Source organism: Caballeronia sp. ATUFL_F1_KS4A (assembly GCF_023630905.1).
GTDB classification, from domain to species: domain Bacteria; phylum Pseudomonadota; class Gammaproteobacteria; order Burkholderiales; family Burkholderiaceae; genus Caballeronia; species Caballeronia zhejiangensis.
Map to the genome: position 1 here is coordinate 1 of NZ_JALQEB010000039.1, position 448,665 is coordinate 448,665.

General features: G+C 63.3%; 389 protein-coding genes, 2 pseudogenes and 1 riboswitch. Of the genes and pseudogenes, 186 read left to right on the plus strand and 205 right to left on the minus strand.

Annotated features, from left to right (window positions below; translation table 11 throughout):
- Positions 1-216: 216 nt before the first annotated feature.
- From NCS03_RS25530 to NCS03_RS25550, 5 genes are all read right to left on the minus strand, one after another.
- Complete coding sequence (locus NCS03_RS25530) at positions 217-474, minus strand: hypothetical protein (RefSeq protein ID WP_008346270.1); 258 nt, start codon at positions 472-474, stop codon at positions 217-219.
- 447 nt (positions 475-921) lie between these two features.
- Entirely contained in the window at positions 922-1,179 is a 258-nt protein-coding gene (locus NCS03_RS25535; RefSeq protein WP_008346266.1) for a hypothetical protein, read from the minus strand.
- Between the two features lie 448 nt (positions 1,180-1,627).
- The gene (locus tag NCS03_RS25540) at positions 1,628-1,885 is read right to left on the minus strand and encodes a hypothetical protein (RefSeq protein WP_008346268.1); all 258 of its coding nucleotides are present in this window, start codon (positions 1,883-1,885) and stop codon (positions 1,628-1,630) included.
- A gap of 43 nt (positions 1,886-1,928) precedes the next feature.
- The gene (locus tag NCS03_RS25545) at positions 1,929-2,186 is read right to left on the minus strand and encodes a hypothetical protein (protein ID WP_008346270.1); all 258 of its coding nucleotides are present in this window, start codon (positions 2,184-2,186) and stop codon (positions 1,929-1,931) included.
- A gap of 313 nt (positions 2,187-2,499) precedes the next feature.
- Positions 2,500-4,323, minus strand: a complete 1,824-nt coding sequence (locus NCS03_RS25550) for an alpha/beta fold hydrolase (protein WP_175980262.1) — start codon at positions 4,321-4,323, stop codon at positions 2,500-2,502.
- 469 nt (positions 4,324-4,792) lie between these two features.
- On the opposite strand from NCS03_RS25550, the gene NCS03_RS25555 reads away from it, so the two are divergent.
- The 4 genes from NCS03_RS25555 to NCS03_RS25570 all read left to right on the plus strand — a co-directional run bounded on the left by NCS03_RS25555 (position 4,793) and on the right by NCS03_RS25570 (position 9,027).
- Positions 4,793-5,866: a M4 family metallopeptidase gene (locus NCS03_RS25555; RefSeq protein WP_250522431.1), complete on the plus strand. Its 1,074-nt coding sequence runs from the start codon at positions 4,793-4,795 to the stop codon at positions 5,864-5,866.
- Between the two features lie 109 nt (positions 5,867-5,975).
- Positions 5,976-6,266 carry a protealysin inhibitor emfourin gene (locus tag NCS03_RS25560; RefSeq protein ID WP_250530060.1) on the plus strand — a complete coding sequence of 97 codons (291 nt, stop codon included), beginning with the start codon at positions 5,976-5,978 and terminating at the stop codon, positions 6,264-6,266.
- A 555-nt stretch (positions 6,267-6,821) separates the two neighbouring features.
- The gene (locus tag NCS03_RS25565) at positions 6,822-7,262 is read left to right on the plus strand and encodes a cupin domain-containing protein (protein WP_033536022.1); all 441 of its coding nucleotides are present in this window, start codon (positions 6,822-6,824) and stop codon (positions 7,260-7,262) included.
- Positions 7,263-7,935: 673 nt separating this feature from the next.
- The gene (locus tag NCS03_RS25570) at positions 7,936-9,027 is read left to right on the plus strand and encodes a GlxA family transcriptional regulator (RefSeq protein ID WP_250530061.1); all 1,092 of its coding nucleotides are present in this window, start codon (positions 7,936-7,938) and stop codon (positions 9,025-9,027) included.
- An 11-nt stretch (positions 9,028-9,038) separates the two neighbouring features.
- Here NCS03_RS25570 and NCS03_RS25575 read toward each other — a convergent pair whose 3' ends face one another.
- Genes NCS03_RS25575 through NCS03_RS25585 form a run of 3 tightly spaced genes read right to left on the minus strand, consistent with a single transcriptional unit; the run spans position 9,039 to position 12,456 of the window.
- Entirely contained in the window at positions 9,039-10,394 is a 1,356-nt protein-coding gene (locus NCS03_RS25575) for a glycosyltransferase WbuB (protein WP_250530062.1), read from the minus strand.
- Entirely contained in the window at positions 10,351-10,977 is a 627-nt protein-coding gene (locus NCS03_RS25580) for a DapH/DapD/GlmU-related protein (protein WP_250530063.1), read from the minus strand. Before NCS03_RS25580 ends, NCS03_RS25575 begins: the two co-directional genes overlap by 44 nt.
- Positions 10,978-11,037: 60 nt before the next feature.
- Entirely contained in the window at positions 11,038-12,456 is a 1,419-nt protein-coding gene (locus tag NCS03_RS25585) for a glycosyltransferase family 4 protein (RefSeq protein WP_250530064.1), read from the minus strand.
- Between the two features lie 316 nt (positions 12,457-12,772).
- On the opposite strand from NCS03_RS25585, the gene NCS03_RS25590 reads away from it, so the two are divergent.
- From NCS03_RS25590 to gmd, 3 genes are all read left to right on the plus strand, one after another.
- Positions 12,773-13,930, plus strand: coding sequence for a glycosyltransferase (locus tag NCS03_RS25590; protein ID WP_175980259.1), 1,158 nt, complete (start codon positions 12,773-12,775; stop codon positions 13,928-13,930).
- Positions 13,931-14,133: 203 nt separating this feature from the next.
- Positions 14,134-14,613, plus strand: a complete 480-nt coding sequence (locus NCS03_RS25595; protein WP_175980258.1) for a cupin domain-containing protein — start codon at positions 14,134-14,136, stop codon at positions 14,611-14,613.
- Positions 14,614-14,692: 79 nt separating this feature from the next.
- Complete coding sequence (gene gmd / locus NCS03_RS25600) at positions 14,693-15,811, plus strand: GDP-mannose 4,6-dehydratase (RefSeq protein WP_175980257.1); 1,119 nt, start codon at positions 14,693-14,695, stop codon at positions 15,809-15,811.
- 70 nt (positions 15,812-15,881) lie between these two features.
- Here gmd and NCS03_RS25605 read toward each other — a convergent pair whose 3' ends face one another.
- The gene (locus NCS03_RS25605) at positions 15,882-16,901 is read right to left on the minus strand and encodes a phytanoyl-CoA dioxygenase family protein (protein ID WP_250530065.1); all 1,020 of its coding nucleotides are present in this window, start codon (positions 16,899-16,901) and stop codon (positions 15,882-15,884) included.
- Between the two features lie 379 nt (positions 16,902-17,280).
- Between NCS03_RS25605 and NCS03_RS25610 the strand changes: the two genes are divergently transcribed.
- The 4 genes from NCS03_RS25610 (at position 17,281) to NCS03_RS25625 (ending at position 24,241) form a co-directional block, all read left to right on the plus strand.
- A complete protein-coding gene (locus NCS03_RS25610; protein WP_250530066.1) occupies positions 17,281-18,720 on the plus strand; it encodes a lipopolysaccharide biosynthesis protein in 1,440 nt (479 codons plus the stop codon).
- Between the two features lie 187 nt (positions 18,721-18,907).
- Positions 18,908-21,214, plus strand: a complete 2,307-nt coding sequence (locus NCS03_RS25615; RefSeq protein ID WP_250530067.1) for a GNVR domain-containing protein — start codon at positions 18,908-18,910, stop codon at positions 21,212-21,214.
- Positions 21,211-22,800, plus strand: a complete 1,590-nt coding sequence (locus NCS03_RS25620) for an endo-1,3-alpha-glucanase family glycosylhydrolase (RefSeq protein WP_051996383.1) — start codon at positions 21,211-21,213, stop codon at positions 22,798-22,800. The genes NCS03_RS25615 and NCS03_RS25620 overlap by 4 nt, the downstream gene beginning before the upstream one ends.
- Positions 22,801-22,828: 28 nt before the next feature.
- On the plus strand, positions 22,829-24,241 hold the full coding sequence (locus NCS03_RS25625; RefSeq protein WP_250458740.1) for a hypothetical protein: 1,413 nt from the start codon (positions 22,829-22,831) through the stop codon (positions 24,239-24,241).
- Positions 24,242-24,272: 31 nt separating this feature from the next.
- On the opposite strand, the gene NCS03_RS25630 is transcribed toward NCS03_RS25625, so the two are convergent.
- A complete protein-coding gene (locus NCS03_RS25630) occupies positions 24,273-25,238 on the minus strand; it encodes an O-fucosyltransferase family protein (protein ID WP_250441348.1) in 966 nt (321 codons plus the stop codon).
- A 39-nt stretch (positions 25,239-25,277) separates the two neighbouring features.
- Complete coding sequence (locus tag NCS03_RS25635; protein ID WP_250458847.1) at positions 25,278-26,228, minus strand: GDP-L-fucose synthase family protein; 951 nt, start codon at positions 26,226-26,228, stop codon at positions 25,278-25,280.
- A gap of 362 nt (positions 26,229-26,590) precedes the next feature.
- Here NCS03_RS25635 and NCS03_RS25640 point away from each other — a divergent pair, with 362 nt between their 5' ends.
- From NCS03_RS25640 to NCS03_RS25650, 3 genes are all read left to right on the plus strand, one after another.
- On the plus strand, positions 26,591-27,709 hold the full coding sequence (locus tag NCS03_RS25640) for a DegT/DnrJ/EryC1/StrS family aminotransferase (RefSeq protein ID WP_250530068.1): 1,119 nt from the start codon (positions 26,591-26,593) through the stop codon (positions 27,707-27,709).
- Positions 27,710-27,814: 105 nt separating this feature from the next.
- On the plus strand, positions 27,815-29,317 hold the full coding sequence (locus NCS03_RS25645) for a mannose-1-phosphate guanylyltransferase/mannose-6-phosphate isomerase (protein ID WP_502801545.1): 1,503 nt from the start codon (positions 27,815-27,817) through the stop codon (positions 29,315-29,317).
- Positions 29,318-29,352: 35 nt separating this feature from the next.
- The gene (locus tag NCS03_RS25650) at positions 29,353-30,729 is read left to right on the plus strand and encodes an undecaprenyl-phosphate glucose phosphotransferase (RefSeq protein WP_250441351.1); all 1,377 of its coding nucleotides are present in this window, start codon (positions 29,353-29,355) and stop codon (positions 30,727-30,729) included.
- 37 nt (positions 30,730-30,766) lie between these two features.
- Here NCS03_RS25650 and NCS03_RS25655 read toward each other — a convergent pair whose 3' ends face one another.
- Positions 30,767-31,534 carry a class I SAM-dependent DNA methyltransferase gene (locus NCS03_RS25655; protein WP_175980251.1) on the minus strand — a complete coding sequence of 256 codons (768 nt, stop codon included), beginning with the start codon at positions 31,532-31,534 and terminating at the stop codon, positions 30,767-30,769.
- A gap of 588 nt (positions 31,535-32,122) precedes the next feature.
- Here NCS03_RS25655 and NCS03_RS25660 point away from each other — a divergent pair.
- On the plus strand, positions 32,123-33,112 hold the full coding sequence (locus tag NCS03_RS25660; RefSeq protein ID WP_008346313.1) for a GlxA family transcriptional regulator: 990 nt from the start codon (positions 32,123-32,125) through the stop codon (positions 33,110-33,112).
- Positions 33,113-33,221: 109 nt separating this feature from the next.
- On the opposite strand, the gene NCS03_RS25665 is transcribed toward NCS03_RS25660, so the two are convergent.
- Genes NCS03_RS25665 through NCS03_RS25695 form a run of 7 tightly spaced genes read right to left on the minus strand, consistent with a single transcriptional unit; the run spans position 33,222 to position 40,932 of the window.
- Positions 33,222-34,601: an isoxanthopterin deaminase gene (locus NCS03_RS25665; protein ID WP_502801547.1), complete on the minus strand. Its 1,380-nt coding sequence runs from the start codon at positions 34,599-34,601 to the stop codon at positions 33,222-33,224.
- Between the two features lie 30 nt (positions 34,602-34,631).
- Positions 34,632-35,969: a nucleobase:cation symporter-2 family protein gene (locus tag NCS03_RS25670; protein WP_175980248.1), complete on the minus strand. Its 1,338-nt coding sequence runs from the start codon at positions 35,967-35,969 to the stop codon at positions 34,632-34,634.
- A gap of 40 nt (positions 35,970-36,009) precedes the next feature.
- A complete protein-coding gene (locus NCS03_RS25675) occupies positions 36,010-37,038 on the minus strand; it encodes a CobW family GTP-binding protein (RefSeq protein ID WP_008346316.1) in 1,029 nt (342 codons plus the stop codon).
- 17 nt (positions 37,039-37,055) lie between these two features.
- Positions 37,056-37,631: a UbiX family flavin prenyltransferase gene (locus NCS03_RS25680; RefSeq protein WP_175980246.1), complete on the minus strand. Its 576-nt coding sequence runs from the start codon at positions 37,629-37,631 to the stop codon at positions 37,056-37,058.
- On the minus strand, positions 37,628-39,013 hold the full coding sequence (locus tag NCS03_RS25685; RefSeq protein ID WP_250530070.1) for a UbiD family decarboxylase: 1,386 nt from the start codon (positions 39,011-39,013) through the stop codon (positions 37,628-37,630). Before NCS03_RS25685 ends, NCS03_RS25680 begins: the two co-directional genes overlap by 4 nt.
- Positions 39,014-39,067: 54 nt before the next feature.
- Positions 39,068-40,000 carry an amidohydrolase family protein gene (locus NCS03_RS25690; protein WP_175980244.1) on the minus strand — a complete coding sequence of 311 codons (933 nt, stop codon included), beginning with the start codon at positions 39,998-40,000 and terminating at the stop codon, positions 39,068-39,070.
- On the minus strand, positions 40,000-40,932 hold the full coding sequence (locus NCS03_RS25695) for an amidohydrolase family protein (protein ID WP_250530071.1): 933 nt from the start codon (positions 40,930-40,932) through the stop codon (positions 40,000-40,002). Before NCS03_RS25695 ends, NCS03_RS25690 begins: the two co-directional genes overlap by 1 nt.
- Positions 40,933-41,173: 241 nt before the next feature.
- Between NCS03_RS25695 and NCS03_RS25700 the strand changes: the two genes are divergently transcribed.
- Positions 41,174-42,067, plus strand: a complete 894-nt coding sequence (locus tag NCS03_RS25700; protein ID WP_175980242.1) for a LysR substrate-binding domain-containing protein — start codon at positions 41,174-41,176, stop codon at positions 42,065-42,067.
- On the opposite strand, the gene NCS03_RS25705 is transcribed toward NCS03_RS25700, so the two are convergent.
- Positions 42,045-42,950 (minus strand): LysR substrate-binding domain-containing protein, encoded by a 906-nt coding sequence (locus NCS03_RS25705; RefSeq protein WP_250437585.1) that lies wholly within the window; start codon positions 42,948-42,950, stop codon positions 42,045-42,047. The two genes, NCS03_RS25700 and NCS03_RS25705, sit on opposite strands and share 23 nt — an antisense overlap.
- A 106-nt stretch (positions 42,951-43,056) precedes the next feature.
- On the opposite strand from NCS03_RS25705, the gene NCS03_RS25710 reads away from it, so the two are divergent.
- Both NCS03_RS25710 and NCS03_RS25715 read left to right on the plus strand, forming a co-directional pair.
- Positions 43,057-43,512: a (2Fe-2S)-binding protein gene (locus NCS03_RS25710; RefSeq protein ID WP_250530072.1), complete on the plus strand. Its 456-nt coding sequence runs from the start codon at positions 43,057-43,059 to the stop codon at positions 43,510-43,512.
- On the plus strand, positions 43,513-45,720 hold the full coding sequence (locus tag NCS03_RS25715) for a xanthine dehydrogenase family protein molybdopterin-binding subunit (RefSeq protein WP_250530073.1): 2,208 nt from the start codon (positions 43,513-43,515) through the stop codon (positions 45,718-45,720).
- A 12-nt stretch (positions 45,721-45,732) separates the two neighbouring features.
- Here NCS03_RS25715 and NCS03_RS25720 read toward each other — a convergent pair whose 3' ends face one another.
- Entirely contained in the window at positions 45,733-47,649 is a 1,917-nt protein-coding gene (locus NCS03_RS25720; RefSeq protein ID WP_033536019.1) for an AAA family ATPase, read from the minus strand.
- Positions 47,650-48,163: 514 nt separating this feature from the next.
- Between NCS03_RS25720 and NCS03_RS25725 the strand changes: the two genes are divergently transcribed.
- Positions 48,164-48,325 (plus strand): DUF1328 family protein, encoded by a 162-nt coding sequence (locus NCS03_RS25725; protein WP_008346326.1) that lies wholly within the window; start codon positions 48,164-48,166, stop codon positions 48,323-48,325.
- Between the two features lie 84 nt (positions 48,326-48,409).
- Positions 48,410-48,574, plus strand: a pseudogene (locus tag NCS03_RS25730) (AraC family transcriptional regulator); the annotation flags it as partial.
- A gap of 6 nt (positions 48,575-48,580) precedes the next feature.
- Here NCS03_RS25730 and NCS03_RS25735 read toward each other — a convergent pair.
- The gene (locus NCS03_RS25735) at positions 48,581-49,882 is read right to left on the minus strand and encodes an aspartate aminotransferase family protein (protein WP_008346328.1); all 1,302 of its coding nucleotides are present in this window, start codon (positions 49,880-49,882) and stop codon (positions 48,581-48,583) included.
- Between the two features lie 76 nt (positions 49,883-49,958).
- Here NCS03_RS25735 and NCS03_RS25740 point away from each other — a divergent pair, with 76 nt between their 5' ends.
- The 5 genes from NCS03_RS25740 to NCS03_RS25760 all read left to right on the plus strand — a co-directional run bounded on the left by NCS03_RS25740 (position 49,959) and on the right by NCS03_RS25760 (position 53,630).
- Positions 49,959-50,843: a LysR family transcriptional regulator gene (locus tag NCS03_RS25740; RefSeq protein ID WP_250437588.1), complete on the plus strand. Its 885-nt coding sequence runs from the start codon at positions 49,959-49,961 to the stop codon at positions 50,841-50,843.
- A 211-nt stretch (positions 50,844-51,054) separates the two neighbouring features.
- Positions 51,055-51,564, plus strand: coding sequence for a helix-turn-helix domain-containing protein (locus NCS03_RS25745; protein WP_008346330.1), 510 nt, complete (start codon positions 51,055-51,057; stop codon positions 51,562-51,564).
- Complete coding sequence (locus NCS03_RS25750) at positions 51,561-51,974, plus strand: VOC family protein (protein ID WP_008346331.1); 414 nt, start codon at positions 51,561-51,563, stop codon at positions 51,972-51,974. The genes NCS03_RS25745 and NCS03_RS25750 overlap by 4 nt, the downstream gene beginning before the upstream one ends.
- 50 nt (positions 51,975-52,024) lie before the next feature.
- Positions 52,025-52,483, plus strand: coding sequence for an SLATT domain-containing protein (locus NCS03_RS25755; RefSeq protein WP_033536018.1), 459 nt, complete (start codon positions 52,025-52,027; stop codon positions 52,481-52,483).
- 505 nt (positions 52,484-52,988) lie between these two features.
- The gene (locus tag NCS03_RS25760) at positions 52,989-53,630 is read left to right on the plus strand and encodes a hypothetical protein (RefSeq protein ID WP_208456986.1); all 642 of its coding nucleotides are present in this window, start codon (positions 52,989-52,991) and stop codon (positions 53,628-53,630) included.
- A 65-nt stretch (positions 53,631-53,695) separates the two neighbouring features.
- Here NCS03_RS25760 and NCS03_RS25765 read toward each other — a convergent pair whose 3' ends face one another.
- From NCS03_RS25765 to NCS03_RS25775, 3 genes are all read right to left on the minus strand, one after another.
- Positions 53,696-53,914 carry a hypothetical protein gene (locus NCS03_RS25765; protein WP_008346335.1) on the minus strand — a complete coding sequence of 73 codons (219 nt, stop codon included), beginning with the start codon at positions 53,912-53,914 and terminating at the stop codon, positions 53,696-53,698.
- 260 nt (positions 53,915-54,174) lie between these two features.
- Positions 54,175-56,103 (minus strand): bifunctional diguanylate cyclase/phosphodiesterase, encoded by a 1,929-nt coding sequence (locus NCS03_RS25770; protein WP_250530074.1) that lies wholly within the window; start codon positions 56,101-56,103, stop codon positions 54,175-54,177.
- 147 nt (positions 56,104-56,250) lie between these two features.
- The gene (locus NCS03_RS25775) at positions 56,251-57,093 is read right to left on the minus strand and encodes an EamA family transporter (protein ID WP_250458785.1); all 843 of its coding nucleotides are present in this window, start codon (positions 57,091-57,093) and stop codon (positions 56,251-56,253) included.
- 105 nt (positions 57,094-57,198) lie between these two features.
- Here NCS03_RS25775 and gcvA (NCS03_RS25780) point away from each other — a divergent pair, with 105 nt between their 5' ends.
- The 3 genes from gcvA (NCS03_RS25780) to NCS03_RS25790 all read left to right on the plus strand — a co-directional run bounded on the left by gcvA (NCS03_RS25780) (position 57,199) and on the right by NCS03_RS25790 (position 61,860).
- Positions 57,199-58,107, plus strand: a complete 909-nt coding sequence (gcvA, locus tag NCS03_RS25780) for a transcriptional regulator GcvA (RefSeq protein ID WP_175980234.1) — start codon at positions 57,199-57,201, stop codon at positions 58,105-58,107.
- 274 nt (positions 58,108-58,381) lie between these two features.
- Entirely contained in the window at positions 58,382-60,814 is a 2,433-nt protein-coding gene (locus NCS03_RS25785; RefSeq protein WP_250530075.1) for a glucose/quinate/shikimate family membrane-bound PQQ-dependent dehydrogenase, read from the plus strand.
- Positions 60,815-60,834: 20 nt separating this feature from the next.
- Positions 60,835-61,860 (plus strand): porin, encoded by a 1,026-nt coding sequence (locus NCS03_RS25790; protein ID WP_250530076.1) that lies wholly within the window; start codon positions 60,835-60,837, stop codon positions 61,858-61,860.
- Positions 61,861-61,863: 3 nt separating this feature from the next.
- Here the strand turns inward: NCS03_RS25790 and NCS03_RS25795 are convergent, their stop codons facing one another.
- Complete coding sequence (locus NCS03_RS25795; protein ID WP_033536044.1) at positions 61,864-62,220, minus strand: MarR family transcriptional regulator; 357 nt, start codon at positions 62,218-62,220, stop codon at positions 61,864-61,866.
- A 228-nt stretch (positions 62,221-62,448) separates the two neighbouring features.
- Here NCS03_RS25795 and NCS03_RS25800 point away from each other — a divergent pair, with 228 nt between their 5' ends.
- Both NCS03_RS25800 and NCS03_RS25805 read left to right on the plus strand, forming a co-directional pair.
- Positions 62,449-62,742 carry a hypothetical protein gene (locus tag NCS03_RS25800; RefSeq protein ID WP_250530077.1) on the plus strand — a complete coding sequence of 98 codons (294 nt, stop codon included), beginning with the start codon at positions 62,449-62,451 and terminating at the stop codon, positions 62,740-62,742.
- Between the two features lie 59 nt (positions 62,743-62,801).
- Positions 62,802-63,356, plus strand: a complete 555-nt coding sequence (locus NCS03_RS25805) for a hypothetical protein (RefSeq protein ID WP_175980231.1) — start codon at positions 62,802-62,804, stop codon at positions 63,354-63,356.
- A 27-nt stretch (positions 63,357-63,383) separates the two neighbouring features.
- Here the strand turns inward: NCS03_RS25805 and NCS03_RS25810 are convergent, their stop codons facing one another.
- The 3 genes from NCS03_RS25810 to leuC (NCS03_RS25820) are packed head-to-tail and all read right to left on the minus strand — an operon-like array spanning position 63,384 to position 66,798.
- Positions 63,384-64,706: a 2-hydroxycarboxylate transporter family protein gene (locus NCS03_RS25810; protein WP_250458791.1), complete on the minus strand. Its 1,323-nt coding sequence runs from the start codon at positions 64,704-64,706 to the stop codon at positions 63,384-63,386.
- A gap of 60 nt (positions 64,707-64,766) precedes the next feature.
- Positions 64,767-65,411 carry a 3-isopropylmalate dehydratase small subunit gene (gene leuD / locus NCS03_RS25815; RefSeq protein WP_250530078.1) on the minus strand — a complete coding sequence of 215 codons (645 nt, stop codon included), beginning with the start codon at positions 65,409-65,411 and terminating at the stop codon, positions 64,767-64,769.
- Positions 65,404-66,798 carry a 3-isopropylmalate dehydratase large subunit gene (gene leuC, locus NCS03_RS25820; protein ID WP_250530079.1) on the minus strand — a complete coding sequence of 465 codons (1,395 nt, stop codon included), beginning with the start codon at positions 66,796-66,798 and terminating at the stop codon, positions 65,404-65,406. The genes leuD (NCS03_RS25815) and leuC (NCS03_RS25820) overlap by 8 nt, the downstream gene beginning before the upstream one ends.
- 105 nt (positions 66,799-66,903) lie before the next feature.
- Here leuC (NCS03_RS25820) and NCS03_RS25825 point away from each other — a divergent pair, with 105 nt between their 5' ends.
- From NCS03_RS25825 to NCS03_RS25835, 3 genes are all read left to right on the plus strand, one after another.
- Positions 66,904-67,794, plus strand: a complete 891-nt coding sequence (locus tag NCS03_RS25825; protein ID WP_239295314.1) for a LysR family transcriptional regulator — start codon at positions 66,904-66,906, stop codon at positions 67,792-67,794.
- A gap of 47 nt (positions 67,795-67,841) precedes the next feature.
- Positions 67,842-68,180, plus strand: coding sequence for a DUF3140 domain-containing protein (locus tag NCS03_RS25830; RefSeq protein WP_250530080.1), 339 nt, complete (start codon positions 67,842-67,844; stop codon positions 68,178-68,180).
- 67 nt (positions 68,181-68,247) lie between these two features.
- Complete coding sequence (locus NCS03_RS25835) at positions 68,248-69,411, plus strand: phytanoyl-CoA dioxygenase family protein (protein WP_175980225.1); 1,164 nt, start codon at positions 68,248-68,250, stop codon at positions 69,409-69,411.
- Between the two features lie 4 nt (positions 69,412-69,415).
- Here NCS03_RS25835 and NCS03_RS25840 read toward each other — a convergent pair whose 3' ends face one another.
- The 5 genes from NCS03_RS25840 to NCS03_RS25860 are packed head-to-tail and all read right to left on the minus strand — an operon-like array spanning position 69,416 to position 74,717.
- A complete protein-coding gene (locus tag NCS03_RS25840) occupies positions 69,416-70,138 on the minus strand; it encodes a FadR/GntR family transcriptional regulator (RefSeq protein WP_033536016.1) in 723 nt (240 codons plus the stop codon).
- A 7-nt stretch (positions 70,139-70,145) separates the two neighbouring features.
- Positions 70,146-71,183 carry a galactofuranose ABC transporter, permease protein YjfF gene (gene yjfF / locus NCS03_RS25845; protein ID WP_008346364.1) on the minus strand — a complete coding sequence of 346 codons (1,038 nt, stop codon included), beginning with the start codon at positions 71,181-71,183 and terminating at the stop codon, positions 70,146-70,148.
- Positions 71,180-72,238 (minus strand): ABC transporter permease, encoded by a 1,059-nt coding sequence (locus NCS03_RS25850; RefSeq protein WP_175980224.1) that lies wholly within the window; start codon positions 72,236-72,238, stop codon positions 71,180-71,182. Before NCS03_RS25850 ends, yjfF begins: the two co-directional genes overlap by 4 nt.
- A complete protein-coding gene (locus NCS03_RS25855; protein ID WP_250530081.1) occupies positions 72,231-73,751 on the minus strand; it encodes a sugar ABC transporter ATP-binding protein in 1,521 nt (506 codons plus the stop codon). Before NCS03_RS25855 ends, NCS03_RS25850 begins: the two co-directional genes overlap by 8 nt.
- A gap of 6 nt (positions 73,752-73,757) precedes the next feature.
- Positions 73,758-74,717, minus strand: a complete 960-nt coding sequence (locus NCS03_RS25860; RefSeq protein WP_175980223.1) for an ABC transporter substrate-binding protein — start codon at positions 74,715-74,717, stop codon at positions 73,758-73,760.
- 412 nt (positions 74,718-75,129) lie between these two features.
- Between NCS03_RS25860 and NCS03_RS25865 the strand changes: the two genes are divergently transcribed.
- Genes NCS03_RS25865 through NCS03_RS25880 form a run of 4 tightly spaced genes read left to right on the plus strand, consistent with a single transcriptional unit; the run spans position 75,130 to position 76,794 of the window.
- Positions 75,130-75,297 (plus strand): hypothetical protein, encoded by a 168-nt coding sequence (locus NCS03_RS25865; RefSeq protein ID WP_160172871.1) that lies wholly within the window; start codon positions 75,130-75,132, stop codon positions 75,295-75,297.
- Positions 75,298-75,300: 3 nt separating this feature from the next.
- The gene (locus NCS03_RS25870) at positions 75,301-75,483 is read left to right on the plus strand and encodes a DUF6726 family protein (RefSeq protein ID WP_033536015.1); all 183 of its coding nucleotides are present in this window, start codon (positions 75,301-75,303) and stop codon (positions 75,481-75,483) included.
- Positions 75,484-75,529: 46 nt separating this feature from the next.
- Complete coding sequence (locus NCS03_RS25875) at positions 75,530-76,105, plus strand: hypothetical protein (RefSeq protein ID WP_235366186.1); 576 nt, start codon at positions 75,530-75,532, stop codon at positions 76,103-76,105.
- A gap of 20 nt (positions 76,106-76,125) precedes the next feature.
- Positions 76,126-76,794 carry a flagellar basal body L-ring protein FlgH gene (locus NCS03_RS25880; RefSeq protein WP_008346373.1) on the plus strand — a complete coding sequence of 223 codons (669 nt, stop codon included), beginning with the start codon at positions 76,126-76,128 and terminating at the stop codon, positions 76,792-76,794.
- Between the two features lie 17 nt (positions 76,795-76,811).
- On the opposite strand, the gene NCS03_RS25885 is transcribed toward NCS03_RS25880, so the two are convergent.
- Entirely contained in the window at positions 76,812-77,561 is a 750-nt protein-coding gene (locus NCS03_RS25885) for a response regulator (RefSeq protein ID WP_033536014.1), read from the minus strand.
- Between the two features lie 244 nt (positions 77,562-77,805).
- On the opposite strand from NCS03_RS25885, the gene NCS03_RS25890 reads away from it, so the two are divergent.
- The 4 genes from NCS03_RS25890 (at position 77,806) to NCS03_RS25905 (ending at position 82,404) form a co-directional block, all read left to right on the plus strand.
- Positions 77,806-78,534 carry a response regulator gene (locus tag NCS03_RS25890; protein WP_008346377.1) on the plus strand — a complete coding sequence of 243 codons (729 nt, stop codon included), beginning with the start codon at positions 77,806-77,808 and terminating at the stop codon, positions 78,532-78,534.
- A gap of 5 nt (positions 78,535-78,539) precedes the next feature.
- Entirely contained in the window at positions 78,540-79,847 is a 1,308-nt protein-coding gene (locus NCS03_RS25895) for an ATP-binding protein (RefSeq protein ID WP_175980222.1), read from the plus strand.
- Positions 79,844-80,737, plus strand: a complete 894-nt coding sequence (locus NCS03_RS25900; protein ID WP_250441373.1) for a tyrosine-protein phosphatase — start codon at positions 79,844-79,846, stop codon at positions 80,735-80,737. The genes NCS03_RS25895 and NCS03_RS25900 overlap by 4 nt, the downstream gene beginning before the upstream one ends.
- A gap of 317 nt (positions 80,738-81,054) precedes the next feature.
- Positions 81,055-82,404, plus strand: a complete 1,350-nt coding sequence (locus tag NCS03_RS25905) for an ATP-binding protein (protein ID WP_175980220.1) — start codon at positions 81,055-81,057, stop codon at positions 82,402-82,404.
- A gap of 134 nt (positions 82,405-82,538) precedes the next feature.
- On the opposite strand, the gene NCS03_RS25910 is transcribed toward NCS03_RS25905, so the two are convergent.
- The 7 genes from NCS03_RS25910 to NCS03_RS25940 all read right to left on the minus strand — a co-directional run bounded on the left by NCS03_RS25910 (position 82,539) and on the right by NCS03_RS25940 (position 89,715).
- Positions 82,539-83,096 (minus strand): hypothetical protein, encoded by a 558-nt coding sequence (locus NCS03_RS25910; protein WP_008346383.1) that lies wholly within the window; start codon positions 83,094-83,096, stop codon positions 82,539-82,541.
- A 143-nt stretch (positions 83,097-83,239) separates the two neighbouring features.
- Positions 83,240-83,530 (minus strand): hypothetical protein, encoded by a 291-nt coding sequence (locus tag NCS03_RS25915; protein WP_175980219.1) that lies wholly within the window; start codon positions 83,528-83,530, stop codon positions 83,240-83,242.
- 100 nt (positions 83,531-83,630) lie between these two features.
- Positions 83,631-84,641, minus strand: a complete 1,011-nt coding sequence (locus tag NCS03_RS25920; protein WP_008346388.1) for a hypothetical protein — start codon at positions 84,639-84,641, stop codon at positions 83,631-83,633.
- 134 nt (positions 84,642-84,775) lie between these two features.
- Complete coding sequence (locus NCS03_RS25925) at positions 84,776-85,006, minus strand: hypothetical protein (protein WP_175980218.1); 231 nt, start codon at positions 85,004-85,006, stop codon at positions 84,776-84,778.
- A gap of 404 nt (positions 85,007-85,410) precedes the next feature.
- Positions 85,411-87,156, minus strand: a complete 1,746-nt coding sequence (locus tag NCS03_RS25930; protein ID WP_250530082.1) for a tannase/feruloyl esterase family alpha/beta hydrolase — start codon at positions 87,154-87,156, stop codon at positions 85,411-85,413.
- A gap of 102 nt (positions 87,157-87,258) precedes the next feature.
- On the minus strand, positions 87,259-88,512 hold the full coding sequence (locus NCS03_RS25935; RefSeq protein ID WP_175980217.1) for a porin: 1,254 nt from the start codon (positions 88,510-88,512) through the stop codon (positions 87,259-87,261).
- Between the two features lie 255 nt (positions 88,513-88,767).
- On the minus strand, positions 88,768-89,715 hold the full coding sequence (locus NCS03_RS25940) for a LysR family transcriptional regulator (protein WP_250530083.1): 948 nt from the start codon (positions 89,713-89,715) through the stop codon (positions 88,768-88,770).
- A gap of 100 nt (positions 89,716-89,815) precedes the next feature.
- Here NCS03_RS25940 and NCS03_RS25945 point away from each other — a divergent pair, with 100 nt between their 5' ends.
- On the plus strand, positions 89,816-91,273 hold the full coding sequence (locus NCS03_RS25945) for an aldehyde dehydrogenase family protein (protein ID WP_250530084.1): 1,458 nt from the start codon (positions 89,816-89,818) through the stop codon (positions 91,271-91,273).
- Here NCS03_RS25945 and NCS03_RS25950 read toward each other — a convergent pair.
- Complete coding sequence (locus NCS03_RS25950; RefSeq protein ID WP_250530085.1) at positions 91,234-92,529, minus strand: glycosyltransferase family 87 protein; 1,296 nt, start codon at positions 92,527-92,529, stop codon at positions 91,234-91,236. The two genes, NCS03_RS25945 and NCS03_RS25950, sit on opposite strands and share 40 nt — an antisense overlap.
- 277 nt (positions 92,530-92,806) lie before the next feature.
- Positions 92,807-93,682: a glutathione-dependent disulfide-bond oxidoreductase gene (gene yghU / locus NCS03_RS25955; RefSeq protein ID WP_175980215.1), complete on the minus strand. Its 876-nt coding sequence runs from the start codon at positions 93,680-93,682 to the stop codon at positions 92,807-92,809.
- Positions 93,683-93,789: 107 nt separating this feature from the next.
- Between yghU and NCS03_RS25960 the strand changes: the two genes are divergently transcribed.
- Positions 93,790-94,401 (plus strand): TetR/AcrR family transcriptional regulator, encoded by a 612-nt coding sequence (locus NCS03_RS25960; RefSeq protein ID WP_250458830.1) that lies wholly within the window; start codon positions 93,790-93,792, stop codon positions 94,399-94,401.
- A gap of 141 nt (positions 94,402-94,542) precedes the next feature.
- On the plus strand, positions 94,543-94,929 hold the full coding sequence (locus NCS03_RS25965; protein WP_250530086.1) for a VOC family protein: 387 nt from the start codon (positions 94,543-94,545) through the stop codon (positions 94,927-94,929).
- A gap of 18 nt (positions 94,930-94,947) precedes the next feature.
- Here the strand turns inward: NCS03_RS25965 and NCS03_RS25970 are convergent, their stop codons facing one another.
- Positions 94,948-95,751 (minus strand): family 1 encapsulin nanocompartment shell protein, encoded by an 804-nt coding sequence (locus NCS03_RS25970; RefSeq protein WP_008346410.1) that lies wholly within the window; start codon positions 95,749-95,751, stop codon positions 94,948-94,950.
- On the minus strand, positions 95,744-96,787 hold the full coding sequence (locus NCS03_RS25975) for a Dyp-type peroxidase (RefSeq protein WP_033536009.1): 1,044 nt from the start codon (positions 96,785-96,787) through the stop codon (positions 95,744-95,746). Before NCS03_RS25975 ends, NCS03_RS25970 begins: the two co-directional genes overlap by 8 nt.
- A 169-nt stretch (positions 96,788-96,956) precedes the next feature.
- On the opposite strand from NCS03_RS25975, the gene NCS03_RS25980 reads away from it, so the two are divergent.
- Positions 96,957-97,673 carry a haloacid dehalogenase type II gene (locus tag NCS03_RS25980; protein ID WP_250530087.1) on the plus strand — a complete coding sequence of 239 codons (717 nt, stop codon included), beginning with the start codon at positions 96,957-96,959 and terminating at the stop codon, positions 97,671-97,673.
- On the opposite strand, the gene NCS03_RS25985 is transcribed toward NCS03_RS25980, so the two are convergent.
- Positions 97,670-98,287 (minus strand): NUDIX hydrolase, encoded by a 618-nt coding sequence (locus NCS03_RS25985; protein WP_239295317.1) that lies wholly within the window; start codon positions 98,285-98,287, stop codon positions 97,670-97,672. The genes NCS03_RS25980 and NCS03_RS25985 overlap by 4 nt on opposite strands.
- 372 nt (positions 98,288-98,659) lie before the next feature.
- On the opposite strand from NCS03_RS25985, the gene NCS03_RS25990 reads away from it, so the two are divergent.
- Complete coding sequence (locus tag NCS03_RS25990; RefSeq protein WP_008346417.1) at positions 98,660-99,295, plus strand: TetR/AcrR family transcriptional regulator; 636 nt, start codon at positions 98,660-98,662, stop codon at positions 99,293-99,295.
- 197 nt (positions 99,296-99,492) lie between these two features.
- Entirely contained in the window at positions 99,493-100,911 is a 1,419-nt protein-coding gene (aspA, locus tag NCS03_RS25995) for an aspartate ammonia-lyase (protein WP_250530088.1), read from the plus strand.
- Positions 100,912-101,196: 285 nt separating this feature from the next.
- Here the strand turns inward: aspA and NCS03_RS26000 are convergent, their stop codons facing one another.
- Positions 101,197-102,393: a T6SS phospholipase effector Tle1-like catalytic domain-containing protein gene (locus NCS03_RS26000; protein ID WP_250530089.1), complete on the minus strand. Its 1,197-nt coding sequence runs from the start codon at positions 102,391-102,393 to the stop codon at positions 101,197-101,199.
- A 195-nt stretch (positions 102,394-102,588) separates the two neighbouring features.
- On the opposite strand from NCS03_RS26000, the gene NCS03_RS26005 reads away from it, so the two are divergent.
- Positions 102,589-103,503: a LysR family transcriptional regulator gene (locus NCS03_RS26005; RefSeq protein WP_175980210.1), complete on the plus strand. Its 915-nt coding sequence runs from the start codon at positions 102,589-102,591 to the stop codon at positions 103,501-103,503.
- Positions 103,504-103,506: 3 nt separating this feature from the next.
- Here the strand turns inward: NCS03_RS26005 and NCS03_RS26010 are convergent, their stop codons facing one another.
- The gene (locus NCS03_RS26010) at positions 103,507-104,259 is read right to left on the minus strand and encodes a hypothetical protein (protein WP_008346426.1); all 753 of its coding nucleotides are present in this window, start codon (positions 104,257-104,259) and stop codon (positions 103,507-103,509) included.
- 153 nt (positions 104,260-104,412) lie between these two features.
- Here NCS03_RS26010 and NCS03_RS26015 point away from each other — a divergent pair, with 153 nt between their 5' ends.
- Positions 104,413-106,188: an ATP-binding response regulator gene (locus tag NCS03_RS26015; RefSeq protein ID WP_250530090.1), complete on the plus strand. Its 1,776-nt coding sequence runs from the start codon at positions 104,413-104,415 to the stop codon at positions 106,186-106,188.
- A 14-nt stretch (positions 106,189-106,202) separates the two neighbouring features.
- On the opposite strand, the gene NCS03_RS26020 is transcribed toward NCS03_RS26015, so the two are convergent.
- From NCS03_RS26020 to tssJ, 8 genes are all read right to left on the minus strand, one after another.
- Positions 106,203-106,910: a response regulator transcription factor gene (locus tag NCS03_RS26020; RefSeq protein ID WP_008346429.1), complete on the minus strand. Its 708-nt coding sequence runs from the start codon at positions 106,908-106,910 to the stop codon at positions 106,203-106,205.
- Between the two features lie 21 nt (positions 106,911-106,931).
- Positions 106,932-108,758, minus strand: a complete 1,827-nt coding sequence (locus tag NCS03_RS26025) for an MltA domain-containing protein (protein WP_250530091.1) — start codon at positions 108,756-108,758, stop codon at positions 106,932-106,934.
- 49 nt (positions 108,759-108,807) lie between these two features.
- Entirely contained in the window at positions 108,808-110,631 is a 1,824-nt protein-coding gene (locus NCS03_RS26030; RefSeq protein WP_250530092.1) for a serine/threonine protein kinase, read from the minus strand.
- Positions 110,628-111,380: a type VI secretion system-associated protein TagF gene (gene tagF / locus NCS03_RS26035; RefSeq protein ID WP_250530093.1), complete on the minus strand. Its 753-nt coding sequence runs from the start codon at positions 111,378-111,380 to the stop codon at positions 110,628-110,630. Before tagF ends, NCS03_RS26030 begins: the two co-directional genes overlap by 4 nt.
- Positions 111,377-115,006 carry a type VI secretion system membrane subunit TssM gene (gene tssM, locus NCS03_RS26040; RefSeq protein ID WP_250530094.1) on the minus strand — a complete coding sequence of 1,210 codons (3,630 nt, stop codon included), beginning with the start codon at positions 115,004-115,006 and terminating at the stop codon, positions 111,377-111,379. The genes tagF and tssM overlap by 4 nt, the downstream gene beginning before the upstream one ends.
- Position 115,007: 1 nt before the next feature.
- A complete protein-coding gene (locus tag NCS03_RS26045; RefSeq protein ID WP_250530095.1) occupies positions 115,008-116,324 on the minus strand; it encodes a DotU family type VI secretion system protein in 1,317 nt (438 codons plus the stop codon).
- Positions 116,325-116,342: 18 nt separating this feature from the next.
- Positions 116,343-117,683 (minus strand): type VI secretion system baseplate subunit TssK, encoded by a 1,341-nt coding sequence (gene tssK / locus NCS03_RS26050; protein WP_008346440.1) that lies wholly within the window; start codon positions 117,681-117,683, stop codon positions 116,343-116,345.
- A 75-nt stretch (positions 117,684-117,758) separates the two neighbouring features.
- Positions 117,759-118,259, minus strand: a complete 501-nt coding sequence (gene tssJ, locus NCS03_RS26055; protein ID WP_250522466.1) for a type VI secretion system lipoprotein TssJ — start codon at positions 118,257-118,259, stop codon at positions 117,759-117,761.
- A 162-nt stretch (positions 118,260-118,421) separates the two neighbouring features.
- Here tssJ and NCS03_RS26060 point away from each other — a divergent pair, with 162 nt between their 5' ends.
- The 6 genes from NCS03_RS26060 to tssC all read left to right on the plus strand — a co-directional run bounded on the left by NCS03_RS26060 (position 118,422) and on the right by tssC (position 130,864).
- On the plus strand, positions 118,422-120,554 hold the full coding sequence (locus NCS03_RS26060; RefSeq protein ID WP_250530096.1) for a CHAT domain-containing protein: 2,133 nt from the start codon (positions 118,422-118,424) through the stop codon (positions 120,552-120,554).
- 35 nt (positions 120,555-120,589) lie between these two features.
- The gene (locus tag NCS03_RS26065; protein ID WP_250530097.1) at positions 120,590-122,323 is read left to right on the plus strand and encodes a ShlB/FhaC/HecB family hemolysin secretion/activation protein; all 1,734 of its coding nucleotides are present in this window, start codon (positions 120,590-120,592) and stop codon (positions 122,321-122,323) included.
- A 28-nt stretch (positions 122,324-122,351) separates the two neighbouring features.
- Positions 122,352-127,691, plus strand: coding sequence for a beta strand repeat-containing protein (locus tag NCS03_RS26070; protein ID WP_250530098.1), 5,340 nt, complete (start codon positions 122,352-122,354; stop codon positions 127,689-127,691).
- A gap of 9 nt (positions 127,692-127,700) precedes the next feature.
- Positions 127,701-128,723, plus strand: coding sequence for a type VI secretion system protein TssA (tssA, locus tag NCS03_RS26075; RefSeq protein ID WP_175980200.1), 1,023 nt, complete (start codon positions 127,701-127,703; stop codon positions 128,721-128,723).
- A gap of 85 nt (positions 128,724-128,808) precedes the next feature.
- Positions 128,809-129,318, plus strand: a complete 510-nt coding sequence (tssB, locus tag NCS03_RS26080; protein WP_008346450.1) for a type VI secretion system contractile sheath small subunit — start codon at positions 128,809-128,811, stop codon at positions 129,316-129,318.
- 28 nt (positions 129,319-129,346) lie between these two features.
- Positions 129,347-130,864, plus strand: coding sequence for a type VI secretion system contractile sheath large subunit (gene tssC, locus NCS03_RS26085; RefSeq protein WP_008346451.1), 1,518 nt, complete (start codon positions 129,347-129,349; stop codon positions 130,862-130,864).
- A 32-nt stretch (positions 130,865-130,896) separates the two neighbouring features.
- Here the strand turns inward: tssC and NCS03_RS26090 are convergent, their stop codons facing one another.
- The 7 genes from NCS03_RS26090 to NCS03_RS26120 form a co-directional block, all read right to left on the minus strand.
- The gene (locus NCS03_RS26090) at positions 130,897-131,682 is read right to left on the minus strand and encodes a PP2C family protein-serine/threonine phosphatase (protein WP_008346453.1); all 786 of its coding nucleotides are present in this window, start codon (positions 131,680-131,682) and stop codon (positions 130,897-130,899) included.
- Positions 131,683-131,695: 13 nt separating this feature from the next.
- Complete coding sequence (tagH, locus tag NCS03_RS26095; RefSeq protein ID WP_175980199.1) at positions 131,696-133,030, minus strand: type VI secretion system-associated FHA domain protein TagH; 1,335 nt, start codon at positions 133,028-133,030, stop codon at positions 131,696-131,698.
- A 3-nt stretch (positions 133,031-133,033) separates the two neighbouring features.
- Entirely contained in the window at positions 133,034-135,661 is a 2,628-nt protein-coding gene (tssH, locus tag NCS03_RS26100) for a type VI secretion system ATPase TssH (protein ID WP_250479513.1), read from the minus strand.
- 95 nt (positions 135,662-135,756) lie between these two features.
- Complete coding sequence (tssG, locus tag NCS03_RS26105) at positions 135,757-136,839, minus strand: type VI secretion system baseplate subunit TssG (RefSeq protein ID WP_250530099.1); 1,083 nt, start codon at positions 136,837-136,839, stop codon at positions 135,757-135,759.
- The gene (gene tssF, locus NCS03_RS26110) at positions 136,815-138,701 is read right to left on the minus strand and encodes a type VI secretion system baseplate subunit TssF (protein ID WP_250530100.1); all 1,887 of its coding nucleotides are present in this window, start codon (positions 138,699-138,701) and stop codon (positions 136,815-136,817) included. The genes tssG and tssF overlap by 25 nt, the downstream gene beginning before the upstream one ends.
- A 17-nt stretch (positions 138,702-138,718) precedes the next feature.
- Complete coding sequence (gene tssE, locus NCS03_RS26115; protein ID WP_250437628.1) at positions 138,719-139,225, minus strand: type VI secretion system baseplate subunit TssE; 507 nt, start codon at positions 139,223-139,225, stop codon at positions 138,719-138,721.
- Positions 139,226-139,241: 16 nt separating this feature from the next.
- The gene (locus NCS03_RS26120; protein WP_008346463.1) at positions 139,242-139,832 is read right to left on the minus strand and encodes a type VI secretion system tube protein Hcp; all 591 of its coding nucleotides are present in this window, start codon (positions 139,830-139,832) and stop codon (positions 139,242-139,244) included.
- A 144-nt stretch (positions 139,833-139,976) separates the two neighbouring features.
- On the opposite strand from NCS03_RS26120, the gene NCS03_RS26125 reads away from it, so the two are divergent.
- Entirely contained in the window at positions 139,977-140,459 is a 483-nt protein-coding gene (locus NCS03_RS26125) for an Hcp family type VI secretion system effector (RefSeq protein WP_008346465.1), read from the plus strand.
- Positions 140,460-140,463: 4 nt separating this feature from the next.
- On the opposite strand, the gene NCS03_RS26130 is transcribed toward NCS03_RS26125, so the two are convergent.
- The 11 genes from NCS03_RS26130 to NCS03_RS26180 form a co-directional block, all read right to left on the minus strand.
- Positions 140,464-141,072, minus strand: coding sequence for a chemotaxis protein CheB (locus NCS03_RS26130; RefSeq protein WP_008346467.1), 609 nt, complete (start codon positions 141,070-141,072; stop codon positions 140,464-140,466).
- Between the two features lie 90 nt (positions 141,073-141,162).
- The gene (gcvA, locus tag NCS03_RS26135) at positions 141,163-142,077 is read right to left on the minus strand and encodes a transcriptional regulator GcvA (protein WP_250507946.1); all 915 of its coding nucleotides are present in this window, start codon (positions 142,075-142,077) and stop codon (positions 141,163-141,165) included.
- A gap of 78 nt (positions 142,078-142,155) precedes the next feature.
- On the minus strand, positions 142,156-142,902 hold the full coding sequence (locus NCS03_RS26140) for an SDR family oxidoreductase (RefSeq protein ID WP_250503879.1): 747 nt from the start codon (positions 142,900-142,902) through the stop codon (positions 142,156-142,158).
- 289 nt (positions 142,903-143,191) lie between these two features.
- Entirely contained in the window at positions 143,192-144,361 is a 1,170-nt protein-coding gene (locus NCS03_RS26145; RefSeq protein ID WP_250530101.1) for a dihydrodipicolinate synthase family protein, read from the minus strand.
- A 6-nt stretch (positions 144,362-144,367) separates the two neighbouring features.
- On the minus strand, positions 144,368-145,147 hold the full coding sequence (locus NCS03_RS26150; protein WP_250530102.1) for a 3-ketoacyl-ACP reductase: 780 nt from the start codon (positions 145,145-145,147) through the stop codon (positions 144,368-144,370).
- Positions 145,144-146,289, minus strand: coding sequence for an acyl-CoA dehydrogenase family protein (locus NCS03_RS26155; protein WP_250530103.1), 1,146 nt, complete (start codon positions 146,287-146,289; stop codon positions 145,144-145,146). The genes NCS03_RS26150 and NCS03_RS26155 overlap by 4 nt, the downstream gene beginning before the upstream one ends.
- Positions 146,290-146,700: 411 nt before the next feature.
- On the minus strand, positions 146,701-147,495 hold the full coding sequence (locus NCS03_RS26160) for a TetR/AcrR family transcriptional regulator (protein WP_372492609.1): 795 nt from the start codon (positions 147,493-147,495) through the stop codon (positions 146,701-146,703).
- Between the two features lie 209 nt (positions 147,496-147,704).
- Positions 147,705-149,369 (minus strand): alpha-amylase family protein, encoded by a 1,665-nt coding sequence (locus NCS03_RS26165; RefSeq protein ID WP_250530104.1) that lies wholly within the window; start codon positions 149,367-149,369, stop codon positions 147,705-147,707.
- A 68-nt stretch (positions 149,370-149,437) separates the two neighbouring features.
- Positions 149,438-149,926: a hypothetical protein gene (locus NCS03_RS26170; RefSeq protein WP_250530105.1), complete on the minus strand. Its 489-nt coding sequence runs from the start codon at positions 149,924-149,926 to the stop codon at positions 149,438-149,440.
- An 84-nt stretch (positions 149,927-150,010) separates the two neighbouring features.
- Positions 150,011-150,469 (minus strand): PRC-barrel domain-containing protein, encoded by a 459-nt coding sequence (locus NCS03_RS26175; RefSeq protein WP_008346482.1) that lies wholly within the window; start codon positions 150,467-150,469, stop codon positions 150,011-150,013.
- Positions 150,470-150,630: 161 nt separating this feature from the next.
- Positions 150,631-151,725, minus strand: coding sequence for a transglutaminase-like domain-containing protein (locus tag NCS03_RS26180; protein ID WP_250530106.1), 1,095 nt, complete (start codon positions 151,723-151,725; stop codon positions 150,631-150,633).
- Positions 151,726-152,318: 593 nt separating this feature from the next.
- Between NCS03_RS26180 and oxlT the strand changes: the two genes are divergently transcribed.
- From oxlT to NCS03_RS26215, 7 genes are all read left to right on the plus strand, one after another.
- Positions 152,319-153,671: an oxalate/formate MFS antiporter gene (gene oxlT / locus NCS03_RS26185; protein WP_175980184.1), complete on the plus strand. Its 1,353-nt coding sequence runs from the start codon at positions 152,319-152,321 to the stop codon at positions 153,669-153,671.
- A gap of 285 nt (positions 153,672-153,956) precedes the next feature.
- Positions 153,957-155,699 (plus strand): oxalyl-CoA decarboxylase, encoded by a 1,743-nt coding sequence (oxc, locus tag NCS03_RS26190; RefSeq protein ID WP_175980183.1) that lies wholly within the window; start codon positions 153,957-153,959, stop codon positions 155,697-155,699.
- Between the two features lie 27 nt (positions 155,700-155,726).
- Positions 155,727-156,980 (plus strand): formyl-CoA transferase, encoded by a 1,254-nt coding sequence (gene frc / locus NCS03_RS26195; protein WP_008346490.1) that lies wholly within the window; start codon positions 155,727-155,729, stop codon positions 156,978-156,980.
- 98 nt (positions 156,981-157,078) lie between these two features.
- Positions 157,079-157,510, plus strand: coding sequence for a PAS domain-containing protein (locus tag NCS03_RS26200; protein WP_008346492.1), 432 nt, complete (start codon positions 157,079-157,081; stop codon positions 157,508-157,510).
- A gap of 272 nt (positions 157,511-157,782) precedes the next feature.
- The gene (locus NCS03_RS26205; RefSeq protein WP_033536005.1) at positions 157,783-159,342 is read left to right on the plus strand and encodes a Re/Si-specific NAD(P)(+) transhydrogenase subunit alpha; all 1,560 of its coding nucleotides are present in this window, start codon (positions 157,783-157,785) and stop codon (positions 159,340-159,342) included.
- 10 nt (positions 159,343-159,352) lie between these two features.
- The gene (gene pntB, locus NCS03_RS26210; RefSeq protein WP_008346496.1) at positions 159,353-160,750 is read left to right on the plus strand and encodes a Re/Si-specific NAD(P)(+) transhydrogenase subunit beta; all 1,398 of its coding nucleotides are present in this window, start codon (positions 159,353-159,355) and stop codon (positions 160,748-160,750) included.
- A gap of 17 nt (positions 160,751-160,767) precedes the next feature.
- Positions 160,768-161,817 (plus strand): 2-dehydropantoate 2-reductase, encoded by a 1,050-nt coding sequence (locus tag NCS03_RS26215; protein ID WP_008346498.1) that lies wholly within the window; start codon positions 160,768-160,770, stop codon positions 161,815-161,817.
- Between the two features lie 40 nt (positions 161,818-161,857).
- Here NCS03_RS26215 and NCS03_RS26220 read toward each other — a convergent pair whose 3' ends face one another.
- On the minus strand, positions 161,858-163,234 hold the full coding sequence (locus NCS03_RS26220; RefSeq protein WP_250437638.1) for an aminotransferase-like domain-containing protein: 1,377 nt from the start codon (positions 163,232-163,234) through the stop codon (positions 161,858-161,860).
- 176 nt (positions 163,235-163,410) lie between these two features.
- On the opposite strand from NCS03_RS26220, the gene NCS03_RS26225 reads away from it, so the two are divergent.
- The 4 genes from NCS03_RS26225 to NCS03_RS26240 are packed head-to-tail and all read left to right on the plus strand — an operon-like array spanning position 163,411 to position 167,527.
- Entirely contained in the window at positions 163,411-164,694 is a 1,284-nt protein-coding gene (locus NCS03_RS26225) for a hydroxymethylglutaryl-CoA reductase, degradative (RefSeq protein WP_008346501.1), read from the plus strand.
- Positions 164,687-165,625: a hydroxymethylglutaryl-CoA lyase gene (locus NCS03_RS26230; protein WP_250530107.1), complete on the plus strand. Its 939-nt coding sequence runs from the start codon at positions 164,687-164,689 to the stop codon at positions 165,623-165,625. The genes NCS03_RS26225 and NCS03_RS26230 overlap by 8 nt, the downstream gene beginning before the upstream one ends.
- A 22-nt stretch (positions 165,626-165,647) precedes the next feature.
- Positions 165,648-166,142 (plus strand): hypothetical protein, encoded by a 495-nt coding sequence (locus NCS03_RS26235; RefSeq protein ID WP_250522483.1) that lies wholly within the window; start codon positions 165,648-165,650, stop codon positions 166,140-166,142.
- Positions 166,142-167,527 (plus strand): tripartite tricarboxylate transporter permease, encoded by a 1,386-nt coding sequence (locus tag NCS03_RS26240; protein ID WP_061133369.1) that lies wholly within the window; start codon positions 166,142-166,144, stop codon positions 167,525-167,527. The genes NCS03_RS26235 and NCS03_RS26240 overlap by 1 nt, the downstream gene beginning before the upstream one ends.
- 79 nt (positions 167,528-167,606) lie before the next feature.
- Here the strand turns inward: NCS03_RS26240 and NCS03_RS26245 are convergent, their stop codons facing one another.
- The 3 genes from NCS03_RS26245 to NCS03_RS26255 form a co-directional block, all read right to left on the minus strand.
- Positions 167,607-168,710: an extracellular catalytic domain type 1 short-chain-length polyhydroxyalkanoate depolymerase gene (locus NCS03_RS26245; RefSeq protein ID WP_250530108.1), complete on the minus strand. Its 1,104-nt coding sequence runs from the start codon at positions 168,708-168,710 to the stop codon at positions 167,607-167,609.
- Between the two features lie 33 nt (positions 168,711-168,743).
- Positions 168,744-169,160 (minus strand): ribbon-helix-helix domain-containing protein, encoded by a 417-nt coding sequence (locus NCS03_RS26250; RefSeq protein WP_008346513.1) that lies wholly within the window; start codon positions 169,158-169,160, stop codon positions 168,744-168,746.
- A 103-nt stretch (positions 169,161-169,263) separates the two neighbouring features.
- A complete protein-coding gene (locus NCS03_RS26255) occupies positions 169,264-169,965 on the minus strand; it encodes a hypothetical protein (protein WP_250522485.1) in 702 nt (233 codons plus the stop codon).
- Between the two features lie 8 nt (positions 169,966-169,973).
- On the opposite strand from NCS03_RS26255, the gene NCS03_RS26260 reads away from it, so the two are divergent.
- Positions 169,974-171,260 (plus strand): GAF domain-containing sensor histidine kinase, encoded by a 1,287-nt coding sequence (locus NCS03_RS26260; protein ID WP_350029372.1) that lies wholly within the window; start codon positions 169,974-169,976, stop codon positions 171,258-171,260.
- Positions 171,261-171,300: 40 nt separating this feature from the next.
- Here the strand turns inward: NCS03_RS26260 and NCS03_RS26265 are convergent, their stop codons facing one another.
- From NCS03_RS26265 to NCS03_RS26280, 4 genes are read right to left on the minus strand one after another with little or no spacing between them, the layout of a single operon-like run.
- A complete protein-coding gene (locus NCS03_RS26265) occupies positions 171,301-172,071 on the minus strand; it encodes an ABC transporter substrate-binding protein (protein WP_008346519.1) in 771 nt (256 codons plus the stop codon).
- Between the two features lie 50 nt (positions 172,072-172,121).
- Positions 172,122-172,919, minus strand: coding sequence for an ABC transporter ATP-binding protein (locus NCS03_RS26270; protein ID WP_008346522.1), 798 nt, complete (start codon positions 172,917-172,919; stop codon positions 172,122-172,124).
- Complete coding sequence (locus NCS03_RS26275) at positions 172,916-173,626, minus strand: ABC transporter permease (RefSeq protein WP_008346524.1); 711 nt, start codon at positions 173,624-173,626, stop codon at positions 172,916-172,918. Before NCS03_RS26275 ends, NCS03_RS26270 begins: the two co-directional genes overlap by 4 nt.
- Complete coding sequence (locus tag NCS03_RS26280; RefSeq protein ID WP_008346526.1) at positions 173,623-174,318, minus strand: ABC transporter permease; 696 nt, start codon at positions 174,316-174,318, stop codon at positions 173,623-173,625. The genes NCS03_RS26275 and NCS03_RS26280 overlap by 4 nt, the downstream gene beginning before the upstream one ends.
- A gap of 179 nt (positions 174,319-174,497) precedes the next feature.
- On the opposite strand from NCS03_RS26280, the gene NCS03_RS26285 reads away from it, so the two are divergent.
- Complete coding sequence (locus NCS03_RS26285) at positions 174,498-175,580, plus strand: M14 family metallopeptidase (protein ID WP_250530109.1); 1,083 nt, start codon at positions 174,498-174,500, stop codon at positions 175,578-175,580.
- Here NCS03_RS26285 and NCS03_RS26290 read toward each other — a convergent pair whose 3' ends face one another.
- On the minus strand, positions 175,581-176,435 hold the full coding sequence (locus NCS03_RS26290) for an IclR family transcriptional regulator (RefSeq protein WP_008346531.1): 855 nt from the start codon (positions 176,433-176,435) through the stop codon (positions 175,581-175,583). It lies immediately after the preceding gene.
- Between the two features lie 303 nt (positions 176,436-176,738).
- Here NCS03_RS26290 and NCS03_RS26295 point away from each other — a divergent pair, with 303 nt between their 5' ends.
- Positions 176,739-177,914, plus strand: coding sequence for an aminotransferase class V-fold PLP-dependent enzyme (locus NCS03_RS26295; protein WP_250530110.1), 1,176 nt, complete (start codon positions 176,739-176,741; stop codon positions 177,912-177,914).
- 27 nt (positions 177,915-177,941) lie between these two features.
- Here the strand turns inward: NCS03_RS26295 and NCS03_RS26300 are convergent, their stop codons facing one another.
- Together NCS03_RS26300 and NCS03_RS26305 are read right to left on the minus strand one after the other, a co-directional pair.
- Complete coding sequence (locus NCS03_RS26300; protein ID WP_250530111.1) at positions 177,942-179,495, minus strand: amino acid adenylation domain-containing protein; 1,554 nt, start codon at positions 179,493-179,495, stop codon at positions 177,942-177,944.
- A gap of 243 nt (positions 179,496-179,738) precedes the next feature.
- The gene (locus tag NCS03_RS26305; RefSeq protein WP_175980168.1) at positions 179,739-180,770 is read right to left on the minus strand and encodes an AraC family transcriptional regulator; all 1,032 of its coding nucleotides are present in this window, start codon (positions 180,768-180,770) and stop codon (positions 179,739-179,741) included.
- A gap of 309 nt (positions 180,771-181,079) precedes the next feature.
- On the opposite strand from NCS03_RS26305, the gene kce reads away from it, so the two are divergent.
- The 3 genes from kce to NCS03_RS26320 are packed head-to-tail and all read left to right on the plus strand — an operon-like array spanning position 181,080 to position 184,199.
- Positions 181,080-182,018: a 3,5-dioxohexanoate:acetyl-CoA acetone transferase gene (kce, locus tag NCS03_RS26310; protein ID WP_250530112.1), complete on the plus strand. Its 939-nt coding sequence runs from the start codon at positions 181,080-181,082 to the stop codon at positions 182,016-182,018.
- A 27-nt stretch (positions 182,019-182,045) separates the two neighbouring features.
- Positions 182,046-183,380 (plus strand): MFS transporter, encoded by a 1,335-nt coding sequence (locus NCS03_RS26315; protein WP_033536003.1) that lies wholly within the window; start codon positions 182,046-182,048, stop codon positions 183,378-183,380.
- A 27-nt stretch (positions 183,381-183,407) separates the two neighbouring features.
- The gene (locus NCS03_RS26320) at positions 183,408-184,199 is read left to right on the plus strand and encodes an SDR family oxidoreductase (protein WP_250530113.1); all 792 of its coding nucleotides are present in this window, start codon (positions 183,408-183,410) and stop codon (positions 184,197-184,199) included.
- A gap of 57 nt (positions 184,200-184,256) precedes the next feature.
- On the opposite strand, the gene NCS03_RS26325 is transcribed toward NCS03_RS26320, so the two are convergent.
- A complete protein-coding gene (locus NCS03_RS26325; RefSeq protein ID WP_008346543.1) occupies positions 184,257-185,006 on the minus strand; it encodes an SDR family oxidoreductase in 750 nt (249 codons plus the stop codon).
- Positions 185,007-185,120: 114 nt separating this feature from the next.
- Here NCS03_RS26325 and pdxR point away from each other — a divergent pair, with 114 nt between their 5' ends.
- Positions 185,121-186,599, plus strand: a complete 1,479-nt coding sequence (pdxR, locus tag NCS03_RS26330) for a MocR-like pyridoxine biosynthesis transcription factor PdxR (protein ID WP_250530114.1) — start codon at positions 185,121-185,123, stop codon at positions 186,597-186,599.
- Here the strand turns inward: pdxR and NCS03_RS26335 are convergent.
- The 4 genes from NCS03_RS26335 to NCS03_RS26350 all read right to left on the minus strand — a co-directional run bounded on the left by NCS03_RS26335 (position 186,596) and on the right by NCS03_RS26350 (position 189,878).
- Entirely contained in the window at positions 186,596-187,216 is a 621-nt protein-coding gene (locus tag NCS03_RS26335; protein ID WP_250530115.1) for an FMN-dependent NADH-azoreductase, read from the minus strand. The two genes, pdxR and NCS03_RS26335, sit on opposite strands and share 4 nt — an antisense overlap.
- A complete protein-coding gene (locus NCS03_RS26340; RefSeq protein WP_250530116.1) occupies positions 187,213-187,677 on the minus strand; it encodes a GNAT family N-acetyltransferase in 465 nt (154 codons plus the stop codon). The genes NCS03_RS26335 and NCS03_RS26340 overlap by 4 nt, the downstream gene beginning before the upstream one ends.
- 152 nt (positions 187,678-187,829) lie before the next feature.
- Entirely contained in the window at positions 187,830-189,071 is a 1,242-nt protein-coding gene (locus NCS03_RS26345; RefSeq protein WP_250520295.1) for an NAD(P)/FAD-dependent oxidoreductase, read from the minus strand.
- A 24-nt stretch (positions 189,072-189,095) separates the two neighbouring features.
- Positions 189,096-189,878, minus strand: coding sequence for an ABC transporter substrate-binding protein (locus NCS03_RS26350; protein ID WP_008346553.1), 783 nt, complete (start codon positions 189,876-189,878; stop codon positions 189,096-189,098).
- 184 nt (positions 189,879-190,062) lie between these two features.
- Between NCS03_RS26350 and NCS03_RS26355 the strand changes: the two genes are divergently transcribed.
- The 7 genes from NCS03_RS26355 to NCS03_RS26385 all read left to right on the plus strand — a co-directional run bounded on the left by NCS03_RS26355 (position 190,063) and on the right by NCS03_RS26385 (position 197,675).
- On the plus strand, positions 190,063-191,064 hold the full coding sequence (locus NCS03_RS26355) for an ornithine cyclodeaminase family protein (RefSeq protein ID WP_250530117.1): 1,002 nt from the start codon (positions 190,063-190,065) through the stop codon (positions 191,062-191,064).
- A 43-nt stretch (positions 191,065-191,107) separates the two neighbouring features.
- Positions 191,108-191,761 (plus strand): helix-turn-helix transcriptional regulator, encoded by a 654-nt coding sequence (locus tag NCS03_RS26360; RefSeq protein WP_033536029.1) that lies wholly within the window; start codon positions 191,108-191,110, stop codon positions 191,759-191,761.
- 243 nt (positions 191,762-192,004) lie between these two features.
- Positions 192,005-193,495 (plus strand): sensor histidine kinase, encoded by a 1,491-nt coding sequence (locus tag NCS03_RS26365; protein WP_250530217.1) that lies wholly within the window; start codon positions 192,005-192,007, stop codon positions 193,493-193,495.
- Positions 193,480-194,850, plus strand: a complete 1,371-nt coding sequence (locus NCS03_RS26370; protein WP_250437653.1) for a sigma-54-dependent transcriptional regulator — start codon at positions 193,480-193,482, stop codon at positions 194,848-194,850. The genes NCS03_RS26365 and NCS03_RS26370 overlap by 16 nt, the downstream gene beginning before the upstream one ends.
- 148 nt (positions 194,851-194,998) lie before the next feature.
- Positions 194,999-195,763, plus strand: a complete 765-nt coding sequence (locus tag NCS03_RS26375) for a hypothetical protein (RefSeq protein ID WP_250530118.1) — start codon at positions 194,999-195,001, stop codon at positions 195,761-195,763.
- Positions 195,764-195,811: 48 nt separating this feature from the next.
- Complete coding sequence (locus tag NCS03_RS26380) at positions 195,812-196,363, plus strand: hypothetical protein (RefSeq protein WP_250530119.1); 552 nt, start codon at positions 195,812-195,814, stop codon at positions 196,361-196,363.
- Between the two features lie 79 nt (positions 196,364-196,442).
- Entirely contained in the window at positions 196,443-197,675 is a 1,233-nt protein-coding gene (locus NCS03_RS26385; protein ID WP_250530120.1) for an MFS transporter, read from the plus strand.
- A gap of 63 nt (positions 197,676-197,738) precedes the next feature.
- Here NCS03_RS26385 and atzF (NCS03_RS26390) read toward each other — a convergent pair whose 3' ends face one another.
- The 7 genes from atzF (NCS03_RS26390) to NCS03_RS26420 all read right to left on the minus strand — a co-directional run bounded on the left by atzF (NCS03_RS26390) (position 197,739) and on the right by NCS03_RS26420 (position 207,442).
- The gene (atzF, locus tag NCS03_RS26390) at positions 197,739-199,559 is read right to left on the minus strand and encodes an allophanate hydrolase (protein WP_175980158.1); all 1,821 of its coding nucleotides are present in this window, start codon (positions 199,557-199,559) and stop codon (positions 197,739-197,741) included.
- Positions 199,560-199,578: 19 nt separating this feature from the next.
- The gene (uca, locus tag NCS03_RS26395; protein WP_250530121.1) at positions 199,579-203,178 is read right to left on the minus strand and encodes an urea carboxylase; all 3,600 of its coding nucleotides are present in this window, start codon (positions 203,176-203,178) and stop codon (positions 199,579-199,581) included.
- A gap of 174 nt (positions 203,179-203,352) precedes the next feature.
- The gene (locus NCS03_RS26400; protein WP_008346571.1) at positions 203,353-203,994 is read right to left on the minus strand and encodes an urea amidolyase associated protein UAAP2; all 642 of its coding nucleotides are present in this window, start codon (positions 203,992-203,994) and stop codon (positions 203,353-203,355) included.
- A gap of 22 nt (positions 203,995-204,016) precedes the next feature.
- On the minus strand, positions 204,017-204,721 hold the full coding sequence (locus NCS03_RS26405) for an urea amidolyase associated protein UAAP1 (protein ID WP_250457014.1): 705 nt from the start codon (positions 204,719-204,721) through the stop codon (positions 204,017-204,019).
- Positions 204,722-204,736: 15 nt separating this feature from the next.
- Positions 204,737-205,528 carry an ABC transporter ATP-binding protein gene (locus tag NCS03_RS26410; RefSeq protein WP_008346574.1) on the minus strand — a complete coding sequence of 264 codons (792 nt, stop codon included), beginning with the start codon at positions 205,526-205,528 and terminating at the stop codon, positions 204,737-204,739.
- Positions 205,525-206,340: an ABC transporter permease gene (locus tag NCS03_RS26415; protein ID WP_250530122.1), complete on the minus strand. Its 816-nt coding sequence runs from the start codon at positions 206,338-206,340 to the stop codon at positions 205,525-205,527. The genes NCS03_RS26410 and NCS03_RS26415 overlap by 4 nt, the downstream gene beginning before the upstream one ends.
- Before the next feature lie 31 nt (positions 206,341-206,371).
- Positions 206,372-207,442, minus strand: coding sequence for a putative urea ABC transporter substrate-binding protein (locus tag NCS03_RS26420; protein WP_008346580.1), 1,071 nt, complete (start codon positions 207,440-207,442; stop codon positions 206,372-206,374).
- Between the two features lie 60 nt (positions 207,443-207,502).
- Positions 207,503-207,602, minus strand: a riboswitch (guanidine-I (ykkC/yxkD leader).
- Between the two features lie 409 nt (positions 207,603-208,011).
- Between NCS03_RS26420 and NCS03_RS26425 the strand changes: the two genes are divergently transcribed.
- From NCS03_RS26425 to NCS03_RS26450, 6 genes are all read left to right on the plus strand, one after another.
- Positions 208,012-208,674 carry a CsgE family curli-type amyloid fiber assembly protein gene (locus NCS03_RS26425; RefSeq protein WP_250520302.1) on the plus strand — a complete coding sequence of 221 codons (663 nt, stop codon included), beginning with the start codon at positions 208,012-208,014 and terminating at the stop codon, positions 208,672-208,674.
- A gap of 58 nt (positions 208,675-208,732) precedes the next feature.
- A complete protein-coding gene (locus NCS03_RS26430) occupies positions 208,733-209,173 on the plus strand; it encodes a curli assembly protein CsgF (protein WP_008346584.1) in 441 nt (146 codons plus the stop codon).
- An 18-nt stretch (positions 209,174-209,191) separates the two neighbouring features.
- The gene (locus NCS03_RS26435) at positions 209,192-210,124 is read left to right on the plus strand and encodes a CsgG/HfaB family protein (protein WP_250437661.1); all 933 of its coding nucleotides are present in this window, start codon (positions 209,192-209,194) and stop codon (positions 210,122-210,124) included.
- Positions 210,125-210,148: 24 nt separating this feature from the next.
- Complete coding sequence (locus NCS03_RS26440; RefSeq protein ID WP_008346589.1) at positions 210,149-210,679, plus strand: hypothetical protein; 531 nt, start codon at positions 210,149-210,151, stop codon at positions 210,677-210,679.
- Positions 210,680-210,805: 126 nt separating this feature from the next.
- Positions 210,806-212,083 carry a hypothetical protein gene (locus tag NCS03_RS26445; protein ID WP_250530123.1) on the plus strand — a complete coding sequence of 426 codons (1,278 nt, stop codon included), beginning with the start codon at positions 210,806-210,808 and terminating at the stop codon, positions 212,081-212,083.
- Positions 212,084-212,409: 326 nt separating this feature from the next.
- A complete protein-coding gene (locus tag NCS03_RS26450) occupies positions 212,410-212,640 on the plus strand; it encodes a hypothetical protein (protein ID WP_144403629.1) in 231 nt (76 codons plus the stop codon).
- A gap of 83 nt (positions 212,641-212,723) precedes the next feature.
- On the opposite strand, the gene NCS03_RS26455 is transcribed toward NCS03_RS26450, so the two are convergent.
- Positions 212,724-214,082: an epoxide hydrolase family protein gene (locus NCS03_RS26455; RefSeq protein ID WP_250530124.1), complete on the minus strand. Its 1,359-nt coding sequence runs from the start codon at positions 214,080-214,082 to the stop codon at positions 212,724-212,726.
- A 274-nt stretch (positions 214,083-214,356) separates the two neighbouring features.
- Positions 214,357-214,698, minus strand: a complete 342-nt coding sequence (locus NCS03_RS26460; RefSeq protein WP_250441429.1) for a YciI family protein — start codon at positions 214,696-214,698, stop codon at positions 214,357-214,359.
- A gap of 402 nt (positions 214,699-215,100) precedes the next feature.
- On the opposite strand from NCS03_RS26460, the gene NCS03_RS26465 reads away from it, so the two are divergent.
- The gene (locus NCS03_RS26465; protein WP_250530125.1) at positions 215,101-217,311 is read left to right on the plus strand and encodes a hypothetical protein; all 2,211 of its coding nucleotides are present in this window, start codon (positions 215,101-215,103) and stop codon (positions 217,309-217,311) included.
- A 34-nt stretch (positions 217,312-217,345) separates the two neighbouring features.
- Here NCS03_RS26465 and NCS03_RS26470 read toward each other — a convergent pair whose 3' ends face one another.
- Positions 217,346-217,678 carry a hypothetical protein gene (locus NCS03_RS26470; protein WP_008346602.1) on the minus strand — a complete coding sequence of 111 codons (333 nt, stop codon included), beginning with the start codon at positions 217,676-217,678 and terminating at the stop codon, positions 217,346-217,348.
- Positions 217,679-217,889: 211 nt separating this feature from the next.
- Between NCS03_RS26470 and NCS03_RS26475 the strand changes: the two genes are divergently transcribed.
- From NCS03_RS26475 to NCS03_RS26530, 12 genes are all read left to right on the plus strand, one after another.
- On the plus strand, positions 217,890-218,465 hold the full coding sequence (locus NCS03_RS26475; RefSeq protein WP_250530126.1) for an isochorismatase family protein: 576 nt from the start codon (positions 217,890-217,892) through the stop codon (positions 218,463-218,465).
- On the plus strand, positions 218,462-219,439 hold the full coding sequence (locus NCS03_RS26480) for a GlxA family transcriptional regulator (RefSeq protein ID WP_008346605.1): 978 nt from the start codon (positions 218,462-218,464) through the stop codon (positions 219,437-219,439). Before NCS03_RS26475 ends, NCS03_RS26480 begins: the two co-directional genes overlap by 4 nt.
- A gap of 277 nt (positions 219,440-219,716) precedes the next feature.
- Complete coding sequence (gene leuC / locus NCS03_RS26485) at positions 219,717-221,147, plus strand: 3-isopropylmalate dehydratase large subunit (protein ID WP_250530127.1); 1,431 nt, start codon at positions 219,717-219,719, stop codon at positions 221,145-221,147.
- A gap of 1 nt (position 221,148) precedes the next feature.
- A complete protein-coding gene (leuD, locus tag NCS03_RS26490) occupies positions 221,149-221,742 on the plus strand; it encodes a 3-isopropylmalate dehydratase small subunit (protein ID WP_250530128.1) in 594 nt (197 codons plus the stop codon).
- Positions 221,743-221,781: 39 nt separating this feature from the next.
- Positions 221,782-222,852: a 3-isopropylmalate dehydrogenase gene (leuB, locus tag NCS03_RS26495; RefSeq protein WP_008346610.1), complete on the plus strand. Its 1,071-nt coding sequence runs from the start codon at positions 221,782-221,784 to the stop codon at positions 222,850-222,852.
- Positions 222,853-222,959: 107 nt separating this feature from the next.
- On the plus strand, positions 222,960-223,985 hold the full coding sequence (locus NCS03_RS26500) for an ABC transporter substrate-binding protein (RefSeq protein WP_008346612.1): 1,026 nt from the start codon (positions 222,960-222,962) through the stop codon (positions 223,983-223,985).
- On the plus strand, positions 223,982-224,836 hold the full coding sequence (locus NCS03_RS26505; RefSeq protein WP_175980146.1) for an ABC transporter ATP-binding protein: 855 nt from the start codon (positions 223,982-223,984) through the stop codon (positions 224,834-224,836). The genes NCS03_RS26500 and NCS03_RS26505 overlap by 4 nt, the downstream gene beginning before the upstream one ends.
- Complete coding sequence (locus NCS03_RS26510) at positions 224,817-225,623, plus strand: ABC transporter permease (RefSeq protein WP_008346615.1); 807 nt, start codon at positions 224,817-224,819, stop codon at positions 225,621-225,623. Before NCS03_RS26505 ends, NCS03_RS26510 begins: the two co-directional genes overlap by 20 nt.
- Positions 225,624-225,651: 28 nt before the next feature.
- A complete protein-coding gene (locus tag NCS03_RS26515) occupies positions 225,652-226,407 on the plus strand; it encodes an SDR family NAD(P)-dependent oxidoreductase (protein ID WP_250530129.1) in 756 nt (251 codons plus the stop codon).
- A gap of 13 nt (positions 226,408-226,420) precedes the next feature.
- Positions 226,421-227,263: a fumarylacetoacetate hydrolase family protein gene (locus NCS03_RS26520; RefSeq protein ID WP_175980145.1), complete on the plus strand. Its 843-nt coding sequence runs from the start codon at positions 226,421-226,423 to the stop codon at positions 227,261-227,263.
- 50 nt (positions 227,264-227,313) lie between these two features.
- Positions 227,314-228,339 carry an ABC transporter substrate-binding protein gene (locus NCS03_RS26525; protein WP_502801546.1) on the plus strand — a complete coding sequence of 342 codons (1,026 nt, stop codon included), beginning with the start codon at positions 227,314-227,316 and terminating at the stop codon, positions 228,337-228,339.
- Positions 228,340-228,355: 16 nt separating this feature from the next.
- A complete protein-coding gene (locus tag NCS03_RS26530; RefSeq protein ID WP_250530130.1) occupies positions 228,356-229,279 on the plus strand; it encodes an SMP-30/gluconolactonase/LRE family protein in 924 nt (307 codons plus the stop codon).
- On the opposite strand, the gene NCS03_RS26535 is transcribed toward NCS03_RS26530, so the two are convergent.
- The 5 genes from NCS03_RS26535 to NCS03_RS26555 all read right to left on the minus strand — a co-directional run bounded on the left by NCS03_RS26535 (position 229,270) and on the right by NCS03_RS26555 (position 234,446).
- Positions 229,270-230,181 carry a LysR family transcriptional regulator gene (locus tag NCS03_RS26535; RefSeq protein ID WP_008346626.1) on the minus strand — a complete coding sequence of 304 codons (912 nt, stop codon included), beginning with the start codon at positions 230,179-230,181 and terminating at the stop codon, positions 229,270-229,272. The genes NCS03_RS26530 and NCS03_RS26535 overlap by 10 nt on opposite strands.
- Positions 230,182-230,274: 93 nt before the next feature.
- Positions 230,275-231,522, minus strand: a complete 1,248-nt coding sequence (locus tag NCS03_RS26540) for an enolase C-terminal domain-like protein (protein ID WP_250530131.1) — start codon at positions 231,520-231,522, stop codon at positions 230,275-230,277.
- 3 nt (positions 231,523-231,525) lie between these two features.
- Entirely contained in the window at positions 231,526-232,845 is a 1,320-nt protein-coding gene (locus tag NCS03_RS26545) for an MFS transporter (protein ID WP_008346630.1), read from the minus strand.
- Between the two features lie 13 nt (positions 232,846-232,858).
- The gene (locus tag NCS03_RS26550) at positions 232,859-233,626 is read right to left on the minus strand and encodes an SDR family oxidoreductase (RefSeq protein ID WP_250530132.1); all 768 of its coding nucleotides are present in this window, start codon (positions 233,624-233,626) and stop codon (positions 232,859-232,861) included.
- A 100-nt stretch (positions 233,627-233,726) separates the two neighbouring features.
- Entirely contained in the window at positions 233,727-234,446 is a 720-nt protein-coding gene (locus tag NCS03_RS26555) for a FadR/GntR family transcriptional regulator (RefSeq protein WP_250437669.1), read from the minus strand.
- Between the two features lie 252 nt (positions 234,447-234,698).
- Here NCS03_RS26555 and NCS03_RS26560 point away from each other — a divergent pair, with 252 nt between their 5' ends.
- Positions 234,699-235,640, plus strand: coding sequence for a helix-turn-helix transcriptional regulator (locus NCS03_RS26560; protein WP_250530133.1), 942 nt, complete (start codon positions 234,699-234,701; stop codon positions 235,638-235,640).
- Between the two features lie 79 nt (positions 235,641-235,719).
- On the opposite strand, the gene NCS03_RS26565 is transcribed toward NCS03_RS26560, so the two are convergent.
- The 3 genes from NCS03_RS26565 to NCS03_RS26575 are packed head-to-tail and all read right to left on the minus strand — an operon-like array spanning position 235,720 to position 240,467.
- Entirely contained in the window at positions 235,720-236,709 is a 990-nt protein-coding gene (locus tag NCS03_RS26565; protein ID WP_250530134.1) for a cytochrome d ubiquinol oxidase subunit II, read from the minus strand.
- 16 nt (positions 236,710-236,725) lie between these two features.
- Positions 236,726-238,132 (minus strand): cytochrome ubiquinol oxidase subunit I, encoded by a 1,407-nt coding sequence (locus tag NCS03_RS26570; RefSeq protein WP_250530135.1) that lies wholly within the window; start codon positions 238,130-238,132, stop codon positions 236,726-236,728.
- Positions 238,125-240,467, minus strand: a complete 2,343-nt coding sequence (locus NCS03_RS26575) for an FdhF/YdeP family oxidoreductase (protein WP_250530136.1) — start codon at positions 240,465-240,467, stop codon at positions 238,125-238,127. The genes NCS03_RS26570 and NCS03_RS26575 overlap by 8 nt, the downstream gene beginning before the upstream one ends.
- A 298-nt stretch (positions 240,468-240,765) precedes the next feature.
- Here NCS03_RS26575 and NCS03_RS26580 point away from each other — a divergent pair, with 298 nt between their 5' ends.
- The 7 genes from NCS03_RS26580 to NCS03_RS26610 all read left to right on the plus strand — a co-directional run bounded on the left by NCS03_RS26580 (position 240,766) and on the right by NCS03_RS26610 (position 249,713).
- The gene (locus NCS03_RS26580) at positions 240,766-241,587 is read left to right on the plus strand and encodes an alpha/beta fold hydrolase (RefSeq protein WP_250530137.1); all 822 of its coding nucleotides are present in this window, start codon (positions 240,766-240,768) and stop codon (positions 241,585-241,587) included.
- A gap of 11 nt (positions 241,588-241,598) precedes the next feature.
- On the plus strand, positions 241,599-242,078 hold the full coding sequence (locus tag NCS03_RS26585; RefSeq protein ID WP_175980134.1) for a nuclear transport factor 2 family protein: 480 nt from the start codon (positions 241,599-241,601) through the stop codon (positions 242,076-242,078).
- A gap of 70 nt (positions 242,079-242,148) precedes the next feature.
- Positions 242,149-243,072: an efflux RND transporter periplasmic adaptor subunit gene (locus NCS03_RS26590; protein WP_250530138.1), complete on the plus strand. Its 924-nt coding sequence runs from the start codon at positions 242,149-242,151 to the stop codon at positions 243,070-243,072.
- Positions 243,072-244,880, plus strand: coding sequence for an FUSC family protein (locus NCS03_RS26595; RefSeq protein WP_250530139.1), 1,809 nt, complete (start codon positions 243,072-243,074; stop codon positions 244,878-244,880). The genes NCS03_RS26590 and NCS03_RS26595 overlap by 1 nt, the downstream gene beginning before the upstream one ends.
- A gap of 815 nt (positions 244,881-245,695) precedes the next feature.
- A complete protein-coding gene (locus NCS03_RS26600; RefSeq protein WP_250530140.1) occupies positions 245,696-247,237 on the plus strand; it encodes an arylsulfatase in 1,542 nt (513 codons plus the stop codon).
- A 91-nt stretch (positions 247,238-247,328) separates the two neighbouring features.
- A complete protein-coding gene (locus NCS03_RS26605) occupies positions 247,329-248,393 on the plus strand; it encodes an HAD family hydrolase (protein ID WP_250530141.1) in 1,065 nt (354 codons plus the stop codon).
- A 33-nt stretch (positions 248,394-248,426) separates the two neighbouring features.
- Complete coding sequence (locus NCS03_RS26610) at positions 248,427-249,713, plus strand: anaerobic sulfatase maturase (protein ID WP_250530142.1); 1,287 nt, start codon at positions 248,427-248,429, stop codon at positions 249,711-249,713.
- 327 nt (positions 249,714-250,040) lie between these two features.
- Here NCS03_RS26610 and NCS03_RS26615 read toward each other — a convergent pair whose 3' ends face one another.
- From NCS03_RS26615 to NCS03_RS26650, 8 genes are all read right to left on the minus strand, one after another.
- Positions 250,041-251,150 carry a transporter substrate-binding domain-containing protein gene (locus tag NCS03_RS26615; protein WP_250530143.1) on the minus strand — a complete coding sequence of 370 codons (1,110 nt, stop codon included), beginning with the start codon at positions 251,148-251,150 and terminating at the stop codon, positions 250,041-250,043.
- Positions 251,151-251,179: 29 nt separating this feature from the next.
- Positions 251,180-252,592 carry a DUF2252 domain-containing protein gene (locus NCS03_RS26620; protein WP_250530144.1) on the minus strand — a complete coding sequence of 471 codons (1,413 nt, stop codon included), beginning with the start codon at positions 252,590-252,592 and terminating at the stop codon, positions 251,180-251,182.
- A gap of 468 nt (positions 252,593-253,060) precedes the next feature.
- On the minus strand, positions 253,061-253,183 hold the full coding sequence (locus tag NCS03_RS26625; protein ID WP_350029373.1) for a hypothetical protein: 123 nt from the start codon (positions 253,181-253,183) through the stop codon (positions 253,061-253,063).
- A 153-nt stretch (positions 253,184-253,336) separates the two neighbouring features.
- Positions 253,337-255,430 carry a site-2 protease family protein gene (locus NCS03_RS26630; protein ID WP_250530145.1) on the minus strand — a complete coding sequence of 698 codons (2,094 nt, stop codon included), beginning with the start codon at positions 255,428-255,430 and terminating at the stop codon, positions 253,337-253,339.
- The gene (locus NCS03_RS26635) at positions 255,430-256,779 is read right to left on the minus strand and encodes an efflux RND transporter periplasmic adaptor subunit (RefSeq protein WP_250530146.1); all 1,350 of its coding nucleotides are present in this window, start codon (positions 256,777-256,779) and stop codon (positions 255,430-255,432) included. Before NCS03_RS26635 ends, NCS03_RS26630 begins: the two co-directional genes overlap by 1 nt.
- A 10-nt stretch (positions 256,780-256,789) precedes the next feature.
- Positions 256,790-257,575 carry an efflux RND transporter periplasmic adaptor subunit gene (locus tag NCS03_RS26640; protein ID WP_250530147.1) on the minus strand — a complete coding sequence of 262 codons (786 nt, stop codon included), beginning with the start codon at positions 257,573-257,575 and terminating at the stop codon, positions 256,790-256,792.
- Entirely contained in the window at positions 257,556-259,184 is a 1,629-nt protein-coding gene (locus NCS03_RS26645) for a TolC family protein (RefSeq protein ID WP_250530148.1), read from the minus strand. Before NCS03_RS26645 ends, NCS03_RS26640 begins: the two co-directional genes overlap by 20 nt.
- A 22-nt stretch (positions 259,185-259,206) precedes the next feature.
- The gene (locus NCS03_RS26650) at positions 259,207-269,583 is read right to left on the minus strand and encodes a cadherin-like domain-containing protein (protein ID WP_250530149.1); all 10,377 of its coding nucleotides are present in this window, start codon (positions 269,581-269,583) and stop codon (positions 259,207-259,209) included.
- A 45-nt stretch (positions 269,584-269,628) separates the two neighbouring features.
- Between NCS03_RS26650 and NCS03_RS26655 the strand changes: the two genes are divergently transcribed.
- Both NCS03_RS26655 and NCS03_RS26660 read left to right on the plus strand, forming a co-directional pair.
- Positions 269,629-269,841, plus strand: a complete 213-nt coding sequence (locus NCS03_RS26655; protein ID WP_250530150.1) for a hypothetical protein — start codon at positions 269,629-269,631, stop codon at positions 269,839-269,841.
- 186 nt (positions 269,842-270,027) lie between these two features.
- On the plus strand, positions 270,028-270,708 hold the full coding sequence (locus NCS03_RS26660; RefSeq protein ID WP_250530151.1) for a response regulator transcription factor: 681 nt from the start codon (positions 270,028-270,030) through the stop codon (positions 270,706-270,708).
- Between the two features lie 240 nt (positions 270,709-270,948).
- Here the strand turns inward: NCS03_RS26660 and NCS03_RS26665 are convergent, their stop codons facing one another.
- The 4 genes from NCS03_RS26665 to NCS03_RS26680 all read right to left on the minus strand — a co-directional run bounded on the left by NCS03_RS26665 (position 270,949) and on the right by NCS03_RS26680 (position 273,766).
- A complete protein-coding gene (locus tag NCS03_RS26665) occupies positions 270,949-271,989 on the minus strand; it encodes a hypothetical protein (RefSeq protein ID WP_250530152.1) in 1,041 nt (346 codons plus the stop codon).
- The gene (locus NCS03_RS26670) at positions 271,967-272,473 is read right to left on the minus strand and encodes a hypothetical protein (protein ID WP_250519057.1); all 507 of its coding nucleotides are present in this window, start codon (positions 272,471-272,473) and stop codon (positions 271,967-271,969) included. Before NCS03_RS26670 ends, NCS03_RS26665 begins: the two co-directional genes overlap by 23 nt.
- Positions 272,474-272,578: 105 nt before the next feature.
- A complete protein-coding gene (locus tag NCS03_RS26675; RefSeq protein ID WP_250519056.1) occupies positions 272,579-273,073 on the minus strand; it encodes a hypothetical protein in 495 nt (164 codons plus the stop codon).
- Positions 273,074-273,076: 3 nt separating this feature from the next.
- Positions 273,077-273,766 carry a DUF2092 domain-containing protein gene (locus NCS03_RS26680; protein WP_350029374.1) on the minus strand — a complete coding sequence of 230 codons (690 nt, stop codon included), beginning with the start codon at positions 273,764-273,766 and terminating at the stop codon, positions 273,077-273,079.
- A gap of 313 nt (positions 273,767-274,079) precedes the next feature.
- Between NCS03_RS26680 and NCS03_RS26685 the strand changes: the two genes are divergently transcribed.
- The 7 genes from NCS03_RS26685 to NCS03_RS26715 all read left to right on the plus strand — a co-directional run bounded on the left by NCS03_RS26685 (position 274,080) and on the right by NCS03_RS26715 (position 283,622).
- A complete protein-coding gene (locus NCS03_RS26685) occupies positions 274,080-274,466 on the plus strand; it encodes a response regulator (RefSeq protein WP_250519054.1) in 387 nt (128 codons plus the stop codon).
- Positions 274,467-274,597: 131 nt separating this feature from the next.
- Positions 274,598-276,496 carry an SPFH domain-containing protein gene (locus NCS03_RS26690; RefSeq protein ID WP_250530154.1) on the plus strand — a complete coding sequence of 633 codons (1,899 nt, stop codon included), beginning with the start codon at positions 274,598-274,600 and terminating at the stop codon, positions 276,494-276,496.
- 56 nt (positions 276,497-276,552) lie between these two features.
- Positions 276,553-277,608, plus strand: a complete 1,056-nt coding sequence (gene hflC / locus NCS03_RS26695) for a protease modulator HflC (protein WP_250530155.1) — start codon at positions 276,553-276,555, stop codon at positions 277,606-277,608.
- A complete protein-coding gene (locus tag NCS03_RS26700; protein ID WP_250530156.1) occupies positions 277,605-278,735 on the plus strand; it encodes an SPFH domain-containing protein in 1,131 nt (376 codons plus the stop codon). Before hflC ends, NCS03_RS26700 begins: the two co-directional genes overlap by 4 nt.
- A complete protein-coding gene (locus tag NCS03_RS26705) occupies positions 278,732-280,741 on the plus strand; it encodes a heavy metal translocating P-type ATPase (protein ID WP_250530157.1) in 2,010 nt (669 codons plus the stop codon). Before NCS03_RS26700 ends, NCS03_RS26705 begins: the two co-directional genes overlap by 4 nt.
- Before the next feature lie 76 nt (positions 280,742-280,817).
- Positions 280,818-282,794 (plus strand): alkyl/aryl-sulfatase, encoded by a 1,977-nt coding sequence (locus tag NCS03_RS26710; RefSeq protein WP_250530158.1) that lies wholly within the window; start codon positions 280,818-280,820, stop codon positions 282,792-282,794.
- 63 nt (positions 282,795-282,857) lie between these two features.
- Positions 282,858-283,622 (plus strand): bestrophin-like domain, encoded by a 765-nt coding sequence (locus NCS03_RS26715; protein ID WP_250530219.1) that lies wholly within the window; start codon positions 282,858-282,860, stop codon positions 283,620-283,622.
- Positions 283,623-283,639: 17 nt separating this feature from the next.
- On the opposite strand, the gene NCS03_RS26720 is transcribed toward NCS03_RS26715, so the two are convergent.
- Positions 283,640-285,706 carry a sensor histidine kinase gene (locus tag NCS03_RS26720; RefSeq protein ID WP_250530159.1) on the minus strand — a complete coding sequence of 689 codons (2,067 nt, stop codon included), beginning with the start codon at positions 285,704-285,706 and terminating at the stop codon, positions 283,640-283,642.
- Between the two features lie 213 nt (positions 285,707-285,919).
- Positions 285,920-286,564, minus strand: a complete 645-nt coding sequence (locus NCS03_RS26725) for a hypothetical protein (RefSeq protein ID WP_250530160.1) — start codon at positions 286,562-286,564, stop codon at positions 285,920-285,922.
- A 157-nt stretch (positions 286,565-286,721) separates the two neighbouring features.
- Here NCS03_RS26725 and NCS03_RS26730 point away from each other — a divergent pair, with 157 nt between their 5' ends.
- Both NCS03_RS26730 and NCS03_RS26735 read left to right on the plus strand, forming a co-directional pair.
- Positions 286,722-289,658, plus strand: coding sequence for a Tn3 family transposase (locus NCS03_RS26730; protein WP_250530161.1), 2,937 nt, complete (start codon positions 286,722-286,724; stop codon positions 289,656-289,658).
- Positions 289,659-289,908: 250 nt separating this feature from the next.
- Positions 289,909-290,280 (plus strand): annotated as a pseudogene (locus NCS03_RS26735) (FUSC family protein); the annotation flags it as partial.
- Here the strand turns inward: NCS03_RS26735 and NCS03_RS26740 are convergent.
- The 5 genes from NCS03_RS26740 to NCS03_RS26760 all read right to left on the minus strand — a co-directional run bounded on the left by NCS03_RS26740 (position 290,277) and on the right by NCS03_RS26760 (position 295,690).
- A complete protein-coding gene (locus NCS03_RS26740) occupies positions 290,277-291,233 on the minus strand; it encodes a LysR family transcriptional regulator (protein WP_250530163.1) in 957 nt (318 codons plus the stop codon). The pseudogene NCS03_RS26735 and the gene NCS03_RS26740 overlap by 4 nt on opposite strands.
- A gap of 351 nt (positions 291,234-291,584) precedes the next feature.
- Positions 291,585-292,565 (minus strand): glycosyltransferase family 2 protein, encoded by a 981-nt coding sequence (locus NCS03_RS26745; RefSeq protein WP_250530164.1) that lies wholly within the window; start codon positions 292,563-292,565, stop codon positions 291,585-291,587.
- 221 nt (positions 292,566-292,786) lie between these two features.
- Positions 292,787-294,058 (minus strand): TRAP transporter large permease, encoded by a 1,272-nt coding sequence (locus tag NCS03_RS26750; RefSeq protein ID WP_008346639.1) that lies wholly within the window; start codon positions 294,056-294,058, stop codon positions 292,787-292,789.
- A 10-nt stretch (positions 294,059-294,068) separates the two neighbouring features.
- Positions 294,069-294,602, minus strand: a complete 534-nt coding sequence (locus NCS03_RS26755) for a TRAP transporter small permease (protein ID WP_250530165.1) — start codon at positions 294,600-294,602, stop codon at positions 294,069-294,071.
- Positions 294,603-294,655: 53 nt separating this feature from the next.
- On the minus strand, positions 294,656-295,690 hold the full coding sequence (locus NCS03_RS26760) for a TRAP transporter substrate-binding protein (protein ID WP_008346643.1): 1,035 nt from the start codon (positions 295,688-295,690) through the stop codon (positions 294,656-294,658).
- A gap of 327 nt (positions 295,691-296,017) precedes the next feature.
- Between NCS03_RS26760 and NCS03_RS26765 the strand changes: the two genes are divergently transcribed.
- From NCS03_RS26765 to NCS03_RS26795, 7 genes are all read left to right on the plus strand, one after another.
- Positions 296,018-296,443, plus strand: a complete 426-nt coding sequence (locus NCS03_RS26765; RefSeq protein ID WP_033535795.1) for a MaoC family dehydratase — start codon at positions 296,018-296,020, stop codon at positions 296,441-296,443.
- Between the two features lie 4 nt (positions 296,444-296,447).
- A complete protein-coding gene (locus NCS03_RS26770; protein ID WP_250530166.1) occupies positions 296,448-297,260 on the plus strand; it encodes an enoyl-CoA hydratase/isomerase family protein in 813 nt (270 codons plus the stop codon).
- Positions 297,257-298,420 carry an acyl-CoA dehydrogenase family protein gene (locus tag NCS03_RS26775; protein WP_175981674.1) on the plus strand — a complete coding sequence of 388 codons (1,164 nt, stop codon included), beginning with the start codon at positions 297,257-297,259 and terminating at the stop codon, positions 298,418-298,420. Before NCS03_RS26770 ends, NCS03_RS26775 begins: the two co-directional genes overlap by 4 nt.
- Before the next feature lie 30 nt (positions 298,421-298,450).
- Positions 298,451-299,644 carry a CaiB/BaiF CoA transferase family protein gene (locus NCS03_RS26780; RefSeq protein ID WP_250530167.1) on the plus strand — a complete coding sequence of 398 codons (1,194 nt, stop codon included), beginning with the start codon at positions 298,451-298,453 and terminating at the stop codon, positions 299,642-299,644.
- On the plus strand, positions 299,641-300,114 hold the full coding sequence (locus NCS03_RS26785) for a MaoC family dehydratase (RefSeq protein WP_175981670.1): 474 nt from the start codon (positions 299,641-299,643) through the stop codon (positions 300,112-300,114). Before NCS03_RS26780 ends, NCS03_RS26785 begins: the two co-directional genes overlap by 4 nt.
- 134 nt (positions 300,115-300,248) lie before the next feature.
- On the plus strand, positions 300,249-301,145 hold the full coding sequence (locus NCS03_RS26790; protein WP_175981668.1) for a helix-turn-helix domain-containing protein: 897 nt from the start codon (positions 300,249-300,251) through the stop codon (positions 301,143-301,145).
- Between the two features lie 118 nt (positions 301,146-301,263).
- The gene (locus tag NCS03_RS26795; protein WP_250530168.1) at positions 301,264-302,484 is read left to right on the plus strand and encodes a glycoside hydrolase family 88 protein; all 1,221 of its coding nucleotides are present in this window, start codon (positions 301,264-301,266) and stop codon (positions 302,482-302,484) included.
- 102 nt (positions 302,485-302,586) lie between these two features.
- Here NCS03_RS26795 and NCS03_RS26800 read toward each other — a convergent pair whose 3' ends face one another.
- Genes NCS03_RS26800 through NCS03_RS26815 form a run of 4 tightly spaced genes read right to left on the minus strand, consistent with a single transcriptional unit; the run spans position 302,587 to position 306,562 of the window.
- Positions 302,587-303,657 (minus strand): ABC transporter ATP-binding protein, encoded by a 1,071-nt coding sequence (locus NCS03_RS26800; protein WP_250530169.1) that lies wholly within the window; start codon positions 303,655-303,657, stop codon positions 302,587-302,589.
- Between the two features lie 19 nt (positions 303,658-303,676).
- A complete protein-coding gene (locus tag NCS03_RS26805; protein ID WP_008346658.1) occupies positions 303,677-304,468 on the minus strand; it encodes an ABC transporter permease in 792 nt (263 codons plus the stop codon).
- A 20-nt stretch (positions 304,469-304,488) separates the two neighbouring features.
- Entirely contained in the window at positions 304,489-305,427 is a 939-nt protein-coding gene (locus NCS03_RS26810; RefSeq protein WP_175981666.1) for an ABC transporter permease, read from the minus strand.
- A gap of 16 nt (positions 305,428-305,443) precedes the next feature.
- Positions 305,444-306,562 (minus strand): ABC transporter substrate-binding protein, encoded by a 1,119-nt coding sequence (locus tag NCS03_RS26815; protein WP_175981664.1) that lies wholly within the window; start codon positions 306,560-306,562, stop codon positions 305,444-305,446.
- A gap of 182 nt (positions 306,563-306,744) precedes the next feature.
- On the opposite strand from NCS03_RS26815, the gene NCS03_RS26820 reads away from it, so the two are divergent.
- On the plus strand, positions 306,745-307,524 hold the full coding sequence (locus NCS03_RS26820; protein WP_250530170.1) for a DeoR/GlpR family DNA-binding transcription regulator: 780 nt from the start codon (positions 306,745-306,747) through the stop codon (positions 307,522-307,524).
- A gap of 6 nt (positions 307,525-307,530) precedes the next feature.
- On the opposite strand, the gene NCS03_RS26825 is transcribed toward NCS03_RS26820, so the two are convergent.
- On the minus strand, positions 307,531-309,198 hold the full coding sequence (locus NCS03_RS26825; protein ID WP_008346662.1) for a Na/Pi cotransporter family protein: 1,668 nt from the start codon (positions 309,196-309,198) through the stop codon (positions 307,531-307,533).
- A gap of 221 nt (positions 309,199-309,419) precedes the next feature.
- Between NCS03_RS26825 and NCS03_RS26830 the strand changes: the two genes are divergently transcribed.
- The 4 genes from NCS03_RS26830 (at position 309,420) to NCS03_RS26845 (ending at position 312,582) form a co-directional block, all read left to right on the plus strand.
- Positions 309,420-310,142, plus strand: a complete 723-nt coding sequence (locus tag NCS03_RS26830; RefSeq protein WP_250530171.1) for a sulfite exporter TauE/SafE family protein — start codon at positions 309,420-309,422, stop codon at positions 310,140-310,142.
- Between the two features lie 261 nt (positions 310,143-310,403).
- Entirely contained in the window at positions 310,404-311,132 is a 729-nt protein-coding gene (locus NCS03_RS26835) for a YrzE family protein (RefSeq protein WP_250437261.1), read from the plus strand.
- Positions 311,133-311,176: 44 nt separating this feature from the next.
- The gene (locus NCS03_RS26840) at positions 311,177-311,638 is read left to right on the plus strand and encodes a YsnF/AvaK domain-containing protein (RefSeq protein ID WP_250437262.1); all 462 of its coding nucleotides are present in this window, start codon (positions 311,177-311,179) and stop codon (positions 311,636-311,638) included.
- 89 nt (positions 311,639-311,727) lie between these two features.
- Positions 311,728-312,582: a YsnF/AvaK domain-containing protein gene (locus NCS03_RS26845; RefSeq protein WP_250530172.1), complete on the plus strand. Its 855-nt coding sequence runs from the start codon at positions 311,728-311,730 to the stop codon at positions 312,580-312,582.
- A gap of 73 nt (positions 312,583-312,655) precedes the next feature.
- Here NCS03_RS26845 and NCS03_RS26850 read toward each other — a convergent pair whose 3' ends face one another.
- The 11 genes from NCS03_RS26850 to NCS03_RS26900 all read right to left on the minus strand — a co-directional run bounded on the left by NCS03_RS26850 (position 312,656) and on the right by NCS03_RS26900 (position 323,832).
- Complete coding sequence (locus NCS03_RS26850) at positions 312,656-313,351, minus strand: GntR family transcriptional regulator (protein ID WP_250530173.1); 696 nt, start codon at positions 313,349-313,351, stop codon at positions 312,656-312,658.
- A gap of 57 nt (positions 313,352-313,408) precedes the next feature.
- Positions 313,409-313,807 carry an oxalurate catabolism protein HpxZ gene (gene hpxZ, locus NCS03_RS26855; protein WP_250441454.1) on the minus strand — a complete coding sequence of 133 codons (399 nt, stop codon included), beginning with the start codon at positions 313,805-313,807 and terminating at the stop codon, positions 313,409-313,411.
- Positions 313,807-314,466: a cysteine hydrolase family protein gene (locus NCS03_RS26860; RefSeq protein WP_250530174.1), complete on the minus strand. Its 660-nt coding sequence runs from the start codon at positions 314,464-314,466 to the stop codon at positions 313,807-313,809. The genes hpxZ and NCS03_RS26860 overlap by 1 nt, the downstream gene beginning before the upstream one ends.
- 4 nt (positions 314,467-314,470) lie before the next feature.
- Entirely contained in the window at positions 314,471-315,469 is a 999-nt protein-coding gene (locus tag NCS03_RS26865; RefSeq protein WP_008346670.1) for a formamidase, read from the minus strand.
- Between the two features lie 14 nt (positions 315,470-315,483).
- Positions 315,484-317,079 carry an ABC transporter ATP-binding protein gene (locus NCS03_RS26870; RefSeq protein ID WP_250503964.1) on the minus strand — a complete coding sequence of 532 codons (1,596 nt, stop codon included), beginning with the start codon at positions 317,077-317,079 and terminating at the stop codon, positions 315,484-315,486.
- 2 nt (positions 317,080-317,081) lie between these two features.
- Positions 317,082-317,774 carry a biuret amidohydrolase gene (biuH, locus tag NCS03_RS26875; RefSeq protein WP_250530175.1) on the minus strand — a complete coding sequence of 231 codons (693 nt, stop codon included), beginning with the start codon at positions 317,772-317,774 and terminating at the stop codon, positions 317,082-317,084.
- 25 nt (positions 317,775-317,799) lie between these two features.
- Positions 317,800-318,726: an ABC transporter permease gene (locus NCS03_RS26880; RefSeq protein ID WP_008346674.1), complete on the minus strand. Its 927-nt coding sequence runs from the start codon at positions 318,724-318,726 to the stop codon at positions 317,800-317,802.
- Complete coding sequence (locus NCS03_RS26885) at positions 318,719-319,834, minus strand: ABC transporter permease (protein WP_250530176.1); 1,116 nt, start codon at positions 319,832-319,834, stop codon at positions 318,719-318,721. The genes NCS03_RS26880 and NCS03_RS26885 overlap by 8 nt, the downstream gene beginning before the upstream one ends.
- Positions 319,835-319,856: 22 nt before the next feature.
- Positions 319,857-320,954, minus strand: coding sequence for a BMP family ABC transporter substrate-binding protein (locus NCS03_RS26890; RefSeq protein ID WP_008346678.1), 1,098 nt, complete (start codon positions 320,952-320,954; stop codon positions 319,857-319,859).
- Entirely contained in the window at positions 320,951-322,783 is a 1,833-nt protein-coding gene (atzF, locus tag NCS03_RS26895) for an allophanate hydrolase (protein ID WP_250530177.1), read from the minus strand. The genes NCS03_RS26890 and atzF (NCS03_RS26895) overlap by 4 nt, the downstream gene beginning before the upstream one ends.
- Before the next feature lie 206 nt (positions 322,784-322,989).
- Entirely contained in the window at positions 322,990-323,832 is an 843-nt protein-coding gene (locus NCS03_RS26900; RefSeq protein WP_008346682.1) for a formate/nitrite transporter family protein, read from the minus strand.
- Positions 323,833-323,977: 145 nt separating this feature from the next.
- Between NCS03_RS26900 and NCS03_RS26905 the strand changes: the two genes are divergently transcribed.
- From NCS03_RS26905 to NCS03_RS26920, 4 genes are all read left to right on the plus strand, one after another.
- Positions 323,978-324,265 carry a DUF6566 family protein gene (locus NCS03_RS26905; RefSeq protein ID WP_175981646.1) on the plus strand — a complete coding sequence of 96 codons (288 nt, stop codon included), beginning with the start codon at positions 323,978-323,980 and terminating at the stop codon, positions 324,263-324,265.
- Between the two features lie 138 nt (positions 324,266-324,403).
- Positions 324,404-325,483 (plus strand): glycosyltransferase family 4 protein, encoded by a 1,080-nt coding sequence (locus NCS03_RS26910; protein ID WP_250530178.1) that lies wholly within the window; start codon positions 324,404-324,406, stop codon positions 325,481-325,483.
- A gap of 40 nt (positions 325,484-325,523) precedes the next feature.
- Positions 325,524-326,579 carry a glycosyltransferase family 4 protein gene (locus NCS03_RS26915; protein WP_250456940.1) on the plus strand — a complete coding sequence of 352 codons (1,056 nt, stop codon included), beginning with the start codon at positions 325,524-325,526 and terminating at the stop codon, positions 326,577-326,579.
- The gene (locus tag NCS03_RS26920) at positions 326,580-328,388 is read left to right on the plus strand and encodes an HAD-IIB family hydrolase (protein ID WP_250530179.1); all 1,809 of its coding nucleotides are present in this window, start codon (positions 326,580-326,582) and stop codon (positions 328,386-328,388) included.
- Positions 328,389-328,439: 51 nt separating this feature from the next.
- Here NCS03_RS26920 and NCS03_RS26925 read toward each other — a convergent pair whose 3' ends face one another.
- The 3 genes from NCS03_RS26925 to NCS03_RS26935 all read right to left on the minus strand — a co-directional run bounded on the left by NCS03_RS26925 (position 328,440) and on the right by NCS03_RS26935 (position 330,751).
- Entirely contained in the window at positions 328,440-329,546 is a 1,107-nt protein-coding gene (locus NCS03_RS26925) for an NADH:flavin oxidoreductase/NADH oxidase (protein WP_250530180.1), read from the minus strand.
- 102 nt (positions 329,547-329,648) lie between these two features.
- On the minus strand, positions 329,649-330,383 hold the full coding sequence (locus NCS03_RS26930) for an LrgB family protein (RefSeq protein WP_008346692.1): 735 nt from the start codon (positions 330,381-330,383) through the stop codon (positions 329,649-329,651).
- Complete coding sequence (locus NCS03_RS26935) at positions 330,380-330,751, minus strand: CidA/LrgA family protein (RefSeq protein ID WP_008346694.1); 372 nt, start codon at positions 330,749-330,751, stop codon at positions 330,380-330,382. The genes NCS03_RS26930 and NCS03_RS26935 overlap by 4 nt, the downstream gene beginning before the upstream one ends.
- Before the next feature lie 373 nt (positions 330,752-331,124).
- Here NCS03_RS26935 and NCS03_RS26940 point away from each other — a divergent pair, with 373 nt between their 5' ends.
- The 4 genes from NCS03_RS26940 (at position 331,125) to NCS03_RS26955 (ending at position 332,702) form a co-directional block, all read left to right on the plus strand.
- Complete coding sequence (locus NCS03_RS26940; RefSeq protein ID WP_008346696.1) at positions 331,125-331,631, plus strand: ferritin-like domain-containing protein; 507 nt, start codon at positions 331,125-331,127, stop codon at positions 331,629-331,631.
- Between the two features lie 61 nt (positions 331,632-331,692).
- On the plus strand, positions 331,693-332,202 hold the full coding sequence (locus NCS03_RS26945) for a hypothetical protein (protein WP_008346698.1): 510 nt from the start codon (positions 331,693-331,695) through the stop codon (positions 332,200-332,202).
- A gap of 87 nt (positions 332,203-332,289) precedes the next feature.
- Complete coding sequence (locus tag NCS03_RS26950) at positions 332,290-332,508, plus strand: hypothetical protein (protein ID WP_250437279.1); 219 nt, start codon at positions 332,290-332,292, stop codon at positions 332,506-332,508.
- Positions 332,505-332,702: a hypothetical protein gene (locus NCS03_RS26955; RefSeq protein ID WP_008346702.1), complete on the plus strand. Its 198-nt coding sequence runs from the start codon at positions 332,505-332,507 to the stop codon at positions 332,700-332,702. The genes NCS03_RS26950 and NCS03_RS26955 overlap by 4 nt, the downstream gene beginning before the upstream one ends.
- Here the strand turns inward: NCS03_RS26955 and NCS03_RS26960 are convergent.
- Positions 332,691-333,110, minus strand: coding sequence for a hypothetical protein (locus NCS03_RS26960; RefSeq protein WP_250530181.1), 420 nt, complete (start codon positions 333,108-333,110; stop codon positions 332,691-332,693). The genes NCS03_RS26955 and NCS03_RS26960 overlap by 12 nt on opposite strands.
- A gap of 585 nt (positions 333,111-333,695) precedes the next feature.
- On the opposite strand from NCS03_RS26960, the gene NCS03_RS26965 reads away from it, so the two are divergent.
- Positions 333,696-335,894: a hybrid sensor histidine kinase/response regulator gene (locus NCS03_RS26965; RefSeq protein WP_008346705.1), complete on the plus strand. Its 2,199-nt coding sequence runs from the start codon at positions 333,696-333,698 to the stop codon at positions 335,892-335,894.
- An 85-nt stretch (positions 335,895-335,979) separates the two neighbouring features.
- On the opposite strand, the gene catA is transcribed toward NCS03_RS26965, so the two are convergent.
- Positions 335,980-336,915 (minus strand): catechol 1,2-dioxygenase, encoded by a 936-nt coding sequence (catA, locus tag NCS03_RS26970; RefSeq protein WP_250530182.1) that lies wholly within the window; start codon positions 336,913-336,915, stop codon positions 335,980-335,982.
- A 180-nt stretch (positions 336,916-337,095) separates the two neighbouring features.
- Complete coding sequence (locus NCS03_RS26975; protein ID WP_008346709.1) at positions 337,096-338,298, minus strand: porin; 1,203 nt, start codon at positions 338,296-338,298, stop codon at positions 337,096-337,098.
- A gap of 343 nt (positions 338,299-338,641) precedes the next feature.
- Here NCS03_RS26975 and NCS03_RS26980 point away from each other — a divergent pair, with 343 nt between their 5' ends.
- The 7 genes from NCS03_RS26980 to NCS03_RS27010 all read left to right on the plus strand — a co-directional run bounded on the left by NCS03_RS26980 (position 338,642) and on the right by NCS03_RS27010 (position 345,908).
- Positions 338,642-339,994: an MFS transporter gene (locus tag NCS03_RS26980; RefSeq protein ID WP_081851805.1), complete on the plus strand. Its 1,353-nt coding sequence runs from the start codon at positions 338,642-338,644 to the stop codon at positions 339,992-339,994.
- A 32-nt stretch (positions 339,995-340,026) separates the two neighbouring features.
- Positions 340,027-341,217 carry an acyl-CoA dehydrogenase family protein gene (locus tag NCS03_RS26985; RefSeq protein WP_250530183.1) on the plus strand — a complete coding sequence of 397 codons (1,191 nt, stop codon included), beginning with the start codon at positions 340,027-340,029 and terminating at the stop codon, positions 341,215-341,217.
- A gap of 27 nt (positions 341,218-341,244) precedes the next feature.
- The gene (locus NCS03_RS26990) at positions 341,245-341,763 is read left to right on the plus strand and encodes a flavin reductase (protein WP_250530184.1); all 519 of its coding nucleotides are present in this window, start codon (positions 341,245-341,247) and stop codon (positions 341,761-341,763) included.
- A 2-nt stretch (positions 341,764-341,765) separates the two neighbouring features.
- The gene (locus tag NCS03_RS26995; protein ID WP_250530185.1) at positions 341,766-342,440 is read left to right on the plus strand and encodes an ethyl tert-butyl ether degradation protein EthD; all 675 of its coding nucleotides are present in this window, start codon (positions 341,766-341,768) and stop codon (positions 342,438-342,440) included.
- A gap of 44 nt (positions 342,441-342,484) precedes the next feature.
- Positions 342,485-343,405 (plus strand): LysR family transcriptional regulator, encoded by a 921-nt coding sequence (locus NCS03_RS27000; RefSeq protein WP_250437285.1) that lies wholly within the window; start codon positions 342,485-342,487, stop codon positions 343,403-343,405.
- 129 nt (positions 343,406-343,534) lie between these two features.
- Positions 343,535-344,845 carry an MFS transporter gene (locus NCS03_RS27005; protein WP_033535799.1) on the plus strand — a complete coding sequence of 437 codons (1,311 nt, stop codon included), beginning with the start codon at positions 343,535-343,537 and terminating at the stop codon, positions 344,843-344,845.
- Between the two features lie 94 nt (positions 344,846-344,939).
- On the plus strand, positions 344,940-345,908 hold the full coding sequence (locus NCS03_RS27010; protein WP_250530186.1) for a PDR/VanB family oxidoreductase: 969 nt from the start codon (positions 344,940-344,942) through the stop codon (positions 345,906-345,908).
- A 6-nt stretch (positions 345,909-345,914) separates the two neighbouring features.
- On the opposite strand, the gene NCS03_RS27015 is transcribed toward NCS03_RS27010, so the two are convergent.
- Positions 345,915-346,835 carry a LysR family transcriptional regulator gene (locus NCS03_RS27015; RefSeq protein ID WP_008346723.1) on the minus strand — a complete coding sequence of 307 codons (921 nt, stop codon included), beginning with the start codon at positions 346,833-346,835 and terminating at the stop codon, positions 345,915-345,917.
- A 168-nt stretch (positions 346,836-347,003) separates the two neighbouring features.
- Between NCS03_RS27015 and NCS03_RS27020 the strand changes: the two genes are divergently transcribed.
- The 5 genes from NCS03_RS27020 (at position 347,004) to NCS03_RS27040 (ending at position 350,906) form a co-directional block, all read left to right on the plus strand.
- Entirely contained in the window at positions 347,004-348,287 is a 1,284-nt protein-coding gene (locus tag NCS03_RS27020; protein ID WP_008346725.1) for an aromatic ring-hydroxylating oxygenase subunit alpha, read from the plus strand.
- Positions 348,284-348,784: an aromatic-ring-hydroxylating dioxygenase subunit beta gene (locus NCS03_RS27025; protein WP_008346726.1), complete on the plus strand. Its 501-nt coding sequence runs from the start codon at positions 348,284-348,286 to the stop codon at positions 348,782-348,784. The genes NCS03_RS27020 and NCS03_RS27025 overlap by 4 nt, the downstream gene beginning before the upstream one ends.
- A 78-nt stretch (positions 348,785-348,862) precedes the next feature.
- Entirely contained in the window at positions 348,863-349,237 is a 375-nt protein-coding gene (locus NCS03_RS27030; RefSeq protein WP_250530187.1) for a tautomerase family protein, read from the plus strand.
- Positions 349,238-349,251: 14 nt separating this feature from the next.
- The gene (locus tag NCS03_RS27035; protein WP_250530188.1) at positions 349,252-349,767 is read left to right on the plus strand and encodes a nuclear transport factor 2 family protein; all 516 of its coding nucleotides are present in this window, start codon (positions 349,252-349,254) and stop codon (positions 349,765-349,767) included.
- Complete coding sequence (locus tag NCS03_RS27040) at positions 349,764-350,906, plus strand: amidase (RefSeq protein ID WP_250530189.1); 1,143 nt, start codon at positions 349,764-349,766, stop codon at positions 350,904-350,906. The genes NCS03_RS27035 and NCS03_RS27040 overlap by 4 nt, the downstream gene beginning before the upstream one ends.
- Before the next feature lie 23 nt (positions 350,907-350,929).
- Here the strand turns inward: NCS03_RS27040 and NCS03_RS27045 are convergent, their stop codons facing one another.
- From NCS03_RS27045 to NCS03_RS27080, 8 genes are all read right to left on the minus strand, one after another.
- The gene (locus NCS03_RS27045; protein WP_250530190.1) at positions 350,930-352,504 is read right to left on the minus strand and encodes a sensor histidine kinase; all 1,575 of its coding nucleotides are present in this window, start codon (positions 352,502-352,504) and stop codon (positions 350,930-350,932) included.
- A gap of 37 nt (positions 352,505-352,541) precedes the next feature.
- Positions 352,542-352,922, minus strand: coding sequence for a response regulator (locus NCS03_RS27050; protein ID WP_008346733.1), 381 nt, complete (start codon positions 352,920-352,922; stop codon positions 352,542-352,544).
- Positions 352,923-353,003: 81 nt separating this feature from the next.
- Positions 353,004-353,390, minus strand: coding sequence for a response regulator (locus NCS03_RS27055; protein WP_008346734.1), 387 nt, complete (start codon positions 353,388-353,390; stop codon positions 353,004-353,006).
- Between the two features lie 13 nt (positions 353,391-353,403).
- On the minus strand, positions 353,404-354,843 hold the full coding sequence (locus tag NCS03_RS27060; protein WP_008346736.1) for an ATPase domain-containing protein: 1,440 nt from the start codon (positions 354,841-354,843) through the stop codon (positions 353,404-353,406).
- A 170-nt stretch (positions 354,844-355,013) separates the two neighbouring features.
- A complete protein-coding gene (locus tag NCS03_RS27065; RefSeq protein ID WP_250437291.1) occupies positions 355,014-356,684 on the minus strand; it encodes an ATP-binding protein in 1,671 nt (556 codons plus the stop codon).
- The gene (locus NCS03_RS27070) at positions 356,681-358,180 is read right to left on the minus strand and encodes an ATPase domain-containing protein (protein WP_008346739.1); all 1,500 of its coding nucleotides are present in this window, start codon (positions 358,178-358,180) and stop codon (positions 356,681-356,683) included. Before NCS03_RS27070 ends, NCS03_RS27065 begins: the two co-directional genes overlap by 4 nt.
- Before the next feature lie 116 nt (positions 358,181-358,296).
- Positions 358,297-359,088, minus strand: coding sequence for an EAL domain-containing protein (locus NCS03_RS27075; RefSeq protein WP_008346742.1), 792 nt, complete (start codon positions 359,086-359,088; stop codon positions 358,297-358,299).
- A gap of 136 nt (positions 359,089-359,224) precedes the next feature.
- A complete protein-coding gene (locus NCS03_RS27080) occupies positions 359,225-359,812 on the minus strand; it encodes a nitroreductase family protein (RefSeq protein WP_008346743.1) in 588 nt (195 codons plus the stop codon).
- A 248-nt stretch (positions 359,813-360,060) separates the two neighbouring features.
- Between NCS03_RS27080 and NCS03_RS27085 the strand changes: the two genes are divergently transcribed.
- Positions 360,061-360,699 (plus strand): NADPH-dependent FMN reductase, encoded by a 639-nt coding sequence (locus NCS03_RS27085; RefSeq protein ID WP_033535800.1) that lies wholly within the window; start codon positions 360,061-360,063, stop codon positions 360,697-360,699.
- A gap of 97 nt (positions 360,700-360,796) precedes the next feature.
- On the opposite strand, the gene NCS03_RS27090 is transcribed toward NCS03_RS27085, so the two are convergent.
- Entirely contained in the window at positions 360,797-362,128 is a 1,332-nt protein-coding gene (locus tag NCS03_RS27090) for an LLM class flavin-dependent oxidoreductase (RefSeq protein ID WP_250530191.1), read from the minus strand.
- A gap of 183 nt (positions 362,129-362,311) precedes the next feature.
- Here NCS03_RS27090 and NCS03_RS27095 point away from each other — a divergent pair, with 183 nt between their 5' ends.
- Complete coding sequence (locus tag NCS03_RS27095) at positions 362,312-363,139, plus strand: MetQ/NlpA family lipoprotein (protein WP_008346747.1); 828 nt, start codon at positions 362,312-362,314, stop codon at positions 363,137-363,139.
- A gap of 69 nt (positions 363,140-363,208) precedes the next feature.
- Here NCS03_RS27095 and NCS03_RS27100 read toward each other — a convergent pair whose 3' ends face one another.
- Positions 363,209-363,850 (minus strand): peroxidase-related enzyme, encoded by a 642-nt coding sequence (locus NCS03_RS27100; RefSeq protein WP_175981605.1) that lies wholly within the window; start codon positions 363,848-363,850, stop codon positions 363,209-363,211.
- Between the two features lie 209 nt (positions 363,851-364,059).
- On the opposite strand from NCS03_RS27100, the gene NCS03_RS27105 reads away from it, so the two are divergent.
- A complete protein-coding gene (locus NCS03_RS27105) occupies positions 364,060-364,635 on the plus strand; it encodes a peroxidase-related enzyme (protein WP_250437294.1) in 576 nt (191 codons plus the stop codon).
- A gap of 34 nt (positions 364,636-364,669) precedes the next feature.
- On the plus strand, positions 364,670-365,872 hold the full coding sequence (locus NCS03_RS27110) for an acyl-CoA dehydrogenase family protein (protein ID WP_250530192.1): 1,203 nt from the start codon (positions 364,670-364,672) through the stop codon (positions 365,870-365,872).
- 83 nt (positions 365,873-365,955) lie between these two features.
- On the opposite strand, the gene epsC is transcribed toward NCS03_RS27110, so the two are convergent.
- From epsC to NCS03_RS27135, 5 genes are all read right to left on the minus strand, one after another.
- Positions 365,956-366,891, minus strand: a complete 936-nt coding sequence (gene epsC / locus NCS03_RS27115; RefSeq protein WP_008346756.1) for a serine O-acetyltransferase EpsC — start codon at positions 366,889-366,891, stop codon at positions 365,956-365,958.
- A 75-nt stretch (positions 366,892-366,966) separates the two neighbouring features.
- On the minus strand, positions 366,967-367,269 hold the full coding sequence (locus NCS03_RS27120) for a hypothetical protein (protein WP_250530193.1): 303 nt from the start codon (positions 367,267-367,269) through the stop codon (positions 366,967-366,969).
- 53 nt (positions 367,270-367,322) lie between these two features.
- Entirely contained in the window at positions 367,323-368,054 is a 732-nt protein-coding gene (locus NCS03_RS27125; RefSeq protein WP_008346760.1) for an amino acid ABC transporter permease, read from the minus strand.
- Entirely contained in the window at positions 368,051-368,782 is a 732-nt protein-coding gene (locus tag NCS03_RS27130) for an amino acid ABC transporter permease (RefSeq protein WP_250530194.1), read from the minus strand. Before NCS03_RS27130 ends, NCS03_RS27125 begins: the two co-directional genes overlap by 4 nt.
- 12 nt (positions 368,783-368,794) lie before the next feature.
- On the minus strand, positions 368,795-369,616 hold the full coding sequence (locus NCS03_RS27135) for an ABC transporter substrate-binding protein (protein WP_250522298.1): 822 nt from the start codon (positions 369,614-369,616) through the stop codon (positions 368,795-368,797).
- Between the two features lie 266 nt (positions 369,617-369,882).
- Here NCS03_RS27135 and NCS03_RS27140 point away from each other — a divergent pair, with 266 nt between their 5' ends.
- Positions 369,883-370,869, plus strand: coding sequence for a sulfonate ABC transporter substrate-binding protein (locus NCS03_RS27140; protein ID WP_034470195.1), 987 nt, complete (start codon positions 369,883-369,885; stop codon positions 370,867-370,869).
- A gap of 66 nt (positions 370,870-370,935) precedes the next feature.
- Here NCS03_RS27140 and NCS03_RS27145 read toward each other — a convergent pair whose 3' ends face one another.
- The 13 genes from NCS03_RS27145 to NCS03_RS27205 all read right to left on the minus strand — a co-directional run bounded on the left by NCS03_RS27145 (position 370,936) and on the right by NCS03_RS27205 (position 384,839).
- Positions 370,936-372,138, minus strand: a complete 1,203-nt coding sequence (locus tag NCS03_RS27145) for an acyl-CoA dehydrogenase family protein (RefSeq protein WP_250437296.1) — start codon at positions 372,136-372,138, stop codon at positions 370,936-370,938.
- Positions 372,139-372,172: 34 nt separating this feature from the next.
- Complete coding sequence (locus tag NCS03_RS27150; protein ID WP_250530195.1) at positions 372,173-373,861, minus strand: ABC transporter ATP-binding protein; 1,689 nt, start codon at positions 373,859-373,861, stop codon at positions 372,173-372,175.
- 14 nt (positions 373,862-373,875) lie between these two features.
- The gene (locus NCS03_RS27155; protein WP_250530196.1) at positions 373,876-374,829 is read right to left on the minus strand and encodes an ABC transporter permease; all 954 of its coding nucleotides are present in this window, start codon (positions 374,827-374,829) and stop codon (positions 373,876-373,878) included.
- Positions 374,830-374,849: 20 nt separating this feature from the next.
- Entirely contained in the window at positions 374,850-375,830 is a 981-nt protein-coding gene (locus tag NCS03_RS27160) for an ABC transporter permease (RefSeq protein ID WP_250437299.1), read from the minus strand.
- 12 nt (positions 375,831-375,842) lie between these two features.
- Positions 375,843-377,441, minus strand: a complete 1,599-nt coding sequence (locus NCS03_RS27165) for an ABC transporter substrate-binding protein (RefSeq protein ID WP_250479212.1) — start codon at positions 377,439-377,441, stop codon at positions 375,843-375,845.
- A 196-nt stretch (positions 377,442-377,637) separates the two neighbouring features.
- Positions 377,638-378,975, minus strand: a complete 1,338-nt coding sequence (locus NCS03_RS27170) for an LLM class flavin-dependent oxidoreductase (protein WP_008346778.1) — start codon at positions 378,973-378,975, stop codon at positions 377,638-377,640.
- Between the two features lie 131 nt (positions 378,976-379,106).
- Positions 379,107-380,060 carry an aliphatic sulfonate ABC transporter substrate-binding protein gene (locus NCS03_RS27175; RefSeq protein WP_250437304.1) on the minus strand — a complete coding sequence of 318 codons (954 nt, stop codon included), beginning with the start codon at positions 380,058-380,060 and terminating at the stop codon, positions 379,107-379,109.
- Positions 380,060-381,388 (minus strand): LLM class flavin-dependent oxidoreductase, encoded by a 1,329-nt coding sequence (locus NCS03_RS27180; protein ID WP_008346780.1) that lies wholly within the window; start codon positions 381,386-381,388, stop codon positions 380,060-380,062. The genes NCS03_RS27175 and NCS03_RS27180 overlap by 1 nt, the downstream gene beginning before the upstream one ends.
- 24 nt (positions 381,389-381,412) lie before the next feature.
- Positions 381,413-381,769 carry a DUF3088 domain-containing protein gene (locus NCS03_RS27185; RefSeq protein WP_250530197.1) on the minus strand — a complete coding sequence of 119 codons (357 nt, stop codon included), beginning with the start codon at positions 381,767-381,769 and terminating at the stop codon, positions 381,413-381,415.
- Between the two features lie 165 nt (positions 381,770-381,934).
- Entirely contained in the window at positions 381,935-382,156 is a 222-nt protein-coding gene (locus tag NCS03_RS27190; protein ID WP_033535802.1) for a DUF6566 family protein, read from the minus strand.
- Positions 382,157-382,297: 141 nt separating this feature from the next.
- Positions 382,298-382,882, minus strand: a complete 585-nt coding sequence (locus NCS03_RS27195) for a c-type cytochrome (protein WP_250530198.1) — start codon at positions 382,880-382,882, stop codon at positions 382,298-382,300.
- Between the two features lie 25 nt (positions 382,883-382,907).
- Positions 382,908-384,128 (minus strand): sulfite dehydrogenase, encoded by a 1,221-nt coding sequence (soxC, locus tag NCS03_RS27200; protein ID WP_250457055.1) that lies wholly within the window; start codon positions 384,126-384,128, stop codon positions 382,908-382,910.
- 243 nt (positions 384,129-384,371) lie between these two features.
- On the minus strand, positions 384,372-384,839 hold the full coding sequence (locus NCS03_RS27205) for a RidA family protein (RefSeq protein WP_250522301.1): 468 nt from the start codon (positions 384,837-384,839) through the stop codon (positions 384,372-384,374).
- 288 nt (positions 384,840-385,127) lie between these two features.
- On the opposite strand from NCS03_RS27205, the gene NCS03_RS27210 reads away from it, so the two are divergent.
- The 11 genes from NCS03_RS27210 to NCS03_RS27260 all read left to right on the plus strand — a co-directional run bounded on the left by NCS03_RS27210 (position 385,128) and on the right by NCS03_RS27260 (position 397,579).
- The gene (locus tag NCS03_RS27210) at positions 385,128-386,321 is read left to right on the plus strand and encodes a porin (RefSeq protein WP_250530199.1); all 1,194 of its coding nucleotides are present in this window, start codon (positions 385,128-385,130) and stop codon (positions 386,319-386,321) included.
- Between the two features lie 290 nt (positions 386,322-386,611).
- Entirely contained in the window at positions 386,612-388,552 is a 1,941-nt protein-coding gene (locus tag NCS03_RS27215) for an arylsulfatase (RefSeq protein ID WP_008346790.1), read from the plus strand.
- A gap of 7 nt (positions 388,553-388,559) precedes the next feature.
- Positions 388,560-389,600, plus strand: coding sequence for a formylglycine-generating enzyme family protein (locus NCS03_RS27220; RefSeq protein WP_250530200.1), 1,041 nt, complete (start codon positions 388,560-388,562; stop codon positions 389,598-389,600).
- Positions 389,600-390,388 (plus strand): MetQ/NlpA family ABC transporter substrate-binding protein, encoded by a 789-nt coding sequence (locus NCS03_RS27225; RefSeq protein ID WP_250530201.1) that lies wholly within the window; start codon positions 389,600-389,602, stop codon positions 390,386-390,388. The genes NCS03_RS27220 and NCS03_RS27225 overlap by 1 nt, the downstream gene beginning before the upstream one ends.
- Before the next feature lie 56 nt (positions 390,389-390,444).
- Entirely contained in the window at positions 390,445-391,248 is an 804-nt protein-coding gene (locus tag NCS03_RS27230) for a hypothetical protein (RefSeq protein ID WP_250456970.1), read from the plus strand.
- 313 nt (positions 391,249-391,561) lie between these two features.
- Positions 391,562-392,653, plus strand: a complete 1,092-nt coding sequence (locus tag NCS03_RS27235; RefSeq protein ID WP_175981573.1) for an ABC transporter ATP-binding protein — start codon at positions 391,562-391,564, stop codon at positions 392,651-392,653.
- A complete protein-coding gene (locus NCS03_RS27240; protein ID WP_250437323.1) occupies positions 392,640-393,764 on the plus strand; it encodes an ABC transporter ATP-binding protein in 1,125 nt (374 codons plus the stop codon). The genes NCS03_RS27235 and NCS03_RS27240 overlap by 14 nt, the downstream gene beginning before the upstream one ends.
- The gene (locus tag NCS03_RS27245; RefSeq protein ID WP_008346800.1) at positions 393,761-394,654 is read left to right on the plus strand and encodes a carbohydrate ABC transporter permease; all 894 of its coding nucleotides are present in this window, start codon (positions 393,761-393,763) and stop codon (positions 394,652-394,654) included. Before NCS03_RS27240 ends, NCS03_RS27245 begins: the two co-directional genes overlap by 4 nt.
- A complete protein-coding gene (locus NCS03_RS27250) occupies positions 394,644-395,456 on the plus strand; it encodes a carbohydrate ABC transporter permease (RefSeq protein ID WP_008346802.1) in 813 nt (270 codons plus the stop codon). The genes NCS03_RS27245 and NCS03_RS27250 overlap by 11 nt, the downstream gene beginning before the upstream one ends.
- Complete coding sequence (locus NCS03_RS27255) at positions 395,456-395,737, plus strand: DUF2160 domain-containing protein (protein ID WP_175981569.1); 282 nt, start codon at positions 395,456-395,458, stop codon at positions 395,735-395,737. The genes NCS03_RS27250 and NCS03_RS27255 overlap by 1 nt, the downstream gene beginning before the upstream one ends.
- Before the next feature lie 102 nt (positions 395,738-395,839).
- Positions 395,840-397,579, plus strand: coding sequence for an ABC transporter substrate-binding protein (locus NCS03_RS27260; protein WP_008346806.1), 1,740 nt, complete (start codon positions 395,840-395,842; stop codon positions 397,577-397,579).
- A gap of 304 nt (positions 397,580-397,883) precedes the next feature.
- Here NCS03_RS27260 and NCS03_RS27265 read toward each other — a convergent pair whose 3' ends face one another.
- Positions 397,884-398,804 (minus strand): LysR substrate-binding domain-containing protein, encoded by a 921-nt coding sequence (locus tag NCS03_RS27265; RefSeq protein WP_250504000.1) that lies wholly within the window; start codon positions 398,802-398,804, stop codon positions 397,884-397,886.
- Between the two features lie 142 nt (positions 398,805-398,946).
- On the opposite strand from NCS03_RS27265, the gene NCS03_RS27270 reads away from it, so the two are divergent.
- The 7 genes from NCS03_RS27270 to dctA all read left to right on the plus strand — a co-directional run bounded on the left by NCS03_RS27270 (position 398,947) and on the right by dctA (position 405,957).
- On the plus strand, positions 398,947-399,606 hold the full coding sequence (locus NCS03_RS27270) for an RraA family protein (RefSeq protein WP_250530202.1): 660 nt from the start codon (positions 398,947-398,949) through the stop codon (positions 399,604-399,606).
- Between the two features lie 29 nt (positions 399,607-399,635).
- Entirely contained in the window at positions 399,636-400,316 is a 681-nt protein-coding gene (locus NCS03_RS27275; RefSeq protein ID WP_175981563.1) for an RraA family protein, read from the plus strand.
- 2 nt (positions 400,317-400,318) lie between these two features.
- On the plus strand, positions 400,319-400,963 hold the full coding sequence (locus NCS03_RS27280; protein ID WP_239295379.1) for an RraA family protein: 645 nt from the start codon (positions 400,319-400,321) through the stop codon (positions 400,961-400,963).
- Positions 400,960-402,177: a pyridoxal phosphate-dependent aminotransferase gene (locus NCS03_RS27285; RefSeq protein ID WP_239295378.1), complete on the plus strand. Its 1,218-nt coding sequence runs from the start codon at positions 400,960-400,962 to the stop codon at positions 402,175-402,177. The genes NCS03_RS27280 and NCS03_RS27285 overlap by 4 nt, the downstream gene beginning before the upstream one ends.
- Positions 402,178-402,268: 91 nt before the next feature.
- The gene (locus NCS03_RS27290) at positions 402,269-403,075 is read left to right on the plus strand and encodes an alpha/beta fold hydrolase (protein ID WP_175981557.1); all 807 of its coding nucleotides are present in this window, start codon (positions 402,269-402,271) and stop codon (positions 403,073-403,075) included.
- Between the two features lie 609 nt (positions 403,076-403,684).
- Positions 403,685-404,650, plus strand: a complete 966-nt coding sequence (locus NCS03_RS27295) for a LysR family transcriptional regulator (RefSeq protein WP_250503664.1) — start codon at positions 403,685-403,687, stop codon at positions 404,648-404,650.
- On the plus strand, positions 404,647-405,957 hold the full coding sequence (dctA, locus tag NCS03_RS27300) for a C4-dicarboxylate transporter DctA (protein ID WP_250530203.1): 1,311 nt from the start codon (positions 404,647-404,649) through the stop codon (positions 405,955-405,957). The genes NCS03_RS27295 and dctA overlap by 4 nt, the downstream gene beginning before the upstream one ends.
- Positions 405,958-405,971: 14 nt before the next feature.
- On the opposite strand, the gene NCS03_RS27305 is transcribed toward dctA, so the two are convergent.
- The 8 genes from NCS03_RS27305 to gbd all read right to left on the minus strand — a co-directional run bounded on the left by NCS03_RS27305 (position 405,972) and on the right by gbd (position 417,305).
- Complete coding sequence (locus NCS03_RS27305) at positions 405,972-406,754, minus strand: substrate-binding domain-containing protein (protein ID WP_008346818.1); 783 nt, start codon at positions 406,752-406,754, stop codon at positions 405,972-405,974.
- Between the two features lie 50 nt (positions 406,755-406,804).
- Positions 406,805-408,103 (minus strand): MFS transporter, encoded by a 1,299-nt coding sequence (locus NCS03_RS27310; protein ID WP_250479237.1) that lies wholly within the window; start codon positions 408,101-408,103, stop codon positions 406,805-406,807.
- A 168-nt stretch (positions 408,104-408,271) separates the two neighbouring features.
- On the minus strand, positions 408,272-410,971 hold the full coding sequence (locus NCS03_RS27315) for a CoA-binding protein (protein WP_250530204.1): 2,700 nt from the start codon (positions 410,969-410,971) through the stop codon (positions 408,272-408,274).
- 11 nt (positions 410,972-410,982) lie between these two features.
- Positions 410,983-412,281, minus strand: a complete 1,299-nt coding sequence (locus NCS03_RS27320) for an ATP-grasp domain-containing protein (protein WP_250530205.1) — start codon at positions 412,279-412,281, stop codon at positions 410,983-410,985.
- Between the two features lie 447 nt (positions 412,282-412,728).
- Complete coding sequence (locus NCS03_RS27325; RefSeq protein WP_175981549.1) at positions 412,729-413,517, minus strand: SDR family oxidoreductase; 789 nt, start codon at positions 413,515-413,517, stop codon at positions 412,729-412,731.
- Between the two features lie 18 nt (positions 413,518-413,535).
- Positions 413,536-414,738, minus strand: coding sequence for an alpha-hydroxy acid oxidase (locus NCS03_RS27330; protein ID WP_081851806.1), 1,203 nt, complete (start codon positions 414,736-414,738; stop codon positions 413,536-413,538).
- Positions 414,739-414,801: 63 nt separating this feature from the next.
- The gene (locus NCS03_RS27335; RefSeq protein ID WP_008346830.1) at positions 414,802-416,106 is read right to left on the minus strand and encodes an MFS transporter; all 1,305 of its coding nucleotides are present in this window, start codon (positions 416,104-416,106) and stop codon (positions 414,802-414,804) included.
- Positions 416,107-416,165: 59 nt separating this feature from the next.
- Positions 416,166-417,305, minus strand: coding sequence for a 4-hydroxybutyrate dehydrogenase (gene gbd, locus NCS03_RS27340; RefSeq protein WP_008346832.1), 1,140 nt, complete (start codon positions 417,303-417,305; stop codon positions 416,166-416,168).
- A gap of 178 nt (positions 417,306-417,483) precedes the next feature.
- On the opposite strand from gbd, the gene NCS03_RS27345 reads away from it, so the two are divergent.
- The 6 genes from NCS03_RS27345 (at position 417,484) to NCS03_RS27370 (ending at position 424,513) form a co-directional block, all read left to right on the plus strand.
- Complete coding sequence (locus NCS03_RS27345) at positions 417,484-418,422, plus strand: LysR family transcriptional regulator (protein ID WP_033535808.1); 939 nt, start codon at positions 417,484-417,486, stop codon at positions 418,420-418,422.
- Between the two features lie 237 nt (positions 418,423-418,659).
- Positions 418,660-419,700 carry a TRAP transporter substrate-binding protein gene (locus tag NCS03_RS27350; RefSeq protein WP_250503668.1) on the plus strand — a complete coding sequence of 347 codons (1,041 nt, stop codon included), beginning with the start codon at positions 418,660-418,662 and terminating at the stop codon, positions 419,698-419,700.
- Between the two features lie 32 nt (positions 419,701-419,732).
- Entirely contained in the window at positions 419,733-421,628 is a 1,896-nt protein-coding gene (locus NCS03_RS27355) for a TRAP transporter large permease (RefSeq protein WP_250456882.1), read from the plus strand.
- A 19-nt stretch (positions 421,629-421,647) separates the two neighbouring features.
- Entirely contained in the window at positions 421,648-422,709 is a 1,062-nt protein-coding gene (locus tag NCS03_RS27360) for a LacI family DNA-binding transcriptional regulator (protein ID WP_175981541.1), read from the plus strand.
- Positions 422,706-423,713 carry a hydroxyacid dehydrogenase gene (locus tag NCS03_RS27365; RefSeq protein WP_250530206.1) on the plus strand — a complete coding sequence of 336 codons (1,008 nt, stop codon included), beginning with the start codon at positions 422,706-422,708 and terminating at the stop codon, positions 423,711-423,713. The genes NCS03_RS27360 and NCS03_RS27365 overlap by 4 nt, the downstream gene beginning before the upstream one ends.
- Positions 423,710-424,513 (plus strand): amidohydrolase family protein, encoded by an 804-nt coding sequence (locus tag NCS03_RS27370; protein ID WP_250530207.1) that lies wholly within the window; start codon positions 423,710-423,712, stop codon positions 424,511-424,513. Before NCS03_RS27365 ends, NCS03_RS27370 begins: the two co-directional genes overlap by 4 nt.
- Positions 424,514-424,519: 6 nt before the next feature.
- On the opposite strand, the gene NCS03_RS27375 is transcribed toward NCS03_RS27370, so the two are convergent.
- Both NCS03_RS27375 and NCS03_RS27380 read right to left on the minus strand, forming a co-directional pair.
- Positions 424,520-425,509 (minus strand): D-2-hydroxyacid dehydrogenase family protein, encoded by a 990-nt coding sequence (locus tag NCS03_RS27375; RefSeq protein WP_250530208.1) that lies wholly within the window; start codon positions 425,507-425,509, stop codon positions 424,520-424,522.
- Positions 425,510-425,514: 5 nt separating this feature from the next.
- Positions 425,515-426,903, minus strand: a complete 1,389-nt coding sequence (locus tag NCS03_RS27380) for an MFS transporter (RefSeq protein ID WP_008346849.1) — start codon at positions 426,901-426,903, stop codon at positions 425,515-425,517.
- Between the two features lie 225 nt (positions 426,904-427,128).
- Here NCS03_RS27380 and NCS03_RS27385 point away from each other — a divergent pair, with 225 nt between their 5' ends.
- A complete protein-coding gene (locus tag NCS03_RS27385) occupies positions 427,129-427,881 on the plus strand; it encodes an alpha/beta fold hydrolase (RefSeq protein ID WP_250520082.1) in 753 nt (250 codons plus the stop codon).
- Between the two features lie 14 nt (positions 427,882-427,895).
- Here the strand turns inward: NCS03_RS27385 and NCS03_RS27390 are convergent, their stop codons facing one another.
- Genes NCS03_RS27390 through NCS03_RS27415 form a run of 6 tightly spaced genes read right to left on the minus strand, consistent with a single transcriptional unit; the run spans position 427,896 to position 435,997 of the window.
- Complete coding sequence (locus tag NCS03_RS27390) at positions 427,896-428,831, minus strand: hydroxymethylglutaryl-CoA lyase (RefSeq protein ID WP_250530209.1); 936 nt, start codon at positions 428,829-428,831, stop codon at positions 427,896-427,898.
- A 13-nt stretch (positions 428,832-428,844) separates the two neighbouring features.
- Positions 428,845-430,206, minus strand: a complete 1,362-nt coding sequence (locus NCS03_RS27395) for an MFS transporter (RefSeq protein WP_008346855.1) — start codon at positions 430,204-430,206, stop codon at positions 428,845-428,847.
- A gap of 32 nt (positions 430,207-430,238) precedes the next feature.
- Positions 430,239-431,051 carry an enoyl-CoA hydratase-related protein gene (locus NCS03_RS27400; RefSeq protein ID WP_008346858.1) on the minus strand — a complete coding sequence of 271 codons (813 nt, stop codon included), beginning with the start codon at positions 431,049-431,051 and terminating at the stop codon, positions 430,239-430,241.
- A complete protein-coding gene (locus NCS03_RS27405) occupies positions 431,048-432,217 on the minus strand; it encodes a CaiB/BaiF CoA transferase family protein (protein WP_008346859.1) in 1,170 nt (389 codons plus the stop codon). Before NCS03_RS27405 ends, NCS03_RS27400 begins: the two co-directional genes overlap by 4 nt.
- Positions 432,214-433,947, minus strand: a complete 1,734-nt coding sequence (locus NCS03_RS27410; RefSeq protein ID WP_175981530.1) for a hydantoinase B/oxoprolinase family protein — start codon at positions 433,945-433,947, stop codon at positions 432,214-432,216. Before NCS03_RS27410 ends, NCS03_RS27405 begins: the two co-directional genes overlap by 4 nt.
- Positions 433,948-433,951: 4 nt before the next feature.
- Positions 433,952-435,997, minus strand: coding sequence for a hydantoinase/oxoprolinase family protein (locus NCS03_RS27415; protein WP_008346862.1), 2,046 nt, complete (start codon positions 435,995-435,997; stop codon positions 433,952-433,954).
- A gap of 185 nt (positions 435,998-436,182) precedes the next feature.
- Here NCS03_RS27415 and NCS03_RS27420 point away from each other — a divergent pair, with 185 nt between their 5' ends.
- Positions 436,183-437,136 (plus strand): LysR family transcriptional regulator, encoded by a 954-nt coding sequence (locus tag NCS03_RS27420; RefSeq protein WP_033535810.1) that lies wholly within the window; start codon positions 436,183-436,185, stop codon positions 437,134-437,136.
- A 14-nt stretch (positions 437,137-437,150) separates the two neighbouring features.
- Here the strand turns inward: NCS03_RS27420 and NCS03_RS27425 are convergent, their stop codons facing one another.
- Positions 437,151-438,131 carry an AraC family transcriptional regulator gene (locus NCS03_RS27425; protein WP_008346866.1) on the minus strand — a complete coding sequence of 327 codons (981 nt, stop codon included), beginning with the start codon at positions 438,129-438,131 and terminating at the stop codon, positions 437,151-437,153.
- A gap of 125 nt (positions 438,132-438,256) precedes the next feature.
- Between NCS03_RS27425 and NCS03_RS27430 the strand changes: the two genes are divergently transcribed.
- Positions 438,257-439,633, plus strand: coding sequence for an NAD-dependent succinate-semialdehyde dehydrogenase (locus NCS03_RS27430; protein ID WP_250530210.1), 1,377 nt, complete (start codon positions 438,257-438,259; stop codon positions 439,631-439,633).
- Between the two features lie 49 nt (positions 439,634-439,682).
- Here the strand turns inward: NCS03_RS27430 and NCS03_RS27435 are convergent, their stop codons facing one another.
- The 5 genes from NCS03_RS27435 to NCS03_RS27455 all read right to left on the minus strand — a co-directional run bounded on the left by NCS03_RS27435 (position 439,683) and on the right by NCS03_RS27455 (position 445,009).
- Positions 439,683-441,056 carry an MFS transporter gene (locus NCS03_RS27435; RefSeq protein WP_250530211.1) on the minus strand — a complete coding sequence of 458 codons (1,374 nt, stop codon included), beginning with the start codon at positions 441,054-441,056 and terminating at the stop codon, positions 439,683-439,685.
- Positions 441,057-441,119: 63 nt separating this feature from the next.
- Complete coding sequence (locus NCS03_RS27440) at positions 441,120-441,941, minus strand: enoyl-CoA hydratase-related protein (RefSeq protein ID WP_250530212.1); 822 nt, start codon at positions 441,939-441,941, stop codon at positions 441,120-441,122.
- Between the two features lie 30 nt (positions 441,942-441,971).
- A complete protein-coding gene (locus NCS03_RS27445) occupies positions 441,972-442,748 on the minus strand; it encodes an enoyl-CoA hydratase-related protein (protein WP_250437355.1) in 777 nt (258 codons plus the stop codon).
- The gene (locus NCS03_RS27450) at positions 442,745-443,986 is read right to left on the minus strand and encodes a CaiB/BaiF CoA transferase family protein (protein ID WP_250530213.1); all 1,242 of its coding nucleotides are present in this window, start codon (positions 443,984-443,986) and stop codon (positions 442,745-442,747) included. Before NCS03_RS27450 ends, NCS03_RS27445 begins: the two co-directional genes overlap by 4 nt.
- A 138-nt stretch (positions 443,987-444,124) precedes the next feature.
- The gene (locus NCS03_RS27455) at positions 444,125-445,009 is read right to left on the minus strand and encodes a LysR substrate-binding domain-containing protein (RefSeq protein ID WP_008346873.1); all 885 of its coding nucleotides are present in this window, start codon (positions 445,007-445,009) and stop codon (positions 444,125-444,127) included.
- A gap of 325 nt (positions 445,010-445,334) precedes the next feature.
- Here NCS03_RS27455 and flhD point away from each other — a divergent pair, with 325 nt between their 5' ends.
- On the plus strand, positions 445,335-445,652 hold the full coding sequence (gene flhD, locus NCS03_RS27460; protein ID WP_008346874.1) for a flagellar transcriptional regulator FlhD: 318 nt from the start codon (positions 445,335-445,337) through the stop codon (positions 445,650-445,652).
- Positions 445,653-445,674: 22 nt separating this feature from the next.
- Entirely contained in the window at positions 445,675-446,283 is a 609-nt protein-coding gene (flhC, locus tag NCS03_RS27465; RefSeq protein ID WP_175981699.1) for a flagellar transcriptional regulator FlhC, read from the plus strand.
- 9 nt (positions 446,284-446,292) lie between these two features.
- On the opposite strand, the gene NCS03_RS27470 is transcribed toward flhC, so the two are convergent.
- The 3 genes from NCS03_RS27470 to NCS03_RS27480 form a co-directional block, all read right to left on the minus strand.
- Positions 446,293-447,765 (minus strand): mechanosensitive ion channel domain-containing protein, encoded by a 1,473-nt coding sequence (locus NCS03_RS27470; RefSeq protein ID WP_250530214.1) that lies wholly within the window; start codon positions 447,763-447,765, stop codon positions 446,293-446,295.
- Between the two features lie 82 nt (positions 447,766-447,847).
- Positions 447,848-448,372, minus strand: coding sequence for a DUF2889 domain-containing protein (locus tag NCS03_RS27475; protein ID WP_175981697.1), 525 nt, complete (start codon positions 448,370-448,372; stop codon positions 447,848-447,850).
- 2 nt (positions 448,373-448,374) lie between these two features.
- Positions 448,375-448,665: electron transfer flavoprotein subunit alpha/FixB family protein (locus tag NCS03_RS27480; protein WP_250530215.1), on the minus strand; the 291-nt coding region annotated here is incomplete at its 5' end.

Below are 448,665 nucleotides of genomic sequence, written 5' to 3' on the forward strand. Positions count from 1 at the left end.
GCATCGACTTGCGTGACGGGCGCGACGTTGGTCTGCGGGCTGGCGAACGAGAAGCCGCCGTTGACATTGGCGTTGACGCCGTTGTTCTGGAAGATGCTGGAGCCGCCGACGATAGCGCCCATTTCTTCACGGTCGAGTTCTTTGCTGACTGCGAGGGATTCGATCTTCAACATGATGGTTCTCCGGATGCGTGGATGATTGCGATGAGATGGGGAATCAGAGTGCGACGCCGCCAAGCAGGCTGCCGACCGAAGCGAGCGACTTGGTGATGTTCTTCACGTCGACGTCGGTGTGTTGCGAGGCATCGACTTGCGTGACGGGCGCGACGTTCGTTTGCGGGCTGGCGAAGGAGAAGCCGCCGTTGACGTTGGCGTTGATGCCGTTGTTCTGGAAGATGCTGGAACCGCCGACGATGGCGCCCATTTCAGCACGGCCGAGTTCTTTGCTGACAGCGAGGTTGTCGATCTTCAACATGATGTAGCTCCTGACTTGGTTGGTTGGATGAGCACCAATCGTTGCGCTCGCAGCTACATATGCGAGGGCTGTGCCAGCGGCTACTAGAGGACCTGTTCGGTTAATGCAAGTCATTGATCGACATACAAAATCGAGGTACTCAAAGCAGATCTCTACGCGCAGTCCAGGTCGCTAATGGTCGCCGGCTGTCGGCCGTCCAAAGACAGATACTCGAAACATGTCTGGAGCCGGCGAACACGCAAGGTAATCAGACACGCGACACGTTTCACGCCGCAAGAAGAGAGACGAAACTATGGAATACGAAGTATCGATGAAAAAGACGAACAGCGCTCGCATCGAGCGTTGGGTCGCAACTTGGGGAAGGAAGAACCGGCAGGAAGGGAGTACAGGGAAGAGAAGCAAGGAGAAGGAAGCAGCGTTGTCCCTTCTCCCCTTGTAGACGATGCCTTACAGCTTTCCGCCCACGATCAGGCTGCCGACGGAATCAAGCGTCTTCGTCACGTTCGTCAGGTCGACGTTGGTGTGCGTCGAAGCATCGACTTGCGTGACGGGCGCGACGTTGGTCTGCGGGCTGGCGAACGAGAAGCCGCCGTTGTAGTTGGCGTTGATGCCGTTGTTCTGGAAGATGCTCGCGCCGCCGACGATGGCGCCCATTTCAGCACGGCCGAGTTCTTTGCTAACGGCGAGGTTTTCGATCTTCAGCATGATGTGTCTCCTGGGACGGGTTGGGTTGGACGAGCACCAATCGTTGCGCTCGCATCTCCATATGCGAGAGCTGTGCCAGAAGCGTCCGGATGTTGTCCGGTTAGGCCGATCCATTGAATAGCAAGGCTCACCGGGCATCTACAGCATCATTCACGAACGAGCGGCGCATCGATTCGTCGGCTGCGCGATGACAGATCGCCGAACATGTCGGCGCACGACCGACGGTCCGCGTACACGAATGCGACGGGCTCAGTGAAACAGCCCATATCACATGCACGCGCCGTACAACGCTGGTGACAAAGCCACTTGCAGGCGATTGCCTTGGCGGAAAAAAGCCAAAAGAGGAGCGGCCTGGTCAATCCGCGCATTGCGCGCGTGCGGCCTTCGGAACAATGACGAGAGGGAGAAGGAAACGTCGTCGGTTCCTTCTCCCTTCGAGGGATGATGCTTACAGCTTCGCGCCGAGAATTTCGCTGCCGACCGTGGTGAGCGACTTCGTGATGTTCTTCACGTCGACGTCGATATGTTGCGACGCATCGACTTGCGTGACGGGCGCGACGTTGGTCTGCGGGCTGGCGAACGAGAAGCCGCCGTTGACATTGGCGTTGACGCCGTTGTTCTGGAAGATGCTGGAGCCGCCGACGATGGCGCCCATTTCTTCACGGTCGAGTTCTTTGCTGACTGCGAGGGATTCGATCTTCAACATGATGGTTCTCCGGATGCGTGGATGATTGCGATGAGATGGGGAATCAGAGTGCGACGCCGCCAAGCAGGCTGCCGACCGAAGCGAGCGACTTGGTGATGTTCTTCACGTCGACGTCGGTGTGTTGCGAGGCATCGACTTGCGTGACGGGCGCGACGTTCGTTTGCGGGCTGGCGAAGGAGAAGCCGCCGTTGACGTTGGCGTTGATGCCGTTGTTCTGGAAGATGCTGGAACCGCCGACGATGGCGCCCATTTCAGCACGGCCGAGTTCTTTGCTGACAGCGAGGTTGTCGATCTTCAACATGATGTAGCTCCTGACTTGGTTGGTTGGATGAGCACCAATCGTTGCGCTCGCAGCTACATATGCGAGGGCTGTGCCAGCGGCTACTAGAGGATCTGTTCGGTTAACTCGCCGGCCTGATAGGAAAGGGATTGCGGGGTGGAAGCGCGATTCGCGCGCCGAAACCATCCGCAATAGGCGAGGCCGAAGTGTGGGCCGCAGAGAAACAGAGGGCGGGGACTTGTCGGATTCCGACGAACAGCGTGGTCAACGATACGGGACGCGCGTGCGCGGACGAGCCGCGTCCCGTATCAGAGTCGATGAGATGAAGATCAGCTTAGAGCTGCGGAGAAACACCGAGCGGCGCAATGGGTTCCATGACCGGCGCGCTTTCCGGCTTCAGATCCTTGATGAAGGTGTCGGACATCGCGATCACCGTGGCGAGCGCGCGCGTGTCGTAGAGCGCGTGATCGACATCGCCGCACACTGCGGCCCGGACGCGCGTCGTTCGAGACAGCTTCTTGCCGTGCCTGCCGAAATGCGCGTTCAGTTGATCGAGACCTTCGTCGCCTGCGCCGTACACGAGCAGCGTGCGCACGCCTTTGCGTTCGAGCGCATGGACGATGCTGTGCGGATCCGTGAGCGAACCGTGATCCGCCTGAACGACCTTCTTGCGCGTCACACCGGGCATCTGCGATTGCAGCCGCGCCGCCGCATTCGATGCGAAAGCTTTCAGGATCGGCTTGAGTCCGCGCTTGCCGCTCAGCACGAGCCACCATTTTTGCGGCTTCAGGATCGCGGGTCCGAGACGCGCCATCGTGTTGCGCCGCTGCGCTCTGAGCTCTTGCAGCGTCAGATGCTCAGGTACATGGAAGCGCTGCAGATTCACGGCGATGACAGCGCCGATAGCCGGCTCGATCAGCGACGCGCGCAACGCGCTATACGCACCCGAGCAGATGCCGAACACAACGACGTTATCGTAGCCCTTTCGTTTGAGCCATGCAGCTGCGGTCGCGACATCCTCGATCGTGGTTTGCGCATGAATCGACGCAACCGTGTCGTGCGTGCCATCCGGCGAACGTGCGGGACTGTCGCCGATGCCACGCGCATCGAAGCGCAACGATGCGATGCCGCGTTGTGCCATCTCCCGCGCCATGCGGACGGACAGCCGGCTGTCGCCTTGATGCACGCTGCCCGCCGTATTCGTGATGACGATCACAGGGCCGCCCGGCAGTCCGTCGCGCGGCTCGCACAAGATGCCGAAGAGTCCTGCAGCGCCGAAGATCACCGGGCGCTCGATCGCTTCCGGCGTTTCGATGATCGCATCGTCGCTCATGCTCGGGCGCGCTGCCTTTCTCGTGCGGGCCGGCTTGAGATCGCGGGCCATGCCTTCGGCCACGCCCTCCTCGATCCATTGCGCGGCGCGCTTGAGCGTCTTCTCGGGCAAGACCGACGATGCAGTCTCCTGCATGAATTCGAAGTAGTCGTCGAAGGCTTCCGTCTGCACGTCGACGCCTCGATCGAGCAATACGTTGCATAGCGACCGGCTCGCGCCCGGCCGCAAGTCGGCCACGAACACGCGCTTGGGCAGAGCGGACTGATGACTCATCGCCTTGCCGAGATCGAGCCCGCTCAGGCGGCTGCGAAACGCTTCGCTATAAACCTGACCGAGCACGTGATATGGCGAATCGACCTGCACCGCTCTCACGACGACGGGAAGATTTTCGACCCACGTCTGTCGCAGCGCGGTGAGTTCGCGCAGATAGTGGCGTCCGTTGACCACGGGCGCGAGGAGCGCGAGCGAATCCACCAGCGGATGATGCGATGCCAGCGCAGCCAGTGTGCCGCCCAGACGCAAGCCGCACAGCGTGACTTTCGTTACGCCCGTTTCCTGTCGCAAACGTTCGATAGCCGCGCCGATATCCGCGATGAAGTGATCGACCCGATCGCTCTCATGATCGATGCCGACTGAATCGCCGGTCGCCAGATAGTCGAAGCGCAAGACCGGAATGCCGCGTCGGGAAAGCTCTTCGGCCAGATAGCGCATGGCCTTGTGGCCCCACGCTTCCTCATGCCCGAATGGGTTGCATAGCACGACGCCGTGGCTTCCATGGCCGACGTGAAGCCACCCGAAGCGGCCTCCGAAGACGATCGGCGTCATGCGTCGGCCCCACTTCCAATATTACCGACGCATAGGCGCTCGCTTCGGTAAGAAGCGATATTGGCAACGCACTGAATCCCTGGGCCGCTCGATGTTTTATTTAGGTCGCGCATTTGTTGAGGTTCTCATTGCACGTTTTGCAAGATTTAACCTCCTTTCGTTTCTGGCCTTCGGTGCGCTGGACAACAAAGTGATGTTTTGCCGCATGCATGGGGTATACCGCCATGCATGCACGAGACCGGACGTCTAGACGTCGATGCAATGTTCGCTATCGCACATTCGCGTCTCTTGGCACGGAAAGAAGTTAAGTAGATCTACATGAATGGAAGGCCGGAATGAAGCGGTTCGCGAGGACCGACATAACGCTTGGCAATGGTAGAAGGGCATCTATTGACTATTCGGAGGCATCGTCTAGATTTTCGTCGTGGCCGCGCTCAATCCATCGATTCGATTCGCCAAGGAGACGATCATGTGCACTCGCCTGAAACCCGGACGCCCTCACTCCATCTATTGCATTCTGCCGCCGCACATGCTGGAGCACATCGCGAAGCATGGCGACGCGAAGGAGCGCGAGATCGCCATCGACACGCTGTCGAAGGATCACACGATGCGGTCCTTCCGTGCCGTGGAGGCCACGCTCGCAGTCCGGCGCGCAGCGCCGATGCCCACTGCCGCCGCGCCTTCCGCGCATCGCACGATCTACACGGCCGACGAAACTGAAACGTTGCCCGGCACGGTCATTCGTACCGAAGGCGCAAAGCCCGTAAAAGACGATGCCGCCAACGAAGCCTATGACGGTCTCGGTGCGACCTTCGAGTTCTATCTGGAGGTGTTTCATCGCAATTCGATCGACGATGCGGGCATGCCGCTCATCGGCACCGTCCATTTCGGCAAGGACTATGACAACGCGTTCTGGAACTCGCAGCAGATGGTTTTCGGCGATGGCGACGGCGAGCTCTTCAACCGCTTCACCATTGCACTGGATGTCATCGGTCACGAATTGACGCATGGCGTGACCGAACATACCGCCGGCCTGAATTACATGACGCAGGCGGGCGCGCTGAACGAGTCGATATCGGATGTGTTCGGCTCGCTCATCAAGCAATACGCGCACAAGCAGACGGCGGACAAGGCGGACTGGCTTATCGGCGAGGGATTGCTCGCGAAGGGCGTCAATGGCGTCGCGCTTCGCTCGATGAAGAATCCCGGCACGGCCTACGACGATCCGAGGCTCGGAAAGGATCCGCAGCCCGCCGACATGAGCGAGTACGTTCGCACGACGCAGGACAACGGCGGCGTGCATATCAACTCAGGCATTCCAAACAAGGCGTTCTGCATGACCGCTCTTGAAATCGGCGGATATGCTTGGGAGAAGGCGGGGCGAATCTGGTATGAGACGCTGACCGACTCGCACCTCAAGCCGACCGCGACCTTCAAGACATTCGCGAAGCTGACGCTAACTGCGGCGAGCAGGCTATATGGCGCGAGTAGCGCGGAGGCATCGGCGGTCAAGAAGGGATGGCACGAAGTCGGTGTATTGTGATCGTGCGCGCGCTCGCATCTTCGCCGCGCTCCTGTTGTCGGGCGCGGCGCTGGTGTGCGCGGGCTGCGCCTCACATCAATCGTCGTGGGAGCCTTCAATGCACGCGGAGTTGACGACCGATGGCGGGTTAGCTGCCTTTCCCGGACTTGCACGGCCGATCGTTCTCGACGAGAAGGATCTTTCGCCCGACGATGGCGTTGCATTCGCGCATCTCGTCGTGGCGGCGCGCGCCGAGGCGAGCGCATCGAGGCCACGCGCAACGAAACCTGTTCCGGACGGCCGCACCTATCGGATCCATGTCGATGGCGACGATACGCTTCACCTTCAGGCCGCCGATCCTTCCATACCCCCTGCCTTTGCCGCCTTGATGGAGTTCATCAAGCGGCATGGACATCGCTAACTTCCGGCTGTGCGTGCGTCAACACTTCGGCTGAATTGGATAATTCCCCAGCTAACTCTGCTTTCGTAAGATGTGCTTGCAGTTTGCTGATTCCATACATTCAAACGGAGTATCTATGAAGCCCGCCAAAGTTCTGCTTCGATCATCATTGAGATGCCCTCCGTCGATCGATCGGCGGCGATCAGAAGCATCTACACGTCAATCAAAGGCAGAACGGCAATCGCTCGATAACTTCGGCGACTGCCGTTCTCGCGTTCGATCACCTCACCCGCGCGAGCTATCAAACCAGCCTTAGACCGAGGCTAGGATTCAAGAATTATGTATGTGCGTTGGCTCATACAAAACACCGGTTTTTCGTTTGCGCAATTCCGGCGTGCTGTATAAGATTGCCAAACATTACAGACTGTAATGTTGATGATGAACGTTTTCCTTGCCTCTTTGTCTGTAAATGCGCAAGGCGCCGAAACCTTGACGGAGCCAGATTGCTGAATGAGCGAGCGCAGACTCTCTCCCGCTCTTTCGATGACCGATCAAGCCGCACCATAAGGAGACTTCATGCCAACTCCCGTTTTCGAGTCCGTACGTCTAGACGATGTGTTGCTCGAACCAGATCCGATCGACCCCGCATGGATACTCGAAGGCAATCCTGTCGCCCGCAGTGGCAGATGGTCGCAAAGTCTCGACACGACGACCTCCTCGTGGGTCTGGGATTGCACCGCTGGCCGCTTCAACTGGTACTTCGAGCAAGACGAGACCATCTATGTGATCGAAGGCGAAGTCATCATTACCGCCGAAGGTCAGGAACCGCGCACGCTGCGCGCGGGACACGCCGCATTGTTTTACGCGGGCACGCGATCTCAGTGGTACGTTCCTAAGTATGTGCGCAAGCATGCCATCCTTCGTCCGCACATCACGAAGCCTGTGTTGTTCGCGCTCAAGGTGAGCCGCAGATTGCAGGGCAAGCCGAGCGGCTATCTGCCTCGCACGTCGCTCTGACAATCTCCTTCGAAGAACATCACGGAACTATCGAAGTGATGAGTCACGCGATGGACAACCTCGTCCATTGGTCAAGGCATTGCGAACGGATCAGGCAGGAGAGCGCACGGTTCCCGAGTTCCTGCGAGGCGCGTGGCACGCCGGAGTAGTCCGCAATACGCCAGCGCTTTAGTTCATTGCCGATGCCATCTGCCGCCGATTCGCAGAAAAGAATCAAACGCGCCAATGCCGGCATGCATGACCGCGCGTGATGCGAATTGGCTCTTTGCTCATGGAGAACTTTTCGCGAAACGTCGCATTCGCCTTTGGCGAATCAATCGGCGCATGCTCGTCATAACATATGATTTGAACGCAACGCGGGATAGCTTTTGATTCTGCTGCATCCGTAAAGATACTTCCGGCGAGAGGCGGGCGCGAATTCGCGCCCGTTTTTGTATTGCTCGGCACTGCGAGAATACGCTTCTTCACCTAACTTCGCGAAACGCTACGAAAGCAAACGATTGCGAGTGCGATCATGGCGGCGTTTGCAAATGTACCGTCCACGACTATGCCGTCTGTCCATACGAACGTGCGTATCCGTTCAACGCCGCGAGCGATTAAGAACTTTTTTCATATGGATGTCTATTTTTATCGTTGCCTCGACGCAATTTTTTCTTACCTGTAACCTGCGTCTGTGAGAACGCCTGGTGACTCCCAAAAGTTAAACGACGCCCACAGTCGACACGCTCGTTCGGAAGGAATAACACTAACGCAACGAATTGGAGGCTCCGCGATGTCAACCTCAACTGACGTCCTCGAAGCTACGTCCGTCGCTGGCGACTGCGCGTATGCGATGCATGATTCGACGGTAATCAAGCACATCGGCATTGTTTTATACGATGGTTTCTCTTTGCTGGCCGCAGGCACCCTCGCCGAAGCGCTGCATGTGGCGAACGAGTTGCAATCCGAAGCAGCGAATCATTCTTTGAAATATCGCGTGAATCTGGTATCGGCTCGCGGGGGTACGGTCTCGTGTTCTTCTTCCATGTCCGTGTGGACGGAACAACTCGCCGGAGGAAAATTCGATAGTCTCGATAACCTTTTCGTCGCAGGAGGCAGCGGCGTGGCACGCGCGTCCTCGGACGACAATCTTATGGAACTCCTGAGACGCGTGAGCGGGAAGAGCGTCACCATTACCGCGATGGGAAACGCGCACATGCTCTTGTCGGCCGCGGGCGTTACGCCGCGGGACTGGCCTTCGATGAAGCAGGATATTCCGCCCAGTTCGGCGACCAAAACCCTATCAGAGCATGAACGCGATCAGGCATTGATGACATCGCTTGCATTCGTCAAGAAGGACTTGGGCGCCGATCTGGCTATGCGTGTCGCGGACCGTCTCGAATCGGGCGGAGGCTTGTCGCTCGAGGCGGCGTTCGAAGAGATGTATGACACGACGCTGGCCGAGAAGGCGCGCGCGGCGGCGCGTTGGCTCGTGCTGAACTGCGCAAAGGCGATATCCGTCGTCGATGCAGCGCGCATGTCTTCGATGAGCGAGCGCAACTTCCTGCGTCTGTTTAAGCGCGAGATCGGCGTCACGCCTTCGAAATATCTGCTTCGCGCGCGGCTCGATCTCACTTGCAAGCTGCTCGAAAATAGCGATCTTCCGGTCGACAAGATCGCCCGTCGAACGGGCCTCAGCAACGGAGAGAGACTGTCGAAGCTATTCCGCAAGGAATTCTCGATGTCCCCAACCGAATTTCGCGCACGAAGCCGGAATAAGCGCTGAGAGCGAAGCGCTCAGGTTGTCGGCGCCTGATCGCCGACACCTCGTTTGGCCTTGACCGAACTACGCAGACGCGCCTCGAATTGCAGAAGGATCGATTCCTTGGCGAGATTCGATGCCGCGTATTGTCGGCCGAGCGCACCAAGACGCTCACGAAGCGAGCGGTCATTGGCGAGACGAAGTATGGCTTTAGTCAATGCAGTTGGAGACTCGGGTTCGACCGCGAGGCCGACGGAATTCACGACGTCCCATAGCTCGGTGCCTTCATTCGCCGTGGCGATAACCGGCCGATTGCTCGACAGCATGGCGCCGAGCTTCGATGGCATGACGAGATCGGCGGCATCGGCGCGTTGCGGCAGAACATGCATGTCCGCAAGCGCGAGCAGTTCGTGGAAGCGCTCTTTAGGCTGCAAATCGAGGAATTTGACATTGGGTAAGTCGCGGGCCTTATCGAGCAGGAACGATCTTGCGGGCCCGGCACCGCAGATCACGAACATGATGTCCTCGCGCCACGCGAGAAGCTTTGCCGCATCCGCGATAACTTCCAGACCTTGCTTGAGCCCGAGATTGCCGGAATAGAGTACGACCTGCACGCCGCGACCGAGAGCGAGTTGCCCGCGAAACGAATTATCCGCGCTGTCCGATTGTGCATGCTGCATGTCGACCCAATTCGGAAATGTAAAAGCGTTCTCGCAAAGGACGCCTTTTTGCACCGCCAGTCGCGTCATCGCGGCTGAGGGAGTGGAGACCACGTCGGCGCGCGACATCAGCCATTTTTCAGCGGACGATGCGAGCTTCTTCGCCGCACGGCCCTTCAGGATTCCAAGCCGGAAAGCGGCATCGACCTCGTAGTCCTGTACGTGAAGCCAGAACGATGCACTCGCGATGCGCGCTGCCAACAGCGCCATGGGCGACGCGAACAAGGGCGGCTCGACGAGCCATACGGCTTGCGGACGCCACGCGATTTGCACTGCCGCGGCGGGAATGGAGAAGAGTGCGAAGCTCAACAGATGCAATATGCGCTTCAAGCCCGAAGGGCGTTTCGGGCACCAGAAGGGCACGCGTATCACCGAAACATTGTTGAGCTGTTCCGTCACGTATGTGTGCGAGTTATAGCCGGCGTGAACGCGCCACTCGGGATAATACGGAAAAGCGGTGATTACGCGTACCGTATGTCCGCGCAATGCAAGCCATTCCGCCAGCTCGGCAGAATACTTTCCAACCCCGGTTACTTCCGGGGCGTAGTTGAGCGAGATCATCAGCACTTTCATCGAGCCACCCAATGTGGTTGAAACTGAAAAGTCGGCGCGCCGAACGCGCTGACTTTCAATCGAAGCGCTTGCGAATGAAGCGGCATGGGTTGCCGCCATAAACGCCTTCGGGCTCGAGCGAACGATGTACGACGGAAAGCGGTGTAACGACCGCCGAACGGCCGATGGTCACGCCCATTTGCACGACACAATTCGCCGTGATCCACACGCCGTCTTCAATGACGATCGGTGCAACGCTCAGATTCATCGTCGTGCTCATTGCGTGCGAGCCGGCTGTGAGGAACGTGCCTTGTGAAATGCACACATGCGATCCGACGCGGATGGGCGCCTGGTTATAGATCCACACATCGGCGCCGAACCATGAGTGATCGCCCACTTCGAGATTCCACGGTGCTTTCACGCGAAGCTGTTGCAGGAAGCGGCAACCGACGCCTATCTTCGCGCCGAAGAGACGGAGTAACGCAACTCGCACATTCGAAAACGGGTTGAGCTTGTTATTGATGACGCAGGCTTCGACAACAAACCATAGTGCTTCGATGAGCGTCGATCGCGCCTTCTCATAGTTGCCCTTTCCTGCTCGGCTCAGATCGATGACGCGATTGGCAGGGTGCTCGTCCTTGACATCGTGGACAACGGTTTCCGCGTTCGGCACCGCATTGTCGGTGAGGAGTTCTGACGCCATTTGGAAGCTCTCCCAGCAGTCGTTGCACGTTTCAGGTATTGGCGGTGCGGACAGATCGACTTAACTGTCGCCAATCCGGGACATCTTCGGAGAGGGCTGCCAGCACATACGGCGCACTCGAAACGTCTCCAGTGCATGACGAAGCACCGACAGCCTGCGGTCGTCCGTCAAGGATTCGATGCGCTGCTTCCCTCGCTGGATCAGCCGCATTCTCAGGTCGGGGTCGATGATGAGCTCACGAAGTGCATCGGCCATGCTGTCCGGGTTCACAAGATCGATGAGAAGCCCCGCGTCGTCAATCTGGTCTCGCAGGTTCTTCAGGTCGGAATACAGCACGGGCACGCGAAGCTGAAACGCCTCGTAGGGCGGCAGGTTCGTGGGACCGAAATACGTGGGCATCACCAATGCGACCGCCTGACGATAGAGGCAGGTCACTTCGATATCGGACACGAAGCCTGCAAAGCGGATTCGGTCCGCCAGCCTGAGCTCATCGGCCACTGAGCGTACATGAGCCAGGTTGCCAAAGTCGCGCCCAGAGAATATGGCGCCGACCCTGATCCCGAAGCGATCCTCCAGGCTGCGCAATCCCCGCAATAGATAGACATGGTTCTTATGCGGCCAGAACTGGGCGGGATAGTAGACGTAGTCGCAATCCAGGCCATACTTTGCCTTGATGTCGATAAAGCGATCCGGATGATCAAGCTCATGCTCGGACAACTGCGTTCCAATCGCGGGAGAAAAGGGAATCACATGAACTCTTTCCTCATCGACGGCATATCGTCGGATCACGTTATCGCGTCCCGCTTCTGAATCGACTACGACACCGGTCGCTTTCTTCAGCGCAAGTTGATAGATCTGCTCGCGGCGCTCGAACTCGCCGCCACAGCGAACTTCAGGAAAGTCCACTTCATCGCGGTGCGCCAGATCCCAGACCGTAAAGAGATAGCTGAAATGTGCAGTCACGAGAGCCAGATAGGACGGACCCGTGAAGTAGACGAGGTCCGCGCCCATTTCCCGTAAAGACCCGTCGAGCCAATTGAAGTACACGTGCTTTCTGAATAGTTGAGGCGGATTGAGCAGGCGCCACATGACATGGAAACGCGCAAGCAGCTTTTGCCAGCGGTGAACGCGAAGATAGCGAGCATCGATTCCATTCCGATGCAGTTCTTCGATCGCGGACCTGCGCGTCGTGATGAAGGTCACGTTACAGAGTTCGGGCGGCAGGCGCTTGGCCAGAAGCGCAGCATTCGTCGCTTGCTGAAATCCTCCGCCTACTGAATTGTCCAGTTCGATAAAGACCACCATCCGGATCGGCCGGACATGAAAGCCGATGCCGGTGACATCCGCGCCGCTCGCATGTTCACGAGTTTCAACGCGGCGATGGGCGAATCGGGGAACTGCCAGATCACTTTGATAGGTAGTGCTCGAAGCGGCTCTCTTGAACAACATATCTTGAGTTCCCCGCAGAAGAAAGGACATGTTGCGTTCACAGCGACACGATCAATATCGGATCGTCTATCGTGGGCTGGTCTAACGATAGCCTGCCGTATATCCGCGCGACCCGTTATGACGGATGACGGCAAGACGTTGGCTGACCGATGAGTGAGACCGCGCCCGCCATCGCCGCGGACTCAGCACGCGGATGCCCGGCCAAAAGCTTGATGATTTCCGCCAACGGACCTTGCCGGGCATCCGCGGCGCTACGATGCCTTTCCGGGGCGTTGCACGAGGCTGTCGAAAGGTGTCGACGAACATTGCCGCTCCCGCATGCGTCCTGGCTCACTGGAGAACGTCTTTGAAAACGCTCCACATCATTCCGTCTATCGAGGCAAGGAGTGGCGGTCCGGCGGAGGCAATCAAGAAGCTCGCCGCAGAACTGCGGCTGTTTGGACACACGGTCGATATCGTCTGTCTCGATCCTTCGGCCCATGCCGACACGTCAGATGACGCTGTGTTCGATCAAGTGGTCCGCCTTGGACACCATGCAGGGAAATACTCGTTCAACTTCCGCCTCGTTCGCTGGCTGATCGAGCATGGCAGGCAATACGATGCGATTGTCGTGGATGGCATTTGGCAGTTTCATAGCGCGGCGGCCGTGTTTTCGCTGCGTCCGCGGAAGATTCCATACTTCGTCATGCCGCACGGAATGCTGGATCCATGGTTCAACATAGGCCATCCACTGAAGTTCGCGAAGAAGCTTGTCTATTGGTTATTCGTTGAACGACACGTCCTGAGCAACGCGAAAGGCGTTCTTTTCACTACGGATAGCGAGCGAACCCTCGCGCGCAAAGCATTCCCGCTATATCGCGCCAAGGAAAACACCATGACGATCGGCACCGTGCCGCCACCTTTGATCGAAAAGGCAGAGGTTACAAAGTGGCGCGCGTCGGGGCATTCGAATGACAAGAAGTTGATGTTGTTTCTAGGGCGGCTCCATGAAAAGAAAGGCTGCGACCTGTTGATTCGCGCCTTTCATGATCTGCGAGACGCCGCGAACGACTATCAACTAGTTATTGCGGGGCCTGACAACAACGGCGTCGCGGCGAAGCTGCGTCGTGAAGCCGAGCAACTCGGGCTTGCCAGGAAAATCACCTGGATCGATATGGTGACGGGCGCGGACAAGTGGTCCTTGTTGCGGGCCGCGGACGTCATGGTTTTACCTTCGCATCAGGAGAACTTCGGCGTCGTGGTGGCCGAGGCGCTCGCATGCGGCGTGCCGGTGCTACTGACCGACAAGGTCGGAATCTGGCAGGAAGTCGTGGCGGACCGAGCGGGCCTCGTCGATGTGGATACGCAGCCCGGCATCACCCGGTTGCTTATGCAATGGACGAGCTTGCCGGAGCATGAAAAGGATGCGATGAGATCAGCTGCGAGGCAGTGCTTCGACGACCGCTTTCATGTATCTCGCGCGGCCAGGAACTATATTTCGCTGATGAGTGACGGCCGCGCCTAATGATCGAGGCAAGATACGTGCGTTCGTGCGCGCGACCTTCGCATGCGCGACTTATATGACGAGAAAGGGTCGAGCCGCGACGCAAATCGGTCAACACCTTGCCAGATTCCGTCACTTGACGAGAGACGAATCACAACGGGCGCTAAGCTTCAGTTACGGACGATGCGCGTTCTGGCCTCTGCTACGCGTTTCAAAGCGCGTCCATGTCGGACATTCTCCAGTCGGGACACATCATGAGGGTATTTTCGGCCGAGCAGGACATTGGGGTTGAAGAAAGCGTCGATATCATCGCTCACGACGGCGTCACACTTGCTCTTATCATCCGTGCTTCCTTCTCGAGAGAAGGCGTGAATTTTTTCACGCCGCGCGAATACTCGCAGCAACTCGCGCATATGGAGCATGCCGCCGGAACGAAGATATGCGCGCATGTGCATAACATCATGGCGCGTGAAGTAAAGCTGACGCAAGAAGTTCTGCTGATCAAAAGAGGACGCGTTCGCGTCGATCTTTATGGTGCGAACCTGCACTATGTGACGAGCCGGACACTTGGGCCCGGAGACGTCATATTGCTGTCCGCGGGCGGTCACGGCTTCGAAATGCTCGAGGACGCGGCCTTCATCGAGGTGAAACAAGGGCCTTACATGGGCGATCACGACAAGGTTCGATTCGAACCGCGGTCGTGAGTTACGGCGTTGAAGAAAGCGGCATCAAGACCCTGAGATTGTTGTTCGCATGTGACTTGGCATAAGAGGAGAAGAAACGATGCCGAATAAGGTCGCGCTTGTTACCGGAATAACCGGTCAGGATGGTTCCTATCTCGCTCAATTCCTGCTCGATAAAGGATATGAGGTGCATGGCGTCAAACGCCGTTCATCGCTCTTCAACACCGACCGTATCGACCATCTTTACGAAGATGATCACGTAGCGCAGCGAAGGTTTCATTTGCATCACGGCGATCTCACCGATTCTTCGAGCATCCTGCGTATCATCCAGCGCGTTCAACCGGACGAGATCTACAATCTCGCCGCGCAAAGTCACGTAGCGGTCTCGTTCGAGGAACCCGAATACACGGCCAACGCGGACGGTCTGGGCGCACTGCGAATACTGGAAGCGATGCGCATATTGGGTCTCGAGAAAAGCGCTCGCTTTTATCAGGCATCGACATCCGAGTTATATGGGCTGGTCCGGGAAATACCCCAGCGGGAAACCACGCCTTTTTATCCGCGAAGCCCGTATGCCGTTGCGAAGCTGTACGCGTACTGGATCACGGTGAACTATCGCGAGGCTTATGGCATCTATGCGTGCAACGGCATTCTGTTCAACCACGAATCGCCGGTTCGTGGAGAGACGTTCGTCACGCGTAAGATCACGCGCGCGATTGCTCGCATCGCAATCGGATCGCAGGACTGCCTGTATCTCGGCAATCTGGGCGCAATGCGCGACTGGGGACACGCACGCGATTATGTTCAGATGCAGTGGCTCATGCTGCAACAGCCCGAGCCGGAGGACTTCGTGATCGCGTCCGGCGTGCAATACAGTGTGAGGGAATTCGTGCAACTTGCTGCCGCGGAGCTCGGTATCGTTCTGCGCTTCGAGGGCAGCGGTGTCGACGAGGTCGCGATCGTGGAGCGGATCACCAGCAAGGAATGCCGTGTCGCGCCAGGGACCGTGATTGTGCGTGTCGATCCTCGCTACTTCAGGCCGACGGAAGTAGAGACCCTGCTGGGCGATCCGTCGAATGCTCACGCGAAACTCGGTTGGGCGCCAACGGTGACTTTTCCAGCGCTCGTCAAGGAAATGGTGCAGTCCGATTATCAGATAGCGAAGCGCGATGCTCTGATAACCCTAGCCGGATACCGTGCGCTGGAACATCACGAATAAGCGCGCACGTGCGAGTGTCGACCGGGCCCGCTGGCTTCGCAGCCAGCGGACCTTTGATCGCAGAGTCGGTTCATTTTCCGGCTAACCTGCGGATCAGCGGTCGCAGACCCCGAGGCAGCTTCGCGAATCCCGCGCGTGTCAAGCGGAAGAAAAGATATTCGCCCAGCACGGACATCATCGTTCGATTGAGCGGCGCTGTGTTCATCGAGGTCTTTGGAAAGACGTCATACTCCGAGGGCTGTCCGAATCCGAGGAACATCGACGTTCGTTCGTTGACTTCCGAAATAAATTCCGTGTTCACGATGATGGGCTCGGACTTCTGTATTTCACTGTCAACCTGGAAGAACACGCTTTTCCTGACGAAGTTCCTGTCGGTTACGGGTCTCGCTCGATGAATGCCGTAGGTGTTGTAAATGACGAGCGATCCGCGCGGCATCTTGAAGCTCTTGACGTCCGACGCGAGGTTATCAGCGATGAACTCATCCGTGTAGTCGCTATACGCCTTTTCTCCGGACCAGAGATGCGAGCCCTCGATGTACTGGAACTCGCCGTCGTCGACATCGGAGACATAGAAGATAAAGATGATTCCGGGAATATGAGCGAAGGCTTTGTCGGTCTTGTTGTCGGTATGCCACTGCATGTGGTGCCCGCCGTACGTTTCGTAGTATCTCAGCGCCTTGAGTCTGAACTTGTCGCCCAGATATCCTTCGCAGACCCTGAAAACAAATGATGAGGTCGCGAAGTCGTAGAAGGTCTTCGACACGGCGAGCAGGTTCGTCAGATAGTATTGCTTCTCCCAGAATACACCGGCGACCTTGTTGACGTTCAGGCCCAGCTTCGTTGCAGTCGAATCGTGTTCTATGCGTTCGATGGCCGCTGGTGCAAGGGCGGAAGGAAACGCAAAGTATCCTTTTTGATTCAGCTCTGCGACTACCTGTTCGGGATTGACAGAAAGGAATTCGCGAGTGAAGAGCGCCTTCTCCGTCTGGCTCCACGATAAGCCAGCTCGAACGGAAATGTCAGGCGACGAGTGCTCGATCGCCTCTTCATTGAGACCTGGTTCTGCGGCGTCGAAAGGCAAGCTTGCCATTTGATTCTCCGGTCGTAAGTCGCGTGTCAAGCCGACACGGCACGCGGTGGATCGTCAACAGGCCATACTAGTCGCGCACAGCTCATTGACCGATGCAAGGCGGATGTCGGCAAGGAATTGGCCGAGACAGGGCGAGGTGTGAGCGCTCTCCCGACACATCGACCCGATTCGGCCAACCTCATGGCATATTCCGTCAACTCCGTCATCGGCCAGACGTGCGCTCCTATGCTTCGTGCACGTGCGAAGGTGGTTCACGGGTCGACATGTGCCGCGAGCAGCCAATTTCCGCAGGATCGCGTCGGGCGTGAAACCACCGGGGAGAGGCATGGACGTGACGAAGATCGAATGCGTGCTTGCGATGCTCGACAGAGCCTGAGCGATGCCACCACCTTTGGCCGCCTCGCGCCGTGCCCTCTTCGCGATGTCCTCGCGTCTGTTCGAAATGTTGCCATTCGGCGTCGGCAGATCGGAAGGACGCGACAGGGATCGATATCGGCGAGCTGCGCTTACGATCGCGTGCAACGTCTGCAGTTCCGGCCTGGCGTTCATTGTCCTGATTGCATCCGTCTCGTGGACGCTGCCGTATCTGGGCCAACAACGTTTCGGCGTATGGATGACGTTCTCGAGTCTCGCCGCAACGCTCGCCATGCTCGACTTCGGCATAGGCAATGCGCTGCTCAATCTCGTTGCAGGGGCGCGAGCGAATGAAGATGCTCGGCGCATTCGTGAGCTGATCACACATGGGGTATGGCTGCTCGGCACTGTCGGCGCGATTTGCGGAATCTGTTTGTACGCTGCGCTCCACATATTCGACTTGCGCCTCGTCTTCGGCCATAGCGCTGACGCCGCTGATGAAACGCTGGTGGCCGCGAAGCTCTTTCTCGTTCTAACCTGCCTGAACATTCCTCTCGGTGGAGTGAAGCGTGTATGTCATGGCCTTCAAAGAGGCTGGGAACAGCATATCGTCAGCTCGATCGGTTATCTGATATCGCTGCCGCTCTTGTATTGGTGTTGTCTGCGTCAAGCATCAATTCCGTGGCTCTTGTTCGTCACCTATGGCATTCAGATCTGCATGTCGTCGTGTCTCGTTGTGCGATTGAATCGACAAGGATTGCTCGGCTTGATTTCGGGTGGGGCGCACTCGACGATGTGGACTGATTCGAAGAAGATCCTCAGCATGGGATCGTTGTTTTTCGGACTGCAGGTCGGCGTCATGTGCGCAAGCGGCTTCGACGCGCTCATCGTCGCAAAGTTATTGGGCGTGACGGAAGTCGCGAAGCTCGCCGTCGCACAGCGTCTGTTCCAGTTCCTTACTGTCGGGATCTCGATGCTGACGGTGCCGCTGTGGGGCCTCTATGCCGATGCGAAGGCGAGGGGCGACACGAATTTCCTGTCGATGACGTTAAAGCTGTCGATGCTCGGCACCGGTGCGATCGCCATCGTGACCAGCGGATCGATATTCGCCGCCTCCTCGTGGCTTCTGAGCAAGTGGGTCGGCAACCACCTTAGTATTCCCGTCGCGCTGCTCTGCGCGGTTGCGGTCATGTCGGTAGTCGATGCGTTCGGCAATGCGTTCGGCATCTTTCTAAACGGCGTCGGCGAGCTGAAATCACAACTGGTCGCGGTGTGTGTGAGTTGTGCGCTCGCCTTGTCGCTCAAATTCTGGCTCGTGTCCACATTCCATGAAGTCGCCTGGGTGGTGTGGTCGACGGTGATCGCAAGCCTGGTGTCCGACTACTGCGTGTACCTGTTCCTGTTCAGAAAGCGCATATTCGCGCATCTGAGCGTGTTCGACGACAAAGGTGCGACTTCCGCATAAGCGAACGACCGGCAGGAAAGCGCAGTAACGTCTTCAACCACGATGCCGTTCGCGCCAATGTCTTGCCACATTCGGTCAAGCAAGCCGGCGCAGCGGCGGGCTGGCTACATTCAAGGCTGTCGGAGCGGGTGGAGTATTGGATCGGCTATACGAGCATTCTTTTCTGACGATTGCCGGAGCGCTACAGATGACTAAGGACTTCGCAGACGACGTTGCCTTGCCACGTGGCGATAGCGCGGAAACGGTCACGGAATCGTATATACGGTTTCTGAAGCGCAACTATAAGGTTATCGTCGGGACGACCGTAATCGTTGGCAGCGTCGCGTGCGAGTACGCGATCCTCGCAACGCCGATCTATCAAACAAGCATATTGCTGCAGGTTCAGGAGCCTCCCGAATCGTCGGGCAGAAGCTCGCTCGAAGATGTGTCGTCGCTGTTCGCGGTGAAGCCTCGCGCTGCAGCCGATGTCCAGAAGATCACGTCGCGCAGCGTGCTGGAATCAGCTATCGCACCGATGCATTTGGACATCTCGCTCACTCCGCGTCGCGATATCTGGACTCGCGCGCAATCGAAGTTAGGCGCGGCGTGGCGCAGAATCACCGGCGAGGCCGAGGTAGGCGACGTTCAACCGGGTACGGCTTCAATTGCAGAAGTGCCCGAAAGCCTGCGCAAGAAGGCACTGGAAGTAGTGTCGGAAGGCAACGGACACTATCGTCTTTTAACCCCCGACGGGGAGACATTTAAGGGCAACGTATCGACATTGGAAAACTTCGAGACGAAGCGCGGTGCGATCGCGTTGAAGATCGATGCGCTTCCTGGAGGTGCCGGTCAGGTTTTCGATCTTCGGCGGTTATCGCGATCGGCAGTGGTCGAAAAGCTTCAGGAAAGACTGAGCGTCACGGAGCGAGGGAAAGAATCGAATATCGTTAGCGCATCCCTGGAAGGCACCGATCCGGTTTTCATTCGAAACTTACTTCATGCAATCGGCACGACCTATGTCGCGAGTGAAGAGGCGAGAAGAAGCGCCGACGCACAGAAATCGATGGAGGCGTTGAGCACGGAACTGCCGATACTGAAGGGTCAGATAGAGAAATCGGAGGACCGGTTCAGCCGGTTCAAGAACGAGACGGGCTCAGTCAATCTTAGCGAGCAAGCGAACGTCGTCATCAGACAGCTGGCCGACGTGCAGGCCAAGATGACGGATCTCCAAGTGCAACGGCAGGAACTTCTGCGAAGGTTCACGAAAGACGACAGCACGGTGCTTGCGGTGGATCGGCAAATCACTACACTGAGCGCGCGTGCCACGCAATTGGAAGCCGAAGCGCGAATGTTGCCGGAACTCGAGCAACAGGCGCTTCGGCTTTCACGCGATATCAGCGTCAACAATCAACTCTACGCAGGCTTGCTGGCGAACATGCAGCAGTTACGCTTCATCAAGGCCGGCCGGGTGAATGAAGTACGACTGATCGACGACGCCACGCTTCCTGAAGATCCGATAAAGCCACGGCGATTGCTCATTGTTGTGCTCGGAATTGTTGGCGGCGCTTTTCTGGGAATTCTGCTCGCGCTCGCGAGAAAAGCATGGTCGGGCAAAATCGACGGTCCCGATGATATCGAGCGGCGCACGGGTTTGCCTGTGTTTGTGAGTGGCGCGTTCGGAAACGTAGCAGGGGCCGCATCGTATCGCCAAGGTATCGACGTTGCTCGTGCAGGCGCGAATACCACATCCAGAGCGCCGTCGATCGAGAGCCTGCGTCGATTTTCTGCCATCTTCGAGCATAAGATGCTCGAGTCCGGTTCTCGCATTGCGGTTTTTAGCGGGGTCAATGCGTGGACGGGAACATCATTCGTAGCGGAGCAAGTCGCGGCTCAACTTGCTCAGAGCGGCGCGCGCGTGCTCTTGATCGATGCCGACGCGCGCGCGGGACGCTTATCCAAGAGGCGAAACGCCGGATCTGCGCCCGGGCTATCGGATGTTATCTCCGGGCGCAGCACGTTCGACGAGGTCGTTCGAATCGGCTCCGCAGGTGACTTCGACTTATTGCCGAGCGGAGTGCGAACGGACGGAGTACCTTCCAGCCTTTCGAGGGATACACTACGAAAATCGCTGACATCGGTTGGCGAGCGTTACCAGTTCGTCATCCTTGACGCTGCGCCGGTGCTCAGCGCGGCCGAGACGCTCGTCATGGCGCGGCAGGCGGGTTGTGTGTTCATTGTCGCGCGAGCGAATTTATCGAGAATCGCCGATCTGACAGCTTGCGTCGACGCGTTCGAATCGATCGGCGTTCGGGTAACCGGGGCCGTGCTTAATACCCTGGGCCGCAGAAAACATAACGCGCTGACAGCCGCCCCCGTCGTCGGCGCCGAGTCGTCTTCGACGGCCGGCAACTCGCGCGCTTCGCCGAGCGCCTTCGGCGGCGCTTCACTGACCACGCAACGCGAGGCGATTCGCGACGGCATCGCGCCTCGTCCATCGGGACTTCACGAGACATGAACGATCTGCAAATGTGTAGCGTCGGCCGGGCCGCCGCAGCCCGCGGGTGTCATGACGGATCCCGTCGCGCTGTAGCGGTCTTTGCGCTGGCCTCGGTGGTCTCCGTGGCGTCGACTTCGACGCGCGCCGCCGATCTTACCAGCGCTCAATGGACCGCCTTGCAGAAAAACGCACAGTCGATCGTCGATACGGAATCACCGGCATCGGCATTGCCTTTCACGATAAGCACTGCGCTCATAGGAACCGGGCGTCGACCTATTGTATTTGCTCATTACTTCACTCCATTTCCTCTCTCTATCGATAACCTTCCGGCACGTTCCGATTACTATTGCACGGAGTATCTAAATCGCTCCGGTGAAGGAAGCAAATACGCGAGCGTTGGCGGCTATCTGCGCGACCGGCCCTTACCTTTGGCCCGTTACACCACTAACGTCTATAAGCAGCGCGCCCTGGCCGTGGAGATACTGCGCGCGAGGAAGATTGACATAGACGGCTTCGGCGTAGACCTTCTGCAAATCAACAGCGGCTCGCTATGGGACGACGTGATGCGGGTCTATTCCGTTGCACAGCATGTCGCGCCCGACTTCAAGATTCTGGCCGAACCGGATATGGCGGCGCTCGATGGTGTCAGTGTGTCGGATATGGTCGCGGCCATACGTGTCATTGCAGGACAGAAGAACGCGTATCGAATGGCCGACGGAAGCCTTGCAATTGCGCCGTTCTACGCGGAGAACGTCAGCCAGAATTTCTGGTCGGATGTGATTCGCGGAGCTGCGGCTGCAGGCGTGAACGTCACGTTGATTCCCATTCTCCTCGATCCCGCCAAATCCGCCGACTTTCGCACAATCACGAATTCCTTTTCGTTCTGGGGCGTTCGAACGGTGCCGGAATCGACCGATAAAGGCGGTTGGGAAGATCAGGCGCTTACAAATCTCGAATCGTTCGGTGCAGATATCATGACGCCCGTCGCGCCTCAGGATTCACGGCCAAAAGACTCGGTGTTCTGGGAAGCGCAGAATTCCGCACTCTTTCGGGCGCAGTGGTCTCAGGTGACGTCGCGAGATCCAGCCTACGTGCAGCTCGTCACCTGGAACGACTACTCGGAATCGACTCACGTCTCGCCCTCTGTCGGTACGCAGTATGCCTTCTATGATCTCGCGGCTTACTACATCGAATGGGCCAAGACCGGAAATCCGCCGCCGATCGTTCGGGATAGCATTCTCTACTTTCATCGCAGGCAGATCTTTACGCCGGGCCGGTCTTCGACGCCGGAGACCGCGATGGTCGAAGAAGGCGTCGGCTCAGTCGTCAACGACATCGAAATGGTCGCCTTCCTGACCGCGCCCGCTGTCTTGCGGATAACCTCCGGCGGAACGGACCACACGTCGAATGGCGTGGCGGGCTTGAACGTATTCCGTGTTCCGGCGGTCTCCGGCGTACCGAGCTTCGCCATTATCCGCAATGGAGCCACAGTCGCACAGGTAACGTCGACCACATCGATCGTCTCGGTAGGCGCGGCGCAGGACCCGTTATACATCGGCGGAGGATCGGCGCGCTCGCCCGTAAGTCTGGTATGCAGCCAGTAGCGCGCTCAACAAACGACATGGCGGCCACATGAAAAGCCCGGCGAACGTGGTTTCATATCTTGCATTGGGTATCTTCTTGTTCGCGGCCGAGTTCTATACCCTGGGGATGAGTCCCGGGCATAGCCCGCTGATGCTCGTGTCTCACGTTCTCTTGCTTGGCGTGGTCCTCTTTCACCTCGGCATGCACTTGTTCGACAGCAAGCCGTCGTTTGCGGACGCATCTGTCGTGGTGTTCGAGATAACGTTCCTGATACTCGCACCGGCTCTTCAGTTGGCGCATGACGCGCAAGTGCTCGTGAATACGATGCCCTTCGACGACACTTCGGCGCTGCATGCGAATCTCATATTTATCGTTTTCATTGTCACTTACCTTGGCGCGCGACATCTTCTTCCGCGCACGATTCAAGCGTCGACGGCCCGCGCTTCGGAACCATTGACGATCCGTTATGCGGCGCTTATTCCGGCTCTCGCGATCTGCGTCGTGGCTGCGATGAGCGCATTCAATTTTGCCAGTCAACTGCAGGCCGGCGATCTGGACGGAATCGACGTCACCCCTTTGGACATGATTCGCGCGAAGGTGCTTTTCTTTCTGATCGTGCCCGTGTTCATTCTTATCGTGTTGCATCGTCCTCGTCGAATCGGACTGGTGTGGATTGCGCTCGCGCTTTTCGCGTTCGTCTTGCTACTCATTTGCCAGAATCCGCTGACGGAAAAGCGAAACGCACTCGGTCCCATCTATCTGACGCTGCTCGCATTGGCGTTTCAGCGGCACCTCAAGAGTCCATCCCGAGTGTTCTGGGCAATCTTCGTTTTGAGTGGACTGTTTTTTCCTTTTTCCGAGTTGTTCACGAACAGCAGAATCGATAAGTGGCCGCTTTCTTGGGCCACGATAGAGAGCTTCTTCGAGGAGCACTTCGCATCCACGACCTATGACGCGTGGGCCAATACGGAAGCCATTGTGGAAATGGTGAGTCGGGAAGGAATCAATGCGGGCAGGCAGCTCGCGGGCTCCCTGTTGTTTTTCGTTCCACACACTGTCTGGCCCGACAAGCCTCTGGCGACCGCGATTCTGGTGGGCGAATATCTGCAGCGAAATTACAGCATGTGGTTTCTAAACCTTTCCGCGCCGTTGCCTGCCGAAGGCTATTTCGATTTTTCGTGGGCGGGCGTCGTAGCTTATGGTTTCTTGCTGGGTTATTTCTCGCGCCGCGCCGACGCGTTGGTCGAATCGCCGATACCGCTTCGGCGAGCGCTGGGATGCTATCTGTCGTTCTACGTTGTGTTCGTCCTGCGCGGGTCATTGATGGTCGCGGTCGCTTACGTGGTGCCCGTTCTCGTCACGTTTCAACTCGTGTCCGTGCTCCTCACATCGCGAGAGAACAGACGCGCCGAGCCGCGCACGGCGAGGCCGCTCTATAGCGGTATGGCACGTCGAAAGTAACCTCTCCCCGGTTTAGAGAACGGTGAGTGCTTCAGGCGGGGACGCCGCTCATGTTCTGCTCTTGCCCAATCCAGATCTGACTGTCGGGAAACCAGAACTCTCTGGATTTTGGCGGCGCAGCCAATGTCACTGGCAAGTCAGGATTGAATATTTTTGACCAGGCCGACAGATAGGACGGCATCTTCACAAGATGGCCGCAGTTCGAAAGCAGCAGACTCGATACCAGCGCTTCTCGTCCGATCTCCAGCCCGGGATGACCGCTGAAGTGCACTGGCTTATCGCCGTTGGATAACAGTTTCGCGGGCGCGACATTGATCGGACGCTCGAACGGCCACGCACTGAAGAATTCGATGAAAGCCGGCTCGTCGCTGGAAACAAATATGTTGGTCAATTGCGGGTTGAGCATGAGCGTCTTATCGACAAGCCGGCAGAAATCGACCCACGGAAGCGTCACCGCTTCAAACTTCTTGTCAGTGCCTCTGAAGTGCACGCCCAACGTGGAGGCGCTGATCCCGAGTCTTGCGCAGGTCGATTCGACTTCTTCGCGGATGTGCGCCGCGGGCCGGTAATACGAGCGGAACAGATCGCTCGCGCTTCGCAGACGAAGCGCTGCGTCATACCGTTGCCGGAAACCCAGTTGAACCGGATCGCGCACGGTGGATGTCCGAACCTTATGCGACGTGGCGTGCCCGTTCTCCGGCCGGACGCTTTCGAAGAGCGCCGAAAACCAGTCGATCGTTCCTTTCACATCGCCGTACAGGCCGCCTCGGGCCGAAATTCGCGGAGTCAGGCGGTTCTCTTCACAGTGCATAAGGATGAAGAGAACCATTTGCATGATCGCGAAGAAGCCGCAGTTTTCCCTGATCTCGATCGAAAACACACCGTGATTCTGCCGCTGCCGTGCAAACAACATCGCGCGGCTGGGCGCGGCAAGCGAGTACTTGAATGTTTCACTACGACGCAGTTTCCTCAATTGATCCACCACCATGCGAAACATATTCGATTCCTGTTGATTATGTTCGCGTGAATACCAGCGTCACGCGTCGACGTACCCGGTGCGCTGTGCGTTCTTCGTGAAGTCGGCATAAGTGGCCGCGATGCCTTCTCTGAGCGAGATCGTGGGCGTCCAGCCCAAAGCGGATAGCCTGGATACATCCAGCAATTTCCTCGGCGTGCCATCCGGTTTCGAGGTATCGAATTCCAGTGAGCCCTGAAAGCCTACGACGTCGCAGACGAGGCGGGCGAGGTCCGCGATTGCTATGTCGCGTCCACATCCGATATTGAACATGCCCTCGGCGTTATGGCTGTCGAGCAACGCGAATACCGCCGACGCCAGATCGTCGACGTGCAGGAATTCCCGTTTCGGCGAGCCCGATCCCCAGACGGAGATCGATTGGAGTCCGTTCAGCTTCGCTTCGTGTGCCTTTCGGATCAGCGCGGCCAGAACGTGCCCGTTCTGCAGATCATAGTTATCGTTCGGACCGTACAAGTTCGTAGGCATCACCGAGATATACCGCATCCCATGCTGGCGGTTATATGCCTCACACAGCTTGAGCCCCGCAATCTTGGCGATTGCATATGCCTCGTTGGTCTGCTCGAAGGCGCTCGTCAGCAGATATTCTTCCTTGATGGGTTGAGGGCAATACTTCGGGTAGATGCACGACGAACCGAAGAAGACCAGCTCGGGCGTGCGCTTCTTGAAGGCCGCGTGGATGACATTCGTTTCGATGACGAGATTCTCATAGAGAAACGAGGCCGGTTGAGTGGAGTTGGCGTGTATGCCGCCGACCTTCGCAGCGGCGAGCAGCACGACATCGATGCGCTCGTGCGCAAAGAAATCGGCCACAGCGCGCTGATCGAGCAAGTCGAGTTCCTGTCTGGAACGGGTAACCAAATGGTGATAGCCGCGACTGGCGAGATGCCGGAGAAGGGCCGAGCCGACCATGCCCTTATGCCCGGCAATAAATATCCGAGAGCCTTTATTCATGTTGGTGCTCAATCGTCCATTGATGTGCGTTGATCGGAACGTGAGGCCCGATGTGCGATTGCCAGATTAGCGAGGCATTCGGTCAATCATCAGCTTGTGGCGGACGTTGGCAAGGTATTGTCGCGACCGGGCTTTCTCGTCATCGATGACGCGGCCGCCATCTATGCGCCATGGACGGCTCATTACCCGCGAGACCCGCCTCAGCCAACGTCATGGCAGATTCGGCCACCCCGCCTGGCGCGGCTTTCCCCAATCCTATGCTGCGTGAACGCATGCAGGCCGTTACGGGATCGATTCGTCCTTGAACGGACCGGCTCAGACGAGCCATCAAGCATCGATCTTGACACCAGGAGAGGGACCTGATGATTCCAGTAAACGAACCCCTGCTCGAGGGAAACGAGAGGACATACCTGAACGAATGCATCGAAAGCGGCTGGATCTCGTCGGACGGCGTATTCGTCGAGCGCTTCGAACGCGCAATGGCTGCATATGTAGGCCGCAAGCATGCGATCGCCGTCGCAAACGGAAGCGCGGCGCTCGACGTCGCCGCCGCTGCACTGAGTTTCGAGCCGGACGATGAAGTCATCATCCCCACGCACACGATCATCTCCTGTGCGTCGGCGATCGTTCGAACCGGCGCGCGACTGCGGCTCGTCGATTCGAATGCGGATACATGGAACATGGACGTAGCGAAAATCGAAGCGGCCATCACGCGCCGCACGCGCGCGATCATGGCCGTACATACCTTCGGCTTGCCGGTCGACATGAAGCCGGTGCTGGACGTCGCGAAGAAGTACGGCCTGGCTGTGATCGAAGACGCGGCGCAGGCTATCGGGCTCACCTATGAAGGAAAGCAATGCGGCAGCTTCGGCGATATCTCCTGCTTCAGCTTCTACGCGAACAAGCACATCACGACGGGCGAAGGCGGCATGATTCTCTGCGACGACGATGCACTGGCGGCGCGCGCGAGGAGTTTGCGAAATCTTTGCTTCAAGCCCGAGAGGCGGTTCGTGCATGAGGAGCTAGGCTGGAATTATCGTATGAGCAGTCTTCAGGCTGCGGTCGGGCTTGCGCAGTTCGAGAAGCTCGATGAACGCATCGCGAGAAAGCGCGCACTGGGGCGGCGTTACGAAGGGCTTTTGCATGATGTAAGGGGCCTGGAACTTGCTCCTGTTGCGTGTTCCTATGCCGAGAACATCTATTGGGTGTTCGGCGTGGTGCTGGATGATCGCCTGCCCATCGGCGCGGACGAAGCACGCGCAATACTCGCCGATGCCGGCGTTAGCGCGCGGCCATTCTTCTGGCCCATGCACGAGCAGCCTGTATTTCGCAAGCAAGGGTTATTCGAGGGCGAAAGTTATCCGGTCGCCGAGCGCATGAGCCGGCGCGGTTTCTATTTGCCGAGCGGACTTGCACTAACCGAAGCGCAGCAGGATCAAGCGGTGGCCGCGGTCCGGAACATGATGGCCGAGTATGTCTAGAAACTCCGCAAGCCATGCTCGCGGACATTGCCTGCTTCATATGACCGTCATCAGTCACATCGATGATGGGTCGTAACACCACGGAGTGCAGCCATGGAGAATGCAATGCGTTCGACCGACTCGATGTCGATGGCCAACGCGCTAGCGCCGCATATGCAGTCTTGCCGTCGCATTGTGCCGGTCATACTCGCGGGAGGATCGGGCACGCGCCTCTGGCCGATGTCGCGCGAGCAGTTTCCGAAGCAACTGATCGGCGTGGTCGGACGTGACTCGCTGCTTCAGGCTACCGTGTTACGAATGGACGGATTCTCCGGCGACTTCGACGTCGATATGCATCCGATCATCGTGTGTGGCGAAGAGCATCGTTTCACGACCGAGGAACAAGTGCGGTTATGCGGCGTCGATGCGCGGATCATTGTCGAGCCCGCGCGTCGTGATACTGCGCCCGCACTGACGCTCGCGGCGCTTGCGGCCGTCGAAAGAAACGAAGACGCGATTCTCGTCGCGATGCCTTCCGATCATTCGATCGCCGATCTTGGCGCGCTGCATGAAGCGATATCGATCGCCGCGGACTACGCCGATAGCGGAATGATCGTGACGTTAGGGGTTCCGCCGACGCGTCCCGATACCGGCTTCGGCTATATTCGTCTCGGCGAAGCGCTGGAGAAGGGTGCTCATCTTATCGACCGCTTCGTAGAAAAGCCTGCCGCCGAACTCGCCGCGCAATACCTCGCTGCACAAACATACTGGTGGAACAGCGGCATCTTCGTCGTTCGCGCGAGCGTGTGGCTCGATGCCCTGGCGCATCTCAATGCCGATATGCATGCGACATGCACGGCGGCACTGAAAGACGGCAAAGCCGATGGCCATTTCTTTCGTCCGTGTCCGAATCAGTTCGGCCGTGTGCCTTCCGATTCGATCGATTACGCGGTGATGGAGCATATCGGCGACGCTGGCTCGCCTTGCAACGGCGTAGTCGTGCCGCTGTCGGCGGGATGGTCAGACCTGGGATCGTGGGACGCAGTATGGGAGGCCATGGAAAAGGACGGCTTGGGCAATGTCGGAAGCGGCCGCGTGGTCTTCGAAGGCGCGACGTCGAGCTACGCGCGCTCCGATGGCGGACGGCTCGTCGCGTGCGTCGGCACGTCGAACGTCGTTGTCGTCGATACCGACGATGCCGTGCTGGTCGCCGATCGCTCGCACGCGCAGGACATCAAGCGCCTTGTCGCGCGCATCCGCGAACAGCATGCGCCCGAGGCCGAAACGCATCGCAAGGTTCGTCGTCCATGGGGCTTTTACGATTCGATCGAACATGGCGAGCGTTTCCAGGTCAAGCGCATCGTCGTGGCGCCTGGCGCACGACTTTCGCTCCAGATGCACCATCATCGTGCGGAGCATTGGGTCGTCGTGCGCGGCACCGCGCTCGTCACGCGCGGGGACGATCAGTTTCTGTTGTCGGAAAATGAATCGACCTACATTCCGCTCGGCGTCCGGCATAGGCTGGAAAATCCGGGCAAGGTGCAGCTCGAGATCATCGAAGTTCAATCGGGTTCGTATCTCGGCGAAGACGATATCGTGCGGCTGGATGACTGCTATGGCCGTATCTGATGTTATCGACAAAGCTCACGAAGGCGGGGCATGACATGCGCGATATTCAAGGATTGCTGGCAAGGCTCTTCGATGTCGCGATGGTCGTCGGAGGGGCCACCGTTGCATCGCGGATCAGGTTCGACAACATCGCCGAACCGGGCTATTACGTGCCGTTCGTGGCCTTTGCTGCGGCGTTTTCGCTCGTATTGTTCCCGGGCTTCGGCGTATACGAGTCGTGGCGCGGGCGCAGCAAGCTCGTGCTGACGAGCCGCGTGTCGCTCTCATGGCTCGTGGTGCAGGCGTGCGTCCTCGTGCTGATGTTCTCGCTGCATCGGCTCGATGATGTCTCGCGCCTCTGGTTCGCGTACTGGACTGCGATGTCGGGCGCGCTGATGATCGTGGGCCGTCTCGTCACGCATGCGGTGCTCGCGCGCATGCGTCACGCCGGGATGAACTTTCACGACGTGGCGGTCGTCGGTTGCGGGCGGCATTGCGAGTCGATCATGAAAAGAATCGAGCGCGCGAGCCATTCGGGTTTTCGTACGGTCGCGGTATTCAACGCATCGCCCGAATTGCCGATAACTTCAACAGTGCCGGTCTTCGAAGATTTTGACACCTTCGTGCGCCACGCTCGCGAGCAGCATGTGCATGAAGTCTGGCTTGCACTGCCGCTATCGCAGGAGAAAGCCATTCTGCGGTTCGTGAATGAGTTTCGCGACGATCTCGTCAACGTGCGATTCATTCCCGACGTGCGCAGCCTGGCCCTCTTCGAAAGCGGCGTGAGCGATTTGCTCGGGGTGGCGGCGATCAATCTCGTCGCTTCTCCGCTTTCGCAAAGAGCGCTATTGCAGAAGGATGTTTTCGACCGGCTGTTCGCGCTCGCGGCGCTCATCGCGGTCGCGCCGCTTCTGATCGCTATCGCAATCGCGGTCAAGCTTAGTTCGCCCGGGCCCGTATTCTTCAGACAGCGGCGCAAGGGCGCGGATGGACGCGAATTCACCATCTACAAGTTCAGGTCGATGCGCCTGCATATCGAACAGTCCGGCATGCTGAAACAGGCTACGCGCAATGATCCGCGCGTGACGCGTGTCGGTGCGTTTCTCCGGCGCACGAGTCTCGACGAGCTGCCGCAATTCTTCAACGTCCTGCTCGGCGACATGTCGGTCGTGGGACCGCGTCCACATGCGCTCGAACATGACGATCTCTACCAGAAAGTCGTGCAAGGTTATATCCATCGATACCGCATCAAACCGGGCATCACCGGATGGGCGCAGGTCAATGGCTTTCGTGGGGAAACGGACCGGATCGAAAAGATGGAGGCGCGCGTGGCCCATGATTTGTACTATTTGGGAAATTGGACTTTCGCACTCGATATGCGGATCATTGCCGCGACGGTGTTCAAGGGTCTGCGCGGGGCCAACGCTTACTGAAGCGTAAGTATCGCGCCCGGCGTGCGCGATGCAGGCATCATCTCTTTCTCGCGACGAAGGTCGCCGACAGATCGGCGGCGCTAAGTTCGCCGCCCATCCATCTCACGCTGTCGAGCACTTCGAAGCCGCTGAGATCCAGCATCAACTCGACTTCAGGCTTGAACATATAACGCATGACGTGCGTCTCGAGAACGGTTTCGACGCATTGCGTCTTTCCGTCCGTCATCATGATGGTGTAGTTGACGGTGACGGTATTCTCATGAGGACGCATCAGCGGTTCGGCGATGCGGATTACCGCGGTTTCATCGCTCGTGGCGCGCTTGATGCGAACCTTGGGCGGGTCGGCCAGCACGGCGGGACCGTACCAGCAATCGAACAGAAAGAGTCCTGAGCGCGGCAGATGAGTCGCTGCGGTGTGGCACATCGCCATGAAATCGGCGTTCGTCGTCTGATAGCTTGCGACATGAAACAGCGAGACGACCGCGTCATATAGCTCTTCGGTGCGGACGCTTCGCGCATCGCCCTGCTGAAACTTCAGTCTCTTCGCCACCGTGCCCGGAAGTGAAGTCCGCCTCGCATCGGCGCGTGCCAGCATGTCGAAACTCATGTCGATGCCGGAAACCGAAAAGCCGGTGGCCGCAAGCTCTGCCGCGTGGCGTCCTGTCCCGCAACCGAGATCCATAAGATGGCCGCTGACTATTCCATATCGACCGAGCAGGTCGGTGACGAACGCGGCCTCCGCCTTGTAGTTCTTCTCGTGATAGAAAAGATCATAGTATTGCGAGTATCGCGTGCTGAAACTCATGTGAGCCACTCCGAATTAGAGTTGGTGCCCAACGCATGTCCGCGCAATGGCGCATTCGTCCAGGTGACCGAAGCGCCGCTCGATAACAAGTCTCACTTGACGTTCCGGTTCAAGACAGAGCGTAGCCTTCGCACGAATCGCGACTTCATGCGTGACGGAATTCGGCAAGATGTTGGCCGGGCCGCCTGTGCAGGCCGCGAGGCCGGTTTTGACAAGGCGATGACGGAAATAGAAGTTATGTTTCGGAGATCATCGAGTCTTCGATCCCGGAGGATGAAGGTGGTCCGAATAGGTCATTCCGCAACACAGTCTTTTGTTTAGGCGCCGCGAAACGACATAGTTCGAACTCCGTATTAAGCGCCTTTCCATAACTTTCATGCACTTATTTTCAAACAGCCGAAGAGATCGAACAGTCGTGTTGTTATCGCGGCCGAACGCGCCGATCTCGGCCAAAACCATGCTTTTCGCCGCCATGGCGGAAAGAACGGATGCAATAGGAAACTACGCTCCCGAAATAGTACGGAATCGACGGCATTGGTACGGCTTGCGATCCGCAGACCTGCAACCGAAACATAGGAAGATAACGCCATGTCGAACGTTACAGCCTTCGGCGATGCAGAGTCGAGCGGTCTCTATCATGCAGCGGAAGAGAGAAGCACAAAGCTCATAGGAATCATGTTGTATGACGGATTTTCTCTTTTGGGCGCTGGAACGCTTGCCGAGGCGCTTCATATCGCCAACGAGTTGCAATCCGCTATCCTGAGCAATGGCGTGACCTATAGCGTTCGTCTCGTCTCCGCCCGCGGTGGCGCGATAGCTTGTTCATCGTCGGTCTGTGTGTGGACCGAGCGCTTAGGTGGCCAGCGCTTTCAGGGCTTCGACGCGCTATACATTGCAGGCGGCGCTGGCGTGACGCGCGCAGCTGCGGATGAAAGTCTCCTCGAGTCATTGAGGATCGCGTGTTCGCAAAGCGGCGCGGTCGGTTCGCTCGGCAATGGCGACGCGCTGCTCGCCGCCGCGGGCGTCGCCCGGCGCGACTGGGCTTCGATGGGACGCGGCGTATGGGCTGGCGGAACATTGAAAAGCACGACGTCGACCGAACGCGGCGATGCGCTCGTCAACTCGCTGGCGCTGGTGAAGCGCGATCTCGGCTATGACATCGCAACGGCTTTGGCAGACCGGCTGGCCTCGTCCAACGATCAGCATCTGCCAATCATGCTGAGTACCATCGGCACGACGACGCTCGCCGAGAAAGCGCAGGAATCCGCGCGCTGGCTGGAGCGCAATTGCGGCCGTCCCATCTCCGTCGGCGACGCGGCTCGCACCGTTGCGATGAGCGAGCGCAACTTTCTGCGGCTGTTCAAGCGTGAGATCGGTCTGACGCCTTCGCAATATCTTTTGCGTGCGCGTCTCGATTTGAGTTGCGAATTGCTTATTAAAAGCGATTTGCCGATCGACAAGATTGCGCGCAGGACCGGTTTGACCAATGGCGAAAGATTTTCGAAGGTATTCAGAAAGCAATTTCTGATGTCGCCAACGGAATACCGGTCTCGAAAGAAGAGCGGTGACGCAGTGTGATCGCACGTTTCGCGCTTCACAGGCGCAGCCGGAATCACTTCCTCCAACTCGATAGCGCAGGCATATCCACGTCGGGCGGAAAGCGCATCCTAACCATGGCAATGTTCCTCTAATCTTCCAACAGCACTTTCACGCCCTCGGCGGCTTCGTGTCGCAGGGCGTCGAGATCGAGGCCCGGGATCACGCCGTCATCGACGACCACGCGGCCGTTCACGATGTTGTAGCGAACGCGAGCCGGCTCGCCCGATGCCACGGGCGCCACGGCGAGATCGTGATAGCCATAGAAGCGCGGATCGTCGATGTCATAGAGAACGAGGTCCGCCGCCTTGCCGACTTCGAGCGTGCCTACTGCATCGAGACCGAGCACGCTTGCGCCGCCCGCGCTGCCCCAGTGAATCGTCTCCTCGATCGTCGTCGCCGATGCGCCCTGCGCCGCGCGATGCACGAGCCACGCGAAATGCGCCTCGTTGATCATGCTGCCCGATTCGTTCGACGCGACGCCATCGACCCCGAGCGACATCGGCACGCCCGCCGCGGACATTTGCGGTGCGGGGGCGATGCCGCTGCCAAGCCGCGCGTTGCTCATCGGGCAATGCGAGCAGCCGCTGCCGGTCTCCGCGAGCATCGCGATCTCGCTCGCTTCGAGATGCACGAGATGCGCGAACCACACATCGGGTCCGAGCCATTCGTGATCGGCGACGAATTCGACCGGCAACTTGTCGAAGCGCTCGCGGCAGAAATCGACATAACGTTGCGTCTCCGAAAGATGCGTGTGCATGCGCAAGCCCATGCCGCGTGCCGCGCGTGCGATCTCAGGCAGAAGATCGGGCGGCAGAGAGAAGGTCGGCGTCGTCGGCGCAACGACGACGCGGCGCATCGATGTCGCGCGGGCATCGTGATAGCGCGCCTTCAGGCGTTCGATATCGGCAAGCATCTGATCGAGCGTCTCGGGCTTTAACGCGACCTTCGAGAAGCCCGGATGATCGCCTGCCGCCTGCAACGCGCCGCCACGGCACAACACGAAGCGCAGGCCGAACGACGCCGCTTCGTCGAAGAGCAGATCGCCTGTTTCCGTGGTGCCTTCGGCGTGATAGAGATAGTGATGATCTGCGCACGTCGTCGCGCCCGACAAAAGTAGTTCGGCCATGCCGAGGCGTGCAGCGACACGCGCGAGGTCCGGCGTGAAGCGCGCGAGTCGCGGATACGGCACCGCGGCGAGCCATTCCTGCAGATCGGCGTTGATGCCTGAAGGCACCGCTTTCAGCAGGTTCTGGAACAGGTGATGATGCGTGTTCACCCAGCCTGGATAGGCGACGCACGAGCGCGCATCGATGACGCGTTCGTCGTCGCGCGCGTCGAGATTCGGCGCAATGGCGCGGATGACGCCATCGCGGATGCGAATATCGACGTTGCCGAGCCGTGCGGCGTCGCCACACAATCCGCTCATCACCGCGACGGGATGTTTGATTAGTAATGCTTCGTTTGAGATGTTCATGAACGCTTGTCCTTTCAACACGTTTTACTCGCGCACCATGCTGGGCGCAGGTACGACGTCTTCCTCATGTGCGCCGTTGAGCACGGCGTTCAGCACGACCGACACGAGACACGCGAGCACGACGCCGCTGTGCACGAAGGGCTGCGTCCAGTCGGGCATCTGCTTGAACACTTGCGGCGCCATCACCGGGATGAGCGCGGTCGCGATCGTGAAGCCGACGATCAGCACGTTGTAGCGGTTGCGCTCGAAGTCCACTTTGGAGAGCGTCTGCACCCCCGCCGCGACCACGACGCCGAACATCGCGATGCCCGCGCCGCCGAGCGCAGCGGCAGGCGTCGATGCGACGACCGCGCCGATCTTGGGCACCAGCGCGACGACGCACATCAGCACGCCGCTCACCGCCACGACCCATCGGCTGCGCACGCCTGTCAGGATCACGAGTCCCACGTTCTCCATGAATGCGATGAACGGGAACGCGGCGAACATTCCGGCTATCGCGCTCGCGAGACCATTCGCGCGCATGCCGCGCACCGCGTCTTCCTCGCTGATGTTCTTGTCGACGATATCGCCGATCGCGACGAAGAGACCCATCGATTCGATCATCTGCACGACCATTACGACGATCATCGTCAGAACGGGCACCACGGAGAACACGGGCATGCCGAAGTGAAACGGCAACGGCATCGTGAACCACGGCGCGTTGGCGACGTTGGCGAAGTCGCCCATGCCGAGCGAGCAGGCAAGCACGCTGCCCGCGACAAGTCCGATCAGCACCGACAGATTGCGCAGGAACGCATTGGCAAAGCGGTTGACGGCGAGAATCACGAGCGCGACGAACAACGCGACGCAAAGGAACGGCAACGCGCCGAAGTGCCGCGCGTTCTCACCGCCGCCCGCCCATTGATACGCGACCGGAAAGAGCTGCAGTCCGATCACGGTGACGATGCAGCCGGTCACGACAGGCGGAAAGAAACGCCGCAAACGTCCGACGAGCGGCGCGGCGAACATCGTGAACACGCCCGCGCCGATCACCGCGCCGCACACGCCCGCGAAGCCGACGCCGGGGCTCAGGCCGATCGCGATGACCGGTCCCACGCTGCTGAACGCGACGCCTTGCAGAATAGGCAGACGCACGCCGAACTTCCATACGCCGACGGTTTGCAGCACCGTCGAGATGCCCGAGCAGAAAAGCGCCGTGCTGATGAGCACGGTGGTGTCAGCGGGCGACATCTTCAATGCGGATGCGACGATCAACGGCACGGCAATCGCGCCGATGTAAGCGACGAGCATATGTTGCAGGCCGAGCGTGATCATCTGCCGCTTGGGCAGGATGCGATCGACGGGATGTTGGTCGGTGTTCATCAACGTGTCTCCTGATTATCGTTATCGGCGGCTGCGTTCGTCAGGCCGCGACAGGCACCGCAAGGCAGGCATGAAAGCGCTCGGTCAGCGCGGCGCGGTCGAGTTCGCGTCCGATGAACACGATTCGGCTCGAACGCGGCTCATAGCCCCACGCCTGCGCCGCGCGCAATTCGATGATGTCGTGCACGCCTTGCAGCACGTAGCGATACGGCTGTCCTTTCACGGCGAAGATGCCCTTCATGCGAAAGAGGTTCGTCGCATCCGATGCGCGCAGTTCGGCGAGCCACGCTTGCAGCGCGTCGAGTTCGATATCGGCATCGACTTCGATGCCTACCGAGCTCACGCTTTCGTCGTGGTGATGATCGTCGTGGTGGTCATCGTGATCGTCGTCCGCTTCGACGAGCTGCTGCGCGAACTCATTCGCCCCCACGCCGAGAATCGTGTGCAGATCGATCTGCGCAAAACTCGATTCGACGATTTCAGCCGTTGCGTTGAGCCCGCGCAGCCGCTCTTTCAATGAAGCGATGTCCTGCGCCGTCACGAGGTCCACCTTGTTGACGACGATACGATCCGCGCACACGATCTGATCGACCGCCTGGTTGTCGCGGCCGTCGAGCACGAGATCGTCCAGATGCGCGGCGATATGCTTTGCATCGACCATCGTCACGACGGCATCGAGGGTCACGCGTTGCGCAATCGGATCGTCGATGAAGAAGGTCTGCGCGACAGGATACGGATCGGCGAGCCCGCTCGTCTCGACGATGATGTGATCGAGCCGCTCGGGCCGCTCCACCAGCATCCTCACGATGCGCACGAGGTCTTCGCGCACTGCGCCGACGCAGCATACGCATCCGTTCGTCATCTCGTAGATCTCTTCGGTCGATTCGAGCACGAGCCCGCCGTCTATGCCGACTTCGCCGAACTCGTTCTCGATCACCGCGATCTTGTGTCCATGCTTTTCGCGGAGGATGTAGTTGAGCAGCGTGGTTTTGCCCGCGCCGAGAAAGCCGGTCAGCACCGTGACCGGAATCTTCTGGAACGCGTTATGAGTCGTATGGATGTGAGTCATTGCTTGTCTCCTTTGAGTCAGTCAGCTTTATGTTCTTTCCAGCGTCGAACCACGTTGCAATCGAGGCCGAAGAGATCCAGCACGCGGCCGAGCGTGTGATCGATCATCTCGTCGAGCGAAGCAGGGCGCGCGTAGAACGCGGGCACCGGCGGCGCGACGATGCCGCCCATTTCGGTGACGGCGATCATGTTGCGCAGATGGGCCAGCGTGTACGGCGTTTCGCGTGCCAGCAGCACGAGCGGGCGTCGCTCCTTGAGCGTGACGTCGGCGGCGCGCGAGATGAGGCTCGATGAAAGTCCGCCGGCGATTTCGGCGAGCGTCTTCATCGAGCACGGCGCGACGATCATGCCGAGCGTGCTGAACGAACCGCTCGAAATGGCGGCGGCCATGTCATCGCATCGATAGGTGAAGCTCGCGAGCGCGTTGACATCGGCGAGCTTGTGTTCGGTCTCTTGCTGCATCGTCAGAAGCGCGCTGCGCGAGATCGTCACATGCGTTTCGATGTCGAGTTCGCGCAGCAATTCCAGAAGGCGCACGCCGTACGTGAAGCCCGATGCGCCGCTGATACCGACCGCGATGCGCCGCGTGCTCATCGTGCGGCTCCTTTCAGAATGGCGGCTGCACGTTGCATCGCATCTTCGCCGATGCGCGCACGTATGCCGTCGAATTGCGAGCCGCGCGTCGCGTCGATGCCCATGCGCGATGTGGTGCCTTCGACGGACGACGAAGGATCGAGCGGGCTGCCCGGCAATCCGCCGACGATGAACACATCGTCATGCGGTTGCGCATGTGCCGCGATCGCCCAGAGCACTTGCGAGTCGTCGGTTATGTCGATATCGCCATCGACGGCGACGACATGCTTGAGATACGGATCCCAGCCCAGCAACGCGAGCATGATCTGACGCGCTTCGCCATCGCGCGTCTGATTCAGCGCCACATAGCAATGAAAATGCGTGCCGGAGTTCGGGTAATGCAGCGCAGTGACCGCTGGAAAGCGCGCCTTCAGCTTCTCGCTCATTTCCGCTTCGCGCGGCAGACGAGCGAGCGTGAGATGCTCGGCATACGGACCACCGACGACATCGACGAGCCATGCATCGCGGCGGCGCATCATCGTATCGACGCGCATAACGTTGTTGGTCGAACGGTCCGACGAATAGCCGGTGAACTCGCCGAACGGACCTTCATCGGCGCGCGCATCGGGATCGATCGTGCCTTCGAGCACGAACTCCGCGGCCGCCGGCACGCCAATGCCATAACGCGGCGTGCGTACCAGTTCGAGCGGTGCGCCGAACAGTCCGCCGGCGAGGGCGCGCTCGTCTGTGCCGAACGGCACGCGCGATGCCGCCGCGAGCATGAACAACGGATGCGCGCCGATGACCATCGCAACCTTGAGCGTGTCGCCGCGCGCCTTCGCCGTCTGCAACATGCGCCACAGATGACCGCGCGAATGCAGGCTCGTTGCGAGCGCGTTCCTCGCATGAAGCATCGAACGGTGATAGCTCATGTTCGCGATGCCGGTCACCGGATCTTCGGCGACGATTACCGCGTTCGTGATGTACGCGCCGCGATCGGTGGCGAAGTGGCGAATCATCGGCACATGCGCGAGATCGACCGCGTCGGCTTCGACGACTTCATCGAGCACGGGACCGCGCGCGACATGCAGCGGCGCGATCGGTGCATTCGCGCGTTGCTGATAGGCGGCGAAGAGGCCGCGCGCATCGACATCGAACAGACGGGCGATACGCTCGCGCGATGCGAAGAAGTTGGTCGCCAAAGGCGTTGCGATACGTTCGACGTGCTCGCATACGAGCATCGGATGCTGCCCGCGCGCGGCAAGCGCGGCGACGATCGCGGTGACGTCCTGATCGGCGGACAACTGTTGCGTGAGCGTCAGCACATCGTGGGGATATTGCTCGCGATAGGCGTGCGCAAAGCAATGAAAGTCCTGCGTGGCGCGAAAGAGGTTATCGGCCATCGTGAGCTCCGTCGAGAGAAAGAAGGGCGCGTGAGCGACCGCGCCCGCATGACATCAGGCCGTCTGCGCGACTTCGTCGTTCTTTACATACGTGGCCTTCAATCGTTTCTCCGCTTCGGCCAGGTCCTTCGGCGGTTTGGTCGGCTCGATGCCCACCAGTCGCGCGATGTTATTGCCCATGTAGTCTTCGAGACCGTCCTCATCGAGGTCCATGCCTTGCGGCGCGGGACCGCACAGCATCTCCAGTTCGCGCAGCCACATGCCCGGCTCGTTCGGCGGCGAATCGGTGCCGAACACGATCTTGTTGCGCGGCAACTCGCGTGCGAACTCGACGATGCGGGACTGATAGCACCAGCCCGATTCGCAATACACGTTGGGCGTATCCATCGCCATCCAGAAGGCTTCGAACGAGTAATTGCCGCCCGTCTGGATTCCGAAGTGACCGATGATGAAATTCACCATCGGGAATTCGCGGATGATCGGATAGAACTGCGTGGGAATCGTGTACGGTCCATCGCCTGTGTGAATCAGCACGACGACGCCCAACTCGGCGCATTTCTTCATCGCAGGGCGCAGCCAGTCGAGCGCGCGATCCGGCCGATAGCCATGCATGTTCGCGTGCAGCTTGAGCATCTTGAAGCCGTATTCCTTGACGTGAAATTCGAGTTCCGCCGCGCCGTTTTCCGGACCCCAGCGCGGGTTATACGTGAAGTTGCCGATGAAACGATCGGGATACTTCTGCGTCAGCTCCGCGATATACGACATGTAATCGCGAATGCCTTCGCGCCCGCGCCGGTTGCCGTCGCGATAGCCGGTGTTTCCCGGCGGCGGCTGGATGAAACCCATGTCGATGCGGCGCGGCTTGCCGTTGATGATGTACGGACCGTCCATCATCTTGAGAAGGCGTTCGCCGGTGAACGGCTCGCCCGTGTGCCGCCAGGCTTCGTCGACGAGATTGGTCGGATGCAGATGGGTATCGATGATCATCAGCGCGCTCCTGCGTAGTCAGCTTCTTTGTATTGGTCGAGATTGGCTTGCGCTTCTTCGACGCTTTCGGGCGGCGCGCTCGGTTCGATGCCGAGCATGCGCGCGAGGTTGTTGCCGAGATAATCCTCGAGCGTGTCTTCGTCGAGATTGAGGCCTTGCGGCGGTTCGTGACACAGCACTTCGAGCAGGCGCAGCCACATGCCCGGTTCGTTGGGCGGCGTGTCGGAGCCATAGAGAATCTTGTGCGTCGGCAATACCTTCGCGAATTCGACGATGCGCGATTGCAGGCACCAGCTCGATTCGCAATAGACGTTCGGCGTATCGAGCGCCATCTGATAAGGCTCGAAGCAATACACGCCGCCGGTCTGCACGCCGAAGTGCGCCATGATGAACGGCACCGACGGAAACTCGCGGATCAGCGGATACCATTCGCTCGGAATGCTGTACGGTCCGTCGCCGGTATGCAGCTTCACGATGAGCCCGAGGTCCGCGCATTTCCGCAACGCGGGACGCAGCCAGTCGAGCGCGCGGTCCGGCCGATACGCGTGCATGTTGGCCTGCAACTGCACCATCCTGAAGCCGTGTTCCTTCGCGTAGAACTCGATTGCGTCGGCGCCGTTCTCGGGGCCGCAGCGCGGGTTATAGACGAAGCAGCCGAGCAGGCGGTCGGGATACTTCTGCGTCATCTCGACGGTGTACGCCATGTAGTCGTCGATCGACTCGCGGCCGCTTCTCACGCCATCGGTCCACGTATAGATGGTGTTGCCTTGCGGCGGTTGGATGAATGCCTTGTCGATGCGACGCGGCTTGCCGTTGATGATGTACGGGCCGTCCATCACCTCGATCAGACGCTCGCCCGAAAAGGGTTCGCCGTCGTGGCGCCAGGCGAGGTCGACGAGATTGGTCGGATAACAGCTTGTGTCGATGATCATGGGTCTCGATCTCCTTGAGGGGAACTGGCGTGTCCAGTTGCCGGATCGCGGGCAGGCGCGTCGATGGAACAAGAGCTCTTGCGAGCTTGCCCATGCGGCCTTTTGCAAGACGCGTTGATGCGCCTTCCCCTCGCCGGCATCGAGTGTCACACTGACGTGCACTGCTGCTTGCGATGCAGTCTCACAAGTTATGCGCGCTCTGTACAATATTTTTTGACCACGATCTTGATACGTTAGCGATATGGACATGCGGCTTTTGCGGTACTTCGCGGTGCTCGCCGATGAACTCCATTTCGGCCGCGCAGCCGCGCGCCTGCACATTTCGCAGCCGCCCCTGAGTCAGCAGATCCGCATCCTTGAAGAGGAAATGGGCACTGCGCTTTTCTTGCGCTCGCAACATCGCGTCGAACTCACCGAGGCAGGGAAAACACTGAAAGAACAGGCGCCGCTGATCTTCGCGCAGTTCGAGCGCGCGATCGATCTCACGCGTTGCGCGGGACGTGGCGAAGTGGGAAGTCTCGAGATCGGCGTCATCAGCTCGGCGATGGTCGAGCCGATTCCACGCGCGCTCGGCGAGTTCGCGCGCAAGCATCCGCAAGTCAGATGGACGCTTCACGAGATGACGCCCGCCGCGCAGATTCAGGCGCTGAAAGAGCGGCGGCTCGACGTGTGCTTCTTTCGCGTGTCGCACGAAGATCCGGAGATCGTCAGCGAAGTCGTGTTGCGCGAGTCTGCCGTGGTCGCATTGCCGCTCGCGCATCCGCTCGCTTCACGCGCGGATATCGCGCTGCGTGATCTCGAAGCCGAGCGCTTTCTGTCGTTTGGTCTGCTGCAATCGCAACTCGCGCGGTTTCTGCGCGACTGTTGCGTCGAAGCGGGATTCACGCCGCGCATCGAGCAGGAAGTCGTCGAACTGCATACGCTGCTATGTCTGTTGCGCGAAGGGCTCGGCATTGCGCTGCTGCCGGCATCGGCGCAACAGCTGTCGGGCGGCGGCGTGGCATTCGTGCCGCTCGCAGCGCCCGCGCCCGAAGTCTCGCTTCATGCGCGTTATCGCGCGGACACGCCGTCGCCGGTGCTGGCGCGGTTTCTCGATACCGTGCGCGAAGTCGTCAGTCCGGATCGCGCGCGTTGACCGTTTGCGCGACGAGCTCGCGTATCGCATCGACGAGCGGCGCAACGCGTGCCGACTTCTCGCGCGGCCACACGGCGTAGAGGTTGTAGTGCGTCGGAATCTCGACGCGTGTGAGTTCGACGAGCTTGCCGTCGCGTTGCGCGTCGGCGGCGAGCAGGCCGCGCGCAAGTCCCACGCCGACGCCCGCGCTCGCGGCGGCGATCAGCCCCGCAGCGTTGTCAAAGACGGCGACTGCGTGCGGCTCCGCTTCCGGCAGGCCCGCCGCGGCGAGCCACGGAATCCACGAGCGCTTGGTGTAGCCGAGCAAGGGCAGCGCGAGCACTTGTTCCGGCGCGAGCGGCACGCTGAGTCCGCGCGCGCTCAACAATGCGGGCGAGCCCATGACCGTGAGACGGTCGCCGCAGATGAGCGCGTTCTCGAAGCCGTCCCATTCGCCATAGCCGTAACGCAGCGCGAGATCGACGCGTTCGAACGCGCTGCGGTCATGACGTGGCGCGGAAAGCATCGTCAGCGACGCGCCCGTCAATGCGCCGAGCAACGCGGGCAGGCGCGCGACGAGCCAGCTTTGCGCAAGCTCCGGATCGACGTCGAGCGTAATCGACTGCTTCACCGCGCGCTCCTTCACCGACGACAACGCGCGATCGATCTGCTCGAAGCCATCGCCTAGCTGATTCGCGAAGAGCGCGCCGGCATCGGTGAGCACGACGCGCGCGCCTTCGCGCACGAACAGCGGCTGGCCGACGAACTCTTCGAGCGTGCGGATCTGCTGGCTGATCGCGCTATGCGTGAGCGACAACTGACGCGCCGCGCTCGAAAAGCTGCCGGCGCGCGCCGCCTGCAAGAAGGCCTGCATCGACTGGATCGAAGGGTAGCGCTTCAACATGGGTGTTAGCCAGGCTTACGGGTGATCAAAGAAATCGTCGCTGGCGTTCTTGCATGACGGCTTCCGATAATGGCCGCAAGCTCGAACGACATTCAGGAGACAGCGCATGATCGAAATCGTCGTCAATGACGCGCGGCACTCGCTCGACAATGTACCGGAAGACATGCCGCTGTTGTGGGTTCTGCGCGATCGCATCGGTTTGACGGGCACGAAATTCGGCTGCGGCGGGGGCTTTTGCGGCGCATGCACGGTGCATCTCGATGGCGAGGCCGTGCGTTCGTGCCTGCTGCCGATAGCGGCCGTGGCGGGCAGGCGCATCACGACCATCGAAGGTGTTTCCAGGGACGGCACGCATCCGTTGCAGCGCGCGTGGATTGCGGAAGACGTGCCGCAATGCGGCTATTGTCAGTCGGGACAGTTGATGCAGGCAGCGGCGTTTCTGAAGGGCAAGCCGTCCGTGAGCGATGACGCCATCGCCGCTGCGATGTCCGGCAACATCTGCCGCTGCGGAACGTATGCGCGCATCCGCAAGGCCATCAAGCGCGCGGCGGCGGAGGTCTGAATGCGTATCGAACATCACGCAGCGCGCCGTCGTTTCATCAAGCAGAGTTCGGCGCTGCTGGCAGCGGGACTATCCGTTGGATTTCGATTGCCCGATGCGTTGGCGAAGAACGGCGATGCTCATCCGCGTGACGGCGAATTCGAGCCGAACGCATGGGTGCGCGTGCTGCCCGACGACACGATCAAGCTCGTCGTCCACAAGCACGATTCGGGCACGGGCACGCGCACCGCGCTCGCCGCGCTCGTCGCCGAAGAGCTGGATGTCGATCCGTTTAGCATCGACGTCATCACGCCCGAGAATCCTTTCTATGCCGATTACATTCATCCCTTGTGGAAGGTGTTTTCCACGGGCGGAAGCACGAGCGTCTCGCTCGAATACGATCGCTTGCGGCGCGCGGGCGCGACTGCGCGTGCCATGCTGATCGAAGCCGCCGCGAAACAATGGAAGGTATCGCCGTCAACGTGCTCGACCGATAACGGCTTCGTGATCGACAAGGCGAGCGGCGCGCGTGCCAGCTATGGATCGCTTGCCGTCATCGCCGCGAGCTTGCCCGCGCCAAAAGACGTGCCGTTGAAAGACGCATCGCAATTCAGGTACATCGGCAAGCTGAGCAAGAAGCGCGACGCGGCGCAGAAGGTATGCGGCGCGTTCGCGTATGGCATCGACGTGCGTTTGCCCGGCATGCTCGTCGCGGTCGTGACGCGTGCGCCCGTCATCGACGCGCGCGTGCGCCGCGTCGATGCGAAAGAGGCGCTCGCCGTGCCCGGCGTGCGGCAAGTGCTGCCGATACCCGGACGTCCCGATGTGCTCGGCGGCAATCAGGCGGGCGTCGCCATTCTCGCCGACGACTACTGGTCCGCGCACAAGGGACAAGCCGCATTGCGCGTCGAATGGGAAGATAGTCCGTTCGAAAACTTCGATAGCCGCGATATGCCCGCGCGCCAGGCTGCATGGCTCGACGATCCCGCTGCGCGCGTCGTGCCGACCATCACGAACGGCGACGCCGATGCCATCCTCAAGCATGGCGCGCGCGTGATTCAGGCGTCTTATTCGATGCCGTACAAGGCCGCGAATCCGCTCGAACCCATCAACGTGACGGCGTGGTCGAAGGACGGCGGCATTGCGTATTGGGGCGGCTTGCAAGTGCCGTCGACGGCGCAGGAGGCGGCGCAAGTCATCGGCGGCATTCCGGCCGATCGTGTCGTGCTGCATGAACTGGTTTCGGGCGGCAGCTTCGGTGCGCGCGAATCGAAGTACTGGCTCTTCGAAGTCACATGGCTCGCGTTGCAAACCGGCAAGCCCGTCAAGCTGATGAACAGCCGCGAGGACGAAATGCGCGCGCTCTTCTATCACTCGGCGAGTCATCATCGCGCAAAGGCCACGCTCGATGCACGCGGCAATCTTTCGGCGCTGCAACTGCGCGCGGTGATGCCGGCATCGCCGGAACAATGGGAGCCGGGCTATTTCGATCGTCCCGATCGCATGGACTACAGCACCACGGAAGCAATCAGCAAGTTCGAGTTCGCGTATGGCGCGCCGAATGTGGATATCGGCTGGGTGCGTCATGAAACGGGCGTGCCAACGGGCTGGTATCGCGCGGTGAGTTATATCCCGAACGTGTTCGCGGTCGAATCGTTCATGGATGAAGCCGCGCATAAGGGACATCGCGATGCGGTGGACTTTCGCATCGCGCATATGAAGGACGCGCGCCAAGTCGCGGTATTGCGCGAGGCCGCGATGCGGGCCGGCTGGGGCAAGCCGTTGCCGCGCGGCACCGCGCTCGGCGTTGCGACGAATCGCGCGTACGGCAGTTATGTCGCGGTGATCGCGCGCGTCTCGCGCAAGGATGACGGTATCGTGATCGAGAAGCTCACGTGCGTGGCCGACTGCGGGCTCGCGGTGTCGCCCGGCGGTGTGGAAGAGCAGCTATACGGCGGCTTGATGTGGGGACTCGGACACGCACTCGCCGACCGCATCGACATTCGGCACGGCCAGGTTCAGCAGACCAATTTCGATGCGTATCGCGTGATGCGTATGAGCGACATGCCCGACATCGACATACGCATCATGCAGGGCGATCCGGCGAAGCCTGGCGGCGTAGGCGAGTTGTCGAGCCCGTCGGTTGCGCCGGCCGTTGCCAATGCCGTGTTCACGCTGACCGGCAAGCGCCTGCGCGAGACGCCGTTCGATTTGCGACGGCTCGCGTGAAGAAGTAACCGCTCAGGCGGCCAGCACTTCGTTGGCCGCCTCGACATTCGCGACAGCCGCCGCATGCTCGCGGATCAGGCGATAAACCGTCTCGCCCGGCACGGTTTCCGATTCGAGCAATTCATCGGCGATCGCGCGCAACACCGGCTCGTTGGCTTGCAGCAGGGCGAAGCATTCGTCGCTCAGATCGTGCAGCAACGCGTTCGCATGACCGATCGAATTCTTGAGCTGCAAGCCCGCATACTGCTGCGGCAACGCCGCAAGACTGAACAGATTGCCTTCCTCGTTGAAGCCGAACTTCGACACCATATCGAGGCTGATTCGCGACGCCTCCTGAAGATCCGATGCCGCGCCGCTCGATGCTTCCTTGAACATGAGCAGTTCCGCGTTGCGTCCGCCGAGCAGCACCTGAATCTCGTTGCGCAATTCGGTTTCGCGATACAGATGCTTGTCCTGCATCTTCGTGATGAGCGCGACGCCCAGAGCGCCGCCGCGCGGCAGGATCGTCACTTCTTCGAGCACGCCGGTGCCGAGCAGCGCCGCAACGAGGCCGTGACCCGCTTCATGCACCGCGATGCGCGTGCGTTCGTCATCCGATAGCGCGCGTTCCGCGCCGTTCACATCGCCGATGCGTGCGATCTTGATCGCTTCGAGGAAATGCGCCGCCGATACTTCACGTTCGCCCGCCTTGCGCGCGACGAGTCCTGCCTGATTGACGATCATCGACAGCGTGGCGGGCGAGAGGCCCGTCGTCAGACGTGCGAGCTGATCGAAGTCGATGTCGTCGCGCTTCGTCTTCAAGCTGTCCGCGTAGAAACGCAGGATGTCCGCGCGATCTTCGACGCCCGGCAAACGCACTTGCACCGTGCGATCGAAACGGCCGGGACGACGCAGCGCTTCATCGAGATTGTCGGGATGATTCGTCGCCGCGACGATGATGACGCCTTCGTTCGATGCGAAGCCGTCCATCTCCGCGAGCAGTTGATTGATGATGCGATTGCTTTCCGCTTCGACCGGGCCGCCGCCGGTATCGGTGCGCTTGCCGAGGCCATCGGCTTCGTCGATGAAGATGACGGTCGGCGCATTCTTGCGCGCGAGCTCGAACAGGTGCTTCACCTTCTGAATGCCGACGCCGTAGTACTTCGCGCTGAAATAACTGCCCGTGATCGCGATGAAGTTCGCGCCGCATTCGCCCGCGAGCGCCTGCGCGAGCCGCGTCTTGCCGACGCCCGGTCCGCCCGTCATCAGGATGCCGCACGGCGCGCGCACGCCCATGCCGGTGAATTGCGCGGGCTCGGTGAGCCACGCGCGCACGTCGTTGAGCGCGGCTTTCGCTTCGCCCGCGCCGATGACGTCATCGAAACGCAGCGTCGGCGATTCGCCGAGCAATTGCGCGCCGCCGCGCATTTCGCGGCGCATGAACCAGAGAAGGCCGCCGATCATCAGGAGCGGCAGCAAGAGACTCAGCGCGTCGCGCGAACGGTCGAACATCTCGCTCCAGCGCGCAATGCCCGTGCGCACGTTGGCGTCGGGCAGCCATACGAGTTGATACGGCGAGGCCGCGTCGGGCTTCATATCGCCGAGCAGCAATGCGTTGGAGAACGCGCCGTTATGATCGGCCACGTAATACTTCTCGCCCTTCGTCGTGGAGACGAGAATCGCGTCGGGACTCACGCCGATCGTCGCGACATTCTTCGCGCGAATATCGGTCAGCATTTCCGATGCGTCTTTCTCGCGATGCGTCCACGGCGATGCGTCATGGCGCATCTGATTGGCGACGCCCGTCAGCGCCGCCGTCTGCGATTGCGCGGCCCGCACTTCATGGCGCCAATGCAGAAAGCCCGCGCCCGTCACGAGCGCGGCCGCGATCACACCATAAGCGATATATCGGCCAACGCGTGACCGCAGCGAATTCCTTGCCGGTTTCATCAATTCGGTCCAATGGGCCCGCACGCGCGGCGCCCTAAAGCAATCGTCGGAGGAATGGCATCCGAACGTGTGTCTCTTATCGTGCTTCGGTGGTGGGATGCCCGCGCGCATGTCTTGATGCTCAAGATGGCGAAGCGATCGACCTTGAACCGCAGATCGTCAACCATGCGAGCATGGCCCTGTTTACAGGGATTGCTTCGCTGGAATGGTGCCCGTAATGCATGACCATTCGATAACGCGAAGCAGCGCGCGAACGAGCGTTCGACACGCCGTTTCAAATACACGTCCCCTTTTTTTGATTAACGGCAGGTAACGGGTCTTCTTGACGGCAATGTAAAAAACGCGTGATCCGCGCTCGCAGCGTGATGCGGGTTTGATGGCGTATGCAGGACGAGGCCAAGGATAGCACGGCAGAATACGATGCTCCATCCGGTAAGGAATACTGCTTGCTTACGCTAGAGAACTCCGCGCACATGGGGCGCGCGGCGTACTCGGACGAGAGGGAGATAACATCATGTTGTATTACGCGTTGGTCTTTTTCATCATCGCGATCATCGCTGCCGCGCTCGGATTCGGCGGTATCGCGGCGGGCGCGGCGGGCATCGCGAAGATCCTGTTCTTCATATTCCTCGTGATTTTCCTCGTGACGCTGGTAATGGGCCTCATGCGACGTTGACGGCTCTCAAGCAAAAGGCGTCGTGCCGAGGCTGGTCGGCACGACGCATTTTTTTTGTTCCTCGTTTAACGTAGCCGCCTGGACGAAAGCTTGCGCGTCGAACGCGCGCAATCGCTTCTGCACGGCAGCGGACTCGATCTCGAAGCGATCGCCGCCGAAGTCGGCTACGAAGACGGCGCGACTTTGCGAACGCTTTTACGTCAGCGCTTGGGACGCGGCGTGCGCGATCTGCGCGCCGGCCTGCGCTGACGATGCCTACAACGAACGCTCGATAGCCTTGCCGAGCAGATCGAGCCCGAGGTCGATCTCTTCCTCGCTCACGGTCAGCGGCGGCGCGATGCGGAACACGCCCCCCATGCCCGGCAATTGCACGATGTTCATGCTCAGGCCGAGATTCATGCATTCGCGCGTGATCTTCGCGCCGAGACCATCGGCGGGTTCCTTCGTGCGGCGATCCTTGACGATCTCCACGCCGAGCAGCAAGCCGCGGCCGCGCACGTCGCCGATGCAGTCGAAGCGCTCCATCAGATCGAGCAGGCCGCGTTGCAGGCGCGCGCTCATCACGTTCGCGCGCGCGACGAGGCCATCGCGTTCGACCACATCCAGCACGCGCAGGCCGACGGCGGCGGGCAGCGGATCGGATACGTGCGTCGTGTAGAACAGATAGCCGAGCGCATGCGCCTTCTCTTCGATTTCCGCCGATGTGACGACGGCCGCGAGCGGCAAGCCGGCGCCGAGCGTCTTCGATAGCGTGAGGATGTCGGGCGTGACGCCGTCGCGCTGGCACGCGAACATGGTGCCCGTCCGGCCGATGCCGGTTTGCGCTTCGTCGAGAATCAGCAGCATGCCGCGCTCTTCGCACTTGCGCTTTAGCGCCGCCATGTAGCCTTCCGGCAATTCGATGATGCCGCCAGAGCTCAGAATCGGTTCCGCGATGAACGCGGCGAGATTGCCGCTCGACTGCCGGTCGATGAGATCGAATGCGTAGTCGAGTTCCGCGAGCCAGTCGTATCGGCCGTTGTGCTCGAAGCGCGCGCGATATGGGAACGGCGCGGGAATCGCGAATGACCCGACCGCCGCGGGACCGACGCCCTTGCGCCCCGCGCTGTACGTTGCGGACGCCGCGTGACCCGTCATGCCGTGCCACGACTGCGCAAAGCCGACGACTTCGTATTTTCCGGTGACGAGCTTCGCCATGCGGATCGCGGCCTCGTTCGATTCGGCGCCGGTGCTCAGCAAGAGCGCGCGATCGAGACCGGCGGGCGTGATATCGGCGAGACGCGTCGCGAGATCGACGACGGGACGCGACAGCATCCCGCTGAAGAGATGATCCAGCTTGCCCGCATATTCGCCGATCACCGACACGATCTCGGGATGGCTGTGGCCAAGCACGGCGCTCATTTGTCCGGAGGTGAAATCGAGGATCGCGCGGCCATCGGCATCGTAGACGAAGCTGCCTTGCGCGCGCTCGATGATCATCGGCTCGAACGTGCCGCCGTAGCGGATGAGGTGCTGTCTGGCGTTGCGCCAGAAAGTTGCGTCGTTGTTCAGGGACACCGTGCTTCTCCTGGCGGGATAGGAAGGAATCTGCAGTGTAGACAACGCTCAGGTTTTATAGAATCGAATAGTTCTAATGCGAGATAGAAGAGGCGCTAATACCTTGAGCCTGTCACTGGAAATCGAGTTGTTGCGCTCGTTTGCCGTCATCGCGGAAGTGCGCGCGCTGAGTCGCGCGGCCGAGCGCATCGGACGGACGCAATCGGCGCTGAGCCAGCAGATGAAGCGGCTCGAGGATATCGTCGATCAGCCGCTTTTTCAGCGCACCGGACGCGGCGTCGTGCTGACGAATCCCGGCGAGCGCCTGCTGGTTCACGCACAGCGCATCCTGCGTCTGCACGACGAGGCGATGGCCGATCTGTGCGGAAAAGGCTTGTCGGGCAGCATCCGCTTCGGCTGTCCGGACGATTACGCCGCCGTGTTCCTGCCGAGCCTGCTGCGGCAATTTTCGAGTCAGCATCCGCACGCGCTGGTGGAAGTCGTGTGCGGGCCGACGCCCCGGCTCGCCGAGCAACTGAAAAAGCGCGCGCTCGATCTCGCGATGCTCTCGCTTCCCGAAGACAAGCCCGGCGGCGAGGTCATCCGGCGCCAGCAACTGGTCTGGATCGGCTGTCCGGGGATGGATTCCGCGCATTACGATCCGTTGCCGCTCGCGCTCTCCGATCCGGACACGCTCGATCACATCGCCGCATGCGAAGCCTTGCAGCGCGCGGGCAGGGCGTATCGCATCGCGTACGCGAGCAGCAGTCTCGCGGGGCTCACGGCGCTGGTGCGCTCGGGGCAGGCGTTCGCGGTCATCACGCAGACCGCCGTGCCCGCCGATCTGTGCGTGCTGAACGCGGATGCCGGGCTGCCGGCGTTGCCGGGCGTCGGCATATCGCTGAAGTTCGCGCGCGAGCGTCCTTCGATGTTGACATCGGCGTTCGCGGAACACATCCGTCTCACGCTGCCGTTGTTGTGATGCAAGACCGATTGCGCGAATTGGGCCGCAAAACGGCCGCTTTCCGGCACATCGCGCATCGGGGACGCGGGCTAAGATACTTTCCATCTCCTCTAGCTCTTTCTTCTCAGGGAATGAGCGACTTTTGCGTCGTGCGGATAGCCTCTGCACGACGTTTTTCTTTGTGCGCGCCGGGCTACACTAGCCGCTCGTTTTCCGCACCCCGAACGCCATGCCGACTCGCAAACCCGCCACCGCCGATGCGTTGCAAGATCCGGCATTGTTGCGGCGTCTGTTGCGCGCCAAAGATCGCATGGACGCATGTTCGCACGAGGACTGGCCGGTCAGCCGTCTGGCCGAAGTCAGCGGGGTCTCCGAAGCGCATTTCGCGCGATCGTTCAAGCGCGCGTTCGGCGTTCCGCCGCATCGCTATCTGCTGACGCGGCGCATCGAGCAGGCCGTCACGCTGTTGCGCGACACCGAGCTCGCCATCACGGATATTGCCTTCGTCACCGGCTGGGAAAGTCTCGGAACGTTCGGCCGCATCTTTCGCGATATCACCGGCCACAGTCCGAGCGCGATGCGCGTGCAAGCGCGCGCCGGCGTCGACGCGCTCGATCGCGTGCCCGCGTGCGTGCTGAAGGCCGCGCAACGACCCGATCTCACGATCGCAGTTTTGGAGAAGCGGCGGCGCGGTGCGAAAGGTACAGTGCGGCCATCTTCAACGAAGGAGGTCACATGAATCAGGGCATCGGCGTGGTGGGCATCTATGTCGACGATCAGGACGAAGCGCTTGCGTTTTACGTCGACAAGCTCGGTTTTCGGGTTCATACCGACGTGCGCAACGGCACGTATCGATGGCTCACGGTGCAGCATCCGGATCAGCCGTCGTTTCAGCTCGGCCTGTTCGCGCCGGGCGCGCCGATCCACGACGATGCGACCGCGCAAACGCTGCGCGCGATGGTCGCAAAGGGCGCGATGCCGCCGCTCGTGCTGTCCGTCGCGGACTGCCGCGCGACTTACGAGCGGCTGAAGGCGAGCGGCGTGGAGTTCACGCAGGAACCGGTCGATCGCTACGGCAGCGTCGATGCCGGTTTTCGCGATCCCGCGGGCAATGGCTGGAAGATGATTCAAGCGCCATCCGGACGGTAAATGTCCTGATTAGCCGGGAGGATGAAGTCTGTTCGTAGAGTGCTTAGAACATGACCGAAACCTCATATCAACCGCCCCGAGACATGTCGACGCTCGTGCTGGCGTGGATCCGGCGCGCGCGCGAATCGCAGATTCGTCATTACACGATGGCCGACCGGCTGACGCGCTGCGGCAGACGGCTCGGGCTTGCGGTCATCGGCATCACGGCGGCGACGGGCACGTCCGCGTTTTTATCGCTCGTAGCGACGGCGGTGTCGCCGGATGTCCACATCCTGATCGGGATGACGAGTCTGAGCGCCGCCGTGCTCGCCTCGTTGCAGACGTTTTTGCGCTATAGCGAGCGTGCGGAATTGCATCGCCGTGCGGGTGCGCAGTACGGCGCCGTGCGGCGGCGTCTCGAAGCGATTCATGCGGCAGATGTTTCTCTGCGTGATGCGTGTGTCGTCGATGCGGTGCGCGATGAACTCGACCAGATCGCACAGACGGCGCCGCATTTGCCACGCGCATGATTAATCATTAGTAAAGTTCCGAGTGCTGATTAGTCATTGATTAGACGTAGCGGAGCGAAAGCCGCTATTCGACTGACAAATGACCCTGTTCAAAAGGGGTTGTTTGTGCTTCCGAAACAATGCCCGGTGTGCTACGGTAATTCGTATGTATTACTTGCGACCGGACGATCGCTGATTGTCGATCGGCCTTCCGAACTGATTCGGATGGAGTGTGACAATGGAACAGCGAGGCGATGGCTCGCTTTATTTCGTCATCTGCCCCCGATGTGAAACCCTTTCATCAGTAGAAGAAAGCGTGTGCCCGTTTTGCGGCGCCGACCGCCACGGGGCCGTGCTGACGAGGGGCGCGGAGACAGCTCTGCGGGCAGTCGAGGCGGCGCGAGGCGTGACGCGCCAGTTTGCGCCACAGGGCGAAGTGGCCCGCGTGCGATGGCCGGCGCGTTCGAGAACATACGAAGCGCGTTTACCCGCGCCTGCGCCTGCCTCCATCGCCAATGGCGCTGCCGTGCTTGCGACGGGGCGTCCATCGCATTCGATACTCGCAACGGTCGTCATGGCCGCCGTCGTGCTCGGTGCGTGTTTTCTCGCGCGTGCTTACTTCGAGCAGCACGGATCGACACCGCGCGCGGGAACGCTGCCTGTGGCCGTCGCAGGCACGGTCCGTCCGATCGAGACGAAGGCCGCGCCGATCGCCGCCATCAATATCGATTCGGCGGACAGAATCGTGGACGGCCCGCTGCGCTCCGCCGCGCGTCCGTCAGCGGAAGCTGCGTCGCCACTGATTCCTGTCACGGCATCGAGCAAGGACAGCACGCGGCAGAGCGTGATTCCCGAACGCTCGATCGCAAAAAAACCGTCGACGCACGGCGCGAAGCAATCGGTCAAGACATCGAAAGCGAAACCCGTATCGAAGTCGGCTTCTGCATGTTCGCGCAAGTCCGAGCGCGCGTGCGCTGAAGCAGCGAAAGGCCGCGTATCCAGGACCGAGCCGAAGCAGCGTCAGACGCGCGCGGCGCCGCCTGCTGCGCCCGTCGCTCGAGCGAAAACCGACACGAAGGAATTTCAGAAGGTCGCGGCCATCGCTCCGGCGGTGAAGCCCGCGATGACCGCCGACGATAGCTGGCGTCCGAGCAAGAAAAAGAACTGAAAACCCGCGCGGATCGGAAAGGAAAGGGAAGCGCTTCGCGCGGGACGCGAAGCGCGCTGACGGTCTTATTCGACGGCTTCCCAGTGTTCGTCGACGGTCTTGTCGGTCACGCGTACCTTCGCAACCATGGGCGCATAGCCGCGCAGCTTGATTTCATCGACGGCGAGCCGCTCCGAACGATAACTCTGCTGCGTCATTCTCGTACCGTCAGGGAATTCGAGCGCGTAACCGTCGATCGGTCCCCACTGGCCCTTCGGCATCGGTTCGACATAGACATTCTGCATCGCGTTTCTCCAGCTTGATTGGAAAGCACCGGGCGGTTCGCATTGGCGAACGTGCGCCTCTTGTATAAGAGGTTAGCGAAGAAAGGGACGCGGCCGGCGACGAGGCGTGAGGCCGCGAAGCAAATATTTATCGAAGTAAATCAATGCTCTAGTTGCGGGTTCCCATGATGAGAAAGCCCATTCTCCAATATGCAACTCGCGGCATGCTGCCATGCAGCGCGCGTTTTCGTGAAACGGACCTTCATTGCATATCGTGGAAGTCAGTGATGCACGGCGCTGCGGCGATCGGCATCGAGATAGTTGTTGATCGTCGGCGCGACGTCCGCCGCGACGGATGCGAAGCGAAAGCCGTTGCGCCCCTTGCGCTTCGCTTCGTACATCGCGCGATCCGCGTCGCCGAGCATCGCTTCGGCGGACGTGTCGAAGCCGCCCGCGCACATCGCGATGCCGACGCTCGTGCCGAGATGCGCTTCGACGCGGCCGAGTTCGAACGGCCGTCCGATCGCGCGGCAAATGTCCTGCGCGATGCGGCTGCATGCACTCGATGACGAAATCCCGCGCGCCAGCAGCACGAATTCATCGCCGGCGAGGCGGCAGACGAGATCGCCCGCGCGCGTCGTCTTTTTCAGGCGCGCGGCCACCTGTATCAACAGCGCGTCGCCGACGTCGTGACCGTGCTGATCGTTGATGCTCTTGAAGCCGTCGAGGTCCATGAAGAAGAGCGCGAAAGGCACGGCGTCATCGCGGGCGGCATCGACGGAAAGCGCGAGTTGCTCGGCGAGCGCGCGCCGGTTCGGCAGGCCCGTGAGCGCGTCCAGCATGACTTCGGAGCGCATCTGATTTTCGCGCCGCTTGGTCTCGGTGATGTCCTGCGACATGATGTAGAAACCGGCAATTTCCTCGCGCTGAAACTCGGGAATATACGTCGCGTTCCAGACGCGGCTCGGCGCGCCTTCATAGACGATGTCCTCGTGCGTCACGCGTTCGCCGGCGAGCACGCGGCGAAAGTAAGGCAGACAGCGCTCGAAGGTCGACGCGCCGATCGTGTCGCGCACGGTCTTGCCACGCAACGCCGAAGGCTCGACGCCGAACACCTCGCGATACACCTGATTGTTGAAGCGATAGCGCAGGTCAGCATCGACGTGTGCGATGAGAACGGGCAGATTGTCCGTGATCGTCTGCAGCGCGGCGCGATTGCTGGTGAGCTCGCGCGTGCGTTCGAGCACGCGGCGCTCCAGTTCCTGCCGATAATCGCGCAACACCTGTTCGCTGTATTTGCGGCTCGAGATGTCGTGCGCGACGCTCACGAAATGCAGCGGCTCGCCGCGTTCGTCCCGAATCAGCGCGACGGAAAGCTCGACCCAAACCGGCTCGCCGTTACGGCGGCGATATCGTTTTTCCAGCGTATACGTCTTGCTCGTGCCGTCGAGCAGTTCCGCGACGAGTTGCAGATCGGCCGACAGATCCGCTTCGTCGGTGATCTGCTGAAAGGTCATCGTGACGAGTTCATCGGCGCTATAACCGGTAATTTCGCACAGCTTCGGATTCACTTCGACGAAGCGGCCCTCCAGATCGACGATAGCCTTGCCCGTCGGCGTCTGTTCGAAGATCGTATGAAAGCGCGTCTCGGACAGGCGCAGCTTGCGGCGGTCGGCTTCCTGAATCTCACGCGTTTCGCGCGCGGCTTCGCGCTGCACGATCTCGCGCTCGACGGTCGCCGCGAGATCGCACAGCGCGGCCTGCGTGCTTGCCGTGAGTTTGCGCGGCTTCGTGTCGATCGCGCAAAGCGTGCCGAGCACGAGACCTCTGGACGAGCGCAACGGCACGCCCGCATAGAAGCGGATGTGTGGCGCGCCCCTGACGAGCGGATTGCCGGCGAAGCGCGCATCCGCGTGAGCGTCCTCGACGAGCAGCAGACGTTCGGAGTGAAGCGCGTGCGCGCAGAACGACACGTCGCGCGCGGTTTCGCATACATCGAGTCCGACACGCGACTTGAACCATTGCCGATGTTCATCGACGAGCGATACCAGCGCGATCGGCACCTGCAACAGCTCGGCGACGACGCGCGTTACGCGGTCGAACACTTCTTCCTGTGGCGTGTCGAGCAGGTCGAGACTGCGCAGCAACTGGAGCCGCTTCGCTTCGTCGGCGGGCAGAGGCGCCGTGTGCCATTCGTGTACGGGTTGCAAGGTTCTTCTCGATTCGGTATTCGCCATCGGGCCCAATGCCACGATGAGCAATTTATCGAACCTTCCGCAATCCCGATTCGCCGATCAAAGGCCGGCTTTTCCCTCAGTTCGCGAGATGTGCCTTACGGACGAAATAACGCAGAGCGGTCAGAGCCCCAGGCAAACCGCCCCGACCGCGACCACCACGCAGGCGAGCCAGCGCCTCGCGCTGACGGCTTCCTGAAGGAACACGCGCCCGATGAGCGCCGCGAACACGACGCTCGTTTCGCGCAACGCGGAGACCGTGCCCATCGCGCCGGATTGCATCGCCCAGATCACGATGCCGTAAGCCGCGATCGACACGAGGCCGCCCGCGAGCGACGAACCCACGGCCATCGGCGCTCGCTTCACGGGCGTCCATAGCGCCGCGGGCCCGCGTTTCGCGACGAAAATCATCGGCATGAACCAATAGAACATGAACATCCACGCGGTGTAGGTGAGCGCTTCGCCATCGGACAGACGCACGCCGATGCCGTCGATCACCGTGTAGATCGCGATGGTCACGCCCGTCGTCAACGCGGCGAGCACCCCCGCGCGCGATACGCGGCCGCCCTGCAATGCCAGCGCGATGATGCCGCCCGAGATCAGCACGATCCCGAGCGCATGCAGCAGGCCGATCGCCTCGTGCGCGAAGATGGCCGCGCCGAGCGTGACGAGCATCGGCGACGATCCGCGCGCGATCGGATAAGCCTGCGCGAGATCGCCGCGCCGATACGAGCGCACGAGGCTCACGTTGTAGACGATATGCACGAGCCCCGACGCGACGATGTAGGGCCACGCGGCTTTCGCGGGCATCGGCAGATAGAAGACGACGATCGCGGACACGGCGCCGATCGCGATGCTCATCCACGTCATCGAGAGGAACCGGTCGCGGTTGCCATGGAGCATCGCGTTCCAGCTTGCGTGGAGCACGGCTGCCAAGAGAACGACACCGCCGGTGTAGGTGAACATGCTTTCTTATGTCGGTTATATGACGGATAGTTACTAGAATAACTATCTTGTGAGCCGCCCACAAAGCATATAAATTGCATCGTCGCGTTAGAAAAGCTCTTGCGAATGAGACCGGCATTGCCTTCACTCAATGCGTTGCGCGCTTTCGAAGCCGCTGGGCGACTCGGTAGCTTCAAGGAAGCCGCCGCCGAGCTGCATGTCACGCACGGGGCGATCAGCCAGCAAGTGCGTTTGCTCGAAGCGTGGCTCGGCGCACCCCTGTTCGAGCGTCATAACCGGCGTGTGGTGTTGACCCCGGCGGCGCGCGTTTATCTCGCGCAAATCGGTCCGCTCTTCGATCGGCTCTCGCAGGCCACGGCGCGCTATGGCGTGTCCGAGGCCCTGTCGCGCACGCTCACCGTGAATGCGCCCGCTACGTTCACGTTGCGCTGGCTCGTGCCGAGGCTCGAACAATTTCGCGCGCGTCATCCCGATGTGGAAGTCAGGATAGAGACATCGAACGAACCGGTAGAAAGCCTGAAGGACACATACGACATCGTGATTCGCGGCGGCCCCGACACGTTTTACGGTTACGTGATGCGGCGCTTTCTCGAAGAGGAACGTCTGCCGGTGTGCAGCCCCACGCTGTCCAAACGTCTTCCTTTGCAGACGCCTGAAGACTTGCGGCGGCACACGCTGCTGCACACGTCGAGCTTGCCGCGCGTCTGGCCGGATTGGCTCGCGCAGGCGGGCATCGCGGCGCTCACGCCAGCGGCGGTGCTCACCTTCGATCACTTCTATCTGACCTTGCAGGCCGCTGTCGATGGCATGGGCATCGCGATGGGCCCGACCGCGCTCGTCGCCGACGATCTCGCGTCAGGCCGTCTCGTCGCGCCATTCGACGGGCCGCGTTTGCCGTCGCGAAGCTATTGCACGTATGTCGCCGATGAGAAAGCGGGGCACGATCTGATCGTGCTGTTTCGCGCATGGCTCGAACAAGAAGGACAAGCGTTCGCGACCGAGCACGACGTGTGAGCCTGCGCCGCGCTGCATTCGTGCGAACTATGCAGAAATTTAACTATCTGGTTAGAATGCACGGGTTTACGCTAATGCCCCGGCCGGTCTGACTGATCGCGCGGGACATGCGATCCAGCCGCGCACATCGGCGCACGCGTGCATGCGTCGCCGCTTCTCGCGTGTCGCGGTATCGACTTCACGGAACGCTTTCATCGCGCGGTGCGATACGGCCGCGGCATTCCTGTTCGTCGCCGAAGCCGGATCGCATGGCAGATTCCTGGAGAAGATTTCGATGTCTACGAGTAAAGCCCGTCTTTCAGCCGCGCTGAGAGCAGGGTGTGTTGTGCTGGGCCTCGCGCTGCTGGCCACTGGTCTGATTTTCGTCGTCGGCGGCGCAAAGCTCGCGCTTCTGCACGGCAGCGCGTATTTCGTGATCGCGGGAGCGGTTATCGTCGTATCCGCGGTGCAGTTCATGCGGGCGAAGTCGTCGGCTGTGCTCGCCTTCGGCGCGGTATTTATCGGCACGCTCGTGTGGGCGCCCATCGACGGCGGTTTCGATTTCTGGCCGCTCGTGTCGCGGCTGATGCTGCCGGCCGGCTTCATGATGCTCGCGCTGCTTACGTGGCCATCGTTGCGCACGCATGAGACCGGCAAGCCCGCGTCGAAGCGCGCGTATGCGTTCGCTGGCGTCATCGCGCTTTGCATGCTCGTTACCTTCGTGCAGATGTTCGAGCCGCATCCGACCGTCGCATCCGATGGCAATGAAACGCCGCTCGTGCCCGTCGCGAAGGAGCACGCGCAGAAGGACTGGAGCAACTACGGCAACACGGCCGGCGGCAGCCGCTTCGTGGCGCTCGATCAGATCACGCGCGATAACGTGAAGGATCTGCGTGTCGCGTGGACCTTCCATACGGGCGATGTCCCCGAAAGCCCGACCGGCAACGGCGCGGAAGATCAGGAGACGCCACTGCAGATCGGCGACCGCCTCTACCTGTGCACGCCGCACAACAACGTGATCGCCGTCGATGCCGACAGCGGCAAGCAGATCTGGAAGCGCGAGATCAACGCGCGGGCGCAGGTCTGGAACCGCTGTCGCGGCCTTGCGTATTTCGATGCGACGAAACCTGTGGCGCAACCGACGATAAACGGTTCGACGCCTGTGACCCCCGTTTCCATCGCGGCGGGCGCAAGCTGCCAGCGCCGCTTGCTGATGAACACGATCGATGCGCGTCTCGTCGCCATCGATGCCGACACCGGCGCGCTGTGCGAAGGCTTCGGCGAACACGGCTTCGTGAACCTGAAAGCGGGTCTCGGCGCGGCCGACGATCCGAAGTATCAGCTCACGTCGGCGCCGACGCTCGCGGGCACGACGGTCGTGGTGGGCGGACGCGTGGCCGACAACGTGCAGACCGACATGCCGGGCGGCGTATTGCGCGGCTTCGACGTCATTACCGGCGAGATGCGCTGGGCGTTCGATCCGGGCCACGACGACCCCAACGCGCGCCTGCAACCGGGTCAGACTTACGCGCGCAGCACGCCGAACTCGTGGGCGCCGATGTCCTACGACGCCGCGATGAACACTGTCTTCATCCCGATGGGCAGCTCGTCGGTGGACTTGTGGGGCGGCAATCGCACGCCGCTGGATCACAAGTACGCGACGTCGATCCTCGCGCTCGATGCGACCACCGGCAAGGAAAAGTGGGTGTACCAGACGGTCCACAACGATCTGTGGGACTTCGACGTTCCGATGCAGCCGAGCCTCGTCGACTTTCCCGAGAAGGATGGATCGACGAAGCCTGCGGTCGTGTTCGGCACGAAATCCGGTCAGATCTTCGTGCTCGACCGCATGACGGGCAAGCCGCTTACGCGCGTCGAAGAACGCAAGGTGAAGACGGGCACGATCGCGCAGGAACAGTACTCTTCGACGCAGCCGTTCTCGGCCGGCATGCCGACGATCGGCGCGGACACGCTGAAGGAATCGGACATGTGGGGCGCGACGCCGTTCGATCAGTTGATGTGCCGCATCAGCTTCAAGTCGATGCGCTATGACGGCCTCTTCACCGCCCCCGACACCGACGTCTCGCTGAGCTTCCCGGGATCGCTCGGCGGCATGAACTGGGGCAGCCTGTCGACGGATCCGAATCATCACGTCGTCTTCGTGAACGACATGCGCCTCGGTCTCTGGGTGCAGATGATTCCGCAAAAGACCGACAGCGCGCCCGCGAGCAACGGCGGCGAAGCCGTCAACACGGGCATGGGCGCGGTGCCGCTGAAGGGCACGCCGTATGCCGTGAACAAGAACCGCTTCATGTCGCCGCTCGGCATTCCGTGCCAGAAGCCGCCGTTCGGCACGCTCTCCGCGGTCGATCTGAAGACGCAAAAGATCGTGTGGCAAGTGCCCGTCGGCACCGTGCAGGATACGGGTCCGTTCGGCATCAAGATGCGCGTGAAGATGCCCATCGGCATGCCGACGCTCGGCGGCACGCTCGCGACGCAAGGCGGCCTCGTGTTCATCGCGGGCACGCAGGACTATTATCTGCGTGCGTTCGACAGCGCCACCGGCAAGGAAGTGTGGAAGGCGCGCTTGCCGGTCGGAAGCCAGGGCGGTCCGATGAGCTATGTGTCGCCGAAGACGGGCAAGCAATACGTGCTGATTTCGGCGGGCGGCGCGCGGCAATCGCCGGATCGTGGCGATTACGTCATCGCGTATGCATTGAACCGCTGATCGTACGAACCGAAGATTTCATGCGTCTGACCAACACTTTCATGTGCCTGCTGGCTGTATCGATGCTGTGCGGCATCGGCGCAACGTCCGCGCATGCGCAGAGCGCCGTGACCTTGTACGGCAGCATCGATACGAGCATCGAAGTGACGAACCCGGGCTCGTCGTGGACTCCGCGCATGGACTCGGGCGCGTATCGCGGCTCGCGCTTCGGCTTGCGCGGCTACGAGCAATTGAGCGGCGATACGCGTCTGTTCTTCGATCTGGAAAGCGGCTTCAGTTCCGCCGACGGCACCTTCGCGACGGCCAACACGATCTTCAATCGACAGGCGTGGATCGGGCTCGGCGCGCCGTGGGGCGAGTTGCGCTTCGGCCGGCAGTATTCGCCGATCTACATTCCGTTCAAGGGCGGACTCGATGCATTCGGTGCGGGCACGATCGCGTCGGGGCTCAACAATCTGTCGAAGATCACGCCTTACACGAATAACGGCATCACGTATCTGTCGCCCGATTTTCACGGCTTCACGACGACGCTCATGGTCGCATTGCGCGATAGCGGCAACGGCAACGGGCTATCGGGGAACTACGAGACGTTCGCGTATCACAGCGGGCCGTTTCGCATTTCGTACGCGCATCAGGACACGCAAGGCGACACCGGCTTGCGTGCGAATCTCGGCGGCGTGTCGTATCGCTTCGGCAAGACGACGGCCTTCCTCTCGTACTTCAACGGCGATGGCGGGTCGCCGCGCTATCACAACGACGGTCTTTCGGTCTCGATGCGCTACGCGGTGACGCCGCGCCTGCGCGCATCGCTCGGCTATGCGTATGCACGCGATCGCTCGGGCAGCGATAACGACGCTGACCAGTTCAGCGTTGCGTGCGAATACGATCTCTCGCCGAAGGTGCTGCTTTACGCGAGCGGCGCGATGCTGCGCAATCATGGCGACGCGACCTTCACGCTGCGCGGCGTGAACGTAGTCGGGATTCCGGCGGCTTATCCCGGCGCGCCGGTGCGCGGCGTGCAGGTTGGCATGATCGACCGGTTCTGATTCTCAGCGTCTCTTCTTCGCCTCATCGAGGCACGCCGCGAGCTTCTCGAAGTAATCCAGTGCTTTTCGCGTCGGCACGACGGTCTTGATGCGCAGATCGTCGCTGCTTTCATCGACGGATACGAGGCCTTGCTTTCTGAGGTTCGTCAGCTTGCGATGCACCGTCGCCGGCGCGCCCGCGATAGACAGCGCCATCGTCTCCGTGACCGTCAGCGCATGGCCCGCGTGCCACGACGCCGTGAGCGCTTCGAGCAAGCGTTCTTCGGCAGCATCGAGCTTCGGCACCGAAGGCAATGCCTGCACTGCCTGAGCCAGATTCAGGAAGCGGAAATAGGCATCGAACACGCTCTTTTTGGCCATGAAGAAATCGCTTTTAGGGAACGAACCGATCATAGCATTCGCGATATACGGCAAACCACAATCGACGATCTATTTATCAAATTGATAAGTAAGTGCTAGGATGGTGCGTCGAGCAAGGTCGCAATACAAGGTCGCAATACAAGGTCGCAATACAAGGGAGCAATACGAAGAGCGGACGAGTGAGCGCGTTTCGCTATTGCCCGAGCGATTTCCCGGGAGGGCAGGGGCGTGGTTCAGGAACGCGATAACAACTACATCACGGCGCATTTCATCGAGCAGGAGATCGAACATCTCGCGAGGATGATCCGCTCGCGCCACTGGCATCGCAGCGCGGCGTGGCCCGTTTCGTACTGGCGCGAGCGCATCGAGGAATTGCAGCATGCGCCCGCCATCGCGCCGCTTCAGCGCACGGAGCTCGAATCGCTTCTGAACGAACTGGAGCGCATCGCGGCCAAACTCGAATCGTCGGCGAATTACGGCGGAAGAGCGCAAGGCCAGACGCGCACGATGCGCGACGCATGAATTCGCGCGGTGCTGCGATAAGATGTGCGTCCTTACCGCCGCTCACTGGCACGCCGCCAATGTCTTCCCTTCAACTTCGCTTATGTTCCGTCGTCGGAACGGCGCTCGTCTTTATCACCTCGCTCTGGGCCAATCAGGAAATCTTTACTCATTCCGAGTTCGTGCGAGGCGTGAACTGGATTTATCTTCCGGCCGGCATTCGGCTGCTCAGCACGCTGTTGTTGGGCGCGGACGGCGCACTCGGGCTGCTTTTCGCAAGCTGGCTCGTCGATTTCTTTTATTTCTTTCCAAATGATCCGGTGAGATCTTTCGTCGGCGGCATCATTGCGACCGTCGCGCCTTATGCCGTGTATCGACTCGCGCGCGAGATCTATGGACTCGATGCGTCGCTATCGAATCTGACGGCGGGCAGATTGATGATGCTCACCGTCGCTTATGCGCTTGCCGGTCCGCTGCTGCATAACATCTGGTTTTATCTTCAGGGCGATACGGAGCATATCGTCGCGCGATTCTTCGCGATGTTCATCGGCGATCTTGCCGGGACCATGATCGTCATCTATACGCTCAAGGCCTTGCTGCATTTCCTGCCCGTTCCGCGCGCGCCGAACCGCTAATCGTGCGACGCGCGCGCCGCATGCACGTCAGCCGAACCACTTCATCATCAGCGTGGCGAACACGACCATGCCCGCGCCGCCGATGCGCGTCGAAATCTGCGCGAAGGGCATGAGTCCCATGCGATTCGACGACGACAGAATCGCGACATCGCCGGTGCCGCCGAGACCGCTATGGCAAGCGGTGATGATCGCCGCTTCGACTGGATACATCTTCAGCCACGCGCCGACGAAGAATCCCGATACGACCATCGCCGCGACCGTCGACGCGCAGATCACGAAGTACGCGGGCGAGAATGCGCCGACGAGCTTGTCCCACGACACGAAGAGCGTGCCCAGTCCGACGAGGATCGCGAAGGTGAGATTCGTCGACATGAACTTGTAGATCTGATACGCGCCGATCTCCATGCGTTCGGGAATCGCGCGCACGACCTTCAGCACGGCGGCTGCGACGATCATCAGCACGGGTCCGGGAATGCCGGTGACGGGCGCGAGCAGCATGCCGAGAATGAACAGCGTGCAGCCGAGCAGCAGCCCGAAACCCATCAGGCGCAGATCGAGCGCGGCCTCGGCTTTCTGTTCCTTCAGCAGCGCCTGATCGTCGCCGCTCTTCACGAGCATGCCGTCGCCGCTATATGCGCGATGTTTCTCACCGAAGCGCTTGAGCAAGCCGCTCGCGAGAATCGCGACGACGTTGCCGATGAGCGCGGCGGGCACCATCATCGCGATCAGATGACCTTGCGCCGCGCCGGTGACTTCCGCATAACCGATCGACAAGGGCAGAATGCCTTCGCCGATGCCCCCGCCCAGAATCGGCATGACGATATAGAAGAACGTGTGCTTCGGGTCATAGCCGAACATCAGTCCGACTAGCACGCCCGCCGCGATCGCCGTCACCGTGCCGACCAGCAATGGCACGAACATCTTCAGAAAGCCTTGAATCAGGATCTTGCGATTCATGCCGAGAATGCTGCCCGCGACGAGACACGCGATATAGAGGTATTGCAGGTTCGCGGTCTTCATTGTCGTGGTGATGGCCTTGAGCGCGGCATCGTCCATCAGCTTGTAGCCGAGCAGCGCCGAAGGCACGAAGAGACAGAGAATCGCGGGCCCGCCGATATGCCTGAACACCGGAATGCGTTTGCCGATTTCGCCGAGCAACAGGCCCGATAACATCAGCACGGCGAAGCCGCCGATCATGTCGTTCGGCAATTTGCCGGTGATGGCGGCGAGTATCGTCACCAGTGCGAGCGCGACGAACATCGCGACCGGCATGCCGCCGATAGTCATCAACGAGAAGCGCGCGCGCAGTCCGAGCGGCGTCGCGCCCGTGCGCAACGAAGGGCTTTCCATATCGTGTCTCCTGATTGAGAAGTGATGCGGCGATGGACGCTCGTGCGTCTCTTTTTCGCCTTACGCTGCTTGCTTGTTGCGTAGCGCGGGCAAATCGATCTTCATCCACGGACGCAGCGCCTCGTGCTTCGCTTCGAATGAGCGGATCGCGTCGCTGTCGGCGAGCGTCATGCCGATCATGTCCAGTCCTTCGATGAACATGCGCTTCTGTCGCTGCGGAAGATCGAACGCGTAGTGCGTGCCGTCGCTCGTGCTCACGCGTTGATTCGCGACGTCGATGGTCAACCGATTCGTCTTTGCATCGCTCGCGAGCGCGCTCAATGCAGCGACGACGGCTTCATCGAGCGCGATCAGCAGCAAGCGATTGTTCTGCGCGTTGAAGTAGAAGATTTCGCCGAAGCTCGGCGCGATAACGGCATCGATTCCCGCTTGCTGCAAGCCCCATACGGCGTGCTCGCGGCTCGATCCGCAGCCGAAGTTCGCGCCCGCGATGAGAATGCGCGCGCCCGCATAGTCGGGCCTGTTCAGCACGAAGTCTTTGCGTGCGTTGCCCGATGCATCGAAGCGCAAGTCATACAGAACGCCGCGCGCGAGACCGGACTTGTCGATGCCGAACAGAAACTGCTTCGGCATGATCTGGTCGGTGTCGAGATTGTTCAGCGGCAACGGCGCGGCGATGCCGGTCAATGTTGCGTGTTCAGACATGCTCCAGCTCCTTGCGTACGTCGACGATACGGCCCGCGAGCGCGGCGGCGGCAGCCATCGCGGGACTCATCAGATGGGTGCGGGCGCCGCGTCCCTGGCGACCCTCGAAATTGCGGTTGGTCGTGGACGCGCAGCGCTGGCCGGGTTGCAGGATGTCGTCGTTCATCGCGAGGCACATCGAGCAGCCAGGCTGACGCCATTCGAAGCCCGCCTCGATCAGCGCGCTGGCGATGCCTTCGCGTTCCGCCTGCTCGCGGACCATGCCGGAACCGGGCACGACCATCGCACGCACGGAAGGCGCGACCTTGCGGCCGCGCACGATATCGGCGACGGCGCGCAAGTCTTCGATGCGCGCGTTCGTGCATGAACCGATGAATACGTGATCGATCGCGAGGCCCTCGATCGCCTGATTGGCATCGAGTCCCATGTAGTCCAGCGCCTTCGATGCATTGCGTTGCGCGACCGGTTCATCGGCGAGGCGGGGAATGCGCGCATCGATCGCGATGGCCTGATCCGGGCTCGTGCCCCATGTGACGAACGGCGCGACATCGCGCGCATCGAAGCGATGCGTGATGTCGAACGATGCGTCGGCGTCGGACGCGAACTGCTTCCATCGCGCGACGAATGCATCGGTTCCGATGCGCTCGGCGACATAGCGAATCGTCGTCTCGTCGGGGGCGATCAACGCACCGCGCGCACCTGCTTCGACGGTCATGTTGCACAAGGTCATGCGCGCCTCGGCGGAGAGCGCATCGATCGCGCTGCCCGCATACTCGACGACGTAACCGCGCGCGCCCTGCGCACCGATCTTCGCGATGATGTAGAGCACGAGATCCTTCGATGTCGTGCCGCGAGGCAGCGCGCCATCCACGACGATGCGCATGTCCTTCGCGACGCGATAGACGAGCGTCTGCGTCGCGAGCACATGTTCCACTTCCGATGTGCCGATGCCGAAGCCCAGCGCACCGAGTGCGCCATACGTCGTGGTGTGACTGTCGCCGCACAGCACGACCATGCCGGGGCGAATCAGGCCGATCTCCGGCGCGACCACATGCTCGATGCCTTGCGCACGGTCGCGCACATCGAACAGATGGATGCCGTGCTCCGCGCAGTTGCGCGTGAAGTTCGCGGCCTGCTGCGCGGCGGCGTCGATCATGATCGTGCGCTTGTCGACCGCGACGGGATGCGTCGGAATCACATGATCGACGACACCCATCTGCTTTTCCGGGCAACGCACCGGCAGGTTTTTTTGCGCGAGTCCCGCGAATGCTTGCGGGCTCGTGTACTCGTTCATGATGTGCAGGTCGGCGTAAAGCGCGACGTGTTCATCGTCGACGTGAAAAACCGTGTGGCTGTCCACGATCTTCCGATAAAGCGTCTGTCCCATGCTGTCTCCGTTCTTGCTTCTCCGATAAGTCGAAGCCAGTGTAATTCGATAAGGGAGACCGTAAAATGCAGCTTGTCTTAACCCATTGTTAAGCCAAATTTAAAAATGGACTCGATCGCCGACCTGGAGTTTTTCGCGCGGCTCGTCACGCAAGGCAGCTTGTCGGCGCTCGCGCGCGAGCTCGGCGTGACACCGCCCGCCGTGAGCGCGCGCCTCAGCCAGCTCGAACGGCGTCTCGGCGTGAAGCTGCTGAACCGCACGACGCGGCGGCTCGCGATGACGCAGGAAGGCGAGCTCTATCTCGGCACCGGCTCGCGCCTGCTCGAACAGGTGCAGGAACTGGAGCGCATGGTGTCGAGCAGCCGCGATCTGCCGCGCGGCCTGTTGAAAGTGAACGCGACCTTCGGCTTCGGGCGGCGTCATATCGCGCCGGCGCTGTCGGAGTTTCGTCGGCAATATCCGGATGTCGAAGTGCAGCTCGATCTCACCGATCGTCCGATGAATCTCGCCGAATTCGCGTTCGATGTCGGCATCCGCTTCGGTGAATTGCCGGACATGCGCGTGGTCGGCAGAAAGATCGCGGCGAACCGGCGCTTCGTATGCGCAGCGCCGGCGTATCTGCAAGCGCATGGCACGCCGAAGGAGCCGGACGATCTGCGCGGTCATCGCTGCATCGTGCTGCGCGAGAACGACACGGCGTACGGCACCTGGCATTTCACGAAGGGCAAGCGGCACGAAACGGTGAAAGTCCACGGCACGATGAGCAGCAACGATGGCGAAGCGACGCTGCGCTGGGCGCTCGACGGTCACGGCGTGCTGACGCGTTCCGAATGGGACGCGCAGTCGTTTATCGATTCCGGCGCGCTCGAACGCGTGCTCACCGACTGGTCGATGCCGCCCGCCGATATCTATGCAATCTATCCCGAGCGGCTGAATTTGTCGGCGAAAGTGCGCGTATTCATCGAGTTCCTTGAGCGGTATCTGAAGCGGGTGTGATGCTTGCTGAATCGCGGGCATGACATCGCCGACGACGGAGGCAACTCATGACCGCACAGCACCACGATGACGACAGCGCGACTTACGGCACCTTCAAGGATCTCGTCAACATGACGCCCGCTCAACTCGAAAAGTGGCTCGCGACCGACGAGTCGCGCGAAGTCGGCCAGAAGAGCGGCGGCGGCGAATCGGTGGGGCACAAGTCGGGTCGGCATATCATCGACATTCTCGGCAAGAAGAAGGCCGATCTCGGCGAAGACGACTACGCGCACATGCGCAAGGTCGTCGGTTACATCAAGCGGCACCTCGCGCAGCGCCCGCACGAAGTCGAGCATTCGCACTGGCGATACTCGCTGATGAACTGGGGCCACGATCCGCTGAAGTAGGCTGCCGTCATTCGTGCCGCGCATTCGGCAGCATCAGCCGCTATGCTTGTCGAAAACGGAGCGAGACATGAATCAGACGAACTGGTACGCCGAAAGCGATTGCTCACTCGATGAATTCGCGAGCCTGCTCGAGCGCGACGCGCGACCGAAGCTGACATTCGCGTCGCACATTCAGCGCGGCATTCCGTTATATGACTGCGGCGCGCTCGCCCCCGCGCTGGACGATTCATCGACATGCATGGCGTTGCAGGCGGAATGGGCCACGGTCCTGCGCGATGGCGCAGGCGTGTTCGTGCTCAAGCATGCGTATGCGGATGTCGATCCTATCGACGAGGCCGCCGCGATCTTCGAATCGATCATCCGGCAAGAGCGCGAACGCGGTGCGAGTGCCGCCGATCACTTCGCGAAGGCGGGCGCGAACGATCGTATCTGGAATGCGCAGGAAAAGCTCTGTCTGCACGCGCCGCGCGTGTTCGCGCGTTACTTTGCGAACCGGTTCATCGAATGCGCGGCGCTTGCATGGCTCGGCCCCGGTTTTCAGATGACATCGCAAGTCAATGTCGTGCGTCCGGGCGGCGACGCGCAGCAGGCGCATCGCGACTATCACCTCGGTTTCCAGACTGCCGATGAAGTGCGGCGCTATCCGGCGCATGTTCACGCGATCTCGCCGTATCTCACGCTGCAAGGCGCGGTCGCACATCGCGACATGCCTGTGGAAAGCGGTCCGACGAAGCTGCTGCCGTTTTCGCAGCGCTATGCGCAAGGGTATCTCGCGTGGCGGCGCGCGGACTTCCGCGAATATTTCGAAGCGCATCACGTTCAATTGCCGCTCGAAAAGGGCGATGCACTTTTCTTCAGCCCCGCGCTCTTTCATGCCGCGGGCGCGAACCGCACGCGCGACGTGCAGCGCATGGCGAATCTGCTGCAGGTGTCATCGGCATATGGACGCGCGATGGAAACGCTCGATCGCGCGCGCATGTGCGAATCGGTCTATCCGGTACTGCTCGATTTCAAGTCGACGGAAAGCATGAGCGATGCGGAGATCGATGCGGTCATCGCTGCGTGCGCGGAAGGCTACGCGTTCCCGACGAACCTCGATCGCGATCCGCCCATCGGCGGTCTTGCGCCGAAGAGTCAGCAGGCGCTATTGCGTCAGGCGCTCGATGAAGCATGGTCCGTCGATGCGCTCGCGAACGCGCTGAAGGACAACGCGTGGCGGCGCAATACTTGAAGCCTTACTCCTGATAAACCGCCGTCAACACGCTTTGGGCATCGGCGAGCGCATTGTCGAGTTGCACGAGACTCGCGTGACGCGCGCCGAGCGGATCGCGATTCGCGATCGCGGTGAGTATTGCCTTGTGGCGCGGCAAGGACAGCGCGTGCGTATCCGGATGACGGCTCGTCAACTTGATCGACTCCGACAGCGCGAGCGATAACATGTGCCCGATATACATCAGCATGTCGTTGTGCGTCGCCGTCATGATCGCGCGATGAAACTCCAGATCGGGCGTAAGCAGTGCCTCGGGCGTCGGCGCATGCGACATGCGCTCGTACGCATCGCGGATGCGCGTGACATCTTCCTCTGTCGCATTCGATGCGGCGAGCGCGGCCGCCGCCGGCTCGACGATCCTGCGCACCACGAGCAGCGACTGAAAGAACGCGCCTTCATGCACGCTGGTGATCGTCCAGAAGAGGACATCGGGATCGAGCGTGTGCCATTCATCGCGCGGACGCACGACGCTGCCAAGACGCGGCTTCGACAGCACGAGCCCTTTCGCGACCAGCACGCGCGTCGCTTCGCGCAGCACGGGCCGGCTCACGCCATAGGCTTCGCACAGCTTCGCTTCGGCGGGCAGGCGATCGCCGGGACTGAGCTTGCCGCTCACGATGTCGATGCCGAGCTCCTGCACGATGCGCGCGTGCATGCTCTTGCGAGGTTGTGGATGACGATAGTCCATGACGTCGTCAGCGCTTCGCCGCAGAGCGATCGCCGAACGCGCGCTGCGACAGACAGAACACGAGCAGCAATGCGCCGACCGCGATCTTCGTCCACCATGAACTGAGCGAGCCGTCGAACGAGATCAGCGTCTGAATGATGCCGAGAAGAAGCACGCCGAACAGCGTGCCGATCACATAGCCGACGCCGCCCGTCAAGAGCGTTCCGCCGATGACGACCGAGGCGATCGCATCGAGTTCGAGACCCATCGCGTGCAGGCCGTATCCCGAGAGCATGTAGAACGTGAACAGCACGCCGCCGAGCGCGGAACAGAAGCCCGATAGCGCGTACGCACCGATGGTCGCGGCGTTCACCGGCAAGCCCATCAGAAGCGCCGAATGCGGATTGCCGCCGACCGCATAAATGGTGCGGCCGAACGGCGTGTAATGCGCGATGAACACGGCGGCCGCGAGCACGACTAGCGCGATCACCGCACCGAGCGAGAGCGACGCGCCGCTCATGACCGGTATGCGAATCTGCGATACGGCCGCATACCACGGATCGGTGATGCTGATCGAATCGATGCTGATGAGATAGCACAGCCCGCGCGCGAGGAACATGCCCGCCAGCGTGACGATGAACGGCTGCAGGCGAAAGCGCGCGATGAGCCAGCCCATGAGCGTGCCGAATGCGGTGCCCATCGCGAGCACGAGCGGGATCACGACGAGCGGATGCCAGCCCGCTTTTTCGACGAGCGCGGCGGACACCATCGTCGTCAGCGCAATCACCGATCCCACCGAAAGGTCGATGCCGCCCGACAGAATCACGAAGGTCTCGCCTACCGCGACGACGATCAGAAACGCATTGTCGATCAGCAGATTGAGAAAGACCTGCGGCGAGAAGAAGCCGGTGTACATCACCGAGCCGAGTACCGAGATCGCGATGAACAGCGTGATTGTCGCGGCGAGCGGCAGATAGCGGCTCGTCGAGAAGCTGCGCTTCGGTGCAGCGGCGTCGCGAGGATGCGCAAGCGTGACGCCCGGCGGCTTGGGCAAGGGCGAACTCATCGGCGCACCTCGCTGCGGCCAATAGCAGGGCGGCGCGCGAACTTCACGACCGTCGCGCGGAACTCGCCCGATTGCAGCATCATCACCGCGAACACGACGATGGCTTTCACCACGAGATTCACCTCCGGAGGCACGCCGAGCGAATAGATCAGATACGTGAGCGTCTGGATGATGAGCGCGCCGATCACGCTGCCCGCGAGCGTAAAGCGACCGCCCGTGAGCGCGGTGCCGCCGAGCGTGACGGCGAGGATCGCATCGAGTTCGAGCAAGAGGCCCGCGTTGTTGCCGTCGGCGCTCTTGACGTTCGAGCTGATGAGAATGCCCGCCACGCCCGCGCACAAACCGCTGAATGCATACGCGCCGAGCGTGAGCCGTTTCGCCTGCACGCCCGCGACGCGCGCGGCGGTCGGATTGATGCCGATCGCCTGCAGGAAGAGGCCGAGCGCCGTGCGCGTGATCGCAAGATACAGCAGCACGAACACGAGCGCGACGATCCATATCGATGTCGGCAATCCGAGCAGATAGCCGCCGCCGAAGAAGAAGTAGGGCGTGTAGTAGATCGTGATGATCTGACCGTTGGTGATGAGCTGCGCGATGCCGCGTCCCGCGACCATCAGGATGAGCGTCGCGATGATCGGCTGCATGCCCGCGCGCGCGACGAGCAGGCCGTTCCACAAGCCGCACAGCAACGCGACGCCAAGCGCCGCCACGATCACGACAGGCAACGGGAAGCGCGTGACGTTGCCCGCGACCGATCCGCCGATCGCCCACGCGGCGACCGCTCCCGCGATGGCGACGACCGCGCCGACGGAGATATCGATGCCGCGCGTGGCGATCACGATGGTCATGCCGAGCGCGACGACCGCGAGCGGCGCGGCGCGATTGAGGATATCGACGAGACTGCCGTAGACGTGACCGTTGCGCCACTCGACATGCAGAAAGCCCGGATTGAACGCAGCGTTCAGCGCGAGCAGCAGCACGAGCGTGACGATCGGCCAGCCGAGCCGATGTTCCATCATCGAACGAAGCGTCATGCGGCGCGCGGTGTCATCCATGTTCGGCTCCGATCATTTCGCATACCGTATCTTCGCTGGTTCCGGCGGGCAACTCGCCGACCTTGCGCCGGTCGCGCAACACGACGATGCGATTCGCGATACGCACCACCTCCGATATCTCCGAAGAAATGAACAGCACGGCCATGCCCGTCGATGCGAGCCGGAGTATTTCGTCCATGATTTCCTGCTTCGCGGCGACGTCGATGCCGCGCGTCGGCTCGTCGAGAATCAGAAGGCGCGGCTCGGTCGCGAGCCACCGCGCGATGAGCGCCTTCTGCTGATTGCCGCCGGACAAGAGACCGATAGGCATGTCGAGCGTCGCGGCCTTGATGCCGAGCGCGCGCACGAAGCGTTCGGCGAGCGCGTTCTGTTCGGCGCGCGTGAGGCAGCGCCGCGCGCCCATGCGTGCCTGCAACGCCAGCGCGATGTTCTCGCGCAGCGACAGCTCCGCGACGATGCCGTCCGCTTTGCGCTCTTCCGGACAGAACGCGATGCCGTGACGGATCGCCTGCGCGGGCGTCGTGAAGGAGACCGGCATGCCATCGATGCGCAGTTCGCCTTCGTCGGGCTTCTCGAGGCCGAAGAGCAGCTTCGCGAGTTCGGTGCGCCCCGAACCGAGCAGGCCCGCGACGCCCACCACTTCGCCCGCGCGCACGCGCAGATCGAGCGGTTGAAGCTGGCCTTTCTGGCCGAGTCGCGTGGCATCGAGCAACGCCGTTTCCTGCGTGGCCGTTTCGATGTCGTCGGGCGGCGACTGACGCGCCTGCGCGGCGGCAAGCTCACGGCCGAGCATCGCCGCGATGAGCGCCTGCGCGCCCAGTTCGCTCGTCGGCCATTCACCGACGCGCCGGCTGTTGCGCAATACCGTGATGCGATCCGAGATCGCATAGACCTGATTCAGAAAGTGCGTGACGAAGAGAATCGCGAGCCCTTGTTCGCGCAAGCGGCGCAGTACATCGAAGAGGCGGCGCACTTCGTCGTCGTCGAGGCTGGAGGTCGGCTCGTCGAGAATCAGCACTTTGGACGATAGCTTGAGCGCGCGCGCGATCGCGACCATCTGCTGCACGGCGACCGAATAGCTCGTCAGCACACGCGTCACGTCGATATCGAGACCGATGCGCGCAAGCAGCTCACGCGCTTGCCCGTCCGTCTTATCCCAGTCGATGCGATAGCCATGCAGCGCGCCGCGCCGCGGAAAATTGCCTGCGAAGATGTTCTCCGCCACCGACAGGTTCGGGCACAGATTCACTTCCTGATAGACCGTGCTGATGCCGAGCTTCTGCGCGTCGAGCGGCGAATCGGGATGGATCGCGCGGCCCTCGAGCAGAATCTCGCCGGCGTCGAGACTCACGACGCCGGTCAGCACTTTTATGAGCGTCGACTTGCCCGCGCCGTTCTGCCCCATGAGCGCGTGAACCTCGCCCGGATAGAGCGCAAGGTTCACGTCCTGCAGCGCATGAACGCCGGCGAAGCGCTTGTCGATGCCGCGCAACTCCAGTACTGGCGATGTCATCGGCGGTCAGTATTTGCGGTTGGGGAATTCCTTCGCCGCGACCTCCATCGGGAAGATGCTTTCCTGCGTAACGATCCGCTTGGGCACCGACTTGCCCGCCTTGATGTCCTTCACCACGGACATCAGCTGCGGCCCGAGCAGCGGGCTGCATTCCACGGATACGTTGAGCTTGCCCGCCATCATCGCTTCGAACGCGCCCTTCACGCCATCGACGGAAATGATGATGATGTCCTTGCCCGGCTTCATGCCCGCTTCCTCGATCGCCTGAATCGCGCCGATCGCCATGTCGTCGTTGTGTGCGTAAAGCACGTTGATCTTCTTGCCTTCGGCCTTGAGAAATGCCTCCATCACTTCCTTGCCCTTCGCGCGCGTGAAGTCGCCGGTCTGCGAGCGAATGATCTTGAACTTCGGATCGGATTTGATGATTTCCTCGAAGCCCTTCTTGCGATCGATCGCGGGCGCGGAGCCCACCGTTCCCTGCAATTCGACGATGTTGATCGGCCCCGGATTGCCTTTCTCCTTCTCGACGAGCCAGCGGCCCGCCTTGCGGCCTTCCTCGGTGAAGTCCGAGCCGATGAACGTGACATAGAGCGAGTCGTCCTTGCTGCTGATCGCGCGGTCCGTTAGCACGACGGGAATCTTCGCGTTCTTTGCTTCGACGAGCACGGTCTCCCAGCCAGTCTCCACGACGGGCGAGAACGCGATCACATCGACCTTTTGCGCGATGTACGAGCGGATTGCCTTGATCTGATTCTCCTGCTTCTGCTGCGCGTCGGAGAACTTCAGGTCGATGCCGGCTTCCTTCGCGCTCGACTTGATCGACTCGGTGTTGGCGGTGCGCCATTCGCTTTCGGCGCCCACCTGCGCGAACCCGAGGACGATGGGCTTCTGCGCGAACGCGGAAAGCGGGAGCGTTGCGCCGAGTGGCGCGGCGGCCATCGCAACTAACACGGTGCGGCGTTTCATGTCAGTGGTTCCTCCATCCGTTGGCTATGTATCCGTGCTTGTTCGAATGATTATGGAATAACCTGTTAATTCGTTGTTCTATTCATCCCGATGCCATTCCGGTATTTGGGTTTTGCGACGAGCGAGGCAACGGCGCCGAGATAGATTGACTATATGAAGGTATTTGGCCAGTTTTAATTCACGTTAACCCGCTTTTACTACCGAAACAGTCATACCATCTCGCACCGCGCGCTGCGCCGCAACATGCAGATTCGCACGCGAGGAAAGAACTGGTAACGCCTGCGTAATCGCTGCTAATGGCTCGTAAGCACTCGGGGAAACGACGTTTTGCTTGTGTGATCGTGGCTTCGCGCGCTCGACGAAGATTGCTCCCGTTGCAATCCGCAACGTCCCTTATCCGAAAAGGAGCAGCATGAACGTCACCAGCCCTGCCACTCAACATACGACGCAAGCGACGTCGCACACGCTGCCGATCAAGCGCGGCACCGAAACGCCGACCGTCGAAACCGGCACGCCCGCGGCGAAGACGCCCGCGAGCAATCCGGCGCATCTCGGCAATCACGTCGATACGACTGCGTAAATCATGCGGAGGTCTTTTCGTCTTGCCCTTGCGTGCGCGGCGCTTGCGGCGTGCCCGTTCGTGCTCGACGGCTGCGCGCTCGCCGCGTTGCCGTGCCGCGCGACATCGGCGTTGCTGAAGGTCGTGCCGGTCGTGGGTCATGCCGCGTCCACGCCTTTCGACGCCTGCGCTACTGCCATCGACTGATATGAAGCGAACGATTCTTCGTTGCGCGTTTTTCGTTTGCATGGCGATGCCGGCATTCGCCGCGGCGCAGAAGCCTTTCGACTTCCGCGGCCTGCAGCTCGGCATCGCGCTCGACGCATTCCGGCGCGACGAGCCCGCGCGCGCGACGCCGCCCGGCAGCGTCGCCGTATGCGACACGGATATCGACGCGGCATCGCTCGGCATGGTGCTGCGCGATACGCACAGCCTGTCGATCGCCTGCAAGTGGGCGCATCGCACGCAAGGCGGTTGGAGGGAATCGGCGGCCGTTGTCGATGGCACGCTCGCCCGCGATCACGTATTGCGCTTCCTGGCGATGCCGGGCGATCCGTCGCCGCGGCTGTATCGCATGTCGTTCGTGATCGATGCGCGCGTCGCCGACGACTTCGCCGAAGGTCTGTCGTCGAAGTTCGGCCGAAGCCGCGTCGAGCGCGCGAACGGTTATCAGACGCGCACCTGGGAGAACGCGACCAGCTCGATCACGCTGGAAGCGAACGGCGCGGCGGCCTCGGCGCGCGTGATTTATCGGCTGAAGGCGTACGAAGCGTGGCTGCGCGATACGACCGACCGGTGGCGTCTTGCCGCGGTGCACGACGCGCCCTGAATCAAAGGAGAGGATTGTTCATGAAATTCGCGACATTGCCCTGCTCGGCGTTCGCACTCGCACTGGCGGCGTGCTCGTCGTCGGGCTCGCACTCGATCGTCGAGATGCCCACTTATGCGCCGGCCGTCGCGCAACCGGTCAACGTCAACACGCTGGGCGCGATCTATCAGGCGGGATCGTCGGTGTCGCTGTACGAGACTTCGCGCGCGCAGAAGGTCGGCGACGTGCTGACGATCCGTCTTGCGGAGTCGTATCAGGGCAGCAATTCCGCCGATGCCAAGGCGAGCCGCGCGAGCAGCATCAGCGCCGAGGCCGCCGACAAGTCCAGCAGCGCGGCGGCGCGGCTTGCGCGTCTTTTCAACGTCGGTTCGGCGGATACGTCGTTCAAGGGCAATGGCAGCACGAGCAATCTGTCGGCGATGAGCGGCACGCTCGCGGTGTCGGTCATCGGCACGTTGCCGGGCGGCAATCTCGTGGTCGCGGGCGACAAGATCATCGCGATGAGCGGCAATCAGGACCGGTTGCGTTTCTCGGGCATCGTCAATCCGAAGGACATCGAGGCAGGCAATTACGTCGCGTCGAACAAGGTGGCGAATGCGCGCATCGAGCAGGCGGGCGTCGGCATGCTCGCGGATTCAACGACGATGGGCTGGCTGCAACGTCTCTTCATGAGCGTGCTGACTTTCTGACGATGAAGCCGCGCGCGCTACAGGGTCGCGCGCGCCGCGATGCGCCCGGCCGCGGTCGGATCGCCGTGCGGCACGAAGATATAGCCCTGGCCCCACACCGTCTGCACGTAACGCGGTTCGGACGGATCGATTTCGAGCAGACGGCGCAGACGCCAGATCGCAACATCGAGACTGCGATCGCGATGCGCGCCGTTGCCGCGCATTTTTTCGTTGAGCTGCGCGCGCGTGAGCACGACCATCGCGTTCTTCACGAGTGTCTTGAGCAGCGCGAATTCGCCGGAGCGCAGCGCGATGCGTTCGCCGTCGCGGCGCAACTCGCGCGCGCCGAAGTCCATTTCGAACGGGCCGAAACGATAGGCCGGGCGAATTTCGGGCGCGCTCGCCGTGTCGGACGACACGGGCTCGCGGCGTCGCAGGATCGAGCGGATGCGCGCCAGAAGCTCGCGCGGATCGAAGGGCTTGCCGAGATAATCGTCTGCGCCGAGCTCCAGCCCGATGACGCGATCGAGCACGTCGGAGCGGGCCGTCAGCAGAATCACGGGGATATCGTCGCGCGCATTGCGCAGTTCGCGCAGCGCGCTGATGCCGTCCTTGCCGGGCATCATCACGTCGAGCACGACCATCGAAGGGCGCTCGGCCTGCACGCGACGGCGCAACTCCGTCCCGTCGTCGAGAACGGAGACGTCGAAGCCGTGCTGCTCCAGATAATCGCGGACGTGATCGCGCACGACGGGGTCGTCGTCGACCATCAGTACATGTGGTGTCATGCCCAAATTCTAAGCGCGACGCCGAGGCCCCCGCGACGCTTGCGAACTTTCCATTTCTTTCCGTTACGGCCTGTTTCGGCGCGCGTTTCGAGGGCGCTTTACCGACGCGCGGGGCTTGTCGCGGGAATGGAACGCGCGTGCTGCGAGGCTTCATCGCGCGAAAGACGCGTCCGGTAAGAATCCGTAACGTTGCGCGACGCGCGAGACGCGCTGTAAGGCATTTGTGTACGAATAGAATTTTGGGATGGCTACATCGGTTCTTATCGTCGACGACGATCCCGCGGTGCGCGACCTGCTGCGCCGCTTCTTTCAAGAGCAAGGCATCGACGTTTCCGTGCTGCACGATGGCGCCGGTTTGCGTCGGCGTCTGGAGCTCGAACGTCCGTCCATCGTCGTGCTCGACATCATGATGCCGGTTACGGACGGCTTGCGCGCGCTGCGCGATCTGCGCGCGGCGGGCGAAGACATTCCGGTGATCTTCGTGACTGGTTGCGACAGCGTTCCGCAAAAAATCGCCGGCCTGCAATCGGGTGCGGACGACTATCTCGCCAAGCCGTTCGATCCGCATGAATTGCTCGCGCGGATCGAAGCGGTGCTGCGGCGGCGCACGGCCGCGCCGAGCCGGCCCGAACCCGCGCCGCGCGAACGCTTCGGGCGCTTCGAAGTCGATTTCGTGTCGCGTTCGCTGTTGCGCGGCGACGAGCGCATCGCGTTGCGCGACAGCGAGTTCGCGCTGCTGAAGGTCTTCATCAAGAATCCGTACAAGGTGCTGTCGCGCGTGCTGATCCACGATCTCGTGCATCGCGACGATCTGCCTTTCCGCGATCGCGGCCTCGATGTGCCGATCTGGCGTCTGCGCCGTCTGATCGAAGACGATCCGTCGCATCCGCGTCATGTGCAGACCGTGCGCGGGCAAGGCTATGTCTTCGTTCCCGATGCGGACGATTCGGCATCCGGCTGGATCGAGGCGTAGCCGCGATGCGTTCGGGTTTCTGGCAGTCCGCGCGGACGCTGCGCGGTTTCATCGATTCGCTGTTCGGCCGCATGGCGATCGTGTCGATCGGCGTGCTGGTCACGCTGCAGGTCGGATGGTTCGCGATTCTCCACGTACAAGGGCCGCACAAGGAAGCGGATGGTTACGCGCGCGCGCTGCTGATCGTGCTGGAAGCGGCGCACAACGATGTCGCGCTCGGCGGACGGCTGATGCGCGAGACGCGCGTGCATATCGTGCCGGTGTGGAACATGCCGGAGCCGCTGACGCTGCGCGATCCCGCGAAGACGCGTCACGGGCATCTCGCGCGGCAGCTCGCCAGTCGTTTGCCGCCCGGGACGCAGATCGCGATCGATATCGACGGCCATAACAAATCGCGGCTCTGGGTGCGCTATCCGTCGAGCAATGTGTGGATCGTCGCGCCGATCGATCTGCCGCCGCCCGCGCCCTTCATGACCGAAGGCGTCGTGCTGCTCGCCGGCGCGCTCGTGCTTTCGCTGATTGCGACATGGCAGTTGCAGCGGCCGCTCGCGCGCGTCGCGCAGGCCGCGCGACGCTTCGGCGGCGGCGAGCGGCCGGTGCCCGTCGAGGAAAACGGGCCGCGCGAATTGCGCGAGCTCATCGGCGCGTTCAATCAGATGATGAAAAAGCTCACCGACGCCGACGACGATCGCGCCGTGATGCTGGCCGGCATCGCGCACGATCTGAAGGCGCCGCTCACGCGCCTGTCGCTGCGGGCGAGCGTGCTCGCGAAGGACGAACGCGAGCGCGCGAATTTTCTGCGCGACATCGATTCGATGACGCGCATCGTGCAGCAGTTTCTCGAATTCGCGGGACGCTCGTCGTCGGACGGCGCGACGACCGGCGTCGATGCGTTCATCGCCGAGCAGTTCGCGTCGCCCGAGGATGGCGACGAGCCGTTGTTCGCGCTGTCGCTCGAAGCGGGCGATGCGTTTCACTTGCCGCGCACTTTCATCGACCGGCTGATGACCAATCTCGTCGACAACGCGCTCGAACATGGCGAGCCGCCCGTCGAGATTCGCACCGCGCTGCGGGATGGCGACTGGCTGATCGAAGTGCGCGATCACGGACCCGGCATTCCCGACGAGCGCCTGGACGAAGCGCTGCGTCCCTTCGTGCGGCTCGATCCCGCGCGCAGCGGCAACGGGCATTGCGGCCTCGGGCTCACCATCGTCGAACGTCTGGCGCGCGAGCAGCGCGGCCGCTGCGAGATCGCCAATGCCGAGGGCGGCGGGCTGATCGTGCGTATCGTCATTCCCTTTGATCAAACATGATGCTTGCTTCGTCCACGCGTGAGGCGCCTTTGTCGCGCCGCGCTTTCATTCGCGGCGGCGCGCGCGTCGCATTGCTTTCGACCACTTTCGGCGCGGGCGCATTGCTATCGGCGTGCGGCGGCGCGAGCGAAGAGCGCAGCGTGATGGAAACGCCGAGGCTCTCCACGGTCGAGAATTTCCGCGATGTGGCCGGCGTGGGCGACGGCTATCCGACCGTCGATGGCGGCCGCTTGCGTCGTGGCGTGTTCTATCGGTCCGGCGCACTGACACCCGGCGATGCGGACGCGGCGTTGCTTGCGCGCTTGTCGTTGCGCGCGGTGCACGATCTTCGCGTGGTGGCGGAGGCGTCGCTTGCGCCGGACCGCGTGCCGACGGACGCGGTGCGCGAGACCCACGAGATCGCGCCGATCGACGCAGCCGGCGCGACGCCCGTCGATGCGGCCGCCGCGACCGCGTGGATGAACGCGCGACAGCGTCAGCTCGTGACCGATCCGGCCGCGCGCTTGCAATTCGGCGCGCTGCTGACTCGGCTTGCGCGTGTTTCAGGCGCGCAGGTGGTCCACGGCACGGCGGGCAAGGATCGGACGGGCTGGGCGGCGGCGCTGCTGCTCGCCATCGCCGATGTGCCGCTCGATGTGATCATCCAGGACTATCTGCTGACGAACACGGCGGCAGAGACGCAGATCGATGCGCGCGTGAAAGCGCATGCGGCGCGTGCCGGGATGAATGCGCAGGCGGTCGCGCCGCTTTATCGGGCGCAAAGCGCGACGATCGAAGCCGCGTTCGAGGAGATGCACAGCGGGTTCGGGACGTTGAGTAACTATCTCGCGCAGGGGTTGGCGGTGAGTGCCGCCGATGTGGCGATGTTGCGGGCGAAGTTGGTGGGGTAGGGTGGTGGAGGATTCGAGCGCGGCCTTCCGATTCGCCGCGCGCTCCGATGTCTTACCGATTCCGCAATTGAAGCAGTTGCTCAGATAAGCTCGCTCGGTTTCTCGCCGCGCCGGCGTCGCTCCAGTCCTTCGAACGAGGCTCTCTGCCTCGCTTTCCCGCACGGGCCGTCATCGTGGCGATATGCACGCTCCCGTATCGCCTGTCAAAATCAAATCTCCTTCGCGGCGGTGCTAGCATTCCCGCCACGAATCAAGCACGCCCGCCATTCTGAAAAAATAGAACCCTGCGATACATGAAAAAATAGACGAGGCCTCGAATGGAGACACACCAGACCCGCTCACCCCGCTCGATGACCTCGCGGCTCACCTGGTGGATTGCCTCCGTCGTCGCCGCACTGAGCGTGATGGCGGGCGTCGCCTCGTTTGCCGCCGCGTCTCACGAAGCGAATAAGCTTCAGGACGGCCATCTGCGCGAGATCGGCGCGCTCATCGATGCGAAAAAGCTCGTTCTGGATACGACCGCCGTCGCGTGGCAAGGCAGTCAGGATTCGGACGTGCGGCTCGTCATCTCGCGCCTGGAGCCTGAATGGGAAGCCGCGAACGCATCGGCACCGATCATCGTTCCGGCGACGCTCAAGGACGGCCTGCATGACCTCGAAACGCATGGCAGGCGCTGGCGTGTCGATGTCCGCACGCTGCATTCCGGAGACCGGATCGCGGTCGCGGAGCTGTCCACGATCCGCGATGAAATCGCCAGCGACGGCGCAATGCGTACCCTCTTTCCGATGCTCGCCCTGACGCCCGTGATCGTCGCGCTGGTCTTCTTTCTCGTGCGGCGGATGCTCCTGCCGGTGCGCCGTCTCGCGAGTGTCGTGGACTCGCAGGACGATGCAACGCTCGACACGCTATCCGAGGAAGACATCCCGGCAGAACTGCTGCCGTTCGTCACGTCGATCAACCGGCTCATCGGCCGCCTGAAGGATGCGATGGCCCAGCAGCGCCGTTTCATCGCCGATGCCGCGCACGAGCTGCGTTCGCCGCTTGCCGCGCTGTCGTTGCAGGCGGAGCATCTCGGCGCCGCGGACTCGGCCATCGTCGCGCGCGAGCGTCTCGTCACGTTTCACGCCGCGATACGGCGCACTGCGCGGCTCGTCGAACAGTTGCTCGCGCTCGCGCGTTCGCAGCATGGATCGTCGATGAAGCCATCGGTCGTATCGCTGCGAGAACTCGCAACCGATATCGTGATCCAGTCGGTGAACATGGCGGAGGACAAGCATGTCGATCTCGGGCTCGAACGCGTCGACGATGTCGACGTGATCGCCGACGCGCCCGCGCTGGCCGTCGTGTTGCGCAATCTCGTCGACAATGCCGTGCGCTACACGCCGGAAGGCGGCAGAGTGGATGTATCCGTCACTGTGAGCGGACAGGACTTGCTGCTGGAGGTGCAAGACTCGGGACCAGGCATCCCCGACGACGAACTGACTCGCGTGCTCGAGCCGTTCTATCGCATCCCCGGCACGCGCACGATGGGCAGCGGCCTCGGCCTTTCGATCGTGTCCGAAACCGCGCGGCGCAGTGGCGCTCGCTTCGTGCTCCAGAACACAGAGACGGGGCTGCGCGTGTGCTATTGGCATCCGCTGCGCGAGCGGACCGCCGGGAGCATGTGATAAAAAAAAGGCGACTCGCCAGAAGAACGATGGCGAGCCGCAAGAGGGATCGGTCAACAACTACTGCGCAGGCAGATTAGCACCGGTTTCACGCGTGAAATCGCATCGGAAAGATGCCGTAAGGAAAGCGCCCTTCACTGTGTGCGCGAGACCACCATACGGTCGACCAGCGCATCGAGCTTCTGCCGCGCGCTCGCGAAACGGTCTACGTTCAGACCATTGGTGTCGTAGCGCGCCGTCACGAGAATCTGCCCTTGACGCACGATCGTGAGATCGATCGCCGACAGATACGGCACCGGCTCGCTGCCGAACGCGCGCTTGTTCCAGCTCGTCGTCGCGGCGTAGACGAACATCGCCTCGCAACCGGGCGGCGACGTGCCGGGGTTATAGACCGTCGAAATCACACCGCGCCGCTGCAACGCGACCTGCAGCGAGGGCACGAAGTCGCCTGTCGCGACGTTCTGGTTCAGTTCGATGCATACGGATTGCAACGAGGCAGGCGAGCCCGTCACCGATGTCGGCGACGAATAGTTCGACGCGACCGTCATGCCCGCCTGCACGAGCGAGCCGGCGGCATCGGCGGCCGTAATCAGCGTCCACGTACAGCCGGAAAGCGCGCTTGCCCCGAAGGCAAGGAGCGCGCGAGCGATGAGCGTGCCGAACATGCTCGGGCCGCCGAATTGAACTTGCATGGCTTGGCGTCGTATCGATGGAAAGAAGGGCGGTGTGTCTGTCGACATCACGCATCGATATCTTCCCGCGACGCGCCGTCATCCGATATGCGGAGCAAGGCGCCAATCCGGCGAGTTATTTCCAGGTATTAATCCGCGAGCGATCAGACGAACAGGGACACGATTCCGCCGATGGTCGCCGCCGCTGCAACCCATTTGCCCGCGGTGTAGAAGCCATTCGTATCGGTCGCCTGCACTTCGGGACGTTCCAGCCCGAGCGCGCCATAAGCGAACGATTTCACCGATGACGGCGGGTTGGTTTGCTGAGGGACGGCGGCATCGTCGGCCGATGTGTCCTGCTCGACGTCGGTCGTGTCATCGGCAGGCGCGGCGCGGCGGGGAAGAGGCGTATCGGCGCTCGTATAGGCGGCCGTGGTCGCACTGTTGATCTGCATCGCTGGCCTCGTCTTTATGCGCTACTGCAAAGCCGCAATAACGGCCTGTCGCGACGATGCTTGAACACGCCCGCCTTTCGGTTCCTTACCGCTGGCCCGATCACATCGGATGGTTCTGCACGAAGGTCTTGTATGCCCAGTAGGCGGCTTTCTGCGTGAGTCCGTCGCTCTGGATAAGACCGTAATCGCCTTCGCTGTCGTCGTAGAGTTCGAAGGCCTGAATCGACTGGATGTTGTACTTCGACGCGACGCTCGCGAACTGCGCCATCATCAGACTGCCTGTCATGTATGTCGCGATCTGGCTGTACGAGCCGAAGTCTGGGCGCACGCCGAACTCGTTGATCCATACCGGCTTGCCCATATCGTGCAGAAACTGGAGCACGTCATGACATCCCGTGCCGCCACATGCGTGCGTCATGTCGCCCTGACTCGAATACCAGTGCCACGACGTGACATCCCAACTCACCGCCGGATGACCCCAGGTGCCGTCCGGTTGCGAACCGTCGGCGAGCATCTGGAAGAAAGCGGTGTGCAGCCAGGTGCCGCCCAGGACGATCTTCGCGGAGCTGTCCACGGACTTCACGCCTGCGATCATCCCGCGGATCACGCCGCGCGCGAGCATGAACGACCAGTTGTTGTACTGATACCAGACGGTGCCGTCGACATTGCCGATAAGCGCCTTCGCTTCGAGCTCGTTGCCGACCTCGTAGTACTTGTAGGGGTAGCTGTTGGCCGTCTGCTGGCCGAGCGTGTAGCCCGCCTTGTAGGCGTCGTTCTCGCTGTTGTAGTTCAGGTTCATGAGCATCACCGGATACACGGTGACGCCGCCTTCTTCCATCGTCTTCGCGATGTTCGCAACCATGTTGGCCGATGTCTGGCTGTACACGTCATTGCGATAGATCGTTGCGCCGAGATCCTGCAATTGCGACAACTGCGTCTTCGCGCCCACGACGTCGTATGCGCCGCCGTTGCTGTTGTGGCCGTTCGCGCCGTAAAAGATCGAGCCACTGCCGCTTGCGGCCTTCGCGGTCGACTTCAGCGATGCCGCGCTCGTGCTGGCCGCGGCGGTGTCGGCGGGGTTGTCGCTGCCACCGCAGGCGGCAAGCACCATGCTTGCGGCGAGGGTTGCCGCAATGGATCGGGGCAGGAAGGAGGCAATTCTGTTCTTCATGGCGTTTAGTATGACTAACGGAGATGCGCGCTTTCGCAACGATCAGGGCACACGTTGAGCGCCGGGTCGAGCGATCAACGAGGCGATGCGCAGAATCGGTCGCGCATCCGAAATAGTTGAAAGAGCTTGTTAGTAATCCGAATGACCGGCTCAGGATGAACGCCATTGACGACGCGTATCGGTGCGCCGAAAAAGCCAAGCCAGTGCAGATTCGCTGAAGCAAAGCCGAGCACAAAAGCGATGTGCATGCGGAATGGCCAGCGTTCGATGACGATGATCCGCGAACGTGAATTCGCGTCGGTCATCGGTAACATGTGCAGCGATACGACTTCGATGACGTCAAAATTGCTGACGGCGGCGCGATACAGTTCGCGCCCTGAGCGTGCGTTGCCGGTATTAAGTCAGCGGGGAAAGGTTACTTTGTTCCGACGTAGAAGTAAACCCGATAGCAGAAAAAACATCTTGTGTACGGCAACATTTCGACTGGTCTTTTCTGCCGTTTATCGTTTTCTGCGTAGCCGTTTCTACTGCAGCAAGGGTGCTGATAATCGTTTCGCTTGCCTTGCTTGGATTGCCATGCTTCGGCGAGAACGGCACAGGAACTTCTCGTGGCAGCAGAACTGACTCTGTGCCCGCGTGAGTCAAGGGGGAAGTGCGCGCCGCTGCATCGCCGGTAATGATGGAACGACAGCGGCGCGCTCGATGCAACTTACGGTGCAGCCACGCCCTGCGTCTTCGGGCTATACGACGTATAGAAGCTCGCGCCCGCCCATGTCGGCGCAGCGTCGTTATACAGCGGCGCACCTTGGCTCCAGTTCGCACCGTCGTGCCAGTCGCCGCTGCCGCTGAACTTCGCCACGGCCGGATACGGATACACCGGACGCGATGCCGTCACCTTGCTCGTCGTCGCATCGGTCTGATAGGTCATCACCGCATTCGGCGATGTGCCTTGTTCGACCCAGCCCGTGATCTGCGATACGAGATCGATGTTCGGAAAGCCTTCGCCGCCGCCGCAGTGACCCACGCCCGGCACGACATACAAACGCGAGAACTCGTTCGCGCTCGCTTCGCCCATCGTGTCCTTCACGGCCTGGTAATAGCGGATCGTGAAAAGCGGGGAGATGTGCTGATCCGCCCAGCCGTGCCACAGGATCAGCTTGCCGCCCGCGTTCTTGAACGCCGACAGATCGGGGCTCGTTGCATCGTTGAGCGGATGGTTCGCCTGCAGATAGCTCGAATAGAAGCTCGCATCGTGATAGCCGAAGGTGTCGACATTCGGCATCGACGGCGACCCCGTGAAGATCAGGTTATATGCCCCGGTCACGATCATGTAGCTGAAGAGACTGGTGACGGGCACGGCTGCGTCCGTCGAGTTCGTCGTCGGCACTTCGACGCCGATCCAGTTCGCTTCCGAGCCGAACTGCGGCGAGCCGCCCAGCATGGGCATGCCGGTATTCGTATCGGTCGGGCCGCTGTAGATCTTCGAGGCCGTTGCGACTTCGGCGGCCGTCAGACAGTTGCTCGTGCTCGATGCATTGGCCGCGCATTGAATCGATGCGGGATCGAAGTGACAGGTACGCGGATCGGCGAGGAGACCATCGGGTACGTTGGCTTGACCGCCGCATGCAGCCACGACTGCCTTGTGCAGCAGTTGAGCCTTGTCGGCATAGAGCACGGCCTTGCCTGCGCTCGTACCCGTCGTGCTGTTCGATTCGACGTTCCAGCCGTGATAGAGCGAGTTTTGAATCTGGAAATGCGCAGCCGGCGCGCCCGCGACGATGCCGTTGTAATCCGACGGATAACGTTGCGCGGCCATCAGCGCTTCACGGCCGCCATCCGAACAGCCGACGAAGTAAGCGTATTTCTGCTCCTGTCCGTAGTAAGCCTTGATCAACTTCTTCGCGGCGAGCGTCGTGATGTGCTGGCCGCGATACGCAAAGTCGGCCTGCTTTTGCGGATCGGTCGACCATGTCGAATCCTGACCCGAATGACCCATGTCGGTCGCTGCCGTGACAAAGCCGCCTTGTTGAACGAGCGGGCACGTATAGCTGAAACTGAAGGAGCTCTGCTGAGTCGGATCGCTCAGATTGCCGCACAAGCCGCCGCAGCCGAGTTCGGCGAAGCGCTGTGTCCACGAGTCGACGGGCAGTGCGACCTCGAACGTATTCGAAGGCGCGAGCGTGCCTTTGACCGTGCAGAAGTTGACGGTGGCGCCGTTGACGGTCGCGGCCGTGACCGTCGCCGATGTGATCGTGCTGCCGGTGCCGCCGATATCGCTCAAATCGACCGATGCCAGCTTCGAGCAATCGACCGTAGGTTTCACCACGGCCAAGGGTGTTTGCGCGGCGTTGCCGCTACCGCTATTGTTGCCACTGCCTCCGCATGCCGTGACGACGACGGTCACGAGGCAGGCGGTTATCAGCGCCAATAATCGCTTGGGATCCAGAGCTCTCATAGTTATCTCCTAGACTTCGTTTTGATGGCGTACGGACGAACGTCGCCAGCACGCCGAAGCGTGCGGACGATATGAAACGATCGTGGTGCTACGCGCGTTCGATCAGAAGCGATGGATGATGCCGACGCCCGCCGCGAACATGCTGCGCGATGCCGACGGCGCGCTCTGGAAGCCGTCGCCGATCGTTGCGTTGGCGGCCGTCTGACGGTTCGTAGCGGTGCCCGAGGGCGCCGCCAGCGTGTTGCCGTTCGCACGCTGGAACGCTTCCAGTGCGTACAGTCCCGTGCGCTTCGACAGCGAGTAGTACTGCGAGAGATTGAACTGGTGGTACGACGCCGCGTCGTTGATGCCGTTCGCCTTGCTGGCCCATGTATAGCTGTAGCCCGCTGCGAAGTCCCATGCTGACGTCGCCTTCCAGTGCAACACCGAGCCGACCGTGTTGAACACGGCTTCGTCGGTGAATTGCGAATTCACGCCCGGGATGTATTGAACGTTCGTGTACGTGACCGAGATGTCCCACGCGCTGTTGAACTGATAACCGCCTGCAACCGCGAAGCGCTGTTGCGCTTGTGCGCGTTGATAACCGGCCGTCACCGCCGACACGCCCGGCTGGCCCGAACCATCGGTCGCTGCCGTGCTGTTGATCGTCGTCGAGCTGCTGCTGTAGATGCCGCCGCCATTGGCCGCGTTGTTGATGCGCGAGAACGCGACCGTGCCGCCGATCGGGCCTTGCTGGTATTGCAGCGCAGCCGACCACGTCGACCCCTGATACACGCTGTCAGGCACGCCTGCAAGCGAGTACGAGCCGCTTACGGTGAAGCCATACATCTTCGGCGACGTATAGACGATCGAATTGTTCGCGCGATAGATCGTGTCGAGGCCGTCCAGATCGCCCGGATGCGCGCCGAAGTAACCGGTCAGCCAGTTCGTCGGGCTATACGGCGAGAGCAGCGTGTAGTACGAGGTGTATTGACGACCCAACGTCAACGTACCGTACGCCGGATTCGTGAGACCGACCCATGCCTGACGGCCGAACATCGCATTGGTGAACTGTGCTTGTCCGCTATTGATGTCGAAGCCCGATTCCAACTGGAAGATGGCCTTGTTGCCGCCGCCGAGATCTTCGGCGCCCTTCAAACCGAAGCGGCTACCGGCCCAGATGCCCGATCCGGTCTTGACGTTCGAGCGGCCCGGGTTCGTCTTTGCGAGATTGGTCTGGCTGCTCTGATAGACGATCGAATCGTCGACGATACCGTACAGCGTGACGCTGCTTTGCGCTAACGCCGGCGTTGCGATCGCCGCCGCATAGAACAACACGCCCGCGCTCAATGGCTTGAGTTGATGTCTCACTCTCATACACCCTCATCGTTGTCGTTGGATTGGTGAGCGATAGCATCGCGCGTAGTGCGACGATTGCCCGCCGGTGCGAACGTACGCCGATGACAGGGCATGAAAAGAAAGGGTTAACCATTGATCCGATACCGAAAGTGAAATGCAAGGTCGCGTCCGGAAATGAGGCGAGCCTTGCAGGCACAGTGTCGGAATGCCGCTTTCAAGCGACAATCGAACGCCTCACACCGAAAACCGCGATAAACAAAACTGATGGCGGCGTTAAGTCTTTGAATTGACCTTTCGACGCTTCTTTTTCGGCGCCGGGTGCTTTCGATTTGCGTCGGCATATTCGCGGATCATGTCCGTCAATGCGCGCAAGCCCGCCGGCACATGCCGACGGCCGGGATAGTAGAGGCATAGTCCGTCGAGCGGCGGCGTCCAGTCTTCGAGCACGCGCACGAGGGCGCCTGCTTCGAGATCCGCGGCGACATTCCATTCGGTCAGGTAAGCGAGACCGATCCCCGCGCGCGCGGCGGTCAGCATCATGCCCGGTTCGTCGAGCGTCAGCGCGCCGTCGCCATCGATGCGTATGGATTCGCCATGCCGCTCGAATTCCCATTGATAGATCGACCCGCTCGGCATGCGGCTGCGAATGCAGCGATGCGTCGCGAGGTCGGCAGGCGCGCGTGGCGGCTTGTGCTGTTCGAAGTACGCGGGACTGCCGACGACGGCGAAGCGCTGGCGATCGCCGAACGGCACCGCGATCATGTCTTGCGGTACGGTTTCCAGCAGACGAATGCCCGCATCGAAACCTTCGACGACGATATCGATGAGCCGGCCTTCGGTGACGATATCGAGCTTCATGTCCGGATAGCGCTTCAGGAACGCGATGAAAAGCGGCATCGCCTGATGCGCCGCGCCCACCGATGTATTGATACGCAACGTACCCGATGGCGTGTCGCGAAAGCTGCCGGCCTGTTCGAGCGCGTCGCGAATCGTCGAAAGCGCGGGCGCGATGTTCTGCACGAATTGCGCGCCGGCCTCGGAAAGCGACACGCTTCGGGTCGTGCGATTGAAGAGCCGCACGCCGATGCGAGCCTCCAGCGCGGCGATCGCATGACTCAGCGCGGACGTCGATACGCTCAGTTCATTCGCCGCCGCGCGAAAGCTGCGATGCCGCGCGACGGAAAGAACCGCTTCGAGTTCGGTGAGCCCCGATGTTTTCATTATGCTAAATCGTTCAATAGGTCATGCCCGATTGTACGTCTAGTCGAATCAATGCAAACGCCTTATCTTTTGCTCAATACATCGACCGAACGAATTCATCATGCATGACATCGACCAGATTTATATCGGCGGCGCGTTTGTCACACCGCACGGCAACGAGCTTTTCGAACTCTTCAATCCCGCGACGGAAAAAGTTATCGGCCGCGTGCGCCTCGCAGACAAGGACGATGCGCGCAATGCAATTGCGGCGGCGAAGCGCGCATTTCCCGCATTCTCGCGGACGGACAAGCGCGAACGTATCGACATGCTGAAGCGCATGCGCGCCGCCGTCATCGCGAAAGAGGATGAGCTTTTCGAGGCCATCGTCGAAGAATACGGCGCACCGGTTTCGCGCGGCCGCTGGATGGCGCGACATGCGAGCAACGTGCTGCTCGAAGCGGCGAAGGTGCTCGAAGACTATGCGTTCCTGCGTGACGCGGGTACGGCAAAAGTGGTGATGCAACCGCTCGGCGTTGCCGGGCTGATCACGCCGTGGAATAGCGACGCCGGCTTTATCTGCGGCAAGCTGGCGGCGGCGCTCGCGGCGGGTTGCACGGCGGTCATCAAACCGAGCGAAATGAGCGCGATGCAAACGCGCGTCGTCACCGAGGCGCTGCATGAGGCGGGACTTCCGGCAGGCGTGTTCAACATCGTCACGGGCCGAGGCGATATTGTGGGCGCGGAGATCAGCGCGCATCCCGATGTCGCGAAGCTGTCGTTCACGGGATCGACGCTCGTCGGCAAGACGATCCTGCGTACAGCCGCCGATACGCTCAAGCGCGTGACGCTCGAACTCGGCGGCAAGTCGCCGACGATCGTGCTCGACGATGCGAACTTCGACGAAGCCGTGCCGCTCGCGCTCGATGCGGGCTTCATGAACAGCGGTCAGGCATGCATCGCGGGCACGCGCATTCTGGTGCCGCGTGCACGGCTCGCGGAGTTCGAAGAGAAAATCGTGAGCGCCATCGAGAAGATTCGCTCGGGCGATCCGCGCGATCCGCATACGAGCATCGGCCCCATGGTGAGCCGGAAGCAATGGGAGCGCGTGCAGCGTTATATCCGTATTGGCATCGATGAGGGCGCGCGACTGATCGCGGGTGGCGAGGGGCGTCCGGATCACGTCGGCGCGGGCTGGTTCGTGCGTCCGACGCTCTTCAGCGACGTGACCAACGACATGACCATTGCCCGAGAGGAAATCTTCGGGCCGGTGCTGTCGATCATCGCGTACGGCGATATCGAAGATGCCATCGCGATCGCCAACGATACGCCTTATGGTTTGCAGGCGTACATCGCTTCATCGGACGCCGCGCGCGCGAACGCGGTGGCGTCGCGCATCGACGCGGGGCGCGTGCTCGTCAACACGCTCGCGCATGAACCTGCTGCGCCGTTCGGCGGATTCAAGCAATCGGGCATCGGACGCGAATACGGCACGTTCGGCATCGAAGCGTTCCTCGAACCGAAGGCACTGCTGGGCGTCCGTCAAGCCCGCGACTCGAGGCCGCCCGATTCCGCGTGCTGATTGCGCCGCACCGCTGTGGCAGGCCCGAAATAACGCGCGATGCAGAGCGCGTAGGTGATCAGCGCCGAGATCGTGTACATCGCGGATCGCTCCATGAAGAACAGCAAGAGCACGGCAATCGCGAGAAGCAGCATCTCGATGCGAGGCGAGATCGCGGACAGTTGCAGATCGCGGCCCTCGATTGCCGTGCCGAGCAGAATCACGAGCGGAATCAGCGCGACGACCATGTGGATCGGCTCAAGGATCGGCGCGGCAAGCAGCATCGTCATGCATGCGAGCGCGTAGTCCATGCGTTTGTCGCGGCTGCGGAAGAAGACGAGGTAACACGCGAACACGCAGATGATCGCGGCGAAGATCGTCGATGTCGCGTGAAGCGTCGCTTCGGATGCGGGCGTGCCGAGCTTTTCGGATATGGTCTGCAATGCGCCGCGCACCGAACTGTTGCCGGGCAAGCCACCCGCACCGAGGATGTACGTCTGCGCTCGCCCGATCTCGACGGTCAGATATTCCCAGATCACGCGAAAGCCGAGCTTGCTCGCGGTGAAGAGCGTGATCGCGATGGCGCAGACGCCCGTCGAGATTACCGTGCGCCATTCGCGTCGCAAGAGAAGCAAGCCGACGATGGCGAGCGGTGTCACCTTGAAGACGACGGCGAACGCGAGAAAGACTCCCGCGAGCCAGCGATTGCCGCGCTCGATCAAGAAGAACGACGTCACGAGAAGAAAGAAAAGAAGCTGGTTCGATTGCGCGAGATAGGCGTCATGCAGAACCGGAAAGCTCAGCATGGTCACGCCGATGAGCAGCGCGGTCACGCGCCTGTCTTCGCCGCGATAGGCCATCTTCGCGAGAAGCACTGCGCCGATGATGGACAGCACGACCGACATCGCGACCCAGGCGAGCTTCGCGGTGAACGACGGCAATAGCGCGAATGGCGCAAAGATCAGCGCGAATTGCGGCGGATAACAATAGATCAGGATATCGTCGAGATTCGCGCCGAGCGTCGTCAGATAGGCGACGAGCCGCTCGTTGTTATAGATGAGCGACGGATCGTGCGGCGAATTCAGCACGCTGCTGAAGGCGTAATAGTAGAAATTGAAATCGCTGAAGGCCTTCGGATGATCGGCCGAATAACTCAGCGTGTAGTGATAGATGATGACCATGCGAATCGCGAGAAAACCCGCCGCGACCAGCATGAGCAAAGCCGCGATGATCCGGACGTTATCCGCAGATCTGGCGCCAACCCGAGCGTTCAACATGGACGTTCTCCCGTGTGCCGGCTATCACGTTGTAAGGGCGCTGTAACGAATCCTTTGCGATTGATTCGCTATTCGTCGCATGAAATCGGGCGAGAGAACCGTTAGCGGATCGTATGGCCTACGAATCGTGACAGCATCACAGGGGCCGCGTCAATCTGGTATTTGCGCAGTGCAATGAAGAAACTGCTTTTTGAAAAATGGATGACGCTCGTGCGTTTTTATGCATGCCGCGTGTTGAAAGCAAATATCAGGCTTATCGTCACGCGGCTCGCAGTCGTCACTTCTCCGCGGCGATCTTGTCCTGCGTGCGCGTATCGAAATCGGATCCGTCATGGCGCTCATGCAACTGGCTCGACGGCTCGCCGAAAGTACGGTTCACCATGCGGCCGCGTTTAACGGCGAGACGTGCGCCGATCAATTCGGCCCAGCGGCGCACATGCTTGTATTCATGCACGGAGAGGAACTCGGCGGCGTTGTATAGCCAGCCGTTCACGAGGCCGCCGTACCACGGAAAAATCGCGATATCCGCAATGGTGTAATCGTCCCCGGCAATATAAGTGCTCTGCGCGAGACGCTTGTCGAGCACGTCGAGTTGACGCTTCACTTCCATGGCGAAGCGATCGATCGGATATTCCATCTTGCTCGGCGCATAAGCATAGAAGTGCCCGAATCCACCGCCCAGATAGGGCGCGCTTCCCATCTGCCAAAAAAGCCACGACAAGCACTCGGCGCGCTTTGCCGGTTCCGTCGGCACGAATGCGCCGAACTTCTCCGCGAGATAAAGCAGGATCGCGCCGGATTCGAAAACTCGCACGGGCGTTGCGCCGCTGCGATCCACGAGCGCCGGAATCTTCGAATTCGGATTGATATCGACGAAGCCGCTGCCGAACTGATCGCCATCGCCGATGCGAATGAGCCACGCATCGTATTCCGCATCGCGATGACCAAGCGCCAGCAACTCTTCGAGCATCACGGTGACTTTCACGCCGTTGGGCGTGGCGAGCGAATAGAGCTGTAACGGATGACGGCCGACGGGCAATGCCTTTTCATGTGTCGGACCGGAGACCGGCCGATTGATATTGGCGAATTGTCCGCCGCTTTCCTTGGTCCAGGTCCATACGGCCGGCGGCACATATTCGTTCGATGCGCTCATGCTTCAAGCTCCTTTGCATATGAATTCGGACGAGGTTATCAGGTCGTCCGAAAACATGCTTGACCGGGCTTTGTACAATCGGCTCCGCAATCCACGAGAGGAAACGAATGAGCCAGCGTCCATCGCACAAACCGTATCGCCCGCGAAAAGCGCCCGCGCAATCGCGCTCCGAAGCCACGGTGGCATCCATCGTCGAAGCAGCGGCGCAAGTGCTCGAAAGCGAGGGCTTCGAAGGATTCAACACGAACGCGGTCGCGCGTCGCGCGGGCGTCAGCATCGGTTCGCTCTATCAATACTTTCCGGGCAAGGATGCGCTCATCGTCGCGCTGATTCGTCGTGAAAGCGCGCGCTTCTATGAGGATGCATCGGTCGCGCTCACCAAACGTAGCGGCAAGGCGGCGCTCGAATATCTGATCGGCGCGTCCGTGCGTCAGCAACTACAGCGTCCGATGCTCGCGCGTCTGCTCGATATCGCGGAAGGACGGCCGGCATTGCGCGGCGAAGTGGCGAAAGGGGAAATGGACGCGCTGGTCGAGACGATCGTCGGTCGTGCCGCACCACGTTATCCGAATCCGGAAGTGGCGGCGGCCGATCTGCTCGCCATCGTCAAAGGCATGGTCGATGCCGCGGGCGAACGCGGCGAGCGCGATCTCGACGACCTCGAACGCCGCGTTCGGGCCGCTGTTTTCGGCTATCTGTCGAGAAGCGGCGGCGCGTAAATGCGAGCAATGGAAGCGACGCGACGGTGCAAGCCGCATCGCTGCGGGCTTTCGGCGGCTGTTCGCAATGCGAGTAGTCGAATGTGAGCTTTTGCTTATATTCTGAAGTCTCTATCAACCCAGTAGAGACCGAGCCAAAACATGAAGCTCAATCACCTCAGTTTCCCTTCCGCCGACACACCCGCGACCGCTCGATTCTTCGAGCAGTATCTCGGCTTCACGATATCCGGAACGTGGGACCAGTCGTACATACTCAAGCGTCCCGGTTTCGATGTCGTGATCGATCACGCGCGCGACGATGCACTGGAATGGCCGCGCGCGTTTCATGTCGGCTTCGAATTGCCGAGCCTCGATGATGTGCGCGATCTTTACGAACGCTTCAAGTCGGAAGGCGTGGAGATGGAGACGGACATCTTCAACAACGGGCGCGGCTCGCGCTTTTTCTGCCGCGCCCCGGGCGGCGTGATGTTCGAAATGAATACGCGCTCCGATGCCGCGCCCGAGTATCAGGGCACATTCGACAACTGAAGCGATCGCGACGAAACGTTATTCGCCCGCCGCGATGGACACGGACGCTTCGCTCGTCAGCATCAGGAACGTAAGCGTTTCGCGCAGATAGAGCTGCACGGTCGTGTCGGTATGACTCGTATAGCCGATCGACAAGTCCTGGCCGAGATGCAGCTCGTAATCGCCGCCACGCGTCGAGAGCACACAGCCGCCCTGAAGCGCGGGCGCCCACACGAGATCGCCGCTCACGATGCGCTTGATGTGCTGAATGACCGGATAGCCCTGATCGCTCGCTTCGGCGAGCGCGGTATAAGCATCCGCGCCGAGCAGCACGGAATAGGGTCCGTCTACGCCGGCAAGGCGCAGCTTCTCGAGCGCCTGACTGATCGCGGCGGGATAATCGGCGACGTCCGCGGGGAGATACGTCGGCGCATTGGAGCTGCCCTCGCGGATGCCGGTGATGCCGGCGGCCGCGAAGCCGTCGAAGATCGCGCTGTCTTCCGCGAGCGCTAGTTCGTTCGCGGCGGTCTTCGCGGGTTGCCAGTCGCCATCGTTGGAGCCGCGTTCGACGCTGTCGATCGCTTCGCGCTGCAACGTGAACGGCACGGTGAGTTGCACGAGTTGCTTCACGTCGTATAACTTCGCCGCGACGCCTTGCTTCGGTGAAGCGATGTTCGTCTGATGCCCCGTACCGATGCCCGATAGCGCCGTGCCGCCGGGACTCTTCACGTCGACGACGCGGCGGCCCGCGAGCGCGCGCTTGAACGTGCGCGCGACTTCGGCTTCGATCTGCGACCATGCGGCGCCGGAGATCGGCGCGAGCTCTCGATGCAAGTTATTCATCTTGTGAAGTTCCTTTGAGTGAGCCGATGTTCAATGTTCCTGCGCGGCTATCTTCAGGCGCGTTATCGCTGGCGGAAGAAGTCGCGGCATCCGGGTTGCGGTCGGGAAGTTCGTCGAGCAGATCGTTGGACGGCACGAAGAACAGGCCGCCCGTCACCGCGCGGCTGTAATCGAGCAGGCGGTCGTAATTGCCCGGCGGCCTGCCGACGAACATGTTCTCGAGCATCTGTTCGATCGGCGCGGGCGTGCGCGCATAGCCGATGAAATACGTGCCGAACTCCTTCGCTCCCGGACGTCCGAACGCCATGTTATGCCGAAGGATCTTCACTTCCTTGCCGTTCTCTTCGATCGTCGTGAGCGAGCTATGCGAGCACGACGGCTTGATCGAATCGTCCAGTTCGACATCGGATAACTTTTCACGTCCGATGATCAGTTCCTGTTGCTCGACGGTGAGGCCATTCCACGCATCCAGGTTATGCAGATACTTCTGCACGATCACATAACTGCCGCCGGCGAAATCGGGATCTTCTTCATCGATGATCGTGTAATGCGCGGCGCTCTTTCCTGTCGGGTTCTCGGTACCATCGACGAAGCCCACCATGTCGCGCAGATCGAAGTAGCGAAAGCCATGCACTTCATCGACGACCGTCACTGCATCGCCGAGCTTGTTGAGCATCTGCGCGGCGAGCTCGAAACAAAGGTCCATGTGATCCGCGCGGATATGCATGAGGATGTCGCCGGGCGTCGCGATCGCGCGGCGCTCGCCCGAGCCGAACTCGCGAAACGGATGCAGCGACGCGGGGCGCGGCGCGCCGAAGAGCATGTCCCACGCATCGGCGCTGAAGCCGCATACGCAGGACAAATTCGCGGTCGGCGCGCGCGTGCCGACCGCGCGGACCAGCGCCGCGATGTCGCCGCACCATGAGCGCACGACATCGGCCTTGCCTTCGCCGCGCGCCACGGTGGCGACGATGAAGATCGCGCTTCGGGAAATAGGATCACAGACGGCTTGTGGTTCGGGTGTGTTGTTTGGCATCTGAAAAGATAACCTGAAGTTTCATAGGATCATAAGCTGGCGTATCACTGCTGCGAACCGACGATACACCAAGTTCATGTGATCAATACCCGAAATCGCACGGTTATGTAACATCACGGAGCGCCAAACTTCGTGATCCAATCATCTTCATCGACCGACAGGAGCGACTGTGAAACTGACTGACTTCGATACGCTGACCTTCGACTGCTACGGCACGCTGATCGACTGGGAAACCGGTATCTTCGAAGCGCTGCGTCCGCTGCTGGATCGCGTTCAGCCCGCGCTGACTCGCGATCAGGTGCTCGAGGCCCATGCGCGTCACGAGTCGTCGCAACAGAAGTACACGCCGGGCAAGCGCTATCAGGAGTTACCGGCTATCGTGTACAAGCGGCTCGCGGAAGAGTGGGGCGTTTCTTTCACTCAGGAAGATTGCATGGTCTATGGCCGCTCGATTCGCGACTGGCCCGCATTCCCCGATTCCGCCGATGCCCTTCGATATCTGAAGCAGCATTACAAGCTCGTGATTCTGTCGAATGTCGACAATGAGAGCTTTGCCCATAGCAATGCAAGGCTACAGGTGGAGTTCGACGCAATCATTACGGCGGAAGATATCGGATCTTATAAGCCTTCGCCGCGCAATTTCGAATACATGCTGGAAAAGCTGGGCGAGCGCGGAATCCGCAAGGACAAGATCCTGCATACGGCCGAAAGCCTTTTCCACGATCACAAGCCTGCGAATGGTTTTGGCCTTGCATCGTGCTGGATTTATCGCCGTCATTCGCAGCCCGGCTTCGGCGCGACGATGGACCCGGGCGTTCAGCCGAAGATCGACCTCCGCTTCAACAGCATGGCCGATCTGGTCGAAGCCCATCAGAATTCGCTTTAGTCGAAGTCGACTTCGCCGCCGCGTCGCAGCGCGTCCAGACGCCGGATCTGCGCGGGCATGATGCGGCCCAGCGACAGCGGCGGAAGGTCGTCGAGACTGAAGAACTCGACGGCATCGGTTTCCACGCCGATCACATTGCCGGTTCCCACGATCTCGCCGAGAAAGACGAGCTTCCAGATGTGAAAGACCGACGGCGGATGCGGGTGCTTCGCCGTATCCCACGCGGCCAGCAGCCGCACGATGTCGACCGTATAGCCGCTTTCCTCACGCACTTCCTTCGCGGCATTCTCCGCAGGCGACAGGCCGACATCCGCCCAGCCGCCGGGAAGCGACCACAATCCATCGGCTGCTTCGCGCACGAGCAGGATGTGGCCGGACTCGTTGAACACGGCGCATCTGACGTCGAGCTTCGGGTTCGCATAACCCGACTCGAATGCGAAAAGCTCCGCCACTTCGCCCGCTTTCATCGATGCGATCTCGGCAAGCTGTTCATGCGCGATCGTCGCTATTTCTTCGTAGCGTTCCTTGTCGAATGCGCCGTTCGTATAGTGCAGTCCCGTTTGTGCGAGGGCCAACAGGCGTCGCGCTTGTTCGAGTCGTCGATTCGAGGACATGTTCATTCCTGCGTTTCCATGTATGACTGTGCGGTCGTGAGCAGCGGGTGCTCTAAGGTTCGAAAGAGCGGTGAGTTTTGCTTGCGCCTCGTCGCAAAATGGATGCATGCGACGCTTTACCGCAAGCATCTTGCGCCGGACCGTTTTCTGCATTGCGGCGCAGGGAGGCGGCCGCCTGCCGCGGCGAGAGTCAAGCTGGACTGACGGTTTCCTATGGTTTCTCATCGATTCGACGATATCGCTAGCGTTTCATTTTTTCGTCGTCAAGGCGGCAAGATTACTTATACTCGGATCTATGCTCTGGCCCATTACGGTCGGCATAATGTCATCTATCAAAATGACAATCGTAATTCGATCCGTAGCCGCAAAGATATGAGCGAACAACGAACAAAACGAGACCCCGAGGGGACGCGGCGGCGCATTCTGGAGGCCGCCACGGAGCAATTCACGAAGTTCGGCCTCGCGGGCGCGAGAGTCGACGCCATCGCCACGGCCGCGGGCACGAACGAGCGCATGCTCTACTACTACTTCGCGAGCAAGGAAGGGCTCTACGTCGCCGTGCTCGAAGCGATGTACATGCAGTTTTCGCAACGCGAGCAAGGCCTCAATCTGTCCGGCCTGCAACCAGCGGAAGCGGTCCGCGAACTGGCTCATTCGATCTGGACGCATCTGCGGGAAAACCCTCAGTGGCTGAGTCTCATCAACAACGAGAATCTGCACGAAGGCCGTTATCTGGAGCGTTCGAGCCATTTGCGCGAGACCATCTCGCCAGTGGTCGATCTGCTGCGCGCGACGCTCGAACGTGGCGCCGCCGCCGGACACTTTCGTCAGGGCGTCGATCCGCTCGATTTTTACGTGACGCTCGTCGGCATGGGCTATTACATCGTGTCGAACCGCTTCACCATCGACATGTTCACCGGCCGCAATTACGCCGAGCCCGAACGTCAGCACGCGATCGCGGAGATGCATCTCGACATGTTGCTCACCTACCTGCGTCCAACCAACTGACCAACGCGGGTCTGGACGTCATGCAAAAGTTGCATAGCCGTATGCGACAGTAGCATTCACGTTTTTTCTGCCTTCCCTAAGATTCCAACCTGACACAAGAAAGCGGCGCATCGACTTCGATGCGCCTGCCATTCCCGAGCGCGCGCGCCGGTTATGACCGATCGTTCGTGCGTCATCCCAAGTCAGGACGGAAATTCATGCTCGCGCCCATCGAACGTATCGAACACGATCTGCTCGGCGATCTCGCCGTGCCCGCCAACGCGTACTACGGCGTGCACACGCTGCGCGCGCTGCAGAACTTTCCGATCACCGGCATCGCCATTTCCGCTTACCCGAATCTCGTCGATGCACTGGCGAGCGTGAAGGAGGCGGCCGCGCTCGCCAACCACGAACTCGGCGTGCTGAGCGAAGTGAAAATGCAGGCCATCGTGCACGCATGCAGGCAAGTGCGCTCGGGCACGGCGCACGAGCATTTCGTCGTCGATGTGATTCAGGGCGGCGCGGGCACGTCGACGAACATGAACGCGAACGAAGTCATCGCCAATCTCGCGCTCGAACATCTCGGGCATCGACGCGGCGAATACGGCGTGTTGCACCCGAACGAGGACGTGAACCTCGGCCAGAGCACCAACGACGTCTATCCGACCGCACTGAAGATCGCCACGTACGCGGGCATCATGCAACTGATCGAAGCGATGGGCGTGCTGCGCGGATCGTTCGAACGCAAGGCGCTCGAGTTCCGCGACGATCTGAAAATGGGCCGCACGCAGCTTCAGGACGCGGTGCCGATGACGCTCGGCCAGGAGTTCAGCACCTTCGCCGTGATGCTCGGCGAGGACGAAGCGCGCTTGAAGGAAGCGGCGAAACTGATCTGCGAAATCAATCTCGGCGCCACCGCGATCGGCACGGGCATCAACACGCATCCGCGCTACGCGCAGCTCGCGTGCAGGCATTTGAGCGACGTGACCGGCATCACGCTGACGACATCGCCGAATCTCGTCGAAGCGACGCAGGACGTCGGCGCATTCGTGCAGCTTTCCGGTGTGCTGAAGCGCGTCGCGGTCAAGCTCTCGAAGACCTGCAACGATCTTCGTCTGCTGTCGAGCGGACCGCGCGCGGGACTCGGCGAAATCAACCTGCCGCCGGTGCAGGCCGGGTCGAGCATCATGCCGGGCAAGGTGAATCCGGTGATTCCGGAAGTTGTCAATCAGATCGCGTTCGAAGTCATCGGCAACGATGTGACCGTGAGCTTCGCCGCCGAGGCGGGCCAGCTTCAGCTCAATGCGTTCGAGCCGATCATCGCGCACAGTCTCTTCAAGAGCATCGCGCATTTGCGCGCGGGATGCCTCACGCTCGCGTCGAAATGCGTCGACGGCATCAGCGCGAATCGCGACCGCTTGCGCGCGATCCTCGAAAGCTCGATCGGCATCGTGACGGCGCTCAATCCGTATATCGGCTACACGCATTCGACGGAAGTCGCGAAGGAAGCGCTCGTGTCCGGCAAGAGCGTGGCGCAGATCGTCATCGAAAAAGGGCTGTTGAGCCCGTTGCAACTCGACGAAATCCTGCAGCCCGCGATGCTGACGCAGCCGCGCGGCATCGCGTCGGCGGCTTGAGAAGCCGTTTCGCGCCAGCCGGAGTAGACTGTTTTTGCGGTGTGCCTGCCGCGAAAGGAGGTTGCGATGAGATTCGCCGATATGTTCAAGCGCCCGAAACGCGGCGCGACGGCTGCTCCCGGGGACGCGGAGCCTCACCACGAGGAACACGCGAAATCGGTGCAGAAAGAGGCGCGCAAGCTGTGGGACGTCATTGGCCGAAATCGCCATAAGAGCGCGAAGTGGCACTAGCGAAGTGGCGTAGGAAGCGGGGCCGGGAACGAAAGTCCCGGGCCCGCAACGTTTTCAGGTCGTGATCCAGTTGGTGTGCGCCGGGAAGAGCGTGCCGAGCACGGCGGGCGAGTACGTGTTCGGAACCGGCACCGGCTTGCCCGCCACCATCACGAGGCCCAAACGCTGCGCGACCGACACATGCGCGCCAATGTCCTGCGGAAACGCGAACGGGCCGCGCGGCCCGAATGGACGCAGCGAGAAGGGCGGCTCCGTCCACGGCGAATGCGACTTGCCGAGAAAATCCGGCTGCAGGGACCAGGGCGGCGTCTTCAGACGCATGCCGATGGCCGGATCGGCGAGGCGCTTCAGCATCCATTCGCAGGCGATATCCGAAAGCCCCGATTCGGCATTCGGATAGCCGCCGCCGACATCCGCGTGAGCGCCCGCGAACAGCACCTGCGTGATGCCCTCGCGTGAATCCCACAGCGTCGGCGTGAAATCGCCGCGCTGCTCGTCGAGACTGATCGCGTGAATGCCGAACTTGACCTTCGGGCTGAGCGCGGTATCGGCGAAGCGGAACAGATCGACCGTCGAATCCTTGCTGTCGAGATAAATCGGAATGCCGAGCGCGCCGACCGTATCCCAGACGCCGATGGCGCGAATTTCATCGACGGGCAGCGTGTCATCCGGCTGCAGTCTCGCTAACGCGAGCGTCGGATCGAAATTGACGATCTTTTCGAGCAGCCCCCGCAGTCCGCCCGCGTTGCGCACCGGCGGTCTCGCCTCGCGATACTTGCGCCACGCGAGTATGCCCATGCGATACGCGAGCGCCTTGTCGTTCACGTCGTAACGGCTCGTGTCGAGCACGCCGACGCTCGCGATCATTCCGCCGAGCGCGCGCGCCGTGTACGCGCCGCGGCTGAAGCCCATCAGGATGATGCGGTCGCCCGGCCGGTAGTGACGCGATATGAACGTATAGCCCCGCACGATGCGCGCGATGATGCCATCGCCGAATGCGCCGCCCACGAGTTTCGCGATGACGTTGCGCGAATCGCCGACGCCATGCAGATATTTCGCGACCTGTCCGTCCGGCCCCGGTTCGGCGATTTCCTGTTCGGAGGCGAGCAGCGTGGACGCGGGGTCCGGTTCGCCGGACAGCAGCATGAACGCCTTGAATACGTTCGTGGGATCCGGCGTGCCGTCGTTGTCGTGATCGGTGTCGGGACCGTTCCAGGTTCCATCCGCGCAGAAAATGATGTTCTTGCTCATGATGCACCTTCCTTTCCATCGTGACGCCGCAAGCACTCGCTCAGTATGTCTTAGTGTCTCGGCGATCGATCGGCAAGCCGCACGTCTTCTGCGAACGACGCTTTGGCCGAAAGAGCCTAACCGAGATCGAATGGCGGCTTTACTTTTGCAAAAGGACGGGTTTATAAAGGAGCCATCCTTGAAAAAAACTCAATTATGAAAGTCACGCTCGACGAGCTTCAGACCTTCGCGACGGTCGTCGATACAGGCTCCATCACGGCGGCTGCGGAGCAACTGGATCAGACGGTTTCGGGCGCGAGCCGCACGCTCGGCCGCCTCGAAGAGAAACTGCAGACGACGCTCCTGCGCAGGACCACGCGCCGCCTCGAACTGACGGAAGAGGGCAGGAGCTTCCTGCAGCATGCGCGCGAGATCATCGACGCGGTGGAGAGCGCCGAAGAGCAGGTCGCCGCACGCCGCGAACGGCCGTCGGGCCTGTTGCGCGTCGATGCCGCGACGCCCTTCATGCTGCATGTCATCGTGCCGCTCGTCGCGGGTTATCGCGAGCGCTATCCGCATGTGGAGCTGGAGCTGAACAGCAACGAAGGCGTGATCGATCTGCTGGAACGCCGCACCGATGTCGCGATCCGCATCGGCAAGCTGAAGGATTCGACGCTGCATAGCCGTCCGATCGGCAGCAGCCGCATTCGCGTGCTGGCGACGCCGCATTATCTGGAAACGCACGGGCATCCGAAGCGCGTCGACGAGCTCGCCAATCACGCGCTGCTCGGCTTCACGCAGCCGGAATCGCTCAACGTCTGGCCGCTCGCGGGGCGCGATGACGAGCCGTATCGCATCAAGCCGAGCATCGCTTCGTCGAGCGGCGAGACGCTGCGGCATCTCGCGCTGGAGAGTGCGGGCATCGTGTGCCTGTCGGACTTCATGACGCTGCGCGACCGGCGCGAAGGGCGGCTCGTGCAGATTCTCGCGCGTCATACGCAGGAAGTGCGGCAGCCGATCAGCGCCGTCTACTATCGCAACACGGCGATCTCCGCGCGCATCGCTTCGTTCGTCGACTATCTCGCGCAAGCCGTGAAGACCACGGAGTTCGCGCTGACCGGCAATCGCTGACACTCAGCCCGCCGACTCGACCGCGAGCAGATTGAGCACGAGCAGAATCGCGGCCTGATTGTCGGCGCTGATCGCGATGCCGAGCGTGCCGCCGATCCATCTGCCGATCTTCGTCGCGGCGAAATCCGCGCTTTGCGCCGACTTCTTGAGCGTCACGCCGAGCCTCACGGCCCGATAGTGGTACGAAGGGATGTGATGCCGCGTCGCGAGCGCGAACAGGCCGCCTTTGTCCTCCGAGCACCATCCGAGCGTGCCCGCGAGAACCAGTTGCTCGTACCGGTCCAGGCCGTCGATGAACGCGCGCGCGAGACGCCGCACGCGCGCTTCGTCGAGGCCGTACTGCATCAGCACCGAGGCGACGGGATCGTCGGGCGCGTGCGCGTGCTCGTCTATCTGCGCGGCGACGCCGTCGAGTTCCATCGACACATCGCGCTGATTGCTCGCGCTGCGCAGACAATCGATCAGAAAGCGCCTGAAATACGTGCATACGGCGTAGCCGCTCGACGGCGCGCTGTGCTCGCTCGCGTGCGATTCGCCGTGGCCCGGTTCGAGCCGCAGCACTTTCGCGTAGATGAACTGCGCGACGAGTTCTTCCTTGTCCTCCTTGAGCGATTGCAGCTCGGGCGGATGATAGCCGCGCAACGCGCCTTTCACGAGGTTGTAGATCGAAACCATTTCGTCCTGCGACAGATGCGTGCGCCGGCGCCAAAGGTCGGTGAGCATCGAGGGCGCACCCGTCTCCTGGACGGGATTCATTGTCAAGGTCTCCACGTTGTCAATCCCCTCAAATCGGTGGCAACGTGATGAGTATGGTTTTCTCCTATTAAACGACCAATATGAAGTTAGTCATATCCGTCGACTAGAACTTTCGGGTAAACCGGGCGGATCAACGCAGCAAGGGGATGACAGATGCAAGGCGATCGTGAGCACGGCGAGACCGACGAGGACGTCGCCAGTGCGCTCTACGCGGCGGACCCCGCATCCTTCGTCGCGCATTGCTGCGCGATCGCGCTCTTCTATCCGGCATTGCTGTCACGCCCGCCCGCCGGATGGCTCGTCTTCGGCTGCGTGCTCTTCCACGCGGGCGCGAATGGTCTCGCGATCGGTCTTTGGGCCTGGCGGCGTCACGATCCGCTTCGTTTCGGCGCGCGTCGATGGATCGGCCTGCATGCGCTGCGAAACGTGCTGCTTCACGCGGCGCCGGGCATCGCGATCTGTTTCGCGTTCCAGAACGAATCCGCCGGATCGGTCGCCGCGCAGGCCGTTCTGCTCGTCACGCTGGCCGCGCTTGCCTACGGTTCGAACGGATTGAGCGTGCGCAACCTGTCGGGCGCGGTGCTGACGCTGCTTCTGCCCGTCACGATTGCGAGCCTGATGCAGCCCGCCGATGGCCGTTTCGGATTGGGCGTCGTGCTTGCCGTGTTCGTCGTCGCGATCCATCTTTTCGGCTCGCAGTATCGGCGTCTTTTTCGCGGCATCGTGAAGGCGCGCGTCGAGCAGGAGCGGCTCGCGCAAACCATCGCGCTGCAGAAAAGCGTGATCGAGGAAGCGAGCCTTGCGAAGACGCGTTTTTTCGCGGCCGCCAGTCACGATCTGCGCCAGCCGCTTCACGCGATCGGCCTGCTCGCGCAGGCACTCACCGACGGCCGCGCGAGCGCGCAGGAGCGCGATGACTCCGCGCAGCACATCATCGCCAACGTCGACGCGCTGAATCAGCTCTTCAATCAGGTGCTCGACCTCGCGCGCATCGAAAGCGGCGTCACGCAGGTGATTCCGCAGCATTTCCTGATGTCGGAGCTGCTCGCGCGCATCGAGCGGCAGTTCCGGCCCGCCGCCGCCGCGAAGGGGCTGGCGTTGCGCATCGCGCCGACGTCGAGCGTCGCCTTCACCGATCCGGTGTTGCTCGAACGCGTGATCGGCAATCTCGTGTCGAACGCCGTGCGCTACACCGAGCGCGGCTCGATATGGATCGGCGTGCGTCACGGCGGCGATCCGGAGCAAGGTCATATCGAAGTGCGCGATTCGGGCATCGGCATCGCGCCCGACGAACACGCGCTCGTCTTCGAGGACTTCTATCAGGCGCCGCTCGCGCATCACGGCGCGCGCGAGGGACACGGCCTCGGTCTCGCGACGGTGCGCCGTCTGACGCGGCTGCTCGGCGGCGAGCCGACGCTGCGCTCGGAGCCGGGACGCGGCACGACGATCCGCGTGCCCGTGCGCTTCGGCGATGCGAATCTCGTTACGTCGAGTCTGTGCGCGCCGCTGCCGGTCATCGGATGCATCGAAGGACGCCATGTGCTGTGCGTCGACGACGATCCCGCGAATCTCGATGCGCTCAGCGCCTTGCTCACGCGCTGGGGATGCAGCGTGCGCGGCTGTCGCGACGAGCTGGCGGCGGTGCGCGCCATTTCCGAGGGCTTCGTGCCGGACGTGCTGCTGTGCGATTACCAGATCGACCGCCACGAGACCGGCGCGGAAGTGCTTCAGGCCGTGCGCGAGGCGTTGCGGCGGCGCGGCCACGGCGAGCCGGCGAGCGTGGTGATTACGGGCGACATGGCGTCGCCCGGCCTCGCGGCGCTCGTCGCCGCCGGTTTGCCGGTCCTGCACAAGCCCGTTACGCCGACGCGCCTGCGCCGCACGCTCGACATGCTGCTTCAGCCGCGCGGACAGGACGAAGCGGCCTGAGCGCGGCGCGCCGCTCAGAGCGTGCGCCCGCCTTGCAGCCAGCCGTTGATGAGCGCGATCGCCGAAGAACGGTTGTGCACGCCGAGCGCACGAAAAATCACGGAGAGATGAACCTTGACCGTGCCTTCGGCGACCTGCAATTCGCGCGCGATCATCTTGTTCGTGCAGCCGCGATGCACGAGCCGCATGATTTCGCGCTGACGCGGCGACAGGTTTTCCATCAGATGCAGATGATGCGGCGCGAGCGCGGGCGCCGCCGTGTTCGTCATCGGGCGCGGACGTTCGGCGGCGCTCTGGCGCGCGAGCCGCGACGGCGACGGATCGATCAGGCTCAGCGCCTCGATCGGCACATACGCGCCGCCGGACAGCACGAGCTCGATCGCCTTGACCATCACGTTGGCGGGCTCGCGCTTGGGCACGAAGCCGAGCGCGCCCGCGGCGAGCACCGCGCGCATCTCGTCGACGGATTCTTCCGCCGACAGCACCACGAGCGGCAGCGCCGGATTCGCCTTCAGCAGCGCCGAGAGCGACGCCGCGCTTTCCATGCCCGACATGTGCAGATCGACGATCGCGAGATCGTGATTCGCTTCCGGACGCGCGGCGGCGGCGAGCGTCTCCCAGTTGTCGGCTTCGTCGAACTGCGCGTCCGGATCGATGCCGCGCAAAAGCGCCTTGACGGCCTGGCGGATCAGTTCGTGGTCATCGGCGACGAGAAACCTCATGCGCTTCCCCGATAGGTTCCGTCATTGCGTATCGTCGACGCACAGGTCGGGATCGCTGACGACGCAATCCGCGCTCGGCATCGCGGGCCCGCCGCGCACGCGCACGCCGGTCTCCTTCGCGGAGATGCGCAAGCCCTTCGGCAAGAGCACCCACATTTGCGTCGGCTGCTTCATGCGGCTCGCCTGCTGCTGGGCCTGCGGTCCGGTGCCGAAGAAATAATCGGCGCGCACGGCCCCGCGAATCGCGCCGCCCGCGTCCTGCGCCATGAGCAGGCGCGTGATGGATGCCCCCGCCGGCCCGCCTTCGCTCGCGTTGACGAAGACGGGCGCGCCGAGCGGCGTCGTGCGCGGATCGATCGCGGCCGAGCGCCCGGCGGAAAGCGGCACGCCCAATGCGCCGATGGGTCCGGCGGGCGAATCGGGGATCGTGCGGAAAAAGACGTAGCTCGGGTCCGATGCCGCGAAGGCATAGCCGATCGGCGCGCTCTTCGCGAGCGATGGCGTCGCGGTCTTGTCCGTGGCGCGGTCGGATGGCGCGTCCGGCGCGCTCACCCGCGCCGGACGCGCGGCGGGAACGGCGGCGCTCTTCGCGAGCGTGAAGCCGCGCAGAAGCGGCGATTGCGGCGGACCGTCGGCGTCGCCATGCACGGCGGGCGATGCGCCGTCCGCGTCCGCGTCCTGAGCGCCGCGCAGGAGCGAGGACTGAGGCACATCGTCGGAAGCCGCGCCGCCGACATCGTTTTTTGCGTTCTGCGTGCTCACGCTGCCTTCTTCCAGATCGATCTCCACGCCGCGCACCAGAATCTTGCGACCCTTGCTTCCCGCGCTCGCGACGGGCGGATTGAACGCGAAGCCGTTCTGTTCCGCATAGGCGAGACGGATGACGCTCTTGCCGTCGGGCAGCACGATCTTTCCCGCGCCCTGTAATTGCATAGAGTAGAGCATCGCGGGGTCTTCCACATAGGCGAGCACGGGCGCGCGGCTCATGCCGCGCTCGATATCGGCGCGCGCGTAGTAGGGCACGATATCCGCGCCTTCGCGGCGCAGCCGCAGCTTCTTGTCGCGGATGTCCGGCACGCTGTCGCCGACGCGCAGCGTGTACGTCTTGCCGCTCATCGATACGGTCGACAGCGGAACGACGTTGCGTCCTTCGATGCGCGCCGGAACCGGCGTGCCGCGCGCGCCGGGCGGCAGGCGGCGGGCGTCGAGGAACAGCATGTCGGTCGGCACGCCGTAGACCGGATAGACATACGGCGCGCGGCGCTCGCGGCTGCCCTTCAGGATCGGCTCGTAATAGCCGGTCAGGACGCCGCGCGCGCTTCTGTCGACATTGAGGATCTGATAGACCGTGAAGTTTTCCTCGAAGAAGCGGCGCACCGCGGCGGCGTTGCGCGTATCCACGCCGCGCGAGGCCGCGCAGGGCGCCGCCCACGCCGGCTTGCCGCTCAGCACGCCGCAACTGCGCCGGAACGCGTCCCAGGATTCGGCGACGTTGTCGGTCGCCCAGCCGGGCAGGCTCGCGAAGGCGACGGGCGTATAGAGTGCGTTCTTCGTCGCGAAAGGCGTGGCGTTCATGCCGACCGACGCCGACGGACTCGCCGGCGACGGATTCGCGATGCCCGGCTCCGCGCCGGTCGCGCTGACCATGCGCGCGTCGTCGCCTGGCGCGGAGGGCGGCGCGGCCTCATCGGCGCGCACGGCGGGCGAGGGCGGCGCGCCCGCGCATCCGGCGAGCGTGGCCGCGGTCAACGCAAGGGCGGCGAAGGCGGCGAGCGGATGCGCCGTTCCGGATGAAGCGCCCGGCGCGATGCCCGGCTGCGCGGCGACGCCGCTCGTTCGTGATGCCATGGTGCCCTCGTCTCGCGGCCGAAGCGCTTCGCTTTCGCTTCGAATTTCTCTATTTAGACGAACGGACGACATCGATTTTGAAGGTCGCCGCGCCATACGCGACGGGACACGACGGCGCGTTGCCGCCGCACGCCGGCACGCCCGCGAACGGCGATGCGCTGAGCGTCCGCTGCGCAGCCGCCGCGTTCTGCGCCTCGGGGGAGAGACTGGCGAAGACGGCGTCGTGCGCGAGACTGAGCGCCGGGAACTCGCGCGGCGCGGCGGAAACGATCGCGACGAAATGATTCGCGCCGACGGGCTCGCCCGCCTGCATCGGCCAGCTCGGACGCGGCAGCACGAGACGCTTCTTCCTGCCGATGCGATTGTCGCTATCGAGCGCGTTCGGAAACAGTTGCAGATATTGATTCGCCGGATCGACGACGAAAACATACACATAGCCGTCGCGATTGCTCGTGATCGCGAAGCGCAACAAGTCGCGGTCGACGACGGCGCGCGCGACGGGCACGTCCACCTTGACATCGAACGACGGATCGGCGAGCGAAACGATGCGCGCGAATTCGCCATCGGGCGTGAAAGGCGGCAGCGCGGCGGGCGGCGGAGGCGGCGGCGCTTCGGGCGCGACCTCCGGCGCAGGCGCCGAAGCCGGGACGACCGCCGAAGCAGCGACGCGCTCGGCCGAAGGCGCATGATGCGACGTGAAGCGCGGCACGAACCATCCGAGCGTCGCCGCCGCGCCGAGCAGACACGCGGCGCCGGCCGCCCAGCCGATACGCCTGCGCGCCGCGCTTTTCGCCGTGCGCGGCGCGGGCGCGTCGTCGAGCGAAATGCCGAGCTCGGCGGCGAACTGCCGGTCGGTCTGCGGCCGATGCGCGGGCGCAACCGCGAGCGCATGATCGATCGCCTTCAGGAATCGGTCGGAGTAACGGCCCGCCGCCAGTTTCGCGAGCGGCTGATAACTGTCCTTGACCACGCGCCCGACCGAAGGCGGCGGCGTTCGCCCGGTGATCGCGAAATACACGAGCGCGGCGAGCGCGTAGTGATCGGTCCACGGTCCTTGCCGCATCGACGGCACTTCGGCGTACTGTTCGATCGGCGCGTAGCCCGGCTTGAGAATCACCGTGAGCGCCTGCGTCATGTCGCCGATCACGCGCCGCGCCGCGCCGAAATCGAGCAGCACCGGCCGATGGCTTTCCTCCAGCAGGATGATGTTGTCCGGCGCGATATCGCGATGAAAACAGTCGGACGCGTGCAGCACGGCGAGCGCGTCGATGAGCGGCGTGAGCAGCGCGCGCAGCCAGGCTTCGTCGGGCGGCTTTTTCATCGCCCGGAGCGTTTCCTTGAGCGTCACGCCCTTGTAGTAGGGCATCGCCATGTAGGCGGTGCCGTTGGCCTCCCAGAAGCGGTACACCTTCACGAGCGACTGATGATCGAAGCGCGCGAGCAGCCGCGCCTCGTCGTTGATGAAGCTCTTGAGACCGGCGCGGAACATCGGCTGGTAGCGGCCGGACTTGACCTGAACCTGCGTCACGCCGACGCGCGAGGCGAGCGCCGCCGGCATGTATTCCTTCACCGCGACGTAGCGGTCGAGCGAAGTATCGAAGGCCAGATAGACGATGCCGAAGCCGCCCTCGCCGATGAGCCGCACGATCTCGAACTCGCCGAGCCGCGTGCCGGGCGGCAGGATGCTGTGCGCGGGCGGCGCGTCGGACGTCGATGAAGGCGCGCCCGCGCCCGCCACGTCGGACCGACGCACGCGCGCGCCGCTGACGATCACCGTCTTGTCGTCGCCCGCGTCGCCCGGATTGGTTTCGGTCTTGCCGGCGTTGCCGGTCGTGCCGCCGCCTTCTTCCGGTAGCCTGCCCGTCGCATTCATGATCCGCAGTCCCGCAGCAGGGTGATGAAAAGCGCCGTGTCGGGCAGGCCGTACGCCGGCCAGATCGTGATCGGGCGCGGCGCGCGATCGTCGCGATCGTCGGGCTCGTCGGAAGCGGGCGCCGTCTGCGCGGCGGTCCACAGGCTCATCCGTTGGATCTCGGTTTGCCAGAGCGGCGCGAGCGTGCGCGCGAGTGAATCGGGCAACGTCGCGGCCGATTGCGCGATCCACGGTTCGTCGAGCATGGCGGCGCGCGTGCCGGCGTTCACCGGCTGCGGCACCGGCAGCGCGGCGAGCTGTTCGTCGAGCCGCTCGATGCTGTGATCGAAATCGAGCGCGGCGAGCGCGACATTTTCGATCGCCGAAAGCCATTGCCAGAGCGCGGCGACTTCGCCGCCCGTCGATGGCGCCGCCTGCAGCGACGCCGCGATCGTCAACGGAAAATGCCGCCCGACGCGGTCCACCGACGCCATCACCACGCCCGTCCAGCATGCGCCCAGCGTCGGCGCGATGGCGCCGGGCATCGCGAAAAAGCGCCACACCGGGCACGTCAGATAGATCGAGAGCCACGCGTCGCCGAGCGCGAGCTGCGTTTCGCCGACGCGCTCGGCGAGCCATGCGTCCCACGGCGCGACGAACGCGTCCGACAGCCGCCGCGCCGCGAAATCGCCGAGCGACGGCAGCTTGCCGTACCAGCCTGCGATCGCCGCGCCGTCGTCCGCGAGCGTGCCGCCGAGCGCGTCGTTCATAGCCGCTCCGGACAGGAGAACTTGCGCAGATCGGCGAGCCGGAACGGATTCTCCACGCTGTTCGCCGTCACTTCGAAGCGCGTCTTGCGCCCTTCGACATCGAACGTGACGATGAAGCGCTCCGGCTGATCGGTCGGCTGCACGTCGAGCCGGTCGAACATGCGAAACAGCGCCCACGGCCCCTCGAACACCAGATTGCTCGCGCCGCTCGTCGGCGGCGGCGTGAGTTGCAGGCTCACGCGTCCCGAGCCGCGCGTGCCGGGCCACTGAATCGCGGTCGCGATCTGCGGGCCGTGCGCGTAGGTGAGCACTTGCCCGTCGACGTCGAGCGTGAAGGAGAGGATCGACGGGTCCATGTCGAGCGGCTTGAACTGCAGCGCGAGCGCGGGCGACTTGCCGCCGCCGCGGAAGAACACGCCGCGGATCGTCGCGGCGCGCTCGAACTGCGCCAGACCGGCCGGACTGATCTGCGACGCCGACGAATCCGACTTCTTGAACGCCCACGGCTTCGCGGAAACATCGACGTCGGGCGCGAGGTTCTTCTGGAAGAAATCGTCGAACTTGCCGCCCGGCGCGAACAGCGTGCCGAAGTCTTCAGGCAGCACGTCGCGCGCGGAATTCGGGCTGAACGGATAACGCCCGCCGACCGCGCGAACGCAGAACGCCGAGATCGACTCCTTCAGGTCCGCCGACAGATTCACGCGCCGCGCCTCCTGCGACTGCGCCGCGCCCTGGCTGCCGAGATCGAGCAGCGCGGTGCGGATCGGCTCGGGCATGCGCGCGGCCTGCGTGCGCAGCTTCGCCGGCGCGTCCGATGGCGGCGGCGCGGTCTTCTGCTGCAGGGCTTCGTCGGTGGCGCTGAGATACGTGTAGACATCGTTGATGACGGCGAGCGTCTGCGCGATCGGCGCGGGCTGCCCCGCGCCCGGGCTCGTCACGAGCGCGCGCAGGCCGGTGAACCGGTCATCGACGATGCTTTCCAGTTGAGCGCCCGGCGCGACCGGCGCGATCTGCGTCGGATCGGCCCCGCGAATCACCTTCAGCAGCTTTTCGCGCGCCGCGCCGAGCTTGTCGCCCGCGCGATCGACGACGGTCGTTTCGCTTTCGGGCTTCGCGCCGAGCGTCGTTTCGCGCGCCGCCGCCTTCGCGAGCGCGGCGAGCGGCGAATCGGGCGCGGAGAGAATGCGCGCGATCTGCGTCGATTGCGACAGCGTGTCGGCGCGCACGATGCGGACATCGTTCAGGAACTCGGTCCAGATCCGCGCGTAATCCTGAAGATAGAGCAGCCGCACGTCCTCGGTGATGCGCTGCATCGCCGCCGGATCGCCGCGCGGCAGGCCGCCCTGATCGCGGATGCCGAGCACCCACGGCTCTTCGGCGGCGAGCTGGGCGGCGGTTTCATCGACGGCTTTCAGGAACGCCTTGTGATAGCCGTCGAACGAATAAAGCCCCGCCACGCCGCGCGTGAGCGGCGCGCCGCTCGAACGCGTGAACACGAGCGACGCGTTCGGCCCGCCCGCGTGCGCGATCGTGAACTCCGGATAATCCGTGCCGACGCCTTGCTGCTTCACGCGCCCGTACACGCGCTGCGCGAGCGTGTTGGCGGCGAGCATGGCGCGCAGATGCGCGACGAGACGCTCGTCGAACGGCAGATTCGGATGCACGAGGCCGCGCGCCAGCAACGCATCGAGATGCCCGGCGAGCGCCGCGCGCTCCTCGTTGCCGACCTCGCGCGGCAGCGAGCGGTCCCAGTCGGTGAGAATCCACGCCTTGAGCGCATCGGCATCCTGATGATCGGGCTGATTCAGCATCAGATACGCCTTGAGCGCTTCGTACGCGTAGCCGGGATTCGCGGGCGTCGCGCCGCGCGCCTGTTCCTCGATGCGCGCCGCGAGCTTCGGCAGGAACAGATCGGTCAGAAGGCGCTCGTACGCGAGCGTCGCGGCGGCGTCGAGTTTCGCGCCTTGCCAGAGGCCCCATTGCATCGCGATCGGCGGATGCGCGGCATCGACCTGAGGCGTCGATGCGAGGCCGCGCACCGCCGACAGCAACGGCAGCAGCGCGACGAGATTCGTGCCCGCCGCCGATGTCCCCGCCACGGCTTCCTTCGCCGCGCGCGCGGTGTGATCGACGTTCGCGACATAGCTGCGATTGCGCACATAGCTCGTGCCCCAGAGTCCGAGCACGCCAGCCGTTACGGCCGCGATGACCGCATACGCGCCGAGCCGCCACAGATGCCGCTTGCGCGCCCATTGCAGATTCGATCCGGCGAGTCCCTGTTCGGCGAACACGACCTGCGTCAGAAGCCGCTCCAGAAAGAAGCTGCGCCCGCTCGACGGACGCGGCGGCTGCACGCCCCGCTCGATGCCGAACGCGCGCGCGAGCGAGCCGAGCACGCGATCGATCGGCGTGCCTTCCTGCGTGCCGCTCGTGAAATAGACGCCGCGCAAAAGCGGTGCATCGTCGTGTTTCGACTGGACGAAGGTCGCGCGCAGCGCATCGGCGACGAGCGGCTTCAACGCGGCGAACTGCTGCGGAAAACTCATGATCGCGGCGCGTTGCGCGAGTCCGCTTTCCGCGTTCAGGCGCTCAGGCAGACGCGCGACGAGCCGCGCTTCGAGCGCGTCCAGCTCGGCATCGATCCGTTCGCCGAATGCGGCCTGCGTGAGCGTGCGTTTCGGCTCGTAGGCAAACGTGAAGCCGAACACCTGCGCGCGCTCTTCCTTCGACATATCCGCGAAAAACTCCGTGAAGCCCGCGAGCAGATCCGTCTTGGTGACGAGCACGTAGACCGGAAAGCGCGTGCCGAACGCCTGCATCAGTTCGCGCATGCGCGCGCGCAAGGTCGATGCGGTTTCGTCGGTGCTCGCGGGCGTCGCGGCGAGCAGATCGGGGACGGCGAGCGTCAGCAGCACGCCGTTGATCGGCTGGCGCGGGCGCGTCTTTTTCAGGAGCGCGAGGAAGCCTTGCCACGCGGTCTGGTCGGCGTCGCGGTCGCTTTCGTGGGTCGTGTAGCGCCCGGCCGTGTCGATGAGCACGGCGTCGTCGGTGAACCACCAGTCGCAATTGCGCGTGCCGCCGACGCCGCGAATCTTGTCGGTGCCGAAGCGCTCGGCGAGCGGAAAGCGCAGCCCCGAATGCACCAGCGCCGTGGTTTTGCCCGCGCCCGGCGCGCCGATGAACATGTACCACGGCAATTGATACAGATATTGCCGGCCCGACAGCGTGACCCAGTCGCGCCAGCCGGGTTTTCTGCCGGACGCGGTAATGCGCGCCTCGCGCAGCACGGCGAGCGCTTCGTCGAAACGCTTGCCGAGCGTCGCGACTTCCGCTTCGCCGGCGCTCGGTGCGGCAGCCTCGCGGCGCGGACTTTCGCTCTGCGCGGCGAGTCCCGCCGACAGCGCCGCCTGCGTGCGCCGCGCGCGCCACGCGGCCCAGAGCCGCCGCAGCACGAAGAGCAGCACGACGCAGCCGATCGCGATGTAACGCGACATCGCCGATTCGAGCGGATAGCTGTGCGCGAACGACAGGAGCGGCCCGGCGATCCAGATCGCAGCCGCAACGAGCAGCAGCCCGACGATCAGCAGCAGCACCGGATGAAACAGGATCGAGAGGATTTTTTTCATTTCAGGACCCGGGCTTCGCGAACAGCGTCACTTCGACGCGCCGGTTGCGCGCGCGGCCGGCGGGCGAATCGTTCGGCGCGACGGGATCGGCGTCGCCCTTGCCTTCCGCTTTGAGACGCGAAGGCGCGATTGTCGCCGCGAGCAGGTCGCGCACGTTCGCCGCGCGTTCCTGCGACAGCTCCCAGTTCGAAGGAAAGCGCGCCGAGCGGATCGGCCGGTCGTCGGTGTGGCCCGTCACGAGCACGTTGCCGGGCACCGCCTTCAGCGCCGCCGCGATCCGTTCGATGAGCGGCCGCGTCTGCCCCGACACTTCGGCGCTGCCGGGTTTGAAGACGTTGTCGCCGTGCAGCGTGACGACTGAACGGTCGACGCGGTCATCGACGGCGACGAGGCCATCGCGGATTTCCTGCGCGAGGAATTCCGCGAGACGGGGTTTCGCCGCCTGCGTCACGACGAGAGGACGCTGCGCACCCGCGCGGATCGAGGCGAGCGTGCCGAACGCGGGATCGGAGAGGCGTCCGAGCTGGAAGCTCATCGCGAGCCACGCCAGCGCGAGCACGAGCAGCGCGAACGCGCCGACGACCCAAACCGGCAGCACGTCGGTCGTGCGCCGCCGCGCCGTCGGCACGCCTTGCCAGTGCGGCGACAGCGCGCGCTCCGGTTCGCCGCGCTCCTTGCGGATCAGTTGATACAGCCGCGCGCGGAACGCGTCGAGCGTCTGCCGGCCTTGCGCCGCCACGCGGTAACGTCCCTCGAAGCCGAGCGCGAGCACCATGCTCGCCAGTTCCAGCAGATGCAGATGTTGCGCGGGCTTCTGCGCGAGCCGCGCGAGCAGTTGAAAGACCTTCTCGCCGCCCCACGCCTCGTTGTGAAACGTCACGAGCAGGCTTTGCCGCGCCCAGACGCCCGCGCCCCACGGCGTGCCCGACGCGGCTTCGTCGAGCATCGTGCAGACGATGTAGCGCGCCGCCGTCACCTGTTCCGCCGGGATGCCGTTGGTGCGCGCCTCGTCCTCGAAGCGGCGCACGCCCGCGGCGAGCGCGTCGCGCAGCGCGGCGGGATCGGCGCACGCGCTCATCGTGCGGATGCGCGCGGCGAGCTGCAACAGCGGCGCGCACGCGGCGACCAGCGGATTCACCGCGCCGCCCGTCGCGAAGGCGGCGTCGAACGCGCGCTGCCCGGAGGCCGCCGCGCCGCTCGCCGAGAACGGTCCCTGCGTGCTTCCGCCGCCCGCGCGGCGCCGCCGCGCGCCGGGGTTGGGCTTGATCATCGTCTGATCGGATTCGAATCCGGCGAAGGGATCGTCGTCGTTCGTCATGTTCGTCGATGACCTCGCTCAATGACGGATCGCCCAGAATTCGAGTTCGAGCGCCGGAAACTCGCCAGCGATGTACATCGCCAGGTTGCCGGTCTGCTCCAGCTCCTTCCACAGCTCGCCGCCGCGATCCAGCTCGAAATAGGAAAAGCCCGCGTGAAACGGAATCTGCCGCGGCGCGACCGGCATCGCGCGCAGGCCGATGCCCGGCAGCGCGAGATTGACGAGATCGCGCAGCTTTTCAGCGGGCGCGATCTTCACCTGCGTCGGAAAGCGCGTGCGCAGCGCTTCGCCCGGCATCTGCGCGTTCGCGGCGAGCACGAAGCCGGCGCTCTTCACGAGCTCCAGATCGTTGATGAGCGCGACGCGCACGCCGGGCTTGCGGCTTTGCAGCTCGATCGCGACGGCGTCGGGTTCGCGCACGATGCCGATCAGTTGCCGCACGTCGCGCATGAGCGGCTCGAACGACGTCGCGACATCGTCATGGCGATACGGCGGATACGCGAGCACGCGGCGGCGCTCGTCGAACGCGGCGAGATCGCCGGCGAGCGCGAGCGTCGTCTGATACAGGCGTTCGGGATGCAGCAGCGGCACCTGCAACAGATGCGCGTACTGCGGCTCGAAGCGATTGAGCGTTTGCAGCAGCAGAAAATCGGCGATCTCCGCGACGCCGCCGCGCCCCGGATTCGCGAGGCGGCTCGCCAGGCGGTCCGCATGTTGATGCACGAGGCCGGCGAGTTCCTGCGCATAGCCGAAGAGACGCGGGTCGGCGTGCGCGTGGAGCATCGGCGGGATGTAGCCGGGATCGAGCACGACGCGGTTGTCGGCGCGCCGTTCCAGCACGCGCGCAAGCCCGATGGTCGCGAAGGCGTCGGTCGCGTCGCGCGCGAGCATGAGCCGCACGTTCGGCGCGCCGACGCGAATCTGCGCGACGCGGTCCGTGCTCGTCGTTATATCGGCGACGGAAGTATCCGTCGTGCGAAAGCGCAATCCGTCGATGCGGCCATCGGCAGCGCCATCGGCGTCGAATTCCTTTGCGCCCGCGCGCGCGAGCGGCAGCGCGAGCAACACGAGCTCGTCGCGCGTGCCGGCGGGAATGTCGAGCGGCGGCGGCGCGGGGAAGTCGTCGGGAAAGGAGAACGCGGTGCCGTCGGGCAGCACGCCGAACGCCGACGCAAGCGCGATCTTGCCGAGCCCGAGCGCGATTTCGTCGAGCATCACGGCGGCCCAGCCCCACGACCACGCCTCGGTCGCGCGCGCGTGCGAGCGCACGAGATGCTCGATGAAGCGGTCGTGCTGCTGGAAGTGCTGGGGTTCGAGGAACAGGCCCTCGGACCAGATCATGCGTTGGTGCCAGGTCATGGTGCCTCGTATGGGCTTGGGCTCGATGCTGAAAGAACGATTCAGCGCGGCGGATTTGCAAACCGGCGCGCGCTGTCACTTCTTCTTGCCCGATGGCGGCGGCGCGGGCTGCGCGGCGATCGATACGTCGGCGGCGTCGATACGCACGTTCATCAGCGTCGTCTGGTTCGGCGGCACCGGCGCGCTCGCCCGCCAGCGCGATCGCTCGATGTCGCGATACGCCGCCACGACCGCGACGAACTTCGTGCCGGGCTGCACCGTCTGCTCGACGCTGCGGCTGTCGCCGGGCCGCAGCACGTATTCGTTCTTCGCGTTGAGATCGCCGCCGAGCGTCGCCTGGTCTTTGCCGTAGAGCGTGAAGAAGTCGGCGCTGTCGAAGGCGGCCGTCGTCTTCAGCTCGTACACGCGCACGACGACCGGCGACGGGCGGCCCGCGTGATCGGGATTCGCGCCATCCAGCGCGCTCACGCTGATACGCACGACCGTCGGCGCGGGCGGCGGCGGCGGCGACTTGCAGGCGCTCGCCGCGAGCGCGCAAAAGAGCAGTGCGCAAAGACGCGGACGCGGGTTCTCCATCATCGGATCGTGTGACTTCGCAAGTGGCTTCGGACACCACAACAGACGAACGAAAACGCCGCGCTTTTCAAATCGCTCGCGGTGTTTCGTCTAGTGAGGGCACCGCGCTGGCGCTTCGCCGGTAGCGCCAGTGCGAAGCGGCGGTCATCGAGGAGGGCGTTCGTGAAACCGATCGGGCGGACATGCGCGGGGCTCGCGCTCTTTGCAATGCTTAACGTCTGCGCGCAGACGGCGCAGAAGGCGCATGCGGCCACGGCGGATCAGGCGCTCACGCCGGCCGCGCGTCAGGCCGAAGCCCGCGTGCGCGACGCGGAAACCATCGCGACGCTGTCGCAGGAAGGGCGGCTCCTGCTCGCGCGGGATCAGGTGAAGCTCGACGGCTACGCGTATTGCAGCATGTCGGTGGCGGCGGCCGAGCGCGGCGATTTCCGCGAGAGCATCGAGGCGGCGTCGCGGGCGCTCGTCGTCGCGCGGGAGACGGACAACGCCCATCTCGCCGCGCTGTCGCGGCGCGATCTCGCCATCGCGTACAGCTATGCGGGCGATCTCGACGATGCCGAACGCTACGCGAAGGAAGCCATCGCGGCGGGCGGGAAGAATCCGGAGCAGGTGCTCGCGCCCGCGCACAAGATCCTCGGCGATATCGCGGCGCGGCGCGGCGATCCGTCGGCGGCGCTCGAGGAATATCGCGCGGCGCTCGCGACGGCGTCGGCGCGCTACCGGCCGATGGTGCTCCTCTCGATCACCAACGCGCAGATCGCGACCGGCGACGCGGCGGGCGCGCGCGCCACGTTCGAAGAAACGTCCGGCGTGAAGGACACGTTGCTTGCGCCGTTGCGCAGGCGCATCGAAGGCAATCTGCTGCTCGCGGAGCACAAGCCGCAGGCGGCGCTCGAAGCGTTTTCCGCAAGCGCCACAAAAGGCGGCTCGGACGCGAGCTACGACAACCTGTGGGCGCACGAGGGCATGGGCCGCGCGTATCTCGCGCTCGGCGACCGCGGCAAGGCGCGCGAAGCCTGGCTCGCCGCGCTCGACGATTCGGAAACGATCCGCGCGCGCTTTCGCAGCGACGAGTTCAAGACCGGCCTGTTCTCCGATACGCAGACGGTCTTCGAGGAAACGATCGCGATCGTCGTCGAGGACGGCGACTACAAGCAGGCGTGGGCGCTTTCCGAGAGAAGCCGCAGTCGCGCGCTGCTCGATGTCGTGCGCAACCGGCTCGCGACGAACGTCGATGAAACGCAACTGAACGGCCGCGCGCTCTCGCTCGACGACGTGACGAGCGCGCTGAATCCCGGCGAGGCGATCGTCGAATATCACGGCCTGCCCGACAAGCTGATCGCGTGGGTCGTGCGCCGCGACGGCATTCAGGGCTTCACGCTGCCGGTTCCGCGAAAGGACATGACGCTCGCCGTCGGCGATTTCCGCACGTCGATCATCCGCGGACGTCCGCAGGCGCTGACCTACGGCGCGAAGCTCGATGCGCTCCTGATTCAGCCGCTCGGCTTGCGGCCGAACGAACGGATCGTCATCGTGCCGAACGGCTCGCTGCATTACATGCCGTTTCAGGCGCTGAGGAACGCGCAAGGGTTTCTGATCCAGCGGCATGCGCTTGCGCTCGCGCCATCGGCGAGCATCGCGGTGCAGCTCGTGCGGCGGCAGCAGCGCATCGCGAGCAATCTCGTCGCGTTCGGCAATCCGCGCATCTCGCCGGAATTCGATCTGCCCGGCGCGGAAGCCGAAGTCCGCGCGATCGGACCGCTCTTCGCGCAGCGCGAGACCTTTCTGCAAGGCGACGTCACGCGCAAGACCTTCAGCGACAACGCGCCCGAGGGCCGCATCGTGCATGTGGCGACGCATGCGCAAGCCGACACCATCGATCCGCTGCATTCGCGCGTGCTGCTCGCGCCCGCGAAACAGCCCGCCGACGGCCCCGACCCGATGCTCGCGCAGGACATCTACAACCTGAAGTTCGATTCCGTCGCGCTCGTCACGTTGTCGGCGTGCGAGACGGCGCTCGGGCGCATCGAGCGCGGCGACGAAATCATGGGCTTCACGCGGGCGTTCTTCTATGCGGGCGCGTCGGCATTGCTCGTGTCGATGTGGCCCGTTTCGGACGAATCGACCGCGCTCACCATGCGCACGTTCTACGGCGCGCTCACGAAGGGCGAGGAAGCCATCGACGCGATGCGCGACGCGCAGCTAGCCGTGCTCGCCGACGGCAAGTTCGCTCATCCGTTCTACTGGGCGCCTTTCGATCTGATGGGCAACTGGCGGCTCTCGGTCGCGCGCTGAAAGACGTTTTCCGATCACCGGTGAGGATTGCAGAAGTGAACCAAGCCACGAAATCCCCATGCTTTTCCTCACGTTCGAAAGCGCGTGCGGCGGGCGTCGGCATCGTCTGTGCAAGCGCGTTCTCCGCGTGGGCGCAGCAGGTGCCGATGCCGGGCACGGCGCAAGTGCCGAGCGCGGGCACGCTGCTCAACGAGCAGCCGCGTCCGTCGACGTCCGCGCCGCCGCCGGGCGGTTCGAGCGCGCTGCCCGCGCCGCCGGCCGCCGCGCCGGAAGTGCCGGACGGCAAGAAGTTCACGCTGAAGAGCATTCGTTTCGCGGGCAACGAAACGCTGCCCTCGGACACGCTGCTCGCGCTCGTTTCCGACAGGATCGGCCAGGAAGTGTCGATCAACGATCTGAACGCCATGAGCACGAAGATCGCGCAGGCGTATCGCGAGCGCGGCTATCCGCTCGCGCAGGTCGTGATTCCGCCGCAGGACGTGACGAACGGCGACGTCACGTTCACCGTGCTCGAAGGCAAGATCGGCCGCGTGCGGCTGACGATGGCGCCCGGCGCGCCCGTCAAGGAATCGATGGTGCGCGCGCGGCTCGCCGCGATCGAGCCCGGCAAGCCGCTGCGGCAAAACGAACTCGAACGCACGATGCTCCTGCTGTCGGACCTGCCCGGCATTCGCGTGAGCTCGGCGCTGGAAACGGGCAGCGCGCCCGGCACCGTCGATCTGAACGTGACGGTCGAGCCGACGCGCCGCTGGAACTTCGCGGTTTCCGTCGACGACTACGGCGCGGCGCCCGCCGGGCGCTGGCGGCTCGGCGCGGTGGGACGGCTCGCGTCGCCGTTCGGCATCGGCGACAACCTCGACATCAACCTGCTCGCGGCCGAGCGCGCCGATACCGTCTACGGACGCATCGGCTACGACGCGCCTGTCGATGCGAGCGGCACGCGCGTCGGCATCGCGTATTCGCATCTGTATTACTACCTCGGCGAGCAGTTCTCCTCGCTGAACGCGCATGGCGATGCGGATGTCGTCACCGCGTCGGTGTCGCATCCGCTGATCCGCTCGCGCAGCCAGAACCTGCTGTTGCGCGGCGCGCTCGAATACCGCTCGCTCACCGACAAGATCGACAGCGTCAACTTCGACAATCCGCAGAAGCTGTATGTGGCGAGCGTCGGGCTGTCGTACGAGAGCCGCGACAGCTTTCTCGGCGGCGGCTTCAACAGCGCGGACGTGCAACTGGCGTTCGCGCATCTGAACATCGATTCGGCGCTCGCCGAGGCCATCGATCAGGGACCGTTCGGGCGCAACACGCAAGGCAACAGCGTGCGCCTCACGATGCAGGCCAATCGCCTGAACGCGATCACGCGCAATACGAGCTTTTTCATCGGCGTGTCGGGGCAATGGGCGAACCAGAACCTCGACAGCTCGTCGCGCATCACGCTCGGCGGGCCGCGTGCGGTGCGCGCGTATTCGCCGTCGGAATCCGTCGTCGATGAAGGGCTGATCGCCACGGCCCAGCTTCGCTATGCGGTGATTCCGTCGCTCACGCTGTCGACGTTTTTCGATATCGGCGTGGGCCGCTACAACGCGCGCTCGATTCCCGGACAGGGCGCGAACACCGTGACGCGCAGCGGCGTGGGTCTCGGCGCGTTCTGGAGCGGGCCGTACGGCATCACCGTGGATGCGAGCGTAGCCTGGCGCACGACCCGCGCCGACACCACCGGCGACGACAAGGTGCCGCGCGTCTACGTGCAGGTATCCAAATCGTTCTAGCGCGGAAACAGGAAACGAGGAGTTCGACATGAGCGACATCACCTGCCTACGGACCCGCAGGCATCGCCGGGAATGGGAGCGCGCGATCAGGCGTTTCGCCAGACGCGCCGCCCGTCACATGGGCGCCGATCTGAGGGTATCCGCGCTGTTGCCGCTCCTCGTGGTCGTCGCGGCGCCGGGCGCGTTCGCGTTGCCGGTCGGCGAGCAGGTTCAGGCGGGCAGCGTGACGGTCAACCGGCCAAACGCGACGTCGATGACGATCACGCAAGGCTCGCAGAAGGGCATCGTGAACTGGAACGGGTTTTCGATCGCGGGCAACGAGCGCGTCGATATTTCGCAGCCGTCGGCGCAGGCGGTGCTGCTCAATCGCGTCGTCGGCAATGAAGTCAGCCGCATCGCGGGGCAGCTCAACGCGAACGGGCAAGTGTTTCTCGTGAATCCGGCGGGCGTCGTGTTCGCGCGCGGGGCATCGGTGAATGTGGGATCGCTCGTCGCATCGACGCTCGGCATTTCGAACGACGCGTTTCTCGCGGGCAAATATCACTTCGCGCAGGGCGGCGCGGCGGCCGGCAAGGTGTCGAACCAAGGATCGATCACGGCCGCGACCGGCGGCGCGGTCGCGTTGCTCGGCGCGCAGGTCGACAACAGCGGACTCGTCAGCGCGACGCTCGGCAAGATCGCGATCGGCGCGGGCAGCGACATCACGCTCGATTTCGCGGGCGACGGCCTCACGATGCTGAAGGTGAACGACAAGGTCGCGAACGCGCTCATCGGCAATTCGGGGACGCTGCAGGCGGACGGCGGACAGATCGTGATGTCGGCGCGCGCCGCCGACGACGCCGCGGCGAGCGTGCTCAACCAGACGGGCACGGTGCGCGCGAGGAGCGTCGAGTCGCGCAACGGGCGCATCGTGCTCGATGGCGGATCGGCGGGCGAGACGGATATCGGCGGCAGCGTCGATGTCAGCGCGCCCGATTCGGGCAAGGGCGGACAGATCGACGTGACCGGCTACCACGTCGCGGTGAGCGACGGTGCGCGTGTCGACGCGAGCGGCGCGGGCGGCGGCGGCCGCGTGCGTGTGGGCGGCGGCGCGGCGGGCAAGGCGCCGGACATCGTCAACGCCGATGCGCTCTGGATGAGCCCGAACGCGCACGTCATGGCCGATGCGCTCGTCGCGGGCGACGGCGGCAACATCGTCATGTTCGGGACGGAAGCGGCGCGCGTGTACGGCGAGCTTTCCGCGAAGGGCGGGCCGGGCGGCGGCAACGGCGGGCTCGTCGAGACGTCGGGCAAGTATCTGGCGACGGACGGTGCGCGGATTCACGTCGAGGCGCTGCGCGGGCACGGCGGGCAATGGCTGCTCGATCCGTCGAGCATCGAAATCGTCAATACGGCGCCGTCGAGCGTGAGCACGGGCACCACCGACAGCACGTCATGCTGCTCGCTTCAGGCGCTCAGCACGAGCCTGGGTCCGGCTCTTTCCACGACGACGAATCCGGTGACGTTCACGCCGGGCGCGGGCGACAGCTACGTGCTCGCGTCGGACATCACGTCGCAACTGAACCGGGGCGCGTCGGTGACGATCTCGACCAGCAAGGACGGCGGAGGCGAATACAACGGCGACATCACGATGCTGAAAGGGACGAGCATCACAAAGACCGCCGCCGACAACGAAGGCACGCTCACGCTGAGCGCCAACGGCTCCATCACCGTGCTCGGAACCATCGGCGGCGCGGCGGGCGACCAGCGGCCGGCGGGCAAGCTGAACGTCGTGCTCGACGCGAACACGGGCGCCTCGGGGCAAAGCAACATTCTGCTTTCCGGCGCGTCGATCAGCACGAATGGCGGTTATCTGGCCATCGGCGTGCCGCAAAGCGTTGCCGGGACGCCCGCCGCCGCGAAGCGCTTCGACGGCGCGGCGGTCGGCATCATCGACTCCAGGATCGACACGACCGTGCCGCAAGGCCCGACCGGTCTCGCGAGCGGCTCGGTGACGATCAACGGGCAAGGCACGCTCAAGGTTCCGGACACGATTTTCGGGATCAGCGACACGGACGTGGGCCTAACGAAGAACCAGGCCTATGCGCCCGTCACCATCAGCAGTTCGAGCATCGCCACTTCGGTCAGCGACATTTCCGTGTCGGGGCAGGCCGGCGGCGACTTCGGGGCGCCGGCGGGCGTCGCCATCGGCGGGACATCGAGCCTGCGCACGTCGTCGGGCAACATCAGCATCACAGGCAGCGCGCCGACCACCAAGGAGCGCGTGCAGACGTTCACCGACATCTACGGCGTCGCGCTTCGTCCGGCATCGCTCGGTCCGTCGACGGCGCTATTGAGTACCACGACGGGCAACATTTCCATCACCGGTACGGGACCGGCGATGGATAGCGCGGTCAGCTCGGTGAGCGGCGGCGGCGTCCTGATCGCGCCGACGGCACGCCTCGACCAGAGCACCACGGTCATACGGACCGGGTCGGGAAACGTGAACATCATCGGCAACGGGATGTCGATCGGCACCGCGTTCGGCGGCGTGAGCGGCGCGGGCGTGATGTTGCGGCCGGAATTCCTCGGCTCGGGCGTCGGTCCGCTCGTGCATACCGGCTCGGGCAACGTCTCGATTTCGGCCTCCGCGACCACGATCGCGAACCTGAACGGGGGAACGCTGTCCGGCGCGGGCGTGAGCATCGCGGCGGACGGGGGCCAAGGCTTTCCCTTCAGCCCGTCCGTCGTTTCGGACGCCGGCAATATCTTCGTTACGGGCAACGGGGCGAGCGTCACGGGAACCGTGAGCGGCGGAACGGTTGGCGGCTCGGGCATCGCCATCGGCGGATCGTCGGTTGCGCTGAGCACAGGCGGCGCGGGCAGCATCACGCTCAACGGCAACGGGCCGAAGGTGCAGGCGCTCAACACCGGATCGGTGTCGGGTTCCGGCGTGAGCATGGTGGCGGCGTCCGTCTCCACGAACATCAACTCGATCAGCACGGCGAACGCACCGCTCGTGCAGACGCAGACGGGCCGCATTTCGATCGACGGCAAGGGGCCCGCCGTGCAGACCGTGGCCTCGCTTTCGACTTCGACCTCGGTGTCGACCGGCATCGGCAGCGTGACCGGCGACGGCGTGAGCCTGCTGCGGGCTTCGCTCAGCACGAGCGCTGGCGGGATCGTTCCGGTGATTTTGTCCGCGAGCGGCGACGTCGATGTTCACGGCACCGGGGCGGTCGTGCAGCGTTCGCCCGGGCGTGTCGGGGGCAACGGCGTGCGGATCATCGGCACGTCGCTCGGCACCGGCGGCGCGATGAGCATTACGGGAACGGGCGCGACGGCCGGCGGCGGCAGCGCCGCGGTCGCGGGCGCGGGTGTGTACGCGCAGAACGCGCGGATCTCATCGACCGGCGCGGACGTGTCGATCACCGGCGCGTCGGCGAACGGCAAGCGGCGCTACGTTCCGGCGATCGAGGGCAACGAAGAACCGGTTCATTTCGACGGCGTGCATCTCGAAGCATCGGATGTCGCGGCAAGCGGCGGCAGACTGTCGATTCGCGGCACCGCGCCCGATGGCATCGCCGCCTACGGCGTGTTCGTGGCGGGCATGAGCCCGGCGCTCGGCTTGCACGCCGACGGCGCGGTCACGATCTACGGTCTGGGCAGCGGCGCGGACGGCGTGGCGCTGGCAGGCACGTCGTCGTCGAATCGCGGCGTCGTCGGCTCGGCGAACGGTTCGATCGATATTCGCGGCGGCACCAACGGCCAGCTCGACGCGAACGGCGCGCATGGCAAAGGCGTATCGCTCGCCGATGTGACGCTTCAGGCCAACGCGCCCGCGCAGACGGTGTCGGTCACGGCATCGACACCCGCCGACGCCGCCACCGCGCTGTATATGAACCGGGCGACGCTCTCGGCGGGCGACCACGGCACGATCGTCGTGCGGGCGTCGAACTCGGGCAAATACGGCTTCGTGTTCGACGATTCGGGCAGCACGTTCTCGTCGCGCTTCGGCACGGTCGTGTTCGTGCCCGGCAAGGTCGGCGCGGACTTCGACATCGTCGGCGACAACGCGCAGGCGATCAACGTGCTCGGCGCAAGCAGCGGCCTCAGCATCGGACCGTCGATGCTCGGCGCGATCGCGTCGAACATCGCGACGGTCGTCATCGGCTCGTCGACCCAGACCGGGAAGATCACGGTCAGCCTGCCGCAAGGCTTCGCGCACGACCTCACGCTGCAGAACACGGGCGCGGGCAGCCAGGGCATCGATCTGCCTTCGGGCGCCGCGATGCCGGACAGGACGCTCGCGCTCGATTCGTCCGGTCGCGTCACCGATCCGGGCGGCATAAAAGCGCAGACGCTTTTGCTCGCGGGCGGCGGCGACTTCGATCTCGCCGACGCGGGCAACGACGTCAAAGTGCTCGCGCTGTCGGGCGCGCATGACGTGCGGTTTGCGACGGCGGGTGGCTTCACGATCGGCACGGCGAGCGCCAATGGTTTCGACGGCGCGACGGGCAACCTCGCCAGAATCGGCGGATCGCAGCCGAACGTCACCGGCGACCTCACCGCGATTTCCGATGGCGGCGCGATCGCGATCGGAACACCCGGCACGCCCGGCGCGCCGACGCACCTGAGCGCGGGCGGCAGCATCGACCTCGTGATGGAGCGCGGCGTCTTCGACAACGCGTCGGGCGGCACGATCGGCGCGGGCAACGCGTGGCGCATCTGGGCGGCGACGCGCAACGGCGAGAACCGCAACGGCGTCGATCCGGGCGGCGCGCTGCCGAACTTCTACGGCTGCGTCTACGGCGGATTCTGTAGCTGGAACGGGCAGCCGTCGCAGAGCGTCGTGCCGGCGGACGGCAACCACTTCGTCTACGCCGACCGGCCGACGGTCACCGTCACCATCGGCAGTCAAACGCGCGAGCAAGGCGGAGCGAACGGCGCGTTCGGTTTCGACGTCAGCGGTCTGCTGGCCGGCGATCGGCGCAGCACGTCCGTCGTCGCGGGACGGCTCGGCTCGTCCGCGACGACGATATCGGCGGCGGGCGTGTATGGCATCGACGGCACGTTTTCGTCGCCGGTTGGCTACAACGTCGTCGTGGAGCCGGGCACGCTGACCGTCACGCCGATGCAGCTTCAGGGCGCCGTTTTCAACACCAGCGGACTTCAGCCGCTTTTCACGGCGCAGGAACAGACCTTCGTCTACGAGAGCAATCTGGGCGCGGTCAACATCTGCGTCGGCACGAACGAGCCGATCCTCGCGCTGCAACAGCCCGAAGGCGACGCCGACGCGCTCGCGGCGGAATGGAAGCGCGTGCGCTCGCGGCCGAATCTGAACAACTGTCTGGTCGTGAACGGACAGCACGGCTGCGGCGAGTTTTGAGGAGCCGCGATGATCGACATCGAACCGCTCCTCGCGCCGACAGAAACGATGCCGCCCGCAGGCATCGATCTGGAATACGACGCGGCGTTTCTCGAATTCGAAGCGCTCGCGCGCGGCATGCCGCAGCGTCAGTTCGACGTGCTCGTCGAGCCGCCGCCGTGGAACGACGTGCTGGAGCAGGGCGACGCGCTGCTCGCGCGCTCGAAGGATGTGCGCGTGGCGATTGCGTGGACGCGCGCGGCGGCGCATGTCCACGGACTCGCGGGCTTTCATGCGGGTTTGCGCCTGCTGACGGGCCTCGTCGAGCGCTATTGGGACGGCCTCTTCCCGCCGCTCGATCACGATGACGACAACGATGCCGTATTGCGCATCAACGCGCTTGCGCCGCTCGCCGATGCCTACACGCCGTTCGCGGAAGCCGAGACCTTGCTGCACGATCTGCGCGAATGCGAAGTGTGTCGCGTGCATGGCGAGCGGCTCGCCGTGCGCGACATTCTGGTGGCGCAGGGCAGGCTCGCGCCGGAGGAAGGCGCGAACGCCGCGACGCCGGCGCGCGTGGAAGGCATGCTCGCCGATGCCGTGGCGCAGGATGCCGAGCTTCTCGCGAATGGGCTCGATCTGCCGCGCGCCGTGCAGACGCTGTGCGCTTGCCTGACGGAGAAGCTCGGCGCGGAACGCGCGCCTTCGATGACCGCGCTGACGATCGCGACGCGTCACGTCGCCGCGCAGTTTCGCGCGTTCGCTTCGACGGACGCGCCCGAAGCATCCGCCGACATCACGAAGATGAAAGAAGCGCCGACGCTTCGTCGCGCGATTGCTCGCCCCGGCGAGATCGCGACGCGCGACGATGCGCTCGCCGCGCTCGACGCGGTGTGCGCGTTTCTCGAACGCACCGAGCCGACCAATCCCGCGCCGCTGTTGATCCGCCGCGCGCGCGGATTGATGGGCAAGGATTTTCTCGCGGTGATGCAGGATCTCGCGCCCGACAGCCTCGCGCAGATTCATCTGATCGCGGGGACGAGGCCGCAGTGAGCGCGGGTTCTCGAATCGAGTCTTCAATCCGGCCACAACTCGTTCGTTTTAATTGCGTGGCTCATGCCCACTCGAAGGAGACGTCATGGCAACCAGCAGTCAGAAATTCATCGGGCGCAATCGTGCGCCGCGCGTGCAGATCGAATACGACGTCGAAACTTATGGGAGCGAGAAGAAGATTCAGCTTCCGTTCGTGATGGGCGTGATGGCCGATCTCTCCGGCAAGCCCGCCGAAGCGCTGCCGCCCGTCGATCAGCGCAAGTTCCAGGAGATCGACATCGACAACTTCGACAGCCGCATGAAGGCGATGCATCCGCGCGTCGCGTTTCAGGTGCCGAACAAGCTGACGGGCGAGGGCAACATCAGCGTCGATATCACGTTCGAGAACATGGACGATTTTTCGCCCGCGGCCGTCGCGCGCAAGGTCGATGCGCTCGCGAAGTTGCTCGAAGCGCGCACGCAGCTCGCGAATCTCGTCATCTTCATGGACGGCAAGAACGGCGCGGAAGAACTGATCGCGCGCGTGCTCGACGATCCCGCGCTGCTCAAGACGCTCGCCACGGCTGCGCCATCCGCGGCTGCTGCAGCCGAATGAGACCCGAGAGCCTTGAAAGGAAACGACCATGTCCGACATTCCGCAATCCGCCGAACCGCAAGCCGAAGCGCCTTCCGCGTTGCAGGGCGCGCTGCTCGAAGGCGACGATCTCGCCGCGCTGCTCAACCGTGAGTTCCGTCCGAAGAGCGACGAAGCCAAGAGCGCCGTGCAGACGGCCGTGCAGACGCTCGCGCAGCAGGCGCTTTCGCAGACGAAGCTCGTTTCCGGCGATGCGATTCGCTCGATTCAGGCGATGATCGCCGAGATCGACGCGAAGCTCACCGAGCAGGTCAACGAAGTCATGCATCACGCGGACTTCCAGAAGCTCGAGGGTTCGTGGCGCGGGCTGCACTATCTCATCAACAACACCGAAACCGACGAGATGCTCAAGATTCGCGTGATGAACATCTCGAAGAAGGATCTAGGCAAGACGCTCAAGCGCTTCAAGGGCGTCGCGTGGGATCAGAGTCCGCTTTTCAAGCAGATTTACGAGCACGAGTACGGGCAGTTGGGCGGCGAGCCGTTCGGCGCGCTGATCGGCGATTACTACTTCAACCAGACGCCGCCCGATGTCGAGATGCTCGGCGAAGTGTCGAAGATCGCGGCATCGGCGCATGCGCCGTTCATCGCCGCCGCCGATCCGAGTCTCTTGCAGATGGACTCGTGGCAGGAGCTGGCCAATCCGCGCGATCTCACCAAGATATTCGGGACACCGGAATATGCGAGCTGGAGATCGCTGCGCGCATCCGAGGATTCGCGTTACATCGGTCTCGCGATGCCGCGTTTTCTGGCGCGCGTGCCGTACGGCGCGAAGACCGAACCGGTCGATGAATTCGACTTCGAGGAAGACACCGGTTCCGCGGATCACACGAAATACACGTGGGCGAATTCCGCTTATGCGATGGCGGTGAACATCAACCGGTCGTTCAAGTTGTATAGCTGGTGCTCGCGGATTCGCGGCGTGGAATCGGGCGGCGCGGTCGAAGGTTTGCCGGTGCACAGTTTTCCGACCGACGACGGCGGCGTCGATATGAAATGCCCGACCGAGATCGCCATTTCAGACCGGCGTGAGGCGGAACTGGCGAAGAACGGTTTTATGCCGCTGATTCATCGCAAGAACTCGGATTTCGCGGCGTTCATCGGCGCGCAGTCGCTGCAAAAGCCGTTCGAGTATGAAGATCCGGACGCGACCGCGAATGCCGCGCTTGCCGCGCGGTTGCCGTATCTCTTTGCTTGCAACCGCTTTGCGCATTATCTGAAGTGCATCGTGCGCGACAAGATCGGCACGTTCAAGGAACGCTCGGATATGGAGATCTGGCTCAACAAGTGGATCACGCAGTACGTCGATGGCGATCCGGCGAATTCGTCCGAGCACACGAAGGCGCAAAAGCCGCTCGCGGCCGCGGAGGTCAAAGTGCAGGAAGTGCCGGGCGCGCCGGGGTATTACACGTCGCAGTTCTTTTTGCGGCCGCATTATCAGTTGGAAGGGCTGACGGTGTCGCTCAGGCTGGTTTCGAGGTTGCCTTCGGCGAAGCAGGCGGCTTGATGCGTGGTTGGTTGGAAGATTGCCCGCGATGGTTACGTCGCGGGCATTTGCATCACCGTCACCTGCGAAGCATCCCCCACCCAAACCGCGCTGGCACTAAAGTTATCGTGCCCCGGCCGCGCGGCCTCACGCAGATGCGCCACCATCAGATCCAGCCACGCTTGAGGCGTCCGAGCGCGCCCGATCGCATCGATCATCACCGACTCGTCGAGATACTCCCAAAACCCATCGGTGCAAAGCAGAAAGGCGTCGCCCTCCGCGATGAGAAACGGCTCATCCGACGCCGCGATCGACAGATCATCCGCCGTTCCGAGCGCCGAAAACAGCACGTTACGGCGCGGATGCGTTCGCACGTCGCGGCTCTCCAGCAGATTCGCATCGATCATGCTCTGCACGAGACTGTGATCCTGCGTTTGCACAACCGTCGCGCCGCGCCGGAAGCAGTAAAGCCGCGTGTCGCCGCAATGCGCCCACGCCGCGATGCCCGTGCTTTCGTCGATGCCGAGCAGCACCGCCGTCGAACGCATCTGCGAAAGATCGCGGTCGTGCTCCTGCGCATCGATGATCGCGTCGTTCGCGCGCAGCAGCACACGCAACAGGTTCGGCCCGGTCAGCGCGACGCCCGCCGATGCCACGCGCGTCAATTCCGCGAGCACGGTATCGACCGCGATGCGCGATGCCGCATCGCCGCCGCCGTGACCGCCCGCGCCGTCCGCGACCACGCTCGCAAAGAGCGCCGCATGCCGCCACGTCGCCAGCGCGTCCTCGTTGCGCGACCGGCCGCCCACATCGCTCACGCTCGCGGTTTGCAATTGCATGTCGTGTCTCTCGTTACCGGCGTTGTTTAAGCTCGTCGATCTGCGCCTCGTAGGCGGCGACGAACGCTCGGCCGAACAGCGTATGGAAATCTTCGGTGGCTTCGCGCGAAAGCTGGCCGTACATCTCGATGAAAAGATCCCAGCAGCGCGCGCGGCGATTCAATCCTGGCAGCACGCCGTCGAGCAGCGAGCGCCCGGACAGCCGCGCCTCGATGCGCTGCGGCTCGAAGCGCTCGAACACGCCGTCGAGCGCCGCGCGCATCCCCGCGACCATGCCGACCTGATGCGCCCGCAGATCGGCGTACGCATCGTCGAGGGCGGCGGCGGGCGGCATGAAGCCGCGCATCTGCGGATTGAGCAGATGCATGAGCGCGGCCTCCACGTTCGGCGAAAACTTGAGCGGATTGTTGTCCGACGCTTCGATCATCGTCGCGCCCGTTCGCATCTCGCGCTTGAGCGCGGCGCGCGCGGCGAGCAGTTCGAGCGTGCCGCGCGCCGCTTCGCGCAGCAGCTCGCCGAGAAGCTGCATCAGCGCGGGCGTCAGCGCATCGATACGCACGCCGTGCGTGTTCAGCCCGCGCAGGAAGGCATCGACGAGCGCGCGATCGTCGGCGAGCTCCGCTTTCGATGCAACCGCTGACGGCGTCGGCGCCGATCGCGGACGCGGCGGCGTGAACGCGCTGTGCAGTTCCGATCCGGCGTCCGGCCGCGTCGCGGGCGTCCCGGCGGGGCGCGCCGCGGCCGTCAGGCTGGCGAACGGATCGGCATCGTGCGCGGTGTTGGGCTGCGCAAGCGGTTCGACGAGCGGATCGGTGATCGACGCTCCGTCGGACGACGCGCCCGGCGCGAGGTCGAACAACTCGTCGATCGAGCGTTTGCCCGCCGGATCGTCGAAGCCGAAGTCGAAGTGTTCGGCAGCTTTCGGCTTCGGCGTGTGGAGGTTGGCGTCGAAATCGCCAGGCGCCGACGAACCCGCGTCGAACAATCCCGCGAACGGATCGTCCGATGGCGCGTTGGCCGTGACCGTATCGTCATCGACGCCGATATGCGCGCGCAGCTGATAGCCGCCGATCTGCACTTCGTCGCCGTGCGCGAGCGCGACTTCCTGGCCCGGATCGAGCGGCGCGCCGTTGACGAGCGCCGGATTGCTGCCGCGGTCGATCAGCAGAAAGCGCCCGTCGCGCCACTCGATCTGCACATGCAGACGCGAGACCGTGCGCTCGGCGTCATCGAGCACGAGCCGGTTCGTGACCGCACGCCCGACCGTGCCGCCGTCGGCATCGAAGGTCGCCGAGAGCGGCACGCGCGGCGGCTGTCCGTTGTGAAGCGTCACCGTGAGCGTGAGCATGGTTCACTCGAACGCGTAGACGAAGTCGCCCGCGCTCGCCGAGAGCCGGATGTGCGCCAGCGCGCCGCCTTCGGTGAGACGCGTCAGATATTCCGTCGAGATGCGCGGCAGGACGGTGTTCGTGAGCAGCGCGTCGATCACGCGGCCGCCCGATTCGGCTTCCGTGCAGCGCGAAACGATGAGCCGCACGGCGTCGTCGTCGTACTCGAACGGAATGCCGTGATTGTCCGCGACGCGCCGCCGGATGCGTTCGAGCTGAAGCCGCACGATGTCGGCCATCATCGCGTCGGAAAGCGGGTAGTAGGGCACCGTGACGAGCCGGCCGAGCAGCGCGGCGGGAAACACGTCGAGCAGCGGGCCGCGCAACGCGCGCGCGAGTTCCTCCGGCGCGATCGCGCGCGCGGGATCGCGGCACATCGACATGATGACTTCCGAGCCGACGTTCGACGTCAGCAGGATGATCGTGTTCTTGAAGTCGATGTAACGCCCTTCGCCGTCTTCCATCCAGCCCTTGTCAAAAACCTGGAAGAAGATTTCGTGGACGTCGGGATGCGCCTTCTCCACTTCGTCGAGCAGCACGACGCTGTACGGACGGCGGCGCACCGCTTCGGTCAGGATGCCGCCCTCGCCGTAACCCACATAGCCGGGCGGCGCGCCCTTCAGCGTCGAAACCGTATGCGCTTCCTGAAACTCGCTCATGTTGATGACGATGACGTTCTGCTCGCCGCCGTAGAGCGTTTCGGCGAGCGCGAGCGCCGTTTCCGTCTTGCCGACGCCCGACGTGCCCGCGAGCAGGAACACGCCGATCGGCTTGTCGGGATTGTCGAGCCGCGCGCGCGAAGTCTGGATGCGCTTCGCGATCATCTCGAGCGCGTGGCGCTGGCCGATCACGCGGCGATCGAGCGCATCGGCGAGATTGAGCACGGCGGCCAGCTCGTTCTTCAGCATTTTGCCGACCGGAATGCCGGTCCAATCGGCGACGACGCCCGCGATCACGCCCGCGTCGACGCTCGGCAAAATCAGCGGCGCATCGGCCTGCAATTCGGCGAGACGCGATTTGAGCGACGCGAGGCGCGCGAGCTGGTCATCGCGTGAAGCGGCGTCGGCGGCTTCGCGCAACGTCGCGCGCAACGCAAGCAGTTCGTCGACGACGCGCTTTTCCTCCTTCCAGCGCGCTTCGAGCCCGCCGAGCGCATCGCGTTCGCGTGCGAGCATCGCGGCGACATCGGCTGCGCGCGTGCCGACATCGACGCCCGCATTCGCCTCCCGCGCGACGATCTGCGCCTCGACTTCGAGCGCCTCGATACGGCGTTGGCAGTCGTCGACGAGCGGCGGCGTCGCGTGCTGGCTGACGGCGACGCGCGCACACGCCGTGTCGATGAGCGACACGGCCTTGTCGGGCAACTGCCGCGCCGGAATATAGCGATGCGACAGCCGCACGGCCGCCTCGATCGCCTCGTCGAGCAACTGCACGCGATGATGCCCTTCGAGCACCGCCGCGACGCCGCGCAGCATCCGCACGGCCTTGTCCTCGTCCGGCTCCTGAACCTGCACGACCTGAAAGCGCCGCGTGAGCGCGGGATCTTTCTCGATGTGCCGCTTGTATTCGGCCCACGTCGTGGCCCCGATCGTGCGCAGATCGCCGCGCGCGAGCGCCGGTTTCAGCAGATTGGCGGCATCGCCGGTGCCGGCCGCGCCGCCCGCGCCGACGAGCGTATGCACTTCGTCGATGAAGAGAATCACCGGCTTCGGACTCGCCTGCACATCCTCGACGACCTGACGCAGACGCTGCTCGAACTCGCCCTTCATGCTCGCGCCCGCCTGCAAAAGCCCGAGATCGAGCGACAGCAGCGCGACCTCGCGCAAGGGCGGCGGCACGTCACCGCGCGCGAGCCGCTGCGCGAAGCCTTCGACCACGGCGGTCTTGCCGACGCCCGCTTCGCCCGTCAGCAGCGGATTGTTCTGCCGCCGCCGCATGAGAATATCGACGAGCTGGCGAATCTCGTCGTCGCGGCCCGTAACGGGGTCGAGCTGGCCGCGGCGCGCCTTGTCGGTGAGATCGGTCGCGTATTTGCGCAGCGCTTCCTGCTGGCCCATGGCGGCGGGCGCGGCTTGCGCATCGGCCGCGTCCGGCTGCGGCTCGGCTTCGCTTTCCTCGACCGAATCCGCGACGATGCGCGCGAAATTGTCCGACAGGTCTTCCGGCTTGATGCGCTCGAATTGCCGCGATATGCCGACGAGCACGCTGCGCAGCCGCTGCGTCTTCAGCATGCCGACGAGCACATGCCCGGTCCGCACTTTGTTCGCGCCGAACAGCAGCGTGCCGTAGACCCAGCCGCGCTCGATCGCATCGCCGATGTGCTCGGAGATGTCGGAGATCGACGTCGCGCCGCGCGGCAGGCGATCGAGCGACGCCGTCAGCTCGCGCGCAAGGGCGGCGGCGTCCACGCCGTAATGCGCGACGATGCGCTGCCAGTCGGAGTTCGGCGTCTCCAGAATCTGCATGATCCAGTGCGCCAGCTCGACATACGGATTGCCGCGCATCTTGCAGTAGACCGTCGCGCTTTCGACGGTCTTGTAGCCGAGCCTGTCGAGCTTGCCGAACAGCGCGACACGACTGATTTCCGCCATCGCCGGACTCCTTTTTTTTCGATGCGCGCGGATCGAAGGCGCGCCTCCATCCGATAAGACGGCGCAGCGGCGGCTTTTTTTCAACGTGTCCGCGTTCAGGCGAGATGCGCGTCGGCGTCGAGCGCGAGATCGGCGCAATCGGCGCGGCGCGCGGCGAGACCGAGCCACGCCGAATAGCCGAGCCGTCCGTAGCGGCCGAGCTGCGCGGTCGGCACGTCGTCGGCGGCGAGGACGAGTTGCGCGTCCCATGCAAGCTCGCCGTTCAGATGCCGGCGCACCACGGCGACGAGCGTCGGCAGCGCGGCGCCGCCCGGCAGCAGCGACTCGAACTGCGCGAGCGACAGCGGCCCGATCGCGAGGCGAAACGCGTGCTGCCGATCCCACACCGCGCGTCCCAGCACCGCGCCGCGTCCGAGTTGGGCGAAGCCCGCTGGATCGCCGGGACCGCGCATCGCCCGATGCCGCAACGCAGTGCGCTCGTCGCGTTGCAGCGCCATCCAGTGCCCGCGATACGGCTCCACGCGCACCGGCACGCGCAAGAGCGCGCTCGCGATCGCTTCGAGCACGTCGGCGGGACGCGTCTGCATGTTGGCGAGGCCCGCGAAATGCAGCTTCGCGTGATCGGAGACGGCGTCGCGATTGCGGCTGGCTTCATCCGCGAGTCCGATCAGCGCGCCCGCATAGAAGGCGAAGCGGTCGTGGCCGGGACGATCCAGCCACGCTACCGGCCGTCCCTGCGCCCACGCGCGATAGAACAGCAGCAGGAATCGATGCAGCAGCGTATCGAGCAGGCGCACGAAAGCCGTGTCGCCGCGATGCAGCGCGCGCTCGCGGGCGAAGTCCGTCAGATGCAGCGGCAGCGGGCCGTTCGGTCCGAGATAACCGAAGAAGCGCTGTTCGAGGCGCGGCGCGCGGGCGTTCTCATCGCGTGTGAGCGCGGCGAGCGGCGCGGGCGCGAACGAAAGCGATACGTCCTGCGCGAGACGCAGCGGCTCGTCGGCGGGACGCGCGCCGCAGCCGAGACGCGGCAAGTGCGGCGTCAGTGCCTCGACGTGCCGCATCAGGCGATAGAAATCGTGCAGATGCGGCTCGGCGGCGACTGCATCGAAGAGATCGACGAGTGCGCGCGCAGGCTCGGGCAGCGCCGCCGCGCTCAGAAGATCGCTCTCGTCCCGCATCGCGGCGCCAGGCGCAGGATTTCGCCGCGCGCGCTCGTGCGCAAAGCGGTCTGCACGAACGCGTTGATCGACACGTAGCGCGCGAAAAAGCGGTCCAGCACGCAGCCGAAGAGCCACGCGCTGCCGCCCTGAAACGCGAGATCGTCGACGAGCACGTCGATCATGAGGCCGCGACCGAACGCGATCGGACCGGGCATCGGCAGACGGCGCACGACGCCGCGCGCATCCACGGCGGCGACGCCCGCGACCTGGCTTCGCCCCGCCTGGTCGGCGTCCGCGACATGCAGCATCAACAGCGCGCGCAACGCGGCGGCGGCTTCGCGCGGCCCGTTCGACACCGACAGGTAATGTAGCGACAATTGATCGATGAGCCGCCAGCTCCGCGCCGCGTCGAGATTCGCGGGCGCGGGCCGCGACGGGCCGCTCACAGAGCGCACGCGGCTCACGGGCGCGGCGATGTCGAGCGAGAAATCGTCGCCGGTGGCGCTGCGCGGCATCATCAAAGGCAGATCGCGATTGGTGCAGAGCGTCGCGAACGACAGTTGCCGCAGGGAGCCGCGATACGGCGCGGCGTTGGGGTCGACGATCGATACATACGTCTCGCTGCCCACGTATTCCGTGCGCGCGCCGCTCTTGCGCCGTCCGGCGGGCACGATGCGCGGCTCGCGCTCGGTCGTGAAGTACGCGGCCTCGCCGGGGCGGTCCGCGAGAAAGTCCGCGTAGAACGGATGGAATGTCTGCTCCGCATCGTCGTTCGCGCCGTAGCCCGAGACGGCAGTGACGGAATGCACTTCGAAGTCGAGCGGATGCGTGCGGTCCGGCACGACATGAAAGCGCGCGGCGGCTTCGGTCACGAGCGCGCGATCCGCGTGCTTCGCGAAGAGATTGATCGCGGGCACGCAATCGAGCAACACGTTGTCCTTGGTGACGATGCGTTCGAGCGACGCATCGCCGTTCGCGAGCAGAAACGTCAGTTCGATTTCGCGCGATGCGAACGACGGCAGCACATCGGCGAACCCGGCGAGGCGCGCGAATCGAAACCGCTCGGGCAGCGCGAAATACTCATGCAGCAGCCGATAACCCTGAAACGCGTTCGGCGTGACGGGCAGGAGCGCTTCGCGATCGCCGAAACCGGCGGGCGCGACGGCATCGGCGGGCAACGCGGCAAGCGCGCGGCTCGGGCGCTCGGGCGTCGATACGACGACGGCGAGCGTCCCCGACATCACGAGTTCGTACAGGCGATACGCGGTTTCGTCGCCGCCCGCGAAATGCAGGTTCAGCGCATCGAGACGCAATACGTCGAAGGACAGGCCTTCGGGCGTCGCGAGGCGGATGCGCAGCGCGCCCTTCACGCGCGGCGCGAGCGTCTGCGTCGCGGGAATCGCGGCGAGCGGCAGGTCCTGCATCTGCGCGACATAGCGCGCGTCGGTCAGCTCGATCGGCCAGAGCGTGAGATCGGCGCCGGTACGGAATTCGCACGGCGTCATGTGCGCGCTCGCGGCATGCCGGGCGATGAGCGCGGTGCCGCGCGGCACGGTGAAGCCATCGGCGAGATTCGGATTCGCGAGATCGGGCGCGAGACGGGCGATCAGCATCGAAGGCGTCGGGCAGGCGGCCTGCGGCAGCACGACATGCGCGAGTTGCTGCGTGAAGCGCGGAAACTCCTCTTCGATCTTCAGTTGCACGCGCGCCGCGAGAAACGCCGTGCCTTCGAGCAGACGCTCGACATAGGGATCGGCCACGTCGATGCCGCTCATGCCGAGGCGCGCGGCGATCTTCGGAAACTGCTGCGCGAACTCCGCGCCCATCTCCCGCAGATGCGCGAGCTCGGTGTTGTAGTGACGCAGAAGTCGCGGGTCCATGTGCGTGGTCGTCGTGGTCAGCGCGGGAGTTCCATCACCGTGATGCCGCCTTCTTCCAGATCGATCTGCGTGCGCAGCGCGAATTCCAGCGGCACGGGCTGCGCCCAGAGCAGGCCGCGGATCACGAGCGCGATCTGGTTGTGCATGTCGAGCACGGAACGGTCGAGCACCGGCTCGATTTCGAGCGTCGAGGGATCGATGCGCGGCTCGAAGCGCTCGATCGCCTGGCGAATCGCCTGTTCGAGCAATACCGTGTCGATGGTCGATGCGAATCGCCCCGACAAACACGGCAAGCCGTAATTGAGCACCGACGCGAACGCGTGCGGAAAGTCGTCCTCGACGATCGCATCGCCCAGATTCGTCGTGTTGAAGAGCCACGACACGTCGCGCAGCACGGCCGCGCGCAGCCCGCGATGCGACATGAAGCGCTCGCCGGGCGGATCGGCGCGCGTGGCGGGATCGTCGTCGATCAGGCGGTCGAGCAGCGTGGGCTGCAGACGGTCGGCGGCGCTGGGCTCGTTCATCGCGCGGTCCTTGCGCTCAACTCACGCGCCGCGTCGATACATCGAGCGCGAAGGTCACTTCCGCGCCGCGGCTGCCGGTCGCGGTCTGCGGCGCACAGGTCATCGTCAGTTGTTGCGCCGACAGTTCGAAGACCTCGCAGGGCCGCGCAAGGCGCACGCTCGTGTAGATCTGATAGTTACGGATGTACGCCTGCTCCAGCTTCATCGACAGATATTCGATCTGCACGCCGTGGTCCGTGCCCGCCGCCTTGAAGCACTTCACATGCGCAACCGCGAGCAGTTCGGCCTGCGCGCACAGCTTCGCGAGGACGGGCGAGGCCGAGTCCACCGACTTGATGACGCAAAGCGCCGTGACGCGCATGTCGTTGGCATTGAGCGCGGCGGCGTGCGGCGCGGCGTCGTAGCCTTGCGCCCAGCGCCAGCCGTGGATCTGCATCGGCGTGTCCCAGTCGCCGCGCTTGGCCGCTTCGCCCTTGACCGGCGTGTTGCTGCGCTTGGGGACGACGTGCAGGAACATGTCGTCCGATTCCGTGAGCGCGAGCAGATCGAACTGGCGCAGGGCGTCGAGCGTGAGGTGGCTGTCGGGGCGCGTATCGCTGGGTTGCATCGTGCTCATCCGGTGGACGACGGTCTGAACACAAGACGGCGCACATCGCGCGATTTTGAAGTTCAAAAATGCGCGGTGCGTTTCGTTTTACCAGTGGATTGCACGCGCGGCGCGCAACGAAAGCCGATCACGACGGAGGATCACATGGCTACGACCGACTGTTATCTCAAGATCGATGGAATCGACGGCGAGTCGAAGCACAAGGGGGCGGAAGGGCAGATCGAAGTGCTGAGTTTCAACTGGGGCGTGACGAACGCGAGCAACCCGATGACGGGCAGCGGCAGCGGCATCGGCAAGGCGTGCCCCGGCGTGTTCCAGTTTGTGCATCAGTACGACAAGTCCGCGCCCACGCTCAAGAAGAACTGCGCGAGCGGCAAGCACATGGCGAACGCGAAACTCACCGTCAGCAAGGCGGGCGAAGGGCAGAAGGAATTTCTCACCGTCACGATGAAACAGGTCACGGTGACGAAGGTCTCGCTGATCTGCGTGCCGAATGGCCATCCGGAGCAGACGGTCGATCTGAGCTACGCGGACATCGAGTTCGAATACAAGCCGCAGGACGACAAGGGCGCGCTCGGCGGCGCCGTGAAGTTCGGCTGGGACGTGCGCAGCACCGAAGTGCGTTGATCCGTCAGGCGCTTCCCGCGCGGTCGGCCCGCGAGCGTGCTCGCTGACGCGCCAGCGGTCCGAGCAGATGGCTGATTTCGGCGACCGACAGAACCTGATCGGGGCTATCGAAATTCAGGGCGTTCATCGGCATTTGCGGCGCTTCGGCCTGCGCGGGATGTTGCACGATGCTCATTCCGCCCGCCGCCTTGATCGCCTGCAAGCCCCGCGTTCCGTCGCCCCCGCCGCCCGTCAGCACGACGCCCACGACGCGTCCGTGAAAGCACGCCGCCGCCGATTCGAAGAGCGGATCGGCCGCCGGGCGCACGTGATGGACCTTGGGACCGTCGTCGAGCGCGAGATGGCCGTCAGCCGATACCACGAGATGACGGCCCGGCGGCGCGAGATAAATGCGTCCGGGCTCGATGCTTTGTCCGTGACGCCCGTATTCCACGGTGAGCGACGTATGCCGCTGGATGCACTCGCCCAAAAGACGCGGCCCTGTCATTCCCGAATGGAGCACGATCAGAAGCGAGCCTTCATAGTCGGGATCGAGCGCACTCACGAGCCGGCATAGCGCCTTGAACCCGCCCTGCGAAGCTGCAACGACTGCAATGTCGCGTCGCACCGTCATGCTTGTCCTTGATTGTCTCTGAAGTTTTCTCCGTGGACCTAGCAAAGAAGATGCCGCGCGCCCGGATGACCGGCGACGGGCGCGCCTGTTTCAACGAACGCCGGCTTCTTCCAGCAGCCATTCCTTGAACGCGATCACGGGCGCATGGGCCGCGCTTTCCGGCCGATGCACGAGGTAGTACGCCAACTCGCAACTCTGGACGATATCGAACGGCTTGACGAGGCGGCCTTCGGCCAGATCGCGTTCGACGAGCGTCGTGCGTCCGAGCGCCACGCCGTAACCGGAAATCGCGGTTTGCAGGCCCATCGCGGAATCGTTGAGCTGCAGTCCGCGGTCGGTATCGATGCGGTCGCGGCAGCCGGCATGCAGCAGCCACGAACGCCACGTCGGGAAGAGACCGGCGCCGGTCATCGACGTATCGTGGATGAGCGGATGATGTTGCAAATCGGACGGCGCTCTGAGCGCGTGCTCGCCTTCCATCAGCGCCGGGCTGCATACCGGAAAAAATTCGTCGCGCAGCAGGAACGTAGAGACGAGGCCCGCCCATGCTCCCGCGCCGTAGCGTATGCCGACGTCGATCCGTTCGGCCGTGAAGTCGGTGAGGCGGCCGCTCGTGTCGATCCGCAGGTCGTAGTAAGGATGTCTTCGCTGAAAGCGTTCGACGCGCCAGAGCAGCCAGCGATCCGCGAAAGCCGGCGGCACGGTCAGCGTAAAGACGATGCGCGACTTGCTGGCCTTCAGCCGTTCGACGGCACTCGACAGCAGATCGAAGCCGCCTTGCAGATCCGGCAGCGCAGCGCGGGCAGCGTCGGTCAATGTGAGACGCGACGGTCCCGATGCCGATCGATGGAACAACTCGATATCCAGATAGCTTTCGAGTCCGCGAATCAGTTGGCCGACCGCGGCCGGCGTGACGTTCAACTCGTCCGCCGCCGCAGCGTAGCTCAGATGCCGCGCGACCGCCTCGAAGGCTCGCAGTGCGTTCAGATTGCTGGGCGCTCGCATGTTTCGTCATTCAGCCGTGGGATCTCGTGAATGTACAGAATCATGGTGACGCGTGCATCCGCCATCGAAGGCGATGCGTCAGAGCTGCGTCAGTCCGCCATCCACGACGACTTCGGTGCCGGTCACGAACGATGCATCTTCGCTCGCGAGAAAAAGGGCGGCACGCGCGACTTCCTGTGCTTCGCCGAAACGCTTGAGCGGCACGGCGGCTTCGATGGCCGCGCCCGCATCGGCGAGTTCCTTGTCCGACAAGCCCAGTTTCGTGTGAAACGGCGTGGCGATCGGGCCGGGGCTCACCGCATTGATGCGAATGCCACGCGGCGCGAGTTCGGCGCCGGCGGTGCGAACGAGCGAACGCAGCGCGGCTTTCGTCGCGGAAAGAATGGACAGTCCCGGCGTGCCGGTTTCATTCAGGAACGAAGTCGTGACGACGATTGCGCCGCCCTTCGGCAGATGTGGCGCCGCCTTCTGGATCGTGAAGAACACGCCGTTGAAGTTGAGCGAGAATTGCGCTTCGATCTGTTCGGGCGTCACGGCTTCGAGCGGCGCGGCCTGGCCGGCTCCGGCGTTGGCGAACACGATGTCGATACGGCCGTGGCTCTCCACGATATCGACGATCGCGCGATCGATCTGCGCCGGATCGCGCGAATCGACTTTGAGCGCGATCGCCGAATCGCCGAGAATCCGCGCTGCTTCGTCGAGCCGGCTTTGCGTCGTGCCGGTGACGATGACCGTCGCGCCTTCCTTCTGAAACAGCTTGGCCGCTTCCAGTCCGATTCCCGACGTGCCGCCCGTGATGAGCGCGACTTTGTTCTTCAGTTTCATGGCTTGCTCCTTCGATCGATGTTTGAGGTCAGGGGTGTTCGCTTGATTGCGCTGCCCGGTGACTCAACTATCGGCGAGAGGCCCGACACCGGCAAACGAGAAGATCTGCCAACGCGGAGAAGAAAAACTTTTCGGGTGTTGGAGAGGCGCAAGCGATCCTGATGCGCGCGGATCGCGTGGGCGCAGCGGGCCGATAGGCCAGCCGAGTTCGATTCTCAGGCCGCGGCGTCCGAGCGCGCTCACGTATGCCAGCGCCCGTGAATGCGTCAACGAAAGCAGATTCGCGCGCTCATGCCTCGATGCCGAGCGGCGCGAGCACCTTGCGCATGCGCTCGATCGCGAGCGCCGGATCGCGCAGCAGACGCGCTTGATCCGCGAGCCGGAACACATCCGCGAGATAGGCGGGCGGGCGCATGCCGTGATGTCCGCCCGGCATGAAGAAGTGATCCTGAAAGCCGTTCAGATACGCGAGAAAGACCACGCCCGTCTTGTAGTACTGCGTCGGTGCGCGAAAAATGTGGCGCGACAGCGGGACGGTCGGCGACAGCAACGCATGAAAGGTGTCGAGATCGTCGTTTGCGAGTGCGGCGAGCGCCTGCGACGCCGCTGGCGCGATCGCATCGAAAATGCCGAGCAGCGCGTGCGAAAAGCCGTGCTCGTCGCCGGCGATGAGACTTGGATAGTTGAAGTCATCGCCCGTGTACATCTTCACCGATGACGGCAGGCTTCGGCGAAACGCGATTTCCTTCGCGTCGTCGAGCAGCGAGATCTTGATGCCGTCCACCTTCCCGACGTTCTCGCCGATCACCTCGAGGCACACGCGCGCCGCGCCTCGATGATCGTCCGCGCCCCAGTAGCCTTCGAGCTCGGGATCGAACATCTCGCCGAGCCAGTGAAGGATCACCGGCTGATCGCACATCGCGAGCACTTCCCGATAGACGCGCCGGTAATCGTCCGGCGTGCGCGCGACTTTTACGAGCGCGCGGCTCGCCATCAGAATGACGCGGCCGCCCACGCGTTGCACGGCTTCGAGTTGCTGCCCGTAGGCGCGGATGACTGCATCGCACGTCGAGATATCGCGCGGCGCGACATGATCCGTGCCGCAACCGGACGCGATGCGCGCGCCGGGAATGTCGCGCGTGCCCGCGATCGTGCGCGTGATCAGTTCGAGCGCGCTCGGCCACGGCAAGCCCATGCCGCGTTGCGCGGTATCCATCGCTTCGGCGATACCCAAGCCTTGCTGCAACAGATAGCGCCGATAGTCGAGCGTGCGCGCCCAGTCGATGGCGGGCGTGCCGTTCAGTTCGACCGCGCGCAACGGATCCGCGACGACGTGCGCCGCCGAATACGCGATGCGGTTGAAGGGCGCGGCGGGCGTGCGTACGTCGAGCGGCACGCCTTGCAGACGATATGTCTCGAGTGTGCCGGATGCGGTCGGGAGCGTGATGGTCGAGTTCATGTCGGATCAGTATTTGGTGACGAGCAGGCCGCCGTCGACACGGATGGCCTGGCCAACGCTGTAGGGCAATCCGCCGGTGGCGAGCGTGCGCACGGCGACGGCCACTTCCTGCGGCGTGCCCCAGCGATTGATGGCGGTGAGACCTTGCTCCATTTGCTGGTCGTAGCGTTCCTTCGACGGCGCGGTCATCTCGGTCGCGATGAGTCCCGGCTGCACTTCATACACGCCGATGCCGTGCGGCGCGAGCCGCAGCGCGAACAACGTGTTCGCCATCGAAAGCCCGGCCTTCGATACGCAGTATTCGCCGCGCAACGGCGACGCCGCGACTGCATTCGACGACGTGATCGTGATGACGCTCGGATGCGCCGCGACGCTCGCGCGCGTTCGAGCCAGCATGTGCTTCGCGAACGTCTGCATGAGAAAGAACGTGCCGCGCGTATTGGCCGTCATGCAGCGGTCGAAACTTTCCGGCGTGACATCGAGCAGATCGCCGCGCGACATGACCGAGACGCCCGCGTTGTTCACGAGGCAGTCGATCGTGCTTTCGAGCCGCGCTTCGATATCGAGCAGCATCGGGCGATGGCTGTCGATATCGGCGAGATCGTTGATGACGGCGATGGCGCGCGCGCCGCTTGCCTCGACATCGCGCACGGCCTGATCGAGTTCATCGGATGCGGCGATATCGGTGAGGGCGATATCGAAGCCCGCGCATCCGAGTTCGATGGCGATCGCGCGTCCGATGCCGCGCCGGCTGCCCGTCACGACCGCAATGGGCCGCGCGCTCACAGCGATGCTCCGTTCGCGACGAGATCGCGCGCGATGATCGTGCGCTGAATCTGATTGGTGCCTTCGTAGATCTGCGTGATCTTCGCGTCGCGATACAGCCGCTCCACTTCATAGCCGCGAATGTAGCCGCTGCCGCCGAATATCTGCACGGCGTTCGCGCTGTGCTTGACGGCGGTATCGCCCGCGAAGCATTTCGCCATCGAACAGGCGATGCTGGCGCGGTCGCCCGTATCGAGACGCTCGGCCGCGTCGTGCACGAGCAGGCGCGCGGCCTGAATGTCTTTCGCCATGTCGGCGAGCATCCACTGCACGCCCTGAAATTCGGCGATATGGCTGCCGAACTGCTTGCGCGTCTGCGCATAGTCGAGCGCGGCTTCGAGCCCCGCCTGCGCGATGCCGACCGCCAGCGCCGCGATGCCGACACGGCCCTTGTCGAGCACGCTCATCATGATGTGAAAGCCGCGTCCTTCTTCGCCGAGCAATGCATCGTGACGCAGCTTCACGCGATCGAAATGCAGCTCGCCCACTTGCGACGCGCGCTGGCCCATCTTGTGTTCCTTCGGTCCCTTCGACACGCCTTCGAGATCGCAATCGACGATGAAGATGCTCATGCCGCGCTTGCCCGCGGCGGCATTCGTGCGCGCGAGCACGAACGCGACATCCGCGACGGGCGCGTTGTGAATCCACAGCTTCGCGCCGTTCAGCTCCCAGCCTTCGGCGGTGCGCGTGGCCGTGGTGCGAATGCCGGAGACGTCGGTGCCCGCATCGGATTCGGTGATGCAGTACGCGGGCCGCAGCGCCGCGCGCAACAACGGCTCCATGTACTGCGCGCGCTGCGCCTCGGTGCCGTGCACGCTCAGCAACGTGCCGACGAGTTCGAGCAGGCCGCATTGATCCGCCACCGACGAATAGCCGCGCGACAGTTCTTCCATGACGAGCGCGTACGCGGCGGCATCGAGACCCGCGCCGCCGAATGCTTCCGGCACCGTGATGCCGAAAAGCCCGAGCTCGCCCATCTGCCGATAAACCTCCGCCGGAAAGCGCTCTTCGCGGTCGAGTTCTTCCGCCAGCGGACGGATGACTTCCTGCGCGAAGCGGCGCGTCGTGTCGCGAATCTGTTGATGTGTTTCCGAGAGTTTCATGCCGTCTCCGATCGATATGAAAAGGCCCGCAATTTGCATTCGGCCGACCCGTTCAGATAAACCCGAGCGCCTCGCAGAAGACCTTGAATTACGTGGTTTCGTGTGCCGGCATTCGCAGCAAGTAACCATCTGGTGGGTTATTTAAGACCAACGAAACGCCGCTGTCAACGTGTTTCGCGGCCGATGAAAACGGAGGATGACTTGAGCAAGTGGATGCAGGCCGCCGACGCGGTGCTCGCGCAACTTGAGGCGCGTTTCCTTGGCGACCGGGCACTCGCGCGATCTGACGATCGTTCGTGCGCTCGGCATCGGCGATGGCAAGGGCAGCGGGCCAGGCCGCCTGGCTCACGAGGGAAGGGTCAGGCGTGTGAGCGGCTTCTCGCGGCCGCATAAGCGGCGCGAACGTATTCGCTATTTGCGGATGGTCCGCAGCACCGTGTCGATGTTGAAGGCGAGGCGCGCATCGAGCGCTTCCTTGTCCATGAAGTCGAAGTCGAAGATCAGCCCGCTCGTAAAACGGTTGGTCAGATAGTAGTAGCTGATGCCGGCCATCGTGATGTGCAGTTGCCGCGGATCGATGCCGCTGCGAAATGCGCCCGATGCGACGCCGCGATCGAGGATGCGCTGCAGCATCGACGTGAAGTTCTGATGGAGTTCCATGAAGCGCGCGGACTTCTTCACGTGACGAGCCTTGTGAAGATTTTCGTTGCTGACGAGGTTCAGGAATTCCGGATGACGAAGGTAGTGGTTCCAGGTATGTGTGACGAGGGCGGCGATCGCATCCTCGGGTGACAGATGATCGAGATCGAGTTTTTGCTCGGCGGAACGGATGTCGGCGTAGACATCCTCCAGCACTTCGAGGAACAGGTTCTCCTTACTGCCGAAGTAGTGATAGATCATCCGCTTGTTGGACTTCGCGCGGGCCGCAATGGCTTCGACGCGAGCGCCATCGAGACCGAGTTTCGCGAACTCCTTCTTCGCCGCTTCGAGAATGCGGGCGCGTGTGACTTCGGGATCGCGCTGTCTGGGTTGGCGAGTGGCGGTAGCCTTCGTGGCTTTGGCGGATTTCGCGGCCGCTTTTTCTGGCGTGGTCGCAATGGTCATGGGGTTCTCATGCACAGAAGTCCGGGAGCCGGCCAATGCCGGCGGTCTGGCGACGACTATAAACCAAAACGTTCGTCTTAAGAGAGTAACCGGGTAGTGCATGGAATGAGGCAGACAGGGTGACGACGAGTGAATCGAAAGCAGCCCTGAAGCTCCCGCGCGAGGCGATACCCACCGCGATGTATATCGACGGCAGGCATCACGCGAACGCGGAGTGCGAATTCATCGCGCGCAAGCGTTCAGGCCATGGCGTGCCGGTGGCGGCGACGGCGCGCCCGCGGCCGCACGTCGATGGGCCATGCTCTCCAACGTCAAACTTCGCTGCGCTTCAGAAGATAATCGAGACCGCCTGCGCGAAACCATCGATAGCCATACGGCTCCAGCACGACCGTATGCTGTCCCTTCGCATCGCCCTGACTATGATCGTCGGATAACAGATTGACCAGCACGTCGTTCTCTCCAGCGCCGAGGCCGACCCGAAACTTCACGGTGCACGCCGCGGCGCTGAAGTTATGCAGGCAGACCACCGAATTGTTTCGCCAGTCGTAACGCAGCGCAAGCACGTCGTCGCGCGATGCCTTCAGAATCGCGAAGTCGCCCCAGCTTATCTCGGGCACTTCCTTGCGCATCCGGATCATTCTCTCCATCCAGTTCAGCAGCGAGTCCGGATCGCGGCGCTGGCTCGCGACGTTCACACGTTCGTAGCCGTAGGGTCCGCCAGAAATCACCGGGCAAACGGGACGCGCGTGCTTCGTGAAACCGGCATGCGGCTCCGTCGACCATTGCATCGGCGTTCGCACGCTTTCGCGCTCGGGCAGGCGCAGGTCGTCGCCCATGCCGATCTCATCGCCGTAGCGCACGACGGGCGTGCCCGGCAGCGTCAGCATCAGGCTGTACGCAAGCTCGAGCCGATGACGATCTCCGTCGAGCATCGGTGCAAGACGACGGCGAATGCCGCGCTTGTACAGTTGCATGTCCGGCTCCGGGGCGAACGCCGCGAACACGGCTTCGCGCTGCGCGGGCGATAGACGGCCAAGATCGAGTTCATCGTGGTTTCGCAGGAATACGCCCCACTGCGCGGTTGCGGCGCGCGATTTCGTCGCGTCGAGCGCGTTCTTCAGAGGCGTGGCGTCGGCGCACGCGAGCGCATGAAACGTGTTCTGATTGACCTGGAAGTTGAACATCATCTGCAATCGCTCGCCCGCGTCGCCGAAGTATTTCATGTCGGTGTCGGGCAGCACGTTCGCCTCCGCGAGAATGATCGCGTCGCCCTGACGCCATTGCAGGAACTCGCGAAACATACGCAGCATGTCGTACTGCTCAACGGGCCGCTTCACCTGTGCGCCCTTGGCGGCGATGACGAACGGGACCGCATCCATGCGAAAGCCCGAAACGCCGAGCTGAATCCAGAAGCCCATGATCTTCAGCAACTCCGCCTGCACGAACGGATTGGATGTATCGAGGTCGGGCTGAAACTCGTAGAAGCGGTGGAAGTACCACATGGCCGCTTCCTTGTCGTAAGTCCACGTCGTCTTTTGCACGCCGGGGAAGACCACGCCGTCCTTCGCGTTGGCCGGCCGCTTCTTCGACCAGACGTACCAGTCGCGATATTTCGAATCGGGATCGCGCCGCGCCTCACGGAACCACGGATGCTGATCCGACGTGTGATTCACGACGAGATCGATCATCACGCGCAACCCGCGTTGACGGCACGCGTGCGTGAAGTCCGCGAAGTCGCCGAGCGAGCCGTATCGCGGATCGACGTTGTAGTAATCGCTGATGTCATAGCCGTTGTCGCGGCCAGGCGACGGCTGGAACGGCATCAGCCAGATGGTGGTGATGCCGAGCCCCTGAAGATAGTCGAGCCGCCGCAGCAAGCCCTGAAAGTCGCCGACGCCATCGCCGTTCGCGTCCATGAACGTGCCGACGGACAGGCAATAGATGATCGCGTTCTTGTACCAGAGGTCGTTGACCATACCGATCGCGTGAAGTCGATGAAGGGCGAACCGGGACGGTGCGCCCCTGCATTGCTTATTACATATGCTTATTGCTTCTTCGCGGCATCGACCTTCGCTTCGGCCGCTTTCTTGTTCGCGTCGTTCTGGGCTTCGACCTTGTTTTCATCGGCCTTGGCCTGCGCTACGTTCGCATCGTGGGCGGCGTCCTGCTTCTTCCTGTCCGCCTTCGCCTGGGCATCGTGCATCTTCTTGTTGGCCTTGCTCTGCGCGTTGGCCGCGTCGTTTCGCGCGCCCGATGCCTCCGCAGCCGTGGTCGCCTTCGCGCCCTTGGCGGCCTTCTTGTCGGCATCGGCCTGAGCGGAAGCCTTGTCTTCGTCCGCCGATGCCTGTGCCTTGGCCGCATCGCTCTGAGCTTCGGCCTTCTTCTTGTTCGCCGTCGCCTGCTCCTCCATCTTTTCGCTGTTTGCCTTCATTTGAGCCTTTTGCGCGTCCGAGGCATCTGCGGCGACTGCCGCGTGCTGAAACGCCGTCGTGGCGAGGAGTGTGGACGCGATAACAGCGATGAGCTTTTTCATGATCGATATCTCCTGTACATCTGTTTTTGAATGACTGCTCCCGACGCGGCGGGCTAACGGCATCGCCGATCAATGAAGTTCGCTTCAGAGTTCCGGGGGCACGTTGCGATACGTTGCGTCGTCCCGCTCGAAGCGTTGCCAATAGGGCGGCCGGCTGTAGTACCGGTGAATCGAGTCGGCCCACGAGCGATCTGCCATCGATGGCCACGCATCCTTGTCGAAGCCGGGCGCGCTCTTCACTTGTTCCGTGGTCGCTGAAATCCGAAAGCACTTGTTGTTGGTATCCAGCGTCAAGGCGCTCCATGGAATCGCGAGCAGCTTGTCGCCGATCCCAAGGAAGCCGCCGCTCGAAAGGACCGCATACGCGATGCGTCCGGATGTGACGTCGAGCATGATCTCCTTGATCTTGCCGACATCGTCTCCATCGGAACTCAGTACGTTGTTTCCATCCAGCGTGCTCGCGGCCATGACGTCGGGGCCCGGACCATCCGCGGTCTCGGCGCCTTTCCCGACAATGTTCATCTGGCTTGTATCGACTGACATGATTTGTCTCCCAATGAGCCGACGTTCGACATCGGCATGTCGTTATCGACGCAAAGAACGTTCCGCATATTGGGAGACTGCTTTCGTACGACCGTCGGATGTTTTGCGACTGGATGCTTCTCAGTTCGCCGCGGGACGGACCGTTGCAGTCAGTGCTCCAGTCAGCGTGCCGTCACGCGAATGAGCCTTGCTGCCGGACCTTGATTGATGGGCGCGTCTGCGCTATCAGCGGCGACGCGCCACTTCGGGAACGTGCCGGAGCTGTCGACTTGCCACGCATCACCCGCTTCATCGACGTAGATCGCGCTCGCGCGTCCCTTGGCAGCCGATGTCCTGCGCGCACGCGGCGCATCGCGGTCGAATGACCGGCTGCCCAGCTCGTTGAAGACCGTCGCAAGCGGGCGGTCTGCCTGACCCGACTCGCTGAGCGGAGCGGCGTGCGGTCCTGCGGGCGCGCGCAGCACTGCTTCGGCAGGCTTGCGACCAGCGAGGATCGCGGAGAGCAGCGCCGACGGACCAGTCCGGTCAGATGCTTCGGAAACCTTATCGTCTGCACGCTTCGCGGATGCCGCACCCGGTGAATCGAGCGTGAGCGGCTCGCTCGCGTTGTCGATCTGCACGACGAGGATGACGTGCCAGTCGTCCGGCGTGTTCCTGTAGCGCGGCGCGAGCGACACGAGACGCATGCGCGCGATGTCGAAGCCCGCGTCGCGCAGCAGCAGATATTTGGCGACGGCGAAATCCTTGCACACGCCGCTTTCGATGAAGAAACGCGCCGGCGCGTAGTAGCTGCCATCGGTTCCGTCGCGGTAGCGGATCTCGTTGACGAGCGCGTCGGCGAGCAGCGCGGCCGAGCGATCGCCGGTCTTTGCGCGCGCGGCCTTGACCTGCGCAACGAGCCGAGTCCATCCGGCGGGTTCGCGCATCTGATGGATGCGCAGCGCTTCGCGCAGGCGCTGCACGCGGCCGATCGCATCCGATGATGGCTCGAGCTTGCTGTCGGCAAGGGGCAAGAGAAAGATCAGGTCGCCGACCTGCGCGAGTTCCGGGCGCATCTTGCGGTTGGCTTCCCACCATGTGCCGGTGCGCAGGCGCTCGATGCCGGCTTTGAGCGCGTGAGGCGTGGCCGTATCGTCAGGAACCGCGACATGCGCGCCGGATGCGGCTACGTTCGCTGCGCCCGCGACGACGGGTAAAAGCAGCGCGGCTGCCAGCGAGCACTGGAGAAAGCAGACAAGCAGTCGGGCGAGTGGCATGGGCGGACTCCTGACAACCGTACCGCGCGCCAATGCGCCCGGTGACTGGAAGCCGCTCATGCTGTTCAGTATCAATGGCAACGCGGGCTTTGAACCGACATTGCATGCGACGTGCCAATTTTCATTGGCACGCCAGATCGTTGATTAGACGAGACATTGCGATCGTGAACGGGAATGCCGCAAGTCCGCGGTGATGGCCGCCGACCAACTGCCGCGCGATATCTGTTGCCGTCGCGCGGACATTCCGGCGCGCGCACATAGACGTGGCGGCCAATCTGGCCCCGTCATCCATTCACGATAATTAATCCAAACCGAAATTTTTAATAACTTTCCCTTATATTTTTTCTCGCGCACGATGCTCACACTGTCCACTCTCGATACCACTTGGAGGAAAGCGCGGACGTAGCAGGAAACGACGGCACACCTCGATCGCGTGCCCGTCGAGCGAAATCGTTGCCTCAATACACGCGCCACTCGCGCGCGTCAATCGGCTTTCCCCCTGCACGCCCGTCTCGCAAACAAACCTGACGCATCGGCTTTTCAGCACGACATCAAGCGCCGAACGAGCGCAATGACACATAACGGAGACAGACATGGTGAGCGCAGATACGACGGTGGCCGGGCAGTCGCACGGGCGTCGTCAGAACAGGTGGGTGCAGTTGGTCATCGGCATCGTCTGCATGGGGCTGGTCGCCAATTTCCAATATGCGTGGACGTTGTTCGTCATGCCGATGGACGCAAAGCACCATTGGGGGCAAGCGGCGATTCAAACCGCCTTCACGATCTTCATCGTGACCGAAACGTGGCTCGTGCCTGTCGAAGGCTGGCTCGTCGATAAATTCGGACCGCGCCCGGTGGTGATGGGCGGCGCGATCTTCGCTGCGATTGGCTGGATCATCGACGCCCATGCCACCACGCTCATGCATCTGTACATCGCCGCAGTCGTTGCGGGCATCGGTGCCGGCTGCGTGTACGGTACATGCGTCGGCACGGCGCTCAAGTGGTTCCCGGACAAACGCGGTCTCGCGGCCGGCCTGACCGCGGCGGGCTTCGGCGCGGGCGCGGCCGTCACGGTGATTCCGATCTCGAACATGATCCAGAGCTCAGGCTACGAGCATGCGTTCATGTTCTTCGGCATTCTGCAAGGCGCCGTCATATTCGTGCTTGCACTGTTGCTCGTGCGGCCGAATCCGCCGAAAGGCATCGTGCCGGCCAAGCGCATCGTGGCGACCAAGATCGACTACACGACCGGACAGATGGTGCGAGCGCCCATCTTCTGGGTGCTCTATGCGATGTTCGTCGCGGTGGCGGCGGGCGGTGTGATCGCCACTGCGCAATTCGGGCCGATCGCCAAGGAATACGGCTTCGCAAGTTTGCCAGTGAGTCTGTTCGGCGCGACCTTGCCGCTGCTCGCGATGACCTTGTCCATCGACAATCTGTGCAACGGCTTCACGCGCCCGCTATGCGGTTTCATCTCGGACAAGATCGGTCGCGAAAACACCATGTTCATCATCTTCCTGGGCGAAGGCGTCGCGCTGCTGGGGTTGATGCAGTTCGGGCAGAACCCCTACATGTTCATGCTGTTCGCGGCGCTGACCTTCCTGTGTTGGGGCGAGATATTCTCGATCTTCCCGGCGACCTGCGCGGACACCTTCGGCAGCAAGTACGCCGCCGCCAATGCAGGAACGCTATACACGGCCAAGGGCACGGCTTCGATGATGGTGCCGCTCGCGTCGGTGCTCGCGTCGCTCGGTTCCTGGAACGCCGTGTTCATCGCTACCGCGATCACGTCGATCGCGGCGGGCGTGTGCGCGAAGTTCGTACTCGCGCCAATGCGTCGCCGATGGATAGAGAACACGGTCACGCAGGCTTCGCCGCAGTCCTATATCGACTTGCCCTTCCAGACCGACTGGACGGACGCGCCGAGCAAGTCGTCGACGCGATGAATCCCGCCTGCTGATACCGAAGCGACGCGTTTCAAGCGCACGCTGTCGCGCGTCATCCGCAAGAGCTGCGCATTCGATTTGAAAAAAGAAAGGCCGCGTGACAGATGTCCGCGGCCTTTCTTTTTTTAGCAGTGCCGCGCCTGATCTGATGATCGTCAGCGCGTTGACACCGAAACATCTCATCTAAGGGTTCATCCCGATCCCGAACAGCAAACTAAGCTTTGACAAATTCTGTATCTAATATCTAGTATATCACCAACATAACCGGCCCTCTGGGGGAGACAAATGGCAGACGTACTCGAGGCAAGAACACAGGAAGCCGCCGAAGTTCAGGCGCCGCAATTGACCGACGGTTTCCATCTCGTCATCGACGCGTTGAAGCTGAACGACATCGATACGATCTTCGGCCTCGTCGGGATTCCCATCACCGACCTCGCGCGACTCGCTCAGGCCGAAGGCATGCGTTTCATCGGCTTTCGCCATGAGCAGCATGCGGGCAACGCAGCCGCGATCGCGGGCTACATGACGCAGAAGCCGGGCATCTGCCTGACGGTGTCGGCACCGGGCTTCCTGAACGGACTCACGGCGCTCGCCAACGCGACCACCAATTGCTTCCCGATGATCCTGATCAGCGGTTCGAGCGAGCGTGAAATCGTCGATCTGCAGCAGGGCGATTACGAAGAGATGGATCAGCTGAACGCGGCGAAGCCGTATGCGAAGGCCGCCTATCGCGTGCTGCATGCGGAGGACATCGGCATCGGCATCGCGCGTGCGATCCGCGCGGCCGTGTCGGGCCGTCCGGGCGGCGTGTATCTCGATCTGCCCGCCAAACTGCTGTCGCAGACGATGGACGCGCTCAAGGGCCAGCAATCGCTCATCAAGGTGGTCGATGCCGCGCCGCGTCAGTTGCCGTCGCCGGATTCGGTGAAGCGCGCGCTCGACGTCATCAAGGGTGCGAAGCGTCCGCTGATCCTGCTGGGCAAGGGCGCAGCGTATGCGCAGGCCGACGCGCAGATTCGCGAACTGGTGGAGAAGAGCGGCATCCCGTATCTGCCGATGTCGATGGCCAAGGGCCTGCTGCCGGACACGCATGCGCAATCGGCGTCGGCTGCGCGGTCGTTCGTGCTGCAGGAAGCGGACTGCGTCGTGCTGATCGGCGCGCGTCTGAACTGGCTGCTCGCGCATGGCAAGGGCAAGACGTGGGGCTCGGCGCCGAAGAAGTTCGTGCAGATCGATATCTCGCCGACCGAAATCGACAGCAATGTCGCGATCGCCGCACCGCTGATCGGCGACATCGGCTCGTGCGTGGCGGCGCTCGTCGAGGGCATCGGCGCGGATTTCCCGAAGCCGTCCGTCGAATGGACGGGCGCGATCAACGAGCGCAAGAACAAGAACCTGGAGAAGATGGCCGCGACGCTCGCGAAGAATCCGTCGCCGATGAACTTCCACAGCGCGCTGCGCGCCATTCGCGACGTGTTGAAGACGCGCCCGGACATCAACGTCGTCAACGAAGGCGCGAATACGCTCGACTATGCGCGCAGCATCATCGACATGTACGAGCCGCGCAAGCGCTTCGATTCCGGAACGTGGGGAATCATGGGCATCGGCATGGGCTTCTCGATCGGCGCCGCGGTGACGAGCGGCAAGCAGGTCGTCGCGATCGAAGGCGATAGCGCGTTCGGCTTCAGCGGCATGGAACTCGAAACCATCTGCCGATACGACTTGCCCGTCTGCACCATCGTGTTCAACAACAACGGCGTGTATCGCGGCACCGATGTGAATCCGACCGGCGGCAAGGACGTCGCGCCGACCGTGTTCGTGAAGAACGCACGCTACGACAAGATGATCGAGGCATTCGGCGGCATCGGCTACAACGCGACGACGCCCGAAGAGCTCACGCATGCGCTCGAAGAAGCGATCAAGTCGGGCAAGCCGACGCTCATCAACGCAGTGATCGACGAAACGGCCGGCACGGAGAGCGGTCGCCTGACGAATCTGAACCCGCAAAGCGCGGCATCGAAAAAGTAACCAAGACTAGCCACCCAGGAGAAATTCGTGAGCAAGAAACCACTCGAAGGCATCAAGATCATCGACTTCACGCACGTTCAGGCGGGTCCCGCATGCACGCAGATGCTGGCCTGGTTCGGCGCCGATGTCATCAAGGTCGAGCGTCCCGGTTCCGGCGACGTCACGCGTAACCAGCTGCGCGACATTCCGGATGCGGATGCGCTGTACTTCACGATGCTCAACAGCAACAAGCGCTCGTTGACGCTCGATACGAAGCAGCCCGAAGGCAAGGAAGTGCTCACGAAGCTCATCAAGGAATCGGACGTGCTGGTCGAGAATTTCGGGCCGGGCGCGCTGGACCGGATGGGCTTCTCCTGGGAGAACATCAGCAAGCTGAATCCGAAGATGATCGTGGCGTCCGTCAAGGGCTTCAGCGACGGCCATCACTACGACGATCTGAAGGTCTACGAAAACGTCGCGCAATGCGCGGGCGGCGCGGCATCGACGACGGGCTTCTGGGACGGCCCGCCGACCATCAGCGCGGCGGCGCTCGGCGACAGCAACACCGGGATGCACCTCGCGATCGGCATTCTCACGGCGATCATCGGCCGCCAGCAAACGGGCAAGGGACAGAAAGTCGCCGTGTCGATGCAGGACAGCGTGCTCAATCTGTGCCGCGTGAAGCTGCGCGATCAGCAGCGTCTCGATCGCGTCGGCTATCTCGAGGAATATCCGCAGTATCCGCACGGCACGTTCAGCGACGTCGTGCCGCGCGGCGGCAATGCGGGCGGCGGCGGTCAGCCGGGCTGGGTGCTCAAGTGCAAGGGCTGGGAAACCGATCCGAACGCCTACATCTACTTCACCATTCAGGGGCACGCATGGGCGCCGATCTGCCGCGCAATCGGCAAGGAGCAATGGATCGAGGACCCGGACTACATGACGGCCGAAGCGCGCCAGCCGCATATTTTCGATATCTTCGGCAAGATCGAAGAATGGCTCGCCGACAAGACCAAGTTCGAAGCGGTCGATATCCTGCGCAAGTTCGATATTCCGTGCGCGCCGGTGCTGACGATGAAGGAGCTCGCGAACGATCCGTCGTTGCGTGCGAGCGGTTCCATCGTCGAGGTCGATCACAAGGTGCGCGGCAAATATCTCACGGTCGGCAGCCCGATCAAGTTCTCGGACCTGAAGCCGGAGATCACGGGCTCGCCGCTGCTGGGCGAACATACCGAAGAAGTGCTGCTCGAACTCGGCTATAGCAAGGAGCAGGTAGCGCAAATGAAGGAAGCGCGAGCTGTCTGACGCGCTTGAAAAGGTAACCGCTGCCGTCCACGAAAGCCCAAGACGGCAGCGGCCCTTCAGAAATCAGTCTCGATCGATACCCAAGCATGGACGACACAATGACCCCCACGATCGACTACGAACAACTCGTCAATGCGATCGGCGATGCCGTGATCGTTTCGGATGCGAGCGGCGCGATTACGCTATGGAATCCGGCGGCGCAACGCATGTTCGGCTTCACCCAGAGCGAAGCTTTGGGGCAGTCGCTCGATCTGATCATTCCGGAGCGCCTGCGCGGTCGTCATTGGGACGGCTATCACAAGACGATGGCGACCGGCGAGACGCGCTATGGGCACGATCTGCTCAAGGTTCCCGCCGTCGATAAGGCCGGACGCGCGATGTCGATAGCGTTCACCGTCGCGCTGCTGCATTCGCCGCAAGGCGAGCTGACCGGTATCGTCGCGATCATCCGCGATGAAACGGCGCGGTTTCAAGAAGAGCGTGCGCTCCGCAAGCGTATCGCCGAACTGGAGGCGAAAGTCGACGCCTGATGATTCAGCGATTCAAAGTATAAAAAGCACCATAGAGATAACGGCTCGCGTCCGCGCAACAAAAGGCGCATGAACGCAGCTCAAGGACGAAGCGGCCACCCATCCCACCGGCCGCTTCGCTCGATGCCCGTATACGCGGCTGACCGACCAGACACTGACCATTATTCGTATCTCGCGCCAGCTTTCTCGCTGATGCGAGGTTCGGCATGCTCGCCAGCCGAATGCAGGCGCGCGCCACTGAAGAATTGAAACCGTCGATTGGGAATTTAGTCATGCCAATGATGATTGCTGTGCCACGGGAACGCTTTCCCGGGGAGCGTCGTGTCGCGTTGACGCCGGAAGTAGTCGGGCATCTGCTGAAGCTCGGATTTGAAGTGAGCGTCGAGGCCGGCGCGGGTGAGCTTGCCGCATTCTCCGACGATGCCTATCGCGCTGCGGGTGCGCGAATCGTGGAGAATGCGCCGTCGCTCTATGCGGACGCGCATATCGTCGTGAAAGTGCGTGCGCCTTCCATTGCGCCCGTGGGCGATGAAGTCGAGTTGCTGCGCGAAGGATCGACGCTCATCAGTTTCATCTGGCCGGCGCAGAACGAAGCGTTGTTGACGCGCCTCTCTGCGCGCAACGTCACCGTGCTCGCGATGGACTGCGTGCCGCGCATCTCGCGCGCTCAAAAGCTCGATGCGTTGAGTTCGATGGCCAACATGGCGGGCTATCGCGCGGTCATCGAAGCGGCGCACCAGTTCGGCCGCGGCTTCATGGGACAGATCACGGCGGCGGGCAAGATCGCGCCCGCGAAAGTGATGGTGATCGGCGCGGGCGTCGCGGGACTGGCGGCGATCGGCGCGGCGCGCAGTCTCGGCGCGATCGTCCGTGCTTTCGATACGCGGCCCGAAGTGCGGCAGCAGGTGGAAAGCATGGGCGCCGAGTTTCTCGAACTGGACTACGTCGAGGACGGCAGCGGCAGCGGCGGCTACGCGAAAGAGATGAGCGCCGAATTCATCGCGGCTGAAATGGCGCTGTTCGCCGCGCAGGCAAAAGACGTCGACGTCATCGTGACGACCGCGCTGATTCCGGGCAAGCCCGCGCCGAAACTGATCACCGCCGACATGGTGCGCAGCATGCGCCAAGGCAGCGTGATCGTCGACATGGCGGCGGAGCAGGGCGGCAACTGCGAGCTGACGCGGCCGGGCGAGGCGGCATCGATCGAAGGCGTCACGATCGTCGGCTATACGGATCTGCCATCGCGCATGGCAACGCAATCGAGCCAGTTGTACGGCACCAATCTGCGGCATCTTCTGACCGATCTGACGCCGCAGAAGAACGGCGAAATCACGCTCGATACCGATGACGAAGTGATGCGCGGCGTCACCGTCGTGCTGCGCGGCGAGGTGAAATGGCCGCCGCCCAAGAAGCCGGAGCCCGCGATTGCGCCGCCCGCTGCCGCAAAGCCCGCTGCAACGATTGCCGTGACCATCGAACAGAAGCGTCGCGCGGGATGGATCGGCGTGGCCGGGCTCGTCATCGCGGCTGCGTTGCTTGCCGCGCTCGGCGCCGTTGCGCCGCCTGCGTTCGTCGCGCACTTCACGGTGTTCGTGCTGGCGATCTTCGTCGGCTTTCAGGTCGTGTGGAATGTGACGCCCGCCTTGCACACGCCGCTGATGAGCGTGACCAACGCGGTCAGCGGAATCATCGTGACGGGGGCGCTGCTGCAGGTCGGCACGCCGGATCATCTGGTCGCGATTCTCGCGGGCCTCGCGATCCTCGTCGCGACAATCAATATCGCTGGCGGCTTTCTCGTCACTCAACGCATGTTGAATATGTTCCAGCGCTAAGGAGATCGACATGCAAACTGGAATCGGAAGCATCGCCTATCTGGCGGCGAGTGTGCTGTTCATCCTGAGCCTGCGCGGGCTCAGTCATCCATCGACGGCGCGGCGCGGCAATCTCTATGGCGTCGCCGGCATGGCGATCGCGATCGTCACCACGCTCTGGCTCAACGGCGGGGAAGCGTTGCCGGCCGTCGCCGCGCTGATGGCGATCGGCATCGCGGGCGGCGCGATCCTCGCGCGGCGCGTCGAGATGACGCAAATGCCGCAACTCGTCGCGGCATTGCATAGCTTCGTGGGTCTCGCGGCCGTGCTGGTCGCCATTGCGAGCTACCTGTCGCCGGCAGCCGGCGCGGAATCGGACAGCGCGGCGCAGTCGGTCCACAACGTGGAGATCTATCTCGGCGTGTTCATCGGCGCGGTAACGTTCACGGGGTCCATCGCCGCGTTTCTGAAGTTGCAGGGCGTGGTAGGCGGCAAGCCGTTGCTGCTGCCGATGCGGCACACGCTGAATCTCGTCGGCGTGTTCGCGTGCATCGCGCTCGGCTATGTGTTCCTGACAGCGCCCGACGCCGATGTGGGCATCAGCTCGCTCTTGACGATGACCGTCATCGCCGCGCTGATCGGCGTGCATCTGGTGATGGCGATCGGCGGCGCGGACATGCCGGTGGTCGTGTCGATGCTGAACAGCTATTCGGGCTGGGCCGCCGCCGCGACGGGTTTCATGTTGAGCAACGATCTGCTGATCGTGACCGGCGCGCTGGTCGGGTCGAGCGGAGCGATTCTGAGCTACATCATGTGCCGCGCGATGAACCGCAAGTTCCTCTCCGTGATTCTCGGCGGATTCGGCACGGCGACCTCGACCGCTTCGAAGACGATCGAGGGTGAAGTCGCGCCGGTCACGGTCGACGAAGTCGGCTCGCTGCTGCGCGATGCGTCGGAAGTCGTCATCGTGCCCGGTTACGGCATGGCGGTCGCGCAGGCTCAGGCGACGATCAGCGAGATCACGAAGAAGCTGCGCAGCAAGGGCGTGAACGTGCGATTCGGCATTCATCCGGTGGCGGGCCGCTTGCCGGGGCACATGAACGTGCTGCTCGCGGAGGCGAAGGTGCCCTACGACATCGTCCTGGAGATGGACGAGATCAACGACGACTTTTCCAACACGGATGTCGTGCTGGTGATCGGCGCAAACGACATCGTGAATCCTGGCGCGCTGGAGGATCCCGGCAGTCCCATCGCCGGGATGCCCGTGCTCGAAGTGTGGAAGGCGCGCACCGTGGTCGTGTCCAAACGAAGCATGGCGGCAGGCTACGCCGGCGTCGACAATCCGCTCTTTTATAAGGAAAACACGCGGATGCTCTTCGGCGATGCGAAGGGCAGTGTCGATGCGTTGCTCAGTCATCTTGGCGCTTGAGATTGGGGGTTTAAACGATGAAGATCTGTGTGTATGGCGCCGGAGCGATCGGTGCATATATGGGCGCGCAACTGGCGTCGGCGGGCGCGGACGTGAGCTTCGTTGCGCGTGGTCCGCATCTCGCGGCGATGCAGGAAAACGGTGTACGGCTGCAAATCGATGGCGGGGAACGTGTCGTCAAGGTCAGATGCGCGTCGGATCCGCGCGAGCTGGGTCCGCAAGACTACGTGATCATCGCGTTGAAAGCGCATTCGGTGCCGGGCGTCGTCGGCCAGATCCAGACTTTGCTCGGCCCAGAGACGGCTATCGTCACGGCCGTCAACGGCATTCCGTACTGGTACTTCTACAAGCATGGCGGCGAGCTGGAAGGCTCCACGCTCGACAGCATCGATCCCGGCGCGAAGCAATGGAACGCGCTCGGACCGGAGCGTGCGATCGGTTGTGTCGTGTATCCGGCGGCGGAAGTCGTCGCGCCGGGCGTGATCCGCCATGTGTACGGCAAGAAGTTCCCCATCGGCGAACCGAATGGAGCGCGCAGCGAGCGCGTTCAGAAGCTGCATGAAATCATGAGCGCGGCGGATCTGGATGCGCCCATTCGGGAGCGTATTCGCGATGAAATCTGGCTGAAGCTCTGGGGCAACCTCTGCTTCAATCCGATCAGCGCATTGACTCATGCAACGCTCGATGTCATTACGAGCAATCCGGCCACGCGCGCCGTGTCGAAAGCGATGATGCTGGAGGCGAAAGCGATCGCGGATCGCTTCGACGTGCATTTCCGTGTCGATGTCGAAAGACGTATCGATGGTGCGGGTGCGGTCGGCGCGCACAAGACGTCGATGCTCCAGGATCTCGAGGCCAATCGGCCGATGGAAATCGATCCGCTCCTTACCGTCGTCCAGGAAATGGGGCGTCTCGTCGGGCAGGCGACACCGACGATCGATACGGTGCTCGCGCTCATCAAGCTGCGAGGACAGATGGCGGAGCCTTCGCTTCAATCGGCGGGACAATCGACGCCCGTGGCCGAGAAGTCTTCGCGGACGGGCCTGGCAGCAGTAGCCAGCGCGTAATTGCAGCGTAGCGACACGTCGGGCAGGCCTGCCCGGCGTTTCAAGGCGCGAGTGCGTTCGAGAATCGCGGGTCGCCGAGATACGCGACATTGAAGCGAAACCACGGCGAAACGATGTTCGCGTGCGCGGAAAAAATCGTCCCCGGCGCGAGGATCACGTGCTTGCCGAGCATCTCCTTCGCGAACGCTATCGAATCGTCGTGCGCGGGCAAACGCGCCCATAGATAAAGACTCTGATCGCTGACCTTGAAGATGGTCGCGCCTAGACGCGTCAACGCTTCGACGCCCGTCGCCGTCGCGCGTTTGAGGCGGTCCTGCAAGCGGTTCGTGTGACGCAGAAAGTGTCCGTCGCCGACGATCGCATCGAGCGTGCGCTCGCAGTATTCGCTGCTGCTCACGTGCGTGAGCATCTTCACGTCGGCGAGATCGCTGGCGAGATCGGCATCGCAGGCGAGAAAGCCCACGCGCAGCGCCGCCGACACCGACTTCGAAAAGCTGCCGATATAAATCGTGCGCCGCAATTGATCCAGCGCGCTGATGCGCGTCGCCGAGCGCGGCTTGAGATCGGCGAGGGCGTCGTTCTCGACGACGATCAGATCGTGCGCTTCCGCCAGTTGCAGAACGCGGTGCGCCTTCGCCGCGCTGATGTCCGTCGCGGTGGGATTGTGTCCGACCGATTGCGTGAAGAAGAGCCGCGGCCGATGCGTCTTGAGCCGCTCCTCCAGCGCCGCGATATCCGGCCCGTCGACCGCGCGCGGCACGCCGACGATATTCGCGCCCGACAGCTTCAGCTTGCCGAACAGCGCGTAATAGCCGGGATCGTCGACGAGCACGGTGTCGCCCGGGCGCACGAAGTAACGCACGACCATGTCCATCGCCTGATTCGCGCCGTGCGTGAGGACGATCTGTTGCGGCGCGGCTTCGATCTCATAGCCGGCGAGCTTTTGCTGCAGATGCTGACGCAAGGGCAGATAGCCGAAGCGGCTGCCGTAACGAAACAGCGACGCGACACCGGTTCGCACCACGCGCTGGTGGAAGTGATCGAGCCGCGTCTCTTCGAGCCATGCGACGGGCGGAAATCCCTCACCGAGATTGAGAAAGTCCGTCTTGCTCTGCAACTGTTCGCGCATGAGCCAGACCGAATCCATCGCGCGATCGAGCGTCGGCGCATCTTCGTCATGCTGCTGCGGCTTCGCCACGCTCGCGACGTAAAAGCCCGCGCCGCGTCGCGGCTCGATGAGACCGTTCGCCGTCAGCATGTCGAACGCGCTGATGACGGTGTTTTTTGCGCAGCCGTTCGCCTCAGCGTATTCCCTGATCGACGGGAGTTTGTCGCCCGCGCGCAGCACACCTTCGGTGATCTGTCTAGCGAGATTGTCCGCGAGTGTCGCAGACAGGCTCGGCTTCTCATGCCGCATCGTATCGACCTGTTCTGAAAATGATCCTGCTGTCATGGGTACAGCAAGGTCACTGTTTGTCGGAATTGTACCTTTGAAATGGGTACAGTCAGCCTATTATTCGCTCACCCGGTGCGTTGCTGCAAGCATCGAAAGCGAACACTCACGACACACATCCAGACAGAAGAGGAAGACACATGATCGATTCGAAGTTGCCGAACTTCCGCGCGATGTCGCCCGCGCAACGCCTCTCGCACATCGCGCAGGCAGCGGACCTCGACGACGCCGAGCACGCGCTCCTCGCGAAACCCGGCGCGCTGCCGCTCGAAACCGCGAACGGCATGATCGAAAACGTCGTCGGCACGTTCGAATTGCCGATGGCGGTGGCGGGCTACTTCCAGATCAACGGCCGCGACGTGCTGGTGCCGATGGCGGTCGAAGAGCCGTCGATCGTCGCCGCGGCGTCGTTCATGGCGAAGCTCTCGCGCGAGGCGGGCGGCTTTCGCACCTCCAGCACCGGGCCGTTGATGCGCGCGCAAGTGCAGATCGTCGGCGTGTCGGACCCGTATGGCGCGCGGCTTGCGATTCTCAAGCATCGCGACGAGCTGATCGAAATGGCGAACGCGCGCGACAAGGTGCTGATCGGTCTCGGCGGCGGCTGCCGCGACATCGAAGTGCACGTGTTTCCGGACACGCCGCGCGGCGCGATGATCGTCGCGCATCTGATCGTCGACGTGCGCGACGCGATGGGCGCGAACACCGTCAACACGATGGCCGAAACCGTCGCGGGCCGCATGGAGGAAATCACGGGCGGCAAGGTGCGTCTGCGCATCCTGTCGAATCTCGCGGATCTGCGCCTCGCGCGCGCGCAGGTTCGCTACAGTGCGGCCACGCTGCAAACGAAGGAATACGCGGGCGAGGACGTGATCGCCGGCGTCGTCGATGCGTATCTGTTCGCGGCGATCGATCCGTACCGCGCCGCCACGCACAACAAGGGCATCATGAACGGGATCGATCCGGTGATCGTCGCGACGGGCAACGACTGGCGCGCGGTCGAGGCGGGCGCGCACGCGTACGCGAGCCGCGGCGGGCGCTATACGTCGCTGACGACGTGGGAAGTGGCGAACGACGGCGACCTCGTCGGCACGATCGAAATGCCGATGCCCGTCGGACTCGTCGGCGGCGCGACGAAGACGCATCCGCTCGCGCGTCTCGCGTTGAAGATCATGAACGTGGGCTCGGCGCAGGAACTCGGCGAGATCGCCGTCGCGGTCGGTCTCGCGCAGAACATGGGCGCGTTGCGTGCGCTCTCGACGGAGGGCATCCAGCGCGGCCACATGGCGCTGCACGCGCGCAACATCGCGCTGGCAGCGGGCGCGAGTGGCACGGATATCGACTGGGTCGTGAAGAAGATGGTCGCCGCGCGCAACGTGAGCGTCGATTACGGCATGAGTCTTCTGCAAGGGCCGCGCGATGAATGAGCTGCCGAAGCGCGTACGCATCGTCGAAGTCGGTCCGCGCGACGGCTTGCAGAACGAGCCGTCGCCCGTATCGGCCGATGTGAAGGCCGAACTCATCGAGCGCCTGATCGATGCGGGCGTGCGCTATGTCGAAGCGGCCTCGTTCGTATCGCCGAAATGGGTGCCGCAAATGGCCGATGGCGCGCACGTGCTCGAACGCGTGCGCGACAAGGCGCGCGCCACGTACACGACGCTCGCCGCGCTCGTGCCGAACATGAAGGGCCTCGACGCCGCGCTCGCATCGCATGTCGATGAAATCGCGGTCTTCGCGGCGGCATCCGAATCGTTCTCGCAGAAGAACATCAACTGTTCGATCGACGAAAGCATCGCGCGCTTCGAACCGGTGATCGCGGCGGCGCGCGAGGCGAACGTACGCATTCGCGGCTATGTATCCTGCGTGCTCGGATGCCCGTTCGAAGGCGAGATTGCGCCGCAAGCCGTCGCGCGCGTCGCAAGGAAGCTCTTCGACATGGGCTGCTACGAGATCAGTCTCGGCGATACCATCGGCGCGGGCACGCCGCTAAAAACCCAGGCGATGCTCGACGCGTGCATCGAACACATTCCCGTCGATGCGCTCGCCGGTCACTTCCACGATACGTGGGGCATGGCCGCCGCGAACGTGCACGCGGCGCTGCAACGCGGCGTCGCGGTGTTCGATGGCTCGGTATCGGGCATCGGCGGATGTCCGTATTCGCCGGGCGCGACGGGCAACGCCGCAACGGAGGACATCGTCTATTTGTGCGAGGGCATGGGCATCGAGACGGGCATCGATCTGAACGGACTTGTGCAAGCGGGCGCGTTCATTTCGACGGCATTGAAGCGCGAAACGTCATCGCGCGTGGCGCGCGCACTCGAGGCCAAGCGTCAGCGACAAGAAAAGCAGTGCATCTGATCACTCCATTCAAGGAGGAGACATGGAACAGCAACTCGCCGCGCACGAGCGCGGCCGGGCGCTCTCGCAAAGCGCCGAAACGACGGAGTATCAGCTCGTCGAAATATGGGGCGATACCGTCGATACGCGGCATCTCGCGTGGTCGGTCGTGCTCGGCATCGCGATCAGCTACGGCGCGTTCGCCATCGCGAATCGCGTGCTCGCCGCTTATGTGCCCGATGCCGCGATGGCCCGCGCTTACGCGATGCTCGTCGGCCTCGCCGGATGCCTGATCGCGGGCGCGGTCTGCGCGAAGCTCTTCAAGCCGAAGCGCGAAGTGGTCGAGGAAGCGCACGGCGCGGCGGGCCGCGAGGAAGTGCTGAAGCAGCTCGCGAACGAAGCGGGCGGACTCGGGCGCGTCGCGGACCTGCCGCCTTCGGTCGTCGCGGAAATGAAGGAGCTCGGTTTGTACGAGCTTTTCGCCGAATATGAACAACGCGATGAACAACGCGATGAACAACGCGAAGGAGCGCGCTGATGGAACCGTTCGTCACTCAACTGCTCGTCGCGCTCGGCATGGGACTCATCGGCGCGATCGTGTTCTCCGGCATCGGCCTCATTTCGGGCACCGATGAAACCACGACGCTCGCGCCGCTCACCTTGCTCGTCGTGCTGCTCGGCGTGCCGCCCGTCGGCGTGTTTTCGTTCTTCATGGCGGGCGCGGTGTCGAAGCACATGACGCACGCGATTCCGACCGCCTTGCTCGGCATTCCCGGCGACACGCTCGCCACGCCCCTGCTGCAACAGGCGACGATGCTGCGCAACCTCGGCGTGCCGCATATCGCCCTGCGCAAGATGATCTCGGGCGCGATCGTCGCGGCGTTCGTCGCCGTGCCGCTCGCGGTGCTGTTCGCCGTGCTGCTCGCGCCGTTCGGGCCGGTCATCACGAAGGCCGCGCCGTGGGTGTTTCTCGCGGCATCGGTCGCCATTGCGTTCTTTTCGTCGGGACGATGGGCTTCGGTGTTTCTGCTCGTGCCGTTCGTGCTGGTGATCGTCGGTCTTCAGGCGCTCACGGGCAAATACGGCGTGAAGCTCTCGGTGAGCTACTTCCTCGGCATCGCGATCGGGCCGCTCATCGCCGATCTGTTCTCGATACTCTCGCCCGCCGATCGCGCCCGCATGCGCCGCGAACGCGTCCGCACGTTCTCGCTCGCGCCCGACGTGAAGGGCTGGAGCGGCTACTTCCCCAATCCGATGAAAGTGCTGGACGGCCAGCAACGCGGCTGGGTCGCGGCCACCGCGGCGATATCGAGCGCGACATTCGTGTTCAGCCCGGTCGCGATGACGGTCGTGCTCGGCGAACTCGTCGGCTCGCGTGTGAAGCATGCGTATCATCGCCTGACGACGGTGATCTCCGCGCGCAACGGCGTGACCGAAGCGACTTACATCGCCGAAGCGCTGATTCCGCTGATCGCGTTCGGTCTGCCGCTGAGTCCTGTCGCGGCGGGACCGGCCGCGCCGCTATTCAACGCACCGCCGCGCTTTTTCGTCGATACGGCGACGGGCCACATCAACAATCTGCATACGTTGATGACGACGTGGCAGTTCCTCGGCTTCGGCTTGCTCGCGGTCGTGCTCGCGGCGCTCGTCGCGTATCCGCTGTCGATGAACTACGCGCATCGCGCGGCGTCGTTCGTCGCGAGGAAGCTGAGTCACGAGGCGATCATCGCGACGTTCGTCGGTCTGATCGTCGTAATCAGCGTGTGGGAAGGGCAACTGCTCGGTCTGCTCGTGATTCTGAGCGTGGGCTTGCTCGGCGGATTGCTGTCGCGCAACTTCGGCTTCAATACCGGCGTGCAGTTCATGGGCTATTACACGGCGGTGTTGAGCGTGCCGGCTTTGACGAAGGCCTTTGGCGCGTGACGCGGTGCGCGCTGCGTTTCGTTATCCGACCGGCGGCAACCGGTCGGACGCCGCCGATCGAGGGCGCAAAGGCGACCGCTCACTGCCGGCGCGGATGTTCGAGAAAGAATCGCAGCATTTCGGCACTGGCGTCGGGGCCGGACGGATCGGTATAGCTTCCGCTTGACGAGCCACCGGACCACGCATGCGGCGCGCCGTGGATGATCCAGAGTTCTGCATCCACCCCGGCTTGCGACGTCATGTGCCGGACCGTATGTTTGCGCGCGCGGCCGTCACCGCTCGACGCGCGGGCGGGTGTCGCTTCGCTCGCAGAAAACTCGCGTACCAGTTCGTTGGCGTTCGAAGGATGCACGGTGGCATCGGCATCGCCGTGAAAGACGATCAGCGGGCATTGCGACGCCTGCGCGTGATGAATGTCCGCCCGGCCGGCTTTGCGCGCCTTGGATCGGGCCTTGCCGCCGCGCATGGCCGCCAGCGCCGATGGCAAGTCGTGCGCGCATCCCACGGGCAGGCCCGAGTGAATGCCTGCTGCCGCGTAAAGGTCGGGATAGGTTTGCGCCACGATCGCCGCCATTGCGCCGCCGGCCGAAAGCCCCGCAACGAAGACGCGTTTCGGATCGACGTCGTGATCGGCCATCACCTCTCGCGTGATGCCCGCGATCAGCGACGGCTCGCCGTGGTCGCGCTGCTGCTCGCCGTGCCTGAACCAGTTCCAGCATTTCGACGTATTCGCGTTCTGCGGCTGGATTGGATAAGCGACGATAAAGCCGTGCGTTTCGGCGAGCGCGTTCATCCGCGTGCCGGATGCGAAGTCGTCGGCGTCCTGGGTGCAGCCGTGCAGCATGACGATCAGCGGTAAAGGATCGCGACGTGAATGAGCGGGAACGTAGACCTTGTAATCGCGTTGACCGGCGGCGCCGACATAACGACGCGTGCTGAAGTGGCCGCGATCCTGCACGTCCGGATCGGTCCGCGTCTTGCCGGCGTGGCGCCGGGGTTGCAAGAGATCGGCGAATCGCGCGGTCGTCGTGTCGTCCTGCGGGTTAGGGTGCGCGGTTGCCGTGTCCGTCCGTTCGCCGCGCATGGCGCGCTTGACGATTTCCGCGGCCGCGGCGGGATCGTTGCTGCGAAAGAGCGCGAATGCCTCTTTCATCGAGTCCAAAAAACCTTCGTTGAGTTTCATGTTTATTCCGTTAGCGGGAAGGCGTCAGGCGCATCAGCGGATTCGATCCGCCAATGCGGCCTTGACTGCCGGTGACGCATGGAGCGCGCCTCGAACCAGAATCGAGTCGATCGCTGCCAGCGCGAGTTCGGGGGAGACGTCCATGGCAATGCTCGCCAAACCGAGCACCTGAATCCGCAGACGCTGATTGGCCGCGCATGCCGCCTCGAGATCCTGTTTCGAAAAATGCTGAAGGCCGAGCACGAGTTCGCGGCGCGTCACGGTGTCCTTCAGAGCCGGCGCATGAATCGACAACTGATTGCGGATGGCCGTGCGGATCAGATCCGTCCGGTTCGAGTAAAAGCCTTCCTCGACGAGCAGATCGATCTGGCCCAAGTCGACCGGACCGAGATTGATCGTGATTTTTTCGGTTTCGCTGCCTCGCGAGCGATCCGGCACTTCTTTTGCCATAGTGTGAAAAACCTCCAGTTACCATCCATGTGGATGGTTATAGGAGGATTTCAAGAGAGCGTCAACGATGATTTTTGCGATTTAGCGCAGACGCGATCGCGACTCAGACGCGCACCCAGCAACCCGATTCCGGGCACACGGCGGTTCGTGAGCCGTTCAGCCAGACTTGCGCTTCCTCGAGTTGCAGCGCGTTCGAGCGGTCGCTATCGAAGACGACGTTCAGCGCGTTTCCGGTATCGGCGTCTTCGATGGGAAGTTCCCACGTCAGGAAAATCTGGGTGAAGTCGTGGTCCGGGGGGAAGTCGGCGGCGCAGAAGCGGTCGCTGTCGCGCTGAATGACGCCGTGAGGCTGGACCGTATCGAAGATCACGGCCGTTCCCCTCGTCAGCGCAATGCGTTGTCCGATAGCGGGGAAGTGCAAGTCCAGACCTTTGTCTTCGCTCAGGAAGAGATTGCAAAAAGCGGCGCCGCCATACTGCTCGCCGTCATGGTGATACCTGGCGCCACGACAGGCCATCAACGCCATGTCGCTGTCGTCGAGCACCGCGGGAAGCCCCAGCGCGCCGGTCCAGTCGGACATGGCCTGCACGCAGCGTTTGTAATCCGGCCAGCGAAATTGCGTCCGCGCGAGATGCATCGGCTCGACATCGCCGGGTTGCAGCGCGAGACGCGTCGTGGTTTCTCTCTGCCAATCCGCGAGCATCGACGCGGGAGGCGCAGGCAGATCGAGCGTGCCGGATAGAACGATGTCACTGACGCGACGACTGCGGATCGCGTCGCCGCTCCAGAAGAAAGAAGTCAGCATGTCTCGCATTGGGCAGGACTTTCGGAGCTAAAAAGAAATGTTCGCGGCGCATAATACGGCCTTGTCACATCTCAGCAGCATTCGACATGATAACTTTGACCGGGGAAGACGGCCCTGACGCACTGAAGGACGACATCGAGGCTATCGGCCGCGTGAGTGCCGTGGGCTCGATGCTCAAGGCGATTTGCGAAAGAACATCGATGGGCTACGCCGCGGTCGCGCGCGTGACAGACAATACATGGACAGCGTGCGCCGTTCACGACGACATCGGCTTCGGTCTGGAAGTCGGCGGTCAACTCGATCTGAAGACGACGCTATGCTTCGAATCGCGAGAAGCGCGCGAATCGATCGTCATCGATGACTTCGGGAACGATCCGCGTTACTGCGGTCATCACACGGCCAGAATCTATAACCTTCAAAGTTATATCTCCGTGCCGATCGTTCTATCCAACGGCCGGTACTTCGGCAATCTATGCGCGATCGATCCGCGTCCGCACTATCTGTCCGATGTCCGCACGGTCTGCATGTTCGAGGCGTACGCCAAGCTCATCGCGCTTGAGCTCGAACTGGAGGAAAACCGCTCTGCGTCGGCAACTGCGCTATCGCACGCGCGCGAGACCGCGGAATTGCGTGAGCAGTTCATCGCCGTTCTCGGACATGACCTGCGCAATCCGCTAACAGCGGTGCATTCGATTGCCGAATATCTTTCGATCAAAGGTGGAACCACCGAGATCACTCAACTCGGATTGCGATTGAAGGCGGTCGCCGGCCGAATGGCGGGTTTGATCGACGATGTAATGGACTTCGCGCGCGGACGCCTGGGCGCCGGACTCGGCGCCCACATCGCGCCGGTGCCCGATCTCGGCAAGCTTTTGCGCGATATCGTTTCCGAGGCAAAGGCGGGTCATCCCGGCTTGATGATAGAAGACAGCATCGCCATTGAAGGAACCGTCCACTGCGATTCGGTTCGTATGCAGCAGCTATTGTCCAATCTGTTAGGCAATGCAATCACGCATGGCGCGGCGGACTTGCCTATTACCGTAAATGGGAAAGTCGAGGCCGGGAAATTGATCATCGCCGTGAAGAACGGTGGCGATGCCATTGCGCCCGAGGACATCAGGAAGGTGTTCGAGCCATATTGGCGGCCCGCCGATCAACCGCGAGGCGGGGGTCTCGGTCTCGGTCTTTTCATCTGCAAGCAAATCGTGCAGGCTCACCATGGCGATCTGCAGGTATCGTCATCGCTCGCCGATGGCACATGTTTCACTGCAATCATCCCCGTTCGGCAAGTGTGACGTCGGGATCCGCTGATGCCGGCGTCGAGACGATAACCTCTCAACTGCCGTAAGGATCGAACTGGAAATACCTGGCTGCGAGTTGTTTATAGGTGCCGTCGGCGAGCATGTCGGCGATCGCCTTGTTCATCTTTTCCTTCAGTTCGATATCCGACTTGCGGATTCCAATGCCCGCGCCGTTGCTCGCATAGACATTGCCGCCGGTGAACTTGAAACCGGCGCCTTGCGGCGTTCTCAGGAATCCGTACTCGCCGACGGCTGCATCGGTGAAGCAGCTATCGAGACGGCCTGCGGCGAGATCCGCGAATACCTGATCGAAATTCGGATAAGAAACGACGCGCGCGCCGGCGGGCGCCCAATGTTCCTTCGCATAGGATTCGGGAACGGTGCCCTGCTGGACACCGATCGATCTTCCTTTCAGCGATTCCGCGGTGGGTTCGAGGTTCGTGTCTTTACGCACGATCAGTTTGTTCGGCGTCTTATATAACCTCGATGTGAAATCGATCACCTGTTTGCGTTTGTCGGTAATCGACATGGACGCGAGAATGGCATCGAATTTCTTGGCCTGAAGCGCGGGAATCATGCCATCGAAGTCGTTCTGAACCCATTCGCATTTTGCGTGCATGCGCTTGCAGATTTCGGTCCCGAGATCGATGTCGAATCCGACGAGCTTGCCGCTGGAGTCGCGCGATGAAAACGGCGGATGCGACGGATCCACGCCGTATCGAAGCGTCGACGCATCCTGAGCGCTTGCATACGATGAGGTGAAGGCGGCCGCGCAAAACAGCAGGGTCGACACGAATCGTTTCATTACAGAAGTCTCCGGCTGATGATCTTGTTGTCGATAAAGAGAAAGGAAAGCTATGCCGCGGACAGAAACCTTCGGAGCCGGCTGCTTGCGGAATTGGCGAACAGGTCCGCCGGTTTTCCTTGCTCTTCGATTCGTCCTTCATGCAGAAAAATGATCTCGCTGGAAACATTGCGGGCGAAGTTCATCTCATGCGTCACCACGATCATCGTCCGTCCTTCCGCCGCGAGTTTCTGCATGACCTTCAACACTTCGGACACGAGTTCGGGATCGAGAGCGGAAGTCGGCTCGTCGAAAAGCAGAACGTCGGGATCCATCGTCAGTGCGCGGGCGATTGCGACGCGCTGTTGCTGGCCACCCGAGAGATGCGCAGGGTAACGGCCGGCGATATCGACGCCCAAACCGACCTTGTCGAGATTGGCCCGGCCATATTCTTCGGCTTCGCGCCGACCGAGTCCGAGTACGTGAACCGGCGCATGAATCACGTTTTCGAGCACCGTCATATGCGGCCATAAGTTGAAGTGCTGAAACACCATCGCGAGCTTGGACCGTATGCGCCGCAACTGGTGTTTGTCGACCGGCCTCAGCGTGCCCGTTCTGTCCTGCTTCATGCGGATTTCCGTCTGATTGACGAAGATGCGGCCCGCCGACGGATGTTCGAGCAAGTTCATGCAGCGCAAGAGCGTGCTTTTGCCCGAGCCCGACGAGCCGAGAACGCTGATGACGTCGCCGGCGCGCGCGCTGAGCGACACGCCTTTCAGCACTTCGTGCGTGCCGAAGCTCTTGTGAAGATCGGCGACCACGACTTTTTCAGGTGAACGCGACGAATCGATGCAGACATCGTTAGTCATTTTTGCGGTGTCAGGTAAGCGAGCCAACGGTTTTCCGCCTGGCGAAAGAGCCAGACCAGCGAAAAGGTGATCGCGGAATAGAGCAGAAACGCAATGCCGAATGCGGCGAACGATTGATAGGTCGCGGAATTCACGTCGCGCGCCACTTTCAGCAGATCCGGCACGGTTGCGGCGAATGCAACGGAAGTCGAATGGAAGACCAGAATGACTTCATTGCTATAACTCGGTAACGAGCGCCGCAGCGCGGAGGGGAGAATGACGTGCAGATAAAGCTGCAACGTCGACATTCCCGCAGCCACGCCGGCTTCGATCTCGCCCGCAGGCGTGGCCTTGATCGCGCCGGCGAAAATCTCGGTCGTGTAGGCGCATGTATTCAATGCGAAAACGAGTAGCGAACAATGCATTCCGTCCCGAAAGAACGCGTTCGTGAGCTCGTGATTTCGAATCACGTCGAGGCTGAACACGCCCGTATAGCAAAGCAGTAACTGAACGAATAGCGGTGTGCCGCGAAACAGATAGGTGTAAAGCCAGACCGCGCGCGACACGAAACGGTTCGCGGAACTGCGCGCGATGGCCATCGGCACCGCCAGTGCGGATCCGAGCACGACGGAGAACAGCAGCAGCCAGATCGTGACGATCAATCCGGTGAACTGATAGCCGTCGGTATAAAGATAGTGCCGCCAGTATTCGCGGAAGATGTCGATCATACGTTCACCTTGCGCACGCCGACGTCATATCGATTTTCGAGGTGACGTAATACGAGATTGGATGCTGTCGTGATCAGCAAATAAACGAATGCGGCCACGCCGATAAAAAAGAAGTAGTGCGTGGTGGTCTTGCCTGCGTCTTGCGCGGCTTTGACGACATCCGAGAGTCCGATGATGGATACGAGCGCCGTCGATTTGACGATGACTTGCCAGTTGTTTCCGAGCGCCGGCAGCGCATAGCGCATCATTTGCGGAAACAGGATATGCGCAAGGACATGACCGAACGACATGCCGAGCGAAGTGCCCGATTCGAGTTGCCCGCGCGGAATCGCCAGAAAAGCGCCACGGAGCGTCTCGGTAAAGTACGCGCCGTGGATCAGACCCAGCACGATCACACCGGCCGCGAAAGGCTTGATATCGATCTGCGTCCAATGCAAACGCTCGGTGATGCCGTTCAGCAGAATCTGGATGCTGTAGTAGAGCAGCAGCATCAGCACGAGATCGGGTGCGCCGCGCACGATCGTCGTGTAGAGACGGGCCAGTTTTGCGATCCATCGGCTGCCGAACAGCTTCGCGCAGGCGCCGAGCAAGCCGATCGCGAAGGCCAGCGCCAGCGAACAGACCGCCAGTTGCACGGTCTGCAGCGCGCCTTCGAGAACGAGCGCGCCATATCCGTGTAGAAGAGAACTCATGGACGATGTCCCTTGTGTGTCCGATGTGGCACATTTGAGCGCATGCCAAATTCGATGTCAATAAAGTTCCGATGAGTGGAACTGCTTAGAACCGGAAAACGGCATTTTTCAGATGCGCGAGTTTAGAATCTTGTTGCGCAGCCGGAACCTCGCGCGTCATCGTAGAAAGGAGACGAAAGGTGCTACTCAAGCGGACGCCGTTACTCGCAGCGACCATCGGTACGCAGCGCGATCTCGTAAGCCTGACGTTCGGGCCGCCGGACGCGGACATGAAGGTTTATCTGCAGGCATCGCTTCATGCCGACGAAACGCCCGCGATGCTCACGGCGCACGTCCTGCGCGACGAACTCCAGGCGCTCGAAGCCGCGGGCAAGCTCGACGCGACCGTCACGCTCGTCCCGATAGCGAATCCGATCGGCCTGAGTCAGCATGTCTTCGGCCAGTTCTTCGGCTGCTTCGAGCTGAACAGCGCCGCGAACTTCAATCGCGGCGTCGCGCGCCCCTCGGACATCTGCGCGCATCTGGAAGGCCGTCTCGGCAGCGACGAAGACGCGAACAGGCGCGCGATAAAGAACGCAATGCGCGCATCGCTCGATGCTTGCGCGCCGACGACGGAATTCGACGCGCTGCGTTCGACCCTGCTGAAGCTGTCTTGCGATGCCGACATCGTTCTCGACATTCATTGCTCGCTGGAAGCGGTCGTCCACGTCTATGCCGACACCGCCGCGTGGCCGCGCGTCGAACCGCTCGCGCGCCATCTGCAATCGCGGGCGCAGATGCTGTTCGACGGCGCGGATCTCGGGCTTTTCATCGACTGGACGCGCCTGGCGTGGGCCGACGTCGAAGCGCGCTTCGGCGACCGGTATCCGGTTGGCGAGGGCGCTGTCGCCGCCATCGTCGAGTGCGCCGGCGAGCGCGACGTCACGTATGAATCGGCGCGGCGTCATGCGCGAGCGATCGTTGCCTATCTCGTCGATCGGGGCGCTATCCGCGATACGCCGTCGCCATGCCCCGCCTTGATTCATCCGGCGACGCGACAAGCGGCGAGCGAGCATTTCTACGCCGCGACCAGCGGCATCGCGGTGTACGCGGCGAACATCGGCGACGTGGTGGAGGTCGGAGAGGCGATCTGCGACATCGTCGACCCGATCACCGGCGCAACGACGACGCTCAGAAGCCGCACGAAAGGCGTGTTCTACATGCGCCGCGCGATCCGCTTCGTCACCGCCGGCGCGGAGATCGGTCGCGTGACGGGCGGTTGATCAGGAGCGCTTGCGGCGCGTCGCCTTGCTATCGGTATCGGCATTGTCTTCGGCGGTCGTTCCGCCGTCGATCACGCCGAGAATCTTTGTGATTCGCAGCGCCGCTGCCTGCAAGGTCGGCACCAGCAAGGTAATGTCTTCCAGCGACTTGCGCGCTTTGGGCGCCGAGATGCTCAAGCAAGCGATCAGGCGGCCGTGCGGCCCCGAGATCGGCACGGCGGCGCCGACCACGCCGATCGCGAACTCGGAATCGTTGGTCGCATAGCCATTCTTTCGCGCGAGGTCGATTTCGAGCCTGAGCCGTTCCGGATCGACGATGGTGTAGGGCGTGATCGGTTCCCACGGTCCGCTCAGCAGATAAGCGTCGAGCTGCTTCTTCTCCATGTTCGCCAGAAACACGCGCCCGCTGGACGTGCAGTGCACGGGCGCGCGATGCCCTTTCTGAAAATTGAGCGTCAACGGCGAATTGCCGATCGCGCTGTCGATATACACGACCTCGGAGCCGCGCATGACGCCGAGGCTCACCGTTTCATCCGTGCGTCGCGACAGTTCCATCAGCAGCGCGTGGATCGGCCCATGCGAGGTGGACGCCGCGAGGATGTTCGTCGCGAGTTCCAGCAGGCGCGGGCCGACCTGATACCGGCCGCGTTCCATGCCGTGTTCGAGAAAGCCGAACTCTTCGAGATTGCTGACGAGGCGATGCGCAGTGGTCTTCGGAATGCCGAGCGCGGTGATGATGTCGGCGGTCGTCACGCGACCGGTTTGCGCAGCCATTTCGATGATGTGAAACGCGCGCTCGGTGGGAGAGACCTCCGGCTCGGACGTCTCGACGATGGCTTGTTCTTCCTTGCGCATGTGTGCTGGGTTTTCTGGTTTTATGGGCCTGTGCCGCGCATCCTTCGCGGATCAGGCGAAAAGCGGTTCCCTAGGATACTCGATTCGAATTGCGGGCCGGGACGGTGACAGGAAGGCTCGCGATGGTGGGAGACATGCGGCCAGTTTAGCATCTCCGTCTAACGATTCCATAAATAGGAACTCGGTAGTTCCACTTATCGGAATGTATTTGACATCGCTTCTCGGCGATCGTCTAATGCCTCGACGGATTCGTGCCGTGCCGTGCATGCCCTCGCAAAGAAAACCTGAAATGAGACATCGCTCATGATCCCGACTGCAAAGCTCGCCGCTGTCCGCGAGCAGTTCCCCGTCACCACAAGGCAGCTTTATTTCGACTCCGCCCACCAGACGCCGCTTGCGCTAAGCGTGCGCGAAGCGCTCGAAGCCTTCTTGTCGGAAGGCTTCGAGATGGCCGGTCCGAAGCCGGTCTGGTTGCGACGTGTCGAGGAAACACGCGAGAGCGTCGCGACGTTCTTCAACGCGGCGCCGACCGAAATCGCATTCACCAAGAACACGTCGGAAGGACTCAATATCGCGGCGAACGCGGTCCCGCTCCGGGCAGGCGACAACGTCGTGCTGATAGAAGGCGATCATCCCAACAACGCCTATGCGTGGTTGAACCTCAAGCGCAATGGCATCGAAGTGCGGTTCGCGCCGTTGCCGGACGACGAGATTGCCACCGCCAAGACGTTCGAGCCGTATATCGATGCGCGTACGAAAGTCGTTTCGCTTTCGCATGTGACGTTCCATGCGGGCCAGGTCCATGACCTGATGAGCATCGGACGGCTGTGCAAGGCGCGCGGCATTTACCTGATCGTCGATGCGATGCAGTCCGTCGGCGTCATTCCGCTCGACGTCAAGGCGCTGAACATTTCGGTGCTGGCAGCCGGCACGCACAAGGGCTTGCTCGTGCCGCAAGGACTCGGCGTGCTTTATATCGCCGACGGTCTCGACGAATTGCAGCCGGCTTACCTTGCGATGTCCAGCATGGCGAATCCGCCAGCCGACTATGTCGCCCGTCCCGACGACATGGCTTTACGCAAGGACGCGCGGCGCTTCGAATTCGGCAACGTCAATCTCCCGGACCTGCACGCACTTTCCGCGGCGATTTGCCTCATTCAGAGCGTAGGCGTCGCGGCGATCCAGAAGCATGTGCTGGCGCTCGGCGATCTGCTGCTCGAACGCCTCGATGCGCTGGGTGTGAGCGTCGTCGGTCCGCGAGCGCGTGGCAAGCGCAATCACATATACGTGCTGAAACTGCCGGTCGACAAGTGGACCGACTACTTCGCTCGAAACAACGTGCGCGTCTCGCCGGAGCGTGGCGGCATCCGCGTGTCGCTCGCGATGTTCAACACCGTAGGCGACATCGAACGGCTGATAGAAATGCTTCGTATCGGCCTTACGACAGGCACGCTGGCCGCGACGGAGCAGATCGATTGAAACGACGCGAACCCATCGCCCCACGCCTCACGCCGCGACCTCGCCGCGTGCGCAATATTCCGCGAGCGCCTTTCTGTCGATTTTGCCGTTCACCGTCAGCGGGAACGCATCGATGATGACGATCCGTTGCGGCATCGCATAGACCGGCAGACGCTGCCGGCACGCCCGCAAAACATGCGTGGTCTCGACTTCCGGATTCGTCACGAACGCGACGAGGCCGGTTGCTCGTCCGACTTCGTCGAGCGGCCACGGGACAACCGCGCACGACGCGGCGTGGCTGGCCGCTTGCACGACATGTTCGACTTCTTCCAGCTCGAGCCGGTGGCCGCGGATTTTCACCTGTGTATCGAGACGGCCCTGAAACACGATCCCGTGTGGCGTCGTTTCGCGCGCGGCGTCGGAGGATCGATACCAGCGATGCGCGGTCTTGCCCGGATAGTTCATCGCGATGAACCGGCTATTGCCGGGTTCGTCGGACGACAGATAGCCTTCGGCAAGCTGCGGTCCCGCGATCAACAATTCGCCCGTCTGGCCCGGGGCGACCGGTTCGAGCTCGGCATCGACGATCATGAGTTCCACGCCGGGCAGGCCCTGGCCCAACGGTATGACCGTGTGCTGCGGATCGTCCAGGAATTCGGGCGTGACTTCGAAGCACGTACAGGCGACGGTCGCTTCCGTGGGCCCGTACATGTGCAGCAGCCGGCTGTTCGGCGCGGCACGCATCCACGCCTGCGCGAGCGAGCGAGGCAACGGCTCGCCGCCGAACATCGACACGCGAATGCTCGGAAATGCGCCCGCCGGCAGCTTGCGCATTTGCTGCATGATGCCGGCGACCGATGGCACGCTGCACCAATGCGTGATCCGGTGCGTCTGGACGAAGCTCGCGTTACCGACGGGATCGACGTTTTCGGGCACATATAGGCAGCCGCCGTTCGCCCAGCAGACGAACATGTCATGCACGGACGGATCGAAGCTCAGCTCGCATAGCTGCATGTAACGCGCATCGCGCACCTTGTCGACCAGTTGCAACTGGCCGTTCACGTACGCATCGGCGTTCGCATGCGTGATCGGCACGCCCTTCGGCGATCCCGTCGAACCGGACGTGAAAAGTATGTAGGCGATGTCGTGCGCGGCGCCTCGTCTCTGCATGAGCGAGAAAGCAGGGGATGGAAGTTGCGATTCTTCCGCGTCTGCGTCGAGCAGGACAATCTGCGGAGGTTCGTCGAGCAGGGACAGCACTTCATCGAGCGACTCGGCGCAACGCCGATCGACGAGCATCAACGGCGCGCCGGATTGCCGGATGATCGCCGCGATCCGCGCTGCCGGCATCTTCGGGTTGAGTGGCACATAGGCCATACCGGCATCGAGAATGCCCAGGATGCCGACATACGCGCCGACGCTGCGATATGCAAACAGCAGGCATCGGCTCGTGCAGGTGCTTCGTGCGAACGCCGCCAGTCCCGCCGACAAGCGACGGACCCGGGTTTCAATCTCGCGGTAGCTGTAAAGACGCTCATCGACCCATAACGCAGGGCTGTCCGGCTGGTTCGCAGCAGAATCGAAGAAGTGAGAATGCAGCATCCGACGGTCCCCCTGGCACACGAGTGTTGATGTTTTTTTCGAGTCCGCGACTGCTCCATCCGGTCGATGCGATCGATCGCAATTCGACGGATTCAGATTTCGCACACTCCTCGGTTCAGCCTTCGCTCGTTCGCCACTGCCGCGAAGTGAGTGCATTGTTATCTTTCTGTAAGGTTACGTATGTGCGCCGTCGAACCCATTTTTGTCTGAAGTAACGAATGAAAAAAGCCTGCGCGACCGGCGTCACTCCTGCTCGCGAATTTCGGCGGGGCCTTTGCCGGTCCAGCGCTTCAGCGCCCGGCGGAAATTGGCGGTGTCGGTGAAGCCGACCAGCATGGCGACATCGTCCGTGCTCAGTTTCGTCGTCTTCAGATACTCGGTGGCGAGCGAGCACCGCACATCGTCGACGATGGCGACGAACGACGTGCCTTCCGACTCGAGCCGTCGACGCAGCGTGCGGCTCGTCATCTTCAACGCGCTAGCAACGGTCTCCATGCCGGGAAACTCGCCCGGCTTGCGCATGAGAACCTGATAGACCTCGCCGGAAACACCGGTCGATGTCTTCGCCTGTCCGATGAGCCTGTCGCACGTCTCCTGCAGAAGCGCGGCGGAGTGCCTGTCCGCGAGATGAGGCTTGAGTTCGAGTATCGCGCCGTCGTAGATGAGCTGACATTCGTCGGCGTCGAACTCGCATGGGCAGCCGAGATACTCCGGATAGATGGAGGCGTGCGGCGGCGCGGGATACGAGAAGCGCGCGAGCATCGGCGGACAGCTTCTGCCCGCGACATCCTGCAAGTGCGTCACATGCTGCGTGTACTGCTGTTCGAGCAGGAACTGCTGCACGTCATGCGGGAAGGGCGACGTGAACGCGTCGGGAAACGTCCATACCGACGTGTCCGGATGTTCGTGCCATTCGATGGTGATGGTCGGCGTCGCGAGCCGATGGTATTTGACGCCGAGCCTAAAGTAATCGCGCAGCGACAGGCACGACATCAGCGCGTAGCCGTACATGCCATACGCGGCCAGATGCAGCCGCGCGCCCGTCTTGAACGGCGTTCGCGGATCGGCGGAAAGCGCGACGGCGTTGCTGCATACAGCGGCGTACTGCCGGACGGACGTCATCACCGAGGCATCGTAGATCTCCTCGGGCGCAACGCCGCTTCCTTTCAGGCTGTCCGCCGGCGCAATGCCTTGCTCAGCGAGCACGTCCACCAGCGCGGCGATCTTGTAGGGCGCATAGATGCGCTCGTTCAACAGTGGCAGTCTCGACGACACAGCGCCTCCTCGTGTGTCCTGCGGGGACACCACCTTGTCCGAATATGACCTTTCGCAGCGCATCGTATCCCACTACTATCACCGTAACAAGACGAGTCCGCATCGCGAATGCGCGACTCGCGAATCCATCGGAGACAGCCATGCAACGCCAACTTCACGTCAGTTCGTCGCCGCCGGCTTAAGCCGGCGCACGGTCGTTTCCCGTTCCGCCCTACGTTTTCCAACGGCGTCCTCCTGCGCTTGCCTCGTTCAGGCGCGCCGGGGCATTGCCGAAGCTCGCCCATCGAGCGCGTTTTCGAAGGACATTCAATGAGCAATCCGAGCAGCAAAGTCATCATCACCTGCGCCGTGACCGGTTCGGCGCATGTGCCGTCGATGTCGGAATATCTGCCTATCACGCCCGATGACATCAAGCATCAGGCGCTCGAAGCCGCCGAGGCCGGGGCCGCGATTCTTCATCTGCATGCGCGCAATCCGGAAGACGGCCGCCCGACGCCATCGCCCGAAATATTCCGGCGATTCGTGCCCGCGATCGCCGCGCAAACCGACGCCGTCATCAACATTTCGACGGGCGGCAGCACGCGCATGACGCTCGACGAGCGCCTCGCTTACGCACGCGTGGCGAAGCCGGAAATGTGCTCGCTGAACATGGGCTCGATGAATTTTTCGCTTCATCCCGTCGCGGCGAGGATGTCTTCGTGGCGCTTCGACTGGGAGAAGGATTATGTCGAAGGCATGGAGGACATGATCTTCCGCAACACGTTCCGCGACATCAAAAACATCCTCACCGAATTCCGCGACTATGGAACGCGCTTCGAATTCGAGTGCTATGACGTGGGGCATCTGTACAGCCTCGCGCATTTCATCGATATCGGGCTGATCAAGCCGCCGTTCTTCATCCAATCCGTGTTCGGCATTCTCGGCGGAATCGGCCACGATCCCGAGAATCTTTCGGTGATGCGCGCGACCGCCGACCGTCTTTTCGGACGCGAGAACTACCATCTTTCGATTCTCGGCGCCGGGCGTCATCAGATGTCACTGGTGACGATGGGCGCGATCATGGGCGGCAACGTGCGAGTCGGCCTCGAAGACAGCGTCTACCTGTCGCGAGGCGTGAAGGCGAAATCGAATGCCGAACAGGTCCGCAAGATTCGCCGCATTCTCGAAGAGTTGTCTTTCGACATCGCGACACCCGCCGATGCGCGAGCCATGCTCGGGCTCAAAGGGCGCGACAACGTTTCGCTCTGACTCGAAGAAGTCAAATCTGGAGACATCATGACTGCCGCTACCGTTGACCACAGCCTCGGAGAAACGCATTGGCTTGCGACTCGCAAGGCCATGGCAAGACTGCTTCCGCTGATGTGCGGAATCTACTTCCTGTCGTTCATCGATCGGACGAACGTGGCGCTCGCCAAGAGCGCTCTGGCTGCCGACCTCGGCATCAGCGCCGCGGCGTATGGACTCGGCGCCGGCATCTTCTTCATCGGCTATGCGCTGCTCGAAGTGCCGAGCAATCTGATCGCGCATCGCGTCGGGCCGCGCGCGTGGATCGCGCGAATCGCGGTGACGTGGGGCGCGCTTTCGACCGCGATGATGTTCGTTCAGGGCGAGTGGTCCTTCTACATATTGCGCGTGTTGCTGGGCGTCGCCGAAGCGGGATTGTTTCCCGCGCTGATGTACATGGTGACGCTCTGGTTCGCGCCCAAAGACCGCGCCGTTGCCGTCGGATGGATCTACACCGCGCCGTCGATCGCGCTCATCATCGGCAATCCGCTGGGCGCGGGTCTGATGCAGCTCGGCGGCATCGGCGGTCTTCACGGCTGGCAGTGGATGTTCCTGCTCGAAGGCTTGCCGACCATCGTGTTGGGCATCGTGCTGTTCTTCAAGCTTCCGAATCGTCCGTCCGAAGTGAAGTGGCTGTCCGCGCAGGAAGCGCAGGCGCTCGAAACGCACGCGGTCATCGACACGCACGGACACGCGGACCTCACCACGGCAGACTGGCTCGCCGCGCTCAAGCGCCCGACGACCGTGCTGATCGCGCTCATCTACTTCCTGAATCAGGTGGCGTTCGTCGGCCTGTATTTCTTCACGCCGTCGATCGTCGCGCAGATGCATGTGAGCTCGCCGATTCTCGTCGGCGTTCTGTCGAGCAGTGTCGGCATCGGCTTTCTGCTCGGCGTGCTGACCCTTCCGCGCATTCATCGCCGTGTGAGCAACGAATGCGGCTTTCTCGGCGTGCTGACCGCGGGCGTCGTCGTCAGTGCGTGTGCGTTCCTCGCCAGCCGGAATCAGGCAGTGCAGATTACGCTGCTCGGCATCACGGGCTTCTTTGCAGGCGGCATTCTGCCGTCGTACTGGGCCGTCGCGATGAAGCGGCTGCAAGGCGTGCAAGCGGCGGCCGGCCTCGCGTTCATCAACACGATCGGCTTGCTGGGCGGCTTCGTCGGACCTTATCTTTTCGGGCTCGCCGAAACGATGACCGGCAGAAGCGATGCGGGCTTCAACGTCGTCGTGGCTGCCTCGGTGCTGGGCTTGCTGTTGGTGCCGCTGCTCGCGAAATCGATTCACGCCGCGCAGCGTCCCGTCGCCGATGCTTCTCCCGCTCGCTGATGAACCGAACGAATGTCGATATCGAACATGAATACTTTTGAGCTTCTCAAACCGGTCCCGGGCTTGCGCGTACTCATCTCGGGCGCGGCCGCCGGCATCGGCGCTGCAATCGCGGACGCATTCGTGCAAGCCGACGCGCAAGTCTATATCTGCGACGTGAACCAGCAGGCGGTCGATGGCGCCAAAGCGCGCAATCCGAAGCTGCATGCCGGTGTCGCCGATGTCGGCGCGCGCGAGCAAGTCGATAGCGTCATCGAAGACGCGCGCTCGCGGCTCGGCGGGCTCGACCTGCTCATCAACAATGCGGGCATCGCGGGTCCCACTGCGGGGATCGAAGCCATCGATCCGGACGATTGGGAGCGAACCATCGCGACGAATCTCAACAGCCAATACTATTTTCTGCGTCGCGCGGTGCCGCTGCTCAAGGAGACGTCGGATCGCCCCGGCATCATCGCGATGTCGTCCGTCGCTGGCCGGCTGGGTTATGCGTACCGTACGCCGTATGCATCGACGAAATGGGCGATCGTCGGTCTCGTCAAGTCGTTGGCCGTCGAACTCGGGCCGAGCAATATCCGCGTCAACGCGATCCTGCCGGGCGTCGTCGAGGGCGAGCGCATGGACAAGGTGATCGCCGCGCGCGCCGAATCGGCGGGCGTCGGCTTCGATGAAATGAAAGCGCAGTACCTGAAGAAGATTTCGCTGCGCCGCATGGTCACGGTCGACGATATCGCAGCGATGACGCTGTTCCTGGCATCGCCGGCGGCGCGCAACATCTCGGGACAAGCCATCAGCGTCGACGGCAACGTCGAATATCTCTGACCATCCGAAAAGCGCAACCGAAGCGGGCGCCGGGCACGGCGGCGCCCGCCGTCACACTCACGCGTGCGCGCGTGCCAGCCATTCATCCAGACCGATGCCGCCGCGACGCGCTTCGCCGGTCGGCACGAGCGAGTCTTCGCTGATCGTGCCGCCGAAGTACGTCGCGTCCGGATCGACGACGATCTCGCGCACATCGCCCTTCGCCTTCAGATACCGGCCGATGATCCGATTGAGCGGCGCACGCTCCGGCCCCGCGATATCGACGATGCCGAGCAGCGGCGCGCCGAGCGCGACATCCGCGACGATCGCGGCGACATCGTCCGCGGCGATCGGCTGAAACTGTCCCGGCGACAGATGCACCTTGCCGTCCTGCATGCCGGCATCGGCGATGCCGCCGAGAAACTCGTAGAACTGCGTCGCGCGAACGATCGAATACGGCACGCCCGCTTCGGCGATCAGTTTCTCCTGCGCGGCCTTCGCGCGGAAATAGCCGTTGTCCGGCATGCGGTCCGTTCCGACGACCGACAACGCCACATGATGCTGCACGCCCGCCGCGGCCTCGGCCTTGCCGAGATTCGTCGCCGATGCGCGGAAGAAGGCCATGACGTCGTCCGGCGCCCACGAAGGCGCGTTCGTCAGATCGATCACCACTTGCGCATCGCGAAGCGCTTCATGCAATCCTTCGCCCGTTACGGCATTCACACCGCTGCGCGGCGAAGCGGCGACGGCCTCGTGACCCTTCGAACGCAGGATCGCGACCGTTTTCGCGCCGATCAAACCCGAACCTCCCATGACGACGATCTTCATGATGCACCTCGTGCTTAAAGTGAAAAGACAGTGAACGTGAAGTCATTGTGTGAGAATCATGGCTTAGCGAAAAGGGACAAGAATCGTCGATCGAACTAGTCCATGAGACATGTCATGCCATCAGCCGACCATGCGTTGAAGATAGCAATCGACCGGCATGAGGCCGCGCCGATTTACCTGCAGATTTGCGAGCGCTTCAAGACGGCCATTGCGGCGGGTCATCTGAAACCCGGCGACCGCGTGCCCGCGTTGCGCGGCCTCGCGACGCAACTGAACATTGCGCGCGGCACCGTCGAAACAGCCTATACCATTCTCGTCGACGAAGGCTATCTGCAGATGCGCGGCGCCGCGGGCACGTTCGTGTCGTCGTCGCTGCCCGAAGCCGCGACGCCGTCGGGCGCGCGCAAGGACCGCGAGCGCGGGAACGCGCCGCGCACGGCACGCGCAACGCGCGCCGAACCGGCGGCCGAGATCGGCCACGATGCGAAGCCGCTGCGTCCCGGTCTGCCCGCGCTCGATGCCTTTCCGCGCAAGGTATGGAGCCGTCTCGTCGCGCATCGCGCGCGCAGCGGCGATCTCGCCACGCTTGCCTATCCCGACCCCGCCGGATATCGGCCGTTGCGCGAACGCATCGCGACATATCTCGGCCTGTCGCGCGGCGTGGCGTGCGGTCCGCAGCAGGTTTTCGTGACGAACGGTTATCGCGCGACGCTCGAACTCGTGCTGCGCGGTCTCGCGAAACCGGAGGATCGCGCGTGGTTCGAAGAGCCCGGCTATCTGCTCGCGCGTAACTTTCTTCTCGATGCCGGCATGCGGCTCGTGCCCGTGCCGACGGATGACGAAGGGCTCGACGTCGATGCCGGCATCGCGCTCGCGGCCGATGCGCGTTTCGCGTTCGTCACGCCAGCGCATCAGAGTCCGCTCGGCGTCACACTGTCGCTCGCGCGGCGCATGAAGCTGCTCGACTGGGCGAGCCGCGCGCAGGGCTGGATCGTCGAGGACGATTACGACAGCGAGTTCCGCTACGCGGGCCGCCCGTTGCCGGCGCTGAAGAGCCTGGATCGCGACGATCGCGTGATCTATTGCGGCACCTTCAGCAAGGTGCTTTTTCCGGGCCTGCGGCTCTCGTATGTGGTCGCGCCCGGCCGGGCCGTGGAGCGCTTCGGCCAGGTCACGGCGAGCATGAACGCGGGCTCGCCGTATCTTTATCAGGCGGCCGTGGCGGACTTCATCGCGCAGGGGCATTTCGCGCGGCATCTGAAGCGCATGCGCGCGCTGTATGCGCAACGGCGCGAGTGGCTTGCGACGGCGATACAGAAGGCGTTCGGAGATCGCGTGAGCATCGGGTTGCCGACGGGCGGCATGCATCTCGTCGCGATCTTCCGTGCGGATCGCGACGGTCCCGTCGACGATCTGGCGATGGCCGCCCGCGCGCGGGAGGCGGGTCTCGCGGTGCTCGCGCTGTCCGCGTGGTATCTCAACGGGCGAAGCAAGGAAACGTTGCGCGGGATCGTCGTCGGCTTCGCGAATGTCGCCGATGCCGGCGAAGCGGCGCGTCTCGCGCGCATGCTTCGCCGGGCGTATGACGGTTAGGGCGTGACGGTGTCGCCGTCGGATGCGAAGAGCGCGTGCCTCGCGATGTCCTCGCGCGCGAGATCGAGCGCCTGTGCGACGGCTTCGCTGCCGCGCACGAGGCCTTGGAGCGTCACGAAGCGCAGGTCCTGCAAGCCGATCGAACCGAGCGCGTAACGCAGGTACGGCGTAAGGAAGTCTCGCTGACGCGCAAGCTCACCGCCATGAAATCCGCCGGAACCGACGATCACGAACGTGGGCCGGTCGCGCATCAGACCGACCTTGCCTTCGGGCGTCGAAACGAACGTGCGGTGAATGCGCAGCACGTAGTCGATCCATAGCTTCAGCGCGGCGGGCACGGTGAAGTTGTGCATCGGCGTATTGATGATGAGCGTGTCGGTGGTTTCGATTTCGCGGATCAATTGTTCGGAGATGTCGAACTGCGCTTCGTCCGGATGGCGCGACGTGATGGCGCGCGCGTAGTCCTGCGTGAGCGGAGGCAGCGGCGTTGCGGCGAGATCGCGTTTCACGGTATCCACGCGCGCACGCTTGCGCAACGTATCGATCATTTCGAGCGCGAGCCGGTAGCCGTGACTCGCGTCGCCATGCGGGCTCGCGTTGATGAAGAGCACTTTCATCGCGCGCGCTCCTCGCCGGGCACAGCCAGCGTCTGCACAAAATGCATGCCCTTGGCGAGCAGGCCGTTGCGGTAATAAAAGCGCTGTGCGAGCGCCATATGCAGGCCGGTGTCGAGCACGAAGTGGGCGCAGTGTTCGTCCCGTGCGATCCCGCGGACGGTGTCCAGCAAACGGGCACCGATGCCGCTGCCTTGCAGACGCGCCGTGACGACGAGATCGTCGACATAAACGAAGCGTCCGTACAGCGTGTTCGTCTGCGTTCGATACCCGGCGAGGCCGAGAATCGCGCCTTCGTCGTCACAGGCGGCCAGCAGCCGATAGCTTTCCTCGCGTTGACGGCGCAGTTGTGGGCAAAACGTATCGGGGTCCGTAAGGTGCGGCCGGAGTTCCTTCATTACGTCGAAGGCGCGCGTCCAGTCTTCGGGGGTATCGAGGTGTCGAAAAACGATCGATGTGTCCATGCGTGTTCTCCACAATGCATGACACATACATTACCGATGCGATGGCGCAGTCTGAAGGGCCAAGAAACGCGCTTCGGGGTAGGCCATGACGGCGTGCTCGATCGCGCGGGCGATGCTGCGCCGGATCGGAAACGTTCGCCGCTCGACAAGTGCTAGAACCTGCCCGCGCGATACGGAACTGGATCGGTGAAGCACGCTTCCCCGTTCATCAGCTCGCCGACAAGCCTGCCCGTCACCGGACCGAGCGTGAGGCCGTGATGCGCGTGCCCGAACGCGAACCAGAGCCCGCGATGGCGATCCGCTGGTCCGATCACCGGCCGCATGTCCGGCGTGCAGGGCCGAAGCCCGAGCCACGGCGACTCGTCGATGCGCGCCCCGAGGCCGAACACCGGTCGCGCGATCCGCTCCGCGCGTTCGAGTTGCACGGGGCTCGGCGGCCGGTCAGGGCTCGCGAGCTCGACGCCGGTAGTCAGACGCAAGCCGCGCCGCATCGGCGCGACCACGTAGCCGTTCTGGATATCGACCACCGGCCGCGATAGCGCGGCGCGTCCGTCGGGTGCGTAGTGCATGTGATAGCCGCGCTTGGCCATCAACGGGATGCGGTATCCGAACCGGCGCACGAGGTCGCCGGACCATACGCCGAGCGCCACCACCGCCGCCTGCGCTTCGACCGGTCCGCTCGACGTCATGACGCGCCAGCCGCTGCCCGATGGTTCGAGCGTCGCGGCGTCGCCGCTCAGGAAGCGTCCGCCCTCGCGCTCGAATAGCGCCGCATAGCCCTTCGTCAGCGCGCCCGGATCGATGACGCTGCGCGGATCGGTCCAGTGCATCGCGCCCGCGTATCCGCCATCGAGCGATGCCTCCAGCCGATGCAGCGCCTCGGCATCGAGCACCTTCAAGCCGAGCCCGTGCTCGCGCGCGATCCGTTCGGCGGCGCTTGCTTCGCGCTCGAACTGCTCGCGCGAGCGATACGCTTCGAGCCAACCGGTGGGCCGCACGAGTTCGGCGAGACCCGCCCGCGCGATCAGCGCCTCATGCTCGGCCACGCTTCGCTGAATGAGCGGCAGCATGTCGCGCGCGGCGGCGGCCAGACGCGCGGGCGCCGATTCCCACCAGAACCGCGTGAGCCACGGCGCATACGCGGGCAGCGAGCGCAGGTCGTAGCGCAGCGCGGTCGAGCGATTCATCGCGAACTTGAGCACGGTGCCCCAGTCGCGCGGAAACGCATAAGGCACGACCGACGACGCCTCGATCAGGCCCGCATTGCCGAAGCTCGTCGCCTCGCCGGGCGCGCGGCGATCGACGAGCGTCACTTGCCATCCGCGCTGCCGCAGATGCAGCGCCACGCTCACTCCCACGATGCCCGCGCCGAGCACGATCACGTCCTGAGCCATTTTTTCCGATGCCTGATGAAGTGCCTATTTCGCAATGATGTCGCGTTTGAAGTACTTTTGCGACAAAGCGCTCAGTGTGCCGTCTTTCTTCAGCGAATCGAGCGCCGCGACGACCTTCGCCTTCAACGCCGCATCGTCCTTGCGCAAGCCGATGCCGGTGCCTTCGCCGAGCGTGGACGGGTCGGTGAGGGCGGCGCCCGCGAAATCGAAGTTCTTGCCCTCGGGTTTCGCGAGGAAACCGTCGATGGCGGTCTGCACTTCCTGCACCGCGCCGTCGAGCCGTCCGGCGCTCAGGTCCGCGAAGATCTGGTCCTGGCTCTGGTACGTCACGACCTGCACGCCTTCGCTCGCCCAGTGCTTGCGCACGTAATCCTCTTGCGTCGAGCCTTGCAGCACGCCCACGGACTTGCCCTTGAGGCTCGCGGGTGTCGGCTGCAGCTTCGCGTCGCGGCGCGCGACCATCTGGATCGGCATGACATAGACGGGCGGCGTGAAGTCGATCACCTGCCTGCGTTTGTCGGTGATGTTCATCGCCGAATTGATCGCGTCGAACTTGCGCGCCTGCAGCGCCGGAATCAGCCCGTCGAAGCTGTTCTCCACCCATACGCACTTCATCTTGATGCGCTGGCACACAGCGTTGCCGATGTCGATGTCGAAGCCTTCGAGCTGGCCCGCCGGCGTCTTGCTCTCGAACGGCGGATAGGAGGCCTCGACGCCGAATCGCAAGGTCTGCGACTCCGCGTGCGCCAGTCCAATTGTGAACGCGAGGCTCGCCGCGCCCGCGAAGCAGATCATCTTCCAGTTCATTGTCGTCACCAAGGTCGTTTGTGATTCCGCACCGTCTCTGTCTTGCGCCAGGCGCGCGGGGTTGTCCGCGCGCCCAATCGAAATATATACGAAAAATAAAATAAAAGTCTAGAATGGACAAAATAGTCTACGTCGAAGCAGTCACGAAGCAATCGCTCAACGGCCACGAACCGGAGGTTTTCGAATGATTTCCTTGCCCGAAGAAGCGCGCGAGGCCGCGCCCGGCGCGCAGATTCCTTTCATCGTTCACGAAGAGGAAGTGAGGCGGGCGCTGCCTTCGCTCGATATCCGCGGCGCGCTCGAAGAGATGTTCGCCGCGCTCGGTGATGGCGAAGCCGTTCAGCCGCCGCAGACGCTCACGCTGTTTCCGCGCGATGCCGGCGATTTCATCACCTATCTCGGCGTTTTGGCGAAGCACGAGGTCTTCGGCGCGAAGCTCTCGCCCTACATCGCGCAGCCTGGCGCGCCGATCGTCACCGCCTGGACCGCGCTCATGTCGATGCGCACCGGCGCGCCGCTGATGTGGTGCGATTCCGCGCTCCTCACCACCGAGCGCACGGCGGGCACGACGGCGCTCGCGGTCGACCGGCTCGCGCGCGTATCGAGCGAGCGGCTCGCGGTCATCGGATCGGGAAGCGTCGCGCTCGCGCATCTGCGGCATGTCGCGCCGTTGCGCGGATGGTCGGAGATCCGCATCCATTCGCCGCGCCTCGCAAGCGATGGCGAGCGTGCGGACGCGCTGCGGGCGCTCGATGCGCGTGTGCGCGTCGCGGCGTCGGTTGACGAGTGCGTGCGCGATGCGGATGTCGTGATGCTGTGCACATCATCGGGCACGCCGGTGCTCGCGCTCAATGCGCTCACGAAGCCTGCGCTTATTACCTCCATCAGCACGAACGTCGCGCGCGCGCACGAGATCGACGCGGCCGCGCTGAACGCGCTCGATGTCTACTGCGACTATCGGCGGACGACGCCCGCGAGCGCCGGCGAAATGGTGATCGCGCGGGAGCGTCACGGCTGGTCGCCCGATGCGATTCGCGGCGATCTTGCAGAGCTTGCGCGCGGCGCGTGTCCCGCACCTTCGCATGAGCGCGCGGTGTTTTTCCGCTCGATCGGGCTCGGCCTCGAGGACATCGCGGTCGCGCACGCGCTGTATGTTCATCTCGCGAAGCAGCGCGCGGCGGCCTAGCGGTATCATCGCCATTCGCCGTTCCGAACTCATGCCGACTTCCATGCCCCGACGCAAGACGCCGAAGCCCGATGACGCCGCTCGCGAATCGCTGCTCGCGCGCTACGCGCACATCGCGGACAGCATCACGACGCTCTTCTTCCCCTATGCGGAAGTGGTGATCCACGATCTCTCCGACCAGACCATCGCGTACCTGTCGAACAATCTCTCGAAGCGCGAGATCGGCGACGACTCCGCGCTCGAAGATGTCGAGGAGACCGCGCGCGAGCGCCTCGTCGGTCCGTACGAAAAGCTCAACTGGGACGGACGCCGCATGCGCTGCGTGAGCACGGCGCTCTTCGACGACGCGGGCAATGCCGCGGGCGTGATGTGCATCAATTTCAACATCGCGGCGTTCGACGAGATGCGCTCGACGCTCGATCTCTTTTTGCGTGGCGCGGGCGTCGTCGCGCAGCCTGTCGAGCTTTTCAAGGACGACTGGCAGGAGCGCATCAACACCTTCCTGCATGGCTGGCTGCGCGAGCGGCAGATCGCGCTCAACTCGCTCACGCGCGATCATCGGCGTGAGCTCGTCGAGGCGCTGCACGCGCAGGGCGCATTCAAAGGCAAGAGCTCGGCGAACTATGTCGCCAAGGTGCTCGGAATGGGCCGCGCGACGGTCTACAAGCATCTGCGCGAGATGAAGGACGGCGGTTGAGGCGCTCTGCTGCCGCGCACGCAGCTAACCACGCGTGTACGAAGTGCGCGTGACGGAGCTTTCGTCCGCGATGTCGCTCGAGTTTCCCGAACCGATGCGCGCCGATACGCCATGCGGCGATGGTCGCTACCTCCAGAGGTAGCGGGGAAGAATAGCGACGAAGCGCGGAACGTGGATGGATTCTGTCGATGGCAGAATACTTGCTTCCCAACGCGCTCACTTTGGCTCGCCGGTAAACCGTCCATGCCGAGACCGTCGTTCTCAACTCAACTCTTCACGCTCTGGCTTCTGGTCGCCGTTCTGTGCGGGCTCTTGAGCGGTGCCGTATGGCTCACGCTTTCGTCGGCGCTTGGGGAACGCGTGGTCGTCGCGAAGGAGCAGGCTGCTGCAGCATGCGAGGCGGTGGCCTCGCGCTACGACATGTCCATGCAGCATCCCGACGCAACCAATGTCGATCTCATGCACGCGGTGCTCGATCTGGTTCTGATACGGACCGAGGGCATCGAAGGCGGGTTCTGGGCGAAAGAGCCGGCATCCGGCGCGCCGAACGGCTTCCTGGCCTATGCCTTTCCGACCTATGGCGGGAGCGGCATGAAACGAGACGTTCCCGAAGCGGAGACACCGCTTATCCTGCGCACGCTTCAGCACGCAGCCAGCATCGGGCAGATGCGCGCCGATGTCGTTTCGAGCGGAACGGACGCCGTCATCGCGATCGCTTGCCCCGTGCCGCGCCAAGCGGGCCTGCTGGCCTGGACGCTCACGCGCGCGCGGCCGCCGCTCGGGCCATACGGACAGCGCGCAGCGGCCATCCTCGCCGGCGTGCTCTCGGTCATCGTCGTGCTCGCCGTGTTTCTGGCGCTGACGCTCAAGCGCTGGAAGCACAACCTGACCCGGCTTGAACGCGCGCTTGCGCCAGAGGGCGAATTCGAGCGCGGCGAACGGCTGGAACGGTTGGGCGAGCGTGATCTGGATCAGATCGTCGAAGCCCTCAACCGCTACGTCGCGCGTGCGGAGCAGCTCAAGCGGGACGCAGACGCACTGAACGCCCAGCTCGCACAGGCCGAACGGTTCAGCACGCTCGGCAAAATGGCGGCGCAAATCGCGCATGAAATTCGCAATCCGGCTGGCGCCATGCGTCTGAAGGCCGAGAACGCGCTGGCAGGCGATGCTGCGCGCCGCGAAGCAGCGTTGAGGTCGATCATCGAGCAGGTGGGCCGTATCGAGTCGCAGGTGACGAGCCTGCTCGCGCTGACGCAGCCCGTTTCGCTGCAGACGCGTGAGGTCAGCCTGCACGCATGGCTCGACGACATTATTCATACGCATGAGCCGGGCGCCGAACGCCGTGGCATCGCGCTCGGCAAAGATGTGGACGTCGACCAAGACGCAGGCATGCCGATCTTCGATCCCGTGCAACTGGCGCGCGCGCTCGACAACCTCATCCTGAACGCGCTGAGGCACGCGCCGTCTGGCACGCAGGTAATGCTCCGCGCACGCGGCGTCGAGTCGGCGAACGGGAAGCGGCTTCGGCTCACGGTCATCGATAATGGTCCCGGCGTCGGCGCGGCCGAGCGCGAACGGATCTTCGAGCCATTCGTGACGGGGCGGCCCGACGGGTCCGGCCTGGGCCTTGCCGTCGTGCGGGAGATCGCGTCGGCGCACGGCGGACGTGCTTATCTCGACGACGACTCGAACATGACGTGCTTCGTGATCGACTTGCCATGGCGACCATATTAATCACCGACGATGACGATGCCTTCCGCGAAGGACTCGTGGAAACCGTGCAAGACCTCGGCCACCGGGCGATCGAGGCGCGCTCCGGCGAAGAGGCACTGCATTGGCTGCGCGCGAACCCGGCGCCCGAGTGCATCTTTCTCGACTTCCGCTTGCCGGGCGCGGACGGTCTTGCGGTGCTCGAGTCACTGCGTGCGATCGCGAAGCTGCAAGCCGTGCCCGTCGTCATGCTGACGGCCCACGCCACGAGCGACAACACCATCGGCGCGATGCGGCTCGGCGCGTTCGAACATCTGACCAAGCCGGTCGGACGCGATGAGATCGTCGCGCTGCTGGAGCGGATACTATCGGCGCAGCGAAGCTCCCCCCTCACGCCCGCATTCAGCGACGACGTGACTTCTCGCGAGCCGCGACTGCTCGGCGTAAGCGAAGCCATGCGCGACGTGCAGAAGCGCCTGGGCCGCGCGGCGGGAACGAACTCGACCGTGCTGATCACCGGCGAGACCGGGACCGGCAAGGAAGTGGCCGCTCGCGTGCTCCATCGCGCCTCGGCGCGCGCGAACGGTCCCTTCGTCGCGGTGAACTGCGCGGCCATTCCCGAAGACCTGCTCGAAAGCGAACTCTTCGGGCACGCGCGAGGCGCGTTCACCGGCGCTCAGGGCGAGCGCAAAGGCCGGATCGAAGAGGCGCACGGCGGCACGCTGTTTCTCGACGAGATCGGCGACATGCCCCGTTCCATGCAGGCGAAACTGCTGCGCGCGCTACAGGAACGGCAAGTCACGCCGCTCGGAACGAACCGGACAATATCGGTCGATGTGCGCGTGATCGCGGCAACCCATCGCGATCTTGCCGCGATGGTCGAGGCGGGCACGTTTAGACAGGACCTGCTCTTTCGCCTCAACGTGATCCCGTTGCACATGCCGCCGCTACGGGAGCGTGTGGCCGACATCCTGCCGCTTGCCGAGCACTTTCTGGAAGCTGCATCGACCGAAGCGACGCGCAAGCATCTCTCCGCCGATGCCCAGCGCCTTCTGGCCACTTTCCTTTGGCCAGGGAACGTGCGCGAACTGGCCAACGCGATCGAGCGGGCGAGTGCGCTTGCGCCGGGGCAAGTGCTCACACGCGAAGATTTCGCGTTTCTCGTTGCGGCAAAAGACAAAACCGGCGAGGCAATTCCGCCAGCGCTGCTCGAGCTTCCGCTTACGGAAGCCGTTGCGCGGCTCGAACGCGCGCTGATTACTCACGCGCTGGCTGCGTCGGGTGGCAACCGCGCGGAGGCGGCAAGGAGGCTCGGCATCAGCCGTCAGTCGCTCTATACGCGGATGACGAGTCTCGGAATGTCCGACGCGTCGTCGTAGGGAAACGAGTGTCAACGAATCGGACAGGCGATGTCCGTTTCGTTGACACATCGACGATCTTCGTTCGCGCAAGACGTCGAAGTCTTCAGCATTCTTCGAATGGCATAGCCCTTGCAGAACACTCCGCGCCACGCGAAAGGAGTGAATCATGCAATCGACCCAGCCAGCCAATCGACGAATCGCCGTTCGCCTGCTCGGCGCGACGAGCCTTGCCGCCGCCCTCGTGATGAGCGCGAGTTGCGCAGCGCAAACGAGCGCTGTGACGGCGCCGCCGCCCCCGCCGCCGGTCTCCGCAGACGCGCCGCCGCCTCGGCCTCCGGGCCTGGCCCCGAGACCGATCTCCAACGCGGCCTCGATGTCCACGACGCAAGCGACCGTAGCGCGCTTTCTGACGAATCCCGATGGCGACGTCGACGGCTTTCTCGCCAGCGACGGGACGCTCGTACGGTTCCCGCCGCACATGAGCGCGCAACTGACTTCGACGGTTCGCCAAGGCGACAGCGTGCAGTTGAGCGGCTGGCGCGATGAAGGCGGCAACTTCATCGCGCAACGCATCGCCGACACGCGAAGTGGACAGCAACTGATCGATCAGCCGCCGATGCCCGGCGCGCTACCACTTCCGCGGGAACTGCGCGGCGCCGGTCTCTCGCGCCTCAGTGCGCAGGGGCAGGTGGCGCACGTGACGACCGCGCCGCGTGGCGAGCCCGACGGCGTGATTCTCTCCGATGGCACGGTCATCAAACTCACGCCTCCGGTCGCACAGCAGTTCGGAAGCCTGGTTCGAACGGGAGCCACGGTTTCGGCGCGCGGCTATGGCACGCGCAATCAATACGGCACGGCGCTTCAGGCGACGTCGTTCGGTTCGCCGGGCAATCTCACGCAGATTTACGACCGTCCGCCGACAGCGCCCTGATCGGCGCAAGCCTGACCTACCCACTCACGCTCATTCAGGAGTAGCAACATGCATTGGATCGATCCCGCCAGCCTTCCCGAGACCCGCGGAAAGGTGACACGTTTTCTGCTCAATTCACACGGAGAAATCGACGGCCTCGTGCTCGGCTCGCGTCAGGTTCATTTTCCACCGCATCTATCGAAGGAACTCGCGCGGCATGTCGCGCCGGGCGATCAGGTCCGCGTGCGCGGGATAAAGCCGCGAGACGCGGACATCATCGCCGCTGTCTCGCTGACATCGAAAAGCGGTGTGCTCATTCGCGACGAAGGTCCGCACGCTAACGGCGAAACGCATCAGAGACCGCATGTCGAGCGCAAGGCGATGGAAGCGTCGGGCGAGGTCCTGCTGTCGCTCTTCGGACCGAAAGGCGAATTGCGCGGCGCCTTGCTCCACGATGGCACCTCGTTGCGCATGCCACCGCACGCCGCGGCCGAGCTGGCCGATTACCTGAGTCCGGGCGCGCATGTCCACGCCTGGGGGCACGGCGTCAGGAACAGGCATGGTCGGACGATCGAGGTCGATGAAATCGCCCAGCTCGTCGACGCGCCTGAAAACGGTTGAGGGCGATCCCAAAGTCTCAAAGCGAAGCCCGCGCTCGGAACCGACCAAGGCCCAACGAAACGGACGTCATTGGTGAACCATGAATCCCTCATACGCGTTAGAAGGGCTGAACTTCTTCATGGCGGACGTGCAGGCGGGCATCGGGCCGTTTCTCGGCGTTTTCCTGCAGGCGCACGGCTGGCATGCGGATGCGATCGGGACCGTCATGACGTTGGGCGGCATCGCCGGCATGCTGGCCACGTCCCCGGCTGGCGCATTGGTCGATGCGACGCATCACAAGCGCGGCGTCATCGTCATCGCAGGCGTGATGACGACGCTTGCATCGCTCGTGCTAAGGGTATCGCACAGCTACTGGATGGTCGCTGCATCGCAGATATTCACCGCGGTCACGGGCGCTGCGCTCGGTCCCGCCGTCGCCGGCATCACGCTGGGAATCGTGCGCGAGAAAGGATTCGACAGGCAGTTCGGCCGCAATCAGGTGGCCAATCACGCGGGAAACGTCGTAGGCGCCGCGCTGTCCGGCTGGCTCGGATGGCGCTATGGGTTCGGCGCGGTGTTCGTGCTCGCGGGCGTGTTCGGCGCGATGACGGTGATTTCGACGCTGCTCATCCGGCGCGATGCGATCGATCACGACAGCGCGCGCGGCTTGAGCAGTTCGTCCCCGACCGGACATGAACAGGCGAGCGGATTTCGCGTGCTGCTGACGTGCCGGCCCATCTTGCTCCTCGCCGCCTCGCTGGCGATGTTCCATCTCGGCAACGCGGCGATGCTGCCGCTTTACGGGCTCGCGGTCGTGGCGGCGCATCAGGGCGATCCGAGTGCGTTCACTGCGCAGACCATCGTGATTGCGCAACTCGTGATGGTCGTCGCGGCGGTCTTCGCGAACCGCCTCATCCAGCGAATCGGCTACTGGGGTGTGATCCTGATCACGTTTCTCGCGCTGCCGGCGCGCGGACTCGTGGCGGGAATGCTTATCGAGGCATGGGGCGTGTGGCCCGTGCAGGCGCTCGACGGAATCGGCGCGGGTCTGCAAAGCGTCGCGGTCCCCGCGTTGGTCGTGCGCTTGCTGCAGGGAACCGGACGGGTGAACGTGGGGCAGGGCGTCGTGATGACCGTGCAGGGCATGGGCGCTGCGCTTAGCCCGGCACTGGGCGGCGTGCTCGCGCAGCATTTCGGTTATGCAACGGCGTTCTTCGTGCTGGGAGGCGTATCGACAGGCTCGCTCGCACTCTGGCTCATCTTCGGCGCTTCGCTCAAAAAGGCGTGCGGGATTCACCGCGACGTCGCGCAAGATTCCTCTCTGGCGACATGAATCCGCTTTTCCTTTGCCGGGCCTTGCGCTCGCTACAGACTGCGCGTTGACAAATCCGATCGATCAACCAGGCGCGGCTTGAAGATGCCGACCGTCGAGCCACGCGCGCCATCCGCCGAACGCCGATATGTCTTCGGCGGATTGCACCGCGTACGGCTCGCAGATGAAACCGGCCGTCCACGAACCGTCCGACAGCTCGACCTTGCCCAGCCCGAGCGGAGAAGGAATCGTCGCGAGGAACGATCCGAATTCCGCGCTCGGCATCTCCCAGACCTCCACGGCGATGCCGACGCCATCGTCCGCGACGCGCCACATGCCTGGCCTGCGCGTGCCGTCGGCCGATGCGGGCAACGCGCATAGCCGATAGCAAGGCGCGGTGCGCGTCGCCCGCACGAGACGCGCGCCGCGCGCGACGAGATCGCGATTGAGCGGCAAGCCCTGCATGTGCGCGCCGCATACTGCGACCGTCATGCGATCGTTGGCCGCCGCGCCGTGCGGACTCGCATCGACTTCGCCTCCCCCGACGCAGCGCATGCCGCTTCTGCGCTGAAGCAGATCGGCGACGCCGAGCAGATATTGATCCGTGAACGCGCGGCCGAAGACGGTCACGCCCCACGGCAATCCGTTCTCCATGAAGCCGGCGGGCGCGGCCACCGCCGCATAGTCCAGCAGGTTCATGAAGTTCGTGTAGTAGCCGAGCAGCGAATTCGGGCCGATGGGATCGCGCTCCAGTTCAGCGAGCGTCACCGGTCGCGGATACGTCGGCGTGAGCACGAAGTCGAGCGTATCGAGCGATGCATCGCATAGCGCCTTCAGATCCTGCAGCCGATACTGCGCGCGAAACAGCTCCACGGCAGTCGCGCCCGGCGCTTTCGCCAGCACATCGCGAATGACGGGCAGCACGGCATCCGGCTGCGTCGTCATCAACTCGCCCGTCACGCTATAGCGCTCGGCAACCCACGGTCCCTGATACAGCAATTGCGCCGCCTCGACGAACGGCTGAAAGTCGATCTCGACCGCTTCGCCGCCCGCCGCTTCGAGTAGCGCACGCGTTTGCGCGAACAATGCGGGGCTTTCGCTGCAGCCCGCGAACTCCAGTTGCGCGGGCACGCCGAAACGGAACGCGTGCGGCGTGCCGAACGCACGCGCCGCGTTCCATTGCGGATTGCGTCGGCTGTATGCGTCGCGCGGATCGTGCCGCGCGGTCAGCGCGAGCAGTTCGCTGGCTTCGGCGGCGGTTGCCGTGAAGAACGTCACGCAGTCGAGCGTACGGCATGCCGGCACGACGCCCGCGGTCGAGAGCAATCCTTTCGTCGGTTTGAGGCCGACGAGATTGTTCAGCGCGGCAGGCACGCGTCCCGATCCGGCCGTGTCGGTGCCGAGCGCGAAGCTCGCGACGCCGAGCGCGACCGCAAGCGACGACCCCGCGCTCGATCCGCCCGACGGATACCCGGGATGCACGCTGTTGCGGCACTTGCCATACGGCGAGCGCGTGCCGTTGAGACCGGTCGCGAACTGGTCGAGATTGGTCTTGCCGAGCGGAATCGCGCCGAGCGCGATCAACTGGCCGACGAGCGTCGCGGATTCATCGGGCGTGTACGCGAACGCGGGACAGCCCGCCGTCGTTTCGATGCCCGCGAGGTCGATGTTGTCCTTGATCGCGAACGGAATGCCGTAGAGCGGCAAACTGTCCGGATCGTGGCCTTCGAGCCGATCGACGAAAGGCGCGATCTCTTCTTCCGTCAGCAGATGGATGAAGAGATTGAACTCGGGATTGAGCGCGGCGGCTTTGTCGCGCAACCGGGCGATGAGCTTGCGCGGCGTGAGCGAGCCTTCGCGATATTCGCGGCGCAGCGTGGAGAGACGCAGATCGAATGTCGACATGGTTTTCCGTTGGATAGATTCAGTGACGTTCGATGACCGCGATGCGCTGTCCCGCGCGCAGCGGAGAACCCGGCGCGACATGGATCGCGGCGACGGTGCCCGCGCACGGCGCGCAGACGGCAATCTCCATCTTCATCGACTCGATGACGAGCAGCACGTCGCCCGCCGCGACTTCATCGCCAGGGGCCGCTTTCACTTGCCACAGGCTGCCCGCGATCTCGCTGTCGATGGCGACTTCGCCAGCCTTGAGCGGTGCGAGTTCGGTGTCATCGACGAGTGGCGCATCCTGCGCGTCTTCCGATGCGCCCGCTTCGCGCCAGCGCTCGCGTTCGGCCTGAAACGCCGCTTGCTGACGCGTGCGGAACGCATCGATGCTCGACGCTTCGTCTGCGAGAAACGCCTGATAGTCCGGCAAGGACAGCTCCGTTTCCTCGATGCGCAGCGGATAGCGCCCGAGCGGAAAATCCGCGCGAATGCGCATGAGTTCGTCGGCGGACACTTCGTAGAAGCGGATCTGATCGAAGAAGCGCAGCAGATAGTGCTGGCCGCAGAAATCCGCGGTCTGCGCGTAGCGGTTCCACATCTGCAGCGTGCGTCCGACGAACTGATATCCGCCCGGACCTTCCATGCCGTACACGCACAGATACGCGCCGCCGATGCCGACCGAGTTCTCCGCCGTCCACGTTCGCGCCGGGTTGTACTTCGTCGTCACCAGACGATGACGCGGATCGAGCGGCGTCGCGACCGGCGCGCCGAGATACACGTCGCCGAGACCCATCACGAGATAGCTCGCATCGAAGACGATCTTTCTGACGGCATCGATGGAATCGAGATCGTTGATGCGCCGGATGAACTCCAGATTGCTCGGGCACCACGGCGCATCCTTGCGCACCGTCGTCATGTACTTGTCGATCGCGAGCCTGCACGCCGGGTCGTCCCACGAAAGCGGCAGATGCACGATGCGCGACGGCACGCGCAGATCGCCTTGCAGCAGCACTTGCGCCCACGCTTCTTCGACGATCGCAAGCAGACGCGCGAGCGGCAAGTCGTCGGGCCGGTAATGAATCTGCAGCGAGCGGATGCCCGGCGTCAGATCGACCACGCCGGGAAGCGCCTGCGATTCGAGCGACTGCATCAGCGCATGACCGCGAAAGCGCGATACGAGATCGAGTTCCGCCGGGCCGATTTCGAGCAGCAGATGCGTATCGCCGGACACGCGCGCGACGAGTCTTTCGCGGCCCGATCCGCTATCGAGCACGATGGGCGAGGTCAGCGCCGCACGTCGTTCGGTCACTTCGCCGCGTTCGATATCGAGCGATTCGATTTCACGCCGCCGCCGCCGCGCGGCCTCACGCGCTTCGCCGATCTCGACGGGAACGAAGCGGACCTTGTCGCCCGCCTTCAACTGGCCGATCTGCCACAAGTCCGCTTCGATGATCGTCACCGGACACACGAAACCGCCGAGGCTCGGGCCGTCGGGGCCGAGGATCACGGGCATGTCGCCGGTGAAGTCGATCGCGCCGACGGCATACGGATTGTCGTGAATATTCGACGGATGCAGGCCCGCCTCGCCGCCGTCCTCGCGCGCCCATTCGGGCTTCGGCCCGATCAGGCGCACGCCGGTACGGCTCGAATTGAAGTGCACTTCCCATTCGGTATCGAAGAAGCGTTCGATATACGCCGCGCTGAAATACTCGGGCGCGCCATGCGGACCATAGATGACGCGGATCGTGCGAACAGGTTCGAGGCGCAGCGCATCGCCGAGCGTCGCGCCTGCTTGCGCGTCGCCGAGCGGATAGACGTGCAGCACGTCGCCGGCGCGGATCGCGCGTCCGCCGTGTCCGCCGAACTGGCCGAGCGTGAACGTGCTGCGGCTGCCGAGATACGACGCGACATCGAAGCCGCCGCGCACGCAGAGATAGGCACGCGCGCCCGCGCCGCGAATGGTGCCGAGCGCGAGCGTCGAGCCCGCCGCGACATGGATGCTGGTGTGCATCGGCTGCGCGATATCGTCGAGCGTGACCGGAATGTCAGCGCCCGTGATCGCGATCACCGCATCGGTATTGAAGCGCAGCGTCGGGCCGCTCATCGTCACTTCGAGCGCGGCGGCGTCGGCGGCGTTGCCGATGAGACGATTGCCGAGGCGCATCGAGCGGTCGTCCATCGGTCCCGACGGCGGAATGCCGACCGCCCAATAGCCGAGCCGGCCCGGATAGTCCTGCACCGTCGTCTGTGTGCCGCCGCTAACGACGTCGATCGTGCTCGCGCGATACTTCAGCGCTTCGAGGCAGCGCGTCCACGGCTCGCCCGACGCGAACGGCGCGTCGCCGATGATCTGCCGCAGATAGTCGCGATTCGTCTCCACGCCGTAAAGCCGCGTGTTCGCGAGCGCCTCGTCGAGCGCGTGGCGCGCTTGGTCGCGCGTCGGCGACCACGCGATGATTTTCGCGAGCATCGGATCGAAGTAGGGCGGCACTTCGCATCCGGCTTCGATCCACGTATCGATGCGCAGCGCGCGGCCATCGGCTTCGGGGAAGGCGACATCGGTCACGAGGCCGGGGCTCGGTTTGAAGTCGCGGCCCGGATCTTCCGCGTACAGGCGCGCCTGGATCGCGTGGCCGCGCGGCTTCAGGCCCGCCATCAGCGAGGAAAGCGGCGCGAGCGTTCCAGCGGCGAGTTCGATCATCCAGCGGACGAGATCGACGCCCCAGACCTGCTCGGTGACGCCGTGCTCGACCTGCAAACGCGTGTTCACTTCGAGGAAATAGAACCGTTCCGCCGCGCTGTCGTAGACGAATTCGACCGTGCCGGCCGACCGGTAATCGACGGCCTTCGCGAGACGGATCGCGGCATCGCACAGCGCAGCCGATACGCCTTCGGGCAACGATGGCGCGGGCGTTTCTTCGAGCACTTTCTGATTGCGCCGCTGCACCGAGCAGTCGCGCACGCCCAATGCGATGGCGTCGCCTTGGCCGTCGCCGAAGACCTGCACCTCGAGATGCCGCGCCCGCTCGATGTACTTCTCGAGGAACACGCCCGCGTCGCTGAAGTTGTTCTCGCCGAGACGGCGCACGGCGTCGAAATGCGCGCCGAGTTCGCCCGCGTTCCAGCACACGCGCATGCCGATGCCGCCGCCGCCCGCCGTGCTCTTCAGCATCACCGGATAGCCGATGCGCTCTGCCGCAGCGAGCGCGGACGGCAAGTCGTCGAGGAGGCCCGTGCCTTCGAGCATCGGCACGCCTTCCTTCGCGGCGATTTCGCGGGCGGTGTGCTTGAGGCCGAACGCGCGCAATTGCGCGGGCGTCGGTCCGATGAACGCGATGCCCGCCGCTTCGCACGCTTCGCCGAACGCCGCGTTCTCCGACAAAAAGCCGTAGCCGGGATGAATCGCCTGCACGCCTTCGGCACGCGCGATGTCGAGGATCTTCGCCGTGTCGAGATAGGTCGTCGCGGCGGGACCGTCGCCGAGCGAATGCGCAATCGAGGCTTCGCTTACATGGCGGCTAGCGCGATCCGCTTCGGCATACACGGCGATGCCGGTGACATCGAGCGCGCGCAAGGTTCTGAGAATGCGGCAGGCGATCGCCCCGCGATTCGCAATCAGGATCTTCTCGAACATGGAAAGGGAAGGGTCGTTCGGAGGCGGGCCGTCCCGCCGTGAGCATGGCGAGCCGCGGTCGTCCGCGGCCGCGATCGCTTCAGCGATAGCTTCGGTTCAGTTGTTCGCGCGTGGTCGTGCAGCAGCGTCCCGAGCGAACGAGCATGACGTGATAGATCCAGCTGCGAATGCGCTTCAGTTCCATATGATCAGCTCCGCGGGTGTCGGGTTATAGGCGTTGCACGGATTGTTCAGTTGCGGACAGTTGGAGATCAGCACGATGACGTCCATCTCCGCGCGCAGCTCGACATACTTGCCCGGCGCCGAGATGCCGTCTTCGAAGGTCAGGCCGCCTTCGGCCGTCACCGGCACGTTCATGAAGAAGTTGACGTTCGCGCCGATATCGCGCTTCGCGAGCCGTCCGTCGTGCGCGCATGCACGCAGGAAGTTGTCGCGGCAGCTATGCATGTAGCGCTTCTCCAGCGCATAACGCACCGTGTTGCTCTCTTGCGCACATGCGCCGCCGAGCGTGTCGTGACGGCCGCAGGTATCGGCGACGATCGTCAGCATCGGATTGCCGAGATTCGAATACAGCACCGAGCCGGACGTCAGATAGAGGCTCTGCTGCCGACGCAACGTGCGTTGCGGATCGAAGCGTTCGCGCGGATCGTGAAGGCTGTAGAAGAGCGTATCGACGGCCTGATTGCCCTCCAGATCGACGATGCGCAGCGTCTGCCCCGCTTTCACTTCATGCAGCCACGGTTCGCCCGCGGCGAGCGTTTCGCGATACACCGCGCTTTCTGGATGTTTTTCACTGACGGTAAGCGCTTGGGTCATGTTGCTCATCTCTCAGGTTCGCTCAAAGGAAAAAGCGTTCGGTGTTGATGAAGCCGCGCACGTTCTCTTCGCATGCGGTACGGCAGATTTCCGCGACTTCGGGATGCGATTCCTTCAGTTCCAGCTTGACGGGCTTCGGCGAGTATTCGGGATGCGGGTCGAGCGGATGCTGGATCGCGGTCAGCACGACGAGCGTGTTCATCGGCGCATACAGTTCGACGTAATCGCCCGCTTTCGAATTGCCGGGCACGAAGGCGAGCGCGCCATCGCTCGTCACGTCGATGCGGCTGAAGAGATTGAGCGTCATCAGCAGGTCGGAAACGTCGAGGCCCCACTTGCTCATCTCGACGAGCAGGTTGTCGGTGCCATTGCGATAGAAGCCGTTGCGCAACTCCTGATAGCGGCCCGCGCCGTATCGTTCGAACACTTCCTGCGCATTCGATACCCCGCCGATGCTGTCGTGCCAGCCGCATGTATCCGCAACGATGGCGGCCAGGACGCGCCCCATGTCGGAATAGAGGCAATGGCCCGTGGTGAGCTTCGCGGTGTGCTGGCACTTCAGCGAATCCGGCAGATTGAGCCGCTCGCTCTTTTCGGCCGCGTTGACCATCATCACGCTGACGTTCGCGCCGCCGCGAATATCGGTGATGCAGAGCGACTGTCCGCGCTTGACGATCAGCGATGTATGACCGCCACCGGGGACCGTTTCTTCGAGTAACACTGTCATGGCGTGGAGCTTCCTTTAGTCGGAGACGAGTTCGATGCTGGATGCGCCCTGCACCGCGGCCTGCGCCATATGCACCGCCGATGCCGAGGCGCGCGTGCGGTCGAGCGGAATGTCGTAGGTGATGCGCGCGCCGTACGCGCCGGGCGCTTGCGGATCGACGCGCACCTTGTCGAAGACGAGCACGCGGCTGCCGAGCGTGAAGCCTTCCTTGAGGTCGTGCGTGACCATGAAAATCGTGAGCTTCGATTCGCGCCACAACTCCGACAACAGCACATGCATGTCCTTGCGGATGCCGGGATCGAGCGCGCCGAAGGGTTCGTCGAGCAGCAGCACGCGCGGCTTCATCATCAGCGCCTGCGCGATGGCGAGCCGTTGCTGCATGCCGCCCGAAAGTTGCTGCGGATACTTGTCGAGCGCCGCGCCAAGACCCACGCGTTCGAGCATCGCGGCGGCTTCGTCGCGTGCGGCGCGTCGTTGTGCGCCGAAGAGCCGTCCCGTGAATTTCGCGCGCGGCAGTTCGAGACCGAGCATCACGTTGCGCAGCACGCTCAGATGATCGAAGACCGAGTAGCGCTGAAACACGACGCCGCGATGCGCGTCCGGTTCGGCGGGAAGCGGTTCGCCGTCGAGCAGAATCTCGCCGCGCGTCGCCCGTTCCTGTCCGAGCAGCAGGCGCAGAAACGTGGACTTGCCGCAGCCGGACGCGCCGACCATCGAACAGAATTCGCCTTCCTTCACGGTGAGATTCAGCCGTTCCAGCACGACCTGATCGCCGTAGTTTTTCCATACGTTGCGAACGACGATCATCGCGCGCCTCCGCCGTACCACGGAAAGCACCACTGCGTGAGTCGACGCAGCAGTTCGTCGGTGAGCCACGCGAGCAGCGTGATCCACGCGACGTAGGGAAGAATGAGATCCATCGACAGATAGCGCCGCACGAGAAAGATGCGATAGCCAAGCCCGTCGGTCGATGCGATCGCTTCCGCTGCAATGAGAAAGAGCCATGCGGCGCCGAGCGAAAGCCGGATCGCGACGAGCAGACGCGGCAGAAGCTGCGGCAGCACGAGCCGCAGAACAAGCGTCCAACTGTTCGCGCCGAGCGTCTGCGCCTTGATCCACATCTCGGCCGGGATTTCAGCGGCGCGCGCGTGCAGATCGCGAATGATCATCGGCGTGATGCCGATGACGATCAGCACGACCTTCGACAGTTCGTCGAGACCGAAGACGATGAAGAGAATCGGCAGCACGGCGAGCGGCGGCACCATCGATATGACGGTGATGAACGGCGAAAGCGTCGCGCTTGCGAGCGGAAACGATCCCGTCGCGATGGCCGCAAGGAGCGCGATCGCCGCGCTCACGACGAGCCCGATGCCGAGCCTTCGCAAGCTCGACGCGGTATCGGTCCAGAGCAGATACTCGCCGGTGCGTTTGTCTTCGGCGAAGGCGGCGGACTTCATCGCATCGCTCATCTGCGTCGCGCTCGGCAACAGCTTGTCGTCGGGATTGTCGGCGAGCCGCATCGAAGAGCCGGTGAAATACACCGCGAGCAGCACGACGAACGGCAGCAGTAACAGCATCAGCGCGCCGGTCCTGCTCGGATGTCGATTGATGAGTCGCATGTTGGCCGCCATGTAGTAGAACCTGAAGCGCTCAGAGCTTGCCGGCCGCCGCCATCTCGACGTAGGCCGGATCGAAGCGCAGCTTCACGTTGTTCTTGTTGCCGACGACGACGCCCTTGTCGAACGCCATGCCGACGGCATCCGCGCTCTTCGCGTCTTGCCCCAGCAGGCCGTGATCGAACGAGAACTTGGCGACGCGCGTCATGATCTTCGGCATGTCGGGGCTGGTCACGAATTCGAGCGCGGCCTTCGGCGTGTAGAAGAGGGCGGTGGTCGAGAGCTGGCCTTTGAAGTTGGCGAGATCGGTGCCGGACGCCTTGGCCATCGAAGTCAGCGCGCTCGTGGTTTCGGGGGAATCGCCGTGCATCAGCGCGACCATCTCGAACCATGCGCCGGTCAATGCCTTGCCGAGCGCCGGGTTGTCCTTCAGCGTCTTCGTATTGACGACCATCATGTCCATGATCTCGCCGGGAATCTTGCTGGAGTCGAAGACTTCGGTGACGTTCGGCTGCGCCTTCAGGTCGGCGAGCATCGGATTCCATGTGACCGTGTTATGCACGGTGGGCGTGGCGAATGCGCCGGAGATATCGGCGTCGGACGTGTTGACGACCTTGAGATCGCGCTCGCTCATGTGCGCGCTTTCGAGTGCGCGTGCGAGCAGATAATGCGAGACCGAGAACTGGACGAGGTTGATCTGCTGGCCTTTGAGATCGGCGATCTGCTTGCCCTTGCCCTTCATGAGCACGCCGTCGTTGCCGTTCGAGTAATCGCTGACGATCAGCGCCGTCGAGTCCACGCCGCCCGAAGCCGGGATCGTGAGCGCGTCCATGTTGGTCATCGCGCAGCCGTCGAACTTGCCGGCCGTGTATTGATTGATGGACTCGACGTAGTCGTTCAGCTGGACGACATCGATATTGATGCCGTACTTCTTCGCCCACTTGGAGACGATGCCCTGCGTCTTGGCCTGGCCCCACGGCATCCAGCCCGCGTAGATAGTCCAGCAGACCTTGAAGTCGTTGCGCGGCGCGGCGGATGCGGCGCTGGACGCGAAAGCGGCGACGGAGAGTGCGGCGATGCCAAGAAAGCGAGCGAGCTTGCGCATGAGGTTGACCTCGAAGGAGACGGTTGGCGACGGCAAGGGAGCAGCGCGACTCATCGCGTTCTCTCCCGGGCTTTTATCCCGCCGTGTAACCTCGCCTGAGGTCGACAGCTCTCGGACCAGCATCCGCGTGAAGCAGACCGGAACCCTAGCCGTCCATTTCCAGATTGTTCGATGAACCGGATGATGCGCCGGCTCCTTGCCATCCCCTCTAAGCGGGAATCGTGCCAACAGTTTTTATGGCTGCTGGCGGCGTTGCGCAGGTTCGGACGGAGCGCATTGCCCATCCGCGGTGAAAGCGGCGCACGTTTGATGTATCGGCTGCACCAACATCGGGCGTCGTCCCTGGTTGCCAGCAAACGTTTCCTTGGGTAGACGCGCGAAAACATCGGCGCAACGCTTTTAGCCGATGCGTCGTTGCTTGCGATTTTCTTGGCATGAATGTGGCGCGGACAACATAGCCATTACCGGTTATTACGGAGAATCCGTCTCGTCGTACAAATAAAAACGAAGCGTTTAAAACAGACCGTCTGAAGGCAGCACCATAGCGGCCAAAGACATACGGGGAAGTCATGCAGCGTGAGAAGAACAACGCGCCTGTCAAAGGGCGGGTCATCGCAGTGTGCATCGGGGTTTCGATCGGCGCGATCAATGCGAATGCGCAGGATGCGGAAACGCAGCCGGCCGCGCACGTGAACACGGCGTCTCAGGCTCAACCGCTCATCTCGCTGCCCAGCACGCCGACGCCCGGTCCGGTCGGCAACACCGGCGAATTGCCGGCCGCCAATGGCGCGCCTCTCACGCCGCGCGGCACGGTGAATGCCGCATCGTCGCTCGACAAGAGCGCCACCCTCGCCGGCACGGCACGCTCGCGCACCGTCGATATCGAAGGCAAGCAAGCGCTCGACGATACGCTCGGCGGCGTGGTCACGACCGACACGGTGACGCTCGCGGGGCAGGACTTCTACACCTGGTTCGCGCAGGCCTGGGGCGCCATCCCGCTGTCCGAGCGCTACATCGTTTCGGTGCACGAGCGGCCGTCGCCGCGCTACGGCAGTCTCGTGTGGGTGGAGTACGGCCAGCGTCGCGTGTTCCAGGCGTTCCTGCCGATTGCGCGCTCGAACGTGAAGCCGATTGCCGAAGGCGCGGCGCAGATCGCCTTTCAGAACGTGATGCAGGCGGACCTGACCCGTCTGCTGTTCCGCGACGCCGACATGGCGATGGACGAACTATAAAAAAATCGCATCATAAGAAAATCGATGCAGTAAGGCCAAAAAATACGGGGAAACCGCAATGAAAACGAATGCGCTCTTGAAACGCGCGTTGCTCGCTTGCGCGCTTGCGATGCCGGTTATCGCCGCGCAAGCCACATCGCTTGTGTATGAACCGGTGAATCCGAACTTCGGCGGCAATCCGCTGAACGGGACGAATCTGCTCAACGAGGCGAACGCGCAGAACAAGTACAAGGATCCGTCGACGGAGAACCTCGGTACGAGCAGCCAGTCCACGCTCGACCAGTTCAACACGCAATTGCAGCAGGCGATTCTGTCGCGCGTCGCGTCGTCGATATCGAGCTCGATCGTCGGCACGGACGGCACGCTGCATCCCGGCACGATCAACACGGGCAACTTCTCGATTGCGATCACGCAAGTTACCGGCGGCAATCTGCAAGTGACGACGACCGACAAGACCACGGGTGCCTCGACGACCTTCGTCGTCGGCAACGGACAGTAACGCGAGCGCGCATACGACATGAACAAAGAAGCTATCACGACACTGGCGACGCGCGCGGCACTGGGCGCCACGCTCCTTGCAACGATGCTGTTGACCGGCTGCGTCACGACGCCGATGCCTTCGGCGGGCAACGCGACGCTCACGCCGCCGACGCGCGTGACGCGCGACCTCACGCACCTGCCGCCGCCGAAAGGGCGCATCGTCGCGGCCGTGTACGGTTTTCGCGATCTGACGGGCCAGTACAAGCCGTCGCCGGACAGCTCGTTCTCGTCGCAGGTGACGCAGGGCGGCGCTTCGTTTCTCGTGAAGGCGATGCGCGATTCCGGCTGGTTCACGCCCGTCGAGCGCGAAAACCTTCAGGACCTCCTGACCGAACGCAAGATCATGCGCGCGCTGGAAACGCCGGACGACAAAAAGAACGCGATACCGCAGATCGGCGCGCTCGCACCGGCGAGCATCGTGCTGGAAGGCGGCATCGTCGGTTACGACACGAACATTCGCACGGGCGGCGCGGGCATCGCGTATCTGGGTATTTCGGCATCCCAACAATATCGCGTGGATCAAGTGACGGTGAACCTGCGCGCCGTGGATATCCGCAACGGCACGATACTCAACAGCGTGTCGACGACCAAGACCATCTATTCGATTCAGGTCGATACCGGCGTGTATCGCTTCATCGGCTTCAAGGATCTGTTGCAGGCCGAAGCCGGCATGACGCGCAACGAGCCGCAGCAGCTGTGCGTGAACGAAGCGATCGAATCGGCGCTCGTGCATCTGATCGTGCAAGGCGTCGCGAACCAGTCGTGGGCGCTCAAGGACACGAAGGACTGGTACGACCCGACGATGCAGCGATATCTGCAGGAAAACCAGGGCTACGCGCAGACGATGGAAGACGTGAACCCGTCGTATAGCCCGGTGAGAATCGATCCGCCGAAGACCATCGGCAGTTAATCAGTCTCAGCGAAGGAGATCAGCATGAAAGCATCGCGTGCGCCAATGCGCGCATCGAAGGTCGCTGTGTGCGCGGCGCTCGGCGCGGTCGTCTCGCTCGCGGTGTATGCGGCGGACCTGTCGTCGGTCTCGGATTTCGGTCCGCCGGAACCGGGCTTCGGCGGCGCGACGCAAGTCGCTCGCGTGTCGCAACACGGCCAGGGTAATCGTCTCGACGCGATTCAGGCCGGACATAACGGCTTGATGGCCAATCAGATCGGCATCGCGAACGCGGCGGCGACGGCGCAGGCCGGCAACGACAACTGGACCGTGCTTCAGCAAAGCGGCGCCGCCAATCTTTACGCCGGATATCAGTCGGGTCAGTACAACCGGTCGATCGCGATGCAGAACGGCAGCGGTAACGAAGCAACGGTCACGCAGGTCGGGAATTCGATGTCGTCGTCGGTGACGCAGCTTGGCAACAACAACGAGATTTCGATCTTGCAGAGCAGGAACGGTTCAGGATTATCGGTTACGCAGACGGGCGGCGCCCGGGCTGCGGTTCTGATGAAGTAGGCAGGCGAGGAGACCACGCAGTACAGGTAGGTGTGTGAGTGTGCAGGGCCGGGCGTCAGCGGGGGTTGACGTCCGTTAGGGTTACGAATCTACGTGCAAAAAACATCAAGTCAACGAGGCATAAAAATGAAAGTGAAGGCAATCATCATCGCTATGGGTCTGGCAGCATTGGCATCGACGTCGGCTTTTGCAGCGTCGGTCGGCGAAGGCGCGATCGTCGAGCAGTACGGCAACGGCAACACTGCTGGCGTGACGCAGACGGCGTCCAGCCATGACCGCGTGAAGGTCCAGCAGAACGGCGACGGTTCGAGCGCGACCGTTACTTCGAGCAACGGCGGCGCCAACGTGACCGACATCCAGCAAAACGCGGCACGCGTTTCGGGCGAATCGCAGCTGAGCGCGACGCTCACGCAGCAGCAGGCGATCGGTGAAAAGACCACCATCAAGCAAACGGGCAGCAACAGCACGGTGAACGTGACGCAGACGGCTTCGTCGTACGACAAGGACACGGTCACGCAATTCGGCAAGAACGACTCGGCGACCATCAATCGCACCGGCTCGAGCTGGAACACGGTCAACATCGATCAAGGCACCGGCAAGACGGCAGGCGTGAGCGACGGCGCAAAAGCGACGGTCACGCAGACGACCACGATCGGCAACCGCGTCGACATCCTGCAAGGCAACAAGAACGGCATCGCGACCGTGACGCAGACGAATGGCGGCTACAACTCGGCTCGCATCGATCAGATCGGCGATCATAACGACGGCAAGATCGAGCAGGTTTCGGAAATCGGCGACAACGTGTCGATCAGGCAGGCCGACTTCGCCCGCGCGCAAGTGCATTCGGAAAACGGCGGCGGCAACACGACCACCATCGACCAGAGCGGCGCAGGCGCACCGCACTATGCGCAGGTGACGCAAGGCAACGCGACCAACGAAACGACGACGATCCTGCAAACCGGCTCGGCCTACAACACGGCATACGTCGATCAGTATCGCGAAGCCAACGATCACACGTATGTCGTTCAGGCGGGCGATCGCAACACGGCGGCCGTTCATCAGACGGATGGCGGCAGCAACCTGGCAGCCGCGGTGCAGGTCGGTTCGAACAACAACATGGATCTGACGCAACAAGGCGCGTTCGAATCGACGCTGCTGGCCGGTCAGGGCGGCGGCTTCAACGAAGCGAAGGGCAAGCAGTCGGGCTCGCACGAAGACATGACGCTGACGCAAGTCGGCTACTTCAACTCCGCGGATGCTTCGCAAACCGGTGCGTATAACACGGCTTCGATCGTCCAGATCGGCAACGCCAACTACGGCTCGGTGACTCAGAGCGGTATCGGCAATGCGGCTGCGATCACGCAGGGCGGTTCGTTCAACAAGGCTGTCGTCGTTCAGAAGTAAGGAACGCGGCGCAACGAATGGCGGTATGGCGGGCGGCGAGCGGTTCGAAAGTACCGCTCGCCGCTGTTTCATTCACGCGATGTCGCGAATCGGCCGATCGGTGCCATCGGCCGTACACGAGCCCAAAATTCTAGCCCGGCAATTCACGAGGAAGCTGACTGTATTCCGCCTGTTTCGATCTCGGCACCACTGACTTTTTGTCAAGTAATCATGTCGCTCATCCGAGGCGACAATAGATGCGTCGGCACTTGTGCGCCACGCAGGCGCTCGCCCGTTTCGCAGTCGAGACGCATCAGCGTCACAGCACAATCGCAAGGGGTCAAACGATGCTCACCTGCTTCGCAGTAAGCCATACCGATGACGACCAGCTCGTTCAATCCGCCGAGCATGAGATTCTTCAGGCGATTGCCGACGAAGCCGAAGTAAGTTTCGAGCCGGGCTTTGCGGGCAAGAGCTACCTGGACGTTCCGACCAATGCGGACGCACGCGAGGCAATGACTGCACGCCTGGAACAGAACGATATGTCCTTCAGCGTGGTTACGCGCATCGCTTATTAGGCGTGGATCACGAAGCGGGATGCGATCGCGGACATGCCGTCGACGCGCTGAACGTTCGTCTTGCGATGTGGCCCAGCACGCGCTCACGTGCGCAACGACCTCAACCCCGCACGCACTTCCCCGGCGAACAGGTCCGGCTGTTCCCACGCCGCGAAGTGTCCGCCCTTGTCGAGCCGGTTGTACCAGATGAGGTTGTGATAAGCGCGCTCCGTCCAGCTTCGCGGCGCCTGATAGTTCTCGCGCGGGAACACGCTCACGGCCGCGGGAACCGATACGTCGGCGGCCGCAAGGAAGTTGAAGTGCGATTCCCAGTAGAAGCGCGCGGACGAGACACCCGTGTTCGTCAGCCAGTAGAGCGTGATGTCGTCGAGAATGTCGTCTCGCGTCATCGCCCCTGATGATTCGCCGTTGACGTCGCGCCCGAACACCGCCGAAGTCAGCGCCGCCGCAGGCTGCACGTAGCCGTCGCCATGATCGAGCAGCCATGCGGCAAGACCTGTCGGCGAATCCGCGATGCCGTAGAGCGTTTGCGGGCGCGTGCCCATTTCCAGCGCGTACGCCCGGCGTTTTCTTGCGGCGCTGGCAAGCTGCTCGTACGCGTGCTTTTCTTCATCGTTGAGGCCCGCAGGTGGCGGATCGCCTGCCTGCAGCGCTTTGGCGATATCGGCGGGAACGGTCGCCGGGAAGTTGACGTGAATGCCGAGCAACTCGGGCGGCGCCTGCTTGCCCATCACGTTGGCGACCACGCCGCCGAGGTCGCCGCCTTGCGCCGCGAACTTGTCGTATCCGAGCCGCTTCATGAGCGTGACCCAGGCGCGTGCGGTGCGCTCGGGTCCCCAGCCGGTCGCCGTCGGCTTGCCCGAGAAGCCATAGCCCGGCAGCGACGGGATCACCAGATGAAACGCATCCGACGCACTCGCGCCGTGTGCCGTGGGATTGGTCAGCGGATCGATGATCTTGAATTGCTCGATCACCGATCCGGGCCATCCGTGCGTGACGATGAGCGGCATCGCGTTCTCGTGCTTCGAGCGAACGTGGATGAAGTGGATGTCCAGCCCGTCGATCTCGGTGATGAAATTCGGATAGCCGTTCAGTTTCGCCTCGCACTTGCGCCAGTCGTAGTCCGTGGACCAGTGGCGCGCGAGTTCCTGCATCATCGCGAGCGGCACGCCTTGCGATTCGTCGGAAACGGTCTCGCGCTCGGGCCAGCGCGTTGCCTTGATGCGGCGGCGCAGATCGGTGAGTTGCGCTTCGGGAACATGCACGCGAAGCGGACGAATCGCTTCCTTGTCGATATTCGCGGTCTTCGCGACTGAGACGATCGATGAGTTCGGTTCAGCAAACGCGAGCTTGTTCAGCGATGCCGCTGCGATACCGGCCGCCGCAACCTCGACGAAGCGGCGGCGCGACGGCGACTTGGGAAGCGTCTTGTTATATGACATGAGAACTCCTGATGAAGGCAAAGCTATTTCGGCGGCTGACTCCGTCACGCGTACTGCGCTTCGAACACGATCGTTCGGCTCGGATCGCGTTGCATACGTAATACGTCGAATCCCGCTGCTGGCGCGGCTCACTGCTGCGCGATGGACGTATTGAAGCGCGCCGACGTATCCCGTGCGTGTCGAAATCGAGGCGTTGTGTAATCGCGCGTATCCGCAGCCGCCGCCGATACGTTGCGATACAAGGTGGCGGCAGTCGTCGACTTGGTTGAGCGTGTCAGCTCTCCGGGTCGTACCCGAACTCGCGGAGTTCCTGCGCACAGCGGCAGGCTTTGGCGATGTCAGCGGCCCATTGGACGGCCGCTTCGCGCGATGGAAGTTCCAGCACACAGAAGCCGCCGTCGAACTCTTTCGTCTGCGGATACGTCCCGTTCGTGACGGTGCCGTCGGCGGCGACCATCTGCGGCGTCACGTTCCCATTGATACCGCCGCCGAACACATAGACGCCCGCTTCCTTCGCCTCTCTGATGACCGCGCGTGCCGCTTCGCCGACCGCGTCGATGTCTTCATCGGAGACGTTCATCGCCGATGCAGGGAAGGAGATTAGGTACTTCGTCATCGTTCGATCCTCCGGGTGTGAGTCGGCCTCCCGCGTCGAAAGGCCACTGGAACGGCGCGAAAAAAGAATAAAAATCGCATCGAAAGATTACTAGGCTTTCAATCGGGCCGAGCGAACGCGTCTTACCTAAGGTGCCGATAAAAACGCGCGCTGCAAGGTAAGCGGACGATCTTCGCAATGCGGCCCTCAAAAAACCGTTGCGCCCATTCTGACCAAGAACGCGAATCATGGGCGCCGTATCACGGCGCGTCCCTTCGATCGAGGCTGTATTTCTTCGGCATCCCGATCACTGCGAGCTGACCTGATAGCGCGCAGACGACGAGCGTGTTCAACACGCGCTTCCTGAAGACCCCTTACTCAATGGCCTTCCAGGAAATCCCTATCTCTTCAAAGGAGGTTGAAATGGCCGGTGATATCAACATTCGTGAACGTGTCGTGATCTTGCCCGAGACAGGCGCATTCGCCGAGGCGCGGCGTCATCCCGAATCCACATCGAGCCGCCGTGTCGTGCATGTCTACGGTTCCCGCGTGATCGTGATGGAGGAATCGGCGGAACCCGCCGCAAAGGCGCTGGCGTACGAATCGCTGCAGGCATCCGCGATGGTGGTCGACTCGCTGTCGGCGACGGAGCAGTTGGGCTACAACGCGTTCGCCTTGCGCGAATCGAGCGCGTATCGGACCGCGAAGTCATCGCGTCCGCGCGAGGGCGAATCGTGGGATTCCAGCGAGGAAATGCAGTATTCGTGTACGCCGCCCGAAGACTCCAGGGAGCGCGCCGAAAGGGCGATGGCGCAGGCGGGCGCGCCGACGAGCCAGCGTCTGACCGGCTCGGTCGCGGTGGGAATCGTGATCGTGGAAGGACCGAACGACAATCTCAAGTTTTCGCAGGACGAGCGTACGAAGGTCGTCGCCGAAGTGCAGAACGGACTGAGCTGGCTGGCGACGCAAAACCCGGAAGGCTTGACCTTCAAGTACGACATCAAGATCGTCGCGGTGGAGGTGCAGCCCGGCGCGGACACGCTGACATTCGATGAAAAAGAGACGCTGTGGCGCGATCCCGCGATGACGCAGCTCGGCTACGGCACGGGCATGGGCGCGGTGACGGCGTACATCGAAAAGCTGCGCACCGATCTCGGCACCGACTGGACGTATTGCGGCTTCTTCACCAAGTATCCGCTCGGGCATTTTGCTTATGCGTCGATCGGCGGCCCGCGTCTCGTGATGAACTACGACAACGATGGATGGGGCCCCGACAACATCGACCGCGTATTCGCGCACGAAAGCGGGCACATTTTCGGCGCGCCGGACGAATACGCGGCGAGCGGCTGCAACTGCGGCGGATCGTGGGGCGTGTACTTCAAACCGAACGCCAACTGCGCGAATTGCGCGCCAGGGGGCGGCGTCGATTGTCTGATGAAGGGCAACACCTGGAACATGTGCGTGCACACGCCGTTCCATCTCGGCTTTCCGCTCGTTACACAGACCTACACCGGCGTATGGCGGCAGGGCAACGACGCGCACTATCTGTGGGTCAACGCATCGTGGAACAGTTTCGTCGCGAAATGGCAGCAACTCGCGGAGCAGAATCTGCGTCTCGCCGATCTCAAGATCACGCGCGAGAACGGTTCCGAGCGATTCCACGGCGTCTGGCGCGAGGGCACGGGCGGCTATTACCTTTGGGTCAACGCGAATCAGGCGGACTTCATCACCAAATGGCAGGAGCTGGGCGCCCAGGGGTTGAGGCTCGTCGATCTCGAAGTGCAGAACGTCAACGGCACGCTGCTGTATTCGGGCGTCTGGCTGCCCGGCGACGATGGTTACTATCTCTGGATCAACGCCGACTGGAACAGCTTTGTCGCGAAGTGGCAGCAGCTCGCGGATCAGAACCTTCGTCTCATCGATCTCAAGATCGTCGATGTGGGCAACGAGCAGCGCTTCTTCGGCGTGTGGCGGCAGGGCACGGGCGGTCATTATCTCTGGGTCAATGCGGACTGGAACAACTTCGTCGCGAAGTGGCAGGAGCTCGCCCAGCAGAATCTGCGTCTCGTCGATATCGAGATCACGCAGTCCGCGCAAGGTCAGCGCTTCTCGGGCGTCTGGCTGCCCGGCGCGGATGCGTACTACCTGTGGTCCGGCGCCGACTGGCAGCACTTCGTCGCGAAATGGGAAGAGGTATCGGCGCAAGGCATGCGGCTCGTCGATCTCGACGTAGTGCCGGGCTCCGGCGCGCAGAGTCCGACGCCATCATCGGTCGCGGCTTCTTACGGCGGCATGGCGAGCGCATCGGCATCGGCGTTCGATTCTTACGAGGATGGCAAGGGCGGTCCCGGCGCAGCCACGCTGGCAGGGGAAGCGGGCTATGGAATGGGGAGCGTGAACGGCGAGGGCACGGCGGTATCGGCCCCGGATTCGGGCAGGCTCGCGGGCGTCGGCGGCGGTTCGTCGAACGGCGGCGGCCTCGCGTCGACTTTGACCGCGACCAGCACCCCTACCGCCGGCGGCGGCAACGCGTTCGGCGGCGGATACTTCGGCGGCAGTCCGCAACCCGGCGATGCGCCCGCGCCGCAACCGGAACTCACGATGGAAGCACTCGGAGGCGGATCGGTTTCCTGAGCGCGATGGGCTAGGGGTCCACGCGGCCGATGCGTCACCGCTTCGGATCGGGCGGTTGCATCGGCGGCGTGTCCCAGTCGAGCTGATCGCCACGGCGCGTCTTGACCTGGCCGAGCCGCGACATCCATGCATCGACAAAAAGCGCTTCGGTATCGTCGAGCCCGTTCGACTGCTTCACCGACGATTCCGCGTGCGTCAGCACGCTGGCGACGCCGTGCATCGACGCGATGCGTGGAACGGCCGAAGCATCCGCGGTGCTCACGTATACGCGGTTCGAGATGGATTGCGTCGGCGGGGCGGCGCGCATGACGGCATCGCGCTCGGCGGCCGATATGGATAGCTGGAGAATGACGAGGACTTCGACCATGACACGTTGCTCCCGCGCGCGATGCGCGTAGCCAAGTGTAGGGCGGGCCGCATCCGGTCGCAACGCAGCGGCATGGATACTCGCGATGCTGCCCGACGAACTTATGGGCTCGTGATGGCGGATTTTGTCCGCAAAGATGACGCGTAATGCTCTTTCCTGCGCGGTTGGCGGGGCATTATGATGATTGCACGTTCAATCATCGAGGCCAAAAATGACCGCTGACCAACGCCGTTCCGCTCTCGTCATCATCGACGTTCAGGAATCGTTTCGCCACATGCCCGACTGGTCCGACACGGATCTGCCGGCTTTCAAGGAAGCCGTACTGCGCCTCGACCGCGGCGCGCGCGAAGCCGGCGTTCCGGTGGTTCATATCTTCCATGTCGGCAAGGCCGGACCGTTCAAGAAGGAATCGGGCTTCGTGAAGCCGCTGGACTGGTTGCCCGCTTCGCCCGATGTCGTCTTCGAGAAACACACGCACAACGCGTTCACCGATACCGGCCTGGACCTGTGGCTGCGCCGGCGCCAGATCGATCATCTGGTGATCGCGGGCATCCGCACCGAACAGTGCTGCGAGACGACGACGCGAGTCGCCTCGGACATCGGCTATACCGTCGACTACGTGACCGAGGCTACCCTCACGTTTCCGATGACTCACGCCATCAGCGGCCGCGTCTACTCGACGTCCGAGATCAAGGCGCATACGGAACTCGTGCTGCAGGGACGCTTCGCGCGCATCGCCACAACCGACGACGCGCTCGCTGCGTGGCGCACGGCAAAAGCTGCATGATTCCGCCGATATCCGTATGGTTCGTGCTGACGCCGCCCGTGCTGATGCTCGACTATGCCGGCCCGGCCGAGGCGATGCGAATGGCGGCCGAAGCCGGCGGGCCTTTCGCGCTGCATCACTGCGGCCCGCTCGAGCGCGCGGCGACGTCGCTCGGCACCTTCATCGACGGTATCGAACCGTTGCCCGACAGGCTGCCGCGGAACAGTCTCGTCATGGTCGTCGGCAGCACGGAGTCGCCGGAGCCGGGCACGAACGCGCCGTTCGATACGGTCGCGCAGTGGCTTCGATGCGCCCCGGCCGAAGACACGCGCATCGCCAGCATCTGTTCCGGCGCGCTCCTGCTTGCGCGCGCGGGGCTGCTTGCGGGACGGCGCTGCACCACGCACTTCGGACTCGTCGATGAACTCGCGCGCGCGGAACCGACCGCGCGCGTGCAATACGACTGCCTGTTCGTCGATGACGGCGACGTGCTGACGAGCGCCGGAATCACCGCGGGTATCGACCTGTCGCTGTATCTGATCGAGCACTATGCGGGAGCCGAGCGCGCCGCCGATATCGCACGCCGTCAGGTGGTCTATCAGCGCCGTGCAGGCGACGACGTGCAGCTTTCGCCGTGGCTTGCGCATCGGAATCACATGCATCCGGCGGTGCATCGCGCGCAGGATGCCATCGCGCAAAACCCTGCGCGCGACTGGAGCGTCGCCGAACTCGCGCGTGCCGCGCATGTGAGCCAGCGGCATCTGAGCCGCCTGTTTGCGGAGCACGCGGGCGTCACCGTACTGGAGTATCAGCAGAGTCTGCGGGTGGCGAGCGCGCAGCGCTTGCTCGCGCAGTCGGACTACAACATCGAGCGCGTGGCGGAGGAATCCGGTTTCGCATCCGTCCGGGATTTTCGGCGCGTGTGGCGGCGGTATCACGACGTGTCGCCCGCGCGGTTTCGCAGCGGTTCGGAGCTCGAATCTTCTGTCGACTGAACGCATCGGAACCCGCCGCCGGGCATGTCTCGCCGCTTCCCGTCTGCCGTTTTGCCGCTGTCCACAGTCGGAATCTGGCAAGCATGGAGCCGGGGCTGCACCTCGACTATCGCGTCGTCCACCGCAGGGGCCGCCCCGGCATCGCGTTTCACGATGGTGCCTTGCCGAAATAGCACGTACAACGCAGTGCGTCTGGCGCATGATGCTCTCACAACACCGACCCGCCGAGCGTACGCAAGCGTTCGCAAACGGCGCATTCACGGAGTGAGACGAAGCGATGCAACTCGAACAAGGAGCGGGTCGCCCGCGCACGCTTTACGACAAGATCTGGGACCGTCACCGGGTCATGTCGCGTGACGACGGACAGGATCTGTTGTTCATCGACCGCCATTTCATTCACGACGTCACCGCGCAGTCCTTCGATCTGTTGCGTCAGCGCGGCCTGACGCCACGCTCCCCCGAGCGCATCTTCGGCACGGCGGATCACTACGTTTCCAGCGTCGCAAACGACCTGTCCGCGGTGGCCGACCCGGAGCGGCGCGGCATGATTCAGGCGCTTCAGCGCGACGCCGCCGAGTCTAGGATCACGCTGTTCGACATGGACGATTCCCGTCGCGGCATCGTTCACGTGGTCGGGCCCGAGCAAGGGTTGAGCTTGCCCGGCATGACCGTCGTCTGCGCCGACAGCCACACATCGACACATGGGGCGATGGGCGCGCTTGCTTTCGGAATCGGCGCGACCGAGGTGGCTCACGTGCTCGCCACGCAATGCCTGTGGCAACGCAAGTCGGGCAACATGCGCGTCACACTCGACGGCAGCCCGGGCACGGGCGTCACCGCCAAGGACCTGATTCTCGCCGTGATCGCCCGGATCGGCGTGGCCGGCGCCGTGGGCCACGTCATCGAGTACGCGGGCTCCGCGATCTCCGGCCTGTCGATGGAAGGCCGGCTGACGCTCTGCAACATGACCATCGAAGCTGGCGGGCGAGCAGGCATGATCGCACCGGACGAAACCACGTTCGCGTACATCGCGGGGCGTCCCTACGCACCCGATGGCGATGCGTGGGACCGCGCGATGTCGCAATGGCGCGACTTGTTCACCGATCCCGGCGCGGCCTTCGATCGGGAAATACACATCGACGTCTCGGACATCGCCCCGATGGTCACGTGGGGCACGACGCCCGAATACGCCTGCGGCATCGACGGACGCGTTCCCGATCCCGCGCGACAAGCCGACCCGGATCGACGCGCGGCGATGTCGAAAGCGCTGAACTACATGGGGTTGCCTCCGAACGCGGCGCTGGAAGGCGTGGCGATCGACAGGGTGTTCATCGGATCGTGCACGAACGGGCGCATAGAGGATTTGCGCAGCGCGGCGGAGGTGGCGCGCGGCCGTCGCATCGCATCTCGCGTCGAGGCGTGGGTCGTGCCGGGCTCGCACGAGGTACGGGCTCAGGCCGAGGCGGAAGGACTGGACCGCGTGTTCAAGGAAGCCGGTTTTCAGTGGCGTTATCCCGGCTGCTCGATGTGCCTTGCAACCAACGGCGATATCGCCGCGCCCGGGCAGCGTTGCGCTTCCACTTCGAATCGCAATTTCGTGGGCCGTCAGGGACCTGGGGTGCGCACGCATCTGATGAGTCCGGCCATGGCTGCTGCCGCTGCCGTGACAGGGCGTCTGACCGATGTGCGCCGTCTCCTGGGAGCATGAAATGGAAAGCCTGATTCACCTCGATGGGGTCGCCGTCCCGATCGCCGGCATCGATTGCGATACGGACCAGATCCTGCCCGCGCGCTTCCTGCAAAAACCCCGCTCCGACGATTTCGGCCAGTTCCTCTTTCGTGCGCTGCGCTTCGGTCCGGATGGCGCCGAGAAGCCTGAGTTCGTGCTCAACCAGGCGTCGTTTCGCGAGGCGCGCATCGTGGTGGCGAACCACAACTTCGGTTGCGGCTCTTCGCGGGAGCACGCGGTCTGGGCGCTGTATGACTACGGAATCCGGGCGGTGATCGCCCCGAGCTTCGGCGATATCTTCTTCATCAACTGCCTGAAGAACGGGCTGCTTCCGATCGTGCTGCCGGAGAGCGTCGTGCTTCCGCTCCTGGAAAGCCTCGGCAGCAGGGCAGTCAGCCGGATCTCCATTGACGTGCCCGCGCAGACCGTGACGTTACCCGATGGCGCTTCGCATCCTTTCGATATGGAGCCCTTCGCGAAGGAATGCCTGCTGCGCGGCATGGACGAGATCGATTACACGCTTTCGCATCGAGACCGCATCGATGCATTCGAGCGCAATCGTGCCGATGCCTAGTGAGGCGCGCGCTTTCCAAAACGACCTGGAGGAGTTCAGATGAAGATTGCAGTCATGCCCGGTGATGGCATCGGTCCGGAAGTAGTGGCGCAGGCGCTCAAGGTGCTGCAAGTCGTGGCACCCCATGCAGAGACCCAGGAGGCGCATATCGGCGAGGCCGGCATCCGGGCGCACGGCGTGCCCCTTCCGCAGCCCACGCTCGACGTGGCGCGCAAGGCCGACGCCATCCTGTTCGGTGCGGTAGGCGTCGCGGACGAAGCAGGGATACCCCGCGAGCGTCGTCCCGGAACGGGTCTCCTGCAGTTGCGCGAAGCGCTCACGCTGTACGCGAACTTCCGTCCGGCCTATATGTTCCCGGAACTGATCGGCGCTTCGACCTTGCGGCCGGAAGTCGTCGATGGACTCGACATCGTGATCGTTCGCGAGCTGAACGGCGATGCCTATTTCGGTCAGCCGCGCGGCTTCGAGACCAACGAGGCAGGCGAGCGCGTCGGCTTCAACACGATGCGCTATTCGGAATCGGAAGTCGAACGCGTCGCGCACGCGGCTTTCCGCGCCGCTCGTCGACGTCACCACAAGCTGTGCTCGGTGGACAAGGCCAACGTGCTGGAGGCGAGTCAATTGTGGCGCGAAACTGTCACGCGCGTCGGGCGGGACTATCCGGACGTCGAACTGAGCCATCTCTTCGTCGACGCCGCCGCCATGATGCTGATGCGCCGGCCCAAGCAGTTCGATGTCATCGTCACGGGCAACTTGTTCGGCGATATTCTGTCGGACGCCGCGGCCATGCTGACCGGATCGATCGGCATGCTGCCGTCGGCTTCGCTGGGCTACGACCGCAAAGGGCTGTACGAGCCCGTGCATGGGTCGGCGCCGGACATTGCAGGCAAGGACATCGCCAATCCGCTTGCTGCCATCCTGTCGCTCGCGATGATGCTGCGCGAGAGCTTCGAGATGGAAGACGCCGCCGAGCGCGTCGAACAGGCCGTGCGGGCCGTGCTGTCCGCCGGCTACAGAACCGCCGATATCCATCAGGAAGGTACGCAAAGCGTCGGCACCCGTGACATGGGCGATGCAGTGGTCGAAGCCTTGCAGAAAGAAGTCGTTTAGGGCGGATCGCGGCCTGGACCGGCTGGCAGCGCGGCGTCACGATCACGCAAGGCCAGCCTTGCAGGGCAGTTTTCGCACCCACATCCCTTGAAAGGGAGGAGACAACCATGAAGCTGAAACTCGCAGTTGCACTGTGCGCAGCCGTGGGACTCGTTTGCGCATCGGCCACGGCAGTGGCGAAGGACACGCCTGAGAAGCCCGAGCTGCACATCGCGGCGGCGTCGACGGGCATCACATACCTGCCGATGCTCGTCGCCAAGCAGCGCGGCTATTTCAAGGACGAGGGGCTCGACGTAACCATCGCCGCATTCTCGGGCGGCTCGAAGACGCTGGAGGCCTTGTTGGGCGGCAGCTCCGATATGGTGGCGGGCGCGTACTCGAACACGATCACCATGGCGACGAAGGGTCAGCACCTCGTCGTGGTGGCCGCACAAGTGATTTGCCCGGGATGGATCTTCGGCGTATCGCAGAAACACGAGACCGACGTCAAGTCGCCCAAAGATTTGAAGGGCATGCGAATCGGCGTGAGCGCGCCAGGCTCCAGCACGCACATGGCGGTCAACTACATCCTGCACAAGGCGGGGCTGCAGCCTTCGGACGTATCGATCATCGGGGTAGGGCAGGCGGCCGGCGCCGTTGCGGCGGTGCGTGCGGGGCAAATCGATGCGCTTATCGTCAACGATCCCAGTGCCACGATCCTGACGAAAGACGGCAGCCTGAGACCGCTCGAGAACATGCGTACGGCGGACGGCAACGTGAAGGTGTTCGGGGCGGACTATCCCGAGTCGAGCGTATTCGCGACGCAGGACTTCATCGACAAGAATCCGAAGACGGTTCAGGCAGTCGCCAATGCGATCGTGCGCGCGGAAAAGTGGATCGCCACGGCGACGCCGCAACAGGTCGCCGACAACGTGCCGCCGCAGTTTCTGGGCGACAACAAGGCGCTCTACGCCGAGGCCTTCACGAACAGCCGACGCTGCATCGCGCAGAACGGGGAAATCACGGCCAAGGGCGCCCAAACGGTGCATGAAGTGCTTGCGGCCTTCGACCCGGCGGTGGCCTCGGCCAAGATCGACCTCGCCACGACCTACGACAATCGATTTGTCAGAAAGGCGGCAGAGGTCCAGCCATGAGCACCGCCGCGTATAGCGTCCCGCTCGACAGCGGACAGGCGGAAGCGCGCGAAGCGTTACGCTTCGACAACGTGACCTGCACTTTTGCCGGCAACGGCAAGAGAGCGCAGACCTACACCGCGGTTTCCGGCGGAAGCCTGACGATACGAGACGGCGAGTTCGTCTCGATCGTCGGTCCTACGGGTTGCGGCAAGTCGACACTGTTGAACGTCGCCGCCGGGCTTACCCGGCCTTCGTCGGGCAGCCTGAGCGTGTTCGGCAAGAAACTGACTCACGGTCTCAACACGCAGGCCGCCTACCTGTTCCAGGTCGATGCGCTCATGCCGTGGAAGACCGCCGAAGAGAACATTGCCATCGGCCTGATCTTTCGCGGGATGCCGCGCGAGGAAGCCTTGAGCGTCGCCCGCGGCTGGCTCGAGCGAGTAGGGCTGCAAGGTCATGGGAAGAAATATCCGCATCAGATGTCGGGCGGCATGCGCAAGCGGGCCGGTCTCGCGCAAGCCCTGGCGCTCAATCCCCGCATCATTCTGATGGACGAACCGTTCAGCGCGCTCGATATCCAGACTCGTCATCTGATGGAAAACGAGCTGTTACGGCTGTGGTCGAACGACCGCAAGTCCGTGATGTTCGTGACTCACGATCTCGAAGAGGCGATCTCGCTTTCCGACCGGGTCATCGTGCTATCGGCGGGACCGGGTACACGACCTATCGCTGAGTTCGAGATCGATCTCGAGCGGCCGCGCGAGATGTCGGAGATCCGCATGACGCAGCGTTTCCTTCAACTGCACACCCAGATATGGGACGTGCTTAGAGGCGAGGTTCTGAAAAGCTATGCGCGCAATCGAGTTTAGTCCAGGCAATCGCTTCACCGTTCTGGCGACGCGGCTCGCAATCCTGCTCGGCGTCCTGTTCATCTGGTGGCTCGGCACGTATCAGAAATGGCTGTCGCCGTTCTTCTTCGGCGATCCGGTAGGCGTGGCGCGTCGCATCGTCGAGTGGTTCGTCACGGGCTCGGTGTTTCGCCATCTGTACACGACGCTGCTCGAAACGATGCTTGCGTTCGCAATCGGCACGGTTCTGGGTTTGGGATGCGGTCTCTGGCTTGCCCTTAGCCCGTTTCTGGCGGTCGTGTTCGATCCGTTCATCAAAGCGATGAACTCCATGCCGCGCCTGATTTTCGCGCCGATTTTCGCGCTTTGGTTCGGGCTGGGCATCTGGTCGAAAGTCGCCTTGGGCGTGACGCTCGTCTTCTTCGTGGTCTTTTTCAACGTGTTCCAGGGTGTGCGCGAAGTGAGCCCGACCGTGCTCTCCAATACGCGGATGCTCGGGGCGAACTCGCGTCAACTGATGAGGCATGTGTATCTGCCATCGGCGACGAGCTGGGTGTTTTCGAGCCTGCACAACGCGATCGGCATCGCGTTCGTCGGCAGCGTGGTGGGCGAGTATCTGGGCTCGGAGAAAGGCGTTGGCTATCTGATTCTGCTGGCCGAAGGCGTGTTCGATATCAACTCGGTCATCGCGGGGATTCTGGTGCTGACCGTGTTCGCGCTAGTGCTCGATACGGCCGTATCGATGATCGAAGACTATCTGCTGCGCTGGCGCCCCGTGGCCGGACAGACCGTTGCCGCCAGCGCGTGAATGCGCGATCCAACCTGAAGGGACTAAATTGCAGACGAACACAATCAATCTGGCGGACCGCGTCGCTGTCGTGACGGGCGGCGCCCAAGGCATCGGTCTCGAAGTCGGCCGCCGGCTGCTCGAGTCCGGTGCGCGACTCGTGGTCTGGGACGTGAATCCTGCTGGCATCGAGCAGGCCCGTACTCAACTGCGCCGGCACGACGTTCACTTCGAGCGCGTCGACATTGCCGATTACGCGAGCGTGCAAGCGGCTGTCGCGGCGACGCTGGAATCGATGGGACGTATCGATATCCTCGTCAACAACGCGGCGATCGTCGGCCCGAATGCGGCTCTGATCGACTATCCGATCGATATCTGGAAGCAGGTCATGGAGATCGACGTGAACGGCACGTTCCATTGCTGCCGTGCGGTGGTCCCGGAAATGGTCCGTCAGAACTACGGCCGTATCGTCAATCTCGCTTCGGTCGCCGGCAAGGAAGGCAATCCGAATGCGGCGGCCTACAGCTCGGCGAAGGCCGCGGTCATCGCAATGACGAAGTCGCTGGGAAAGGAGCTGGCACGTCACGACATCGCGGTCAATTGCGTGACACCGGCCGTTGCGCGCACGCCCGGCGCGATGGAGCAGGCGCCGGAGCATATCGAGTACATGCTGGGCAAGATTCCGCGGGGCCGTTTCCTCGAACTGAATGAAGCCGCCGCCATGATCGCGTGGCTCGTCAGCGAAGAAAATTCCTTCACCACCGGAGCGGTTTTCGATCTGTCCGGCGGGCGCGCCACCTACTGAAGCGAGCATACATATGAAGCTGTTGCGCTACGGTTCACCGGGCGAAGAGAAGCCGGGCCTTCTCGATGCCGATGGACATATCCGTGACCTGTCGAACCATGTTGCCGATATCGCCGGCGACGCTCTGCTGCCGGATAGCCTCGCACGCCTGAAAGCGCTGGACATTGCGTCGTTGCCGCGCGTGGAAGGCAATCCGCGTCTGGGCCCCTGCGTGGGCGGCACGCGCAAGTTCATCTGCATCGGCCTGAATTATTCCGACCACGCAGCGGAAACCGGCGCCACGGTGCCGCCGGAGCCGATCATCTTCATGAAGGCCACGAGTGCGATCGTCGGTCCGAACGACTCGATCGAGATTCCGCGCGACTCGCTCAAGACCGATTGGGAAGTCGAGTTGGGCGTGGTCATCGGCAAGACGGCCAAGTATGTCGGCGAGGCCGATGCGATGAACCATGTCGCGGGCTATTGCGTCATCAACGATGTGTCCGAGCGCGCGTTTCAGGCGGAGCGTCAGGGCCAATGGACCAAGGGCAAGTCGGCGGATACGTTCGGTCCGACCGGGCCCTGGCTCGTCACCGCGGACGAAATTCCCGACCCGCAGACGCTGCCGATGTGGCTGGAAGTCAACGGACATCGCTATCAGAACGGCAGTACGGTCACCATGGTGTATGGCGTGCGATATCTGGTTTCATACCTGTCGCAGTTCATGTCATTGCAGCCGGGCGACATTATTTCCACGGGCACGCCGCCCGGAGTCGGCCTGGGGCAGAAGCCTCCGGTCTATCTGAAGGCGGGCGATATCGTGACGCTAGGCATCGAGGGCCTCGGGCAGCAGCGCCAGAACGTCGTGCAGGGTTGAACGCTTCGTGGCACGGTCGCGCGAGAAATATTCGACGGAGACAAACTATCGTGACAGCGCTTTGGCGTCAGGTTTCCATTGCATTGGCAATCTTCGCTGCCGTCTCGACTGCATCGGCCGCGAGCGGCGCGCCTGTGCCGGAGAAGCCGAAGCTGCATCTGGCGGCGGCGGGCGTCGGCTTTCCTTACCTGCCGTTCGTCATTGCGGACAGCCGGGGCTACTTCAAACAGGCCGGGCTGGATGTCGAGATCGGCGTGTTCAGCGGAGGCGCCAAGGCTCTGCAGGCGATGATGGGCGGAAGTGCCGACATCGTGGCAGGCGCCTACTCCAATACGATAACCATGGCCGCCAAGGGGCAGAAGCTGGTCTCGTTCGTGACGCTGGCCTCGTGCCCCGGATGGGTGTTCGGTGCGACGCGCGCGAGCCACGACAAGGTCAAGACTTATGCGGACCTGAAAGGCATGCGTATCGGCGTGAGTTCGCCCGGATCGAGCTTTCATATGGGCGTGAACTATCTGCTGAGCAAGTCCGGCTTGAAGCCCGGCGACGTGTCGATCATCGGCGTGGGTTCATCTGCCGGAGCGATCGCTGCGGCGCGCAGCGGTCAGATCGACGCGTTGATGAGCAACGACCCGGTCGCCACCGTTCTGCAGGGCAGCGGCGATCTGTTTCCGTTGGCCGTGATGCGAGACCCGGCCGGCACGCGCGCGACACTGGGCGGCGACTATCCGGAAGCGGCCATGTACACGACGAGAGATTTTCTCGTCAAGTATCCGAATACCGTGCAAGCGGTGACGAATGCGATCGTCGAGGCCGAGCGCTGGATGGCGCATGCAACGCCCGAACAGGTCGCCGCCACCGTACCGCAGCAATATGCGCTGGCCGAAAAGGATGTCTTCGCTCGTGCGTACGCCAACATGCGAAGCTGCATTTCGCGCGACGGCCTGATGACGGACGCCGCCGCGCATACCGTACACGATGTCCTGACCGCATTCGATCCCGAAATCGGCAAAGCATCGATCGACCTGAAGACCACATACGACAACCGTTTCGTCGAGAATGCGGACAAGCGTTGAACCGAGGAGACCAGACATGGAGAGCGACATCCGCATCCTGGCGGAGGGCCTGATGTTCCCCGAGGGACCGGTGGCGATGGCCGATGGCTCGGTCGTGCTGGTCGAAATCGAGCGCGAGACGATCAGCCGCGTATCCGTCGACGGCAGCGTGAGCGTCGTTGCGGAAACAGGCGGAGGGCCGAACGGTCTCGCTGTGGGTCCGGACGGCGCTTTCTACATCTGCAACAACGGGGGATTCCTGTTCCGTACCGTTGCGGGGCTCAATCGCACTCGGCCGGGTATCCATCCAGGCTATACGAGTGGGCGGATCGAACGGTTCGACCCGCGCACGGGCACGCTGACGACGCTCTACGAGCGCTGCGGCGATCATCCGCTGTGCGGGCCGAACGACATCGTGTTCGACCACGAAGGCGGCTTTTACTTCACTGATTTCGGCAAGAACCGGCTGCGCGATCGCGATCACGCGGGTCTTTATTACGCGCGAGCCGACGGGTCGATGATCGTCGAAGTCGCGTATCCGCTTACTACCGCGAACGGCGTCGGTCTGTCGCCCGACGATCGCGTGGTCTACGTCGCCGAAACAGAAACGGCGCGCTTATGGGCGTTCGACCTGGAGGAACCCGGCCGGGCGCGCAAGCATCCGTATCCATCGCCGCACGGCGGACGTCTCGTGTGCGGGCTTCCGGGCTACCAGCGATTCGACAGCCTGGCCGTGGACGCGGCAGGAAACATTTGCGTAGCGACGCTCGTCACGGGTTGCATCACCGTGGTCGCGCCGACCGGCGAGGTGATGCGGCAAGTCATGGTCCCCGACGGCATGGTGACGAACATCTGCTTCGGAGGCGCCGACATGAAGACAGCGTATGTCACGATGTCCGGCACCGGGCGTCTGGGTGCGCTGTCGTGGCCGGAACCCGGATTGAGGCTAGCTTATTCGTGATTGCCGGGCTGCTGCTGCGCGCTTGCGAGCAGGTGTTTGAGGAAGAGCTGGACGGGTGCGGGAAGTGACTCTGCCTCACGCACGCAGATTTTCCAGTGCCGCTCGGCCCACGGTTCGTCCAGCAGGACAGCAACCAGCGGCGCCGAGCTGACGTAGCGCTCGGCGTGATGCTCGGGCACGAGTCCCACGCCAAGGCGCGCTTCGACCATGCTGCGCACCGGCTCGAAGCCATTGACCCGGATAGACAGCTTGAGCGGATGGTCGAGGTCTGCCGCCGCGCGCAACACCAGCGAATTCAGATAGCTTCCTTCCTGAGGCCCCACGAGCGGATATCGCGCCACCTCGCGAAACTTGAGACGGCCGGCACGGCCCAGCGGATGATCGGGCGGCATGATGACCACGAGGCGGTCGCTTCGGTACGGATAGACCTGCAGGCCGGCAGTTACCGTGGTGCCGCCGAATACGCCGATATCGGCAGTGTTTTCGGAAACGGCGCGCACGACAGCAGGGCTCAGGCTCTCCTGAAGGTCGATGCGCAAAGCTGGATGGAGATCCAGGAAATCGCGGATATCCTTGGCGATGTACTGGACGATGGTGGAGAGGCTGGCGTGTAGCCGGATCTGACCGCGAACGCCTTCCGCGTGGTCGAGCAATTCGCTTTCCATCTGCTGGATGTCGCGCAGAAGCGTCCGTGCGTGTTGCAGCAGTGCTGCCGCCGCGACGGTCAATTCCAGCCCCTTGTTGCTACGCACGAACAACGCCGTCTTGAGGATGTCTTCGAGCTGCGACATGCGCTTGCTGAGCGCCGAAGCCGCGATGTTTTCGAATTCCGCAGCCCGCGCGATGCTCCCGTGTTCGCAGACGGCGACGAAAAGCTTCAGCGATTGGAGGTCGAAGCGCAAGTGAATCTCCGGGGACGCGATCGCTCGCGCCGCGACGTTTTCATGACGCGAGAATAGCCATGGAGCCGGCAGGAAGTCAATCGAGCGCAGCCGTCAGGGTGTCTGCAACCCGCCGTCCATCAAGCGCGTCTGCGTCCATAGCGTGACGTTACGCTCGCACGGATACTTCGCCGCTTCACGCTCATCGAGATCGACGCCCAAGCCCGGCTTTTCGTTGGCATGAACGAAGCCGTTGCGAAACTGAGGAAGTCCCGGGAACACATCGAGCAGTGCCTCACGCGGACCTTTCAGTTCCTGAATCACGAAGTTCGGCGGCTCGGTGCCCGACCATTCCTGCACGCCGAAATTACGCGATGCAAGGTCGATATGAATGTTCGCTGCGTGCGCGAGCGGCGACATGTCGCCCGGACCATGCCAGGCCGTCCGCACGCCGAATTGCTCGGCGAAGATCTGCAGTTTTCGCGCCGCGGTGATGCCGCCGATCTGACTCAGATGCACGCGAATGAAGTCGATCAACCGCTCCGTAATCAGAAAGCGCCATTCATACGGATTGTTGAATAGCTCGCCTTGCGCCAGCGGCGTCGTGGTTTTCTCGCGCAACTGGCGCATCCATTCGCCTTCTTCGAGCGCCATCGCATCTTCGAGAAAGAACAACTCGAAAGGCTCGAGCTCGCGCGCGAAGCGAATCGCCTCCACCGGCTTCAGACGCTCATGCACGTCGTGGCACAACGCGACATCGAAGCCGATCTTGCTGCGGATGCCATCGAACAGCTTGAGCGTGTCGCGAATGTACTTGCGGCTGTCGAGGTAAATGCCGTCCGCAGCGCCTTCCGGCGCATTCGATGGCGCGCGGCCGAATGCGCCGCCGCCGTATCCGCCGCTTTGACAGCGAACATGCGTGATGCCCTGCTCGCGATATCGCTGAATGTTGTCGCAGAGTTCGTTGAGATCGCGGCCATCCGCATGACGATAGATCGGCACGCCTTCGCGCACCTTGCCGCCGAACAACTGATACAGCGGCATGTTCGCCTGCTTGCCCTTGATGTCCCACAACGCCATATCGATGCCCGAGATCGCGTTGTTTTCGATCGGTCCATTGCGCCAGTACGCGTTCTGATGCATCAATTGCCAGAGCTCTTCGATCGCCTCGGCATCGCGCCCGATCAGCAAGGGCCGCAAGTAATCTTCGATCAGGCACTTGACCGCGAGATGCCGGTACGCGAAGGTCGCGCAGCCGAGCCCATACAAGCCGGGCTGATTCGTCTCGACCCTGACGACGATGAGATTGATGCCTTCAGGCGCGGTCAGGATGACCTTGACGTCGGTGATGAGCGTTGCCATGAGTTATTTCACGAGAAGAGAAGTCACGGAATCGGACTTGCTGCCCGTGCCTCCCTTGGGTGTCGAGCGCTGGCCGGTCTGCGCGGGCACCAGCATCATGAGGACGACCGACGCGAGCAGCGCCGCGGCCATGAACACATACGATGCGGAAGGACTGCCCGTCGCACCGTTCAGATAGCCGACGAGCCACGCGCCGAGGAAGGCGCCGAGCGCACCGCACGCGTTGATGAGACCGATCGCGCCGCCGAGCACATTGCTCGGAATCAGCTCGGGGACGAGCGCGAAGAACGGTCCGTAAGGCGCGTACATCGTGGCGCCCGCGATCACGAGCAACGTGAACGACAGCCAGAAATTCGACGTGCCGACGAGATACGAACCCACGAACGCGACCGTGCCGATCAACAATAACGGCCACACGAAGAGCTTTCGATTGCGCGTTTTATCGGACAGATACGATGCGAGCAGCATCAAAACGATGGCCGCGAGATACGGCACGGCGGAGAGCCAGCCGACCGAGACGATATCGATCGTTTTCGACGCCGACTTCAGAATCGACGGCAGCCACATGATGAAGCCGTATACGCCGATACTCCACAACGCGTGAATGGCGCAGCACTTGAGCACGATGGACGAACGGAACGCCGCCTTGTAGTCCCGCACCGGCGCGATATGCGCCTGCTCGGACTTGAGGATGGCATCGAAATCGGCTTTCTCCTTGTCGCTCATCCAAGGGGCATCGGCGGGACGATCCTTTACCGTGAACCACCACACGATGGCCCACAGAATCGCGGGCACGCCTTCGATCACGAACATTTCGCGCCAGCCGAAGTTGCGAATGAGATAGCCCGACACGATCGACATCCACAACACCGTGACCGGATTGCCGAGAATGAGGAACGTATTCGCGCGCGAGCGTTCCGTGCGCGTGAACCATCGGCTGATGTACATGAGCATGGACGGCATCACCGCCGCTTCGACGATGCCGAGGATGAAGCGCAGCGCCATCAACGTCGGAATGTTGCTCACCATGCCGGTCGCGGCGGCGCATAGGCCCCACAAGATGAGGCTCGCGAAGATCAGCTTCTTGACGCTGTTCTTCTGTGCGTAGATCGCGCCGGGCACTTGAAACAGGCAGTATCCGAGGAAGAACAGCGAGCCGATCAGCGACGAGGTCGCCGACGTGATGCCCAGATCCTTGTCGATGCCCGCGGCCGCCGCAAAGCCGTAGTTCGCGCGATCCAGATAAGCGAGGCTGTACGTGATGAAGATGATCGGCATGAGATGCCACCATCTTTGCGGTGCGACCGTTTTGATGTTGTCCATGATGTCTCCGATGTCAGAGTACGGCGAGCCAGCCGCCATCGACGTAAATGATTTGCCCGTTCACATAGCTCGATGCAGACGACGCGAGGTACACCGCCGTACCGACGAGCTCTTCGGGCTTGCCCCAGCGTTGCGACGGATTGCTGTTCTTGACCCACCGGTCGAAGTCCGCGTTATCCACGAGCGCCTGGTTCATGTCCGTCAGGATGTAGCCGGGGCCGATCGCGTTCGCCTGAATATCGAATGACGCCCATTCGGCGCTCATGGCGCGCGTGAGCATCTTGATGCCGCCTTTTGCGGCCGTGTAAGGCGCAACGGTCGCGCGCGCGCCTTCGCTCGTAAGCGAACCGATGTTGATGATCTTGCCGCCGCGCTTGCGCTCGATCATGCGACGCGCGGCTTCCTTCGCGACGATGAATGCGCTCGTCAGATTGGTATCGATCACGCGTTGCCAGTCGGCGAGCGCGAGCTCGATCATCGGCTTGCGGAACTGAATGCCCGCGTTATTCACGACGATATCCACTTCGATGCCCTCCGCATCCCACGCGGCGAACGCAGCGGCAACCGACGCTTCATCGGTGACGTCGAATGCGCGGCCGCGTGCGTCGAAGCCTTGTGCCTGCAGACGGCCGACAGCGGCATCGACGGTTTCGGCTTTCGTGCCGTTGACGATAACGCGCGCACCCGCCCTCGCCAGTCCTTCCACAAGCGCGTAGCCAATGCCGCGTGCCGAACCCGTGACGAGGGCCGTTCGGCCATTGAGATCGAACAACTTGTTCATGCGTGTTCCTTATGTGATGCGGTCGAAACGTCGACGCGAGCGCGTCCGCGCAGCCTCTTTGGCGAGGCTGCGTTCCTGGTTGCCAAACGATGATGTATTGCTATGAAGGCGTGTCGTTCACGGTGCGGGCAAGCGCCGCGCGATCGTCGAAGTCCTTTTCCGCGCGTTCGATCAGCGTGAGCACGGCTTGCTCCGCCGCATGTGCATCGCCTTGTTCGATCGCGATGCACAACGCTTCGTGCATCGGCAGCGAGCGGGCGGGGCCGCCCTCGATCTCCGAGCTCAACTCAAAGCTCGTGCGCAGAATTGCGGAGAGCGCGTTTTGCATCTGCTGAACAAACTGGTTGTGGCATGCCGTGAGAATCGCACCGTGGAACGCGAGGTCCGCCGGCACGTATTCGCCTTGTCCTGCAACGGCGCGCTCCATCGCCTTGAATGCGCGACGCAACGCGATGCGGTCCTCGGGCGTCGCGCGCTTCGCCGCGAGCTTCGCGGCATTCGGTTCGATGATCGTGCGCAGTTCCATCAGGTCGCGGATGAGGTCGTCATCGACCACGCCCGAACGTGCGCGCCAGGTGATGACGTCGGGATCGAACAACTGCCAGTGCGAGCGCGGCAACACGATCGTGCCGTGACGGCGCCGCACCTGCAGCATGCCCTTCGCGGACAGCGACTTCATCGTCTCGCGAATCGTGATGCGGCTCACCTGCATGAGTTCGGCGAGTTCGCCTTCGGCCGGCAGGATGTCGCCGGGCGCGAATTTGCCCGCGCAGATCTGTTCGCCCATTTGATTGAGGACTTGCCTGTGCAAGGTCGGCATTCAGCTCCCTCTAGATCATACGTATGATTTGGAAGTTAGCAGACGATCTTTCATCGGAACAATCGGGGTTGACCCGGTGCAAGTGCATTGCCGGACGCGGGCATCAAACCTTGATATAGGTCGGCTCAACCATTCGGCGGGGCAGTCAACCTTTTGTACGGCTAGGCGGGCCGTTTCCGTTTCTTTAACGTTGAGTCATCGCTGTGCCGGTCCTCGGCACGCCGTCAGATCCAAGCAAGAGAAGGAAACATCATGACGCTCGACCTGCTTTCGCAAGCCGGGACGCCGCGCGCGCCCCTGATCGAACTCGAAGACCGATGGCGCAGCCCAAGCCCGCGCGTGCTGCAGCCCGCAGCGGATGCGCAGTCCAAGCGAATGGCAATGTCTCGGTGGCTGCATCACGGCGAAGCGCCGCTCGAAGCCGTCAACGAAGGCAGCGGCACGCATCATTGCGTCAGCCTGAATCTCCGGTGCGCGCAACTGATCTTTCGTCATGCGGGCCGCAAGCTGCTGCACGGGCGCGTGCCGGCCGGCGTGGTCCAAGTGACCGCGCCCGCGACGCGCGTCTCGGCCGTGTTCGAATCCGCGATGGATGTGCTGCATCTCTTCGTGCCGCAGCGGGCATTGGCGGAATGCTACGAGGATCTGTTCCAGCGGCCGCATGCGGGCGACATCGTGCTCGACGATCCGAAGCTGATACGCGATCCCGCGCTCGAACGTCTGGGACAAGCGCTCGCCGTCTGCAAGACGGAAGGCGCGGCGCCTGGCAGAGTGTTCATCGACAGCGTCGCCTGTGCAATCGTGTCGCGGCTCGTCGCGCGTCATTTCTCGGCGCCGGCCGTGCGCGGACGCGAGCCTTCGGCGCTGCCGCAATGGCGCATCAACCGCGTATCGGAGTTCGTCGAATCGCATCTGGCCGACAACATCAGCCTGGCCGACATCGCCGCGAGCACCGGACTCACACGGATGCATTTCGCCGCGCAATTTCGGCGCGCCACCGGCATGCGCCCGCACGAATACCTGCTGCAAAAGCGCATCGATCACGCGCAGGCGCTTTTGCGCACCTCGAAGCACAGCATTCTCGATGTCGCGCTTTCCTGCGGATTCCGCTCGCAGGCGCACTTCACGACGGTCTTCAAGCGTCTGGTCGGCGCTACGCCGAAGCACTGGCAGACGACGCTCGACGCGGCATGAGCGCTTTCCGATCGAATGGCGCGACTTCAATGAAACGCCGCCCCAGGGCGGCGTTTTCGTGTCCATCAACGAAGATCGTTCACTCTCCCGCGTGCGCGCCGCCCGCGAGCTTGCCGCGGAAGATGTGATACTGATAAAGGTTGTAGCCGATCATCACCGGAAAGACGAGTCCGATGCCGATGAGCATGAACGCGAGCGTCGGCGAGTCGGAAGCGGCTCCGAGAACGCCCAGCTTGCCCGGAATGAAATCGGGGAACACGCTGATCGCCAGTCCCGCGAAAGACAGCACGAAGAGCGCTACCGATGCGCGGAACGGCCCGCGCGAACTGCCGAGATAGAGCGATGCCATGATGAACGCAAACGCGGCCACGGCGCCGAGTCCAAGCACGATCAGCAGATGCATGACGCCCGGTTGCGACCACCGCGCATGACCGATATCGCTCCTGAACCACGTCGCCAGCGTGAGCGGCGCGGCGGCGGCCACCGTGAACATCGCGCTCAGCAGGGACATCCTGCGCGCCCATTGCTCGACCATGCCCGAGGTCTTCCCGACGAGCCAGGTCGCGCCGAGCAGGCAGTAGCCCGCGACGACGCCCATCGCCGTGACGACGACGAACGCGAGCGCCACCTTGCCGGGCGCGAGCCCCGTGATGACCTTGCCGAGCACGACGCCCTGCGAGAGCGCCGCGATCAGGCTGCCGATGCCGAACACCTTGTCCCAGAGCGGACCCTGATCCACGCTATGACGAAACTCGATTGCGGCGCCACGCATGATCAATCCCGCGATCAGCGCCATGACGGGCAAATAGAGATGCTCCATCAGCAGCGCATAGGCGGCGGGAAACGCGCCGAACAGTGCGCCGCCCAGCACGACGAGCCACGTTTCGTTGGCGTCCCATACATGACCGATCGACTGGACCATTACATCGCGGTCGGCGGACTGCCTGCGCAGCAGCGTGAGGATGCCGACGCCGAGATCGAAACCATCGGTGACGACATAGAAGACGAGCATCAGCCCGATCAGGCCGAACCATGTATCGGCGAGCATCGTATGAACGGCACTATCCATTTGCAGACTCCTGAGTTCAGTAACCGGTGACGGCGTTCGCTTTCGATCGAGCCGTCTCGCCGGCCATCGCGGCGGGCGGCATGATGTCCAGATCGGGGCCGGCGCGCAGCCAGCGTCTTGCGAGCACGAAGAACGTGAACAGCAGCACGGCGTAGAAGGCGAGGAACATCGCGATGCTGAGCGAGACCGAAGAGGCCGGAACCGACGAGACGGCATCGCGCGTGCGCTGCAAGCCGTACACGACCCACGGTTGCCGGCCGACTTCGCGCACGATCCAGCCCGCTTCCACCGCCACGTAGGGCAACGGGATGCAGAGCACCCACGCGAGCAACAGCTTGCGCCGGGCGAGCAGCGCATCGAGCTTTCCGCGCGTCTTGCGCAGCGCATACGCGGTCCAGAACGCAAGCAGCATGAACGCGAAGCCGATGCCCGCCATGACGCGGAACGCGTAGTAGAGCAGCGGCAGTGCGGGCGGCTGATCGTCGCGAGCGAAGTCGGTCAGTCCTTTCACCTGTCCGTGCAGCGAGTGCGTGCCGAGCACGCTCAGCATGCCGGGCACCTCGATGGACCAGTCGTTGCGTTGCGCCTCCCGGTCCGGCCAGGCGAGCAGGGACCAGGACGCGCCTGTGCCCGGCGCATTCGTCTTCCAGTGCCCTTCGATGGCCGCGCCCTTCGCAGGTTGTGTCTCGAACACACTCACGCCGCTCGAATCGCCCAGCCAGATCTGCAAGGGCGCGACGAACACCAGCACCAGCAGCGCGAGACGAAACGAGCGCACGAAGAACTCCGGATGACGCCGCCGGTAGAGATTCCACGCTGATATGCCGGCGATGACGAACATGCCCGTCTCGATGGCCGCGACCCACATGTGCCCCACGCCCCAGACCATGTCGGGGTTGAAGATCGCCGCGAGAAAATCCGTCACGACGATCTTTCCGTCAACGATGGAATAGCCCGCCGGAGTCTGCATCCACGAGTTGGCGACCATGATCCAGAACGCCGAGATGCTGGAGCCGAGCGCGACCATCGACGTGGCGAACAGGTGCACGCCGCGCGACACCCGTCCCCAGCCGAGCAGCATCACGCCGATGAAACCTGCTTCGAGCATGAAGGCCATCGCGCCTTCGAAGCCCAAGATATTGCCGATGAACTGGCCGCTGAACTGCGAGAAGCCGGCCCAGTTGGTGCCGAACTGGAACTCCATCGGAATGCCGCTCACGACGCCGACCGCGAAGTTCAGCACGAGCAGCTTGCTCCAGAAACGCGCGTGCCGGTAATACGCAACGTCGCCGGTGCGGATCCACAGCACTTCGACGAGCACGAGAAACGCGGAAAGGCTGATCGTGAGAATCGGCCAGAGTATGTGGAAGATCGCGGTCATCGCGAACTGCGCGCGCGACAGGTCGAGTAGGTGATCAAGCATGATGTCCGGTTCCGTGTCGTTGATCGGTGGGGCTCGAGGCGTAATCGTCGACAGCGCCGCTACGCACGACCTTGACGGGCACCGACTTGTAGGCAGGCGTGCGGCTTTGCGGGTCGAACGCATGAAGCGGCACGAGCGGATTGACTTCCGGGTAGTACGCACCGCAGCACCCGTCGGGAAGCGCGTACTCGACGATCTTGAAGTTGCGGATGACGCGCTCGATACCGTCTTGCGCAATGGCCCGGATATCGACGCGGTCGCCCGCACGCAGCTTGCGTTTCGCCAGCTCGCGCGCGTTCATGAACACCACGTCGCGCTGACCGAACACGCCGCGGTAGCGATCCGAATGCGAATAGAGCGTCGTGTTGTACTGATCGTGGCTGCGCATCGTCGTGAGCGAGAGCGCTTCGGGATCGTCCTGCGCGGGATCTTCATCGAGACCGTCGAACACGAGGAAATTCGCGCGGCCGGTGTTCGTGTCCCACACGCGCTCGCGCGCCGGCGAGCTCAGATGGAAGCCGCCCGGCACGCGAATGCGCGCGTTGTACGCCTGAAAGATCGGAAAGACGATTTCGATCGCGTCGCGGATGCGGTCATAGCTCGCGACGAGATGCTCCCAGGGCACGCGTGACTTCTCGCCGAGCGTGGCGCGCGCCATGCCCGCCACGATGGCCGGCTCGCTCATCAAATACGGCGATGCGGGATCGTTGCGCCCGGCGGACGCATGCACCATCGACATCGAATCCTCGACGGTGATCGACTGCGGCCCGTCCGCCTGAATGTCGATCTCGGTGCGGCCGAGGCAGGGTAGTATCAGCGCGTCCTTGCCATGTACGAGATGACTGCGATTGAGCTTGGTCGCGATATGCACCGTCAGATTCAGCTTGCGAATCGCGCTCTGCATGCGTTCCCAGTCGGGAATCGCCGCCGCGAAATTGCCGCCCAGCGCGATGAAGACCTTCGCCTCGCCGCGCATCATCGATTCGAGCGTGGCGACTACATCGTTGCCATGCGTGGGCGGCGGCGTGAAGCCGAACGCGCGCTCGATGCCCGCGATCAGTTGCGCGCTCGGCTTCTCCGTGATGCCGACCGTGCGATTGCCTTGCACGTTCGAGTGTCCGCGCACCGGACAGATGCCCGCCCCCGGCCGCCCGACATTGCCGCGCAACAGCGCGAGGTCCGCGATCTGCTGCACTGCCTCCGTGCCGCGGCGATGCTGCGTGATGCCCATGCCGTAAACAAGGATCGCATTGTTCGCGCGCATGTAGATGTTCGCCGCGTTCGTGATCTCGTCGCGCGTGAGTCCTGCGTGACGTTCGATCGCGTCCCACGGCGTCGCGCGCAGATCGGCGAGCAGCGCTTCGATGCCGTGCGTATGGCCTTCGATGAACTCGATATCGAGCACGCGCGGCTGATCGCAGGCGAGGGCGGCATCGTCGGCTTCGACGATCGCCTTCATCATGCCCTTGAGCGCGGCCACGTCGCCACCCACGCGCACCTGATAGAGAAACGAGCTGATGTTCGTGTAACCGAGCGTCGCCATCTCGACCGGATTTTGCGGCGATGCGAAGCGTTCCAGTGCGCGCTCGCGAAACGGATTGAACGACACGATCTTCGCACCGCGGCGGGCTGCGGCGTGCAGGTCGCTCATCATGCGCGGGCTGTTGGTGCCGGGATTCTGACCGAAGATGAAGATCGCGTCCGCATGCTCGAAGTCTTCGAGCAGCACAGTGCCTTTACCGACGCCGATGGATTGCGGCAGGCCCACGCTGGTCGCCTCGTGACACATGTTCGAGCAGTCGGGGAAGTTGTTGGTGCCGAATTCGCGCACGAAGAGCTGATACAGGAACGCCGCTTCGTTCGACGCGCGGCCGGACGTGTAGAAGTCCGCCTGATCCGGATGTTCGAGCGCGTTGAGATGACGGCCGACGAGGGCGAACGCATCGTTCCATTCGATCGGCACGTAGCGGTCCGATTCCGGGTCATAGACCATCGGGTGCGTGAGACGGCCCGCCATCTCGAGGTCGTAATCGTTCCATGCCGCAAGCTCGGAGACGCTGTGCTGCGCGAAGAACTCGGGCGTGCAGCGCATCGCGGTGGCCTCCCATGCAACCGCCTTGGCGCCGTTTTCGCAGAACTCGAACGACGAAGTATGTTTCGGATCGGGCCATGCGCAGCCGGGGCAGTCGAAGCCTTGCGGCTGGTTCATGCGCAGCAGCGTCTGCGCGCCCGACACGGCAATGCCCTGGATCTTCAGCGCCTCGCCGGTGGCCTTCAATGCACCCCAGCCGCCCGCAGGCTCGCTATAGATGCGTATCGCTTTCTTCTCGCTCATTTCCTTCGCCTCGCAAACAATGCCATTCGTTGGTTTGGTGAACGTGATGATCGTCGTTCGCATACGAGGGGTTTTGCATAAAAGCCGGGCCGTTTGCGATCCGCACGAATTGCGAAAGCGGGCGTTGCCGCTTCGCCATCGCCGTGCATACGCTAAAACACCGGTTGCATCGAAAAGACTGGGTTTCGATGGCCGTGAATACTCCTTCCCTACGCGACGGACCCGCCGCGTTACGCGCCGTGCCGAACATCGACTGCATGAGCGGCGCGCCTGATCGAGCATTCAAGGAGCTATTGCAATGGCCACATTCACACTGAAAGACGGAACCGAACTGTTTTACAAGGACTGGGGCTCGGGCCAGCCGGTCGTCCTGTCGCACGGCTGGCCGCTCAACGCGGACGCGTGGGACGCGCAAATGATGTATCTCGCCGAGCGTGGCTGTCGAGTGATCGCGCACGATCGACGCGGCCACGGGCGCTCGGGCCAGACGTGGGCCGGCAACGACATGAGCCGCTATGCGGACGACCTCGCGGAGCTGATCGATCACCTCGATGTGCAAGACGCCGTGTTCATCGGCCATTCGACGGGCGGTGGGGAAGTCGCCCGCTATATCGGCCGTCACGGCACGAAGCGCGTGAAGAAGGCCGTGCTGATCTCGGCGGTGCCGCCTTTGATGCTCAAGACGGAGGCCAATCCCGGCGGCCTGCCGCTTTCCGTTTTCGACGATATCCGCAAGGGCGTTATCGGGAACCGCTCGCAGTTCTTCAAGGATCTGGCGACGCCCTTCTTCGGCTTCAATCGCGAAGGCGCGCACGCTTCGCAAGGCACGATCGACTGGTTCTGGCTCGCGGGCATGCAGTGCTCGATCAAGAGCGCCTACGACTGCATCGAGGCATTCTCGGAAACGGACTTCACCGAAGACCTCAGGAAGATGACGATGCCGACTCTGGTGCTGCAAGGCGACGCCGATCAGATCGTGCCGCTCGACGACTCCGGCAAGCTCTCCGCGAAGATCGTCCCCGACGGCACGCTCGTCGTCGTTCCCGGCGCGCCGCACGGAATCTGCACAACGCATGCCGATATCGTGAACGAGCAACTGCTCGCGTTCATGCGCAAGTGATGGTGAGAGCCATGAAAGACATTCCGGAATCTCACCCTCCATTTCCACCGTTCTCGCGCGAGACGGCTCTCGAGAAAGTGCGTCAGGCCGAAGACGGATGGAACTCGCGCGACCCCGATCGCGTATCGCACGTCTATTCGCTCGACACGCAATGGCGCAATCGGGCGGAGTTCGTTCACGGCCGCGAGGACGTGCGCGCGTTTCTCGACAGAAAGTGGCGCAAGGAAATGGACTACCGCCTCATCAAGGAGCTGTGGGCGTTCGGCGGTAATCGCATCGCCGTGCGCTTCGCTTATGAATGGCGCGACGATGCGGGCAACTGGTTCCGTTCTTATGGCAACGAGAACTGGGCGTTCGGCTTCGATGGTCTGATGAGACATCGTCATGCGAGCATCAACGACGTGCCGATCGCCGAAAGCGAACGCAAGTTTCATTGGCCGCTTGGCCGAAGACCGGACGATCATCCGGGGCTCAGCGAGTTGGGGCTCTGAGCAGAAGAGGCCGCGCGCCGGGCAACGCGGTGCGGGGTCGCATTCCCTATGCGATCGACGAGAGAGCGCAATGAAAATCGAGCGAGTCTGGAGCGTACTTGCCACAATGGCGCTCCTCCTGATCGCCGCGTTCATCGGCAAGACCTTGTGGGATCACTACATGGATGCGCCGTGGACGCGCGACGGCCGCGTGCATGCCAATGTCGTCACGATCGCGCCCGATGTATCGGGCATGATCGTCGGCGTGCCGGTGCACGACAATCAGTTCGTCAGAAGAGGGGATCTTCTGATGCAGATCGATCCGTCGCATTACCGCATCGCGGTCGCCGAGGCCGAGGCGAAGGTCGCCGCGAGCAGGGCGGAACTGGCACTGCGTCGCGACGATGCGAAGCGCCGCGCGGCTCTCGACAATGAAGTCGTCTCCGACGAAGTCAAGCAGAACTCCGGCCTTCAGGCCGATGCCGCGAAGGCTGCCTACGACCAGGCGCTAGCCGCGCTCGATGCTGCGAAGCTGAATCTTTCGCGAACGCGCGTCGTTTCTCCGGTCGACGGCTACGTGACGAACCTGAACACATGGCAGGGTGACTACGCGAGCATTTCGACGCCGAAGCTCGCGGTGGTCGATCGAAACTCGTTCTGGGTCTATGGTTACTTCGAGGAAACGAAGCTGCCGGAAGTGAAGGTCGGTCGGGCGGCGGAGATCCGCCTGATGAGTGGGACGCTGCTGCGAGGTCATGTGCAAAGCATCGCACGGGGCATCTATGACCGCGACAACCCGCAAAGCATGGACCTCACCGCGAACGTCGACCCCGTCTTCAATTGGGTGCGGCTCGCGCAGCGCGTGCCGGTGCGGATCGGCATCGACAGCGTGCCGGAGGGCGTCGAGCTGACGGCGGGGACGACATGCACGGTCGTCGTCGACAGTGGGCTATCACAAGGGCATATCGTTCGATATGCGAATGAAGTCATCGCGCGTGTGCAGAGTGCGTTGTAATGCGAAACGCGGCGATCGAATCCCGTCGTACGCAACGCAGCACGCTGCGCCTCGGGCTTGCTCACTGGGCGGCGACCGATGGTCTCGTCTGGCTGCATCTGGCAAAGACACTCACTGCCGCGTTCATCGCCATGGGCATCGCGATGAAGCTCGACATCCCCACGCCGCGCACGGCGATGACAACGGTTTTCGTGCTGATGCAGCCGCAGAGCGGCATGGTGCTGTCGAAGAGCTTTTACCGGATGGTCGGCACGATCATCGGAACCATCGTCGCGGTCATGCTCGGTGCGCTGTTCCCGCAGCAACCGCCGCTTTATATCGGTGCGCTGACGCTGTGGGTGTCGCTCTGCACCGCCGCCGCGCTGCGCTATCGCAACTTCCGCTGGTATGCGTTCGTGTTGGCGGGCTATACGAGCGCGCTTATCGGCATTCCCAGCGTGACCGATCCGAACGGGCTCTTCATCGCCGCGCTGAACCGTTCGGCGGCCGTGTTGCTCGCCATCGTCTGTAGCGGGGTGGTCAGCGCGATCGTGCTGCCGCAATGGTCGTCCGCGCGGCTGAAACATATCCGTCGCGAGCGCTTCGTATCGTTCTCGAAGTTCGCGGCGCAAGCGTTGCGCGGCGAGATCGACAACGAACGCTTCCTGACGAAGTACGGCGAGTTTATCGACAGCGTCATTGGCTTCGAAGCCACGCGCGCATTCGCTTCTTTCGAAGACCCCGAAGTGCGATCGCGCTCTCGTCGTCTCGCGCGCCTCAATGCTGCGTTCATGGATCTGTGCACGAGGCTGCATGCGCTGCATCGTTTCCTGGCGACGCGTCGTGGCCATGCGGTCGACGTGGTTGCCGCCTATTGCGCGGAACTCGCGACTTTGCTGGACGTCGCGCGCGATGCCGGAATGATCGATGAGGATACGATCAGCCGCAGAGCCGCGCTCGTCTCGGCTTTTGGCGTGCGTCTGAATGCGCGGGCGGAAGCGGATCGCGAGGAACTCGCGCGCACCGTGAGCGCGCAAGCACTGATGGATTTCGATGCTGCCGTTCAATTGCTGTCTGACTACGTGTCGTCTTGGACGTACTATGCCGGTGCGTATGTATCGCTCGTCTACGAGAAGCACGTCTTCGAAGAGTCGGAAATCAAGCGCGTCTTTGTCACGAACACGAGCGTGATCGCAGTGACGTTCCTGATGACGTGTGCGGTGCTCGGAACGATCGGCGCCTGGTGGTTGTCGAGCGACTGGCCCGCCGGCGGCTACGCGATCATCGGCGCGGCGGCCGTGTCGGCGTTGGGATCGAATTCGCCGACACCCATCCGGTTCTCGTTGCAGATGGCATCGGGCGCGGCTGTATCGACGCTCGCGGCGTATCTGGTGCTGGACTACGTGTATCCGGCGATCGACGGCTTTCCACTGCTGTGCTTCGTCCTCACTCCCTTGCTCGGGCTCGGCGCATTCCTCGCGACAAGACCGAAGTTCACCGGCTTCGGCCTCAGTTTCTGCATCTTCTTCTGTATCCTCGGCGGACCGGATCGCGTCATCCGTTACGCACCCGAGCCGCTGTTGAATAGCGGCATCGCGCTTACGCTCGCGATGCTTGCATGTGCGGTCGCATGGACGTTCGTGTTTCCTGTCGAGAAGCCGTGGCGCGTCGCTGCGTTGACTCGCGACCTGCGACGTCAGATGAACGTCGCATGCACCGCGCCGCTCGACGACGCGAGGCAGCTCTTCCAGTCGGGCACGTTCGATCTCATCGCTCAGATACGCGCGCTGCTTCCGCAGCCAACGGCACAGTATCGGGGGTTAGTTTGATTTCCAAGCAAATTTCCGGTTGGAACCATCCAGGCCCAGCGGGGGTTTGCCTTCAGGCGCCATATAAATCTTGCGCTAAATCAAGTACTTGCTGTCTACCGCTAGAGCGATGGTCTTGCAGAACCGCACGACGCGGCCGGCGACGGACGCGTCAGCGCACGTCACCGCTCCAGCACACCGCGGCGGGCGGTGCTTATCAGGCCGAGTAGCCGCTCCCTCAGAGAGACAGACACGCTGACGTGCAGTAACGCCGAAATCTAGCGGATTAATTCGGATGACTCTCGAGCTGTTCGCCTTGCGGACCCCATTCGTGGCATAGCGAGAGGGCAGGGCTTCGTGATTGATTGTTCAATACCGACGAACTGACGGGGCTTGAGCGGGCGATTGCCCAATGCTCGGTCGGTAAGCCCGCAGCCCTCTTCGAGCCCGTGGTCTGGCTTTTACAAAATGATTCTGTCAGGAAGCGGAGCATTCAAATTATCCTCTCGCCAAAATGTGCTTACGCATCGTCGGGATCAACGATGTGCAGCGAAAGCACTTGCCAACTGCGCGAGGAAACGATATCGGTTTGCAACTGCCAAGCATTAATTCTGCGTGTACTTCAGCGCGGCGAGGGCGCGCGCGACGTTCTTTTTGGTGCATAAGTCGGTCGACAGCTAGGGGGGAAGAAGATGAACCTTGGTGCATGCTTTACGGCAGTGGCGAAGCCCGTTACGCGCGCACCGTTCGCCCTTGTGGCGGCCGGTTTGCTGAGCGTGGCAATTTGCGGGCAGGCTCAGACCAGCTCACAACAGACCTCGAAGCCAAATATCGTATTGATCGTAGGAGACGACGTCGGCTGGGGCGATCTCGGCGTCTATGGCGGTGGCGAAGGGCGAGGCATTCCCACGCCCAACCTCGACAGGATGGCCGACGAAGGCATGACCTTCTTCGACTTCTACGGTCAGCCGAGTTGCACGCCAGGCCGTGCGGCACTTCAGACCGGCCGCAATCCGAACCGCAGCGGCATGACGACCGTCGCGTTTCAGGGGCAAGGCGGAGGGCTTCCGCACGCCGAGTGGACGCTTGCATCAGTGTTGAAGCTCGCCAACTACAAAACGTATTTCACAGGCAAATGGCACCTCGGCGAAGCGGATTACGCGTTGCCCAATGCCCAGGGCTATGACGACATGAAATACGTCGGCCTGTATCACCTGAACGCCTATACCTACGCCGATCCGAAGTGGTTCCCGGAAATGGATCAGCCGACGCGCGACATGTTCACCAAGGTGACGACAGGCATGTTGTCCGGAAAGGCCGGTGAAAAGGCTCACGAAGACTTCAAGCTGAACGGCCAATACCAGAACGAACCGGACAAACGAATCGTCGGGATTCCGTTCGTCGATCGTTACATAGAAAAGGCCGCGCTCGACGATATCGACGAGGCCGCGCAGAGCGGGCAGCCATTCTTCATCAACGTGAACTTCATGAAGGTTCACCAGCCCAACATGCCCGATCCCGATTACATCGGCAAATCGCTGGCGAAGTCCAAGTACGCGGATTCGCTCGTCGAGCTCGACGCGCGGGTCGGCCACATTCTCGACAAGCTGCGTGAGAAAGGGCTCGACAAGAACACGCTCGTCTTGTTCACGACCGATAACGGCGCCTGGCAGGACGTCTATCCCGACGCGGGCTACACGCCGTTCCGTGGCACGAAGGGCACGGACCGGGAGGGCGGCACGCGCGTGCCCGCCATCGCGTGGTGGCCCGGCAAGATCAAGCCTCACTCGCGAAACTACGACATCCTCGGCGGTCTCGATTGCATGGCGACGTTCGCCGCCGTGGCGGGCATCGACTTGCCGAAGAACGATCGCGACGGCAAGCCGATCATCTTCGACAGCTACGACATGTCGCCCGTACTGTTCGGCACGGGCAAGAGCAAGCGCACAGCGTGGTTCTATTTCACGGAGAACGAGCTGACGCCGGGCGCGGTGCGCGTCGGTCAGTTCAAGGCGGTGTTCAATCTGCGCGGCGACGCCGGCGTGAAAACGGGTGGCCTCGCGGTGGATTCGAACCTCGGCTGGAAGGGGCCCGAAAGCTACGTCGCGACCGTGCCGCAAGTGTTCGACCTGTATCAGGATCCGCAAGAGCGCTACGACATCTTCATGAACAACTATACGGAGCATACGTGGACGCTGCCGGCCCTGAGCGGGGCGGTCAAAGAGGAGATGCAGACCTACGTGAAATATCCGCCGCGCAAAGCGCAGAGCGAAGCCTACTCGGGCCCGATCACACTGAGCCAGTTCGAGCGATTCAAGTACGTTCGCGACGAACTGGAGAAAAACGGGTTCAGCATTCCCTTGCCGACCGGAAACTGACGAGCATCGCGATCATGACCGCGTCCGTTCTCTGATCGACGGGAAAGGACGCGGCGCGTGAAGCGGATAGGCACGAGATGAGAGGGTACGGATGCGCTCGAAAGCACACATCGCGCTGAGAGGACGCGCGCTGCTCAATTTGGCGAGCCTGTTCCTGTGCGCGTGCGTCGCGCTGACAGGATGCGCGAGCCATGAGCAGGCGGCGCCCGCGAGCGTCAGCGCGCAGCAGCAACCTTCCGCGCTATTGCCTTCGTGGCAGAACGGCGCTGCACGCGCGGCGATTCTCAAGTTCGTGTCCGACGTGACGCGCGAGGGTTCGCCGGGCTACGTGCCGCCGGAAGCACGCATTGCCGTGTTCGATAACGACGGCACGCTATGGAGCGAGCAGCCGATGCCGTTCCAGCTTCTGTTCATGATCGAACAGGTGAAAGCCGCTGCGCCGCGGCATCCGGAGTGGCAGAACAATCCCGCCTACAAGGCCCTGCTCGCGCACGACGCCGCGGCGCTCGCGCAGAACAAGAAGGCCCTGATTCAACTGCTCGCGGTCGCAAATAGCGGCATGACCACGGACGAATACGACCGCGCGATCAGCACCTGGCTTTCCGGCGCGCGGCATCCCACGCTTAACCGGCCTTTTACAGAACTCATCTACCAGCCGCAACTTGAGTTGCTGGATCTTTTGCGTTCGAACGGCTTCAAAATCTGGATCGTTTCGGGCGGCACGGCCGAATTCATGCGCGTCTGGGCGAGTCAGGCGTATGGCATTGCGCCGGAGCAGATCGTGGGCACGGAAGAAAAGCTCAGGTACGCCCTGCGCGACGGCAGGCCCGCGTTGATACGCGAACCGGGCTTCGCTTTCGTCGATGATGGTCCGGGCAAGCCGGTGGGCATTTTCCGCGCGATCGGACGGCGTCCGATCCTCGCATTCGGCAACTCCGACGGCGACCGCGAAATGCTCGAATACACCGCGGGCGGACCCGGCCAAACGCTGGCGCTGCTGCTGCATCACGATGATGCCGAACGGGAATTCGCCTATGACCGGCAATCGGCGCTTGCGCGGCTCGACAAGGCATGGGACGAAGCACTCGCGCGCGGATGGGTCGTCGTCAGCATGAAACAGGACTGGAAGACGGTGTACCCCGCGCCGAAATCCTAGCGGGCAGGCAATCCGGAATCAGCAGGAGTCGACATGCATGAGATCAGCGGCAGCACGCGCGAACATCCGGTTTTCTTTTACGAGACGCGGCCGCGCGCGCCCGAACCCGCCGCGCCCGCGCAGAAAGGACGATTCCATACGATGGCCAAAGCCATCGGCTCAACGTGCAACATCGACTGTACTTACTGCTATTACCTGCACAAGGAACATCTGCTCGATCAGCATCGCGGCCGCCGCATGGAAGTGTCGATGCTTGAACGCTACATCCGCCAGTACATCGAGGCGCAAAACGGCGACGAGATCATCTTCTCGTGGCAGGGCGGCGAACCGACGATGCTCGGCGTCGATTTCTTTCGCGACGTCGTCGAGATTCAGAAGAAACATACGCCGGCAGGGCGCCGCATTGCGAACGATCTTCAGACGAACGCGACCCTCCTGGACGATGAATGGTGCGCCTTTCTGAAGGAGAATGATTTTCTCCTCGGTGTCAGTATCGATGGTCCGCGCGAGTTGCACGACGCGCTTCGCCGGGATCGCCGTGGCCAACCGACGTTCGACAAGGTCATAGCGGGTATCGGCTATCTGAAGAAACATGGCGTGAAGTTCAACACGCTCACGGTCGTCAATCGCGTCAACGCCAAAAGGCCGCTCGACGTCTACCGCTTCCTGCGCAATGAACTCGATTCGCGCTACATGCAGTTCATTCCGTGCGTAGAGCCGAAGGATTTTCACAGCGTCGCGCCCCAGCATTGGTCAGCCGACTCTATGCCGACCCTCGGCAGCAGCGCCGCCAGACCAGGCAACGCGGATTCGGTCGTGACGGACTGGTCGGTCGATCCGGACGATTGGGGTTACTTCCTGTCGCGAACGTTCGACGAGTGGCACAAAAGAGACGTCGGCCGCGTGCTGGTCAACCTATTCGAAACGGCCGTCGTGCAGACGATGGGGCGACCCGCGCAGACGTGCGTGACCGCCGAGTTCTGTGGCAAGGCGCTCGCGATCGAACATGACGGCGAAGTCTACGCGTGCGATCACTATGTCTATCCGGCGTGGTCGCTCGGCAATATCCGCACGACGCATCTCGGTGAGATGGCGTTTTCGCCGCAGCAGCAACGCTTCGGTTACGCGAAGCGGGACACGCTTCCGGCGTATTGCCGTCAATGCAGGCATCTGAAGCTGTGCTGGGGCGAGTGCCCGAAGAATCGCTTCGTGCGCAGCCCTGATGGCGAGCCGGGTCTGAATTACCTTTGTCGCGGAATCAGGCGTTTCCACGATCACGCGGGTCCGGCGCTCAGGCAACTCGCCAAGCAATGCGCGTGAACGATCACGTCGTTCACGCGGCGACAATGACGCACGGAGAGAGCGGATATGCTTCGTTGCAGATTCTCGATCTGGACAACGGCGCTGCTTGTTTCTGTCGCGTCCGCCGGCGTGCAAGCCGACCAACCGGTCGCGCCCGCATCGCGCCAACTGCGATGAGTGCCTCGCCGGGGTCGTCGGTCCCGCCTGCTCACTGCGATGTGCCTTCGTAACTGTAGAGAGAAGGTCAACTAGGAGGCGATGTCGGACCACCGCTCGACGTAATGGTCCGTGCGCTCGAAGGTGCAATAGGCACCATCTGAGCGCGGGCTGCGATCGGGCCGACTGCTATCGCGCGGGCGCGAACCACTTGCCGTAGATCTGCTCGTAGGTGCCGTCCTCAACCATCGCGAGCAGGGCTTCGTTGATGGGCTTGCGCAAAGCACTCCCGTTTGCGACGGCAATGCCGTATTTCTGCGGGCTGAAGACAGGGCCGACTACGGCGAGCAAGCCGTTGCCGCGTTTCGCGGCCCAGTACTGAAGCGTCGGTGCATCGTAGACGATAGCCTGCACGTCGCCGTGCGTGAGCATCCGGATGCCGTCGGCGGCGGAGTTGACATCGACGAAAGGCAGGCCGCGCTGCGCCAGATAGTCGGCGGCAGTGGTCCTGGGCACCGTGCCGATCGTTTTGCCGGGCAGGTCGTCCGGGCCCCGGATGTTCGACTGGAGGCGCGCCACCGTCTGCGACGAGGTAACGGTCGCCGTGAACTGGGCGATCAGCACGACGCCGATCAGCCACATGGCGGGCACGAGCAGGCGTTTCCAGAAGCCGGCCGTCTCCCGTTCGCCGTGCTCGCCCGTCGCGATGATCAGCATCGTCACCCACAGACCTTCCCCGATCGCACGCAGATACGGCCTCTGGAATTGTGGATCGCGCCGGCGCTCGATCAACCAGACAAGATTGGCCAAAAGGAAAACGATCGCGACGGCCACGCACACGAGCTGCACGACAGCCTTCCACGGAATGGACCAGAACGCGTCCATCCATGTGCTTTCGTTCTGCGCGCGCACTATGATCTGCAGGCCAGAGTCGAAGTAGGACAGTGAGAAGTCAACGACCCTTTCCCGTTCCGCGGTCATGGTGATAGCCGCGATCGCGACATCAGCGTCGCCATGTTGCACGGCGGGCAGCAGGCCGGCTTGCGTGGGAATCCGGATCCAAGTGAAATCGACGTGCATGCGGCGCGCCAGTTCGTTCCACAGGTCAATGCTGAAACCTTCCGGCGCCGCCGTCTGTGGCATCACGAAGGGTGCGACCGACGAGATCGCGACACGCAAGGGCCCATGCGGGTTTTCAGCAACTGCGTCGGGTTCGGAGGCGGCGGAAGCAGCCAGCGCCCCCGCCGACCAGAGCATCAGGTAGAGCAGCGCGGCCAGCCACCTTGATCGCCTGTTCATCTCACGCTTACCCGGATCTGTCGAGACCGTCAGATGCGGAAATCGGCCGCCATGTCCTCGTCGCTTCGAGCCTCGAGCTGGCCCGATCGGCACGCACGAATAAAGGTGTCGTAGTCTTTCTGGTTCTGTTCCGAGTAGGCGAACGCGTACTGGGTGAGCGCGTCCGCGAAGCGATTGCCGTTGCCGAGATAGGCCGCGATCTCCACCGCTTTTCCGCTGGCTTTCGCATGGGCTCGCGCCAGTGCCCAGCCGCAGATGCGGGCGTAGCCCTGCAGAATTGTGCTGCTCATGCGCTCGACTTCCGCCGACACTTTCATGTCGCGCAATTGACGGAAGTAAAACTCACGCCCGGCGGGACCCGTCGTCCAGCCGAGGAATGAATCGCTCGCGGCCTGAAGCAGACGCTGCCCGCTCACGACGCGCTCGCCCTGATGGGCTGGGTCGTCGCCCTGAAAGAAGCGCGCTATCACCGACTGACGTGCTTCCTTGACCTGAAGGAAGAGCGGCTTGCCGTGACTGTCGATGAACAGCATCACCAGACAGAAAGTGCCGACACTGCCAACGCCGACTACCTTGAATGCGATGTCATGCAGCGCGTACTGCGCGATCAGTTGCCGGCGCTCGGAGGGAAGCGTCTGAAGGTAGCTGTCGAATGCGGCGGCGAGCTTGCCTTTCCATTCGTCGGTGTTGGACCACTTTTGATCGCGGCCGAGCAGCGAATTAGGACCGCCCGGATGGAACAATGCCGGCGGCGCATCCTGGATAGTCCAGCGGCCATCGGCCAGTGTGGCCATCTTGCCCAGCATGCTGTCATGCGTGCGGCCCGCCGCCTTTTCCATAGTCCGGTTGATCAACTGGCGGCCTTCGGCCGTCGCGGCTGTCTCGAGCATCCGTTCGAACGTAACGATCTCGTGCCAAAGTTCGAGCGCGCTGCAATCGGCATACTTGCTCATGCGGTCGCGATACTCATGCACGGCCGTCGCGACGATATCTCCGATCGCGCCGCGGTTGAAGCCCATATGCTCGCCGGCGATCGCGAAGCTGGCCGCAAGCCGCTTCACGTCCCACTCCCACGGGCCCGTCGCGACTTCATCGAAATCGTTGAGATCGAATACGAGTTGCCGCTCGGGCGTGGCGAAGCCGCCGAAGTTCATCAAGTGGGCGTCGCCGCAGATGGGAAACGCGATGCCACTGTTCACTGTGGCCGCCAGATCATGTGCCTGTAGAATTGCGCTGCCGCGATAGAACGTGAACGGCGACACGGACATGCGCCCGTAGCGTAGGGGAACCAGCGACTCGACGCGTCCCTTGCTATTTTCTTGCAGGAGCTTGACAGGATCGCGATCGGTATCGCCGATCTCTGCGTGCAATGAACGCCTTGCATGCTGACGGGCGTCGCGGCCCGCCTCGTGCCGCTCGGTCAAGGTCTGAACGTCTGCCATTCTGCGCACCTTTTGGGATTGATTGGGTTGACGCGCGAGCTGTGCAATACAGCGTCCGACTGGTCTTGTGCGGGTCCCGATCGCCAGTTCAGATTCAGTCTAGAACATAAGTCGGATGCTGCTGTGCAATGTTTTGCTAGCCATTTCAGTTCGTGGGCTCCTCCTTGGCTGGTATTAAAATCGGATCGTGACATTGAGACTTGGACCGTTGAAGTGCGGTGTCTGCTCGAATTGATGACCGGACCCATAGGACGCAACGTACCGGTAAGCCAAGACGACATCTCCTCACTTTGCGGCATAACCCATTCCCCGATCGCCTGCCATGTAATTCTCGACGTTCCAATGCCGACATCGAGATAGAAGGGCAGGAACCAGCGTAATCGCTCGTGATCGACAGGCTTTCGCGTATGCCGGCGAAACCATGGACGACATCCTTAATCTGCAGTGTGCCGACGTTCAGGCTCAACGTCAGGCCGTGACGGCATCGTGGAAGTAGAGCAGCGCGAGTCCGAAGCCGTAGCCGATCGCCGGCTCGGTGATGATCGCCGGCACCGGCAACACGCCCTTATGCCAAAGAAGCGTGTCGCTCATGTCGAGCTGGCCATCGTTAGGATCGCGCATTGGCTCAGGGAGCCCGAACGCTGCGCCAATCCGTGCGGTCAGCATCAGTGCGATGAAGGCGCTGGTTCGTACGGGCCGGCGTCGGCCGATGGTCCTCACGTCGACTTCCTCATGTAGAACTCGTCAGAATCCGCTCTCGCGAATCAGCGCGCCGAGCAGATGCCGGCCGCCCTCGATCAGCGCACTGCGCCGCGCGCCGTCGATCTGCAACTGACCGCGCGTCTCGCGCAGCGAGGAGGGCGGCGCATCGAGCTGCACGACCACGTGGAAGAGCGCGGGATTCGGGATCAGCGCCTCGCGTTCCGAGGATACGGTGAGCGGCCCCTTGTAGCGCGAGGCGAGCATCGGATAGTCCAGTTGCCGTACGCGCGTCGTGTCGATGGCGAGCACGTGTCCCTCGATCGGTGCAATCTGTCCGACGGGATAGAAGCGCGCCGTGTCGCCGACCGCGAGCCGCTGCACGGCGTCTTGTCTCACGAACGCATCCACCTGCCAGCTGCGTGGATCGATCAGCACGCCGACCGGCACCTTCGGATTGATCCATGCACCCGCGCGCCATTGCGGATCGATATCCGTCCAGCGTCCGGCGAACGGTGCGCGCAGGCTCAGTCTCGCGATCTCCGAATGCGCAGCGGCGGCTTCCTCGTACTGCACGCGCAGGCGCTCGCGCACGGAGCTTTGCTGATCGAGGCCATTGGTGTCGGCAATCAGGCCCGCGAGCCGCGCTTCGTAGCCGCGAATGCCGGCTTCGCTGCGGCGCATCTGCGCGGCGATGTCGGGTTCGTCCATCTCCATGAGCGTTTCGTTGGCCTGCACCGCGCCGGCGGGACGGATCGCACGGATGCGCGCGGGAATCGGCACGAACACGCGCAGCACGCGTTCAGCGCGCGCGACGCCGTCCGCGTGGATCTGCGTGCGCCAGGGCAGCGCGAGCACGAGCAGCGCGCCCGCGACGATCGCGCCCAGCGCGAGCCGCCGCCCGTGCGCGACGCGCCGCCGGTTAGCCCACCAGTGGCCGAGTTCGCGCCACACCGGCAGCACGACGAACCAGCTCACTTCGACGCAGAACAGCACGATTCCGAGCAGCTTGAAGAAGAACAGATACACCGTGACCGCGATGCCCAGAAACAGCACGAGCCGATACAGCCACGTGACGAATTCGAAGGCGACGAGCAGACGCCGCTGCGTGAGCCCGAACGGCTCGGGCCACGGATCGTCGAGTCCGAGAATCGTGCGTCGCAGGGCGACGCGCGCGAGCGCGGAGGCGCGGAAATGAAGGTTCGGAAAATCGAGCAGGTCCGAGAGAATGAAATAGCCGTCGAAGCGCATGAACGGACTGGCGTTGAGCGCGAGCGAGAGCACCCAGCTGGTGGTTGCGAGATAAAGCAGCGCGTTGCGCAGCGGCCCGGGATCGGAGAGCGCCCAGCCGAGCGTCGAGAGTCCCGCGAGCGACAGTTCGCACAGAATGCCCGCCGACGCGATCGCGAGCCGCTGCCGGGCGCGCTTCAACTTCCAGCTTTCGCCGGTGTCGGTATAGAGCATCGGCCAGAGCACCACGAAGGCGATGCCCATGTGCGCGACCCTGAGGCCGAGGCGCGTCGCCACGATCGCGTGCGCCAGTTCATGCAGCGTCTTGGCGACGATCAGCGCCAGCGCGAAGCTCACCATGCCGCTCACCGAGAACGATTCGACCACGGCCTTGGTGAACACGTCCCACTGCTGAAGCACGAGCACGATGCCGACGATGCTCGCCAGCACGACGGCGATGGGCGTCGCCGGCGTGAACAGCCAGTCGAGGCGTTTCGCGATCCAGCCGAGAAAGCGCTGCGGACGCACGAGCGGAATGCGGAAGAACAGATAGTGATGCAGCCACCAGCGCCACGTGAACCACTGCGCGCGCTGGCTCTCTCGCAGGCGGGCGAGCGTTTGCGGCGTGGGCTTCAGCAGCCCGTGGCGTTCGAGAAATGCGCGCAACGCGATCACCTGTTCGATCACCGGCCGCAGCGCGGTGTCCCGCTCGATCTCGCTGCAAATTTGCGCGGGCGGCTTGTCCCAGCGCAGCAGACATTCGAACTCCAGCCAGCCGATGCGATAAAAGCGATTGACGACGATGTCCTGAATCACCCAGGCGGGTTCGCCGTTCCTGCCCGGCGATGCTTCCGAAAGGCGCAGGTCTTCGCGCAGCGCGGGCGAGGGCGCGTCGGGATCGATGTTCATCACAGACCCGACCAGGCACGCAGCGCGGCGAGCGGGCGGCGCAGCAGGTAATAGGCGAGACTCACCGGCCTGCCGTACAGCTTCGCGGTGCCGTGCAGGCCGAGGCGCGCGTGCTCGCGCTCGCTGCCGCCGTCGTCGACGCTCGCGAGCAGCCGGTACGCGACGATGTCGTCCTCGGTCGTCTTCGCCGCGTAGCTCGTCTCCACGATGCGCCCGTGCAGCGGCGCGAGCGGCCACGCGGTCAGATAGAGCGTCACCTCGTCGCCGGGGTCGAGCGCGATCGCATCCGCGACGGCGAGATGAATGAGGATCGCAGGCTTGCCCGGATCGGCAAGCTGCAAAATGCGCTCGCCGGTGACGACGGGCTTGCCGATCCAGTCGTTGGGATCGCTGAACACGGCCACGCCGTTCTCCGGCGCGAATACGCGCGTGCGCTGCAATTGCGCCGTCACGGCGGCCAACTCCGCGCGGCGCTGTTCCGCGACGCCGTTGAGCACGGTCAGTTCGTTCTTGCTCTGCGCGTTGTCGAAGGCGCGCTGGCTCGCGGCGGTCAGTTCGGCATCGGCGACGGCGACCTGCCGCTGCAGCACATCGACGCGGCTCCTGAGCGACGTCTCGTCGAGCGAGAAGAGCAGCGCGCCCGCATCGACGTGCTGGTTGGGACGCACGGCCAGCGAAGCGATCACGCCATCGATCGGCGAGCTGACGATGCGCGCGTTGCTCGACACGATTTCCGCGGGCGCGAGCACCGTCTGCCGCACCGGAACCAGCAGCAGCAACGCGGCCGCCGCGCACGCGGCGAGCACCTGCTGCCGCGAGGGCCGCCAGCCGAAGCGCAGGCTGCGCCGCGTGAGCGCCCACCAGCAGTATCCCCAGGTCTGCACGACGCTGCGCAGCACGGTCGCGAAGCCTTCGCCGGGCGGATCGTCGAGCAGCACGAGCAGCAGCGCGAGCCGCCGGCCGTTCGGCGCATGTACCGGCACGCACCACACGCCCTTCGGCCACCATTCGCCCCAGCCTTCGGCGATATCGGGTGGCGGCTCGACGGCGTCGCGCGCGAGCCAGCGCGGCGCGTCCGTATCGAGCTGCGCGGCGAGCCACGCGCTCGCGCGCCCGAGCCAGACGAGATAGGGCGAATCCTCGCCGGGCAGCGCGAGACCGGAGGCGCACACGAGTTCGCACCGTCTGCCGCGATCCGCGAAAACGAGCGCCTGCCGGAAGGGCTGCACGGCGTGCAGGTCGTTGGCCATCGTGAACGCGAGCGCGTCGATGGATTCCGCCGCCATCGCGCGTTCGCGCAGGGCGTCGAGATAGAGCAGCAGCGGAGCGGGCGGAAAGGGCTCGTTCATCGCGGAAGGTTCATGGACTGGCCGGAATCCGCGCCACGCCGCTCATGCCGGCGACGAGATCCTGCGGCGCGCCGTCGAGCTGCGCTTCCAGTTCGACCGTCTGCGCGACCGCGTCCACCCGCGCGTTGACGGCGCTCACATGCGCCGGATAGGTCTTGCCGGTTTCATGGATCGTGATGTCGAGGCGGCTGCCCGAGCGCAGCCTGACGAGCATCGCGGACGGTACGTTGAGCCGCACCTTGAGCGCGCCGTCGCCGACCAGATCGACGATCGGCGTGCCCGCACTGACGGTCTGATACGGCTTCACGTACACCTTCGCGATGCGTCCGCTGAACGGCGCGACCACCTGACAGTAGCCGAGCTGCGCCTTCGCGAGCGAGAGCGCGCCCCTGGCCTTTTCGACGTCGGTGGAGGCCATCGCCACCTCGATGTCGCCCGCGGCCTTCAGTTCGCGCAGGCTGCGCTTGGCGGCGAGATTCTGGTTCGCCATGTTCAGCTCCGCCTTCGCCACGCTCGCGCGGGCCTGAACTTCGGCGCAGTTCATCTGGGCGATGACGGCGTTCTTCGCGATCGGCTTGCCGAGCGACGCGTGCAGGTCGGTGACCGTGCCGTTCATTTCGCTGGATAGCGTGGTTTCGAGATTCGGCGCGAGCAGCACGCGGATCGCGTTGGGGTCGGCGCCGGGGTCGTCGTAACGCTCGGCGCTGCCGGATGGCTTGGCGGCCTGCGCGAGCGGCACGGCAACGAGCAGAAGCGCGGCCGCGAGCCGCATCCCTTCATTGCACGGACGTCGCATCGCTCGCTCCGGTGGGGTGGGCGACAAGGGGTTGCGGCAGCGGGGGCGGGGGCGGCTGCGTCTGTCCGAATGGCGCGAGCGGCGCCGCCGAATCCGGCGCGGGCATTCGCGGCAGATAGGTCTCCTGGCGCGTCATCGTGTTTTTGATTTCCTGAGCGAGCGTATCGACGTCGTCTTTCGCGATGGCATCGGGCATGACGTCATAGCCGAGCGAGTTGTACAGGCGGCCCCACGCGGCCTGACAGTCGGAATAGGCCGCCTCGCGCAGATAGCGCGACAGCAGATAGCGCCCTTCCGCGCGGATCACTTCGAGCTCGGAGCCGAGCGAGGCTGTTTTGGCCGCATTGGCGTAGTCGAGCAGATCGTGATCGACGCGCAGGCTGTCGTTCGCGAAATCGAGTTCCTGCCGTGCAAGCTGATAGCGCAGCGACCCGATTCGCACCTGCGTGAGAATTGCCATCGAGAGCGCGAGCCGCCGCGTGTCGTCGGTCTTTTCCTGCGTGGCCGCCTCCTCGTTGAGCGCCGGCAGTTGCAGCAGCCGGAACAGGTTCAGCGACACGCGTATGCCGATCGCCGCCCAGTAGTTGTTGTAGAGATAGGCGTTGGAGTCGTAATTCACGTTCATGTCGATGCCGATGTTCGGCCACAACTGCGCCTTGGCGATCTTGATGTCGTTCTCGTTCACGCGCTTGCGATACGACTCCTCCATGATTTCCGGGCGGTTCTGCAGCGCGATCAGTTCGAGCGTCGGCTGCGGCGTGGCGAGCGGCGGCATCGGCAGCGTGCCTTCCTGCGTATCGGCGAGAACGAGCGGCGTGCCGGGCGGCAGCGACATGAGCGCGACCAGTTCGGCCTGCGCGAACTCGAGATCCTGGCGGCGCACGGTCAAGAGCGAGATGGCGTCGAGCAGCGCGCGCTGATAGGCGAGCACGTCCTGACGCGGCATGAGCCCCTTGTCCTGCGCCTCGTGCGCGTTGCGCAGCGCGGCCTGCGTGCGCGCGATCAGCTGATCGACCTCGGGCTTCAGACGCTGCGCGGAGAGCGCGCGCCAGTACGCGTTGCGCACATCCTGCAGCACGTTCTGCGCGACCTTGCGGCGGCGTTCCTCGGCCATCAGGATCTGGTCGGAGCGCTGCTGCGTGCGGTAATACGCCATGCCGAAGTCGATCAGGTTCCACGTCAGGCCGAGCGAGGCCAGCTTGTGATAGCGCTGCTCGGAGGTGGAAGGACGCAGGCTCACCTGACGATCTTCGATGCCGATCGACGTGCCGCCCGAGTCGTTGCTGCGATCCGTGTAGCCCGCCGACGCGACCAGTTGCGGCAGGAGCGCATTGGTCGAGACATCGCGCAGGTTCGAGGCGAGCGCGCTTTCCATCAGCTTGAGCCGGTAGTCGAGGTTGTACTTGAGCGCCCGCGCCGCCGCCTGATAGAAGGTGATGGGGCCTTTCACGGGCTCCTGCGCGTCGTACATGGCGAGCTGGTCGGTCACGACGCGGTCGCGGATCTGGTCGGTGGTCGCGGGCTGCGGCTGAAGGGAGGCGCAACCCGCGAGAACCGTCAGCGCGCAGGCGACGGCGGCTCCGAGCAGCGGCGGCGGATGTCTTTGCATGGCAGTGATCCTCGTTGGAACGCTAGCGCCTGTTCGCACCGCCGCGCACGGCGGGCAGCTTGCGCGCCGCCTCATGCAACTGCGATGCGAAGCCCTGCGCCGTCTTTGCTGCCTCCTTTTCCGTTTCGCCTTGCGCCGGCGGATGCATGCCGTCCGTCAGATGGTGCGCGAGCGCGGCGAACACGGACGGATCGGGCAGCAGGCCGTCGGCATCGAGACTGACGCGGCCGTGTCTGCCGAAAATCCACGCGTGGTCGAAGGTGCTCACCAGCTGGCTGTCGCGCACCGCATGGCCGACGAACTGGTCGGGCTGAAGCTCGGGCATGCTGCGCGACGAGAACAGCGCAGCGCCGGGTTCGAGCGGCCAGTCGACCTGGCTGCCGTCCGCCTCGCGCGAGCGCTCGGTCGCGCGCACGGCATTCGCCTCGACGACGGGCGTCACGAACACGGCCGGCACGAAGTTCTGCTCCGTCTGCGGCGAGGTGATCGTCGCGAGCGCCTCGCCCCAGTGCGGTCCCTCGCCCGTCGGCGGGATATAGGGCGTGGAGATGTCCAGATGAATCAGCAATTGCGCCTGCGCCGTGGCGCCCGCTGTATCGGCCACGGTGTAGGTGAAGACGTCCTGAAGCACCTGGCCCAGGCCCGCCGCGGCCAGCACCTGCGGATTCGTGAGATCGATCGAGTAGGTGTAGCTGCCGTCCGCGTTCAGTTCGAGCGTGCCGTAGCGCCCCGCGAGCGCGTGCCCCGGTGTTGCGGCGGCGCCCGTTTGCGCCTGTACGCCGACCACGTCGAGACGATCGCCCGCGTCGACGTCGCCATCGTTGGCGAGCACGTTGCCCTTCGTTTGCGGCGCAGGCGTCTGGTCGCTGGCCACGCCGCTGTCGTCGCGCGCGACCGGAGCGTCGTCCGCGCCGCGGATCGTGACCGTGAGGGTCGCCTGCGAAGTCGCGCCGGCCGTATCGCGCATGCGGTACACGAAGGTTTCGGTGAGCGTGTCGCCGTTCGTGCGCAGCGCCTGCACGGCCGCATTGGCGTTGTCGACGCTGTAGTCATAGCTGCCGTCCGCCTTCACGATCAGCTCGCCATAGCGGCCCGCGAGCGCGGTTCCTGCGGCGGCGCTCGCGCCCGCTTCGTTCGAGATGCCCGAAACCTGCTTCGTTTCGCCGTTCGCGGCGCTGTCGACGTCGGTGTCGTTGGCGAGGACGTTGCCCGTGGCATCGCGGCCCAGCGTGCCGTTGTTCACGCCGCCGGCCTCGATTGCGGTGCTGCTGTCGTCGTGCGCGACGGGCGCGTCGTTGCGCCCCTCGATCGTCACGCGCAGTTGGGCTGCCCCTTGCGCGCCGAAGATGTCTGCGACGGTATAGCTGAACACGTCCTGCAGCGTCTGACTGGTCGTGCGCAGGGCCTGGATATCTGGTGAGGTGTTGTCGAGTGTATAGTGCCACGCGCCATCGGCAGCCATCGTTAGTGTGCCGTACGCGCCGCGAATCGTGGTGCCGGCCCCTGCCGCGACGGCACTTGTCCCCACATTGACGACGTGCAAGGCGTCATTGTCCGCGTCCGTGTCGTTGGCGAGCACATTGCCCGACGGATCCACGCCCGGCGTCGCGTTGTTCATGCCGCCCGCTTCGATGGCGGTTGCCACGTCGTCGTGGCCGACGGGCGCGTCATCGCGCCCGCGCACCGCGATCGTGAGTTGGGCTTCGCCTGACAAGCCACCGCGATCGGTCGCCTGATAGGTGAACACATCCGTGAGGAATTGCAGAGGTCTTAGACTGATCACCGCGGCGTTGGTCGTGTCGACGCGATATTCATACGTGCCGTCCGCGCCAATAACGAGTTCGCCGTATTGCCCACGGATCACCGTCGCATTCGATGTGCTGCTGCTACCCGCCGCGATCACTGTGAGCGCGCCGACGGCGTCCGTGTCTCCTGTGCGCACGCCCGTCGCGGTAAGCGCATCGTTCGCATCGACGTCCGTGTCGTTTGGCAAGACATTTCCTGTTGGATCGACCGCGTTGCCCGCACCATTGTCCGCCGCAGCGAGTGCGACGTCGTTTCGCGGTGTCGGCGCGTCCCACGCGCCAGCAATGCGCACGGTCAGTTGCGCCGTATCGCTCGCGCCGGCCGTGTCGTGCAGACGATACGTGAACGAATCGGATACGCTCTGGCCGGGTATCAACGCCTGCACGCTCGCGAGGCTGTTATCGACCGCGTAGGTGTAGCTGCCGTCCGGATTGATCGTGAACGTGCCGTAGATGCCCGCAACCGATGTCGCGCCCGTGACGGCCGCGAAGCTCCCGGGCACCGCTTCCGCGCCGGCGCGCACGCCATCGACGGTTCTGGTGTCGCCCGCGTCGACGTCGGTGTCGTTCAGCAGCACGTTGCCCGACGGATCGATGCCCGGCGTCTGGTTGAGCGTGCCGCCTGCTTCCATCGCGCTCGCCAGATCGTTCCGGGCGACGGGCGCATCGTTCTGGCCAGAGATCACCACGTCGAGCTCGGCCTGCGAAGTCGCGCCGTGCGAATCCGTCACGGTGTAGGTGAAACGCTCGGTCAGCAGATCGGTTGCGAGCCGCAGCGCCTGCACGTCGGGGTTGGCATTGTCGACGGTGTACTGCCACGCACCGTTCGCACCGAGCGTCAGCGTGCCGTATGCGCCGCGAAGCGGCTGGCCGACGACACCCGCCGTGCCCGCGCCCGACGACGCACCCGTGCGGATCGCGGCCACCGTGAGCGGGTCGTGCTCGGGATCGCTGTCGTTGGCGAGCACGTTGCCGGTCGGATCGACGCCCAGCGTGCCGTTGTTCACGCCGCCGGCCTCCACCGCGTGGCCGATGTCGCCTTGAGGCGTCGGCGCGTCGTTCACGCCGCGCACGGTGATGACGAGTTGCGCCTGATCCGCGAGGCCGCTCGTATCGACGATGCGGTACGTGAACGTTTCGGTGAGCGTCGCGCCGGCAGCGAGCGCGCGCACGGCCGCGTTGTTGCTGTCCACCGCATAGTCATACGAACCGTTCGCGCCGATGCGCAGCGTTCCGTAGCTGCCGACGATGCTCGCGCCGTTCGCGGCGGTCGTGCCGGCGGCGACAGCCGTGAGCGTGCCGCCCGCCGCCTCCGTGCCCGAGCGCACGCCGTTCAGCACGAGCAACGTGTCCGGATTGTCGGTGTGGTCGACGTCCGTGTCGATGCCGTTGCCGCCCGGCTGCGACGCCGTGCCGGGACGGCTCGCCTGCGTGATCACGTTGCCGGTCGCATCGACGGGATTCACGCCCGTGCTCGCCGATCCGGCGCTCGCCGCGCCCGCGTCGTCGCTCGCAACGGGGTTGTCGTTGGCGCCGTGGATCTGGATCGTCAGCTGGGCGAGATCGGAGAGCCCGCCGGTGTCCGCGAGCGCGTAGGTGAACGTCTCGACGAGCGGAGCATCGGCGGGCACGAGCGCCTGCACCTGCGCATTGTTGTTGTCGATGACATAGCGATACGAGCCGTCCGCGCCGATGGTCAGCGTGCCGTAGGCGCCCGCGATCACCGTGCCGTTGCCGCTCGTCGTGCCGGCCGCGACGGCGGTGAGCGGGCCGTTGACCGCGCTTTCCGGCAGATGCGTGATGCCCGTCACGCGATGGGTTTCGCCGTTCGCGGCGCTGTCCACATCGGTGTCGTTGGCGAGCACGTTTCCCGTCGCGTTGCTGCCGGGCGTGCCGTTCGCGACGCCGCCCGCTTCGGTCGCCGATCCGCTGTCGTCGACGCCGACCGGCGTGTCGTTCGCGCCGTGGATCGTCACGGTGAGCGTCGCGCTGGCGGCCGCGTTCGCGCTGTCGTTGACGACATAGGTGAAGCGCTCGGTCAGCGTCTGGCCGGAGAGCCGCAGCGCCTGCACGGCGGCATTGGCGTTATCGACGACGTACTCGTAGCCGCCGTTCGCGCCGATGCTCAACGTGCCGTAGACGCCCGCGACGACGACGCGCGCCGCACCCGGCACCGCGACGCTGGCGCCGCTCTGGTTGGTCACCTGCACGACGCGCAGCGTGTCGCCGTTGGTCGCGATGTCGACGTCGGTGTCGTTGGCGAGCACGTTGCCAGTCGGATTGACGCCGGGCTGCGCGTTGGCGTTGCCGCCGGCTTCGGTCGCGCTCGCCGCATCGTTCGCGGCGACGGGCGGATCGTTCACGGCGATTACCGTGATCGGCAGCGTGCTGACCGCGATGCGCGCATCGCCCGCTTCGCCGGGAATGCCGTTGCCGTTGAAGTCGCCGAAATTGCCGCGATCGTTGGTGGTGACCGTCAGCGTGTCCGGGCCGTTGAAATTCGCCTGGCCGAGGTATTGCAGATTCGCCAGCGCGCTGTTGAGCGAGGCGAGCGTGCCCGTCAGCGTGAGCGTCGCGGTGCGCTCGCCCGTTTCGGTGACGCCCGCAGGCAGCGCGGGGAGCGAGAGCGTGCCGTGCAGCACGTTCAGCGTGACCTGAAGCGCGCCGCTGCCCGCATCCACATCGCTCACCGTGATGCCCGCGAGACTGAGCGTCGTGTCTTCGAGCCCGCTCGGCGTCGTGCCGGGCAGCGTGTTGACCGGCGCATCGTTCTGCTCGACATAGCCCGCGTTGGCGCTCGCCGTGCCGCCATCCGCGAGCGTGATGCCGACGGTGCCGAGCGCCGTGGCCGCGTCGCTGTCGATGCGCACGGCCAGCGCGCCGACCGGCTGCGGATACGTGATCGTGCCCGTGGGCGCCTGAATCTGGTAGCCGCCGAGCGGCAGCACGCCGAATGCGTAGTGTCCGCTCGTGTCGGTCGTCGCGGTGTAGACGAGGTTGTCGGCCGTGGTGGCGAGATTGCCGTCCACGCCCGCCCACGTCAGCGTGACGGTCTGGCCGGCAAGGCCGGGGCCGTCGGGCGTGGCGGACGCCGTCGCCGACGCCGTGTCGTCCCACAGCGTGCCGCCGATCACGCCGAGTCCCGCCGCGCTCGTGCGAATGTAGGTGTTGGGGCTCGCGCCCGCGCCGGTGCGCTCGCCGTCCGCGCTGCCCGCCGCGCCGACGCTCGATCCGCCCCAGTTCGTGAAGCTGTCCGGCAGGCTGGTCCACGTGAGCGTGGCGTTGGTCGGCGCAATGGCCGCGTTGTTCGGCACGTCGGCGGAATAGAACACCTGCACCTGCGCGTTCACGCCGAGTTCGGCGAAGGTGAGCCGCAGCCCACTGGTCGTATCCACCGCCGCGCCGATGCCCGCGAGCTGGGCGGCGGTATAGGTCGTGCCGTTGAGCACCAGATGATCGAACGTGTAGTTCGTCGCGCCCGTGAAGCTGTCGGTCAGCACGATGTCGTAGGCGGGCGACGTGCCGCTCTGCGTGAAGCGCACGTCCACGTCGGCGGTGCCGCTGGCGGCGCTCGTGCCGGGATCGAAGCCGTAGACCTGCTTTTGCAGGCCCGTGAAGGCCGGCTCGACGATATCTTCGCGCACCGTGTCCGCGCTCGTGAGCGGATTCGCGCCCGAGCGGTCGACGGCGCTCGCCGTGAGCACCGCGCCGGCGGCATTGGACGCCTGATTGGCCACGCGCGCATTGAATTCGAGCGAAATGCCTTCGAGATCGGCGTCGTTGTCCGGATTGACGATGTTGCCGAGCCGGAACGTGATGACTTCGTTGCCGCTGGCGTCGGTCGTCACCACGATGTTCGCCGCATTCAGCACACCCGTGGGCGCGGCGCCCGACAGGTCCGCCGTGATCGGCAACGCTTCCGGGCTCGTTTCGTTGCCGGTTTCGTTGAGCGTGCCGCCCGTGACGAGATTGGTGATGTCGGTCGTGATGCCGGTGTTCGAAATGAACACGATGCGCACGCTGCCGTCGTTGATGAACCGAAGGCCGTTTTGCAGCGTGATCTGCACCGAGTAGTCGTTCGTCGCGCCTTCGGCGAGCAGCGAGACCACGCGATAGCGGACCACTTCGCCCACGGTGACGCGCTCGTCGGAAGCATCGGTGGGCGAGGGCGCGGGTGTGTCCGCGAGGCCGCCCACGCGCGAGATCGTCACGACCTGCGCGACCGGCACGGTGAGCGTCTCGGCGCTGCGGTAGTCGTTGAGCGCGCCGCTGTTCAGCAGGCCGTCCGCGCCGGTGCGCTCGCCCGCGGGGTCGGCGGCGGTGGCCGACGTGCCGTCGAGGCTCGTCCACTGCACCGTCGCGGTGTTGTCGAACGAAGACACGCTCGCCGCCGACGCGAGCACGGTGCCCGAAACGCGGAGGGTGATGCTGCCGCCTTTGGCGATGTCGATGTTCGCACCCGCCGCCGTGCGCAACTGGCCGTTCACCAGTTCGAAGTCCGGGCCGCCGTGATTGGTCGCGCCGTTCTGGTACGTGACGCCGAGGATCGACCGCCCGCCGAGCTGCGCGGGCAGCGCATCGAGAAAGCCGACGTCGAACGCATTGAAGTCGCTCGCCGCCGAGCCGTTGCTGATCGTGATGTCGTACTCGACCGTGTCGCCCTCGTCGACGCCGAAGCGCGGCAGCGGCTGCGTCGTCTGCGTGACCTGCAGCGTCGGCTCGCGGATCACGACGGTCGGCGCCGAGCCGCTCTGCGCGACGCTGCGATCGAGCGCCGTCGCGCCGTTGGGCGTGTCGCCGTCCGGATCGCTGTAGACGAGCTGGCCCGGATTCGCGAGCGTCACGCCCGCCTGATTGCTCGCCGTGTCGCTCGCCACGAGATGCACGCGGATCACGAACGAATCGTTGCCCGGGTTGTTGTCGGCGGCGGAGGAGGACGCCGCGAAGGTCCAGCGCGCGCCCGCGCCGTCCGCGCCGAGCTGGCCGGAGAGTGCCGCGAGGCTCGCCACGCTCACCGTGCCGTTGAAGTTCGCGCCGAGCGCGGCGCTGCCCGCGGCCGTCGTGATGATCTGATAGCCGAGACCGCCGTTGAAGCTCGTATCGAGACGCAGGCCGGCGGGAATCAGGTCGTCGACACGCAGGTTGCGCGTCGTGCCTTCGGGCAGCGTCACGACGATGTCGTAGGTCATGTTCTCGCCGATCACGAGATCGCTGCCGCTCGTGTGGCTCGCGCTCGAATCGGCGTCGTCGAGCGTGCCGCCGCCGTACTGCACGCTGACCGTGGGTGCGGCGACCTGTTCGCTGGCCGTATCGACGAGATCGGTCGGCGTGAAGTCCGTGCCGCCCTCGACGCTCGCGTAGCGCGTGAGCGCGGCGCTGGTCTGCAGCGTGCTGCCCGCGGCGATGCTGCCGATCGCGGCCGCGTCGTAGGTGATGACCACGACGTTCGAGCCGGCCTGATCCGCCGCGCTGCCTGCGCGCCCGGCGAGCAGCGTCGCGGCGTTGCCGGCGTCGAGAAAGGTGATCGTGTTGCCGCTGACGCTGTAGTCCGTGCCGGCGACGAGTCGCGTGCCGTCGCCGCGATAAATGGCGAGATCCGCCGCCGCAAGACTGCCGCCGACGAACTGAAGCCCGCCGGGCAACGTGACGGTGGTCGTGACGTCATAAGCGCCGCCGCCGCCCGAGTTCTTGATCGCGGTGGCGAGACGCACCGTGTCGCCGCCGTCGATGCCGCTCACGTTGCCATCGACGGCGGCCACGTCGGTCACCGTGCCGGCGAAAGGCACGCCGCCGCTGCCCGGCGCATTCCAGGCGCCGGTCGTGCCGGACACGACGCCGTCGCTGCTCGACACCACGCCCTGGCGCATATCGAGTACCGGCTCGGCGACGGAGGCGACCACGGCGACATCGGACGAGACCAGCGGGGTGTGCGCGATCGTCGTCACCTGGTTCGATTGCGCGAGCACGTCGAACGGACGATTGTCGGCATACGGCTGATCGCCGACGCGCATCGTGAACAGAACCTGGATCGTGCTGCCGCCGACCGTGTTCGTCGCGAAGCTGCCGAAATCGAACACGAGCGAGTTGCCGCTGCCTTCCGTCACGCTCACGAGGCTGCCCGGATTCGTATTGCCCGCGCCGAAGCTCCACTGGCCGACGCCGCTGCCCTGCGTCCAGGCGATGCCCGTCGCATTGAGGAGCGGCAGCGGCAGATAGGCTGCGAGCGAGAAGCGTTCGTAGTCGCCGGTGGCGAGGTTGTAGCTCAGGCTGAAGGTGACGACGTCGCCGGGATTGAGTTCGCCGCTCGCGGGCGGCGTCGTCCCGTTGACCGTGACGAGCGCGATATCCACGTGACCCGCCGGTACCGTGCTCGTGGTCGAGGAGTCGTCGCTCACCGAGCCGCCCGTCAGATTGAGGCGGTCGAGCAGCAGCGTCGCCGCGACGGTTGCGTGATTGCCGAAGGCATCGCCTTCGTTGATGTCGCTTTGCGTGTAGTTCGTCGCGTAGCGCTGGCCGACCGCCGCGAGATAGTCGATGCGCGCGGTGGTCGCGCCCTGCTGGACGTCGTCGGACGCGATGTCGCCCGCCAGCGCGCCCGGCTGCAGCGGGCCGGCCGCCGCGATCGAGGCGCCGATATCGAAAGACAGCGTGGTCGTGCCGTCCGCATTGACGGTGCGCGTCGAGATGAGCGCGATCGTATGCACGACGCCGTCCTGCGTCCAGGTGAGCGTGGGCGTGCCGGTGAGGGTCTGGCCGTCGCCCAGCTGGTCCGTCACGACGAACTGCCCCGCGCCCGTCTGCGTCTTGCCGAGCGCGAAGTAATCCGACAGCGCGACATCGAGCGCATAGGCGAGCGTGTCGCCCGGCGTGACGCCCGCCGTGCCGGTGTCGGTCTGCTCGCTGACCTGTTTTTCCAGCGTCGCGGCACGGGCGATGAAGGTCGTGCCGGTGCCGTCGGCGGTGCCGGAGAATGCGACGCTCGTGGCCGGCGGCGTGAGATCGCGCGGATCGAGCGGCACCCATTGGCCGCTTCCCGATGCCGTGCCGAAGGCGATCGTGACCGGCGCGCCGGTCGTCGGGTTGATGACGCTGGCGCCGGAGGCGTCCGTCTGCGGCACATAGAAGCTGACGACGGTGTCGGCCGATCCGGTGATGCTCGCATATTCGACGGAATACGAGCGGATGAACACCGTGTCGCTGTTGATCGCCGCGTTGATGAGCGCGGCGTTCGTGAGCACCGAGCCGTCCTGCAAGGTGAGCGAGGTGATCGTGCCGCCCGCGCCCGGCGTGATCGCGGTGACTTGAACGTTTGCCGGGATGTCCTGATTGATGACGACATCGGTGATCGTCTGGCCGGGCGCGGCGGTCGCGGTCACGGTTTCCGAGCGCACGAAGTTCGGTCCCGTCGCGGTCTCGCCTTCCGGCGTGTTGACGGTCTGCGTGAGCGACACGACCGTCGGATGCACGAGGAAATCGTGAACCGACGTCTCGATGATCGTCGGATCGGTGGTCGGGTTGTCGAGCGAGTCGTTGCCGTACTGGAAGCCGCCATGCGCGCCGATCGTCAGGTCGGGGCTGCTGTCGGAGAAGGCCGTATCCGCGAGGTTGCTCAATTGCGCGTTGACCTGCACGGTAATCGCGGGCTGCCCCTGCGCCACGCTCGCAAAGGGCAGCTCCAGCACCACGAGTTCGTCGCCGGGTCGCAGGCCGTAAGTCGCGGCATGGATGACGAGCGCATTGCCGCTCGCATCCTTCGCGAGTGGATGAATCGCGTTGCCGTTTGCATCGAAGGTGACGACGAAGGACGTGACTGCCTGGCCGAGATAGCTGGCGGAGACGAAGCTCACGCCGTCGTTGCCGTCCTTACCCGTGGCGGGCATCAGGAGATCCACATACGGCGCGTACCCGACCTGCGTCGACGTGTTCGTGAACGAGACGTTGAAGGTGAACTGATTGCCGAGCAGAACATCCTGCCCGGCAGACGACAGCGTAACCGACGGGCTCGCGTCGGCGAGCAGGTGATCGTAGTGCGCGAGTGCATAGGCGGAGAGCGCAATCGGCTTGTCGAGCGTGCCGCTCGTCACTTCGAGCGTCCAGTCGCCGCCGAGCGCGGCACTGCCGGTCGCGTCGTTCGATGCGCCGACGGCCGCGCCGGTCGTGCCCGCGAGCGTCTGCACGAGCGCCTTGCCTGCGTCGCCCGAGCCGATATCGCAGCCGTACAGTTCGATATCCGCGTCGCCGCTCAGATGGCTGCGCCAGGCGCCGAGCGCGTTGGCCATTTGCGAGAGCGTCGTGCTCGTGAAAGTCTGGTTGCCGAGCGTGAACTGGCCCGCCGCGCCGTGCGAAAAAATCTGCACCGAGTCCGCGTGACCCATGCCGGCGAGCGCGGCCGTGATCGCGCTGATCGCGTCCTGCCCCGGCTGAACGACGAGCACCTGCGTGCCGGCCGGCGTCTGCGCGAGCAGTTCGTTGCCGTTCTCGACACGGCTGTCCACCACCACCAGATTGCGGGGCGTGACGGGCGCGACGGCGGCGGGCGCCGCAACGGGTGCGGGCGGCGCCGCCGTGCCGGTGTGTGCGTCTTGAGTCGGCACGGGCTCGCTTGACGCCTTGGCTGCGCCGGCATGCGCGGCGTCGGCATGATGCTGATGATCAGCGGCCGATGCGGCGGCGCCATCGAACAGAATACGCTGTTCGAGCGCGAGAGCCAAGCTGCGGGGGCGCAAGTGATCCGCGAGGTGCCACGAACTCGGAACGTTATCCATTTTTCTGTTCGCCTCCCAAATCTCATGGTTGGGCCGAACTGGCAGAGCCGCCGCTTACGGCATCAAGCATTACGCGAACCGCAATGAACCCGACCGGTATTTCAGTACGCGCAAGAAATCGGTTGGAGTTATCATCAGCGGGCAGATTTAAGGTATTACTGATAATCGAAAAATGAATAAATCCCAAGCCTGAAATCTGCGTTTTGCAAAGAACCGACCTGCCCATTTGCGAGTGAAAAGCTTCTGGCGCATAAGCCGGAACAGGAGAGCGCCGTGAATGTTTCCGAGGTAGCTGTCGTTCACGTCATCGATGACGATGCTTCCATGCGTGCCGCCCTGACGCGGCTGCTTACCCTTTCCGGCTTCGCGGTCAGGACGTACGCGTCGGCCGGCGAATTTCTCGTGTGCGAGCCTGATTCGCTCTCGGGCTGCATCCTGCTCGATCTGGAGCTCGGCGGCCCCAGCGGGCTGGAAGTCCAGCAGGCCGTGCTGCGCCACTCGCGGGCCTTGCCCATCGTGTTCATGAGCGCGTATAGCGACGTGCCGCGTACGGTCAAGGCGATGAAGGCCGGCGCGGCCGATTTCCTCCTGAAGCCGTTCGACCGGCAAACGCTCGTCGACGCGCTGCGCAGCGCCATCGAGGCGTTGGGTGATGACTCCGATCCCGTGTCTTCCGCCGATCTCGAATCGCTGAACGAGCGGGAGAGGGCCGTCTTGAGCGGCATATCCTGCGGATTGCGAAACAAGCAGATTGCCGCAGAACTCAAGTTGTCCGAAAGGACCATCAAGAGTTGCCGGGCGCACCTGATGCGAAAATTCAGGGCGGAATCGCTCGCCGAACTGCTGCGGCAAGCGGACCGGTACGGAATACGTTGGGAACGGCGCACGCCGGACACTCGATGCGCTGACGGCGCGGACGAACAAGGGGCCGATGCCGTGGCGCTCACGCGTTGATGCGCGAGCTGCATTGCTCGTGAACGTTGCATCGAAATAGCGCTTGGGCATCCAAGTGAAATCGGCGCCCGTGCTCATGTGCTTGTGTTCCACTGCGCAGTACTCGGCATGGGGAAACGTCGGTCATGTTCTCGAAACATCGGAACATTTTAGGTCGAATTAGTCAGACAGTCACTCCGGGAAAGGGGAAATGAAATTGCCCAAAAGGGAAAGGCCGAGGGCTTGCGGCCTTCGTGTCGATTAGAAACTGAGCGCGATGCCCAGCGACGCACCTGTGACATCTTTACCGAATGCATAGCGGGCGACAACGCGCAGCCGCGAGAACAGTCGGGTCACCGCGCCGGTGTCGATTTCGACGCCGGCGCCCAGCGATGTCAATTGATTGAAGCCCAGAATATTCGCCTGGCTGCCGAGATACGTCGAATGGGACAATTCCAGTACGTATCGCAACGGCCTATCCAGTACGATGGCACCGGTGGGCGCGCGCCAGCGTGCATACAGGTTGGTGGACTGCGCATCGGCCGAGCCGCGTACTGCGCTGGATGAACCGAAGCTCTGCAGGTGGATGTTTGTGTATCGGAGTTCTAGGTCGAACTCGTACGGCTCGCGGCGAGGATACCAGCCCAGCATCAGTGACCCGCCAAGCCCATAGGCGCTGAGCGACCCGTTTCTGATGAAGGCAACGTTGCTGTCCGTTTTGCGATTGACCAGAAACTGCGCAGCGCTCGCATCGCTGAATACTTCTCCGAGCGAGACGTTGAAGATTGGCCGTATCACCAGGTCGCCGCTCGCATTGAGGGGAAAATCCCAGCCAATACCGCCGGTTGCCGCGATGTTGGTCCACCGCGTAGGGATCGCACGTTGTTCCTGACCGTCCGACGCGACAAACGTCGGGTCGTAGCGCGAACCGCCGAACGCGCCCTCCAGATAAAGCGGGAAGCTGCGACTCAATGTAAAGCCGCCGCCAAACTGAGTCATACTCAAGGAAGGGTTGCCCGTCTCGCCATTTCTTATGCCCAAAGTGCTGGCGGAAAGATCGGGTGTCACACTGAACGAAAGGAGTGCGAGCACGGCATTCGCACGCTTCTGCACATCCGGCCCAGTGATCACGGCGCCCGAGGAGTCGCCCGCCGCTGCGGCAGCCTCAGTGATGAGCCATTGACACGCTGTCGTCAGGAGCACGCCCCCGAGCAGGAATACTCGCAATGATGTACGCCAGACAGAAACTGCCGGCGCGAGATGGTGACGCTTTTGCATATCACGGCGGAGGAAGAGGGCCAAAAAAAATCCGCTTCAGCCGGTCTTTGCCGAACGCGCGGGCCAGTTCCGCGATCACGCAGTAGTTGAAGATTAACGTGACGAGCAGGATCTGGATTGCCCAGAAGCGCGGCCAGTTGATCTCTGTCCATAGATCGCGATTCGCTGCGATAATATTGGGCGCCTCCTTCCAATAGTCGTAGAGGCGCTCGAGGTAGTGAACCACCAGTGCGACGATGGCATACATGAGCGTTTTCCAAGATACGTTCCAGATCAGCGGCTTGTCGGGGAACCGGTTGATGAACGGAAGCATGTCGGCAACAAGCACGGACTTGCCCAGTATGAGCGACGCGAGGAGTACCGACGCAGATGAGGGCAGCGAGATGCCCGTTCCCCGAACCATCAGCGAACGGATAAGCGCGACAATATGCAGAATGATAAAAAAGAAAATCGTCGGCGGTAGTGCCTTGATGATCTCTTCCTTGATCTTCCCGGCCAGCTTGCTCATGATGCAGTCCTCGCGATCGACGACCGCCTAAAAGAGTTGACATATGCGGGGTGCCTCGCAGCAGAGCGCGCGGTGTCGGGTCTGGACGCGTTCGGTCACGGCGCATCAATACGGCGCGTTGACCACGATGTATTGACCGCCTTGAGGTTGATACCAAGTGCTGCCGCATTGCTGATAGATCATGCCGCCATAGTTCACCGGGACGCAGTTCGGGGGAACCGACCTGACGACGGAACCGACGATGGCCGACGTGACGCCCACTGCCGCAGTCACGGCGGCGGCGGTCGCCACCGGGTGATAGTCGTTATCCCATCCGCCGTGACGGTCGACATTCACATTGACATTTCGGTTGATATTGGTATTGCGGTTCACGTTGTTCACGCTCGTATTGCGCACATTGCGTGTTCGCGCGTCCGCCCGCGAGTTGTTCAGCTGGCCGCCGCCGTGCGGTCCATGCGCCATGTTGCCGCCGCCGCCTCGTTGAACATGACCGCCGCCGCCGCGCCCCACGGCATGCGTCGACTCTGCCGCGACTGACAGGCACGCGACAAACGCCAATCCGATCAGGAGCGGTCGATTCCTTTTGCGTGGAATGTTCATGAGTCACTCCTTCGTCTTGATCGGGATGATGTCGATCTTCTTTGCACCCGCCGGCGGTTTGAAGGTGAACACGGCGTTGGTGAAAGCGGGCGAGACGTTCCAGTCGATAATCGAGGTCGACTGAGGACGTGCGTCGTCATCCCGGCGCGTGATCACGAGCTTGCGCGGCAGCGGGTTGGCGCCCGCCTTGATCCAGATCTGCCAGTCGAGATCTTGCTGCCGGAACGCATAGTGGTCGCAGACGTCCGAGCCGATGTAATCCTGGCCGGCATACATGGCGGACTCGAATTGGTCGGTCGGCGCATCTGGGGTTCCCCAGACGAAGAGATCCGCGAGTGGAAATTCCACCCCGAAGCGAATCCGGAATTGTTCGACCAACGCCTTGAGGTTGCCATCGAAGGGCACGGTCGAGTAGTACTTCTGTGCTGGCGTGTATAGCCAGACGGTGGTTCCGTTATAAACGACCTCGCGCTCGCTGCGCGCGCTTCGCATCAAGACGCGAATCTTGTTCGGTCGATCGACTTCGAGATCGGCGGTGGCGGTGTGCTGCAGCTTCTGACCATCTTCGAGCACACGCTCGCCCGTCAGGTCTGTCGAGACGCTGAAGCGTTTCATCGACTGAAGATGCGCTCCCATTTTCTGAAGCGCCTGCACGGCCGTGGGGTCCACGGCAGGCGCGGCGCTGGCGGCCACGGCTGCAGACGCTTCCTGTGCGTGGAGTTGAGGCGCAGACACTGTCCCGATGAGCAAGGCTGCGGCCAATATCTTTCGCCTCATGGTGCTCTCCCAGTGAGTGACAGAGTTATCGCTGGGCGCCCTCGAAAGGCGCGCGTCAGGGCGACTGTCTCGGTGGCGCTTGCCCTGCAAACGTTAATTTAGTAACCGACGTCATGAAAGGGAAGCCCTTTTCGTGCGATTGCCCCAAAGGGCAATTCGTTGCCCGAAACACCTATGGCAACACAGGCGGTCGTGTACAACAATTCGGGCAACGGGGAGGTCGTCTGGCATGAACGAGATCCCGAAACTGATCGTAATCATCGAAGACGACTTCGGCCTGCGGCGCGCTGTGGAGCGGCTGGTACGGCTGGCAGGATACGACGCCCGGGTGTTTGCCGACGGGGAAGATGCCGACGCGTTTGCCTTCGCATCGTCTGCTGCGTGTCTGGTGCTCGATGTCCAGCTACCGGGTCTCAGCGGACCGGCCTTCTACTCGACTTTGCCCATCCCTCGGCCGCCCGCCGTCTTCATCACGGCGTTTGATACAGCAGGGACGCGCAACGAGTTGACGCGTGTTGGCCCACATCGGGTGTTGAAGAAGCCGTTTCTCGGAACCGAACTCCTCGATGAGCTGGCCCGCGCGATCAACCCGCAGGCTCAGGACGGCGCGCAATGAAAGCACTTTGCGAACGGCCTCTCGACACGATATCGGTACGGAAACTTGAAATGCGGCTCATGAGCCTCGATCGATTGAGGCTCATGAGCGGGTCGTCGATATGAAGCTTCGATTGCTGGAGGTGGTCTGGCATGCAACGTGGAGAGGTTGAGGTCGCAGGGTTCGGCTCCAGGAATATCCTTGTAACACTGGCGGGCGCGAGCTTCGCGCTTGGCGCGCTGCTGACTGTGTTCGTATTCGCGCGTGCGACATGGACTGAGTTCCGCTGGCTGTGCCCCATCGCGGCGGCGGCGTTGAACGTCGGCCTCGTCGCGCTCGGTGCGCAACGTTCGAGCGCGCCGGCGCGGCATCGCGCAAGCGCGACCGGGCAGCCCATCACCTGGAAGCTTCTGCGTTCCACTTCCTGGCGCGCAGCCATTGCTCTCGCAGGCAACAGGCTGCGCATGATCCGGGGTTGGCCCTGGCTCGTGATCCTCTGCGGCGCGCTTACGCTGCTTCTGTGCGCGGCGACCTGGATCGTATTCGACCGGCGGCCGCCCGCCGTGAGCCCGAACGCGCGCACGGTCGTCACGCTCGCATGCGGTGCGGCGCTCGCGCTCGCTTTCCTCACGTTGATCGCCGAGCGTTTCTTTGCCGCCGAATCCGAGCGGCGTCCCGATGGCGCGCCGCACACCGCCGCGTTGCGCGCCTTGCTCTTCGTCACGCTCGCGGGCGCCGCCAGCGCCGCGCTCTTTGCGTGGGATCGCGCCGACGCGCGCTGGCTCGCGCTCGTGGCCGCGCTGCTGCCCGCTGCAATCGCTTGTGAATTCCTGCTGCGCGCCGTACTCATGTGGTTTTCACCACCCGACGTCGGCTCGGCGCCGCTCGATGTGGTGAATAGCGCGATCGCACGGTTGCTGATGCGGCCGCTCGCGTCATCGGGCACGCTCGGCGAGACGATGCGTCATCGCTTCGGCATCGATTTGCGGCAAAGCTGGGTCATCCGCAGCACGCTACGCATGGCGCCGGCGGCGTGCGCGACGCTCGTCGTCGTCGCCTGGCTCTTGAGCGGCGTAAGCATATTGCAGCCCGATCAGCGCGCCGTGTACGAACGCTTCGGCGCGCCTGCCGCCGTCTGGCAACCGGGGCCGCATGTGGGGCTGCCCTGGCCGTTCGGACGCACCCGGCTGCTCGAGAACGGCGCCGTGCATCAGCTCGTGGTGTCGAGCGCGGGCGGCGACGCTGGCGTAGCCAATGTGGCAGCGCCGCTCCTTCACGCCGACGCCCGCACGCCCGAACAGCTCGACCGCCTGTGGGACGTCGCGCATCCGTGGGAAACGACGCAGGTGATCGCGGGCGGCAACGGCAAGCGGCAGAACTTCGAGATCGTCAGCGCGGATGTCCGTCTCGACTATCGCATCCGTCAGGACGATGCCGCCGCCCGCGCATCGCAATACCGCTTCGCGGATGCGCCCGCGCTCATCCGCGCCATCGCGAGCCGCGAGGTGGTGCGCTACCTCGCCTCGCATACGCTCGACGCGCTCGTGCAAACGCGTCAGACCGTCATCGCCGACGCCATCCGCCAGTCCGTGCAGCAGCAGTTCGATACGCTCGGCAGCGGCATCGAGGTCGTTGCGGTAGTGATCGAAAGCGTGCATCCGCCAGCGGGCGTCTCGGCGGCGTGGCACAACGTGCAGGCCGCGCAGATTCGCGCGGCGGCGAGCGTCGCACAGGCGCGCGGACTCGCGGCGACGGTCGTGGGCAGCGCACGGGAAGCGGCCGCCGCCAGCATCGACACCGCCAGCGCCGCAGCCGCCGAGACGTTGTCGGCGGCTCAAGCGAGACAGACCACTTTCACTGCCGACGTCGCCGCCCGGCAGGCGGGCGGGCCGGCATTCCCGTTCGAGTACTACCTGCATACGCTGCAAAAGGGATTGCAGAACGCCAACCTCACGGTGATCGACGACCGTCTGGTGGGCGGCAACCGCGCGACCATCGATCTGCGCGCCTACAACACGGGCGATGCAGCGGGGGCGAAGCGTTTGTACTGAGCAAGCGGAACGCGCCGCAGACACGCGGCATCGCAACATTCACGACGGAGCGAATCTTGAGCGCTTCACATAGTCATTCGCACGGACATGGCGGCGGGCACGCTCACCACCATCATCATCACGGTGACGCACCCGCGGCGGGCGGAGGCCGTGGCTTCGCGTGGCGCGTGGTGCTCGCGCTCCTGTGTGTCGCTATCGCCGCGCTGGTGGCGAGCGGTGTGCAGGTTCACGAGGGCGAAGCCGCGGTCGTCACGCGCTTCGGCGAGCCTGTGCGCGTGGTGCTCGATCCGGGTCTCGCGTGGCGTCTGCCTGCGCCCATCGAGGTTATAGTGCCAGTCGACCTGCGTCTGCACACGACATCGAGCGGACTGCAGGACGTCGGCACCCGCGACGGTCTGCGCATTCTCGTGCAGGCGTATGTCGCCTGGCGCGTGCCGGCCGATACCGCCGACGTGAGCCGCTTCGTGCGCGCCGTGCGCAACGAGCCCGATGAGGCGGCGCGCCAGATTCGCTCGCTCGTCGGATCGGCATTGCAGACCACCACGTCCGGCTTCGATCTCGCCGCGCTCGTCAACACCGATCCGTCCCAAGTGAGGCTCGCGGCCTTCGAAGACGATCTGCGCCGCCAGGTCGACGCCCAGCTCTACGCGACCTATGGCGTGCATGCGGTGCAAGTGGGCATCGAGCGCCTGACGCTGCCCGCCGCGACGCTTGCCGCCACCGTCGAGCGCATGCGCGCAGAACGCGAGACCGTGGCCGCGCAGCGCACCGCCGAGGGCAAGCGCGAAGCCGCGCAGATTCGCTCCGACGCGGATCGCGACGCGCGCATCGCGGTCGCCGACGCGAGCGCGAAGGCAGCGCAGATCGAGGCGCAGTCGCGCCGCGACGCCGCGGCGATCTACGGCAAGAGCTACGCGGACGATCCTCAGCTTTATACGATGCTGCGCTCGCTCGACACGCTCGCGGGCGTCGTCAACGCCAACACGAGCCTGATCCTGCGCGCCGACGCCGCGCCGTTCCGCGCCCTTGTGCAAGGCCCGGCAGGACTCGACACCGCCGACGCCGCCGCGCACGCCGGCGTCCAGGCCGCGCGCGCGCGCCGCACGCCATGAGCAGCGCCGCGCTCGCTTCGCGACATTCCGCCGCCGCTCAGGCCGCGCGCGCGGCCTGGTGGTTCGGGGTCGCGCTCGCCGTCGTCGCGGCGCTCGTCTGGAGTGGTTCCAATATTCAGCGCGTGCCGCCGGACAGTCAGGCGGCCGTCATGCGCTTCGGCAAGCTCGTGCGCGTCCAGCGTGCCGGGTTGTTGCTGGCGTGGCCCCGGCCATTCGAAACGGTGACGTTGCTGCCGGGCCCGGCGCGCGTGCTCGAACAGGTCATCGCCACGCTCGTGCGCGATCCGCGTGCGCGCGCGCTCGACCCGACGGCTGCGGCGCCGCCGGCGGACACGACGCTGCCGTTCAACGACATGTCGTCGTGGGGTTTTCATCCGGATGCGGCGACGGGCGCGGGCAGCACGCCGTTCTCCGATGCGCTCGCGGGCTCCGGCTACGTGCTCACGGGCGACGCCGCCGTCGTGCAGCTCGGCGCGACGCTCTACTACCGTGTGAGCTCGCCCATCGACTATGTGCTGCAGCGGCCGCTGCTTTCCGCTGCGCTCGATCGCATCACGGCGGCGGCCGTGGCGGAGGCGGGCGCCGCACGCGATCTCGATGCGATTCTCGTCGCCCGCCCCGAGTTGATCGCCGCCGATGCGCAGATGGCCGCGCGCCGCGAACGTCTGCGCGAGGACGTCGCGCGCGGGGTCGAGCGCCGCCTGCGCGCGCTGGATGCGGCCCATGCGGGACTCGGCGTCGAGGTCGCGCGCGTGGATGTGCAGGCGAACGTGCCCGCCGCCGCCGTCGATGCCTTCAATTCGGTGCTGAGCTCGCTGCAAACCGCCGAGCGCAATACAGCCGATGCGCGCACCGCGGCGGAGACGGCGCGCCAGGCGGCCCAGCAGCGCGCCGACCAGATCATTCAGGAAGCCGAGGCGAGCGCGACCGAGCGCGTGACGACGGCGCAGGCCGAAACGCAGACCATTCTGCAGCTCGAATCCGCGCTTCATTCGGACAGCGACCGCGGTTTGCTCGCGCGCGCCTATCGCGACCGCATTACGCAGATTCTTTCCAAAGCTGGACACGTCACGACGATCGATCCGTACGACACATCGAGTCTCGTACTTCCGGGGAAGGCACCTTGAGCACGCACGCAGAATCCATCGGTCATGCCGGTTTCACACACGATGCCAGCGAGGCGGCCGCGTCGATGCCGTCCACGACTGGAGTCTTGCCAGGCCTGGTGCTGGCGCCGGCCGAGCGCGGCGAGATCACGCGCCGCATCGCGCTCGCGCTCGCGGCGGGCGGCTTGCTGGCGCTGTCGCTTGCCTGGCGCTTCGTGCCGTCGCAAGGTTCGGCGGTCGCGAGCGTGCTCGCCGGTCTCGCTTCGCTGCTCGTCGCGGGGCCGGTGTTCTCGAATGCGTGGCACAGCCTGCGCGCCCCAAGCCTGCACGGTGTGACCGACCGGCTGATCGCCCTGGCGATGCTCGCCGCGTGGGCCACCGGCGATATGACGACGGCGGCGCTGCTGCCCATCGTGATGACCTTCGGCCATGCGCTCGAAGAGCGCAGCGTGCTCGGCTCGCAAGAGGCGATCCGCGCGCTCGCCCGGCTCGCCGCCACGCGCGCGCGCCGCATCAGAAAGGATGGATCGGTCGAGGACGTGCCCACGGAGGCGCTCGCACGCGGCGATCTGCTCGAAGTGCCGGCCGGCGCGCGTATTCCCGCCGACGGCATCGTGAAGAGCGGGCGCTCCGCCGTCGACAACAGTCCGATCACCGGCGAGTCGCTGCCGCAGGACGTCGCCGCCGACATGCCCGTCTACGGCGGCGCGATGAATCTCGACGGCGCGCTGCGCATCGAGGTCACGCACGTGGGCGAACAGTCGACGCTCGGGCGCATCGTCGAGTTGCTGGCGCACGCGGAGCGCGTCAAGCCGCCAGTCACCGAAGCGCTGGAGCGCTACATGGGCGGCTATCTCGCGCTCGTGCTGTTGGTCGCCGCGCTGGTCTGGTTCGTGAGCGCGGATGCTTCGACGATGCTGGCCGTGATCGTCGCGGCATGCCCGTGCGCGCTGGTGCTCGCCGCGCCCGCCACGGCCATCGCCGGCATTGCGCTCGGCGCGCGTCACGGCCTGCTCCTGCGCAACGCGGCGTTTCTCGACCGCGTCGCCGATCTCGACTCGCTCGTCATCGACAAGACCGGCACGCTCACGCACGGCGAGCTGCGCGTGGTGAAGGTCGCGCTCGAGCCGGGCGCGGACGAGGCGCGGGTGCTGGCGCTGGCCGCGACTCTCTGCTCGGGCAGCGCGCATCCGGTTAGCCGCGCGGTGCAGCGCCACGCGCTCGAGCGCGGTTATCGCGCAGCGAATCAGGAAGCGGTGCGCGAGCTGCGCGGGCGCGGCGTGATGGCCGACACCGCGCAGGGGCGTGCCGTGCTCGGCCGCGAAAGCCTGCTGCGCGACTACGCGCCGGTGCTGGGCGCGCCTCTGGCGCATCACGACGGTCCGCTCGCCGGCCTCGTGCTGGAGGGGCGCGTGCTCGCCTGGTTCGCATTCGCCGACACGCTTCGGCCCGAAGCGTCGGCCACGCTCGCCGAGTTGCGCGCGCTCGGCTTCGTGCATCAGACCTTGCTGACCGGCGACCGCGAAGGCGTCGCGCGCGAGGTTGCGAAGCAGGTCGGCATCGATCGCGTGATCTCGGGCGCGCTGCCGCAAGACAAGCTCGCCTTCGTCGAAGCGGAGCTCGCGGCCGGCCGCCATCCGCTCGTGGTCGGGGACGGTGTAAACGATGTCCTCGCCATCAAGGCGGGCGCGACGAGCGTGGCGATCGGCGGGCGTGGCGTCGATATCGCCGTGGCGTCGGCCGATGTCGTGCTGCTCGGCGACGATCTGCGCCGGCTTGCCGCGTGCGTGAAGCTCGGCCGGCGCTGCCGCCGCACCGCCGCGGTCAATGCGGCGATCGGCGTGGCATGGACCGCCGCGATCATCGCAGTCGCGGCGTTCGGCGTGCTGGGCGCGGTGTGGATCGCCGTGCTGCACAACATCGGCACGTTCGTCGTGCTTGCAAACGCGGGAAGACTGCTGCGCGTAGCCGAGCCAGGCTTCGCTCAGGAGCCCGCGCGCGACGAGACACAGCGGAATGTCGTCTGAGATTCATGCAGCAATGCAATATGGATGACGAAACCAAAGCAACGTTGAAAAGTAGCCACCACCAAGTGAGGATGCCATGAAAGCTCGCTTTCTTTTCCCGCTCGTCGCTGTCCCGCTGTGCGTCGGCGCGACGCTCGCTGCCGAAGCCACCAAGGACGCCACGCCCGCCACGCAGCAGGCCAACGCGGACCTTCTCAAGACGCTGCCGATGAGCGACCGGCAGGACTATGAGGATGCCAAGCGCGGCTTCATCGCGACGCTGCCCGACATCAATATCAAAACACCCGACGGCAAGGTGGTCTGGACGCTCAACGGCTATCAGTTCCTGCAGGCACAGGACGCGCCACCTTCGGTCAATCCGAGCCTGTATCGCAACTCGCAGTTGAACATGAACAATGGTTTGTTCAAAGTCACCGACGGGATCTACCAGATTCGTGGCTTCGACCTATCCAACATGACGATCGTCGAAAGCAACAACGGGATCATCGTGATCGATCCGCTCATCTCGACCGAGGTTGCGAAGGCGGGTCTCGACCTCTATTACCAGCACCGGCCGAAGAAGCCCGTTGTTGCTGTCATCTACACCCATAGCCACGTGGATCATTATGGTGGAGTCAAGGGCGTGGTGAACGAAGCCGACGTGAAAGCCGGCAAGGTGAAGATCTTCGCGCCGGAAGGCTTTCTCGAAGAGGCCGTGAGCGAAAACGTGTTCGCTGGCAATGCGATGAGCCGTCGCGCGATCTATATGTATGGTTCGCTGCTGCCACGGAGCGCACAGGGACAGGTGGACGGGGGGCTCGGCAAGACGACTTCGAACGGTACGGTAACGCTGATACCACCCACCGACATCATCACAAAGACCGGCGAGAAGCGCACCATCGATGGCCTCGACGTGGTGTTCCAGATGGCGCCCGGTACCGAGGCGCCGGCGGAAATGCTGTTCTACTTCCCCAAGTACCACGCGCTGTGCGCGGCGGAAGACGCCACGCATACGCTACACAATCTCTATACCCTGCGCGGTGCGCAAGTGCGCGACGCCAACAAGTGGTGGCAGGCGCTTAACACCACCATCGACATGTTTGGATCCCAAACGCAGATCGTGTTCGCTTCCCACCATTGGCCAATGTGGGACAACGCCCGCATCAATGATTACCTCTCGAAGCAACGTGATACCTACAAATACGTTCACGACCAATCGCTGCGCCTACTCAACATGGGATACACGATGGACGAGATCGGCGACATGGTGAAGCTGCCACCCAGCCTCGACAAGGAGTGGTACAACCATGGCTACTACGGCACGGTCGTGCATGATGCGAAGGCGGTCTATCAGCGCTATATGGGCTGGTACAGCGGCAATCCGGCCGACCTGCATCCGCTGCCGCCGGTGGATACCGCCAAGCGCACGATGGATTTCATGGGCGGCGTGCCGGCCGTCATGAAAAAAGCGCAGGATGCTTATTCGAAGGGCGATTACCGGTGGGTGGCGCAGGTCATGAACATGGCGGTGTACGCGGAGCCTGACAACCAGGATGCCAAGAACCTCGAGGCGGATGCGCTGGAGCAGCTTGGATACCAATCCGAGGCCGGACCGTGGCGCGATGTCTACCTGATGGGCGCGTATGAGCTGCGAAACGGCATCCCGAAAGTCCCTGCCGTGCAGACCGCGAGCCCGGACACGATTCGCGCCATGACGCCTGAGATGGCTCTGGAATTCCTCTCGATGCATATCGACGGCGCCAAAGCCGATGGTAAAAAGATATCCGTCAATTGGATCTTTCCGGATATCAAGAAGCAATACTCGGTGCGTCTCGAGAACTCTGTTTTGGTCTACAACGAAGGCAAGCAGATGCAAAACGCCGACGTGACCTTGACCTTGCCGAAGTCGAGCCTCGACAACATCATGTTGCACCAAACGAATCTCGACAAAGAGGTGGAGGCGGGCCGCGCGAAAGTGGATGGCGATCGCGGCAAGATCTCGGAGCTGCTGTCGTTGACCGATACCTTCAATCCGCTGTTCCCGATCGTGACGCCACGCCCGCCCGCGCAATGAGGCTTGATCTGGCGCGCAGCGCAGGCGGCGCGCCAGATGGTCTTTCAAGAGACGGAGATCAACGTGGCGAGCTTTGTCAATCACCCGGCTGTCCTGTTCGTCGTGCTGCTCGTAGTGTTCATCGCGTGTGTCGTGTTCGGCGCACTCGTCCTCAAACGAATCGTCATCTTGCCCACAGAAGAGCGGGACGACTTTACGCTGGTTCAGACATCCACCCTGACCTTGCTCGCGCTCCTGGTTGGATTCAGCCTGTCGATGGCGGTCGGTCGTTACGATCTGCGAAAAACGCTGGAAGAGAGCGAAGCGAACGCCATCGGCACCGAGTACGCGCGGGCGGACCTGGTCGATGCCCAGACGGGGAGTGCGATGAAAGCCGCGCTGGCTCGCTACGCCCGGTTGCGACAGATCGAATTCCAGACCCGCGACAAAGACGAACTCGCGCGGATCGACAAGGAAATAGCCGATCTTCAAGCGCAATTGTGGCGCCTCGCCGTCCGCGTGGCGAACGACAAGCCGAATCCAATCGGCGCGCTGGTCGTGAACGGGATGAACGATGTTCTGAACTCTCAAGATTACTCGGAGGCTGCTCGAATCAATCACATCCCGGTCGGCGTATGGGTGCTGATGATCGCAATCGCGATGTTCGGCTGTACGGTGCAGGGCTACGGAGTCAAGGGAAAACTGCGCAGGGGATTTCTGGTAATCGTCTTGCCCACGACGATGGCCCTGTCGCTGGCTCTAATAGCGGACATCGACAGTCCGCGCGGAGGCCTCATTCGGATACAGCCACAGAACCTGACCAGGCTCATTCTCTCACTGGGGAAATGATGTGCGGCGCATTTCGGTCAGAGTTCATGACCCGGCGCTCGCCCACGCAAAGCCGTCCACGCATGCACAGAGTTTTCCGTCCGCACTGCGGGGAGCCATAGTGTGAAAACACTGCCTCCCTTTGACCGTGGGGCCGCCGTGACCTTGCCGCCATGGGTTTCGACGATTGTCTGCACGATGGACAGTCCAAGGCCCATTCCATTCGACTTGGTGGTGTAGAAGGATTCGAAGACCTTCTTCGCATCTTTCGGAACGCCATGTCCTCGATCGGCCATGGTCAGTTCGACGCCATCCCGCATTTCCCTCGTGGCGATGCTGATCTGTCGAATCTCGGGCTCGACGCCGTCCATTGCATCCATCGCGTTCATCGCGAGATTCAAAAGCACTTGTTGTAGCTGGATGCGGTCGCCAATGATCGGAGCGCAACCCGCGCTCAGGTTCGCGGTGATCGAAACACCGCGGCGCCTGCTTTCTGGCGCAAGAAGCGCGAGGGTTTCGTCGATAACACCGTTGAGATCGAGCTGCGTGAATTCAACGGGCTGGCGTTGTAACAACGCGCGCAAGCGCTGGACGACCTGACTCGCGCGCACTGCGTCGCGCCGTATGTCGGCGAGGATGTGCTGGAGTTCCCCGACCTCAGGCTCGCGCTGGTCGAGCACCATCCCGGCTGCATCGGCATTGCTCAGAATGGCGCCGAGTGGTTGACCCACCTCGTGCGCGATGGACGCGCTCAGTTCTCCGGCGGACGCGAAACGTGCCGCGCGGGCAAGTTCACTTGCTCTGAGCCCGGCGGCTTCTTCAGCGATATGTCTTCTGCGGCGGTGCCAGAGCAGGCAGGCGATGGTGACTGCCTGCAGCATCAAGACCGCGACTGCGACGAGGACGGTCCAGCGATACTGATTCCAGAGTGATTGAGGCACGTTGATCTGCTCACACTGACTGGGGATCAGAGCGGCGGAGACCTTGAGCCGGTCGAGCTGCGCCCGATCCACCGTACAGCGGGACGGCTCTTTGGGAAGAGTTGCGCCATCGGCCTTCGTCTTTCCCTGCAGGATCGACGCGGCGAGTTCGCCGGCTCGTCGACCATTGGTCTCATAGTCTATTACTGCGCCGCCTGCGAGGCCGTGGCCAAGATAGGTCGGATACCATCCGTAGATCGGAACCGGCGACGCCTGGGTCATCGGCGCGACCGGCTCGAATGGAAAGTATGTGCGGGCATCGCGATCACGGTACATCGTCGTATAGATGACCGCCGTATTCTGGTCGAGCTTCGCGAGCCGCTTCTGTAGCTCGGGCAGCGTCAGCCCAACCCATTCGTCGATGGTCCACTGCCGCGAAGGTCGAGCGCGCGCAGCTTGCCTGGCAAGTTCCGACGTGAAGCGATCGAAATTACTCGTGCCGGAGATCACCACCAGCCGCCGGGCTTGCGGCTGTAAAGCTTCGGCCAAAGCGATCGTGCCGCTGACGTCGAAGTGCCACGGCAAATAGGCGAAGTCGGGTGGAATGTTGGGCATCCGGCTTTCGTCGATGCTCGTGATGAGGACGGGAACGTTCGGCCAGATTTCATCGTGATACCGTTTCGTGAATTCGAGCGAAAAGTCCGCAATCCCGATGACGATATCGACGTGATTGCGTTCGTACTTCTTTTTCATCAACGCGAGAAACTCAGGGACCAGTTCCGTGTTGTCGAAGCGCAATTGGTCGAGCGAATCCGTAAAAAATTCGACCCCGTTTGGTGCAACGGCGGTCAACGCACTGCGAATGGCTCGAATCTGTAGTGCGACCGCGGGCTGCGTGGGATCCGCGCCGGGAAGGATGACGACACGCCAGCGCTCCGCGCCGAATGTAGAGATCGAGATTAGAAAAAGCGCCATCCCGAGCCATTGCCTCGTGCGCACCCAAGTTGATTTCATTTTTGGACAAGAACCATTCGTTCGTTTTCGGAAGCGCTCAGATTCGCTGCGCGTTAGCAATATCACAAATCCGTGGTCATGATTCTGGCTGACGCGGAGGCTGGACCATCGTTCAAGAAAGACGCTGCTGCGAAACGCCAGGCGAGCAACTCCATCGATGCGTCGAACCATGGTCGGTGCAGACTAATAATTTGACATAAGGAAAGTTAACGATCTTTTGTTTGTACTCCTAAACGCATGTCTCGAACGCTTAGTTGGAGCCCGAGTCCGACGAACACAGCTTCAATCATCGTGGGTGTCGGGCTTGTGCTGCACAATCACCGAAAGCATCGCCGGTAAGATGCCAGTCCCGCAAGTGGCGATCTGTATCCTAGAACGCGCTTGCTACTGCAGGCGCACCACGCTTGACAGCGGCGACTGCCGGCCGCTCGACGCGAACCGTTCCAGGCGCTCGCGCGCGTCCACGTGCACGTAGCGCGGCGCGCGCTCAAGCTGACTGTCTGCCTCGCGAAGGATGGCCTCGAACAGTGGCGCATCGTCGGGTTCGAGCCGCCAAACCCGTTCGCGTTCGGCCCGCTGCAGGCAGCGTTCGAGGGCCGCTTCGGCGTGCGCATACACGACGACATCAGTGTCACCGTAGCCCGCGTCCTGAACGTAATACGTTAAGTACACGAGCCGAACGAGCTCATTGATCAGATAAGCGCTCCCGGCTTTTCCCTTGCAAGCCGCCCACGTCAGATGTTGAGCCAACGAGAGTTCACGCGCCGCAGTCGCCTGCATCGGCAGAAGCATCGCTTTGCTGAGCGGGCCGCGTGCTTTCCTGGCAGAAGACCGGACGGATTTTCGATTCGCGTGGCGCGTAGACATCTGAACAAACGATCGGACGGTTATGACTGGTACGGCAATCAGTGTAGCAGAAGCCTCACGCACAATTTCTCGAGCGTGGACGTTGGTTGAGTTGCTTTGCGGGGTGCCTGCAGCGCGCCGTCGATCATCCGCCCCGTCGAGCGCCAACAATACGACTGCCATCCGCGGCTGAGGTCTGTATCCGCATCGGCCGACACCGCGTTCTGGCACCATCCTTAGTCGCTGGTTCCGCAGTACCACCATCCCGGTTTCTACTGTGGCGCGCCCAATTTTGCGTCGTTACGCTTGGCTGCTCTCAGCATCAAATGCGGAGCTTCCGGTGGACCACTGGCGAATGGCATATCTCGGGGTTCGACAGGTTCCGCGCGAGTTGAGCGAATTCGAACTCAATACGTTTTTCACGTTTTCCAGAAGCGAACTGGCTCGCATCGATTCGCGGCGCACCCATCTGTACCGGTTAGCCATCGCGCTGCACGTCGGCTTCCTACGGATGACTGGGCGTCCGCTCGACTCGTACAAGCAGATCCCACCTGTTCTCTGGCGACACCTCGGCCAACAACTCGGCGTACTGCCGCCCGAGGTCGGGACGCTGCGATCGCTCTACGATGGCACCTTCAAAACGTTGTCCGACCATCAGAGCTTCGCTCGGACCGTCATAAATTTTCGAGCCCTCGCCGAGCATCAGCGGCGATATGTTATTCGCTGGCTCAAGGAACAGCTCACGGGGCGCCCGGAGCGCGGCCAGTTGATGAACGACTTGAAGCGGTGGTTTTACGAACACCGGATCGTGATACCACCTGATCGGACGTTGAGACAGTTCATCGTCCAGGCCGTGCATGACATCGAGGACTCGCTGCGCGAGACCCTTGAGCGCGCGTTCGGCACGGACAAGTTGGCGAGCTGGGCACGTCTCCTGGCCCAGCCGCATGGAGATCATACAAGCTTGCAGCGTTGGCTGTGGGCGGTCCCGCTGCGCGGTTCGACCCACCAGATGAGTGAAGTCCTCGACAAGATTAATCTGCTTACGATGCATGGCGTTGCCGACAACTGGCCGGTCGAATGCAACGACGCCATCGTCCGCCACTATGCACGTCGTTGCGCAAATCGGCCGCCATCGATCAGCAAAAGAATCGAGCCGCGTGGCCGAAGGCTGGAAGCAGCTTGTTTCATGCGCTATGCCCTGTGTACGGCGACCGACCAGGTGCTCACGATGCTTCGCCGTTGGGTGCTGAAAATGGTCCGCGATACGTCGCGTGAAGTCGACGCCGCGCGCGTCGCCGCAGCCGATCAGCTTTACGAATTTGCCCTCGCCGTCAAAGCACTCGCGAACGATGAATCGTTGTCGCGTGAAGAGCTTGGCAGCGAGCTTTGCATTCTGGCAGATCAAGTTCTGGACCCACGCACACCCAGCCGGCGCAGCCAGATCCGCCAGTGCCTGCTCCGAAAACGACCCCACGCGCGCAACCTGCTGATGCGCGTCGTTCAGCTGCCTTTCGAGACGGAAGACACGCATCCGGTGCTTGATGCGATCGTCCTGCTGAGGGCTCTCTACCGGCGTCACGCCTACCTGCTGCCTGACGGCGTGAGTATCCGCCTTGGCCGCGCCTGGCGCGAAGCGATAGATGGTTATGACCGGCTTAAGGCGATGGTGGCATTTGAGTGGGCCACGCTATTTGCGTTACGCGTCGCGCTACGGAATGGCACGATTTTTATCCGGCATAGTTTCTCGTTCCGCAGTCAAACCGATATGCTGATTCCGGCCGAAGACTGGAAGCTCAAGCGCAATCATCTGTATGGCCATCTCGGACTGCCTCAAGACGCGAAAGAGTTTCTTGCCCCGGTCTTGGCGCACCTCGATCAACGTCTCAAATTGCTAGATGAAGCCGTTGCCCAGGGTGAGGTCCGGGTCGATACGGCCATACATCTCGATCCGCTGATCGCGCAGCCCGCAGATCTCGAGGCAGACCGCCTTCGACGGACAATCTTCGAAGCTCATCCACCGGGTCAACTGCCCGAGATAATTCTTGAGGTCGACAGCGCCACACGCTTCAGTTGGACCTTGCTGGGACGCGAACCACGATCACGCATTGAGTTGCTGATGACCTACTCGGCAGTATTGGCACATGGAACATCGCTATCGGCAGCGGAGATTTCGAGAATGGTCCCGGAAGTGTCGCCTGCCGCCATTCGCCAGATGATGAAACGACTTGAGGACGAAAGAATGCTACGGCGGGCCGCCGATGCTGTCCTCGAGTTCATGCATGAGCATCCTATTGCCGCTCACTGGGGTCGTGCAGACCTCGCATCTTCCGACATGATGTCGCTCGAGACGACGCGGGCAGTCTGGCAGGCCCGGGCCGACCCGCGGCGCCGCACGGCATCCATCGGTATCTACACGCACGTACTTGATCGCTGGGGCGTCTTTTACGACCAACCCATCGTGTTGAATGAGCGTCAGGCGGGTGCCGCGATCGAAGGCGTCGTTCGACAGAGTGCCACCAGGGACATCGCTCTAATCGCAGTCGATACGCACGGGTACACGGATTTTGCGATGGGGGTCGCTCGGGCGTTAGGGTTCGATCTATGCCCTCGCCTTTCACATCTCCGTGACCGTCGCATTCACGTTCCGCGCAACTATGAGGTGCCGGCACAACTTTCTCCGATCACCGACCGCGATGTCAAACTCGATCTCATTGCAGACGTCTGGGACGAGTTCGTCAGGATCGTCGCCTCTATTCGCTCAGGAAAATGCACAGCAGTTGATGCCCTCACGCGCTTCGGCTCAGCAGCCAGAGGCCAGGCTGTGTACGACGGTGGTGTTCAAATCGGACGGCTTTTCAGAAGCATCTTTTTGATCGACTACTTCACCAACACGGCCTTCAGATCAGAGCTACAACATGTGTTAAATCGAGGAGAAGCCGTGCATAACGTCCAGCGCGCGATTCATATCGGCAGAATTCCAATCGAGTTAGCGAGACGCAAGGAATCACTCGAAGCAGTATCGTCGGCGTTGACACTGCTGTCGAACATCCTGATGGCGTGGAACACCACGCACATGCAAACTGCCCTTGAGAACATCGAGGCGGCTAGAGGGCAGCCGCTGGAGACTGAACAGTTACGACGGATCGCCCCAACTCATCTTGACGGCATCAACTTGCGCGGAACCTTTAACTTTCCGGTCGCACGTTATGCAAAGCGAATACTTCCTAGTCTGAGAAGTGACCTTACGGACCTCCCGGCGAGTCGACAAGCTTGAAGCGAATTTGGACACGCGACCTTGCCGATGGTCGCTCCAGTTCGAACGTTGAAGATCCCCCATTTCGCAACTCGCTCGCGCCCGTGCGACCGCGCGACCTTTTCGAATCCCTGCATGGCTCGCGGGCGAGCGGTAACTTATCAGGAGGGAGACAGCATGTCCTTGATTTGGAATGTATTTTAATAAGGGCCGGACGGAAAACCGTTGTCGCACCTAGACCGGCCTAACCGGAAGGTCGCACGAAAATCAAGACCACCCCTATCGTCAAGCGCTTTCGTGGATTCTGGTCGTGCTGGAACTGGGGCACGCATCCATCGAATTTCGCACCGATAGTCGCGATGTCGATGCGGTTCGCATGGTGGCTGCGGACTGGCGCGCATCGACGGAAGAGACGATGCGGCGTTTGATGCAACTTCTCGATACGCCGTCGCACAACACGCGCGACGCGAGCCTTCGCGCGATCGACAGCCAGATTGAAGTCGCGATGCACGGCATCGAAGCGATGCGTGGCGCGGACCACGAGATCCTGCGCATGCGCAGCTTGCTCGCGCGGCTGCATTTCATGCGTAGCGTGCTGATGGATGTCGATTCGCCCTTTTTACGTAGTTATACGCAGGCCTAAGCAATAGCAAAGCGATCGACGGTCGAGGCGAGACCCGCTGCGGAATGCGGCGCTGCGTCGAAGCGGTTCTGAAATGAGGATGCGAGCAACTCGACGAAGGTTCTGGTCTTCGCATCGATATGCTGTCGCGACGGATAGACCGCATATACGCACGCCGTTCGCAGCGCGTGATCGGGAAAGACCCGCACGAGTCGCCCGGACGCGATGTCGTCGGCGACGACGTAGTGCGGCATCGCACCGACGCCGGCGCCCGCGAGCAGGGCGGCGCGCATTGCTTGTGCATCGTTCACCATGATCTGACTGTCGTTTTCGGCTCTGCTGCCTGAGTCCGTGGCGAATTCCGAGTGCCAGTCGCACGGGTGTCCGAAAGGCGCGCTGATGCGCGTGCGCGCGTGCGTCGACAAATCGCCGAGGGATTCCACCGCGTGACGCCTGAGATAGCCGGGCGCGGCGACGAGCACACGCTCGAAGCGCCCGACGATCCTGTACGCGTTGCCCGAATCGGGGAGCGCCGCCGCCGCCAGCACCGAGACGTCGAACTGTTGGTGCACGAGATCCGGCATGCCCGGCAGCAACTTCAGATCGACACTCACCTGCGGATGCGCGCGCCGGTATTCCACCACGGCCGACATCAACTGCGCGAGACCCAGGTCCGGCGAAGCATGCACGCGCAGGCGTCCACGCGGGACGGTGGCGGCGTCGCTTGCCTCGGCTTCGGCGCTGTCGATCTGAGCGAGGATCTCCTTGCACTTCTGGTAGTAACGTTCGCCGCTATCGGTGAGGGACACGCGGCGGGTGGTGCGCTGCAAGAGCCGCGTGCGCAAGCTGTCTTCGAGCGAAACGACCGCGCGTGAGACGATTCCGACGCTGCAATCCATGCTTTTCGCGACGCCGCTGAAACTGCCGGTCTCGGCGACGCGCGAGAACACACGCATGCTGAAGAGCTTGTCCATGTCGGCTTTGTCTCCGGGCTGAAATTCAGGCGCGCTCCTGCCGCGCGATGGACTCACGATACGTTCGCAACGCGCTCGACGCCATCAGTCGTGGATACAGTCAGGTCATCCTTGCGTATAGGGTGAAGACAGATCAACTTGAACTCGAAACGCTGCAGGTGTGGCATATGTACTTTGCTCAAGGACGACATTTGAACTTGGGACCTACAATACAAAGCACGATAATAAAGCTTATGTAAAGTCAGTTAGAAAGGCGGCAGACGAAAGCTGCCGCACACACCGCCGAGGCGCCATGAAGAAAACCGGGATGAGCAGCGACGCTCGCACGGCCCTGCGAGATCGATCCGCCGCCTAGTGCCCGAATCGTCGCACGAAACGATAGAAGATCCACGGATGAATCTTCAGCATCGCCATGACCAGCGACAGCTTCGGCCGATGGTCCGAAACCATGCCGAGCAAGTGCCTGAGACGAAGCCTCTGCGCGACGCTATCCAGAATAGGCTCGGCTGACCGATACGTCGGCGCCTTGATCGCTGCCTGAAACGCGATGGTCCGAAAGCCATAGACATATTTCAGCCTGAAGAAAAGCTTCCGGTAATTTCTTATCGGCATGGACGCCGTGCTCTTCTCTACCCGATCCATGATCGCAAAGATGTCAATGATCTTCGGATTGAATCGTGTCGAGATGCCCGATTCGCGATACATGTACGAATACAAGGTATCGGGCATGAGACGAACGACGCTGGCTTTACCGAGCGTCTGGACCGAAACACAAATATCCTCGTAGATCAGCCCCGTCGGATGCTCGATCGCGAGGAAGATCGAGCGGCGTACTAACTTGTTGAAGCAATACGCCTGCAACGTCAAGTCGAGAATTTTCTCTACGGCTTCAACACCGCTCATGACGGTATCGCCGGCTTCGACGCGATAATTGATCTTGCCGTCCGGGCTAATATTCTCGGCGGCAAAAATTACGATATCCGCATTGAGCTTCTCCGCTTCTTCGGCGACCCGGCGTATGAGATCGTGATGAACGTGGTCATCGCTGTCCACGCAGAGCACATATTCGCCGCTCGCGGCGAGTGCCGCAATCCTGCGAGTCTCTGCGAGCCCCTTGTTTTCAGCGTTTTTGATGAACTTCCAGCGAACTCTGCTTTGCTGTTCGAGGATGCGTAAGGTCATTTCCCCGGAGCGGTCAGGACTGCTGTCGTCGACGGCGATGATTTCGAAATCGGTGGAAGTCTGCGACAGTAGTGAGTCGAGGCATTCTTCGATATACGGCTCGACTTTGTACACGGGCACCAGCACACTGATTTTCGGCGGTTCTGACATGAAGTTTCGTCCCTATAACTGCACGTGAGTGCTTTATTCAGGAAAACGACTAGTGCCAGAGGAGTTTACCCGATGAGCGGCGTGAATGTGCGGCTTTGGGCGAAGACAGATCGGAGGCTCGAACGTCTCACGTGCCGAGAAGTCGCCTGCACCACGCGCGCGCATGATGTGAAAAAGGGCGCTTTCGCGCCCTTCTTATCCGATGAAGGGCAAATGCCCGCTTACTTCGCCCCCAGCAAATGCGGCAGAAACTGCGGGATATGCGGGAAGAAGATGATCAGCAGCAGGTCGATCACCAGCGCGAAGATGAAGGGAAGAATCGCGCGTGTCGCCTTCTCTACCGACACGCCGCCGATCGAAGCCGCCGTGAAGAGACAGAAACCTATCGGCGGCAGATTGATGCCGATGGCCGAGTTGATCAGCACGATCACGCCGAATACGACCGGATCGATGTGCATCTGCACGACGAGCGGCAGGAACACAGGAATCACGACGGCAATGCTCGAGATCGTTTCCAGCACGGTATGCGCGGCGATGAGAAACAGGTTGATGAGGATCAGCAGCACGATCGCGCTCGTGGTGATCGCGAGAAAACTATTCGCGACGTGCAGCGGAATCTGCGCTTCGATCAGATAGCGCCCAAGCACGAACGCGAGCCCGAGCAGGAACGAGACACGCGTGGTGTTCACTGAAGTTCGCACCAGAATGTCCTTGAAATGCGAGAGCTTCAGCGTCCGAAAGATAAACGCGCTCACCAGCGTCACATAGACGGCCGCGACCACGCCCGCCTCCACCGGCGTGAAGATGCCGCCGAGGATGCCGCCCAGAATGATGACCGGCGTGAGCAGCGCCCAGAACGCTTCGCGGAAGGTCGTCCACAGCTTGCGCCCATCGAACGGCTCGACGGCGCTGTAGCCCTTCTTCACCGCGGTCACGTAATTGACGATCATGAACGACGCGACCACCAGCAGCATCGGAATGATGCCGGCGATGAACATCGTGCCGACCGACACGTTGGCCGTATAGGCATAGACGAGCATGCTCATCGACACGGGCGAGAGCAGCCCGAGCGAGCCCGCCGCCGATTGCAGCGCCACCGCGAACGCGCGGTTATAGCCCTTCTTCACCATGCCGGGAATCATCACCGAGCCGATGGCTGCCGTGTCGGCCGTCGCCGAGCCGGAAAGGTCCGCGAAGAACATGCTCGCAACGATCGTCACCTGACCGATGCCGCCGCGCATGAAGCCCACCAGTGCCTGCGAAAATTCGATGATGCGCTTCGACACGCCGCCCGAATCCATGATCGCGCCCGTCAGCATGAAGAACGGAATGGCGAGCAGGCCGACGTTGTTGAGGTTCGAAAAAAGCTGCTGCGGAATCACGAGCAGCGACGTGCCGTTGATCGACAGCGCGAGCGTCGCCGCAATGCCGATGCAGATGGCCACCGGCACGCCGAGCCCGAGCAGCCCTGCTCCAAATGCGATTGCCCACATGATGTTTTTCCTAGAGATGTTCGGACACGCCCTCGACGAGCGTGGCGTCGGTCTGCGTCTGCGGCGCAAGATGCGAGACCCCGATCCGCACCAGCGAATGAAACGCGAGCAGCGCGCCGCACACCGGAATCGAGAGATACGGATAGACCATCGAGATCGGAATCGACGCGGCGGTTTCGGTGCCCATCAGCGCGAGCATGTCCGTGCCGTACAGGACGAACACCGCGCCGAGCGCAAGGATCGCGCAGTCGGTGAAGTCCTTGAGCAGCGGCGCGAACGCAGCCGGCACGCGATCGGCCAGCACGCGCACTTCCGGATGCGCGCGCAGCTTCACGCCGGCCGCGGCGCCGAGGCACGTCAGCCACACGAACAGATACGCCGACACCTCGTCGGACCACGACAGCGAATCGTGCAGCACGAAGCGGAAGATCACCCCGAGCCCCGCGACGATCACCGCCCCGAGCAAAAGGCAGCTACAGACGAACAGATTGATCTTCAGCACGATGCCGTCAACGAACATCAAGCCGCGCGCGAGCTTTTCCATGCGTGTCGCCTCCCGTGGTGCCTGGGTTGTGCGGTGGCCGTCGTTCGCATCCGTCATTTCGATGCGACCGCCGGCGCCTGCTTGGCCGAATTGATCTCCTGATACAGCGCCGGGCCGTCCGGAATCTTGCCGATCAGTTCGTCGCGCGCGGTCTTGGTCGCTTGCGCCCACGGCGCGGTATCGACCGTCGTGACCTGAATGCCCTTCGCTTTCATCGCGGCGATCGCGGCGTCGTATTCGCGCTTGTACTCCTTGAGATCGAAGTCCGCCGCGATCTTCGCCGAGTCCTGGAACGCCTTCTGATCGGCGGGCGAAAGCTTGTCCCACGCGCTCTTGCTCATCGCCAGCACGACCGGCAGATAGTTCACATGCGTCACGTAGAAGTGCTTGGCGACGTCGGAGAACTTGTCCTGAACGAACTGCTCGGGCGAAGTATCGGCGCCATCGACGAGACCTTGCGACAGCGCGAGAAACAACTGGTTGTAGGCGAGCGGCGTCGGATTCGCGCCGAGTGCCTTGTAGCCCGCGATATAGCCGGGGCTCTGCATCACGCGCACCTTGAGGTCCTTCATGTCCGCGAGCGACGTGACCGGACGTTTGGTCGTGAACAGGTTGCGTTCGCCGACCGCGAGCCACGTCAGGCCGATCATGTTCACCGGCTTCATCATGTCGAGATACTTGCGCCCGACCGGGCCTTGCAGCACGCCGTTCGCCTCGTCCATGCTGGAGAAGAGATACGGCATATCGAAGATCTGCCATTGCTTGATCGTGTTGTCGATCGGCGCCTGCGCGGAGATCATCAACTCCTGCGTACCGGTGCGCAGCGCCTGCGTCATCTGCACTTCGCCGCCGAGCTGCGATTGCGGGAACAGTTGAATCTCGATGTGACCGTGCGTGCGCGCGGCGACTTCCTTCGCGAACACCTGCGCGGTCAACTGATAGTGATTGTCCGGCGCCAGCGTGTGACCGAGCTTCATCACGACCTTGTCCTGCGCGCTCGCGCCAGACGACGCCGCCACGCACATCGCGGCGAGCGCCGCGCTCATCGCCATGCGCAGCATGCTCTGCGCTCTGAAAAGCGAACTCATGTTGTCTCCTTGCTCGATATGGATACCGCCCGGCGAGTGCGCCGCATCGTTCGGTGCGAGTGCCCGGTGCGAATGCGGAGCCGGCGGGTTGACGCAAGTATTTGTGATCGCGGCGAGGGTGCGTTAGGACCAGTCGTCGAATTTCTTGGACTTTTTTACGCTGCCCTTTCGCATCGCCGGGTCCGATGCAAAAAAGTCCAAAAGATCGCGCGAACCGTCCTACCGGTTGCCTGTAACGCGTCTTTAAAGTGACTTCCAAGCCGGCGATGCAACATCAGCACGCATCGTTCAGCGTTAACCCCAACTCATCCGAGAAGAAACATCGACATGGCCAAACGCCCTCATATGGATTGCTATGCAATCGGCGACACCGCCGATTTCGCCAAGACGGTCTCCGAATACGATATCTACGGCTTTGCCGGCATCGTCGGCGATTTCTACGCCGTGCATCTCAACGAGGAATACGCGAAGGGCACGCGCTTCGAAAAGCGCATCGCGCAGGGCTGCCTGTCGGTCGGCTTCCTTTCCACGGTGATGGGATACATGGCGGCGAAAGCGCCGAGCCCCGGCGCCGTATCGTATCGCTACGACATCACCTTTAACGCGCCGGTGTTCATCGGCGACACGGTGAGCGCGCGTCTCACGCTGGAAGAAAAGGATGAAGAGCGCAACGTGTGCATCTTCGCCGCCGACGTGACGCGCCAGGACGGCGTGGTCGTGGCATCGGGCAAGACCTATCTGAAAGTGCTGTGACGCCATGACGAACGACACGCTTCCCGTTCTCGCGTCGCAGCATGGCGCGCTGCGCCTCGTAACGCTCAATCGCGCCGACAAGCTCAACGCGTTCACGCCCGACATGCTCGCGGCGCTCGAAGCCGAAATCGCCGATGCGCTCGCCGACGACGCGACGCGCGTGATCGCGCTCACCGGCAGCGGCGCAAAGGCGTTCGCCGCGGGCAACGACATCGAGCGGCTCGTGTCGCTCGACGGCGTCTCGGCTTATCGCGACATGGTGGCCGGACAGCGCGCGCTGTTGCGTCTGCATGAAAGCGCGAAGCCGACCATCGCGATGGTCAACGGCTACGCGCTCGGCGGCGGCTTCGAACTGGCGCTCGCGTGCGACTTCATCGTGGCATCGAGCGAGGCGAGCTTCGCATTTCCCGAGATCACCCTGAACACCATGCCCGGCTGGGGCGGCACGCAACTCGCCGTCGCCAAGATGGGGCTCGCGTGCGCGAAACGCTTCGTGATGAGCGGCAGGCGCTTTTCCGCGCGCGAATGCGAGGCGTTCGGCTTCATCCACGAAATCGCCGCGCCCGCGAAACTGTTCGACGCCGTGCGCGCGCTGGCCGACACCCTCGCCTCCTACGATCCGTTCGCGGCCGAGATGGCGAAGCGCGCGCTGAATCGCGCGAGCGACATGCCCTTGTCCGCCGGACTCGACTTCGAGGCCGCGCAATACGCGGTGAATTTTTCGAGCGAAGGCGCGCGCGCGGGCCTGCGCCACTTCGTGGAACGCAAACGCGCACGCCGCGCCGCGCAAGCCGACACCGCACCGGTCACGCCATGACGACAACCTTCAATCAACCTCACTGGCTCGGCGAAGAGCACACGATGATGCGCGAGGCCGTGCGCCGTTTCGCCGAGAAGGAAATCGCACCGCAATCGGAGACGCTCTGGGAGCAGGAAGCGTTTCCCTACGCGATCTGGCGGCAGGCCGGCGAACTCGGCTTCACGGGCTTGCCGTATCCCGACGAATTCGGCGGCGGTGGCGGTGACTGGCTGTCGTTCGTGATCGTGCTCGAAGAACTCGCGCGCGTGGACTGCGCCGTCGCCAATGCGCTCATGGCGAACTCGACCGTCGCGAGCCTGTTGAACAACTACGGCACGCCGCAGCAGAAAGCGCGTTTCTTGCGCCCCATTCTCGACGGCACGCAGATCGGCGCGATCGGATTGTCCGAGCCCGACGCCGGTTCCGATGCGGCGAATATCGGCACGCGCGCGGTCTTCGACGGCGAACGCTGGATCATCGACGGTGCGAAGACGTTCATCAGCAATTCGGGTACGGAGATCGGCGGGCCGACCGTGATCGCGGCTGTCACCGGCACGCGACCCGACGGCCGTAAGGAGATCTCCAACTTCATCGTGCCGCAAGGAACGCCCGGCTATGGCAAGGGCAGAAAGCTGCGCAAGATCGGCTGGCGCGCATCGATCACGCACGAACTGTTCTTCGAGCAATGCGCTATTCCCGCCGATCAACTGCTGGGCGAACGCGGCGCGGGCTTGCGTCAGACGCTCGCGCAGATCAGCACGGGGCGCATTCTGATCGGCGCGCTCGCGCTCGGCATCCTGCAGGGCTCGCTGGATCGCTCGGTCGCGTACATGAAGGAGCGCCGCGCGTTCGGACGCGCGATCGCCGAGTTCCAGGCGCTGCAATTCAAGATCGCCGACATGGCGGCCGATGCGCACGCCGCGCGTCTGATGCTCTACGACGCCGCCGCGTCGAAAGATGCCGGCGCGCCCTTCGATGTGCAGGCGTCGCAAGCCAAGCTGTTCGCCACCGAGCACGCGATGAAAGCCGCGCATCAGGCATTGCAGATTCACGGCGGCTACGGCGTCATGGCCGAGTTTCCCGTCGCGCGCGCATTCGGCGATGCGAAGGTGCTGGAGATCGTCGAAGGCACGTCGGAAATACAACGCATGATCATCGCGCGCACGCTGCTCGCGTGATCGCGCGCTGAAACCGAGAGGAGAATGTTCATGCTGGAAGGCATCAAGGTGCTGAGTTTCACGCATTTCCTGCAAGGCCCCGCCGCCGTGCAGATGCTCGCCGATGTCGGCGCGAATGTCATCAAGGTCGAACCGCCCGGCGGCGCGTTCGAACGTAGCTGGACCGGCGCGGATGCGTTCATCGAAGGCGTGAGCGTGTTCTTTCTGCTCGGCAACCGCAATCAGCGCAGCATCTCGCTCGATCTGCGCGACGAAGCCGCGCGCGAGATCGTGTGGCGTCTGATACGCGAAGCCGACGTGCTCGTCGAGAACTATCGTCCCGGCGTGCTCGACAAGATGGGCTTCGGCTACACGCAGGTGCACGAAGTCAATCCGCGTCTCGTGTATTGCTCGTGTACCGGCTACGGTTCGTCCGGGCCTTATCTGAAACGTCCGGGCCAGGATCTGCTCTTGCAGGCGATGAGCGGACTGACCATGCTGTCCGGCGATGCCGAATCGCCGCCCACGCCGGTCGGTTCCGCCATCGTCGATCAGCATGCCGCCGTGCTCGCCGCATTCGGCGTGGTGGCCGCGTTGCAGGCGCGCGAGCGCACGGGCGTCGGCACGCGCATCGAGAGCAATCTGCTCAACGCCGCGCTCGATCTGCAAATCGAGCCGTTCACGTATTACATGAACAAGGGGCCGTTGTGGGCACGCACGCATCCGCCGATGGGCAGCCGTTTTCATCCCGCGCCGTATGGCGTGTACCGGACGCGTGACGGTTATATCGCGATGTCGCTCACGCCGACGCAGAAGCTCGCGAATGCGCTGTCGTGTCCCGCGCTCGCCGAATTCACGCATCCGAAGGACAACGTGCGAAGGCGCGACGAGATCAATCGCCTTGTCTATGACACGCTGAAAACGCGCACGACCGAGGACTGGATGCGCACCTTCGAGGAACACGATATCTGGTTCGCGCCCGTCAACGACTACGAGCAGGTGGAGCAGGACCCGCAAGTCGCCCACAACGAAATGATCCTGTCGTTCGATCACGAGGAAGCGGGACCGGTGCGCGTGCTCGCGCATCCTGTGCGCTACGACGGCGCGGCGCCGCCCTTGCGGCGGCATCCGCCGAAACAGGGACAACATACCCGCGAAGTGCTCGCGGAACTGGGCTACACGCCGCAGGAAATCGACGGCTATGTCGAACGCGGCATCGCATTGACATCGAGGAGAGAAGCATGAGCGCACAACCGAACAACTGGCCGGCGCTCTTGCGCTTCGACGACGTCGAGATCGGCCGTACGCAGGTGAACGTGCACACGGTCACCGAGGCCGAAGTGGACGCGTTCGGGCACCTGTCCGGCGATCTGAACCCGCTGCACATGCAGCACGCCTTCGCCGAATGCTCGCCGTTCGGACGGCGCGTCGTGCATGGCCTGTTGACGGCCGCGCTGGTGTCGGCGGCGCACACCGAACTGACAGGGCCAGGCTTCGTGTATGTCGGACAGGAGCTGCGTTTTCTGGGGCCTGTGTATATCGGCGATACGGTGACGATCGGCGTATGCGTCGTCGAAAAGAAGCCCGCGAAACACATTCTCGTGATGGACACGACCGTGCGCAATCAACAAGGGCACGTCGTGCTGAGCGGACTTTCCGCGCTGAAGGAACTGCGCTTCGATCATGCGCTGATGGCGCGCAGCGCGGCGGCGTGACATCGCCGCGCGGGCCGCATGGTGTAAATGCCAGTTAACCGGCGGGCGCGGGCACGGCTACACTCGTGCAGTTGCCCGCGCAGCGCGGGCATGCAGGCGGGCGCGAAGACACTCGCCGCCGACGGAGGAGACAGTTGGATACCGCATGTTGCTGTCACGTTCCGGTGATCCGGATCGAGGACTACGAATACGGCGCACACGTCAAGACGCCGGACTTTCATCTCGCGCCGATCGAGGCGCTCAAGTCGACGCTGGTCTATCCGCATCGGCACGACTTCTATCACATGATGTGGGTGCTCGCGGGCAGCGGCTCGCATGTGATCGATTCGGTGCGCTACGACGTGCGTCCCAACACGCTCTACTTCATGGCGCCGGGACAGATTCACGATCTGGATCTTTCGGCCGACACGCTCGGCTATTCGCTCAGCTTTTCGTCGGAGTTTTTCGCGTTCCGCGTGCAGAACCGCCATACCGAAACCGAAGTGCCCGTCTACAACTTCGAGCAGCTCGCGCCGTGCGTCAATCTGAGCGACGCGCAGGTGCGCGAACTGGCGCGCGTGATGGACGGCATTCGCCATGAGTATCAGGAGGAACAGGTCGGCTACACCGACGCGATCTGGGCCTACTTGCACGTTTTCCTGATCAAGGTCGCGCGCATGTGCGACGCCGCCGCCATGCGAGATGCCGCCGCGACGCGCAGCGTGCTGCTGTCGCGCCGCTTCAAGAGTCTGCTGGAAAAGCATTTTCGCTCGGTCAACGAGGCGGCCGATTACGCGCGCCTGCTCAACGTCACGGAGCGCGCGCTCAACGAGGCGACGCGTCAGGCGCTCGGCAGCACCGCGCCCAAGCTGATCCGCGAGCGCGTGATGCTGGAGGCCAAACGGCTGCTGCTGCACTCCGAAGTGAATGTCGCGGAGATCGCCGCGATGCTCTCGTTCGACGATCCCGCCTACTTCAGCCGATGCTTTCGCAAGCACACGGGCCGCTCGCCGATCGACTATCGGCGCAGCCTCGACAAGCTGCACATCTGAGCGTCGTCATGTGCCGCTTCGGTGCGGAAATGTCCAACAGTTCATGCGTTTCATCCTAACGCGCTCGCGCGGGCGCTTCTTAGAATCGTCCTGCGAATGACGAACTCAAGGAGACGCCGTGTCGAACGCAATGAACCCGCTGTCACTCAGCGAGAACCAGGCAAAGCTGTTTCGCGAAACACTCGATAAAACCGCGCAGAAGGTCGCTTCCGACGAGCTGACCTTCGGCGTCGAATTCCCGCAAGTCACCGGTCCCGATGGTCAATGGGTGCGTCTGCCCGCGTCGCTCTCTGCGGGCTACGACGGCGACGCATGGAGCCACGGCAACTGGTTCTGCGGCTTCTGGGTCGGCTTGCTGCTGAGTTCGTATCTGCACACCGGCGAGGCGCGCTTTCTCGAATGGGCGCGTGCCCGCATGCTGCTCGTGCGCCAGCGCGCGCAGGATCCGAACACGCATGACATCGGCTTCATCTTCGATAGCAGCGCGGTGCCGGGGCATCACATCACCGGCGACGCGTGGTTCGCCGATATCGCGCTCGAAGCCGCGGACAAGCTGCGCGCCCGGCTCGTGACCACGCGCGGCGGCGCCTATCTCGCGTCCTGGGGGCCGATCTCCGATCCGCGCGGCCGCAGCGCCTCCGCGATCGACACGATGGCCAATCTGTCGCTGCTCTACTGGGCCGCCAATCACGCCGACGACGGCAGCTACCGGCACGCCGCGGACGCGCACGCCGAGATGACCGCGCGCGCCTTCGTGCGCGCCGACGACTCGACCTATCACGCCGTCGAATACGACGTGGAGAGCGGCGCGCGCAAACGCGGCTACACGTTCCAGGGCGCGTTCGACGAATCCGCATGGAGCCGCGGCCAGGCCTGGGCGATCTACGGATATGTGAACTCCGCGCGGGAAACCGGCAAGCGCGGCTATCTGGACCTCGCCGAGCGTCTCGCCGATTACTACCTGCGCCGCCTCGAAGGGCGTCAGGTGCCGCCGTGGGACTTCGATGCGACCGGCCGCGACGCCGAGATCAAGGACACGGCCGCTGCCGCCGTGGTGGCGTCGTCCTTGCTGGAGATGGCACGCGTGCATCCCGATGCGCACGCTGCGGGCAAATGGCAAGGCCACGGCCTCGCGATGCTCGAAGCGCTCTGCCGCGACGAATTCACACGCGACGGTCAGCACGGGCTGCTGCATAACTCGTGTTACTCGAAGCCGCACAATATCGGCGTCGACGGTGCGACCATGTTCGGCGACTTCTACTTCGTCGAGGCGCTATGCCGCGCCGTGCATCCCGGCAAGCTGCGCCCGCTCGACGACACGCGCATATCGCTCGCCTGAGGGTGTCACGAAGCCATCGCCGGCAACGCGGCGCGCGCAATCGATAACCCGCGCGCGCCGGATTACCGATCTGCGTGGGCAACCGCTCCTCGCATTGCAAAGCTAGCGCCCATTTTCATCGAGCACGAGAAGGTTGTCGTGAGAAAACCCGAGCGCTACCGGCTGCCCGCGCTCCGGCAGGGTCCTGTTGGGATCGTTGAAGACATCGAGCGATACGACCGCGTTGCTGACCCGCGCACGAATGCGCACCACGGCGCCGAGAAAGCTGATCTGCTCGACGGTGGCCGCGAGCGAATTCCGTCCGTTCGACGGCGGCTCCAGGATGATCGCTTCGGGGCGCAGCGCCAGCAATCGTTCCTTGCCGGCATCATCCGGCGGCAGTGGGCGCGACGTCACGAGCTCCTGACCATCGACCGCGATGCGCCCGCTTCCGGGATCGATCACGCGCCCGGCGAGAATGTTCAGCGTCCCGACGAACGATGCGACGAAGCGCGTGCGCGGAAAATTGTAGATGTCGAGCGGCGAGCCGATCTGTTCCACGCGCCCGTCGTTCATCACGACGATGCGGTCCGAGATCGACAACGCCTCTTCCTGATCGTGCGTCACGAAAATCGATGTAATGCCGAGCTCGCGCTGCAGCGCCCGAATGTCCTCGCGTAATGACACGCGGATTTTCGCGTCGAGCGCGGACAGCGGTTCGTCGAGCAACAGCACCTGCGGCTTGCTCGCGAGCGCGCGCGCCAGCGCCACGCGCTGTTGCTGTCCGCCCGACAATTGCCACGGATAACGCGCGGCGAGTTGCGGCAGCTTGATGAGTTCGAGCATCTCGGCGACGCGCGCGTCGATCTCCTTCTGCGAACGCTTCGCGACCTTCAACGCGAAGCCGATGTTCTGCGCCACCGTCATGTTCGGGAAAAGCGCATAGGCCTGAAACACCATGCCGACGGCGCGGTCGCGCGTACGCATGTGCGTGACGTTGCGTCCATTCAGACGGATCGTGCCGCGCGTGGGCGTTTCGAATCCGGCGATCATGCGCAGCACCGTCGTCTTGCCGCAACCCGACGGACCGAGAAACGTGATGAATTCGCCCTGCTCGATCGTCATGTCGAACCGATGCAGCGCGACGTTCGGCCCGAACGTTTTGTGAAGATCGTCGATTTCGAGAAATGGCATAAGTCGCGGCCTCGTCGGCTCAGGTTTTATGGCCGGCCAGTGCGCGCGCCGATCCGAACACCTGGATCAGGCCCATCGATGCCCATGTGACGACGAACGCGATGATCGCCAGCGCCGAGGGCTCGTATGCGCGATTCGCGCCGATCAGTTGCAGATAAGGTCCGAACGCCGGACGGTCCAGCAGGCTCGCGATCGTGAATTCGCCGATGACGACGGCGAACGTCAGGAACGCGCCGGACAGAATGCCCGAGCGCACGTTGGGAAAGATCACGCGGAAAAGGATCGTCGTCCAGCCGGCGCCGAGACATTCGGCGGCTTCGGTCAGCGAGCGGACGTCGACGGCGCGCATGCCCGCATCGACGGCGCGGTACATGTACGGTAACGACAGCGTGACGTAGCCGAAGACGAGCAGCAGATCGGTCGCGCGCTCGTTGCTGGTGAGCGGCAGGATGGAACTGCTGTTATAGATGCGCAGATAACCGAACACGATCACGATGGCCGGTATCACGAGCGGCAGCAAAGTGATGAACTCTACGACGGGCCGCAGCTTCGGCAGACGCAATTGCACCCAGTACGCGGTCGGCACGACGAGCAGCACGCCGATCACGATGGTGAGCAGGCCCATGAGCACCGAGTAGCCGAACGAAGCCTGAAAACGCGGATCGCCGAGAACGACGCGATACGCGTCGAAGCTGTAAGCGTCGCGGCGCATCCGCAGGCTGAATTCGAAGGTGGCGGCGAGCGGAATCACAAAATACATCGTGCCGACGATCATCGCGATCCAGGCGCCCGCGCGCGATTGCGTCTTCATGCGCGTCTTCATGTGCGTCTTCATGCGCGTCCCCTTTCGGCCCTCGCGCGCAACCAGATGTAGCCGCCGTTCGACAAGCCCGTAACCACGATCATGCCGAGCGCGAGCGCATAGCCGAGGTTCTGGTTATGCAGCACGTCGCCGCGAATCTGCGCATACAGCAGAATCGGCACGATGTTGAGCGAGCTGCCCGTCAGCGCATAGGCCGTGGCCACTGCGCCGAACGCGTTGGCGAAGAGCAGCAGCGCCGCGCCGAGCACGCTCGGCCACAGGACCGGCAAACCGACGTATCGCCAGTACTGCGCGGCCGTGCCGCCGAGACAGTCGCACGCTTCGCGCCACTCGCGTTTGAGACCGTCGAGCGCGGGCGTGATGATGAGGACCATCAACGGAATCTGGAAGTACAGGTAGGTAATGGTCAGCCCGACGAAGCTGAGGATGCTGAAGCCGGTGGAATACAGATTGACGCCGAGGTATTTGCGCGCCAGCACCGTGACGAGGCCCACGCGTCCCAACGTGCAGATGAATGCGAACGCGAGCGGCACGCCCGCGAAGTTGGACGCGACGCCGGAGAACGTCATGAGCGTCGGACGGATCCACGCCGGCAGGCGGCCATGCACCGCTGCCCAGGCGAGCAACGCGCCGAACAGCGTCCCGCCGGCGGCGGATGCCACGCTCACCTTCACGCTGATCCAGTAGGCATCGAGCACGGCGGGCTGAAACAGTTCGCGAAGATTCGCCAGCGTGAAGCGTCCCTGCGCATCCTGAAACGCGCCGATCATCAGAAAGGCGGTGGGCAACAACAGAAACAGCAGCGCGAACGCAAAGAATGGCGCGACGCCCGCATACGTGAGCCAGCCCGCGCCGCGGCTCGCGCGGGCGGGGCCGGACTGCGGCGCGGGCGCGGCCGGCGTCAGCAGATCCGGGCCCGAAGCGCCTGGCTGCGGAGATGCGCTCATTCCGGCGAACTCGCGGCTACTTCACGTTCGCGCCGACGACCTGATCCCAGCCTTTGGTGACGGCGTCCTTCGTGGCGTTTTGCTGTTCGAGCGTCGGGAACACGGCGTTGCTGTAAGCCGATGCCGGCGGCAGTTTGGCAAGCAGCGCCTGCGGCACTTTCTTCTGCGCGACCAGCTCGTTATAGCGCATCGGATGGCAGTATCCGGCCAGCCAGCCGAGTTGCCCTTCGTCGGAGTAAAGGAATTCCATCCATAATTTCGCGGCGTTCGGATGCGGTGCGTAGGCGCTGATCGCCTGCACATAGACGCCCGCGACGACGCCCGTCTTCGGCACGATCACCTGCACTTTCGGATTGCCTTTGAGCGTGTCGCGATCGGCAAGCGCGTTGTAATCCCAGCGCACGATGATCGGCGTCGTCCCCTGCGCGAGCGACGCGGCCTTGCCGATCACCGGCACGAAGTTGCCGCTTTTGTTCAGATCGGCGAAGAACTTGAGGCCCGCCTGGTCGGCCTTCGACGCGTCGCCCTTCGTCTGCGAAAGGCCCGCCGCATGGACAGCCTGAATCGCCTGATTGGCCGAACGCGGGTCGCCCGCGAGCGAGACCGCGTTGCGATAGTCGGACTTGAGCAGATCGCCCCAATCGGACGGCGGCTTGTCGATCATGTCCGCGTTGACTTCGAACGCGAGCACGCCGTAGTAGTCGCCGTACCAGTAGCCTTCCGCATCCTTCGACGCAGCCGGGATCGAATCCCACGTCGACACCTTGTAAGGCTGCAACAAGCCTTCCTTCTTCGCGGACGGACCGAACGACAGGCCGACATCGATCACATCCGGCGCTTGCGGACCCTTGTTGCCCTTGTTGGCCTTGATCGCTTCGATCTCGTCGCCCGAGCCCGCATCCGGATTCAGCTCGTTGACGTGGATGCCGTACTTCTTCTGGAACGTGTCGATCAGCGCGCCGTATCCGCACCAGTCGTGCGGCAACGCGATCGTGGTCAACTGTCCTTCCTGCTTCGCGGCGGCCACGAGCGCCTCGGATGGCGCGGCCGATGCGGCGTCGATGCCGCCCGCCGCGAGTCCCGCTGCCGTGGAGATCGAAAGGAGACGGCCCGCCCAGATACGCTTCATCGTCATCGCTGTTCCCGAAAGGAAGGTAGTGCGTTGAAGAGAACCGCCGATTGCTGATGCAGGCTAGTTTCAAATCCTCAAATTTGCAAGCTGCCAAAAAAGTACAACTTTCGCTTATGACGGATGTAAGCTGAACAACAGCGTGCCAGCGCAATTCTCATCGTTGCTTCCACCATCGAGCATTCCCTATGTGGCAGAAAGACCGTCATCAGCGCATACGCGCGCTCCTGTCGATGCTCGGCCGTGTCTCGAACGAGAGGATCATGGCGGAGCTTTCCGTGTCGCGCGAAACGGTGCGCCGCGACTTGCTCGATCTGGAGCAGGCGGGTGCGCTACGGCGCGTGCATGGCGGCGCCGTCCCGTCGAGCGACGAGGCGCCCATCGCCGAACGCGCCCGCGCGAACGTGCGCGCGAAGTCGGCCATCGCGCGGGCGGCAATCGGCATCGTTCACGCCGGGCAAACCGTATTCGTCGATGCCGGAACCACCACCGCCATCCTCGCGGACGAGCTTGCGAAGCTCGCCAATCTCACCATCGTCACGAATTCGGTCGATGTCGCGCTGCGGTTGCGCGGCACATCGGGACCGCATGAGCGCGTGCGCGCGATGAACGAGGTCATCCTGCTCGGCGGCATGCTCAGCGAGCGCGCGGCGGCCACGACGGGCGCGACGACCGTGCTCGACATCCGGCGATACCGCGCCGATCTGGCGATGCTCTCGCCTGTCGGCATCGATCAGCGGCACGGGGCGAGCAACTTCGATCGTGCAGAAGCCGAGATTGCCCGGGCGATGGTCGAGAATGCGGACCGCGTCGCGATCCTCGCCGATCACAGCAAGATCGGCCACCGCAGCCGCATCACGTTTTGCGCGCCTCGCGACATCGACGTTCTCGTGACCGATCGCAAGTCCGGCGAGGCCGCGGATTTGCGTGCGCTCAAGAAGACAGTGGGCGACCTGGTGCTTGCGTGAGCTGCGTCATTCCTTGACGTGCAGCGTGTCGAGCGAGCGCTTGCGCAGACGCGTGTCATGCAGCGCGCCCGCCGCATCGAGCACGGGATACGCCGTCGAACAGAAGAGCGAGTTCAGCCGTTTCATATTGCCGATGAGATCCAGGTGCAGCGCGCTGGTTTCCACGCTGCGCGAGCTTTGTCCCGCCAGCCGGTCCAGATGCTTGTGCGAGTAGGCGCGCTCCAGATCGCGAAAGCGTTCCTTCTCGGCCAGCAACTGCTCGGCGCATCGCAGATCGTTGTTGAGAAACACCGACAATCCGAGCCGCAGGTTACTGATGAGCCGCGCATGCAGATCGTCGAGTTCGCCCAGGCCCTGTTCCGAGAACGCGAGCCGTTGCGAGATTTTCTTCTCTTCGATATCACTGACGATTCGCTCGATGATGTCTCCCGCATGCTCGAGATTGATCGTCAGCGAAATGATGTCCGTCCAGCGACGGCTTTCCGCCTCGTCGAGCTGCTCGCGGGAGATCAGCGTCAGATAGCTTTTCACTTCCGCGTAGAGCTGGTCGACGTCGTCGTCCATGCGCATGGTTTCGCGGGCGACGGCGAGATCATTGCGTCTCAGCAGATCGGCGACGTTATCGAGCATGACGCGCACGATGTCGCCGATGCGAAGCACTTCACGCGAAGCATTCGCCAGCGCGAGGCTCGGCGTCACGAGGCCTGCCGGATCCAGGTACAGCGGGCGCAACTCGCCGGTCGCGACCGTGCGATCCGGCAGCAAACGCCGGCTGATCGCAGCGACCCGTTCGACGAGGGCGAGACACGCGCAGCAGCGCACGGTGTTGTAGATCACATGGAAACCGACTACGGCTTCGCGCGGATTGGCGATCAGAACCGGCAATCCGCGTGCGAGCAGCGATGCGAAAGGCAGAATGATGATCGCGCCGGCCAGTTTGAATGCGAAGCTGCCAGCGGAAAGACGCCGTGCTGCCGCGTTCTGCGGCAGCGCGTTCAAGAGCGCCAGGAGCCCGCTGCCCAGATTCGCGCCGACGACGAGGCACAAGGCGACCTTCAGCGAGATGACGCCCGACGACGCCAGTGTCGCCGTCAACAGGACTGCGGCGAGGCTCGAATACGAGAGCATCGCGAAGCCCGCGCCCACGAGCGCGTCGAGCATCGTGTCGCCTGTGAGCGCGCCGAACATGACCCTGACGCCGGCGCCCTGCATCATCGGCTGAGCCGCTTCGACGATGAGATGCAGCGCCAGCAGAATCAATCCGAGTCCGATGATGGTTCGGCCCACCTGCCCCGCCCGCGTCTGCTTGCGGGTCAGGAAAAGCGGCACGCCGAACAGGATCAGGATCGGCGAAAGCCATGACAGGTCGAGCGTCAGCACTCGCGCCATCAACGCGGTGCCGACATCCGCGCCGAGCAGAACCGTTAGCCCGGCCGCGAGCGGCACCAGTCCCTGCGCGGCGAACGATGTAATGATGACGGCTGTGGCGTTGCTACTCTGCACGAGGCTCGTCACGCCGATGCCGGCCAGAAACGCGCGCGTCTTGCTGCCGGTGCTACGGCCCAGAATGGCGCGGAGATCGGCGCCGAGCACGCGGAGAATGCCGGTGCGAACGATATGTGAGCCCCAAACCAGGAGGGCGACGCCAGAGAGCAGATTGAGAAGAACCAGCACGGCGAATCGATTTCCTTTGAATGGACGTGACGCTGACGCCAGGCTGTCGAAAATTAGATTGTGACAATAGTGTTACACAGTTCCCACGGCAATTGAGTGAAGTCAATCTTCCATGCAATGCGGCGTTGCGTGCATGCCGCAACTCGCGCATCCGCTTGGAACCAGCGTCTCGCGGGTTTCGCGTCCGCGGCTAGAATCGGCGCTGGCGCATGGAGACCTCGATGGGATACCTGATCGTATTGAGCGTGGGTTGGATGGCGGGTGTTTTGAGCGGCGTGATCGGCACCGGCTCGTCGATGCTGTTGATGCCCGTGCTCGTGCTCATCTACGGCCCGCAGCAGGCCGTTCCGATCATGGCCATCGCCGCGATCATGGGCAATCTCGGCAAGGTCCTGTCCTGGTGGCGCGAGATCGACTGGAAAGCTTCCATTGCCTATGGCGCGACAGCCGCGCCCGGCGCGATATTAGGGGTTCACACGCTGCTTGCGCTCCCGCCGCACGCGGTCGAGCTCGCGCTTGGTCTCTTCTTTATCGCGATGGTGCCCACGCGCCGATGGCTCGCCCGCCGGGCCATGCGCCTCTCGCTCTTCCAGCTCGCGCTGATTGGCGCACCGGTCGGCTTCCTGACGGGCATCGTCGTTTCGACCGGACCGATCACCGTGCCGGTTTTCATGAACTACGGCCTTGTGAAGGGCGCGTTTCTCGCGACCGAAGCTACCGGTTCGCTGATCGTCTACGGTGCGAAAGTCGCGGCCTTTCAGCAGTTCGGCGCCCTGCCCGCTCAAGTGGTCGCTCAAGGGTTGATTAGCGGCGCGGCGATCATGGCAGGCACGTTTTGCGCGCGCGGGATCGTCGCGCGCATGTCCGCTAACACCTTCCGGTTCATCGTCGATGCGCTGATGGTGTCGTCGGGTGTGTCATTGCTATGGGCCGCAGTCCGCTGAAGTGAAGTGCGTCGCTGTGAACCAGCGCCTGCGCCCGATGCAAATCCCATCGCATTCCCGCAAGTCATACGCCTCTCGTGCTCTGCTCCACTGACGCACGCTTCCCTCCCGCCGCGAAGTGACGCCCCGAGCAGGCGGATCCATCGATCAGACGGCGTCTGAATCACTCGCATTTACGCGCCGATTCAAAACTTGCGCGCGGCACAGCGCTTGCGCATCAGTGCCGCGCGCATCGACGCCGCAACTCTTCCTGGAGACATCATGAAACTGCTTACTACTCAAGAAGGCCTGCCGCGCCTGTCGTGGGGTTCGATCATCGCGGGCGTCATCCTTTCGATGATCGTCTATCTCATCATGAGCGTGCTCGGCACGGCGATCGGCGCATCGCTCCTCTCGCCGTTGTCGAAGCCCGATACGTTGCACGGCTTCGGTTTCGGCTCGGGCGTATGGGTGATCGTCACGACCGTGCTCGCGGTTTTCGTCGGCTCCTATTACGCCGGACGCTGCGCGCCCGTCCTCGGATGGCTCCACGGTCTGCTGTCATGGGCGGTGATGACGCTGCTCGTCGTGTTCGGCATGACCTCGCTGATTACGGGCGCGGTGAGCACGGCCGGCAGCATCGTCGCAACCACCGCGCAAGTCGGCGCACAAGCCGGCGCGACCGCCGCGAATCAGGCGGGCGGGAACAATCAGCTCATCGACTCCGCGAAGCAGCAAGTGCAGGCGGCGATGGCATCGGCGGCGTCGGCTGCATCCTCTCCGGATGCCGAACAGAACGCGCGCCAGGCCGCCGACACCGCCGCGCGTGGCGTCGCTCGCGCAAGCTGGTTCTCGTTCGCGGCGCTCGTCGTCGGCGCGATCATCGCGATCGTTTCGGGCGGCGCGGGCTTTCGTCATCAGCCGCCGGTCGAGGAAGGCGGCGGCTCCGCGCTGGATCGCAAGAACGCGGCCCCTCGCAATCGCACCGTGCAGGCAGGCGCCCGCCTTTGAGCGCGCCCGGCCGACGACCTGACCACGCTTCAACGGAGACGCCGATGAGCGCCGATGACAAGCCCACGACCCCGAACGCGACGAACGCGGACTCGTCCGGCACGTCCGACGCGCTCCGGCTTTCCGCCGTGCAGGAAGAATTGTCCGTCGACGTGAAGCGGACGGAGACCGGCGCCGTGCGCGTTCGCAAGGTGGTGCATGAAGAGATGCAGCCGGTCAGCATGCGCCTGAGCGCCGAAAAGGTGGAAGTCAGGCGCGTGGCCGTGAATCGTCCGGTCGAGGAACGTGCCGAGCCGCGTCGCGAAGGCGACACGCTCATCATTCCTGTGTACGAATACGTGCCGGTCGTTCGCATGCAGCTCACGTTGAAAGAAGAGGTGCATGTGACAACGCGAGAGACGCAACAGGACGTCGTCCACCAGGTTCTTCTGAACTCCGAAGAATTGGTGGTCGAACGCCGCGAAGGCACGAGCGGCAAGTGGAAGCCCGATCCGGATGCCGGCTAGATTCACCCGCACCCGAGGCGGGAACGGCCGTTGCGCATATGGACCGGCGCACCTCTCGATACCCGAATCACTCTCACGGAGATAATGCAATGAGCCAGACCATCATCGGTGTATTCAATACGCTTCAGGACGCGGAACTTGCTCAGACGCGCCTCGAAACGGAAGGCGTCGCCCGCACGAATATGAACGTGCATGCGAACGATATGAGCGCGTCCACGTCCGTGTCCGGCGATGCCACCGACCGTCCCGCCGGCGAGCATCACGAAGGCGCGATGGCGCGCATCGAGCACTTCTTCAAGAACCTGTTCGGCGATCACGATCAGCCCGAGGAAATCGGCCACTATCACGAAGCGGTCCGTCGCGGCGGCGCGCTGTTGACGGTGGATGTGATCGACGAATCGTCGATCGAACGCGTGCGCGACGCGCTCTATGCAGCCGGCGCCATCGACATCGACACGCGCGTCGAGCAATGGCGCAGCACGGGCTATAGCGGCTATGACCGCAATGCGCCGGCTTATACAGCCGATGAGATCGCCGCTGAACGGCAGGCCTTTCCCGTCGTGAAGGAATCCGTCGAAGTCGGCAAGCGCGAAGTGCAGACGGGCGGCGTGCGCGTCTATTCGCGGGTGACCGAAACGCCGGTGAGCGAATCGGTGAATCTGCGTGAAGAACACGCGAACATCGAGCGTCGGCCGGTGGATCGTCCGGCGACGGTGGCGGATCTGAAGGAAGGCTTCGTCGAGATCAGGGAAACGGCCGAGCAGCCCGTCGTGGCGAAGACGGCGCGCGTGGTCGAGGAAGTGGTCGTCGGCAAGGAAGAAACGAACCGCACCGAAACCATTCACGACACGGTGCGCGGTACCGAAGTGGAAGTCGAGCGGACGGCGGGCAACCGGGACGTAGCCGACGGCGCGGTTCCGCCGGCGAAAAAGACAACGCTGTAACGCGTAGCGAGATCGGCCGCTCCCTGCGGAGCGGCTGATTCCGCACGTCTGCGTCCGCTACATTCCCGTTCGCTCAGTCGACGAAAGGCAGCTTGCGGTCGCGCGCTTCCGTCAGCATGGAAACGGTGATCTTGCGCACTTCCAGCTTGCTTTGCGTGATATGTGCGCGCAGCAGCATCGCCGCTTCGCCGCACTTGCCGCGATCGATGAAGCGCAGCATTTTCGCGTGCTCGTCGTAAGTTGCGCTAGTGCGATGCGGCTTCAAGAAATCCAGCCGCCGCACGATGCGGATGCGTTCCGTCACTTCGTTATGCACGCGCAGCATCTCGCCGTTGCCGCTTGCGCGCACGAGTCCGCGGTGAAAGTCCTCGTCCAGGCGAAACATCGCGACCGGATCGCTTTCCTGCGCATCGGGCGAAACGCACCACACCGACTTGAGCGCATCCACTTCCGGATGCGGTGGCGCGCTGCTCGCGAGTTTGTCGAGCGATGCGGTCTCCAGCACGATTCGCAAGTCATACAACTGATCGAGCGCCGCGAAGTTGATCTCCGACACCTTCCAGCCACGCCTGAAACCGACTTCGAGATAGCCTTCGCGCAGCAGGCGGAACAGCGCGTCGCGCATCGGCGTACGCGACACCCCGTAATATCGCGCGATGTCGGTCTCCGAGAAGCGGTCGCCGGGAAACAGGCGAAAGCTGAAGATGTCCTGCTTCAACTGCTGATAAACCTGCTCGGCAAGCGGATTGGCGCTCTGAATGGCGCGCACGGCACTGCGCTCCGTGAGTTTGGGCGAGTTGATTCGATGTCTCCGTGTAATGCCTCTTCAGGGCGTTTCGATCAGGCTCACGTGCGCCGCGACGATGGTCCACCCCGCGAACGCATTCGATGCATGGCCGATGCGCGCCCACGTCTGCATCTGACGTCCGAGCAAAGGCGTGGCATCGCTCGTGAATTCGGTGCTGACCGAAGCGTAATCCGTGCCGAAAGTCGTGACCACCGTTCGATGCAAACGCCGCGAACGCGGCACCGGCGCGCACGTCTCGCGCCAGCGGCGAATTTCATCGCCGCCATGCTGCACTTCGGCAATGCCGTATCGTACCGTTTCCGGCGCGTGCCAGAAGAGCGCGTTCATGGTAGCCACATCGTTATCGACGAGCGCCTTCTCATAGGCGATGAACGCGCGCTCGACTTCAGCCACCGTTTCCGGACGATTCAGTTCCATCAATTCTCCAGCACATCGGCGAGCGTGGCCGTCCATCCGACGATGCCGCCCTGCGAGCGAATCATCTCGATGGTCGCAGTCTTGAACGACGGTATGTAGCTCGCCGTCGCGTCTTCTATCAGCACGCATTCGTAGCCGCGATCGTTCGCTTCGCGCATGCTCGTCTGCACGCATACTTCGGTCGTGACGCCTGCGAACACGAGATGCGTGATGCCGCATCGCGCAAGCTCTTCGCCGAGGCGCGTTGCGTAAAAGGCGCCTTTGCCGGGCTTGTCGATGACGATCTCGCCCGTAATGGGCGCGACCGCATCGACGATGGCGTTGCCCGGTTCGCCGCGAACGAGAATGCGGCCCATCGGTCCCATATCGCCGATGCGCGCTCGTGGCGCGCCGCGCAGCCGCTTCGCATCCGGACAATCGGAGAGATCAGGCGCGTGCGATTCGCGCGTATGCACGACGAGCCAGCCGCGACCGCGCGCATGTTCGATCAGCTGCGCGACGGTCGGCACGATCGACGTCAGCAGCGACACATCGTTGCCGAGCGCTTCGCCGAAGCCGCCCGGCTCCACGAAGTCGCGCTGCATGTCGATGACGATCAACGCCGTATGCGCTACATCGAACGTGAACGGAGACGGTCGGGCGCGGGTCAGGGTAGGCATGGCGTCAGCCCTCGTATCGGCGTTCGGGTTTCGAAAAACCGCATGACGTCCCGTCTTTCACGACGACTTCGTCCTCCCACGGCAGACGATATTCGCCACGCACCATGTCCTGCATGAACGTGTAAGGACAATCCTGCGCGCCGCCCTTCACGGCGACATAGCCGCGATGTCCGAACTGATAGATGTTGTTTTCGACGCCCCAGTGAATGCGGGCTTCGCGCACGAGATCGGGGCGCATTTCACAGGTGATGATCTCATCCGGGCGATGACTGCCTTCGACCAACACCGTGCCGTCGAAATCGCAGAACATGCCTTCGCCCATCGAGTCGAACGTGCCGTCGCTGCCGCACAGACACACGCTCGCGGTCTGCGCGAGATTCTGGAATGCGTTCGACTGATTGGTGATTTGCCAGGCATGGCGAATGGGCGCGGTATAGCCCGCCGTGCGCAAGATGATTTCCGCGCCCTTGTAAGCGGCTTCGCGCGCCATCTCCGGAAACATGCCGTCATGACAGATGATGAGCGAGAGCTTCGCGCCCTTCGGCCCGATGCACACCGGCACGCCGAGATTGCCCGGCTCCCACGGCTCGACCGGCACCCACGGATGCATCTTGCGATAGTAGAGTCGCACCTCGCCCCGATCGTCGATGATGATCCCGCTGTTATAGGGATTGCCGCCTGGATTGCGCTCCATGATGGAGAAGCATCCCCAGATGCGATGCTCGATGCACGCCGCCTTGAACGCGGCCACTTCGGGACCGTCGAGCGAGCACATGATGGCATCGTTCGTATCCATCGACAGGCCGTGCAGCATGTATTCGGGAAACACGACCAGATCCATCGACGGATTGTTGCGGCGCGCCTTGCCGATCAGTTCGACGATGCGCCGTGTCTGCGCGGCCAGTTGCTCCGGGGTGGCGACAGCCGGATTCTGCAACTGCACGAGACCCACGACGATGCCTTGCGGCGACTTGTTCAATCCACCGAGACCGCTCGAACTCATTCTTCCTTGCTCCTTTATGCGTGAACGGCGAGCGGCTCCGACGCAGCGCGCGTGGCGCTTTCGACATGACCCGCCATGTGTCTTCCCAACGCGACGCGATCCGCGCCGCTCGCAGCCGTTTCGTGTACCAGCCGCCCTTCCGCGATCACCGCGATGCGATCCGCCAGTTCCAGCAGTTCATCGAGGTCTTCGCTGACGAGCAGCACTGCGGCGCCTGCATCGCGTGCGGCGAGAATGCGCGCGTGGATGTCCGCGACCGATGCGAAGTCCAGTCCGAATACGGGATTCGCGACGATCAGCACATCCACCGCTTGCCCGAGCTCGCGCGCGAGCACGGCGCGCTGCACGTTGCCGCCCGACAACGTGCCGATGGCGCGCGCCGGCACCGGCGGTTTCACGTTGAACTCGGCGATGAGACGTTCGGCGCGTTCGCGCATCGCACGGCGATCGAGACGCCAGCCGTGACGCTTCATCGGCGCACGGTCGAAGTCGCGCAAGGCGAGGTTGTCCGCGATGCTCATGTTCGCGACGCACGCATTGCGCAGCGGTTCTTCGGGGAGCGCAAATACGCGCAGCCGCGTCATCTCTTCACGCGTCGCGCGGTATGGCTCGCCATGCATGTGCATTTCACCGCTTTGCACGCGGCGCTGGCCGACGAGCGCTTCGATCAGTTCCTTCTGCCCGTTGCCCGATACGCCCGCGATGCCGAGTATCTCGCCCGACTTCACGCTGAGCGAAACATCGCGCACCGCCCGATGTCCACGATCATCGACGACGTTGAGACTGGACAGCGCGAGACGCACGGGCGAAGCCGCATCGAGCGGCTTGCGTCCGGGCTGCATTCCGGCGAGTTCGGGATCGTCCTGCTTCGCGGATTCACCGCCCATCATCCACGCGGCGAGCTTGTCGCGGCTCGTATCCGCGACCGCGCTCGTCCCGACGAGCCTGCCCTTGCGCAACACGGTCACGTCGTCGGCATACGCCATCACTTCACGGAACTTGTGCGTGATCATCAACACGGTCAGCTCGCCGCGCGTGGCGAGATCGCGCATCAGGCCGAGCACTTCGTCTGCTTCCTGCGGCGTGAGCACGGACGTGGGTTCATCGAGAATGAGGAAACGCTGCTGCAAATAAAGCTGTTTCAGAATCTCGAGCTTCTGCTTTTCTCCTGCGGCGAGACCGGCGACGGGCGCATCGAGAGGCAGACGAAAGGGCATCGAACGCATGAAGGCATCGAGCGCGGCACGTTCCTTCGGCCAGTCGATCTTCCACGGCAATCGCCCGCGCGCGAGCAGCAAATTCTCTTCGACCGACAAGCCCGCCGCCAGCGTGAAATGCTGATACACCATGCCGATGCCGAGCGCCTGTGCATCGCGCGGCGACGCGATTCTCACCTGCCGCGCATCCGCGATGATCTCGCCGTGATCGAGCACGCCATAACCGACGAGCCCTTTCACGAGCGTACTCTTGCCCGCGCCGTTTTCGCCGAGCAGCGCATGCACGGTGCCCGCGCGCACTTTGAGCGTCACGTCGTCGAGCGCGGTGAAAGCGCCGAAACGCTTCGTCGCGCCGAGCACTTCCACGCTCATCGCTTTGGTCGGTGCGTTCATGGTCAGCGTCCCAGCGTCGCGAGCAAAGCCTTCGAATCCGACACCGTGCCGAATACGCCGCCCTGCATCAGCACCATGTCGAGCGCGGCGTCGTGATTGCCCTGATCGGTCGCGCCGCAACAATCCGCGAGAATGGTGCATTCGAAGCCGCGATCGTTCGCTTCGCGCATCGTCGTGTGAACGCAGACATCGGTCGTGATGCCCGTGAGCACCAGATTCACGATGCCGCGCGTGCGCAATACCATTTCGAGGTCCGTTGCGCAGAACGAGCCTTTGCCTGGCTTGTCGATGACGATCTCGCCTTCGATCGGCTTCAGTTCATCGATGATTTCCCAGCCCGGTTCGCCGCGCACGAGTATCTTGCCGCAGGGTCCTTCATCGCCGATGCCGATGCCGTTCGTGCCCGCGCGACGGCTTCTCCATCGCTTGTTGGCGGGCAAATCCGACAGATCGGGCCGGTGCCCTTCGCGCGTATGAATGATCGTGAAGCCTTGCTCGCGCATCAGCGTGAGTACGTTCCTGATCGGTTCGATGGGCGCGCGCGTCATCGAGAGGTCATAGCCCATCTTGTCGACATAACCGCCGATGCCGCAAAAGTCCGTCTGCATGTCGATGATGACGAGCGCGGTGTTCTCCGGCCGCAGATTGCCGTCGTAGGGCCACGGATAGGGACGTGCTTCGATGAAGCGGCTCATGTGTTCGACTCCATGAAAATAGGGTTCAACGCGTGAGACTCAGTTCGCCGGGCGCACCCGCGAGCGTGCGGTCGGGACGGCAATTGACGATCATGATGACGAGGGTGAGGACGTAAGGCGCCGCATTGAAAAGGTAGTAACCGCTCGTCACGCCGATGGCCTGCAACGCGGGTCCGAGCGCGCCCGCTGCGCCGAAGATCAGCGCGGCCCACAGGCATCGCAACGGCTGCCAGCGCGCGAAGATGACGAGCGCGACGGCCATCAGGCCTTGTCCGCTCGACAAGCCTTCGTTCCAGCTTCCCGGATACACCAGCGACAGATACGCGCCGCCTACGCCCGCGAAGAAGCCGCCGACCGTCGTCGCGAGAATGCGAACGCGCGTGATCGGATAACCCATCGCGCGGGCGCTTTCCGCGTTCTCGCCGACGAGACGCAAAGCCATGCCCCAACGCGTATGTCGCAAGCCCCATTGCAACGCGAACGCCAGCGCGACGCCGATGATGAAGAGCGGATTGACATGCAACGCGTTATGCAACTGCGGCGACGAAGCCCAAGCACCGAGATCGATCGATGACAACATCGGCGCTTGCGGCTCGATGAACGGCTTGCCGAGATAGAACGCGAGGCCGGTGCCGACCAGCATCAGCGCGATGCCGAACGCGATGTCCGACACGCGCGGCAACGAGCACACGAGACCGTGCAGGCAGCCGAGCAGCAACCCCGCGCAGCCGGCCGCGAGCACGCCGAGCCACGGTGAGCCGGACAGATACGCGGCCGCATAACCGGTCATCGCGCCGGATACGAGAATGCCTTCGAGGCCGAGATTGACGCGCCCGCCCTTCTCCGTCAGACATTCGCCGATGCTCACGAACAAATAAGGCGTGCTCACGCGGATGGCGCCCGCGAACAACGACAGCAGCAGCACCGCGACGGGTGAATGTGCGTCAAACATGAGTGCCCTCCAGTCGAACCGACGAGCGCGCGACGGTCATCGCCTGCAGCCTGATGCGCCACGCCGCGAGACGACCGCCCATGGCTTCCCACGCGAGCAGGTTGGCAAAGAGCAGACCTTGCAGGACGAGCGTGGTGGCATCGGGCAGACCCAGGCGGCGTTGCAGAAGCGAACCGCTCGCTTCGATACCGCCGACGAGCACCGCGCACAGAATGATCGCCAACGGGTTCTGACGCGCCGCGAACGCCACGAGAATCCCCGCATAGCCGTAACCCGCCAGCAGCGATGCGTTCGCGCTGCCCTGCACCGCCGCGACTTCGAACATGCCCGCGAGACCGGCCGCCGCGCCGCCCATCGCGCAGGCCGCGATCGCGAGCTTGTTCACCGGCAGCCCGACGAGCTTCGCCGCATGGTTGTTGCCGCCCGCGATGCGCATCGCGAAGCCTTTGGTGCTGTGGCGCACGAAGACCCATGCCGCGACGCACGCGAGCGCGCCCCAGAACAAGCCCCAATGCACGTCGAGACCCGGCAACGAACCGATCGAGAACGCGTCGGGAACGGGCGGCGTCGAAGGCTTGTTGAGACTCGCGGGATCGCGCAACGGTCCTTCGACGAGATGCTTGAACAATGCAATCGCGATGTACGACATCAACAGACTGCTGATCGTCTCGTTGACGCCGCGCAGTTGCCGCATTGCGCCGACCGCGCCGATCCACACGCCGCCCGCGATCATGCCGGCGAGCGCCATCAACGGAGCGACGATGAACCACGGCATCGCGGCGGGCACGACCGTCGCCACGACCGCCGATGCGAGTCCGCCGAGCGCGAGCGCGCCTTCGCCACCGATCACGATCAGCCCGACCTGCGCAGGCAACGCGACGCACAACGCGGTGAGCATCAGCGGCGCGGCGCGCAGCAACGTGCTCTGCCACGCGAACGACGAGCCGAATGCGCCTTGCGCGATCAGCACGAGCGCATCGTCGGCGGGCTGGCCCTGCACGAGCAGGAATAGCGAGAACAGCACCAGCGTGCCGATGAGCGCGCACAACGTCGGCAAAGCGGGCAACGCGCCCAGCGCCACGTGCGGTAACAGAGGATAGGAACGCATGCCGGCTCCGCGAAGGAATGAATCAGATCTGCCCGACGACGCCCGCGACGAGATAGTTCATGCTTTCCAGCTTGATATCCGTCTGCGCGTAAGCCGTGCCCGATGCGATGGCACTGCCGCCCTTGTTGTCCTTCATCGGGCCTTTGAAGATCACGTAATCGCCCGCGGCCATCTTCGTCTTGATGGCGTCGGCATTGGACTTCGCATCGGCCGTGACTTTCGCGCCGTAGGGCGACATCTTCACGAAGCCTTCCTTCAGGCCGCCGCGCAGAATGTTGGGCTGCGGCTTGCTGGTCTGCGCATCCGTGACGAGTTCCTTGAAAGGCGTCGCCCAATCCCACTCCGCGCCCGTCAGATAACCCTTCGGCGCAAGCGCGGCCTGACTCGCGTGATAGCCGCAACTCATCGCGCCGCGCTTCTCCGCCGTTTCGATGACGACCTTCGGACCGTCGACGTGACAGGTCAGCACATCGCACCCCTGATCGACGAGACTGTTGGCCGCTTCGGCTTCCTTGACCGGCATCGACCAGTCGCCGGTGAAGATGACGTGCGTGGTGATAGACGGATCCACCGATTGCGCGCCGAGCGTGAACGCATTGATATTGCGCAGCACTTGTGGAATCGGCTTGGCGGCGACGAAACCGAGCTTCTTGCTCTTGCTCACGTGTCCCGCGACGACGCCGTTGAGGTACTGACATTCATCGATATAGCCGAAGTAGCTCGCGATATTCGGCGGATTGCCCTGCTTCCACAAACCGCCGCAATGCGCGAAGCGGACCTTTGGATACTTCGCGGCCATCTTCAGCACGTGCGGATCGAAATAGCCGAACGAAGTCGCGAAGATGAGCGTCGCGCCGTCCTGTTCGATCATCGCTTCCATCGTCTTTTGCACGGCTACGGTCTCGGGCACGTTCTCTTCCTCGACCACCTTCACGCCCGGCATCTTCTTGATGATCGCGGCGGCCTGAGCCTGCGCCTGGTTATAGCCGTAATCGCCCTTCGCGCCGACATAGATCACGCCGACGGTGAGATTGCTTGCGCCGAAGGCGAGATCGAAGGGCAGCGCGCTGCCGAGCGCGAGCGCGCCCGCGCCTTGGATGAACTGGCGGCGATTGGTCATGATGTAGCTTCCTGTTTGAGTTGATCGCTGGATGAAGAGACGAGGCTGTGCCGATACGCGCGCCAGCCGCCGAAGGAAGTGATGTCGCGGGCGCCGCTGTCCGGCGCGACGGCGGCCGGTTCGCAGATGAAGCCTTTGACGATGCGGCCATCGGCGGTCGTGACCGTGCCGATACCGAGCGGCGCGGGAATCGCCGCGACGAATGCGCCGAAGGTCCGCATAGGCATCTCCCATATCTCGATGGCGATCGCGGCACCCTCGTTTTCGGTGCGCACGAGTCCGGGCTTCGGCGGCTGCGTATCGGCTAATGCGTAGAGCGTGTAGTGCGGCGACGTCATCGTTTCTTCGATGAACCGCGCGCCCGCCTGCTTCATCTGCCATTCGAGCGGCATGCCGCGCAGATGTGCGCCGACTACGGCGAGCTCGATGCTTGGCTCCTGGATCGGCAGCGGATCGATGCTGGCATCGGAAAGTGCCTGAATCTTCGCGCCCAATGCCGCGAGTCTCCGATCCGCGCCCGCTGGCCCAATGAGCGTGATGCCCGCGGGCAAGCCATCGGCGCGCGGCGGTCCCGGCACGGCGAGCGCGCACAGGTCGAGCAGATTGACGAAGTTCGTATAGACGCCGAGACGGCTGTTCACTTCGACCGGGTTCGCCTGCACTTGCGCGAAGGTCGGATGCGTCGGCGTCGTCGGAACGATCAGGATATCGAAACGTTCGAACAACGCTTCCGCCTCACGCTTCAGCAGCGTGAGTTCGTATTGCGCGTTGAATGCGTCGGCGGCGGAGAATGCGTCGGCCTTGCCGATCACTTTCGCTACGGTCGGATCGATGTCATCGCGGTTCGTGACGAAGAAATCGCCCAGCGCCGCGCGGCGTTCCGCGACCCACGGACCGTCGTACAGCAACGCGGCCGCGCGTTGCATCGGCGCGAAGGGAAACGTCGCGGGTTCGAGTTGCAGACGATCCAGCGTCGCCGCGAAGGCGTCGGCCGCGTGCGTGTCGCCGAAGAATTCCAGCGTGTCGGGAATCGCGACGCGCGGCGCATCCGGAAGCAAGCCGAGCGCTGCGACGCGGCGCGAATAACCGTCGAGCGCATCGAAAGTGACCATCTGCTGCAGCACGATCCAGGCATCGGCGACGTCGTGCGCGAAGATCGATAGCGTATCGAGACTCTTGCACGCGGGCACGACCCCGCGCTTGCTGACGAGCCCCAGCGACGGCTTCAATCCGACGATGCCGTTGAAACCCGCCGGCACGCGGCCCGAACCGGCGGTATCGGTGCCGAGCGAAAACGCGACGATGCCCTGCGCCACCGTCACCGCCGAACCGGAACTCGATCCGCCCGACACATATTCCGGATGACTAACTTGTCGCACGGCGCCATGCGGCGAGCGCGTGCCGACGAGCCCGGTCGCGAACTGATCGAGATTCGTCTTGCCGATGAGCATCGCGCCCGCATCGATCAAGCGCTGCACGGCGAACGCCGTTTCGCCGGGCGTATAGGCGAACGCCGGACATGCAGCGGTCGTCGGCAAGCCCGCAATGTCGATGTTGTCCTTCACCGCGAACGGCACGCCGAATAAAGGCTTGCGCTCGAAGATCGCGGGTCCGGCTTCGGCGAGCTCGCGTGCAAGCGACGCTGCCGTCGTTTGCAGATCCGCTGCCGGAACGACGAGCGTCCATGCTTCCGGGCGATCACTCGCTTCGAAGCGAGCAAGCGTCGCTACGGCGATTCGCTGCGGGTCGGTATCGCCGCGCGCGTACGCATCGAGAAGTGCGCGAACGGTGAGCGGTGCGTGATCGCCGGCAGATGCGGTCGCGTTCATGAGTTCAATCTTGAATACAAGTTGAACGCACAATGCACTGTCCGTGCCAGTGACAGATTCCGCCGTTAAATCAACGATTTGGCATCAGCGTCGCGACTTGCGGCGACCGGGCGTGATCCACGCCGGTTCAGCAATGACCCAGCCGTGGTGCGATAAATCCCGCTGACGGTGCAGCGGTCCACGGCTCCGGGCCGGCAGAGTCCGCGTTACTGCGTGTCGCCGATTTCCGGCGCGATGGCCGCATGGTTGACGATCGCGACCATCGATATCCCGCCGATCATGTTCCCGAGAAGCGTCGGCAGCAGGAACACGCCGAAGTAATCGCCGATGCTCGCGGCGTGCGTCATCACGGCATACGCGGCCTCGGCCGAACTGGCGATGACGTGCGTCAGCTTGCTCACGCCGACGGTGTAAGTCACGAGCAGGATGGTGAGCAGGCGCGCGGACCGCGCGCTCGGCAAGAGCCAGACCATCAGCGCGATCAGCCAGCCGGCGAAGACGGCGCGTACCAGTGTGACGCCGAAGCCGGCGCTGAAAGGCGCACGCGCGACCTCCGCGAGCGCCGCGTTGACGTCGGGATCGAACACGTCCTTGAACTGCAGAAGCGCGGCGAATACGGCCGTTCCGACGAGATTGGACAACAACACGATAGACCATAGGCGCAGCGTTTTACCCACTGTGCGCAAGTCACGCCGCGTGAGCACGGGCAGCACCGCTGTCAGCGTGCTCTCGGTGAAAAGCTGCTGACGCCCGAGGATGACGAACACGAAGCCGATCGTATATCCCAGGCTTGCAATCAGATGCTGCGATTTGGATGCAGGCAGCTCGCTTTGCAAGATCGCCTGAACGAGAAAGGAGAAACCCATCGAAAGACCCGCCGCGAGCCCGGACCATATGAGCGCCGAGGCCGTGCGCTCCATCGCGGTTTCGCCCTCTTCGCGCACGATTTCGTGGATGACGAGCGCATGCGGCGTCGAATGATCCGCGGCTTGCTCGCGCTGATCGTGGTCGAGGTGGGGCGACTCGGCGCCTGCTTGCGATTCGGACATTGACTCTTCTCCTGAGGCCGCTGCTGCGTGCGTCGTGCACGATGCGATGCTTGCTTACAGCAGATTCGATGCCTGTCGGGCATAGGGCCTGCTGCTGCGACCTCGTTCACCCGAAACAACCGATCCAACCGATACAAGACCGACGATGAAAACCGAGACCTTTTCCCTTGGCGGCTACGACGTCGAGGTATCGACGAAACAAACGCCAACCGGCGACTGGACACCCGAGCTGCGCGTCACCCGCAACGGACGGCCGGTGGCTCTGCCTCAAGTCGAGACGGTCGAACCCAACTGGCTGACGAGCGCGGAAGCGCTGCGCGGCGGCGTCGAACAGGCGCGCCGGCTGATCGATCGATATCTCGCCGGCCACGACAATCAGCACACCGGCGGCGCAATCGGCCATCCGGCGAAGCCCGGCGTCCAGGACAAATGATCTGAATCGCGGCGGCGACGTGCCTGTTTCGAGCGCGACCCGCGATCGTCGCGCGTGTGGCCCTTCGATTGCTCGGCGAGCTTATCCGTCATCCGCAAGCAATCGGGCTTGCAGCGAACGGCCCGCAAGGACCGCAAAATGAAGATCGCACAAGTTGCACCGCTCTATGAAAGCGTTCCCCCCAAAGCCTATGGCGCGACCGAACGCGTCGTTTCCGCGCTGACGGAACAACTCGTCGCGTGGGGTCACGACGTCACATTGTTCGCTGCGGGCGACTCGAAGACCCAGGCGCGCCTTCGCGCGACACATCCGGTGGGACTCTGGCGTGACGAACGCGTGTGGGATACGACGAGCCATCATCTGCGTCAGCTCGACGCCGTCGTGCGCCGCTCCGCGCAGTTCGACCTCGTTCACTTCCACGGCGAGCCGTTTCATCTGCCATTGCAGCGGTATATGTCGTGTCCGTCGCTTACGACCGTGCACGGCCGACTGCTCGTGCCCGATCACGGTCCGCTCTACGAGGCTTATCCCGATGCGCCGCTCGTTTCCATCTCGGACAGCCAGCGCAAGGACACACCGCACGCCAACTGGATCGGCACCGTGCATCATGGCCTGCCGCTCGATGCCATGCGCTTCTCTCCGAACGGCGGCGACTATCTGTTTTTCGTGGGCCGCATGATGCCCGAGAAGGGAATCGAGCGCGCCGTCGAGATCGCGCGGCGCGCGGGGCTGCCGCTCAAGATCGCCGCCGCCGTGCATCCCGGCGAACGCGCGTGGTTCAGGGAAGAGATTTATCCGATGCTGGAGGCCTCGCAATCGTTCGTCGAATATCTCGGCGAAGTGGGCGGCGAGACGCGCCTCGAACTCTTCTCCCACGCGCGTGCGTTGATGTTTCCGATCGGCTGGGAGGAGCCCTTCGGCCTCGTGCTCATCGAGGCGATGGCTTCCGGCACGCCCGCGATCGCTTTCCGGCGCGGTGCGGTGCCGGAGATCGTCGAGCATGGCGTGACGGGTTTCATCGTCGACGATGTCGAACAGGCCGTGCGTGCAGTGCAGAAACTCGGCACCATTCGTCGCAACGATTGCCGGCGCAGCTTCGAGCGGCGCTTCAGCGCCGAGCGCATGACGCGCGATTACCTCGCGATTTATCGCACGCTGCTCGCGGATCCAGCGCAAGGCGGCGAGGAATGGGCACCCGGCGACCCGATGCAGGCATGACGATTGCCGTTCCCGGTTGCATTCACTCGCGTAATTGGCCATGCGCATCGCCCAGGTTTCCACTCTTTATGAGAGCGTGCCGCCGCGACGTTACGGCGGCATAGAGCGCGTCGTGTCCTGGCTCACGGAAGAACTCGTGAAGATGGGACACGACGTCACGCTCTTTGCAAGCGCCGACTCGCGCACACGCGCGAAGCTCGTCGCGAGTTCGGACTGCGCCGTGAGACTGCTCGAAGACACCGCCGATCCGCAAGCCTTCCACTTCGCGATGCTCGAGGACGTCGTGCGCGCGTCCGGCGATTTCGACATCGTGCATTTTCATACGGACTACATGAGCTTTCCGTACGCGCGCCGGCTCGATGCCGCGCACGTTACGACGCTTCACTGGCGGCTCGACGTGCCCGGCCTCGACGCGCTTTACCGGCGTTTCGCCGATGTGCCGCTCGTGTCCATCTCCGATGCGCAGCGCGAGCCGATGCCGTGGGCCGGCTGGACCGCGACCGTGCATCACGGCATGCCCGCGGCGTTGCTGCCGTTTCAGGCGCGGGCGGAACAGCATCTCGCGTTCGTCGGACGTATCGCGCCATCGAAGGGACCGGACGCGGCCATCCGCATCGCGCGGCGGGCGAACGTGCCGCTCAGGATCGCGGCGAAGATCGACGAAGCGGATCGCCCCTACTTCATTCGCGATGTCGAACCGCTCATCGAGGCGCCGCACGTCGAATTCGTCGGCGAACTCGACGATCACGGCAAGCGCGGACTGCTCGGCCATGCCCGCGCGATGCTCTTTCCGATCGCCTGGCCGGAGCCCTTCGGCATCGCGATGATCGAAGCGCTGGCGTGCGGCACGCCGGTCATCGCGTTCGGGCGCGGTTCGGTGCCGGAGATCATCGAGCATGGCGTGAGCGGGTTCATCGTGCGCGACGAGGACGAGGCGGTCGAAGCCGTCGCGCGATTGCCGGAGATCGACCGGCGCGCATGCCGCGCGCGCTTCGAGCAGTTTTTCACGGCGGAGCGCATGGCGCGTGCTTATGTCGAGGTCTACGAGCGGCTCGTGCGCGAGCGCACCGCGCGGCTCACATTGACGGAGGTTTGAATGCGCTGCATGGTGGTTGCAAGCGATTACGACGGCACGCTGGCGGAGCATGGCCGCGTCGATGAAGCGACGTGGCGCGCCGTCGACCGGCTGCGCGAATCCGGCCGCCATATGGTGCTCGTGACCGGCCGCGAACTCGACGATCTGCTGAGTCTGTGCGACGGCATCGACCGGTTTTCGTATGTGGTCGCGGAGAACGGCGGCGTGCTCTATCACCCGGCGACGCGCGAGCGCACGCTTCTCGCGCCGCCGCCGCCCGCCGCGTTCGTCGAAGCGATGCGGCAACACGGCGTGAAGCACCTGAGCGTGAGCGAGACGCTCGTCGCCACATCGCGCCCGTACGACGAACAGGCGCACGAAGCGATCCGCGAACTCGGCCTCGATCTGCACGTCGTGTTCAACGGCGACGCGGTGATGATTCTCGCGCCCGGCATCAGCAAGGCGACGGGGCTCGATGCCGCCCTCGATGCGATGGCGCTCTCGCCGCGCAATGCCGTCGGCGTCGGCGATGCGCAGAACGATCATCCGCTGCTGGACGCGTGCGAGTTCGGCGCCGCGGTCGGCAACGCGCTCGATGTGCTGAAGGCGCACGCGGATATCTGTCTCGAAGGCGTCGCCGGGGCGGGCGTCGCGGAACTCATCGACAAGATTCTGGCCGACGACCTCGCACACCTGAGCCGACGCGACGCGCGGCACAACCTGCTGATCGGGCATCGCACCGTAAGCGGCGATGGCGGCGATGAAGACACCGCCGAAACGCTCGAACAGCAAGGCACCGTCGCGCTGCTCGCCGGGCAGTCGGGCGGCGGCAAGTCGACCCTGCTCACCGGACTCATGGAGCGTCTGTGCGCGGCGGGATATCAGTTCTGCGCGCTCGATCCGGAAGGCGATTTCGACAATCTCGAAAAGACGCTCGCCATCGGCAATGCGGAGCACGCGCCCAAAGGCGACGACATCATGAAGTTGCTGCGCCAGCCGCGCCAGCCTGTCGTCGCGAATCTGATGCACGTTGCGTTCGCCGAGCGGCCTTCGTACTGCGCGGAACTGCTCGCCGAGCTGCAATCGACGCGCGCGCTCAACGGGCGGCCGCACTGGATATTGTTCGACGAGGCGCATCAGCTTTTCCCGAACGCCGCGAACGCCGCCGACGAAACCCTGCCGGAGCAACTCGGCCCGGCCATTTTCGCGACGGTGCATCCGAACGCGATCTCGCAGCGCGTGCTCGAACGCGTCAACGTGTTCATCGGCGCAGGTCCCGGCGCCTGGGAAGCGCTCGAGGAGTTCGCGCGCGCCGCGGGCATCGCGATGCCGCGCCGGCTATCGGACGCGCCCGAAGTCGGTCAGGCGCTCGTCTGGCGGCGCGAGCCGCTCAGCGGCGACGCCTGGGGCGATCCGCGCATCGTTCGCGTGGAGCCGGCCAAAACGCAGCGTCGCCGTCATGTGCGCAAATATGCGGCGGGCATGCTTATCCCCGAGCGCAGTTTCTACTTTCGCGGGCCGGAGAATCGGCTCAAGCTGCGCGCGCACAACCTCACGCTTTTCCTCGAACTGGCCGATGGCGTCGATGAAGACACATGGCTCTTTCATCTGCGGCGCGGCGACTATTCGACGTGGTTCCGCGATGTAATCGGCGACGCCGAACTCGCCGACGAAACCGCCGCCGTCGAGCGCGAACATCGGGATTCCGCCGAGGAGAGCCTCGCTGCGATCACCCGTCTCGTGCAGGTGCGCTATACGCAGCCCGAGAATCCGGTGTTGCCGAACGTGCTCGCGCCCGGCGCGAAGGGCGGCGAACGAACGCCGCCATGAGAACCGGCTTGCAAGCGTCGCTCCCTTCGAGCGCGCGACCGCATCGCACGATCAGTCTTCTTCGAAGAGATGCCGGTACTGATGCGGCTGCGAGCGCAGATACTGCTTCGGCGCGCGCACCTGTGCGCCCAGCTCCGCCGCGGCGTGCCAAGGCCAGCGCGGGTCGTACAGGGCCGTGCGCGCGAGCGCGATCATGTCGGCATCGCCGGTTCCGACGATGGCCTCCGCCTGTTCGATGCCCGTGATCAGCCCGACCGCGATGACCGGCATCCCGACCGCCTGCTTCACGGCGCGCGCGAGCGGCACCTGATAGCTCGGCCCGACCGGAATCTTCTGCGCCGGATGAAGCCCGCCGCTCGATACGTGAACGGCATCGCAGCCGCGCGCTTCGAGCGCTTTGGCGAATGCGACGGTCTGCTCGATGTCCCAGCCGCCGTCGACCCAATCGGTGCCGGACACGCGGATCGTCACCGGCCGCTCGGCGGGAAATGCGGCGCGCACGGCGTCGAACACTTCGAGCGGAAAACGCATGCGGTTCTCGAGCGAACCGCCGTATTCATCGTCGCGCCGGTTCGACAACGGCGACAAGAACTGATGCAGCAAGTAGCCATGCGCCGCGTGGATCTGAACGAGATCGATGCCGAGACGCGCCGCGCGCGTGGCGGCCGCCGTGAACGCATCGCGGATGCGCGCGAGTCCGGCCGCATCGAGCGCGACCGGCGGCGCTTCACCGTCCTCATAGGCGACGCTCGAAGGCGCTTCGGTCTGCCAGCCATGCGCGTGATCGGCTGGAATCTGGGCGCCGCCTTCCCACGGCACATCGGTCGATGCCTTGCGTCCCGCGTGACTCAACTGGATCGCGACCGGCATGTCCGACCATCGCCGGATGCCGTCGAGCGTGCGCTTCAGCGCCGCTTCGGTTTCGTCGTTCCAGAGACCGACATCCGCATATGTGATGCGTCCCTCCGGCAGCACGGCCGTTGCTTCGATGGTGAGCAAGGCCGCGCCGGACAGCGCGAGCTGACCGAGGTGAATCAGATGCCAGTCGTTCATGCAGCCGTCTTCGGCGGAGTACTGGCACATCGGCGCGATCACGATGCGATTGGCGAGGGCCAGATTGCGCAAGCGCGCAGGTTGGAACAGTGCAGGCTGTGACATGGACAGGTTCCTTGGCGGTTGTGACGTCGCGCGGGGCGCGACCCATGCCGTCGTCGCCAGCAATGGCTATTCCGTGCGACATTCAAGCCGGGCGCGCGGACATCACAGCAGCTTCGACAACACAGGCAGCAGAACGGGCACGACGAACGCGGTAAACACGCCGTTCAGCCCCATGCCGAGGCCGGCGAACGCGCCCATCTCTTCGCTGACCTGAAAGGCGCGCGCCGTGCCGATGCCATGCGACGCCACGCCGAGCGCGAAGCCGCGCGCCTCGACGTCGGAAACGCGCAGCACATTGAGGATACCCCGCGCGGTGACGGCGCCGAACACGCCCGTCGTGATGACGAGCACCGCCGTCAGCGAAGGCACGCCGCCGATCTCCTTCGCCACGGCCATCGCGATGGGCGTCGTCGCGGACTTCGGCGCGAGCGATGCAATCGACTGACGCGACGCCCCGAGCAAGGCCGCCACGGACACGGCGGATACGATCGCGGTCAGCGAGCCGGCGGCGAGACTCACGAGAATCGGCCACGCGAGCCGCTTCAGATTCGCCCACTGCCGATAAAGCGGCAACGCCAGCGCGACCGTGGCCGGCCCGAGCAGAAAATGCACGAACTGCGCGCCGTCGAAATACGTTTCGTAGGCCGTGCCGCTCGTCTTGAGCACCACGACGACGATGGCCACCGAAATCAGCACCGGATTGGCGAGCGGATTGAAGCGGCACGCCGCGTAGATGCGCTGCGCGATGAGGTACGCGAGCAGCGTGATGGTAAGGCCGAGCAGCGGCGTGGCCGCCAGATAGACCCAGATCGCTCCGAAGTGCGGCACCGGGATCATGTGCGGTCTCCGTGTTCATGGGCGACGCGGCGGCGGCCGCGCAGCATCGCACGCATGACGAGCGCGGTGACGGCGATCGCGAGTGTGGTACTGACTGCAACGGAGAACACGACGGCAAGCACGTCGCCGCGCAGCGCATGCGCCGAAACCATGATGCCGACGCCCGCCGGCACGAACAGCAGAGACAGGTGCCGGAGCAGTTCGAGCGCCGTGGGTTCGAGCGTGGCCGCGGCGGCCGGACGCAATGCGCAGTATCCGGCGAGCAGAAGCATGCCGATGACCGGGCCGGGCACCGGCAGGCTGAAGAGATAGGAAAGCCCTTCTCCGAGACACTGGAAAACGAGCAATGTAGCAATTGCGGCGAGCATGGGAAAAACTCCTGGTGCGTGCGATGTTCATGCCTTCTTTCGGCAGCGGACGAAGCGTACCCGAGATGCTCGGGAAGCGCGTGACTCGCCCGCACATCGGGCACGGGCTGGTCGATCCATCTGCCCCGCTCGATGCGACTTTGTGCAAAAAAAAGGCCCGCCTGAAAACGGCGGGCTGAAGCCACGGAAGATAACGCGCCATTCAAGGCGCGCTTGAAGTATCGCGCTTTATTTTCATGTCGCAACAGTACGAAGGGCATCCTAACTATTCGTCGTCATGCCACGAACATGCGCGGCATGACGATTGCGAGTCATCGGGCAGCGCGAAGCGCGATTGCTTCGCTCATCCGTTCACATCGATCCGGGAGACACCATGGCTCAACCGACCGAACACCTGCTCGACTGGCTTCGCGACGCGCACGCGATGGAACAGCAAGCCGAGCAAATGCTGCGCGCGCAGTCCGGGCGCCTCGAGCACTATCCGCAACTGAAGGCGCGTATCGATCAGCATCTGGAAGAAACGCTGGACCAGCAGAAGATCGTCGCCGCGTGCATCGAGCGGCTCGGCGGCAGCACATCGACGGTCAAGGATCTTGCCGCCAAGATGATGGCCTTCGCGCAAGCGGCGGGCGGCATGACCATGACCGACGAAGTCGTGAAAGGCGCCATCATGAGCTATGTGTTCGAGAACATGGAGATCGCGTCCTACACCTCGCTGATTGCGGCAGCGACGCGCTGCGGCGATGCCGAAACCCGGGCCGCGTGCGAACGGATCCTGCCTCAGGAGCAGGCAATGGCGCAATGGCTGCTCGAACACATCCCTTCCATCTCGACCGAATATCTCGACCGCTCGGCATCCGGTCAGGAAGCGAAGAAATAAGCCTTGCAGAAGGCTTCGACATGTTCGTTCATCCAGTCGTCATACCTAGCCGGAACACACCATGAGCCAGTATCCCGCGACCGACAACCAGCAAGCGAAGGGCCACTCGCTTGCCCGTGGACTCGCATTCTTCAGTCTCGCATTGGGAACCGCCCAACTGCTTGCGCCCCGTACCGTCGCACGCATGTCCGGCCTGCGCGTCAGCCCTGGCCTCGTCAGGCTGTATGGGCTGAGAGAGATTGCCTGCGGCATCGGCATACTTTCGTCGCGCGATCCGTCTCCGTATCTGATGGCGCGCATCGGCGGCGACGCGCTCGATCTGATGACCGTGGCGACGGCGCCACGCGAACGCCGGCAAGGCGCGCACACGCGTGCGCTCGGCGCCTTGCTCAACGTCGCGGGCGTCACCGCGCTCGATGCGCGCGCGGTGACTTCGCTGTCCGATGACCGGGCGCGGCAGCGCAGCGAACGCTCGGAGCATTACGCCCAGCTTTATCTTGACCGCACGGGCTTTCCGCGTCCGGCGGACGAGATGCGCGGCGCAGCGCGAAGCGATGGCAACGGCGCCTGAGTGCGGAGTCGGCAATGCATGCGCTCGTCACGCTGATGGAATAACGCTTGCTCGATCTCACTACCTTCAGCCAATCGAGCGATCACCATGACCCACTTCTTCATGCCTGCATCGCAGTACACAGCGCGTCTGCCGCTGCTTCAATGGCTGTCGGCTCCCGACGAGGATGCCGACGACGATCCCGACGACGTCCTCGACGAAACCGGCGAGATCACCAACCGCAGCAATGGCAAGAGCGGCACCGATACCACGGCGGAACCCGATCCCAAGCCGGACAACCATCAGGCATCGACGAGGCAATCATGACCGACGAACAGACGCCGCAGCATATCGAAGGGCAGCCGGTGCCGGGACACACCGAGAACATCCCGGCGAACCCGAAGGAGCCGGCGCCGCGCGGCCCCAACGAGGATCGCGCGCCGGACGCCGGTCCCGCTACCAAGCCGGGAACACCGCCGGGCACGCAAAGCGAAGGCGACCGCCTGAAGTCACCCGACTGACATCGGCGCTGCCGGTCGAACGCAGCGCCATTTGACTCGATAAGTCCATGAGGAGCACGCCATGAACCGAACCATCACGATCAGGGCCATGTTGATCGCCGCAGTGACGGCGTCCGTCTGCTTTACGTCGGGCTGCAACCGCAATACGAGCGGCGGAAGCACCGCGGCAAGCGACAGCGCAGGGTCATCCGCGCCGGCTGCCGCCCGCTTCCCGGCGACCGCCGCCAGCGACGCACCCGCGGGTGCGAGCCAGTAAGCGAACAGGTACGACTGGCGAGGCGGCGTCGCGCCGCGCATTGCCAGGTCGGCTTCGCCCGCGCCGGGGTTGACCGGCTTTGCCGTCGGTCGGATGCGGTGCGGGTAAGTCGTCGATTGCTGCGCAATTGAATCGGCATCCGAAACATTCACATCGCGAGAACGTCGCCGCCCTCTTCCAGTCGATTACCCGATACCCTATTCTCCCGGTGCCATCGACATATCGGGCGTACCCGCCGACGTCGAGCGCGCTTTGGCATCCGTCGAACTTACCTCTCTCGGCATGTCCCCCGGAATTCGATTCCAAGGGCTCGATACCGGCTCACTGTGATACGTCATGCCCGACGTGGCGGCACCGTGAGATCCGCCGCTGCCATTTCCACCGTTGCCATTACCACCTGCAACTGCCGAGCTTGCAGCTAACAACGTCGCGATGGAAACCGACAACGCAAGGGTTCTACGGACATCGAGTTGGTGAAGCATGGGAGTTCTCCAATCTTGTTCAGATTCAAGTAAGTTTTACGGCGTTGGCCACAATCTACCGACGTATCAGTCAATACGAACGCTCGCCAAACACAGACGCACGGCTTCAAGAAAATCGTGCGAGCAAACAAAAGAATCCATGACGCCGTATCTATCCGGCCCTTAAACACGCCGACGACCGCCGCGCCAACGGTAAGTTTGACGTCGTACGAACATCTGAATAGACTTCGCCTTCGCGCCCCGCCTCGAAGTCCCATGATTGCCCATCAGGAAACATCTGTCCCGGACAGCACTGCGCTCGATATCCCCGTTCCGCCACGCGACTTCGGCGTGACCCGGCGCATGCTGCTCGCCGTGCTTGCAGCATCAATCATCACACCATTGCTTTTTCTCGCCACGTACGGTTATTTCGGTTTTCAAACCAGAATCGCGGATTCGACTGAAGGAATCGACAGACTCTCGCGAGTTGCCGAGGAGCAGGCCGTAAAAGTCCTCGACGTGAATCAGGAGGTATCGCTTCGAATAATGGCCTTTCTCGGTGACGACGGGGATGTCCCACTTCGCGCGCGACAGCAATCTGTTCATCGCTTTCTGAGGCAAACCGCCGAGCGGGTGCCATCGGTTTTCTCGATTGCTGTCTTTGGCCGGAAAGGAAATTTGCTTGCCAGCAGCAGCACCTATCCGGTCGGCCTTCAATCGATTGGAGACCGCTCGGATATCTGGTCTGCACGCCATGCCGCTTCTGCGGCAGTTGGCATGCTGCGGCCCGAACAAATATCCGACCCGGCTCGGGACGTTTTCGATGTGACGTTCCCTCGATACGACTCGAGTGGCCAGTATCTCGGTGTCTTGGCCATATCCCTTCGACGCGATTATTTCTCGTCGTTCTACGACCGGCTGACCGCACATGACCGGGCTTTGACGGTGGGCCTTTTCCGAAGCGACGGTACTACGCTCGTTCGATTTCCCGAGCCGAAAGCGCGACGCGCACCGACAAGCAGTCAACCCTTGCTGGAAGCTATTCAGGCTAATCGGCAAAGCGGACGTCTCAAGGGTTTCTCGACGCTCGACGGCGTCGAGAAGCTCCTGGTGTATCGAGAGGTCGGCTCATACCCGCTTTACGTGACCTCCGGAATCCCGGTCTCGACGGTTACATACAGATGGTTGCGACACGACGGTCTTATCGCCATCGCGACGCTGGTTCCATGCGTAGGCATCTGGTTTCTGGTCGTGTTCAGTTTGAGCCGTCTGAAACGTGAACGAACGGCGTGGGACAGATGGAAAGCCGAGTTCGGGATGCGCGTTTCCGCGGAAGCAACAAGCCGTCAGATGAAGCGTATGGGCGCACTCGGCAATCTCGTGGCAAACGTCGCGCATGACTTCAACAATCTCCTCATGGTGGTCAAGGCGAACATGGAACTGGCCCGTCGCAAGCACTTCAACGGACTGGAGAAAGAAGTCATCGCAGTGGAACGGGCTTCCGCTTCGGCGGAGGTCCTGGCAAGGCGGCTACTCAGCGTCGCTCGCAAGCAGCCGCTGCGTGAGGAGTTCGTGGATGTCAAAGATTGGCTCGAACGGGAAGCCTCTCTGATTCAGATGTCGCTCAATGAGCGCATCCGCTTTCACATCAGGTCTTCTGACGAAATCTGGCCAATCTACGTTGACCAAACCGAACTTCAATCGGCGCTGATAAACCTTGCGGTGAATGCCAGGGATGCAATGCCCGGCGGCGGCGACTTTACCATTCGCACCAGGAACATCACGCTCGATACTTCGAAAGGAAGCTTGAAGCCCGGTGACTATGTTGTCATCGCTTGTTCCGATACCGGCGTCGGCATGCCGGCATCAGTGATGCAACGCGCATTCGAGCCGCTTTTTACGACCAAAGCCGCGAACGCTGGCACGGGGCTCGGCCTTGCGCAGGTCATCGCGATGTGCGAGCAGGCGCGCGGAACAGCACGTATCGAGAGCGAGGAAGGTAAAGGAACGACCGTGTCGCTCATTCTTCCCCGTGGCTCCGGGCAGGCCGAAGCCAAAGCCAAAGCGACGACCGTGTCTCCCTCACCACCCGTCACGGTGACGGAGGCGACCAAGGGTTCCATTTTGCTGGTCGAAGACAACGAGGAAGTGGCCGCGGGACTTTCGGCCGTACTGGAGGTGTTCGGCTGGCAATCCCGACACGAACTCACCGGAGATGCAGCGCTAGGTCTGCTGGAGGACGGCGCGAAGTTCGATCTCATTCTCTCCGACATTCAAATGCCTGGGCTCAACAACGGAATCGATGTTGCGGAAAAAGTGCGGCGGAAATGGCCGAAGCAGGCTATTGCGCTGATGACCGGCTATGCCGATGAGTTCGAACGAGCAAAAAACGCCGGTGTAACGATTCTTTCCAAGCCCTTCAACATCGACGACCTTCAGGCTTTGCTGCAGAGCGTAGCACCCGCGATCAGGTGATTCGTCCGTCTCGCCCATCGCCGCCAACGCGATGAACATCGTCGCTGCCGCAGCAAATGGAAGCGGAGTCAGCCGCTTCGCCGACTTAAGCCGTCACCGCCGTGCGCTGACGACTGACAAGCTGATTGTCCTTGCCTTCGACGAGGCGAGTCAGCGCGATATCGAACTGAATTTCCTTGTAAGCGTCCGCCTTTAGACCGAGCGCAAAGCCGCCCTTCTTTTCGACGACATGAGGAATCAATTCCTCGCGCGTGGCATACGCGAAGTCATCCCAAATGAGCGGATCGCCCTCGATGTTGATCTGCGTGGTCAGCTTGCGGAAGTTATCGCTCGTCACGAAGAAATGAACGTGTGCAGGACGATTGCCATGCCGTGCAAGCGCGTTCAGCAATTCTTGCGTCGAACCGTGAGGCGGGCATCCATAGCCTACGGGCATGAGCGTTCGGAACTCGTACTTGCCGTCTGGTCCTGTTCTCACCGCGCCACGCAAGTTGAAGTCACTCTGTGCGCCGGTCGGATCGAAATGCGAGTAGAAGCCTTTGGAGTTTGCATGCCAGCACTCCACGACGGCATCCGCGACAGGCTTGCCGTCGGGACCGGTTACGGTGCCGCGAATGACAAGCGGCCCGGCGTCATCGTCCGGATTGAGGTCGATCTTCGCCACACCATCGCGCAACGGTGCGCCCGCCACATACAGCGGACCTTCGATGGTGCGCGGTGTGCCGCCGTGAATGTCCGCGTGACGGTCCTGCGCATCCATGCGAATGTCGAGAAACTTCTCGAGACCGAGACCCGCCGCGAGCAAGGCCGCTTCCCCGTCGCGACCGAGCCGGTTGAAGTAGTTCACGCCTGCCCAGATTTCATCGGGCGTCATATCGAGGTCGTCGATGGCCTTGAACAGGTCGCTTAGCAGCCGATGCGTGATCTGCTTCGCACGTGCATTGCCGTTATCGCTGTTGAGATTGGCGGCGGCCGAAAGCAGGCCCTGAACTTCCTTCGTATCGAATACTTTGACGCTCACGATGTTGTCTCCATAGGTATGGGGGTACGACACAGGTCTTCCGTTCCGCGGTACCACGCGCGGACTCACGCGTCGTCTCGACGACAAATTAGGCCGCACCCGCATATCCGTCAAATAGATCAAATGTGGTTGATGCCATCCATGAAATGGATGACATCCCGGCGCGAATGTCGGCTGGCTTCAAAACTTGTGGCGGATGCCCACGCGGACCGTGCTTTGACGATCGCTCGTCGACGGCGTGAGGTTGTTGATCGCCGCAACCGCCGCTGTGCCGGTGGAATCGATGCCGGATGCCTTCTGGTACACGCCGATCAGATAGACATCGGTGCGCTTAGACAGGAAGTAATCGGCGCCGAGCGCGCCTTGGTAATACTTGGCGCCGGGATTGTTGCCGGTGGCCGAATCGACGTCGCCGCCCTTCGTGTAGTCGAATGCCGCGCCGAGCAGGAGCGCCGGCGTGAGCTGATACCTGAAGTTGACTTCGACGTTATTGAAGTTCGCATTGCCGGAATAGCCGCGCGGATTGGGACCGGAGTTCGCGGTATCGCCGAGGTTCTTGAACTGCACGTTGGAATACGTTGCACCCACCGTGGCCGCGCCGAATGCATAAGCAGCGCCTGCCGCGACCACCTGATAGGTACGAGCCGATGCATAGCCGCTATAGACGGGCGAAGAGATAAAGTTCGCGCTCGCAGCGGGCGGCGTGCTTGCGCCGTTGTCGCCGAAGAAGCCGACGTTCGGATTGCGCGCGTTCAGGTAACCGACGCCCAACGTCAGCGGGCCGTTCGCATAGCCCGCACCGAGCGACCACAATTGGTTGCGCGAGACCGCACCCGCGACGCCGCCCAGGCTGTAGACGCCGCCGAAGGTAACGCCGTAGTAAGCCTTACTAACGAACTTGATCGCGTTGTTCACGCGATACGCGTTGTTGAGGTTATCCAGATCGCCTGGATGCGCGCCGATATATCCCGCCCACTGGGTACCGGACTCGAACGGGCCCACATAATCCACGACCGAATCGTATTGCCGCCCGAGCAACACGGTGCCGTAAGCACTGGACAAGCCCACGTACGCCTGCCGGCCGAACATCAGACCTTGCGTGCTGCCGCGGTTCTTCTGCGCAAGCGAGCCGTTATTCAGGTCGAAGCCGTTCTCGAGTACGAACAGCGCAGCAAGCCCGCCGCCAAGCTCTTCCCTGCCTCTCAATCCCCAGCGGCTGGCCTGCATGACGCCGCTCGACAGGTTGTAGAGATTGTGGCCGCCGGCGTTCGATGTCCAGTTGAAGCCATCGTCGACGATGCCGTACAGCGTCACCGCACTTTGTGCGTGCGCCGTGCCTGCAACTGCAAGCAGCGCCAGAGAAGTTCCCAAGGCGAGTTTCATACGTGCGTGTTCCATGCGAGTCGTTCTGTTGATTGACGCAATGAAGGCTCATTGCGGTGATGAATGCGATGCGCCACGCAGTCTGCGGCCACTCGTTTCACGCGGCAAATAAGCCAAAAGCATGACCGGCGATAAGCGCGATCGATATGTCATGCGAGGCAAGGGCTATTCCGTACGACATGCAACGGCACATGCACCAGATTCATGTCGCGCATTTTTGTCTCGAATTTGACCGCGATTATCGAGGCTCATATCGTGGGCCCATCGCATCGCATCGATACGACTCGCACCGCTTCTTGAGCATCAGGGAAGCGGGAACCATCACCTCATGTCTTCCCCAACCATGAACCCTGAAGCTCTGAATTCCGACCTGAGCGCGCTCGCTCAAACCCGATCGGCTCGTCGCCCAAGCAACGTGCGCCGTGCAGTCACGACGGCAGTGCTCGGCCAGATCCTCGAGTGGTATGACTTCTTTCTGTACGGCACCGCCGCCGCGCTCGTCTTCGGCAAGCTGTTCTTTCCGGTCGGCACCGATCCGCTCACGGGCACCATCGCCGCATTCGGCGGCTTCACGGTCGGCTTCATCGCGCGACCCATCGGCGGCGTGCTATGCGGACATATCGGCGACCGTTACGGCCGCAAGGTCGTGATGATGCTGACCCTTCTCACGATGGGCACCGCCACGGTCCTGATGGGCGTTTTGCCGACCTATCAGCAGGTCGGCATTGCGGCGCCCGCGATGCTCGTTCTGTTGCGCATTCTTCAGGGACTGGCCGCCGGCGGCGAATGGAGCGGCAGTATCCTGCTGATCCACGAGAACGCGCCGCAATCGAAGCGCGGCGCGCTCGCGGCGTGGAGCCCGTGTGGCGCGGCACTCGGCTTCGTCCTGTCCACCGGTGCGTTCCTGCTGGTGCAGAACTTGCCGGCGGGCGACTTCCAGAGTTGGGGATGGCGCCTTCCGTTTCTCGCGAGCGCCGCACTCGTTCTTCTCGGCTTGTGGATGCGCCGCTCCGTCGGAGAAAGTGCCGCATTCGCCGAAGTCAAGGCGACGCGCCACGAAAGCCGGATGCCTGTCATCGAAGTGCTGCGCCAATGTCCGCGCGAAGTGCTGACCGTGTTCGGCCTGCGCTTCGGCGAGGGCGCGGCGTCCTACCTCTTCTTCGCATTTTCGATCGCCTACGGGCAGTTTCTGGGCATCAAGTCGAGTTGGGTTCTGAGCGGCCTGTGCATTTCGATGCTGCTGATGATCCCCGTTTCGCTCTTCTTCGGCTGGGTGACCGACAAGGTCGGACGCAAGCCGGTGTATCTCGCCGGCGCAATCGCCATCGTACTGGTCGCGTGGCCGTACTTCGCGCTGCTCGGCTCGGGCGAGTACTGGAAGGTGGTTGCGGCGCTCGTCCTCGCGAACAGCATCACGCTTGGCATTCTCGAAGGCGCGCAGCCCGCGTTCATCAGCGAGATGTTGCCGGTGCACCTGCGTTTCTCGGGACTCGGCATTGGCCGGGAAGTCTCTTCCGTACTCGGCGGCGGCCTCTCGCCGATGATCGCCACCGCGTTGCTCGCCCACTATCACAGCGCCGTGCCGGTCGCCATTTATCTGGGCGTACTGGGCCTGATCACCGTCGTCGCCACGCTGCTCGCACGCGAGACGTATCCCAAAGCGATGCGCGCCGCTGCACGCCGTCAGCCCGAATGACATCGACACACATCGACCGAGAGGTATCACCTATGCAAGCCCTTCGAAGCGAAGCCATCATCGATTCGCAAAACGACTATCCCGAGTACGCCGGACCGCTGCACCTCGATACGCTGATCGAGGAAGTCGAGCGCCGCCGCGACGAGTTCGACGCCCTGTCCCACGTGCCGCGCGATATGATCGGCAAGATGAAGCGCGCGGGGATTTTCCGCGCGAGCACGCCCGAACGTTTCGGCGGCGATGCGCTGCCGCCCGCGCGCTTCCTCGAGATGCTCGAACGTATCGCGATCGCGGACGGATCGGCCGCCTGGGTCGCGGCGTTCGGCTCCGCGAACACGTACCTGGCTTCACTGCCTGTGGAGACCCAGGCGCGAATCTATGCGGCCGGTCCCGATCAGGTCTTCGCGGGCGGCTTGTATCCGCTGCAAAAGGCCGAGCGCGCGCCCGGCGGATTCCTCGTGTCGGGACAGTGGCGCTTTGCGAGCGGCTGCAAGGGCGCGGACTGGATCGGCGTGGGAATCGGCGGGGCGCCGGCCGGCACCGACGACAAGAACGCCGGCAAGCCTTTTACTGCGGTTTTCCCGGCGAGCGAAGTGGAGATCGTCGATAACTGGAACGTGGTCGGCATGCAGGGCACGGGCAGCCATGATCTGCGCCTGAAGGACAAATACGTCGAGGAACAATGGACCTTCGTGCGCGGCGGCACGCCGCTGATCGATGAACCGCTGTACCGGTATCCCGCCGTCGCGTATCAGGCGCAGGTGCATGCGGCAGTGAACATCGGCCTGGCGCGCGCGGCGCTCGACCTGCTGGCGGGGATGTCCGGCGTGACGAAAACCACGACCGGTGCGCCGCGTCTCGCCGATCGCGCCTACTATCGTTCCGGGCTCGCGCAGGCGGAAGCACAACTGCGCAGCGCGCGGGCGTTCTTCTTCGAGTGCGCGGAAGCATCGTGGCGCACGGTGCTCGCGGGCGACCCGGTGTTGCCTGCCGAAGCAAACTTGCTGCGTCTTTCGGCGACGCACGCGGCCCACACCTGCGCCGATATCGTGATGCAGGCGTACAAGATGGCGGGCATCGGCGCGATCTACCGCGAGAACCGGATGCAGCGTCTGGTACGCGATTCGATCGTCGTCACGCAGCACGCCTTTCTCGGCGAAGGCAATTACGACGCATCGGGCGCGATCTTCGTCGGCATTCCGCCCGTTACGCCGTATCCCTGAACCCGCGAATCCGAAAGGACATCTGCCATGACACACGATCAAGCGCGCACACAGTTTCGCAACGCGATGGCCTCGCTCGGCGCCGCCGTCAACGTCATTACCACCGACGGCCCGCACGGACGCTGCGGTATCACGGCAAGCGCCGTGTGCTCCGTGACCGATACGCCACCCACGATGCTCGTCTGCATCAATCAGTCGAGCTACGTTCACGATGTGTTGCTCGCTAACGGCCGGGCGTGCATCAACGTGCTGGGCGCGCACGCGCAGGAACTGGCGCGCGTGTTCGCGGGCATGGACGGAGGCTCGATGGACGAACGCTTTGCGCGCTGCGGTTCGCGGCCTGGCGCATTGCAACTTCCCGTGCTCGACGATGCAATCGCGAGTCTCGAAGGCCGTATCGTCGACAGCAAGCAGGTCGGTTCGCATTCAGTGCTTTTCGTACAGGCAGAACACATCGGCTCGCGCGAAGACGGCGATGGGCTTGTGTACTTCGGCCGGCAGTTTCATCGGCTCGCGCGCGCGGCTGCTTCCTGCGAGGCGGCGTAAGCATGCAAATCTGCCTGTTTCTGATCGGTGCGGGCGGACAGCGCCCGCTGGTCGATATTGCGCCATTGCAGCGCATCGACGGCTTGCGCAGTCTGGTCGTGCACGAGCCGATGGCGCAACACGTCGATCCGCGCATTCCGCCCGCGGCCGATGCGCCATCGTGCGTGCTTCAACTGTATTTCGATGAACTCGCCGCGCTCGAAGCTGCCGCGAGACTCGATGGCCCGATCCATCGCGCGCTTCGAGAACCTTTGATCGCCGGGCGCTTCATGCAGCAAGTCATGGCCGTGCGCGCGCTGGCCTCGCACGCGCCATCCACCCAAGCGCGCATTCAGCGCTGCACCTATCTCGTCGCGTACGAAGGGCCGGCCGAGGACTTCGACACATGGCTCGCGCATTACCTGCGGCATCACGCGCCGTTGATGTCCACCTTGCCGCGATTGCGCGAGCTGGAGATCTACACGCGCATCGATTGCACCATCGGCCTGCCTTGCACGCGCGCGAATGCGATGCAGCGCAACAAGGTCGTCTTCGACGATGCGTCCGCGCTCGCCGACGCACTCGCCTCGCCGGTGCGCGAATCGATGCGGCGCGATTTCCATACCTTGCCGCCCTATCGCGGAGCCACGCCGCATTTTGCAATGCACAGCACATACGGTAATCTCGCCACACATTGATGGCCGCATGGCGCGACCAGCGCTCGTTCGTGAGTCAACCGTGTATGACGAAGCCCAACTCCGGTATCGCCGATCTCAATCTGCTGCGCGTGTTCCTCGCCATCTGGGATTTGCGCAGCCTGACCGCCGCCGGCGAACGTCTCGAACTGACGCAGCCCGCGGTCAGTCATGCGCTACGGCGCTTGCGCACGATCTTCGGTGATCCGCTTTTCGTGCGCACGCCCACCGGCATGGTGCCGACCGATGCCGCGCATCGGCTGTATCCGCCGCTCGCGCAGGCGTTGTCGATCATCAACGAGGCGGTCCAGCAACTCGCCAGCTTCGATCCCGCGACCGCCCGGCGCGTGTTTCGCATTTCGATGTCGGACATGTCGGAATTCTTTTTTCTGCCGCCGCTCGTCGCGCTGCTCGACCGCGAGGCGCGCGGCATTCGAATCGAAGCGGTCAATGTTCCGGTGGAATCCGTAAGCAGCGCCATGCGCGCCGGAGAAATCGATCTTGCGCTCGGCTATGTGCCGGGTCTCGACGCGGGATGCGTGAGCGAGACGCTATTCGTCGACGAGCATGTATGCGTCGTGCGCGCCAATCATCCGTTACGCAAGTCGCGGCCGACACGCGACGACCTGACCGCCTTGCGCTACGTCTACGCGAGCACCAACGCGACGGGCCATCGCATGGTCGAGCAATGGCTCGACGAGCTGAATTTCAAGCGCGATGTCGCGGTCCGGCTGCCGCATTTCGTCGTGGCGCCCGAAATCGTGATGAACACGGACCTTGCCGTGCTCTTCCCCAAGAGCATCGCGCTGCGCTTCAATCGTAGTAAGGCCTTTCGCATTCTGCCATTGCCTTTTGCGCTGCCGCCCATCGAGATTCAGGTGCACTCGCACACGCAATTCACGAGCGATCCGGGCGTAGCGTGGCTGCGCAATACGATCCATTCGATGTTTCGCCAGCCCGACGCGTGACGCTCATTTGCTGGGCTGATATCACGCGTTCTTTTCGGCGAATTTGACCGGGGTGAGTGTCGCCACGACACTGTTTGTCATGCGAAGCCTCAAGAAGGCTGCAGCCCTTCTCATTCAATGCGAGCAGACATGGCAACAGTTCATACCTCGACCGCCGAAACCAGCGCAGCAATGCCGGATCGCACGCTCAGACGTATCGTCATTGCGTCGGTCGCGGGCAACGCGATGGAGTGGTACGACTTCTTCGTCTACGGAACGGCGGCCGCACTAGTGTTCGGCAGTTTGTTTTTTCCGGCCAATGCGGACCCGCTGATCGGCACGCTCGGCGCGTTCGCGGCATTCGCGATGGGCTTCGTCGCACGGCCGCTCGGCGGTATCGTGTTCGGCCATATCGGCGACCGTTATGGACGGCGCGCGTCGCTCGTCTGGACATTGCTCATCATGGGCTTCGCGACGTTCGGCATCGGCCTGTTGCCGACTTACGATCACGTCGGTCTGTGGGCGCCTGTTGCGCTCGTCGCACTTCGCCTGCTGCAAGGCATCGCGTCCGGCGGCGAATGGGGCGGCGGCGTGCTGATGATCAGCGAGAACGCGCCGCCTGAAAAGCGCGGCTATTACGCGGCGTGGAGTCAGCTCGGCGTCGGCGGCGGTTTCGTTCTTTCCTCGGCGGCGTTTCTCGCGGTGCAGGCCTTGCCGCACGATCAGTTCATCTCGTGGGGATGGCGCCTGCCGTTTCTCGCGAGCATCGTGATCTTCGCGCTCGGCGTCTACATTCGTCATAGCCTGCCTGAGAGTCGCGACTTCGAGAACGCGGAAGAAGCGGGCAAGACGTCGCACATGCCGGTGCTCGAAGCGATCAAGCGTCATCCGAAGGAAATACTGATGGCGATGGGCCTGCGCGTCGCGGAGAACGGCGGCGCGTACATCTTTCTCGCGTTTTCGCTGGTGTACGGCAAGTTCATCGGCATTCCGAATTCGACGATGCTCACCGGCGTCATGCTCGCGATGGTCGTCGAAATGATCGCGATGCTGCTGTGGGGCAAGCTCTCCGATCGCATCGGACGCAAGCCCGTGTATATGATCGGCGCCGCATCGCTCGCGGCGATGGCCTTCCCGTTCTTCTGGCTGCTGGACACGCATTCGACGCCGCTCATCTGGCTTGCGCTGGTGCTTGGCACGGCCGTCTGTCACGGCGCGATGATCGGCACCTTGCCTGCGCTCGTCGGCGAATTGTTCAGCACGGAAGTGCGCTACTCGGGCGTTGCGCTCGGGCATGAAGTGGCTTCGATTTTCGCTGGCGGTCTGTCGCCGCTCCTCGCGACCGCGTTGCTTTCGCACTATCACGCGTCCTGGCCCGTCGCGGTGTTTCTCATCGCGCTCAGTCTCGTGACGGTCGTCACGCTGCGCTTCACGCACGAAACGCGTCATCAGTCACATTGATGCGATACACGATTTTTAGCCTATTTTTCTTATTCGGCGTGCGGCTCTAAGATCGATGCATGGTTGTGGGAAACACATCGAAAGGAAGGCGATCATGCAAGCTCAAACCGTGAAAGTCCGAGTCGACGCGTTGCGCGAGGAAGCGCACGGCGTGCGCTCGTTCAGCGTCTCGCGAATCGACGGCGCGCCCTTCGAACCCTATGAGCCCGGCGCGCATATCGATGTGACCGGCCCCTCGGGTGTCACGCGTCAGTACTCGCTCTGCGGCGATCCGGCATGTCTCCGGACGCAGATCTTCGCGGTCAAGAAGGAAGCGCAATCGCGCGGCGGTTCACGCGCGCTTCACGAGGAAGTGACCGTGGGCTCCGAGCTTTCCGTCGGCGCGCCGCGCAGTCTGTTCCAGCTTCACGCGGCCGCAAGCGAGCACATTCTGATCGGCGCGGGCATCGGCATCACGCCCTTGCTGTCGATGGCTTATCGGCTCGTCGCGAGCAATGCGCGCTTCACGCTGCATTACTTCGCGCGCAGCGAGGCGCATGCGGCATTCATGACCTTGCTGACGCGTGCCCCGTTCAACGCGTACGTGAAGCTGCATTTCGGCGTCGAGCGGCACGAGCAGCGCGACAAGCTCGACGAATGTATCCGCGATGCCGGTCCGAACGCACATGTCTACACATGCGGGCCGAGCGCCTTCATGGATGCCGTGGTCGAGACGGCGCAAGCTCGCCTGCCCGCGGATGCGATCCATCTGGAACGCTTCAAAGCCGAGCCGATTGCCACGGCCGAAGCCTCGTTGGACAGCTTCGAGGTGCAACTCGCAAGCAGCGGACAAACGGTTCGCGTGGACAAGAGCACGTCGATCGTCGATGCGCTCGCCTCCATCGGCATAGAAGTCGATACCTCGTGCGGCGAAGGCGTTTGCGGTACGTGCATGGTGGATGTCGTGAGCGGCGAGCCCGAGCATCGCGATCACTGTTTGAGCAAAGCGGAACGCGCGAGCAACAGCGTGATTTGCTGCTGCGTGTCGCGTTCCCGTTCGCCCGTGCTGGTGCTCGATCTCTGAGCGAAATCACATCGTCTTGAAGCTCGCGAGGGTGTCGGTCATCAGGGCGCGCATCCACGCGTTGCCTTCGTCGTCGTGAAAGTGTTCGTGCCAGTGCATCGTCACGGCCACTCTCGGCAACGGTACAGGCAGCGCGTAAATGTTGAACGCCTCGCCTCTGTTGAGGATATGCGCGAGCTTTTCCGGCAGCGTGGCGAACAGATCCGTTGCAGCCAGCACGCCGGGCACCGCCACGAAATGCGGCAACGCCAGCGCGATATTGCGTCCGACGCCTCGTCCGCGCAGCGCATCGTCGAGCGCGTCATGGCTGTGTTCGAGCGAGCGAACCTGAACGTGCGACGCGGCAAGGAACTGCGCGAGTTTCAGCTTCGTGCCTTCGGGCAGATCGTCGCGCTTGCGGGTCATGCATACATACGACTCCTCGAAGAGCACGCAATGGCGCGTGCGCGGCAATAGCGACGGCAAGTTGCCGATCGCGAAATCCAGCCGGCTCGCGCGCAACGCTTCTTCGATTTCTTCGACCGGCAACGGCTCGACCACCAGCTTCGCGCGCGGCGCGGCATCGTGCAACGCGGCGCAGATCGCCGGCAGATACGCCATCTCCCCCGCATCCGAGAGCGACAGGCGAAAGGTACGCGTGCTCGTCGCCGGATCGAAACGCTCGGCGTAACGCAACGCCTGCCGCACGGTGTCGAGCGCGCGCCCGACGATTTCGGCCAATTCCAGCGCGACGGGCGTGGGCTGCATGCCCGTGCGCGTGCGGATGAATAGCGCGTCGTCGAACAAGGTGCGTAATCGCCCGAGCGAATAGCTGACCGCCGGTTGAGAGAGCGCGAGACGCTCGCCTGCGCGCGTCAGGCTGCGCTCTTCCACGATAGCCTGGAAAACGCGCAGCAGATTCAGATCGATATGGTCGATGGATGTCATGACGGGCCGTCCGAGATATAGGCCGCACTGATTGAACGACCTGTTTTTAATCGATTTGACGCATGATCCTCGAAAAGCGAGACTGATGTCAACGAGAGGATTTGCCGAGCGCCCAGCCAAGCTCGCGTCAGTCGTTCGATCAGCCACTCAACTTCTCCGAGGAATACGATGAGTACGCCGACCTATCAGACCATCGACACCAGCGCGCTCGCCAGGCGCGCGGAGTCCGATCGCATTGCGCCTTCGCTTTACTACGATCCGGAGTTGTTCGAGGCCGAACTCGAACGCATCTTCTACAAGACGTGGGTGTGGGTTGCGCATGACAGCGAGTTGCCGAAGCCCGGCGACTTCGTGACGACGACCATCGGCCGTCAGCCGGTCATCGTCGTGCGCGACAAGACCGGAACCGTGAACGTGTTGCAGAACCGTTGCCGTCATCGGGGCGCGACCGTCTGCGAAGAGCACAAGGGCAACGCCAAGGGTTTCACATGCCCGTATCACAGCTGGTCCTATGCGCTCGACGGCACGCTGCGCGCCCTGCCCTACGGCGATGGTTATGAAGGCGTGTGCGAGAAAGGCGATCTGCCACTCAAGAAGCTGCGCGTGGGCGTTTATCAAGGGCTGATTTTCGCGAGCTTCGATGAATCGATCGAACCGCTCGAGGACTTCCTCGGCGGCGCCAAACCGTGGATCGATCTTTTCATGAAGCAGGGCGCGGGCTACCCCATCAAGGCGAATGGCGAGCACAAGTTCAGGTTCAAGGGCAACTGGAAGATCCAGCTCGAGAACACGACGGACCTGTATCACTTTCCCGTCGTCCATAAGTCATGGATGAAGTCCATCGACGATGAAACGGCCGCCGTCATCACGAGCTTCATGACGAGCGACAAGGCGTTCTGCCGATCGCTCGGCAATGGTCACAGCCTTGCCGTGCTGATGCCGGAATTCGTCGATCTCGATCAGGACGACGGCGCGCCGCTGCCCGAACGTTTCAATGAACTCGCCGCGCAACTCGCAGAGAAACACACGCCAGAAGAAGTGCGCCGCATCGTGCGTTCGCTGATGGGCGTCGGCTTCAACCTCAATCTGTTTCCGAACCTCGCGCTTTCGATGGCGTTCTTCCGCGTGCTGCGCCCGATTTCCGCGGTGGAAACGGAAATCCGCCATGTCGCGCTGGGAATGGACGGCGGCCCCGAGGAAGCCAATCGCGCGCGCTTGCGCATGCACGAGCACTTCCAGGGCCCGTTGGGCTTCGGCAGCCCTGACGACGCCGAAGCGTGGGAGCGCGTGCAGCGCGGCTCATACGCCGGCCCTGACGTACCTATCCTCGTGAACCGCGGCCTCAACCGCGAAACGACCGCACCGAACGGTGAGAAGACCGCGCATTCGACCGACGAAACCGGCATGCGCGAAGCCTACAGACAATGGCGCGCGATGATGGAGCAAGCATGATGGACGAACGCAACGCACTCTTCACGGACCAGACCTTGGCGCGCGCGATCGCATTCATCTGGCGGGAAGCGGAACTGCTCGACCGCCGGGACTATCGCGCCTGGCTGGATATGTGGGACCCGAAAGGCCATTACGTCGTGCCGATCGATCCGCGGACGACCGACTACGCGTCCACGCTCAACTACGCATACGATGACCATCACATGCGCGAGTTGCGCGTGCAGCGTATGACGTCCGGCTTTTCGGCGTCGGCCTCCGATGCGGCGCGCACGGTACGCACGGTGTCGCGCTTCACGCTCTCTGGCGACAGCGCGGACCTCGTCGAGGTCAAGTCCTCGCAGATCGTGATTGCCTACAAGCGCGGTCTGTCCACGATCTTTGCTGCCGACCTGACGCACAAGATCGATATGTCGAGCGGCGAGCCGCGTCTGTCGGAGAAGGTGATCCGCCTGATCGACTCGACCGAGGCGCTGAGCGCCATCGGCTTTCTGCTTTGAAGTCATGCGCGCGTCGTGTCGATGTCGGTCGTCCGGCATTGCTTTCAGCGATGCGCGCGCTATCCATTCGCTACGTTCATGCCAACACTCGAAGTCTATTTGCCTCAAGGTCACGCCGACGAACGCAAGGCATCGCTCATTCAAGGGCTCACGCAAGCGACCGTCGACGCGATCGGTGCGCCGGCCGAATCCGTGCGCATTCTGCTGTCGGAGTTGCCCGCATCCAATAGCGGCCTCGGCGGCAAAGTCAGCGCGGCGAAATTGCCCGTCATCATCGCGATCCTGATTGCTGGCCGCACGCAGACGCAGAAAGAAGCGCTGATCGCGCATCTGTCGGAGACCGGCGCTTCCGTGCTGAATGTGCCCTTGCAGTCCACGCGCGTGTTGATCAAAGACATTCCGAATACCGATTTCGGCCTGGGCGGAAAGACCGCTCGCGCCTTGGGCCGATAAGAATACGTGAAGCCATGACGGACAAAATCATCGAGAGCCTGCAGGCGCGCTTGCGCGTGCTCGAAGCGCAGAACGCGGTGCGCAAGACCATCGCCCGATACATGGCGCTCTGCGATGTGCCGGCACGCGCGCTCGAAGGGGAATCGCTGACGGCACTCTTCAGCGATGACGCCGTGTGGGAAGGCATCGGTCCACAGTATGCGGACAAGTTCGGCCGCTTGGCGGGGCCGAACGCTATCGTCGCGATGCTGCAACGCTACCTGCCGCCCACGCCGCACTTCGCGACCAACGTTCACTTCCTGACGAGCGAGCATATCGAAGTGAACGGCGATACGGCGAAGGGCCGCTGGATCATGTTGCAGGCATCCGGATATGTCGATGCACACGCCGAGCTCATCTCGGCGCGGCTCGATGTGGATTTCACTCCGTCGCCTCACGATGAAGACGTTTGGCTGATTCGCCACTTCCGCACCGAACGCCTTTTCGACGCGCCCTGGCAACTCAACCCCGCGCAAGGAGTCCGTGCATGAGCGCCTTTTTGCAGCGATTCGATCTCGCGACGCATGCCGCCGCCGATGCACCGACCATCGCGATCAAGGACAGTATCGACATAGCCGGCTATCCGACGACCGCGGCCAGCCGCGCACTCGCCGATGCGCCGCCCGCACCGCGCCACGCGCAAGTCGTGCAGCGGCTGCTCGATGCGGGCTGGCGCATTACAGGCAAGGCGAACATGCACGAACTGGCGTTCGGCATGACAGGCCTCAACGACTTCAGCGGCACGCCCGTCAATCCCCAAGATCCGGCGCGCATTCCCGGCGGATCGTCGAGCGGCTCGGCATCGGCGGTGGGGCTCGGGCTCGTCGATGCCGCCCTCGGCACCGATACCGGCGGCTCCGTGCGTTGCCCCGCGGCATGCTGCGGCGTGATCGGCCTGAAGCCGACTTTCGGGCGCGTGTCGCGTGAAGGTGTCGCGCCGCGCCAGACGTCGCTCGACTGTGTCGGCCCGTTTGCACGGGAGATGAACACGGTCATCGACGTAATGCTCGCAATCGATCCGTCATTTCAGGGCGGCCGTGCGCGCCGCGACGTGACAGCGATACGCGTCGCGTTGCCCGATGTGCAAGCCGAAGGTCGGATCCGCGACGCGGTGGCGAGCGCGGTCGCGCGCAGCGGACTCGCGTCGCGCGCCGTGCAGCTCGAATCCATTCAGGATGCGTTCACGGCCGGTCTCGCCGTCATCAACGCCGAGACTTGGCGCGCGTTCGGTCATCTCGTCGGCAGCGGAAAGCTTGGCCCGGATATCCTGGCGCGGTTGAGCGCCGCCGCGAACACGCCGGTATCCGAGCTCGATGCAGCCGAGCGCATACGTCGCGACTTCACGGACGAGGTCGATCGCGTGCTGGCGGACGCCGACGTCCTCATTCTTCCGACCATGCCATCGCTGCCGATCACGATCGAGGCCGCGCGCGCGGGCACTCCGGTGATCGCAATGTCGTCGCTTATCCGGCCTTTCAACCTGAGCGGACATCCGGCGCTTACGTTACCGGTTCCGGTTGAAGGGGCGTCGCTCAAGGCGGGATTGCAGATTGTCGGCCGCAAAGGCGATGACGAGACGGTGTGCGCGGTGGCCGCATACATCGAAGCGATGCTCGCTCCGCATGCGTAACGAGCCGACGAGCCGTGCGCCTCTCAACGCAAGTTCGAGTCGAGCGGCAGACGCACGGTGAAAGTCGCGCCCTGCCCGCGTCCGGCGCTCGCAACATCGACCGTTCCGCCGTGCAGGCTCAGGATGTTCTTGACGAGCCACAGTCCGAGCCCCAGGCCGCCGACGCGTCCGCTCGACTGCGGCGCGATCTGCTGAAAGCGGTCGAAGACGTCCGGCAGCGCATCGGGTGCAATGCCGCGCCCCGTGTCCTGAACGGTCAGCACCGCCTGGCCGTCCGATGTGCTCACGGAAATGGACACGCTGCCCGCGTCCGTGAATTTCACCGCGTTCGTGAGCAGATTCCAGACGACCTGCTCGAGGCGGCTTTCATCCGCCATGACGATGCACGGCTCGACGTGCGGCGTCTGCAATCTCAGGCCCTTGTGCTCCGCGGTCTTGCGGATGTCTTCGACGACGTTGAGCGCGAGCGCACCGATATCCACCGGCTGCAGATGAACCGAGAGCTTGCCGGTAACGACCGCGCCGCTATCGAGCAGATCGTCGACCATATGCGACAGCTGGCGGCCGTTGCGGCGGATCGCTTCGCCCGCCCGCGCGACGTGTGAAGGATCGGCGACGACCTGCAGCAGTTCCGCCCACGAGACGATCGCGTTCAAAGGCGAACGCAACTCGTGACTGACGGCCGCGATGAAATGATCCATTGTCTTGGCGAGCGCTTCGCTGCGCTCGCGCCCCGAACGTTCCTCGCCGGCCGTCGCGGACAGCTCGAGCTCACGTTCCTTGCGCGACGTGATGTCGAGCGTGAAGCCCATCACCGACTGCATGGTGCCGTCGTCCGCGAACTGCCCTGTGCCGCGAATCAGGACCCAGCGCCGGCCACGCGCTCCATCGATGCATCGTTCGCACTCGAAGCTTCGTTTGGCTTGCAGCGCCTGCCAGTGCTCCGCAACCGGATCGGGCTGCTCGATGAACAGCTTTTGCCGATCCAGCCCGGCGATGTCCGGCAAGCCGAGATCTTCGACGCATTGTTCGCTGCAATGCACCGCGCCCGTTCCGACGTCGAGCTCCCATGCGCCCACGCCAGCGAAAGCCAACGCCCGTTCGAACCGAACGCGATGATCGTGCAGGCGCTGCTCGGCTTCTCTCGCAAGAATCTGCCGGAGCCGCGCGTGCGAGCGCAGTCGCGCTTTCTCTCGCCGTTCCGTGCGCGTCGCCAGCGTGTGCATCGTGACGTCATCGAAGCGCAGCAGGATGAGCGGCGGTTCATCGGCGGTCGCGGGAAGATGCGAGACGTGGATCTGCCAGTACCGCGACGGCTGTTCGTGCGTGGCGGCGCGATCCGGCGTGTCCAGGCTGAAAGCGGGCGAGAGGCGGCGCTGACCCGCGTGCAGATTCGCCACGAGCGCGCGGATCAGATGTTCGCATTGCCCCAAAGCCGCTTCGGTCTCGCCGAACATCGCAAGCCATGCCCGGTTCGCGAACACGACTCTCAGGCCCTGATCGAGCATGAGATACGGCTCGATCAAGCGGTCGAAGATCGCCCGGTCGGCCGTGCCGACAGCGCTCGCTTCCGCCGAACGGGAAGTCGAGTCGGTCATCGGAAGAGCCGTGGTGATGTTGCCAGAGGACGCTTCGTCACGATCGATCCTCTCCTTGTCCAAATCCCTGCGTGAGTTCGGCAACGGTCTTCAGGAACTGGTCCATCGAGGCCGGTTTTCTGAGCAAGGCGTTCCAGAGAACGATGCCGCTTGGCCGAGCCACATGGGCGGACGTATGCAGCACGATGGGAATCGCCGCCCATTCCGGCCGCTCGCGAACGGCCCGGCACAATGCCTCTCCGTCCATGCCGGGCATCATCAGGTCTGTGATGAGCAGGTCGGGCACCGAGCGTTGCATCGCGGCAATGGCCTCTCGTCCATCGCGCGCGCGCTCCACCTCGTAGCCGGAATATTCGAGCGCGAAGCTCCACGCTTCGAGCAGATCAGGTTCGTCATCAACGAGAAGGACACGCGTCATGGACCGCTCACAGCCATACAAAAACGGTTGGAATCCCGGCGCGGGACTGAGTCAAATCCTCAGTATCCTGCTTGTTCGTCACTACGGCTGGCCGCGCAATCCGGCGCCGCCTCTTTCAACATGCAATGTCACCAGTTCGATCAGACGATACGGCGGATAAGGCTTTTGCAGTATTGCCGCGAACAACGCCCGATCGGCCGGATCGATCGCGTGCGGGGCGGCGCTGCACAGGACGATCGGAATCCGCCGGAAGTCATCGTCGCCGCTGAGCGCTCGCGCAAGGTCCACGCCTGAACTGACGGGCATCATGAAATCCGTCACCACGAGCGACGGTCTGATGCGCTGAATCGTCTGCAACCCGTCCGCGCCGTTCGAAGCAGCATGCACGACGTGCCCCAAGTCCTGCAGCAGGAACTTCAGGAAATCGGTAACGAGAGGTTCATCGTCCACGACGACAAGATTAGCCATGCGCGCAGCCTGGCTATCGTCCGCTCGCGTCGTCGCCCATTGCGCCTCGCGCCGTGGACATCGTTCCCGTGACGTGCAGCCCATCGCCGAGTCCGGAAATCTGCACTTCCGCGGTCGATGTATCGAAGAGGCTGTCGCGCACCTTGAGCACCGTGATGCTGCGTCGCAAAGGACCACCCGCCGCCTGATGGCGCATCTCGATCACATTGTCGATCTGAGACAGGATTTCCGGCGATGGATTGGTGCGCCACGGCCCCGACAGCTCCTTCGTTTCCCAGGTGCACACCGTCGTCACGCCAATCGCGCGCAGCTCGTTGCTCAACGCGGCGAAGAATTCGACCATGCGATGCGGATCGACGGTCGCGCGTTCGAAACCGGCGAGGCCGTCGATGAACAGACGTTCTGCGCGCGTCGTGCGAACCGCGTCGAGCAGCTCGTAGGCGAGCTTGTCGAGAAGATTTTCGGTGAGCGGGCGCCACAACATGCACAGCGCCTTCTTTTCGACGAGCGTTTGCAGATCGAGACCCAGTGCCTTCGCTTTCGCGTACAGCCGCTCCGGCGTTTCATAGAAACCGAAATGCACGGCAGGCCGCTCGACGGTCGCGCAGTTGAGATAGCCGATTCCGAAGGTCGTCTTGCCGCTGCCGGCTGGCCCCACCACGACGGACATCGAGGCGGCAGGCAAACCGCCGCCGAGCCGTTCGTCGAGCCCGCCCGTACCCGTGGCGACCTTCGTCAACCCGACGGTCTCTTGCGTGGACGGTCGAGCGAGAGCGGCTTCGAGGCGAGGGAATACGGCGATGCCGCGCTCCGAAATTTCATAGAGATGCAAGCCGCTCAGCGCACGGCTGCCGCGCGATTTCGCAACGCGAATGTGCCGTACGGTGCGCGACCCGAACAGGTTCTCCTCGAGGTGCAGCACGCCATCGACCATCGTGTGTTCGGGACTGGATTCGTCGATCCGGGCACTGGTCAGGAAGAGAACCGTGCAACCGGTGAACGCAGCATGACCTTGCAATTCCGCGACGAAGGTCTTGATGTCCAGATTGGTTTCGCTGCTTTCGCGGGCATTGAGCAATCCGTCGAGCACGAGAATGCTGGCCTGCGTGCGCGCGAGCTCGGAGCGCAGCAATGCGACCAGCGCATCGAGTCCCTTCTCGCGAAGCGTGCGAAAAAGACTGAGGTAAGTCAGATCCTTGCCGAGGCGGCTTGCATCGTAGAAACTCAGCGCCGATAGCGACTGGAACAGCCGGTCGTGCGATTCCGCGAGCAGCGTGATGTAGAGAACCTTGTGTCCCTGACGGGCTTGCGCAAAGGCAATCTGATTGGCGAGGATGGTTTTTCCCGCTCCCGGCCGTCCCTGCACGATATAAGACGAGCCCGCTATCAGTCCGCCGTCGCAGATATCGTCAAGTCCCGGAACTTCGCTGCGTAGCCGCGCGAGTTTGTCCATTGCGTCGATCCATTATGTTGGGTGGCAAGCCGGGCATCGCTACCCATTTGCCGCCGCCGTTCCGTACCTGTCGGTTCCGATCCCGCCACTTCAGGTCGGCAGTGTACTCGAAATGACAGGGCAAGACGACGCTCCGGCGTTCCCGTCTCGCAGGCTCGACGTCGAGCGCGTCAGTCTTCTGCGTCGATCATGTCGTTGATTTTCAGCACGAGTTCTTCGATCGCAAACGGCTTCGTCAGCAGGTGCGCGCCCTCTTCGACCCTGCCGTTGCCGAACACCGATTTCTCCGCATATCCCGTCATGAAAAGGACCGGCAAGGCAGGCCGCCTGAATCGCGCCCGGTCCACCATCTCCTTCCCGTTCATGCCCGGCATGCCGATGTCGCTAACCAGGATGTCGATCTCCGCGTTCGAATTGAGGATGTCGAGCCCGGACGGACCGTCGCTGGCTTCGATGACATTGAAACCCGCATCCTTCAGCACTTCGGTGCAGCCCAGGCGAATATCGGCTTCGTCATCGACGACGAGCACCGTGCGCTGCTTTCCGACAGCAGGCAGGACGATCGTCGCCGGCAAATCTTCCGCTTCCGGTTTCGAATCCGTCAGTCGCGGCAGATAGATGCTCACCGTCGTGCCCTTGCCGACCTGCGACTCGATCGACACTTTGCCCCCCGACTGACGCGAAAATCCGTACACCATGGACAAGCCCAGGCCCGTGCCCTGCCCCAAGGGCTTCGTGGTGAAGAACGGATCGAACGCCTTGTCGATGATTTCCGCTGCCATGCCGTATCCCGTGTCGGCGACCGCGATCACGACGTAATCGCCATCGCTCAAACCGTGCAGGCGCGCAAGGCGTCCCTTGAAGGAGACGTTGTTCGTGCGGATCGTCAGCGTGCCGCCCGCGGGCATGGCGTCGCGTGCGTTGATGCACAGGTTGAGCACGGCGTTCTCCAGTTGCACCGGGTCGCTCAACGTCGTGTGCAGGGTTTCTTCGAGCCGCGCATTCACTTCGACGGACGGTCCCAAGGTGCGCCTTATCAGATCGAGCATGCCGTCGATCAGGCGGTTCGGCGAGATCGCCTTGGGGTCGAGCGTTTGTCTGCGTGCGAAGGCAAGCAGCCGATGCGTCAGCGCGCCGGCTCGCTGCGTCGCATCGTGCGCGCTTTGGACGAAGCGTTCGATGTCGGCGAAACGGCCCTGGCGCATGCGCAGCTTGGTCAACTCCATGTTGGTGTTGATGACCTGCAGCAGGTTGTTGAAGTCGTGCGCGATGCCGCCCGTGAGCTGACCGATCGCCTCCATCTTTTGTGCTTGCCGAAGCGTTTCTTCGGCCGTCATCAGCTCTTCGGTGCGCTCGGCGACCCGCCGTTCCAGAAGCTGCGCGGCGTCCTTGAGCTCGTCGAGATGCCGTTTCGTCTGAAGCTGCCGTGCGCGCGCGCGAATCAGACCGCGCGCCACGCTTTGAAGCACTTCCGCGGTCAACGGGCGTGCGAGCAACGTGACATTGCCGAGCGCTTCGAAGAGACGCCAGCGTTGCACCGTGCTCGGACGATCGCCCGGCACGGTCAGAATGCAGATAGGAATGTCCGACCACGGCGGCTGTTTTTCGAGGCAGTCGGCAAAATCGCCCGACGGCGCCAGCTCGGAAAGCGACTCTTCGGTCAACAGCAGCCCCGCGATGCTCATGCCGTCGTTTTGCCGAAGCTGTTTGCAGATATCGGCCAATGTGCCGATTTCGAGCGCATCGATGCCGCCGGCGCGCAGCGTCTCGACGATGATCCGCGCATCCTGTCCGACCGGCGCGAGCACCTGCACCGTCGTCGGCGCTTCGTCACGCATCATGACGCGTCAGCCGGTTGGTCGCCCTCGCCGATCAATTCTTCGCGGGCGCCTTCGTAGGTCGGAACGCCGGTGAAAATGCCGCGCAAGGTTTCGAGCGGTGGCCCGACTTCCACGCCAATCGACGAAAGCTGATATTCGTGGATCGCGTTGTCGTGCAGGCCCGTTCGCTGTTTGATGACCGAAAGCGCGCGCCGCAAACGGCCCGCGGCTTCGAAAAAGCGCAGAAGCAACACGGTGTCGCTGAGGAAACTGAGGTCGATCGGGTTCTGGACATCGCCGACCACGCCCTGTTGAGCGAGCACGATGATCGTCACGACGCCGCGCCGATTCAGATAGGTGAGCAACTCATGCAGATGCAGCACGAGCGAACGCTCTTCCGGCATCGTGCTCAGATACGAATTGATGCTATCGATGACGACCACGCGAGCGTTGCGGTCTTCGACATCGCGGCGCACGGCCCACACGAATTCGCCCGGCGAGAGACGCGACGGGTTCATCCGCCGCCATGAGAATCGCTCGCTCGCCATGGCCTCGTCCGCGCTCAGGCCCAGGCTGTGGCCGCGTCGCAGGAATGTCTCGTAGGTCTCATCGAACGAGAAGTAGGACGCAAACTCGCCGTTGTTCGCGCTCGACAGCGCATAGCTCAAGGCGATCGACGATTTTCCCGCACCCGATGGACCGATCATCATCGTGGTCGTCCCGCGATCGAGTCCGTGGCCGAGAATGCGATCGAGGTCCGCGAAGCCGCTTTCGAGCGGCGCTCCGCCGGGAAGACTCGCATGTTCGTCGGCGATCAGGCTAGGAAACACGAGCACTTCTCCCGGCACGAGCATGTAGTCATGCCATCCGCTCTGGAAGTTCATGCCGCGCATTTTTGCGACCCGCAGCCGCCTGCGCGCGGCGCCGTAGTCGCGCTCGATCAGTTGGAGCGTGATAACGCCATGGACAAAACTATGAAGTTCTCCGTCCTCTCCGCTCAGAAGGTCGTCGAGAAGGATGGCGGTGACCTCCCTTCCCTGCATGAAGCGCTTGAGTTCGAGCATCTGCCGCCGGTAGGCGAGCTTGTTTTGCGCGAGCATGTGCAACTCCGACACGCTGTCGATGACGACCCTCTCGGCGCCTGTCTCCTCCACGCGGCGGATGATCCGTTCGATGGTCCTGTCGAACTCGACCTCCGACGGAAAGAGCACCGTTTGCTGACGCGATGCGTTGGCCTCGTCCGGTATCAGTTCGAAGATATCGATACCGGACATGTCCCAGCCATGCGTGGCTGCCGCGCTTCGAAGCTCCTGCTCCGACTCCGAAAAGGTGACATACAGGCACTTCGCAGCTTTCTCGACGCCCGCAATGAGGAAGCGCATGCCGATGGTGGTTTTTCCAGTGCCGGGCGCCCCTTCGACGAGATGCAGCCGATGCGTCGGCAGCCCGCCGCGCAGAACGACATCGAGTTCGGGGATTCCTGTCTTCGTGAGCGGCAGTGGAACGATCTCTGGCATAACCGACCTTTGAGTGGTGTTTTTTACCTCCTAGCAATTTTTCGGCCTTGAAGAGTTTTGGTCGCCAAGTCAGCTTGCTTTGCGAAAAGCACGGCTGAAACGGCAATTTCGCGCGCTCAGGACTGGACTGTCCAGTCTTCGGTCGGCGCGGGCAGCGAGCGAAACGCGGGCTTCGCGAAGAAATACCCCTGCATCAGCGTGACGCCCTGCGCGAAGAAGAAGTCCCGCTCGCCACGGGTTTCGATGCCTTCGGCGATCACGCGGATGCCGAGATCGCCGCACATGGACAACACGCCCCGCACGATGCTCTGCCGCACCGAATCCGTGTCGATTCCGCGCACCAGTTCCATGTCGAGTTTGATGAAATCTGGCTGGAATTCGGCGAGCAGCGTGAGCCCGGAGTAGCCGGCGCCGAAATCGTCGATGGCGGTCTGAAAGCCGAAGCGTCTGTACGCACGAAATATCTCGACCAGATGCGAGCGGCTGATGACGCTCTCGCCCTCTACGGTCTCGAAGATGATGCGATCGGTCGCGAACTTGAATTTCTCGGCCGCCTCGAAGGTGCTGCGGATACACGCTTCAGGCTGATAAACCGCGTTCGGCATGAAATTGATCGACAGGAATCCGCTCATCTCGAGCGACGCGGCCTGTTCGATCGCCACGGTGCGGCAGCGTTGATCGAAATGGTAGCGATTGGCTTCGTCGACCCGCGCGAGCACCGATCCCGCCGATTCGCCGTTCGGGCCGCGCACCAGCGCCTCATGGGCATACGCGACGCCATTGCGCGTATCGACGATAGGCTGGAACGCGAAGGCCAGATCGATGACGTCGCTATCGGGGACGCGGCAACCCGTGCACTTGTGCGACGCATCGCCGTGCGCGAGCTGGATGGCTGGCTTATCTTTCATGAATTTTTCGGATCGCGCACGCGGCGCACGTTTTGACTAGTCTTTATCGACACGAATCGACATGGGCTTTACACCCCGGACGAGAAACCGTGCGCTGCACAGTCGCGCGCCATGTCGCGGCGCGCTCCCGCTTTACTCAGTTCTTCCACCCGCCGAACTGCGCGATGTCGACCACCGGCAGCCGCTTGCGCGGCGCTTGCTCCCGTTCGGCCAACGCGTCGGACAGCACGCCTACATCGCCATGATGCGCAACCGAGATCACGGCGAGCGGCGTGTAACGCTCCGCGATGCCGAACGCGTCCCGCAAGGCCTTCGCGTCGAAGCCGCTCATCGAATGGGCGGCGAGGCCGCGCGCATGCGCCTCGAGCAGCAGCGCCAGCGCCGCGGCGCCGGTATCGTAGCTCGCGTTCGGATTGACCTCGCCCTTGGCGTTGAGCGTATCCGCGAGCACCGCGATCAGCACTTGCGCGTTCCGGTTCCACGTCTGGTTGAACGGAACCAGCGTGGCGAAGGCGTCCTCGAATGCGGCAGCGTTCCGGGTCTTCTCGAACACGAGAAAGCGCCAGGGCTGCACGTTATACGCCGATGGCGCCCAGCGCGCCGCTTCGAGCAGCGCAAGCACATCGGCGTGCGCGACGGGCTGTTCGCCATAGGCGCGCGGACTCCATCGTCCGGCGAGCAAAGGATGAATGTCGATATCGGTCGGTGCGGGTCGGTGCGTCATGGCTTCTGGCGATCGAAATAAAAAAGGGCTTCCAGCATAAGCCGTGCGGCGCGAACGCGATATGACTTCCCGTGCTGATTAAATCGGCGCCGACGATAAGCCGCCTTCCCGCGCCGCGGGCATGTACACGCATATCCTTAGCTCGATTCGTGCTTTCCGCTTGGCGATCCGGGCGACTATCATGGTCAGTCTTAGCCGCCCGCTGAATAGTCGCTGCGCGCTGTTCCGCCTTATCCGGAGTTGTTATCTTGTCCCGTATCGAACCCATTCGCCGGCCGCTCGTGGTCGGCATCGGCGGCACTACGCGCCCTGCATCGTCCACCGAACGCGCGCTGGGCTTCGCGCTCAAAGGCGCGGAAGAATCCGGCGCTCGCGTGCGCCTGTTCGGCGGCGCATTTCTGCACAGCCTGCCCCACTACGCGCCCGAAACGCGCGATCTCACCGACGCCCAGCGCGAACTGATCGAAGCCGTGCGCGACGCCGATGCGCTCGTCATCGCGACGCCCGGTTATCACGGCGGTATCTCCGGGCTCGTGAAGAACGCGCTCGACACACTCGAAGAACTGCGCAACGACGAGCGCCCTTATCTCGACGGCCGCGCGGTCGGCAGCATCGTCACCGCTTATGGCTGGCAGGCGGCGGGCACGGTGCTGACCTCGCTGCGCTCGATCGTGCATGCGCTGCGCGGCTGGCCGACGCCCTTCGGCGCCGCCGTCAACACGCTGGAAACGCGCTTCGAAAGCGCCGACCATTGTTCCGATCCGAAGGTCGTCGAGCAGTTGTTTACCGTCGGACAGCAGGCGTCGAACTTCGCACTCGCGTTCGCTTCGCACCGGCCGGATGCGTGGCATGCAGTGACTCGCGAAGTCGCGCTCGCACAGCGCTGAGGCAGGCAAGACGTCGAAAGCATACGGTCGATCCGTGCGCTTCGACGATGGACGATGCTTGGTATCCCGACGCACGTTCCGCGCGATGCCGAGCGCATCAGCCGCGCGCGAAGAAACGGTTGGCCGGCCTCGGCAAGCCGAGATGCTCACGCAGTGTCGAACCCTCGTAAGCGCGACGGAAAATGCCGCGCCGCTGCAACTCCGGCACCACCTTGGCGACGAAATCATCCAGGCCCGCGGGCAGATACGGGAACATCACGTTGAAGCCGTCGCTGCCTTCCTCGACGAGCCACTGTTCCATTTCGTCGGCGATATCCGTCGCGGTGCCGACCATCTGCAAGCCGGAATAGCCGCCGACACGCTGCGCCAGTTGCCGCACGGTGAGCCCCTCCGCGCGCGCCATGTCGATGACGCGTTCGCGCGCACTTCTGCTCGCGTTGGTTTCGGGAATCTCGGGCAACGGGCCGTCCGGATCGAACGACGAGACATCGTGGCCGAGCGCGATCGACAGCGACGCGAAACCGCTGTCGTCATGCACGAAAGTGTCGAGCAATGCGCGCTTTTCCTGCGCTTCGTCACGCGAGTCGCCCACTACGACGAACGCGCCCGGCAGTATCTTCAGATGCTCGCGCGCGCGGCCTGCGCGCTCCATCCGGCCTTTGACATCGGCATAAAAGCGCTTGCCCGCGGCGAAATTCGGCTGCGCTGTGAAGACGGCATCGGCGGTTTCGGCGGCGAGCTGCCTGCCCGCTTCGGACGATCCCGCCTGCACCACGACCGGCCAGCCCTGCACCGGCCGCGCGATGTTCAGCGGCCCGCGCACCGACAGATATTCGCCCTTGTGATCGAGCACGTGCAGCTTCGCGGGATCGAAGAAGAGGCCGCTTTGCGTGTCCTGCACGAAGGCGTCGTCGGCCCAGCTATCCCAGAGACCGGTAACGACATCATAGAACTCGTGCGCGCGCCGATAGCGCTCGTCGTGCTCCATGTGTTCGTCGCGGCCGAAATTCAGCGCGGCATCCGGGTTCGACGTGGTGACGAGATTCCAGCCCGCGCGCCCTTCGCTCAGATGATCGAGCGATGCGAACCGCCGCGCGATGTGATACGGCTCGTCGAACGTCGTCGATGCAGTAGCGATCAGGCCGATGTGCTCAGTCACCGAAGCGAGTGCGGACAGCAGCGTGAACGGCTCGAACGATGTCGCCGTGTGGCTGCGCTTGAGCGCGTTGACCGGCATGTTCAGCACGGCAAGATGATCGGCCATGAAGAACGCATCGAAGCATGCTTTCTCCAGCGTCTGAACGAACCGCTTCAGATGTCGAAAGTTGAAGTTCGCATCGGGATACGCGCCGGGATAACGCCACGCGCCGGTGTGCAGGCTCACCGGACGCATGAATGCGCCGAGATGGAGTTGTCGGGACTGTGGCATCGCGTCGATGAATGAAGGAGTGGCGAACCGCGTCAACTTACTCCAACTCGCGCAAACACGCTCGATCGCGCTGACCATTTGCAAATCATGCGACGGGACATATCCATAGCGCCCGATATTATTTGCCGCGCACGCGCCGCGCCTCTAGCATCGGCTTCTTTCAACCAGCCTGCCTGTCCATTCGTGAAGATCAAGCATTCATTCAAGACTGTCCTGTTCCCGGTCCTGCTCGCGTGCGCCGTCGTGAGCGCGCAGCCGTCGTTCGCGGCGAACCAGACCGTGCGGGTCGGCATCATGTCCGGCGAGGACGAGGATGTCTGGCGCACCGTCGCGGCCAACGCCGCGAAGCGCGGCATCACGGTCAAGGTCACGACCTTCTCCGACTATACGCAGCCCAACGAGGCGCTCGCGCAGCACGATCTCGACGCCAACTCGTTCCAGCACAAGCCTTATCTCGATGCGCAGATCCAGGCGCGCCATTACGACATCGTGCCGGTCGGCTTCACCTATGTGCAGCCGATCGGCCTCTACTCGCGCAAGGTGAAGTCGGTGGACGCGCTGCCGCAGAACGCGTCGATCGGCGTGCCGAACGACCCGAGCAACGAAGGCCGCGCCCTGCTGCTCCTGCAGGCGAACGGCGTCATCAAGCTGCGCGAGAACGTCGGCCTGCTGCCGACCGCTCGTGACATTGCGAGCAACCCGAAGCATGTGCAGATCAAGGAACTGGACGCGGGTATCGTCGGCCGCGCGATCGGCGATGTCGACGCCGCCGTCGTCAATACCGATTGGGCGATCAAGGCGGGCATCCAGATTCCGCAGGAGCGCATCGCGCAGGAAAAGGTGACGAACAATCCGTATCGCAACTTCATCGCGGTGAACGCGAAAGATGCGCAGGCGCCGTGGGTCAAGGCACTGGTCGAGAGCTATCAGCAGGCGAATGTCGCGTCGTCGATTCTTTCCGTGTATCACGGGGCGACGTTGCCGGCGTGGGAAGACGCGCCGCAGCATTGAACGCGACGGCGAAGCATCGCCGATCATCGGGACGCGGGGCCTGTTTTCGGAAGGAAACAGGCTCCGGCTTCATAGTGTCGCCGGATCGCGGCCCGCAAAGAACTGTTCGTCCGGCACCACATTCAACGCGATGGTCAGCCGGTTCGCATAGTTGAAGAACGCCGATATCTCCAGCACTTCGGTCACCGCCTGCTGCGTGAAGCCTATCGAGCGCAGCCATTGCAGATGCTCATCGCGAATGCTGCCCGGCTCGCGCGTGAGGCGCTCCGCGATCTCCGCGAGCGCCGCCTCCTTCACGGACAGCCGCACATGGCGAAAGCCCTGCGCGATGCGCTGCGCACGCACGGTATCGCCCGAGACGGCCGCCAGCGCCTGCGTGTGATTGAAAACGCAATAGCTGCATTCGTTCACGGCCGACGTGACCACCGCGATCAACTCGCGCTCGGCTGCCGTGAGATGGCTGCGGTGCGGATCGAATAGATGCTCGTAGAACGTGACGAGCCGGTACGCGGTATCGGGGTTGACGGAAAGCGCCGCAAGCCAGTTGGGCACGAAGCCATACTGACGGCGAAACTTCGCGTGGATCGCCGCGACGTGCGGCGGCAAGCGGGCCTCGTCGGGCAAGCCGAAACGGGAAACCGGTTCGCGTATTGCATCGGCATCCGAATTCAGCTGATCGGCGAACGGATCTGAAGGTGCAAGAGTGGACATCGTATGGAGTCTCCTGGCGCTATGTTCGGGCATCCAAATTAACGCACTCGCCGACGCGCGGTGTGACTGATTTTTCATAAGCTAATCGGTGTTTGGACACATCGCGCTCGCCGAATTGCAAATCGCAAATCGATATTGGATCGCACGAAAGATCGCTGCGCATAATGAGCCACAGCTTCTCTTCACTCCTTCCAGGCGAGGCATGTGACATGGCAGAAGTTCTGAGCACTGAGACGCACGTCATCGGACGGCTCGATGTTCCGACGCACGATGCGCTGAGCGACGATCTCCGGCAACTGGTCGAGCAGCACGGCGGCGACAACTGGATTCGGGCGCTGTCCCTGAATGCCGATACCGCGCGCCGCTTCACGCAGTACTTCGAGAAACTTTTCAGCGCGACGGGCGGACGACTGCCGCTCGACGAGCGCGAGCTGATCGCGGTGATCGTGTCGCGCACGAACGGCTGCGGGCTGTGCGCAATCCATCACGCGCATGCGCTCGGCGAGGCGCTCGGCGACCGCGTGCAGGCCCGGCGCATTGCGCTCGACTATCACCTCGCGGATCTGTCCGCGCGGCAACTGGCGCTCGCCGAAATCGCCGAGACCATCACGACATCGCCGCGCGCGATTACCCGTAAGGACTTCGACCGCCTGCGCGCGCTCGGCCTCGACGACGCCGATATCCTCGAAGCGATCGAAACCGCGTCGTGGTTCAACCATACGAACCGCATCTTCATCGCGGCCGGCGTCGTGCCCGACGAGAAGTATTTCTCGGCGCTCGCGTAATGCCGATCCCGCATCCGCACACAGGAGAGTTTCGATGAGCGCCGTACTCGAACCCGTCATCGCGTCGCCCGCGCCGGGCGATGCCTCGCATCTGCTGTCCGACGCGCTGCTCGATGCGATCGGCCAGCGCGCCGCCGGTTATGACCGCGAGAATCGCTTCTTTTCCGACGACCTGCGCGATCTTCACGAAGCCGGTTTCCTGCGCGCCACGGTGCCGATCGAATTCGGCGGACTCGGCCTCACGCTGCCGCAACTGCTGCGCGAGCAGGTGCGGCTCGCGGCCCGCGCGCCATCGACGGCGCTTGCGCTGAACATGCATCTGTACTGGGTCGGCGCGGCGCTGCATCTGTATCGGCGCGGCGACAAGTCCGCGCAATGGATCCTCGAGGAAGCGGGCGCGGGCAAAATGTTCGCGGCAGGCCATGGCGAGCCGGGCAACGATCTCGGTCTCGCGTGGTCGTCGGTGAAGGCGACGCCGTTGCCGGACGGCGGCTATCGCTTCGACGGCCGCAAGATCTTCACCTCGCTCGCGCCCGCATGGGACTGGCTCGGCGTGCATGGCATCGACGACTCCGATCCGCAGGCGCCGAAGATCGTGCATGCATTCATCCGGCGTGACGCGGCGGGACATCGCACGGTGCAGACCTGGGATGCGCTCGGCCTGCGCGCGACGCGCAGCGACGATACCTGGCTCGAAGGCGCCATCGCGCCGCGCGACAAGGTGATCCGCGTGCTGCCCGCGGGCATTCCCGACGATCCTTTCGTCGATGGCATTCTCGGCGCGGTGCTGCCCGGTCTCGGCGCGGTCTATTACGGCATCGCGAAGCGCGCGTTCGACATCGCGGTGGAATCGGCGAAGCGGCGTGCATCGCCGGCCATCGGCGGCAAGACTTATGCGTACAAGCCGCTGACGCAGCAGGCGGTCGCGCAGGCGGCCATCGAGCTTGCGAGCATCGAGGCGCTCGTCGAGCGCGCGGCCGAGCGCTGGTGGACGGGTTACGGCGAAAGCGAACCGTGGATCGCGCACTTGCTTGCGGCGAAACAGCATGCCGTCGATGGCGCGTTGCGCGTGGTGAACCTCGCGCTGAAGATCGCAGGCGCGGCTTCGCTGTCGCGTCATAGCGAGCTGGAACGGCTGTATCGCGATGTGCGCGCGGGCGCGTTTCATCCGCCGAACGCGGATGCGGCGCATGAAGTCATCGGTCAGGCTTGGCTCGGGGTGCTCGGTCAGGCGTGAGCGTCGCGGCGCATGGTTGACTTTTCCATGCGTTGCGCGCTTGAACTTCTGCATTCAGGCTTGCGCTTCGCGAATCACAGTGCTTACCGCGCAACCTCCACTGCAGACGCACGCGCGCCTTCCTCACCGCTTTGCGAAAGCGCCTGCGTCACCGAAGCACCGGGCGCGACGTCGTGCGTGAGCCATACGTTGCCGCCGATCACCGCGCCGCGTCCGAGCGTCACGCGTCCGAGGATCGTCGCGCCCGCATAGATGACCACATCGTCCTCGACGATCGGATGACGCGCGAGGCCCTTCTCCAGATGACCTTCCGCGTCGCGCGGAAAGCGTTTCGCTCCGAGCGTCACCGCCTGATAGACGCGCACGCGATTGCCGATGACCGCCGTCTCGCCGATCACCACGCCCGTGCCGTGATCGATGAAAAAGCCCGAGCCGATGCGCGCGCCCGGATGAATGTCGATGCCCGTTTCCCCATGCGCGAGTTCGGCGACGATGCGCGCGAGCAGCGGCAACCCGAGCCGGTAGAGCTCGTGCGCGACGCGATGGTGAATCATCACGAGAATGCCGGGATAGCAGAGCAGCACTTCATCGACGCTGCCCGCCGCCGGGTCGCCCTGATAGGCCGCGAGGATGTCGCTGTCGAGCAGACTGCGAATGCGCGGCAGGGTTTTCGCGAACGCGCGTATCGCATCGCTCGCGCGCGTTTCGACGGCGTGATCGTCGCGCGGCAGATGACGCGCCTTGTATTGCAGTTCGAGCTTCGCCTGCACGAGCAGCCCTTGCAGCGCGAAGTCGAGCGCGTGGCCGACGTAGAAGTTTTCGCTTTCCTGTCGCAGGTCGGGCGGTCCGAGCCGCATCGGAAAGAGCGCGCCTTTCAGTGCGCCGATGATGTCGCCAAGCGCCTCGCGTGCGGGAAGCTCGCGCCCGCCCGGTTCGAGCGAGCGCTTCTGGGCTTCGCGCCACTGCTGGCGGACTGTCTGAAGCGATTGGACGATGTCGTCGATGTCGAATACAGCCACAGTGCAGTCCTTTCTATGTAATGGGTCAGCTCGCGTGGGCGCGCGATGCGCGAGCGGTAAATTCGTCGCGCGCACTCATCGATGGGAGCGAGCGGTCGACGCGCCGCCTGCATCGCAGCGAAACAGCGGCGGTTCGACCGGCGGCTGAAACATGTCGACCGCATTGCCCATGTTGAAGTAGCCCGCCTGCGCGAATAACGCGATGTGTTCGAGCCGCTCCGCGCTGCTCGCCTCTCCGTCGCCGCGCGTAGAAGTGCGCGGCGCTTCGCACCCGCACGCATTCATCGCGCGTCTGGCTTCACGCAGAAAGCGGCGCTCGCGCGACCGTTCGAAACGGTTGGACAGCATGTGCCAGCAAGACGTCAGGATATGCGCCATGACTCGCTACCTTCGAATGACGATGACATCAATCTAGGCCCGCGCGACGCGTTTCACAAACGAGCTTTTCTGCGTTGCATTGCAGGCATCGTGCGGACCCGGCTGCGCTCTGCGGAGCGGCGCGAGAGCAGTGCGTGCGCGAGCGCTTGCAGCGCACCGCACAGCATCAGATAGACGAAGCCGACGAACAGGAAGATCTGCGCCGGATAGACCATCAACCGGTTGTTGAGCTGATTGGCGAGGAACGTGAATTCCGGCACGCCGACGATATAGGCAAGCGACGTATCCTTGATGAGCGAGACCCATTGATTGACGAACGACGGCATCATCACGCGCACGGCCTGCGGCAACACGACTTCGCGCAGCGCCTGCCAGCGCGTGAGGCCGAGCGACATCGCCGCCTGCCACTGCCCGTTGCCGATCGACACGATGCCCGCATGAACCGAATGCGACAGATAGGCGCCGCCGATCAGCGCGAGCGCGCATACGACGGTCGCGAGGCCCGGCACATTGACGTGCAGCAGAATCGGCATCAGAAAGAAGGTCCAGAAAATCAGCATCAGCACGGGAATCGCGCGAAAGAACGCAACGAGCGCGGTCAGCAGGATCTGCGCGACGCCGCGTGTCATCGAAAGCGCGATGCCGCCCGCGAGCCCGATGATCGCCGCAAGAATCGCGGAGGAAATGGAAAGCGCGAGCGTCAGCGCAACGCCGCCGAGCGGTCCGGAAGGAAACGCGCCCAGCAGGAGATAGCGCAGCGACGCGAACCAGTCGACCTCGTTCATGCGTGGACTCGCCGCAACGCGCGCACGCCGGTGCGCTGCCACACGACCAGCGCCGCTTCGATGACCGCGATGGTCAGCACATAGAACACCGTGGCCGTGCCGAATGCCTGAAATGTCCTGAAGGACTCGGTATCGACCTGACGCGACATGTACGAAAGCTCCGCGACGCCTACCGCCATCGTCAGCGACGAGTTCTTCACCACGTTCATGTATTGCCCGGCGAGCGGCGGCGTCGCGATGCGCAGCGCCTGCGGCAGGATCACGTAGCGCAGCGCGGCATAGCGGCTCATGCCGAGCGCGGCCGCCGCCTGCTCTTGCGCCGCACTCACGCCACGCATACCCGCACGAAACTCCTCGCCGATGAACGCCGTCGTGTAGCAGGTCAATCCGATCCAGCCCGCGAACAGCTCGAAACTCGGCCAACGCAAAACGAACGGCCCGAACGTCGCGGCATGCGGCGTGTTGAGCCACGTCATCCATTCGGACGGCAGCAACGCGGCCGCCCCGAAATACCAGAACAGCAACTGGACGAGCAGCGGCGAATTGCGAAAGACGAAGACATACGATGCCGCGACGCGTGCGAGCGCCGCATTGCCCGACGTGCGCGCGACGGCCAGCGCGAAGCCGAGCAGCGTCGCGCAGATCGCCGCGCAGGCGGACAACATCAGCGTGACGACGAAGCCCTGCTCCAGCCACGCGAAATATTTCGGATCGAGCCAGCTATGCATGATCGACGGCGATCAACCGTTCTTCTGCGGATCGCCGATCTTGAAGAGGCGCGGCAGCGGCGCGGCGCTCTTCGGGCCGAACCACTTGTCGTAGATGCGCGTCGCTTCGCCGTCCGTTTCGAGTTTGGTGAGCGTGCCGTTCACGGCGTCGAGCAGGCGCGTCTCGCCCTTCGGCACGCCGACGCCTTCGTAATCGTTGGAGATCGTGAAGGCCGGAATTTCGTAGCTGGCCTTGTCCGGCACGCGCGCGAGCAACGCAACGAGCTTCGGTCCGTCCTGCGTGATCGCCTGCACGTTGCCCGTGCGCAGCGCGGCGAAAGCGAACGGCGTGTCGTCATAGGCGACGATGGTCGCGTTCGGGAATTTCGCCCGCACCTGCTGTTCGTTCGTCGTTCCCTTGTCCGCGCCGATGCGCAGGCTGTTGATCTGATCGGGCGATTTCAGCACGCCCTTCTTCGCGATGAACTGCGTGCCCGATGCGAAGTACGGCGTGCTGAAATCGACTTCCTTTTTGCGCTCGTCGGTGATCGTGAAGTTGGCGAAGACGAGATCGACCTTGCCCGACTTCAGAAACGCGATGCGGTTGGCCGGATTGGTCGGCTGCACTTCCAGCTTGACGCCCAGGCTCTTCGCCACCGCGCGCGCATAGTCGACATCGAGACCGACGATCTGATTGTCCTTCGGATCGACGAAGCCGAACGGCGGATTGCTGTCGAACGCCGCGACGCGCAGCACGCCGGCTTTCCTGATGTCGTCGAGCCTGTCCGCATGCGCGGCATTCGAAGCCACTGCCAGCAGTGCAGCGAGCACCGCGCCCCAGGTCCTGATTTTCATTGGTGAGTTCCTTGTTCGTTGCGCCGGTGTGCGTCGCCGGGCGGCGGCACGATGGCGAGGCTGGCACTCTATCGGTGCCGCCGCTCCGACGGAACGAAGTTTTTGTCACGAAGAAAGCAGGCGTGGAGATTTGGCGCGACGCCCGCATTGCCGTCGCGTGCACATGCTTATGACTTCCGTTGCCATAGCGATATGTGCATCGCTACGTTGGTCCGAATGGGCGCTCGTCTTAGCATCGGAAGCTTTCGCCAACCAGAGCTTCCGCCATGTCGAAAACAAAAACCACCGATCGCCGCGCTTTTCTCTCCCTGACCGCGCGGGCCGCGACGGGCGCCGCCGCGCTCGCGGTCACGCCGGCATCGTTCGCCCAGCAAGCGGCGCAAGCGCAGCCGCGCGTGCTGCGCATCGGCAATCAGAAAGGCTATCTGAACCTGCTCAAGGGACGTGCAACGCTGGAGAAGCGTCTGGCTCCGCTCAACGTATCCGTGAGCTGGACGGAGTTCTCCGCGGGTCCGGTGCAGCTCGAAGCGCTCAATGTCGGCTCGATCGATTTCGGCGACGTGGGCGAAGCGCCGCCGATCTTCGCGCAGGCGGCCGGCGCGCCGCTCGCCTACGTCGCCGCCACGCCGACGCGGCCGCATTCCGAAGCCGTGCTGGTGCCGGCGCAATCGTCCGTCAAAACGGTGGCGGATTTGAAAGGCAAGCGCATCGCGTTGAACAAGGGCAGCAATGTCCATTACTTCCTCGTGAAGCTGCTGCGCCAACATGGCCTTCAGTATCGCGACGTCGAACTCGCCTATCTCGCGCCCGCCGACGCGCGCGCCGCCTTCGAGCGCGGCTCGATCGATGCGTGGGTCATCTGGGACCCGTACTTCGCCGCCGCGCAGCAGTCGCTGAATGCGCGCGTCGTGGCGGACGCGAGCGGCGTCGTGGGCAACCGCGCCTACTATTTTTCGTCGCAAGACTATGTGGCGAAGAATGCCGACGTGATCCGCATCGTCATCGAGGAGATCAAGGCCGTCGATCAATGGGGCAAGCAGCATCCGGACGAACTCGCGAGCGAACTCGCGCGGCTTTGGGGCCTGCCCAAACCTGTCGTCGATCTCGCGGTGAGCCGGCAGGTCTTCGGTACGGAAGCCATCACGCGGGCGATCATCGCGGAGCAGCAGCAGATCGCCGACACCTTCGTCGAGCTCGGGCTGGTGCCGAAACATGTCGACGTGCTGAGGGCCGCGCCGCCCGGTCTTGCCTGACGGCCATCGATGCCTCGGGCGCCGCGCCTGAAAGCCGCGGCATCGCGTAGCGATCCGCGCAAGACGTCAGAACACGCGCCCTTCGGTCAGATGCGTCGTCACGCCGTTGAGCGCGTAATCGCCGATCACGCGCGCCTTATGCATCAGCGGATTGTGGCTGAAGATCGTGCGCAGATTGCGCCAGTGGCGATCGAAGTTATGCGCGCGCGCCGTCGCCGATGCGCCGCCCGCTTCGAACATGCGCTCCGCCGCGCTCAACGCGAGCTTGCTGACGACGATCTGCGTGCGCGCCGTCGCGAGCGCGCCTTCCAGCACGAGCGCGTCGGCGTCGGCATCGCCGTTGCGGATCGCTTGCGACGATCGTTCGAGCACGCGCGCGTTGTCGCGCACGAGCGCATCGATCGCGTGACTGTTCGCGCTCAATTCGCCCACGACCTGCTGAATGAACGCATCCTCGCGGGCCGACGGCGCCGCGCTATGCAGCACGGGGCGTCCGTGTTTCAGCACATAGCGCTCCGCATCCGCGACGACGTTGCGTACGATGCCCGCCGCCACCGCCACCAGATGCAACTGACGCAGCGCGCCACCGTGACGGCCCGTGAGCGTCGTCTGCACGCGCGGCGTGACTTCGTCCGCGTACACGATCAGATCGTCGAACTCGAGACTGCCGCTCGCGGTCATGCGCTGCCCCATGCCGTCCCAGTCGTCGAGCACGCGCAGCCCCTCGCGTTGAACCGGCACGACGGCTATGGCGGCCTCGCCGTGTTCGTCCTGCACGTTCAGGCGCGCGTAGTCGGAGAACGCGGTGCCCGTCGCGTAATACTTGCGGCCGCTCAGACGAAAGTGATCGCCTTCGCGCCGAAGTTGCGTCGTGATTTCGCCGGGGCGCGACGTGCCCGCTTCGGTCGATGCGCCGCCGAAGATCGCGCCTTCCGCCACGCGCTTGATCTGCAATGCATTGAACGGCGTGCGCGGCGCAAGCAGCAGCGCTTCGGTCTGGTCGAAGTGAATGCGCAACGCGTGCGCGACGTTGCTTTCGTGCGCGGCAAGCGTTGCGATCACGTCGAAGACGTCTTCGAGCGAGCCGCCGAGTCCGCCCCATTCGAGCGGAAAGCGCAACGTCCCGAGGCCCGATCGACGAAACAGCGCAAAGGCATCGAACGGCAGTTCGCGGCGCGCCTCGCGCGCGGCCGCATCTTCGCCGATGGACTGTGCCAGTTCAGGCAGCGCGGCGAGCGCGGCTTCGAGTTTCTGATTTTTATTCGACATATGACGTGACGTTCCTATGGTATTGATGCGTGCTCTACGCGGCCTGCGCGTCGAATCGTTTGCCGGGAATCGCTTCGAGCAGCGTGCGCGTGTACGCATGCTTCGGCGCGCGCCATATCTCGCGATGATCGCCGCTTTCGACGATGCGCCCGCCATGCATCACATGGACGCGGTCGGCGATATAGCGCACCACCGAGAGATCGTGCGAGATGAAGAGATAAGCGAGCCCGAGGTCGTGTTTCAGCTCGACGAGCAGATTGAGTATCTGCGCCTGAATGGACACATCGAGCGCGGAGACGGGTTCGTCGCAGATCAGCAGCGCGGGCTCGAGCACGAGCGCGCGCGCAATGCCGATGCGCTGCCGCTGACCGCCCGAAAACTCGTGCGGATAGCGATCAAGCGCGGCGCTCGGCAAACCGACGCGATCGAGCATCGCGCTTGCGCGTCGGCGGCGTTCGCGCGCATCGGCGATGCCGTTCACGATCATCACCGTATCGAGGATGTCGCCGACGCTGCGGCGCGGATTCAGCGACGCATACGGGTCCTGAAACACCATCTGCACCTGCGCCCGCAGCGGGCGCAACGCGCGTTCGCTCAGGGGCGCGAGATCGACGCCGCGCAGGCGGATCGCGCCACCCGACGCCGGCACGAGACGCAGGATCGCTTTCGAAAGGGTCGACTTGCCGCAGCCGGATTCGCCGACGAGACCCACGGTTTCGCCGCACGCGATATCGAACGACACGTCGTCGACGGCGCGCAACGCGCCCCTGCCATGCCGATGCACATAATCGACCGTCAGATGTTGCACCGAGAGCAGCGGCGCGTCGTTGTCGAATCGCGTTTCCGGCGCGCTGACGGGCGCAAGCGGCGTCACGTTGAACGCGGGCTTGTCATCGGCGCCTTGCACGTGACGAATCTCCGGCAGCTTCCAGTCGCGGTAATGCAACTCCGTTGCCACGTTCAGCGATGCGCCCAGCAGCCCGCTCGTGTATGCATGCCGCGGCCGCTCGAAGAGTTGACGCACCGGCGCTTCCTCGACCTTTTCGCCCGCGAGCATCACGGCGACGCGATCCGCATGTTCGGCGACGACGCCGAGATCGTGCGTGATGAGCAGCAGCGACATCGACAGATCGCGCCGCAATTCGGCAAGCAGTTCGAGAATGCGCGCCTGAATCGTGACGTCGAGCGCGGTGGTCGGTTCATCCGCGATCAGCAGACGCGGACGGCATGCGACGGCCATCGCGATCATCACGCGCTGGCGCTGCCCGCCCGACAGCTCGTGCGGATAGTCGAAGACGCGTCGATGCGGCTCCGGAATATGCACGAGATCGAGCAGTTCGACGGCGCGCTTCATCGCCGCTGGCTTCGACAGCGCTTCGTGCCGTCGCAAGGTCTCGACGATCTGCGCGCCGACCGTGAGCACCGGATTGAGCGATGTCATCGGCTCCTGAAAAATCATCGAGATGTCGCGGCCGCGCACATCGCGCATTTCACGCGGGCTCAGCGCGAGCACGTCGCGTCCGTCGAAGCGGACGCTGCCCGTCACGCGGCCCGGCTCCGGCACGAGCCGCATGAGCGACAGCGCAGTCGCCGATTTGCCGCAGCCGGACTCGCCGACGAGCGCGAGCGTCTCGCCTTCGGCTATGTCCAGATCGATGCCGCGCACCGCGCGATGCGCGCCGAAACTCACGCGCAGATCGCGCACTTCAAGAAGATTCGCCACGGACAGGTCTCGGGTCAGGAACGTTCGCGCATGCGCGGGTTGAGTGCGTCGTTGAGGCCGTCGCCGAGCAGATTGAGCGCGAGCACCGCGAGCACGATCGCCGCGCCCGGCACGGCGGTCAGATACCACGCGGTGCGCAAGGAATCGCGCCCCGCGCCGATCATGCCGCCCCATGTGACGACGTTCGGGTCGCCCATGCCCAGAAACGACAGCGAAGACTCGATCAGGATCGCGCTCGCGACCATCACCGATGCGGTCACGATCACCGGCGGCAGCGCGCTCGGCAAGATCTCGCCGAAGATGATGCGCGCGTCGGAAAAGCCCTGACTGCGCGCGGCGAGCACGAAGTCCGACGAACGCAGCGTGCGGAACTCGGCGCGCACGATACGCGCGACCGTCGGCCACGAAGCGATGCCGATGGCCAGCGCGATCACCGTCACGTTCGGCCGCCCTATCGCGACGATCACGATCACGAGCAGAAACGACGGCACGGTTTGAAACAGCTCGGTGACGCGCACGAGAAGATCGTCGATGACGCCGCCGAAGAAGCCGCCGATCGCGCCGACGAGCGTGCCGATGACGAGCCCGATCGCCGCCGCCGATGCGCCGATCAGCAGCGACACGCGTGTGCCGTGCGCGATGCCGGCGGCGACATCGCGGCCGAGCGAATCGGTGCCGAGGCGATACAGCGGGTCGCTGCCCGGCCATTCGAAGGGCGCGGCGACCATATCGAGCGGATCGCCGGGAAAAAGATACGGCGCACTCAGCGCAAGCGCGATGAACGCAGTCAACAGCACGATGCCCGCGAGCGCGGACGGATTGCGCAGCAGCGCGCGCCACACGCCGCGCGAGGCGCGAGCGTAAGGCGCACGTTGAGCGCGCCGCGCGCCGAATAGCGCACCGGCGAGCTGGCGCCGCCACGCCGAGCCGTGGCCGGATGAAGCGAGTTCGGTGGAATCGGAAGCCATGCGTTTTCAGGTTCGATGAGTCAGACGATGCGTGGATCGAGCCACGCCTGCAGCAGATCGACCGTCACGTTGGCGACGATCACGAGCAGCGACGAAAGCAGCAACACGCCGAGCAGCACGCTGAAATCGCGCGCCATGACAGCATCGAGCGCAAGACGCCCGAGGCCCGGCCAACTGAACACGGTTTCCGTGACGGCCGCGCCGCCGAGCAGCGTGCCGAAGTGAATGCCGACCATCGTCGTGAGCGGCATCAGCGCGTTGCGCAGCACATGACGCACGGTGACGCGCAGCGGATGCAGCCCCTTCGCGTGCGCGGTACGCACGAAGTCCTGGCGCTTCACTTCGAGCATCGCGGCGCGCGTGAGACGCGCGTAGATGGCGACGAAGAAAGTCGCGAGCGTCACGGCCGGCAGCAGCACATGTTTCGCGACATCGGCGGCATACGCGAAGCCGTGCAAGGACGCGCCGACGGTGATATCGCCGCCGCTCGGCAGCCAGCCGAGATGCACCGAGAACAGCACGATGGCGAGCAGGCCGATCCAGAAGCCGGGCGTCGAATACAGCACGAGCGCGAGCACGGACAGCACGCGATCCGGCCACTTGCCCGCCCAATGCGCCATGACCGCGCCGAGCACGATGCCCGCGACGATCGCAAGGGCGAGCGCCGTGCCCATCAGCAGCAAGGTGTTCGGCAGCCGCGACAGAATCAGTTGCATGACGGGCGCGTCGTAACGCGGCGAATAGCCGAGACTGCCGTGCGCGAGATGCGACAGATACGCGCCGAGCTGATGCAGCACCGGCTGATCGAGGCCGAACTTCGCGCGCAATGCCTGCAGCGTTTCGGCGGTCGCGGAGCCCGCTTCGCCCGCGAGCACATCGGCGGCGTCGCCGGGCATCAGCTTCAGCAGGAAGAAGTTCAGGACCACGATGGCGAGCATCGTCGGCAGGGCCTGCCATGCGGTGCGCCGCGCGATGGCGGCGAAGCGCGTGCGTCGGTTCATCGGCGTCCGTCCTCAGGCGCTCAGCCACACATCGGCGAGATTGCCTTCCAGCCCCTGCGCCGACACCGTGTGATTGCGCACGCGCCGGTTCGCGAGCGTGACCATGCGCGGCGCGACGAGATTCAGGATCGGCAGGTCGCGATACACGATCTGCTGAAACTGCTGATAGAGCGCCACGCGCTTCTTCTCATCCGTTTCGATCGATGCCGATTCGAGCAGCGTATCGACTTCCGCATTGCTGTAGTGCGGCGCGTTCGAGAACGGCACGCCGGGCCGGATGTTCTTCGACCAGTAGAGACGCTGCACGCCCACGCTCGGATCGAACAACGTATTCACGCCGATGCTCGTGAAGTCGAACTGACGGTCCGCATACACGCGCTTGAGGAACGAAGGCAGATCCTGCGAACGCACGGTCACGTCGATGCCCACACGCGCGAGCGCCGACTTCACGTAATCGGCCTGACGCCGGTACATGTCGCCATAAGGCAGGAAATCGTGCGTCAACTGGAAGCGCGGGCCGCCGTTCTTGCGCGGATAACCCGCGGCATCGAGCAGCTTTTCCGCGTTCGCGATATCGAATGCGTAAGGCGCGAGCTTCGCGTCGTGATACGGCGAGGCGGGCGTGATCGGCGTCGGAGAAATCTCGGCGTAACCGTAGGCGATCGTCTTCTGCACGATCTGCGGATTGATCGCATGGGCGATCGCCTGACGCACGCGCACGTCCTTCAGGATCGGATGCGCGAGATTGAAATCGATCTCCGAGAGCGGTTCCAGAAAGCGATAACCGCGCGTTTCCACGGCGAGCTGCGGCAATTGCGTGAGACGCGGCAGATCCGAAAGCGGCACCGGATTCTCGCCGCCGAGATCGAGCGCGCCGGTTTCGAACGCGGCGGAGCGCGCGGCGGCATCGGGAATCACTTTGAACACGAGCGAATCGATATACGGCTTGCCCGCGTCCCAGTAATCCGGATTGCGCTCGTAGACGATGCTCGCGCCCCGCGTCCACGACTTGAAGCGGAACGGCCCGGTGCCGATGGGCGCATTGTTATGCGGGTTCGTCAGCGGATCGCCGTTCGCGTAGAGATGCTTCGGCACGATCGGCGATTCGCCCGCCGACAGCGCCTTCAGCAGATACGGCGCGGGCTTCGACAATTCGATGATCGCGGTGCGCGCATCGGGCGTCGATACGCGCGTCACGTTGGCGAAGGTGCTGCGCCCGCGCGGATGGATCGACTTCAACAAGTCGATGGAAAACGCCACATCCGCCGATGTGAACGGCTCGCCGTCGTGCCACTTCACGTTCTGGCGCAGCGTGAACGTGTACTTGAGACCGTCCGGGCTCACGTTCCACGCGGTCGCGAGCTGCGCCTTCGGCTTCAGATCGAAGTCATAGGCGAGCAGACCTTCGAGCACCTTCGAACTCGCGACGAGCGCGGGGCCCGTCGTCTGGAAGATCGATACGAGCACGGGCGGCTCGGGATTGATCAGCATGTTGAGCGTGCCGCCACGCCTGGGTGCCGCTTCCTGCGCGAAGGCGAGCGAAGACAGGCCGGCGGACGCGAGCGCCGCGCCTGATGAGACCAGAAAATCGCGTCGGTTGAAGCCTGCCATGTGATGCCATTCCTCTCTGTTCGTTGTTCGACGGCCGAATATGACGCGCCGCGGCGATCACGATAAAACGGCTGCGCGCGCGCGTGAACGAACGGTTATGCATATGGAAAGCATGGCGGCGCGAAAAGCATGTGACGTCGGGTGCAATGCCGAGAGGCGATCGCTACGCCACGCGCACCGCTCCCCCACCACCCGCCTAATGCATGTCGAGCACCGCGCCCTCGGGCACCGACAACCCCAGATGGCTGCGCAAGGTCTTGCCCTCATACGCGCGACGGAAAATGCCGCGCCGCTGAAGTATCGGCACGACGCCTTCCGTGAAGGCTTCGAGACCATCGGGCAGCACGTCGGGCATCAGATTGAAGCCGTCGGCGGCGCCGTTCCTGAACCAGTGCTCGATGTCATCCGCGACTTGCTCGGGCGTGCCGACGATCACGCGATGTCCGCCGCCGCCCGCCAGCGCACGGATGAGCTCGCGCACCGTGTAGCCATGCGTGCGCGCCTGCGCGAGCGTCGCGTTGAAGAACGTGTGATTGCCGTTGCCGCCATTGGGCAGCGGCAAGTCGTCGGGCAAACGCCTGTCGAGCGAAAGCGAATCGACGGGCACGCCGAGCGTGCCAGCGATGCGGTTCAGGCTGTACTGCACCGGAATCAGATCGACGAGTTCGTCACGGCGTCGCAGCGCCTCGCTTTCCGTCGAACCGATGATCGTCGTCAGTCCCGCGAGCACTTTCACCGCGTTCGCGCCGCGTCCGTAACGCGCCGCGCGCGCGTTGAGATCTTCGCGATATGCACGCGATTCATCGAACGATTGCGAGGCCGAAAACACCGCTTCCGCGTGACGCGCGGCCAGCTCGCGTCCGTCGCCCGATGCGCCCGCCTGCACCAGAACCGGATGACCCTGTGCCGAGCGCGGCAGATTCAGCGCGCCGCGCACGCTGAAGAATCGCCCACGATGATCGGCCGGATGCACCTTGTCGAGATCGACGAAGCGCCCGCTCGATTTGTCCGCGATGAATGCGTCGTCATCCCAGCTATTCCACAGCGTCTTGACGAGCGCCGCGAACTCGTCCGCGCGTGCATAGCGCGTTGCATGGTCGGGGACCGTGTCGTGACCGAAGTTGCGCGCAGACGGCAGGTCCGCGGTCGTCACGATGTTCCAGCCCGCGCGCCCGCCGCTGATCAGATCGAGCGTCGCGAATCGGCGTGCGATGTTGTACGGCTCGTTGTAACTCGTCGATGCCGTCGCGATCAGCCCAAGATGCGTGGTCGCGGCTGCAATGCTCGTGAGGAGCATCGTCGGTTCGAGCGCCGTGATGGGGCGCATGTCGAGCTGATCGGAGATCGCGGCGCTATCGGCGAGAAAGATTGCATCGAGACACGCGCGTTCCGCCAGCTGCGCCAGGCGCACATAGTGGCTCACGTCGAGGAATACGTTCGGATCCGAATCCGGCAGACGCCATGCCGACGGCACGAATCCGGAATGAAGCGCGTTGATGTTCAGATGCAGTTGGCGCGGGGCATCGCCGCTCATGGAAAGCTCCACAGAAAGGGATAACTCTCCATCTTGTACGGGCGACGCGAACGACGCCACGAACGAATTCGACGAAGCATATGAAAAGCGGCGCTAAACGGATAAGGCTTGCGTAGCGCGCGCGTCGATCCTTACCTGATCTGCAACACCGCCTGGCGCACATCGATGCGGCGCGGAATCACCTTCGTATCGAAAGCCAGATTCGCCGAGTCCTGCTGCGCGCTAAGGACGTCGTCGGGAATCGGATAGCTCGCGCCCCACTCCAGGCGCGAGATCGCCCGGTTCCATACGGCGAGCGGCACGCCCGTATTGGCGGACAGAAAGCGCGCCGTATCCTGCGGATGCGCGAGGCTGTCGTTCGTCTGACGTGCAAGCTGATCGAACAGCAGACGCAGCGCGGCGGGATACTTTTGCGCGAAGTCGCGCGTCGCGATATAGAAGCCGTATTGCGGCACCGACAGATCCCCGATGGTGAGAATGGTCCGCGCGCCGGTGGTCAGTTCGGTGTCCGCGTAACGCGGATCGGGCACGGCCCACGCATCGATGAAGCCGCGCTCGAACGCCGAGCGCGCATCGCCATAGGACAGGTACGTGAACTGCGCGGCGTTCGGGTCCATGTGGGCATCCTGCATCGCCTTCAGCACGAACAGGTGCCCTTGCGAGCCCTTGGCGAACGCGATCTTTCTGCCCTTCAGATCGCGCAGGTCCTTCACGGGCGAATCCTTCGGCACGACGATCGCATAGCTTTTGACGAGTCTCGGCGCATACGCCACATACACGACCGATGGCGCCGCGCCCGCCTGCGCCATGATCGGCGGCGTCGAGCCGACCGTGCCTACATCGACGTCGCCCGCATTGATGGCTTCGACGAGCGGCGCGCCATACACGAACTCGTGCCACGAAACCTTGACGTGATGCGAAGCGAAAGCCTGCTCCAGCTTGCCCGATGCCCGCAGCGCGACGAGACCGTCGCCCTTCTGGATTCCGATGTTGATCTGCGCGGGATAGCCCTCGTCAGCGTGCGCGGCAAACGCGGCGGCGAAGCAACCGGCGGCGATGATGGATTTCAGGAATCGGATCGGCATCAAGACTTGAAATAAGGATTGGCGGGACGTGCGAGACCGTAGTGACCGCGCAGCGTGGCGGCTTCGTACTCGCGCCGGAACAGGCCGCGCCTTTGCAGAATCGGCACGACATGCTCGGTGAAGTGCTCGAGCTGCGCGGGCAGTACGGGCGGCATCACGTTAAAGCCATCGGCGGCACGGCTTTCGGTCCAGTCGGCAATGACATCTGCAATCTGTTCGGGCGTGCCGGACAGCGTGAAATGCCCGCGCGCCGCCGCGAGCTTCCTCAACAGGCTGCGCAAGGTCGGACGCTCGCGCGCCACCAGTTGCGTGATGACTGCCGCGCGGCTTTGCGCGGCCTGCACCGTCGACGGGTCCGGAAAGTCATCGACGGACAGCGGCTGATCGAGCGGCAGCGTCGAGAAATCGTAGCCGCCGAAGCGGTTCGACAGGCGGCCGAGTCCCACGCTGACATCGGTGATCGAGTCGAGTTCGTCGAGCAGAGCGCTGGCTTCCGCTTCGGTCGAACCGATCGCCGCGCTGATGCCCGGCAGGATCACGATGTCCTGCTCCGAGCGGCCCGCGGCCCTCGCGCCCGCCTTGAGCTCGGCATAAAAGTCGATCGCGGATTGCTTCGTCAGATGCGCGGTGAAGACGGCTTCCGCATGGCGCGCGGCGAACGCCTTGCCCGTCGCCGACGAGCCCGCCTGCACCAGCACCGGATGCCCCTGTGGCGGGCGCGGCAGATTCAGCGGCCCCGCCACGCGATGAAACTTCCCGCGATAGCCGATCTTGCGCACCCGCGCCGGATCGAGAAAGCGTCCGCTCGACGCGTCATCGATGATGGCGTCATCGGCCCAGCTATCCCACAGTTGCGTGACGACTTCGAGAAACTCGTGCGCGCGTGCGTAGCGCTCCGCATGCTCGATCTGCTGCTCGTAGCCGAAGTTCGGCCCCGCGCCGCCGACCCACGAGGTCACGATGTTCCAGCCGATGCGCCCGCGCGAAATGTGATCCAGCGAAGCGAACTGACGCGCGAGATTGAACGGCTCGGTGTACGTGGTCGATGCCGTCGCGATCAGTCCGATGCGCGAAGTCGCCTGCGAAAGCGCCGCGAGCGTGGTGATCGGTTCGAGCGCGCCGGACGCGACGAATTGCGCGCCATCGCCGAGCGCGAGGGCATCGGCGAAAAACACGGAATCGAACAGGCTTTGCTCCGCCCTGACGGCGAGATCGCGAAAATAGTCGATATCGGTCAGCGCCTGGCGCGTCGCGCCGGAATGACGCCAGCCTGCTTCATGATGGCCGCGTCCGTGAACGAAGAGATTCAGATGTATAGGTCGGGGCATGAGCGAATAGTCTCGTTTGCCGGATCAGTCATGCACTTTGGGAAAACCGTGGCGCTCTGCGAGCAACGCGAGAATGCGGCGCGTATCGGTGACGAAGCGTTTCTCGCCGACGGTTTGCGCGTCGGACGGCGCGGGGTACGCATCGCCCAGCACCAGCACCGGCACCAGCAGACTTTGATGCGCCTCGCTTAGTGCTTCGACCGCGGCCTTGCGGGGACGCTCGAAGGGCACGCGGCGGATATCGAGGCGCGCGTTGCGCGCCGGATCGCTTGCGAGCAGACCTTCGATCGGCGCACCGTCCGGGCAGATGAACACTTCGCCCGGGCGCTTCGGATCGGTGAAGCCCGGTTCCAGCAGAATGAGTAGATCGCGTTGGGTCATGGTCGGCGTCATGCGTGGTTGAGAGCCGCCACAGCGTAACCATCCCGCGCGGAGATTGGAACGAATTGGATCTGCTAACCAAATCTGCGGCGCGCATGACGAAAGACGGATCGCGGGCGCCTTCCGGACCGACAGCTCATGCGGCTATCCGATGCTTCGTCGACGTTATCCGCGCTTCTTGCGCGCGCTGCGCTGATCGATCCACAGCCGCGCCCAGCGTGCCGCATAGGCGATCGCATGATCGCGCTCGAAGAAGTAATCGAGCGCATCGAAAGTGAAGCTTGCACCGTGCGCGTACCGGCGATGTTCGATCGTCAGGTTGGCCGCATACAAGCCGCTCGGCATGGCCTGAGCGGAGGGTGCAACCTCATAACCTTTGTATTGCATGGAGCGAGTCCTCGCGGCAAATTCAGGCAACATTGCCCGAACCGCTTCATGCTAGGGGCCGACGAACGCATGGCCAACCAATCCTTTTACGTTTGCAAATCACCGGCCGCATCGATTCGTCATTACGTCATGCTATGCATGTCAAAGGCGTCCCGGTCGCGGGTCCGGAACGAATCCATCGCGATTCGGCATGCGGATGGCGGCAAGCGAATGCGCATCGAGGCGGGCGTCGTCGGGAACGATGCCGTTCTGATTCAGGATCCACGCGCTCACGGCATACACCTCGTCCGCACTCAGCGATTGCGGCGCGTTATAGGGCATCGCGCGGCGAATGTAATCGAAGAGTGTCGTCGCGTATGGCCAGTAGCTTCCGACCGTGCGCACCGGCTTCTCGCTCGCGAGCGTGCCACGCCCGCCGATCAGCCGGTCGCCCAGCACGCCCTCGCCTTTCGCGCCGTGACACGAGGCGCACTTGGCCGCGAAGATCCGCGCACCGGTCACCACGTCGCCGCTGCCCGCGGGCAGGCCGCGACCGTCAGGCGCGACATCGATGTTCCACGCGGCGATGTCCGCCGCGCTCACGGGCGTGCCGATCGTGCCGATCATGCCGACAGCCGCGCGATGCGTTGCATCGTCCAACCCGGCCTGCGACGCGCGCCCGTCTAGCCACGGCCCCGAGCAGGCGGTAAGACACAGCGCCGTCAGACCCACGATCAGCGGGCGCACGGCGCGAAGTTGTCGAGTTGATTCCCTATGCATTTTTCACGCTGCCATCGGCGTCGACGCGCCATTGCTGAATGCCGTTGTAGTGGTAGTTCGAGTTCAGCCCGCGCGCGGCGACGAGCGCCTCGCGCGTCGGCTGGATGTATCCGGTCGAATCCGTTGCCCGCGAGAGGATCGTGGCCGGTTCACCGTTCCACACCCATCCCGCATGAAAGCGCGTGAGCGCGCGATCGCCGGGCGTGCCATCGAGCCGCGCCGCTTGCCATGAACGGCCACCATCGACGGATACTTCGACCTGACGGATCGCACCGCGTCCCGACCAGGCGAGCCCCACGATCGGGTAGTAACCGTGAGTCGTCAACTTGTGCCCGGGCGATGGCCGCGTGATGACCGATTTCGCATCCATCTCGAACACGAACTGGCGCGCGCGACCATCGGCCAGCAAGTTCGTGTATTTCGACGTTTCCTCTCGCGTTTCGAGCGGCGCGTCGACGAGCTTCAGCCTGCGCAGCCACTTCACGTTGGTGTTGCCTTCGAAGCCGGGGACCAGAAGCCGCAGCGGATAGCCGTTCTCCGGCCGCAGCCGCTCGCCGTTCTGCGCATACACGACGAGCGCGCGATCCAGCACGCGATCGAGCGGCAGGCTGCGCGTCATCGCAGCTGCATCGGCGCCCTCCGCGAGAATCCAGCGCGGCGCGTGGCCGTCGTTCGCAGCGAGCCCGCCGGCCGCCTCGATCAACGTCGAAAGCCGCACGCCGGTCCACTCGCAGCACGACAGAAGCCCGTGCGTGAGCTGAACGGGCAGCCCGCTCGGCCCTTTCCATTCGCTCGCGGTGTTGCCCGAACATTCGAGAAAGTGCACGCGCGACTCGGAAGGCAGCCGCAGCAAATCGTCCATCGTGAAGAGCTTCGGCTCGCGCACGAGGCCATGAATCACGAGCCGGTGCTGGTCCGGGTCGATATCCGGCACACCGGCGTGATGGCGTTCGTAGACAAGCCCGTTCGGTGTGATCGCGCCGTGCAGATCGGCGAGCGGCGTCAGCGACGAAGCCGCTCCCGGCACCGGCCACGCACGCGCCGCGCGACGCACGACCTCGGATTCGCGCGGGGATGGCAGGCCATAGGGATGATCGAGAATCGGCGCGCCAGGCATGCGCGTCCACGGCTCGACGCTGAGCGGCTGCAAGAGTCCGGACGCCGCATTCGCGTGAGGCGCCACGGCTGCCGACAGCGCGAGGCCGCCCAGCATCCGGCGTCGCGGCGACGCGGGAGCGTGTTGCTCCGGCTTCGCGGGATCGCCGGGCCGTGTGGCGGAAAACGATGAGAAACGCGGGATTTTCGGCATGCTCGATGAGTCGGGCAGAGAAGACAGGCAGTCGGGCGCCCGATTATAGGTCGCGGTTTCGGGATGCCCAATCGCGATTGCGACTATGCAAATGACAAGGGTTGCTTAAGCGCCATCGTCTGACGCGTTCCTGCGAATGCGATGACATCATGAGTCGCTCACGCCGACGACGGCGCGCAGGATCACCGGCTGCCCGCCGCGCAACGACACGGCGCCGAACACCGAGCGCGCGTGCACGCCGGCATCGCCCAGAACCTCGACCAGCAGATCCGATGCGCCGTCGAGCACCTTCGCGTGGTCTTCGAAGGCGGCGTCGGCGTTCACGAAGCCCTGCACGTCGAGCACCTGCTTCACGCGTTCGAGCGAGCCGAGTTCATCGCGCAGCACGAGCAGCAGTTCCACTGCCGCCTCGCGTGCGAACGAAACGCCGTCTTCGAGCGTGAGCGTGTCACCCAGCCTGCCTTTGGACGGCTTACCGTCGATGGCGGCGCCCGCCGACTTGCCCGACACGAACACGAGATCGCCCCAGCGCGTGGCATTGCGATAGTTAGCCTTCGGGTTGCTCGAAGTGCGTTCGGGGTCGATCAGACGGTCGAGTCTTTCGTCAGCGCTCATGGTGCTCCTGTCGGTATGAATGCGTGACATCACGCGCAGCCGCTCATGTTATGCAGCAACGGCCGGCGCGCTAACCAACGAAGCCTCATATCGATATGACCGGCCTCGCGCGGCGCGAAGCGTTCGTTGCGCGCCTGCTCGCGATTTCTGCATCGCTTCTCCGATGTAATCCGGAATCCAAATCAGACGCTCCGACCATTACAAACGAAAAATCCTTTGTTGGACTTCGGTAAGCACGACCGTAGTATCCGGCTTCCTCGAACTCATGGTTAATACCTAAGGAAGCGAATGAAACGAGTCGCACTCGCCGGCGCCGCTGGCTTACTGGCCGCCCTTCCGGGCATCGTTCAGGCACAGAGTTCCGTCACCTTGTACGGGATCATCGACGCCGGCCTCGCCTATACGAACAATCAGCGTGGCGCATCCAACGTGCAGGCGACGAGCGGCAAGCTCAACGGCAGCCGCTGGGGCCTCAAAGGCGTCGAAGATCTGGGCGGCGGCTACAAGGCGCTGTTCACGCTCGAGAGCGGCTATCGCGTCAACGACGGCACACTCGCTCAAGGCGGACGCGAATTCGGGCGGCAAGCTTATGTGGGCGTGGCGAAGACGGGCATCGGCACGCTGACGCTCGGGCGTCAGTACGATCCGAACACGGATCTCGTTGCGCTCTTCGCGGGGCCGGGATTCTGGTCGCCCGCCACGCACGTCGGCGATAACGACAATCTGAATCAGACCTTCCGCATCAACAATGCCGTGAAGTTCAAGAGCGATACCTTCGCGGGCGTGACTGTCGATGCGCTCTACGGGTTCAGCAATCAGGCGAGCAACGGCGCGGGCGCGGGCTTCGGCAACAACCGCGCATGGGGCGTATCGGCGAGCTACGCCAGCGGGCCGTTGCAACTCGGCGCGGGCTATTTGCTGCTCGATCATCCGAATGTCGCGTCGAACACGAGCGGCGCGGTCGGCGGTGCATCGACCACGTCCGGCGACGACTACAGCGGCGCCTTCTTCTATGGCCTGAACGGCGGCGTCGCGCGGCAGCAAGTGGCGGTCGCAGGCGGCAACTATGCGATCGGATCGGTCGCGACAGTCGGCTTCGCATGGAGCCACACGCAGCTCGACTACAACGATGGCTCGTCGCGCAAGTTCAACAACTACGATGTGAACGGCCGCTACAACATTACGCCGGCGACGACGCTGATCGGCGTGTACACCTTCACCGATGGCCGCGCCAACAGTCTGCCCGGCACCGGCGGCGCGACACTCAAGCCGCGCTGGCATCAGTTCACGCTCGGCGTCGACTATGTATTGTCGAAGCGCACCGACCTCTATCTCTCCGGCGTCTATCAGCTCGCGGCGGGCGATGCCTCGACGCGCGTCGGCAACGGCTATCAGAAGATCGCGGCTATCGCCGACGCGGGCACGCCGTCGTCGACGAACCGGCAAGTGGCGGCGTTCGGCGGCGTGCGCGTGCGCTTCTGAGCTGCGAAGAACCGCATCGAACCGGTGAAAATCCCGCGGCGAAAGCGCGGAACGACACCCTCGATACGCTGCGCTCACACCGTTTCCCTACGCGCTTACACGAATCGGGCGCATCCGGAAGACACGCTCGAAGCCTCGTGCTTCGAGCGTCGCCGAGCGCATTCGCGCGACGCGCAATCGCGGTTCTTTCAAATCTCTGAAGGCGACAAGCAAAGCAGAAATCGATCTTTGGCGGCCTTGAGCCGGTTGCTAAGATCGCCGCTCGCTTTCAACGGACCGCCATAACGACAATGACCTTGCACCGCTCGATCGCTACCCGCCGCGCCGCCGTTGCGCTCGCCGTCGCCAGCCTCTTCGCGCTGGCATCGTGCGGCTCTTCCAGCGACAGCTCGCCGACGACCGCGCCGGTCGCCGCCGCCAAACGGCCGAACATCCTGTACATCATGGCCGACGATCTCGGCTACTCGGATATCCACGCGTTCGGCGGCGAAATCAACACGCCGAATCTCGATGCGCTCGTCGCATCGGGCCGCATCCTCACGAACCATCACACCGGCACGGTCTGCGCGATCACGCGCGCCATGCTGATCTCAGGCACCGACCACCATCTCGTCGGCGAAGGCACGATGGGCACGCCGACCGACGAACGCAAGGGCCTGCCGGGATACGAAGGCTATCTGAACGACCGGGCGCTCTCGGTCGCGCAGTTGCTGAAGGATGGCGGTTATCACACGTACATGGCGGGCAAGTGGCACATCGGCTCGGGAATCGTAGGCAGCACCACAGGCGGCGGGCAAACGCCGGATCAGTGGGGCTTCGAGCATAGCTATGCGCTGCTCGGCGGCGCCGCGACGAATCACTTCGCGCACGAACCCGCAGGCTCGAAAAACTACACGGAAGACGGTCAATACGTTCAGCCGGGACAGCCCGGCCAGCCAGGCGGCGCAGGCGGCAGTCCGAGCGTCTTCTATTCGACCGACTTCTATACGCAGCGCTTGATCTCCTACATCGATTCGAACAAGGGCGACGGCAAGCCCTTCTTCGCCTACGCAGCGTACACGTCGCCGCACTGGCCTTTGCAGGTGCCCGAGCCTTACTTGCACAACTATGCGGGCAAGTACGACGCAGGTTACGACGTCATCCGCAATGCGCGGATCGCGCGGCAGAAGGCGCTCGGCATCATTCCCGCCGATTTCAATCCGTATCAGGGCGCGCCGGAAACGCTGACCTCGTCGCCCGCCACGGCGAACAATGGCACCGCGAACGCGAAATACATCAGCGCCGTGCACAACGCCGCGCAAGGCTACAGCGACTATGGTCCCGGCACGGTCAACAAGTCGTGGAACAGCCTGTCCGCCGCCGAGAAGAAGGCGCAAGCGCGCTACATGGAAATCTATGCCGGCATGGTCGAGAATCTCGATCACAACATCGGCCTGCTGATCCAGCATCTGAAAGACATCGGCGAATACGACAACACGTTCATCCTGTTTCAGTCCGATAACGGCGCGGAAGGCTGGCCGATCGACTCGGGCGCGGATCCGACCGCGACCGATACCGCGAACGCATCCGATGCGGTCTATTCGACGCTCGGCACCGACAACGGTCAGCAGAACGCACGGCGTCTGCAATACGGCCTGCGCTGGGCCGAAGTCAGCGCGACGCCGTTCCGCCTCACCAAGGGCTACGCGGGCGAAGGCGGCGTATCGACACCGCTCATCGCACATTTGCCCGGACAGACGGCGCAGTTGCCCACCTTGCGCGCCTTCACGCACGTCACCGACAACACCGCGACCTTCCTCGCCGTCGCACAGATCACGCCGCCGACGCAGCCCGCGCCGGCTTCGATCAATACGCTTACGGGCGTCGATTCGAACAAGGGCAAGGTGGTCTATAACAACCGCTACGTCTATCCGGTCACCGGACAGTCGCTGCTCCCGATTCTCAAGGGCGACGGCACCGCGGAAGTGCACACCGCCGCGTTCGGTGACGAAGCCTATGGACGCGGCTATCTGCGCAGCTCCGATGGCCGCTGGAAGGCGCTTTGGACCGAGCCGCCGACCGGTCCCGCCGACGGTCACTGGCAGCTCTTCGACCTGCAGGCCGATCGCGGCGAGAACAACGACGTATCGGCGCAGAATCCGTCGGTCATCGACAGTCTCGTGCAGCAGTGGAACAGCTACATGAGCACGGTGGGCGGCGTCGAACCGCTGCGGCCGCGCGGCTACTACTGAGCGCGCGATGAGTCGTCGATGGACATCCGTTGCAGGCGCCGGCGCCGTGACGCTCGCGTTGTTCGGCGCGGGCTTCGGCGGGGCGCTCGCCGTGAACGCGGAGCACGGCTTCGATCCGCGCAATCTCGCGCGCACGCTGGCGCCGCTCGGCTCCGAGCAGCAATGCGAACGCTATTCGGGCATTCCCGCCAAGTGGCGCGACGATCCGCGCGCGGGCATGGTGCACCTGCGCGGCGGCGAATTCGTCTTCGGCAGCACACTGGGTTATGACGACGAGCGCCCGGTGGGCGATGGCAAGACGAAGGTCGGAGCCTTCTGGATCGACCAGACCGATGTAACCAACGCGCAGTTCGCCGCTTTCGTCGACGCGACGGGCTATGTGACCGAAGCCGAGCGTCAGGGCGGCGCCGTCGTGTTCCATGTCCCGACGCGCGAAGAAATGAACGCACGCGATCTCGCGTGGTGGTCGTGGGTGAAAGGTGCGTCGTGGAAGCATCCCACGGGATCGTCGAGCACATGGAAAGGGCACGAAAATCGTCCGGTGACGATGGTGACGCTCGCCGACGCCCTCGCCTACGCGCACTGGCTCCGCCGCGATCTGCCGACCGAGGCCGAGTGGGAATACGCGGGCAAGGCCGGGCGGGAAGGCGCGCAGCTCGACGCCGCTCCGCGCGATGCGCGCGGCAAGCCATCGGCGAATTACTGGCAAGGCGTGTTTCCCGTGCTCGACTCCGCCGAAGACGGCCATGCGGGTTTGGCGCCGGTCGGTTGCTATGCGGCGAACGATTTCAGGCTGTACGACATGATCGGCAACGCATGGGAATGGACGAAGGATCCTTACACCGGTCCGCGTCAGCCGCATTCGAACGGCGACACGGCGGCGGTGATCCCAGCGCGCAAGCACGACACGGCCGTGGTCATCAAGGGCGGCTCGTTCCTGTGCGCGCAGGATTATTGCGTGCGCTACCGGGCGTCGTCGCGCGAGCAGCAGGAAGCGGATTTGCCCGCGTCGCATATCGGCTTTCGCACCGTGCTGAGGGACGGCTGATGCGCGCGCGATTCGTTTTCGCGGGGGCGGTTCTGGCAGCCTCTTTCGTGACGACGGCGCATGCCGCGGAGCAGACGGTTCGCATCGGCGTGATGCCGGGCGAGGAAGCGACGATCGTCGCGCATGTGCGTGAAGTCGCCGCGAAGCAGGGCTTGCCGCTCGCCGTCGTGGCTTTCGACGATGCCGCGCGCATCGACGCCGCGCTCGCAAACGGTACGATCGATGCCGCCAGTTTCGAGGACGAAGCCAGCCTCGCCGCCCGCAGCGCGCGCAACGGCTACGCGATCGAAAGCGTCGCCGCGACCGTGACCTTGCCGATGGCGCTCTACTCGCGCAAGCTCGCATCGATCGCCTACTTGCCGCGCGGCGCGACCGTCGCCGTTCCGGCCGATGCCGCCGGCACCGCGCGCGCATTGATCCTCCTGCAGAACTATGCGCTCATCACGCTGAAGGACGGCGCGGGCCTTCATCCGACGCTCGGGGATATAGCCGGCAATCGCTTCGGTCTGAAGATCCGCCGCGTGGAACGCGCGAAGCTCTACGAAGCGCTCGACACGGCGAGCTTCGTCGCGATGAACGCCGACGACGCCGCGCGCAACAAGCTGAAGCCGGGCCGCGACAGCATCGGCATCGAAGATGCGCGCTCGCCTTATCAGCATGTTCTCGCCGTGCGTACGCGCGACGCGAAGGCCGCCTGGGTCGGGCGACTCGTTCGGGTCTTTCATTCCGACGACGTCGCGCATTTCATCCTCACGCAGTATCAGGATTCCGTGCGCCGGCCTTGGTGAATAGCTACTCGTTCGACTGCACCGCGTGCGGCAAATGCTGCAACAGTCCGCCGGCGATGTCGCTACGCGAACTGTTCGAACACCGCGACGTATTCGTCGGCTGCATCGCGCTCGGGCGTATGCCGCGAGGCGCAGACACGCCACTGCACGCGTTTCCCGTCGATGAGGCCAGTGCCATCACCATCACGACGCTTGCGCTCGATTACCCGTCGCTCGGCCGCTGTCCCGCGCTCGCGCATGACGGGTTGTGCGGCCTTCATGCAAAGGGCAAGCCGGATCAGTGCATCGCGGTGCCGCTCGACCCGCTCGTGCCCGATCACCTGCAACATGCGGTGCTTGCGCAGCGCTCGCATGGCGCGGGATGGATCGGCGCGCAATGCATCCGCCCGGGCGAGCATCCGGGTGCGTTGCTCCTCAGGGCTGGCGAGATCGTGGATGAAGAGGCCAAGGCGGCCGTGCAACGCAGACGGCACGCGCTAGGCATCGAGCGCGAGCTATGGGCCGCGCCGTTGTTCGATGTCCTGAGACGCGATTTCGCCGATCCGCGCCGCGCGCTCGCGATGCTTCCTTCCGACGGTTATCGCACCATTGCGAGCGTGCCGGCGCTCATGGGTATCGGCACGTTATCGACGGCGCTCGCGCGCGCGTGCATCGCCTATATCGATGCGCAGACGGCGCTGATACACCGGAACGTCGCGCAGGCCGTGCAACGCCGCCGCCTCGACGACCGGCCGACGACGCAGACACTGCGCGGTTTCTCCGATGCACTTCAGCATGCACGCGCGCATCTCCGCGCGCTGCCCGAACGCACCGCAGCCTCGCCGCTCGCGAAAGACGCCGAGGCGTGGTTTCTCTTCTGAGGCTCGGCGAATGCGCCGTTCGTGCCGACGGGCAGCATACGAATCCGCCTTTTTGCTACGCAGCAATCGGACCGTCCAACGTGCGTCTAAAGAAATTGAGTCAATGCTCTATTTCAACGTGTCTCATGCCGATCGCCCCCCGCCCGCAGCCGGTTTCCGGATTTCATCCTGTCGTAAGGTTTACCCCGATTTAAACGCAAACCAACAAAAGGGACATTCTGGCTGCTGCATGTAATCGAAGCGCAACCCAATTGACGTCATTCTGAAGCGCCAGCTCTGCGGCTGGCGTCGTGCATGCCGAGAGGAGAGCGATTTGGTCCTTGAACTGGAGCGGGTCAGCGTCGTTTCTGGCGGGCAGCCGTATCTGTACGGCGTGGATTTGCGCCTTGTCCCAGGCGCCATCAACGTGCTTCTCGGACCCACGCAGGCCGGCAAAACCACGCTGATGCGCGTGATGGCGGGTCTCGACAGGCCGAACGACGGCCGGGTGCTCGTCGACGGCCAGAACGTGACAGGCGTCAGCGTGCGCCAGCGCAATCTCGCGATGGTCTATCAGCAGTTCATCAACTACCCCGCGATGACGGTGTTCGAGAACATCGCCTCGCCTTTGCGTCTGCAAAAAACCGACCCTGCCGAAATCCGCCGGCGCGTGCACGAAGTCGCGGCCCGACTGCATATCGACCATTTGCTGGAGCGGCGGCCAGGCGAACTGTCGGGCGGACAGCAGCAGCGCTGCGCGCTCGCGCGTGCACTCGTGAAGCGCACGTCGCTGGTGCTGCTCGACGAACCGCTCGTCAATCTCGATTACAAGCTGCGCGAGGAATTGCGCCTCGAACTGGCCACGCTTTTCGCCGACGGCAAGACGACGGTCGTCTACGCGACCACCGAACCGCTCGAAGCGCTGCTGCTGGGCGGCTATACGGCAATCGTCGATAAAGGCCGGGTTCTGCAGTTCGGTCCCACGCTCGATGTCTATAACGCACCGGTCAACGTCGCGGCCGCAGCCGTTTTCAACGATCCGCCGATGAACATGCTGACGAGCGACTGCGGCAACGGCCGCGCGCGTCTGCCGATCGGCGTCGAGGTTCCGGTCCGGCACGGTCTCGCCGCGAACGGCGCATGCCGCATCGGCATCCGGCCGGGACACGTGCGTCTCGAGGCGAAGGCCGCTCATGCGATCGCCGTTGCGTGCCGGCTCGAACTCGCTGAACTGAGCGGCTCGGAAACATACCTGCACTTGCGCACGCTGACCGGCGCGGTCGACCTGGTTGCGCAATTGCAGGGCGTGCATCAGATCGAGCTCGGCACGCAGCTCGATGTGTTCATCGACCCTGACGAACTGTTCGTGTTCGGCGCGGATACCCAACTGGTGTCCAGCCCGGAGGCAGCTCATGGCGTGCATTGAGTTCCAGAATCTCGGGCACGCGTACGGACCGGCCCCCGCGACGCTCGACGACTACGCGCTTCAACCCATGAGCATGGTCTGGGATGACGGCGGCGCTTACGCGTTGCTCGGGCCATCGGGTTGCGGCAAGACCACGCTGCTGAATATCGTGTCGGGGCTCGTCAAGCCGTCGGAGGGAAAGGTGCTGTTCGACGGACGCGACGTGACTGCGCTCGGCGCACGCGAGCGCAACATCGCGCAAGTGTTCCAGTTCCCCGTGGTCTACGACACGATGACCGTGTTCGACAACCTCGCGTTTCCGCTGCGCAATCGGATGATGTCGACCGCCGAGGTCACGAAGCGCGTGCACGAAGTCGCGGAAATCCTCGATATGACGCGCGACCTGCCGCTCAAGGCGAGCAATCTGGCCGCCGACGCCAAGCAGAAAATATCGCTCGGGCGCGGCCTCGTGCGCAAGGACGTCGCGGCGATTCTCTTCGACGAACCGCTCACCGTGATCGATCCCGCGATGAAGTGGATGCTGCGCCGGCAGTTGAAGAAGATCCATCAGCAACTCAAGCTCACGCTTATCTATGTGACGCACGATCAGGTAGAAGCGCTGACTTTCGCGGATGAAGTCGTGGTCATGACGAATGGCCGCGTCGTTCAGAAAGGCGGAGCCGATGCGCTTTTTCTGCGGCCGGATCACGCTTTTGTCGGCTACTTCATCGGCAGTCCCGGCATGAATCTCTGTCCGATCGAGCTCGACGCAGACGGCGCAAAAATCGGCTCGCAGCGCCTGCCGCTCGACGCGGGCACGCTCGCGACGCTACGGGCCGCGCATCAGCAGACAAACGGCGCGCTCAAGCTGGGGATTCGCCCGGAATTCGTACGGCTTTCGCATGAAGGCGGAGCGGGTGCGCTCAACGCGCGGGTGCTTCGCGCACAGCAACTCGGCAACTATCAACTGGTGACCGCGCAATGCGACGGCCATGTGTTCAATGCGAGGCTCGAACCGCATGTACGGATTGTCGACGGACCTGCCTGGCTGCATCTGGTTGCGCCTGAGACCGTATTCTTCTGCAACGACGAACGAGTCGAAACACGCATCTCCGAAGAGGCCGCGCGATGAAGCCCGTCAATCAGAAAGCGTGGTTGCTGGTCGTTCCGGTGTTCATCTGCGTCGCGTTCTCCGCGATCCTGCCGCTGATGACCGTGGTCAACTATTCGGTGCAGGACATCATCGGCCCGACGCAGCATGTGTTCGTCGGTACGGAGTGGTTTCGCAACACCATGACCGATCCGGATTTGCGCCAGGCACTCGGCAGACAGGTCATTTTCTCTGCGTGCGTTCTGCTGTTCGAGATTCCATTGGGCGTGGGCCTCGCACTGTCGATGCCGGCTTCGGGATGGCGCGCATCGGCGACGCTCGTCGTGCTCGCCATGCCGTTGCTGATTCCATGGAACGTGGTGGGCACGATCTGGCAAATCTTCGGGCGCCCGGATATCGGACTGCTCGGCTACTGGCTCAATAGTCTCGGCTTCGACTACAACTACACGGCGAGTCCCACCGCCGCATGGCTCACGGTGCTGGTGATGGACATCTGGCACTGGACGCCGCTCGTCGCGCTGCTGTGCTATGCGGGCTTGCGCGCGATTCCGGACGCCTTCTATCAGGCCGCGGAGATAGATGGCGCGAGCCGCTTTGCGGTATTCCGCTACATCGAGTTGCCGAAGATGCGCGGCGTGCTGATGATCGCCGTGCTGCTGCGCTTCATGGACAGCTTCATGATCTACACCGAGCCGTTCGTGCTGACAGGCGGCGGACCCGGCGATTCCACGACCTTCCTCAGTCAGTACCTGACGCAAAAAGCGGTCGGCCAGTTCGACCTCGGCCCGGCCGCGGCTTTTTCGCTGATCTATTTCCTGATCATTCTGCTGTTGTGCTTCATTCTCTATAACTGGATGAATCGCGTCGGCAGAGGCGGCCCCGCTGCGCAAGGAGACGACCATGCAGGATAAGCGCCGCTGGATGCGGACGTTGGTGCTCGTCGTCTATATGCTGTTCGCGCTGATTCCGCTTTACTGGATGTTGTCGATCTCCCTGCGCACGAACGAGGAGACCATGTCGACGTTCGCCACGCTGCCGCAGCACGTCACGTTCGACAACTACAAGGTGATCTTCACCGATCCCTCGTGGTACTGGGGCTACATCAATTCGATCATCTACGTGCTGATGAACACGGTGATGTCCGTGCTGGTCGCGCTGCCTGCCGCGTATGCGTTCTCGCGTTATCGCTTTCTCGGCGACAAGCACATGTTCTTCTGGCTGCTCACCAACCGCATGACGCCGCCCGCCGTGTTCCTGCTGCCGTTTTTCCAGCTCTATTCGAGCATCGGCCTGACCGACACGTACATTGCCGTCGCACTCGCGCACATGCTGTTCAACGTGCCGCTTGCCGTATGGATTCTCGAAGGCTTCATGTCGGGCGTCTCGCGCGAGATCGACGAAACCGCGTATATCGACGGCTATACGTTTCCCGCCTTCTTCGTGAAGATCTTTCTGCCGCTCATCAAGTCGGGCGTCGGTGTGACGGCTTTCTTCTGCTTCATGTTCAGCTGGGTCGAACTGCTGCTCGCGCGCACGCTGACTTCGGTCAACGCGAAACCTATCGCTGCCGTGATGACGCGCACCGTGTCGGCGGCCGGCATGGATTGGGGCGTGCTCTCGGCTGCGGGCGTGCTGACGATCGTTCCGGGCGCGCTCGTGATCTACTTCGTGCGCAACTACATCGCGAAGGGCTTCGCGATGGGGAGAGTGTGATGTTCACGTGGATGTACTGGACGCCCGAGGTGGCGATTTTTTTCGGCTGCATCGTCGTGATGCTGGGCGGCATGACGGTATGGGAACTGTGCTCGCCGACTCATGAACGCAAGGGTTTTCTGCCTATCGCGACGACTCGCGGCGATCGCCTTTTCATCGGCCTGTTGACTGCCGCTTATGTGAATCTCGCGTGGCTTGCGATCAGCGCGGAGGGCTCGAGTTCGTGGCCGGGCTTCGTAGCCTCGGTGCTGGTGCTGCTCGCGATCATGTGGAAAGGCTAGCAAGCCGACGCATGCAGCGATGACTGACAACTGCCGGTTCCGCTGATGCCCCCAGCGGGCGCCGACAAGATCGAAGGGGCACGGAAGACACAGGAGAAGACCATGCATCAGAGGAGACGGATCGTCGCGCTGGCAGTGGCAAGTATCGTGTCGGGTGCCTTCGCGAACCAGGCTCTGGCGGGAACGCCCGAGGCGCAGAAATGGGTGGACAGCGAGTTTCAACCCAGCACGCTGTCGAAACAGCAGCAGATGGACGAGATGAAATGGTTCATCGATACCGCGGCGAAACTCAAGTCGCAGGGCGTCAAAGAGATTCATGTCGTGTCGGAAACCATCGACACGCACACCTACGAATCGAAAACGCTAGCGAAAGCGTTCAGTGAAATCACCGGCATTCAGGTGAAGCACGACATCATTCAGGAAGGGGACGTCGTCGAGAAATTGCAGACCTCGATGCAATCCGGCCAAAGCATTTACGACGGCTGGATTTCGGACTCGGACCTGATCGGCACGCACTATCGCTATGGCGTGATCGTTCCGCTATCCGATTACATGGCGGGCGAAGGCAAGGAATACACGAACCCTGGTCTTGACCTGAAAGATTTCATCGGCACGAGCTTTACGACCGCGCCGGACAAGAAGCTCTATCAGCTTCCCGACCAGCAGTTCGCGAACCTTTACTGGTTCCGCGCGGACTGGTTCGCACGCAAGGACTTGCAGGACAAGTTCAAGGCGAAATATGGCTACGAACTCGGCGTGCCGGTCAACTGGTCCGCGTATGAAGACATCGCCGAGTTCTTTACGAACGACGTGAAAACCATCGACGGAGAAAAGGTCTACGGCCATATGGATTACGGCAAGAAAGACCCGTCGCTCGGCTGGCGCTTCACGGACGCGTGGCTTTCCATGGCGGGCGAAGCCGACAAGGGCATTCCGAACGGCATGCCCGTCGACGAATGGGGCATCCGCGTGACGCCTGATGGCTGTCACCCGGTAGGCGCGTCGGTATCGCGCGGCGGCGGCACTAATAGCCCGGCAGCGGTCTACGCGACGACCAAATACATCGACTGGCTCAAGAAATACGCGCCACCGGAAGCGTCGGGCATGACCTTCAGCGAAGCGGGCCCGGTGCCCGCGCAGGGACGCATCGCGCAACAGGTGTTCTGGTACACCGCGTTCACGGCGTCGATGCTCAAGCCGGGCAACGTCACGAATGCGGATGGCACGCCGAAGTGGCGCATGGCGCCCTCCCCGCACGGCGCCTACTGGAAGGAGGGCATGCAAAACGGGTATCAGGACGTCGGCTCATGGACCTTCTTCAAGTCGACGCCGCCGAATCAGCGCGCTGCCGCGTGGCTATACGCGCAGTTCGTGACGTCGAAGAGCGTGTCGCTCAAGAAGTCGATTGTCGGTCTCACGTTCATTCGCGACTCCGACATTCATAGCGACTACTTCACGAAGAACGCGGATAAATACGGCGGCTTGATCGAGTTCTATCGCAGCCCGGCGCGCGTCGCGTGGACGCCGACCGGCAACAACGTGCCCGACTATCCGAAGATGGCGCAACTCTGGTGGAAGAACGTCGGCACTGCTGTCGCCGGTGAGAAGACGCCGCAGGCTGCGATGGACAACCTGGCGAAGGAAATGGACCAGGTGTTGTCCCGTTTGCAGCGGGCGGGGATGAAGGTTTGCGCGCCGGAGCTGAATGCGCAGAGCGATCCGTCGAAGTGGCTGTCCGACCAGCACGCGCCGTGGAAGGCGCTTGCCAATGAGAAGCCGAAGGGGGAAACGGTGAAGTATGAGCAACTGCTGTCCGCGTGGAAGGCGGGTAAGGTGCGGTAGGGGTATTGGTTTTTGGATTGGCGGCACTTGGTTGTGCCGCCTTTTTTGTGGGTTGCTGGACGGGCGCGGTGGGGCTGGAAGCAGCAGCGACGATTCGATGCGGATGCAATCTCTGACGGCCCTCGATGACCATCAGCCGAAATTCGCGGAATACCGCCTCGTTGTTCTGCTACGACCGTGGTCCGAAGGGCTGAAGCCAACCCGAACCAGCCGTTCCTGACGACGCCGCTTCAATGGCGGCTTGAGAGGGGCTAAGCGGTCATCCGACCAACTGCCATTCGCGTCCCCTGAGTTCATATCTGCGTCAGTGTCCTAAGGACCGCGTCACTCCTTTTGCCAGCCATGAAACGACTTCGTCGACCATCGGATGGTGACGTTCGGTATTCCATACCAAAGCTGCGGTTACGACCATGACCTTCTCTTTAAGAGGCCTCACCACGACATTCTCTGGTGCCAGCTTTCGCATGGTCGCTGGTACCAGCGCTACGCCCTGCCCGCACCCGACATATGCGATCTGCGAGGTGACCGAGCGCACCTCACGAGTGACGTGTGGGGTCAATCCATGTGAACGGCAGACCGACGTCAGCAGGTCGAAGTAGACCGGGCTGACTTGTCGGGAGGACATCACAAGTTGTTCATTCGCCAGCGACTGCAATCGCACCCTGGACAAGGCGGCCAGCGGATGATCCCTCGGAAGCGCTACAGCCAGCCTGTCCTCAGCTAGCGGCAGGGTGGCGATTCCGTTTCCCACCTCGCCATCGACACGGACAAATGCCAAGTCGATCTCGCCCGCTTCCAGTGCGGGGATGGCATCGACGCTATCGATTTCGCGAACGAAGACGGTCAGATGCGGGTGAGCGCGCTTGAGCGCTTCCAGCACGGGTGGCACCGTTTCCAGCATGGCGGAAGTGATAGCACCGACGTGCAGCACGCCGGACTGGCCGGCAGCTACTTCACGGACTACGCGTTCCAGTCGTTCCACCTGCTCCGCGAATTGCCGGACGGCGGGCAATATCGCCGCGCCCGCGGGGCTCAACTGCGTGCCTTGACGCGATCGATAAAAAAGCTGCAGTTTAAGCGACTGCTCAAGAACCTTGATCTGCTCCGTCAGCGGCGGCTGCGACATGTTTAGCCGTTTTGCCGCCCGCCCATAATGCTGCTCCTCCGCGACGGCGAGAAACATCCATAACTGCCTGATCAGCCTGAAATCGATCGTATTGCTCATGCTAGTTCGTTGTCTAAGGGAAGCGAAGTGAATCTCCCATTGTGCCTGTTCTGCAAACAGTATCACTGAGATACGAAATACGAAATTTACATATCAACTTTACAGCGCGAGGATTGCCACACTTCCCTAAGGAACCACCTCGATGAACCCGAAATCCATTCTTGATCGCCTCGCGGCGCTGGACACCAACACGGTTTCCGACGCACTGGACTTTCTCGGTCTGCCCGGTGCGACGTACGGACTGCGTCCGTTGTGGAACTGCCCTAAGATCGTCGGTCGGGCGAGCACCATCCAGCTCGGACCGAAAGCCGATGCCAAGCCGACCGTGCATCTGATTTCGCCGGTCATCGACGCCGTGATCACGGACGACCGCGTACTGGTAATCGCCGGCGGAGCTGAGGGCGTCTCCTGCTGGGGCGACATCCTGGCCAATGCCGCCACCGCAAAGCAGGTCCGCGGATCTGTCATCGACGGCCTGAGCCGCGACATCGACGGCAGTGAGTCGATCGGCTATCCCGTTTTCGGTCGCGGCGTGACGATGATCAGCGCGCGCAACCGCGTGATCCAGATTGATTCGGGTAAGCCTGTCCAGATGGCGGGCGTCACCGTAAGCGAAGATGACTACGTGCTCGCCGACCGCTGCGGCACCGTATTCGTTGCGGCTGCTCGCATCGAGGAAGTGCTGGATCTTGGGGAGCGTATCGCAAGCCGCCAGGATGGCATGGTGGCGGCCGTGCGCGCTGGCCGCCCGGTTGCCGAAGTCATGCACGACAAGGAATTCGAAGCCATCGCTGTGGGGTGATCAGACATCGTTTTTGTGGAATTTCTGAAATGACGAACCCGAAGAAGGCGGGCGCAGAAGATCAGGAACTGGTCGCGCTTTTCGCTGGACTGGATACTCCAGGCGTTTCCGATGCCATGGACAAGCTCGGTCTGCATGGTCAGGCGCTCGGCATCATGCCGCTGGCGAACTATGCGAAGGCCGTGGTGGGGCCTGCATACACTGTCAAATACGTACCCGCAAGCAATCCGCCCGGCACGGTCGGCGACTTCATCGACGACGTGGCGGAAGGCGATGTCATCGTGCTCGACAACGACGGCCGCACGGACTGCACGGTCTGGGGCGACATCATGACCCAGTACGCGGGGCTGCGCGGCATCGCGGGCACGGTAATCGCGGGCGTCTGCCGCGATGTCAACAAGGCGCTCGGCGACAACTATCCGCTGTTCACGGCAGGCCGCTTCATGCGCACCGGCAAGGACCGCGTGCAGGTCGAGTCGGTGAACTTGCCGGTCGGGATTGGCACAGCTCGCGCCGCGTCGCGTGACATTGTAGTGGCTGACGCGAATGGCGTTGTCATCGTACCGCGCGGCCGCGCACGCGAAGTCGCGCAGATCGCCCGCGAGATAGAGGAAGTCGAATCGCACATCCGCAAACAGATAGCCCATGGCAAGTCGTTGGGCGATGCGCGTGCCGCACTCGGCTATCACACGCTGCAAACCAAAGGCTAACCATGACCATCGTTCAATCCTACGATCAGCCTCTGCTGGAGCAAGCCCGCAGACTGGGTACGTCCACGCTATTCGAAGCATCAGGTCTTTCCACAAGTGCAGTCGATCCGGCCATCCGCACGGCGTGGCCTGGCGCGTCGGTCGCGGGTGCGGCGTATCCGCTCGAATGCTCGCCCGGCGACAACCTCTCGATCCATATCGCAATGGAGAGAGTACCGCGCGGCAGCGTGCTTGTCATATCGACCGGGGGCTTTGTTGCCGGCTACTGGGGCGAGGTGCTGACGGTCGCGGCGGAAGCAGCCGGCGTCGTCGGTCTGGTTATCGATGGCGGTGTTCGTGACGTCGCGGCTCTGACCGCGCGACGCTTCCCGGTGTTCACTCGCGGCGTCTGCATGCGCGGCACGGTCAAGGCGAGTTCGCCATCGGTCGGGCAGCCGATCAACATCGCGGGAACACCCGTGGCGGCTGGCGATCTGGTTGTCGCGGACGATGACGGCGTGCTCGTGATCCCCGCTGCACACGTTGGAGAGACTCTGTCGCAGGGGCAAGCTCGTGCAGACAAGGAAGCGAAGATGATGGACGCGCTACGTGAAGGCCGCAGCACGCTGGAATTGATGGGACTCACGAACTGGAGGGAGCAGCAATGACCGCGCCGACTGAAGGTCTGAATCGTTTCCTTGCCGCTGCACGCCCGTCGGCGACCTACAAAGTCATGGATCGCGTCGCAGCACGGCGGGCGAGCGGCGCTACTGTGATCTCTTTGAGCGCCGGCGAGCCAGACTTCAACACGCCCGAGCATGTTTGCGACGCGGGCGTCGCAGCAATCCGCGCGGGCCATACGCGTTACACGCAGGTGGCTGGACTGCGCGCGCTGCGCGAAGCGATTGCCACTAAGTTCCAGCGCGAAAACGGTCTCGACGTCGACTGGCGCCATACGCTCGTCTGCAGCGGCGGCAAGCAGGTAATCTTCAATGCGCTGGCCGCGACGCTTAACGAAGGCGATGAAGTCATCGTACCGGCGCCGTACTGGGTGAGCTACCCGGAAATCGTGCAACTGTGCGGCGCGCAGTCCGTGCTCGTTTCGTGCGAGGCCGACAGCGGCTTCAAACTCACGGCCGATGCATTGCAGGCCGCGATCACGCCGCGCACGCGCTGGCTGATCCTGAACTCGCCGTCGAATCCGACCGGCGCGGTCTACAGCCGCGCCGAACTGCAGGCGCTGGCCGAAGTGCTGCTCGCGCATCCGCAGGTGCTGGTACTGTCCGACGACATCTATGAGCACCTGATTTTTGACAACCTCGAATTCTTCACTATTGCCCAGGTCGAGCCCCGGTTGCACGAGCGTGTCCTGACGATGAACGGTGTGTCGAAGGCGTACGCGATGACGGGCTGGCGCATCGGCTTTGGCACCGGCCCCGGATGGCTTATCGAAGCGATGGAGAAGTTGCAGGGCCAGCAGACGTCCGGAGCGTCGACGATTTCGCAATACGCGGCGTTAGCCGCACTGACAGGGCCGCAGAACTCCATCGAGCATTCGCGCGTGGCATTCCAGCGCCGGCGCGATCTGGTAGTCGACCAGATCAACCGCGCTCCTGGCTTGCACTGCGCAGTGCCGCAAGGCGCGTTCTACGTGTTCGCATCCTGCAAAGGCCTGATCGGCAAGACCACGCCGTCGGGAGTCCGTCTGGATAGCGACGAAGCCGTGGTCAACGCGCTGCTCGACGAGATGGGCGTTGCGACCGTGCATGGGAGTGCATTCGGTCACGGACCTTACTTCCGCATTGCGTATGCGCTCGATGACGAGTCGCTCTTGCGCGCGTGTACAGCCATTCGGGACTTCTGCCGGACACTGACAAACTAACGCATCGCGTCCATGGCCTCATGGCCGGCCTCGACGGCACCCAACGCGTTCCTAGCGGGACCACGCGATCCCTATTCAAAGAGTAAAAACGATGCCTGCAGAATTTTCCCGTGCACAGTTCGTGTTGTCCGTCGACGGAACAGCGCTGGAGGTTTCAGCTATCCGTCGCGACGGCGACAAGGCGCCGATCCTTTTCCTGCATGGGTTTGGGTCGACCAAGGAAGACTATGCGGACATCGTCCGCCATGCCGAATTCGCCGGTCATCCGTTCATAGCGTACGACGCGCCGGGTTGCGGCGAGACGCATTGCGCTGACCTCCTGAAGATCAGCATCCCGTTCCTGGTGGATACGGCGCTCGCCGTGCTCGAGCGCGCCGGATTCGAACGATTTCATCTGGTCGGCCATTCGATGGGCGGTCTGACTGCGCTGATGCTTGCGCACCGGCATCCGAAGCGCGTGATCAGCTTTGTCGATATCGAGGGCAACATCGCCCCGGAAGACTGCTTTCTCAGCCGGCAGATCATCGAGCACCCGCGCGACGGCGCGCGAAAGTTTTTCGATGATTTCATTGAACGCACGTTGCTCGCGCCGGCGTATGCCAGTGCGCTCTATTCGGCGAGCCTACGCCACAAGGTACGCGCCGAAGCGGTTGGTGGGATCTTCCGATCAATGGTCGACCTGTCGGACAACGGCGACCTGATGACGAAGTTCCTCGGCCTACCGTTTCCGCGCATGTTCATGTACGGCGAGCAAAATGCGTCGCTTTCCTATCTTGACTACATCCGCGAGCAGGGCGTCGAATTGGCCGAGATTCCTGACTGTGGGCATTTCCCGATGTATTCGAATCCCGTGCTGATGTGGAGGGCTATTGCCTCGCTTCATCAGCGAGCGGCCTGACGCCTCGCTACACGCAGATTTGACCCCGTGCAACTGACGAGATGTGAAGCATGTTCGCGGAACATGAAACGACCAAGGCTCCAGCGCCTGCACCGGACTGTTGCAACGATGCGCTTTCCTCATCCAATCCCATAAAAGCGCATCGAGTTGGCAGGGACGAATGACTCGCCAGCTGTTGCCGATCGACTGACCGCTTGCTGAAGTGGAGCAGCCGTCTCAATTCCTCGGTACTGCGTTGCTCGAAGGTCCCTTTATGGCCGATAAGCCCCCTTCGAACCAACTTCCGACTCTGATCGACCCGCTTGCTCACTGCACGCTTTTTTGCCCAAACCTCCGCCGTGCGGTCGGGGTTGTAACGATCGACGTCTAGTGCCGAGAGACCCGCCCACCCGCTCCCTGCCGCTTGAAAACGCGCGCCGATCGACAACCGGAAAATAGCATCGAACGCATCAATCGTTATCCGCTCGCCATCATCCCCGGCGCACGGCTTCGCGAAGCCCCACCGCCGCCCTCGTCCGACCAGACCAAGATCACAACCCGCCCCCACAATTAGCCGCCCCCCTCCGCGTAATGCACAATATCGGCATCTAAGAACGCGGAGAATGGCCCGTGGGCGTCAACTTCGACCTCAACGACTTGCAGGCATTCAGAGCCGTGGTGGAACTGGGCAGCTTCCGAAAGGCAGCCGAGGCGGTGAACATATCCCAGCCGGCTTTGAGCCGCCGGATCGACAAGCTGGAGGAAGCGCTCGGCGTGCGTCTCTTCGAACGCACCACGCGCAGCGTGACGCTCACGACTGTGGGCCGCGCCTTCGCGCCGAGCGCGGAGCAACTGCTGGACGATCTCGATGTCGCCCTGCTCGGCATCCGCGATGTCTCATCGAGCCGATTGGGTCACGTAACCATTGCCTGTGTGCCATCCGTGGCCTACTACTTTCTGCCAAGCGCGGTTGCGAGCTTCCATCGCCGTTTTCCGCGCATCAGGGTGAAACTGCTCGATGCGAGCGCGAACGAAGTGCTCTCCGCCGTCATCAGCGGCGAGGCCGATTTCGGCGTCAGCTTCATGGGAAGCCAGGAGTCCGAGGTCGACTTCAAAGTGCTGCTGCAGGAGCAGTTCGTTGCGGCTTGCCGTCGTGACCACCCGCTCGCGCGCAAGAAACGCGTGACCTGGAACGAGCTCTACGAACACGAATACGTTTCCGTGGACAAGACGTCCGGCAATCGCCTGTTGCTCGATCAGGCTCTTTCGGCCGTATCGCCGCGCGCGCCCAGCGTGTGCGAAACACGCCACGTCACGACCATGCTCGGTCTCGTCGAAGCGGGCCTCGGCGTCGCCGCCGTACCGTCGATGGCCATGCCCGGACGCAATCATCACATCCTCACGAGTGTGCCGCTGGTCGACCCCGTCGTGAAGCGACGAGTGGGAATCGTGAGACGCCGCGGGCGTACGCTGACGCCGGCCGCGCAGGAGTTTCATCAAACGATTCTGGATATGAGAGGCGATGTCAGGAGCAGCGACACATTAACCGACGACGTCGCTCCAAAAGCGCGCCCGAGCAGGAAGCCCGCGTCGTGAGGGTGGCGAGAACGCTCCGTTTGCTCTATGTGCAGGTCGTGCTTGGCATGTTGCTCGGCATGGCGCTCGGGCACTTCTGGCCGCAAGCCGGCTCGCTCCTCAAGCCTGTCAGCGACGGTTTCGTCGGCCTCGTCAGGATGATGATCACGCCGATCGTCTTCTGCACGATCGTCTCCGGGATCACGTCTGTCGCGAGCGGAAAAGCCATCGGGCGCGCAATCTTCCGGGCGTTGGGACTCTTCTATTTTCTGACTGCCGTGGCGCTCGCGCTGGGACTCGTCACGGCCTTTCTGATGCGGCCCGGCGCGGGCATGCATATCGACGCCCGAAGTCTCGATACGACGATCCTCGCGCAGTATGTGAAGCAGGCGCATCCGGATGGTCTCGTCGCCTTTGCACTGAACGTCATCCCCGAAACGATGCTCGGCGCCTTCGAGAAGGGCGAGGTGCTGCCGGTGCTGCTGCTCTCGCTGCTATTCGGCTTTGCACTGAATCTGCATCCCGGCGCAGGCAGGCCCGTGCTCGCGCTCATCGATGGCATCGCCCAGGCGCTGTTTCGCATCCTCGCGATGATCATGCGGCTCGCGCCGCTCGGCGCATTCGGCGCGATGGCTTTCACGGTGGGCCGCTTCGGGATTCACTCGGTCGGCTCCCTCGGCATGTTGATGGTGTCGTTCTACGTGGCATGCGTGCTGTTCGTCGCGCTCGTCCTCGCTGCGCTTGCGCGCTTGCACGGCTTCGCGCTTTGGCGGCTCTTGCGTTATCTGCGCGAGGAATTGCTCATCGTACTGGCGACTTCGTCGACGGAACCGGTGTTGCCGCGCCTCATCACCAAGCTGGAGATGCTCGGCTGCGACAAGGGCGTCGTCGGACTCGTGCTGCCCGCGGGCTATTCGTTCAATCTCGACGGCACCGCGATCTATCTGACGCTTGCTTCCATGTTCATCGCGCAGGCGTGCGACGTGTCGCTCTCCGCGCCGCGGATCGCGATGATGCTCGCGGTCATGCTGCTCACGTCCAAAGGCGCGGCGGGCGTGTCCGGGAGCGGCCTCGTGGCGCTCGTCGCGACGCTGACGGTGATTCCGGATCTTCCCGTCGCCGGCGTGGCGCTATTGGTGGGCATCGACCGCTTCATGTCCGAAGCGCGCGCGCTCACGAGCGTCATCAGCAACGCGTGCGCGGTGATCTTCGTTTCGATGTGGGAAGGCGCCTGCGATCGCGCGCGCCTCGCCCGGATGCTGCGCGCGCCGGCGCCGGGCGACGCCGACGGCGCAGAGGACCACCCGAGCAGCACCTCGAGAAGTTGACGGCGAAGGCTGTATCAATGCGCGGCGACGCTATCGAGTCCCGTCGATTTCACATCTGCCTGAACGCCGGGCGATGCCAAATAGTCGAGGAGCGCCTTCGCTTCCTTCGGATGCTGTGCGCTCACGGGAATGCCAGCGGCAAAACGCGTGACGGACTGCAAAGACTCGGGAATCTTTCCGACGAAGGTCGCGCCCGTGACCGGCAGCAACTCGCTCACCTGCTGAAAGCCGATCTCGTAATCGCCGTTCGCGACGACCGAGGCCACCGGTATGCGCGGGATCATCTTCGCCTTGGGCTTGACCTGATCCTCGATGCCGAGCTTCGTGAACAGCTCCCGCTCGATATAGACACCGCTCGCGCTGTCCGAGTAGGCGATCGACTTGGCATGCAGCAGCGTCTGCCGGAGGCCTTCCGCCGAGCTGATGTCGGGCTTGGCCGCACCGTCGCGCACGACCATGCCGATGCGCGAGTCCGCCAGTTCCACGCGCGATCCGGGCACGACCTTGCCCTGCTTGATCAGCTCGTCGAGCGCGTATCCGACCATGATGACGGCGTCGGCCGGCTCGCCCCGTTCGAGACGGTTGGGAATGGCTTCGGGCGATTTGCCCATCGACGGACCCAGCGCCGTGTCGAGCGTGTTGCCCGTCTCGGACGCGAACCTCGGACCGAGCACCTTGTACGCCGCGGTAAAGCCACCCGAGCTCATGACGTGCAGGTCGGCGGCCTGCACGCTGAACGCAACGGCCGAGGTGGCGATGAGCGCAGCCGCGCATAGTTTCGGAAGCAGATTTTTCATGATCGGAGTCGTGTAGGGTTCGATAGACGCTTGGCGCAACGAGCGACGCGTCAGTGCGCCGGAGTCAGCGTCGCCGCACGCCGGCGATAGAGCGCGAACGTCGCCAGAAGCGCGCAGCCGGCGGCGAAGCTCATCCAGTATCCGGGCGCGGCCTTGTCGCCGGTCATGTGAATGAGCGCCGTCGAGATGGCCGGCGTGAAGCCGCCGAACACCGCCGTCGCAAGGCTGTAAGCAAGCGAAAAGCCCGCCACGCGCACCTGAACCGGCATCACCTCGGTCAGCGCGACGACCATCGCGCCGTTATACATGCCGTACATGAACGAGAGCCAAAGCAGCACGAGCAGCATGTTGATAAAGCTCGGCGCGTGGGCGAGTATCGACAGCGCGGGGTATGCGGTTGCGATAGCGAGCACCGTCATGCCGACGAGCAGCGGCCTGCGGCCGATCTTGTCCGAGAGCGCCCCGCCGATCGGCAGCCACACGAAGTTCGACACGGCCACGCACAAGGTCACGAGCAGACTATCCGCCGTGCTCAGATGCAGGACCGTCTTGCCGAAAGTCGGCGCATAGACCGTGATGAGATAGAAGCTCGAGGTGGTCATCGCCACCAGCATCATGCCGGCGATCACGACGGCCCAGTTCTGGGCCAGCGTGCGGAACACTTCCTTCATGCTCGGGCGATGCTGACGTGCCTTGAATTCCTGCGTTTCTTCCAGATTGCGACGCAGCATGAAGATGAACGGCACGATCATGCAGCCGACAAAGAACGGCACACGCCATCCCCAACTCGCGATGGCCGTGGTGTCGAGGAATTGGTTGAGCGCGAAGCCGAGCGCCGCGGCCACGACGATCGCGACCTGCTGGCTCGCGGACTGCCAGCTCGTGAAGAAGCCCTTGCGGCCGGGCGTGGCCATCTCAGCGAGATAGACCGATACGCCACCCAGTTCGGCGCCCGCGGAGAACCCCTGCAGCAGACGTCCGACGAGCACGAGCGCGGGGGCCAGAAGACCGATCGTCGCGTATCCCGGCACGAATGCGATCAGGATGGTGCCGCTCGCCATGATGGAAAGCGTGACGATCAGGCCCTTGCGGCGGCCGACATCGTCGATGTACGCGCCGAGCACGATCGCGCCCATCGGACGCATCAGGAATCCGGCGCCGAAGACCGCGAACGTCATCATCAGCGAAGCGAATTCACTCGATGCCGGAAAGAACACGCCGGCGATTTGCGTCGCGTAGAAGCCGAACAGAAAGAAGTCGAACTGCTCCAGGAAATTGCCGGCCGTTACGCGGAAAACCGCCGCAGCCTTGGAATGTCCCGGCGAAAGGGTGGAAGGTGAGGGATGCATCGATGTGTCTCCTGAAGTCCCGAAATTTGCGGAGTGTCCGCTCTTGTCTTTCGGGAATGATGGCGCGTCGCCATCAAAACGATAAGTGCAATGTTCTCAACGATTGATGTCCTATGGTTATCAATCGCCGGAAACGGTCGGCTCGGCCGACCTCCCGGATGTCGGCGCTCAGGCCATGAAACGGCACTGTGAAGCGGGCGTGCGCGTGTCCATGTTTCGACCGCGGTTCAGGTGATCGTCGATTTCCGCGGCGCAACCGAGCATGCGCGGATACAGAAAGATCGTGAACGCAGCGGTTTCGAGATCCGCCTCGCTGAATGCGCCGCGTTTGAGCGGTTGCCACAGCATTTTCAGCAGCAGCGCGGCGATCACGGCATCGACATTGACGCAGTAGACGTTGCGCGAGACGCCCGCGTCGAACAAGGCCTGCACCAGCGCGCGGTAATACGCATGAAACGCGTTGTACTCGCCTCGCGCCTCGTACAGATCGGCGATGAACACCTCGCGCGGATCGTGATTCACCGGCTTGTCCTTGAAAACCGGGTGATTGACGCCCGGCAGCTTGGCGATGTCGAGGCTGCCGGCCTGCTTCTGGCTCGCCTTGTAGCGCGCGTAATGCTCGACGGAACGGCGCGCGAGCGCGTCGAGATCGACGCCGTGATGCGGGTCCGCGGGATCGTCGAGGGCGCTGTCGCGAAACGCATCGTTGAGAAAGGCGATGCCTTCGTAGCCATTGCCGCCGTGCGTATAGCCGGTGTGCGTCAGAAAACCCGTCAACGCCTTGTTCAGTTGCACGCGTTCGGGTGATTCGGGGCCATCGGCGGATACCGCACCCTTCGCGCCTTGCGCCGAGATCGCACCCGGTCCGTTCGTGAGCAGCAATCCGGTCAGCGTCCTGAAAGCGAACAGGTCGTCGGCGGAGGGTTCGAGGCCGAGCAGCGCCGCGAACGCAATCTCCGTCAGCGAGCGCTCGCCGAGCAACGCCTCGGTGGAAACATCGCAGAAGCTGTCGGGACGATGGCGCGACGCGTCCGCCGAAGCGCCGATCAGCGTGCCGAACAGCTTCGTCCACCACGGCAGACTCTCCGCCGTCAGACGCGAGATGCGCTTGCGCACGAGCGGGCCCCAGGCGAGGGTCGTCGTGATCGCCGCGAGCACGGCGTCCGCGCGCGGATGGCCCGGGCCGCTGGCAATCCATCGCACGAATACGGAATTCACGCCACGGGCGGCGAGACCGGCGAGCATGGCTTCGGCCTTCGGATCCGGTTCCTCGCAGAACAGTGCCGCGCTACCCTCGGTGTCGATCGCGTCGATGTGGAAATCGCGATCGAATGCGTCGACGAGTCTTGCTGCGGCGAACCGGTCGATCATCAGCTTGGCCGCCTCGCGCGCCGCGCGCTGGCGATTCGGCCCGACGATGGCGGCAGCAGCCGCGAGCACGGCATTGGGCGCATTGCCGGCCTCGCGCGCCGCCTGCGCCGCCGCCAGTTCGGGCGTGCCGTACAGGTTGACCGCCGCGCCGACCGCGACGTCGATCAGTTTCTCATCGTTCGCGCCGCCGAACTCGTGCAGCAGCGCGAGGCACACGTTCGCTTCGAAGGAATGCGTCGACGCGTCGAGCATCGATACGCCGTGCAGGCTGCTCACCTGAGTCTTCGCATCCATCTGCGAGGCGCCCGATGCGTCCTTCAACGGCCGCCGCGGCGGAATCGCGCCGATCTGGTCGTTCACCCGCGCGACTTGTTCGTCATAGGGCGCGACGGCTTTCACGACCGCAAGCGCGAGATCGTCGGGCAAATCGAGCCCCTGATCGGAGCCGAACCACGGCTTGAGCGCGAGGCTGCCTTCGGGCTCGAAGTCGGGCATCGTCGCGTTCGCCCGCATGACCGCCGTGAGCGCGGCGGGAATATGCGCGATGTTCGTCACCACCGCACCCTTCGCCGAGCAGCATGGATCGCCGGGCGTGAAAAGCCTTTCGACGCCGAATTTCTCCTTGAACCAGCGTTCCTTCGCGAGCGCATCGTCGGCGCCGCCCGCCATCGCGCCAGCATGTCCCACCGCGCGCGTCAGACGGCTTTTCCAGCGGCCCACCACGCACGCGACCACGGGCTTCGTGAAGTCCGCGTCGGCTTCGTAATAGCCGCCGGGCTCGCAGTACAGCACGGCAGCCTTGCTGCGCGCATCGTTTGCGAGCGCGAAGGCGAATTCCGGCGCGGCATAGTGGATGTAGACATCCTTCCCGCTGGAAATGACCGTCGAGGTGCCCCAGCCGCTCATGCGCAGGTATTGCGCAATCGTTGTGCTGAAGCCGCCGGAATTCGAGAAGATCGCGATCGATCCCTGGCGCAAGGTCGCGCCCGGATCGTCGCCGCCGAGCGCGCCGCCGATGCGTACGCGTTGCCACGAGTCCGCGACGCCCAGCCCGTTCGCGCCGAAGATGTCGATGCCCGCCTGCTGACCCATCGCGCGAATCTCACGCGCATCGTGCACGGCGATCTTCTCCGTGATGATGAAGATCTTGCGCAGATCCGGATTCACGCGGATCAGTTCGGCCACGCCGTCGCGCGCGGCCGAAGGCGGCAGATAGACGACGCCGCAGTTGAACCGATGTCCGGCTTCCAGCCCTTCTCGCACGTTGTTGAAGACCGGAATGTCGCCCGCGGGCGTCGCAAGCATCTGTCCGCCTTTGCCGGGCGCCGTGCCGAAGACGACATTCGCGCCCGAGAAAGCGTGGCTCACCGGCGTCACGTCCGATGATTCGCCGCCCAGGATGTTGAGCACGCAGACGCGGTCTTCGCGCGTCGCGATATCCGCCAGCGACTGTATGCCGACGAAGTATTTGAAACGACTATTGCCTTGCTTGTGCATGTCCGATCTCCTCAAGCCGATGCCGTGTGCGATTGCGCGTCGCGCGCGCCGATGCGCGTCGCAACTTGCGCGCGTCCGCCCGATTGCATCCATGTATCCGCACGGCGCGCGTACTGGATCACCTCGCTGATGTCGGAGTCGAAACCGAAAAGGCGATACGGCAGGCCGAGCGAATCGCAGGTGTCGCGCAGCGCGGACATGCCGCGCACGAGGTTCGGGCCGCCGCGTCCGAGCACGACATAGAGCGGCGTCGGTCCGTGCTCGCTGAAGTGCTCGCGCAGCGAATCGGCCATCGCGCGCAGGGTTTCGAAGATGTCGGTGTTGTTGGACTTGCCCCCGATGATGAACAGCACATTCGACTGCTTCAGCCAGTGCCGGAAGCAGATGCGCGCCACTTCCTTCATCTTTTCGTAGGGCGGATTGCCGCCGAAGTCCGACGAGATGATGGCCGCATCGCCGAGCATTTCCGTGACGAGCGAGTTCGCGCCGCCGCCGAAGGTGGGCGCGAGGATCGTGCCCTTGTCGTTGATCACGTAGACATCGCTTTGACCCTGGTGGGTGCGCAACTGGTTGATCTCCTGTTCGAAATCCGAGTAGTCGGCGGCGAACAGATGCGGGGGCAGGCCGAGCCGCGAGAAGCGCGGATCGTCGCGATCGAATCCGCACTTGAAGTCGCACGCGACGGGCGTGAGACGTCCCTTCTTGTCCTCGCGCATGCGGATCGGGTTGAGTTCGAGCGTCGTCATCCCGAAGTCGTGGAACAACTCCCAGAGCTTCGGCAACTGCTGCACGAGCGGCGAGATGATTTCGCGCGGCGCGCCGATCTCGCTCAGCGCATTCGCCACGACGAACGCCTTCAATCCGGTCAGGGCATCGAACGGCACCATCGCGACGTGCTTCGGATCGACTTCCTCGATGTCCATGCCGCCCATGTGCGAAAGCGTCATCGTCGGCGCGCGGAAACGCGTGGAATCGGTGATCGAAAAGTAGACCTCGTGCTTGGCCGGCACGCCCGCTTCGAACGTCACGCCGTTCGCCTTGGCTTTCACATGACCTACGGCGTGTTCGGCGAAGTACAGTCGTTCCTTTTCGGCGAGCGCCGTCTTGAGATCCGTGGCGCGGCCGAGCAAGCCCGCTTTGCCCTTCTTGCCCACACCGCCCTTGAACACCGGCTTGATGAATATCTGCCCGTGACGGTCGATGAGCGACTTGATCTCTTCTTCGCTGGCGCCCGGGCCCAGCACTTCGCTGGACGGAAAGCCGACGAATTGCAGCAGGCGCGAGCCGTGCAACATTCCGGTGATCTGCATGTGACGTGTCTCCTGATTTGAGCAATGACGAATGAAGCGGATACTGGAAGTGCATCGACTCGCTGCGGCAGGCGCGAGATGCACCGCTGCCGTAGACGCGCTCGAAAGCGGCGGCAGGATTCAAGTAGCGAGGTGGGTTACGCGAGATAGGCGTCGACGACTCTTGACGGCAGCCCTGAACGGGCGTGCACCGGGATGCAGCGAAACGCTGTGCTGCGCTTCGTGCCTGTCTCCGACGCGTTCTCTTTTATGAACGTCTTGAGACCAGATACTTGCGCAAGAAGGCTGAAACAAGAAGTGCAATTTTTCGAAGCATTGATGTTCCAACGTTATCAATGCCGAAAAAGGCGGCGACTGGACGACGCGTTGCACGCCGGTAACGCCGCCTGATTTTGGCGCTCGGAGAAGAACGCCGCTCGTGACTGACGGCCGCGATGAAACGATCCGTCAGAACGTCCCGGGAAACGAGCCCCCATCCATCAGGATGTTTTGACCGGTCAGGTAGCCCGCGTGTCCGCTGCACAGGAAAGCGCACATCGCGCCGAACTCCTGCGCCGTGCCGAATCTCCCTACCGGTATTGCCTGACGTTTCGCTTCGAGCACAGCGTCATACGCCTTGCCCTGCGCGGTAGCGGCCGCTTGGGTGGACTGCTTCAGGCGGTCGGTATCGAACAAGCCCGGCAGCAGATTGTTGATGGTCACGTTATGCTCCGCGATCCGTTTCTGCCGGGCCAGACCCGCGACGAAGCCGGTCAGGCCGGAACGCGCGCCGTTGGACAGCCCGAGCACATCGATGGGCGCCTTCACCGCACCCGACGTGATGTTGACGATCCGGCCGAAGCCTCGCTCGGCCATTGCATCGACGGTGGCGCGCATCAGTTCGATGGCCGTCAGCATGTTCGCATCCAGCGCCGCGATCCAGTCGTCTCGGGTCCAGTCGCGAAAATCGCCCGGCGGCGGGCCGCCCGCATTGTTGATCAGGATGTCGATGCGAGGCGCCGCGCTCAGTGCCCGCTCCCGACCGGCGCTCGTCGTGATATCGCCTGCCACCGCGATCACCTGAACGCGGGGGTTCAGTTGCCGAAGCCCGGCTGCCGTCGATTCGAGCGCGTCCTCGCCGCGCGCCGTCACCACGACGTTGACGCCTTCAGCGACCATCGCTTCGGCGCAGCCCTTCCCCAGCCCCTTGCTCGCGGCGCAAACGAGCGCCCATTTACCCTCGATTTGCAGATCCATTGCGCGTCCAACCTCCAATCAAATGACAGATTCTTCTCGTTGAGTCATGGCCCCGGCCGTGCGCGCGCGGAAAGCCTGTGCAACACGCGGCTCGTGAAAGTTGTGCGGCCCGATCTCCTCGATCGACCGGACGCCGGTCAGCGCCATCGTCACGTCGAGTTCGTTCCGCACAATCTCGAGCATGCGCGCGACGCCGGGTTCGCCCATCGCGCCGAGGGCATACATGAAGGCTCGGCCGACCATCGTGCCCTTCGCGCCCAGCGCGAGCGCCTTCATCACATCCTGGCCGGTGCGGATGCCGCCATCGACCCACACTTCAGTGGCGTCGCCCACGGCATCCACCACGGCGGGCAAGGCCTCGACCGTCGACGGCGCGCCGTCGAGCTGCCGTCCGCCATGATTGCTGACGACGATGGCATCGGCGCCCAGCGAAGCCGCCATGCGCGCATCCTCGGCGCACATGATGCCCTTGAGCACCAGCTTGCCGGGCCAGAGACTGCGGATATGCGCGATGTCGTTCCAGTCGAGGCTCGGATCGAATTGCGATGCGACCCACTTGCTGATCGCGATCACATCGTCACCGCCCTTGATGAAGCCGGCGAGATTGCCGAAGTTGCGTCTGCCCGAAGCGGCGCGCATCACCCAGCCCGGCTTGCGCAGAAAATCAAGCAGGTTCGCCGCCGTCAGGCGAGGCGGCACGGTCATGCCGTTCTTGAGATCCTTGTGACGCTGCCCGTTGATCTGCAGATCGAGCGTGACCACCAGCGCCGAACAACCGGCGGCCTTCGCGCGCTCGATCAGCGACTGGTTGAAGCCACGGTCGCGCATGACGTAGAGCTGAAACCAGAACGGCGCCTTCGTATGAGCCGCAACGTCCTCGATCGAACAGATGCTCACGGTCGAGAGCGTGAACGGCACGCCGAAGCGCTCGGCCGCGCGCGCACCCAGGATCTCGCCGTTGGCCCATTGCATGCCCGTCAGTCCGGTCGGTGCGATGGCCACGGGCATTGCGACCCGCTGTCCGAGCATCGTGCTTGCGGTGCTGCGCCCTTCCACGTTCACGCCCACGCGTTGCTTGAGCGTCAGCCGGGCGAACGCGCGACCGTTCTCGCGATAAGTCGATTCGGTGTACGAGCCACTATCGACGTAATCGTAGAACGCCTTGGGCACCCGCTTTTTCGCCATGAGGCGAAGGTCTTCGACACACGTTACTGTTTGCATTGAAGCTCGAACTCCGACAGAAGATCTTTTCAAACGACACGCAACGCCGGCATGGCGAGCGAATCAGGAAAGCGCGCCGACGGCCGTTTCCCCGACGTCTTCCGATACCGCGACTGGCCGGTGCACGAGCAGCAGATACGCCACCGCCGAGAGCAGCGCGATGACCGCGCTCACGATCAGCGAGGCGACGAACGAATGCGTCCGGTCCACGACGATGCCGGTGACGATCGGCGCGGCCGAGCCGGCCAGGAAGCCGCCGAAGTTCTGGATGCCGCCGAGCGAGGCCACCGCCTGACGCGGCGCGGCGATCGAGATCAGCGACCACGCGCCGCCCGATGCCAGATTGATGAAGAACATGGCGCCCGAGATGTAGATCACGGCGAGCGTGGTGGACGGCGTCAGCGCCGCCGGAACGGTGAACGCCGCCGCGCCCACGAGACCGATGCAGATCGGCCACTTGCGGCTCGTGATCGCCTGCAGGCCTCTGCGGTACAGGCGGTCTGCCGTGAAGCCGCTGCTCAGCATGCCGAGCGTGCCGAAGACATAGGGAATCGAGACGACCCAGCCCGCCTTCGCGATGCTCAGGCCGCGTTCGTGTTCGAGATACGCCGGCAGCCATGTGAGGTAGAGCCACACGGTATAGATGACGCCCATGAAGCCGAAGAAGATGCCCCACGTCGTCTTCTGCCGGAACAGGCTGCGCCATTGCGCGCCGCTGAGCGGCTTGCTGTTTTCGTCTTCCTGCGAGTCCTGGTTCAGATAGGCCGTCTCCTCCGCCGCGAGCTTCACTTCGTCGCGATTGCGATAGGCGACATACCAGCCGATCGCCACGATGACGCCGAACACGCCCGTCGCGAAGAACATGTTGCGCCAGCCGAGCGCGAGCATCATGGCGGTGAGGATCGGCGGCGCGATCGCCGGGCCCACGGTCGTCGACGCGACGAAGATGCCGGTCGGCGTGCCGCGGTCGCGCACCGCGAACCACTCGCCGATGACCTTCGCGCCGGCCGGAAACTGCGGCGCCTCGCCGATGCCGAGACACACGCGCGCCAGGAAGAACTGCTGGATATTGCCGACGAGCCCGCAGCAGGCCTGCGCGACCGACCACAGGATCATGCCCCAGCCCAGCATCACGCGCGCGCCGAAACGGTCGAGCATCGCGCCGACCGGTAGTTGCGCGAACGCATAGGCGAGCGAGAAGGCCGACAGCAGCAGGCCCATCTGCGACGCGCTCAGGCCCATCTCGCCGCGAATCACGCTATTCGCAATGGAGAGCGCGCTGCGATCCAGATAGTTGATGCTGCCGGCGAGGGTCAGAAAGAAGATCGAAATGCGCTGGATCCGTACGATCCGTTTGCTCTTGTTCATGCGGTGTCTCCGTCCGTGTCATGCGCGGACGCCTCGTTGGCCGGGCGTCCGTCTCTTCGTCAATACGACGCTTCCAGCAAGCCGAGATAATCCGCTTCCGATGCTTCGCGCGGATTGGTCTTGTGACTGTGATCCTTGAGCGCGCCCGACACGATGCGCGGAAACATCTCGCGCGTGACGCCCAGCGCCCGAAGGCCGGTCGGCAAGCCGAGGCGTGCCGTCATGTCGCGCAGCGCCGACGAAATCTCCGTGTCCTGACGCAACTGCATGGCGCTCGCCATGCGCTCCATCTTTTCTTCGTCGCGCATGGACGGAGCGCTTCGGTTGAACTCCACGACCGCCGGCAGAAAGATGGCGTTGAGCGTGCCGTGATGCAGTCGCGGGTCGATTCCGCCGAGCGAATGGCTCAGGCTATGGACGCAGCCCAGTCCCTTCTGGAAAGCGAGTGCGCCTTCCATCGAAGCCATCATCATGTTTTCCCGCGCGGTTTGGTCGGTCGGCTCTTTCGTGGCCCGTTCGATATGCGCCCAGGCGCGGCGCAACCCGTCCAGCGCGATGCCGTCGGCCGGCGGATTGCGCATCGGCGACATGAAGGTTTCCAGACAGTGCGCGATCGCATCCATGCCGGTGGCGGCGGTGAGTTGCGGCGGCAGGCCGACCGTCAGGCCGGGATCGCAGATCGCGACCTTCGGCACGACATGCGGCGAGATCACGCCCACCTTGCGGCCGTCGTCCAGGATCAGGATGGCGCCGCGTCCGACTTCGCTGCCGGTGCCCGCCGTGGTCGGCACCGCGATCACCGGCGCGGTTTTCGCGGTGATCCGGCTCGCGCCGCCCTCGATGACGGCGAAGCTCTGGAGCGGGCCTTCGTGCGTCGCGCAGACGGCCACGCCCTTTGCAAGATCGATCGACGAGCCGCCGCCCACTGCGATGATGCCGTCGCATTCCGCTTGCCGGTACAGCGCGACCGCTTCGCGCACCGCGGCTTCGTTGGGATTCGGCGGGGTGGCGTCGTAGATCATTTCGCCGTCGGCGCGCTCCAGCACCTTCAGCACCGTGTCGAGAATGCCCGCGGCACGAATGCCCCGGTCCGTGACGATCAGCGGCCGCCGGATCGAAAGGCGTTCGCATTCGCTCTTCAGCAGGTTCACCGCGCCGAAGTCGAACTGGATCTGCGTAACGTAGTTGATGAGAGACATGATGATGACCTTCCGTTATAGTTTCCGATACTCGACGCGCTGTCGGTTTGCGCTGCCCATCTTCCGGAAATGATCGAGGCGCGCTGTTTTCATGCGTTCTTTCGGCGAAGTATAGAGAGCGGCGCATCGGAGCAAAATTGAGAAGTTCTCATGCTGATATAACTCTCTCTCAAGTCTCATGACACCCAACGTGAATTCGATCGCCTCGCGCCTCCACGTCAGGCAACTCAGGTTGCTTGTTGCGCTGGGCGATCATGGTTCGCTTCTGAAAGCGGCCAATCAAGTCGGCTTGACGCAACCGGGCGCGAGCAAGGCGCTTCAGGAAATCGAAACCACCTTTGGAACAGCGCTGTTCACGCGCACGCGGCGCGGGCTCGAAGCGAATGACGCGGGCCATTGCGCGATCCGGTATGCGCGGCTGATCTACACCGATCTGTCGCACATGCGGGAAGAGATCGCGGGCATCCTGCGGGGACATGGCGGACGTGTCGCGGTCGGCGTCATCATGGGCGCCGTGCCTTTGCTGACCCGGGCCGTGTCCGCGCTGATCGCGCGGCAGCCTGAAATGTCTGTCGAGATCATCGAGGACGCCAGCGAGACGCTGTTGAGTCTCATCGATGCGGGACGGCTGGACCTGGCTATCTGCCGGACCTCGGTCAGCCAGCATCCGGAGATGTACGAGAGCATCAAGCTGCAGGATGAAACGCTCGCGGTCGTGGCGAACGTGCAGCATCCGTTACGCAAGGCGAAGAAAGTGACGCTCAAGGATCTGGCCGCGTACCGTTGGGTGGTCTATCGCGCGAACATGCCCATGCGCGTGCTGCTGGAGCGCGAATTTCAGCAAGCCGCGATTCGCTTTCCGTCGAGCCTGCTGGAGACGACGTCGGCCTTCGCGACGCTGAGCCTGCTTCAGGACAATCCTTCGTTCGTGGCGCTGGTGTCCATCGACGTGGCTCAGTTCTTCGTCAGGCACGAAGCCACGCGCATTTTGCCGCTGTCGTTCACCTCGCGCAGCGAGCCGTATGAGCTCGTGACCACGCGAGGTGCGCCGCTGTCGCCCGGGGCGCGGCTGTTGCGAAACGAACTGGTGGCGGAGAAGGAGGTGTTGGGGGGTTAGAAGCGCTGCCGCGAAAGGATGCGGTGGAGTGCGGTTGCCGCGGCAGTCGAGTTTCAGCGCTTTCTCCCTCTTCGAACCCACCTCGGCGCGTGATTGCCCGCGGGTATACGCCCATATGACCCACCCACGCTTCCCTTTACTGTATCGATACACTAAATCGATACAGTCGCGCCACGCCTATCGTGTCGCGCTGCCTATTTCCGCCCGCGCCCAGAGCGGCATCCAGGAGACAACACCATGCAATTCGGTTCAGGCATTTCCCGCCGACGGTTCCTTCAGACGGCCTCGGCGGCAACGCTCGCGGCGGCGGGCGCGGGCTTTCCCGCGATCGTGCGCGCGCAGCCCGCGGCCACGTTGCGGCTGTCGTCATCGATGCCGCCGAACGAAAACGCCGCCCACTACGTCTGGTATCAGAACCTCGCCGCGAACCTGAAGGCGAGCGTCGGCGATCAGATTCGCATCGACTATTTCCCGAACAACCAGCTCGGCAAGGAAAGCGACGTCGTCCAGCAGGTGAAAGTCGGCGCGGTCGACATGATGGTGACGGGCTCGTCGATCTGGGCAACCGCGCTGCCCGAGCTCGGCATGCTCGATCTCGGGTATGTGTTCGACAACTTCGATCACGTCGGCCGCGCGATGGACGGCACCGTCGGCAAATCGTTCGATACGCTGCTGCAACAGCGCGCGGGCTGCTCGGTGCTCACGTGGGGCTATTCCTTCGGCGCGCGCAACGTGTTCACCAAGAAGCCCACGCAGTCGCTCGCCGATATCAAAGGCGTGAAGCTGCGCGTGCTGCCCACACCCGCCTTCATGGAAACCTTCAAGCTGATGGGCGCGGTGCCCACGCCGATTCCCATCGGCGAGCTGTATATGGCCGCGCAGACCGGTGTCGTCGATGGCTTCGAACACGATTGCGCAACGGTCCTCGCAAGCAAGTACGACGAAGTCGTGAAGTCGTGCTGGCAGACGCAGCACGTGTTCAGCCCGCTCGTCGTCGTGACGGGCCGCCGCGCGCTCGCGAAGATTCCGGAAAACCTGCGTCCCGCGTTTCAGAAAGCGGCGCAGGACGCGACCGCGAAGCAGCGCGCCGCCGCCATTCAGACCGCCGCCGCCGCCGAGCAGGAACTGAAGAAGAAAGGCATGACCTTCTACCCGATGTCGAAGGCCGATCGCGACACCGCACGCGCTGAAATGCAGTCGCAGCTGTATGCGAGTTTCGCGAAGCAGTATCCGGCGACCGCGCCGCTGTTCACCGCCATCGCCGCCGCGCGCGCTTGAGCGCAGCCAACGACGCCAAAGAGGCCGACACCATGACCACCTTCTCCGCGACGCCCGGACCCGAGGCGCAACTCGCCGCGCCCGGCTTCGGCCATGAGACCGTGCTCGCGCGCGGCCTCGCGCGCCTCATGCACTGGATCGAATACTTCTGCGCGGCCGTGCTCGCGGCCGATGTGATCGTGGTGTTCCTTTCGGTGATCTACCGCTATTTCTTGCACGATCCGTTCGACTGGGCCGAGGAAGTCGCCGGCGCGCTGATGATCGTGCTCGTGTTCTTCGGCGCGGCCACCGTGCTCGGACGCAGCCAGCACGTCGGCGTCGACCTGTTTCGCGGCATGTTGCCGAGGCGCTGGCAACCCGCGCTCGTGCACGTCGGACATTGGGTGATCGCGGGCGTCGCGGGCAATCTGTGCGTGTCGTCGTGTCTGCTGCTCGTCGATTCCTACGGCCAGATGACGCCGAGCGGCCTGCCCGCGTGGATCAACGTCTATCCGCTCGTGATCGGCAGCGTCTTCATGACGGTCTTCGCGCTCGCCAACGCGCTGAACGGCGCGCGCAAGACCGTGCTCGGCACCCTCGCCGGCTGCGTGCTGCTCGCGGCAGCCGTGTTCGCGTGGAACGCATTCGTGCCCGCCCACGCGCTCAAGCCCGGCTTTCTGCTGATGGCCGGTTTCATCGGCGGACTCGTGCTCGGCGTGCCGATCGGCTTCGTGCTCGCGTTCTCGGCCCTGCTCTACTTCCTCGCCGAACCGACCCTGCCGATGCTCGTCTACTCGCAGCAAGTGATGGCCGGCACCGACCACTTCGTGCTGCTCGCGATTCCGTTCTTCGTGCTGGCGGGCTTGCTGATGGAAACCAACGGCATGTCGTCGCGCCTGATCGAATTGCTGCTGCGCATCTTCGGGCGCGTGCGCGGCGGACTCGGCCTCATCACGATCATGGCGACGGCGTTCTTCTCCGGCGTATCCGGCTCCAAGCTCGCGGATATCGCGGCGGTCGGCGGCGTCGTCATGCCTGCCGTGCGCCAGAGCAAGGAAGATCCGAACGAAGCGGCGGCGCTTCTCGCGTGCAGCGCCGTGATGGCGGAGACCATTCCCCCATGCGTGAACATGATCATCATGGGCTTTGTCGCCAACATTTCGATCGCGGGTCTGTTTCTCGCGGGCGTCGTTCCGGCGGCGGTGTTGGCGGTGGCGCTCGCGATCGTCGCGGTGATCTGCGGCCGGCGCATCAATCTCGCCGATGCGCTCACGAACCCGCGCAAGTGGCTGCCGCTCGCCGGCGGCGCGCTGGTCGCGCTCGTCATGATCACGATGATCGGCAAAGGCGTGACCTCGGGCATCGCGACATCGACGGAAGTGTCGGCTTTCGCCGTCGTGTATGCGTTGATCGTCGGCTGGATCGCGTTTCGCGAGCTCACGCCGAAGTCGGTGGCGCGCGTGTTCGTGCGCTCCGCGTCGATGGCGAGCAGCATTCTGTTCATCGTGGCGGCGGCTTCGAGCGTGTCTTTCGCGCTGACCATCGAGCAGATTCCCGCGCTCGTGTCCGATTCGATGATCGCCTTCGCGCATCAATACGGCCCGACGATGTTCCTGCTGCTGTCCGTGCTCATCATGATCGTGTTCGGCGCGGTGCTGGAAGGCGCGCCCGCGCTCATCATCTTCGGGCCGCTGCTCACGCCGATCGCGACGCAGCTCGGCATCAACCCGCTGCACTTCGGCACGGTGATCGTCGTCGCAATGGGCCTCGGTCTCTTCTCGCCGCCGGTCGGGCTCGGGCTCTTCGCGACCTGCGCCATCACCGGCACGGAAATGAAAGCCGTCGCGCGTCCTATGCTCAAATATCTGCTGGTGCTGTTCATCGCACTGGTTGCGCTGATTCTGGTGCCGTCGTTTTCGTTGTGGTTGCCGACCCGGCTCGGCCTGTAGCCGGCAGATGTCAAACCTTATGAGCACCATTCAGGATGTCGCCCGCGAGGCCGGTGTGTCCGTAAGCACCGTATCCAACGTGCTGAACGGCCGCACCGACCAGATGCGCCAGGAAACGCTCGCACGCGTGCAGGCCGCGATGAACGCGCTGCAATACCGTCCGAGCACGCTTGCGCGTCAGTTGAAGACAGGGCAGACGCCGATCATCGGACTGCTGGTGCCATCGATCGCCAATCCGATGTACGGCTATATCGCGCGCGAAGTGGAAACGTATGCGCAGGAGCGCTACGGCTATCGCGTGATGATCGGCAACACGTATCGCGATCCGGCGAAGGAAGCGTCGTTCTTCGAGGACTTGCTCTCGCAAGGCGTGCGGCGCGTGATCGTGATCTCGTCGCTCGCGAACGAGCGGCATCTGGAAACTGCCGTCGAGCGCGGCATGGTCGTCGTGAGCTACGACCGGCGCGCGACCGAAGGCGAAGCGACGCGCGTCGAGCACGTCACGCCCGACAACTTCGAAGCGGCGCGCATCGCGACGCGGCATCTCATCGAACATGGCCATACGCGGCTCGCCTTCGCCACGCTGACCGGCGTGACGATGAGCCGGCGCGACAAGATCAACGGCTTTCTTTCCGCCGCAAACGATGCAGGTCTCGCGCAGACGGCGCGCGTGCTCGATAGCGGCCCGGTGAACGAATACGGCGATTCGATGATCGCCGAAAACGGCCGCGCGCTCGCGCGTCTGCTCGCGCAGGACGATGCGCGCCCGACCGGCATCGTCGCCGTCAACGATCTGATGGCGCTCGGCCTGATGGCGGGTTTGCGCGAGTGCGGCTTGCGCGTGCCGGAAGACGTGTCGATCGTCGGCATGGACGGACATTTTCTGGCGGCGATCTCGAATCCCGCGCTCACGACCGTGCAGCTTCCCGTGCCCGCCATGGCCGCCGCGATGGTCGAGCGCGCGATGCGTCCACACGACGAACCCATGCCGGCATCGGAGCAGGCGCTGTTCACGGATATCACGCTGGTGGAGCGCGAGTCGGTCGCCGCGCCCGCGAAACGAATCAGGACGAGGACATGAAGAAGGTATTCGTGAGTCATCCCCGGCACATGCTGGATCATTACTTCGGCGCACGCGCTTCGGCTGCGCTCGCGGCGTTCGCGGACGTCGCGTACAACACCGAGGATCGCGAGCTGACGACCGCCGAACTCGCCGATGCCGCGCGCGATGCCGATGTCATCATCGCGTACCGGCAAACGCCCGCGCCGCGCGCCTTGTTCGAGGCGCTGCCGAAGCTCGCCGCGTTCGTGCGCTGCGCGGTGGATATTCGCACCGTCGATGTCGATGCCGCCAGCGAGCTCGGCGTGCTCGTCACGCAGGCGAGCGCGGGCTTCGTGCCGTCCGTGTCGGAGTGGGTGATCGGCGCCATGCTCGATCTCGCGCGCGGCACGACCGCGTATGCGGAGGCTTATCATCGCCACGAAGCGCCCGCGCCGATGATGGGCCGCGAGTTGCGCGGCAGCACGTTCGGTGTGATCGGCTATGGACAGATTTCGCGCTATCTTTGCGATCTGGCGCTGGCATTCGGCATGCGCGCCGTCGTGTCCGATCCTTACGCGACGATCGACGATACGCGGCTTCATCAAACCGGCTTCGATGACTTGCTCGCGCAGTCGGACTTCGTCGTGTGCCTCGCGCCGGCCAATGCGCAGACGGCGAATCTGATGAACGCGCGCGCCTTCGCCGCGATGAAGCGCGGCGCGTACTTCATCAACGCCGCGCGCGGTGAACTCGTCGATGATGACGCGCTGCTCGATGCGCTCGAGCGCGGCCATCTCGCGGGATGCGCGCTCGATGTCGGACGCGCGGCCGATCAGATGCCCGCGCCGGCGCTCGCGGCGCATCCGCGCGTGATCGCGGCGCCGCATGTCGGCGGGCTGACGCCGGGCGCGATCGAGCATCAATCGATGGAAACGGTCGCACAAACGCAAGCGCTGTTCGAAGGCCGCGTGCCCGCGGGCGCGGTGAACGCGGCGCAAGCGTTCCGTCTCGCCGGTTTCGATGTGCAGGAGCACGCGCGATGAAACTCGAAGGCGCTTGCGACTGCCACATTCACGTCTACGAAGCAGGCTATCCGCTCGCCAAGACCGCGACGTTCGCGCCGCCGCCCGCGCCCGCATCGGCGTATCGGGACGTGCAGCGCACGCTGGGCTTTTCGCGCGCGATCGTCGTGCAGCCGACCGGGTATGGCTTCGACAATCGCTGCACGCTCGCGGCCATCGCGCAACTGGGCGACGGCGCGCGCGGCATCGCGGTGGTCCCGCCGGATATCGGCGATGACGAACTGCAGCGTCTGCACGATGCGGGCATTCGCGGCGTGCGCTTCATGATGCTGCCGGGCGGCGTGCTGCCGTGGGACGCACTCGCGGACATCTCGGCGCGCATTGCACCGCTCGGCTGGAACATCAACCTTCAGCTCGACGGCCACACGCTGCCGCAGCACGAAGCGATGCTCGCGCGTTTGCCGTCGAATCTCGTCATCGATCATCTCGGCAAGTTCCTTGCGCCGGTCACATCGCAAAACGATGGATTCGCGTCGCTGTGCCGCCTGCTCGACGGGCCGCGTTCCTGGATCAAGCTGTCCGCGCCGTATGAAAGCTCGCGCACCGGCGCGCCCGATTTCGACGACGTGTCGTGGCTCGTGCGCGCGATATCGGCGCGTTTTCCCGAGCGCGGCGTGTGGGCGTCGAACTGGCCGCATCCGAACGTCAAGCCCGTTCCGGACGACGCGCGCATGTTCGACTGGACGATGCGGCTCGTGGAAAGCGACGCGGTTCGCCGCAAGATACTCGTCGATAATCCCGCTGAGTTGTATCGGTTCTAGCGACCGCTATGCGACCCCGCTGACGTAACTGATCTCGCGTTTCTGGGACGTCAGCACGCGAATGGGCGTGCCCGCGATCCATGCGCGAATGTTTTCGACAGACTCGCCGTAGTAGATGCGATAAGAGTCATCGGTGACATAACCGATGTGCGATGTCGCGATCACGTTATCCATCGATCGGAACGGATGATCGGCGGGCAACGGCTCCTGATCGAAAACATCGAGCGCGGCGGCCGCGATTCGTTTCGCGGTCAACGCATCGATCAGCGCGCGTTCGTTGACGATCGGTCCGCGTGCCGTGTTCACGAGCAGCGCGTGCGATTGCATCGTCGCCAGCTCCTTCTCGCCGATGAGATCGCGCGTGCGCTCCGATAGCCGCACATGAATCGAAACGATATCGCTCGATGCGAGCAATTCTTCCTTCGACACGTAGCGCGCGCCGAATTTCGCGGCGGACTCCTGCGTCATGTTCTGACTCCATGCGATGGCGTGCATCCCGAAAGCCTGCGCGACTCGCGCGGTCGCGCCGCCGGTATAGCCGAGTCCTATCAGTCCGATGGTCTTGCCGTGCAGATCGCCGCCCACCGACACCTGCCAGCCTCCCCTTCTGAACGATGCCACCTCGCTCGGGATGTGCCGCGTCGCGGCGAGAATGAGCGCCCATGCAAGCTCGGCGGCGGCCGTCGGCGACGATGCGGTTCCGCATACGGCAATGCCGAGTTCATCGGCGGCTTCGATATCGATGGCTGCATTCCACGGCCCCGTGCTTGCCAGCAATTTCAGATTCGGCAATCGCGAAAGCACGCTGCGCGTGAACCATGTGCGCTCGCGCATCACGCAAAGAATGTCGTAGGGTCGAAGACGTTCGACCAGTTCGTTCTCGTCGCGGATAGGGTCCGTGAAAACGGTAATGTCCGCGTGTTCGCGCAAGCTGTTCCACTCGCCGAAGCGAAGCGCGGTGTTCTGGAAGTCATCGAGAATGGCGATGTTATGCATAGGGTTCACTCTGTTCCTGCCGTCAGCGCGGCGCGCGCCTGCGTTTCGGTATGACGTTTGAAGCCGAGCAGCATCACGAGAATGCCCGCGACGAGTATCGCCGTCATCACGTAGAGGCCGCTGACGAGCGTTCCCGTCGCGGTCTTCAGCCATCCGATGACGAAGGGACTGCAAAAGCCGCTCAACAAGCCGATGCAATTGACGAACGCGATGCTCGTCGCCGCCGCCGGCGATCCGTTCAGATAATCCGCTGCGAGCGACCAGATCAGCACGTTGGTCGCGAAGATGCCGACGCAGGCCACCGTCAGCAACGCAACGGTCAACGCGGGCGAGTTGGTCGGATGCGAAACCATCAACAACGCGGCAGCGCCGATGAAACCCGAGATCGCCGCATGCCAACGGCGTTCGAGCATGCGATCCGAGCTTCGGCTTATCGTGACCATCCCGATCGCGCCCATTCCGTACGGTATGACGGAAAGCCATCCGAGCAGCGAAAGATTCGTAATGCCCGAGTCTTTCATGACGGTCGGAAGCCAGAACGTCACTGAATACGTGCCGCAAACGAAGGCAAAATCGATGAACGCGAGCATATAGACTTTCGGATCCGCGAGCGCCTCGGCGAGCTTCGCGTGACCGTGTTGCCCTGCCCTTCGCTTTCGTTCCATCTCGACATCGAAACCTTGGCGAAGCACGCCCTTCTCCGCTTCGGTGAGCCATTTCGCTTTGTCGATGTTGTCGTCCAGCAGCATCAGCGTGACGAGACCGAGCACGACCGCCGGCAACGCCTCGACGATATAAAGCCATTGCCATCCGGCGAGATGCGCGACGTTCGCGAGACTCGTCATCGCCCAACCGGAGACCGGACCGCCGACAAGACCCGCGACCGGAAATCCGACCATGAAGCACGCGATGATGACACCGCGCCGTCTCTCCGGAAACCACGAGCTCAGATAGAAGATGACGCCGGGAAAGAAGCCCGCTTCGAACACGCCGAGCAGCAGACGCACGATATAAAACTGCGTGACGTTCGTGACGAACGCGGAGCATGCCCCGACGATGCCCCAGCAGATCATGATGCGCGCGATGGTCTTCTTCGCGCCCATGCGCCGGAGCAGCATCGCGCTCGGCACTTCGAGCAGACAGTACGAGAGAAAGAAGATGCCTGCGCCGAGGCCGTACACGCTGTCGCTGAAACCGAGCGCGTCCTGCATCTGCAACTTCGCAAAGCCGACATTGATGCGATCCAGAAACGCGACGACGTAGCACACGAAAAGCAAGGGCACGATGCGCAGCGTGACGCGCCAGTAGAGCGCCCGCTCATGCGCGAGTGCGGTGGAAGGAACTTGCGAAGAATCGGCTGACGCCGGATCGGATTCCACAACGGACGGGTTCACTCGCGCTCTCCATGATTGACGGCGTGGGCCACGATTCGAGCAATGGAGCCAGTCTAAGAAACATCGATAGACGCGGATAGTGAAAAGATCAGATCAGGTGAGACGCGCGGGTTATATCGGTGATAACCAGTAAGCAGCGGTGATGGTTGCATGCGTAACCGGTTGCGTGGCCGCGCTATCTCTGAGACGATTTGTGCATTCGTGCACATCGATCAGGAGACCGACTTGAAGAGCAGTCCACGGAACGACACGCAGTTCAACTTCGTCCTGATTCACGGCGCATGGCATGGCGGCTGGGTCTGGCGCTTCGTCGCGGATGAACTGATCGCGCGTGGTCATCGCGTCGTCGCGCCGACCATGACCGGACTCGGCGAGCGCCATCATCTGATTGGGTCGGTCACGTCGCTCGATGTGAACATCGAGGATATCGTCAACGTCATCGAGGCGGAGGAATTGAACGGCGTCGTGCTGGTCGGCCATAGTTATGGCGGACTCGTCGCGTCGGGCGTCGCCGATCGCATCGCGCACACGCTGCGCACCATCGTCTTCCTCGACAGCCTGCTCGCGCAAAGCGGCCAATCCGCGTTCGATGTGCTGCCCGCAAGCGTCGTCGATGAGCGTATGGCATCGGTCGGCGCAAGCGGCCAGGCAATCGCGATGCCCGTCAACGGACTGAAAGGCACCGGCATTCCGGATGATCATCCGCTTGCCGAGTGGGTTTACCGGCGGCTCACGCCCCATCCGCTCGCGACCTACACGACGCCGCTTCAACTCCAATCGCCGCTCGGCAATGGCCTGCCCTGCACTTACGTGCACTGCGCGAATCCTTCATACGACACGCTCGCGCCGGTGCGCGAGCATGTCAAATCGCAATGCCCGGATTGGGGCTGGGAGCGCATCGACACCGGCCATGACGCGATGGTGCTCGCGCCCGGCCTGCTCGCCGATCTGCTGGAACGGCTCGCGGCGGCATCCTGAGCCGCTGACTGAAGTTACGCGGCGACGGCCTCGCGAGCGACGAAGGTCGCGGGTAGTCCCGCGCGGGCGATCGCGCCCGTGAACGGCTCGCCCGGCAACCATGCGGCGATCGTCTCGCGTATCGCCAGCAGCTTGTTTATGTCGATGCCCGTGCGCAAGCCCTGCGCTTCGAGCATGAACACCGTGTCCTCGGTATTGATGTTGCCCGTCGCGTTGGGCGCGAACGGACAGCCGCCGAGCCCGCCGAGCGATGCATCGAAACCACGCACGCCTGCATCGAGCGCAGCCATGACATTGGCGAGGCCCAGCCCGCGCGTATCGTGGAAGTGACAGGCGACGGGCACCGCTCCCGCAAGCGACATGACCTGCCGCATCAGCGCGCGCACTTGCGCGGGATTCGCATAGCCGACCGTATCGGCGATGGTGATCTCCTGCGCGCCCGCATCGATGAGCGTCTCGACGAGTCCGAGCACCGTGCGTTCATCGACCTTGCCCGCGATCGTGCAGCCGAACGCGGTCGCCACGCCCGCGCCGAGCACGACATCGCGATTCAGTTCGTCACGCGCCGCCGCGATGCGCTCGAAGTCCGCGACCGATTCCGCCGTGCTGCGCCGCACGTTCTTCAGGTTGTGCTCGTTGCTCGCGGAGAGCACGTAATGCACCTTGTTCAGCCCCACATCGAATGCACGTTGCGCGCCTTTCAGATTCGGCACCAGTGCCGCTGCATGAAGACCGTCGATGGCAAGCGCGCCTGCCGCGACCTCGACCGCATCCGCGAATTGCGGCACGACTTTCGGCGGCACGAACGACGTCACTTCGATATCGACCACGCCCGCATCGACCATGCGCGCGCACCATTCGAGCTTTTGCCCGCTCGTGAGGATCGTTCGCACCATCTGCAAGCCATCGCGCAAGCCCACTTCGCGAATCTGCACGTCTCTTTCTTTCATGTCTGCTCCGGTTTCAGATGGTCGCGTCCGCGACGGCATCGCTGCCTTCATCCGTGTGTCCTGCGCCGCTTGCGACCGCCGATGTCGACGGCGCAAGCACCACGGCTGCAATTGCGCCGAGCACCATCAGAAGCGCGATCGCGCCGAGTCCGCCCGCCATGCTGTTCGTCATCGTCTTGATCGAGCCGATGATCATCGGGCTCACGAAGCCGCCGAGCAGGCCGACGCAGTTGATCACCGCGACGCCGCCCGCCGCGCCGCTGCCGCGAATGTAATCGGTCGAGATCGCCCAGATCAGCGGATTCGGCGCGAGGATGCCGGCGGTGGCCACCGACAACGCCGCGAGCGACAGCGCAAGGTTGCCCGTCGTGAACGCCGCGACGACGAGACCGGCCGCGCCGAACACCATCGCGATCGCGCAGTGCCAGCGCCGCTCCATCGTGCGATCCGAATGACGGTTCAGCGCGATGAGCGCGATCCAGCTCACGAAGTACGGGATCGCCGAATAGCAGCCGATCTGCAACGCGCCCGACACGCCCGCGCTCTTGATGAGCGTCGGCAGCCAGAAGCCGATCGCGAATACGCCGGCGATCTGCGTGAACCACACGAAGCCCATCACGTAGACGCGAAAGTCCTTCAGCGCGCGGCCGAACGTATGCTCCGCGTGCTTCGTCGAGACGCTCGAACTCTTGCGGATGTCGTCGAGCACGATCGCCTTTTCGTTCTCGGTGAGCCACTTCGCCTGCTGCGGGCCGTCATCGAGAAAGAAGAACGCGATCACGCCGAGCACGCTCGCGGGCAAGCCTTGCACGATGAACATCCACTGCCAGCCGTGCAGGCCGCCATAGCCGTCGAAGTAAGTCATCAGCGCGCCCGACAGCGGCCCGCCGAACAGGCCCGCGATGCCCGTCGCGCAAGTGAAGATGGCGATGACCTTCGCGCGCCGCTCGACCGGATACCAGCGCGTGAGATAGAAGATCACGCCGGGATAAAGCCCCGCTTCCGCGAGCCCGAGAAAGAAGCGCACGGTATAGAGATGCGATGGCAGCGTGACGAACGCCGTGCCCGCCGCGATCAAGCCCCACAGAATCATGATGCGCGAGAACGTGCGCTTCACGCCGATACGCGCGAGCAGCAGATTGCTCGGCACTTCCATCAGCACGTAGCCGAGAAAGAAGATGCCCGCGCCGATGCTGTAAGTGAGATCGCTGAAGCCCACGTCGTGCTTCATGTCGAGTTGCGCGATGCCGATGTTGATGCGATCGAGAAACGCAAACACATAGCACAGGAACAAAAAGGGGATGAGCCTGCGCGTGATCTTGCCGTAGGTCGCTTCGGCCTTGGGCCTGTCGAAGCTGCCGATGTCGGGTGTCATGTCTGTCTCCTCCGGTGAGTCCGGGTTTTGATCTAGCGGCCTTTGAATCGCGGCGCGCGCTTCTCGTTGTAAGCGCTGATGCCTTCGAGACGATCCTCGGTCGGAATCAGCCGGTTATACGCTTCGATTTCCAGATAGAGCCCGGTGCGCAGATCGCCCTGCATGCCGAGGTCGATCGCCTTCTTCGCCTGCGCGACCGAAAGCGGCGCGCTCGTGCAGATGTCGCGCGCGGCGTCGATGGCGTCGGCGAGCACGCGCCCCGGCTCGCACAGCCGGTTGACGACGCCCCACGCGAGCGCTTCCTGCGCCGTGAACTTGCCGCCGCGCAGGATCAGCTCTTTCGCGCGCCGCACGCCGATCGCGCGCGGCAGTTGCTGCGTGCCGCCGCCGCCCGGCATGATGCCGCGCTTCACTTCGGTAAAGCCGAACGTCGCGTGGCTGACGGCATAAGCGAAGTCGCACGCGAGCAGCAGTTCGAGTCCGCCCGCGACCGCCGCGCCGTTGGCGGCGCAGATGACCGGCACCGGGCAATACGTGAGCGCGCGGTTCATGCGCTCGAACAGATAGTGCTGCACGCCGAACTGCTCGTCGGTCATGCCTTCGCGCTGCTTGAGGTCCGCGCCGCCGCAGAACGCGCGTTCGCCCGCGCCCGTCAGGATCACGCAGCGATACAGCGCGGGGTTCGCTTCGAGCGCACCGAATACGCGGATGATCTCGTCGCCCATCGTCGTGCTGATCGCGTTCGAGACTTCCGGACGATTCAGCTTGACGATGAGAATCTGTTCGTCGATTTCTTCGAGCGTCAGCGTGTCGAGCGCGCCGACCAGTTGCGATGCAAGTTTCACGATGTCTCCAGTGTTTTCTTCGCCAGCAGATGATTGTGTTCGCCGAGTTTCGGCGTGACGCCGGTGCGCGCAGGCCGCACGCCGCCGAATGAAATCGGCACGCCGACGACCGTCGCCGCGCCGTCGTCGGTGATGCGCAGCAGATCGAGCGCCTTGGTCTGCTCGTGTTCGACGACCTGATCGATGGTCTGAATCGGTCCGCACGGAATGCCCGCCGTATCGAGCGCTTCCAGCCAGTGCGCGGTGCCCCGCTTGCGGAACTCGATATGCAGCAAGTCGATCAGCGCGACGCGATTGGTCACGCGCGCGCCGTTGGTGACGAAGCGCGCGTCGTCGGCGAGCGCGGCGATATCGAGCACGTCGCACAAGCGGCGGAACAGGCGGTCGTTGCCCGCGGCGACCATGATGGTGCCGTCCGCGCATTCGAAGGCCTGATGCGGCACGATCGCGGCCGTCCCCGATCCCCAGCGTCCCGGCAACACGCCCGACGCGAGATAGTCGGCGATCTGGATGCCCGCCCAACTGATCGCCGTCTCGTACAGCGACACGGACACGATCTCGCCCGCGCCCGTCGTCTGGCGCCGGAAGAGCGCGGCGAGCACGCCGATCGCGGCCCAGAGTCCGGTGCCCATGTCGTTCACCGAAACCGGAATGCGCGACAGCGGCTCGCCCGGCTGACCGAGAAAGCTCATCAGGCCCGAAAGCGCCTGCACGAGCGGATCGTAGCCGGGCTTGTCGCGCAGCGGCCCGGCCGTGCCGAACGCGCCGAGATTGCAATAGACGAGCGACGGCTTCATGCGCAGCATCGCCTCGCCGCCGAGACCGTATTTCTCCGTGCCCCCCGCCTTCAGGTTTTGCAGCACGACATCGGCGCGTTGCGAGATCAGCTCGCGCAACGCCTGTGCTTCGTCCGGATTCGACAGCGACATCGCGATGCTTTTTTTGCCGTGATTCACCGCATGAAACAACGCGGCCGCGCCATCGACGAAAGGCGGGCCCCAATCGCGCGCGTAGTCGCCGTGTTCCGCGCTTTCGATCTTGATGACGTCCGCGCCGAGCGACCCGAGGATCATGCCCGCATACGGCGCGGCGAGACTGTGGCCGATCTCGATCACGCACACGCCCGCGAGCGGCAAAGGCTGGTTCATGGCTTCGCTCGCGCTCATTCGGCGGTGACTTCGAGCGGTGCGTCGATGGTTTCGCGCGTGCGGCCGTAGACTTGCGCGGCGGCATCGGCGCTGATGTAGCCATCGGCGACATCGGCATCGACGCGCTTCTCATCGCGTTCGCGCGGATCGCCATAGCCGCCGCTGCCCGCGGGCTGCACGGTCACGCGATCGCCGCGATACACGACCGTCTGTCCGCCCTTCGCCGCGACCTCCTGCGTGCTGCCGTCCGCGCGTTCGACGACGCACAGAAAGCGCGTGCCGGCCTGCCCGCCGAAGTGACCTTCGGGCGCGGAACGTCCGCGTTCGCCGGACACGGTGAAGGTGGCTTCGTCGTATTCCACGCGATACACGCGCCGCGATGTCAGCCCGCCGCGCTGTCGGCCCGCGCCGCCGCTGTCGGTGACGAGCGACCATTCCTCGACCATCAGCGGCGAAGTCGCTTCGATCATTTCGATCGACTGACTGCCCGCGTTGCCCACGTAGACGCGCACGCCGCTCACGCCGTCCTTCTGCGCGCGCGCGCCCATGCCGCCCGCGTGGACGTCGTGCATGGTGACGAACTCCTGACCGGTTCGGGCGATGCGCGCGGCATCGGTATCGCGTCCGCTGAAAATGCCCGCGCACGACGCGCAGTTGCTTTGTCCGGTGATGCGCTCCGGCACCGCGGGCGCAAGCGCCTTGAGCAGCAGATCGATCACGCGCGGCGAGGTCTCCGTGTTGCCCGACACCACCGACGCCGGATAGCGGCAGTTCAGCACGCTGCCCTCGGGCGCGATGATCGTCACCGGCCGATAGCAGCCCTGGTTGGTCGGAATGCCCGGATCGGTCAGCGCTTTCACGGTGAACCAGGTGCTGTTGCACGTCACCGAAAGCGGACAGTTGATGCCGCCGCGCGCCTGCGGCCCGGTGCCGGTGTAATCGAACGTGATGTGATCGCCCGTCTTCGTGATCTTCACCTTGAGCAGCGGCCGCTCCTGTTTCCAGCCCGGCGCCTCGATCGGATCGAGATACTCCTGCGCTTCGTACACGCCGTCCGGAATGCGTGCGATCTCCGCGCGAATGAGCTTCTCCGAGTGATCGAGACTCTGGCTCATCACGTCGCGCAATGCATCGGCGCCATACTTCGCCACCAGTTCGCCGATGCGCCGGTCGCCGACGAACGTGCCCGCGTATTGCGCCTGAATGTCGAGCAGCAGTTCGTGCGCGTTGCGGCTGTTTCGCGTGAGCAGGTTGAGCATGTCCTGCACCGGCTCGTCGTTACGATACAGAAACACCGGCGGAATGCGGATGCCTTCGGCGAACACGTCCCACGTCGTGACGGTATAGCTGCCCGGCGACTGTCCGCCGATGTCGGTCCAGTGGCCGCGCGTCATCACGAAGGCGACGATCCTGCCGCCCGCGAAAACGGGCCGCGTGAACTGCACGTCCGGTTGATGATTGCCGCCGCCCACATAGGCATCGTTGCTGACGATGACGTCGCCGGGACGCAGGTTCTCGCGCCCGACCGCTTCCACCGACACGCGCGTCGAGATGACGGCCGAGCCGAGCATCGTCGGGATGTCGTTGCCTTGCGCGACGAGCTGCATGTCGGCGTCGAAAATGGCCGCCGACGAATCGCCGCTCGCGTGCATGAGCGGGCTGCCGGCGGTGCGCATCATCGCGATCTTCATTTCACGGGCGATCGCGAAGAGACTGCTGCGGATGATTTCGTAAGTAACGATGTCCATGAATTCAGGCTGCCAGTTCGATGACGAGATTGAGATCGGGATCGACGCGCGCGACATGCGACGCCTTCAGCACCGCGCAACTGCTGTGTTCTTCGATGACCGCCGGCCCTTCGATCGTCGCGCCGACCGGAATCTGCGTGCGCGCGAACACCGGCAGCGTGCGCGCGTGGCCATCGAAATACACTTCGCGGGTGCGAACCGGCTGCGGCAGCGCGCCACCATCGGCGCTCGCGACCGAGCCGCGCCAGCCGGTCGTCGTCACGAGTTGCAGACGCACGTTGGCGACCACGACCGGCTTGTCCTTGCTGATGAAGTTCCATTGCCGCAGATGCGCATCCTCGAAGGCTTGCGCGAGCGCCGCGCGGATGCCCACTGCGTCCGCCTGCACTTCGACCGTGATGACGTCGGGCTGGCCGGCGTAGCGGCAATCGGCGAGACGCACGACCTTCACGCCCTGCGCTTCGACGCCGTGACGCTGAAGCTCTTCCATGCCAAGCGCTGCCAGTTCATCGAGCGCGGCGTTCAGAGTCGCGTCGTCGATCATCGCGAGATCGCTTTCCAGCGGACGCTGATAGTCGTATTGCTGATCCGCGACCGTCATGCCGAACGCGCTGAAAAGACCCGGCAGCGGCGGAATCACCACGCGCCGGATACCCATTTCGTGGGCGAGATCGACCGCGTGCACCGGCCCCGCGCCGCCGTAGCAGATGTACGAGAACTCGCGCGGGTCGTAGCCGCGCTCGACTGTCATGATGCGGATGGCCTGCGCCATCAACGCGTTCGCGACCGAGCGCACGACCTGCGCGGCTTCGGGCACGGAGACGCCGAGCGGCTGCGCGATGACTTCATCGACGACGCGCCATGCCGCCTGCGCATCGAGCTTGAATTCGCCGCCGAGAAAGCTGTCGGGATCGATATAGCCGAGAACCAGATTGCAGTCCGTGACGGTCGGGCGCGTGCCACCGCGCCCGTAGCACGCCGGTCCGGGATCGGCGCCCGCGCTCTCCGGTCCGATGCGCACGCCGCCGCCCGCGTCGATCCACACGATGGAGCCGCCGCCCGCGCCGACCGAATCGATGTCGATGCTGGGCGAGCGCACGGTGTACGTGTGCAGCAGGCTCTTGTTGCGCAGTTCGGGGCGCGAGTCGCGGATCAGCGAAACATCGAAGGTCGTGCCGCCCATGTCGCCGAGAATCGCGTTCTTCAGCTCGCTCTTCTCGCAGTTGCGGATCGCCGCCGAGACGCCACCCGCCGGGCCGGATTCGAGCAGCACGATCGGCTTGTCGGCGACCATGGCCGGACTCGCGAGCCCGCCGTTCGACTGCATGAAAAGGAATTTTCCCGCGAAGCCATGCTGCGCCAGCGCGCTGATGAGCCGGCCGATGTAGCGCCCGCAGACCGGACCGAGCATCGCGTTGATGACCGTCGAGCTCGCGCGCTCGTATTCCATCGATTCGGGATTCACTTCGTGCGATGCACACACGAAGCGCTCCGGCAGCAGACGGCGCAGCGTTTCGACGGCTTCGCGTTCGTGCCGCGGATTGACGTGCGCGTGCAGAAAGCACACGGCGACGGCTTCGATATCCGACGCGCGAATCTCTTCGGCGAGCGCTTCGAGCTGCGCGTGATCGAGCGGCGTTTCGATGCTGCCGTCATGGCGCAGGCGCTCGTTCACTTCGAGCCGCCAGCGGCGCTCGACGAGCGGACGCGGATTCTCGAACAGCAGATCGTAAAGATCGGCGCGGTCGTGACGCGACACGCGCCTTAGTTCGAGGATGTCGCGAAAGCCGCGCGTGGTGACGAGCGCGGTCTTCGCGCCGGTGCCCTCGACGACCATGTTGGTCGCCATCGTCGTGCCGTGGCCGATGAACGATACGTCGGCGCTGTCGGTGCCCGAGAGTTCGAGAATCTTGCGAAAGCCTTCAATCGTGCCGATGACGCGATCCTTCGGCGTCGTCGGCACCTTGGTCGACCAGATGCGCCCTGCTTCGTCGTCCACCATCACGACATCGGTGAAGGTGCCGCCGACATCGAGTCCGATTCTTTTCAATTTGCCTCTCTCCTGTGGATGCGTGATTTCTGCTGCGCTTGCCGAGGCCGCGTGAGTTCCGGCATGATCGAGCCGCGCCGTCGAGCGCCCGGCTGTGACGAACATCGACCGAGCCAGTTTAAAGAGGCATCGGCGCGGCCAGATAATGAAACGTTCCGATCAGGTGAGACGTTGGAGTTATATCGGTGATAACCAGTATCGATGCGATATTGAGGCGGCTGCGCGGCAATCACGTCGCGCTTTTGATCGCGCTCGACGACCATGGCTCGCTGCGCAAGGCGGCGCAACAGGTGTCGCTCTCGCAGCCCGCGACGACCAAGTCGCTGCGCGAAATCGAGGCGATGTTCGGCACTGAACTGTTTGCCCGTTCGCCGCGCGGCATCGTGCCGAACGAACTCGGGCGCTGCGTGATTCGTCACGCGCGCGCGGTGCGTTCGGAGATCGGCGCGCTGCGCGACGAGCTTGCGGCCATCATGCGCGGCGGCGGAGGGATGCTTGCCATCGGCGCGGTGATGGGTTCGATGCCCGAGTGGCTCGCGCCCATCCTGCGTGCGCTGCGGCAAGTGCAGCCGGACGTGTCCGTCGAGGTCTGGGAGGACAACAGCGCGCGTTTGCTGTCGATGCTCGATCAGCGTCTGCTCGATCTCGTCATCGGGCGGCCGAGCATCAGCGTTCACCCTGAGGCTTACGATTTCATTCCGCTCGAAGTGGAGGAAGTGTGTCTCGTGGTCGATGGCGCCGATCCGCTCGCGAGCGTGCAGCGCCTGACGCTCGAAGCGCTTGCGGACAATCCGTGGATCGTGCCGCAAGCCGCCCTGCCGATGCGCTCGCTGCTCGAACAGCTTTTCGACGACGCGGAGGTTCCTTTTCCGCGATACGCGATCGAAACGTCATCGACGTTCGCGACGTTGTCGTTATTGCGCGCCAGCGCGGGGACCGTTGCGCTGATGCCACTGAAGGTCGCGCAATACTTTCAGGCGCACGGCATGATGGCGGTGCTGCCGATCCGTATCGAGCGACGTGGCGCGCCGTACGGGATCGCAACGCGTCGCGGCGCTACGCCGACGGCGCCGGTGCAGAGGTTCATCGAGTTATGCAAAGAGAAGCGCGACGAGCAGCTTCGACGCAATGAGCTTTAACGAGGAACGTCGGTTCAATGCGACGACACATAAGGCGACGGCCCCGCCTCCGGCACCGCGAAATGCCGCTTCATTCGTCGTAATTCTTCCGAAGGCGTGCCGCCGAAAAGCCGCTTGAATTCGCGGCTGAACTGCGATGCGCTCTCATAGCCGACTCGCGCGCTCGCCGCCGCAGCCGTCATGCCTTGCCGCGCCATCAATAGCCTCGCCTGATGCAGTCGCGTCGACTTGATGTACTGCAGCGGAGAAGTATTGGTGGCCGCCTTGAAGTGCATATGAAAGGACGGCACGCTCATGGCCGCTTCCCTTGCGAGCGTTTCGATCGTCAGCGCCTCGGCATAGCTCGAATGGATCTTGCGCAGGACCTTGGAAATGCGCCCGAAATGTCCATCGAGGTCGAGCGCGGCGCGCATCGAAGCGCCCTGCTCGCCGATAAACACGCGAAAGTAAATCTCGCGCACCAGCGTCGGCCCCAATAGCGCGGCTTCGAGCGGATCGCGCATTGCGTCGAGAAAGCGCAGCATGGTTTCGCCGAGCGCGAGATCGAGCCGCGTCGTGGCCATGCCGCCCGGCTCGCCGGGCACCACGCCATTGCGCTCGTCGATCTGCAGCAATACATCGGCGGCGAGCGTCGCATCGAGACGCACGTACACCGCGAGCAACGGTTCGTCGGCGGTGGCGTCGGTTTCCATCGAGAACGGCAGCGGCAACGCGACAGCCAGATAGTGCTGCGCATCGTAGACATACACCTTGCTGCCGAGATAGCCGCGCTTGCGGCCTTGCGCGATGACGACGATACCCGGCTCGTACAGCACCGGCGTACGCGTGAGCGGACGGTTCGATCGCAACAGGCGAATGTCCGGCATCGGCGTCGCGTTATAGCCTTCGTTCGGCGCGAGTTCCAGCAGCCGGCTCACCATCGAAGCGTGCACGCGAGCGAGTGCGGCGGCTTCGGTTTCCATCGTCGGCAATTTGGGCGGGCGGTGCGTTTTCATGCGTCGAGTTCGATAAAGGCGTGTTCATAGAATCGGGCAAGCTTTGCAGACGATCACGCGTTCTCGTCGCGTTGCCATATGCCTAACATTCGATCATGCAAGTCAACTCACCTCGGAGAACAAGCATGATCGATGTACTCAATCCCGCCGACGGCACGCTCGTCGGGCAAGTCGAACATCATACGGAAGCGCAGGTGCGCGCCGCCATCGAACGCACATGCGCGGCCTTTCCGGCGTGGTCGCGCACATTGGCACGCGAACGAAGCGCACTGCTGCGCGCATGGTTCGACCTCGTCAGCGCCGACAAGACCGCATTCGCCGAACTGATGTGCCGCGAGAACGGCAAGTGCATGTCGGAAGCCTTCGGCGAAATCGACTATGGCCTGGGCTTCGTCGAATGGTACGCGGAGGAAGCGAAACGCGTGTACGGCGATACCATCCCCACGCACGCGAAAGACGCAGCGGTGATCGTCACGAAAGAGCCTGTCGGGCCGGTTGCGTCGATCACGCCGTGGAACTTCCCGTTCATGATGATTACGCGCAAGGTCGCGACCGCGCTCGCGGCGGGTTGCACGATCCTCTTGAAGCCTGCCGAGGAAACGCCGCTGACCGCGTACAAGCTGCTCGAATACGCGCGCCGCGCCGGCATTCCGGAAGGCGTGTTCGAAATGGTGACGGGCGACCCCGTTCAGATCGGCAAACTCATCACCGACGATCCGCGCATTCGCAAGATCTCGTTCACGGGTTCGACCGCGGTCGGCAAGCTGCTCGCCGCGCAGTGCGCCGGCACGCTGAAGAAAATGACGATGGAACTCGGCGGCAACGCGCCCTTCATCGTTTTCGACGATGCCGATCTCGACGAAGCCGCGAAAGCGCTCGTGTCCGCGAAGCTGCGCAACAGCGGACAGGTCTGCATTTCGCCGAACCGCGTGTATGTGCAGGCGAGCATCCACGATGCGTTCGTTCAGCGCGTCAAGGCGCTCGTCGAAGCGATCCCGGTCGATCAAGGGCTGCAGGACCGGTTTGTCGTCGGTCCGCTGATCAATCGTGCGGCCATCGACAAGGTCGGCAAGCTCGTCGACGATTCGCGCGAACGCGGCGCCAAGGCCGTGCTCGGCGGACATGCGCACGCGAAAGGCGGACTCTTCTATGCGCCCACGATTCTCGTCGATGTCGCGGACGATATGCCGATCGCATCGACCGAAATCTTCGGTCCCGTCTTTCCGATCTATCGCTTCTCGACCGAAGCAGAAGTCATCGCACGCAGCAACGACAGCGAATATGGACTCGTCGCCTATGCGTTCACGCGCGATCTGGGCCGCTCGTTCCGGCTGTCGCGCAACATCGAGGCGGGCATGGTGATTCTGAATTCCGGCTCGGTCGGCACGGCTTCGGTGCCGTTCGGCGGCGTGAAGCAATCCGGTTACGGACGCGAAGGCAGTCATCATGGAATCGAGGAATATGTGCATGTGAAATACACGCTGATGGCCGGTCTCGCCTGAACCACGCGAAGCGCGGCATCGCGATGCCGCGCTTCGTGTCATCGCCGATTCAACGTACCGGCAATTGAGCCGTGTCGGCAGGGCTCGCGCACTGCACTTCGTAATGACGCTGACGAATGAGCCGATCCTGCCGCAGTCCCCAAAAATAGGTAACGGCAAGGCAGGGCAACAGCGAAACGATCGAATACCCGACGCCCGCAAGCGGGTTGCCCGTCAGATTGACGAGCGAAAGACTGATCAACGGAAGAAACCCGCCGAACAGCACATTGCCGAGTTGTTGCGACAATCCGAAGCCCGTGGTCCTGCTTTGCGGTGGAAAACATTCGGCGATGAACGCGGGCAGCGGCGCCATGATCATCGCGGTCAACACGGCGAGCAGCGCGACGAGCAGCGTCGCCGTGACCCAGCCGCCCGCGAGCGCATTCGTCCTGATGCCCGCGAATGCCGGATACGCTGCGAGTATCCAGAGCACGATGCCGATCAGCATCACGCGCGCCCGGCCGATCGCATCGGACAGACGGCCGAACGCCGGATAAAGCGGCGCGGCCACGACGATAGCGACGCCAAGGCAGAGATTTGCGCGCGACGGATCGACCTTCAACACGTTCTGCAGGAAGTACAGCATGTAGACGATCGACGTATAAAGCGATACCGACGTTCCACCTTGCGCGCCGAACATCGCGACGAGAATCGCCTTCCACGACGTCGCGCTCGACAACGTGTCCTGCAGCGGCGATTTCGACAGACGGCCCGCCTCTTTCATCTCCGCGAACACGGGCGTTTCCTTCATGCCGAGCCGGATCCATGTCGCCACCGCGACGATCGGCGCCGAGATCAGGAACGGGACGCGCCAGCCCCACGATTCGAATGCGGCTGCATCGAGCGCGAACTTCAGCGCTGACACGATAGCGAGCGCGAGCAAAAGGCCGAGGCTCGCGGTGCTTTGCAGCACGCTCGTCGCCATGCCTTTGCGGCCCGCGGGCGCATGCTCCATGACGTAGACGACCGCGGAGCCATATTCGCCGCCGAGCGCGATGCCCTGCACCACGCGCAGCGCGATGAGGCCGATCGGCGCAAGCAGGCCGGCCATCGCGTAGCTCGGCAGACAGCCGATGCCCACCGTCGCGATACCCATGATCGCGAGCGTGATGACGAAGGTCTTCTTGCGTCCGATGCGGTCGGCCATCGGGCTGAAGATGATCGTGCCGAGCGGCCGCGCGACATACGCGATGCCGAACGTGGCGACGCCCGCCATCGCGGCGACCGTGCGATCCGTCGATGGCAGGAACAAGTGCGTCAGCGTCGATGTCAGCGCGACGTAGACGAAGAAATCGTAGTACTCGAGCATCGTGCCGAGGCTCGATGTCGCGATGATCCGCAGCATGCCGGGCTTTGAATGTCGCGCGCCGGAAGTCGTGGACATGGTCGTCTCCTGTGATTCAGTTCGTGAGGCCCCGCGCGATCGACGCAGTGGCCGTAAGGCGCATCACATGTGCGTGCGCTTCTTCGCCGCTTGCTGCGCGAGAAACCGGTCGACAGCCTCCTTGTGCTCGCGGCCGCACAACAGAATGGCCTGCATGCTCGCCGCCATTTCGAGCGTCGTTTCAAGCGATGCATCGGCCGCTTCGCGCACGAGCCGCTTCGCCATGCGCAGTGCAGTCGGCGGGCTGTGCGCGATGCGTTTCGCCAGCGACAACGCTTCGGTGTCGAGCGCATCCTCCGGCACGACCTTCGAGACGATGCCGAGCTTGAGCGCCGCTTCCGCATCGATGAACTCGCTGGTCAGCGTCAGTTGGAGCGCCTTCGCATAGCCGACGATGCGCGCGAGAAACCACGATCCGCCGATGCCCGATACAAGTCCCAGCCGCAAGAAGCTCTCTGCGAAAACGGCTTTCGTGCTCGCCACGCGGATATCGCACATCAACGCGAGATCGCAGCCCGCTCCGACTGCGGCGCCATTGACCGCGCATACCGAAGGCACATCGAGACCGCTCAATGCGCGCGTGATCCGGTGCAAGCTGCGATGCAAGCGGTCGCGCACGTCTTCGACGCTGCCGCTCATCAGGTCGCTGCCGCTTTGCATGTCCTTCACGTTGCCACCCGTGCAGAAATGCCGCGACGACGAACGCAGCAGGACGCAATGCACGTCGCGCCGGTCGTTGATCTCTTCGAGCGCATCCGACAGCGCCTCTGTCATCGCGACGTTCAGCGCGTTGCCGTCGCTTGCGCTGTTGAGCGTGAGCACGAGCACGCCGTCGTCGAGGGATGACTCGACCAGCGAACCCGAATCGTTTGAATAAGCTGACACGACAAAGTCTCCTGATAGTTTCGCCGGCAACTACCGGTTCTGGAATGCGGCCTGACGACGTTCGAGAAACGCGGCCATGCCTTCTTTCTGATCGGCGAGCGCAAAGCCCGCATGAAATAGCCTTCGCTCGAACAACAGACCTTCCGACAGCGAGGACTCGAACGCACGATTGACGGCTTCCTTGATCGCGACGATCACCGGCAGCGAATGACGCGCGATCTGCTCGCCGACGCGCATCGCTTCGTCGATCAAGCGCTCGCGAGCGACGACCATCGACACGAGTCCATATGCCAATGCCTCGCTTGCGTTGAAGGATTCGCCGGTCAGGCACGCGAGCATCGCGGTCGATTTGCCCACCGCGCGCGGCAGACGCTGCGTGCCGCCCGCGCCCGGCACGATGCCGAGCTTGATTTCGGGCTGGCCGAAGAGCGCATCGTCCGCAGCGATGACGATGTCGCACATCATCGCCAGTTCGCAGCCGCCGCCGAGCGCATAGCCGCCTACCGCAGCGATGATCGGCTTGCGGGCCATGCGGATGCGGTCCCAGCTTCGTCCGATGTAGTCATCCGAGAATGCGCTCGCGTAATCGAGCTTCGACATCGCGACGATGTCGGCGCCGGCGGCGAAGGCCTTGTCGGACCCTGTCAGAACGATTGCGTGAATTTGCGGATCGGCTTCGTTGCGCAGCAGGACGTCGATGAGCTGATCCATCAACGCGTCGGTCAGCGGATTGAGCGGGTTATCCGACGCGAGACGCACGAGCGCGACCTGGCCGCGTCGTTCGCTCCGTATGATCGCGGCGCTCATGCGCTCACCTTGCGGTCTTCATCGCAGGTCTCGCGCGTTGCGCGGCCCAGGCGGATCACGCCCGCATTCAGCAGTTCCGCGATCTCGCTTTGGGCGAAGCCGTATCGCTCCAGCATCTGCAGCGTGTGCTGGCCCGTCAGCGGCGCTGGCACGTCGGGCACGCTTGCGCGGTCGGATGGACCGAGCGCGAAGCCGTGCGTACGCATGATTCCCGCGACCGGATGATCGATCGTCTGCGCCAGTCCGCATTCGGCGTATTCCGCCGTTTCGATGACATCGCCGTAGGTTGCGACGGGCGAACACAGAATGTCCCGCGCTGCGAGCCGTTCCATCCACTCCGCGGTCGGGCGTTCGACGAAACGCGCCGCGAGCATGTGATGCAGCGCCTTGCGATGGCGCACGCGATCGTCGTTGGTGGCGAAGCGCGGATCCGCTGCGAGTGCGGACGATGCGAGCACCTCGCACAGCGCGCGCCATCGTTCCGGATGATAGGCGACGACCATCATCCAGCCGTCCTGCGTCGCGAACGCTTCGTTCGGGCACGCATAAGGCGCGGCGCTGCCGGTTTTTTCCGGCTCGCGGCCGGACGCGAAATACGCAGCGAAGCCGATCTGCTGCAGCATCAGCGTCGCGTTGTAGAGACTCACGTCGAGATGCTGGGCACGGCCGCCCGCGCGAACCTGATGCAGCGCGCCGAGAATCGCGATCGATGCGAGATAGCCGCCCATCATGTCGGCAACGGGAATCGGGACTTTCAGCGGCTCGGCGTTCGTCGTGCCGAGCGTGCTCATCAGACCGCTGACAGCCTGGATCACGCCATCGACGCCCGGCCGCTTGCGATTCGCGCCCGTCTGACCGAAGGCGGAGATCGAGCAGTAGACGAGCCGGGGATTCAACTGACGCAGTGCGTCGAAGTCGAGTCCCATCGATGCCATCACGCCCGGCCGAAAGTTTTCGACGAGCACGTCGGCCTCGCGCAACATGCGGCGAACGGCTTCGCGCCCCGCGTCGGTTTTCAGATCGATCGCGACGCTGTACTTGTTGCGGTTGACGCTGATGAAGGCCGGGCTTTCACCGCTGATCCACGGCGGGCCGATGCGCCGCCCGATCTCGCCGTCGGGCGGCTCGATCTTGACGACGTGCGCGCCGAGATCGGCGAGCGTCATCGAGCAGACCGGACCGGCGAGGACATGCGAGAAATCGATCACCCGCACGCCGTTGAGGCTGTCTCTTGGCATTTGTGATTGTCCTGTCTCGTGACTCGTCACCGCGACGAATCATGCCGACGAGAATAGGTACTCACCGGCCTTCCGGACAATCGACAATTTAGAAACGAGCCTTTGACTTTTTGTTAAAGGGTCGGCGATTCGTGAGCGCTATTCGTTGAGCAACGAGTGCAGCCATCGGCGGAAAATCTTCAGTGCATCGGATTGCGGACGCGCCGTCGGCCACGCGAAGTAGTACGTGTGATTGCCGCGGTCCAGCTCGAATGAAAACGGAGCGACGAGCAGACCGCTTTCGAGTTCGCTGCGCACCAGCGCCTTCTGCGCGATCGCGACGCCGTGCCCTTCGATCGCTGCCTGATACGCGAGCAGCGACGTTTCGTAGCGCATCTCGCGGCGTCGCCCGCTCAATGGAAGGCCCGCAGCCTTCAGCCACAAGGTCCAGTCTTCAGGGCGTGCGAGCGTGTGCAGAAGCGTTTCGCCCTGTAACTGCGAGCGCGCCTTGACCTGTCTCGACGGCGCGGCGACAGGCACCAGTTCGTTCGCGATCAGACGTTGCACGCGCAGACCGGGCCACTTGCCGTCGCCTAGCTGAATGCCGGCGTCGATATCCTCACGCGCGAAATTGAGCGGAGCCGGTGATGTCGTCAGTTGCACGTCGATGTTTTCATGCAGCCGATGAAAGCTCGCGAGACGCGGAATCAGCCAGCGCACCGCGAATGTGGCGGGCGAGCGGATCTTGAGCACGCGGGCGCGCCGTTCCGACGAACGCAGACTGTCGGTGGCTTCGCGCAGCGCTGCGAAGAGCGGCATCAACTCCGCCAGATACCGCGCACCCGCCGAGGTCAGCTCAAGCCGTCCTTTCACACGCTCGAACAGATCGACGCCCAGATAGGCTTCGAGCGTGCGTACCTGCCGGCTGACGGCGGCGGGCGTCACGGCCAATTCGTCGGCGGCCTTGGAAATACTCAGCAGGCGTCCGGTCGCCTCGAACGCCCGGGTCGGATTCAACGGGGGAAGCAGTGCGCGACGTTCCATAGCCTGTCCGTGTGGAAGCATGTCGGGATTGTGGCGCGAAAATGGTCGAGGTTCGGTAGGCGGCCACTCGCCGGATAGTTGAATACTGAAGCGCCGCCGGTATCGACTGCCGCTCGATCATCGTGAGCAAAGCCGCTTTCCTGTCCCGACAAGGCCGCCTCGCAGCGCATATTCCGTTCCCGGAGAACGGGATAACAATCCTTTAACGGTGTTGCTAATCGATTAATTAAAATCAATCTTCTGACGATTGATCCGGTGGAGACGCGCGCCTAGACTGAAATCATTGAAGGCAACGAGAGCCTTGGAGACATCAAGGCCTAAAAAGATGAGCACCTTCGAAATCCAAGAAAGCATTCGAGAGATCAATCTTTCCTATCTCATCCTGGCGCAGCGAATCTTGCGCGAGGACCGCGCGATCGGCATGTTTCGCCTCGGGCTATCCGCCGAGGTTGCCGATCTGCTGATGAGCCTCTCGCTGCCCCAAGTCGTGAAGCTCGCCTCTTCCGATCAGCTGTTATGCGCGTTCCGCTTCAACGATCACATGCTGCTCTCCGCGCTGACGCAACCTCCGAAGCACGCCGACATCGCTTCGACGCATGCTGCGGTTCTATTGGCAGGCCAACCCGTCAAACTGCTGATCTAAGGCGCCGTCCTCCATGAACCTCATTGCAAAGAAAAGCCTGACCGAAGAAGCGCAAGAGGTGTTTCGCGCAGTCGCGCTCATCGAACTCGGTGCGCGCATGCAGGTCCTCGAAAGCGAACTCACGCTCTCGCGCGAACGTCTCATCCGTCTTTATCGTGAAGTGCGAGGCGTGTCGCCGCCAAAGGGAATGCTGCCTTTCTCCGCGGACTGGTACATGCCGTGGCTTTCGAACATTCACGCGTCGCTATTCTTCAACACTTATCTGTTCCTCAAGAACGAAGCGAGCTGCTCGCACCTCGATGCGCTGACCAAAGGATATCGGCTGTATCTGGAGCACTGCACGCGCAACGACGCCGAACCGGTGCTCGACCTGACGCGCGCCTGGACGCTCGTGCGTTTCTTCGAGGCGGAGATGCTGCAATTGACGCCCTGCTGCCGCTGCACCGGCAAGTTCGTCGCGCACAAGCATGACTTGCAGCACGGCGTCGTGTGCGGCGCCTGCCAGCCGCCGTCGCGTGCGGGCAAGACGAGGAAAGCGGCGGCACGCGCGGCCGTTCAGGCTTTTGCGTCGGTGACTGACGAGAATGTGATCGATCCGGCCGCGCGACCCATCTCCGCTGAAGCAGCTTGAGCCGTATGCTCAATCGCTTCGGGAGTCGTGATTCAGCGAATGCGCGTTCCATACTTTCCCGATCAACCACTGGAACAGCGAGTGGCCTTGTTCGTGCTCGGCGGGCATCGGAGTCGCGAGCTTGCCGAGCTTATCCTGCCGATACGCCAGAAGCTCGCACATTTGCTTCGCTACTTCCGGATGATCTTTGAGAAACGACGTCATGTCGTCCTTGGCCAGCTGAAATAGAACCGATGGCGTGAGCGTCGAGATCGATACTTGCATCGCGATTCCGGCGAGCAATCCCGCTTCCCCGAATGCTTCGCCCGGCCCGATGCGAGCAACCTCGCGAGCGCCTGCCGCTTCGACGACCGCGACCGAGAGCACGCCCGAATGCACGATCGACAAGCTATCGGGCACGGTGTCGGGCGCCAGGATCTGATGATTCGCCTGATATTCGTGTCGCGACAAACGCTTCGCGAGCCGCGTTATTTCCTCGCCTGAAAGGCTGTCGAACAAGTCGACGCGTCTTAACAAGGCTTCTTTTTCATCTCTCGATGCAAGCGCGGGCGCCGCTACGCCCAGCGCGCGCCATGCCACGCCAGCCGCGGTGAGATGGCGGTAGCAGAGGTCGAAGAGCTCGTTGCATACGGCGAGCTTTTTGTTCATGTCGTCGACGAAGGCCACCACTTCATACTGGACCGAGTTCGTCGTCGTGCGCTTCATGCGCGCGTATGGGGCCGGCGTCGCGAGAATCAGATTACAACCGGTAAGCGCGCGCCCGAGTGCGTCGAGCACGGTCTTCGGCCGCGCCTCGGGTTCGATCTCGAGGACGATCGATATGCCGTGGACGTCGCCCGGTCTGCTGTTATTGGTGATTTTCGCCTTCGCCGCGACAGCGTTAGGGACGATGAGCGTATTGCCTTGCCCCGTCAACAGATGTGTCGCGCGCCAGTTCATCTCGACGACCTTGCCCTCGACGTCGTCGATCGTCACCCAGTCACCTATCGCGTAGGGTTCCGTCGTGTTGATGACGATGCCCGCGAATACATCGCTGAGCGTGCTCTGGATAGCGAGGCCCAGCACGATCGCCAGTGCGCCCGATGTCGCAACGAGGCCGCGTACCGGCAGTTCGAGCACGAAGCCAAGCGCCGCCACGGCCGCCGCGAGAAACACCACGGCACCGAAAACGTCCGAGAACAGCCGCTGTTTTCTCCAGGCGCGTGGAAGCAGCAGCGTGTCGAGTGAGAGCGTGAGCAGACGCGCGCCCATCATCCACCAGATGATTTCGAGAATTTGCCCCGCCCAGTGCAATTCGACGACGTCGGCGAACGGCGCCTGCGTGAACGGACTCAGACCCGACGAAAAGAGTACCCAGCTCAACAGAAAAAAGAGCGCGAGCCGTATGAAGAGCCGGGCCAGGTCGTTGTCGGGCAATCGCGCGCGCCATACGATCACGTCGATTGCGACGATGCCGAAGCCCAGAAGCAAGGGGTATTTCACGGATGCTCCTCTCGAGGAACGACTTCGAGAGAATACACATTTGCTGGCAACGCGCGCTAGCCACGGCTCGCACGCCGATGCGTCACAGGCGCTTCGGCGCCTCGTACCACTTCGGATGAAATGCCTTCACGAGCGGACCATCCGTACGAAGCGCGTGACAGCCGTCGAGCTGGAACGGCCGCATGGTGCCGCTCGCGTTGATTTCCTCGCTCATCGTCTGAAATGCGGCGGTGGCCACCGCGCCGATGAGTTCAGTCAGATGCGTGCAGCCGCGCAAGCCGCCGAACAGGTTTCTGATTTCGCGCATGAAGCCCGGCGCGAGCTTCATGCCTTCGAGCTTGCGATAGTCGGGCGCGATCGTTTCGCAATGGCCGACATACGGCACGATGATCGATTCGGCCTTCGCCTCGCGGATGACGAAATCGACGCCGATGGTCATGCGCAGCATCATCTCGTGCACCGGATCGCCCGCCTTGACGATCACGCCATGGGAATCGCGATCGTATGACTTCGTGTCGCGCAGATGGCCTTCGATGTCGTAGAGGCCATCCGCGCGTCTGAAGCCTTGCAGCGTGATCTGGCGCGTGTGCAGCGGCACTCGATCCATCGTCACAGCGTGCTCGCGAGATCCGGCACGACGGAGAACAGATCGCCGACGAGACCGTAATCGGCGACACTGAAGATCGGCGCTTCGGGGTCTTTGTTGATGGCGACGATGACCTTCGAGTCTTTCATGCCGGCCAAGTGCTGAATCGCGCCCGAGATGCCGACTGCAACGTACAGTTGCGGCGCGACGATCTTGCCGGTTTGACCGACCTGAAAGTCGTTCGGGACATAGCCGGCATCGACTGCCGCGCGCGATGCGCCCAGCGCCGCGCCGAGTTTGTCCGCCAGCGGTTC

Bases quoted from the DNA above. Each gene is read 5' to 3' on its own strand.
- NCS03_RS25530 (WP_008346270.1), bottom strand. From the start codon at position 474: ATGTTGAAGATCGACAACCTCGCTGTCAGCAAAGAACTCGGCCGTGCT.
- NCS03_RS25535 (WP_008346266.1), bottom strand. From the start codon at position 1,179: ATGCTGAAGATCGAAAACCTCGCCGTTAGCAAAGAACTCGGCCGTGCT.
- NCS03_RS25540 (WP_008346268.1), bottom strand. From the start codon at position 1,885: ATGTTGAAGATCGAATCCCTCGCAGTCAGCAAAGAACTCGACCGTGAA.
- NCS03_RS25545 (WP_008346270.1), bottom strand. From the start codon at position 2,186: ATGTTGAAGATCGACAACCTCGCTGTCAGCAAAGAACTCGGCCGTGCT.
- NCS03_RS25550 (WP_175980262.1), bottom strand. From the start codon at position 4,323: ATGACGCCGATCGTCTTCGGAGGCCGCTTCGGGTGGCTTCACGTCGGC.
- NCS03_RS25555 (WP_250522431.1), top strand. From the start codon at position 4,793: ATGTGCACTCGCCTGAAACCCGGACGCCCTCACTCCATCTATTGCATT.
- NCS03_RS25565 (WP_033536022.1), top strand. From the start codon at position 6,822: ATGCCAACTCCCGTTTTCGAGTCCGTACGTCTAGACGATGTGTTGCTC.
- NCS03_RS25575 (WP_250530062.1), bottom strand. From the start codon at position 10,394: ATGGCGGCAACCCATGCCGCTTCATTCGCAAGCGCTTCGATTGAAAGT.
- NCS03_RS25580 (WP_250530063.1), bottom strand. From the start codon at position 10,977: ATGGCGTCAGAACTCCTCACCGACAATGCGGTGCCGAACGCGGAAACC.
- NCS03_RS25585 (WP_250530064.1), bottom strand. From the start codon at position 12,456: ATGTCCTTTCTTCTGCGGGGAACTCAAGATATGTTGTTCAAGAGAGCC.
- NCS03_RS25595 (WP_175980258.1), top strand. From the start codon at position 14,134: ATGTCGGACATTCTCCAGTCGGGACACATCATGAGGGTATTTTCGGCC.
- gmd (WP_175980257.1), top strand. From the start codon at position 14,693: ATGCCGAATAAGGTCGCGCTTGTTACCGGAATAACCGGTCAGGATGGT.
- NCS03_RS25605 (WP_250530065.1), bottom strand. From the start codon at position 16,901: ATGGCAAGCTTGCCTTTCGACGCCGCAGAACCAGGTCTCAATGAAGAG.
- NCS03_RS25610 (WP_250530066.1), top strand. From the start codon at position 17,281: ATGCCACCACCTTTGGCCGCCTCGCGCCGTGCCCTCTTCGCGATGTCC.
- NCS03_RS25615 (WP_250530067.1), top strand. From the start codon at position 18,908: ATGACTAAGGACTTCGCAGACGACGTTGCCTTGCCACGTGGCGATAGC.
- NCS03_RS25620 (WP_051996383.1), top strand. From the start codon at position 21,211: ATGAACGATCTGCAAATGTGTAGCGTCGGCCGGGCCGCCGCAGCCCGC.
- NCS03_RS25625 (WP_250458740.1), top strand. From the start codon at position 22,829: ATGAAAAGCCCGGCGAACGTGGTTTCATATCTTGCATTGGGTATCTTC.
- NCS03_RS25630 (WP_250441348.1), bottom strand. From the start codon at position 25,238: ATGTTTCGCATGGTGGTGGATCAATTGAGGAAACTGCGTCGTAGTGAA.
- NCS03_RS25635 (WP_250458847.1), bottom strand. From the start codon at position 26,228: ATGAATAAAGGCTCTCGGATATTTATTGCCGGGCATAAGGGCATGGTC.
- NCS03_RS25640 (WP_250530068.1), top strand. From the start codon at position 26,591: ATGATTCCAGTAAACGAACCCCTGCTCGAGGGAAACGAGAGGACATAC.
- NCS03_RS25645 (WP_502801545.1), top strand. From the start codon at position 27,815: ATGCGTTCGACCGACTCGATGTCGATGGCCAACGCGCTAGCGCCGCAT.
- NCS03_RS25650 (WP_250441351.1), top strand. From the start codon at position 29,353: ATGCGCGATATTCAAGGATTGCTGGCAAGGCTCTTCGATGTCGCGATG.
- NCS03_RS25655 (WP_175980251.1), bottom strand. From the start codon at position 31,534: ATGAGTTTCAGCACGCGATACTCGCAATACTATGATCTTTTCTATCAC.
- NCS03_RS25660 (WP_008346313.1), top strand. From the start codon at position 32,123: ATGTCGAACGTTACAGCCTTCGGCGATGCAGAGTCGAGCGGTCTCTAT.
- NCS03_RS25670 (WP_175980248.1), bottom strand. From the start codon at position 35,969: ATGAACACCGACCAACATCCCGTCGATCGCATCCTGCCCAAGCGGCAG.
- NCS03_RS25675 (WP_008346316.1), bottom strand. From the start codon at position 37,038: ATGACTCACATCCATACGACTCATAACGCGTTCCAGAAGATTCCGGTC.
- NCS03_RS25680 (WP_175980246.1), bottom strand. From the start codon at position 37,631: ATGAGCACGCGGCGCATCGCGGTCGGTATCAGCGGCGCATCGGGCTTC.
- NCS03_RS25685 (WP_250530070.1), bottom strand. From the start codon at position 39,013: ATGGCCGATAACCTCTTTCGCGCCACGCAGGACTTTCATTGCTTTGCG.
- NCS03_RS25690 (WP_175980244.1), bottom strand. From the start codon at position 40,000: ATGATCATCGATACCCATCTGCATCCGACCAATCTCGTCGACGAAGCC.
- NCS03_RS25695 (WP_250530071.1), bottom strand. From the start codon at position 40,932: ATGATCATCGACACAAGCTGTTATCCGACCAATCTCGTCGACCTCGCC.
- NCS03_RS25700 (WP_175980242.1), top strand. From the start codon at position 41,174: ATGGACATGCGGCTTTTGCGGTACTTCGCGGTGCTCGCCGATGAACTC.
- NCS03_RS25705 (WP_250437585.1), bottom strand. From the start codon at position 42,950: ATGTTGAAGCGCTACCCTTCGATCCAGTCGATGCAGGCCTTCTTGCAG.
- NCS03_RS25710 (WP_250530072.1), top strand. From the start codon at position 43,057: ATGATCGAAATCGTCGTCAATGACGCGCGGCACTCGCTCGACAATGTA.
- NCS03_RS25715 (WP_250530073.1), top strand. From the start codon at position 43,513: ATGCGTATCGAACATCACGCAGCGCGCCGTCGTTTCATCAAGCAGAGT.
- NCS03_RS25720 (WP_033536019.1), bottom strand. From the start codon at position 47,649: ATGAAACCGGCAAGGAATTCGCTGCGGTCACGCGTTGGCCGATATATC.
- NCS03_RS25725 (WP_008346326.1), top strand. From the start codon at position 48,164: ATGTTGTATTACGCGTTGGTCTTTTTCATCATCGCGATCATCGCTGCC.
- NCS03_RS25740 (WP_250437588.1), top strand. From the start codon at position 49,959: ATGCGAGATAGAAGAGGCGCTAATACCTTGAGCCTGTCACTGGAAATC.
- NCS03_RS25745 (WP_008346330.1), top strand. From the start codon at position 51,055: ATGCCGACTCGCAAACCCGCCACCGCCGATGCGTTGCAAGATCCGGCA.
- NCS03_RS25750 (WP_008346331.1), top strand. From the start codon at position 51,561: ATGAATCAGGGCATCGGCGTGGTGGGCATCTATGTCGACGATCAGGAC.
- NCS03_RS25755 (WP_033536018.1), top strand. From the start codon at position 52,025: ATGACCGAAACCTCATATCAACCGCCCCGAGACATGTCGACGCTCGTG.
- NCS03_RS25765 (WP_008346335.1), bottom strand. From the start codon at position 53,914: ATGCAGAATGTCTATGTCGAACCGATGCCGAAGGGCCAGTGGGGACCG.
- NCS03_RS25775 (WP_250458785.1), bottom strand. From the start codon at position 57,093: ATGTTCACCTACACCGGCGGTGTCGTTCTCTTGGCAGCCGTGCTCCAC.
- gcvA (WP_175980234.1), top strand. From the start codon at position 57,199: ATGAGACCGGCATTGCCTTCACTCAATGCGTTGCGCGCTTTCGAAGCC.
- NCS03_RS25785 (WP_250530075.1), top strand. From the start codon at position 58,382: ATGTCTACGAGTAAAGCCCGTCTTTCAGCCGCGCTGAGAGCAGGGTGT.
- NCS03_RS25790 (WP_250530076.1), top strand. From the start codon at position 60,835: ATGCGTCTGACCAACACTTTCATGTGCCTGCTGGCTGTATCGATGCTG.
- NCS03_RS25795 (WP_033536044.1), bottom strand. From the start codon at position 62,220: ATGGCCAAAAAGAGCGTGTTCGATGCCTATTTCCGCTTCCTGAATCTG.
- NCS03_RS25805 (WP_175980231.1), top strand. From the start codon at position 62,802: ATGTCTTCCCTTCAACTTCGCTTATGTTCCGTCGTCGGAACGGCGCTC.
- NCS03_RS25810 (WP_250458791.1), bottom strand. From the start codon at position 64,706: ATGGAAAGCCCTTCGTTGCGCACGGGCGCGACGCCGCTCGGACTGCGC.
- leuD (WP_250530078.1), bottom strand. From the start codon at position 65,411: ATGTCTGAACACGCAACATTGACCGGCATCGCCGCGCCGTTGCCGCTG.
- leuC (WP_250530079.1), bottom strand. From the start codon at position 66,798: ATGGGACAGACGCTTTATCGGAAGATCGTGGACAGCCACACGGTTTTT.
- NCS03_RS25825 (WP_239295314.1), top strand. From the start codon at position 66,904: ATGGACTCGATCGCCGACCTGGAGTTTTTCGCGCGGCTCGTCACGCAA.
- NCS03_RS25830 (WP_250530080.1), top strand. From the start codon at position 67,842: ATGACCGCACAGCACCACGATGACGACAGCGCGACTTACGGCACCTTC.
- NCS03_RS25835 (WP_175980225.1), top strand. From the start codon at position 68,248: ATGAATCAGACGAACTGGTACGCCGAAAGCGATTGCTCACTCGATGAA.
- NCS03_RS25840 (WP_033536016.1), bottom strand. From the start codon at position 70,138: ATGGACTATCGTCATCCACAACCTCGCAAGAGCATGCACGCGCGCATC.
- yjfF (WP_008346364.1), bottom strand. From the start codon at position 71,183: ATGAGTTCGCCCTTGCCCAAGCCGCCGGGCGTCACGCTTGCGCATCCT.
- NCS03_RS25850 (WP_175980224.1), bottom strand. From the start codon at position 72,238: ATGGATGACACCGCGCGCCGCATGACGCTTCGTTCGATGATGGAACAT.
- NCS03_RS25855 (WP_250530081.1), bottom strand. From the start codon at position 73,751: ATGACATCGCCAGTACTGGAGTTGCGCGGCATCGACAAGCGCTTCGCC.
- NCS03_RS25860 (WP_175980223.1), bottom strand. From the start codon at position 74,717: ATGAAACGCCGCACCGTGTTAGTTGCGATGGCCGCCGCGCCACTCGGC.
- NCS03_RS25865 (WP_160172871.1), top strand. From the start codon at position 75,130: ATGAACGTCACCAGCCCTGCCACTCAACATACGACGCAAGCGACGTCG.
- NCS03_RS25870 (WP_033536015.1), top strand. From the start codon at position 75,301: ATGCGGAGGTCTTTTCGTCTTGCCCTTGCGTGCGCGGCGCTTGCGGCG.
- NCS03_RS25875 (WP_235366186.1), top strand. From the start codon at position 75,530: ATGCCGGCATTCGCCGCGGCGCAGAAGCCTTTCGACTTCCGCGGCCTG.
- NCS03_RS25880 (WP_008346373.1), top strand. From the start codon at position 76,126: ATGAAATTCGCGACATTGCCCTGCTCGGCGTTCGCACTCGCACTGGCG.
- NCS03_RS25885 (WP_033536014.1), bottom strand. From the start codon at position 77,561: ATGACACCACATGTACTGATGGTCGACGACGACCCCGTCGTGCGCGAT.
- NCS03_RS25890 (WP_008346377.1), top strand. From the start codon at position 77,806: ATGGCTACATCGGTTCTTATCGTCGACGACGATCCCGCGGTGCGCGAC.
- NCS03_RS25895 (WP_175980222.1), top strand. From the start codon at position 78,540: ATGCGTTCGGGTTTCTGGCAGTCCGCGCGGACGCTGCGCGGTTTCATC.
- NCS03_RS25900 (WP_250441373.1), top strand. From the start codon at position 79,844: ATGATGCTTGCTTCGTCCACGCGTGAGGCGCCTTTGTCGCGCCGCGCT.
- NCS03_RS25905 (WP_175980220.1), top strand. From the start codon at position 81,055: ATGGAGACACACCAGACCCGCTCACCCCGCTCGATGACCTCGCGGCTC.
- NCS03_RS25910 (WP_008346383.1), bottom strand. From the start codon at position 83,096: ATGCAAGTTCAATTCGGCGGCCCGAGCATGTTCGGCACGCTCATCGCT.
- NCS03_RS25915 (WP_175980219.1), bottom strand. From the start codon at position 83,530: ATGCAGATCAACAGTGCGACCACGGCCGCCTATACGAGCGCCGATACG.
- NCS03_RS25920 (WP_008346388.1), bottom strand. From the start codon at position 84,641: ATGGTGCTTGCCGCCTGCGGTGGCAGCGACAACCCCGCCGACACCGCC.
- NCS03_RS25925 (WP_175980218.1), bottom strand. From the start codon at position 85,006: ATGACCGACGCGAATTCACGTTCGCGGATCATCGTCATCGAACGCTGG.
- NCS03_RS25930 (WP_250530082.1), bottom strand. From the start codon at position 87,156: ATGAGAGCTCTGGATCCCAAGCGATTATTGGCGCTGATAACCGCCTGC.
- NCS03_RS25935 (WP_175980217.1), bottom strand. From the start codon at position 88,512: ATGAGAGTGAGACATCAACTCAAGCCATTGAGCGCGGGCGTGTTGTTC.
- NCS03_RS25940 (WP_250530083.1), bottom strand. From the start codon at position 89,715: ATGAAAACATCGGGGCTCACCGAACTCGAAGCGGTTCTTTCCGTCGCG.
- NCS03_RS25945 (WP_250530084.1), top strand. From the start codon at position 89,816: ATGCATGACATCGACCAGATTTATATCGGCGGCGCGTTTGTCACACCG.
- NCS03_RS25950 (WP_250530085.1), bottom strand. From the start codon at position 92,529: ATGTTGAACGCTCGGGTTGGCGCCAGATCTGCGGATAACGTCCGGATC.
- yghU (WP_175980215.1), bottom strand. From the start codon at position 93,682: ATGAGCGCATCGAACGAATATGTGCCGCCGGCCGTATGGACCTGGACC.
- NCS03_RS25960 (WP_250458830.1), top strand. From the start codon at position 93,790: ATGAGCCAGCGTCCATCGCACAAACCGTATCGCCCGCGAAAAGCGCCC.
- NCS03_RS25965 (WP_250530086.1), top strand. From the start codon at position 94,543: ATGAAGCTCAATCACCTCAGTTTCCCTTCCGCCGACACACCCGCGACC.
- NCS03_RS25970 (WP_008346410.1), bottom strand. From the start codon at position 95,751: ATGAATAACTTGCATCGAGAGCTCGCGCCGATCTCCGGCGCCGCATGG.
- NCS03_RS25975 (WP_033536009.1), bottom strand. From the start codon at position 96,787: ATGCCAAACAACACACCCGAACCACAAGCCGTCTGTGATCCTATTTCC.
- NCS03_RS25985 (WP_239295317.1), bottom strand. From the start codon at position 98,287: ATGTCCTCGAATCGACGACTCGAACAAGCGCGACGCCTGTTGGCCCTC.
- NCS03_RS25990 (WP_008346417.1), top strand. From the start codon at position 98,660: ATGAGCGAACAACGAACAAAACGAGACCCCGAGGGGACGCGGCGGCGC.
- aspA (WP_250530088.1), top strand. From the start codon at position 99,493: ATGCTCGCGCCCATCGAACGTATCGAACACGATCTGCTCGGCGATCTC.
- NCS03_RS26000 (WP_250530089.1), bottom strand. From the start codon at position 102,393: ATGAGCAAGAACATCATTTTCTGCGCGGATGGAACCTGGAACGGTCCC.
- NCS03_RS26005 (WP_175980210.1), top strand. From the start codon at position 102,589: ATGAAAGTCACGCTCGACGAGCTTCAGACCTTCGCGACGGTCGTCGAT.
- NCS03_RS26010 (WP_008346426.1), bottom strand. From the start codon at position 104,259: ATGAATCCCGTCCAGGAGACGGGTGCGCCCTCGATGCTCACCGACCTT.
- NCS03_RS26015 (WP_250530090.1), top strand. From the start codon at position 104,413: ATGCAAGGCGATCGTGAGCACGGCGAGACCGACGAGGACGTCGCCAGT.
- NCS03_RS26020 (WP_008346429.1), bottom strand. From the start codon at position 106,910: ATGAGGTTTCTCGTCGCCGATGACCACGAACTGATCCGCCAGGCCGTC.
- NCS03_RS26025 (WP_250530091.1), bottom strand. From the start codon at position 108,758: ATGGCATCACGAACGAGCGGCGTCGCCGCGCAGCCGGGCATCGCGCCG.
- NCS03_RS26030 (WP_250530092.1), bottom strand. From the start codon at position 110,631: ATGAATGCGACGGGCAGGCTACCGGAAGAAGGCGGCGGCACGACCGGC.
- tagF (WP_250530093.1), bottom strand. From the start codon at position 111,380: ATGAACGACGCGCTCGGCGGCACGCTCGCGGACGACGGCGCGGCGATC.
- tssM (WP_250530094.1), bottom strand. From the start codon at position 115,006: ATGAAAAAAATCCTCTCGATCCTGTTTCATCCGGTGCTGCTGCTGATC.
- NCS03_RS26045 (WP_250530095.1), bottom strand. From the start codon at position 116,324: ATGACGAACGACGACGATCCCTTCGCCGGATTCGAATCCGATCAGACG.
- tssK (WP_008346440.1), bottom strand. From the start codon at position 117,683: ATGACCTGGCACCAACGCATGATCTGGTCCGAGGGCCTGTTCCTCGAA.
- tssJ (WP_250522466.1), bottom strand. From the start codon at position 118,259: ATGGAGAACCCGCGTCCGCGTCTTTGCGCACTGCTCTTTTGCGCGCTC.
- NCS03_RS26070 (WP_250530098.1), top strand. From the start codon at position 122,352: ATGAGCGACATCACCTGCCTACGGACCCGCAGGCATCGCCGGGAATGG.
- tssA (WP_175980200.1), top strand. From the start codon at position 127,701: ATGATCGACATCGAACCGCTCCTCGCGCCGACAGAAACGATGCCGCCC.
- tssB (WP_008346450.1), top strand. From the start codon at position 128,809: ATGGCAACCAGCAGTCAGAAATTCATCGGGCGCAATCGTGCGCCGCGC.
- tssC (WP_008346451.1), top strand. From the start codon at position 129,347: ATGTCCGACATTCCGCAATCCGCCGAACCGCAAGCCGAAGCGCCTTCC.
- NCS03_RS26090 (WP_008346453.1), bottom strand. From the start codon at position 131,682: ATGCAATTGCAAACCGCGAGCGTGAGCGATGTGGGCGGCCGGTCGCGC.
- tagH (WP_175980199.1), bottom strand. From the start codon at position 133,030: ATGCTCACGCTCACGGTGACGCTTCACAACGGACAGCCGCCGCGCGTG.
- tssH (WP_250479513.1), bottom strand. From the start codon at position 135,661: ATGGCGGAAATCAGTCGTGTCGCGCTGTTCGGCAAGCTCGACAGGCTC.
- tssG (WP_250530099.1), bottom strand. From the start codon at position 136,839: ATGCGGGACGAGAGCGATCTTCTGAGCGCGGCGGCGCTGCCCGAGCCT.
- tssF (WP_250530100.1), bottom strand. From the start codon at position 138,701: ATGGACCCGCGACTTCTGCGTCACTACAACACCGAGCTCGCGCATCTG.
- tssE (WP_250437628.1), bottom strand. From the start codon at position 139,225: ATGAACGAGCCCAGCGCCGCCGACCGTCTGCAGCCCACGCTGCTCGAC.
- NCS03_RS26120 (WP_008346463.1), bottom strand. From the start codon at position 139,832: ATGCAACCCAGCGATACGCGCCCCGACAGCCACCTCACGCTCGACGCC.
- NCS03_RS26125 (WP_008346465.1), top strand. From the start codon at position 139,977: ATGGCTACGACCGACTGTTATCTCAAGATCGATGGAATCGACGGCGAG.
- NCS03_RS26130 (WP_008346467.1), bottom strand. From the start codon at position 141,072: ATGACGGTGCGACGCGACATTGCAGTCGTTGCAGCTTCGCAGGGCGGG.
- gcvA (WP_250507946.1), bottom strand. From the start codon at position 142,077: ATGCGAGCGCCCAGCAATCTGAACGCACTGCGAGCCTTCGAGGCGGTC.
- NCS03_RS26140 (WP_250503879.1), bottom strand. From the start codon at position 142,902: ATGAAACTGAAGAACAAAGTCGCGCTCATCACGGGCGGCACGTCGGGA.
- NCS03_RS26145 (WP_250530101.1), bottom strand. From the start codon at position 144,361: ATGAACTCGACCATCACGCTCCCGACCGCATCCGGCACACTCGAGACA.
- NCS03_RS26155 (WP_250530103.1), bottom strand. From the start codon at position 146,289: ATGAAACTCTCGGAAACACATCAACAGATTCGCGACACGACGCGCCGC.
- NCS03_RS26160 (WP_372492609.1), bottom strand. From the start codon at position 147,495: ATGCACTACCCGGTTACTCTCTTAAGACGAACGTTTTGGTTTATAGTC.
- NCS03_RS26165 (WP_250530104.1), bottom strand. From the start codon at position 149,369: ATGGTCAACGACCTCTGGTACAAGAACGCGATCATCTATTGCCTGTCC.
- NCS03_RS26170 (WP_250530105.1), bottom strand. From the start codon at position 149,926: ATGAAAAAGCTCATCGCTGTTATCGCGTCCACACTCCTCGCCACGACG.
- NCS03_RS26175 (WP_008346482.1), bottom strand. From the start codon at position 150,469: ATGTCAGTCGATACAAGCCAGATGAACATTGTCGGGAAAGGCGCCGAG.
- NCS03_RS26180 (WP_250530106.1), bottom strand. From the start codon at position 151,725: ATGCCACTCGCCCGACTGCTTGTCTGCTTTCTCCAGTGCTCGCTGGCA.
- oxlT (WP_175980184.1), top strand. From the start codon at position 152,319: ATGGTGAGCGCAGATACGACGGTGGCCGGGCAGTCGCACGGGCGTCGT.
- oxc (WP_175980183.1), top strand. From the start codon at position 153,957: ATGGCAGACGTACTCGAGGCAAGAACACAGGAAGCCGCCGAAGTTCAG.
- NCS03_RS26200 (WP_008346492.1), top strand. From the start codon at position 157,079: ATGACCCCCACGATCGACTACGAACAACTCGTCAATGCGATCGGCGAT.
- NCS03_RS26205 (WP_033536005.1), top strand. From the start codon at position 157,783: ATGCCAATGATGATTGCTGTGCCACGGGAACGCTTTCCCGGGGAGCGT.
- pntB (WP_008346496.1), top strand. From the start codon at position 159,353: ATGCAAACTGGAATCGGAAGCATCGCCTATCTGGCGGCGAGTGTGCTG.
- NCS03_RS26215 (WP_008346498.1), top strand. From the start codon at position 160,768: ATGAAGATCTGTGTGTATGGCGCCGGAGCGATCGGTGCATATATGGGC.
- NCS03_RS26220 (WP_250437638.1), bottom strand. From the start codon at position 163,234: ATGCGGCATGAGAAGCCGAGCCTGTCTGCGACACTCGCGGACAATCTC.
- NCS03_RS26225 (WP_008346501.1), top strand. From the start codon at position 163,411: ATGATCGATTCGAAGTTGCCGAACTTCCGCGCGATGTCGCCCGCGCAA.
- NCS03_RS26230 (WP_250530107.1), top strand. From the start codon at position 164,687: ATGAATGAGCTGCCGAAGCGCGTACGCATCGTCGAAGTCGGTCCGCGC.
- NCS03_RS26235 (WP_250522483.1), top strand. From the start codon at position 165,648: ATGGAACAGCAACTCGCCGCGCACGAGCGCGGCCGGGCGCTCTCGCAA.
- NCS03_RS26240 (WP_061133369.1), top strand. From the start codon at position 166,142: ATGGAACCGTTCGTCACTCAACTGCTCGTCGCGCTCGGCATGGGACTC.
- NCS03_RS26245 (WP_250530108.1), bottom strand. From the start codon at position 168,710: ATGAAACTCAACGAAGGTTTTTTGGACTCGATGAAAGAGGCATTCGCG.
- NCS03_RS26250 (WP_008346513.1), bottom strand. From the start codon at position 169,160: ATGGCAAAAGAAGTGCCGGATCGCTCGCGAGGCAGCGAAACCGAAAAA.
- NCS03_RS26255 (WP_250522485.1), bottom strand. From the start codon at position 169,965: ATGCTGACTTCTTTCTTCTGGAGCGGCGACGCGATCCGCAGTCGTCGC.
- NCS03_RS26265 (WP_008346519.1), bottom strand. From the start codon at position 172,071: ATGAAACGATTCGTGTCGACCCTGCTGTTTTGCGCGGCCGCCTTCACC.
- NCS03_RS26270 (WP_008346522.1), bottom strand. From the start codon at position 172,919: ATGACTAACGATGTCTGCATCGATTCGTCGCGTTCACCTGAAAAAGTC.
- NCS03_RS26275 (WP_008346524.1), bottom strand. From the start codon at position 173,626: ATGATCGACATCTTCCGCGAATACTGGCGGCACTATCTTTATACCGAC.
- NCS03_RS26280 (WP_008346526.1), bottom strand. From the start codon at position 174,318: ATGAGTTCTCTTCTACACGGATATGGCGCGCTCGTTCTCGAAGGCGCG.
- NCS03_RS26290 (WP_008346531.1), bottom strand. From the start codon at position 176,435: ATGCGCAAGGAAGAACAAGCCATCGTCGAGACGTCCGAGCCGGAGGTC.
- NCS03_RS26295 (WP_250530110.1), top strand. From the start codon at position 176,739: ATGATCCCGACTGCAAAGCTCGCCGCTGTCCGCGAGCAGTTCCCCGTC.
- NCS03_RS26300 (WP_250530111.1), bottom strand. From the start codon at position 179,495: ATGCTGCATTCTCACTTCTTCGATTCTGCTGCGAACCAGCCGGACAGC.
- kce (WP_250530112.1), top strand. From the start codon at position 181,080: ATGAGCAATCCGAGCAGCAAAGTCATCATCACCTGCGCCGTGACCGGT.
- NCS03_RS26315 (WP_033536003.1), top strand. From the start codon at position 182,046: ATGACTGCCGCTACCGTTGACCACAGCCTCGGAGAAACGCATTGGCTT.
- NCS03_RS26320 (WP_250530113.1), top strand. From the start codon at position 183,408: ATGAATACTTTTGAGCTTCTCAAACCGGTCCCGGGCTTGCGCGTACTC.
- NCS03_RS26325 (WP_008346543.1), bottom strand. From the start codon at position 185,006: ATGAAGATCGTCGTCATGGGAGGTTCGGGTTTGATCGGCGCGAAAACG.
- pdxR (WP_250530114.1), top strand. From the start codon at position 185,121: ATGCCATCAGCCGACCATGCGTTGAAGATAGCAATCGACCGGCATGAG.
- NCS03_RS26335 (WP_250530115.1), bottom strand. From the start codon at position 187,216: ATGAAAGTGCTCTTCATCAACGCGAGCCCGCATGGCGACGCGAGTCAC.
- NCS03_RS26340 (WP_250530116.1), bottom strand. From the start codon at position 187,677: ATGGACACATCGATCGTTTTTCGACACCTCGATACCCCCGAAGACTGG.
- NCS03_RS26345 (WP_250520295.1), bottom strand. From the start codon at position 189,071: ATGGCTCAGGACGTGATCGTGCTCGGCGCGGGCATCGTGGGAGTGAGC.
- NCS03_RS26350 (WP_008346553.1), bottom strand. From the start codon at position 189,878: ATGAACTGGAAGATGATCTGCTTCGCGGGCGCGGCGAGCCTCGCGTTC.
- NCS03_RS26355 (WP_250530117.1), top strand. From the start codon at position 190,063: ATGATTTCCTTGCCCGAAGAAGCGCGCGAGGCCGCGCCCGGCGCGCAG.
- NCS03_RS26360 (WP_033536029.1), top strand. From the start codon at position 191,108: ATGCCCCGACGCAAGACGCCGAAGCCCGATGACGCCGCTCGCGAATCG.
- NCS03_RS26365 (WP_250530217.1), top strand. From the start codon at position 192,005: ATGCCGAGACCGTCGTTCTCAACTCAACTCTTCACGCTCTGGCTTCTG.
- NCS03_RS26370 (WP_250437653.1), top strand. From the start codon at position 193,480: ATGGCGACCATATTAATCACCGACGATGACGATGCCTTCCGCGAAGGA.
- NCS03_RS26375 (WP_250530118.1), top strand. From the start codon at position 194,999: ATGCAATCGACCCAGCCAGCCAATCGACGAATCGCCGTTCGCCTGCTC.
- NCS03_RS26380 (WP_250530119.1), top strand. From the start codon at position 195,812: ATGCATTGGATCGATCCCGCCAGCCTTCCCGAGACCCGCGGAAAGGTG.
- NCS03_RS26385 (WP_250530120.1), top strand. From the start codon at position 196,443: ATGAATCCCTCATACGCGTTAGAAGGGCTGAACTTCTTCATGGCGGAC.
- atzF (WP_175980158.1), bottom strand. From the start codon at position 199,559: ATGTCGACATTCGATCTGCGTCTCTCCACGCTGCGCCGCGAATATCGC.
- uca (WP_250530121.1), bottom strand. From the start codon at position 203,178: ATGTTCGAGAAGATCCTGATTGCGAATCGCGGGGCGATCGCCTGCCGC.
- NCS03_RS26400 (WP_008346571.1), bottom strand. From the start codon at position 203,994: ATGACCCAAGCGCTTACCGTCAGTGAAAAACATCCAGAAAGCGCGGTG.
- NCS03_RS26405 (WP_250457014.1), bottom strand. From the start codon at position 204,721: ATGACAGTGTTACTCGAAGAAACGGTCCCCGGTGGCGGTCATACATCG.
- NCS03_RS26410 (WP_008346574.1), bottom strand. From the start codon at position 205,528: ATGATCGTCGTTCGCAACGTATGGAAAAACTACGGCGATCAGGTCGTG.
- NCS03_RS26415 (WP_250530122.1), bottom strand. From the start codon at position 206,340: ATGCGACTCATCAATCGACATCCGAGCAGGACCGGCGCGCTGATGCTG.
- NCS03_RS26420 (WP_008346580.1), bottom strand. From the start codon at position 207,442: ATGCGCAAGCTCGCTCGCTTTCTTGGCATCGCCGCACTCTCCGTCGCC.
- NCS03_RS26425 (WP_250520302.1), top strand. From the start codon at position 208,012: ATGCAGCGTGAGAAGAACAACGCGCCTGTCAAAGGGCGGGTCATCGCA.
- NCS03_RS26430 (WP_008346584.1), top strand. From the start codon at position 208,733: ATGAAAACGAATGCGCTCTTGAAACGCGCGTTGCTCGCTTGCGCGCTT.
- NCS03_RS26435 (WP_250437661.1), top strand. From the start codon at position 209,192: ATGAACAAAGAAGCTATCACGACACTGGCGACGCGCGCGGCACTGGGC.
- NCS03_RS26440 (WP_008346589.1), top strand. From the start codon at position 210,149: ATGAAAGCATCGCGTGCGCCAATGCGCGCATCGAAGGTCGCTGTGTGC.
- NCS03_RS26445 (WP_250530123.1), top strand. From the start codon at position 210,806: ATGAAAGTGAAGGCAATCATCATCGCTATGGGTCTGGCAGCATTGGCA.
- NCS03_RS26450 (WP_144403629.1), top strand. From the start codon at position 212,410: ATGCTCACCTGCTTCGCAGTAAGCCATACCGATGACGACCAGCTCGTT.
- NCS03_RS26455 (WP_250530124.1), bottom strand. From the start codon at position 214,082: ATGTCATATAACAAGACGCTTCCCAAGTCGCCGTCGCGCCGCCGCTTC.
- NCS03_RS26460 (WP_250441429.1), bottom strand. From the start codon at position 214,698: ATGACGAAGTACCTAATCTCCTTCCCTGCATCGGCGATGAACGTCTCC.
- NCS03_RS26465 (WP_250530125.1), top strand. From the start codon at position 215,101: ATGGCCGGTGATATCAACATTCGTGAACGTGTCGTGATCTTGCCCGAG.
- NCS03_RS26470 (WP_008346602.1), bottom strand. From the start codon at position 217,678: ATGGTCGAAGTCCTCGTCATTCTCCAGCTATCCATATCGGCCGCCGAG.
- NCS03_RS26475 (WP_250530126.1), top strand. From the start codon at position 217,890: ATGACCGCTGACCAACGCCGTTCCGCTCTCGTCATCATCGACGTTCAG.
- NCS03_RS26480 (WP_008346605.1), top strand. From the start codon at position 218,462: ATGATTCCGCCGATATCCGTATGGTTCGTGCTGACGCCGCCCGTGCTG.
- leuC (WP_250530127.1), top strand. From the start codon at position 219,717: ATGCAACTCGAACAAGGAGCGGGTCGCCCGCGCACGCTTTACGACAAG.
- leuD (WP_250530128.1), top strand. From the start codon at position 221,149: ATGGAAAGCCTGATTCACCTCGATGGGGTCGCCGTCCCGATCGCCGGC.
- leuB (WP_008346610.1), top strand. From the start codon at position 221,782: ATGAAGATTGCAGTCATGCCCGGTGATGGCATCGGTCCGGAAGTAGTG.
- NCS03_RS26500 (WP_008346612.1), top strand. From the start codon at position 222,960: ATGAAGCTGAAACTCGCAGTTGCACTGTGCGCAGCCGTGGGACTCGTT.
- NCS03_RS26505 (WP_175980146.1), top strand. From the start codon at position 223,982: ATGAGCACCGCCGCGTATAGCGTCCCGCTCGACAGCGGACAGGCGGAA.
- NCS03_RS26510 (WP_008346615.1), top strand. From the start codon at position 224,817: ATGCGCGCAATCGAGTTTAGTCCAGGCAATCGCTTCACCGTTCTGGCG.
- NCS03_RS26520 (WP_175980145.1), top strand. From the start codon at position 226,421: ATGAAGCTGTTGCGCTACGGTTCACCGGGCGAAGAGAAGCCGGGCCTT.
- NCS03_RS26530 (WP_250530130.1), top strand. From the start codon at position 228,356: ATGGAGAGCGACATCCGCATCCTGGCGGAGGGCCTGATGTTCCCCGAG.
- NCS03_RS26540 (WP_250530131.1), bottom strand. From the start codon at position 231,522: ATGGCAACGCTCATCACCGACGTCAAGGTCATCCTGACCGCGCCTGAA.
- NCS03_RS26545 (WP_008346630.1), bottom strand. From the start codon at position 232,845: ATGGACAACATCAAAACGGTCGCACCGCAAAGATGGTGGCATCTCATG.
- NCS03_RS26550 (WP_250530132.1), bottom strand. From the start codon at position 233,626: ATGAACAAGTTGTTCGATCTCAATGGCCGAACGGCCCTCGTCACGGGT.
- NCS03_RS26555 (WP_250437669.1), bottom strand. From the start codon at position 234,446: ATGCCGACCTTGCACAGGCAAGTCCTCAATCAAATGGGCGAACAGATC.
- NCS03_RS26560 (WP_250530133.1), top strand. From the start codon at position 234,699: ATGACGCTCGACCTGCTTTCGCAAGCCGGGACGCCGCGCGCGCCCCTG.
- NCS03_RS26565 (WP_250530134.1), bottom strand. From the start codon at position 236,709: ATGGATAGTGCCGTTCATACGATGCTCGCCGATACATGGTTCGGCCTG.
- NCS03_RS26570 (WP_250530135.1), bottom strand. From the start codon at position 238,132: ATGCTTGATCACCTACTCGACCTGTCGCGCGCGCAGTTCGCGATGACC.
- NCS03_RS26575 (WP_250530136.1), bottom strand. From the start codon at position 240,467: ATGAGCGAGAAGAAAGCGATACGCATCTATAGCGAGCCTGCGGGCGGC.
- NCS03_RS26580 (WP_250530137.1), top strand. From the start codon at position 240,766: ATGGCCACATTCACACTGAAAGACGGAACCGAACTGTTTTACAAGGAC.
- NCS03_RS26585 (WP_175980134.1), top strand. From the start codon at position 241,599: ATGAAAGACATTCCGGAATCTCACCCTCCATTTCCACCGTTCTCGCGC.
- NCS03_RS26590 (WP_250530138.1), top strand. From the start codon at position 242,149: ATGAAAATCGAGCGAGTCTGGAGCGTACTTGCCACAATGGCGCTCCTC.
- NCS03_RS26595 (WP_250530139.1), top strand. From the start codon at position 243,072: ATGCGAAACGCGGCGATCGAATCCCGTCGTACGCAACGCAGCACGCTG.
- NCS03_RS26605 (WP_250530141.1), top strand. From the start codon at position 247,329: ATGCGCTCGAAAGCACACATCGCGCTGAGAGGACGCGCGCTGCTCAAT.
- NCS03_RS26610 (WP_250530142.1), top strand. From the start codon at position 248,427: ATGCATGAGATCAGCGGCAGCACGCGCGAACATCCGGTTTTCTTTTAC.
- NCS03_RS26615 (WP_250530143.1), bottom strand. From the start codon at position 251,150: ATGAACAGGCGATCAAGGTGGCTGGCCGCGCTGCTCTACCTGATGCTC.
- NCS03_RS26620 (WP_250530144.1), bottom strand. From the start codon at position 252,592: ATGGCAGACGTTCAGACCTTGACCGAGCGGCACGAGGCGGGCCGCGAC.
- NCS03_RS26625 (WP_350029373.1), bottom strand. From the start codon at position 253,183: ATGAGCGACACGCTTCTTTGGCATAAGGGCGTGTTGCCGGTGCCGGCG.
- NCS03_RS26630 (WP_250530145.1), bottom strand. From the start codon at position 255,430: ATGAACATCGATCCCGACGCGCCCTCGCCCGCGCTGCGCGAAGACCTG.
- NCS03_RS26635 (WP_250530146.1), bottom strand. From the start codon at position 256,779: ATGAACGAGCCCTTTCCGCCCGCTCCGCTGCTGCTCTATCTCGACGCC.
- NCS03_RS26640 (WP_250530147.1), bottom strand. From the start codon at position 257,575: ATGCGACGTCCGTGCAATGAAGGGATGCGGCTCGCGGCCGCGCTTCTG.
- NCS03_RS26645 (WP_250530148.1), bottom strand. From the start codon at position 259,184: ATGCAAAGACATCCGCCGCCGCTGCTCGGAGCCGCCGTCGCCTGCGCG.
- NCS03_RS26655 (WP_250530150.1), top strand. From the start codon at position 269,629: ATGATGCTGATGATCAGCGGCCGATGCGGCGGCGCCATCGAACAGAAT.
- NCS03_RS26670 (WP_250519057.1), bottom strand. From the start codon at position 272,473: ATGAGCAAGCTGGCCGGGAAGATCAAGGAAGAGATCATCAAGGCACTA.
- NCS03_RS26675 (WP_250519056.1), bottom strand. From the start codon at position 273,073: ATGAACATTCCACGCAAAAGGAATCGACCGCTCCTGATCGGATTGGCG.
- NCS03_RS26685 (WP_250519054.1), top strand. From the start codon at position 274,080: ATGAACGAGATCCCGAAACTGATCGTAATCATCGAAGACGACTTCGGC.
- NCS03_RS26690 (WP_250530154.1), top strand. From the start codon at position 274,598: ATGCAACGTGGAGAGGTTGAGGTCGCAGGGTTCGGCTCCAGGAATATC.
- NCS03_RS26700 (WP_250530156.1), top strand. From the start codon at position 277,605: ATGAGCAGCGCCGCGCTCGCTTCGCGACATTCCGCCGCCGCTCAGGCC.
- NCS03_RS26710 (WP_250530158.1), top strand. From the start codon at position 280,818: ATGAAAGCTCGCTTTCTTTTCCCGCTCGTCGCTGTCCCGCTGTGCGTC.
- NCS03_RS26720 (WP_250530159.1), bottom strand. From the start codon at position 285,706: ATGGTTCGACGCATCGATGGAGTTGCTCGCCTGGCGTTTCGCAGCAGC.
- NCS03_RS26725 (WP_250530160.1), bottom strand. From the start codon at position 286,564: ATGGCAGTCGTATTGTTGGCGCTCGACGGGGCGGATGATCGACGGCGC.
- NCS03_RS26740 (WP_250530163.1), bottom strand. From the start codon at position 291,233: ATGGACAAGCTCTTCAGCATGCGTGTGTTCTCGCGCGTCGCCGAGACC.
- NCS03_RS26745 (WP_250530164.1), bottom strand. From the start codon at position 292,565: ATGTCAGAACCGCCGAAAATCAGTGTGCTGGTGCCCGTGTACAAAGTC.
- NCS03_RS26750 (WP_008346639.1), bottom strand. From the start codon at position 294,058: ATGTGGGCAATCGCATTTGGAGCAGGGCTGCTCGGGCTCGGCGTGCCG.
- NCS03_RS26755 (WP_250530165.1), bottom strand. From the start codon at position 294,602: ATGGAAAAGCTCGCGCGCGGCTTGATGTTCGTTGACGGCATCGTGCTG.
- NCS03_RS26760 (WP_008346643.1), bottom strand. From the start codon at position 295,690: ATGAGTTCGCTTTTCAGAGCGCAGAGCATGCTGCGCATGGCGATGAGC.
- NCS03_RS26765 (WP_033535795.1), top strand. From the start codon at position 296,018: ATGGCCAAACGCCCTCATATGGATTGCTATGCAATCGGCGACACCGCC.
- NCS03_RS26770 (WP_250530166.1), top strand. From the start codon at position 296,448: ATGACGAACGACACGCTTCCCGTTCTCGCGTCGCAGCATGGCGCGCTG.
- NCS03_RS26775 (WP_175981674.1), top strand. From the start codon at position 297,257: ATGACGACAACCTTCAATCAACCTCACTGGCTCGGCGAAGAGCACACG.
- NCS03_RS26780 (WP_250530167.1), top strand. From the start codon at position 298,451: ATGCTGGAAGGCATCAAGGTGCTGAGTTTCACGCATTTCCTGCAAGGC.
- NCS03_RS26785 (WP_175981670.1), top strand. From the start codon at position 299,641: ATGAGCGCACAACCGAACAACTGGCCGGCGCTCTTGCGCTTCGACGAC.
- NCS03_RS26800 (WP_250530169.1), bottom strand. From the start codon at position 303,657: ATGCCATTTCTCGAAATCGACGATCTTCACAAAACGTTCGGGCCGAAC.
- NCS03_RS26805 (WP_008346658.1), bottom strand. From the start codon at position 304,468: ATGAAGACGCAATCGCGCGCGGGCGCCTGGATCGCGATGATCGTCGGC.
- NCS03_RS26810 (WP_175981666.1), bottom strand. From the start codon at position 305,427: ATGAGCGCATCTCCGCAGCCAGGCGCTTCGGGCCCGGATCTGCTGACG.
- NCS03_RS26815 (WP_175981664.1), bottom strand. From the start codon at position 306,562: ATGACGATGAAGCGTATCTGGGCGGGCCGTCTCCTTTCGATCTCCACG.
- NCS03_RS26820 (WP_250530170.1), top strand. From the start codon at position 306,745: ATGTGGCAGAAAGACCGTCATCAGCGCATACGCGCGCTCCTGTCGATG.
- NCS03_RS26830 (WP_250530171.1), top strand. From the start codon at position 309,420: ATGGGATACCTGATCGTATTGAGCGTGGGTTGGATGGCGGGTGTTTTG.
- NCS03_RS26835 (WP_250437261.1), top strand. From the start codon at position 310,404: ATGAAACTGCTTACTACTCAAGAAGGCCTGCCGCGCCTGTCGTGGGGT.
- NCS03_RS26840 (WP_250437262.1), top strand. From the start codon at position 311,177: ATGAGCGCCGATGACAAGCCCACGACCCCGAACGCGACGAACGCGGAC.
- NCS03_RS26845 (WP_250530172.1), top strand. From the start codon at position 311,728: ATGAGCCAGACCATCATCGGTGTATTCAATACGCTTCAGGACGCGGAA.
- hpxZ (WP_250441454.1), bottom strand. From the start codon at position 313,807: ATGGAACTGAATCGTCCGGAAACGGTGGCTGAAGTCGAGCGCGCGTTC.
- NCS03_RS26860 (WP_250530174.1), bottom strand. From the start codon at position 314,466: ATGCCTACCCTGACCCGCGCCCGACCGTCTCCGTTCACGTTCGATGTA.
- NCS03_RS26865 (WP_008346670.1), bottom strand. From the start codon at position 315,469: ATGAGTTCGAGCGGTCTCGGTGGATTGAACAAGTCGCCGCAAGGCATC.
- NCS03_RS26870 (WP_250503964.1), bottom strand. From the start codon at position 317,079: ATGAACGCACCGACCAAAGCGATGAGCGTGGAAGTGCTCGGCGCGACG.
- biuH (WP_250530175.1), bottom strand. From the start codon at position 317,774: ATGAGCCGCTTCATCGAAGCACGTCCCTATCCGTGGCCCTACGACGGC.
- NCS03_RS26880 (WP_008346674.1), bottom strand. From the start codon at position 318,726: ATGTTTGACGCACATTCACCCGTCGCGGTGCTGCTGCTGTCGTTGTTC.
- NCS03_RS26885 (WP_250530176.1), bottom strand. From the start codon at position 319,834: ATGCGTTCCTATCCTCTGTTACCGCACGTGGCGCTGGGCGCGTTGCCC.
- NCS03_RS26890 (WP_008346678.1), bottom strand. From the start codon at position 320,954: ATGACCAATCGCCGCCAGTTCATCCAAGGCGCGGGCGCGCTCGCGCTC.
- atzF (WP_250530177.1), bottom strand. From the start codon at position 322,783: ATGAACGCGACCGCATCTGCCGGCGATCACGCACCGCTCACCGTTCGC.
- NCS03_RS26900 (WP_008346682.1), bottom strand. From the start codon at position 323,832: ATGTCCGAATCGCAAGCAGGCGCCGAGTCGCCCCACCTCGACCACGAT.
- NCS03_RS26905 (WP_175981646.1), top strand. From the start codon at position 323,978: ATGAAAACCGAGACCTTTTCCCTTGGCGGCTACGACGTCGAGGTATCG.
- NCS03_RS26910 (WP_250530178.1), top strand. From the start codon at position 324,404: ATGAAGATCGCACAAGTTGCACCGCTCTATGAAAGCGTTCCCCCCAAA.
- NCS03_RS26915 (WP_250456940.1), top strand. From the start codon at position 325,524: ATGCGCATCGCCCAGGTTTCCACTCTTTATGAGAGCGTGCCGCCGCGA.
- NCS03_RS26920 (WP_250530179.1), top strand. From the start codon at position 326,580: ATGCGCTGCATGGTGGTTGCAAGCGATTACGACGGCACGCTGGCGGAG.
- NCS03_RS26925 (WP_250530180.1), bottom strand. From the start codon at position 329,546: ATGTCACAGCCTGCACTGTTCCAACCTGCGCGCTTGCGCAATCTGGCC.
- NCS03_RS26930 (WP_008346692.1), bottom strand. From the start codon at position 330,383: ATGATCCCGGTGCCGCACTTCGGAGCGATCTGGGTCTATCTGGCGGCC.
- NCS03_RS26935 (WP_008346694.1), bottom strand. From the start codon at position 330,751: ATGCTCGCCGCAATTGCTACATTGCTCGTTTTCCAGTGTCTCGGAGAA.
- NCS03_RS26940 (WP_008346696.1), top strand. From the start codon at position 331,125: ATGGCTCAACCGACCGAACACCTGCTCGACTGGCTTCGCGACGCGCAC.
- NCS03_RS26945 (WP_008346698.1), top strand. From the start codon at position 331,693: ATGAGCCAGTATCCCGCGACCGACAACCAGCAAGCGAAGGGCCACTCG.
- NCS03_RS26950 (WP_250437279.1), top strand. From the start codon at position 332,290: ATGACCCACTTCTTCATGCCTGCATCGCAGTACACAGCGCGTCTGCCG.
- NCS03_RS26955 (WP_008346702.1), top strand. From the start codon at position 332,505: ATGACCGACGAACAGACGCCGCAGCATATCGAAGGGCAGCCGGTGCCG.
- NCS03_RS26965 (WP_008346705.1), top strand. From the start codon at position 333,696: ATGATTGCCCATCAGGAAACATCTGTCCCGGACAGCACTGCGCTCGAT.
- NCS03_RS26975 (WP_008346709.1), bottom strand. From the start codon at position 338,298: ATGAAACTCGCCTTGGGAACTTCTCTGGCGCTGCTTGCAGTTGCAGGC.
- NCS03_RS26980 (WP_081851805.1), top strand. From the start codon at position 338,642: ATGAACCCTGAAGCTCTGAATTCCGACCTGAGCGCGCTCGCTCAAACC.
- NCS03_RS26985 (WP_250530183.1), top strand. From the start codon at position 340,027: ATGCAAGCCCTTCGAAGCGAAGCCATCATCGATTCGCAAAACGACTAT.
- NCS03_RS26990 (WP_250530184.1), top strand. From the start codon at position 341,245: ATGACACACGATCAAGCGCGCACACAGTTTCGCAACGCGATGGCCTCG.
- NCS03_RS26995 (WP_250530185.1), top strand. From the start codon at position 341,766: ATGCAAATCTGCCTGTTTCTGATCGGTGCGGGCGGACAGCGCCCGCTG.
- NCS03_RS27000 (WP_250437285.1), top strand. From the start codon at position 342,485: ATGACGAAGCCCAACTCCGGTATCGCCGATCTCAATCTGCTGCGCGTG.
- NCS03_RS27005 (WP_033535799.1), top strand. From the start codon at position 343,535: ATGGCAACAGTTCATACCTCGACCGCCGAAACCAGCGCAGCAATGCCG.
- NCS03_RS27010 (WP_250530186.1), top strand. From the start codon at position 344,940: ATGCAAGCTCAAACCGTGAAAGTCCGAGTCGACGCGTTGCGCGAGGAA.
- NCS03_RS27015 (WP_008346723.1), bottom strand. From the start codon at position 346,835: ATGACATCCATCGACCATATCGATCTGAATCTGCTGCGCGTTTTCCAG.
- NCS03_RS27020 (WP_008346725.1), top strand. From the start codon at position 347,004: ATGAGTACGCCGACCTATCAGACCATCGACACCAGCGCGCTCGCCAGG.
- NCS03_RS27025 (WP_008346726.1), top strand. From the start codon at position 348,284: ATGATGGACGAACGCAACGCACTCTTCACGGACCAGACCTTGGCGCGC.
- NCS03_RS27030 (WP_250530187.1), top strand. From the start codon at position 348,863: ATGCCAACACTCGAAGTCTATTTGCCTCAAGGTCACGCCGACGAACGC.
- NCS03_RS27035 (WP_250530188.1), top strand. From the start codon at position 349,252: ATGACGGACAAAATCATCGAGAGCCTGCAGGCGCGCTTGCGCGTGCTC.
- NCS03_RS27040 (WP_250530189.1), top strand. From the start codon at position 349,764: ATGAGCGCCTTTTTGCAGCGATTCGATCTCGCGACGCATGCCGCCGCC.
- NCS03_RS27045 (WP_250530190.1), bottom strand. From the start codon at position 352,504: ATGACCGACTCGACTTCCCGTTCGGCGGAAGCGAGCGCTGTCGGCACG.
- NCS03_RS27050 (WP_008346733.1), bottom strand. From the start codon at position 352,922: ATGACGCGTGTCCTTCTCGTTGATGACGAACCTGATCTGCTCGAAGCG.
- NCS03_RS27055 (WP_008346734.1), bottom strand. From the start codon at position 353,390: ATGGCTAATCTTGTCGTCGTGGACGATGAACCTCTCGTTACCGATTTC.
- NCS03_RS27060 (WP_008346736.1), bottom strand. From the start codon at position 354,843: ATGGACAAACTCGCGCGGCTACGCAGCGAAGTTCCGGGACTTGACGAT.
- NCS03_RS27065 (WP_250437291.1), bottom strand. From the start codon at position 356,684: ATGATGCGTGACGAAGCGCCGACGACGGTGCAGGTGCTCGCGCCGGTC.
- NCS03_RS27070 (WP_008346739.1), bottom strand. From the start codon at position 358,180: ATGCCAGAGATCGTTCCACTGCCGCTCACGAAGACAGGAATCCCCGAA.
- NCS03_RS27075 (WP_008346742.1), bottom strand. From the start codon at position 359,088: ATGAAAGATAAGCCAGCCATCCAGCTCGCGCACGGCGATGCGTCGCAC.
- NCS03_RS27080 (WP_008346743.1), bottom strand. From the start codon at position 359,812: ATGACGCACCGACCCGCACCGACCGATATCGACATTCATCCTTTGCTC.
- NCS03_RS27090 (WP_250530191.1), bottom strand. From the start codon at position 362,128: ATGCCACAGTCCCGACAACTCCATCTCGGCGCATTCATGCGTCCGGTG.
- NCS03_RS27100 (WP_175981605.1), bottom strand. From the start codon at position 363,850: ATGTCCACTCTTGCACCTTCAGATCCGTTCGCCGATCAGCTGAATTCG.
- NCS03_RS27105 (WP_250437294.1), top strand. From the start codon at position 364,060: ATGGCAGAAGTTCTGAGCACTGAGACGCACGTCATCGGACGGCTCGAT.
- NCS03_RS27110 (WP_250530192.1), top strand. From the start codon at position 364,670: ATGAGCGCCGTACTCGAACCCGTCATCGCGTCGCCCGCGCCGGGCGAT.
- NCS03_RS27120 (WP_250530193.1), bottom strand. From the start codon at position 367,269: ATGGCGCATATCCTGACGTCTTGCTGGCACATGCTGTCCAACCGTTTC.
- NCS03_RS27125 (WP_008346760.1), bottom strand. From the start codon at position 368,054: ATGAACGAGGTCGACTGGTTCGCGTCGCTGCGCTATCTCCTGCTGGGC.
- NCS03_RS27130 (WP_250530194.1), bottom strand. From the start codon at position 368,782: ATGCATAGCTGGCTCGATCCGAAATATTTCGCGTGGCTGGAGCAGGGC.
- NCS03_RS27135 (WP_250522298.1), bottom strand. From the start codon at position 369,616: ATGAAAATCAGGACCTGGGGCGCGGTGCTCGCTGCACTGCTGGCAGTG.
- NCS03_RS27140 (WP_034470195.1), top strand. From the start codon at position 369,883: ATGTCGAAAACAAAAACCACCGATCGCCGCGCTTTTCTCTCCCTGACC.
- NCS03_RS27145 (WP_250437296.1), bottom strand. From the start codon at position 372,138: ATGTCGAATAAAAATCAGAAACTCGAAGCCGCGCTCGCCGCGCTGCCT.
- NCS03_RS27155 (WP_250530196.1), bottom strand. From the start codon at position 374,829: ATGGCTTCCGATTCCACCGAACTCGCTTCATCCGGCCACGGCTCGGCG.
- NCS03_RS27160 (WP_250437299.1), bottom strand. From the start codon at position 375,830: ATGAACCGACGCACGCGCTTCGCCGCCATCGCGCGGCGCACCGCATGG.
- NCS03_RS27165 (WP_250479212.1), bottom strand. From the start codon at position 377,441: ATGGCAGGCTTCAACCGACGCGATTTTCTGGTCTCATCAGGCGCGGCG.
- NCS03_RS27170 (WP_008346778.1), bottom strand. From the start codon at position 378,975: ATGAGCGGCGATGCCCCGCGCCAACTGCATCTGAACATCAACGCGCTT.
- NCS03_RS27175 (WP_250437304.1), bottom strand. From the start codon at position 380,060: ATGCCGATCCGATTCCTGAAATCCATCATCGCCGCCGGTTGCTTCGCC.
- NCS03_RS27180 (WP_008346780.1), bottom strand. From the start codon at position 381,388: ATGCCCCGACCTATACATCTGAATCTCTTCGTTCACGGACGCGGCCAT.
- NCS03_RS27185 (WP_250530197.1), bottom strand. From the start codon at position 381,769: ATGACCCAACGCGATCTACTCATTCTGCTGGAACCGGGCTTCACCGAT.
- NCS03_RS27190 (WP_033535802.1), bottom strand. From the start codon at position 382,156: ATGCAATACAAAGGTTATGAGGTTGCACCCTCCGCTCAGGCCATGCCG.
- soxC (WP_250457055.1), bottom strand. From the start codon at position 384,128: ATGCTGGGCGGCCTCGCGCTGTCGGCAGCCGTGGCGCCTCACGCGAAT.
- NCS03_RS27205 (WP_250522301.1), bottom strand. From the start codon at position 384,839: ATGAGCGCTGACGAAAGACTCGACCGTCTGATCGACCCCGAACGCACT.
- NCS03_RS27210 (WP_250530199.1), top strand. From the start codon at position 385,128: ATGAAACGAGTCGCACTCGCCGGCGCCGCTGGCTTACTGGCCGCCCTT.
- NCS03_RS27215 (WP_008346790.1), top strand. From the start codon at position 386,612: ATGACCTTGCACCGCTCGATCGCTACCCGCCGCGCCGCCGTTGCGCTC.
- NCS03_RS27220 (WP_250530200.1), top strand. From the start codon at position 388,560: ATGAGTCGTCGATGGACATCCGTTGCAGGCGCCGGCGCCGTGACGCTC.
- NCS03_RS27225 (WP_250530201.1), top strand. From the start codon at position 389,600: ATGCGCGCGCGATTCGTTTTCGCGGGGGCGGTTCTGGCAGCCTCTTTC.
- NCS03_RS27230 (WP_250456970.1), top strand. From the start codon at position 390,445: ATGTCGCTACGCGAACTGTTCGAACACCGCGACGTATTCGTCGGCTGC.
- NCS03_RS27240 (WP_250437323.1), top strand. From the start codon at position 392,640: ATGGCGTGCATTGAGTTCCAGAATCTCGGGCACGCGTACGGACCGGCC.
- NCS03_RS27245 (WP_008346800.1), top strand. From the start codon at position 393,761: ATGAAGCCCGTCAATCAGAAAGCGTGGTTGCTGGTCGTTCCGGTGTTC.
- NCS03_RS27250 (WP_008346802.1), top strand. From the start codon at position 394,644: ATGCAGGATAAGCGCCGCTGGATGCGGACGTTGGTGCTCGTCGTCTAT.
- NCS03_RS27255 (WP_175981569.1), top strand. From the start codon at position 395,456: ATGTTCACGTGGATGTACTGGACGCCCGAGGTGGCGATTTTTTTCGGC.
- NCS03_RS27260 (WP_008346806.1), top strand. From the start codon at position 395,840: ATGCATCAGAGGAGACGGATCGTCGCGCTGGCAGTGGCAAGTATCGTG.
- NCS03_RS27265 (WP_250504000.1), bottom strand. From the start codon at position 398,804: ATGAGCAATACGATCGATTTCAGGCTGATCAGGCAGTTATGGATGTTT.
- NCS03_RS27270 (WP_250530202.1), top strand. From the start codon at position 398,947: ATGAACCCGAAATCCATTCTTGATCGCCTCGCGGCGCTGGACACCAAC.
- NCS03_RS27275 (WP_175981563.1), top strand. From the start codon at position 399,636: ATGACGAACCCGAAGAAGGCGGGCGCAGAAGATCAGGAACTGGTCGCG.
- NCS03_RS27280 (WP_239295379.1), top strand. From the start codon at position 400,319: ATGACCATCGTTCAATCCTACGATCAGCCTCTGCTGGAGCAAGCCCGC.
- NCS03_RS27285 (WP_239295378.1), top strand. From the start codon at position 400,960: ATGACCGCGCCGACTGAAGGTCTGAATCGTTTCCTTGCCGCTGCACGC.
- NCS03_RS27290 (WP_175981557.1), top strand. From the start codon at position 402,269: ATGCCTGCAGAATTTTCCCGTGCACAGTTCGTGTTGTCCGTCGACGGA.
- NCS03_RS27305 (WP_008346818.1), bottom strand. From the start codon at position 406,754: ATGAAAAATCTGCTTCCGAAACTATGCGCGGCTGCGCTCATCGCCACC.
- NCS03_RS27310 (WP_250479237.1), bottom strand. From the start codon at position 408,103: ATGCATCCCTCACCTTCCACCCTTTCGCCGGGACATTCCAAGGCTGCG.
- NCS03_RS27315 (WP_250530204.1), bottom strand. From the start codon at position 410,971: ATGCACAAGCAAGGCAATAGTCGTTTCAAATACTTCGTCGGCATACAG.
- NCS03_RS27320 (WP_250530205.1), bottom strand. From the start codon at position 412,281: ATGCAGATCACCGGAATGTTGCACGGCTCGCGCCTGCTGCAATTCGTC.
- NCS03_RS27325 (WP_175981549.1), bottom strand. From the start codon at position 413,517: ATGGATCTGCAAATCGAGGGTAAATGGGCGCTCGTTTGCGCCGCGAGC.
- NCS03_RS27330 (WP_081851806.1), bottom strand. From the start codon at position 414,738: ATGCAAACAGTAACGTGTGTCGAAGACCTTCGCCTCATGGCGAAAAAG.
- NCS03_RS27335 (WP_008346830.1), bottom strand. From the start codon at position 416,106: ATGAACAAGAGCAAACGGATCGTACGGATCCAGCGCATTTCGATCTTC.
- gbd (WP_008346832.1), bottom strand. From the start codon at position 417,305: ATGTCTCTCATCAACTACGTTACGCAGATCCAGTTCGACTTCGGCGCG.
- NCS03_RS27345 (WP_033535808.1), top strand. From the start codon at position 417,484: ATGACACCCAACGTGAATTCGATCGCCTCGCGCCTCCACGTCAGGCAA.
- NCS03_RS27350 (WP_250503668.1), top strand. From the start codon at position 418,660: ATGCAATTCGGTTCAGGCATTTCCCGCCGACGGTTCCTTCAGACGGCC.
- NCS03_RS27355 (WP_250456882.1), top strand. From the start codon at position 419,733: ATGACCACCTTCTCCGCGACGCCCGGACCCGAGGCGCAACTCGCCGCG.
- NCS03_RS27360 (WP_175981541.1), top strand. From the start codon at position 421,648: ATGAGCACCATTCAGGATGTCGCCCGCGAGGCCGGTGTGTCCGTAAGC.
- NCS03_RS27365 (WP_250530206.1), top strand. From the start codon at position 422,706: ATGAAGAAGGTATTCGTGAGTCATCCCCGGCACATGCTGGATCATTAC.
- NCS03_RS27370 (WP_250530207.1), top strand. From the start codon at position 423,710: ATGAAACTCGAAGGCGCTTGCGACTGCCACATTCACGTCTACGAAGCA.
- NCS03_RS27375 (WP_250530208.1), bottom strand. From the start codon at position 425,509: ATGCATAACATCGCCATTCTCGATGACTTCCAGAACACCGCGCTTCGC.
- NCS03_RS27390 (WP_250530209.1), bottom strand. From the start codon at position 428,831: ATGAAAGAAAGAGACGTGCAGATTCGCGAAGTGGGCTTGCGCGATGGC.
- NCS03_RS27395 (WP_008346855.1), bottom strand. From the start codon at position 430,206: ATGACACCCGACATCGGCAGCTTCGACAGGCCCAAGGCCGAAGCGACC.
- NCS03_RS27405 (WP_008346859.1), bottom strand. From the start codon at position 432,217: ATGAGCGCGAGCGAAGCCATGAACCAGCCTTTGCCGCTCGCGGGCGTG.
- NCS03_RS27410 (WP_175981530.1), bottom strand. From the start codon at position 433,947: ATGGACATCGTTACTTACGAAATCATCCGCAGCAGTCTCTTCGCGATC.
- NCS03_RS27425 (WP_008346866.1), bottom strand. From the start codon at position 438,131: ATGAAAACGCACCGCCCGCCCAAATTGCCGACGATGGAAACCGAAGCC.
- NCS03_RS27430 (WP_250530210.1), top strand. From the start codon at position 438,257: ATGATCGATGTACTCAATCCCGCCGACGGCACGCTCGTCGGGCAAGTC.
- NCS03_RS27435 (WP_250530211.1), bottom strand. From the start codon at position 441,056: ATGTCCACGACTTCCGGCGCGCGACATTCAAAGCCCGGCATGCTGCGG.
- NCS03_RS27445 (WP_250437355.1), bottom strand. From the start codon at position 442,748: ATGAGCGCCGCGATCATACGGAGCGAACGACGCGGCCAGGTCGCGCTC.
- NCS03_RS27450 (WP_250530213.1), bottom strand. From the start codon at position 443,986: ATGCCAAGAGACAGCCTCAACGGCGTGCGGGTGATCGATTTCTCGCAT.
- NCS03_RS27455 (WP_008346873.1), bottom strand. From the start codon at position 445,009: ATGGAACGTCGCGCACTGCTTCCCCCGTTGAATCCGACCCGGGCGTTC.
- flhD (WP_008346874.1), top strand. From the start codon at position 445,335: ATGAGCACCTTCGAAATCCAAGAAAGCATTCGAGAGATCAATCTTTCC.
- NCS03_RS27475 (WP_175981697.1), bottom strand. From the start codon at position 448,372: ATGGATCGAGTGCCGCTGCACACGCGCCAGATCACGCTGCAAGGCTTC.